General features: G+C 39.5%; 438 protein-coding genes, 2 tRNA genes, 3 rRNA genes, 1 other RNA gene and 8 pseudogenes (2 of these 452 only partly in view). 263 read left to right on the forward strand and 189 right to left on the reverse strand.

From position 1 onward, the window contains the following. On the reverse strand, nt 1–457 hold the 5' portion of the coding sequence (locus tag C3F34_RS14435; RefSeq protein ID WP_044737993.1) for a dihydrodipicolinate synthase family protein. 428 nt of this gene lie to the left of the window's left edge; 457 of the gene's 885 nt are visible here — the first part of the coding sequence; the start codon lies at nt 455–457; its stop codon lies beyond the left edge, outside the window. A 2-nt stretch (nt 458–459) separates the two neighbouring features. Continuing rightward, nucleotides 460–1,245: an aldolase gene (locus C3F34_RS14440; protein ID WP_016166480.1), complete on the reverse strand. Its 786-nt coding sequence runs from the start codon at nt 1,243–1,245 to the stop codon at nt 460–462. A gap of 90 nt (nt 1,246–1,335) precedes the next feature. On the opposite strand from C3F34_RS14440, the gene C3F34_RS14445 reads away from it, so the two are divergent. Then, nucleotides 1,336–2,799 carry a PLP-dependent aminotransferase family protein gene (locus C3F34_RS14445; RefSeq protein WP_171284975.1) on the forward strand — a complete coding sequence of 488 codons (1,464 nt, stop codon included), beginning with the start codon at nt 1,336–1,338 and terminating at the stop codon, nt 2,797–2,799. A gap of 56 nt (nt 2,800–2,855) precedes the next feature. Here C3F34_RS14445 and C3F34_RS14450 read toward each other — a convergent pair whose 3' ends face one another. Further along, a complete protein-coding gene (locus C3F34_RS14450; RefSeq protein WP_044737995.1) occupies nt 2,856–3,308 on the reverse strand; it encodes a GNAT family N-acetyltransferase in 453 nt (150 codons plus the stop codon). A gap of 163 nt (nt 3,309–3,471) precedes the next feature. Next, complete coding sequence (locus C3F34_RS14455) at nt 3,472–4,698, reverse strand: benzoate/H(+) symporter BenE family transporter (RefSeq protein ID WP_104441943.1); 1,227 nt, start codon at nt 4,696–4,698, stop codon at nt 3,472–3,474. A 225-nt stretch (nt 4,699–4,923) separates the two neighbouring features. On the opposite strand from C3F34_RS14455, the pseudogene C3F34_RS14460 reads away from it, so the two are divergent. Continuing rightward, a pseudogene (locus C3F34_RS14460) lies at nt 4,924–5,115 on the forward strand (IS1595 family transposase); the annotation flags it as partial. Between the two features lie 9 nt (nt 5,116–5,124). Here C3F34_RS14460 and C3F34_RS14465 read toward each other — a convergent pair. Both C3F34_RS14465 and C3F34_RS14470 read right to left on the reverse strand, forming a co-directional pair. Continuing rightward, nucleotides 5,125–5,664 (reverse strand): IS630 family transposase, encoded by a 540-nt coding sequence (locus C3F34_RS14465; protein ID WP_126038012.1) that lies wholly within the window; start codon nt 5,662–5,664, stop codon nt 5,125–5,127. Further along, on the reverse strand, nt 5,660–6,136 hold the full coding sequence (locus C3F34_RS14470; RefSeq protein ID WP_004677047.1) for a helix-turn-helix domain-containing protein: 477 nt from the start codon (nt 6,134–6,136) through the stop codon (nt 5,660–5,662). The genes C3F34_RS14465 and C3F34_RS14470 overlap by 5 nt, the downstream gene beginning before the upstream one ends. Nucleotides 6,137–6,183: 47 nt before the next feature. On the opposite strand from C3F34_RS14470, the pseudogene C3F34_RS14475 reads away from it, so the two are divergent. From C3F34_RS14475 to C3F34_RS14485, 3 genes and pseudogenes are all read left to right on the forward strand, one after another. Next, nucleotides 6,184–6,666, forward strand: a pseudogene (locus C3F34_RS14475) (IS1595 family transposase); the annotation flags it as partial. Between the two features lie 37 nt (nt 6,667–6,703). Continuing rightward, nucleotides 6,704–8,098, forward strand: a pseudogene (locus C3F34_RS14480) (PLP-dependent aminotransferase family protein); the annotation flags it as partial. A 455-nt stretch (nt 8,099–8,553) separates the two neighbouring features. Further along, nucleotides 8,554–9,543, forward strand: coding sequence for an AraC family transcriptional regulator (locus tag C3F34_RS14485; protein ID WP_044737998.1), 990 nt, complete (start codon nt 8,554–8,556; stop codon nt 9,541–9,543). Nucleotides 9,544–9,613: 70 nt separating this feature from the next. Here C3F34_RS14485 and C3F34_RS14490 read toward each other — a convergent pair whose 3' ends face one another. Continuing rightward, on the reverse strand, nt 9,614–10,954 hold the full coding sequence (locus C3F34_RS14490; protein WP_044737999.1) for an MFS transporter: 1,341 nt from the start codon (nt 10,952–10,954) through the stop codon (nt 9,614–9,616). A gap of 466 nt (nt 10,955–11,420) precedes the next feature. Between C3F34_RS14490 and C3F34_RS14495 the strand changes: the two genes are divergently transcribed. The 5 genes from C3F34_RS14495 (at nt 11,421) to C3F34_RS14515 (ending at nt 16,310) form a co-directional block, all read left to right on the forward strand. Next, entirely contained in the window at nt 11,421–12,680 is a 1,260-nt protein-coding gene (locus C3F34_RS14495; protein ID WP_044738000.1) for a dienelactone hydrolase family protein, read from the forward strand. Between the two features lie 2 nt (nt 12,681–12,682). Beyond that, nucleotides 12,683–13,468: an SDR family oxidoreductase gene (locus tag C3F34_RS14500; RefSeq protein ID WP_044738001.1), complete on the forward strand. Its 786-nt coding sequence runs from the start codon at nt 12,683–12,685 to the stop codon at nt 13,466–13,468. A 45-nt stretch (nt 13,469–13,513) separates the two neighbouring features. Further along, nucleotides 13,514–14,752 carry a styrene monooxygenase/indole monooxygenase family protein gene (locus tag C3F34_RS14505; protein ID WP_044738002.1) on the forward strand — a complete coding sequence of 413 codons (1,239 nt, stop codon included), beginning with the start codon at nt 13,514–13,516 and terminating at the stop codon, nt 14,750–14,752. Between the two features lie 30 nt (nt 14,753–14,782). After that, nucleotides 14,783–15,313: a flavin reductase family protein gene (locus C3F34_RS14510; RefSeq protein WP_044738011.1), complete on the forward strand. Its 531-nt coding sequence runs from the start codon at nt 14,783–14,785 to the stop codon at nt 15,311–15,313. 109 nt (nt 15,314–15,422) lie between these two features. After that, complete coding sequence (locus C3F34_RS14515) at nt 15,423–16,310, forward strand: transporter (protein ID WP_416333179.1); 888 nt, start codon at nt 15,423–15,425, stop codon at nt 16,308–16,310. Between the two features lie 78 nt (nt 16,311–16,388). Here C3F34_RS14515 and C3F34_RS14520 read toward each other — a convergent pair whose 3' ends face one another. From C3F34_RS14520 to C3F34_RS14560, 8 genes are all read right to left on the reverse strand, one after another. After that, on the reverse strand, nt 16,389–17,408 hold the full coding sequence (locus C3F34_RS14520) for a helix-turn-helix domain-containing protein (protein ID WP_104441947.1): 1,020 nt from the start codon (nt 17,406–17,408) through the stop codon (nt 16,389–16,391). Nucleotides 17,409–17,790: 382 nt separating this feature from the next. Beyond that, complete coding sequence (gene pcaD / locus C3F34_RS14525) at nt 17,791–18,582, reverse strand: 3-oxoadipate enol-lactonase (protein ID WP_104441948.1); 792 nt, start codon at nt 18,580–18,582, stop codon at nt 17,791–17,793. Between the two features lie 62 nt (nt 18,583–18,644). Next, the gene (pcaF, locus tag C3F34_RS14530) at nt 18,645–19,850 is read right to left on the reverse strand and encodes a 3-oxoadipyl-CoA thiolase (RefSeq protein WP_104441949.1); all 1,206 of its coding nucleotides are present in this window, start codon (nt 19,848–19,850) and stop codon (nt 18,645–18,647) included. 454 nt (nt 19,851–20,304) lie between these two features. Beyond that, the gene (locus C3F34_RS14540; protein WP_104441951.1) at nt 20,305–20,955 is read right to left on the reverse strand and encodes a 3-oxoacid CoA-transferase subunit B; all 651 of its coding nucleotides are present in this window, start codon (nt 20,953–20,955) and stop codon (nt 20,305–20,307) included. A 13-nt stretch (nt 20,956–20,968) separates the two neighbouring features. Continuing rightward, nucleotides 20,969–21,649 (reverse strand): 3-oxoacid CoA-transferase subunit A, encoded by a 681-nt coding sequence (locus tag C3F34_RS14545; protein WP_104441952.1) that lies wholly within the window; start codon nt 21,647–21,649, stop codon nt 20,969–20,971. A 158-nt stretch (nt 21,650–21,807) separates the two neighbouring features. After that, nucleotides 21,808–22,728, reverse strand: a complete 921-nt coding sequence (catA, locus tag C3F34_RS14550; protein ID WP_016166461.1) for a catechol 1,2-dioxygenase — start codon at nt 22,726–22,728, stop codon at nt 21,808–21,810. A gap of 122 nt (nt 22,729–22,850) precedes the next feature. Continuing rightward, the gene (gene catC / locus C3F34_RS14555; protein WP_104441953.1) at nt 22,851–23,141 is read right to left on the reverse strand and encodes a muconolactone Delta-isomerase; all 291 of its coding nucleotides are present in this window, start codon (nt 23,139–23,141) and stop codon (nt 22,851–22,853) included. Beyond that, complete coding sequence (locus C3F34_RS14560; RefSeq protein ID WP_104441954.1) at nt 23,101–24,264, reverse strand: muconate/chloromuconate family cycloisomerase; 1,164 nt, start codon at nt 24,262–24,264, stop codon at nt 23,101–23,103. The genes catC and C3F34_RS14560 overlap by 41 nt, the downstream gene beginning before the upstream one ends. Before the next feature lie 100 nt (nt 24,265–24,364). On the opposite strand from C3F34_RS14560, the gene C3F34_RS14565 reads away from it, so the two are divergent. Continuing rightward, nucleotides 24,365–25,276 (forward strand): LysR family transcriptional regulator, encoded by a 912-nt coding sequence (locus tag C3F34_RS14565; RefSeq protein WP_016166458.1) that lies wholly within the window; start codon nt 24,365–24,367, stop codon nt 25,274–25,276. Between the two features lie 84 nt (nt 25,277–25,360). Here the strand turns inward: C3F34_RS14565 and C3F34_RS14570 are convergent, their stop codons facing one another. From C3F34_RS14570 to C3F34_RS14580, 3 genes are all read right to left on the reverse strand, one after another. Further along, complete coding sequence (locus C3F34_RS14570) at nt 25,361–26,629, reverse strand: OprD family outer membrane porin (RefSeq protein ID WP_104441955.1); 1,269 nt, start codon at nt 26,627–26,629, stop codon at nt 25,361–25,363. A gap of 115 nt (nt 26,630–26,744) precedes the next feature. Continuing rightward, nucleotides 26,745–28,097, reverse strand: coding sequence for a spinster family MFS transporter (locus tag C3F34_RS14575; RefSeq protein WP_104441956.1), 1,353 nt, complete (start codon nt 28,095–28,097; stop codon nt 26,745–26,747). 394 nt (nt 28,098–28,491) lie between these two features. Further along, entirely contained in the window at nt 28,492–28,959 is a 468-nt protein-coding gene (locus C3F34_RS14580) for a MarR family winged helix-turn-helix transcriptional regulator (protein WP_016166455.1), read from the reverse strand. A gap of 147 nt (nt 28,960–29,106) precedes the next feature. Between C3F34_RS14580 and C3F34_RS14585 the strand changes: the two genes are divergently transcribed. From C3F34_RS14585 to C3F34_RS14625, 9 genes are read left to right on the forward strand one after another with little or no spacing between them, the layout of a single operon-like run. After that, on the forward strand, nt 29,107–30,210 hold the full coding sequence (locus tag C3F34_RS14585) for an amidase (protein ID WP_104441957.1): 1,104 nt from the start codon (nt 29,107–29,109) through the stop codon (nt 30,208–30,210). Between the two features lie 45 nt (nt 30,211–30,255). Then, on the forward strand, nt 30,256–31,404 hold the full coding sequence (locus C3F34_RS14590) for an acyl-CoA dehydrogenase family protein (protein ID WP_104442362.1): 1,149 nt from the start codon (nt 30,256–30,258) through the stop codon (nt 31,402–31,404). Between the two features lie 27 nt (nt 31,405–31,431). Next, nucleotides 31,432–31,791 (forward strand): IacB protein, encoded by a 360-nt coding sequence (locus tag C3F34_RS14595; protein ID WP_104441958.1) that lies wholly within the window; start codon nt 31,432–31,434, stop codon nt 31,789–31,791. Nucleotides 31,792–31,801: 10 nt separating this feature from the next. Next, nucleotides 31,802–32,329, forward strand: a complete 528-nt coding sequence (locus C3F34_RS14600) for a nuclear transport factor 2 family protein (RefSeq protein WP_104441959.1) — start codon at nt 31,802–31,804, stop codon at nt 32,327–32,329. Between the two features lie 28 nt (nt 32,330–32,357). Continuing rightward, nucleotides 32,358–33,635, forward strand: coding sequence for an aromatic ring-hydroxylating oxygenase subunit alpha (locus C3F34_RS14605; RefSeq protein ID WP_104441960.1), 1,278 nt, complete (start codon nt 32,358–32,360; stop codon nt 33,633–33,635). Nucleotides 33,636–33,645: 10 nt separating this feature from the next. Beyond that, entirely contained in the window at nt 33,646–34,131 is a 486-nt protein-coding gene (locus tag C3F34_RS14610) for an aromatic-ring-hydroxylating dioxygenase subunit beta (RefSeq protein ID WP_016166449.1), read from the forward strand. A gap of 10 nt (nt 34,132–34,141) precedes the next feature. Beyond that, complete coding sequence (locus tag C3F34_RS14615) at nt 34,142–34,879, forward strand: SDR family NAD(P)-dependent oxidoreductase (RefSeq protein ID WP_016166448.1); 738 nt, start codon at nt 34,142–34,144, stop codon at nt 34,877–34,879. 36 nt (nt 34,880–34,915) lie between these two features. Then, complete coding sequence (locus C3F34_RS14620; RefSeq protein ID WP_044740346.1) at nt 34,916–35,869, forward strand: PDR/VanB family oxidoreductase; 954 nt, start codon at nt 34,916–34,918, stop codon at nt 35,867–35,869. Nucleotides 35,870–35,906: 37 nt separating this feature from the next. Beyond that, the gene (locus C3F34_RS14625) at nt 35,907–36,860 is read left to right on the forward strand and encodes a p-hydroxyphenylacetate 3-hydroxylase reductase component (protein ID WP_104441961.1); all 954 of its coding nucleotides are present in this window, start codon (nt 35,907–35,909) and stop codon (nt 36,858–36,860) included. A 188-nt stretch (nt 36,861–37,048) separates the two neighbouring features. Here C3F34_RS14625 and antC read toward each other — a convergent pair whose 3' ends face one another. The 4 genes from antC to C3F34_RS14645 form a co-directional block, all read right to left on the reverse strand. Then, a complete protein-coding gene (antC, locus tag C3F34_RS14630; protein ID WP_171285009.1) occupies nt 37,049–38,086 on the reverse strand; it encodes an anthranilate 1,2-dioxygenase electron transfer component AntC in 1,038 nt (345 codons plus the stop codon). 5 nt (nt 38,087–38,091) lie between these two features. After that, nucleotides 38,092–38,583, reverse strand: a complete 492-nt coding sequence (gene antB / locus C3F34_RS14635; RefSeq protein WP_044740349.1) for an anthranilate 1,2-dioxygenase small subunit — start codon at nt 38,581–38,583, stop codon at nt 38,092–38,094. Between the two features lie 2 nt (nt 38,584–38,585). Next, nucleotides 38,586–40,001 (reverse strand): anthranilate 1,2-dioxygenase large subunit, encoded by a 1,416-nt coding sequence (gene antA, locus C3F34_RS14640; RefSeq protein WP_104441963.1) that lies wholly within the window; start codon nt 39,999–40,001, stop codon nt 38,586–38,588. A gap of 161 nt (nt 40,002–40,162) precedes the next feature. Next, nucleotides 40,163–40,771 (reverse strand): TetR/AcrR family transcriptional regulator, encoded by a 609-nt coding sequence (locus tag C3F34_RS14645; RefSeq protein ID WP_104441964.1) that lies wholly within the window; start codon nt 40,769–40,771, stop codon nt 40,163–40,165. 122 nt (nt 40,772–40,893) lie between these two features. Between C3F34_RS14645 and C3F34_RS14650 the strand changes: the two genes are divergently transcribed. After that, nucleotides 40,894–41,547, forward strand: coding sequence for an NAD(P)H-dependent oxidoreductase (locus tag C3F34_RS14650; protein WP_104441965.1), 654 nt, complete (start codon nt 40,894–40,896; stop codon nt 41,545–41,547). Between the two features lie 96 nt (nt 41,548–41,643). On the opposite strand, the gene C3F34_RS14655 is transcribed toward C3F34_RS14650, so the two are convergent. Further along, nucleotides 41,644–42,933 carry a sigma-54 interaction domain-containing protein gene (locus C3F34_RS14655; RefSeq protein WP_104441966.1) on the reverse strand — a complete coding sequence of 430 codons (1,290 nt, stop codon included), beginning with the start codon at nt 42,931–42,933 and terminating at the stop codon, nt 41,644–41,646. 193 nt (nt 42,934–43,126) lie between these two features. Between C3F34_RS14655 and C3F34_RS14660 the strand changes: the two genes are divergently transcribed. From C3F34_RS14660 to C3F34_RS14670, 3 genes are all read left to right on the forward strand, one after another. Next, nucleotides 43,127–43,810: an MBL fold metallo-hydrolase gene (locus tag C3F34_RS14660; protein WP_104441967.1), complete on the forward strand. Its 684-nt coding sequence runs from the start codon at nt 43,127–43,129 to the stop codon at nt 43,808–43,810. A gap of 12 nt (nt 43,811–43,822) precedes the next feature. Further along, a complete protein-coding gene (locus tag C3F34_RS14665) occupies nt 43,823–45,478 on the forward strand; it encodes a bifunctional protein tyrosine phosphatase family protein/NAD(P)/FAD-dependent oxidoreductase (RefSeq protein ID WP_104441968.1) in 1,656 nt (551 codons plus the stop codon). A gap of 109 nt (nt 45,479–45,587) precedes the next feature. Beyond that, nucleotides 45,588–46,367, forward strand: a complete 780-nt coding sequence (locus tag C3F34_RS14670; RefSeq protein WP_016166437.1) for a sulfite exporter TauE/SafE family protein — start codon at nt 45,588–45,590, stop codon at nt 46,365–46,367. A gap of 195 nt (nt 46,368–46,562) precedes the next feature. On the opposite strand, the gene C3F34_RS14675 is transcribed toward C3F34_RS14670, so the two are convergent. Continuing rightward, a complete protein-coding gene (locus C3F34_RS14675; RefSeq protein ID WP_104441969.1) occupies nt 46,563–47,582 on the reverse strand; it encodes an AraC family transcriptional regulator in 1,020 nt (339 codons plus the stop codon). Between the two features lie 148 nt (nt 47,583–47,730). Here C3F34_RS14675 and C3F34_RS14680 point away from each other — a divergent pair, with 148 nt between their 5' ends. Both C3F34_RS14680 and C3F34_RS14685 read left to right on the forward strand, forming a co-directional pair. Then, the gene (locus C3F34_RS14680; protein WP_104441970.1) at nt 47,731–49,176 is read left to right on the forward strand and encodes a coniferyl aldehyde dehydrogenase; all 1,446 of its coding nucleotides are present in this window, start codon (nt 47,731–47,733) and stop codon (nt 49,174–49,176) included. A 109-nt stretch (nt 49,177–49,285) separates the two neighbouring features. Then, entirely contained in the window at nt 49,286–51,004 is a 1,719-nt protein-coding gene (locus C3F34_RS14685) for a GMC family oxidoreductase (RefSeq protein WP_104441971.1), read from the forward strand. Between the two features lie 670 nt (nt 51,005–51,674). Here the strand turns inward: C3F34_RS14685 and C3F34_RS14690 are convergent. From C3F34_RS14690 to C3F34_RS14755, 15 genes are all read right to left on the reverse strand, one after another. Beyond that, complete coding sequence (locus tag C3F34_RS14690) at nt 51,675–52,124, reverse strand: Mor transcription activator family protein (protein WP_104441972.1); 450 nt, start codon at nt 52,122–52,124, stop codon at nt 51,675–51,677. Between the two features lie 107 nt (nt 52,125–52,231). After that, nucleotides 52,232–52,675, reverse strand: a complete 444-nt coding sequence (locus C3F34_RS14695) for a gp16 family protein (RefSeq protein WP_104441973.1) — start codon at nt 52,673–52,675, stop codon at nt 52,232–52,234. Continuing rightward, nucleotides 52,675–52,881 (reverse strand): hypothetical protein, encoded by a 207-nt coding sequence (locus C3F34_RS14700; protein ID WP_104441974.1) that lies wholly within the window; start codon nt 52,879–52,881, stop codon nt 52,675–52,677. Before C3F34_RS14700 ends, C3F34_RS14695 begins: the two co-directional genes overlap by 1 nt. Further along, nucleotides 52,878–53,591: a DUF2786 domain-containing protein gene (locus C3F34_RS14705; protein ID WP_104441975.1), complete on the reverse strand. Its 714-nt coding sequence runs from the start codon at nt 53,589–53,591 to the stop codon at nt 52,878–52,880. The genes C3F34_RS14700 and C3F34_RS14705 overlap by 4 nt, the downstream gene beginning before the upstream one ends. Before the next feature lie 74 nt (nt 53,592–53,665). After that, an RNA gene (locus C3F34_RS14710) (hammerhead ribozyme type II) lies at nt 53,666–53,734 on the reverse strand. Beyond that, nucleotides 53,733–54,005 carry an HU family DNA-binding protein gene (locus tag C3F34_RS14715; protein WP_104441976.1) on the reverse strand — a complete coding sequence of 91 codons (273 nt, stop codon included), beginning with the start codon at nt 54,003–54,005 and terminating at the stop codon, nt 53,733–53,735. Before C3F34_RS14715 ends, C3F34_RS14710 begins: the two co-directional genes overlap by 2 nt. Nucleotides 54,006–54,040: 35 nt before the next feature. Then, nucleotides 54,041–54,544 carry a host-nuclease inhibitor Gam family protein gene (locus C3F34_RS14720; RefSeq protein WP_104441977.1) on the reverse strand — a complete coding sequence of 168 codons (504 nt, stop codon included), beginning with the start codon at nt 54,542–54,544 and terminating at the stop codon, nt 54,041–54,043. A gap of 21 nt (nt 54,545–54,565) precedes the next feature. Beyond that, nucleotides 54,566–54,811, reverse strand: a complete 246-nt coding sequence (locus C3F34_RS14725) for a hypothetical protein (protein ID WP_104441978.1) — start codon at nt 54,809–54,811, stop codon at nt 54,566–54,568. Nucleotide 54,812: 1 nt separating this feature from the next. Next, a complete protein-coding gene (locus C3F34_RS14730) occupies nt 54,813–55,028 on the reverse strand; it encodes a TraR/DksA C4-type zinc finger protein (RefSeq protein WP_104441979.1) in 216 nt (71 codons plus the stop codon). 89 nt (nt 55,029–55,117) lie between these two features. Then, on the reverse strand, nt 55,118–56,305 hold the full coding sequence (locus C3F34_RS14735; RefSeq protein ID WP_104441980.1) for an ExeA family protein: 1,188 nt from the start codon (nt 56,303–56,305) through the stop codon (nt 55,118–55,120). 2 nt (nt 56,306–56,307) lie between these two features. Beyond that, nucleotides 56,308–58,050, reverse strand: coding sequence for a DDE-type integrase/transposase/recombinase (locus tag C3F34_RS14740; RefSeq protein ID WP_104441981.1), 1,743 nt, complete (start codon nt 58,048–58,050; stop codon nt 56,308–56,310). Then, entirely contained in the window at nt 58,050–58,961 is a 912-nt protein-coding gene (locus C3F34_RS14745) for a hypothetical protein (protein ID WP_104441982.1), read from the reverse strand. Before C3F34_RS14745 ends, C3F34_RS14740 begins: the two co-directional genes overlap by 1 nt. A 2-nt stretch (nt 58,962–58,963) precedes the next feature. Then, on the reverse strand, nt 58,964–59,278 hold the full coding sequence (locus C3F34_RS14750; protein WP_104441983.1) for a helix-turn-helix domain-containing protein: 315 nt from the start codon (nt 59,276–59,278) through the stop codon (nt 58,964–58,966). Next, nucleotides 59,275–59,412 (reverse strand): hypothetical protein, encoded by a 138-nt coding sequence (locus C3F34_RS20430; protein WP_171284976.1) that lies wholly within the window; start codon nt 59,410–59,412, stop codon nt 59,275–59,277. The genes C3F34_RS14750 and C3F34_RS20430 overlap by 4 nt, the downstream gene beginning before the upstream one ends. A 41-nt stretch (nt 59,413–59,453) precedes the next feature. Then, nucleotides 59,454–59,675 carry a DNA-binding protein gene (locus C3F34_RS14755; RefSeq protein WP_104441984.1) on the reverse strand — a complete coding sequence of 74 codons (222 nt, stop codon included), beginning with the start codon at nt 59,673–59,675 and terminating at the stop codon, nt 59,454–59,456. A 125-nt stretch (nt 59,676–59,800) separates the two neighbouring features. Here C3F34_RS14755 and C3F34_RS14760 point away from each other — a divergent pair, with 125 nt between their 5' ends. From C3F34_RS14760 to C3F34_RS14795, 8 genes are all read left to right on the forward strand, one after another. After that, a complete protein-coding gene (locus C3F34_RS14760; RefSeq protein ID WP_228155309.1) occupies nt 59,801–60,445 on the forward strand; it encodes a S24 family peptidase in 645 nt (214 codons plus the stop codon). 13 nt (nt 60,446–60,458) lie between these two features. Further along, complete coding sequence (locus tag C3F34_RS14765) at nt 60,459–61,130, forward strand: hypothetical protein (protein WP_104441985.1); 672 nt, start codon at nt 60,459–60,461, stop codon at nt 61,128–61,130. 78 nt (nt 61,131–61,208) lie between these two features. Further along, nucleotides 61,209–61,709, forward strand: a complete 501-nt coding sequence (locus tag C3F34_RS14770) for a glycoside hydrolase family 108 protein (protein ID WP_104441986.1) — start codon at nt 61,209–61,211, stop codon at nt 61,707–61,709. Beyond that, nucleotides 61,706–62,521: a hypothetical protein gene (locus C3F34_RS14775; RefSeq protein ID WP_104441987.1), complete on the forward strand. Its 816-nt coding sequence runs from the start codon at nt 61,706–61,708 to the stop codon at nt 62,519–62,521. The genes C3F34_RS14770 and C3F34_RS14775 overlap by 4 nt, the downstream gene beginning before the upstream one ends. Then, nucleotides 62,514–62,795, forward strand: coding sequence for a DUF2730 family protein (locus tag C3F34_RS14780; protein WP_104441988.1), 282 nt, complete (start codon nt 62,514–62,516; stop codon nt 62,793–62,795). Before C3F34_RS14775 ends, C3F34_RS14780 begins: the two co-directional genes overlap by 8 nt. Before the next feature lie 6 nt (nt 62,796–62,801). Beyond that, entirely contained in the window at nt 62,802–63,095 is a 294-nt protein-coding gene (locus C3F34_RS14785; RefSeq protein WP_104441989.1) for a hypothetical protein, read from the forward strand. Between the two features lie 7 nt (nt 63,096–63,102). Next, nucleotides 63,103–63,669 (forward strand): phage protein Gp27 family protein, encoded by a 567-nt coding sequence (locus C3F34_RS14790; RefSeq protein WP_104441990.1) that lies wholly within the window; start codon nt 63,103–63,105, stop codon nt 63,667–63,669. After that, entirely contained in the window at nt 63,669–65,309 is a 1,641-nt protein-coding gene (locus C3F34_RS14795; RefSeq protein WP_104441991.1) for a hypothetical protein, read from the forward strand. The genes C3F34_RS14790 and C3F34_RS14795 overlap by 1 nt, the downstream gene beginning before the upstream one ends. Here C3F34_RS14795 and C3F34_RS14800 read toward each other — a convergent pair. From C3F34_RS14800 to C3F34_RS14810, 3 genes are all read right to left on the reverse strand, one after another. After that, complete coding sequence (locus C3F34_RS14800; RefSeq protein ID WP_104441992.1) at nt 65,306–66,067, reverse strand: hypothetical protein; 762 nt, start codon at nt 66,065–66,067, stop codon at nt 65,306–65,308. The genes C3F34_RS14795 and C3F34_RS14800 overlap by 4 nt on opposite strands. A 31-nt stretch (nt 66,068–66,098) precedes the next feature. After that, complete coding sequence (locus C3F34_RS14805) at nt 66,099–66,773, reverse strand: HNH endonuclease (protein ID WP_104441993.1); 675 nt, start codon at nt 66,771–66,773, stop codon at nt 66,099–66,101. Nucleotides 66,774–66,860: 87 nt separating this feature from the next. Further along, the gene (locus tag C3F34_RS14810; RefSeq protein WP_104441994.1) at nt 66,861–67,244 is read right to left on the reverse strand and encodes a hypothetical protein; all 384 of its coding nucleotides are present in this window, start codon (nt 67,242–67,244) and stop codon (nt 66,861–66,863) included. 202 nt (nt 67,245–67,446) lie between these two features. Between C3F34_RS14810 and C3F34_RS14815 the strand changes: the two genes are divergently transcribed. The 29 genes from C3F34_RS14815 to C3F34_RS14950 all read left to right on the forward strand — a co-directional run bounded on the left by C3F34_RS14815 (nt 67,447) and on the right by C3F34_RS14950 (nt 91,601). Then, nucleotides 67,447–68,214 (forward strand): DNA adenine methylase, encoded by a 768-nt coding sequence (locus C3F34_RS14815; protein ID WP_104441995.1) that lies wholly within the window; start codon nt 67,447–67,449, stop codon nt 68,212–68,214. A 218-nt stretch (nt 68,215–68,432) separates the two neighbouring features. Then, the gene (locus C3F34_RS14820; RefSeq protein ID WP_104442364.1) at nt 68,433–70,070 is read left to right on the forward strand and encodes a DUF935 domain-containing protein; all 1,638 of its coding nucleotides are present in this window, start codon (nt 68,433–68,435) and stop codon (nt 70,068–70,070) included. Further along, nucleotides 70,070–71,380: a phage minor head protein gene (locus tag C3F34_RS14825; protein ID WP_104441996.1), complete on the forward strand. Its 1,311-nt coding sequence runs from the start codon at nt 70,070–70,072 to the stop codon at nt 71,378–71,380. The genes C3F34_RS14820 and C3F34_RS14825 overlap by 1 nt, the downstream gene beginning before the upstream one ends. A gap of 128 nt (nt 71,381–71,508) precedes the next feature. Further along, complete coding sequence (locus C3F34_RS14830; RefSeq protein ID WP_104441997.1) at nt 71,509–71,988, forward strand: phage virion morphogenesis protein; 480 nt, start codon at nt 71,509–71,511, stop codon at nt 71,986–71,988. 62 nt (nt 71,989–72,050) lie between these two features. Next, nucleotides 72,051–73,145, forward strand: coding sequence for a phage protease (locus C3F34_RS14835; protein ID WP_104441998.1), 1,095 nt, complete (start codon nt 72,051–72,053; stop codon nt 73,143–73,145). Between the two features lie 2 nt (nt 73,146–73,147). Next, the gene (locus C3F34_RS14840; protein ID WP_104441999.1) at nt 73,148–73,570 is read left to right on the forward strand and encodes a hypothetical protein; all 423 of its coding nucleotides are present in this window, start codon (nt 73,148–73,150) and stop codon (nt 73,568–73,570) included. Then, entirely contained in the window at nt 73,570–74,496 is a 927-nt protein-coding gene (locus C3F34_RS14845) for a Mu-like prophage major head subunit gpT family protein (RefSeq protein WP_104442000.1), read from the forward strand. The genes C3F34_RS14840 and C3F34_RS14845 overlap by 1 nt, the downstream gene beginning before the upstream one ends. An 11-nt stretch (nt 74,497–74,507) precedes the next feature. After that, complete coding sequence (locus C3F34_RS14850; protein WP_104442001.1) at nt 74,508–74,936, forward strand: gp436 family protein; 429 nt, start codon at nt 74,508–74,510, stop codon at nt 74,934–74,936. Continuing rightward, a complete protein-coding gene (locus tag C3F34_RS14855; protein ID WP_104442002.1) occupies nt 74,936–75,538 on the forward strand; it encodes a phage protein Gp37 in 603 nt (200 codons plus the stop codon). The genes C3F34_RS14850 and C3F34_RS14855 overlap by 1 nt, the downstream gene beginning before the upstream one ends. 8 nt (nt 75,539–75,546) lie before the next feature. Next, nucleotides 75,547–76,212 (forward strand): hypothetical protein, encoded by a 666-nt coding sequence (locus tag C3F34_RS14860; protein WP_104442003.1) that lies wholly within the window; start codon nt 75,547–75,549, stop codon nt 76,210–76,212. A 12-nt stretch (nt 76,213–76,224) separates the two neighbouring features. After that, a complete protein-coding gene (locus tag C3F34_RS14865; RefSeq protein WP_104442004.1) occupies nt 76,225–76,485 on the forward strand; it encodes a hypothetical protein in 261 nt (86 codons plus the stop codon). Continuing rightward, nucleotides 76,467–76,877 carry a hypothetical protein gene (locus C3F34_RS14870; RefSeq protein ID WP_104442005.1) on the forward strand — a complete coding sequence of 137 codons (411 nt, stop codon included), beginning with the start codon at nt 76,467–76,469 and terminating at the stop codon, nt 76,875–76,877. The genes C3F34_RS14865 and C3F34_RS14870 overlap by 19 nt, the downstream gene beginning before the upstream one ends. A gap of 17 nt (nt 76,878–76,894) precedes the next feature. Beyond that, complete coding sequence (locus tag C3F34_RS14875; protein WP_104442006.1) at nt 76,895–77,695, forward strand: phage tail sheath C-terminal domain-containing protein; 801 nt, start codon at nt 76,895–76,897, stop codon at nt 77,693–77,695. Between the two features lie 134 nt (nt 77,696–77,829). After that, complete coding sequence (locus C3F34_RS14880; protein ID WP_104442007.1) at nt 77,830–78,207, forward strand: hypothetical protein; 378 nt, start codon at nt 77,830–77,832, stop codon at nt 78,205–78,207. Between the two features lie 17 nt (nt 78,208–78,224). Then, nucleotides 78,225–78,530, forward strand: a complete 306-nt coding sequence (locus tag C3F34_RS14885; protein WP_104442008.1) for a hypothetical protein — start codon at nt 78,225–78,227, stop codon at nt 78,528–78,530. A 65-nt stretch (nt 78,531–78,595) separates the two neighbouring features. After that, nucleotides 78,596–78,748, forward strand: a complete 153-nt coding sequence (locus C3F34_RS20320) for a hypothetical protein (RefSeq protein ID WP_158654366.1) — start codon at nt 78,596–78,598, stop codon at nt 78,746–78,748. Nucleotides 78,749–78,751: 3 nt separating this feature from the next. After that, the gene (locus tag C3F34_RS14890) at nt 78,752–80,911 is read left to right on the forward strand and encodes a hypothetical protein (RefSeq protein WP_104442009.1); all 2,160 of its coding nucleotides are present in this window, start codon (nt 78,752–78,754) and stop codon (nt 80,909–80,911) included. A 72-nt stretch (nt 80,912–80,983) separates the two neighbouring features. Next, nucleotides 80,984–82,171, forward strand: coding sequence for a DNA circularization protein (locus tag C3F34_RS14895; RefSeq protein ID WP_104442010.1), 1,188 nt, complete (start codon nt 80,984–80,986; stop codon nt 82,169–82,171). Beyond that, a complete protein-coding gene (locus C3F34_RS14900) occupies nt 82,161–83,261 on the forward strand; it encodes a phage baseplate assembly protein (RefSeq protein ID WP_104442011.1) in 1,101 nt (366 codons plus the stop codon). The genes C3F34_RS14895 and C3F34_RS14900 overlap by 11 nt, the downstream gene beginning before the upstream one ends. After that, nucleotides 83,258–83,734: a phage baseplate assembly protein domain-containing protein gene (locus tag C3F34_RS14905; RefSeq protein WP_104442012.1), complete on the forward strand. Its 477-nt coding sequence runs from the start codon at nt 83,258–83,260 to the stop codon at nt 83,732–83,734. Before C3F34_RS14900 ends, C3F34_RS14905 begins: the two co-directional genes overlap by 4 nt. Nucleotides 83,735–83,742: 8 nt before the next feature. Then, nucleotides 83,743–84,105: a phage GP46 family protein gene (locus C3F34_RS14910; RefSeq protein ID WP_104442013.1), complete on the forward strand. Its 363-nt coding sequence runs from the start codon at nt 83,743–83,745 to the stop codon at nt 84,103–84,105. 2 nt (nt 84,106–84,107) lie between these two features. Further along, complete coding sequence (locus C3F34_RS14915; RefSeq protein ID WP_104442014.1) at nt 84,108–85,157, forward strand: baseplate J/gp47 family protein; 1,050 nt, start codon at nt 84,108–84,110, stop codon at nt 85,155–85,157. Next, nucleotides 85,154–85,690, forward strand: a complete 537-nt coding sequence (locus tag C3F34_RS14920) for a DUF2313 domain-containing protein (RefSeq protein WP_104442015.1) — start codon at nt 85,154–85,156, stop codon at nt 85,688–85,690. The genes C3F34_RS14915 and C3F34_RS14920 overlap by 4 nt, the downstream gene beginning before the upstream one ends. Next, complete coding sequence (locus C3F34_RS14925; protein WP_052662071.1) at nt 85,691–86,980, forward strand: hypothetical protein; 1,290 nt, start codon at nt 85,691–85,693, stop codon at nt 86,978–86,980. Beyond that, entirely contained in the window at nt 86,980–87,411 is a 432-nt protein-coding gene (locus C3F34_RS14930) for a hypothetical protein (protein ID WP_104442016.1), read from the forward strand. Before C3F34_RS14925 ends, C3F34_RS14930 begins: the two co-directional genes overlap by 1 nt. Before the next feature lie 217 nt (nt 87,412–87,628). Continuing rightward, the gene (locus C3F34_RS14935; protein WP_228155310.1) at nt 87,629–88,252 is read left to right on the forward strand and encodes a thermostable hemolysin; all 624 of its coding nucleotides are present in this window, start codon (nt 87,629–87,631) and stop codon (nt 88,250–88,252) included. Beyond that, nucleotides 88,249–89,772, forward strand: coding sequence for an AMP-binding protein (locus C3F34_RS14940; RefSeq protein ID WP_044740359.1), 1,524 nt, complete (start codon nt 88,249–88,251; stop codon nt 89,770–89,772). The genes C3F34_RS14935 and C3F34_RS14940 overlap by 4 nt, the downstream gene beginning before the upstream one ends. Nucleotides 89,773–89,862: 90 nt before the next feature. Next, nucleotides 89,863–90,741 (forward strand): TauD/TfdA family dioxygenase, encoded by an 879-nt coding sequence (locus C3F34_RS14945; protein ID WP_052662120.1) that lies wholly within the window; start codon nt 89,863–89,865, stop codon nt 90,739–90,741. 35 nt (nt 90,742–90,776) lie between these two features. Then, nucleotides 90,777–91,601: an SDR family oxidoreductase gene (locus C3F34_RS14950; RefSeq protein ID WP_044740360.1), complete on the forward strand. Its 825-nt coding sequence runs from the start codon at nt 90,777–90,779 to the stop codon at nt 91,599–91,601. Between the two features lie 66 nt (nt 91,602–91,667). Here C3F34_RS14950 and C3F34_RS14955 read toward each other — a convergent pair whose 3' ends face one another. Beyond that, nucleotides 91,668–92,342: a GntR family transcriptional regulator gene (locus C3F34_RS14955; protein ID WP_016166428.1), complete on the reverse strand. Its 675-nt coding sequence runs from the start codon at nt 92,340–92,342 to the stop codon at nt 91,668–91,670. A 137-nt stretch (nt 92,343–92,479) separates the two neighbouring features. Between C3F34_RS14955 and madL the strand changes: the two genes are divergently transcribed. The 9 genes from madL to C3F34_RS15000 all read left to right on the forward strand — a co-directional run bounded on the left by madL (nt 92,480) and on the right by C3F34_RS15000 (nt 99,749). Next, entirely contained in the window at nt 92,480–92,881 is a 402-nt protein-coding gene (madL, locus tag C3F34_RS14960) for a malonate transporter subunit MadL (RefSeq protein ID WP_016166427.1), read from the forward strand. Between the two features lie 61 nt (nt 92,882–92,942). Then, nucleotides 92,943–93,704, forward strand: a complete 762-nt coding sequence (gene madM, locus C3F34_RS14965) for a malonate transporter subunit MadM (protein ID WP_016166426.1) — start codon at nt 92,943–92,945, stop codon at nt 93,702–93,704. Nucleotides 93,705–93,725: 21 nt separating this feature from the next. Next, the gene (gene mdcA / locus C3F34_RS14970) at nt 93,726–95,381 is read left to right on the forward strand and encodes a malonate decarboxylase subunit alpha (protein ID WP_044740361.1); all 1,656 of its coding nucleotides are present in this window, start codon (nt 93,726–93,728) and stop codon (nt 95,379–95,381) included. A gap of 5 nt (nt 95,382–95,386) precedes the next feature. After that, a complete protein-coding gene (gene mdcC, locus C3F34_RS14975; protein ID WP_016166424.1) occupies nt 95,387–95,695 on the forward strand; it encodes a malonate decarboxylase acyl carrier protein in 309 nt (102 codons plus the stop codon). 3 nt (nt 95,696–95,698) lie between these two features. Continuing rightward, nucleotides 95,699–96,586: a biotin-independent malonate decarboxylase subunit beta gene (locus C3F34_RS14980; RefSeq protein WP_016166423.1), complete on the forward strand. Its 888-nt coding sequence runs from the start codon at nt 95,699–95,701 to the stop codon at nt 96,584–96,586. A 4-nt stretch (nt 96,587–96,590) separates the two neighbouring features. Then, on the forward strand, nt 96,591–97,304 hold the full coding sequence (gene mdcE, locus C3F34_RS14985; RefSeq protein ID WP_044740363.1) for a biotin-independent malonate decarboxylase subunit gamma: 714 nt from the start codon (nt 96,591–96,593) through the stop codon (nt 97,302–97,304). A 10-nt stretch (nt 97,305–97,314) separates the two neighbouring features. Beyond that, the gene (gene mdcG / locus C3F34_RS14990; protein ID WP_044740364.1) at nt 97,315–97,995 is read left to right on the forward strand and encodes a malonate decarboxylase holo-[acyl-carrier-protein] synthase; all 681 of its coding nucleotides are present in this window, start codon (nt 97,315–97,317) and stop codon (nt 97,993–97,995) included. Next, on the forward strand, nt 97,973–98,848 hold the full coding sequence (mdcB, locus tag C3F34_RS14995; protein ID WP_044740365.1) for a triphosphoribosyl-dephospho-CoA synthase MdcB: 876 nt from the start codon (nt 97,973–97,975) through the stop codon (nt 98,846–98,848). Before mdcG ends, mdcB begins: the two co-directional genes overlap by 23 nt. Further along, nucleotides 98,826–99,749 (forward strand): acyltransferase domain-containing protein, encoded by a 924-nt coding sequence (locus C3F34_RS15000; protein WP_044740366.1) that lies wholly within the window; start codon nt 98,826–98,828, stop codon nt 99,747–99,749. The genes mdcB and C3F34_RS15000 overlap by 23 nt, the downstream gene beginning before the upstream one ends. 394 nt (nt 99,750–100,143) lie before the next feature. On the opposite strand, the gene C3F34_RS15005 is transcribed toward C3F34_RS15000, so the two are convergent. Then, nucleotides 100,144–101,136, reverse strand: coding sequence for a helix-turn-helix transcriptional regulator (locus tag C3F34_RS15005; protein WP_016166418.1), 993 nt, complete (start codon nt 101,134–101,136; stop codon nt 100,144–100,146). A gap of 259 nt (nt 101,137–101,395) precedes the next feature. Between C3F34_RS15005 and C3F34_RS15010 the strand changes: the two genes are divergently transcribed. The 6 genes from C3F34_RS15010 to C3F34_RS15035 all read left to right on the forward strand — a co-directional run bounded on the left by C3F34_RS15010 (nt 101,396) and on the right by C3F34_RS15035 (nt 106,366). Beyond that, nucleotides 101,396–102,943 carry a circularly permuted type 2 ATP-grasp protein gene (locus tag C3F34_RS15010; protein WP_104442017.1) on the forward strand — a complete coding sequence of 516 codons (1,548 nt, stop codon included), beginning with the start codon at nt 101,396–101,398 and terminating at the stop codon, nt 102,941–102,943. Nucleotides 102,944–102,971: 28 nt separating this feature from the next. Then, on the forward strand, nt 102,972–103,574 hold the full coding sequence (locus C3F34_RS15015) for an alpha-E domain-containing protein (protein WP_044740367.1): 603 nt from the start codon (nt 102,972–102,974) through the stop codon (nt 103,572–103,574). After that, nucleotides 103,571–104,353: a transglutaminase family protein gene (locus tag C3F34_RS15020; RefSeq protein WP_044740368.1), complete on the forward strand. Its 783-nt coding sequence runs from the start codon at nt 103,571–103,573 to the stop codon at nt 104,351–104,353. The genes C3F34_RS15015 and C3F34_RS15020 overlap by 4 nt, the downstream gene beginning before the upstream one ends. A 23-nt stretch (nt 104,354–104,376) precedes the next feature. Further along, entirely contained in the window at nt 104,377–105,111 is a 735-nt protein-coding gene (locus tag C3F34_RS15025) for a proteasome-type protease (protein ID WP_044740369.1), read from the forward strand. 56 nt (nt 105,112–105,167) lie between these two features. Next, nucleotides 105,168–105,830, forward strand: a complete 663-nt coding sequence (locus C3F34_RS15030; RefSeq protein ID WP_104440784.1) for an IS1595 family transposase — start codon at nt 105,168–105,170, stop codon at nt 105,828–105,830. Nucleotides 105,831–105,943: 113 nt separating this feature from the next. Continuing rightward, a complete protein-coding gene (locus C3F34_RS15035; RefSeq protein ID WP_044740370.1) occupies nt 105,944–106,366 on the forward strand; it encodes a BLUF domain-containing protein in 423 nt (140 codons plus the stop codon). 72 nt (nt 106,367–106,438) lie between these two features. Here C3F34_RS15035 and alr read toward each other — a convergent pair whose 3' ends face one another. The 12 genes from alr to ppsA form a co-directional block, all read right to left on the reverse strand. Further along, nucleotides 106,439–107,509: an alanine racemase gene (alr, locus tag C3F34_RS15040; RefSeq protein ID WP_044740371.1), complete on the reverse strand. Its 1,071-nt coding sequence runs from the start codon at nt 107,507–107,509 to the stop codon at nt 106,439–106,441. 278 nt (nt 107,510–107,787) lie between these two features. Beyond that, nucleotides 107,788–109,233, reverse strand: a complete 1,446-nt coding sequence (gene dnaB / locus C3F34_RS15045) for a replicative DNA helicase (protein ID WP_044740372.1) — start codon at nt 109,231–109,233, stop codon at nt 107,788–107,790. A gap of 201 nt (nt 109,234–109,434) precedes the next feature. Then, the gene (rplI, locus tag C3F34_RS15050) at nt 109,435–109,881 is read right to left on the reverse strand and encodes a 50S ribosomal protein L9 (protein WP_016166409.1); all 447 of its coding nucleotides are present in this window, start codon (nt 109,879–109,881) and stop codon (nt 109,435–109,437) included. A gap of 9 nt (nt 109,882–109,890) precedes the next feature. Next, nucleotides 109,891–110,118: a 30S ribosomal protein S18 gene (rpsR, locus tag C3F34_RS15055; RefSeq protein WP_004278792.1), complete on the reverse strand. Its 228-nt coding sequence runs from the start codon at nt 110,116–110,118 to the stop codon at nt 109,891–109,893. 11 nt (nt 110,119–110,129) lie between these two features. Beyond that, a complete protein-coding gene (gene rpsF / locus C3F34_RS15060) occupies nt 110,130–110,519 on the reverse strand; it encodes a 30S ribosomal protein S6 (RefSeq protein ID WP_016166408.1) in 390 nt (129 codons plus the stop codon). Between the two features lie 259 nt (nt 110,520–110,778). Further along, on the reverse strand, nt 110,779–111,657 hold the full coding sequence (gene cyoE / locus C3F34_RS15065) for a heme o synthase (protein ID WP_016166407.1): 879 nt from the start codon (nt 111,655–111,657) through the stop codon (nt 110,779–110,781). Between the two features lie 10 nt (nt 111,658–111,667). Beyond that, complete coding sequence (gene cyoD / locus C3F34_RS15070) at nt 111,668–111,997, reverse strand: cytochrome o ubiquinol oxidase subunit IV (protein ID WP_016166406.1); 330 nt, start codon at nt 111,995–111,997, stop codon at nt 111,668–111,670. Next, a complete protein-coding gene (cyoC, locus tag C3F34_RS15075) occupies nt 111,997–112,617 on the reverse strand; it encodes a cytochrome o ubiquinol oxidase subunit III (protein WP_016166405.1) in 621 nt (206 codons plus the stop codon). The genes cyoD and cyoC overlap by 1 nt, the downstream gene beginning before the upstream one ends. Before the next feature lie 4 nt (nt 112,618–112,621). Continuing rightward, nucleotides 112,622–114,610, reverse strand: a complete 1,989-nt coding sequence (cyoB, locus tag C3F34_RS15080; RefSeq protein ID WP_044740373.1) for a cytochrome o ubiquinol oxidase subunit I — start codon at nt 114,608–114,610, stop codon at nt 112,622–112,624. Nucleotides 114,611–114,613: 3 nt separating this feature from the next. Then, nucleotides 114,614–115,684: a ubiquinol oxidase subunit II gene (gene cyoA / locus C3F34_RS15085; RefSeq protein ID WP_044740374.1), complete on the reverse strand. Its 1,071-nt coding sequence runs from the start codon at nt 115,682–115,684 to the stop codon at nt 114,614–114,616. A 300-nt stretch (nt 115,685–115,984) separates the two neighbouring features. Continuing rightward, a complete protein-coding gene (locus tag C3F34_RS15090) occupies nt 115,985–116,740 on the reverse strand; it encodes an RDD family protein (RefSeq protein WP_044740375.1) in 756 nt (251 codons plus the stop codon). Between the two features lie 71 nt (nt 116,741–116,811). Next, nucleotides 116,812–119,190, reverse strand: a complete 2,379-nt coding sequence (ppsA, locus tag C3F34_RS15095; RefSeq protein WP_044740376.1) for a phosphoenolpyruvate synthase — start codon at nt 119,188–119,190, stop codon at nt 116,812–116,814. A gap of 155 nt (nt 119,191–119,345) precedes the next feature. Here ppsA and C3F34_RS15100 point away from each other — a divergent pair, with 155 nt between their 5' ends. After that, nucleotides 119,346–120,182, forward strand: a complete 837-nt coding sequence (locus C3F34_RS15100) for a pyruvate, water dikinase regulatory protein (protein WP_044740377.1) — start codon at nt 119,346–119,348, stop codon at nt 120,180–120,182. A gap of 126 nt (nt 120,183–120,308) precedes the next feature. Here C3F34_RS15100 and C3F34_RS15105 read toward each other — a convergent pair whose 3' ends face one another. From C3F34_RS15105 to C3F34_RS15120, 4 genes are all read right to left on the reverse strand, one after another. Next, on the reverse strand, nt 120,309–120,875 hold the full coding sequence (locus tag C3F34_RS15105) for a hypothetical protein (protein WP_044740378.1): 567 nt from the start codon (nt 120,873–120,875) through the stop codon (nt 120,309–120,311). Between the two features lie 189 nt (nt 120,876–121,064). Beyond that, the gene (locus C3F34_RS15110; RefSeq protein ID WP_044740379.1) at nt 121,065–122,069 is read right to left on the reverse strand and encodes an LLM class flavin-dependent oxidoreductase; all 1,005 of its coding nucleotides are present in this window, start codon (nt 122,067–122,069) and stop codon (nt 121,065–121,067) included. A gap of 125 nt (nt 122,070–122,194) precedes the next feature. Continuing rightward, entirely contained in the window at nt 122,195–122,704 is a 510-nt protein-coding gene (locus C3F34_RS15115) for a hypothetical protein (RefSeq protein ID WP_016166397.1), read from the reverse strand. A 228-nt stretch (nt 122,705–122,932) separates the two neighbouring features. Further along, on the reverse strand, nt 122,933–123,364 hold the full coding sequence (locus C3F34_RS15120) for a glycine zipper domain-containing protein (RefSeq protein WP_044740380.1): 432 nt from the start codon (nt 123,362–123,364) through the stop codon (nt 122,933–122,935). Between the two features lie 353 nt (nt 123,365–123,717). Between C3F34_RS15120 and prfA the strand changes: the two genes are divergently transcribed. Beyond that, a complete protein-coding gene (prfA, locus tag C3F34_RS15125) occupies nt 123,718–124,806 on the forward strand; it encodes a peptide chain release factor 1 (protein ID WP_044740381.1) in 1,089 nt (362 codons plus the stop codon). Continuing rightward, nucleotides 124,806–125,621, forward strand: a complete 816-nt coding sequence (gene prmC, locus C3F34_RS15130; RefSeq protein WP_104442018.1) for a peptide chain release factor N(5)-glutamine methyltransferase — start codon at nt 124,806–124,808, stop codon at nt 125,619–125,621. Before prfA ends, prmC begins: the two co-directional genes overlap by 1 nt. Nucleotides 125,622–125,735: 114 nt before the next feature. Here prmC and C3F34_RS15135 read toward each other — a convergent pair whose 3' ends face one another. The 3 genes from C3F34_RS15135 to C3F34_RS15145 form a co-directional block, all read right to left on the reverse strand. After that, nucleotides 125,736–126,647, reverse strand: coding sequence for a bestrophin family protein (locus C3F34_RS15135; RefSeq protein ID WP_044740383.1), 912 nt, complete (start codon nt 126,645–126,647; stop codon nt 125,736–125,738). Between the two features lie 137 nt (nt 126,648–126,784). Further along, nucleotides 126,785–127,135: a hypothetical protein gene (locus C3F34_RS15140; protein ID WP_016166392.1), complete on the reverse strand. Its 351-nt coding sequence runs from the start codon at nt 127,133–127,135 to the stop codon at nt 126,785–126,787. A 176-nt stretch (nt 127,136–127,311) separates the two neighbouring features. Further along, entirely contained in the window at nt 127,312–128,331 is a 1,020-nt protein-coding gene (locus tag C3F34_RS15145; protein WP_044740466.1) for an AraC family transcriptional regulator, read from the reverse strand. Nucleotides 128,332–128,471: 140 nt separating this feature from the next. On the opposite strand from C3F34_RS15145, the gene C3F34_RS15150 reads away from it, so the two are divergent. From C3F34_RS15150 to C3F34_RS15180, 7 genes are all read left to right on the forward strand, one after another. Continuing rightward, nucleotides 128,472–129,242, forward strand: coding sequence for a 3-hydroxyacyl-CoA dehydrogenase (locus C3F34_RS15150; protein ID WP_044740384.1), 771 nt, complete (start codon nt 128,472–128,474; stop codon nt 129,240–129,242). An 81-nt stretch (nt 129,243–129,323) separates the two neighbouring features. Beyond that, nucleotides 129,324–130,460, forward strand: a complete 1,137-nt coding sequence (locus C3F34_RS15155) for an acyl-CoA dehydrogenase (RefSeq protein ID WP_044740385.1) — start codon at nt 129,324–129,326, stop codon at nt 130,458–130,460. A 195-nt stretch (nt 130,461–130,655) separates the two neighbouring features. Beyond that, nucleotides 130,656–132,299 carry an AMP-binding protein gene (locus C3F34_RS15160; protein ID WP_044740386.1) on the forward strand — a complete coding sequence of 548 codons (1,644 nt, stop codon included), beginning with the start codon at nt 130,656–130,658 and terminating at the stop codon, nt 132,297–132,299. Nucleotides 132,300–132,497: 198 nt separating this feature from the next. Continuing rightward, complete coding sequence (locus C3F34_RS15165) at nt 132,498–132,968, forward strand: spore coat U domain-containing protein (RefSeq protein ID WP_044740387.1); 471 nt, start codon at nt 132,498–132,500, stop codon at nt 132,966–132,968. 33 nt (nt 132,969–133,001) lie between these two features. Beyond that, on the forward strand, nt 133,002–133,727 hold the full coding sequence (locus C3F34_RS15170; RefSeq protein WP_044740388.1) for a molecular chaperone: 726 nt from the start codon (nt 133,002–133,004) through the stop codon (nt 133,725–133,727). A 6-nt stretch (nt 133,728–133,733) separates the two neighbouring features. Then, a complete protein-coding gene (locus C3F34_RS15175; RefSeq protein ID WP_104442019.1) occupies nt 133,734–136,112 on the forward strand; it encodes a fimbria/pilus outer membrane usher protein in 2,379 nt (792 codons plus the stop codon). Further along, nucleotides 136,103–137,116, forward strand: a complete 1,014-nt coding sequence (locus C3F34_RS15180) for a spore coat U domain-containing protein (protein ID WP_104442020.1) — start codon at nt 136,103–136,105, stop codon at nt 137,114–137,116. The genes C3F34_RS15175 and C3F34_RS15180 overlap by 10 nt, the downstream gene beginning before the upstream one ends. Here the strand turns inward: C3F34_RS15180 and C3F34_RS15185 are convergent. Beyond that, entirely contained in the window at nt 137,113–137,592 is a 480-nt protein-coding gene (locus tag C3F34_RS15185; RefSeq protein WP_104442021.1) for a spore coat U domain-containing protein, read from the reverse strand. The genes C3F34_RS15180 and C3F34_RS15185 overlap by 4 nt on opposite strands. Nucleotides 137,593–137,851: 259 nt before the next feature. Between C3F34_RS15185 and C3F34_RS15190 the strand changes: the two genes are divergently transcribed. From C3F34_RS15190 to C3F34_RS15210, 5 genes are all read left to right on the forward strand, one after another. Continuing rightward, complete coding sequence (locus tag C3F34_RS15190; RefSeq protein ID WP_104442366.1) at nt 137,852–138,595, forward strand: HesA/MoeB/ThiF family protein; 744 nt, start codon at nt 137,852–137,854, stop codon at nt 138,593–138,595. Nucleotides 138,596–138,643: 48 nt separating this feature from the next. Then, entirely contained in the window at nt 138,644–139,942 is a 1,299-nt protein-coding gene (locus C3F34_RS15195; protein ID WP_044740467.1) for an ABC1 kinase family protein, read from the forward strand. Nucleotides 139,943–140,025: 83 nt separating this feature from the next. Next, nucleotides 140,026–140,406, forward strand: a complete 381-nt coding sequence (gene folB, locus C3F34_RS15200; protein WP_104442022.1) for a dihydroneopterin aldolase — start codon at nt 140,026–140,028, stop codon at nt 140,404–140,406. After that, complete coding sequence (locus C3F34_RS15205) at nt 140,363–140,812, forward strand: 2-amino-4-hydroxy-6-hydroxymethyldihydropteridine diphosphokinase (RefSeq protein ID WP_104442023.1); 450 nt, start codon at nt 140,363–140,365, stop codon at nt 140,810–140,812. The genes folB and C3F34_RS15205 overlap by 44 nt, the downstream gene beginning before the upstream one ends. 65 nt (nt 140,813–140,877) lie before the next feature. After that, entirely contained in the window at nt 140,878–141,402 is a 525-nt protein-coding gene (locus C3F34_RS15210; protein WP_104442024.1) for a hypothetical protein, read from the forward strand. A gap of 68 nt (nt 141,403–141,470) precedes the next feature. Here the strand turns inward: C3F34_RS15210 and coq7 are convergent, their stop codons facing one another. Both coq7 and C3F34_RS15220 read right to left on the reverse strand, forming a co-directional pair. Further along, nucleotides 141,471–142,106, reverse strand: coding sequence for a 2-polyprenyl-3-methyl-6-methoxy-1,4-benzoquinone monooxygenase (coq7, locus tag C3F34_RS15215; protein WP_104442025.1), 636 nt, complete (start codon nt 142,104–142,106; stop codon nt 141,471–141,473). Between the two features lie 4 nt (nt 142,107–142,110). Then, nucleotides 142,111–143,430: an MFS transporter gene (locus tag C3F34_RS15220; protein WP_104442026.1), complete on the reverse strand. Its 1,320-nt coding sequence runs from the start codon at nt 143,428–143,430 to the stop codon at nt 142,111–142,113. 201 nt (nt 143,431–143,631) lie between these two features. On the opposite strand from C3F34_RS15220, the gene C3F34_RS15225 reads away from it, so the two are divergent. Then, complete coding sequence (locus C3F34_RS15225) at nt 143,632–146,400, forward strand: autotransporter assembly complex protein TamA (protein ID WP_104442027.1); 2,769 nt, start codon at nt 143,632–143,634, stop codon at nt 146,398–146,400. Nucleotides 146,401–146,432: 32 nt separating this feature from the next. Then, nucleotides 146,433–150,953: a translocation/assembly module TamB domain-containing protein gene (locus C3F34_RS15230; protein ID WP_104442028.1), complete on the forward strand. Its 4,521-nt coding sequence runs from the start codon at nt 146,433–146,435 to the stop codon at nt 150,951–150,953. Between the two features lie 174 nt (nt 150,954–151,127). Here the strand turns inward: C3F34_RS15230 and C3F34_RS15235 are convergent, their stop codons facing one another. Beyond that, nucleotides 151,128–151,364, reverse strand: coding sequence for a hypothetical protein (locus tag C3F34_RS15235; RefSeq protein WP_016166373.1), 237 nt, complete (start codon nt 151,362–151,364; stop codon nt 151,128–151,130). A gap of 187 nt (nt 151,365–151,551) precedes the next feature. Between C3F34_RS15235 and C3F34_RS15240 the strand changes: the two genes are divergently transcribed. Further along, on the forward strand, nt 151,552–151,944 hold the full coding sequence (locus C3F34_RS15240; protein ID WP_104442029.1) for a sugar 3,4-ketoisomerase: 393 nt from the start codon (nt 151,552–151,554) through the stop codon (nt 151,942–151,944). Nucleotides 151,945–151,961: 17 nt separating this feature from the next. Here C3F34_RS15240 and C3F34_RS15245 read toward each other — a convergent pair whose 3' ends face one another. After that, the gene (locus tag C3F34_RS15245; protein WP_104440784.1) at nt 151,962–152,624 is read right to left on the reverse strand and encodes an IS1595 family transposase; all 663 of its coding nucleotides are present in this window, start codon (nt 152,622–152,624) and stop codon (nt 151,962–151,964) included. 76 nt (nt 152,625–152,700) lie between these two features. On the opposite strand from C3F34_RS15245, the gene C3F34_RS20770 reads away from it, so the two are divergent. Genes C3F34_RS20770 through C3F34_RS15260 form a run of 3 tightly spaced genes read left to right on the forward strand, consistent with a single transcriptional unit; the run spans nt 152,701 to nt 155,251 of the window. Beyond that, on the forward strand, nt 152,701–153,180 hold the full coding sequence (locus C3F34_RS20770; protein ID WP_016166371.1) for an acyltransferase: 480 nt from the start codon (nt 152,701–152,703) through the stop codon (nt 153,178–153,180). Beyond that, nucleotides 153,177–154,277, forward strand: a complete 1,101-nt coding sequence (locus C3F34_RS15255; RefSeq protein ID WP_104442030.1) for a DegT/DnrJ/EryC1/StrS family aminotransferase — start codon at nt 153,177–153,179, stop codon at nt 154,275–154,277. Before C3F34_RS20770 ends, C3F34_RS15255 begins: the two co-directional genes overlap by 4 nt. Continuing rightward, nucleotides 154,274–155,251, forward strand: a complete 978-nt coding sequence (locus C3F34_RS15260) for a glycosyltransferase (protein ID WP_016166369.1) — start codon at nt 154,274–154,276, stop codon at nt 155,249–155,251. The genes C3F34_RS15255 and C3F34_RS15260 overlap by 4 nt, the downstream gene beginning before the upstream one ends. A gap of 319 nt (nt 155,252–155,570) precedes the next feature. Here the strand turns inward: C3F34_RS15260 and C3F34_RS15265 are convergent, their stop codons facing one another. After that, nucleotides 155,571–156,722: an acyltransferase family protein gene (locus tag C3F34_RS15265; protein WP_016166368.1), complete on the reverse strand. Its 1,152-nt coding sequence runs from the start codon at nt 156,720–156,722 to the stop codon at nt 155,571–155,573. Between the two features lie 425 nt (nt 156,723–157,147). Here C3F34_RS15265 and C3F34_RS15270 point away from each other — a divergent pair, with 425 nt between their 5' ends. The 7 genes from C3F34_RS15270 to C3F34_RS15300 all read left to right on the forward strand — a co-directional run bounded on the left by C3F34_RS15270 (nt 157,148) and on the right by C3F34_RS15300 (nt 163,330). Beyond that, entirely contained in the window at nt 157,148–157,351 is a 204-nt protein-coding gene (locus tag C3F34_RS15270; RefSeq protein WP_016166367.1) for a hypothetical protein, read from the forward strand. 137 nt (nt 157,352–157,488) lie between these two features. After that, a complete protein-coding gene (locus C3F34_RS15275; protein WP_044740401.1) occupies nt 157,489–157,923 on the forward strand; it encodes an I78 family peptidase inhibitor in 435 nt (144 codons plus the stop codon). Nucleotides 157,924–158,033: 110 nt separating this feature from the next. Next, a complete protein-coding gene (locus C3F34_RS15280) occupies nt 158,034–158,393 on the forward strand; it encodes a hypothetical protein (RefSeq protein ID WP_044740402.1) in 360 nt (119 codons plus the stop codon). A gap of 236 nt (nt 158,394–158,629) precedes the next feature. Next, complete coding sequence (locus C3F34_RS15285) at nt 158,630–158,899, forward strand: hypothetical protein (RefSeq protein ID WP_044740403.1); 270 nt, start codon at nt 158,630–158,632, stop codon at nt 158,897–158,899. Between the two features lie 294 nt (nt 158,900–159,193). Continuing rightward, the gene (locus tag C3F34_RS15290; RefSeq protein WP_044740404.1) at nt 159,194–161,833 is read left to right on the forward strand and encodes a bifunctional aconitate hydratase 2/2-methylisocitrate dehydratase; all 2,640 of its coding nucleotides are present in this window, start codon (nt 159,194–159,196) and stop codon (nt 161,831–161,833) included. 74 nt (nt 161,834–161,907) lie between these two features. Further along, the gene (locus tag C3F34_RS15295; RefSeq protein WP_044740405.1) at nt 161,908–162,915 is read left to right on the forward strand and encodes a PD-(D/E)XK nuclease family protein; all 1,008 of its coding nucleotides are present in this window, start codon (nt 161,908–161,910) and stop codon (nt 162,913–162,915) included. Nucleotides 162,916–163,108: 193 nt separating this feature from the next. Further along, complete coding sequence (locus C3F34_RS15300) at nt 163,109–163,330, forward strand: hypothetical protein (protein WP_104442031.1); 222 nt, start codon at nt 163,109–163,111, stop codon at nt 163,328–163,330. A gap of 111 nt (nt 163,331–163,441) precedes the next feature. Here the strand turns inward: C3F34_RS15300 and C3F34_RS15305 are convergent, their stop codons facing one another. The 3 genes from C3F34_RS15305 to C3F34_RS15315 form a co-directional block, all read right to left on the reverse strand. Beyond that, a complete protein-coding gene (locus tag C3F34_RS15305) occupies nt 163,442–164,899 on the reverse strand; it encodes a DASS family sodium-coupled anion symporter (protein ID WP_104442032.1) in 1,458 nt (485 codons plus the stop codon). Between the two features lie 168 nt (nt 164,900–165,067). Beyond that, a protein-coding gene (locus C3F34_RS15310) for an IS3 family transposase (protein WP_104440995.1) occupies nt 165,068–166,143 on the reverse strand; the annotation gives its coding sequence in 2 pieces (ribosomal slippage) (nt 165,068–165,891 and nt 165,891–166,143; 1,077 coding nt in all). Nucleotides 166,144–166,274: 131 nt separating this feature from the next. Next, nucleotides 166,275–166,760 carry an Lrp/AsnC family transcriptional regulator gene (locus C3F34_RS15315; protein WP_104442033.1) on the reverse strand — a complete coding sequence of 162 codons (486 nt, stop codon included), beginning with the start codon at nt 166,758–166,760 and terminating at the stop codon, nt 166,275–166,277. Between the two features lie 526 nt (nt 166,761–167,286). On the opposite strand from C3F34_RS15315, the gene C3F34_RS15320 reads away from it, so the two are divergent. Continuing rightward, entirely contained in the window at nt 167,287–168,018 is a 732-nt protein-coding gene (locus C3F34_RS15320; protein WP_016166358.1) for a hypothetical protein, read from the forward strand. Nucleotides 168,019–168,057: 39 nt separating this feature from the next. Here C3F34_RS15320 and thiM read toward each other — a convergent pair whose 3' ends face one another. From thiM to C3F34_RS15340, 4 genes are all read right to left on the reverse strand, one after another. Continuing rightward, nucleotides 168,058–168,927, reverse strand: coding sequence for a hydroxyethylthiazole kinase (thiM, locus tag C3F34_RS15325; RefSeq protein ID WP_104442034.1), 870 nt, complete (start codon nt 168,925–168,927; stop codon nt 168,058–168,060). Nucleotides 168,928–168,939: 12 nt separating this feature from the next. Continuing rightward, on the reverse strand, nt 168,940–170,097 hold the full coding sequence (locus C3F34_RS15330) for a hypothetical protein (protein WP_104442035.1): 1,158 nt from the start codon (nt 170,095–170,097) through the stop codon (nt 168,940–168,942). A gap of 163 nt (nt 170,098–170,260) precedes the next feature. Next, nucleotides 170,261–170,524, reverse strand: a complete 264-nt coding sequence (locus C3F34_RS15335; protein WP_016166355.1) for a hypothetical protein — start codon at nt 170,522–170,524, stop codon at nt 170,261–170,263. A gap of 163 nt (nt 170,525–170,687) precedes the next feature. Further along, nucleotides 170,688–171,131, reverse strand: a complete 444-nt coding sequence (locus tag C3F34_RS15340; protein ID WP_104442036.1) for a hypothetical protein — start codon at nt 171,129–171,131, stop codon at nt 170,688–170,690. Between the two features lie 198 nt (nt 171,132–171,329). Here C3F34_RS15340 and pepN point away from each other — a divergent pair, with 198 nt between their 5' ends. Continuing rightward, nucleotides 171,330–173,939 carry an aminopeptidase N gene (gene pepN, locus C3F34_RS15345; protein WP_104442037.1) on the forward strand — a complete coding sequence of 870 codons (2,610 nt, stop codon included), beginning with the start codon at nt 171,330–171,332 and terminating at the stop codon, nt 173,937–173,939. Nucleotides 173,940–174,219: 280 nt separating this feature from the next. Beyond that, a complete protein-coding gene (locus C3F34_RS15350) occupies nt 174,220–174,726 on the forward strand; it encodes a hypothetical protein (RefSeq protein WP_228155311.1) in 507 nt (168 codons plus the stop codon). On the opposite strand, the gene C3F34_RS15355 is transcribed toward C3F34_RS15350, so the two are convergent. The 3 genes and pseudogenes from C3F34_RS15355 to C3F34_RS15365 all read right to left on the reverse strand — a co-directional run. Then, nucleotides 174,668–175,758 (reverse strand): IS4 family transposase gene (locus C3F34_RS15355; protein ID WP_104442269.1). Its coding sequence is split into 2 segments (ribosomal slippage): nt 174,668–175,218 and nt 175,218–175,758, totalling 1,092 coding nucleotides; the frame shifts between segments, so codons are not numbered across the junction. The genes C3F34_RS15350 and C3F34_RS15355 overlap by 59 nt on opposite strands. Before the next feature lie 148 nt (nt 175,759–175,906). Beyond that, nucleotides 175,907–176,710 carry an enoyl-ACP reductase FabI gene (locus C3F34_RS15360; RefSeq protein ID WP_104442038.1) on the reverse strand — a complete coding sequence of 268 codons (804 nt, stop codon included), beginning with the start codon at nt 176,708–176,710 and terminating at the stop codon, nt 175,907–175,909. Between the two features lie 141 nt (nt 176,711–176,851). Continuing rightward, nucleotides 176,852–177,202: pseudogene (locus C3F34_RS15365) on the reverse strand (Bax inhibitor-1/YccA family membrane protein); the annotation flags it as partial. A gap of 76 nt (nt 177,203–177,278) precedes the next feature. On the opposite strand from C3F34_RS15365, the gene C3F34_RS15370 reads away from it, so the two are divergent. Then, nucleotides 177,279–178,369, forward strand: a protein-coding gene (locus C3F34_RS15370) for an IS4 family transposase (RefSeq protein ID WP_104442269.1) whose coding sequence is annotated in 2 segments (ribosomal slippage) — nt 177,279–177,819 and nt 177,819–178,369 — 1,092 coding nt in all. Because the reading frame shifts where the segments join, the coding sequence is not laid out codon by codon here. Between the two features lie 185 nt (nt 178,370–178,554). Here the strand turns inward: C3F34_RS15370 and C3F34_RS15375 are convergent. Both C3F34_RS15375 and C3F34_RS15380 read right to left on the reverse strand, forming a co-directional pair. After that, a complete protein-coding gene (locus tag C3F34_RS15375) occupies nt 178,555–178,998 on the reverse strand; it encodes a universal stress protein (protein ID WP_016166352.1) in 444 nt (147 codons plus the stop codon). 122 nt (nt 178,999–179,120) lie between these two features. Then, entirely contained in the window at nt 179,121–179,564 is a 444-nt protein-coding gene (locus C3F34_RS15380) for a universal stress protein (protein WP_104442039.1), read from the reverse strand. A 315-nt stretch (nt 179,565–179,879) separates the two neighbouring features. Between C3F34_RS15380 and C3F34_RS15385 the strand changes: the two genes are divergently transcribed. Then, the gene (locus C3F34_RS15385) at nt 179,880–180,887 is read left to right on the forward strand and encodes an alpha/beta hydrolase (protein ID WP_104442040.1); all 1,008 of its coding nucleotides are present in this window, start codon (nt 179,880–179,882) and stop codon (nt 180,885–180,887) included. Between the two features lie 69 nt (nt 180,888–180,956). Next, entirely contained in the window at nt 180,957–181,301 is a 345-nt protein-coding gene (locus C3F34_RS15390; RefSeq protein WP_016166349.1) for a DMT family transporter, read from the forward strand. Nucleotides 181,302–181,359: 58 nt separating this feature from the next. Here the strand turns inward: C3F34_RS15390 and C3F34_RS15395 are convergent, their stop codons facing one another. The 4 genes from C3F34_RS15395 to C3F34_RS15410 form a co-directional block, all read right to left on the reverse strand. Beyond that, nucleotides 181,360–182,532: a benzoate/H(+) symporter BenE family transporter gene (locus C3F34_RS15395; protein WP_104442041.1), complete on the reverse strand. Its 1,173-nt coding sequence runs from the start codon at nt 182,530–182,532 to the stop codon at nt 181,360–181,362. 140 nt (nt 182,533–182,672) lie between these two features. Then, nucleotides 182,673–183,326 carry a leucine efflux protein LeuE gene (gene leuE / locus C3F34_RS15400; RefSeq protein ID WP_016166347.1) on the reverse strand — a complete coding sequence of 218 codons (654 nt, stop codon included), beginning with the start codon at nt 183,324–183,326 and terminating at the stop codon, nt 182,673–182,675. A 79-nt stretch (nt 183,327–183,405) separates the two neighbouring features. Continuing rightward, entirely contained in the window at nt 183,406–184,392 is a 987-nt protein-coding gene (tal, locus tag C3F34_RS15405; RefSeq protein ID WP_044740416.1) for a transaldolase, read from the reverse strand. Nucleotides 184,393–184,480: 88 nt separating this feature from the next. Then, entirely contained in the window at nt 184,481–185,371 is an 891-nt protein-coding gene (locus tag C3F34_RS15410; protein ID WP_016166345.1) for a LysR family transcriptional regulator, read from the reverse strand. 133 nt (nt 185,372–185,504) lie between these two features. On the opposite strand from C3F34_RS15410, the gene aceI reads away from it, so the two are divergent. Both aceI and C3F34_RS15420 read left to right on the forward strand, forming a co-directional pair. Next, entirely contained in the window at nt 185,505–185,933 is a 429-nt protein-coding gene (gene aceI, locus C3F34_RS15415) for a chlorhexidine efflux PACE transporter AceI (RefSeq protein ID WP_044740417.1), read from the forward strand. 294 nt (nt 185,934–186,227) lie between these two features. After that, nucleotides 186,228–186,809: a DedA family protein gene (locus C3F34_RS15420; RefSeq protein WP_104442042.1), complete on the forward strand. Its 582-nt coding sequence runs from the start codon at nt 186,228–186,230 to the stop codon at nt 186,807–186,809. Between the two features lie 97 nt (nt 186,810–186,906). Here C3F34_RS15420 and C3F34_RS15425 read toward each other — a convergent pair whose 3' ends face one another. Continuing rightward, on the reverse strand, nt 186,907–188,433 hold the full coding sequence (locus C3F34_RS15425) for an acetyl-CoA C-acetyltransferase (protein WP_104442043.1): 1,527 nt from the start codon (nt 188,431–188,433) through the stop codon (nt 186,907–186,909). A gap of 243 nt (nt 188,434–188,676) precedes the next feature. Here C3F34_RS15425 and C3F34_RS15430 point away from each other — a divergent pair, with 243 nt between their 5' ends. From C3F34_RS15430 to dnaX, 4 genes are all read left to right on the forward strand, one after another. Beyond that, entirely contained in the window at nt 188,677–190,068 is a 1,392-nt protein-coding gene (locus tag C3F34_RS15430; RefSeq protein ID WP_104442044.1) for a 3-oxoacyl-ACP reductase, read from the forward strand. A 145-nt stretch (nt 190,069–190,213) separates the two neighbouring features. Beyond that, entirely contained in the window at nt 190,214–191,068 is an 855-nt protein-coding gene (locus tag C3F34_RS15435; protein WP_104442045.1) for a MaoC family dehydratase, read from the forward strand. Nucleotides 191,069–191,155: 87 nt separating this feature from the next. Next, complete coding sequence (locus tag C3F34_RS15440) at nt 191,156–192,415, forward strand: serine hydrolase domain-containing protein (RefSeq protein WP_104442046.1); 1,260 nt, start codon at nt 191,156–191,158, stop codon at nt 192,413–192,415. A gap of 323 nt (nt 192,416–192,738) precedes the next feature. After that, a complete protein-coding gene (gene dnaX, locus C3F34_RS15445; protein ID WP_104442047.1) occupies nt 192,739–194,841 on the forward strand; it encodes a DNA polymerase III subunit gamma/tau in 2,103 nt (700 codons plus the stop codon). Between the two features lie 3 nt (nt 194,842–194,844). Here dnaX and C3F34_RS15450 read toward each other — a convergent pair whose 3' ends face one another. Continuing rightward, nucleotides 194,845–195,300: an acyl-CoA thioesterase gene (locus C3F34_RS15450; RefSeq protein WP_104442367.1), complete on the reverse strand. Its 456-nt coding sequence runs from the start codon at nt 195,298–195,300 to the stop codon at nt 194,845–194,847. 29 nt (nt 195,301–195,329) lie between these two features. Continuing rightward, the gene (locus C3F34_RS15455; RefSeq protein ID WP_104442048.1) at nt 195,330–196,490 is read right to left on the reverse strand and encodes an iron-containing alcohol dehydrogenase; all 1,161 of its coding nucleotides are present in this window, start codon (nt 196,488–196,490) and stop codon (nt 195,330–195,332) included. A 120-nt stretch (nt 196,491–196,610) separates the two neighbouring features. On the opposite strand from C3F34_RS15455, the gene C3F34_RS15460 reads away from it, so the two are divergent. The 4 genes from C3F34_RS15460 to C3F34_RS15475 are packed head-to-tail and all read left to right on the forward strand — an operon-like array spanning nt 196,611 to nt 200,336. Then, nucleotides 196,611–197,120 carry a low molecular weight protein-tyrosine-phosphatase gene (locus tag C3F34_RS15460; RefSeq protein ID WP_104442049.1) on the forward strand — a complete coding sequence of 170 codons (510 nt, stop codon included), beginning with the start codon at nt 196,611–196,613 and terminating at the stop codon, nt 197,118–197,120. A 13-nt stretch (nt 197,121–197,133) separates the two neighbouring features. Continuing rightward, nucleotides 197,134–198,168, forward strand: coding sequence for a UDP-N-acetylmuramate dehydrogenase (gene murB / locus C3F34_RS15465; protein ID WP_044740426.1), 1,035 nt, complete (start codon nt 197,134–197,136; stop codon nt 198,166–198,168). A gap of 3 nt (nt 198,169–198,171) precedes the next feature. Continuing rightward, on the forward strand, nt 198,172–199,293 hold the full coding sequence (locus C3F34_RS15470) for a YdcF family protein (protein ID WP_044740427.1): 1,122 nt from the start codon (nt 198,172–198,174) through the stop codon (nt 199,291–199,293). Next, nucleotides 199,293–200,336, forward strand: a complete 1,044-nt coding sequence (locus tag C3F34_RS15475) for an alpha/beta hydrolase (RefSeq protein WP_016166332.1) — start codon at nt 199,293–199,295, stop codon at nt 200,334–200,336. The genes C3F34_RS15470 and C3F34_RS15475 overlap by 1 nt, the downstream gene beginning before the upstream one ends. 65 nt (nt 200,337–200,401) lie before the next feature. Here C3F34_RS15475 and C3F34_RS15480 read toward each other — a convergent pair whose 3' ends face one another. Beyond that, nucleotides 200,402–202,072: an FMN-binding glutamate synthase family protein gene (locus tag C3F34_RS15480; RefSeq protein WP_044740428.1), complete on the reverse strand. Its 1,671-nt coding sequence runs from the start codon at nt 202,070–202,072 to the stop codon at nt 200,402–200,404. Between the two features lie 314 nt (nt 202,073–202,386). On the opposite strand from C3F34_RS15480, the gene C3F34_RS15485 reads away from it, so the two are divergent. Together C3F34_RS15485 and C3F34_RS15490 are read left to right on the forward strand one after the other, a co-directional pair. Next, the gene (locus tag C3F34_RS15485; protein ID WP_044740429.1) at nt 202,387–203,076 is read left to right on the forward strand and encodes a sigma-70 family RNA polymerase sigma factor; all 690 of its coding nucleotides are present in this window, start codon (nt 202,387–202,389) and stop codon (nt 203,074–203,076) included. Further along, nucleotides 203,073–204,962, forward strand: a complete 1,890-nt coding sequence (locus C3F34_RS15490) for a 7TM diverse intracellular signaling domain-containing protein (protein WP_052662126.1) — start codon at nt 203,073–203,075, stop codon at nt 204,960–204,962. Before C3F34_RS15485 ends, C3F34_RS15490 begins: the two co-directional genes overlap by 4 nt. A gap of 47 nt (nt 204,963–205,009) precedes the next feature. Here the strand turns inward: C3F34_RS15490 and C3F34_RS15495 are convergent, their stop codons facing one another. The 3 genes from C3F34_RS15495 to C3F34_RS15505 are packed head-to-tail and all read right to left on the reverse strand — an operon-like array spanning nt 205,010 to nt 207,165. Further along, nucleotides 205,010–206,176, reverse strand: a complete 1,167-nt coding sequence (locus C3F34_RS15495; protein WP_044740430.1) for a cupin domain-containing protein — start codon at nt 206,174–206,176, stop codon at nt 205,010–205,012. A 15-nt stretch (nt 206,177–206,191) separates the two neighbouring features. Then, on the reverse strand, nt 206,192–206,782 hold the full coding sequence (locus C3F34_RS15500) for a Maf family protein (protein WP_044740431.1): 591 nt from the start codon (nt 206,780–206,782) through the stop codon (nt 206,192–206,194). Continuing rightward, entirely contained in the window at nt 206,782–207,165 is a 384-nt protein-coding gene (locus C3F34_RS15505; protein WP_016166326.1) for a DUF2237 family protein, read from the reverse strand. The genes C3F34_RS15500 and C3F34_RS15505 overlap by 1 nt, the downstream gene beginning before the upstream one ends. 137 nt (nt 207,166–207,302) lie before the next feature. On the opposite strand from C3F34_RS15505, the gene C3F34_RS15510 reads away from it, so the two are divergent. The 4 genes from C3F34_RS15510 (at nt 207,303) to C3F34_RS15525 (ending at nt 211,007) form a co-directional block, all read left to right on the forward strand. Next, on the forward strand, nt 207,303–208,490 hold the full coding sequence (locus C3F34_RS15510; RefSeq protein WP_044740432.1) for a phosphoglycerate kinase: 1,188 nt from the start codon (nt 207,303–207,305) through the stop codon (nt 208,488–208,490). Nucleotides 208,491–208,637: 147 nt separating this feature from the next. Further along, entirely contained in the window at nt 208,638–208,898 is a 261-nt protein-coding gene (locus tag C3F34_RS15515; RefSeq protein WP_044740433.1) for a hypothetical protein, read from the forward strand. Between the two features lie 120 nt (nt 208,899–209,018). Next, nucleotides 209,019–210,056 (forward strand): class II fructose-bisphosphate aldolase, encoded by a 1,038-nt coding sequence (gene fba, locus C3F34_RS15520; RefSeq protein WP_016166323.1) that lies wholly within the window; start codon nt 209,019–209,021, stop codon nt 210,054–210,056. A gap of 87 nt (nt 210,057–210,143) precedes the next feature. Next, nucleotides 210,144–211,007, forward strand: a complete 864-nt coding sequence (locus C3F34_RS15525) for an EamA family transporter (RefSeq protein ID WP_044740434.1) — start codon at nt 210,144–210,146, stop codon at nt 211,005–211,007. Nucleotides 211,008–211,301: 294 nt separating this feature from the next. Here the strand turns inward: C3F34_RS15525 and nfsB are convergent, their stop codons facing one another. Then, nucleotides 211,302–211,955, reverse strand: coding sequence for an oxygen-insensitive NAD(P)H nitroreductase (gene nfsB, locus C3F34_RS15530; RefSeq protein WP_016166320.1), 654 nt, complete (start codon nt 211,953–211,955; stop codon nt 211,302–211,304). Between the two features lie 243 nt (nt 211,956–212,198). Between nfsB and hpaI the strand changes: the two genes are divergently transcribed. Then, the gene (hpaI, locus tag C3F34_RS15535; protein WP_044740471.1) at nt 212,199–212,996 is read left to right on the forward strand and encodes a 4-hydroxy-2-oxoheptanedioate aldolase; all 798 of its coding nucleotides are present in this window, start codon (nt 212,199–212,201) and stop codon (nt 212,994–212,996) included. A gap of 42 nt (nt 212,997–213,038) precedes the next feature. Here the strand turns inward: hpaI and C3F34_RS15540 are convergent, their stop codons facing one another. Then, nucleotides 213,039–213,758 carry a UDP-2,3-diacylglucosamine diphosphatase gene (locus tag C3F34_RS15540; protein ID WP_104442050.1) on the reverse strand — a complete coding sequence of 240 codons (720 nt, stop codon included), beginning with the start codon at nt 213,756–213,758 and terminating at the stop codon, nt 213,039–213,041. Between the two features lie 86 nt (nt 213,759–213,844). Continuing rightward, nucleotides 213,845–214,354, reverse strand: coding sequence for a peptidylprolyl isomerase (locus C3F34_RS15545; RefSeq protein WP_100241687.1), 510 nt, complete (start codon nt 214,352–214,354; stop codon nt 213,845–213,847). 167 nt (nt 214,355–214,521) lie between these two features. Here C3F34_RS15545 and C3F34_RS15550 point away from each other — a divergent pair, with 167 nt between their 5' ends. After that, nucleotides 214,522–216,246, forward strand: a complete 1,725-nt coding sequence (locus tag C3F34_RS15550; protein WP_104442051.1) for a glutamine--tRNA ligase/YqeY domain fusion protein — start codon at nt 214,522–214,524, stop codon at nt 216,244–216,246. Between the two features lie 143 nt (nt 216,247–216,389). Here C3F34_RS15550 and C3F34_RS15555 read toward each other — a convergent pair whose 3' ends face one another. Beyond that, nucleotides 216,390–216,926, reverse strand: a complete 537-nt coding sequence (locus C3F34_RS15555) for a lecithin retinol acyltransferase family protein (RefSeq protein ID WP_016166312.1) — start codon at nt 216,924–216,926, stop codon at nt 216,390–216,392. Nucleotides 216,927–217,122: 196 nt separating this feature from the next. On the opposite strand from C3F34_RS15555, the gene C3F34_RS15560 reads away from it, so the two are divergent. After that, nucleotides 217,123–217,824: a phosphodiester glycosidase family protein gene (locus C3F34_RS15560; protein WP_158654367.1), complete on the forward strand. Its 702-nt coding sequence runs from the start codon at nt 217,123–217,125 to the stop codon at nt 217,822–217,824. Nucleotides 217,825–217,882: 58 nt separating this feature from the next. Here the strand turns inward: C3F34_RS15560 and C3F34_RS15565 are convergent, their stop codons facing one another. The 3 genes from C3F34_RS15565 to putA form a co-directional block, all read right to left on the reverse strand. After that, a complete protein-coding gene (locus C3F34_RS15565) occupies nt 217,883–218,110 on the reverse strand; it encodes a hypothetical protein (RefSeq protein ID WP_044740439.1) in 228 nt (75 codons plus the stop codon). A gap of 239 nt (nt 218,111–218,349) precedes the next feature. Further along, nucleotides 218,350–219,432 (reverse strand): tRNA (uridine(54)-C5)-methyltransferase TrmA, encoded by a 1,083-nt coding sequence (gene trmA, locus C3F34_RS15570; protein WP_044740440.1) that lies wholly within the window; start codon nt 219,430–219,432, stop codon nt 218,350–218,352. A gap of 224 nt (nt 219,433–219,656) precedes the next feature. Continuing rightward, nucleotides 219,657–223,406, reverse strand: coding sequence for a trifunctional transcriptional regulator/proline dehydrogenase/L-glutamate gamma-semialdehyde dehydrogenase (gene putA / locus C3F34_RS15575; protein WP_044740441.1), 3,750 nt, complete (start codon nt 223,404–223,406; stop codon nt 219,657–219,659). 118 nt (nt 223,407–223,524) lie between these two features. Here putA and C3F34_RS15580 point away from each other — a divergent pair, with 118 nt between their 5' ends. Continuing rightward, nucleotides 223,525–224,016 (forward strand): Lrp/AsnC ligand binding domain-containing protein, encoded by a 492-nt coding sequence (locus C3F34_RS15580; protein ID WP_044740442.1) that lies wholly within the window; start codon nt 223,525–223,527, stop codon nt 224,014–224,016. A gap of 46 nt (nt 224,017–224,062) precedes the next feature. On the opposite strand, the gene putP is transcribed toward C3F34_RS15580, so the two are convergent. After that, nucleotides 224,063–225,574 (reverse strand): sodium/proline symporter PutP, encoded by a 1,512-nt coding sequence (gene putP, locus C3F34_RS15585; RefSeq protein ID WP_044740443.1) that lies wholly within the window; start codon nt 225,572–225,574, stop codon nt 224,063–224,065. Nucleotides 225,575–226,312: 738 nt separating this feature from the next. Between putP and C3F34_RS15590 the strand changes: the two genes are divergently transcribed. From C3F34_RS15590 to C3F34_RS15605, 4 genes are all read left to right on the forward strand, one after another. Next, a complete protein-coding gene (locus C3F34_RS15590; RefSeq protein WP_016166305.1) occupies nt 226,313–226,669 on the forward strand; it encodes a hypothetical protein in 357 nt (118 codons plus the stop codon). A 178-nt stretch (nt 226,670–226,847) separates the two neighbouring features. Next, nucleotides 226,848–230,306 (forward strand): transcription-repair coupling factor, encoded by a 3,459-nt coding sequence (gene mfd, locus C3F34_RS15595; RefSeq protein ID WP_044740444.1) that lies wholly within the window; start codon nt 226,848–226,850, stop codon nt 230,304–230,306. A 223-nt stretch (nt 230,307–230,529) separates the two neighbouring features. Next, on the forward strand, nt 230,530–230,964 hold the full coding sequence (locus C3F34_RS15600; protein WP_044740445.1) for an HIT domain-containing protein: 435 nt from the start codon (nt 230,530–230,532) through the stop codon (nt 230,962–230,964). Nucleotides 230,965–231,086: 122 nt separating this feature from the next. Continuing rightward, a complete protein-coding gene (locus C3F34_RS15605; protein ID WP_044740473.1) occupies nt 231,087–232,490 on the forward strand; it encodes an adenylate/guanylate cyclase domain-containing protein in 1,404 nt (467 codons plus the stop codon). Between the two features lie 94 nt (nt 232,491–232,584). Here C3F34_RS15605 and fdx read toward each other — a convergent pair whose 3' ends face one another. The 8 genes from fdx to C3F34_RS15645 form a co-directional block, all read right to left on the reverse strand. After that, a complete protein-coding gene (gene fdx / locus C3F34_RS15610; RefSeq protein WP_016166301.1) occupies nt 232,585–232,923 on the reverse strand; it encodes an ISC system 2Fe-2S type ferredoxin in 339 nt (112 codons plus the stop codon). 14 nt (nt 232,924–232,937) lie between these two features. Beyond that, a complete protein-coding gene (gene hscA, locus C3F34_RS15615; protein ID WP_044740446.1) occupies nt 232,938–234,797 on the reverse strand; it encodes a Fe-S protein assembly chaperone HscA in 1,860 nt (619 codons plus the stop codon). 34 nt (nt 234,798–234,831) lie between these two features. After that, nucleotides 234,832–235,347, reverse strand: coding sequence for a Fe-S protein assembly co-chaperone HscB (gene hscB, locus C3F34_RS15620; protein ID WP_016166299.1), 516 nt, complete (start codon nt 235,345–235,347; stop codon nt 234,832–234,834). Between the two features lie 89 nt (nt 235,348–235,436). Beyond that, on the reverse strand, nt 235,437–235,757 hold the full coding sequence (gene iscA, locus C3F34_RS15625) for an iron-sulfur cluster assembly protein IscA (protein WP_016166298.1): 321 nt from the start codon (nt 235,755–235,757) through the stop codon (nt 235,437–235,439). 36 nt (nt 235,758–235,793) lie between these two features. Next, nucleotides 235,794–236,180 (reverse strand): Fe-S cluster assembly scaffold IscU, encoded by a 387-nt coding sequence (gene iscU, locus C3F34_RS15630; RefSeq protein ID WP_016166297.1) that lies wholly within the window; start codon nt 236,178–236,180, stop codon nt 235,794–235,796. Between the two features lie 101 nt (nt 236,181–236,281). After that, on the reverse strand, nt 236,282–237,499 hold the full coding sequence (locus C3F34_RS15635) for an IscS subfamily cysteine desulfurase (protein WP_016166296.1): 1,218 nt from the start codon (nt 237,497–237,499) through the stop codon (nt 236,282–236,284). Nucleotide 237,500: 1 nt separating this feature from the next. Further along, complete coding sequence (locus C3F34_RS15640) at nt 237,501–237,977, reverse strand: Rrf2 family transcriptional regulator (RefSeq protein ID WP_016166295.1); 477 nt, start codon at nt 237,975–237,977, stop codon at nt 237,501–237,503. Nucleotides 237,978–238,089: 112 nt separating this feature from the next. Continuing rightward, entirely contained in the window at nt 238,090–238,740 is a 651-nt protein-coding gene (locus tag C3F34_RS15645; protein WP_044740447.1) for a hypothetical protein, read from the reverse strand. 247 nt (nt 238,741–238,987) lie between these two features. Between C3F34_RS15645 and C3F34_RS15650 the strand changes: the two genes are divergently transcribed. The 3 genes from C3F34_RS15650 (at nt 238,988) to C3F34_RS15660 (ending at nt 241,839) form a co-directional block, all read left to right on the forward strand. Continuing rightward, entirely contained in the window at nt 238,988–239,398 is a 411-nt protein-coding gene (locus C3F34_RS15650) for a phasin family protein (RefSeq protein WP_042069161.1), read from the forward strand. Nucleotides 239,399–239,566: 168 nt separating this feature from the next. Further along, nucleotides 239,567–239,839 carry an HU family DNA-binding protein gene (locus C3F34_RS15655; protein WP_004697018.1) on the forward strand — a complete coding sequence of 91 codons (273 nt, stop codon included), beginning with the start codon at nt 239,567–239,569 and terminating at the stop codon, nt 239,837–239,839. A gap of 131 nt (nt 239,840–239,970) precedes the next feature. Continuing rightward, a complete protein-coding gene (locus C3F34_RS15660) occupies nt 239,971–241,839 on the forward strand; it encodes a SurA N-terminal domain-containing protein (protein ID WP_104442053.1) in 1,869 nt (622 codons plus the stop codon). A gap of 52 nt (nt 241,840–241,891) precedes the next feature. On the opposite strand, the gene C3F34_RS15665 is transcribed toward C3F34_RS15660, so the two are convergent. After that, nucleotides 241,892–242,764 (reverse strand): DUF2797 domain-containing protein, encoded by an 873-nt coding sequence (locus C3F34_RS15665; RefSeq protein WP_104442054.1) that lies wholly within the window; start codon nt 242,762–242,764, stop codon nt 241,892–241,894. A gap of 31 nt (nt 242,765–242,795) precedes the next feature. Between C3F34_RS15665 and C3F34_RS15670 the strand changes: the two genes are divergently transcribed. Together C3F34_RS15670 and C3F34_RS15675 are read left to right on the forward strand one after the other, a co-directional pair. After that, nucleotides 242,796–243,266, forward strand: a complete 471-nt coding sequence (locus tag C3F34_RS15670; protein ID WP_104442055.1) for a DUF6231 family protein — start codon at nt 242,796–242,798, stop codon at nt 243,264–243,266. A 149-nt stretch (nt 243,267–243,415) separates the two neighbouring features. Next, nucleotides 243,416–244,816: a methylenetetrahydrofolate reductase C-terminal domain-containing protein gene (locus C3F34_RS15675; RefSeq protein ID WP_104442368.1), complete on the forward strand. Its 1,401-nt coding sequence runs from the start codon at nt 243,416–243,418 to the stop codon at nt 244,814–244,816. A 40-nt stretch (nt 244,817–244,856) separates the two neighbouring features. Here C3F34_RS15675 and C3F34_RS15680 read toward each other — a convergent pair whose 3' ends face one another. From C3F34_RS15680 to C3F34_RS15690, 3 genes are all read right to left on the reverse strand, one after another. Beyond that, nucleotides 244,857–245,972 (reverse strand): porin, encoded by a 1,116-nt coding sequence (locus C3F34_RS15680; RefSeq protein ID WP_104442056.1) that lies wholly within the window; start codon nt 245,970–245,972, stop codon nt 244,857–244,859. A 251-nt stretch (nt 245,973–246,223) separates the two neighbouring features. Then, complete coding sequence (locus tag C3F34_RS15685; RefSeq protein ID WP_104442057.1) at nt 246,224–246,643, reverse strand: HIT family protein; 420 nt, start codon at nt 246,641–246,643, stop codon at nt 246,224–246,226. A gap of 43 nt (nt 246,644–246,686) precedes the next feature. After that, nucleotides 246,687–246,956 carry a YARHG domain-containing protein gene (locus tag C3F34_RS15690; RefSeq protein WP_016166286.1) on the reverse strand — a complete coding sequence of 90 codons (270 nt, stop codon included), beginning with the start codon at nt 246,954–246,956 and terminating at the stop codon, nt 246,687–246,689. A gap of 250 nt (nt 246,957–247,206) precedes the next feature. Between C3F34_RS15690 and C3F34_RS15695 the strand changes: the two genes are divergently transcribed. Further along, entirely contained in the window at nt 247,207–247,623 is a 417-nt protein-coding gene (locus C3F34_RS15695) for a hypothetical protein (RefSeq protein WP_158654368.1), read from the forward strand. A gap of 128 nt (nt 247,624–247,751) precedes the next feature. Here C3F34_RS15695 and C3F34_RS15700 read toward each other — a convergent pair whose 3' ends face one another. Then, nucleotides 247,752–248,624 (reverse strand): NAD(P)-dependent oxidoreductase, encoded by an 873-nt coding sequence (locus C3F34_RS15700; protein ID WP_044740451.1) that lies wholly within the window; start codon nt 248,622–248,624, stop codon nt 247,752–247,754. A 10-nt stretch (nt 248,625–248,634) separates the two neighbouring features. Then, nucleotides 248,635–249,726: an alpha/beta fold hydrolase gene (locus C3F34_RS15705; protein ID WP_104442369.1), complete on the reverse strand. Its 1,092-nt coding sequence runs from the start codon at nt 249,724–249,726 to the stop codon at nt 248,635–248,637. A 143-nt stretch (nt 249,727–249,869) separates the two neighbouring features. Between C3F34_RS15705 and C3F34_RS15710 the strand changes: the two genes are divergently transcribed. The 9 genes from C3F34_RS15710 to trpB all read left to right on the forward strand — a co-directional run bounded on the left by C3F34_RS15710 (nt 249,870) and on the right by trpB (nt 257,651). After that, on the forward strand, nt 249,870–251,057 hold the full coding sequence (locus C3F34_RS15710) for an O-succinylhomoserine sulfhydrylase (protein WP_104442059.1): 1,188 nt from the start codon (nt 249,870–249,872) through the stop codon (nt 251,055–251,057). A gap of 38 nt (nt 251,058–251,095) precedes the next feature. After that, nucleotides 251,096–251,425, forward strand: a complete 330-nt coding sequence (locus C3F34_RS15715) for a YbaB/EbfC family nucleoid-associated protein (protein ID WP_016166281.1) — start codon at nt 251,096–251,098, stop codon at nt 251,423–251,425. A gap of 56 nt (nt 251,426–251,481) precedes the next feature. Continuing rightward, nucleotides 251,482–252,078 carry a recombination mediator RecR gene (recR, locus tag C3F34_RS15720; protein ID WP_044740453.1) on the forward strand — a complete coding sequence of 199 codons (597 nt, stop codon included), beginning with the start codon at nt 251,482–251,484 and terminating at the stop codon, nt 252,076–252,078. Nucleotides 252,079–252,318: 240 nt separating this feature from the next. Beyond that, nucleotides 252,319–253,461 (forward strand): ribonuclease D, encoded by a 1,143-nt coding sequence (locus tag C3F34_RS15725; protein WP_044740454.1) that lies wholly within the window; start codon nt 252,319–252,321, stop codon nt 253,459–253,461. 132 nt (nt 253,462–253,593) lie between these two features. Next, nucleotides 253,594–253,896 carry a YcgL domain-containing protein gene (locus tag C3F34_RS15730; protein WP_026441167.1) on the forward strand — a complete coding sequence of 101 codons (303 nt, stop codon included), beginning with the start codon at nt 253,594–253,596 and terminating at the stop codon, nt 253,894–253,896. A gap of 20 nt (nt 253,897–253,916) precedes the next feature. Continuing rightward, nucleotides 253,917–254,300, forward strand: coding sequence for a hypothetical protein (locus C3F34_RS15735; RefSeq protein WP_044740455.1), 384 nt, complete (start codon nt 253,917–253,919; stop codon nt 254,298–254,300). Nucleotides 254,301–254,320: 20 nt separating this feature from the next. Then, nucleotides 254,321–255,172, forward strand: coding sequence for an AAA family ATPase (locus C3F34_RS15740; RefSeq protein ID WP_044740456.1), 852 nt, complete (start codon nt 254,321–254,323; stop codon nt 255,170–255,172). A 13-nt stretch (nt 255,173–255,185) separates the two neighbouring features. After that, the gene (locus tag C3F34_RS15745; protein ID WP_104442060.1) at nt 255,186–256,373 is read left to right on the forward strand and encodes a vWA domain-containing protein; all 1,188 of its coding nucleotides are present in this window, start codon (nt 255,186–255,188) and stop codon (nt 256,371–256,373) included. A 69-nt stretch (nt 256,374–256,442) separates the two neighbouring features. Continuing rightward, the gene (gene trpB, locus C3F34_RS15750; RefSeq protein WP_016166274.1) at nt 256,443–257,651 is read left to right on the forward strand and encodes a tryptophan synthase subunit beta; all 1,209 of its coding nucleotides are present in this window, start codon (nt 256,443–256,445) and stop codon (nt 257,649–257,651) included. A gap of 60 nt (nt 257,652–257,711) precedes the next feature. Here trpB and C3F34_RS15755 read toward each other — a convergent pair whose 3' ends face one another. From C3F34_RS15755 to C3F34_RS15765, 3 genes are all read right to left on the reverse strand, one after another. Beyond that, nucleotides 257,712–258,143 carry a CBS domain-containing protein gene (locus tag C3F34_RS15755; protein ID WP_016166273.1) on the reverse strand — a complete coding sequence of 144 codons (432 nt, stop codon included), beginning with the start codon at nt 258,141–258,143 and terminating at the stop codon, nt 257,712–257,714. Between the two features lie 139 nt (nt 258,144–258,282). After that, entirely contained in the window at nt 258,283–258,657 is a 375-nt protein-coding gene (locus tag C3F34_RS15760; RefSeq protein WP_044740458.1) for a DUF2750 domain-containing protein, read from the reverse strand. A gap of 136 nt (nt 258,658–258,793) precedes the next feature. Beyond that, nucleotides 258,794–259,027 (reverse strand): hypothetical protein, encoded by a 234-nt coding sequence (locus C3F34_RS15765; protein WP_016166270.1) that lies wholly within the window; start codon nt 259,025–259,027, stop codon nt 258,794–258,796. Between the two features lie 219 nt (nt 259,028–259,246). Between C3F34_RS15765 and C3F34_RS15770 the strand changes: the two genes are divergently transcribed. Continuing rightward, nucleotides 259,247–259,609 (forward strand): hypothetical protein, encoded by a 363-nt coding sequence (locus tag C3F34_RS15770; RefSeq protein WP_044740459.1) that lies wholly within the window; start codon nt 259,247–259,249, stop codon nt 259,607–259,609. 335 nt (nt 259,610–259,944) lie between these two features. Here C3F34_RS15770 and C3F34_RS15775 read toward each other — a convergent pair whose 3' ends face one another. Then, on the reverse strand, nt 259,945–261,540 hold the full coding sequence (locus C3F34_RS15775; protein WP_044740460.1) for a M16 family metallopeptidase: 1,596 nt from the start codon (nt 261,538–261,540) through the stop codon (nt 259,945–259,947). Between the two features lie 3 nt (nt 261,541–261,543). Beyond that, nucleotides 261,544–262,926: a M16 family metallopeptidase gene (locus tag C3F34_RS15780; protein ID WP_416333058.1), complete on the reverse strand. Its 1,383-nt coding sequence runs from the start codon at nt 262,924–262,926 to the stop codon at nt 261,544–261,546. Nucleotides 262,927–263,103: 177 nt separating this feature from the next. Between C3F34_RS15780 and ftsY the strand changes: the two genes are divergently transcribed. From ftsY to C3F34_RS15845, 12 genes are all read left to right on the forward strand, one after another. Continuing rightward, nucleotides 263,104–264,207 (forward strand): signal recognition particle-docking protein FtsY, encoded by a 1,104-nt coding sequence (gene ftsY / locus C3F34_RS15790; RefSeq protein ID WP_016166265.1) that lies wholly within the window; start codon nt 263,104–263,106, stop codon nt 264,205–264,207. 172 nt (nt 264,208–264,379) lie between these two features. Beyond that, the gene (locus C3F34_RS15795) at nt 264,380–265,066 is read left to right on the forward strand and encodes a nitroreductase family protein (protein WP_104442062.1); all 687 of its coding nucleotides are present in this window, start codon (nt 264,380–264,382) and stop codon (nt 265,064–265,066) included. A 180-nt stretch (nt 265,067–265,246) separates the two neighbouring features. Beyond that, nucleotides 265,247–265,840: a nitroreductase family protein gene (locus C3F34_RS15800; RefSeq protein ID WP_016166263.1), complete on the forward strand. Its 594-nt coding sequence runs from the start codon at nt 265,247–265,249 to the stop codon at nt 265,838–265,840. Nucleotides 265,841–266,091: 251 nt separating this feature from the next. Further along, on the forward strand, nt 266,092–266,760 hold the full coding sequence (locus tag C3F34_RS15805) for a DUF2057 family protein (RefSeq protein ID WP_044740462.1): 669 nt from the start codon (nt 266,092–266,094) through the stop codon (nt 266,758–266,760). Nucleotides 266,761–267,224: 464 nt separating this feature from the next. Next, nucleotides 267,225–268,761, forward strand: a 16S ribosomal RNA gene (locus tag C3F34_RS15810). A 61-nt stretch (nt 268,762–268,822) separates the two neighbouring features. After that, nucleotides 268,823–268,899 (forward strand) — tRNA-Ile (locus C3F34_RS15815). Nucleotides 268,900–268,947: 48 nt separating this feature from the next. Then, nucleotides 268,948–269,023, forward strand: a tRNA-Ala gene (locus C3F34_RS15820). A 395-nt stretch (nt 269,024–269,418) separates the two neighbouring features. Continuing rightward, nucleotides 269,419–272,310, forward strand: a 23S ribosomal RNA gene (locus C3F34_RS15825). A gap of 213 nt (nt 272,311–272,523) precedes the next feature. After that, nucleotides 272,524–272,638, forward strand: a 5S ribosomal RNA gene (gene rrf, locus C3F34_RS15830). Together the 16S, 23S and 5S rRNA genes with 2 tRNA genes alongside form the textbook arrangement of a ribosomal RNA operon. 110 nt (nt 272,639–272,748) lie before the next feature. After that, nucleotides 272,749–273,030 (forward strand): cupin domain-containing protein, encoded by a 282-nt coding sequence (locus C3F34_RS15835; protein WP_171284977.1) that lies wholly within the window; start codon nt 272,749–272,751, stop codon nt 273,028–273,030. A 795-nt stretch (nt 273,031–273,825) separates the two neighbouring features. Next, nucleotides 273,826–274,143 carry an invasion associated locus B family protein gene (locus C3F34_RS20625; protein WP_228155312.1) on the forward strand — a complete coding sequence of 106 codons (318 nt, stop codon included), beginning with the start codon at nt 273,826–273,828 and terminating at the stop codon, nt 274,141–274,143. Between the two features lie 378 nt (nt 274,144–274,521). Next, nucleotides 274,522–275,700 (forward strand): MFS transporter, encoded by a 1,179-nt coding sequence (locus C3F34_RS15845; RefSeq protein ID WP_104442063.1) that lies wholly within the window; start codon nt 274,522–274,524, stop codon nt 275,698–275,700. On the opposite strand, the gene C3F34_RS15850 is transcribed toward C3F34_RS15845, so the two are convergent. Together C3F34_RS15850 and C3F34_RS15855 are read right to left on the reverse strand one after the other, a co-directional pair. Continuing rightward, nucleotides 275,690–277,180, reverse strand: a complete 1,491-nt coding sequence (locus C3F34_RS15850) for an amidase (RefSeq protein WP_044737878.1) — start codon at nt 277,178–277,180, stop codon at nt 275,690–275,692. The genes C3F34_RS15845 and C3F34_RS15850 overlap by 11 nt on opposite strands. Nucleotides 277,181–277,212: 32 nt before the next feature. Further along, nucleotides 277,213–278,643, reverse strand: coding sequence for a GGDEF domain-containing protein (locus C3F34_RS15855; RefSeq protein ID WP_104442064.1), 1,431 nt, complete (start codon nt 278,641–278,643; stop codon nt 277,213–277,215). 254 nt (nt 278,644–278,897) lie between these two features. Between C3F34_RS15855 and C3F34_RS15860 the strand changes: the two genes are divergently transcribed. Then, nucleotides 278,898–279,377, forward strand: a complete 480-nt coding sequence (locus C3F34_RS15860) for a hypothetical protein (RefSeq protein ID WP_044737913.1) — start codon at nt 278,898–278,900, stop codon at nt 279,375–279,377. 83 nt (nt 279,378–279,460) lie between these two features. Here the strand turns inward: C3F34_RS15860 and accC are convergent, their stop codons facing one another. The 5 genes from accC to C3F34_RS15885 form a co-directional block, all read right to left on the reverse strand. Then, nucleotides 279,461–280,831, reverse strand: a complete 1,371-nt coding sequence (gene accC, locus C3F34_RS15865; RefSeq protein ID WP_100240878.1) for an acetyl-CoA carboxylase biotin carboxylase subunit — start codon at nt 280,829–280,831, stop codon at nt 279,461–279,463. 17 nt (nt 280,832–280,848) lie between these two features. Continuing rightward, nucleotides 280,849–281,271 (reverse strand): acetyl-CoA carboxylase biotin carboxyl carrier protein, encoded by a 423-nt coding sequence (accB, locus tag C3F34_RS15870; protein ID WP_016167895.1) that lies wholly within the window; start codon nt 281,269–281,271, stop codon nt 280,849–280,851. Between the two features lie 22 nt (nt 281,272–281,293). Then, nucleotides 281,294–281,743 (reverse strand): type II 3-dehydroquinate dehydratase, encoded by a 450-nt coding sequence (aroQ, locus tag C3F34_RS15875; protein ID WP_044737875.1) that lies wholly within the window; start codon nt 281,741–281,743, stop codon nt 281,294–281,296. Between the two features lie 237 nt (nt 281,744–281,980). Further along, the gene (locus tag C3F34_RS15880) at nt 281,981–283,309 is read right to left on the reverse strand and encodes a Y-family DNA polymerase (RefSeq protein ID WP_104442065.1); all 1,329 of its coding nucleotides are present in this window, start codon (nt 283,307–283,309) and stop codon (nt 281,981–281,983) included. A 9-nt stretch (nt 283,310–283,318) separates the two neighbouring features. Beyond that, on the reverse strand, nt 283,319–283,915 hold the full coding sequence (locus C3F34_RS15885; protein WP_104442066.1) for a LexA family protein: 597 nt from the start codon (nt 283,913–283,915) through the stop codon (nt 283,319–283,321). A 141-nt stretch (nt 283,916–284,056) separates the two neighbouring features. Here C3F34_RS15885 and C3F34_RS15890 point away from each other — a divergent pair, with 141 nt between their 5' ends. Continuing rightward, complete coding sequence (locus tag C3F34_RS15890; protein WP_104442067.1) at nt 284,057–284,401, forward strand: hypothetical protein; 345 nt, start codon at nt 284,057–284,059, stop codon at nt 284,399–284,401. A 255-nt stretch (nt 284,402–284,656) separates the two neighbouring features. Then, complete coding sequence (locus tag C3F34_RS15895) at nt 284,657–285,133, forward strand: winged helix-turn-helix transcriptional regulator (RefSeq protein WP_104442068.1); 477 nt, start codon at nt 284,657–284,659, stop codon at nt 285,131–285,133. A 25-nt stretch (nt 285,134–285,158) separates the two neighbouring features. On the opposite strand, the gene C3F34_RS15900 is transcribed toward C3F34_RS15895, so the two are convergent. The 4 genes from C3F34_RS15900 to tusD are packed head-to-tail and all read right to left on the reverse strand — an operon-like array spanning nt 285,159 to nt 286,554. After that, on the reverse strand, nt 285,159–285,470 hold the full coding sequence (locus tag C3F34_RS15900) for a TusE/DsrC/DsvC family sulfur relay protein (protein ID WP_104442372.1): 312 nt from the start codon (nt 285,468–285,470) through the stop codon (nt 285,159–285,161). A gap of 19 nt (nt 285,471–285,489) precedes the next feature. After that, nucleotides 285,490–285,774, reverse strand: coding sequence for a DsrH/TusB family sulfur metabolism protein (locus tag C3F34_RS15905; protein ID WP_104442069.1), 285 nt, complete (start codon nt 285,772–285,774; stop codon nt 285,490–285,492). A 16-nt stretch (nt 285,775–285,790) separates the two neighbouring features. After that, nucleotides 285,791–286,141: a hypothetical protein gene (locus C3F34_RS15910; RefSeq protein WP_016167903.1), complete on the reverse strand. Its 351-nt coding sequence runs from the start codon at nt 286,139–286,141 to the stop codon at nt 285,791–285,793. Between the two features lie 44 nt (nt 286,142–286,185). Beyond that, nucleotides 286,186–286,554, reverse strand: coding sequence for a sulfurtransferase complex subunit TusD (gene tusD, locus C3F34_RS15915; protein ID WP_016167904.1), 369 nt, complete (start codon nt 286,552–286,554; stop codon nt 286,186–286,188). Nucleotides 286,555–286,625: 71 nt separating this feature from the next. Between tusD and galE the strand changes: the two genes are divergently transcribed. The 4 genes from galE (at nt 286,626) to C3F34_RS15935 (ending at nt 290,624) form a co-directional block, all read left to right on the forward strand. After that, nucleotides 286,626–287,630, forward strand: a complete 1,005-nt coding sequence (gene galE / locus C3F34_RS15920; protein ID WP_044737869.1) for a UDP-glucose 4-epimerase GalE — start codon at nt 286,626–286,628, stop codon at nt 287,628–287,630. A 130-nt stretch (nt 287,631–287,760) separates the two neighbouring features. Further along, entirely contained in the window at nt 287,761–289,155 is a 1,395-nt protein-coding gene (fumC, locus tag C3F34_RS15925) for a class II fumarate hydratase (protein WP_044737868.1), read from the forward strand. A 90-nt stretch (nt 289,156–289,245) separates the two neighbouring features. Beyond that, a complete protein-coding gene (locus tag C3F34_RS15930; protein WP_044737867.1) occupies nt 289,246–289,740 on the forward strand; it encodes a hypothetical protein in 495 nt (164 codons plus the stop codon). Nucleotides 289,741–290,021: 281 nt separating this feature from the next. Next, nucleotides 290,022–290,624, forward strand: a complete 603-nt coding sequence (locus C3F34_RS15935) for a nitroreductase family protein (RefSeq protein ID WP_044737866.1) — start codon at nt 290,022–290,024, stop codon at nt 290,622–290,624. A gap of 237 nt (nt 290,625–290,861) precedes the next feature. Here C3F34_RS15935 and C3F34_RS15940 read toward each other — a convergent pair whose 3' ends face one another. Beyond that, entirely contained in the window at nt 290,862–291,779 is a 918-nt protein-coding gene (locus tag C3F34_RS15940) for a LysR family transcriptional regulator (RefSeq protein ID WP_044737865.1), read from the reverse strand. Nucleotides 291,780–291,871: 92 nt separating this feature from the next. On the opposite strand from C3F34_RS15940, the gene C3F34_RS15945 reads away from it, so the two are divergent. The 6 genes from C3F34_RS15945 (at nt 291,872) to C3F34_RS15970 (ending at nt 298,615) form a co-directional block, all read left to right on the forward strand. Further along, nucleotides 291,872–293,110 (forward strand): acyl-CoA dehydrogenase family protein, encoded by a 1,239-nt coding sequence (locus C3F34_RS15945; protein ID WP_044737864.1) that lies wholly within the window; start codon nt 291,872–291,874, stop codon nt 293,108–293,110. A 55-nt stretch (nt 293,111–293,165) separates the two neighbouring features. Continuing rightward, nucleotides 293,166–294,287: a phosphotransferase family protein gene (locus tag C3F34_RS15950; protein ID WP_104442070.1), complete on the forward strand. Its 1,122-nt coding sequence runs from the start codon at nt 293,166–293,168 to the stop codon at nt 294,285–294,287. Then, nucleotides 294,284–294,982, forward strand: a complete 699-nt coding sequence (locus tag C3F34_RS15955) for a histidine phosphatase family protein (RefSeq protein WP_044737862.1) — start codon at nt 294,284–294,286, stop codon at nt 294,980–294,982. The genes C3F34_RS15950 and C3F34_RS15955 overlap by 4 nt, the downstream gene beginning before the upstream one ends. A gap of 13 nt (nt 294,983–294,995) precedes the next feature. Next, nucleotides 294,996–295,739 carry an SDR family oxidoreductase gene (locus C3F34_RS15960; RefSeq protein ID WP_104442071.1) on the forward strand — a complete coding sequence of 248 codons (744 nt, stop codon included), beginning with the start codon at nt 294,996–294,998 and terminating at the stop codon, nt 295,737–295,739. A 585-nt stretch (nt 295,740–296,324) separates the two neighbouring features. Beyond that, nucleotides 296,325–297,662 (forward strand): glycosyltransferase, encoded by a 1,338-nt coding sequence (locus C3F34_RS15965; protein WP_016168073.1) that lies wholly within the window; start codon nt 296,325–296,327, stop codon nt 297,660–297,662. Beyond that, nucleotides 297,659–298,615 (forward strand): hypothetical protein, encoded by a 957-nt coding sequence (locus C3F34_RS15970; RefSeq protein WP_104442072.1) that lies wholly within the window; start codon nt 297,659–297,661, stop codon nt 298,613–298,615. The genes C3F34_RS15965 and C3F34_RS15970 overlap by 4 nt, the downstream gene beginning before the upstream one ends. A 321-nt stretch (nt 298,616–298,936) precedes the next feature. Here C3F34_RS15970 and C3F34_RS15975 read toward each other — a convergent pair whose 3' ends face one another. Further along, nucleotides 298,937–299,461, reverse strand: coding sequence for a hypothetical protein (locus C3F34_RS15975; RefSeq protein WP_104442073.1), 525 nt, complete (start codon nt 299,459–299,461; stop codon nt 298,937–298,939). 441 nt (nt 299,462–299,902) lie between these two features. Between C3F34_RS15975 and C3F34_RS15980 the strand changes: the two genes are divergently transcribed. From C3F34_RS15980 to C3F34_RS15995, 3 genes are all read left to right on the forward strand, one after another. Next, complete coding sequence (locus tag C3F34_RS15980; protein WP_104442074.1) at nt 299,903–300,358, forward strand: hypothetical protein; 456 nt, start codon at nt 299,903–299,905, stop codon at nt 300,356–300,358. Nucleotides 300,359–300,364: 6 nt separating this feature from the next. Next, on the forward strand, nt 300,365–300,769 hold the full coding sequence (locus C3F34_RS15985; RefSeq protein WP_104442075.1) for a hypothetical protein: 405 nt from the start codon (nt 300,365–300,367) through the stop codon (nt 300,767–300,769). A 692-nt stretch (nt 300,770–301,461) separates the two neighbouring features. Beyond that, on the forward strand, nt 301,462–302,052 hold the full coding sequence (locus C3F34_RS15995) for a uracil-DNA glycosylase family protein (RefSeq protein ID WP_016168068.1): 591 nt from the start codon (nt 301,462–301,464) through the stop codon (nt 302,050–302,052). A 33-nt stretch (nt 302,053–302,085) separates the two neighbouring features. Here the strand turns inward: C3F34_RS15995 and C3F34_RS16000 are convergent, their stop codons facing one another. After that, the gene (locus C3F34_RS16000) at nt 302,086–302,949 is read right to left on the reverse strand and encodes a DMT family transporter (protein ID WP_104442077.1); all 864 of its coding nucleotides are present in this window, start codon (nt 302,947–302,949) and stop codon (nt 302,086–302,088) included. Between the two features lie 141 nt (nt 302,950–303,090). On the opposite strand from C3F34_RS16000, the gene C3F34_RS16005 reads away from it, so the two are divergent. Further along, nucleotides 303,091–304,533 carry a PLP-dependent aminotransferase family protein gene (locus C3F34_RS16005; RefSeq protein ID WP_104442078.1) on the forward strand — a complete coding sequence of 481 codons (1,443 nt, stop codon included), beginning with the start codon at nt 303,091–303,093 and terminating at the stop codon, nt 304,531–304,533. Here the strand turns inward: C3F34_RS16005 and C3F34_RS16010 are convergent. Then, nucleotides 304,505–306,085: a phospholipase D family protein gene (locus tag C3F34_RS16010; RefSeq protein WP_213064787.1), complete on the reverse strand. Its 1,581-nt coding sequence runs from the start codon at nt 306,083–306,085 to the stop codon at nt 304,505–304,507. The genes C3F34_RS16005 and C3F34_RS16010 overlap by 29 nt on opposite strands. Nucleotides 306,086–306,251: 166 nt before the next feature. Here C3F34_RS16010 and C3F34_RS16015 point away from each other — a divergent pair, with 166 nt between their 5' ends. The 4 genes from C3F34_RS16015 to C3F34_RS16030 all read left to right on the forward strand — a co-directional run bounded on the left by C3F34_RS16015 (nt 306,252) and on the right by C3F34_RS16030 (nt 311,275). Next, the gene (locus C3F34_RS16015; protein ID WP_016168064.1) at nt 306,252–307,367 is read left to right on the forward strand and encodes an S-(hydroxymethyl)glutathione dehydrogenase/class III alcohol dehydrogenase; all 1,116 of its coding nucleotides are present in this window, start codon (nt 306,252–306,254) and stop codon (nt 307,365–307,367) included. Nucleotides 307,368–307,616: 249 nt separating this feature from the next. Further along, nucleotides 307,617–308,642, forward strand: a complete 1,026-nt coding sequence (locus C3F34_RS16020; protein WP_104442080.1) for a flavin reductase family protein — start codon at nt 307,617–307,619, stop codon at nt 308,640–308,642. Between the two features lie 24 nt (nt 308,643–308,666). Next, a complete protein-coding gene (locus C3F34_RS16025) occupies nt 308,667–309,785 on the forward strand; it encodes a fatty acid desaturase family protein (protein ID WP_104442081.1) in 1,119 nt (372 codons plus the stop codon). A 443-nt stretch (nt 309,786–310,228) separates the two neighbouring features. Further along, a complete protein-coding gene (locus tag C3F34_RS16030) occupies nt 310,229–311,275 on the forward strand; it encodes a 3-deoxy-7-phosphoheptulonate synthase (RefSeq protein ID WP_104442082.1) in 1,047 nt (348 codons plus the stop codon). Between the two features lie 44 nt (nt 311,276–311,319). Here C3F34_RS16030 and C3F34_RS16035 read toward each other — a convergent pair whose 3' ends face one another. From C3F34_RS16035 to C3F34_RS16055, 5 genes are all read right to left on the reverse strand, one after another. Further along, complete coding sequence (locus tag C3F34_RS16035) at nt 311,320–312,492, reverse strand: MFS transporter (RefSeq protein WP_104442083.1); 1,173 nt, start codon at nt 312,490–312,492, stop codon at nt 311,320–311,322. Nucleotides 312,493–312,751: 259 nt separating this feature from the next. After that, nucleotides 312,752–313,126, reverse strand: a complete 375-nt coding sequence (gene gcvH, locus C3F34_RS16040; protein WP_016168059.1) for a glycine cleavage system protein GcvH — start codon at nt 313,124–313,126, stop codon at nt 312,752–312,754. A gap of 72 nt (nt 313,127–313,198) precedes the next feature. Further along, entirely contained in the window at nt 313,199–314,227 is a 1,029-nt protein-coding gene (locus tag C3F34_RS16045; protein ID WP_104442084.1) for a helix-turn-helix domain-containing protein, read from the reverse strand. 143 nt (nt 314,228–314,370) lie between these two features. Beyond that, nucleotides 314,371–314,823 carry a MaoC family dehydratase gene (locus tag C3F34_RS16050; RefSeq protein WP_044739803.1) on the reverse strand — a complete coding sequence of 151 codons (453 nt, stop codon included), beginning with the start codon at nt 314,821–314,823 and terminating at the stop codon, nt 314,371–314,373. Beyond that, complete coding sequence (locus C3F34_RS16055; protein WP_104442085.1) at nt 314,823–316,676, reverse strand: ABC transporter ATP-binding protein; 1,854 nt, start codon at nt 316,674–316,676, stop codon at nt 314,823–314,825. The genes C3F34_RS16050 and C3F34_RS16055 overlap by 1 nt, the downstream gene beginning before the upstream one ends. A 304-nt stretch (nt 316,677–316,980) precedes the next feature. On the opposite strand from C3F34_RS16055, the gene C3F34_RS16060 reads away from it, so the two are divergent. The 4 genes from C3F34_RS16060 (at nt 316,981) to C3F34_RS16070 (ending at nt 318,941) form a co-directional block, all read left to right on the forward strand. Next, nucleotides 316,981–317,208 carry a hypothetical protein gene (locus tag C3F34_RS16060; RefSeq protein WP_016168055.1) on the forward strand — a complete coding sequence of 76 codons (228 nt, stop codon included), beginning with the start codon at nt 316,981–316,983 and terminating at the stop codon, nt 317,206–317,208. A 212-nt stretch (nt 317,209–317,420) separates the two neighbouring features. Continuing rightward, on the forward strand, nt 317,421–317,615 hold the full coding sequence (locus tag C3F34_RS20325; protein WP_016168054.1) for a hypothetical protein: 195 nt from the start codon (nt 317,421–317,423) through the stop codon (nt 317,613–317,615). Between the two features lie 277 nt (nt 317,616–317,892). Then, nucleotides 317,893–318,504 (forward strand): LysE family translocator, encoded by a 612-nt coding sequence (locus tag C3F34_RS16065; RefSeq protein ID WP_104442086.1) that lies wholly within the window; start codon nt 317,893–317,895, stop codon nt 318,502–318,504. Nucleotides 318,505–318,620: 116 nt separating this feature from the next. Beyond that, a complete protein-coding gene (locus C3F34_RS16070; RefSeq protein ID WP_151505272.1) occupies nt 318,621–318,941 on the forward strand; it encodes a hypothetical protein in 321 nt (106 codons plus the stop codon). Nucleotides 318,942–319,039: 98 nt separating this feature from the next. Here the strand turns inward: C3F34_RS16070 and C3F34_RS16075 are convergent, their stop codons facing one another. The 8 genes from C3F34_RS16075 to plsB all read right to left on the reverse strand — a co-directional run bounded on the left by C3F34_RS16075 (nt 319,040) and on the right by plsB (nt 328,257). Continuing rightward, a complete protein-coding gene (locus tag C3F34_RS16075) occupies nt 319,040–320,326 on the reverse strand; it encodes a mechanosensitive ion channel family protein (protein ID WP_104442088.1) in 1,287 nt (428 codons plus the stop codon). A 203-nt stretch (nt 320,327–320,529) separates the two neighbouring features. Further along, the gene (locus C3F34_RS20330; RefSeq protein ID WP_158654369.1) at nt 320,530–320,682 is read right to left on the reverse strand and encodes a hypothetical protein; all 153 of its coding nucleotides are present in this window, start codon (nt 320,680–320,682) and stop codon (nt 320,530–320,532) included. 69 nt (nt 320,683–320,751) lie between these two features. Further along, nucleotides 320,752–321,288, reverse strand: a complete 537-nt coding sequence (locus C3F34_RS16080; RefSeq protein WP_016168049.1) for a DUF2058 domain-containing protein — start codon at nt 321,286–321,288, stop codon at nt 320,752–320,754. A 17-nt stretch (nt 321,289–321,305) separates the two neighbouring features. Continuing rightward, nucleotides 321,306–321,974 (reverse strand): YoaK family protein, encoded by a 669-nt coding sequence (locus C3F34_RS16085; RefSeq protein WP_016168048.1) that lies wholly within the window; start codon nt 321,972–321,974, stop codon nt 321,306–321,308. A gap of 52 nt (nt 321,975–322,026) precedes the next feature. Then, nucleotides 322,027–323,220 carry a serine/threonine transporter SstT gene (gene sstT, locus C3F34_RS16090; protein WP_104442089.1) on the reverse strand — a complete coding sequence of 398 codons (1,194 nt, stop codon included), beginning with the start codon at nt 323,218–323,220 and terminating at the stop codon, nt 322,027–322,029. Between the two features lie 227 nt (nt 323,221–323,447). Continuing rightward, nucleotides 323,448–325,181, reverse strand: coding sequence for a SulP family inorganic anion transporter (locus C3F34_RS16095; protein WP_104442090.1), 1,734 nt, complete (start codon nt 325,179–325,181; stop codon nt 323,448–323,450). A 79-nt stretch (nt 325,182–325,260) separates the two neighbouring features. Next, nucleotides 325,261–325,581: an ArsR/SmtB family transcription factor gene (locus C3F34_RS16100; protein WP_016168045.1), complete on the reverse strand. Its 321-nt coding sequence runs from the start codon at nt 325,579–325,581 to the stop codon at nt 325,261–325,263. A 174-nt stretch (nt 325,582–325,755) separates the two neighbouring features. Further along, on the reverse strand, nt 325,756–328,257 hold the full coding sequence (plsB, locus tag C3F34_RS16105; RefSeq protein WP_104442091.1) for a glycerol-3-phosphate 1-O-acyltransferase PlsB: 2,502 nt from the start codon (nt 328,255–328,257) through the stop codon (nt 325,756–325,758). Nucleotides 328,258–328,479: 222 nt separating this feature from the next. On the opposite strand from plsB, the gene rutD reads away from it, so the two are divergent. The 8 genes from rutD to cysK all read left to right on the forward strand — a co-directional run bounded on the left by rutD (nt 328,480) and on the right by cysK (nt 335,957). Beyond that, entirely contained in the window at nt 328,480–329,295 is an 816-nt protein-coding gene (gene rutD / locus C3F34_RS16110) for a pyrimidine utilization protein D (protein ID WP_104442092.1), read from the forward strand. A 341-nt stretch (nt 329,296–329,636) separates the two neighbouring features. Beyond that, the gene (rutA, locus tag C3F34_RS16115; protein ID WP_104442373.1) at nt 329,637–330,755 is read left to right on the forward strand and encodes a pyrimidine utilization protein A; all 1,119 of its coding nucleotides are present in this window, start codon (nt 329,637–329,639) and stop codon (nt 330,753–330,755) included. Beyond that, entirely contained in the window at nt 330,752–331,507 is a 756-nt protein-coding gene (rutB, locus tag C3F34_RS16120; protein WP_104442093.1) for a pyrimidine utilization protein B, read from the forward strand. Before rutA ends, rutB begins: the two co-directional genes overlap by 4 nt. A 15-nt stretch (nt 331,508–331,522) precedes the next feature. Then, nucleotides 331,523–331,912: a pyrimidine utilization protein C gene (rutC, locus tag C3F34_RS16125; RefSeq protein WP_016168040.1), complete on the forward strand. Its 390-nt coding sequence runs from the start codon at nt 331,523–331,525 to the stop codon at nt 331,910–331,912. A 146-nt stretch (nt 331,913–332,058) separates the two neighbouring features. Next, nucleotides 332,059–332,514 (forward strand): NADH-dependent FMN reductase RutF, encoded by a 456-nt coding sequence (gene rutF / locus C3F34_RS16130; RefSeq protein WP_416333180.1) that lies wholly within the window; start codon nt 332,059–332,061, stop codon nt 332,512–332,514. Nucleotides 332,515–332,546: 32 nt separating this feature from the next. Beyond that, nucleotides 332,547–333,905: a pyrimidine utilization transport protein G gene (gene rutG, locus C3F34_RS16135; RefSeq protein WP_104442094.1), complete on the forward strand. Its 1,359-nt coding sequence runs from the start codon at nt 332,547–332,549 to the stop codon at nt 333,903–333,905. A 58-nt stretch (nt 333,906–333,963) separates the two neighbouring features. After that, entirely contained in the window at nt 333,964–334,803 is an 840-nt protein-coding gene (locus tag C3F34_RS16140; RefSeq protein ID WP_044739824.1) for an NAD(P)-dependent oxidoreductase, read from the forward strand. A 155-nt stretch (nt 334,804–334,958) separates the two neighbouring features. Then, a complete protein-coding gene (cysK, locus tag C3F34_RS16145; RefSeq protein WP_044739816.1) occupies nt 334,959–335,957 on the forward strand; it encodes a cysteine synthase A in 999 nt (332 codons plus the stop codon). Between the two features lie 71 nt (nt 335,958–336,028). On the opposite strand, the gene C3F34_RS16150 is transcribed toward cysK, so the two are convergent. The 5 genes from C3F34_RS16150 to C3F34_RS16170 form a co-directional block, all read right to left on the reverse strand. Then, nucleotides 336,029–336,931 carry a hydroxymethylglutaryl-CoA lyase gene (locus C3F34_RS16150; RefSeq protein ID WP_044739817.1) on the reverse strand — a complete coding sequence of 301 codons (903 nt, stop codon included), beginning with the start codon at nt 336,929–336,931 and terminating at the stop codon, nt 336,029–336,031. After that, complete coding sequence (locus C3F34_RS16155; RefSeq protein ID WP_044739818.1) at nt 336,928–338,916, reverse strand: acetyl-CoA carboxylase biotin carboxylase subunit; 1,989 nt, start codon at nt 338,914–338,916, stop codon at nt 336,928–336,930. Before C3F34_RS16155 ends, C3F34_RS16150 begins: the two co-directional genes overlap by 4 nt. Before the next feature lie 19 nt (nt 338,917–338,935). Further along, nucleotides 338,936–339,730: an enoyl-CoA hydratase/isomerase family protein gene (locus C3F34_RS16160; protein WP_044739819.1), complete on the reverse strand. Its 795-nt coding sequence runs from the start codon at nt 339,728–339,730 to the stop codon at nt 338,936–338,938. 10 nt (nt 339,731–339,740) lie between these two features. After that, entirely contained in the window at nt 339,741–341,393 is a 1,653-nt protein-coding gene (locus tag C3F34_RS16165; RefSeq protein ID WP_044739825.1) for a carboxyl transferase domain-containing protein, read from the reverse strand. Nucleotides 341,394–341,483: 90 nt separating this feature from the next. After that, a complete protein-coding gene (locus C3F34_RS16170; protein ID WP_044739820.1) occupies nt 341,484–342,680 on the reverse strand; it encodes an isovaleryl-CoA dehydrogenase in 1,197 nt (398 codons plus the stop codon). Between the two features lie 143 nt (nt 342,681–342,823). On the opposite strand from C3F34_RS16170, the gene C3F34_RS16175 reads away from it, so the two are divergent. The 5 genes from C3F34_RS16175 to C3F34_RS16195 all read left to right on the forward strand — a co-directional run bounded on the left by C3F34_RS16175 (nt 342,824) and on the right by C3F34_RS16195 (nt 347,954). After that, nucleotides 342,824–343,453, forward strand: coding sequence for a TetR/AcrR family transcriptional regulator (locus C3F34_RS16175; RefSeq protein ID WP_016168030.1), 630 nt, complete (start codon nt 342,824–342,826; stop codon nt 343,451–343,453). A gap of 103 nt (nt 343,454–343,556) precedes the next feature. Further along, nucleotides 343,557–345,248, forward strand: coding sequence for an AMP-binding protein (locus tag C3F34_RS16180; RefSeq protein ID WP_044739821.1), 1,692 nt, complete (start codon nt 343,557–343,559; stop codon nt 345,246–345,248). 97 nt (nt 345,249–345,345) lie between these two features. Beyond that, the gene (gene bioB / locus C3F34_RS16185) at nt 345,346–346,338 is read left to right on the forward strand and encodes a biotin synthase BioB (RefSeq protein WP_104442096.1); all 993 of its coding nucleotides are present in this window, start codon (nt 345,346–345,348) and stop codon (nt 346,336–346,338) included. Between the two features lie 83 nt (nt 346,339–346,421). After that, on the forward strand, nt 346,422–347,099 hold the full coding sequence (locus C3F34_RS16190) for a class I SAM-dependent methyltransferase (RefSeq protein WP_044740748.1): 678 nt from the start codon (nt 346,422–346,424) through the stop codon (nt 347,097–347,099). Nucleotides 347,100–347,156: 57 nt separating this feature from the next. Then, nucleotides 347,157–347,954 carry a thioesterase family protein gene (locus tag C3F34_RS16195; protein ID WP_016168026.1) on the forward strand — a complete coding sequence of 266 codons (798 nt, stop codon included), beginning with the start codon at nt 347,157–347,159 and terminating at the stop codon, nt 347,952–347,954. A 15-nt stretch (nt 347,955–347,969) separates the two neighbouring features. Here the strand turns inward: C3F34_RS16195 and C3F34_RS16200 are convergent, their stop codons facing one another. Beyond that, the gene (locus C3F34_RS16200) at nt 347,970–348,959 is read right to left on the reverse strand and encodes an ABC transporter substrate-binding protein (RefSeq protein ID WP_044740747.1); all 990 of its coding nucleotides are present in this window, start codon (nt 348,957–348,959) and stop codon (nt 347,970–347,972) included. A 3-nt stretch (nt 348,960–348,962) separates the two neighbouring features. After that, nucleotides 348,963–349,550, reverse strand: coding sequence for an ANTAR domain-containing response regulator (locus C3F34_RS16205; protein ID WP_016168024.1), 588 nt, complete (start codon nt 349,548–349,550; stop codon nt 348,963–348,965). A 471-nt stretch (nt 349,551–350,021) separates the two neighbouring features. On the opposite strand from C3F34_RS16205, the gene C3F34_RS16210 reads away from it, so the two are divergent. The 14 genes from C3F34_RS16210 (at nt 350,022) to C3F34_RS16275 (ending at nt 366,277) form a co-directional block, all read left to right on the forward strand. Beyond that, nucleotides 350,022–351,362, forward strand: a complete 1,341-nt coding sequence (locus C3F34_RS16210; protein ID WP_104442097.1) for an MFS transporter — start codon at nt 350,022–350,024, stop codon at nt 351,360–351,362. Nucleotides 351,363–351,386: 24 nt separating this feature from the next. Further along, nucleotides 351,387–353,933, forward strand: a complete 2,547-nt coding sequence (nirB, locus tag C3F34_RS16215) for a nitrite reductase large subunit NirB (protein ID WP_044740745.1) — start codon at nt 351,387–351,389, stop codon at nt 353,931–353,933. Between the two features lie 14 nt (nt 353,934–353,947). Then, nucleotides 353,948–355,567 carry a nitrite reductase small subunit NirD gene (gene nirD / locus C3F34_RS16220; protein ID WP_044740744.1) on the forward strand — a complete coding sequence of 540 codons (1,620 nt, stop codon included), beginning with the start codon at nt 353,948–353,950 and terminating at the stop codon, nt 355,565–355,567. A 60-nt stretch (nt 355,568–355,627) separates the two neighbouring features. Next, on the forward strand, nt 355,628–358,408 hold the full coding sequence (locus C3F34_RS16225; protein ID WP_104442098.1) for a nitrate reductase: 2,781 nt from the start codon (nt 355,628–355,630) through the stop codon (nt 358,406–358,408). Further along, entirely contained in the window at nt 358,405–359,016 is a 612-nt protein-coding gene (mobA, locus tag C3F34_RS16230) for a molybdenum cofactor guanylyltransferase (protein WP_104442099.1), read from the forward strand. The genes C3F34_RS16225 and mobA overlap by 4 nt, the downstream gene beginning before the upstream one ends. Nucleotides 359,017–359,144: 128 nt before the next feature. Continuing rightward, on the forward strand, nt 359,145–360,161 hold the full coding sequence (moaA, locus tag C3F34_RS16235; RefSeq protein WP_104442100.1) for a GTP 3',8-cyclase MoaA: 1,017 nt from the start codon (nt 359,145–359,147) through the stop codon (nt 360,159–360,161). A 1-nt stretch (nt 360,162) separates the two neighbouring features. After that, nucleotides 360,163–360,426 carry a MoaD/ThiS family protein gene (locus C3F34_RS16240; RefSeq protein ID WP_104442101.1) on the forward strand — a complete coding sequence of 88 codons (264 nt, stop codon included), beginning with the start codon at nt 360,163–360,165 and terminating at the stop codon, nt 360,424–360,426. Nucleotides 360,427–360,431: 5 nt separating this feature from the next. Beyond that, on the forward strand, nt 360,432–360,959 hold the full coding sequence (locus C3F34_RS16245) for a molybdenum cofactor biosynthesis protein MoaE (protein ID WP_104442102.1): 528 nt from the start codon (nt 360,432–360,434) through the stop codon (nt 360,957–360,959). Between the two features lie 22 nt (nt 360,960–360,981). Then, nucleotides 360,982–361,905, forward strand: a complete 924-nt coding sequence (gene moaCB / locus C3F34_RS16250; protein WP_104442103.1) for a bifunctional molybdenum cofactor biosynthesis protein MoaC/MoaB — start codon at nt 360,982–360,984, stop codon at nt 361,903–361,905. Further along, the gene (locus tag C3F34_RS16255; protein ID WP_104442104.1) at nt 361,905–363,131 is read left to right on the forward strand and encodes a molybdopterin molybdotransferase MoeA; all 1,227 of its coding nucleotides are present in this window, start codon (nt 361,905–361,907) and stop codon (nt 363,129–363,131) included. Before moaCB ends, C3F34_RS16255 begins: the two co-directional genes overlap by 1 nt. Before the next feature lie 37 nt (nt 363,132–363,168). Beyond that, the gene (gene modA / locus C3F34_RS16260) at nt 363,169–363,933 is read left to right on the forward strand and encodes a molybdate ABC transporter substrate-binding protein (RefSeq protein ID WP_104442105.1); all 765 of its coding nucleotides are present in this window, start codon (nt 363,169–363,171) and stop codon (nt 363,931–363,933) included. Nucleotides 363,934–363,943: 10 nt separating this feature from the next. After that, nucleotides 363,944–364,627 carry a molybdate ABC transporter permease subunit gene (gene modB / locus C3F34_RS16265; protein WP_104442106.1) on the forward strand — a complete coding sequence of 228 codons (684 nt, stop codon included), beginning with the start codon at nt 363,944–363,946 and terminating at the stop codon, nt 364,625–364,627. 4 nt (nt 364,628–364,631) lie between these two features. Next, nucleotides 364,632–365,270: an ATP-binding cassette domain-containing protein gene (locus tag C3F34_RS16270; RefSeq protein WP_104442107.1), complete on the forward strand. Its 639-nt coding sequence runs from the start codon at nt 364,632–364,634 to the stop codon at nt 365,268–365,270. 113 nt (nt 365,271–365,383) lie between these two features. Continuing rightward, nucleotides 365,384–366,277 carry a LysR substrate-binding domain-containing protein gene (locus C3F34_RS16275; RefSeq protein WP_016168010.1) on the forward strand — a complete coding sequence of 298 codons (894 nt, stop codon included), beginning with the start codon at nt 365,384–365,386 and terminating at the stop codon, nt 366,275–366,277. Nucleotides 366,278–366,345: 68 nt separating this feature from the next. Here the strand turns inward: C3F34_RS16275 and C3F34_RS16280 are convergent, their stop codons facing one another. The 3 genes from C3F34_RS16280 to C3F34_RS16290 form a co-directional block, all read right to left on the reverse strand. After that, nucleotides 366,346–368,157 (reverse strand): monovalent cation:proton antiporter-2 (CPA2) family protein, encoded by a 1,812-nt coding sequence (locus C3F34_RS16280; RefSeq protein WP_044740733.1) that lies wholly within the window; start codon nt 368,155–368,157, stop codon nt 366,346–366,348. A gap of 630 nt (nt 368,158–368,787) precedes the next feature. Further along, nucleotides 368,788–369,576, reverse strand: a complete 789-nt coding sequence (locus C3F34_RS16285; protein WP_044740732.1) for a crotonase/enoyl-CoA hydratase family protein — start codon at nt 369,574–369,576, stop codon at nt 368,788–368,790. Between the two features lie 159 nt (nt 369,577–369,735). Continuing rightward, entirely contained in the window at nt 369,736–370,386 is a 651-nt protein-coding gene (locus C3F34_RS16290; protein ID WP_044740731.1) for a TetR/AcrR family transcriptional regulator, read from the reverse strand. 120 nt (nt 370,387–370,506) lie between these two features. Between C3F34_RS16290 and C3F34_RS16295 the strand changes: the two genes are divergently transcribed. From C3F34_RS16295 to C3F34_RS16310, 4 genes are read left to right on the forward strand one after another with little or no spacing between them, the layout of a single operon-like run. Further along, nucleotides 370,507–371,526, forward strand: a complete 1,020-nt coding sequence (locus C3F34_RS16295) for an HlyD family efflux transporter periplasmic adaptor subunit (RefSeq protein ID WP_044740730.1) — start codon at nt 370,507–370,509, stop codon at nt 371,524–371,526. A 1-nt stretch (nt 371,527) separates the two neighbouring features. Next, nucleotides 371,528–373,324, forward strand: a complete 1,797-nt coding sequence (locus C3F34_RS16300) for an ATP-binding cassette domain-containing protein (RefSeq protein ID WP_052662150.1) — start codon at nt 371,528–371,530, stop codon at nt 373,322–373,324. Further along, entirely contained in the window at nt 373,325–374,449 is a 1,125-nt protein-coding gene (locus C3F34_RS16305; protein ID WP_044740729.1) for an ABC transporter permease, read from the forward strand. A gap of 4 nt (nt 374,450–374,453) precedes the next feature. Next, nucleotides 374,454–375,572: an ABC transporter permease gene (locus C3F34_RS16310; RefSeq protein WP_044740728.1), complete on the forward strand. Its 1,119-nt coding sequence runs from the start codon at nt 374,454–374,456 to the stop codon at nt 375,570–375,572. Nucleotides 375,573–375,739: 167 nt separating this feature from the next. Here C3F34_RS16310 and C3F34_RS16315 read toward each other — a convergent pair whose 3' ends face one another. Next, nucleotides 375,740–377,155: an aspartate ammonia-lyase gene (locus C3F34_RS16315; RefSeq protein WP_104442108.1), complete on the reverse strand. Its 1,416-nt coding sequence runs from the start codon at nt 377,153–377,155 to the stop codon at nt 375,740–375,742. Between the two features lie 140 nt (nt 377,156–377,295). On the opposite strand from C3F34_RS16315, the gene C3F34_RS16320 reads away from it, so the two are divergent. Further along, nucleotides 377,296–378,168, forward strand: a complete 873-nt coding sequence (locus C3F34_RS16320) for a LysR substrate-binding domain-containing protein (RefSeq protein ID WP_104442109.1) — start codon at nt 377,296–377,298, stop codon at nt 378,166–378,168. 170 nt (nt 378,169–378,338) lie between these two features. Here the strand turns inward: C3F34_RS16320 and C3F34_RS16325 are convergent, their stop codons facing one another. Further along, entirely contained in the window at nt 378,339–379,274 is a 936-nt protein-coding gene (locus C3F34_RS16325; RefSeq protein WP_104442110.1) for a LysR family transcriptional regulator, read from the reverse strand. Between the two features lie 89 nt (nt 379,275–379,363). Here C3F34_RS16325 and C3F34_RS16330 point away from each other — a divergent pair, with 89 nt between their 5' ends. Continuing rightward, complete coding sequence (locus C3F34_RS16330; RefSeq protein ID WP_104442111.1) at nt 379,364–380,008, forward strand: hypothetical protein; 645 nt, start codon at nt 379,364–379,366, stop codon at nt 380,006–380,008. Next, a pseudogene (locus C3F34_RS16335) lies at nt 380,005–380,643 on the forward strand (LysE family translocator). The gene C3F34_RS16330 and the pseudogene C3F34_RS16335 overlap by 4 nt, the downstream one beginning before the upstream one ends. 309 nt (nt 380,644–380,952) lie before the next feature. Here the strand turns inward: C3F34_RS16335 and C3F34_RS16340 are convergent. From C3F34_RS16340 to C3F34_RS16365, 6 genes are all read right to left on the reverse strand, one after another. Continuing rightward, on the reverse strand, nt 380,953–382,707 hold the full coding sequence (locus C3F34_RS16340; RefSeq protein WP_104442112.1) for a tannase/feruloyl esterase family alpha/beta hydrolase: 1,755 nt from the start codon (nt 382,705–382,707) through the stop codon (nt 380,953–380,955). A gap of 32 nt (nt 382,708–382,739) precedes the next feature. Beyond that, nucleotides 382,740–383,132 carry a PaaI family thioesterase gene (locus C3F34_RS16345; protein ID WP_104442113.1) on the reverse strand — a complete coding sequence of 131 codons (393 nt, stop codon included), beginning with the start codon at nt 383,130–383,132 and terminating at the stop codon, nt 382,740–382,742. 54 nt (nt 383,133–383,186) lie between these two features. Further along, the gene (locus tag C3F34_RS16350; protein WP_104442374.1) at nt 383,187–383,723 is read right to left on the reverse strand and encodes a DUF3237 domain-containing protein; all 537 of its coding nucleotides are present in this window, start codon (nt 383,721–383,723) and stop codon (nt 383,187–383,189) included. A 53-nt stretch (nt 383,724–383,776) separates the two neighbouring features. Continuing rightward, a complete protein-coding gene (locus C3F34_RS16355; RefSeq protein ID WP_213064788.1) occupies nt 383,777–385,030 on the reverse strand; it encodes an OprD family porin in 1,254 nt (417 codons plus the stop codon). An 82-nt stretch (nt 385,031–385,112) separates the two neighbouring features. Then, the gene (locus C3F34_RS16360; RefSeq protein ID WP_044740720.1) at nt 385,113–386,252 is read right to left on the reverse strand and encodes an acyl-CoA dehydrogenase family protein; all 1,140 of its coding nucleotides are present in this window, start codon (nt 386,250–386,252) and stop codon (nt 385,113–385,115) included. Nucleotides 386,253–386,326: 74 nt separating this feature from the next. Next, nucleotides 386,327–388,204, reverse strand: a complete 1,878-nt coding sequence (locus C3F34_RS16365; protein ID WP_044740719.1) for a feruloyl-CoA synthase — start codon at nt 388,202–388,204, stop codon at nt 386,327–386,329. Nucleotides 388,205–388,303: 99 nt separating this feature from the next. On the opposite strand from C3F34_RS16365, the gene C3F34_RS20835 reads away from it, so the two are divergent. Next, on the forward strand, nt 388,304–388,462 hold the full coding sequence (locus tag C3F34_RS20835) for a DUF6011 domain-containing protein (RefSeq protein WP_416333182.1): 159 nt from the start codon (nt 388,304–388,306) through the stop codon (nt 388,460–388,462). Here C3F34_RS20835 and C3F34_RS16370 read toward each other — a convergent pair. Both C3F34_RS16370 and C3F34_RS16375 read right to left on the reverse strand, forming a co-directional pair. Beyond that, nucleotides 388,388–389,791: pseudogene (locus tag C3F34_RS16370) on the reverse strand (aldehyde dehydrogenase); the annotation flags it as partial. The gene C3F34_RS20835 and the pseudogene C3F34_RS16370 overlap by 75 nt on opposite strands. A 39-nt stretch (nt 389,792–389,830) precedes the next feature. Next, a complete protein-coding gene (locus tag C3F34_RS16375) occupies nt 389,831–390,664 on the reverse strand; it encodes a p-hydroxycinnamoyl CoA hydratase/lyase (protein ID WP_044740717.1) in 834 nt (277 codons plus the stop codon). Nucleotides 390,665–390,923: 259 nt separating this feature from the next. Here C3F34_RS16375 and mhpT point away from each other — a divergent pair, with 259 nt between their 5' ends. From mhpT to C3F34_RS16390, 3 genes are all read left to right on the forward strand, one after another. Continuing rightward, on the forward strand, nt 390,924–392,156 hold the full coding sequence (gene mhpT / locus C3F34_RS16380; RefSeq protein ID WP_044740716.1) for a 3-(3-hydroxy-phenyl)propionate transporter MhpT: 1,233 nt from the start codon (nt 390,924–390,926) through the stop codon (nt 392,154–392,156). Nucleotides 392,157–392,220: 64 nt separating this feature from the next. After that, nucleotides 392,221–392,697 (forward strand): MarR family winged helix-turn-helix transcriptional regulator, encoded by a 477-nt coding sequence (locus tag C3F34_RS16385; protein WP_044740756.1) that lies wholly within the window; start codon nt 392,221–392,223, stop codon nt 392,695–392,697. 125 nt (nt 392,698–392,822) lie between these two features. Further along, nucleotides 392,823–393,506, forward strand: coding sequence for a GntR family transcriptional regulator (locus C3F34_RS16390; protein WP_044740715.1), 684 nt, complete (start codon nt 392,823–392,825; stop codon nt 393,504–393,506). A 48-nt stretch (nt 393,507–393,554) separates the two neighbouring features. Here the strand turns inward: C3F34_RS16390 and C3F34_RS16395 are convergent, their stop codons facing one another. The 5 genes from C3F34_RS16395 to C3F34_RS16415 all read right to left on the reverse strand — a co-directional run bounded on the left by C3F34_RS16395 (nt 393,555) and on the right by C3F34_RS16415 (nt 399,682). Then, complete coding sequence (locus C3F34_RS16395; protein WP_104442115.1) at nt 393,555–394,499, reverse strand: PDR/VanB family oxidoreductase; 945 nt, start codon at nt 394,497–394,499, stop codon at nt 393,555–393,557. Between the two features lie 10 nt (nt 394,500–394,509). Further along, on the reverse strand, nt 394,510–395,586 hold the full coding sequence (locus tag C3F34_RS16400; protein WP_044740713.1) for an aromatic ring-hydroxylating oxygenase subunit alpha: 1,077 nt from the start codon (nt 395,584–395,586) through the stop codon (nt 394,510–394,512). 232 nt (nt 395,587–395,818) lie between these two features. Beyond that, nucleotides 395,819–397,006, reverse strand: a complete 1,188-nt coding sequence (locus C3F34_RS16405; protein WP_044740712.1) for an OprD family outer membrane porin — start codon at nt 397,004–397,006, stop codon at nt 395,819–395,821. 11 nt (nt 397,007–397,017) lie between these two features. Further along, on the reverse strand, nt 397,018–397,971 hold the full coding sequence (locus C3F34_RS16410) for a formylglycine-generating enzyme family protein (RefSeq protein WP_104442375.1): 954 nt from the start codon (nt 397,969–397,971) through the stop codon (nt 397,018–397,020). 28 nt (nt 397,972–397,999) lie between these two features. Then, nucleotides 398,000–399,682: an arylsulfatase gene (locus C3F34_RS16415; protein WP_104442116.1), complete on the reverse strand. Its 1,683-nt coding sequence runs from the start codon at nt 399,680–399,682 to the stop codon at nt 398,000–398,002. Between the two features lie 408 nt (nt 399,683–400,090). Here C3F34_RS16415 and C3F34_RS16420 point away from each other — a divergent pair, with 408 nt between their 5' ends. Further along, nucleotides 400,091–401,437, forward strand: a complete 1,347-nt coding sequence (locus C3F34_RS16420; protein WP_104442117.1) for an MFS transporter — start codon at nt 400,091–400,093, stop codon at nt 401,435–401,437. Between the two features lie 33 nt (nt 401,438–401,470). Continuing rightward, nucleotides 401,471–402,754, forward strand: a complete 1,284-nt coding sequence (locus tag C3F34_RS16425; protein ID WP_044740709.1) for an OprD family outer membrane porin — start codon at nt 401,471–401,473, stop codon at nt 402,752–402,754. Between the two features lie 140 nt (nt 402,755–402,894). Here the strand turns inward: C3F34_RS16425 and C3F34_RS16430 are convergent, their stop codons facing one another. From C3F34_RS16430 to C3F34_RS16440, 3 genes are all read right to left on the reverse strand, one after another. Then, complete coding sequence (locus C3F34_RS16430; protein ID WP_044740708.1) at nt 402,895–404,100, reverse strand: MFS transporter; 1,206 nt, start codon at nt 404,098–404,100, stop codon at nt 402,895–402,897. 271 nt (nt 404,101–404,371) lie between these two features. Further along, a complete protein-coding gene (locus C3F34_RS16435; protein ID WP_104442119.1) occupies nt 404,372–404,773 on the reverse strand; it encodes a rhodanese-like domain-containing protein in 402 nt (133 codons plus the stop codon). A 290-nt stretch (nt 404,774–405,063) separates the two neighbouring features. After that, nucleotides 405,064–405,486 (reverse strand): Lrp/AsnC family transcriptional regulator, encoded by a 423-nt coding sequence (locus C3F34_RS16440; protein WP_044740706.1) that lies wholly within the window; start codon nt 405,484–405,486, stop codon nt 405,064–405,066. Nucleotides 405,487–405,922: 436 nt separating this feature from the next. On the opposite strand from C3F34_RS16440, the gene C3F34_RS16445 reads away from it, so the two are divergent. The 7 genes and pseudogenes from C3F34_RS16445 (at nt 405,923) to C3F34_RS16475 (ending at nt 413,135) form a co-directional block, all read left to right on the forward strand. Next, the gene (locus C3F34_RS16445; RefSeq protein ID WP_044740705.1) at nt 405,923–407,152 is read left to right on the forward strand and encodes an aspartate aminotransferase family protein; all 1,230 of its coding nucleotides are present in this window, start codon (nt 405,923–405,925) and stop codon (nt 407,150–407,152) included. Further along, a pseudogene (gene astA, locus C3F34_RS16450) lies at nt 407,153–407,968 on the forward strand (arginine N-succinyltransferase); the annotation flags it as partial. Between the two features lie 71 nt (nt 407,969–408,039). After that, nucleotides 408,040–409,130 (forward strand): IS4 family transposase gene (locus C3F34_RS16455; protein ID WP_104442269.1). Its coding sequence is split into 2 segments (ribosomal slippage): nt 408,040–408,580 and nt 408,580–409,130, totalling 1,092 coding nucleotides; the frame shifts between segments, so codons are not numbered across the junction. A 3-nt stretch (nt 409,131–409,133) separates the two neighbouring features. After that, nucleotides 409,134–409,379, forward strand: a complete 246-nt coding sequence (locus C3F34_RS16460) for an arginine N-succinyltransferase (RefSeq protein WP_104442121.1) — start codon at nt 409,134–409,136, stop codon at nt 409,377–409,379. Nucleotides 409,380–410,063: 684 nt separating this feature from the next. After that, entirely contained in the window at nt 410,064–411,527 is a 1,464-nt protein-coding gene (locus tag C3F34_RS16465) for an amino acid permease (protein ID WP_016167981.1), read from the forward strand. Nucleotides 411,528–411,766: 239 nt separating this feature from the next. Further along, nucleotides 411,767–412,237, forward strand: a complete 471-nt coding sequence (locus C3F34_RS16470; protein WP_044740704.1) for a hypothetical protein — start codon at nt 411,767–411,769, stop codon at nt 412,235–412,237. Between the two features lie 235 nt (nt 412,238–412,472). Next, nucleotides 412,473–413,135: an IS1595 family transposase gene (locus tag C3F34_RS16475; protein WP_104440784.1), complete on the forward strand. Its 663-nt coding sequence runs from the start codon at nt 412,473–412,475 to the stop codon at nt 413,133–413,135. Between the two features lie 131 nt (nt 413,136–413,266). Here C3F34_RS16475 and C3F34_RS16480 read toward each other — a convergent pair whose 3' ends face one another. Then, nucleotides 413,267–414,334 (reverse strand): asparaginase, encoded by a 1,068-nt coding sequence (locus C3F34_RS16480; protein ID WP_044740703.1) that lies wholly within the window; start codon nt 414,332–414,334, stop codon nt 413,267–413,269. Nucleotides 414,335–414,634: 300 nt separating this feature from the next. Between C3F34_RS16480 and C3F34_RS16485 the strand changes: the two genes are divergently transcribed. The 3 genes from C3F34_RS16485 to C3F34_RS16495 all read left to right on the forward strand — a co-directional run bounded on the left by C3F34_RS16485 (nt 414,635) and on the right by C3F34_RS16495 (nt 417,436). After that, nucleotides 414,635–415,924 carry a dicarboxylate/amino acid:cation symporter gene (locus tag C3F34_RS16485; RefSeq protein WP_104442122.1) on the forward strand — a complete coding sequence of 430 codons (1,290 nt, stop codon included), beginning with the start codon at nt 414,635–414,637 and terminating at the stop codon, nt 415,922–415,924. 1,008 nt (nt 415,925–416,932) lie between these two features. After that, complete coding sequence (locus tag C3F34_RS16490) at nt 416,933–417,157, forward strand: hypothetical protein (protein WP_016167977.1); 225 nt, start codon at nt 416,933–416,935, stop codon at nt 417,155–417,157. A 165-nt stretch (nt 417,158–417,322) separates the two neighbouring features. Continuing rightward, nucleotides 417,323–417,436 carry a hypothetical protein gene (locus C3F34_RS16495; protein ID WP_016167976.1) on the forward strand — a complete coding sequence of 38 codons (114 nt, stop codon included), beginning with the start codon at nt 417,323–417,325 and terminating at the stop codon, nt 417,434–417,436. A 108-nt stretch (nt 417,437–417,544) separates the two neighbouring features. Here C3F34_RS16495 and C3F34_RS16500 read toward each other — a convergent pair. The 3 genes and pseudogenes from C3F34_RS16500 to C3F34_RS16515 form a co-directional block, all read right to left on the reverse strand. Further along, a protein-coding gene (locus C3F34_RS16500; protein WP_104440995.1) for an IS3 family transposase occupies nt 417,545–418,620 on the reverse strand; the annotation gives its coding sequence in 2 pieces (ribosomal slippage) (nt 417,545–418,368 and nt 418,368–418,620; 1,077 coding nt in all). Between the two features lie 119 nt (nt 418,621–418,739). After that, a complete protein-coding gene (locus C3F34_RS16505; protein ID WP_104442123.1) occupies nt 418,740–420,137 on the reverse strand; it encodes a PLP-dependent aminotransferase family protein in 1,398 nt (465 codons plus the stop codon). A 213-nt stretch (nt 420,138–420,350) separates the two neighbouring features. Next, nucleotides 420,351–420,982 (reverse strand): annotated as a pseudogene (locus tag C3F34_RS16515) (cytochrome d ubiquinol oxidase subunit II); the annotation flags it as partial. 585 nt (nt 420,983–421,567) lie between these two features. Here C3F34_RS16515 and lysA point away from each other — a divergent pair. The 9 genes from lysA (at nt 421,568) to C3F34_RS16560 (ending at nt 430,150) form a co-directional block, all read left to right on the forward strand. Continuing rightward, a complete protein-coding gene (gene lysA / locus C3F34_RS16520; RefSeq protein WP_044740699.1) occupies nt 421,568–423,169 on the forward strand; it encodes a diaminopimelate decarboxylase in 1,602 nt (533 codons plus the stop codon). Continuing rightward, entirely contained in the window at nt 423,156–424,748 is a 1,593-nt protein-coding gene (locus C3F34_RS16525) for a class I adenylate-forming enzyme family protein (protein ID WP_104442125.1), read from the forward strand. The genes lysA and C3F34_RS16525 overlap by 14 nt, the downstream gene beginning before the upstream one ends. A gap of 49 nt (nt 424,749–424,797) precedes the next feature. Next, nucleotides 424,798–425,709 carry an alpha/beta fold hydrolase gene (locus C3F34_RS16530; protein WP_044740753.1) on the forward strand — a complete coding sequence of 304 codons (912 nt, stop codon included), beginning with the start codon at nt 424,798–424,800 and terminating at the stop codon, nt 425,707–425,709. Between the two features lie 28 nt (nt 425,710–425,737). Continuing rightward, a complete protein-coding gene (gene rpe, locus C3F34_RS16535) occupies nt 425,738–426,415 on the forward strand; it encodes a ribulose-phosphate 3-epimerase (protein WP_104442127.1) in 678 nt (225 codons plus the stop codon). A gap of 28 nt (nt 426,416–426,443) precedes the next feature. Next, nucleotides 426,444–427,508, forward strand: coding sequence for a uroporphyrinogen decarboxylase (gene hemE, locus C3F34_RS16540; protein ID WP_104442128.1), 1,065 nt, complete (start codon nt 426,444–426,446; stop codon nt 427,506–427,508). A 19-nt stretch (nt 427,509–427,527) separates the two neighbouring features. Then, nucleotides 427,528–427,965, forward strand: a complete 438-nt coding sequence (locus C3F34_RS16545) for a MarR family winged helix-turn-helix transcriptional regulator (protein WP_052662146.1) — start codon at nt 427,528–427,530, stop codon at nt 427,963–427,965. Nucleotides 427,966–428,169: 204 nt separating this feature from the next. Beyond that, nucleotides 428,170–428,661, forward strand: coding sequence for a MarR family winged helix-turn-helix transcriptional regulator (locus tag C3F34_RS16550; protein WP_016167964.1), 492 nt, complete (start codon nt 428,170–428,172; stop codon nt 428,659–428,661). A gap of 2 nt (nt 428,662–428,663) precedes the next feature. After that, entirely contained in the window at nt 428,664–429,002 is a 339-nt protein-coding gene (locus C3F34_RS16555; RefSeq protein WP_044740694.1) for a DUF6616 family protein, read from the forward strand. 347 nt (nt 429,003–429,349) lie between these two features. Further along, complete coding sequence (locus C3F34_RS16560) at nt 429,350–430,150, forward strand: MBL fold metallo-hydrolase (RefSeq protein ID WP_044740693.1); 801 nt, start codon at nt 429,350–429,352, stop codon at nt 430,148–430,150. Between the two features lie 490 nt (nt 430,151–430,640). Here the strand turns inward: C3F34_RS16560 and C3F34_RS16565 are convergent, their stop codons facing one another. After that, nucleotides 430,641–434,120, reverse strand: a complete 3,480-nt coding sequence (locus tag C3F34_RS16565; RefSeq protein ID WP_104442129.1) for an indolepyruvate ferredoxin oxidoreductase family protein — start codon at nt 434,118–434,120, stop codon at nt 430,641–430,643. Between the two features lie 203 nt (nt 434,121–434,323). Between C3F34_RS16565 and C3F34_RS16570 the strand changes: the two genes are divergently transcribed. Beyond that, a complete protein-coding gene (locus C3F34_RS16570; protein WP_016167960.1) occupies nt 434,324–435,262 on the forward strand; it encodes a LysR family transcriptional regulator in 939 nt (312 codons plus the stop codon). A gap of 173 nt (nt 435,263–435,435) precedes the next feature. On the opposite strand, the gene C3F34_RS16575 is transcribed toward C3F34_RS16570, so the two are convergent. From C3F34_RS16575 to C3F34_RS16585, 3 genes are read right to left on the reverse strand one after another with little or no spacing between them, the layout of a single operon-like run. Beyond that, nucleotides 435,436–436,893, reverse strand: coding sequence for an efflux transporter outer membrane subunit (locus C3F34_RS16575; protein ID WP_416333064.1), 1,458 nt, complete (start codon nt 436,891–436,893; stop codon nt 435,436–435,438). Between the two features lie 13 nt (nt 436,894–436,906). Further along, complete coding sequence (locus tag C3F34_RS16580; protein WP_104442130.1) at nt 436,907–440,083, reverse strand: efflux RND transporter permease subunit; 3,177 nt, start codon at nt 440,081–440,083, stop codon at nt 436,907–436,909. A 6-nt stretch (nt 440,084–440,089) separates the two neighbouring features. Next, on the reverse strand, nt 440,090–441,304 hold the full coding sequence (locus C3F34_RS16585) for an efflux RND transporter periplasmic adaptor subunit (protein WP_104442131.1): 1,215 nt from the start codon (nt 441,302–441,304) through the stop codon (nt 440,090–440,092). Between the two features lie 194 nt (nt 441,305–441,498). On the opposite strand from C3F34_RS16585, the gene C3F34_RS16590 reads away from it, so the two are divergent. The 5 genes from C3F34_RS16590 to C3F34_RS16610 all read left to right on the forward strand — a co-directional run bounded on the left by C3F34_RS16590 (nt 441,499) and on the right by C3F34_RS16610 (nt 445,425). Further along, complete coding sequence (locus C3F34_RS16590) at nt 441,499–442,530, forward strand: LysR family transcriptional regulator (protein ID WP_104442132.1); 1,032 nt, start codon at nt 441,499–441,501, stop codon at nt 442,528–442,530. 49 nt (nt 442,531–442,579) lie between these two features. Continuing rightward, complete coding sequence (locus tag C3F34_RS16595; protein ID WP_104442133.1) at nt 442,580–442,777, forward strand: hypothetical protein; 198 nt, start codon at nt 442,580–442,582, stop codon at nt 442,775–442,777. Between the two features lie 192 nt (nt 442,778–442,969). Then, on the forward strand, nt 442,970–444,178 hold the full coding sequence (locus C3F34_RS16600; RefSeq protein WP_044740686.1) for an alkane 1-monooxygenase: 1,209 nt from the start codon (nt 442,970–442,972) through the stop codon (nt 444,176–444,178). Further along, the gene (locus C3F34_RS16605) at nt 444,175–444,339 is read left to right on the forward strand and encodes a rubredoxin (RefSeq protein WP_044740685.1); all 165 of its coding nucleotides are present in this window, start codon (nt 444,175–444,177) and stop codon (nt 444,337–444,339) included. Before C3F34_RS16600 ends, C3F34_RS16605 begins: the two co-directional genes overlap by 4 nt. Nucleotides 444,340–444,393: 54 nt before the next feature. After that, nucleotides 444,394–445,425 (forward strand): helix-turn-helix domain-containing protein, encoded by a 1,032-nt coding sequence (locus tag C3F34_RS16610; protein ID WP_104442134.1) that lies wholly within the window; start codon nt 444,394–444,396, stop codon nt 445,423–445,425. Between the two features lie 148 nt (nt 445,426–445,573). Here the strand turns inward: C3F34_RS16610 and C3F34_RS16615 are convergent, their stop codons facing one another. Then, nucleotides 445,574–446,272, reverse strand: a complete 699-nt coding sequence (locus C3F34_RS16615) for a DUF1826 domain-containing protein (protein ID WP_104442135.1) — start codon at nt 446,270–446,272, stop codon at nt 445,574–445,576. A gap of 290 nt (nt 446,273–446,562) precedes the next feature. Between C3F34_RS16615 and C3F34_RS16620 the strand changes: the two genes are divergently transcribed. After that, a complete protein-coding gene (locus C3F34_RS16620; protein ID WP_104442136.1) occupies nt 446,563–447,726 on the forward strand; it encodes a tetratricopeptide repeat protein in 1,164 nt (387 codons plus the stop codon). A 115-nt stretch (nt 447,727–447,841) separates the two neighbouring features. Here the strand turns inward: C3F34_RS16620 and C3F34_RS16625 are convergent, their stop codons facing one another. The 5 genes from C3F34_RS16625 to C3F34_RS16645 all read right to left on the reverse strand — a co-directional run bounded on the left by C3F34_RS16625 (nt 447,842) and on the right by C3F34_RS16645 (nt 453,590). Beyond that, a complete protein-coding gene (locus tag C3F34_RS16625) occupies nt 447,842–448,246 on the reverse strand; it encodes an ExbD/TolR family protein (protein WP_044740681.1) in 405 nt (134 codons plus the stop codon). Continuing rightward, nucleotides 448,247–448,981 carry a MotA/TolQ/ExbB proton channel family protein gene (locus tag C3F34_RS16630; protein WP_104442137.1) on the reverse strand — a complete coding sequence of 245 codons (735 nt, stop codon included), beginning with the start codon at nt 448,979–448,981 and terminating at the stop codon, nt 448,247–448,249. Between the two features lie 31 nt (nt 448,982–449,012). Then, a complete protein-coding gene (locus C3F34_RS16635; RefSeq protein ID WP_104442138.1) occupies nt 449,013–449,852 on the reverse strand; it encodes an energy transducer TonB in 840 nt (279 codons plus the stop codon). 444 nt (nt 449,853–450,296) lie between these two features. Continuing rightward, nucleotides 450,297–450,917: a glutathione S-transferase family protein gene (locus C3F34_RS16640; protein WP_104442139.1), complete on the reverse strand. Its 621-nt coding sequence runs from the start codon at nt 450,915–450,917 to the stop codon at nt 450,297–450,299. A gap of 135 nt (nt 450,918–451,052) precedes the next feature. After that, entirely contained in the window at nt 451,053–453,590 is a 2,538-nt protein-coding gene (locus tag C3F34_RS16645; protein WP_052662144.1) for a TonB-dependent receptor plug domain-containing protein, read from the reverse strand. A 317-nt stretch (nt 453,591–453,907) separates the two neighbouring features. On the opposite strand from C3F34_RS16645, the gene C3F34_RS16650 reads away from it, so the two are divergent. The 8 genes in view from C3F34_RS16650 to C3F34_RS16685 are tightly spaced (at most 13 nt apart) and all read left to right on the forward strand, a layout consistent with a single transcriptional unit that may run on beyond the window. Beyond that, the gene (locus tag C3F34_RS16650) at nt 453,908–454,912 is read left to right on the forward strand and encodes an MsnO8 family LLM class oxidoreductase (RefSeq protein WP_104442140.1); all 1,005 of its coding nucleotides are present in this window, start codon (nt 453,908–453,910) and stop codon (nt 454,910–454,912) included. Nucleotides 454,913–454,925: 13 nt separating this feature from the next. After that, nucleotides 454,926–456,077, forward strand: a complete 1,152-nt coding sequence (locus tag C3F34_RS16655) for an amidohydrolase (RefSeq protein ID WP_016167949.1) — start codon at nt 454,926–454,928, stop codon at nt 456,075–456,077. A gap of 1 nt (nt 456,078) precedes the next feature. Beyond that, nucleotides 456,079–457,422 carry an LLM class flavin-dependent oxidoreductase gene (locus tag C3F34_RS16660; protein WP_016167948.1) on the forward strand — a complete coding sequence of 448 codons (1,344 nt, stop codon included), beginning with the start codon at nt 456,079–456,081 and terminating at the stop codon, nt 457,420–457,422. Continuing rightward, nucleotides 457,409–458,410: an ABC transporter substrate-binding protein gene (locus C3F34_RS16665; RefSeq protein WP_104442141.1), complete on the forward strand. Its 1,002-nt coding sequence runs from the start codon at nt 457,409–457,411 to the stop codon at nt 458,408–458,410. Before C3F34_RS16660 ends, C3F34_RS16665 begins: the two co-directional genes overlap by 14 nt. A 1-nt stretch (nt 458,411) precedes the next feature. Beyond that, the gene (locus tag C3F34_RS16670) at nt 458,412–459,380 is read left to right on the forward strand and encodes an ABC transporter substrate-binding protein (protein ID WP_104442142.1); all 969 of its coding nucleotides are present in this window, start codon (nt 458,412–458,414) and stop codon (nt 459,378–459,380) included. A gap of 9 nt (nt 459,381–459,389) precedes the next feature. Further along, complete coding sequence (locus tag C3F34_RS16675) at nt 459,390–459,938, forward strand: GNAT family N-acetyltransferase (RefSeq protein ID WP_016167945.1); 549 nt, start codon at nt 459,390–459,392, stop codon at nt 459,936–459,938. Continuing rightward, on the forward strand, nt 459,935–460,852 hold the full coding sequence (locus C3F34_RS16680; protein WP_044740673.1) for an amino acid ABC transporter permease: 918 nt from the start codon (nt 459,935–459,937) through the stop codon (nt 460,850–460,852). The genes C3F34_RS16675 and C3F34_RS16680 overlap by 4 nt, the downstream gene beginning before the upstream one ends. After that, nucleotides 460,842–461,373, forward strand: partial view of an amino acid ABC transporter ATP-binding protein gene (locus C3F34_RS16685; protein WP_044740672.1) — the 5' portion only. It continues 257 nt past the right edge of the window; 532 of the gene's 789 nt are visible here — the first part of the coding sequence; it begins with the start codon at nt 460,842–460,844; its stop codon lies off the right edge, out of view. Before C3F34_RS16680 ends, C3F34_RS16685 begins: the two co-directional genes overlap by 11 nt.

Raw genomic sequence — 461,373 nt, forward strand, 5'->3', positions numbered from 1 at the left:
TTTTGACAATTAATTCAGGCGACATATCCAAACCACTCGTTGCAGGGTTGTTATAGACCATAATCGGGAGTTTAGTCGATGCTGCTATTTGTTGATAATACTCATAAACTTCTTGATCCGTCAGTTTCCAATAGGAAACAGGAATGACCATAATCACATTTGCGCCTAACTCTTCAGCCTTTTGAGCTTTTTGAATTGCCATTGAGGTCGTGAGTTCAGAAATTCCTAAAATGACAGGGACACGATGATTGACGACTTCAATACTTTTTTGAGCGACTTGTTGCCATTCCTGCCAAGATAAATAAGCACTTTCTCCAGCACTGCCCAGTGGTGCAATCGCATCACATTGATGCTCAAGCAATGCATTTAGCGTAATCGTCAACGCATCAAAATCAACTTCCTGTGTTTCAGCTTTAAAAGGAGTAATTGGGTAAGCAATAATGCCTTCTAACTTCATGGTTATTCTCCTTTAATGCAATCTGAGTGATTTTTCAAAGCTTTACGAGCGTAATAAGCGAAATTGATTTTGTTGCGTTTATCTGTAGACACCCAGTCGTGCGCTTCTTTGGCTAAGTCGTGTGGAATCTGTTGAATTTGACCTGCCGCCATGGCCAAAAGTTGTAAGCGTGCCGCACGTTCAATCAAAATCGCGAGATTACAAGCTTCCTCGATGGTTTTTCCTGTGACCAACTGTCCATGGTGAGACAATAAAACAGCACGATTTTCACCCAATGCTGAAGAAATAAAGATCCCTTCTTCATTGCCAACAGGAACACCAGGCCAATCTCCAACGAAAGAACAATCTTCGTACAAAGCACAGGTATCCATATGTGAGATAACGAGTGGCACACGGAGCATAGACAACGCAGCGACATGCGTTGGATGGGTGTGAATAATACAATTCACTTCGGGATGTTCTTTATAAATCCAAGTATGAAAACGGTTGGCTGGGTTTGCCATGCCTTCGCCATTTAAAGGTTTCAGATCTTGATCTACTTCTAATAAGTTGGCCGCAGTGATTTCATCAAAGCCTAAACCAAAACGTTGAGTAATAAAGGTATTCCCTTTATCGGTTCGGCTGGTGATTTGTCCAGCAAGTCCAGCATCATGACCATGATCAAATAAGATACGGCAAGTTAAGGCCAGTTTTTGTGGATCGGTGTAGTCTTCATCTTGAAAATGTTGTTGCATACTTTGTTGAGCGTTGTGCATGAGCTGCTGTTTATCAAGTAGTGCAGTTTCCATAAGACCTCCTATTCGGTTGATTTGTCATTTGGACATGGGCAGAATAAGAAACTTGTGGATGGTAGAAAATATCCAGTTTTTAAAACTTATATGGTCCAGATAATCATGCAACAATCGTGGGAAATGCGACTACATCTTGCTGAACGTAAAGAAAAAACCATTTTTCTTAAACTGACAAACCAGATTATTCAGGAAATCTTGTCTGGGCGATTAAAGCAGGGCACACGTTTGCAAGGTTCGCGGACCTTAGCGGATGAGTTGGGAATTAATCGTAAAACAGTACAATCCGTTTATGAAGATTTAGAAGCTCAGGGCTGGTTAGTCTCAAAGCCAAGACAAGGGACGTTTATTTCTGAACAGTTACCTGATCTCAAACTTGACACAGCATTAGCTTTAATGACATCAGCTCAAACTTCTACTGAATTATCTACTCCACAGGAAACGGTGATTAAAAATGATGGGATTCCCGATACTCGGCTGATTCCATATGAGTTATTTTCGCGTGCTTATCGTCATGCCTTGATTAAGGTGACGAGGCAGCAAATGATGGGGTATGGTGACCCGCAAGGGGCGCTGGAATTACGTCAAGCCTTATTAAATATGTTGTCAATGGAGCGATTTATTCAGACCACAATACAGCATATTTGTATGGTTCGTGGAAGCCAAATGGGGATATTCCTTGCAGCTCGAGTGCTTGCCAAGCCACAAGTACAAGGTCAGGTCATTGTCGTGGAGCAGTGGTCTTATCCACCAGCAGTTGAAACTTTCTTATCCAACCATTTTCAAATTGTGCGGGTCAGATTAGATCAACATGGTTTAGATACCGAACACTTAACAGAAATACTAAAAAATCATTCGGTTGCAGCCGTATACACTACGCCACATCATCAATATCCAACGACTGTTTCCATGTCGATGGATCGGCGACTAAGGCTTTTGGAACTATCTAAAACTTTTGATTTTTATATTATTGAAGATGATTATGATCACGAATTCCACTATGACAGTCGTCCTATCCCTCCTTTAATCAGTTTACCTGCGGCTGAAAAAGTGATTCATATCGGTTCATTGTCCAAAGTCTTTGCACCAAGTTTAAGAGTGGGCTATGTGGTTGCTGATTTGGAAATTATCCAAGCCATGAAACAGGATATTTTACTTATTGATAAGCAGGGCAATGCCATTACAGAACTGGCGATTGCAGAGTTGATGCAACAAGGTGAAATCAAGCGGCATACAAGGAAGATGCGCAAAATTTATCAAAATCGTCGAGATTTTGCTGTGATGACTTTTCAGCAATTTTTTCAGGACAACGTTGAAATTACTGCACCAGCAGGGGGGATGGCATTATGGGTGCGGTTTAATCTAGCTTATCAAACTCACTATACTGAAGCTTTAAGTCATTTGCAGATTGATTCTGAATATTGCTTTGGTTCTTGTGTAGAAAATACCAGTTTAGAATATTTTCACATACGCTTTGGCTTTGCTGCACTGAATGAAACTGAAATAACCAAGATTATTCAAACATTACATCAAATTTTCATGACTGAATTGTAAGTTGAAAAATATAAAAGCCAAAATCTTGTGGACTTTGGCTTTGCTACATAACCTAATTATAAAGGCATACGATACTCAATAATTCCAGGTTTTTCAGCGATCCAGTTATAAAGTTTCTGAGCAGTCTGGTTTGTCTCTTGAGTATGCCAATATAAACGATCACACTTTTGAGTAAGCGCTTGTTTTTGGACATATTCTATTAAACGTTTCCCGACGTGTTGCCCACGTGATTCAGGCGATACATATAAGTCCTCTAAATAACAATAGTCTGTTTCTGCCCAAGTTGAGCGGTGAATCACATAATGGACAAAGCCTAAAACTTTGTCGCCTTCTTTGGCAACAGCACAGTACACAGGTTCAGCATCATCAAAAAAGCGTTGCCATGTGGTTTGTGTGACTTCATGAGATAAATTAACTTTATAAAATTCTTGATAGGCAAGCCAATACGGTAGCCATTGTTGGTAGTCTTGGCACAGTGCTGGTGTTACTTGAATATTTTGCTTTTGCATAGAGATGTTCCCATCATTTTTGGTGATTAAAAATTGATGGGTAAAGCATAATCTTGATATGGTACTGTTTTAAGATACGGTTTTCGTATTTTTTACAGTACCAGTTTAAGATTTTTATACAAAACGCCGTGAAAAGATACTTCTAACAGCATATTGAAGATTTCTAATCATTCACCGTTTTTATAAAATTATCCGAAACAAATCGTTTGAATTTTCCATTCAAGACACAATAAGCGATTAAGCCTAAAATCAATCCCCAAAATGCTCCGCCAATCCCCAATAATGTAATATTGGCAGCACTGGCAAGAAAGGTAATTAAAGCTGCTTCACGGCTTTCAACATCACTCATAGCATTGGTTAGACTTCCTGTAATAGTACCTAACAAGGCAAGACCTGCCAGCGTACTAATAAAAGTTATTGGAAATGCTGTAAATATTGCAGCGAGTGTGACGCCAAAAATCCCAACCAAAATATAAAATATCCCCGCAGCAATTCCGGCTATCCAGCGTTTAGATGGATCTTCATGAGATTCCTTACCTGTACAGATTGCAGCGGTAATTGCTGCAAGATTAAATGCATGAGCGCCAAAGGGTGCCATGATGAAGGAACCTAAACCTGTGACAATAAGAATGGGTTTGGCATTGGTTTTAAATCCATCATTTTTTAAGACCAATAAACCTGGCATATATTGCCCTGTTAATGTGATTAAAAATAAAGGTACGGCAATACTTAATGTGGAATTGATGGAAAAATCAGGAGCAGTAAGAATCGGTGATGCTAATTTTAATTCAAATCCTGCAAAATCAATTCGAGTCTGAAAGATTAAAAAAATAAAACCAAAAACCAAAACACTAACGATGGCATATCGTGCAGAAAAACGTTTAACAACCAGATAAATCAGAAATAATGACAGGGTCAGAAGTGGGTCGATTATGGTGTTGGTAAAGGCAGTTATACCAAATTGTAATAAAATCCCTGCCAACAAACCTGACGCAATACTTACAGGAATGAGGCGAATCAGTTTTTCAAAATAACCAGTAACTCCTAAAATTACGAAGGCTAAGGCAGAAAGTAAATATGCGCCAATCGCTTCAGCATAGGGAATAGTTGCAAGAGCAGTAATGAGAAATGCAGCAGCAGGAGTAGACCATGCCGTAATGATGGGTTCTCGAGTGTACCAACTTAATAATATTCCAGTAATACCAACACCAATAGAAATTGACCATACCCATGAAGCTGTAAGCTCTGGGCTAAGTCCTGCCATTTGTGCTGCTTGGAAGATTAAAATGAATGTACTCCCATAATTGACAATTACCGAAATTAATCCTGCCAAAATAGGAGGGAGTAAATCCTTGGAATAACGGTGAAAAACTGCGAGTCGAACCGACATAACCCCAACCTCTGAAAACTTTAACCATGAAAGCGTTGAGTGTATTTTTAATCATGGTATTGTCATAAGATACAGTTTGGGTGTTTTTAGAAGTACCAGTTTACTATGACAACGTCATCTTCTGCTTATTTTCCACATTTAATTTTGCCTAAAGGGCAACCCATAAAAGATGGTTTATATTGTGTTGGCTCTAGACTAGCAGACTAGTTATGTTGGTCTGTAATCATGATTAAAAACAGTAAATTAAGCCACTACAAGATTAAAAAAATCATTCAATGCTTTTGCATTGATATACCCGCTTCTAAAACTGCATTATTACTCAATTTAAATCGTAATACGATCAACTATTGGTACATGCTTTTTAGGGAAGCTATTTATGATCATCAAACAGATTTAAGAACTAAATTTGTAGGTTCTAAGTATCAACTAAAAAGTAAACATGTATTCATTACCAAAACCCTTTGAAATCTGCCCAACCCAACGCTCTATTTGATCTGCCTTCATCACCTTAAAATCCCGCCAGTTATACTTCATCTGCTTCCAAACCATCTCAATTCTATTCAGCTCAGGACTATACGCAGGTAGAAAATACAAAGTCGTTGAATACTCTTGTACAAGAAGCTTGCGCCAATCTACCATCTGTTTGCTGCGATGAATCGAGGCATTGTCAACAATCAACACCAAAGGAACTTGATAGCTGCGTTTCACCTGTGCTGCTACACCCATCAAATAGGCATAAAACCAGCGACTGTTAACGGACTCCTGTAGGCAACTGGTGATCAGATGACCCGTTGACAGCAGACAACCCATCACATTAACTCGCTTTAGTCTTACAGCATCAACCGCATGAACATCGCCTATCTTTGTCCATGCATAACGATTATCTGGCGTAGCCGAAAATCCTGTTTCGTCCACATAGCCCAATACAATTTCACCACGTGCCGCTTGCTCACGTAATGCTTCAATCTGCTGTTGCGCTTGTCCAAATGCGGTCGGGTCTCTTTTTTTTCAAGCTGTGGCGGGTGCGTTTGAAGACCATGCCTGAATCTCGCAAAAACTTGCGAAGAGTTTCAACAGACACGGATACACCGTGTTTTTCATGCAGTTTGACTCGGATTTGTTCTGCATTGAGTGGACTTGTGTTGACCCACTCTAAGATTTGAGCCTGATAGTTTGAGGTCAGTGTATTGGGACGGCCTGAGCGATGACCTTCTTGAATCGATTCAAACTGATGTAGCTCCCAATGTCGGCGTTGTAGCCTTATGGTTTCTGGGATACGCTCTTGTAACGCAGCAACTTCGGCAACAGTTTTACCTTCGGAAAGCCAGAGAATGGTTTGGGCACGTTGTCTTTCACGCCAATGTGCTGCATGCTTGGTCAGGAGAATTAGTTGTGCACGCTGTTCTAAGCTGAGTGGGACGGTAACAATCCGTGGCATGTGCAAACATCGGTTAACCAAAAATGTCTTTTCGCATGTTTAGTTGTTTTTGTCAACTTATTGAAGTGGATGAAAGCTATTTTGGCGCTAAACGACAACGTGGTTTTCATGGGAAGTTAAAACGTGGTCGTGGCACTTTAAAACAACCCGTATTTGGAATATTTGAACGGGATGGGCGTGTTTATACTGAAATCGTTCCTGACTGTAAAATGAAGACTTTACAAAAGGTTATCTTAGGTAAGGTGGCACTAGAAAGTGTCATTTATAGTGATGGATGGCGAGGCTATAATGGTCTAGTTGATGTTGGTTATTCAAAGCATTTCAGGGTAAATCACGGAGCAAATGAGTTTGCTAGAGGACAATGTCACATAAATGGAATAGAATCATTTTGGAGTTTCTGTAAACGAAGATTATCCAAGTTCAATGGTATCTCAAAAGATTATTTTGACTACCATCTGAAGGAGTCTGAATGGCGTTGGATGAGAGAACCTAATGAGTTAGCAACTGAGTTGTGGAACATCATTAGATAAAATTAAGTATAAATCTGCTAGTCTAGAGCCTTGTGTTTTACGAGATGCAATTCTAGAAGGCCGTCTATCTGGGGGAACAAAACTACCCTCAAGTCGCAATTTGGCAGAGATGATGTCCATTTCCCGTAATTCTGTATTGGCGGGATTAGAACGTTTGCTCGATGAAGGCTATTTAGTCACTAAACCAAGTTCAGGAACTTATGTTGCTGCCGTCATTCCAGACCAATTAATTCAAATTCAAAATGATATAACCCAGACAAAATCTCAACCTACGCAAAGCATCAACATTAATCCACATTTCACTAATTTGTTGCGTCATTGGAATAAGCAGACATTATCAAGTCAAGAGAAAAAAATATTTCATGTGGGTGTAGGCTGTGTCGATTTATTTCCCCATGAACTTTGGGGCAAATTATTAGGGCGTGCATGGCGACAATCTTATTATCAATTAGGCCAATTCCATGATCCCCGAGGCTATCTGCCTTTACGTCAGGCAATTTGTCATTATGTTAAGTCAACACGAGGATTAAACTGTCAGGAAGAACAAATTCTGATTGTGAATGGAACACAACAGGCAATTCATTTGGCTGCGTATGCACTGTTACAGCCAAATGACCAAGTGTGTTTAGATGAGCCGGGTTATGACGCAGCCTTAAATATATTCCGTAGTTTTGGTGCCATAGTAAACCCTATCACTAGTGATGAGGAGGGGATGAGAGTTGAAGAAATTATTCATGACCATGCTGAAAGCAAACTCATTTACACAGCTCCCTCACATCAATTTCCACTTGGCGACACCCTGAGTCTTGCTCGCCGATTTGCTTTATTGGACTGGGCTACCCAACATCAAAAATGGATCTTTGAAGATGACTACAACAGCGAATTTCGTTATGGAACACATCCAATACAAGCATTACAAGGTTTAGATGAACAGCATCGTGTGATTTATGCAGGCACATTTTCTAAGATGATGTTTCCTGAATTCCGACTTGGGTTTATGGTCGTTCCTGAAGCCTTAATTGAGGTTTTTAGTCTGGCAAAATATTATACCGACACGCGTAGTTCCTATCTGGAACAGGTGGCACTGACTGCATTTATTAAAGATGGTCATTATGCACGGCATGTGCGTAAAGTCCGTAAAACCTGTTACGAACGTCAACAGGCTTTAATTGTAGCAATTGAAACCTATCTTTCAGATGTACTAACTGTACAGCCTACCGATTCAGGAATTCATTTAGTTTGTTGGCTTAAGAATGGTTGGACTGAAAAAGAATTTCTTATTGAATGTGAAAAAGTGGGTTTAGCTGTACAGCCTTTATCCAGATATTGTCAAGTCACATCCCAAAGACCCGCCGTACTGTTTGGTTATGCAGCACATACGCCTGATGAAATACAAGCAAATATTAAAAAACTTGCGCAATCTCTGTATTAGTTTTTTGATAATTTAAAATATGCCTGTTAGTTTCTAAAATATGAGAAGACTAATTTTGCTATGCACATAATTAAATTCACTATAGATGCTTCTTTATTATGCATACATTTAAGAATTATTGATGCATTATTCAGTGATAAGAATTTTAAAAAGCAATTGGAATATAAGTCTGTATATTTTGTCGTTGAAAAAGGATTTATGGGTGTACAATGCTGATTGTGGAGTCGGAAAAGCTTCTAAAAAATATAACAAAAACAAACGGGCTGAATCAGTTTGATATAAAAATATACTCTAGAGGTATTTCACAAAATTAATTTTTTCATTTAAAAAAAGAAAAAGATTCTGTCTTGATATATAGTTTCAATGAAAGGATACAAGAATGACCAATCGAAGGATTTTGATTGGCATAAAAGTTGCTGTTTTAAGCAATAGGGTCTTAGCTAGGTGAAAAGGATATGACATCACTCAGCCAACAGATGAATGTGAACCACTATTCTCGGCAAGCAGATTTTGCTCAGAATTTAATGTCGAGCATTTGTGGCGAACATCGTTTAGATACAAGTGCACGCGATACCTTAGATTTTCATTACGATGGTATGCGTTTGCCCAATCGGAAAATGGCGATTGGTACGATTCGTTATGGTGCAAATGTTGCCATCAATATTTCCAATTTAAAAGCCTATAGTATTAGCTTGCCTTTACAGGGGAAACAGGCGCTAAGTATTCGTGGTGAAAATTATGTTTCAGATGAGAGTAGAGGGTTAATTGTCTCGAATAATGATTGTCAGGAATTAGTTATTAACCGTGATTGTCAGAAATTACAGGTCGTGATTCCTGAGCGAAGCATGCATATGGTTTTGGCAGATTTATTGAATCAGTCCATTGACCAGCCTATTATTTTTAATCCAGAAATGCATATCGATTCAACTCAATTAATTCATGCATGGTGGAAAAACATCCAAAATTTCTTGCAGTTTAATGCACAGAATAATGTTTTTTTTGGCTTACAAATGCTGTCTGATGATTATGAAAATTTTGTGATTAAGGCGTTATTGCTTTCTCAAGAGCATAATTATTCTGCGGCATTGAAAGTACATGCACAGCAACAAGAGCCTATCTATATTCGCAAAGTTAAAAATTTCATTATTGAACATGCGCATGAAGACATTCGTGCTGATGATTTACAACGTTTGGCAGGTGTTTCAAAGTCAAAGCTGTATGATGAGTTTCAGCAATATTATGGTACTAGCCCGATGTCTTTTTTGCGCAAATATCGCTTGCAGCAAATTTATAAAATTTTAAGTCATGCCAATATGAATGCTAAGTTATCGATTTCAAAACTGGCTTATGATTGGGGTTTTACCCACCTCAGTCGTTTTTCCCAAGACTATAAAGAGGAGTTTGGTGAAAAGCCGAGTGAAACTAAAAATAAGTTACGTGAATAAATGATGAGATATAAGAAACCCCTGATTGAGAAATTTCATCAGGGGTTTTTTAATGCAATATACAAATGGTTTAGACTGAATTTTCTAAGTTATAGATTGCTTTAGTTTTAGATTTTTCATAAATGACTTTTAGGGTTAAAGCCATAAATGAAATGAAAGTTGGGATAGCCAGTACAAAGAAGATGCCACCTAAACTTAGGTTAAAGGTGAAAATAAGTGAACCAAAGAATGCCCCCAAGATCGCACCAATCCGTCCGATACCATGCATCCAAGACACACCAACTGCGCGGCAAACGGCTGGATAGAACATAGTTGCTAACGGTAGCAGTGAAGACTGCGCACCAGCAAGCAATGCACCAATCAAGAAAATGGTGATACCGAGCAACAAAATATTTGAGCTGACTACACCTGCAACAAGGAATAAGCCGAATGCGATGAGATAGGCATATTTAATTACGGTGGTTGGATTCACCTTATCCATATACCAACCCATGATGGTTGCGCCAATTACACCACCAAAAGGGAAAATTGCGGCAATTAAGCTAAATTGTTGTGTACTAAAGCCCGCTGTTTTTAAAATGGTTGGCATCCAACTGGTTAAAAGATAAAACACCAAGAGGCTGGTAAAACAGCATAACCACAGCATACTTGAACCCCATAAGTATTTGCCCAATACAATTTTTACAGGATTTTCATTGGTGGTTTCGGTTTGTGGCAAAACCAGTTTTACGGGTTCGCTAAACGGATGCCCTTGAATTTTTTCTAAGATGGCGAGTGCTTTGTCTTGGCGGTTGCGCGCAATCAGCGATTGTGTCGATTCAGGTAAAGTAAGCAGTAATGCAATGACCAATAGTAAAGGAATACTACCGCCAAGAATAATGACTTTCGACCAACCAAATCCTTCGAGTAAATAAGCGGACAATACACCACCACAAGAAATGCCTAACATAAAACCACAACCTGCGAGTCCTGTGAGAAAGGCTTTGCGCTTAACTGGCATATATTCAGATACCATTGTACTGATGTTTGGCATGGCTGCACCTAATCCAACCCCTGTAATAAAACGGTAAATCATCAGTTCTTGGGTAGAGCTAGCAAAACCACAAAGAATGGTAAACACCGAGAATAGAAGGGTGGTTGTGACAATAATGCCTTTACGTCCAAATTTATCAGACAGTGGTCCCGAAATGATCGCACCAATCGACATCCCGACCAATGCAGCACTGAGTACGGGGGCAAGTTGTGGTTTGCTAATGCCCCAATCATCCAGTAAAGCGGGGGCAATAAAGCCAATAATGCCCGTATCTAGGCCATCGCAGAAAAACACCAAAAAGCCGAGAATAAACACCAGCCATTGTAGGGGGGAGAGCTTCTCCCGATTAATAATCTGATTTACTTCAATTGTTCTCATAATTCTTCCTTTGAATGTATGTTTTAGCTCGGTTGGATTGACCCTTTTTGTACAAATTTACTCATGGCATTGATGGATGAATTTTGCGTTAGCAATGTTCGCACATGAGTGAAAGGTGTTCGATTTACACCAGAGACATCGCCTTGTTCTGATCGGCAGAAAGACTCTTTTTAAACGGTAGAGAAAGTTGCGCTATCGCGAGGTATGAACATATCTTGATTGAACTATTTTTATACTTGGAGGACTATCCACTAACTCCTGAACTTCATCCATTTTTTCCATTCATGCTGGATCGTTTTTTTTTTACAGATTATTTTGTGTCACCTGTGCAAACAAAAGAAGCATCCATATTTAGACACGCAATTTAGAATTGCGCATGGATTGGATAGTGCTCGCAGCTTTTGGACAGTCATCTTAAAAATTTGGATAGAAGATAAAGCCATAACAAAGTCAGGAGTTGACGATTATGGCTGGTCAAACGATTCAGATAAAAACCGAGACTGGTAAACAATTTAGTGCTTACTTGGTCGCCCCATCTTCAGGTAAAGGTCCAGGCATTGTGTTGTGTCAGGAAATCTTTGGGGTCAATGCCGCAATGCGGGAAAAGGCAAATTTTCTTGCCGAGGAAGGATACACTGTTCTTGTTCCTGATTTATTTTGGCGTAGTGCAGCCAATATTGAATTGGGCTATACCCCAGAAGATTTTCAAAAAGCTTATGCACTTTATCAACAATACGATGAAAATTTAGGGGTAGAAGATATACAAGATAGTCTGGCTTATCTGCAAACACGACCTGAATGTGATACGTCTACAGGGCTGGGTGTTGTTGGGTATTGCTTGGGTGGAAAGCTGGCGTATTTAGCCGCCTGTCGTTTACCAGAAGTTGCTTGTGCCGTTGGCTACTACGGGGTTGGTTTAGAAAATGTACTGGATGAGCTAGCTAACCTAAAAGGACGTTTGGTACTGCATATCGCAGAGTTAGATCAATTCACCCCACCAGATGCACGACAAGCGATTTTGCAAGCCGCGAGTCAATATAGCAATGTCAAAGCCTATGTCTATGAAGATGTCGATCATGCTTTTGCTAGACCGAAAAGTGAACATTACCACAAACCATCAGCCCGATTTGCCCATGAGCGAATGGTGACTGCACTGCATGACACGATTGGACCACATTATGATTTGGTGGCGTTATGGGAAGAGCATATTCGGCATGAGTTTGATACACGAGATGTCCCTGCGACCATGGCAACCATGGTGGCTGAACCTTATGTAAATCACATTCCAACGTTAACAGGTGGTGTGGGGCAAAGTCAGTTAGCGCGTTTCTATCGTTACCATTTTGTCCATCAAAACCCTGAAGACATGAAGATTACCTCTATATCACGCACAGTGGGATCAACACAGGTGGTCGATGAATTTATCATGAGTTTTACTCATGACACCGAAATTGATTGGCTACTGCCAGGGGTGAAACCAACAGGCAAATACGTCGAAATTCCAATGCTGGGTGTTATTCAATTTCGCGGTTCTAAACTGTGTCATGAACATATTTATTGGGATCAGGCATCGGTACTAGTGCAAATTGGTTTACTCAACCCTGAGGGATTGCCTGTGGCCGGTGTTGAGACGGCTAAAAAACTCCTGAATGAAGATTTACCTTCCAATACGCTGATGCCGTCATGGAACAGCAGCGAAGGAAAACCCATTGGTGAGGGAGTGTAATTATGAACATTGATTTAAAAGGCAAGGTTGCCGTGGTCAGTGGCGGTGCAACCCTCATTGGAAAGGCCGTGGTTCAGGCTTTGGTGAATGCAGGCGCACGCGTTGCCATTCTAGATATCGATGCCAACGGAAAGAAAGTTGCAGAAAGTTTTCCTTATGACGTGATGTTCATACAAGTGGATTTGACCAGTGATGTGGCGATTCAACAGGCAGTCAAGAACATTCATCAGCATTTGGGGGAAGTCAGTTGTTTGGTGAACTTGGCATGTACTTACTTAGATGATGGCTTTCAGTCCTCGCGTCAGGACTGGCTAAAGGCATTGGATGTCAATGTGTTGTCTGTAGTGGAGTTAACGCGTGCCTTTTATCCAGACTTAAAAGAGCATCGTGGTTCGATTGTGAATTTTACTTCGATTTCTGCCAAGTATGCGCAAACAGGACGCTGGTTATATCCCGTATCCAAAGCGGCTATTCGCCAATTAACTCAAAGTATGGCCATGGATTTTGCCGCTGATGGTATTCGGGTCAATTCGATTTCCCCAGGTTGGACATGGTCGCGGGTGATTGCCGAAGTCAGCGGCAACAACCGTGAAAAAGCAGATGGCGTTGCAGCGGATTATCACTTATTAGGCCGTTTAGGACATCCAGAAGAAGTGGCCAATGTGGTGCAGTTTTTACTGTCATCTGCAGCGAGTTTTGTAACTGGGGCAGATTATGCCGTCGATGGTGGATATTCGGTCATGGGACCTGAAGGGGCACAGCCCACCATTCCACGCTTAGCCAGCTAAAACAGACATTCATTATTTAGAACATTAAGAAATTTGGAGAAACACATGCGCCGTATTGCAATTGTTGGAGCAGGACAATCAGGCCTGCAACTTGGATTAGGTCTGTTAGATACAGGCTATGACGTGACCTTAATTACCAACCGTACTGCCGATGAAATCCGTCAGGGCAAAGTTATGTCCAGTCAATGTATGTTTCATACTGCTTTACAAACGGAACGAGACTTAGGGCTGAACTTTTGGGAAGAACAATGTCCTGCAGTGGAAGGAATTGGCTTGGCTTTGGTCAATCCTGAACATGGTGGCAAAGCCTTTGAATGGAGTGCGCGTCTGGAACGCTATGCACAATCGGTCGATCAGCGCGTAAAAATGCCATTTTGGATGCAGGAATTTGAAAAACGTGGTGGGCGATTAATCATTCAGGATGTTGGTATTGAAGAACTAGAGCAATTGGCCAATGAATATGAGTTGGTCTTGCTCGCCGCAGGAAAGGGTGAGGTCGTCAAGCAATTTGAACGTGATGCGGAACGAAGTACTTTTGATCGACCGCAACGTGCCTTGGCACTGACCTATGTCAAAGGCATGAAACCCGTCTCCCCATATTCACGCGTCACTTTCAACATCATTCCAGAAGTGGGGGAATACTTCTCTTTCCCTGCACTGACCATTAATGGACCATGCGACATTATGGTTTTTGAAGGCATTCCCAACGGTCCAATGGACTGTTGGCAAGATGTACAAATGCCTGAACAGCATTTACAGCGCAGTCTTGAATTGCTTAAAAAATATGTGCCATGGGAATTTGAGCGTTGCAGCAATGTTGAACTTACCGATGCGGGCGGCTATTTGGCAGGTCGATTCCCACCAACAGTGCGTAAACCTGTTTTGACGCTGCCTTCAGGTAAAAAAATCTTTGGTATGGCAGATGCGCTAGTCGTAAATGATCCAATTACAGGTCAAGGTTCAAATAATGCTGCCAAATGCAGCAAAATTTATTTCGATGCCATTTTGTCTAATGATGATCAAGCCTTTAGCGAAGCATGGATGCAACAAACCTTTGAACGCTATTGGGCATACGCCGAAAAAGTCGTGGCATGGACCAATAGTCTGCTGTTGCCACCACAACCGCATGTCGTGGAATTACTTGCCGCTGCCAGCCAGAACCAAGCGATTGCATCAGTGATGGCAAATAACTTTGATGACCCACGTGACTTTGCTCCGTGGTGGTTTGATGCGGAACAGGCTCAGCATTTTCTTGCCATGAAAACAGCTCAAAAAGTTGCCTAATCAGGTTTTGTAAAAAGGATCTTACTTATGATTGATAGCATTGAAGATATGGCATTACTGCCAGTAAACGTAGAAAACCCAAGAGAAATACGGAATTTACTCGGCCAGTTTGCAACAGGCGTAACGGTCATCACGACACGCAGTAAGCAGGGACGAAAAGTTGGCATGACAGCGAACTCTTTTTCCTCCTTGTCACTCGACCCGCCATTAATTTTATGGAGTTTGTCTAAAACTGCCCCAAGTCTGTCAGATTTTGTTGATGCAGAACACTTTGCCATTCACATGTTGGCGCAAGAACATCATCTGCTTTCTGGGCATTTTGCCAAAGCTTCTGCCGATAAATTCGCTGGAATTGCACATCGAGAATGTGACGTAGGTGTACCCATTCTGGAGGATGTGCTGGCAACCCTTGTCTGTCGAAATGTGACCCAATATGAAGGAGGTGATCACCTTATTTTTATTGGTCAGATTGAGCAATATCAACAACGGCAGGGAGAGCCATTGGTTTTCCATGCAGGGAAATACCGAGTCGCGGCTGCTCATCCAGAGCTAAGCAATTAAAGATTTAGTCACGATGTTTCATCGTGACTTTTTTATTTAGGAAAAAACAATGAAGTCTCATGTAGTACAAAAAAGTGTTTTGCTCTGTAGTTTGAGTTGTATTTCTGTCATGGCTCAAGCCTATGATTTGCCAACTGTAAATTTAGGCATGACCAGTTTTTTAGATGGCGGCTTACCTGCTGGAACGGGTTGGTATGCACAAACCTATTTTCAAAACTATGACAGTGATGAATTGGTCGATGCTCAGGGAAATAAATTGGGCTTGCCCAAAACAGATCTGAATTATCAAGTACTGGTTGAACAAGTCAGTTATTTGTCTAATGTAAGATTAGGTGATCATGCCAGTTTAGGGATGAATTTTCTGATTCCATTTGTGAGCAAAATGGATATGGATGATGGATTAAATCAAATGGCAATCAAATCACAGGGTGGTTTTGGTGACATCATGATTGGTCCTTTTGTACAATTCGATCCAATTATGGGAGCAGCGGGTCCCAAATTTGTACATCGGATTGAGTTTCAAGTGAACCTGCCAACAGGGGATTACAGTTCACAAAAAGATATTAATCCGAGTAATAACGCGGTTTCGTTAGATCCGTATTGGGCGGCAACCTACTGGTTTAATCCCAAATGGACAGCTTCGACACGTATTCATTATCTGTATAATTTTAAAAATGATGATCCAAGTTATGCATTTTCAGGTGCAGATGAGATTCAAGCAGGGCAGGCATTGCACGCGAACTTTGCAACAGATTATGCAGTTACGCCACAATTTCGCTTAGGGCTAAATGGGTACTGGTTAAAGCAAATTACCGATACAGAAGTGGATGGCGAGAAAGTAAAAGGACGAAAAGAAAAAGTTTGGGCAATTGGTCCAGGTGCAATGTACAGTTTTTCACCCAATAACCATGTAGTAGCCAATGCCTATTTTGAACAAGATGCAGAAAATCGTCCTGAAGGGACGCGGATGCAAGTTCGTTATATTCATCATTTCTAATTAAAACAATGCCTTTTATCCCTTGCAGGATAAAAGGCAATTAATTTATGAGTTATTGCAGATAGTATTTAAATTGGGTTAGCTACATCGACGGGTAGAGGATGGCAAAGTTCCAAAGCGTCTTTTATATTCTTGAGAAAATCTACCTAAATGCGTAAATCCCCATTTAAATGCCACGTCCGTAACGGTTAAATGTTCATTTCGTACGAGTTCTAAGTGCGCCTGCTCAAAACGTAATTCTCTCAGATATGCCATTGGGGTCGTGCCCAAATAGTTTTTAAAGCCCGTAAATAGAGTACGTACACTTACACCCGCTTGTTCGGCCAGCGTTTCCACACTTAACGGCTCATGTAAATGTTGTTGAATATAGGCTTCAGTCCGTTTAATAAAATGTGGCGAAATCGTTTTATCTTTATGAGAATCAATTTTATCTAAGCCATTATTGGGCTGCCCATAAATCAGCGCGTTTAATAGATTCGATTCAAACTGTTTAAAAGCCAATGGATGATGCAGTGGGTGTTTGTCGCATGCCAGTGCATCCATTAAGGTGCGGAGCAATTGCAGAAAGTAGCTGCCATTTTGGGTGGTAAAATCGAGTTTAGGATCAAAAATAAGCGGAGTGTTGTCAGTGTCAGGAATATGCTGGCGACAATGATGCAGAAAATCATCTTTAGAAATTTTTAAAATAAGTTGCGGAGAGTTGGCATGCCAGCGCATCCGCAAAGATTGTTGCGGTGAGATGATGGATGCGACTTGCGAATAGGACATAAATTTTTGACGTCCAAATTCAATTTCGGCATAACCATGGGTTGGAATTTGGATTAAATAAAATTTGTCTAAATGGTCGGGTTCTATAATCACATCCGCACCGTAGACTAAACGGCTAATGGATAGGGCACCTGTTTTAACATGGTGCATGGTTGCACTAAAATTTTTCTGTGGCTTAGAGATTTTTAACAGGTGAGGCTTAAAAACTTGCCCTACATTTTTACAGGTTTCATTTATATCTTGATGGCTGAACAGTAAATTATGGGGAGAAAAAATAGATTCCTGCTGGAAATGCCGTCCATTTAATTCAGAAGAGTTGGCTTGATACATATCGTTATTCCTTTGGCTAACTCCTGCTTGTATTTCACCTTTGAAAACTCTGCTCGGAAGAATTTTGAAGGGGTGTAAATACTGCACTTAGATGATTCAGTTGTGCGCAAAATATATAAAGATCAATGCAAGATACAGACCAGAATTGCCAAAAATGCTGCTTTCAACAAGTTTTAGTGAAGGAATTAAAATCCTTATTTTAAGTGTTTAATAACAGGCATATACTTGAAGATTCCATTCCATGCGCTTGGTGTTTTTATTCAGATCTTAGTCCTTAAGATCTATACAATTTTATAGCAAATCCAAGTGATCTGGTCAATTTTATGATCACTTGGATTCTGCTGATCTTATTGAAATATGATGTATTTAAATGAATATATGCTTAGAGACATACATTCATTTGTAGGAAATTCATAAGATTCTGATTAAACGCCGTTGGCTGTTCCACATTGGAAATATGCGACGCATCAATTTCGACCAACTGACTGTTTGGAATCTGACTCTGCATAAACTCAGCATCCGCCACCGTTGTCACAGGATCTTGCCGTCCTGCAACAATCAACACAGGCACCGTAATCGTCTTTAATTGTTCCCGAACATCCGCTTTAGCCAAAGCTTCACAACAACTCGCATAACCTTCAGGGCTGCCAGCACCTAAGTCGTTTGAAAGCGTTGCAACCGTTGCCGCGTTGCTTTGGATAAAGGGAACTGTAAACCATCGCGAAGCTGCGCTGTCCGCGATAGATTGTAAACCTTGAGATCTGACCAAAGCCGCCCGATCCAGCCAAGCTTGCTCCTGACCAATTTTAGCTGCCGTATTACACACCACCACATGGCTAAAACGCTCAGGATAATAAATGGCCAACCATTGACCGGTTAAGCCCCCCATCGAAATCCCACAAAATGCAGCTTTTGAAATTTGTAAATGATCCAGTAAATGAATTACATCTTCACCCAACTGTTGCAAGCTATAAGGACCTTGCGGGGTAGATGAAGTACCATGACCACGCGAATCATAACACACCACAAAGAACTGCTCTTTTAAAGCATTAAACTGCTGCTGCCACATGCCATAATTGGTACCCAAAGAATTGGAAAATACCAAAGCAGGATTGGCGGCATCACCAAAAGTTGCGTAATTGATGGTTGCATCATTTGAAATAAATGTTGGCATAAAATCCCTCCCGACCTCCCTTTAAAAAAAGGAGGGGAAATATCTTAAATAGTTATGATTTGTTAAACGCGCTGAATAATCATTGCAATACCTTGACCGACACCAATACACATCGAACATAGCGCATAGCTTCCACCCGTTTGTTCCAATTGGTTTAAAGCCGTGGTGACTAAACGCGCACCTGATGCACCCAACGGATGACCAATCGCAATCGCCCCACCATTGGGATTCACTTGAGTCGTATCGTCTGCCAGACCTAAATCACGAGTAACCGCCAGTGCCTGTGCCGCAAAGGCTTCATTCAACTCAATCACATCCATCTGCTCGATTGTGAGATTAGCTTGTTTCAGCAGCTTCTTAATCGCTGGTGCTGGGGCAAAGCCCATAATGCGCGGTTCAACCCCCACTGCCGTAGATGCAATAATCTTGGCACGTGGTTTTAGTTGATACTGTTCAACGGCTTGTTCCGAAGCAATCAGTACAGCAGCCGCACCGTCATTGATGCCTGACGCGTTTCCCGCTGTGACGGTGCCTTCTGCTGTGACGACTGGCTTCAGTTTCGCCAAACCTTCGAGTGTGGTCGATGCACGAGGATGTTCATCGGTATCCACCACAATCGGATCACCCTTACGCTGAGGAATGCTCACTGGGATGATCTCATGTTTAAAAAAGCCTTGAGCTTGCGCGGTTGCTGTGCGCTGTTGACTCGTCAAGGCAAACTGGTCTTGATCTGCACGATCAATATGAAACTGTTGTGCCACATTCTCTGCGGTCTGTGGCATGGTCTCTACACCATACATGGCTTTCAGCTTCGGATTGATAAAACGCCATCCCATGGTGGTGTCTTCAATCTTCTGGCTACGGCCATAAGCCGTTTCCGATTTGCCCATCACAAACGGAGCACGTGACATGCTTTCCACACCGCCTGCAATGATCAGGTTCGCTTCACCCGCTTTAATGGCACGGGCTGCCATAGCAATCGCATCCAACGATGAACCACATAGACGGTTGATGGTGGTGGCTGGAACTTCAACCGGTAAACCTGCCAACAATGCAGACATACGCCCGACATTACGGTTGTCTTCACCCGCTTGGTTGGCACAGCCGTAAATCACATCATCGACTTGTTTCCAGTCCACGCTTGGATTACGTTGCATTAAGGCTTGAATCGGCACAGCACCCAAGTCATCGGCACGGACTGGGGCTAAACCCCCAGCATAACGGCCGAATGGGGTACGGATGGCATCGATGATATAAGCGTCTTTCATGTTTAATCTTGTCCTTTGAAACGGGACTCTGCTGATAGATAAACTGTATCTAGTCACGACGGAGTCTTACCGTGTTCAGTTAAATGCCAGTAGCTCGTTCTTGTCACTTTTTTAAAAAAGTGACCAAAAACCTTTGTTGAACAGAGGCGGCTTCCTTGCCTTCCTGTTCAACTTAGCGACATCCATGTCGCCTGTCACGATAATGAATTACGGTGAAAATCCAAATCTTAATAAGCAAGAACCGTATTCAAAGCGTCCCATTCAGTATTTCTCGATGGCGGCATGGATGCCGCCCGTTGGACTGTGGTATATGGATATACCATCAGCCCAACAAAGATTTTTGTTACTTTTCATCTCTGAAAAGTAAGGGTATCGCCTACACGGAACGTGTTTGCTTAAACCAGTATTCGAGGCAATGACCTTATTAAAACAATTAAATTTTCAAACTAATCAGTTAATGTGTCGCATCCACCAACGGAGCACCCGTCATCGCTTGCAATTCTGCAAAGCTTAGACCGTCGACTTTCTCAATCACTTTTAAGCCTTCCGCAGTGACATCAATCACACACAGGTCGGTATAAATACGGTCAACACACTTTTGTCCTGTGGCGGGGTAAGTCAGCTCGGCCACAATCTTCGGTTCACCGTTCTTGGTGACATGATCGGTGGTGATAAACACTTTTTTAGCGCCGACGGCTAAATCCATCGCTCCACCTACCGATGGAATTGCATCGGATGCACCAGTATGCCAGTTGGCCAAGTCACCATTGGCTGCGACTTGAAACGCCCCGAGAACCGCAATATCCAAATGCCCACCCCGCATCATGGCAAACGAATCCCCATGATGGAAAAAGGCGCCGCCTTGTAACATGGTTACGTATTCTTTACCCGCATTGATCAGCTCAGGATCTTCTTCACCTGCGGCAGGTGGTGGACCAAAAGCCAATAAACCATTTTCAGAATGCAGGAAGATCTCTTTGTCATTCGGTAAGTAGCTGGCAATCTTGGTGGGTAAGCCAATGCCTAAATTGACATAAGCCCCATCCGGAATATCTTGTGCCACACGTTCAGCAATCTGGTTGCGGTTGAGTTTTTGATAGCTCATGATGTTCTCCCGATTACACAGCCACAGGTTCAGGCTGAACCTGCACCACATGTTGAACGAAGATGCCTGGGGTGATGATATGTTCAGGGTCTAATTCGCCCAGTTCCACCACTTCAGACACTTGGGCAATGGTCACACTGGCTGCCATGGCCATGATTGGACCAAAGTTACGTGCCGATTTACGGTAGACCAGATTGCCCCAACGGTCGCCTTGTTGGGCTTTAATCAAAGCGAAGTCAGCTTTGATCGGGTATTCGAGTACATAATCTTTACCATCGATGTGACGGGTTTCTTTGCCTTCGGCTAATAAAGTACCAAAGCCTGTAGGGGTGAAGACTGCGCCGAGTCCCATGCCTGCGGCTTGAATACGGCAAGCGAGGTTACCTTGTGGTACTAATTTCAATTCGATTTTGCCTGCACGATAGAGTTCATCGAAGACCCAAGAGTCGGACTGACGCGGGAATGAGCAGATGACTTTTTTGACGGCGCCGGCTTTCAACAGTTTCGCCAGACCATAGTCGCCATTGCCTGCGTTGTTGCTGACAATGGTGAGGTCTTTACGTCCAAGTTTGATCAGCCCGTCAATGAGTTCAGCGGGTTGGCCTGCTGTGCCGAAACCACCAATCATGATGGTTGAGCCGTCTTGTATCTGGGATAAAACTTCATGAATTGAAGTCGAGGATTTATTGATCATGTAAAGCACCCATACATTGATTTTGGATCTGCTTCTTTCGTGCAAATATCAAATGTCGAAAAGGGGAGTAAGAATTAAAAAATCGTAGCGTTATTTAGAAACTGAATGGAATGAGCTAAGTATTTCCTTAGCTCATTCATAGTTTAACGATTAAAGCGTTATGCTACTGCACGACGACGATCAACTTCAGTCGAAGGAGCAGAAGCAGCTTCTTTAACTAACTCAATATTGAAGGTAATGTGCTTAAAAGGTTTGTCTAGACCACGACGCTGGATTTCAGCAGGGTCAGTCACATCAACTGCTGTAGCCACTAAGCCATCACGAGTTGCAAAAGCAAAGTCATCCCAAAGGTATTTGTCACCTTCAATGTTGAATTGTGTAGTGAGCTTACGGAAACCTGGCGCAGAGACAAAATAGTGCACATGTGACGGACGGTTACCATGACGACCTAACTTATTCAGTACGGCTTGAGTCGTGCCTTCAGGAGGGCAGCCATAACCTACAGGCATAGTGGTTAAAGCCACATATTGACCCTGTGCATCGGTTAAAATAGTACGACGTAAGTTAAACTCAGACTGAGACTTATCAAAGAATGAGTAGTTTCCTAAGCTGTTCGCATGCCAAACTTCAACTTTGGCATTTTCAATGATTTGACCGTCTGCATCACGGACAATACCTTCAATAATTAAGGTATCAATTTTGTCCGATTCGCTGCCATCATCCATACGTGCAAAACCAACTGTTTCAGGTGCACCAGCCACATATAAAGGACCTTCAATGGTACGTGGTGTACCACCAGTGATACCTGCTTTGGCATCCGCTTCGTCAGCACGCAAATCTAGATAATGTTCTAAACCTAAACCAGCAGCCAATAAGCCCAATTCATTGGCTTGACCAGCATCGGTAAAATATTCCAAGCCTTTCCATACCTCAGAAGGTTGGATATCTAAATCTTCAATGGCTTGGAACAGATCGCCAAGTAAGCGAACAATAATTTGTTGAATGCGTTCATCGACAGGTCCTTGTGCGGTATCGACATTCATTTTTTTTACAAGTGCATCAATTTGTTGACGGTTCATACTATAACTCCTGAAGTATGTAGATTATGGATGGCATTATTATTGGCTATTGATTTAGCTAGTTGGTTCTAATGCCACAGTCCTTGTTATGTTTAAAATACAGGTTAATGGTGATTCAGACTCTATGAATCATCCTCACGGATGGAAGATGGATGCCGATTTAAAGGCATGACTTTAATATTCATAAATGGATAGAGTGGTAAACCTTGTAAAATGTTATGCAACTCTTCATTACTCGCAACATCAAAAATACTAATGTTGGAGTACTGGCCTGTAATACGCCAGATATGTCGCCATTTTCCAGAACGTTGTAATTCCTGAGAATATGCCTTTTCAATGGCTTTTATTTCATTGACTTTTTCAACGGGCATATCAAGCGGAATATGCACATCCATGCGTACGTGAAATAACATTTACAGCTTCCTTATTCTTACGGCGTAATTGTTCAATTTTGTCTTCGTCAATTTCGATGCCTAAACCTGCACCTGTAGGCAGATGAAGTTCAAAATTTTCATAACGAAGCGGTGTTTTTAAAATTTCTTCGGTTAAAAGTAGTGGGCCAAATAATTCTGTACCAAAAGCTAAAGATTCAAAGGTCGAGAAGGCATGTGCAGAAGCAATACTGCCAATAGGGCCTTCCAGCATGGTGCCACCGTACAAATCGATACCTGCCAGACATGCAATCTTGGCAACTTCGCAGGCTTCGAGCAGACCACCTGATTGTTCAATCTTGACTGCAAATACATCTGCGCCATGACTTTTGGCAATGCGGTAAGCACTGTCAGGGCCTGTAAGGGCTTCGTCTGCCATAATCGCAACGTCAAAACGCTGAGTCAGACGCGCTAAAGCATCCGTATTTTGAATAGCACACGGTTGTTCAATGAGGTCGATACCACCATCTTGAAGTTGCTGAATACCACGAATACATTCCAGTTCTGACCAAGCACGGTTGACGTCTACACGAACACTGATGTCTGCACCCAAGGCTTTCTTAATTGCAATCACATGGTCAACATCTTGCTGTAAAGGACGTGCACCAATTTTGAGTTTGAACGCGTTATGACGTTTCAGCTCAATCATTTGTTTTGCTTCGGCAATATCTTTTTCAGTATCACCCGAAGCCAGTGTCCACAGCACAGGTAAACTTTCGCGTAAACGTCCACCTAGTAATTCGCTAATAGGTAAACCTAAACGTTTAGCTTGAATATCCAGCAGCGCAGTTTGAATGGCACACTTGGCAAAGCGGTTGCCATTAATATTTTTGCGGATTAGTTTTAAGGTTTGTGCAACATTTAATGCTTTAACTGAAGTCAGTAATGGTGCAAAGTAAGTATCAATATTGGCTTTAACACTTTCAGGGCTTTCTTCACCATAGTTTAGCCCACCAATGGTGGTGGCTTCGCCCCAACCGACAAAACCATCCGTAGTTGTTATTTTTACCAGTACCAATGTTTGAATACGCATCGTTGTCACAGACAGTTGATGCGGGCGGATTGTAGGGATATCCACGAGTATGGTTTCTATGCTTTTATACATGAAGTTTCAACTGTTTCGAACTTGTTTGTATACCATAGAAGAATGTAATCACCTAAAATAGATATGAAGTGGTATTTTAAAATACTAAAAAGGTATGTTGATGGAATTAAGACATTTACGATATTTTGTGACCGTAGTTGAAGAGCAAAGTATTACTAAAGCTGCGGAAAAGCTGTTTATTGCTCAACCACCATTGACTCGCCAAATTAAAAAATTAGAAGAAGAGTTAGGGATTGATCTTTTTGAAAAAGGTTCTCGACCTTTAAAAGCGACGGAAGCAGGTTTATATTTTTATCAGCATGCGGTGCAGATTTTAACGCATGCGGCGCAAGCCACGACCATGATCAAGAAAATTAACTCAGTCAATACCAGTGTAAAAATTGGCTATGTGAGTTCTTTGTTATATGGGTTATTGCCACAGATTATTTATTTGTTTCGCCAAAAAAATCCAGAGATTCAAGTCGAGTTGATTGAATGTAGTACCAAAGATCAGGTCGAGGCATTAAAACTCGGTAAAATTGACATTGGTTTTGGTCGGTTACCAATCAGTGATCCTGCCGTTAAAAGACTGTTGCTACGCAAAGAAAGATTAAAACTAGCGATTTATAAAAAGCATCCTTTAAATGCCTATCAGGAAAAAGGCGTGTATTTATCGCAAATTGTGAATGAAACTATTTTTTCTTATCCCAATACACCGAAACCGAATTTTTCAACCACCATACAAGCGATGTTTACCCAGTTAGGTTTAATTCCGACCAAGTGGACGGAAGTGCGTGAAATTCACATGGCTTTGGGTTTGGTGGCCTCAGGTGAGGGTATTTGCTTAATTCCAGAAAGTGCGTGCGATATTGGCATGAAGAATGTGGAATATTTGGATATTTTAGATTTAGAAGCGTATAGTCCAGTCTCGTTGTCGATGCGCAACATGGATCAAAGTGCGTATATTCCCAAAATTTTAGAATGTATTGAAGAAATTTATCGGACTGAGAATATTTCTACTAACTTAAATTGATCAGATGTCAGATTTCATTGAAAAATTCTACAAGCCAAAAGATGCCTCATACTGGATGAGGCATCTAGATTATAATGTTTAGTTTTAAAATTTTTTCATATAATTCATAAAAATACGGTCTTCAGTAAAGTCATTGCCATATTTCACATTATAATCAATGTGAATATATTGAAAGCCGAGCCCTTTGAGATAAGGCTGTTGAAAAGCGTAATTGAGGACATAATTGGCTTCGGTTTCTTGATTATCTTCCCCTGTGGATGATTTGAAATCATGACCATAAACCCATTTCACCGCAGTGCTGAGCCCTGGTATAAAGTCCTTAAAATCATAGCTATAAATGAAGTGATAAGATTTTTCATCTTGTTTGGTAAAGCCTGTGACGTTCCAGTTAATAAAATAGGTTTCAGGTAGATAACCATCTAATAATGGATAGGCAGAATCGCCAATAATTTGCTGATAGCCTAAGCCAAAAGAATGATTACTCACTTTCAAGGTTTCCAGCAGACCAATGTTTTGCGCATCAATAGTGAACCTATTCTCATGGTCTTTAGAATTAAAATATTTCAGTTTTGAATTAAGCGAAAAATTCGCTTGTTTCCATGTGTGATCTAAACTTGCATAGTGCGTATTATATAAATCTTCCAGATTGCCAAAATAATATTCACCCTTTAACGTTGGGGTAATTTGATAACGCAGGTCAATATAGTTCAACCCATCTGAATAGTGTGTGACCCCTTTAGAGGTATAGGAAAATTTACGAAACTCTTCTTCATTACGTGGCGAGACTTTTTCGATGCGACCAATTTCAGTCTGAAATTGATCGGTAATTTGCGAGCGAAGATTGGTTCCCCAATAAGAGGTTAACAACTGGCGACTGGTATCCACCGAAGTCACAGGCAGATCCAACCAGAGTTCACCCGTTCTTAATAAGGAATTACCATAACCAAGTTTTAAAGTTGCGCCATATTTTAAAAAATCAGAGGCTTGTGACTGGTTGGCTTTATCAAAAGGAAGAATGGAATCGGAAACATGCTTATCCGAACTTAGACGCACAGCATATTGCACAGAAGCATCAGCACCAATTGTGATGGGTTGATCGGCAATATTTAAGGGGGTATCTAGCATTTTAGATTTATAGAATAAAGAGGCTGCTTGCGACCAACTGCCCGTATCTTTGACACTAGCATTATCAAAATCACGATCGATATAGGCATTTCTGAGCGTGAATTTCCATTCATCTGTTGGTGTTGTCGTAGATTCAGCTGCGTGAATAGCTGTTATTGCAAATCCATTGAATATCAGCAGGGTGGCAAGGGCGAGTTTTTGTTGTTTGAAATGCGTTAAGCGTTGCATATTATTTCCAAGAGGTGAATGCTCATATCGGGCATTAACTTTTTAAATATTCTGAAGTGCCTTCCCAAAACATTGCTTTGGGACAGACATCAGAATGCAGAGATTAAAATGGCAATTAATGTAATTTTTCGCGTTGCATACTGTCGTTGAAAAATTTGCAGCCTTTAAGCAAGAGAATGAAAGCAAACACACACGATGCGCCACCAATAATTGACAATGAAGACCCCACCATGATTGGGTTGCCAAAGTATTTGTCAGTCAAAATTGCAACTAAAGTGGTGCCAATACCCAAACCAATCAGGTTACTGACCAATAAGAAAATGGCAGACAGACGAGCACGAAATTGATTGGGAGCCAACATTTGTAAAGCAGTTGCAGAAATCACCAAAGGGAAGGAGGCAAAAAACATGGCAGGAACAAGTAACGCTACCGAAATTTGTAGATTTTGGACTTGGGTGAAAAGAGAGATCGGGAGAATTAAACCAATAATACCAATCACACCTGTGAGCATCGGTGCATTTTGTCTGCCTTTCTTAATGAGCCAGTCATTCAGCCAGCCTGCACAAAAAACACCTAAGGTATTGGCAATTAACATAATGGAACCGAGCATATAGCCAGTTTCAGTCGGTGAAAGCGAAAAGTTGCGAATGTAAAAAGCGGGAGTCCAACTGGTTAGGCTATATAAAGCCATAGCATAAAAGGTGAAACCTAAATAATGACAAGTAATGGTTTTGCCATGTTTACGGATAAATTGTAAACATTGCTTAAATTCACCTTTTTCGACATGACCATAGGTATTCAATCGCTGACCTTTACGTTCAGGGTCTCGTACGGTCAAAATGAACAGTAAACCAATGAAAATACCGGGTAAACCCACCACCAGAAAGGCAACTTGCCAAGCCTTCATAGCGCCGAATAAGGGAACATGAATTAAAGTTGCACCTTTAAGTAGTTTAATGACATACCCACCCACGAGAAATGCGATACCACCGCCTAAGAATGCGCCAATAGAGTAAATTCCTACAGCACGTCCTAATTTGTCCTTGCTAAACATGTCACTAAACATGGAGTAAGCTGCTGGAGACAACGCTGCTTCACCAATCCCAACACCCATACGGCATAAAAATAATTGAATGAAGTTTTTACTCATGCCACAGGCTGCTGTTGCAAGACTCCAGATAATAATGCCAATAGAGATGAGTTTAGGGCGAGAAAAACGGTCAGCAATATAGGCTAAAGGTAATCCCATAAAGGCATAAAACAAGGAAAACGCGAGGCCATGTAATAAACTAAATTGAGTATCGGTTAAATGTAAATCGGCTTTAATTGGCTCAATCATGAGCGCTAAGATTTGTCTGTCAATAAAAGAGAAGATATAGGCCAGCATACAGAGTATGACCACATACCATGAATACAGATGGGTTTTTTTATGCTCCGCTTTTTCTACGTAGACATCTACATGATCCATTGATTTGTCCTTTTGTATTTAGCTTGCTCGGTTTGAAATTTCTGAATAAGGTTTGCTTGCGCTAAACGAATGGATTTAGTGCGGATTAGATTCAGAGGCTTAACTTTTGTATTTGATCAATCATATTTTTAGGTAAAATAATTAAAATTCAGTCAGCCATTCAGCGATTGAGATGTTGATCATTGAAGGATTATTTTCTTTTTATATGTAAAATTCCATTACTTTTTGGGTATTTAAAAATACTCTATGGGTATCTTATTTACATGAATAAGCTAAAAAGTAATTTTAGATCAAAGATTTATTCTTATAATTTTAGATAGGAGTTTGCTGGAAAGAAGAGAGCAGCAGATGAGTTTTCACTCATCAACTGCTGAATACAATTAAAAAGCAAGGCTTAGCTAGAGGGCATTAATTCAAATAGTTTTTTTAGTTGTAGGTTCAGATGATGAAGTTCATCTTCAGAAAAGGCATTCAAAATGCCTGCTAAGGTAACTGCACTGATTTGGTTAATCTGTTCGACAAGGTTTAGCCCTTTATCTGTTAGCTTTACCATAGAAATACGTTCATCTGTCGCGGAAGAAAAAACTTCAACAATGCCATCTTCCACTAAGCGATACACGGCTTTGGTTGCGGTAGTGAGTTTGAGTGTAGAAAGATTAGCAATATCAGTAATACTGGCTTCACCCAAAGCGTTGGTGCTCAGAATAATTTTACGACGCGTGTTGTCTATTCCTAATTTTTTAATAGATTTTTCAATAAGTTGAGAGTATTTTCCATTAACTTGGGAAATCCAGAAAAAAGGGAAATTTTTAAGACTTTCTGGTTCATTGTTAGGTAAAAATTGTTCTAAATGGTTCAGCATGGCTAAGCAAGGACTTAGTAAAAATTGAGAAAGCTATTATAAACAAAATTTTGCAGCTTGCCTTAATGACTCTTGTAAAAATTACTTGACAATTACATTTAAATTTCCCATATTTGAATTAAGTTATAAAAATACATGGAAAAGTGAATGAATATTATTGCACAATCACTTTCGCGAGGACATGGCGAACTTAAAGTCATGATCAAGGATACGATTGATATTCAAGGCTTTAAAACAGTTGCAGGCAGTAAAGCTTATTTAAATATTTCACCTGCAGAGCACAATGCGGAAGTGGTCGACAATATTTTGAAAGGGAATTGTCAAATCACTGCTAAAACCAATTTACATGAATTGGCATTTGGTATTACGGGAATTAATCATGCTTTTGGAACACCTGTTAACCCTAAATATCCTGAATTAATTCCAGGTGGATCTTCGAGTGGTTCGGCTGCGGCAGTGGCGGCAAAACTGGCAGATTTTTCTTTAGGAACCGATACGGGTGGTTCTATTCGTATGCCCGCTGCATGCTGTGGCGTTTATGGTTTAAAACCGACTTTTGGGCGTGTCAGTCGTCAAGGAGTGCATCCAGTAACAAGCAGTTTGGATTGTGTTGGACCTTTTGCAAATTCAGTCGAAATGCTCGAAGTTGCCATGCAGATTATTGAGCCAAGTTTTCAGCCTGCTGCAAAGCTACAACAGCCACCCAAGTTGGCTTATTTAAATGTAGCTGCGAGTGATGAGGTATGGCGTTGTATTGAGCAATTCTTTGTACAACATCATCTTGATTTACCGCGTGAAACCATCGACTCGTTTGATGCCGCTTATGATGCAGGCATGCAGATGATCAATTATGAAAACTGGCAGGCTTATGGTGAATTAACTCAGACAGGTTTAATTGGTGCTGATGTAAAGCAACGCCTATTAAAAGCAGCGGATACTAGCCTAGAGCAGGTGAAACAGGCAGAACAGGTCAAAGCACAATTCACCCAAGCTTTAAATACGTTATTAAATCAATACGATGCTTTAGTTTTGCCGACATTGCCACAAATTCCGCCAAAAGTAAAAGATGCTGAAAATACAGTTGCCTTCCTGAATTTAACCCGTTTAGTTCGTCCTTTTAATTTGTCTGGACATCCTGCCATTTCAATTCCATTACAGACAGAAAATGGTTTTCCTGTAGGTCTACAGTTGGTTGCTGGGCATCAGCAAGACGAAAAATTATGCGCGATTGCAAAATATCTTTCGCACTAAAACAAATATATTACAAGGAGTTAGATAATGAATGAATTATCTAAAATGGAGTTTGTAGCATCAGAAAAAGCCGTTGATCTAGACGCTTTATGTCAAGAAATTCGAGCAAGAGCCTGTATGGGCGAATTTGATAATCAAGCCTTTGTTAGTCAGGACATGATTGAAAAACTCAAGCAATTGGGAGTTTACCGCGCGCTTGTGCCAAAACGCTTTGGTGGTGATGCAGTTTCACCACGTGAGTTTTGCGAACTGATTGAAACTTTGTCTAAGGCGGATGGTTCGGTAGGTTGGGTGGCAAGTTTTGGGATGAGCCCCGCTTATTTAGGCAGTCTGCCAGAAGCAACACTTGAAGAACTGTATAAAGATGGCCCTGATGTGGTTTTTGCGGGAGGAATTTTCCCACCACAACCTGCGGAAATTACCGATGAAGGCGTTCGAGTCAGTGGGCGTTGGAAGTTTTCTAGTGGCTGCATGGGTGCTGACATTATTGGTGTCGGTATTGCACCTTTAAAAAATAATGAAATGCAGGGCCTACCGCGCATGGCTGTGATGCCTGCGCATAAAGCCAAAATTGAAATGACATGGGACACAGTGGGTTTAAAAGGCACAGGTAGTCACGATTTGGTTGTGGAAGATGTGCTAGTGGAAAAGCACTGGACATTTGTACGGGGTGAACCTTCCAAACTACCAGAACCCTTCTTTAAATATCCGTCACTTTCCCTAGCGACCCAAGTTTTAACCGTTGTTGGGATTGGTGTCGCAGCAGCTGCTTTAGAAGAATTTCAAATTTTAGCACCGGGCAAAGCATCGATTACAGGTGGTGCTGAAATTGCGAATCGTCCTGTGACTCAATATGAATTTGCTCAAGCAGATGCAGAATTTCAGGCAGCCAAAGCATGGTTCTATCAGACCATGGATAGCGTTTGGCACGAAGTCATTGCAGGGCGTGCAGCAACCACACAACAGATTAGTGATATGCGTTTAGCCTGTACCCATGCTGCTCGGGTTTGCGCCAAAGTCACGCGCAAAATGCAAATGTTAGCAGGCATGACCGCTATTTATACCAACAACCCATTTAGTCGTTTTGTGAATGACACCAATGTCGTCACACAACATGCCTTTATGGGGGATGCCACATTACAAAATGCGGGTTCAATTCGTTTTGGCTTAAAGCCAAGCCCAGGATATTTATAAATTTAAACTTGAGACAAGGAAATCAAAATGGACGTTAAAAAAACTTTACGTGTGTTGTTCTGCATGGGTATTAATCAGAATTTTTTTGATGCAGAACCTGCCGAAGCAAAAGCGGTTTGGGCTGCATTTGGTGAGATGTGGAACACAATTCATGATCTGCCGGGCGTACATGTTTTTGGCAATCTCGATGATGATCAAAGCATGGTTGGCCCTAGTACAGGCTGGCCATGGACAACCTACTTATTGGCAGATGTGCCTGATATTGAAACTGTACATGCGGCGTGTAATTTGTTCAGAACCACGGTGGTAGGCGAAGGTCCTTACAAACTTTGGAAATACTGCAAAGTCGAAGCACGTGTTGGACGTGAATTGATTATTCAACGCTAAGGTGCAGGACATGGATGACAAAGTGAATTTGGTAAAAATCCTCTCACGTTTAGAACAGTTGGAAGCACATAACGCCATCCGTAATTGTCTCAATCGTTATATGGAAATTTGTGATGAGCTGAGTCCAAAGACTAATTTAGATGAGCTGATGGGGCTTTTTGATGCGGAGTGCATTTGGGAAGGTATAGGGGAAAAGTATGCCAAATCTTTTGGGCGATATGACTCTCGGCAAGCCATTTACAACATGTTCAAAAGCTATACCCAAACAGAAGGTCACTTTGTCATGAATGCTCACTTTGTCAGTTCGGAGCAAATTGAAGTGCAACAACAATATGCCACGGCAACTTGGCTGATGTTGCAAACCTCCACTTTTCGCGATGGACGCAGTCATTTAAATAGCGCCAAGCTGAACGTGAAATTTGCACAACAGACGGATGGTAGTTGGAAGATCAAGCATTTTCAAACCCAGAATATTTTTAGTCGACCAGTGACAAATTGGCACAGTGACGCTGAATTACCTGTCCCGACCCAGAATTAAATTACCAATTTATCAAAGGATTATTGAAATGAATGGAATTATATCAACACTGAATATTGGTGTGGATTATGAAGCATTGGTGCAAAGTGATCGTGCACATACGTCTTTATACAAAGATGAGCGTATCTTTGATGAGGAAATGCAGAAGATTTTCTACAGCACATGGGTTTGGGTAGCACATGCTAGCGAAATCCCAGAAGGCGGTAGCTATAAAACCATCAACATTGGCAAACAACCCGTCGTCGTAGTTCGTGACCGCAAGAAAAAAGTGCATGTATTGCTTAACCGTTGTCGTCATCGTGCTGCGACAGTCTGTGAACACAAAAAAGGCAAAACCAATAGCTTTGTTTGTCCATACCACGGTTGGAGTTATGCACTTGATGGCAGTTTACGCGGCGTTCCTTCCCCAGAAAGTTATGGTGAATGTTTAGATAAATCAGAATTGCCATTGGTCAGCCTGCGTGTTGAAGAATATAACGGCATGATTTTCGCGTCATTCAATCATGATGTAGAGCCTTTAGAACATTTTCTTGGACCTGCGAAAAAGTGGATTGATTTGTTCATGAAACAAGGTGCAGGTTATCCAATTAAAGTTTTAGGCGAACATCGTTTTACCTTCCCAGGGAACTGGAAAATCCAGCTTGAAAACACCACTGATGCTTATCATTTTCCGTTGGTGCACAAGTCTTTCTTAAGTTCAGTTGATGAAAAAACAGAAGAATTATTTAACTTTGAAAATCAACCTGGTTTTGTTGAAGACTTAGGCAATGGTCACAGTGTGATGGTGATGATTCCTGAATTGGTCGATTTAGACGAAGAATTAATGGAACGTCCAATTCAGGAGCGCTTTGAAGATTTAGCGCAAGCTTTGCGTGATGAAGGACATGCGGAACTAGAAGTTCGTCGTATTGTGCGCGCTGTGGGCGGTTCTGGTTTTAACTTAAACCTGTTCCCGAACATTGCCTGTTCAATGGCATTTTTCCGAGTCATGCAGCCGATTTCAGTCGATAAAACAGAAATTCATCACTCCGTGATTACCATGGATGGCGGCCCACAAATTGCGAATCAATATCGCCTGCGTTTGCATGAGCATTTCCAAGGCCCATTTGGTTTTGGTACGCCCGATGATGCCGAAGCATGGGAACGTGTACAAAAAGGGGCAGCCGCAGGCGAAAACCTCTGGATTATGTTGAACCGTGGTTTAGCTGGTGAAGTACAAACTGAAGATGGTTTAAAAAGTGATGTGAGTGCTGAAACTGGGATGCGCTCTGCCTATCAACAGTGGAAAAAGTTGATGACGGCTTAAGGGGAATAACATGAAAATTGATTTAAATTTACTCAATGAAGTCACAGCGTTTATTTGGGCAGAAGCCGATATGCTGGATCACTCTGAGCATGATGCTTGGTTAAATCTTTGGAATGAAAAAGGAGTGTATATCATTCCAATTGATCCGACACTTACCGATTATGAAAACAATTTGAACTATGCCTATGACGATCATCACATGCGTAAATTGCGTGTTCTGCGTTTAGAAAATGGCGAAGCAATTTCAACTTCACCCAAGGCAAATACGGTTCGGAGCATTTCACGTGTTCGGATTTTAAAACATGAGGAAGGTGAAATCATTTTACGTTGTGCGCAAAACTTGCGTGAATTCCGTAAAGAGAACCTCAAACACTACACCGCAGATGTGACTTACCATTTAAACCGTGATACCGACGCAGGTTTAAAAATTAACCGTAAAATCATTAATTTAATTAATTCTACCGATACCTTGTCAGGTATTAGCTACATTCTATAGGAGCATCGGCATGCAACAGGTTGTATTAGTGACAGGTGCTGCTTCAGGTTTGGGCAATGTCATTGCAGAATATTTTGCTAGCCAAGGTCATCAGGTAATTTTATCTGCCAGTACTTTGGAAAAGGCGGAAAAAGCCAAAGTAGAAAGTCAGTTTCCCGAGCAAATGTTTCCAGTGAAACTGGATATTTCAGTTGAAAACGACTTTCATGCCGTGGTGCAGTGGATTGAACAAAAATTTGCAAAGCTTGATGTGTTGATCAATAACGCGACGGTCACTAAGGCAACCCCAGTTTTGGAGATTACGGCTGCTGATTTTGACTGGGTTACCCAAGTTAATCAGCGCGGTACATTCCAGTCCTGCCAAATTGTTGGTCAGTACATGGCGCAAAAAGGCTATGGGCGCATTATTAATATGGCGTCTTTGGCAGGGCAAAATGGTGGTACGGCAACAGGCGCACATTATGCAGCGAGCAAAGGTGCCATTGTGACTTTAACCAAAATTTTTGCTAAAGAATTTGCAGCTAAAGGTGTGACAGTAAATACCGTTGCTCCTGGTCCAATGGAATCAGCCATTGTGCATAGCGTAGTGTCAGACGAAAAAATGGAACAATTTATCCAGAATATTCCTGTTAAAGCATTAGGCAATATGTCGTTTATTGCAGAAACCTGTGCGTTATTGGCAAGTCCAAATGCTGGGTTTGTCACAGGTGCAACTTGGGATATTAATGGTGGTTTATTCATGCGCTAAGCCTTGTGCCAAGCAAGTGAAAAGGAGAAAACAAAAATGACTACACTTTATGATGTTGTCGTAAAAAACCGCCATGTAGAAGGTGGCAATATTGCAGTCATGGAATTTGAATCTGCTAATGCCGAAGTATTACCTCAAATTGAAGCAGGTGCCCATATTGATGTGCACTTACCCAATGGTATGGTTCGTCAATACTCGCTTTGCCAAAATCCAAATCAGGCTGGCAAGTTCAGATTAGGCATTTTAAGAGATGCAGAATCACGTGGTGGTTCGATTTCAGCTTTTGATGATTTAAAAGATGGAATGCACATTCAGGTGAGTGCACCCAAAAATTTATTTCCATTGTACCCAGCGAAACATACGGTGTTGATCGGTGGAGGTATTGGCATTACCCCGCTCATCACCATGGCCTATCAATTAGCGCATGAGGGTGCATCTTTCGAGCTGCATTATTGTGGTGCGAGCGAAGACCGTTGTGCCTTTGTCAATGAAATTAAAAATGGCGAACTAGCACCATTCACCACCTTTCACTTTAAATCTGAAGGAGCGAGCCATCGCCAGTTTTTTGAAGCCGCGATTCAGGATATTGATGTAACAAGTCATATTTATACCTGTGGTCCTGTGGGTTTTATGGACTGGGTGATCAATCTCGCTACGACCCACAATTTCCCGCAAGCACAGATTCATAAAGAATATTTCCAAGTTAAAACTGATACTTCGGGCGATGCATTTGAAGTGGTCGCTGAACGGAGTGGAAAAATTATTTTGGTAGATGCAGGAGAAACCATTTTACAGGCTCTAGCCAAACAAGGCATCAACATTGAAATGTCTTGTGAGCAAGGGGTCTGTGGTACTTGTATGTGTGATGTGATTGAAGGTGAACCCGACCATCGCGATGTGTATTTTACCGATGAAGAAAAAGCCAGTAATGAACAAATTTTGGTCTGCTGCTCTCGTTCCAAATCATCCCGTTTAGTTTTAGATATTTAAGCCTTTTCCTTGTGATATGGAAATTAAGGAGAAAAAGATGAATGTAATACAAAAAGTACAACCGTTAAGCATAGATCCTTTGCAATTCCGACGCGCATTAGGCAATTTTGCAACGGGTGTGACCATTGTCACAGCGCAAAATGAACAGGGTGAAAAAGTCGGGGTAACTGCCAATAGTTTTAACTCAGTGTCACTCGATCCACCGCTGATTTTATGGAGCATTGATAAAAAATCATCTAGTTTTTCTGTGTTTGAGCAAGCAACACATTTTGCTGTCAATATTTTGTCAGGTTCGCAAATTGAACTGTCCAACAAGTTTTCACGCCGCAATATTGATAAGTTTGAAGGAACCAATTATCAGGAAGGTGAAGGTGCGAGTTTATTATTAGAAAACTGTTCTGCCATATTTGAATGTGAACGTCACCAAGTGATTGAAGGGGGCGATCACTGGATTATGATTGGTAGAGTGGTGAAATTTCATGATCAAGGTCGCAGTCCTTTGGTCTATCACCAAGGTGCATATTCATGCGTGATGCCACATCCAAGTTTAAAGCTAAAACACAGTGAATCAACACTTTCTGAAATTCCACAACAAGGGCATTTATATAACAATGTTTGTTATTTAATGAGCCGTGCCTTTAAAGCCTATCAAACGGATTATATTCCGAAGCAATTGGCATCGGGTTTTCGTACCAGTGAATCTCGATTGTTGTTAGTGCTTGCCAGCGGAACTGCTTCAAGCAAGGAAGATTTACCACGGGATATTGCTATGCCGATGCAAGAAGTAGAACGCGCAGCGGAAATTTTAAAACGTGAAGGGCTACTTTCAGATCACGAGAACTTGTATCAATTGACAGAAAAGGGCAAACAAACAGCACAATATCTGTTTGAAATCGCCGATAGCCATCAAAATGGAGTGTTTGAAAAATATCCACAACAGGAAAAAGAAGCATTCATTAGCATGTTGCGTGACTTTGCTGGTGTGGCTTAAGCAAAAATGTACTGATAAATCTTCGGATTTATCAGTTTTATTCGATCTCTGTATTGATGTTTAAGCCCGAATATATGTTTATCAGATACGTATTTTGATGTGACAAAAAAGAGCCAAGGATAATCTTGGCTCTTTTGGGGTTATTTACTAGAAATTACCATGAAGAATGCATAATTTAGGTTTTAAAATTAGGTTCGTGCAGTATTACTTTGTAAGAACTTTTCACTATACAGTCGATAGTCTTGTAAGGATTGTTCATCAAGCCAACTTTTAACGGCTTCAATCATTGGTGGCGGACCACATAAATACATATCGAATGCTTGTTCAGCCAGTTGTGCTTTGTTCAAATGTTCATGAATATAACCCGCTTTGCCTTGCCACTCATCTGATGCCTTGGTCACAATCGGGTGATAACTAAAGTTCGAAAATCGCTCAGTATAGTTGTGTAAACGCTGCTGCTCACATAAATCTGACTCTGAATTCACTCCATAATAAAGTTGAATCGGTGGGGTATTGGGTTGTTCAACCAAATTGTCGAGCATACCTAAAAATGCGGATAATCCTGTACCCCCTGCAATAAAGACCAGTGGGCGTTCTACTTCACGTAAATAGAAGCTGCCTAAAGGTGCTTCAATCAGTAGCGTCTGACCTATTTGACAGCGCTCGCGTAAGTAATTGCTCATTACGCCATCGGGTAATAGGCGAATTAAAAATTGTAATTGGTTTGTGGCGTTTGGTCGGTTAGCAAAGGAGTAAGAGCGCCAGTCATCGGTATCTGGAATCTGCAAACGCGCATATTGCCCAGCTAAGAATTGTAGTTGAGAGCTAAAGCTACTGGCATCCAAATGTAAAATGGCGGTAGTCTCTGAAACCAATTCAACGGCAGTGACTGTTGTTGCGATTTTTAAAGTTTCACCCGTATTACAGATGCTTGAATTATGATCAAAATAAAACGCGGCATCAGACTTTACTCGAGTTTGGCAAGCCAACATTTTTCGTTCTGCCAAATCACGTTCACTTAAAGCATCTTCATCGACATAATCTTGCGCATAGATACCCGTTTCACATTTTCCTTGGCAGGTTCCACACACGCCTTCACGGCAATCGAGTGGTAAATTAATCCCCTGTCGAACTGCTGCATCAAGCAGCAATTCGTCTTGGTTCACAGAGATGAAAAAGGTTTTACCATCGGCAAAATTTAAAGCAACAGAATGTCCCATTTCTATGCTCCTTAAACGTGGTAGAAGTCTAAAACAGAATCAATTTTGTCATTCAGCAAAATGCTGTGCTGACGACGAATCTTGAAGCTTTGCTCTGTTTGACGGAGTAGATAAGTCGCATGACCATAGAAGGAGCCTTCCAAACCTTGGCGGTTATATAGGGTATGCCAAGCCACTTTGGCTTCAACCAAACCATCTTCACGGGTTTGTACCTGTACATTGTTAATGCTGTGAAAGGTGCGAGGTAAAGGATTCGCCGATGCCGCTTTACCCGTACGAATGCGAAATACGCGGTCTTCTAAACCTGAACGATCAGCATAGTAAATATAAGACAAGCCCTGATTCGGATCTTGCACATAATTGTGGTCATCAATCCACTGTGGAATGTGGTATTCACTGTCCTCATCATAAAGATCAAGATAGGCATCCCAGTCATATTTATCGCAAAGCTCTGATTTTTTATACAAAAATTGAGAAACTGCAAATTGTAGTTGTTGTGACATGGTTATACCTCATCCGCTACGTTTTGATTTTGAAAAGTGATGTCGAACATTTTTAATGACTTTTTCTTGAAGCCATCGAGCATTAGGCGTTGCCAATGACCGTGTTGATTGACATAGAGACCTTCATGGGTAAATTCACGCCCTGTGATCACAGGTTCAATGCCCAAATCAATTGAGTTTTTGCTTGGACCATATTCCCAAGCTTGATAACCACGTGAAATGTCACTCCAACGTTCTAGTCGGGCTTGAAACCCTTTTTGCTGTTCACGGAATTCGACCAAGTCATCAGGGGTGCCTAAACCTGAAACATTAAAGAAATCTTCAAATTGACGGATACGGTTACGACGCGCTTCAACGGATTCACCTTTTACACCGATACATTGGCTGATGACTTCGGTTTTGTTCCAAGCCACAGGACGGACAATTCGGAGTTGCGAGCTAATTTGATCCATAAAGAATAAGCTAGGGTACAGGTTTAAATTTCTTAAACGATGCATTGCCCATTCAGCATATTTTTGACCATATTTCTCGACCATATAGGGCATAACGGTTTCATAACCTGGACGTACCATTGGATTTGGCATATCACTGAATAAAACACTATGTCCATTTTTAAAACTGAACCAGCCATCGTCAGTTTCAGCATCACCTGCACCTAATTTACTGTAATCGAGCGTATCTAGTTCGGCCCCTTTGGCAGCATTTACTTGCTGGCGATGTTGCACAGTAGAAACATAGTTATAATGCACGGTACTGACATGATAGCCATCTAAGCCATTTTCATTTTGCAGTTTCCAGTTGCCTGCAAAGGTATAGGCTGATTTGCCTTGTAGAACTTCAAGTTCTCCCGTTGGGGATTGATTCACCATTAAATCAAGGAAAATTTTGGCATCGCCCAAGAAATCTTCCAAGGTATCTGTGGCTTGCGTGTCTAGGCTAACAAACACAAAACCCCGATAACTCGCAATGCGTCCTTGTTTAAGCCCACGGCTTGATTTATCAAAATCTTCACAGTATTCACTTGGTGCTTTGACTTTGACCAAACGACCATCCGATTTATAGCACCATGCATGGAACGGGCAGGTAAAAGTCGATTGATTGCCTTTCGCAACACGGGTAAGTGTTGCACCACGGTGTTCGCAGGCATTGACCATGGCATGTAACTCGCCGTTGCCATCACGACTGACAATAATGGGCTGACGTCCAATTTGAACGGTCAAAAAGTCATTTTTGTTGGGAATTTCACTTTCATGGCAGGCATAAATCCAGACTTTTTCAAAAATGAATTCCATTTCCAGATCGAACAGTTCTGGTTGGGTAAACATATCCCTTGCGACGCGAAACACACCATCTTGAGGGCGGAAATCGATGCATCCATCCACCAAGTCATTCCATTGTTGTAAATTTGATGAGGTCATGTGCTCAATCCTTTAGTCAATCAGCTTTAGCTTGATTGAAGCGTGATTAAGCACTTGTCTCTATCCACTTTTTCCAGATGTTTATCCAGTCTGTGCTGCTTTTATTTTAAAGTGCTTAGATACGGGGTTTGAGGAGGGGATCGGTATTGAAAGAGCCAGCTTTAACGTGCTGGCATTATTTGGGTGAGTTGCTGCATCATAATATTTACATATTTATGCACATCATCTTTAAAAATCATATATTGAAGCGCTAAGCCGTAACTTAATGAGATAATTTCTAGAAGCTTGTATTCATGCTGAGCTGACTCTGCAGCAGAAAAATTTGGAATGAGTTGTTGTAAAACTTCTGAAACTTGCGCCTGATGATTCTGCCAAACTTGCTGATATTCATTGGAAAATATTTCGTCACGTGCCGCATATAATTGCAATTCAATTGAAATTTTCAGCCATTCATCATTCTGGAAAAAATCGATTAACCACTGTTCGAGTGTGGCCATTAAATCAGACTGCGTCAAATGTGTCTGAGTAATAATTTTCTGTAATTGCAGATTTTCTTGTTCAAATTGAATTTTCATTAAGGTCAGTAAAAAATCTTCTTTGTGCTCAAAATTTGAGTAAAAAGCACCTTGAGTATAGCCCGCCTTTTTTGAAAGATTCCGAATGGATACCGCACTATAGCCTTGCTCAGATATAAGATGAAATCCTGCTTCAATTAACTGATTTCTAGTTTGAATTTGTTTTTCATCACGAGAAATTTTTGTGGGTTTCATAGATTAATTTAAATTTCAAATATCACTTGATATCTTAAACTTTAAGCGTTATTTTGGCTAGGTCTATTTCGGATATCATATGATATCTGAAAAGATAAATCTGTTCTAACCTAGAGAAGAATATGAGTAAGCAGTTGAAAAGAAAAATCGTGGTCATCAATGCTCATCCATCATCAACAAGTTTTAATCAAGCTTTAATGCAAGCCTATATTGAAGCTGTACCATCTGACTTGCAGGTTGAAGTGATTGAAATTGGCAAATTACATTTTGATCCAAATCTGAAATATGGCTATGAACAAAGAATGGAGCTTGAACCCGATTTACAAGCAGCATGGTCTAAAATAATGAGTGCGGATCATTTGGTCTGGATTTTCCCAGTGTGGTGGGGTGGTTTACCTGCTGTAGCGAAAGGGTTTATTGATCGTTTATTTCTTCCTAGTCAGGCCTTTAGTTATTTTGAAAACAGCAACCGTATTCGTGGGCATTTAAAACGCAAAACGGCCAGAATCATTACCACCTTAGACCAAGCTGGTTGGACGTATAAATGGTATTTTGGCGAACCGAGCACGCGACAGCTTAAAGATACGACATTAAAATTTTGTGGTGTAGGATCAGTAAAGACACATTATTTGGGTTCTATACGGGGTTCTAGTTTAGCGCAACGTCAAATCTGGCTGGGATTAATGAAAGAACTGGCGCAACGTGATTATGCCAACTTGATGAAAAAATCAGATCAAGGATTAGTGCAACGGCTTCGGCTTTATTTCAGTCATTGAAAGCATTGAGATGGTAAGGCAAAAGTATCCTATCCACACTCAATGCAAAACAGATTCTATTTTCTACAAAAGACTCCAGCCCGCATGAAATGAGGTTTATATTCCAAATTTCTTGCGGTAGCGCCACAAACTGGTTCGGCTAATTCCTAGGGCCTGTGCTGTCAATCCCAAGTCATATTGATATTTTTTGAGAGTTTGCTGCAAGGTATAGGCATCCAGTTTTGTGGAGTTGATTCGTATAGGTTGCTCATATGTTTCAGTTGTAGATTCAGAATCTTGTGCTCCATGAATGATCTCATCAGGTAAATCAGAAATCGTAATTGCGGAACGGCCATTCGCCATTGCCAGAGCATATAACAACGTATTCTTGAGTTCGCGGACATTCCCCGGCCAGTCATATGCTATTAAAGTTTGCAGGGCATCATCTGAAAGAAGAGGGGCTTGTGCTGAAGTCCGATGTTCATTCAGTAGAAATTCGGCAATCAAAGGGATATCTTCTTTGCGTTCACGCAGTGGAGGTACGAAAATCGGAATGACCCTTAAACGGTAGAGCAAGTCTTGACGGAAGCGTCCTGACTTGACTTCTTCACGTAGTGCACGATGAGTCGCTGCAATAATACGGACATTCGACTTTAACGATTTTTCACCACCTAAAGGCGTGAACTCTCCTGTTTCGAGTACCCGTAATAATTTGGCTTGTAGTTCCAGTGGAATTTCGGCAATTTCATCCAGAAATAAAGTACCACCAGCCGCACGTTCAAAGACACCTTTGTGTTCACGGATTGCGCCAGTAAAAGCCCCTTTAACATGCCCAAATAATTCACTTTCTAATAAACTGGCATTGAGCGCAGCACAGTTAATGGCAATAAACGGATGTTTTCTTCTTTGGCTATGTTCATGAATGGCTTGTGCCACGAGTTCTTTTCCACTGCCTGATTCCCCCCGAACCAGTACAGGAAATTCGGTAATCGCAACCCGCTCAATAATCGAGAACATATGCTGCATCGAACTTGACTGGCTATGAAAAGTCTGTTGTAGAGATAATGCTGTTACAGGCTTTGGTTTTACCGTATTTAAAGAAACAGGCTGCAATACAAAAATTTCGCCTACAAACTGTTGATCAAGTACATCGAGTTTTTTCCTAGTCAATAAATATTGAGCAGAGCTTTCAGGCAGATGAATCAGCCCAGTTTGTAGTTGTGTATTTTGAATTAAATGTTTGAATGTCGTGATAGTTTTTTTATTAAATTCGGATGTGCCATATTCATAAATAAAGTTTTGGCTCTGCTGTTCTTGAATCAAGATCAAACTTTCATCAATAAGACTTTGTAATTGTTCTAAAAATAATTCTAACTGAGTTTTTAAAGAAAAACGAAGAGTCGGCATGGTGTTTCACTATGTGTTTCAGTTGTTTCTTATTGAAACACAAAATGAAACAAAGATGGAATGGTATAAAAGGGTGAATTTATAATTTAAATTTTAATATATTGTTTTTTATGAATATAATTAAAATAGCTAAAAGTTGGCACCATGTTTGCAATTTAAGAATAAAGAAACGTATTTATTCAGGTGTTACAACATGATCTTTCATCAATTTTTTGAAGTAGAAAGTTCAACTTATACTTATCTATTGGCTTCAGAGCAGACACGTGAAGCTGTATTGATTGACCCAGTTGCTTCTGAAATAGACATCTATACCCAGTATTTAGAAATGCATAACTTAACACTGGTCTATAGTTTGGATACGCATGTCCATGCGGATCATGTTACCGCTGCCAATTTATTACGTGAAAAGTTTGCTTGTAAAACCGTATTACATCGCAATTCAGGAGTGAGTTGTGGCGATATATTTATCACTGATCGAAGTGTGATTCGGATAGGTGAAATAAATATTGAAGCACGTTATACCCCAGGGCACACCAATGCATGTACCAGTTATGTTGCAGAGGGTATGGTGTTTACAGGGGATGCTTTGCTGATTGATGGTTGCGGACGTACCGACTTTCAGGAAGGCAATGCCGAAATCTTGTATGACAGCATTCATACTCAAATTTTTACTTTGCCAGACGAGACTCTTGTTTACCCAGGTCATGATTATAAAGGTCGTTTAGCTTCGACAGTCGGGCATGAGCGTCTGCACAATTCACGTTTGGGCGCAGGCAAAAGTAAAGCTGAATTTGTAGAAATTATGAACAATTTGAATCTTCCTTATCCGAAAAAAATTGATATCGCATTACCTGCCAATAAAGCTTGTGGTCAGTAAAGGAGAGAGAAGATGCAATTAAAACAAGTCAATACTGAATTTTGGGTTGCCGATCAAATTACTACGCAAGATATTGAATTGATCGCAGCACGTGGTATTAAAACCATCTTTTGTAATCGTCCAGATGGTGAAGGTCCCGATCAACCGAATGTGGCTGAAATTGAACAGGTTTTACAACCTTATGGGATTCAAATTCAGTATTTGCCTGTGGTGAGCGGTAAAGTGACTGATGAGCAAGCCGAAGAATTTAAACACCTCTATACGCAAGCTCAAAAGCCTTTATTGGCATATTGCCGATCTGGAACACGGTCTATTACCCTTTGGGCGTTGTCTCAAGTAACAGATCAGACCTTAGAACAAATGTTATTGACAGCAAGAACTTTAGGATACGACTTGCAAGGTGTAATCCCCCGTATTTTAAAGCAATCGGCACATGCACAAGAACATATTCCAAAGTTGAGTGTGGTCATTGTAGGGGGCGGGGCTGCGGGTATTTCTGTGGCGTCAAGCTTACTTTCACGTCAGCCGAATTTAGATATCGCCATTATAGATCCCACAGAAGTTCATTACTACCAACCGGGTTGGACCATGGTGGGAGGTGGTATTTTTAAGCCTGAAAAAACTGTGCGAACTATGGCAAGCTTAATTCCAAAACAAGTTCAATGGATTAAAGCGGCAGTGGCAGCTTTTGATCCAGACAATAAGCAAGTGCTGTTGGAAGGGTGCAAGCCGCTGAATTATGAGGTCTTGGTGGTTTGCCCAGGGTTAAAACTAAATTGGCATGGAATTGAGGGCTTGGTCGAAACTTTGGGTAAGAATGGTGTGACTTCTAACTATCGTTATGACTTAGCCCCTTACACTTGGCAGTTAGTCCGAGAAATGAAACGCGGTAAGGCAGTTTTTACCCAACCGCCGATGCCAATTAAATGCGCGGGTGCACCGCAGAAAGCCATGTATTTATCTGCGGATCATTGGCAAAAGCAGAGCGTACTTAAAGATATCCAGATTGATTTTTATAACACAGGTGCAGCGTTATTTGGCGTGCCCGCTTATGTGCCTGCCTTGATGGAATATGTCAAACGTTATAACGCTCATTTGCATTTTAACCATCAACTCATCAAGGTGGATGGTCGACAAAAGCGAGCTTGGTTTAAGCAACTGAATGGTGAAAGCGGCCCGATTATTGAAACCGATTTTGACATGATTCATGTGGTGCCACCACAGCAAGCTCCAGACTTTATTCGGGCAAGTAATTTAGTCGATCAGGCAGGTTGGGTCAGTGTCGATCAACATACCTTACAGCATACCCAATATCCGCATATTTTTGCTTTGGGTGATGTCATGAATGCGCCGAATGCCAAAACGGCAGCGGCAGCACGTAAGCAAGCACCGATTGTTGCCGTGAATGTGCTGGAGTATTTGCAAGGCGGTGCCAACTTTGCCCAATACGATGGTTATGGTTCATGTCCACTTACCGTAGAGCGTGGAAAAATTGTACTGGCCGAGTTTGGTTATGGTGGCAAGTTGCTCCCAAGCTTTCCAAAATGGCTGCTTAATGGTGAACAACCGACACGACTGGCATGGCTGTTAAAAGAGCAGATTCTTCCACCGATGTATTGGGATGGCATGCTCAAAGGGCATGAATGGCTGGTTAAACCTAAACGCTAATTATTTTTTAACTCCTTAAAAAACAAGTCCCTATCTGTCATTTCATAGATGGGTTAGGGACTCTTTTATTTAAAAAAGAGTCCACCTTGAGGTAAAGAGGTCTAGAACCATGTGGTTGTTAGTTTTAGAAGGCTTGGCAATAGGATGTTTGCTTGGCATGACGGGTGCTGGCGGAGGAATACTCGCAGTTCCTGCACTGATGGCGAGTCAGGGATGGAGTGTAGCTCAGGCAGCCCCAGTTGGCTTATTGGCTGTTACCTTATCCGCTTTTGTGGGAACAATTCAGGGTTTCTTCAAAAAAATCGTGCGTTATCGTGCTGCGATTTGGATTGCACTGATTAGTATTCCTTCAGCACGTTATGGTGTACAGCTTTCTAATATCATTTCTCCAGTCTGGTTGAGTATTGCTTTTAGCTTAGTGATGTTGGTGGTGGCTTATCGAGTCTTTTTTAATAAAGTCAATGATATGGAAAATCCACCTTGTAAAGTGAATAAATCGACTGGACGACTCATCTGGAATTTCAAAACAGCTTCTGTATTGGGTTTTATTGGTGTGGTTGCAGGGTTGTTGACTGGACTACTAGGTGTAGGCGGAGGCTTCGTGATTGTGCCTGCATTGCGCAAGGCTACTGATCTAGACATGAATAGTATTGTTGCAACTTCACTGATGATTATTTTCTTGATCGGTGGTGTGAGTATTTCAATCCATGTATTGGATGGTTTTCAGTATCCCATCAGTATTTCAGTAACTTTTGTGATTGCCTGTATTGTGGGGATGTTATTGGGACGTAAAGCAACGAATCTTGTGCCATCAAGCGTTATTCAAAAGATTTTTGCCATAACTGTGATTGTGGTCGCTATTTCAATGTTGGTTAAAGTGCTGGCTTGATGTATCCCAAGATTGATATAAGACGATAAATCTACAACTGAAGATAAAAAGTAAAGCTAAGAATGGGCGTCATCCTTAGCTTTACTTTTATAGCAATATTACGACATCTACCAATTGCTCATCATGATGAAGAGCATATTCTATGTGTGAATGCGTTGAAGCTAATCGAATTATGCTCAAAGACTCAATATGCTTTTAATGTGTAAACGCTTGTTTATTGTGATCACGCCATTCGGAAGGACTTGTGCCAAACCAATGTTTAAAATTACGACTGAAAATGGAGAGTTCTGCATAACCGAGTTGTAAGGCTAGATCTGTGAGACTGACATTACCCGCGTTAATCATACGAAGCGCTTCTTTCTTGCGGACGTTTTCGAGCAAGCCTCGATAAGTCGTGCCTTGCATTTTTAAGAGCCGTTGTAACTTTTTTGGATGCATGCCCATACATAAAGCAATATTTTCAATACTACAGTCACCTGTTGCCATTAACATGCGAACTGAGCTTTCAATTAGAGAAGTGTCGTTATCACCTTTGGTACTACTTTGCGTTTCCAGTCGCTGTACGATCAGTTGATCTACCAGATCTTCATTAAACGCATAAGGTTTATGCGTTAAAAAACTGGCTGGAAAATACAGTGCATCTTCTTCTGTTTTGAACTCAACTCGGCAAGCGAAATGGTCAGTAAATACTTTAGGGTGTTTGGGAGCATGTTGCTTAAGATGAATTTTTTCGGCATGCCATGCAGGTCCAATTAAATCTTTTAAAATGTTAGTCACGAGGCAGATTGCCAGTTGTGACTTTTGTGGGACTTCGACATTGTATTCACTTAAGCGAACAAAAGAGAGTTTACAAAGTTGTTCACTCACTTCGCTGACATGAAAAACCACGCCTTCAGCATGCAGATAGACATATTTCTGTGCAACACGTAATGCATCTAAAATGGTCGCTTGTCGGGACATATACACGCCAATTAAACCAATCGTGCTAATATTTTGTAGTGCGCCAAGTTTTAAACCAAAACATTCTTCTTGGCAGTGCAAAGCAGCATTTTCTAATAAACTTAAATAATGATCATAATGAATGAAAGCATCTGGATCGCGTAGTAAAGATGGCAAAATACCGACTTGTTTTAATATTTCTATAGGATTTACACCGTAACTACGAACAAGTTCTTCGAACCCGCCAAGGCTGGCCGCACGGATATAACTTGCCATAACAATGATCCTGAATGTCCTAAAAGATCAAGTTAGTGTCCTAAAAAGTCAAGCTCAATTCAAGTATTTTGTTAGAGTAGAGTAAGAGATTTTCTCCATTTAGGCATAAGAACGCGTCTACCACCGTTAGCCGTTAAAAGGAAAGACTATGGAACTTACAGTTCAGTCGCATTTAGAGCAAACAGTTATCGAACAGACATTACAAGACTGTTTCCAATTACAGCGCACGAGCTTTCATCAGCAAGGTATTGAAAGCAATTCACAACGCAAACAGCATTTATTGAATTTAAAGGCCATGATCAATAATCATCGGGAAGCGATTATTGAAGCTTTAAATCGTGATTATGGCAATCGTTCACGTCATGAAACTTTACTGGCAGAAATTATTACGGCTACTGACGATATTAATAGCAGTATTAAACATTTGAACCAATGGACGAAGGTACAAAAGCGTAGAGTCGATCACAGCATGTACTTTGGTGCCAAGAATCGCCTAATTCCTCAACCACTGGGTGTGATTGGCGTTATTGTGCCGTGGAATTTTCCAATTAATTTGATGTTCTCGCAATTGTCCGCCGTGTTTGCTGCGGGGAATACCGCTATGGTGAAAATGTCGGAAAATTCACGTCATTTGGCAGAGTTGCTTATTGAGATTAGCCCTAAATATTTTGCCAAAGAAAAATTACAAATTTTTGATGAAACAGGCGAAGTTGGTGTCGCATTTTCAAAACTGCCATTTGATCATCTGATGTTTACGGGTTCTGGTACTACAGGACGTAAAGTAATGGCGGCTGCGGCTGAAAACTTAACTCCTGTGACTTTGGAACTCGGTGGTAAATCACCTGCTGTCATCGATCCAGAATATCCTACCGACAAAGCGGTTGAGCGGATTATGTTCGTGAAGCAGTTTAATGCGGGACAAATTTGTACCAATGTTGATTATTTATTTGTGCATGAATCGAAACTTCAGGAATTTATTGAAACTGCGAAGGCTTGGGTGCAAGAGCATGTGCCTGATATTCATAGTAAAGATTATACTTCGGTGATTGATCATCGTGCTTACCAGCGTTTAGTTCACAGTCTAGCTGACGCTGAAGCCAAAGGGGCAACGCTGATTAATTTAAACCAACAAGAAGCCGATGCTGCAACACGAAAAATTCCGCTGACTTTGGTGCTCAACAGCACTGCTGAGATGGAAATTGATACGCGTGAAACCTTCGGCCCCATTTTGATGGTGAAAACCTATCAAAGCCCTGATCAAGTGGTCGATTACATTGTACATCGTGATCGACCATTGGCATTTTATCCATTTAGTCACAATAAACGCTTACTAGAGTTCTATATCAGTCGTGTTATGTCGGGAGGTGTGTCTGTAAATGATGCATTATTCCACGTTGGACAACATGACTTGCCTTTTGGTGGTGTGGGTGCAAGTGGGATGGGGCATTATCATGGTTATGAAGGCTTTCTCACGTTCTCAAAAATGCGCCCAGTATTTTATCAGGCAGGTTTTTCGAGTTTGAAATTTCTGGCGCCGCCGTATGGCAAGTTTGCCACTTGGGTGCTGAATTTTTTAATTCGTATGAAGTCTTAGTTTTACTGTTTAAACCCTTAAATAGGGCAGTTGAGCTTCAGAATAATTTTTGAAGCTCAGGGCTGATGCATGTTTAAAAATAAAAAAAGCTATTAAAGGAGTTAATAGAATGGGTAATCAACATTTTGATTTTGATCAGATTGTCATTGGATCTGGTTTTGGTGGTTCGGTCAGTGCGCTACGCTTAAGTGAAAAAGGCTATAACGTCCTGATCTTAGAGAAAGGTTTACGCCGCGAAGACCATGATTTTCCAACCACCAATTTAGATACCAAAAATTATTTGTGGATGCCTGAGTTGGGATTCAAAGGCACCATGCAATTTACCTTTACCAGTAAGACAACCATCTTACATGGTGTAGGCGTGGGTGGCGGTTCACAAATTTATGCCAATGTACATTTGATTCCACCCGATGCGGTTTTTGAGTCAGAGGCATGGACTAAAATTCGGAAAGACTGGAAAGAAACGCTCAAACCATTTTACGGTTTGGCGCAGCGCATGTTAGGAACAGCCAATAATACCTATACCAATGTGGCAGACCATACCTTAAAAGCGGTCGCAAGTGAAATGGGTTATGCCAATTCTTTTAAAACGGTGACTACTGGCGTCTTTTTTCCGCAGGCGGATGGTCAACAAAATAAAGCCGTGAAAGACCCGTATTTCAATGGTGATGGACCAGAACGTAAAACCTGCAATTACTGTGGTGCATGTATGTTGGGTTGCCGTAATAATTCGAAAAACACCTTGATGAAGAATTATCTGTATTTTGCCGAACGTAATGGGGTTGAGATTCGTCCAAGTTCTGAAGTCATCAAAATTACCCCGCTAAATGAAGATGGTAGTTCGGGTTATGAACTTATTGTTAAAGAAACCCTAGGGAAACAAGTTCGTCAGTATAGTCTACGCAGTCGTGGGGTGGTATTGTCTGCAGGGGTAATGGGTACTGTCCCGATGCTGCTCAAAATGCGGGATCAACACAAGACTTTACCGAATATCTCGAAACTCTTAGGGCAAGAGATTCGCACCAATTCGGAAACCTTAACCACAGCGAACAACACGCGTGAACGATTAGATGATGGTGTAGCGATCAGTTCCTTTATTTCAGTCGATGCAGATACCAATATTGAAGTGACCCGTTTCCCTGAAGGGGCGGATGCTTCTTGGGTCTACATTCCTTATGTACCCATGGTCACAGGACAAGGTTTTATTCGTTTTATGAAGTTTGTATTCAACACCTTGTTACACCCTTGGAAAACTTATAAAGTCCTGCGTTATAAGGGCAAAGCTAAAAATTCTATTATCTTATTGGTCATGCAAAAGTCAGAAGCCTTTATTCATCTGGAATGGCGCCGTAAGTGGTATCGATTGTTTAAAAATAGTATTACTGCAGTTCAAAAGCCTGAAGACACACCATTGACGGTTTCATTCCCTGCGGCTGAAAAAGCGACCAAACTGATTGCTGAAAAACTGGGTGGAGAACCTGGTTCTGCATTGACAGAAATTATATTGGGAACACCTACCACAGCTCATATTATGAGTGGTGTGCCGATGGGGCGTGACCAGTCAAATGGTGTGGTTGATTTTACAGGGCAAGTCTTTGGTTATAAAAACCTACGTGTGATTGATGGCTCAATTGTCCCAGGTAATTTAGGGGTAAATCCATCTTTAACCATCACTGCATTGTCTGAATTTGCCATGAGCCAAATTCCAGTCTTTTCTGAACAAAAAGCTTCGAAGATCAAGCGTATTCAGTTCAGTCAGCCGTTGGATGGTCAAGTCTCGGAATTAAAAGGTACAGGTGACTTGGCGATTGCTTTAGTTCAAGCTTAATAGATTCAATATTTGACCTATGACTCAATGGGGAGTTATAGGTTAAATTATCCAATATATTGTTTTATTAAAAAATTTTTTAGTATTTTTCAAGACTAAAACTAAGTGTAAGCTATAATCAATTTCATTTGAGTGAATTAAAAAAATGGAGATGGTAATTTTATACTTTATATATTTTAATAAAATATAATTATTTTAAGTGTTTGGTGTGTATTTATTTTAGTTTTTCGAATTAGGCTTTGTAAAATATCTCATCAGCACTCGGTGAGTATAATAAATAGTGTAAAAGATAATAATTTTCAGTTAGATTATGGGTCATGGTTTACAATATATTGTTTTGTATCTTAAATCTCATGTAATGAAGCTTAAATAATATAAGTATTTGAATATAAAAATAAATAAATTATTAAGAGTTATGGTTGTCATAAAAGTGTCATAAATATTTAAGTAAATTTTAAGTTTAAAAACTTATTTTTTAATGAATCAATTTATGGCGAGATGACTATGACGACATTCATCTTTGGGTGAGAACTAACTATATAACTAATACAGACTGTTGAGATAATTGTGGGATAAAGCGGGATAACCTAGGATGTGGTGGGATAACTTTTGAAATGTTGTTGCAACAGATGAAACTACAAGGCGGACATAAAATCCGCCTTTCTTTATTTTAGTTTGCAAATAAATCATAGTTTCTGTCTTCATTTTTTTTAAGCTTTTCTTCAGTGCTTAAAATTGTTCTGATTGATCTTAGCGTCAAACCAAACTTTCGCGCTAGTTTTGTATTAGATTCTTTTTTAGATGCTTCGCGTACCGCTTTATTGCGCATAGCCGTGGTGATGGGTGTACCCATAGGAATTTCGATATAGGTTTTACCAAGTTGGTCAGCCATCATTTGGAGCGCTTTCAGTCCAACGACGTGTGTAATTTCATGCTGGACGTTTACTGCGTGCTTAGCGGGTACGAATAAGCGTGTGCCGCCAAATGCATGGATTAAATTCAATGCTGCCTCAACACCAATAAGCCTAGCTACAAAGGCGTAACTCTTTGGCATTAAGTTAATGATTTCTTGGTCTGAAAATACTTGCTGTGCATCTGTGATGTGAGGACGATAAGCCATACTTTTACCTTATAAAGTAATATGTTATAGTTGCTTAAATCGTCCTCTGGTCGGGATGGTTGTTGGATTTTGAAAAGCTCATGATTGCCGTCATGGGCTTTTCTTTTTTACGCTGGGTCTAGACGTTCTATCTTGCAGCGTTTGCACCATTGGCGTAGATGCGTAATGATCATGTCTGCATTTTTAGTGCTTAAAAACTGAAGCGCACTGACACCGACTTTATTCTCTACAAATTTGGCTAAAGCAATTTCACTGCTGTTCCGTACCTGACCAGCTGCATGCAGCTGGAGCCACAAGTGGCGGATCAGTTTGCTTTGGGCATCATCTGCTAGGTTCTCAACACCTGTTTTATCTTTTGATTCCACATTAAAGCCTAGCTGCTTCATACGATTTAGGACTGCTTCCAGTTGATGAATAGTCAATTCTTTTGAACTGGTCTTGCCTGTACAGCTTTCAAGTACTTCACGATAAAGATCATCGTCTAGTCCAAGTTGGGTTTTAGCCACATGGATAAGCTGGATCAATTTGGTTTTTTTATTGAATTTAGCCATCACAAGAACACTCCCTTAGCAGCATTAAAAAGACCAATTAATGCAAGTATTGCCAGCGATACTGATGATCCCGCTTTCAGTACATAAGAGCGACGCTCAAATACAGTTAGACCTGTACTTTTTCTTGTAATCCATGCAAGTCTAGCTTCATTAATGCAGTTATATAAACCAAGGAGAAACACAGCGAAAAAAGCAAAAATACTCATGTAGATACTCCTAACTTTTCATATTGTTTGCCACCATTCATAGCTTGATTAAGCTTTGCTGATTTTCCTGACTGCTTGCCAGCATGATAGTCATTAGCTGCTCTTTCAGTAAAAGTTTTTCCTTTATTACGATCTTTAGGTGTAAATGAACCAAGTTTCCCATGAGTTGTATCCATATATTTTTTGATACGCTCATTGGTATTTGCTGGTACATCAATATCTAAGTCAGTTATTAAATGTTTAACTGAGGCTACCCAGCCTTCACAGAATAAATCTGCACGACGTACTTTATTTTTTTTGACAGTGACGCGGTTTAAAGTAGTCTCAATGAAGTTTTTTCTTGAGCGAATAATCTGACGATATAAAACATCAAAGGTATAAGAGGCAACTTCAGGCGCTGGATCGACACCAATAAAATTCCATGACGCTTTGATACCCCAAGTACTACTGCCTGAGCTAAAAATAGGTTTACATTGCATAGCTCTAGCAATTGTTAATACTAAACTTGCCTCCCAAGCTTGCGGGGTTTTAGTTGATTTAGTTTCACAACTAGCCTCAACAATATCCAGTAAATCTGGATCGATTTGAAATTCACGCATCAAAGCCTGCGCTTGACGTAATGCAATTGCAGCTTCATTTTCATTAGCAGATTTTGCTAATGCTAAACATTTTTTGATTTTCAAAATTGCTTCTTCGCGTGTCATACCCATTACGATGTCTCCTTAACACTTTGCACTACTTCAGGTGGTAATTTTTCTAAATCTTCAATTAAAATCATTGTTCTATCTCGCTGCTCATCAGTACCAGATCACGACATCTGGCAGACACAGGCACGAATGCCTGTGTTTCGCTTAATTCATCGCATCCTTTAAGCCTTTACCTGCTTTGAATGTTGGGACTTTAGATGCAGCAATTTGAATTTCTGCTCCAGTTTGTGGATTACGACCTGTACGTGCTGCACGGTCAGTGACCTTGAAAGTGCCAAAGCCGATTAATGCAACTTCACCACCTTTAGATAGCTCACTTGTTACAACAGCTTCGAATGCCTGAAGTGCTTCAGTTGCCTTGGCTTGAGTTAAGTCAGCACGTTCAGCAATTTGTTTGATAAGTTCAGTTTTAGTCATGGGTATTTCCTTGTTAGGGTTGTTGGTAAATAAAATTAATGTGCAGCTGTTGCAGTTGGATCGACTGTTTCAATGTCATATCCGAATGTGTTACGTGTATTGACGCTTGCGCCAATTTCTGCAATTTGCTCAGGTGTTAATTGTTTGATTGCCTCTTTATCTGGTTCTGTTTTGATACGAAGACAGTGATCTAGTTGAAGCTGCTTTAAAACTTGGCAAGTGAATACAGGATCAGGAATAGAAACTGTGGTTGAAAGGCGATAACCAACGGAGCCGTGTGTCAATTTCTTAGTTTTAATCTGAGTAAATTCAGATTTACGCGCTTCACAGAACTCCTTAAGTTTGAGTTCACTCGCCTTGATAGAATCGAGAAATGGCTTAAGTTTCTCTTTACTAGCAGTCTTAATTTGGTCGACCTGTTCATTACAAGCTGATTGTTCAAGCTCTATTTCTCGTCTTGTTTCTGCAATCTCTGCCAATGTTTGGTTAACTGCTTCCCAGCTTTTAAGCTGTGGTTCTTTTAAACTTGTTCGTGCCATTAGATTTTTCCTTTATATTGCTTAAATGGTTTTACGCACTAAGATGTAATTACCGCTGATTAGATGGTTTAAGTTCTTTGCGAACTCAGCACGTTTATGATCCGTCGCACTTTGTTTCGCCCATTTTTCAAAAGCAGCCTGTACTTCAGAAATTTCAAACTTGCCTTGGGTAATTTCAAAAATTTCATATTCTGTGTACTGCTGATTCAGTTCTAAATAGAGCGTTGTTCGAGCAAAATATTGTTTGAACTCTTCAAGTTGATGCATGTCACACCCCACGAAAATGCTTTTGTTGGGCTTCAAAATGGGTCTGACATTGCACGCAGCGTGTCACACCACCAATGGCTCTGCGTTGAGCTGGAATTTCTGTGCCGCATTCAGCGCAGCCGTATCTGCTTTCACCCTCAAATTGGGCACGTGAATTAAGTTTTTCCTGCATTTGCTGCGCTCGAAGCTCTTCTGCCATATCAACTAAATCAACCATGACAGCCCCCAAGCACCGCAATAACTGAAGTGCATAAAAGAAAAATTGGGCAGTTGATCAGCATGGCGTTGGTCAAAGTAAATGTCATGTTAGACCTCCATGACCAAGTCGCCAGTGATGACGTCTGAGCCAAGTTCCGCTGCGACATTTAATGCACCTGTTAAAAGGTTGCCGACTGCCAGCGGATACAACAGGCTTTCACTTTGATTTTTACGCCCCACATTGCGAGTTAATTTTGTACAGATGGCATCTAATCCTGATTCATCAATGAAGTCAGATAGCTTGCGATCTGCTGCTTTACAACGGTGTTGTAGATAGTCCACCAGACTGGTGTGGGTAAAAGGTTCAAGCGTCACGATTTCACAGCGTTGAACCACTTCACGTACTTCCTGATTGTTTTCAGCAAGTTTGATTTTCAGTTCGTCTTGACCAATCAAGATGATTGAAAGTAGTGGCGTAAAGCCGTTTTCAAGCTCAATAAAACGCTTGAGGTGTTTAAGCGTTGGAATTGGCAGACTGTGTGCTTCCTCAATAATCAAAATATGATGGTGCCCAGCACGGCTTGATTCTTTGAGCAATTGATGCACTTGGCGAAAACGTGCTTCAGGTGAACGTTTGGCATTTGTGCTAGGTGCTAGTGCTGCCAAAATTGACTCAGCAATATGCAAGGATTTAAGGGTTTTGCCTTTAAAGTCGTTGTCTTCCGTAGCCAGCACATACGGTTCAATAACAATGACCGATTCACGCTCACGTTCGATGCGGTCAATCAATTCACGACGTAGCGTTGATTTACCTGCGCCCGATTGACCCACCACCGCAATAAAACTGCTATTGCCTTTGGCGACTTGCCACATGGCTTCGCGGACATAGTTGATGTCGGTGTTGTTGAATAATTCCCCAGCACTGCGAATGTTTTCAGTGAAGATATTTTTAAACAGGGCAAATTTGCGCTTTGCTTCTGGTGTTAGGGTTTGTTTACGTAGTAGCATTAATTGCTCCTCATCGTGTTGTGGGGCAGCTGTACTCTCAACTCCAGAGGCTTGGTCGTTTTCTAGGTTGAGAAGTACAGCATCCATTGCTGTTGAAATTGTTGTTTCTGTAAGTCCTTTGCTTACTAAAAGTTGAATAAATTGCTGCTTTAACTGAGCAGCATTTTTCTTTGGATATTTGCCATGCTTTACAATCAAATTGATTGTTGCTGGGCTAACATCGATTTTCTTTGCAATCCATGTTTGGCTGATTGAATGCTCGTCGAGCAGTTTTTTTAATTCCGACATGGTTATTCTCCAACTACTCGTAATTTATGTTTGCCTAAGCCACCATTAATGCGTTCCACCCAAAATTGCACATCTTCCTGCGGGACATCCCCATTCGGGTAAGTCGTCTTCAGCATTTGCATGTGGTCTGCTGTCCATGCATCTCCAACAAAACCTTTAATAGCTTTGGCTGCTTGGATGTAATTCAGTGGTACAACTTGGCGACGTTGAGTTGGTGTCGTCATTTGCTCACCCGCACGCTGGATGTAAGTTGGAACTTCTGTGGCTTGGACATCTGCCATGACATTGAGCTGACCTTCATAAGCGGTATGCTTTTTGGCAATGGCTTTGTCTGCTTGTTCCAATGTGTCTGCGTTGTAAGCTTTCTTGATGATGCGCTTACGGTTCTCATCAATTGCACTTTGCGGCATAGCTTTGACTTCTTCACCGATGATGGCTGCATCTGGTCGGAAGCCCACCCAGTCCACTTGCACTGGATCACAGGTGTAAGTCACTTCATTGCCATGCTCATCTACGCAAAGAACATCGATAGAGGGTGCGCGGTAAGGGTTTACCACCACTTTCAATTTGGCTTTTGGATAGACCCCATCGATATGACGCACGTCATAGTCATTTGACCCATAGCCCTTAATGGCATAACTCACGGTTAAGTTGGCAGCTACAGTACGTTCCACAGGTGTAGTACTGAGCAGCTCTTGGCAAAGCTCTAGTGGTGGTGCTATGCGTAATTGGTTCGGTGCAATGGTCTGCCAGACTGCATTACGTGTGCGCTTGGTACGGCTATGAGTTTGTACTTCATTCCACATCATTCGCCATTGCGATGCTGCTTTATTGAGCTGCTCAATGTTGTCAATCTTGATGAAACGTAAACGTCCTTCAAATTGTGTCTCTACAATATTTTGAGCATTTTCAACTTGCCCTTTGGCTTGCGAATTTCCCGTTGCGTGAGCAATAAAAGTCACATCCAAACGCTCAAGCAGATTCTTAAAAAGACCTGATGTATTGGCACAACCTTTGTCGGTATAAAGGATAAAAGGCACGCCATGCAGCGGTTCCTGCATTGAGCGTTTTTGAATACAGTTCAAAAAGATTTCCGTTAGGTTTTCTGCGCTTTCACTGCCGTAGACATACTCGACATAAACCGAACCTGAGAAATGATCGGTGATGACATAGCGGATCACGCGGTCATTCTCAATTTTTTTCACATTGGCAGGTTTGTTCTTGTAGAACTTCTTTTCGTCTAGGACTTGCATACCACCGCGAGGGAGGTAGAACAAAACACAGATTGACGCATCCACTTGCCAGACATGGTTCGGGTGCAATGACTTCTGCTGTGTATGTGCTGAAGGCGTTGCCAATTGCTTTGGATGACACATATTATTTTTCATGACACGGGCAATTGTGGCAGCCGAAACATTGGGTGCTTGACCATTGGCTTTCATGATGTCGAGCGCTGTAGTAATTGGCAGGGTTTGCTTGCCATTGGCACGCGTAGCGACATGCACCATACCGCCAATTTGTTCTGCAACTTCAGCAGATACAACAGACTTGCCTTTGTCACTGCGCTGTTTACGTTCGGTTTTAAAACCTACAGTTTCCAAGTCACGGTAAAGCTGTGCCTTGCTAATTTGAAGATGTTCACAAGCCACTTTTGCAATTGCACCTTTTTCACCAAACTCAGCATTCGTGAGCTTGAAAGCTACATCGCGTAAATAATCTTGTACTGCCAAGTTTGGGGTTGTCATTATTCAGCCTCCAGCTCAGAAGGCGCTACGCTCATCCAAGATGGATTGACCATCGCTTGAAAGTCAATTTGAATGCCAAGATCTACACTGGTTTGCGCAATTTGCTGGAACAGTGCGACAACGTTAGCTTCCAGACGTTCTTGAATGTCATACAGTTGATGCTCATTGATTGCATCGACAATAGAATTAATGTGGTTGGTGAACCGCACTGTGTCGTTATGCATGGTTAAGCAGGCTTTGTTCATTTCCTCTAACGCTTTTTCAGTTAAACGTTGAGGTTCTGATTCAGTCCGTTTTTTAATTTCGGCTGGGCTATTAAGCTTGGTCAATTCGACATCAAGTTTTGTGACTTTCTCATTTTTATTTTTGATGATTAAGTCTTTGGCTTCATTGTCAGCAGTTAAGTCTTTAACCTGTTTGTTTAATGTTTCTTTATCACGTGCATGCTTAGCTGACATTTCTTCAATCAAGTCAATTAAGCTCTCACGATCTTCTGTTTTAACCGCCTCACCATTAATCACAATCTCGCGCTCAGCATCATTTAATTTGCGCAGTTTGCGTAGGTCTCGGTAGCCCAAGCCAATGCGTTGACTGGTCTCTAAAAAGTCCTCACCAAACATACCGAGGTTGCGAATATCTTCATCCACCTTTTCGCAAGACATACCGATGTGTTTGCAAAAATGATCCCATGTCGTAACGGTTACGACTTTTCCAAAATCATCAATCACCTTTAAACCCTTGTATTGCTTGGTTTCTTTGATTTCAGCAATAAGTTTAATTTCCGTAACGGTTACGAGTTTTTTGATGAAATTGGTGGCTTTAATAGCCCCTAGTTTCTCAGAAAGCTGTATTTGTTCTACAGAAACAGTTTGCTCAATTTGGGCAAGTTGGTTTTGATTAAGTTCAGACATATTTAGCTTCCTGAATTAATTTGGTTCACGCCAGCCCAAACGCGCTGAACATGCTCATTAATATTGTTTTGTGCGCGGTTTATTTCTTCTGCATGGGCATGTGCCATTGAGACCAATTTGTTCCCCAGTGCATAACTGCCATCATCCAATTGCTGTGCAAAACCTTCAGACACTAATGTTTTTAATGCTCGAGTAATTTGGCTTGGACTTTCATCTAGTTGTTTTGAAAGTTCTTGGTTACTAATGCCTTTTAGGCTGTGTCCACTTAAAGCTTTTAAAACTTTAAGAATTTTTTCAGCGGATTTAACTGTGCTCACTTACGCACCTCTTTCCCTGTGTAACTTGAAAGTTCTTGACGCAAAATTTCATTGTCTGATTCTGCGAAGTACCAACCCATAAACCCTAAAATTGTTGAACAGAGGAAAATCACCGCAAACAAATCGTTTTTCATTGCTCTTGCTCCATGTGCAAATATGTGCAAATATGTGCAAATTATTGAACAGGTGGTGTATCGAGTGATTCACCTTTTGGTTTGGCTTTCAGCCCAAGTAAAACAGCAATTTTATGACCTTTGCCTCGTTTACATTTCGCCTGACCATTCAATACTTTATAAACATCCTGAGGTTCGAAACCGTTGCTAGTTGCCCATTCTGCAAAGGTTTTGCCCTCTGAATCGAATTGTTTTCTAAGTTCATCGGGAGTTGTAACCATCATTTTTTTGCAACCTCTTGTGTGAATTAATTCGATTTAAGTTGAATCTTATGATTGCTCAATATATTGAGCATGTCAATGTAAATTGATCAATATTTTGATCTAAATTCTAGTTGTTGGAGTGTATTTTGAGCAATTTTACAGAGCGCTTACGTTTTGAGATTGATCGTGTTGGAGTGAGTGAACTTGCTCGTAAGACAGGATTTGCTAGAAATTCACTCTATAATTGGAGTGAAAAGGGAAATATTCCTTTAGATAAGTTATTTGTACTTGAGGAATGCGGTATAGATATTAACTTTGTTCTATATGATGAGCGGTCTGCTCAAAAAAATGAGCAAGTTATAAATGAAGAATTCGGATTAATTCAGGTACGTGATGATATTGAAGTCTCAGCTGGAGATGGAGCTGTGGCTGGTAATGAAGAAAAACCTAAATATTGTTTAGCTTTCCGTAAAGACTGGCTAAATAGTCGAGGGTTAAAAGAAAAAGATTTGTACGTGGTATTTGCCCGTGGTGATTCAATGGAACCTACAATTTCAGATAGAGATTCGTTGTTAGTCAATACTGCTGAAAAAGAACCACAGGATGGGCATATATACGTGATCCGCAATTGTGACTTACTGTGGGTTAAGAGGGTTCAGCGATTGTTAGACGGCTCTTTATTATTGCTTTCTGACAATAAATTATATCCACCGATGCCTTTAAGACTTAATGAAACAAGTGACGTAGAAATTATTGGAAAAGTGGTTAATTCAAGTAAGAATTTTTATTAATTATGGGGTACTTATGGGAAATGATTCTGAGTGGTTAAAATGGGTTGGTTTAAGTATTGTTGTCAGTATTTTGGTAGCAGTCTTTTTTGTTAAAAATAATAGACATGAAGAGCAATTGCAAAATTCAACCAGCAACAATATAGATACTTCAGAAACTAATATTCAAACGGAAGCAGTCAATCATACAACACAAGATGTGAATTTAGACTCTACGGATAGTTCTGCTCCACCAGAATCATATGACGAAGTATCGCAACGTTTGAAATCAGAAGTTAGTGATTCTAATAATGAACCACCCCCAGTTTCACTATTTATTGCTGATTTAATGGTTGCTAGAAATGTGAAGTGGGAAGAGTTGAATAAGATTGAAAAGACTAACTATGGCTCTGTGATGAAAGATGTACAACAAGAAGGCATGAAACTTCTGTGTGTTCAAGGTTCTGTAATAGAAATTTATGGCGCTGAAAGTCGTCAGCGAAATAAAATTTATGATGTCGGCATTATGGATGATAAAGGTAGAGTGTTTCGTACAATCGCTGTAGGATCAACAAATAATATTGTTGCTGAAAGCCGCGGCAAATTTTGTGGTCAAGTAACTGGTCGAATTAATTTTAATAATGCTATTGGTGGTTCAACTACGGCTCCATATCTAGTTGGTATGTTTGACCTACCTGAAAATAGATAAAATAATTGGAAGTCCTTCCACCTGATATACGAATAAAGAAAACAGCAACATGACCTCATCATTTGATGAGGTTTTTTTATGTCTATCACTTTTGACGAAGTGTTTGAACGCTGTATGGGACATGAAGGTGGATATGTAAACCATCCTGATGATCCTGGGGGTGAAACAATTTGGGGAATTACCGCAGCCACAGCACGTGCTAATGGTTACACGGGCACGATGCGCTATATGAAGCGCGAACAAGCAAAAGAAATTTATCGTAAAGCATACTGGGAACGAGCCAAGTGTGCCCAATACAACTCAGCTATTGGCTTTCAAATGTTTGATGCTGCCGTGAATCATGGCATTGGCAATGCTATTCGAATTTTACAACGTGCAGTTGGTGTAGCTGATGATGGGGCTATAGGCAAAATTACCCTAGGTGCTATCAACGAAAAAAGCATTGATGATGTATTGGTTTTATTCAATGCGGAACGTCTTGAGTTTTACGCCAAGTTACAAACATTCCAAACATTTGGTCGTGGCTGGACACGACGTGTGGCAAGTAATCTGCGTTACGCTGCTGGAGATACTCCATGAAGAAAGAAATTAAAAATAACCTTGCCACTCTTTCATATCATGAAAAGCGTATTCAGCTTGAGCAAGAAATCCAGCAACGCTATGGGGATTTAAGCGAAAAACCTAAAGCTATTGTGCGTGATGTTATTCGAGAGTTTATCCGTCGATCTGCTATGCCTGTGCGCATCATCTATGCGCAGAAGTTTGTTGAAGAGTTAGAAAATAGATTGTTCGAAAAAAATCAAGTATTTCAAGAACTATCCAAAACTCATGAGCAAACCCTAGCTAACCATAAGGATCAAATGGATTTCTCATGGAAAGATGGCTATGAGAAAGGTGTGCTTGATACCAATGCCACCCATAATGCCACTAAGCAAACAGATAGTGAAACTGAATCCGAAAAAATCCAACAACTGCGTCTTCAGCTTTCTACCCGTGAAAGCGACCTTGATCAGAAAACCTTAGAACTTTCTGAAACTAACCAAAAACTGTTAGATCAAGCAAAGCGTCATCAACAGCGTGTAGACGAGCTTAAAGCGGAAATTGCGCAGAAGTCTGAGCCAATTATGGCTGAGTTAGGCTCAACCATGAATTTTGGTTTTTTTGTATCAAACTGGCGTGACAGTTGGAAGTGGATTAGCAACTGGTGTTTTGGACTGATTGTATTTTTTGCAACGACTCCAATTCCACCAGAATTACTAGCAGTACTGCCAGAAAATATCCGTTATTACGTGATTGCTTGGGTTGCCTTCTGCGGTTTTGTTGGGCGCTATATCAATCAGAATAAACCTGTGCCGCTCCCGCCAATTGATATTGGGGATGCCGATGTTTGAAACCCTTAAATTAAACTTTTCAGAAGCCAATTGGATCGTAACGACGATCCTTGGCATCTATATCTGGTTTATCAATAAACAAAGCGCTTCAGCAAAAGAGATGCTGGATTTGCGTATGCGTGTAGTTGAACTAGAAAATGCTGTCAAAGACATGCCGTCAAAGGTTGATGTTGAAAATTTGCGTGGTGAATTGAATTCGCTCAATAAACAAATGGACAGTGTTCAGCATGGTGTTCGACGTATTGAACAATGGCTTATTGATAATAAAAAGTGAGGAAATATGAGTTTTGAAAATCAGCTTAAAGAAGAAATGCGTTTAGTGTTACTTCGATTGTTGAATGAAATGCCATCTTACAGAGGTAATAGTTCAACTTTGCACAGTGGGCTAGATCGCTGGGGGTTAAGTTTTAGCCGTGATCAAGTTAAAACCGAATTGTATTGGCTCAAGGATCAGGGCTGCTTAACAATTGAAATGGATGATCCGGCTGTTATTGTCGTGAAATTGACTGAACGTGGGCAGGATGTAATTGAAAACCGCTCCCGCATTCATGGCATTAAACGCCCTTCAGCGTAGGTGAGTTATGTCCAAATCCTTTATGCGTAAGCTGACCGATGAACAACGTCAATTCATCTATCGAATGATGGAGGAGGATCGTTTTACTCTGAATGAGATGATGGATGAAATTCGTGCCGAGTTTCCTGCAGATTGTATCCCTAGCCGTTCAGCACTTGGTCGTGAGAAAAAGAACTTTGCTGCGGAAGCTAAAGAGTTTCGTGAAATTGCTGCGGCTTCTGAGGTTTTGGTCAAGGAGTTTGGTGAAGACCCTGATGATAAAGGTGGAATGTTACTTGCTCAAGCTGTTCAGGCGGTTGTGACGAAACGTGCGCTTGATGAATTGACCAATCAGGGAGACGATCCACTAAACCCGCAAATGGATATTGGTGCTGTGGGTGCTTTAGCCCGTGCTGCACGTGCTGCCATTATGACCAAGGAAAAAGCCATGGAAAACCGTGCTGAAGTACGACGACAAGCACGCGAGGAACTGCTCAAGGAGCAAGATGAAAATCTGAAAAAAGCGGCTGCTTCCCAAGGTATGGGCGAAGAGCAAATTCAATTCTGGCGTGAAAAAGTATTAGGTATTAAGTAATGACTGCACCGAAACCTCGGCAAGATACAGTTCGGATTATTGACTGGGATGAACTTCCTGAACGTGCCCGTAATCTGCCTAACAATCTAAATCCATTTGAAGAAGGTGTTTTGATGAAGCACCAAGTCGAATGGCTAAAGATTAAGAGCGATATTAAGGCATGTCCTAAAGGACGTCGAACTGGGATTACTTTTGCAGAAAGTTTCGATGCAGTTTTTACCGCTGCTGCCAGCAAAGAAGCTGGTGGTATGAGCGTTTACTACATTGGGGATACGAAAGAAAAAGGGCTGGAGTTTATTGGCTACTGTGCCAAGTTCTCACGGGTAATTGCTGAAGCACAAGGTCAAGGTATTTCTCAGATTGAGGAGTTCTTATTTGAAGACCAAAATGAAAAAGGTGAAACACGCCAGATTACAGCCTACCGTGTACGTTACTCCAGTGGTTTTCAGATAGTTGCTTTATCTAGCCGTCCAGAGAACATCCGTGGTTTGCAAGGTAAAGTTGTCATTGACGAAGCTGCCTTTCACCCTAACGTACAAGGTGTGATGGAAGCAGCAACAGCTCTTTTGATTTGGGGGGGACGTATCTCCGTCATTAGTTCTCATAACGGTAAGAATAATCCCTTCAACCAATTCGTCAAAGACATAGAAGATGGTGTGTTTGGGGAGGATGCTAAAGTCCATGTGGTCACTTTTGATGATGCTGTTACCAATGGCTTGTATGAGCGTGTCTGCTTTATGCAAGGTAAAGAAGCAACGATTGAAGGCAAAGAGAAATGGTATAAGAAAATCCGTAAAGCATACGGTAGTCGTAAAGCAGCCATGCGTGAAGAATTAGATGCCATTCCCCGCGATGGATCGTCAGTTTGCTTGCCGACACTTTGGGTTGAGCGCGCAATGTCTGAGCCGCGGACAATTTTACGTTTAGCACTCGGTGATGATTTTACCGAGATGACACCAGATGAACGTGATGCTTATATAGATGACTGGATTCAGCGTTATTTAGAACCTGAATTGAAAAAGCTAGATCAGCGTAAACAGCACTGTGCTGGGCAAGACTATGCACGCCACCGTGACTTCAGTTTTATTCTGCCGTTTTATATTGCTCAAGATTTGCGTCGGGTTGCACCATTTGCCATTGAGATGCACAAAGTACCTTCACGTTTACAGCAAAAGGTGCTTTGGTACATGCTGGATCGACTGCCACGTTTTGGTGGTATTGCGATGGATGCAACGGGTAATGGTGAAACCTTGGCTGAAAATACGGCTGAAAAATATGGTGAGCACATGGTGCATCAAATCAAACTTAGCCGTGCTTGGTATGGTCTATGGACACCAAAACTGGTCACTGCTTTTGAAGAAGACATGATTGATTTACCAATGGATGCTGACTTGAAAAATGACTGTTCTGCGATTGAGGAAGTAGACGGTATTTACATGGTATCCAAAGCGCGTGCCAAGGATGTAAAAGACCCTGAGTTATACCGTCATGGTGATGGCGCAGTTGCGATGATATTGGGATGGTTCGCCAGTCTGCATTTATCCAGCCCAATTGAGTTTATTGCACTTCCATCTTCAAGTGAGTTGGAAGTGAATCATGATGATTATGATGGGTGGTTTAGTGAGACTGGGTGTATCTAATCAACTGTTGTAATATCTTTAAACAAAATCAAATTATCTTCATTCTTAATAACTTCATATTTTGATGAATGCTTTGTGTCATTTTCATCATAGTAATCAACGTTTATTATATTTCTATTAAAAGGTTCACTTCGTGTTCGAGCATAGAAGTACAAAGATAATGTTTTATTAACATTTATAGCGGCTGTAGAAAATTCTAAAGAATTATTCATAGTTCCTCCAGAAATAGAGATATACCAAAAATTACTTCGAATTTTTAATGACTTAATGGGTTGATTTTGAATTTTTAATTCTAATATGAATTTATAGTCCCAGTCTCCATTAAGTGTCGGACTATTTGTTTTAGAATAGTCAGAAGGAATAAAGACTAATTGAGGTATAAGACTTTTTTGCTTCTCAAATATGGTTTCTTGATATTGTTTCTCTGCAAGTAGGAACATATCTTGTTGTGCTTTTACAGACTTACCCATCTCTACTACTTGTTGTCGTAAAGATTCATTTGATATGCGAAGCTCTTCAGCTTGCATATTCAATGCTTTGGTATTTTGTTTTAGTTCTTGTCCTTGTTGCAGGTAACCATAAACAAGCCATAGAAATGCTAATGGAGAGAAGATACCAGCCAGAAAATCTCCCTTTTCATTTAACTTAAGAGCTTTGGCATCTTCAACATTGATGACGAGATTGCAGACTAGCCATAAATATAGAATAGTTACTAAGGATATAAAAATAAGTCCTAAGTTATCTTTGATTTTCTGCACAGTAATACTTCTCCTTTATAATGTATTAAATTCATTTACTTTTATCATCAAACCGCTCTTTATATTCTTTATTTGTAATATAGCTATGAAGTTGAGATTTTGCTTCTAAGAGTGATGGAAAAGTCTTTTTACCTGTATGAACTTTTTTACCTAACTTGTAGACATCAACTTTAAAAACTCCTCTTCCAACTTTAATTATTCTAAAAGTAAGACGTTTATTGGCTTGAAACAAAGACTCCTCATTTTCGGAATCAGACCATTTATCTAAATATCTTTGAAATGCTTTTTCTTTTTTTCTAAATTCAGTCGCTTCTTGCGTACCTGTTAAATAGTCACAACAAACTGTTCCTACTACCATTAGCTCAGACCAATCGTTATGAAAAACATGGAACTCAAATCTTAAAGTACTACCGCAAAGCTCACATGTCCCAATAGTTGAACCGAGGTCATTTGAATGGGATAAATTCCAATCATAATCTGGTCTAACATGACCATGTTCTCTAGCGTGGCAACCACTGCACAAAACTTCACAGTCTGAGAGATTATATTCCCAAGGCTTTCTACCATCGATATAAACTTTATGATGAACTTGTAGTACAACATCATCATCACTTCGATGGCATCGTTGACAACAATATCCAAGCTCATCAAAAGCTTTCTCTCTAAATTCTAGCCAAGCAGTGTTTCTATAATCTTTGGTTCCCATTGAAGATTTTCCGTACTTTTAAAGCCATGAATCAAATAGAAATGATTGTTGGTATAACCAAACTGGATGTGTTTAATAATAGCGTAGTTAGAAATACATAATCTTTAACATGCTATCAACGTATGATTTTTCTGCAAAGACAATGAAATGAGGATTCTTGTCACGCAGCTCATATAAATAATTTGGTAAGTCGAAGGTTTCTAGCTGAGAGGAATTTACTAAAGATATTTTTTGTTCGAAGGAAATCTCAAATTCAGCTTTTGATTCTGACCAAAGTGTAAATTTACCGTTTCCCATGCCGTCACTCCAAAGTAGATGAAGATATTTATCTTCAAATGGAGTTCCCATTAGTTGTCTTTCGACTTCTAAAATAATGTCTATTTTCTCAGAATGTGTGAGATTTCTAGCTCTAAAAGTTAATAAAATATATAGGTCTTTTTCATTTAATAAGACATATAAATTAGATTTCATAAGATGACCTAAACAAAATTATTGGAAAGCATTCCGCCTGATCTAGTTGCTTCAATTAAGAATAATAAAACGAGGCGACGAACTTTGTTGGAGCAAGATTCGCCTCCCTTGGTAATAGCACTACCGCAGGCAAAGCCTCGTTACCCTGATCAGAGTAATTGCAGGCTATCAAAAATGAAATGCTTTTGCAGTAGGTGAAATCGTGAAAACCAAACCAATTGTTCCTTGGATGGGTGGTAAACGTCGACTGGTGTCGCAGCTGACTAAAAAAATGCCCCAACATGAATGTTATGTTGAATTATTCGCTGGTGGCGCAGCACTATTCTTTATGCGTGAACAAGCCTCAAAAGTAGAAATTATCAATGACTTGAATGGCGAACTGGTGAATCTATATCGAGTGGTGCAACATCATTTAGAAGAGTTTGTACGACAGTTTAAATGGGCACTGGTGAGCCGACAAATGTTTGAATGGCTCAAGAATGCCAATATTGAGTTAATGACAGATATCCAGCGTGCAGCGCGTTTCTATTACCTTCAGCATATTGCCTTTGGTGCTAAAGTGTCTGGGCAAAACTTCGGTACAGCAACCACGGGACGACCAGTCAACCTACTTCGCATTGAAGAACAGTTGAGTGAAGCGCATTTAAGACTGTCAGGTGTGACTGTCGAACATTTGAGTTGGGATGCTTGTTTGTTAAAGTATGACCGCACTCATAGTTTTATGTATGCCGATCCACCGTATTGGAAGCTGGCAGGTTATGGTGTGGACTTTGGCTTAGATCAGTATCAGAAAATGGCAGAGCTGATGAAGTCATGTAAAAGTAAAGTCATGCTCTCGATTAATGACCATCCTGAGATGCGTGAAGTGTTTGATGGGCTGAATATAGACACAACTGAAATTAAATATTCAGTCGGCAATTCAGATGCAAGTCGCAGTACAAAACAGGAATTAATCATCACCAACTATTGAGCGACCTGATTTATAGATTTATAAATCTTTATAAATGCGTTTTTAGCGTTTTAATTCAGATTCTGCATGAATGACTCATGTTTGAACTTAAAGCGCTATAAGCGCGTTTTATTCGCCTTTTAAAATTCTCAAAAATAAATGGAAGTCCTTCCGCCTGATTCGTCAGGTTTGAATTGTTTATCGTGATGCAAAATCCACTTTCTGTATTTGCATCCCTCATGGCTAAAAAAGACCGTTCTCAAAAGAAACAAGACCGCACTGCCTTGGAAACACCGCAGACAGCGGAAATTGCTTGGTTGACTAACCAGTGGCAAGAACATCCCGTGGTTGGCTTGACTCCAGCCCGTTTACATCGACTCTTAACCGATGCTGAACAAGGCAACCTGCAAGCACAAGCAGATTTGTTCTGCGACATGGAAGAGCGTGACGGACATATCTTCTCGGAAATGACTAAGCGTAAACAAGCTGTGAATGGTCTGCCTTGGGGCGTCAAGCCACCAAAGAATGCTTCTGAGCAAGAAAAGAAAATTGCAGAAGAAGTTTATGAATGGCTGGATGAAATTGAAGACTTTGAAATGTTCTTGTTTGAAGCCATGGATGCTGTAGGTCATGGCTACAGTGCGCAAGAAATTAAATGGCATCGCTTGGGCAATCTTTGGCTACCTGAAAGTTTTGAGCAGCTTCAACCGCGTTTCATCATGACACCACACAACCAACCGAATGAATTACGCATCAATGATGGTTCAATTGAAGGGTTGGAATTTCAGCCATTCGGTTGGTTTATTCATCGGCATAAAGCGAAATCGGGATACATTTCCCGTTCTGGATTATTCCGTGTGTTGTCATGGCCGTTCTTATTTAAGAACTATGGCGTACGCGACATCATGGAGTTTTTAGAAACCTATGGTCTGCCATCAAAGCTAGGTAAATACCCCGCTGGCGCAACCAATGAAGAAAAAATGACCCTGATGCGTGCAGTGATGAGCATTGGTCGTAACGCGGGTGGCATTATTCCGCAAGGCATGTCGATTGATTTTAATGATGCCACCGATGGGGACACTAACAACCACATGAATCTGGTCAAATGGTGTGAGCAAACCCAGTCTAAAATTATTGTGGGTGGAACGTTACTGTCTCAAGCCGATGGCAAAACCAGTACAAATGCGCAAAGTAAAACTCATGAAAACCAGTTTGATGTGATTAATAAGTCGGATGCCAAGCAGTTAGCCCGCTCGATCAATGACAGCTTAGTCAGCGCCATGATGCAGTTGAATTATCCAAACATCACCCCAGACCGCTATCCAAAATTCTGGTTTGATACGTCTGACACTGAAGACTTGGAAAGCTTTAGCAAGTCTTTGGGTGAGTTGGTTGATACAGGCATGAAAATTCCATTGGATTGGGCGCATGAACGTGCAGGTATTCCAATGCCTGCCGATGACAAAGTGCCTATTCTTGCTCGTGTTCAGCCTGTTCAAGTGGCTGCCAATAGTTATCAGTATGCAGGCATACCTGCCTTGCAACTTGCAGCGCTTAACCAGACTGCGGGTGTTGCACTGCATCCTGCTGAAGCTGCCGCTGCGCGTGCGCAAACACTGCTCGATGGTCAAATGGATCAGAGCCTTAACGATAAGCATCTGCAAAGCCAAGCAGAGCAGTTTTTACCTGATTTGATTGCCCAACTCAGCCGTGGTGAAAATATTGAAGCGGCTTTGACCATGCTTGCTGAAATGTCTCCAGAGAAAGATTTAGATGCTTTGCAGAATGATTTGGAACAGATGATTTTTGCCAGCAATGTTTTAGGGCGACTGTCCGTGCATGAAAGTCGCAAAGCCTCAAAGCAAGAGGATGAGTGATGGATCAGCCAACGATGCAGGCTGTGTTTGGTCAGCCCCCGCGTAAAGCCATTGAATATCTTCAGCAAAAAAAGGTCATGCCATCAGAAGACTGGTGGCGTGTACAAGGCAATGCCCACAATCAAGCCTTTGTTGTTGCCCACATGACCCGCTTGGACTTGCTCGAAGATGTCCGTCAGTCCTTACTTGATGCGCAAAAGAATGGTTGGGATTTAAAGCGCTGGTCAGAAGAAATTGAACCCAAAATGAAACAGCGTGGTTGGTGGGGAAAGCAAGAAACCTTTGTTGAAGGCGGTCAGCGTGAGGTTCAGCTAGGCAGTCCATACCGCTTAAAAACCATCTATCAAACCAATATGGCGCAAGCTTATGAAGCTGGGCGTCAGGCGGTGATGTGGGATGATAATCCACTTTTTCCATACGTTCGTTATAGTGCAATTTTAGATAACCACACTCGACCAGCGCACCGTGCATTGCATGGAGTTGTTATGCTGAAGTCAGACCCTGCATGGCGATATATCAGTCCCAAAAATGGTTACAAGTGTCGTTGTACAGCTTATGAAATGATGGACATAGATGTTAAAAATCTAAACCTACAGGTACGTAGTAGTGAGGGTTATCTCAAGCTGTATGACGTGGATGTAAGCAATGGCGGTGTGGCACAAGTTGCTCGGCTTGAATTTCCAGACCTTCCCGTATTTTCTACCGATGCAGGCTGGACAGGTTCGCCAAGTGCTTTAGTCACCCAAAAACTCATGGACAAGGCAATCACCGCAGAGCCACAAATTGCCTCCAAGTTGGTGAGTCAAACGCTGAAGAATAATAAAGTTGTTCAGCAACTGAATGATGAAGTCAAAGCTTGGATTCAAAATGTAGACCCGCTTAAGCCGAAAGGTGAAATGCGTACTGTCGGTGTGATTGACTCCTTTTTTCTTGAGACCTTGAAGAAGAAAAAGAATGTTGAGTTAGCCAGTGCTGCAATCACTGTGCATGACAAAGGTACGATTAGTCATATTTCTAAAGAGCGTAAGCTGCATGATCCTGAATGGTTTGAGAACATCGTCAGTCATTTAAGTGGTCAGCATGACTTGTACTGGGATGTACGCCACGAAGCGGCTTTATTAGTTTTTGATATTCAGGAAGATGGTCTGCTCTATAAGGTTGTGTTGCAGCTAAACCAGAACATTAAAGGCAAAGATGAAGATGGGAATAAACAGAAAATTGTGGGTAATTTGATTCGGACGATTGTGGTTGAGCAAGAAATTAATCTGAAGAACAGTAAGGACTATGAGTTTCTGGTCAGTAAGAAATAAAAAATGCGTTTCTGCCTGTTCGGGATTCGAACCCGCGTATACCGCGAACGGTTGGCTTCCAGTAGCCTACTTTGGCAAAAACGCACTTTATAAAATAATTTTAGTTTATTTAATAGGCAGGTGCAAGCATGAGCTATTTACAGATTGCCGATGAAAATGTGCGTCAAACCTTAATGCAAGCTGCACAGCAGATGGATGATTTAACCCCATTGGCTGCGAGCCTAGAGCGTGTTTTGGTTAGTCAGACTTTGCAAAACTTTCATGCCAATGGTCGCCCTGCATGGGCTGGACTCTCTCCAGTAACGTTAGAAATTTACCGCAGACAAGGCATTGTCCCTCAAGGCATATTGCAGCGCACAGCTGGCGGTCTGCGTGACAGTGTGCAAGGCGATCATGACCAAGACTCTGCAACTGTAGGGGCTGGCTCTGGCAAAAGTAAAGACTATGCTGCCATTCACCAGTTCAGTGGTATGGCAGGTCGTAACCGAAAAGTAGAAATTAAACCTAGACCTTATTTGCCGATGGATAGCCAAGGCTTTTTACAACCTGAAGCTGAAGTTGCAGTTGAATACACCGCAAATTATTTCTTAGCCCAAGCCTTCAAATAATAAAAAATAATCGGAAGCCCTTCCGCCTGATCTTTTTATGCAGCTAGTTTTAATCTGGCTGCATGAAAAAGACCTTATTAGTAGCCGCGTGCTCATTTGCCCTTGAGGCAACCACACCTGAATATCTTGTCCTTATTCCTGAAGGAATATTTAAGGGACTTGATGGACGTCCATTTGATGCCCCGCACTGGAATTTAACGCCAGAACGCGGTGAGCAAATTGTTGCTGTATTGAATCAGCGCAGCATTGATATGGTTGTGGACTATGAGCATGCGACGCTAGATGCACAACAGTCTGGTGATCCTGCACCAGCGGCTGGCTGGCTTAAGTCAGGTGGCTTTCAATATATTAAAGGAGTTGGCTTATGTAGTGCTCACTTTGAATGGACTGATAAAGCAGCAGGTTTTATTGGTTCCAAAGAATATAAATACCTTTCCCCAGTCTTTCTTTATGACAAATCGGGTGATGTTCAGCAACTGCTGCATGTCGCACTCACCAATACCCCTAATTTAGATCAGTTGCCCGAAGCACGTTTAGCTGCTGCGGCTCAGGACTTTTTGTCTCAAAATTCACAACAACAGGATTCAGAAATGAATGAAGAGTTATTAGAACGCTTGCGCTGGATGTTGAATCTGCCGATCTCAGCCACTGCTGAAGACATCATGGCGGAACTCAATAAACTCATTACGCAGATACAAGAAAAGACAGGTACAACTGTCGCAGCCAATGCTCAAAACTTATTTGATGTTATTGACGCTATTGAACAACTTAAAGTTGCAGCTAATAGCCAAAGCGCTGTCGATCCAACCCAATTTGTCCCGATGGCGGTGTATCAAGAAGCCATTGCAAAAGCTGGCAGTGCCGACGCAGCAAATAAAGCTAAAGAAATTGATGACTTAATTACTGCTGCTTGTACCGATGGTCGTTTGACGGGTACAGCCACCATCAACTGGTACAAAGAACAAGCTACAACCAATCCAGATTTTGTGAAAGCACAGCTTGAGGCTTTACCCAAAATTGCAGCGTTGACCCAGCAACAAACCAAGCAAATTGATTTGAGTGGGAATCATCAAAAGCCCGTTGTGGATGATGTTCAAAATGAAGTATTTGGCATCCTTGGGGTAAGTAAAGCAGATGTTGAAAAATATGGAGCTTAATCATGACCAAAACTAATACTTCAATTTCGACAGAATACCGTGATGGGATTTTAATCCCTGTTCCCTTAGCAGCTATGGCAGTTGTCTTGATGGGCACATTTGCAGTGGTTGGCGTAGATGGTTATGCCGTTGCCTCAGAAGATGTCGGGGCTGCTGGTCAAACCTGTATTGGCATTTGGGACAATGATGCTGAAAACCCTAATGCAGCAGGCACAGTAAATGGCATTGCACATCGTGGAAAACTATTTCTTGTTGCTAACTCAATTGTAGACCCTGTGACTCAAGCAGACTTTGGGGCACCAGTTTATATCGAAGATAACCAGACCATTGCTAAAACAGATGGTGCAGGTAGCCGCTCTCTTGCTGGGCGTTTTATGGGATTTGATACGCAGTACACAGGCAGCGTATGGGTGGAGATTGTTTAATGAAATTTACAGCAGAAAATGCAAAACAAGTACTTGCACATTTATTTACAGGGTTTAAAACGACTTTCAATAAGTCTTTTTCAGAAACGGAAGTAACTTGGACTCAAGTTGCTACAAAAGTGACATCTACTGGTCAGTCTGAAAATTATGCATGGTTAGGTAAATTTCCTAAACTGCGTGAATGGATTGGTGAGAAAGTCGTCAAGCGTTTAGAAGGTCACGGTTATACCGTTACAAACCGCGCTTTTGAGTCGACTGTTGCTGTGCATAAGCATGAAATTGCTGACGGTCAGTTAATTGGTTTACCAGTCATCTTCGCTTCGATGGGTGAAGAATCGAAAAGCTTTCCTCAAGATTTAGTCTTTGAAGCACTTACTACAGGGTTTAAAAATAAGTGCTATGACGGCAAGCCTTTCTATGCGGTAGACCACCCTGTGGGCGATAAGGATAAAAATAAATTCTCAAATAAGCTCACTGCAAAACTTTCTTGGGCGAGCTTGGCTGAAGCCGAAGCTGGCTATGGTGCTGCACGTGCAACTATGACTGGTTTAAAAGATGAAAATGGTCGTAGCTTAAAAATTAAGCCCAATTTACTGGTCGTTCCACCTGCACTTGAAACAACAGCCAAAGCATTGATGACAGCTGCCAAGTTTGCCGATGGGACTGAAAATATTTTTAAAGGTACGGCAGAAGTCCTCGTTGAAGCTGGGTTAGAAACAGATTCCGAATGGCATTTACTTTCGACTACAAAAGCCATTAAGCCAATTATTTACCAAGAGCGTCAATCACCCGAACTATTGGCTCAAACAGACCTCAATTCAGATGATGTATTTATGCGTGGTGAACATAAGTTTGGTGTAGAAGCACGTGGTGAAGCAGGTTATGGCTTGCCTCACTTGGCACAAGGCTCAACTGGTACAACCTAATAGGTGACGAAATGTATGCAACGGTAGCGGCAATGCGGGATAAATTTGGTGAACGTGAACTGATCCAGCTCACGGACACTGAAGCCCCGTACAAAGATGTAATCAATATAGATAAGCTGAATAGAGCGATGCAAGAAGCCAACTCGGAAATTGATGCTTATGTAGGGAGCCGCTATGCACTGCCGTTGCACATTATCCCTCCATTTTTGGTTGAGATTGGCTGTAATTTGGCACGCTATTATGCGGTCACTGGTGATTTAAGTGAAAACGATCCAATTAAAAACCGTTATGAAACATCCATTAAAACCCTAACCAAGATTTCTAAGGGAGAGTTGGTCTTAGGTGGCTCTCCAGTTGGAGAATCAAAACCAGTGGAAACCTCATCAAATAACGTCATGTTCGGTGTTGGACGTCGTGATTTTGGAAATGGAGGCTGGTAATGCTGGATTTATCAATCATTGAACAAGCTATCAAAGATGAAATGGCACAGCAAATTCGGGACAGAAAATGGCCTTGGATTCGTGAAATTAAAACCTATGGCGGTGAGTTCGATGCTGGTATTACAGCCATTATTAATGCTTTCCCTGCCATTTGGGTGACATTCGAAGGTAGTAAGACCCCTGAAAAAACCAGCGCCAATAAGACCAAAATGCCTGTGACCTTCGTGGTCTTGGTTGGTAATCGCTCTGTACGTAATGAAGAGTCGCAACGACATGGTGCAGGTGCCGATATTGGCACATTTCAGATGCTACACAATGTACAGCAATTATTGACTAGCAATGATCTATCCAGCCAAGGCGTTGTGGGTTTAGCCCCACTGGAACTGGGGCGAGTTAAAACAATTTTTAATACCTCCGCCCGTAGTCAGTCATTAAGTGTGCTGGCTCAGGAATTTACTACGCAATACACCATTACTGCTTCAGATCGTGTCCGCGAAGAAGCTGCTGAAGAAGCTTGGCTTGAGCGGATCAATATTAATTACCATTTCGACCCTAAAGATTTCGGCATATTCGAGTCTGATTTAGTCGAATTAAAACGATGAGATAGAAAATGAGTTTAAATATTCAAACTGAGGTTAATTTAGATATGACAGTTCGTATTACTGGGCGCGACCAAGTCACTGGTGCAGATCTTCTGAAATTAAATGCACTGTTTAAAGCTGTTGAAGATATGGGCGGTACGATTACTTTGCCAAATCCTATTCCAGCAAATCCCGATTTTATTAACTGTACATACGATGCAAATGTACTGAGCTATATAGGTGGCACAGTTAATCTTGGTGGCGACGACGTTGCAGGTCTGCTTAGTGCAATGAATTTCCCTGTAGGCGCAGTTGCAACTTTTGAGCTAAATAAGACGAGCCACGAGCAAATGTTTTTATCTTTTGGTAGCGAAACAGCACAAGCCCAAAATGACCGAAATGATGCACTGACCATTAGCTATTTTTCCCCAGCTGCACTGACTTTGAATATTTCTAAGCAAGGCTATGATTTGGCATCAGTCCGTCTAGATGAAATAGTCGCCTATAAAATTGTTGCAACTCGACCAACAGAAACAATTGTTCTCTTAAATTTCTATAACCCAGCAGATGAACTTATCGGAACGTATGAAGAGACAAATATAGATGCGAGCCGATTGTGGTTAGGTGTGGCACTTGCATCACAGGAAGCTGTTTTTACAGCAAATATTCAAGTGGCTACTCAAGCTGAAACTTAAGAGAGAACGATTATGAGCATTCAAAATGGGATTAAAACACCTGGTGTGTATACAGATGTCAATATCAATACTCAGCGCACAGGTTTATTAGCAAATACTCAAAAAGTGCTATTCATCACCAATGATGAAGGTGATGGCAGTATGCCTGTCAGTATTTACGATAAAGCCGCTGCGGATGGTGAGTTTGGCGTGAACTCAGAAGCAGGCCGTATGATTACAGCTGCAATTAAAACCAATCGCGTGGTGGACGTACAGTGTTTGGGAAAGTTATAGGCTCAATAAGTGAGCCTGTAGGATGTGAAGGCGCGACTTCAGAAATTATTGTAGGGCGCATTTCAGATGGTGGAATCATTGAAATTTTTGTGAATGGTCAAGGTTTAGGACTCTCTCACCCTTATGGCGATGGTGTAGTTAATATACTTTTAAGTATGGGTATTGAGATGATACCGCTGGATGCAAATGGCAATGTTCTTACCATTGAAAGTCTTGCCATCAATGATTTAGCAGAACGAGCGCATTTTATTAATCATACAAATCAATACAAGCAAATTCAGATTGTTCTTGGTGATGCGAGTCAAGTTGAAAACAATTACACCCCAGAAAATCAATCATTTAACTACGATTTAGCAACCCAAATCACCACCTTCTGTCTAGCGCCTGCCTAATTAAGGATATTCAAAAGATGACTATTCAAGAAACAATTGCTCCACTGGGACATACAATTATTGCATTATCAGCACCTCCACTTGCTGGTCCTGATACTTTGACATGGATTGCACATCTCAATTCAGTCAGTGATCCGATCAACCAAAAACCTGCAATTTTAGTTATCCCATTTTCTGATGTTGAAGATGCTGAAGCTTTTGCAGCTCAAGCTCCTGTTGAAACCTCATATCGAGTGCTATGCGTTTGCTATCACGGTGCGATTGGAGAAGAACCAGAACTTGCAGCAGCTATGGCAGCAGCTTTGGCGGATTCAGCCGATCCAGCTTTACCCTTTAATGGAGTGAACTTGCTAGGCATTACACCAGTGGAAGATCAATACAAATTAACCTTTGAGCGTATTGAGGCGGCAATGCGTAATGGTGTGTGTATGATTCAGACAGGTGCCGATGGTTTCCCTGAAATTGTGCGTGCCATTTCAACTTACCGCAAAAATCCTGATACTGGCATTGAAGATGACATCATGCTGGACATCAATGGTGCATTAACAATTGATTATGTACGTAAAGTTATGCGCACAGCAGCATCAAAGCAACGCCGTCGTAAAAATACGGCTCCAGCCCGTCGTAATTTACGCTCAATCTTTATGACTGAAGCACTGAAACTGGAAAAGGCTGAAATTTTAGAAAATGTTACGGCTACCGCAGATCAGTTGACCGTTACACAAGACAATACAGATAAATCCCGTGCCAATGCTGAGATTCCAAGCCATTGGGTACGTGGTATGCACATCGTTGCGACAACATTGAACGTATATTGACGCTAAATTACTAGGTTTATCGCCCCCGAAAAAGACTGCACGATGTGTGGTCTTTTTTATTTGGAAGTCCTTCCGCCTGATACCGCGGCATAAAATCGGAAAAAATAAGCCAACATTAATATGAGACTGTAGAAATGTCTTTAGAAACAGTTGGCTTTATTATTTTAAGCGTCAATGGTGATGAATATGACTGTGCATCACTCAGTTCCACCAAGACTACAGGTAACCGTCCAGTAGCGACCATGAACCGTACAGGTGAAGCCAAGCACAAAGCGAAAGGAATTCGTACCTATGCACTGACAGTTGCTGTTGTGATTCCTGATGGTAAAGATGAAGTGGATTGGCTTGAAGTTGAAGATGCTCGTTTAAGCATTGAGTCTGAGTCTGGTAATTTCCGCGAAACCTATATTGATTTTAACGTACAAACCATTAGCGATTCTTATGACGTTGCTGGTGAAACACGTCGAAATTTAGAAGGCTTTGCATTGAGCTACATCTCAGAAAACCTATAACTCCTAAGGAATAAAATATGATTCAAGTTGAAGGCACCTTACCTGTAGCACTGAAGGCACTTGATGGTCAGACTGAGATCAAAAGTAAAAACATCGTGATGCGTCAATTGACCGCAATTGAATACATCCAATCTCAGACAGATATTGAGGCAGGTCAATATCTTGCGATTGCTGACCTTGCAGCAATGACCAAACTTGTAGATGAGCACGGTAAAGAACACGCCATTACCTACGCCATGCTGGGTCATTCTTCCAAGTCTAACCTTGATTATTTAAATGACAAGCTGAAAGAGTTAAAGGCAAAGGAAGCAGCCGCAGAGTAAATGAGGGAGCGCGGTTAATCCGCGCTCTTTTGTCTTTAGACATTCCATTTGAGGCTATTCAAAGTATGCCTATTGATATTGCACTTGCAATACTCTCGGATGAGCGGCAGAACAATACTCGTCCTAGAAATTCCCAAAAACGTCAAAATACCAGTGCCGAAACCTCAAGCACCACAAAAACTGCAACCAAGCGTAAGCATTCGACACCAAAGGCATAAGCGATGAGCAAAAATTCTGTAGTCTCCTTAACTCTTCAAGTCAAAGGACAGCAAGCCAGCCAAGAGCTGAAGCGCATCGCTACAGATCAGCTCACAGCCGTCCAAAGAATTAATACCGAGCAGCAAAAACTTGCCCCTATTCAAGCTGGTCAGATTAACAATGCCAAAAAAATTACGGATGAGTTGTACAAACAAGGTCAGGCATTTACAGCTCAGAAGCGTGAAGCCCTTGCTTTAGATACTGCCCGTAAATTAGGAATTCGAACTGAGCAACAGATTCATGCAGAAATTAAGAAAACGCATAATACCTATGCCCAGTTTGGCATTTTACAACGTCAAGGTTTAGTCACAGCCAAAGACATGGAACGTGCCTATGCTGCAATGAAATCACGTGTAACTGCGCTGAATACTGAATTAGGAAAAACGGTATCCACTGAAAAACAAATTCAGCAAATTCAAAAAACTGGTGGTTCGGGTGGGATGAGTACCCTACAACGTGGCGGTGTTATCGCTGGTGGTGTTGTGGGTGCAGCTTATATGTTGCAACAACCGATTCAGCGTACAGTTGATTACGATAAAGATTTACATTATGCAGCTCAAACCTTCGCAGACAGAAAAGAAGACTGGGCACCTGCCAAAAAGTGGATTAATACCATCGTTACAGGTAATGCAATTAATGGAGGCGTGAATCGTGATGACTCATTTTTGGCAATGGATGCTTTAATTGCAGATGGCAGTTATTCAAAGGGCAATAATTTAGATAAAAATAAAGCAGCTTTAGCCAAAGCCCATTACGATGCATCCCGTGCTGCACTTGCATCTGGCGGCGATATGCTTGATTTCGCCAACGTAGGGCTTACAGCACGTAAACGTGGTTTGGATGAGAAATATGTTCAAGCTATGGTCATTCAAGGTGATGCTGAAGGAAGTATGCGCGCCAAGGACTTGGCTAAAGTCATAAACCCTCAATTGGGTTTATTGCCTGCTGATCCAGCGAATAATGCACGTTCTGTTGCTCAATTGGTCGCATTAAACGAAGTGGCGATGGGTACTGCGGGTAATGCTGCTGATGCTGGCGTAAACGTTAAGAATTTAATTGGGAAACTGTCCTCTTCTGATACAACGGCTCGCCTGAAAAAAGATTTTGATATTGATTTATCAAAACGCACTGCTTTAGATAAACCTAAAGGGAAAACTGCACTTGATACTTTCTTGGATATCACTGAAGAAATTATTAACAAAAATCCAGAAATGCAGCGTGTAAAGAATAACTTAGCGAAAGCGGGAAATAGTCAGGAACGACAAGCTATCTGGGAAAGCCAAAAAGGTGTCTTTGAGCAATCAGGATTAGCTGAGATTATGCCTGATATGCAGTCACTACTTGCGCTTGTTGCAGCAACGAATAATAGACCGTTGATGGAGCAAATTACACAGAATGCATTATCCAAAGGTGTTGGAACCCTAGATGAAAAGGCAGATTACAATAAAAAGCAATTAGCAGCAGTCGGTATCAATGCAGCAGATGTAGTAAGAAAAAATGCTGAATATCAAACCCTCCAGTCCACCATTGGAGTATTGGGTGATATGGGCACAAAAATGGCTGAACTTACAGATAAGTATCCCGTTTTAGTTTCTGCGATGGGTGGAACTGAGCTAGCTTTAAAAGCCTTAACGATAGCAGCTGGTGGAGCAGCATTAACACAGTTTGTCGGTGGAAAAGGCTCTTCACCTGATCTGCCGATTGAAACTAAAACCAAAGGTGTGCCGAAGGTAAAAGGTTCTAATGGCTTGAAAGCTGCTGGACTCGCGGGATTGGCATACACAGGATATGAATTGTTTGAGCCTTTAGATAATGCTATCTACAGCACTTTGGATAAATTTATGGGAGGTTCGGGAGAGCGTCCAGACTTTGTTCAGCAAGCGATTGATAAAAGCATAGCGGCACAATCTCAACAAAATGCAGAGTTAATAGCCAAACAAGAGCAAGCGAACAAATTAAGCCAAGACATGCTAGGAAAACTCAATTCACTTATAACAGCTACTCAGCAAAATAAACCACTCCCTTTTAATACAGGTAGTCTATTGGGTGATATAAGCAATCATGCAGCAGCTGAAGAAAAACGCCATGGTGCTTTTGTTCCGTGGAGAATCACCCCAAAATAAATGGAAGTCCTTCCGCCTGATATCAGCTTTATAGTTTTTGAATAATAACCTCACTAAAAGTGAGGTTTTTTTATGGGCTGGGCTACAGGATTACAAGATGCAAGTTTTCGCGGTGTGCAATTTGAATGCACGTCGACCAATGATGCTGTATCTAAAGCTTTGGCGATTAAACAAGCCCCGTACTCCAATGACGCTGAAATTGAAGATGTCGGCAATAACCCTCGCAATATTTCCATTAATGCAGTTTATTCAGGTGAAGATTATAAAACTTGGGTGGATGCACTTGAAGCAGCATTGCTAGAGACTGGATCAGGTGAATTGATTCACCCAGTTTTTGGCATTATGCAAGTTCATGTGGTCGATTACAGTATTGATCACGATGCGAATAACGTTGATTACTGTGGGATTTCTATCAAATTTATTCAAGACAAGGATAAAAAGCGTGAGCTGTTTGTTCCTGTTGTTGTACCTGATGAAATAAATACTGAAGACATTGTAAGTGCCCCTGCATCAGCCTTAGAACAATATTTAAAAAAGTTAGAAGTACTGGATCAAAACCAATTTTTTGATGCAGTAAATAACATGCGCAAAGGTGTCAACGCTTTTCGTGACGGCTTAAATTTAGCAAAAACCACCATTGATAATGTGCTTGCCCCAGCGACGTTCGTCGTTGGGTTAGTAGATGATGTCAGCCAGTTGGTTACTTTTGATGCCAATATTTCTGCATTGTCTAAATGGCGTGACTTAGTCAAACGTGTACAACGCTTTGAAATGCTATTTCAAGATGATCAATCATCACCACAACTTCAACAATTGTGGCGTTCAACACAGGTTGCTTCTACTGTAGCAATTACCCAACAAGCCATTAATTCAACTCGTCTTGAATTGGCTGAAAATAAAGAAACAAGCCTCACACCCATTGATTTAGCGGTAATTCGTCAGAATGTACGTCAGTCAATTCAAGCCGTTATTAATACTGAGCGAGAACTGGTTACTACGGAATTAAAAACTGTCGCAGTTAGCCAAATCCAAATATATAAAGAGACAGCTGATCAGATTCATCAACAGATTCAGGAGTTGATTGAAGTACGCCCCCCAGTGACTACCACTGTGCTTGCAGTACCATGCACCTTGCATTGGCTGGCACATTATTTATATGAAGATATGAGCCGTGCCAATGAAATTCGTAGATTAAATCCTACGTTAGAGAATTCAGCAGTTCTTCGCCCTGGCATGGAGTTGACTGTTTATGCTCGATAACCAAGGTAATGAAATTACGCTACAAATTGCAGGCTATGCAATTAATAGCTGGGATTCCATCTCTATTGATAGTCAGCTAGATACACCTGCTGAGAATTGGAGCTTTAAGCTATTTCAGTCAGAAAGCGCACCTTTACCTAAAGGCATTTGTGGTGGTGCAGACATTCAGGTCTTTTATAACAAAGAACTGATTTTAACCTCGATAGCAGACAAAGTTGCAGAAGCAATTGGGCGTGATGGTTATGGCTTAGAAATCAGTGGTCGTGATTTGGTTGGGCAATTAATTGATTGTTCTGTGCCTATTTCCAGTGGTCGTCAATTAACACTTGAGGAACTCCTAGCACGTTATGTTTTAGCTGGTGATTTAAGTGCAAAAATTCATGATGTACGGATTCAGGATAATTCATGGCTAAAAAATAAAGTCTCGGTTGAACCCAGTGAGTCTCTTTGGGATGCGATCGCAAAAGCGGCAGCGGTTACAGGTCAGCATGTATGGATGGAGCCAGACGGAACTTTGACTATTGGTGATCCATTTGCTCAGCCCTATATGGTTCAAACAGCATTACGTCTTATGAAACCCCTTGATAATAGCAATAACGTCTTGGATTTGACTTATGTCAATGATGTAAGTGGTGTCTTTAGTGAGATCAAAATTTTAGGTCAAGATAATAAAGGCAGTCATGTTTTATCTTCTATCACCAGTAGCACTCAATATGATTTTAATCGCCTAAAAATCATATCTATGGGGGATGTTGAAACCAAAGCAGAAGCAGATTCTACGCTAAATAAAATCAAAAAAGATAATGACCTTCAAGCCTATGCACTGGATGCGACGGTGAGTGGTTGGACAGTTGATAGTAAGGTTTGGACACCAAGCTGGTACACCAATTTAGAAACCAATGCATTAAGCAATGCCACTGCTAAATGGGCGGTTTATGGCCGTACCTTGATGCTTTCACGCAGTGAAGGCAAGACCACGAAACTACGTATGAAGCGTCAAGGTGATTGGGCGCAGCCGTTATTACACAAAGAACCAGCTCCCAAAAAGATATCTAAGAAAAAAACAAAGACCACTGGAGCACAGAAATGATTGGTTCAATGCAGCGCCAAATTGCACGTGGTTTAGGACAAGTCCGTTTAGCCTTTATCGGTGTCGTTGCACGTGGTAGCTCAAAACTCTTACAGCTGACAGGCGTTTCGGATGAAGTACTGGATGAGGTCGAACTCATTCAGCAAGTTGGTTTTAGTTCTTATATTCCCGAAGGAAGTCGCTTGGTCGTTATTCCTCTTCAGGGGAAAACTTCACGCTCAATTGTCGTGGCGACAGATGGTGCACCAATCCTAATAAATGTTTCTGAAGGTGAAACATGCATCTACGACCAGTTCGGTCATTCAGTTTGGCTGAAGAAAGATGGAACACATATTACTGGTGATTTATTTGTGGATGGAAAAGTCCAAGCCACTGGCGATGTCATCGACAAGAAAAGTTCTATGCAAGAAATGCGTGGCACATATAACAGCCATAAGCATGGCAATAGCCCAACACCAGATAAACCAATGTAGGTGAAGACATGGCAACGATTGATTTAGAAAGTAAAGATTACGTACTACTCAGCTTGGATGCTGCATTTGTTAATGATGATGTTCAGTGTGTTTGTCAGCGATTGGGCATTCATCGTGGAAAGTATTGGGCAAATAAGAAGATAGGTAGCCGACTTTATACGTTGAAACGTAGCAAAGACCTCAGCAGAAATGTGCTGTTAGCCAAACAATATGCTGAAGAAGCTCTTTTGGACTTAGTTCCATCACGCTTTGAGTCCATAACGGTAAGTGCAAATCAATCTGAACAGAGCCGTATTGACTTAACAATTGAAGTTTTTCGTATTACAGGCGAAAGCCAGAAGATTCTTTACTTTGTTCCTGTAGGAGGCTAAACGTGTATCAAATTCCTACCTTTCTGAAACTTTACCAGACTACTGTACAAGAGATTCGCAATCAGACAGGTTTAACTGTCTCCTCTGATTCAGATGCTTCTATTCGTGCTGATGGCTCATCATCTGTTGTTGAAGGTTTATACCATCATCAAGCCTATATTCAGCGGCAGCTTTTTGTACAAACCGCAGATGAACCATATTTGTATATTCATGCTGAAGAACTCAAAGTTCCACGTTTAGGTGGTACCCGTGCTTCAGGTACAGTAAAAGCGAAGTCAAATGTTCAAGTCACGATTGAGGCTGGATCGAAACTCACTGATGGCAAGGGCTATTTTTGGAGCGTGGTTGCGACTGTAGTTGTACAGCCCAATACGACCACTGAAATCAGTGTTACAGCAGATCAGCTTGGTGCATCTTGGAATTTCTCAGGTTTATCCTTAATTTGGGTGAGTCCAATTGCAGGTTTAAGCGGTACAGCCGAAGTTGTTTCAATTGCAGGTGGTTCAGATCAAGAAGAGATCGAAGCATGGCGTGCACGAATGCTTGAAGCCAAACAACTTGGTCAAGCACGTGACCGAGAGGCTGACCTTAAACGTGTCATGAAAAGCGTTGCTGGTGTTGGGAAGGTTTATATTTATAAAAAACGTCGTGGTTTAGGTTCAATGGATGTTGCGATTACAGCCATTGGAAATCCACCAACTTTGCCAACTCAGGCACTCATTAATGCCGCTCAAAATGTTGTGGATGCTGAAGCTGGCTTTTGGGCAGATTGCCGTGTTTATTCTCCAACAGAGCAATTAATACCGATAACAGCTCAAGTAAGTGGTACAGGCGTAATTTTGTCAGATGTCGAAAGTACCATTCGTAACTATATTGCTGAGCTTGAACCCGCTGAAGAATATCAAGCGAACGTACTTGTTTCACGAATTATGGCTTTGAGTAACGTTACTGATTTGATCCTTAGTCCTTCAGCAAATATTAAGCCTATCGTTGATTGGATGCATACGCGCTGGTTACGCGCGGGGGCTGTTTCAGTGAGTGCAGCATCATGAATCTAGAACAAACTATTGAGCTTTATGCAGCCGTACTTAGACAACTTTTACCCACTGGTGGTTATGACACATCCCCCAATACGGAAGTATTGTCAAAGGATATATATGCTCATGCAAAGTTGTTTGCGCAAGCAAATCTCGATGCAAAACGATTACTTAATGTTCTAGAAGGAATTCCACCTGAACTGATTAATGAATATGAAGCGGAATATGGTTTACCACTGAAATGTACCGTGAATGCTAGTCGGACACTTGAAGAACGTTTGGATATTCTAAATTGGGTTCGCACAAGCCGAAATGTTTTGAACAAAGCTTATTTAGAACAGCTTTTTGCAATATTCAATATCCAAGTCTTAGACGTCGTGAAATTTAAACCGATGCAGTGTACTGCTCCTTGCAATTCACCAGTCAATACAGAACAACTCAGATATAAAGTCAAACTAAAACTACAGACCCCATTACTTGCGGATATAGATTGCATTATTAACAACTATTTACCCGCTTTCATTCGTTATGATGTTGTCGAGGTATAAATGAAACGAATTGATAGTTCAAATGCACGCCCTAATGCAAACGGTACAGGAAAAACTGGATTTCACGATAATGCAGATTTACCCCAACAGGACGCCACATACGTAACACCTGATTGGCTCAATGTGATTCAAGAAGAACTCGCCAATATTATTGAGTTAAATGGTCAAACGCTTAACCCGAATAGCCGTCGTCAGCTCTATGACATTCTAGCAACAGAAGAAGGCTTATTGGCTTTAAGTCAAGCTGTTGAAGACCGTATTCAACTGCTGAAAGAACAAATGCAGGATGCAGATTCAAGTCTTCAACAGCAACTTTCAGAAGCTGTCGAAGCATTGCAGCAGCAGCTTTCAAACCTTGCTACTGGTCTAGCTTCTTTATATCCCAAAGTGATTTTAGCTGGTGTTATTAAACAAGGTGATGCACGGGTAATTAATCGCCCAGCCAACAGTAATATCAGCTTTTTAGATGCTCGTTATGCGATTCACATTACACCAGAGGGTGGACATGAAGCTTGGACGATTGGACGTCAAGACGCGAGGATTGATTTAAATGTTTTTGATCGTTCAGGTTCTAGCCGTGTTGGATATAACGGTAGCATTAACTGGTCGATTGTACAGGTTGAAGGGCTAACTTCTGCTACAGGTAACGGGACTTATGTATATACGGGCACACCTGTCGTTTTTCCTATTCTAGCGGGTGAATCAAAAGCATTTACGATTATTGGTGCTGGTGGCGGTGGTGGTTCTTCACGATACGTTGATTTAAATGCAACGCCTAATCCCCCTGATCTTAAAGGTCAGAATGGTCAGGATAGCTATATTTCAATTGACGGTACCACAATCAAATTTACTGCTGGCGGAGGCATTGGTGGCATTGGTGGCATAGTTGGAGACGGTGGCCAAAAGATTGATGGTATTGCGGGTACTGGTGGTCAATGGTTATTAGAAGGTGAATATGCTTCTGCAACCCGATTGAATGGGCAATCAGGGAGTGCGACTGCTGAAGACCATTCGGGTGCTGCTTCAGATACAGAAAGCCGAGGTACTGGTGGTGATGGCGCAGATGGTTCTTTAGATGCAGGTACTGGCTTTGGTGGCGGTGCTGGAGAAGGTGCAAGGCTCTCAATGACTTACACCAATAATTCAAATCAAACTCAGTATGTCCGCTTGTATGTTGGAAAAGGTGGTACAGGTGAAAATTCTTTAATAACGGCTGATTCAACACCAGACCAATATGTCGCAGGTGAAGATGGATCACATGGCTTTATTCGTGTTGCGAGTGCTATTTAATGATTAAACAAATTAAAGGTTATGTATTGGATCAAGAGATCACCTCACCATTTATTCTTAACACAATTAGCTATATTAAAGGTCGATTATCAAACCCTATAGACGGATTGAACATTATAGGCACGTCTCATCCTTACTATGGTGTGCAAATCTATGGCTGGCGTTCACCATTGCCAGATCATATAGATAACACAGGTCATGTCTTAATAATGCCGATTCACATCTCTACAGGTAGTGATCGAATGATTTGTGCTGATTATGCTTGTGATTTGAAGGTTGGGCACTTATATGTGCTTGATGACCGTAAACCACATCGTACTGAAGGGAATGGTGACGTCGTAGCGCTCTTTATGGGTTCTTATAAAGCTAAAGCACTGAACGATGAGTTATATCAACGTGTGTTTAATGAGTTTGTTGAGTATTTGAAATAGTTGCTAAATTTGAAATTGATTTGCATTGTATGCAATGAGTTGATGCGCGATTTATCTCAGAATTTTAGGGAAATTATCTCGTCGCGCATCATTTGGGAAAAAATTTTCAACTACATTTAGTGGTCTGAATTATTATAAAAATCATAAAATTTATGAAAATTCTGTATTAAAACTAGAATATTTGAATGGATTAAACTGTCAGAAAAATTATCGAGTCGTGTCACATCAAAAAAAGATGATGCTCCATATTCATGCTGTGCAAGAAGGTCAACCTGAGCGAAAACAGGTGGAAGCTTTTATCAGTACTAAGTATCAGGAAATGCATAAAGCAACATTATCACATTATTCCTCCACCTTATTTGTAGGGGAATTTCAGCATCAAACTCATGTGGCGATTGGCATTGAACCGCTCAAGTCCCATCAGGCATTTTTAGAGCAGTACCTCGTACAACCGATTGAACAAACGTTAACAAAAATGATTCAACGCGATGTGGCGCGAGACAAGATTGTAGAAATTGGTAATCTGGCCTCTCAGAACATGGAATACGCCAAAATGATCGTGGCATTTTTGGTGTTCTATCTCACGGTAGCGGAAGTCGAGTGGGCGGTATGTACGGGTACGATAGCCGTACGTTATGTACTACAGCAAATGGGGTTGCATTTTCATGTATTAGAAAAGGCAAATCCTGAAGTGTTGGGTGAAGCCAAAAAACAGTGGGGAAATTACTATCAGCAAAAACCATTGGTGTTGGCAATTAATGTTGCTGATGCTTTGGCTGTAACCCAACAACATTATGATTTCAAAGTGAATCATGCTGCAATCAGTGGGGGAAGTCTATGAATCAACTTTTCGATGTTATTGCAGCGTACGCTAAACAAACGCCTAAACGTGAAGCGATTGTGACCGAAGTACGTACAGTAAGTTATGCAGAACTTCATCATGCTATGGAATGCCTCAGTAAGGAACTGGGGCTGTTACAGACGCAGAAACTTGCGATCTGGGGCATGAATAGTATTGATTGGGTATTGATTGATTTAGCTGCTAAAAAAGCAGGGATTACCGTGATTCCGATCCCTCTATTTTTTAGTGCTCAGCAGATTTTACATCTGTTAAAAGACAGTGCAGTCGATACGATTTTTATGGCAGATGTAAATCTTACCTTGTCAGCGTATCACCTTGATTGTGTGGCCCAAAATCATACATGGTTGCATACCTTGAGTGAGCAAGGCCGTATTCAACAATTACTTAATGCTGAACAGGCTTTTGGCACTTTTATTCGTTTAAATGTGACTGCACCAACAACGATGGATTCTGTCGTTCCTGCAAAGATTACTTACACCTCAGGCAGCACAGGTACACCTAAAGGGGTATGTCTGGCGGAAGACACGATTCAGTCGATTACTGAATCGCTCAGCTCAGCATTACAGTCGAGCCAATTGGGACGACATTTATGTTTGATTCCATTCGCTACTTTATTGGAAAACATTGCAGGGATTTATGTTGCCTTGAATATGGGGCGTTCAATCGTTGTAGGGAATGTTAGTCATTTTGGACTGGTATCGAATCATGAGTTTAAGGTGGAAAACTTTGCAGCTACGGTACAGCAATACCAGATTCAGAGCGTGATTTTATTGCCGCAAATGCTTAAGGCAATGGTGGAATATATTCAGCAATTTAGTGCTCAGGCCTTTGCGAGTTTGAAATTCATTGCAGTGGGTGGTGGTAAAGTTTCGACCGATTTGTTGTTGCAGTCGCAACAGTTGAATTTGCCTGTTTATGAGGGTTATGGACTATCAGAATGCGCTTCAGTGGTTAGCCTCAATTTGCCGAATGCCAGAAAAATTGGCAGTGTAGGCAAACCATTACCCCATGTAGATGTGCAAATTGCGGACAATGGTGAGGTGGTAGTACGCGGCAATGCCATGCAGGGTTATCTCAATGAGGTTGTAGTTGATCCTCTGATTCACACAGGTGATGCAGGCTTCTTTGATAAAGACGGTTATCTGTTTATTACGGGTCGTATTAAGCAAATTATTGTCAGTAGTTTTGGGCGCAATATTTCACCTGAATGGGTGGAATCGAATGGTTCGAGTGAACCAGAAATTAACCAGATTGCTATTTTTGGTGAAGCACAGCCTTATCTTTCTGCCGTGATTTATGCCAAAGACAATATTTCGGATGGCATGTTAGCGCAAGCGATACAGAAAGCAAATGAGCGCATGCCTGACTATGCCCAAATTAAGCAATGGTATCGATCATCAGAACCATTTTCACTGAACAATCAGATGTTAACCGACAACGGGAAATTGAGACGCAACGAAATTAAAAAGCAATTTGGGCAGTATTTATCGCTTCAATGAGCTGTCGTTCAGCTAAGCAAACGATAGCCGCAATAAGACCTGAAGATTTAATTTCCACGCATAAAATTTCACTAAATAGTGAGTAAAGATATGAATATTGAACAATCCGTATTTGACCTTGAGCATAGAGACAGCTATTCGCCATCAAGTCATGCAGAAATTAAAAATACCTTACGTGAGCAAGGTTGGATTTTACTCAGACATGAACATTATGATGTGCATCGTTTTAGTGAGTTGATGACAGCCTTATGCCAAAAGCTGACTTATGACCCTGCTCGTGAAAACGTTACGCAACAATCTCAGAAAGTGGATGCAGGCACTCAGGCTGTTGGGTTGCATATTGAAAATGGTTCAACGCCATTACCTCCAGATATTATTGCTTTTTTTAGTGAAGTGAGTGCTTCTCAGGGTTCACAGACCACTGTATGTGATGGACATGCAGTATGGAAGAACTTATCTGAGCCGTTAAAACAAAAGTTTGCCGCACCGATGACCATTAGCCGCTATTTACCAAAACAGATTTGGCAGAAATATGTGGCGACTGCTTTCAATATTGCGGAGGCGGATTCGGTGACTTGGGAGGATTTAAATAAGTTTATTCGGATGATTCCAGGACAAACGATCACTCCCTCTCACGATCAAGGTGTGGAATACCATCTGCAAATGAACATGATTCGCCATGATAATTTGAAAGGCGTGCCTGCATTTGCCAATACCATTTTGGGACCCTCCTACAATTATCAAAAACCGAAATTTACTTTTGCGGATGGTCGCGAGATAAGTCAGGAACTGATTACAGAACTTGCGGAACTTTGCGAACAGCATACGCAGGAAATTGAATGGCAAGATGGTGATGTTGCGATTATCGACAACAAACGTTTTATGCATGGTCGACGTGAAATTTTAGTCCCTCTTGAGCAGCGTAAACTCTATATCAGTATGGGTTTAGGATTGAACGAAACATTTTAAGCACTAGTCTTAATACAATGAAAAGGAATAGGGTTATGTCAAATTTAACTGCAGTGATTGTTGGGGCAACAGGTGGCATAGGTAAAGCTATCGTTGAAAATTTATGTAAAAACAATGTGAACGTGATACTTGTGGCACGTAATGCTGAAGCATTACAAGTTATGCAGGCAGAGCTTAAAGCACAATATCCTCAATTAAAGCTACAAAGTCTGCGTTGCGATTTGAGCGATGCCGAGAGTCGTGAACAATTTATTCAAGCACTGACGCAGCAAAAGATTCACATTAATTACTATATTAATAATGCAGGGGTGAATGATTTTTCTTTGTTTAGTCATCAATCTAGCGACGCGATTGAACAGATGATGCTGATTAACGTGGTTTATCCACTGCAATTGATTCAGCACATTATTCCATTAATGTCGAAAACTGCACCAAGTCAAATTATTAACATGGGTTCGACTTTTGGCAGTATTGGTTACCCAGGTTATGTGAGTTATTGTGCCAGTAAATTTGCCTTACGCGGTGCAACCGAAGCCTTGGCACGTGAATATTCCAACTCACAGATTCAGTTTAAATACTTTTCACCTCGGGCAACCGCCACCACCATGAACAGTCCAGTAGTGGTGGAAATGAATGCAAAGCTGGGTGTAAAAATGGACAGCCCTGCTTTTGTAGCTGAAGAGCTATATCAATTTTTACAGAACGATAAGTTGTACTATCAAGTGGGATATCCTGAAAAAATCTTTGTCAAAGTGAATCAGGTGCTACCGAATGTGGTGTCGAGCTCGATTCAAAAAGACATTGATAAAATTAAAAATTTTGCAGAATTGAACCACCCAAAAATCACGACGGTTTCATAAACGAGAACTGTTTTAAGTGGCTGAACTGACGAGCACCTATCTGGGTGCTCGAATCTCTACAAAAGACTAACTTTTGGGCTGAATACTCTCGATTGTTGAAATAAAGTCTGTAAATTTTTGACCCTGAATGACCACATGGGCTTTCAATAAATCTTCAGCTTGTTGTTCATCACCTGCAAAAATGGCATCTAAAATGGCATTGTGTTCCGAAAAAGAATTATTCATTCGATTATTTACACGAAGCTGTAGTCGTCGATAGGGATGTAAACGTTTATGTAAGGTGGATGCTTGTTCAATTAAAAAAGCATTATGACTGGCCTGATAAATGGCAAAGTGAAATAAGCGGTTGGCTTCATAATAGTTTTCTGAATCATTTTGCTTTAAATAATCCTGACACAGTAGATGCAAACGCTGTAATTCTTGTTTTTCTTCAGGTTGAATACGACGCGCGGCTAAACGTCCACACATGGCTTCTAATTCAGCCATCACTTCAAACATTTCACATAAAGTTAATGGGTTAATGGTCGGAATAATGGCGCCACGACGTGGGCGAATTTCGACCAGACCTTCGGCTGCAAGAAGCTTCAATGCCTCACGAATTGGGGTACGAGAAGCACCATAGCGATCACACAGTTCTTGTTCATCAAGTTTGGTTCCCGGTAAGAAGAAACCATAAATAATATCGTCCTCTAACTTTTTACTAATTTGAATAGAAAGAGGGAGTTCTGCAATAGAAGTCATACACCACCAAAAAATTGTATACAATTTATGTTTATTTGAGTACAAAACATTGTACACTGGATACAGATAGGCTATAACTATAGCAAATTATAAGTCAGATTATTAGAAGCAAAGCATGATCCAGGGAGGATTCAGCGATGATTATTTACGGAACAGCCATACTGGCAATCTGCCATCTACTCGGTGTGTATTTAGGAAATATTCTCGGTATGGCGCTTGGTGTAAAAGCCAATGTAGGTGGTGTGGCAATTGCCATGATTCTTTTAATTATATCAAAGGAGGTTTTGGCTAAACGTGGGCACCTGCCTCAAGTCACTCAGTTCGGTGTGTTGTATTGGTCAGGGATGTACATTCCAATCGTCGTTGCCATGTCAGCAGGACAAAACGTAGTTGCAGCGCTTTCAGGTGGAATGTTGGGGCTGATTGTTTCTGTCGCTTCACTCATTGGTACGGTATTGGTCATTCGTTGGTTGAACAAATCTAGCGGTGATTATGCAACCTATGAATGGTCAGTTGAAACAGTAGAAAAAGCGGTCTAACAGCCAGTCAGGCATGGATACAGAATAAAAACGGTTGGTTGGGTTACAAGGAAGAAACGTAATGGAAGAAATAGTCACAGTATTGACGAAAAATGCGTTAGTCACAGCGTTGGCAGTAACGGGGTTGATGATGTATGTCTCGCATCTCCTCTCAAAATATCTGACCAAGGGTAAATTACAAAGTTCAGCGATTGCCATCACCATGGGCTTGGTTTTGGCGTACTTTGCAGGCGTATATACCCAAGGTGAAAAAGGCATTTCAGACATCGCGATTTTTGGTGGTTTTGCTTTGCTTGGAGGCGCAATGTTGCGTGACTTGGCAATTGCTTCTACCGCATTTGAAGTCGATGTAAAAGAAGTCAAGAAAGCAGGCAAAGTCGGCATGATCGCGCTGCTGTTGGGTTGTGTGATTCCCTTTGTGATTGGCGCTATGGTCGCTTGGCTCATGGGTTATCGAGATCCTGTCTCTATGACCACAATTGGTGCAGGTGCAATGACCTATATCGTGGGCCCAGTAACAGGCACAGCAGTGGGTGCAAGCTCAGAAGTGATTGCATTATCCATTGCGATTGGTCTGATTAAGTCAGTGTTCTTTATGGTGGGCACACCATTACTCGCAAAATTCATGTATTTAAAAAGTCCACGCTCAGCGATGGTTTTTGGTGGTTTGGCGGGGACAACTAGCGGTACAGCTGCGGGTTTGGCAGGTACAGATGTTCGTTTAGTACCGTATGGTGCTTTGGTTGCAACATTCTATACAGGTTTAGGTTGCTTACTCGGACCCTCAATATTTTTCCTCACAATCAATGCCATCTTCGGCTAACTCAGACATAAAGGTGTTGTTATGAACCAGATGGTTAAGAAGCATTTATGGGATAAGCAGAGAACCCGTAGACAAGAAAAACTCAATCAAGCAAAGCAAAAAGGCTTTGAAAAGAAAGTTGAACATGCACGTGTCATTGAACTATTAGAAACGGTCATTGCTTGCGGAGATCGAGTGTGTTTAGAAGGCAATAACCAGAAACAGGCAGATTTTCTCTCCAAGAGCTTAAGTCAGTGTAATCCAGATGTGGTGAATAATTTACACATTGTTCAGTCTGTACTGGCTTTACCGAGTCACATAGATGTCTTTGAAAAGGGTATTGCTTCTAAAGTTGATTTTTCTTTTGCTGGCCCACAAAGTTTGCGTCTGGCCCAATTGGTTCAGCAGCAAAAGATTAGTATCGGATCAATTCATACTTACCTAGAGCTGTACGGACGTTACTTTATCGATCTGACGCCAAATGTTTGTTTAATCACGGCACATGCGGCAGACCGTCAGGGCAATTTATATACAGGTGCTAATACTGAAGATACACCTGCAATTATTGAAGCGACTGCATTTAAAAGCGGCATTGTGATTGCACAGGTCAATGAAATTGTCGATAAGTTACCTCGTGTGGATGTGCCTGCGGATTGGGTCGATTTTTATATTGAAAGTCCCAAGCACAACTATATAGAACCGTTATTTACTCGTGATCCTGCACAAATTACCGAAGTGCAAATTTTAATGGCGATGATGGTTATTAAAGGTATCTATGCACCATATCAAATTCAACGATTAAATCATGGCATTGGTTTTGATACTGCGGCGATTGAATTATTGCTGCCTACTTATGCGGCTTCATTGGGGTTAAAGGGGCAGATCTGTACCAATTGGGCTTTGAATCCGCACCCAACTTTAATTCCAGCAATTGAAAGTGGTTTTGTCGAATCAATTCATAGCTTTGGTTCTGAAGTCGGGATGGAAGATTATATTAAAGAACGTCCAGATGTGTTCTTTACGGGTAGTGATGGCAGCATGCGCTCGAATCGTGCGTTTAGCCAAACTGCGGGGCTCTATGCGTGTGATTTGTTCATCGGTTCAACCTTACAAATTGACTTGCAAGGCAACAGCTCAACCGCGACGGTAGACCGTATTTCTGGTTTTGGGGGGGCACCGAATATGGGTTCTGACCCGCATGGACGTCGTCATGCCAGTTATGCCTATACCAAAGCAGGGCGTGAAGCGGTCGACGGCAAACTTATAAAAGGTCGCAAACTGGTAGTGCAGTTGGTCGAAACGTACCGTGAACATATGCATCCTGTCTTTGTTGAAGAGTTAGATGCGTGGCAGTTACAAGACAAAATGGACATCGAACTCCCACCAATCATGATTTATGGCGAAGACGTGACCCATATTGTGACGGAAGAAGGCATTGCCAACTTACTGTTATGTCGGACCCCAGAAGAACGGGAACAAGCGATTCGTGGTGTAGCAGGTTATACCCCAGTGGGGATGAAGCGTGATACAGCGAAAGTTGAAGAATTACGTCAGCGCGGCATTATTCAACGTCCAGAAGATTTAGGCATTGATCCGACACAAGTGAGTCGTGATTTGCTCGCAGCAAAATCGGTGAAAGATTTAGTTAAATGGTCGGGTGGTTTATATAGCCCCCCAAGCCGCTTTAGAAACTGGTGATTGACATGGAAAAGTTAAAATTTGAATTGCAATCAGCACCGCTGAGTGCTGAACAGGCGGCTGTTATTTGTGGTGTGGTTGGTTCTGGAAATTTAGAAGTCTTAGTTTCACAGCATGATCAGGCGGATATTTGTCAGATTGAAGTCACCACATCAGCCGTTGGTTTTCAACATGTTTGGCAGTCTGTACTGAATGAGTTTGCACAACGTCATGCGGTAGCAGGGCTTAAATTTCAGTTAAATGATATGGGGGCGACTCCAGCGGTGGTGAACCTGCGCTTAAGCCAAGCAATATCTATGTTTAAGGGAGTATAGAACATGGATCAAGTGATGCTCAAAAACAGTTTTTATGAAAAAACCGCGCGTGCGCGTATTCAAGCTGTGGTCGATGAAAACAGCTTTAAAGAAATCTTGAAGCCGACCGAAATCGAAGTTAGCCCACATTTATCGGCTCTGGATATTCCGGGAAGTTTTGATGATGGCGTGATTATTGGTACAGCAGCGATCAATCAAACCCCAATCCATATTATTGCCCAAGAAGGACAGTTCATGGGCGGTGCCGTGGGCGAAATTCACGGAGCGAAGATTGTCGGGCTGTTACATAAAGCCATTCAGGATCAATCACAAGCCGTGGTGTTCTTTGTGGATTCAGGTGGTGTGCGTTTGCATGAAGCGAATGCAGGTCTCATCGCCATTTCTGAAATCATGCGTGCCATGTTGCAAGTGCGACATGCAGGTATTCCGATTATTACGGTGATTGGTGGAACCTGTGGTGCTTTTGGTGGTATGGGTATTAGTGCATGTTTGAGCAGTGCCATCATCATGACAGAAGAAGGGCGTTTGGCACTTTCTGGCCCAGAAGTGATTGAAACGGTCAAAGGCGTGGAAGAATTTGACTCTAAAGACCGTGCTTTGGTTTGGCGTGTCACAGGTGGTAAACATCGTTATTTACTCAATCATGTACAAGCTTTGGTTGAGGATGATATTACAGATATTCGCGATGCGATTTTAACGCAGCTAGATGTTAAGACGGCCCCTCTAGACTTAGAACAATTATTGCAGCAACAGCAACAGCTTGAGCAACAACAGCAACGCTGGTTTGGTAAAAACGATGGCTTACAGATTTGGCATGAAATGGGCATTGCTCAGCCAGAAAAAATTCCAATGCTCTCGGCGCATGAAGTCGTGATGTTAAAGCAAGGATGATGCAATGAATACAGAATTAGTTTTGAAACAACTTTTTCCAAATCAACTGAATTATCAGATTGAGGGTTATGTCATTAAAGGGGATGCACAGACTGCGATTGGCCCAGTACGAATTTTGGGTACGGTTAATGCCGCGCCGATTAATCAAGACATTGCCATTCAGTTGTCTTCTGAAATTTTAAAATTGGTACAACAAGGTGATCAAACTCCTGTGGTTTTTATTGTAGATACGCAAGGACAAGATCTTTCCCGTGCCGATGAATTGTTGTGTCTCAATCGTACTTTTGCACATTTAGCTTCATGTGTAGATTTATTACGCCGTAGTGGACATGCCAATCTTGCCATTATTTTCGGTCAAGCTGTCAGTGGTGGCTTCCTGTCTTATGGATTAATGGCAAATGAAGTGTATGCACTGAGCGATTCTCAGGTCAAAGTCATGGATCTGAACGCGATGGCGCGTGTCACCAAAATTCCTGTAGAAAAGTTGAAACAACTGTCGCAAAGCTCAGCCATCTTTGCCCCAGGAGTCGAAAATTTCTACAAGATGGGCGCTATCAACGCCGTATGGGAAAACTTGGACACCGATTGGGTGAGTCAAGCATTAGTCAAACAGCAACATCTCGAAAGTTATATGACAGATCAGCGCCGTGTAGTTGGTCAGCAACGTCAGGGGCGAATGCTTTGTAATCAAATTGTCGAGAAAGTAGCACTCAGCTAAGGAGTAGAATATGGATCGTCATGACTTAGCTTATCTCTATGATTCAGCAACATTACATTTTTTGGATAGTACTTTACCTGAACCTGCTAAACAAAAAGTGTATCAGTTGTTGAATCAGCACATTCCAATGACGGTATGTCGGCAGGAAAGTTCGGCTGATGGACAAGTTAAGCTGGCGATCAACTGCTTGGTTGATGGTTGCAAATATCGGGTTGCTTGTTTAGTCGATATTACTGAAATTGAACTAATCGCCCGACCACTATCTTTACATATGCTCTTAAAAGAGCATGTAAACACCTTTTCAGATACAGTAATTCATGATTTTGCCGAGGCTTTGCAACAGCTTGGCTGCGAAGTGTATGTCTACGGGTCTTATGCCTATGAATATCTCACTAAAGAAGCCTATGTACGTTCAACATCCGACTTGGATTTGGTGTTATATCCAAAAGATTTAACACAAATTTCAGCGATTCTAAATCTGCTTCAACAGGCTCAAGCACTGAGCCAGATACGTTTGGATGGAGAAATCCAAATACACCCAGCTTGGCATGTATCGTTTAATGAACTCCTGATGATTTATCCAGACCAATCGCAGAGCATTATTGTAAAAGGTTTGCAGCGCGTGGATATGCTGAGATTAGAACAATTATTAGAAGGTACGCTTGAAGATGCAGATTATACAGAAGCATGACTGTGTATTGGATATTTCACAGTATGCTATGCGATTAGATCATTTAGCGCGAACAGCGCTTTATGAAGAAGTGAGTTTAGAACAAAAGCCCGGTTTAGTATGTCCGACAACACAGGGCAGTCATACTGATATGGATTTTCCATTATTTCAGCGCAGTATTGACGCTTTACAGGGTTATTTTCAATCCCAATGTTTGAATGGTTATCAGCACGTTGCTTTTGAAAATATTCGACAATGTGGCATTCAAGCTGAACAGGACATGATGGCAGCCACCAAGCAGATTAATACTCACAAAGGGGCTATTTTTAATTTAGGCTTTGCCAGCGCAGCGGTCGGAAAATGCTTAGCTCAAGAAGTTTTTGTGAATGCAATCTCCATCGCGCGTATGATTCAGCAAACATGGCAAGAGGAATTACTGCATCATTTAGAGCGCAATCCAAATAGTCATGGACAACGGATGCGCAGTCAATACGGCATTACAGGTGCAATTGAGGAAGTCGCTTCAGGTTTTAAAACTGTTTTAGATGTTGCTGTTCCGCATTATTTAGAAATTTATGCAAAAACAGAAGATAAAAAGCGTGCCTCGCTTCAAGCTTTATTTGCATTAATGTCTCATCTGCAAGACACCAATATTGTTTGGCGTGGCGGTTTATCGGCGCTATATATTGTGCAAGATATGGCGAAGCAGTTTTTAGCCCGAGGTGGTGTGCTACAACACAATTGGATGCAAGATGTATCTAAAGTTGAAGATTACTTTGTTCAACATCATCTTAGCCCTGGTGGAAGTGCAGACTTATTGGGGGTGACTTTGTTCATGCTGAAGGTGGAACATGAATTTCGCAATATTATTTAGTGGGCAAGGGGTGCAGAACTTAGCTCATGTTCAGCAATTGAAAGACCTTGCTATAGAGTTAGATGTCAACTTGCAGCTCACGCAACATCTGCCTGAGTTGTTTAAGCCTGACTTATCTGAGTTAGATTTGTATTGTAATGATTTTGCTCAACCTTTTATTTTTGCTTTACAGTGGTGCCGATGGCAAAAGTTAAAGCATACGTTAGATGAAATCATCAGTTTTTCAGGTTATTCACTTGGTGAATTAAGTGCACTGATTTGCTCAACTCAAACAGATTTAGCACAAGGACTTTATTTAGCCCGACAGCGGGGCATATTGATGTCAAACGCGGTGCATGTACCGAGTGGTTTGTTGGCTATTCAGGGCATGAATTGGGTAGGGTTATCCCCCATTTTGGCAAACATAGAGACTGAATTATCAATAAAAATTAGCGATAGCCATTTTATTGTCGGTGGTCTGGCATCGAACTTACAACAATTGACACAACAACTTAAACAGGTGGGAACACATTCGGTGAAGCGACTGAATGTCAGTATTCCTTCCCATACCTCTTTAATGAATGGTGCTGTAGCTCCTTATCGGCAGGTTTTACAACAGCATCTGTTTAATCGTTTGGAAGTACCTATCATTAGTGGTTCAGGTGGGCATAAATATTTTAAAAGCTGCGATGCAGTCGAAGCGCTGATTGATCAAATGAACCATGCCATAGATTGGGATTCGTGTTTAACCGCTATACAAGAAAACCAGCCCGATATTGTGTTAGAAATTGGGCCAGGCAATGCTTTAAGTAAAATGGTATTGGAGCGTAGTCCACATCTAAATGTAAGAGCAGTGGATGATTTTAAGACGTTTTCTGGTTTAGAACTTTGGATTGAAAAGCAGCAGAATATTTATTCTTAAATAAAATAAACACAAGATGACGTTTTATTGATGATCTCATTTATTAGATGATTTGCATAAATTGATTTAAGCAGAAAATATGATTTGATTGGAACAATTGCTTATTTCAGGTCAAGTTGAAGATTCAGTATATTAAATGAACTTAAACCACATGGAGAAACCAGTGATGACCACTAAATCCATTCGATATAACCGAGGAGAACTTGCTTGCTGAACCATCTCATGTGCAGCAAAAAATACAATCGATGTAGACAATATGAGTCGGGGTTCAGAAACATAATGTCTAAAACTTTCACCACGCAAGATTATAAATTAAAACAGATAAATACAATAAAATTATAAAGTCCCAATAGTTGGGACTTTTTTTTACCTAGAAATTTTTGCCACAATCATTTCAGTCTAGTTGTCGGACTACACGTTCAACTTCTTCAGGCTCAATTTTCTGAATTTTATTACCAAAACTGCGTAGCCACCACGTGAGTTGAGAGGTAAAAGGAACAGTTGCAGAAATTTGAACCAGATTATGTTCAAGTGGGGTAATCACCTGATCTCGACTTAACTGGCTTTCTTCAAAATAATGTGACTCGCATTCTGGAATGGTCAGTTTTAAAGCAACATTATCTGTTGGTTTGTTATAGTCGACTCTAAATCCAAGTGCACCTGAGTCAATATAGGCATCAATGTCGAAATTGACAGGATGTAGTGCACGAGAATCTAGTACTTTGGCTGACTTAAAACGGTGCAAAGCAAAAGTTTGAATATCGGTTTTATCATAGCGAGTGCAAATTAAATAAATAGTTGCACCTTTTTGCACCAATGCCAAAGGGTTCAATGTATAAACGCTTTCTTCTGCTTGAGGGCGTTTTTGATAAACACATTCCAATTGCTTGTCTTGTAATAAACCTTCATAAATGGCTTGCTGTGCAGCACGATCCACCACAGGTGGAATTAAAGGTTGATTAGCAGGGACTATACGTACCCGATTAATCCATTGGCGTACATTATTTTGGGTAGATAAACTACGACGAGCCAAATCAAACCAAGGATTCATTTCTTCCAGTAAACTTGGAGGAAGAAGGTGTTTTAAGTGTTCCTCAACCATCATAAAAGTGACAGCTTGAGAACTGGTCATATGAGGCAAACTTTGAATCGGCGCATCAGAACGCCAACGCCATCCCTGTGGGACGGTTTTGTTGCTCTCAATTGGAAATCGCTGTGAAATCTGATTCAAATCACGCTGAATGGTGCGCAAGCTGATATCGATGCCTTCTCTTTGCAAAATTTCCTGTATTTCACGAGTTCCCATCCATTTTCCTGTAGAAAGACGGGACAGGATTTGCCATTGTCGATAAAGGCTATTCGATGTTTCTTTTTCTTGTGCAGACATAATTCAAATAAAAATAAATAAGTGGGGAATTAACAAGACAGTGTTAAACACAATAAGAAAACCTAACTGAATTGGCAAGTATTTATCACCGAATCGGGCAAAGAAAGTTCAATAAATTTAGACACAAGATCAAGCAGAAATGACATTGAGTCGAAGTGAAAAGAATGGATTAATAGTAAATCAGTATAAGAGATGCAAGGAGTGGCATTCTTATTGCTTAATAAAAAATGAGTTTGGCTATAACTATAAAGAGGGTCATATGCTTAATGAAAAAGAGATTTTAGATATTAATGGTTTATCACTAGAAGTGAATAATAAGCAATTGACAGCAAAAGTGGAGGGTGTAGCAAAACCGCAGGAGAAGACACAGTTACTTTTTGAGCGAACGAACTCTGTTTTTTTTAATGAAATGTTAGATGATCAAGCAGTTTCAGAAACCGCTTGCGCAAAAATTGAACATTGGCTTTCACAATACAATTTAGATGAATTACAAGCTTTAAATCAGCATGCCAAAGCGCATTTTTTATATGAAGGCATTACATTTACGGTATATGGAGAAGCAGAAGGCACAGAGCGTACCATTCCTTATGATGTGATCCCGCGAGTAATTGCGAAAAAGCAATGGAATAAGATATCGCTTGGCTGTGCACAACGCGTCAAGGCCCTAAATCTATTTTTACATGATATTTATCATCAGCAAGATATTCTTAAAGCGGGTATTGTGCCTGAACTACAAGTTCTCAAGCATGAGGCTTTTCAGCCACATATGTGTAATCAGAGCTTAAAAGGCAAAATTTACAGCCAAATTAGTGGCATTGATATTGTCCGAGATCGTCATGGCGAGTTTTATGTGCTTGAAGATAATTTAAGAACGCCATCGGGTGTGTCTTATATGTTGGAAAGCCGAAAAATCAGCCAAAAACTGATGCCTGAATTATGTTTGCAAAATAACTTACAAGGTATAGAGCATTATCCATTACTACTGAAAGAAATATTGGCCGAAAATGCCTTTAACGATAATCCCTTTATTGTCATTTTAACGCCAGGTCGTTTTAACAGCGCATATTATGAGCATTCCTTTTTGGCAAGGGAAATGGGTGTGCCTTTAGTAACATCGCGTGACCTTTACGTCGAAAACGATAAGGTTTATGTCAAAACGGTGCGAGGTAAACAGCAAGTTGATGTAATTTATCGACGTATTGATGATGATTATCTCGATCCATTGTGTTTTATGCCTGACAGTGCACTTGGTGTTGCGGGTTTAATGTCTGCCTATTTACAAAAGAATGTCGTGATTGCAAATGCGCCTGGTACAGGAGTTGCAGATGACAAATCCATTTATCCGTACGTCGATAAAATGATTCAGTTTTATTTAGCTGAACAACCTGTCCTTAAAAATGTACCAACTTATCAATGTCGTGAAAGCAAAGACCTTGAATATGTATTAGACAATTTAGCTCAACTAGTTGTGAAAGAAGCACAGGGTTCAGGAGGATATGGCATGCTTATCGGACCACATGCTTCTGCACAGCAAATTGCGACTTTCAAAGATAAAATTTTAGCAACGCCACATTTGTACATTGCTCAACCTACATTGGATTTGTCAGTTTGTCCGATGTTAACTGATTCAGGGTTATCAGAACGACATATTGACTTGCGTCCATTTGTGCTGAGTTCCCCTTATCGTACCGAAATTGTACCGGGGGGGTTAACACGTATGGCAATGCAAGAAGGCTCTCTTGTGGTGAATTCTTCACAGGGTGGTGGCATTAAAGATACATGGGTTGTAGACCATTTACATTCATAAGTAACCAAAACAATGAAGGAGCAATTTCATGATCTTACTCAGCACGAATGCACAGCAAATTTTTTGGTTAGGTCGTTATTTAACGCGTATTGAATATTTATGTCAGCAATTTCCATTTATGGATGATCAGAAAGCTGTGTCTTATGCCCACGCTTTTTGTTTACCTGCATTTGATGCAAGCTCGCTAAATGAATTGGTATTAGACCCAGAACAACCTTATTCATTTATTCAACAGTTTCAGTTTGCCAAAGACAATGTTCAAGAATTGAGAGGCGTTTTTTCTGCAAAAACCTATGCAGAACTCAATCAATATATTCGGAATGCGAGTGCAAGTTCGACGTGTATTTGTGATGTGATTGCAGATTGTCGTGAAGTGTTAGAGGGTGAGCCGGAAGAAACTTTCTTGTTCTATTCTTTGGGGCAAACTTTAGAGCAACTAGATCGACAACTTCGCTTAAAGCAAGATCAGACACAAACCTTAGAGCAAATTTCGGCGCTTATACAAGTATTGGAGAAAATGGGTTGGGACAGTTTAGATACGGCTTGGCAACAGCTTAAAACTCAACCTGATCAAATAAATTTTTATAACTTTAGTGATCAAATTCAATATTTATTTGAGGTGAATGCATGAAACTCATGATCAATCACCAGACACACTATCAATATACTGAACAGGCATGTAATAGCATTCAGTATATTAAAATGACCCCATTGAATAATGCACATCAGAATGTGCATTACTGGGATGTCAGTGTGCCAGGTGAGCGTTGTACGAAGAGAGATTCGTTCAATAACATCTGGATTACCAGTTCACAACGTTATGCTTATGAGCAAATGACAATTATGGCGCAGGGCATTGTTGAGCTGAATAAGCAGCCTTCGGTGATGGGTCTAATAGATCATCTAAATCCTTATCAATTCTTACAACCAACGCCAACGACCATGTGCAATGCGGAAATGAAAGAATTTGCGCATCGTTTCGTACCTGAGTTTACGCGTGAAAATTTGGTCAAACTAGCTGAAGCCATTTTGCAGCATATTCCCTATACTCCTAATTATACTTCAGTCAATACTTCTGCCATTGAAGCGTTTCATAATCGTCAGGGGGTATGCCAAGACCACAGTCATGTTTTTATTGCAATGTGCAAAGCTTTGGGCTTGCCAGCGCGTTATGTTTCAGGTTATTTATTTGTGCCAAATACATCACACCTTGCCAGTCACGCATGGGCGGAAGTATTTTTGGGAAACACATGGTATTGTTTCGATATCAGCAACCAGATTTTTAGCCCAGACCAGCATATTTATGTGGCAATTGGTCGAGATTATTGGGATGTTGCCCCAATTCGTGGAGTGCGCGAAAAAGGGGGAATTGAAACGATGCACTCAATTGTTCAAGTACTTGCATGTTAATGAATGTAAGTTAAGGGGAAGAGATGACTTATTGTTGTGCGCTTAGATTAAAAGAAGGTCTCGTCTTTATCAGTGACACGCGAACGAATGCGGGAGTAGATCATATTTCTGTATTTCGAAAGCTTTATACATTTGGAATTGAAGGCGAACGTTTTATCACGATTCAAACATCGGGTAATTTAGCGACAACGCAGGCCGTGATTGGACATCTAAAAAACCATTTAGAATTACAACAAACACCAAATTTATATAGTGTAAATACCATGTTTGAAGTAGCTGAATTGGTCGGTCATACATTGCAAAAGGTCATTGCAGATGTAACTGAAAATACGCAGGAACAAAGTAATTATTACTGTAGTTTGTTGGTAGGTGGACAAATTGGTCAAGCAGAAATGCAACTTTATAATATTTACCCACAAGGTAATTTTATTTGTGCAACCAGCGATACACCTTATTTCCAGATTGGAGAAAGCAAATATGGTAAGCCAATTCTAGATCGTGCCTTAAGTTATGATATGCCACTCAGTGAAGCTTTACGTTGTAGCCTAATTTCATTTGATTCGACATTGCGCTCAAACGTATCGGTGGGTATGCCACTTGATGCACTCATCTATAAAAAGAACAGTTTACATATTCCTGAAGGTAAGCGAATTACAGAAGAAGACCCTTACTTCGAACATATTAGTAAGCAATGGTCAGATACACTACGGAGTGGATTACAGAATTTACCAAAGCCGTCGGAAGATTATTTTAAATAATGATGTATTATTATTTTGGCTCTAGACTAGCAGACTAGTTATGTTGGTCTGTAATCATGATTAAAAACAGTAAATTAAGCCACTACAAGATTAAAAAAATCATTCAATGCTTTTGCATTGATATACCCGCTTCTAAAACTGCATTATTACTCAATTTAAATCGTAATACGATCAACTATTGGTACATGCTTTTTAGGGAAGCTATTTATGATCATCAAACAGATTTAAGAACTAAATTTGTAGGTTCTATTGAAGTGGATGAAAGCTATTTTGGCGCTAAACGACAACGTGGTTTTCATGGGAAGTTAAAACGTGGTCGTGGCACTTTAAAACAACCCGTATTTGGAATATTTGAACGGGATGGGCGTGTTTATACTGAAATCGTTCCTGACTGTAAAATGAAGACTTTACAAAAGGTTATCTTAGGTAAGGTGGCACTAGAAAGTGTCATTTATAGTGATGGATGGCGAGGCTATAATGGTCTAGTTGATGTTGGTTATTCAAAGCATTTCAGGGTAAATCACGGAGCAAATGAGTTTGCTAGAGGACAATGTCACATAAATGGAATAGAATCATTTTGGAGTTTCTGTAAACGAAGATTATCCAAGTTCAATGGTATCTCAAAAGATTATTTTGACTACCATCTGAAGGAGTCTGAATGGCGTTGGATGAGAGAACCTAATGAGTTAGCAACTGAGTTGTGGAACATCATTAGATAAAATTAAGTATAAATCTGCTAGTCTAGAGCCTTATTTTTTTAAGCATAGCGCGAGAAATCGCGCTATGCTTTTATTTATACAATGAATAAAACAATAAGATAGGAAATCAAAAAATGTACCAACTTTGCTATGCCAGTCAGGCTAAATTTCAACCCGAAACACTACTACAAGATTTAAGAGACATTCTATCTGAAGCCCGAGATTTTAACGTAAAGCTGAAGATCAAAGGCGTATTGTGTTATGCAGATGGTTGCTTCTTTCAATGTTTGGAAGGAGAACAAAATTCGGTTTTAAACTTGTTGAATAAAATAGAAAAAGATCAACGACACTCTGATTTAACGATATTGTCACAACAATACATTCTGAGTGATTCGCATTTTTCAGATTGGAGTATGAAATATATAGGTCGGCATTCAGAAGTACATCATTATTTTGAGCAATTGGGATCTAGCAAATTTAATCCTTTATTACTGCAACATGAATCATTACAGCATTTTTTGCAGTTGTTATATCTTATTCCAGAACAGCAATTATAAATTCTATTCAGTTCAGCTATACAACCCTAGATACTACTCATCGAAGAAAGCAGTATCTAAAGCAATATTTTATTATTTCACTATCCGATGAGGGCGTTGGCTCAAACGGCATAAAATCTCATACCCAATGGTACCATTTGCATCGGCAACATCATCGACCAAACGTTGTTTGCCCCAAAGCTCAACAGGTGTGCCTAGAGCAACTTTTAACCCTGTAACATCAATAGCAACCATATCCATCGCTACACGTCCGACAACAGGAAGCATTTTCCCTTCAATTACTACATAATTTTGTTTGACATATGCACGCGGGTAACCATCGCCATAGCCAATAGAAACAATAGCCAAATCGGTATTTTGTGTTGCAGTATAGGTTGAACCATAGCCCACTTTTTCGCCTTTTTGGATATGATTCAAGGCAATAACTTCAGCAGTAAAAGTCATGACAGGTTGTAAGTCTAAGTCTCTTACTGTCTGCTCTGCAAATGGTGTTGCACCATACAGCATAATGCCTGGGCGAACATAATCAAAATGGAGTTCAGGCCAACGGTAAATTGCAGCAGAATTACAGCATGAAGCCAGAATGGGAGCGCAACTTTGTTTTATATCAATAAATTGTGCTATTTGCTGTTCATTTAATGGATGATCGGCATCAGCATTGGCAAAATGCATGGTTAATACACATGTAAAACCAGCTGCTTTTAAAGTATTAATGACGGCAATAATTTCACTTGCTTTAAAACCAAGTCGGTTCATGCCGCTATTGAGTTTAATCCAGACTTTGAGCCCAAGTGCATTGTATTGCTCCTGATGTGCAAGTAACCAGTTCACTTGTTGTTGTTGATGCACGACACATTCAAGCTTTTGTTCTATGACAGTCGGCATTTCATCCGCTGAAAATATTCCTTCAATTAACGTAATCGGTTGTTCATAGCCTAAGGCACGAATTTCTAGTGCCTCTTGCAAGCAGGCGACACCAAAAGCATCGGTATTATTCAAGGCTGCAAGACAGTCTTTGATACCATGTCCATAAGCATTGGCTTTGACCATGCTCACGATTTTTGCCTTAGGGGCAAGTTGTTTAACACGGTTTAAATTATATTGAAGTGCTGATTGATCAATACAAACTGTTGCTTGGCGCACCCGAATGACTCCTTTGGGAATAGAGAATGGCAAGATTAAAACTAGGGTTTTATTTCAAGTCATCGAATCAGAAACATGGAAGGGTATTACCGTTCAGGCAAATATCCATAAAATACGTTAGTTATTGTAGACCTATAAAAATCAAATACCCATCTTATTTCATGGCTTTATTCTATTTAAATCTATGAGTTATCGGTTTTGTTCGATAAAGACGATTGTAAAATGATGCTATTTGCATTATTCATGAGTAAATAAAAAATGGGCTGAGTGCCCATTTTTTATTCTTCATCATCGTACTGACTATAGTACTCAGGCGATAAGTTACTAAAACGTGTATATTGACCTTCAAAAGCCAATCGGACTGTACCAATCGGGCCATTACGCTGCTTACCAATAATAATTTCAGCCGTACCAGCTTCTTTCGACTCTTTGTTATAAACCTCGTCACGGTAAATAAACATAATTAAGTCGGCATCCTGCTCAATCGCACCTGATTCACGCAAGTCAGACATGACTGGGCGCTTATTAGGACGGTTTTCCAGAGAACGGTTAAGCTGTGATAAAGCAATGACGGGACACTGCATTTCTTTTGCAAGGGCTTTTAAGCTACGAGAAATTTCACCAATTTCACCAACACGGTTATCACCCATACCTGGCACTTTCATTAACTGCAAGTAGTCGACCATGATACAGCCCAATTTACCACCATGCTGTTTGGCGATACGACGCGCACGAGCACGTAATTCAGTTGGAGGTAGGGCAGAAGAGTCATCAATATACAGATGCTTCTCTTGTAGCTGTAAAATCGTACCTGTGACTTTAGACCATTCATCACCGTCGAGTTTACCTGAACGTAAATGCCCTTGATGTACTTTGCCGTATGCAGAAATTAAACGCATAGCAATCGAGTCCGCGGGCATTTCCATTGAGAACACCAACGCAGGTAAGTCACAGTTAAACAATACACTTTCGACCAAGTTCATGGCAAAAGTAGTTTTCCCCATAGATGGACGCGCTGCGACAATAATCATATCGCCCGCTTGCATACCTGAGGTTTTATTGTCTAATTCAACAAAACCTGTTGTTAAACCAGTGATATTCCCATCTAGTTGTGACAATTCATTTAATTTATCAAAGACATCTGCAACAACAGTGTTGATGGCTTTAGGACCTGAATTTTTCTTATTATTATTGTGCTGTTCGGCAATTGAGAAAATATTGGTCTCAGCTAAATCTAAAATTTCACTCACACTACGACCTTTGGTGTCATAAGCATTTTGTAAAATTTCAGAGCTGACTTTAATCATATTGCGTAAAGTCGAGAATTCTTTAATTTTATTGGCATAGGTTTCAAGGTTATAAAAACTTGAAGGAGAGTCTGCCATAAGTTGCATTAAATATTCTTCACCACCAATTGCATCAAGCAAATTTTGCTTAATTAACCAGTCATTTACCAATACTGCATCATAAGGAGAATTTTCTTGTGCAAGTTTTTCAATTGCACGATAAATGTACTTATGGCGTGTTGCATAGAAATCTTGTTCATTGAGCACATCACTTACTTGCTCAAATGACTCAGCAACAGTCATCAGTGCTGCAAGTACAGCCTGTTCAATAGCTAAATTATGTGGTGGTGTACGAAATTCTTTGAGTTGATTCGACTCATTTATTTTGTTGTCTGCTTTGGGTGAGTTTGGTGTAGCAGTGGCATTCGCCTGAGACATATCAAAAACCTAAAGATAAAAGCAGGGATGAATCATGCATATTGAAGTGCATCGCATCATGATAATTTCATCAATAATACGCACTCTGATATAAAAATAGAATCAAAATTTCAGCTGATTTTAGCCTGACATTTGAAGATTAGAAAAATGTAGAGATAAAAAAAGAGCATGCGTGAGCATGCCCTTTTTTCTTGCAAGAAATTACTCAGATACGATAGTAACGAGAACTTCAGCAACAACATCATGATGCAATTGGATTGCGATGTTGAATTCGCCAGTGTGACGAAGAGCGCCGTTTGGTAAACGAACTTCTGCACGGTCAACAACAAGACCAGCATTCGTTAAAGCGTCAGCGATGTCACGCGTACCGATAGAACCGAAAAGTTTACCTTCGTCACCAGCTTTAGCAGTGATAACGATGTTAACTTCGTTCAATTGATCAGCACGTGCAGTAGCAGCACCTAATACTTCAGCTTCTTGTTTCTCAAGTTCAGCACGACGAGCTTCAAAAGCAGCAGTGTTAGCTTCAGTTGCAGCTACAGCTTTACCTTGAGGGATCAAGAAGTTACGACCGTAACCAGCTTTAACTGATACTTTGTCGCCTAATTTACCAAGGTTTTTAATGCGTTGTAATAAGATAATATCCACAGCTCAACCTCACTTATGATTGTCAGTGTAAGGGATCAAAGACAAGTAGCGAGCTTGTTTAATAGCAAGCGCTAATTGACGTTGGTAACGAGCTTTAGTACCTGTAATACGGCTAGGAACAATCTTGCCATTTTCAGTGATGTACTGTTTTAAAGTGTCGATATCTTTGTAGTCGATGTACGTAACGTTCTCAGCTGTAAAGCGGCAGAACTTGCGACGACGGTAAAAACGTGCCATTGATGTTCTCCTTATGCTTCAGCAGAGTCTTGAGCAGCTAGTTGTGCTTCTTCACGTTGAGCTTTACGCGCACGCTTTTCTTCAGCACTCTTAGCCAATAATGACTCTTCAGTGATTGCGTTTTCACGACGGATGATTAAGCTACGAAGGATCGCGTCGTTGTAACGGAACAATTCTTCTAACTCATCAAGAGTAGTTTGACCACACTCAACATTCATAAGAATGTAGTGAGCTTTGTGGATCTTGTTGATTGGGTAAGCCAATTGACGACGACCCCAGTCTTCAAGACGGTGGATTTGACCTTCAGCTTCTTTGATGTGAGTTAGGTAACGTTCTACCATACCCACAACTTGATCGCTTTGATCTGGGTGTACCAGAAGTACGATTTCGTAGTGACGCATTGTCAGCTCCTTACGGATTATACAGCCCCTAACGTAATTGTTAGAAGCAAGGAGTCACAACCAAGGTTGTGTCGCATTAGATGCGAGGGGTGAATTTTAGAAGGTTTGGCAATAAAATTCAAGCAATATTAAATTTATGCGCAAAGTAGTGATGATATCGAAGATTTATCTAGGTGTGGAATAGATATGAACTTACAAATAGTAATTATGTGTAGAAATGAAGACCAGCTTTAAAAGATAGAGAGGAGGTCTCTATCTTTTAAAACAGGGGTAAATGCGGGGCAGGGCTTATATAGCTAAAACTAAAGCTAAAACTTAATGCTGTGATCAGAATCACAGAATACAAGAAATAACGTTTAGCCCAAACTTGATCATTCTCGGCTTTAAAACCAATAATTGATAAATATACCCAATAAGCACATAAACCATTAAAAGTAATTAAGAAGAATAAGTTTGTATAACCAAAGCAATATAAACCATTGAGTACTGCTGCAAACAAAATAACGTAAATCAGGCTTTCGACCTTGGTACGTAAAATTGAACGCGCAACAGGTAAAATTGGAATACCTGCATTTTTATAGTCATCGAAACGATAGATTGCAATTCCCCATGAATGAGGCATTTGCCAAAGTGCATAAGCTAAGAAAATAAGCAAAGCAGCTACATCGAATTCGTTAGAGACAGCCGTGTAACCAATCACAGGTGGACTTGCACCAGAGATACTTCCAATCACTGTTTGGTGAATGGTGGTACGTTTGCTCCAAAGACTATAAAACCCAACATAAACAACAAAACCAAGAACAGCAAAACCAAAAGAATATGCATTGACAAAAAACCATAACATGCCAAAGCCTAAAAGACCTAAAGCTGCGGCAAAAATCAGTGCCACACTAGGACTAATCGTTTTTTTAACAAGTGCACGGTTTTGAGTACGTTGCATCTTCTGGTCAATGTCTTGATCAATGACATTGTTAACTACACATCCTGATGCAACAACCAAAGTTGTAGCTAGTAGTGTAATCAGAAGTAAAAGGAAATCTACAGAACCTTGGGCGGCTAAGAAGAAGCCGCCCAAAGTGGTAACGAAGTTACCAAAGAGAATTCCTGGTTTAGTCAGGAATAAATACTTTTTTAACATGACAACCAGTTTAGAGCATCATGTTGAAGTGGAGGTAATTCATAACCCATACAGAACCGATCAAAAGAACGGCAATTGTAAGAATTGTATAAATAAATGCAATTACGTTCCAACGTTGCTCTGCAGATGAGTTCATGTGCAAGAAGAAAATCAATTGTACAAGAACCTGAGCAACTGCAGTAATACCAACTACTGCAAGGGTTGCGCCACGACCGAAGTTTTCTGGGTTCATTGCCATATAGAATGGAACAATGGTTAATACCACAGAGACAATAAAACCAATAGTATATTGCTTCACGGTGCCGTGAGCTGCATCAGACGCATGATTATCGTGACCCATTAGAGAACTCCCCGCAAATAAACTACGCTGAATACACAGATCCATACGATGTCAAGGAAGTGCCAGAACAAGCTCAAGCAAGCAAGGCGACGTGTATTCGGTAATGTCAAACCATATTTTTTGATTTGAACCATTAACACGATCATCCATACCAAACCAGAAGTTACGTGAATACCATGCGTACCAACTAAAGTGAAGAACGCAGATAAGAACGCACTTGTGCTTGGACCATGACCAGCATGTACAAGGTGATTAAACTCGTACAGTTCCATGCCAATGAATGATGCACCAAATACCCAAGTAATTGCTAACCAAATTAAAACTTGGCTAACATTCTTTTTGTATGATGCAAGTACAGCAAAACCAAATGTAACTGAAGAAATTAAGAGAGCAAAAGTTTCTGTTAATACGAAACCTAAAGACTCGCCGAATAGTTCTTTAGCACTTGGGGTACCTGGTGGAACATGACCACTTAATACAACGAAAGCAATGAAGAGTGTACCGAATAGGATCAAGTCACTCATCAAGTAAGACCAGAAACCAAAGACAGTAATGTCTGTATCATCATGATGATGATGTTCATCGTGTCCGTGGTTATCGTGATGAAGTACTTCAGCCATTGTCTTAGTCCTTCTTCAAGTGTTTTTCAAGAATCGCATAGCGTTCGTTTTCAATGCGCTCAACTTCAGCAGCAGGAACATAGTAATCAACTTTCTTAGTGAAAGAGCTTACGATGAAGCTGATGATTGCAGCAACAAAGGTCACGACAACTAACCACCAAATGTGCCAGATTAAACCGAAGCCCATAACAGTAATGAACATTGCGATTACAAAGCCAGCAGCACGGTTCGTTGGCATATGTACATCTTCATAAGACGTTGGACGTGCATAAGCAACACCATTCTCTTTGTCATTCCAGAATGTATCGATACCGCTGATTTTTGGAAGATGAGCAAAGTTATAGAACGGAGCAGGTGAAGATGTAGACCATTCAAGTACACGACCATCCCATGGATCGCCTGTAACGTCCATGTTGTCATGGCGTTGTAAGAAACCAACAATGATTTGCATTAAGAAACATGCAATACCGATTGCGATTAATACTGCACCAAACAATGCGATTGTGATGTACGGATCCCATTCAGGGTTGTCATATGTATTCAAACGACGAGTCATACCCATGAAGCCAAGGATATAAAGCGGCATGAATGCAAAGTAGAAACCGAAGAACCAGAACCAGAATGCTGCTTTACCCCAAGCTTCATTAAGCTTCCAACCAAACATTTTTGGCCAGTAGAAAATGATGCCCGCAAACATTGCGAACACAACACCACCAATAATTACGTTATGGAAGTGAGCGATAAGGAATAAAGAGTTGTGTACAAGGAAGTCCGCAGGTGGAACAGCCATTAATACACCAGTCAAACCACCGATACCAAAAGTCACAAGGAAACCAAGTGTCCATAGCATTGGAGTTGTGTACGTAATGCGACCTTTATACATGGTGAATAACCAAGAGAAGATTTTCACACCAGTCGGGATCGCAATAACCATAGTCATGATACCGAAGAACGCGTTAACGTTGGCACCTGCACCCATGGTAAAGAAGTGGTGAAGCCATACAACAAATGACAATACTGTAATTGCAACTGTTGCATACACCATAGATTTGTAGCCGAACAACGTTTTGCGAGCAAATGTTGATACAACTTCTGAGTAAATACCAAACGCTGGTAATACCAAGATATATACTTCTGGGTGACCCCATGTCCAGATCAAGTTCACATAAAGCATTGGGCTACCGCCAAGCTCATTTGTGAAGAAATGGAAGCCGAAGTAACGATCTAGAGATAACATTGCAATTGTTGCAGTTAACACTGGGAATGCAGCAATAATCAGAACTGCTGTACAAAGTGCAGTCCAAGTGAAAATTGGCATATCCATAAGTTTCATGCCAGGTGCGCGCATTTTGATGATGGTAACAAAGAAGTTAACACCAGTTAAAAGCGTACCTAAACCTGAAATCTGTAACGCCCAGATATAGTAGTCAACACCAACACCAGGAGAGTATTCAATGCCAGAAAGAGGAGGGTAAGCCATCCAACCTGTAGCAGCGAATTCACCTAAAGCAAGTGAAACCATCATTAAGCCAGCAGCACCAGCGAATAGCCAGAAACTTACAGAGTTTAATAATGGGAAGGCAACGTCACGAGCACCAATCTGTAAAGGTACAGAGATGTTCATTAAGCCAACAACGAGACCCATTGCTACGAAGAAGATCATGATTACACCGTGAGCGGTGAAGATCTGGTCATAGTGTTCTGGGTGTAAGTAACCTTCACCGCCACCACGAGCGAGGAAAAGTTGTAAGCGCATCATGATCGCATCTGCGAAGCCACGAAGTAACATGACTACAGATACCAAAATATACATGATACCAATTTTTTTATGGTCTACAGATGTGAACCATTCGTTCCACAAGTAGCTCCATTTTTTGAAGTAGGTAATACCTGCGACAGCAACGATACCACCTAAAATCATTAATGCAACCGTTACCAACACGATTGGATCGTGTGGAATCGAGTCTGGACCTAACTTACCTAAGAAGCTCATGTCTTATTCCCCTACAGCCGATGAAGCAGGTTCAACTGCGGCATGTGCGTCAGCAGCAGCCCCGTGAGCACCCGCAGTAGCTGAATGATCAGCACCGTGATAGTTACTCATGTATTTGTTGATCACTGATTCAAATAAGCCTTTCTCAACAGAAGAGTAGTAAGTCACAGGATGTGGCTTAGTTGGATAAGGCTTCATTGCTTCAGCAGCAGCCTTTTCTTCAGGAGTAGTCGCTTTAGCGATAAGAACTTCGATCTGATGATGCGAACGGTTGCCATCACGCAAGGTTGCGAATTCGGCTTGGTCTAAAACACCTTTCTGAATTGCAGCAGGGTTAATTGAAGTACCGTTGCCTGCTTTCACCGCTGCGACCCAATCAGCAAACTGAGCTTCAGTCACTGAATGCGCACGGAAACGCATTTGCGAGAAGCCATAACCTGAGTAGTTAGAAGAGAAACCGCGGTAGCCTTCAGCTGGACTAGTTTCATTTGCTAACAAATGCAGGTGGGTTTGCATACCAGCCATGGTATAAATTTGGCCAGAAAGTGCAGGAATGAAGAACGAGTTCATTGTGAAGTTAGACGTCAAACGCAAGTTCACAGGAGTTTTCTCTGGGAAGCGAATTTCGTTAACAGTCGCAATTTCTTGCTCAGGATAGATAAAGATCCACTTAAACTGTTCAGCGATAACTTGAACTGTTAATGGTGCTTTATCAGAATCGATTGGGCGGTACGGGTCATACTTGTGTGAACCCCACCAAGTTAACCAAGCTAGAATACCAATAATAATAACTGGAACACCCCAAACTACAATTTCAATAGCAGTTGAGTGTGCCCAAGTAGGTTTATAGTCTGCATCTTTATTCGACGAGCGATATTTCCAACCAAACCATAATGCCATTAAGATCGAAGGAATTACGACCAATAGCATTAAATAGATCGCAGTCATCATCAAGTCACTTTGACCTTGTGCAACTGGACCTTTAGAGTTTAGAAGTACCATATCACCACCACACCCAGTTAAGAGTGCAGCAATCGTTGATAAAGACAATACAGCTAAAATCGTTTGTCTCATTTTACAACCTCGGTGAAGAGTCCCATTCCCTAAATAATATGGGATAGCGATTAAAGTGTCGCATGATTGAGAATTTTGATTTTTGAATAAAAAAACTTCTCAAGCATGTGGCACCGCTACGTTGTAGGGCATTATGCCTGATATCGTTAAACTAAGCTATATATAAAGTCGCTTTAAATGTCTGTTATAAAACCTGATTTTAGTGGTCGGAATTGGATGTTTTTGGTTTTTTTTTATTGAAATATCAAACTTATGTATAAAAAAAGGGATGAACCGATCATCCCTTTATTTTTGTCACGTTTATTGCTTTATCACGATGGTTTTTGCTAGTTTATCATGCAATGTTTGTCGCTTTTTACCGAATGCGAATAAATAATCGGCAATCGTAATAAACGGCATAAACAGCATATTTAAAATGATAAATACAATACTGCGTAACAGGAAGATTCGCGTCAAATTAACATTTTCACCGCTATCAGCATCTACAATTTTAATTCGAGTTAACTTTTTACCAATGCTTTGCCCAGACTTTGCTAAAAAGAACGCCTGAATAGCCAACATAATAATGATATAGGCAAACATTGTTTGCCAAGCTTCAATTGGAATAAGCGCAAAAAGTTGATGTTGCAATTGCATTGCTTGAGTGGATGTATCTGCGGCTTGCATTTTTTGCTGAATGCTAGCTAGCTCATTCACCTGATTGGCGTTAAGAAAGAAAGAAGGAATTGCTGCCGCAGGCAACCAAAGTAATAAATCAATGATTTTTGCTAATGCGCGAATATTGACTGATGCAAGTTCAGTTTTAGATACGTTGCCTTCAACTTTAGTTTGGATAATTGTGGGGTTATGTAACGGCGTGTGTGTTGGAGGAACATAACCTGTTGGTGTGTATACAAGTTTCCCTTGGGTTAATTCACCTAAAGCTTTCCATTCGGTCATACCTTCATGCCAAGCTAAATCTGTTAAGAGTACTTGTTGGCTGGCAAGCATTTGATTCAACTGTTCTAAAGTGTACGGACCAGCTTGTTGATTATTACGTGCCAAGTAAATTTGCATAAAAATAAAATCTCAAAAAATGAAAAGAGAAAAAAAGACCCAACTAATGGGTCTTTTTTTAACATGTTTTCTTAAGCTTGTTGAGCTTTTTCTTCTGCAAGGAAGAACCAAGTGTCTAAAACTGAGTCTGGGTTAAGAGAAACAGACTCGATTCCTTGCTCCATCAACCATTTTGCAAGGTCAGGATGATCTGATGGCCCTTGACCACAAATACCAACATATTTGCCAGCTTTGCGACATGCATGAATTGCCATTGAAAGTAATGCTTTAACTGCCGCATCACGTTCATCAAACAGGTGAGAAACAATACCTGAGTCACGATCCAGACCCAATGTAAGCTGAGTCAAGTCGTTAGAACCGATAGAGAAGCCATCAAAGTGTTCAAGGAATTGTTCAGCTAACAGTGCGTTAGTTGGCAATTCACACATCATGATCACTTTAAGACCATTTTCACCACGTTTAAGACCATTTTGAGCAAGTAACTCGATGACACGTTTTGCTTCATGTACAGTGCGAACGAACGGAATCATGATTTGAATATTAGTCAAACCCATTTCATCACGTGCTTTTTTCAATGCGCGGCATTCTAATTCGAAACAATCACGGAAGTTGTCAGATACATAACGGCTTGCACCACGGAAACCAAGCATTGGGTTTTCTTCTTCTGGCTCATAAAGCTTACCGCCAATTAGGTTCGCATATTCGTTTGACTTAAAGTCAGACATACGAACAATCACGGGCTTATCAGCAAATGCCGCAGCAAGTGTAGAAATACCTTCTACAAGTTTTTCAACGTAGAATTCGATAGGAGAAGCATAACCTGCAGTACGAGCCAAAACTGCTGCACGAGTTTCACGTGGCAAGCTGTCAATGTTCAATAACGCTTTAGGGTGTACACCGATCATACGGTTAATAATGAACTCTAAACGTGCAAGACCAATACCTTCGTTAGGAATTTGAGCAAAGTCAAATGCACGGTCAGGGTTACCTACGTTCATCATGATTTTGAACGGAAGTTTTGGCATTGAGTTAATTGAGTTACGTTGAATTTCGAAATCTAACGAACCTTCGTAGATAAAGCCTGTGTCACCTTCTGCGCAAGAAACAGTGACTTCTTGACCATCAGTCAAGACTTCTGTTGCATTGCCACAACCTACGATTGCAGGTACACCAAGTTCACGAGCAATAATTGCTGCGTGACAAGTACGACCACCGCGGTTGGTCACAATCGCAGCGGCACGCTTCATTACTGGTTCCCAGTCTGGGTCAGTCATGTCTGAAACAAGTACGTCACCTTCTTGTACTTTGTCCATTTCTTTAATAGACGTCACGATGCGTACTTTACCAGAACCAATACGTTGACCGATTGAGCGACCTTCGCAAATTACAGTACCTTTTTGCTTAAGTAGGTAGCGTTCCATAGTGCCGACGTTTTCACGGCTTTTTACTGTTTCTGGACGTGCTTGAACGATATAGATTTGACCGTCGTCACCATCTTTAGCCCATTCAATATCCATAGGTGCTTGATAGTGCTCTTCGATGATCAGGGCTTGTTTAGCAAGCTCTTGAAGCTCGTGATCATTTAATGCAAATTGTTGGCGTTCTGCTTTTTCAACATCCACGACGACCACTGATTTACCAGCAGCACCTTCTTCGCCATATACCATTTTCTGGTGTTTAGAACCAAGATTACGACGTAAAATAGCATGTTTGCCATTTTTCAGAAGTGGTTTAGAAATATAGAATTCATCAGGGTTTACTGCGCCCTGTACAACCATTTCGCCTAAACCATATGAAGCAGTAATGAATACAGCATCACGGAAGCCTGATTCTGTATCTAGAGTGAACATTACACCCGCTGCACCAGTTTCAGAACGAACCATTCGCTGGATACCCGCAGATAATGCAACGATGTCATGCGCGAAGTTTTGGTGAACACGGTAAGCAATAGCACGGTCATTATAAAGTGAAGCAAAGACTTCTTTAATCGCAATAAGAACGTTGTCAATACCACGGATGTTTAAGAAGGTTTCCTGCTGACCTGCAAAAGACGCATCAGGTAAGTCTTCTGCTGTCGCAGATGAACGAACGGCAACCGCGATATCAGGGTTGCCGTTTGAAAGGGTGGCGAAAGCGTCGCGGACTTCCTTTTCGAGATCTGCCGTAAGAGGGGTGTCGACAATCCATTGACGGATTTTTGCACCAGTTTCTGCAAGTGCAACAACATCATCAACATTTAATGCTGCAAGTTCTGCGTTAATTTTAGCGTTAAGGCCACTTTGCTCGAGAAATTCACGATACGCGGCAGCAGTGGTAGCAAAGCCTCCAGGTACTGATACACCTGCATTCGCTAGATGGCTAATCATCTCACCCAGTGATGAGTTTTTCCCACCCACGAGCTCTACATCGTGTTTCCCTAATTTTTCTAGACCTATTACGCGCGCTTCCAAAGTTGTTACTCCACTTTTGCAGTATTAATCACTATCTTGGCATGAATTTAAAACAAATCTGCTTAGCTTTTTAATTTTACTAAGCGACAGTCATGTAAGATCAGTTTACTATAATGATTATATAGCACTTAGACAAATATTCGAGGAGAATTTTAATGTCAGAAGGTAAACAAATAAAGCGAAGTGTGTTTTTTATTTCTGATGGAACTGCGATTACAGCAGAAACGCTTGGACACTCTTTACTGGCCCAGTTTCCAAATGTAGATTTTGACATTCATATTATCCCTTATATTACGTCTGAAGAAGCTGCTATGAATGTAGTTTCTGAGATAAATCAAAGAGCTGAGCGTGATGGGCAGCAGCCTTTGGTGTTCGATACCTTAGTAGATCCTTATGTGCGAGATATTATTAATACGGCGAATGCTGTGAATTTGGATGTGTTTGAAGGGCTTATTAGTAAGTTGTCTGAAGAGTTGGGTACACCACCTACAACTTTAGTCGGACAAACGCATGCCGTGACCGATTCGGAGTCTTATAAAGCACGTATTGATGCTGTACATTTTGCACTTGATAATGATGATGGCGCACGTACTCGTCATTATGATAAAGCTGACTTAATTCTGATTGGTGTTTCTCGTTCAGGGAAGACACCAACATCCATTTATTTGTCATTACAATTTGGAATTCGTGTAGCAAATTACCCACTTACGGAAGAAGATTTAGATGACAATCGTTTGCCTTCTGTGCTGAAAGCGCATAAGCATAAGCTGTTTGGACTCATGATTGATGCTGAGCGTTTGGTTGCGATTCGCTCAGAGCGTAAAGCCAATAGCCGCTATGCAAGCTTTAGCCAATGTCAAATGGAGTTGCGCGCAATTGAAGGTATTTATATCTCAGAAGGGATTAAATATTTGAATGTGTCTGAAATGTCGATTGAAGAAATTTCTACGCGTGTCTTACAAATGACGGGTTTAAAACGTCGAATCGGATAGTATTAAATTACGCCGCTATTCATATAAAAATTGAATGAATTAATACCCAATTTAAATAATTAGATTGGGTGTTTTTTGCACTTATTTTAATTATAAATATGAAACTTCATTTGAAATTCTCTGCAATTATTTATGCAAATTCGTTGTAATAATTAAGTCGACAGGATAAATAGAGCCATCTACACATTCAATGCAGCTTTCTGTAATTTTTTTGACTGGCCAAGTAATAAGTTGACATTTTTCTTGTTGCAAGGCGTGATAATAATCATCAGATTTCAGAAATTCTTTCTTTTCACGCGTAATATTTGGTGTTAGTTGTCGTTTTAGCCAGTTGTCCTGAATTTGAGAGTCCAAAAAACGCAGGGCTAAAATGCTTTTGATTCGGGGATTGATGAGGCGCTTGTTTTTTAAAAGTAATGGATGTTGCACATAACGGCTATATCGTTGCTCTGACTGTGGAAGAATTAAGGCAGGTTGTATCTGAAAAACATATACTGAACTTGAAACATTGCGGATTTTCTCAAGCAATGCTGCAATTTTTTGATCGATCCCAATGATTGCAACTCTTTGCTCGATGCATGCATCTAGGCTTAGTTCTGCTGATGTTCGGATTAGTCCTTTAAATACTTCATAATCTTGTTTTTGATGTTGAAAAATATAGCCGGAAGTATTCAGCTTACTAAATTGTTGCATGATTATCCCTTAATCATTTTTTATTGTCAGAATTTTTGTTTTCTAATTGAATATTAATTCATCTGCTGCGTAAAGTTGATTCAGCAACTCGGGAGTCATTTTTGACGGATTGAAGGATTTCGATTGTGAAAAATATTAAAAGCCTAAGAATGATTCTTCTTAGGCTTGATGGCATTCAAATGGGTTTAATCAAATATTATTTTTGATATCCATCAGGTAGCTAAAGTTTTTTAAACGCTTTTCAGTATCATAGATATCACAGGTGAAAATAAATTCATCTACTTGATAGGTCTTGAGTAAATCTTCAAGACCTTCTTTTACAGTTTGGGCCGACCCAATTTGTGCTAAGGCAAAGAAGTTATTCACTGACATTTTTTCGACGGGTGACCATAGATTTTGCATGCTTTCTACAGGCGGTTTAAGTTTTAGGCTATGTCCTCGCATTAAGGCAAGTACACGTTGGAAGGCACTTGTTGCAAGATATTGAGCTTCTTCATCGGTGTCTGCAATGACTGTGGGCACGCCCATCGAAACATAAGGTTGATCCAGATATTCTGATGGTTGGAAATTATCGCGGTAAAGTTGAATCGCTTGCCCGAGCATTCTTGGTGCAAAGTGCGATGCGAAAGAGTAAGGAAGTCCTAAACGCGCAGCAAGTTGGGCACTAAAAAGGCTAGATCCTAAAAGCCAAACAGGCACATGGGTAGATTGACCTGGTGTAGCAACAATTTTTTGATGTTCTTCAGGCGCTTTAAAGTACTGTAATATTTCCGCGACATCTTGTGGAAATTGATCCTCAGTTTCTTGGCGCCCACGACGTAAAGCACGCATAGTCACTTGATCTGTACCAGGTGCACGACCTAAACCAAGCTCAATACGGTGAGGATAAAGTGTGGCTAAAGTCCCAAATTGTTCAGCAACAACAAGCGGTGCATGATTAGGCAGCATAATTCCACCTGAACCGACTTTAAGTGTTTGCGTGTTGGCAAGAATATAGCCTAGTAATACGGCTGTAGCGGAACTGGCAATACCATCCATATTGTGATGTTCGGCTAACCAGAAGCGTTCAAAGCCCAATTTTTCAGCGTGTTGAGCAAGCTCAAGGGCGTGATGCAGAGAAAAGGCAATACTTTTATCATCGCGGACTGGGGCTAGTTCCAGAATTGAAAATTGGGTATTTTGTAGAGTAGGCATATCCAGACTCGAAAACTATATATCGAAATAATACGATATAAGTGGGTTATTGTATATCGTTTAATTTCGATATATTGCTTGAGCGCAAAATAAAAGCATCCGAAGATGCTTTGTAGTGTGTTGGATTAATCATCCCAACGTTTTTTCTTGTGGTGACCCAAATGGCGTCCGTTGTCATGACGGTAATAGCGATCATTGTAACGTGCATCGTTATAGCGATAATTACGATCTGAGCGATAGCCACGATTATCATAGCGTTCATCATCACGGCGATCTTCAGCTACTTTACGTCCTAGCGCTGAACCACCTGCGGCACCTAAAGCGGCACCAACATAGCCACCATTGGTTCCAGCAACATTTTTACCTACAGTATAACCACCTGCACCACCAAGACCTCCACCAATCGCCGCAGATGTGCGGTTACGGCGATCACTTGCCACCGCAGCACCACCTGCACCACCAAGTGCAGCGCCAATTGTAGCGCCAGTAGTACCACCTAGTTGTTTGCCGATTGCTGTGCCTGCGACACTACCTAAGGCAGATGTTGCTGCAACACGAGTACCATTATCGGCATATGCAGTTCCCATCATTGTGGTCGCGATTAATGAGGCGTAAATTAAATGATTCAGTTTCATTGCAAACTCCATTTTTAAAGTACTATGTGCTTAAGTCCAATCTAAAAGAGTTGAGCGGATTAAAATGAAGGACTTTGTATTTGAGCATGAGGCTTTTGTCATTACTTTGTATTGTTTCTTCATAACAAATTCACAATTTAGAACCCAATACTTCAGTTTCAGATCTCGCTGTTCTAACCCAACGTAAGACAAGCACCTAATGGTGCTTGAATGATGGAACTGAAGCGATTAACGGTAGTGACGGTGACGTTTTTTCCATTTACGTGAAGATTTGGCCTTTTCTTCAGCTTTGTCTTTAGAAATTTTGTTCCCTAAAGCAGCACCACCCGCAGCACCTAGTGCAGAACCAATGTAACCACCGCTAGTACCACCCATGCTTTTACCGACGGTATAACCTGTACCACCACCTAAAGCACCACCAATAGCAGACTCTGTACGGTTTCGGCGATCACTTGCTACAGCAGCTCCGCCTGCACCACCGAGTGCAGCACCAATTGTAGCACCTGTAGTACCACCCATGCTTTTACCTACAGCAGTACCCGCAACACTACCTAGTGCGCTTGCTGCTGCAACACGTGTTGTGCTATCAGCGTGAGTATCCATTGCAAACATTGAAGAGGCAGCCAATGCGGTGCTTAATAAAACGGCATTCAATTTCATCGTATTCTCCATGTCCAAAAATGCGGACGAAATTTTTTGATGTGGCAAATCTAACAAAACGCATCGTCATAAATGTGGAGAGCAAGACACTAAGTTGTACTGTTAGGTAAGTGCTTTGTATGAGTTTAATTAAAATCGTTCATTTTATGGCTGATTAATCATTGTATGGGTAAATAAGCAACAACTTTTTGAAGAGCAGAAAAAAGTAAAATATGAGCAATGTGAAAGATTCCAAAGCTTATTTATCAGCATAATAGATATGTCAATTAAAGGGCAGAATCGGTAAACTATGCTCAAATTTGAAATTATGCAGCCTAATTTAGACTGCTTGAGCTATTGAGATAGATTAAACAATGAAAGAATCGTTACGTTTGCGATTAGATCAGCTTTCTGACCGTCATGAAGAGTTAACAGCACTATTGGCTGATGCTGAGGTTATTTCGGATAACAAGCGTTTTCGTCAATTGTCACGCGAACATAATGATCTAACAGAAATTACGGAAGTCTGGGCAAAGTATAGACAAGCAGAAGCTGATATTGAAACAGCAAATGCTATGTTGTCTGATCCAGATTTTAAAGAAATGGCTCAAGAAGAAATTAGGGAAAATAAGGCTATTATTGAACAGCTCGAAGCTGATCTTAATATCTTGATGATTCCTAAGGATCCAAATGATGCGAATTCGGCCTATTTAGAAATCCGTGCAGGAACTGGTGGTGATGAAGCCGCTATTTTCTCTGGTGATTTATTCCGTATGTACAGTAAGTATGCTGAGTCGAAAGGTTGGCGTATAGAGGTGCTTTCAGAAAATGAAGGCGAACATGGCGGCTACAAAGAAGTTATCTGCCTAGTGAATGGTGAAGGGGTATATGGTCGCTTGAAGTTTGAAAGTGGCGCTCACCGTGTACAACGTGTCCCTGCGACAGAGTCACAAGGTCGTGTACATACTTCAGCGTGTACAGTTGCGATTTTACCTGAGATTGATGTAGATACGACTGTAGATATCAATCCTTCAGACTTGCGTATTGATACTTACCGTGCTTCAGGTGCGGGTGGTCAGCACGTCAACAAAACTGATTCGGCTGTTCGTATTACCCATATTCCTACTGGAACTGTGGTGGAATGTCAGGAAGAACGGTCACAGCATAAAAACAAAGCCAAAGCGATGGCTTTACTGGCTTCACGTTTAGAAAATGCAAAACGTGCTGCGGCTGATGCAGCGACTTCTGAAATGCGTCGAGATTTGGTAGGTTCGGGTGATCGTTCTGAACGAATCCGTACTTATAACTATCCGCAAGGTCGTATGACTGACCATCGCATCAACTTAACTTTATATAAGTTAGATGCTGTGATGGAAGGTGATTTAAACGAATTGCTTGATAGTCTGCACCGTGAATATCAGGCAGATCAATTGGCAATGCTAGCTCAACAAAACGGTGGCTAATGAATATTGCACAGGCATTAGCCTTACGTGGAGAGGCTGAAAGTTATGAGCGTCAAGAGAATGCTTGGTTACTTGAGCATATTCTCAAAATTGATGCTTTTGATTTATCAATCAAATCTGCACAAGAACTTACCGCAGAGCAAGAGCAAGATTATGTAAATGGTTTGGCTCGGATTGCAGCAGGTGAACCTTTGGCTTATGTCACGGGTTCTCAACCATTTTGGACCTTAGACCTGACCGTGACTCAGGATACTTTGGTGCCTCGCCCAGATACTGAAGTATTGGTAGAAACCGTTTTACGTCTGGACTTACCCGAAGACACACGTGTTGTGGATTTAGGTACAGGTACGGGTGCCATCGCATTGTCTCTGGCGAGTGAACGTCCTAACTGGTCTGTCATTGCAACAGACATTTATGAACCGACATTAGAAGTTGCCCTGCAAAATGCCGAAAAGCATGATTTAACACAGGTGAAGTTCTTTTTAGGCAGTTGGTTTGCTGCGTTGAATCGTCAATATTTTGATGTGATTGTGTCTAATCCGCCATATATTGATGCAAAAGATGAGCACATGCTGAGTTTAGCTGCTGAACCTGAACGAGCTTTGGTTGCGGACAAGGAAGGCTTGGCGGATATTGAACATATTATTCAGCAGGGTAAAAAATGGCTAGCCGCACAAGGTTGGATTGTACTTGAGCATGGTTATGATCAGGGTGAAGCGGTACGTAATATCTTTAAAAATGCAGGTTTTAAAGAGGTCAGAACTGTTAAAGATTATGGTGGTAATGACCGCGTGACTTTGGGGCAACTGCAGTAATTATCGCGTTTTATAGTTGCAAAATTAAAAAAAGCACGACCCAATCGTTGTGCTTTTTTAATTTGATTGAATAGGGCTTTAAATAAAGCCACAGAGTATTAAACGGTGCAAGACTTAAGTTAAATTATGATTCATTGGTTGAATTGCGGGAGGTAATTCAATTTCAAGTGATTCTGACATTTCTCGTTCGATTAAACGTACAATTGAATTTAATGGCAGATCATTGTCTTGTAATCCAAAAGGTTCTTCAATTTGTGCACTCAGTGCATCTAAACCCAAAAATAAATAAGCAATCAAGCCCACTAAAATTGGAGTCCAAATGCCTAAACTCGCTTCTAGGCTAAAGGGTAAAATAAAGCAGAAACAATAAACGGTACGATGTAAAAGTACTGAATATGAATAGGGTAAAGGAGTACTTAAAATACGATCGCATCCAGCCTGAATATTGCCTAAATCGACAATGTGCTGATTTAAACTATTGTAAATAATGTCCGATATTTCTGCGTTACGTAATGCGAGGACTAAATCTTTTTGAATAGCTTCAAGCACATATTGCGCAGCATTAATTTTTTTGCTGAGTTGTTGCAACTGTGTTGAATTGAAATCCACTTTATCGTGATAAAACTCGAAAGATTGAGGTTGAGCTCTAAGACGATCACGTAATAAGTGAGTAAATAGCATGACACGATACATCAAGATATTGCGACGTTCATTACTGAGAACATGCGAATCACGAGAGATATGGCGTGAATTGGCAATTAATGCACCCCAGAGTTTACGTCCTTCCCACCAACGGTCATAACAGGCGTTGTTACGGAAGCTTAAAAAGATGGAGAGGATGATACCGAAAATGGTAAAGCCAATCGCTGGAACCGCAGGGATAGTGAAGTATTGATGTGAAGATAGGTAGACCAGAATCGCTGAAATCAATATGACGATTAATAGTGCAGGGAGTACTTTAGGAAGTATGGTGCCAGACCATGCGAAAAGTAATTTGAAACTATTATTTTTATCTCTAACAATCATTGATCTACACCATCACTATAACAAGAACAGTGTTCCACAGACAAACTGTGCTGTGCAAGAGACAGTGAAATCATTTATAAGAAAAGACGACATCAATGTCGTCTTTTCCAGTTCATTCTAATAGCTAAAATAATGTATTAAACGAAATAGTCGGATGAAATTTCGGAAATCTCAACTTTCGATAATGCATCAATTTCTTCTGCCAGACAGAGTGCGACAATTTTAGAGGTATGAGTAAGCGTTGTGCCTTGGGTTAGGTTCTCACCTGTACGTAAGCGCAGAATAGCTTCATCACTCAGTTCGAGTGCCTTTGCTTTTGCCATAGCATCATGTTGCGAGAAAAATTGGGCAATCACATTTTGTAGCTCAATTTCAGAAACATTCAACAAGCTTTGACAGAATAATTCATCTAATTCAGTTGGGGAGTTTAGAGAATGGGTAAAATTTTGCACGAGATTTTGATCTAGTACATCAATCATCTTAAACATAATGTTTACCTTTAAGTTAAGGTGATAAAACAGGAGGAGGACAGCCGAAAATAAGCATAAAGTTATGCTTTAGAATTGAGTGAAAAATATACTAATATGGCGAAATTTGCAATTCAATCTAGATGACTGAGCAGTAATAAAAAAGTTATGGCTTTATCATTTCGTTGTGAGCGTGCTTATTCTTTGGATTGACGATAAGCACCAGGGCTCAGTCCAGTCCATTTTTTAAAGGCACGATGAAAAGCACTTGGGTCATGAAAATTCAGTTCATCACTAATTTCATGCAGGGGTTTATCAGTTTTAGTTAAAAGTTCTAATGCTGTATCACGACGAATATCATTTTTTAATTGTTGATAATTACAACCTTCACTATTCAGTCGGCGGCGTACGGTTGCCTCTGACATATTAAGTTGTTGTGCCAGTACATTCAGTTCAATCCATTCTGCGGGTGGGGCTTGAAGTAGATATTTACGTACTTGGGTACTGAGTGCATGTGGATTTTTAAAGCGGACCAAGAGATTGTGTGGCGTTTGTGAAATAAACTCATACCACGATTTTTTATCTTGTTTAATTTTGATATTTAAATAGTCTCGATCAAACTCGACGACGTTTTGCTGAGTAGAATAGGCAATATTGGAACAGAATCGAATGCGATAATCTTCATCTGTTAAAGGTTTTTCACACTTGAGTTGGATTGAGTTGAGGGGAATACGTTGACTGGCTAACCAACACATTAAAGTATGAATTAACATCAGGTAGGTTGCATAACTAAACATGCGCTTTGGCTGCTTTTTATCATGAATAATAATACGTGCAACATGCTGTTCAAGAATTAATTCACTTTGGAAATCATCCAACACTAAATTAAAAAACTTTAATATATCTTTCAGCGCTTTTTCAATGGTTTCACTCTGAATAACAGCTTTAGAAATAAATTGATAACTGCCACGCCTTAAAGCATGGTGATCCATACCAAAAAACTCATCGTTCATACGATTAGCCAGTTCAATCCAAAGTTGTGCATATTGTGAAATAGATACACGGGCCTTATTGGATTGCATTAATTCTGCGGGAATTCCTGCACTGTGTAAGATTTCCTGAATATTGTGTCCTTGATGATGCGCAGAAAGTACAGCTTCCTGTACTAGACTCATCGAAATACTGCCTTTATCGAAATTTAATTGTGGTTCACGCATGTAAAAATCCAAATCTCCAGACATTCCACTGTCCAAATCCATCATTAAGAATGCAATATTTGGAAATTGTACTCAAGCTTGACAGTGTTTACTCTGCAGCTAAAGTCGAGTATGAACTTTCAAAAAGATAGGACAGGGAAATGAAAATTCAAAATAAAGTTTTTGTCGTTACAGGTGGTGCTTCAGGTTTAGGTGCTGCCACAGTTAAATATCTGGTTCATGCAGGTGCTCGTGTTGCTTTTGTCGATATGAATCAAGAACTAGGCTATGCCTTAAAACAACATTTAGGGGAAAATGCAAAGTTCTATCCTTTAGATGTCACCAATGAGCAAACCGTGAAGTCTTTCTTTTTAAATGTGGAGCAGGACTTTGGTCAACTGAATGGCTTGGTGAACTGCGCTGGCATTGCGCCGTCAGCAAAAATATTAGGGCGTGATGGTTTACATGACTTGGCGATGTTTCAAAAAGTCCTAGAAGTGAATGTCACAGGTAGCTTTAATATGATTCGTTTTGCTGCGGAATTGATGGCGAAGTATGAATTACAAAACGACGAAGAAGATCGAGGTGTGATTATTAATACAGCCTCCGTTGCCGCATACGATGGTCAAATTGGTCAAGCAGCTTATTCGGCATCAAAAGGTGCAATTGTGGCTATGACTTTACCGCTTGCACGTGAACTGGCACGGAATGCGATACGTGTAATGACCATTGCACCTGGCATTATGGAAACGCCTATGCTTAAAGGTATGCCGCAAAATGTACAAGATGCTTTGGGACAAATGGTGCCGTTTCCACCACGTTTAGCCAAACCTGAAGAATTTGCAAGTCTGGTTGGGCACATTGTTGAAAATACGTATTTGAATGGTGAAGTGATTCGTCTAGATGGTGCGATTCGTATGGCACCAAAATAAAGCTAAATACGTGTATAGATAATAAGTTTGTACAATTGGGATGTGCAAAAGAAAGAATAGAAAATTGATAAGAGTATTCACATGATTTTAAATGATGAACAAAAAATGGTTCAGGAGATGTTGCGTGATTTTTCGCAGACACAACTGAAACCCACTGCGGCTGAACGTGATAGAACTGGGCAATTTCCTGCCGAAGAGTTAAAGCAGTTAGGTGAACTCGGTGCGTTGGGTATGACCATACCGCCAGAATGGGGTGGTGCAGGTCTGGATTATGTATCACTGGTCTTGGCGCTTGAAGAAATTGCAGCAGGTGATGGTGCAATTTCCACAATTGTCAGTGTTCAAAATTCATTGCCATGTGGTATTACCTACAAATATGGTACAGAACAACAAAAGCAGAAATACCTAGCAAAATTGGCAACAGGAGAGTGGTTAGGCTGTTTTTGCTTAACTGAGCCACAGGCAGGCTCTGATGCTGGGGCATTGCAATGCCGTGCAGAGCGTGATGGTGATACATGGGTTTTGAATGGAACAAAGCAGTTTATTACGACAGGCAAGCACGCACAGTTAGCAATAGTTTTTGCTGTGACGGATAAGTCCGCAGGGAAAAAAGGCATTTCTTGCTTCCTCGTGCCAACGGATACCCCAGGTTATATCGTGTCGCGAATTGAGGAAAAAATGGGGCAGCATTGTTCAGACACAGCCACTATTGTGTTTGAGGATTGCCGAATTCCTGCGGAAAATATATTGGGTGAAGAGGGGCAAGGTTACAAGATAGCATTATCCAACTTAGAGTCGGGTCGTATTGGTATTGCGGCGCAGTCAGTTGGTATGGCTCGCGCGGCTTTAGATTCGGCTATTGAATATGCCAATGAACGTAAGGCTTTTGGAGTGGAGTTGGTACAGCATCAAGCTGTGGCTTTCCGTTTAGCCGACATGGCAACACAAATTGAAGCAGCACGACAACTGATTTTGCATGCTGCAAGTTTAAAAGATGCTGGACAGCCCTGTTTAAAAGAAGCCTCAATGGCCAAATTGTTTGCATCTACTATGGCAGAAAGAGTCTGTTCCGACGCGATTCAAATTTATGGTGGCTATGGCTATGTAAATGATTTTCCAGTGGAACGTATTTATCGAGATGTGCGTGTTAGCCAAATTTATGAAGGTGCATCCGATATACAAAGACTGTTGATTGCCCGAGAAATTACTCATATTTAAGCCATTATGCACATCAAAGATGTCTTGTTCTTGATGTGCATAAAACAGCAATCAGATTGATGGATTTGGAAATTGATACATCCATCAAGGCATGATTAGCTAAGTACAGATCACCCTATTTTAGAATAGATTGTGGAAAACAATAAAAGCTAAGCAACAAGGCGAGATGCTTTGTATCAGGAAGAGGTTCAAGTCATGAAGACGTTAGTAGAAGCCCATCAAGAATTTAGTCTTGAAAAAGCAATTCAAGATCATTTAGTCGGAACTCCGCAAGCCATAAATGCTTATGTTGAATGTTGTGCACGTTATTTAGGACAACATAAAACGGCTTTAATCTGGGAAGGTAAACAGGGTGAATCAGAACGTTGGAGCTTTGAGCAGTTGGATGAAGCTTCAGGTAAATTGGCAAACTATTTTTTGCAATCTGGAATTCAGGCAGGTGATTGTATTGCAGGGCTTTTGCCACGAACCCCTGAATTACTGATTACTGTTCTAGCAACTTGGCGTATTGGTGCAATTTATCAGCCTTTATTTACTGCATTTGAGTCTAAGGCCATTGAGCATCGTATTGAGGTTGCTAAAACAAAACTGATTGTGACCAATTCTGAACAACGGTCTAAGCTGAATCATATTCATATTGCTCAAATTTTGACTGTACATCATGATAAACACAGTCTTAAAACCGATGCAGATTTCTGGCAAGAACTTAATGCGAAAGATGCAGAATGTCCTGCGGTAATGCGGGATTTTGATGATGACTTTTTGATGATGTTTACATCAGGTACGACAGGTTTGGCGAAATCAGTTCCAGTACCATTACGTGCGATTTTAGCATTTAAGGGATATATGACTCATGCTGTAGATTTACGTGAAGAAGATTCTTTTTGGAATCTGGCTGATCCAGGTTGGGCTTATGGTTTGTATTATGGCATTACTGGTCCGCTCAGTTTAGGTCATAGCATTATTATGGATGAGCGCGCATTTAATGTAGATCAAGCCATTCAAGTGATTCAAAAACATAAGGTTTCTAATTTGACGGGTTCACCGACTGCTTTTCGAATGTTCTTTGGATTCAAAGAGAAATTTAATGCGTCAATTAAACAACATTTACGTGTAGTAAGTAGTGCTGGTGAACCACTGACGCCAGAAGTGATTCATTGGTTTAACCATGATTTAGACGTCAATATTTATGATCAATATGGCCAAACAGAACTTGGAATGGTCATTGCGAATCATCATGCATTAGCACATCCAAAAAAAGTGGGTTCTGCGGGCTTTGCCATCCCTGGGCATCGCTTCGCAGTCCTGAATGCACAGCATCAGGAAGTAAAACAGGGAGAAGTAGGGACTTTGGCAATCGACTGTTCTAAATCCGCTTTATTCTGGTTTAAGGGCTATGATGGGCAGAATCGTAAATCCTTTGTCGGTAACTATTATTTGACGGGTGATATGGTTCAACTGAATGAGTATGGCGGTATAGATTTTATTGGACGTGATGATGATGTCATTACAACGTCAGGCTATCGTGTGGGGCCTTTTGATGTGGAAAGTACATTATTAGAGTGTGAGGAAGTGCTGGAGTCTGCTGTCATTGGTAAACCAGACCCAGAACGTACTGAAATTGTGAAAGCATTTGTTGTCTTGAAGCCGCAATATCAGCCGAGTGAAGATTTGAATCAAAAATTACAGCAATATGTTCGTTCTCGCTTATCAAAACATGCTTATCCTAAAGAAATTGAATTTGTACAAAGTCTACCTAAAACATCGAGTGGTAAAATCCAACGGAATCTTTTAAAACAACAAGAGATTGCGTTACAGCAAATACAGCACGCATGTTAATACCTTTTAAACTCAACTAATTTTGCTCTTGCGCCCTACGGGGCGTTTTTTTAATCATTTACTCTATTTTTCAAGTAATTTAAAAATATTTTTCATGTGATTAAAATTTGTAAAAAGCCTTTACAGACAATAAATGAACGATATAATGCCAAACATTCTTGTGTAACTGTGTCATAAGTCACTTTTTTGGGGTTGTTTATGAAAAAAATCATTCTTTCTTCAGTTATTGCTACTTTTGCATTTTCTTCTATTGCTGCACATGCTGCAGGAACGGATACAACTCAGTTTCAAGTAAAGATTACGGTTAATGAATCTTGTAAATTTACCTCTAAAGATGATGTGGTATTTGCTGCTGTTGATCGCTCAAGCAGTACGGATAGTACTGCTACGGGTCAATTGAATGTGACTTGTACATTAAATACACCTTATAAAATTGCCTTAGCTGGTACAGGTGCAATGCAGAATACAAATACTGGATCAACCAGTAAAGTTCCGTACAAATTGTATCAAGATGCAGCACGTAAAACAGAATGGGATGCAATCAATTTATTAGGTAAAACAGGTAGTGGTAAAGACCAAGCAATTCCTGTCTATGCTAAATTGGCAGGCGATACGAACGTTGAAGCGGGTAACTATGTAGATACAGTGGTTGCGACAGTAACTTACTAAGTTTGAAGTAGAATAAATAGAGTGACGCAATATATGAACAAATTTATTCCAAGTATTTGTGCAGCTATTGTTTCACTTTGTTCATTCAATCTTTCGGCTGCGAGTTTGCAAGTTTCACCTATTTCAGTGACATTTTCCACCGGTGAAAAAGCCAAAGAGATTTGGTTAACGAACACTAGTGATCAACCGATTCGTGCACAAACACGAGTGCTCAGTTGGACGCAAGAAGCAGGCAAAGATCAACTGAATGCTTCAAGAGATTTGGTCGCCAGTCCTTCAATAACTGAAATAAAAGCAGGTGACCGTCAATTGATTCGTGTATTAAGCATGAATGTGCAGAATACAGTGCAAGAGCAGACTTATCGATTATTGATTGATGAACTTCCGAACTCAAGTCATGGTAATCAACAAACTGGGTTGCAGCTTCTATTACAATATTCTATTCCTGTATTTGTTCAACCGACGGAAATAATACCATCTAAAAGTGGCTTAACCTCACTTGATAAAGTCATCTTTAATTATAATAATCAAAAGCTTAGTGTCCAGAATAATGGTAAAAGCCATATTCGCTTAAGTGAATTAAGTTATATCAACCCAAATGGTGAAAAAGTACCGTTAATTCAGGGGTTAGTAGGATATGTTCTGAATGGTCAAACCATGCAGTGGGATATTCCATCTCATGCACAAATGCAGCCTAACGGGAAGTTTGAAGCGCGAATAAATGCCGATGGTTTAGCTCAGACATTACCTATTCCATAATTGGTGATGAACAAGTTTGTTTACCGTTGTGCTCTATGTCAAGCTCTGTTATGCACATCTTCATTACATGCACAAGTCACTCTGGCAAATGAGATGATTCACCCTAGTTCTGATGTTGTTGATCAGCAAGAACTGTATTTAAGTGTGGTATTGAATCAGGCATCTAGTCCAGTCTATGGGCATTTTATTCAGACACCACAAGATTTATTAATTTCTCGAGAAACACTACAAGAATTACAGTTAAGCATTCACGCTGTGGATGCCTTAGGTTACACAGGTTTCGTTGCTTTATCCCAAATTAAAGGGCTTAGTTATCAATATAATTCAGCAGAGCAGAACATTGAACTCACTGTACCTGTTGAAGTTTTAAAAGCACGTACCACTTTGGGCTACGAGCAAATTCCGCCTGCCAAAGTTAATCCTGCACAGATTAAGCCAGGTCTATTGTTTAATTATGATCTTTATTCTCAAGTTACAGACGATGTCTGGTCTTTAAGTGGATGGAATGAATTGCGGTTATTTGGTATAGGGACAGGGAATACATTCAGTATTTCTGCCAATCATGCTTATACAAAAACCAAAACGACGAATGAGCTTTCAAGCCAAATTTTAGATACCTATTGGCAAAAAGATTTTGCTGATCAAGCAATTACTTTGACAGTCGGTGATAGTCAATCCCGTGCTTTAGAGTGGACGCGTTCAACACGTATTTCGGGAATCAAAATAGCTAAAAATTTCAGTTTACAACCTTATCAAGTCACATCACCACTGGAGTCCTTTAAAGGTTCAGTGCTTGTACCTTCGACAGTTGATTTATTAATTAATGGTATACAACAAAGTACCAGTGATGTACTTCCTGGGCAATTCGATATACAAGCATCACCCTCTATTACTGGGGCAGGTAATGCACAGCTTCTCATAACCGATTTAAATGGTCAGCAGCGAGTTGTAAATTTCTCATTATTTGGTACTTCACAATTATTGCAAAAAGGTTTGACTGATTGGGAGGTTAATCTGGGGGTCCATAAGCTCGATTATGCAGTTAAATCATTTAGTTATTCAGATGATCCTGTAGTAAATGCAACATTAAGGCATGGTTTAAGTAATAATACGACTATTGAGAGTCATGCTGAATATTCACGTGATGTCGCTTTGGCAGGATTTGGTGTCATCCACCGTTTGCCAAATACTTGGGGCCTAATCAATGGGGCTTATAGCTATAGCGATCTCAATCAAAACTTAGGGCAATCTTATGCTGTAGGTTATGAGTGGAACAATCCTTATGTGAGTTTTTCTCTACAACATCAAAAAAGTGATGGTGATTTTGGTGATTTAGCTAGTGCTCTAGGTTATGGTTATATTAAGCAGTCTGACCATGTTTTCTTAGGTGTAAATACAGATTATGGTCAATTTGGTGGAAGTTATGTGGCACAAAAAAATCAGAATTCTGAAAATGAATATTTGGTTTTTAACTGGTCTTACTACTTTCCTTCAAAGAAATATTTAACTTTAAATATGACTCGAAATTTAAATGAGAAAGAAGACACCTTCTTTCTCTCTTTAAATATACCTTTAGATCGTCAGGTCAATGCGACCTTAAATGCCCAGCAGGATACAGACCGAAATAAGTTTGCTGCCAATATTCGTAAAACAGCAATACAGAATGAAGATGATTGGGGTTGGCAAACAAATCTTGAGTTTAGTGATAACAACAACTATAGCGTACAAGGGCAGATTCAACGTGAAACGCAGACGGGTGAATGGGATGTCGGTTTACAAAGCGCTAAAACTCATTCGGAAGACTATACTACAGTGGTCGGTTCTGCCCGAGGCAGTTTGGTGATGATGGAAAAGTCAGTGTTCCCAATGAGACAATCGCTTAACTCTTTTGCTGTGGTTTCGACCGAAGGGGTTTCTGACATTCCAGTTCGCTTAGAAAATCGAGTGGTTGGTAAAACTAATCGAAAGGGTTTAATGCTCATCGATACATTAAATCCCTATCAACATAATGATATTTCGATTGATACCTTAGACTTGCCATTGGAATATAAAATTGAAACTACACGTATAGATGCAGTGCCATATAACGCTAGCGGTGTGGTGATTCAATTTCCAATTTATAAAATGCGTGCAATTCAATTGAGCGTAACAGATCCGCAAGGTATTCCAATGAAAATGGGTAGTCGTGTTTGGGTACAAGATACTTTGCCGAATTTGGAGTCAACAGAACACACGATTGTGGGACGTGACGGAATGATCTATCTCGAAAATCCATCATCGCAACAACTTTATGTTGAGCAAGATGGACAGGTATGTAATGTGGTTCTACCAGATTTTAGTCAACAATACGGCTTTCTGGATATGGGGAGCGTACAATGTCAGTAAGTCTTTTCTCTCAAAAAACAATAATTCGAGCCTTGAGTTTATATAGCCTATTTGCAGTCATTATCATTTTTAGTACAACTTTGTTGAGCTCTTCTGCATATGCCGCTACGGGAAGCTGTTGGCTGTCAGGTCCAGCCTTAAATTTTGGTTCCGTTTCGAGTAACGGTAAAAGTAATTACACCAACTGGCAAGTAACGTGTAATCAATATGGCCATAAACAAACGGTGAATGTTGCATTGTGCCCATATGCAACAGCAGGTGGATTGGGTTTACTCAATAGCAGACGTTTGATGGTTAATTACTCCACTTGGCCACAGAGTTATTTATCTTATGACCTGTTTTATGATGCTGCTTTAACGAAACGTATTGATACTAAAGCTGATTTATCAACGCTACAGTGTATTTATAAAACCATATCAGTCAATCAAAATACCAAAGTATTCGATTTGCCTTTATATGGACGAGTATATTCGGGTCAAAATGTCACCGCAGGTAGTTTTAGAAATAATAATGATGTTGCGGTCACCTTATTGTACGGCTTTAGCGAAGAGAAACAGCCAACTACAGAAGATGTGATGGCAAAACAATCTTCAAATCAAACATCAAATAGCCTAAGCGTAACTGCCAACTATGAAAATAGTTGCAACCTTATGGCAGCCTCAGACTTAAACTTTGGTCATATTGATGATTTATCTAAAGGGGTTATGAGTAGTACGACTGTCAGTTTATCTTGCCCACTCAATACAACATGGAAGGTAGGGTTGGATCAAGGGCTGAATTATGATGGTAAAACTCGCCGTATGCGAAATGGTGCAGACTACATTGCCTATGATCTTTACCAAGATGTGAGTTATAAGCAGTCTTGGAATAGTATGAATACTTCACAGGGAACAGGGACGAATGGGACGCAAACAATTCAAATTTATGGCAAAGTTCCACCTAGTGCCTTGAGTGTTCCGCCAGGAGATTATCAAGATACCATCACGGTCACATTAACTTATTAGTAGGTAATCACAGCAGTGACTTTATCGCTATAAACCCCAGCAGGTACATCTGTATCGGAGTGATTTATTGTGCCCCATACTGGTACGGTTTGTGTTCTACCTGTACCTATATTGCGATAAGCATTTTGAGCTTCAGCTCCCCAAAGGGTAGTTCTATTGGCATCTTGATAAAGGTTGTAAGGAATACTGACATTATTGACTTCTGTGGAAGTCATCTTTCGTTGACTTTGTAGAGCGATATTATAAGGTGTACCTTGTGTACAAGTTACAGCAAGGTGTGTACTTTGCATATTGGGGTTCGAGGCACGACTGACTGTACCAAAATCTAAGTCTGTTCCATTCCCTGTTGTGACATTACACATCTCTTTAATGGTGATGCTGACATTAAATGAAGTTGAGTCTTGTTGCGCAGCATAAATATAAACAGATGCTGCTGCTAGAGTACAGACGAAAAAAGCAGAATAATATAATTTCATAACGTGCGGTTTTTTTACATTTATACGTTTTATTTCAGCATACCTGAAATAAATAACTTCGTCCGAAATTAGACGTGGTAACTGTTCATATTTTAACTTAATAATGCTGAATTAGTGCACTAAGTCACTTATTAAGTGTAATAAAATTTAGTCGGCAACGCCAAGTTATCCATTATAATTGACCAGCAGTCATAACCCCTTCAACGGAAGAACAGTGAATTTAGTACCTGAGAATGATCTGGAATTAACAGACGAAGAAATGCATTTGTATAGCCGACAAATTTTGTTAGAAGGTTGGGATTTAGACGCACAAGAAAAACTAAAATTAGCGAATGTTCTGATTGTAGGATGTGGGGGAATTGGCTGTACAGTTGCAGAGTTATTAGCACGAGCAGGGGTTGGTAAAATAACCCTAATTGATGCAGACCATATTGAGATCAGTAATTTACAGCGACAAATTGCATTTACTCAACCGGACATTGGTTTTTATAAATCAGAAATTCTAGCAAAGCGCTTAATTCAAATAAATCCATATATTCGGGTTGAACATCATGTCGCCAAACTTGATGAAACCAATGCCATATCATTGGTCAGCGAGCAAGATTTAGTGCTTGATGGTTGCGATAATTTCACCACACGATATTTGGTCAACCAAACTTGTAAACAGTTGAATGTCGCCTTGATTAGTGCATCAGCCATTGGTTTTCAAGGGCAATTATTCATGGTTGAAGGGGATTCAGCTTGTTATAACTGCATATTCCCTAAAGAACAGCATAGTAATGAAGGTCTACGCTGTGCCGATTCGGGGGTGCTTTCGACCACGCCGAATGTGATGGCCAGTTTGCAAGCGCATCATGCTTTATTGTACTTAGGTTTGAACCGTATGCCATTACTTCAGAAACTGTTGCTTTGGGATGGTTTAACTATGAAACAGCGAATCTTGGCATTTGAGAGAGACCAAAATTGTTCAGACTGTCAGGCAAGATCGACCTTAGAGTCTTAATTTTTTGTTAAACTCACGACTATGAATTTTTAACCACATTTAAATATGATGAAAAATAATATCTGGCTCGATGGACTGCGTTCCGTTGCCCGTATGGGGGAAACCGCAGTTGTTGCGGCAAAGGCTGGCTTTAAATATGCAACTGAAAAGCCAAGTAATGCCAAATTAATGCGCGAAACTTTTGAAGATTTAGGTTCGACCTATATTAAGCTTGGGCAATTTATTGCAAGTACACCATCGTTATTTCCTCGTGAGTTTGTAGAGGAATTTCAAGGTTGCTTAGATCAGACGCCATCTTTACCGTTTAGCTATGTTCAACAGGTTTTAGCCTCTGAATTTGCTGGTCGAAATTTAGATGAAATCTTTGCTTCAATTGAGGAAAAGCCGCTGGCATCTGCTTCAATTGCACAAGTACATGCTGCAAAGTTGGTTACGGGTGAAGATGTCGTACTCAAAGTTCAAAAACCAGGTGTAGAAACAATTCTCTATACCGATTTGAATGTCTTGCACTGGGCCACCAAAATTTTGGAAAAAGCAGTACCCAAAGTGAAATTTGCTTCATTGGCAGACATTGTCGATGAAATTAAAACCCGTATGGTTCGTGAAGTTGATTTTATTGAAGAAGCCCAAAATATTGATGATTTTGTCAATTATTTGAATGTGACGAATAATAAAGCCGCAACTGCACCCAAAGTTTATCATCAGTTTTCAACCCGTCGCGTGTTGACGATGCAACGTTTATTTGGTGTACCTCTGACTGATTTTGAAGTGGTAAAAAAATACTCTAAAGATCCATCGCAAGTTCTGATTACAGCAATGAATACTTGGTTTGGTAGTCTAATGATGTGTAATAGCTTCCATGCAGACTTGCATGCAGGCAATTTAATGCTACTCGAAGATGGACGTATTGGTTTTATCGACTTTGGTATTGTGGGGCAGTTGAAACCTGAAGTTTGGACCGCTTGTATGGCATTTATGGATGCATTGCAACGGACAGACTATAAGCTCATGGCAGAGAATATGCTCAAAATGGGGATGACTGATGTCGCTATTGATACTCAGGTTTTAGCTGCAGATTTGGAACGACTCTTTAGTGGTGTTTTGTTGGCAGATCCTCAAGAAATTTTGAGTTCTAACCCAGCGGACTTAAATGACATTATGATGGACATGGTTGCTGTTGGTGAGCGTCATGGTATCCGCTTCCCGCGTGATTTTGCCTTATTGTTCAAACAAATGCTGTATTTTGATCGATTTATGCGCGTCCTAGCACCTTATACCGATATTTATGCAGACCAACGTTTGCAAATGGTGCAAACTATCGATCCAAGTTTGATGTTGAAAAATTAATATTCAAATTTCGATTATCTATTCATGGCTAAAAGGCAGAGCCACTAAGCCATGAATAGTTTGAGATTTAAGGATCATGTTTTATGGATGCGATAGTCATTGAAGGCTTAAAGGTGAATACCGTGGTAGGTTGCTTTAATTGGGAGCGACAGATCATTCAACCTTTAATGTTAGATTTGATGATTCATACCAATTTAGAGGTAGCAGCCAGTTCGGATGAACTTGAAGACACATTAAATTATGCTGAAATTTGTAGCATTTCTGCAGAAGTGATCCAAAAAGCTCAGCCTAAATTAATTGAACATGCTGCAAAATTGGTACTTAATGCGCTTTTTTCTACCTATCCTGCGATAGAATCGATTAAAATTACGATTCGTAAGCCTGCCATTATTGCAGAAGCCAATTCTGTAGGAATTCGTATTGAACGCCACCGAAACGATTTACGCCTTAGCACTGGCGAGTAATCTTAATTCCCAACACAATTTTCGTTATGCCTATCACCAGATATGTGGGCTTGGTGTGGTTGAGTTTTCTAAAATTTATGTGATTCCATGCCGTGATGGTGTAGGGGCAGACTATTGGAATGCAGCTTGCCTATTACATTCAAAATTAACCCCTGAGCAAATTATTGCACAATTAAAGCAATGGGAAGCAGATACAGGTCGTGTTCGTCCATCTCATCAAATCTCATTGGATGTTGATCTGATTGCATGGGGAATGTCATTAGAGCAGATGCAATTTAACCCTAAAAAAATGCCTTTAGCACTCGATGTGAAAATTCCGATGGCGGATGTTTGGTCACATCCAAGTTTTGAGGATTCAAAACATGAGTTCCCTACAATTAAATGTCTAGAAGTTATTAACATATAAAAACGAGGCTGTTTCATTGACTATTTTAAAATGAACATTGAATCAGCTGTAAGAGATTTGCTGTTATGAAAATTCATCTTTTTCTGTGTACACTGCTGAGTGGTCTAGTCGTGGGATGTAGCTCAAATACTCCTATGGAAAATACACAAACGACACCACCAATTTCAACAACGGATTTGGCTGGTGATGAAACGATGTTGCATGCACTCAAACAAGCCGTCTATTTGTCTCTTCAGGAACAGTCTTTATATCAGTATGCATTCTATGATTTGAATCAAGATGGTATTCAAGATGCGATTGTGATGTTGAAAGGTACAAATTGGTGTGGCTCAGGCGGATGTACAGTATTGGTTTATCAGGGCATGAGTCGTGATAAATTTCAGCCCCACAGTAAAATGACCGTAGCTGATGTACCCATTGTGGCTTTAAATAGTAAGACGCAAGGTTGGTCAGATTTGTCGGTTTATTCACGTGGTTCGGGACAAGTCATTCTAAAATTTAATGATCGAAGTTATCCAGCTAACCCTTCACTAGAACCTAAATATACAGGTAACCTGCAACAAAGTGGAAACAGGGTTCTAATTCAATAACGAAATTTGAAAATGTAAAAAGCAGTGTCATTTGGCACTGCTTTTTACTGCAAAATATATTGAGTTAGTTAAATAAAATAACTGGTTTTAGTCATGAGTTTTGAAATGGCGGTCATGGTCATGCGAACAGGCATAGGCAAATCTACACCACCAGCATTGAGCGCTGTATCACGATGATGCAGCTCATCTTCATTCATTTGTTCTAAAATTTTACGTGAACGGTTATCTTGAGCAGGCAGTTGACTAATATGATGTTGTAAATGCAGACTGACTTGGCGTTCAGTTTCAGCCACAAAACCTAGACTGTATTTGTCACCTGCAATACCAGCGAGTGCCCCCATACCAAAAGACAAGCTATACCAGATAGGATTGAGTAAACTAGTGTGGCTATCGAGCTCTTTTAAGCGGTCTTCACACCATGCTAAATGATCTTGCTCTTCAAGAGCCGCCTTTTCCATTTCACGGCGGACATTCGGTAGTTTAGCCGTGAGAGCTTGCCCGTGATATAACGCTTGAGCACATACTTCACCACTATGGTTGACACGCATGAGTCCTGCCACATGACGTGCTTCACTTACAGCCAATTGCGTTTCTTCTGGAACAGCAGGATTTTCTCGCTGAGCTGCTGTCGTCCCTGGCACGAGACTGCGAAGTGCTTGGTCAAAAGAGTTAATGAGCTTATCAATGCCCGTATAGTGACGCATAGGGTTAATCCTCTAAAGAGACTTGAGCTGTGTTGACTAGTGGTTTTAAACGAACCAATAGCCAAACGCTAAATATTGCACTAAGTACAGCGGTAATACAGAACAGTATTTTAATATCAATTTTTAAAATACTTAAAATGATAATAGAAAAAATAGCCGAGCTGACCATAAACACCGCATTTAATATGTTGTTTGCAGCAACAACACGTGCACGATGTGATCGAGGTGAATACGCTTGCATCATGGCATACAGTGGAACAATGTAAAAACCGCCACTAATTCCAAGTAGAGTAACCGCCAACATGACATGGTAATAACTCCAACCTTGCTGGAATACATCGGCAAGATGTAGGAGTTCCCCTGTGCGTACGGGAACAAAAGCGAGACTGGCAGCCAAATATAAGGCAAATACCGTTAAGCCAATGGCACCAATTGGAACCATTTTTAAATTAACTTCTGTGCCACCAATTCTGCGACATAACAATGAACCAATCCCGATTCCTACAGAGAAAAAGGTCAATAGAAGACTGACGACATTTTCAGATGCATGTAAATTTTGCTGCGTTAGTTGTGGGATTTGAGTTAAATAGGTTGCTCCGTAAAACCAATACCAAGAGTTCCCCAATAGCACTAAATAAATGAGCGGAATGCTCTTTGCATACTTTAATGTTTGAAAACTGGTTCTGAAAAAGTTCCAATCAATTTCTAAATCAGGTGTGGTGACATTTTGCTTAAGAATAAAACGGCTAGAGAGGTAACCCAGAATCGCAATCGTAACGATCGTCAAGCTAATCCAGAGTAAATTACCATCTGAAGCAGAAATAACAGCACCGCCCAAAATCATACCAATTAAGATAGCCATTGAAGTACCCGATTGAAATAAGGCATTCCCCGACATCAATTCATTTGGTTTTAATATTTCGGGCAAGATTGCATATTTAATAGGGCCAAAAAAGGTAGAGTGCGTGCCCATCAGGAACAGCGCGAGTAGCAATAGCCATAAATGTCCAAGCAAAAAACCTGCACTACCAATCAACATAATAATGATTTCAAGAATTTTAATACCACGCACCAAGCGCGCACGTTCATATTTGTCAGCAATTTGTCCCGCTGTTGCTGAAAAAATGAAGTAAGGCAGAATAAACAATAGTGCTGCAAGGTTATTGAGTGTACTTACACTGGCACTTTGCTGATTAATCCATCCATAGGTAATCACCAACAACAAGGCTTGTTTATAAACATTGTCGTTTAATGCGCCTAAAAACTGAGTCATAAACATCGGTAAAAAACGACGAGTGCTTAAAAGATGTTCTTTTTTTTCCATGACAATGTGAACTTCATAAAGTTTTATTAAGAAATGTGAGCATCTGGTAAAATAGCCATGAAAATCATGTATGATATTTTAATCCTATGCTGTGGTGAAAAAATCAATAAAATTGAGTTCTTTAGCCAGTATAAATTTTAAACTTTTCATTACAAATACGAAGGGCTGTTGATTAGACCCATCATGAGTTTAGAGTATTCTATGCTTGTAAAAACCAATTTTAAAAAGTCGACTTTAACCCTAAGTATGAACTCTATCTTGGAGTTGAATCATACCAATAAAAGTTTGTGTTTGAGCGCTTTTTTAATGTTTTTTGCCCAACATGGCTTCGCTCAAGAGATGAGTGTGGTACAACCTAAAAATGCAGCCACATCCCATATTGAGCAAGCGGCTAAAGATGAGCTGAATGCACAAATTCAAGCAGAAGCACAGACGCAGAATTTAAGCCAAGCGGAGCAACTAGAAAAAGTTGAAAACTATCAAAATAAGGATTCAGTACCTGATAGTTATGTAATGCTCCAAGATCAAATCCAACATAATGGTCAAATCGATGCTTTTAAGCCAATTGCCTTTGAAGATTTAGAAGAGCTGCCTGAAACACCCGTCGATCAGGGTATGGCTAATGAAATTTATACAGTAGCGAACGAAGCAAAGGCTGAGGCAGAAAGATATCGTGCAGGTCAGACTCAAGAAGTCGTAATACGTAATCCGACTCCGCAGGAACTGACCGAAATTAATCAGGCGCCAGTAAATGTCGACCAATTAATGAATCGTATTCAGGCGGACAGCCAAATTGTCGTAGAGGCAAATGAGTCGGGTAAAACATTGCCAGAATTAGGCTTAGTCACGGAACCTGCAGTAGAAGAAAAGGGCTTTTTAAAACGTTGGTATTATAAATTTAGGCCGTCTAAAAATGAGCTGACTTCGACGAAAGTGCCGCGGATTAAAGCTGAAATTGTCATAGTGGATGCAAAAAATACTAATCCAGATTTGCCTGAAAAAGAGTATCAACAAGCACTTTTAAATTTAAAAAATAACGTGGGTGCGAAACTGTCTAGCTTTACGCAGGAATCTTATGGTGATTTTAATGCAGCTTTACCTCAGTTAAGAGGTTTAGCCAATTTAGCTGCTCAGGCCGTAGGATTTTATCATGCTGAATTTCAGTTCCACAAAACCAGCGAAAGTCGTGTCAAAGTTAGCATTAAACCGAATATGCCCGTTTTGGTTAATAGTCAGAACATTGAATTTAGTGGTGGCGGTGCCAATAGTCCGCAGTTCCAAGTCATTAGCGTGTTACCAGACTTAGATATTGGAGATGTATTCAATCACGGGCAGTATGAAAATACAAAAAAACGGATTGTCGATGCTTCTACAAACAACGGTTATTTTGACGCCTATTGGCGTTTGCATGATGTGAAAGTTGCTCAGCCTCAAGACTTGGCTGACATTAATTTGCGGTTTGAAACGGGTGAACGTTATAAGCTTGCTGACGTAGAATTTCGCATGAGTGATCCCGCTAAACCATTCCCGCTGGATATGGATATCTTAAAGATGATGGTGCCATGGGAGGATGGTGCGGATTATGCATTGTGGCGTGTGAATACTTTAGCAAACAATTTAACCAATTCACGCTATTTTAACTATACTTTGGTTGATGCGGTACGTCCTGACCCCGTTGAGTTGCCTTTAGAGCTTCCACCAGATTTGCAAGCCTTAGTTGACCAAGAAAAAATTGCAAGTAGCGATTTGCAAGTTCAAGACCAAAAAGACGTAAATTCTGCGAAGGAAGTAACGCAATCTGTGGTCAACGAAGATCAATTTGCTGGTGCAAATGATAAGGAACTTGGTCCTGATATTAAACAGCAGAGAGCCGCTCAAGAATCTCGTTTAGAAGAAGATGAACGACTGAAAATACAAGCACGTGATGAGAAAAAAGTACCAGTAATTGTTACTTTAAATGCAGACCGTTTAAATAATGCTGAAGTTGGTTTAGGCTGGGGTTCGGATACAGGTGCAAGATTAAGAACGACTTATCGTCGAGCTATTGTGAACTCAAGAGGTCACTCATTTGATGCGAACTTAGAGTTATCGCAGATTCGACAAGCGGTGGATACCCGCTATAACATTCCATATAACCATCCATTAAACGATTATATTAGTTTAGTCGGAGGATATGAGCGTGAAGAGCGAGATGGTGTTGCTCAGGGGAATAGTTTAACCATCGAATCTGCGGTTGTCGGGGCGGACCGTATTATCAAGCGTTCCGTGGGCAATTGGCAGCATACATTTGGTTTGCGTTATCGATTAGACCGTCTAAGCCAAAATGGGGTAATTGATGAAAGTGATATTCCTGATGCATTTTTAGCGAGCTCGGATACGGAGCAACAATCGTTGCTGGTAGGTTATGAAGCTTCACGTGTAGATTCAGATAAACGTGTAAATCCAACAAAAGGCTTTCGACAAATTTATAAAGTAGAAGTCGGAAGTGAGGCACTTTTATCTGATGCAAATATGGCAATATTAAATGCAGGCTGGCGATTCATTTATTCCTTGGGTGAAAATAATGACCACCAGTTTATAGGCCGTAGTGACTTGGGCTATATCGTGACTGAAGACTTTAATAAAATTCCTTATAATCTTCGGTATTTTGCGGGTGGAGATCAATCTATTCGTGGTTTTGACTATAAGAGTTTAACGCCAGAAGTGGATGGTTATAAAATTGGGGGGCAAGCTTTAGCAGTTGGTTCACTCGAATATAACTATCAATTTAAAGACGGATGGCGTGCAGCATTATTTAGTGACTTTGGTAATGCGTATGATAAAAACTTTAGTAATGATACAGAATATAGCGTTGGTCTAGGCATTCGCTGGGCATCTCCTATTGGGCCTTTACGCATAGATGTTGCATCGGGTATTTCGGATGAAGATCATCCAATTCGCGTGCATTTCTTTATTGGTTCACCACTTTAAAATTTAAACTTAATTTTATACTTGAGAAGGTTATGGCTGAAGTAGAACAGCAAAAACAAGAATTGCCCGAATCACCACTGCCTAAAAAGCGTCGTGTTATGAGGAGTGTCCTTTTAACGCTACTCCTTTTGGTAATTTTGCTTGTATCTGCTTTTGCCATCATGTTTTCGACCGACAAAGGAAGTAAGTTTCTCCTGAATCGCGTGTTGGAACGGCAACATATTATTCATTATGAATATGAAGGTGGTAATCTTTTAAAAGGTATTGTTTTAAAAAATATTTTGGTGACCTTGTCTGCGGTAGATGTGAAGATTGATCGTGCCGAAGTGACTTTAGGGTGGAGGGCTTTGGTTCATAAAGAAGTTCATTTATATAGTGCCGATGTCCGTAATTTGCAGGTCATCACCAAAACGGCACCCAGTAATGAGCCTTTTCAGTTTAAAGAAATTAAATTGCCATTTACCCTTCGTTTAGATCATGCAGATGTTGATCATTTATTGATTAAAACACATGCAGCATCAGTGAACTTTAAGGATATTCAATTAAATGATGCATTATGGTCTAACACCAAATTAGAGTTTGAAGACTCTAGTGCGGATATGGGCTATGTAGCCATTAAAAATGCGACTGGAAATATGGATTTTCAGGGTAAATATCCATTACATGCAAAAGCAATAGTGAATATTCCAGCGTTAAATCATAGTCTAAATGTTCGTGATATTCAGGTTGTTGCGAAAGGAAGTTTGGATACGGTTACAGCTGGATTTGCGACTAACACACCTGATTTGCTGTCTGGTTGGGGGGTTGTACATCCCGTTCGTAGTCATGTTCCTATGTTTGGACAATTAAAGTTCGAAAATTATCACTGGCCATTACTGACCGATCAAAAATTATTTACCCAAGCAGGTGTTCTTCGTTATCAAGGGGATATACAACGCCTCAATCTCGGATTATCGTCTGATTTAACAGGAAAAAACTTTCCAAAAGGCAAATATACTGCTGCGATGCACACGGACTTGGTACATCAACTGAACATTGACCAGTTTAATGGTCAAGTGATGAATGGAACAGTTGATGCCAAGGGGCTGGTCAGTTGGGAAAAGCATGTACATTGGGATGTACAGGGACGTTTAAATAAAATTAACCCAAAAGATAAGTTGATTCCGCAAGTAGTTAAAGATTTCTTACCGCCAAGCCTTGATGCCAAAATTGCGTCGACAGGTCGTTTAGAAAAAGGGTTACATCTGACAGGTTTGGTTGATTTTGATCAATATGAAACTTGGAATTTAAAATTAAATCAGAATGAAGCGAAACCGAAACAGCATCAACCAATGTTACTTGACGTTGCGTGGAGAAATATTGATCGTGCGATGCCTTATATTGGGTGGCTAAAGAGTGATTCAGGCGATGTTCAGCTTCGCTTAATTGAAGGTCAGCAAAATGTGGTGGTTTCTTCGGTGATTAGTCAGCATGAATCTGCCTTACTTCCAGCAGGTCAATATAAGGCGCAACTCAATATTAAGCAAAATATATTAAAAGTGCCAAGTTTTAGTTATGTTGCCAATAAAGGGAGTTTAAGTGGGCAGGCGAATGTCATTTTGCCTACAGAGAAAACGCAATTAAAATGGGATGCTAAGCTTAAGGCTCAAGATTTCAACCCACAAACTGTTGTTACTGCTGCACCAGTCGATTTAGTTAATGGTCAAATACAGGCGAGCGGATATGCAAAACCGAATCAACATATTATTGAGCTTAAAGGAATTAACCTGATTGGGCATTTACCACAACAGGCTCAACAAGAAACAGTACAACTCACAGGTAAAAGTACAGTAGCTGTACTTTTTCATGATGCTAAAGTAGGTGGTGGCTTTAAAAGCTTTGCAGTAAATTACGATGGTGCATTAAAATCGAGCAAAATCCAAGAAAGTAGCGGACTGTTAAAAGTTAAAATTTCTGGTACACCTCAGCTACTTAAAATCGATCAACTTCAACATGATGGTATTGCTGGTAAAATTCTTGCACAAGGTAAAGTCGATTTAAGCAAGGGGATAGGTTGGAATATCAATGCTTCATTGGTCCGCTTTAAACCACAGTATTTCGTCTCTACGGTTCGTGGTGAAATATCAGGTATTGTTCAAACAGAAGGCTTTTGGTCTGATGCACTCAAACGTATCAATATTCAGAAGTTGAATGTAGCAGGCTATATTAATAATAAGCCTGTACGTGGTACAGGTAATTTGGCTTTGGTTTTAAATAACACGCAAAAAGGTTTTTTACCACAGCACTTTGAAGCCAATAATTTGTATATGTCTTATGCAAATAACCAAATTCAAGCCACAGGCAATGCGCAAAATTTAAGACTTAAAATTAATGCACCTGCATTATACGAACTGTATGGCGGCTTAAGAGGTAGAGCTTACGGTTATCTTAATATACAGTCGCAACCGCGTTTACAGGCAACAGCAAATCTTGCAGTTGATGATTTTAGAGTGGGTAATATTCTGAGTATGCAAAAATTGCGCGTACAAGGTCAGTTACCAACTTCTGAAATTACACCAACATTGCTTAAAGCTGAAATGACAAATTTACGAAGTGGCAATAGAGAAATCCAACATGGTGTAGTTTCACTTGCAGGAACGAGAAAAGCACATGTATTAAAGGTCCAAGGCAATAACCGATTTAGTAATTTTTATGTACAGCTTGCTGGTGGGTTTAATGGTAATAACTCATGGTTAGGTCAGATTCAAAAGGGTGACTTTGACTCGGTTCGCGTACGTTTGGTACAACGTCAGAATGCTTCGGTGGTGTTCAATCAAAATACGACAGAATTATTTGTAGGAGCACATTGTTGGGCAAGTCAGCAAAGTGAGTTGTGTTTCGATCAACCCATTCGAATTAGTAAAGCCAAAGGTAATATTTCTTTTCTTACTAAGAACCTTGACTTAAATGACTTTGCTGCATTTATGCCAGAAGGTTTAGCAATTACAGGAAAGGCTAATGGTTATGCGAAAGCAGCTTGGGCACAGGGTAGTAAACCTAAAATCGATGCGCGAATGGTATCGCGTCAAGGCATTATAGGGATTGCTGCTGAGGATCCTCAAGATACGGCATCTTCATTGAGATATGATGAAATTTCGGTGAATGCAAAAAGTGTTACACAAGGCTTGCAGCTTCGTTTAGATGTAAAAGCTCCAGAAATTGGTACGGGTTATACCAATGTAATTATTGATCCTTTCAAACCGAATAAACCTATACAAGGTGAGATTGCGTTTAATGAAGTGCAATTGAAAGTCTTCAAGCCATTTATAAAAGATATACGTACATTAAGTGGAACGCTTTCTTTTGCGGGGAAAGTGGGTGGTGAACTTATGGCACCACGCTTAACGGGTGAAATGCGTTTGAAAGATGGCGTAATCAGTATGATTTCGCTACCAGTTAATTTGACTAATGTACAAGTCTACTCTTCCATTCGTGATGACCATGCCATTATTAATGGAGCATTTAACAGTGGTCAGGGGGTTGGTTTACTTACAGGAAATGTAGACTGGAAAAATGAGCCACGTATTCAATTACATTTAAAAGGCGATAATCTATTAATTCGCCAAGCTCCACTGATCACTGCACTTGTTACACCTGATTTTAGTCTGGATGTTATGCCTTTTCAGAAAAAATTAGTATTAAAAGGTGAGGTTGACGTACCACGTGCTTTAATTTCGATGCCTGAATCTTCTGCCCCAGTGGTAGATGTCTCTTCTGATGTTCGAATTGTACAAGAAGGTCAAGATCAGTTGGCAATTTTAAAGTCAGCACGTCCTTGGGATATTAAAGCAGATGTGATGATTAATTTAGGCAAACAAGTTGTATTCCAAGGTTTTAATAGTCGGATTCCATTGGCTGGGCGCTTATATTTATCACAACGCGGCCTTGAAACAGCCATGCGTGCGAATGGTGCGATAGGCGTAAGTCAGAAAGTTAAAATCGAGGCCTATGGACAAAGTCTTGATTTAAATCGTGCAATTGCACGTTTCAATGGCCCTTTGTCAAATCCAACTTTGGATGTCGATACCAATAAAATCATACAAGGAACCATCGTTGGAGTACGTGTTACGGGTACCGCAAGTAATCCAAATATTCAAGTTTACAATGATGGTAGTTTGACTGAACAAGAAGCCATGAATGCATTGATTACAGGGCGTATCGATGAGGGTGCAAATAATATTAATCAGACTGAAACATTTAAGTCAGATGTAAATAACACCATCGCTGCAGCAGGAATTAGTATGGGCTTAGGGGGAACACGTGCCTTTACCAATCAATTGGGGCAATCCTTTGGTTTAAGTGGACTAGCATTAGATGCTCAAGGTACGGGGGATGATACTCAAGTGAGTGTAACGGGATATATCACACCAGATCTGTATATTCGTTATGGAGTTGGTGTGTTTACGCCAGTCAACAAATTAACGTTACGCTATCAAATCAATCAAAAATTGTATTTGGAAGCAAGCCAGTCAGTCGATCGTGCTGTAGATTTCTTCTATAACTGGCGTTTCTAAGTCACGGGAATCATATTCTTTTGTAGCATATTGTTTATGATTGTGTTGTTTGGGATTTAACCAGTGTTAAGAAATGCTGATGTAGACTGTTAAGTAATTTCAGATTAAAAATACAAAGGTTTAACTTGTAGATTTAGTCTGAAATGACACTTAACAGGTCTATTGTTATCGTATTTATTGGGAACTATCTCCGCCGTTATGAGTTGGATGTTGAGATCCGGTTGTTGAATGTTCTGCGGTGTTTGTTGGTTTTTGGGCGACTTTGGGTTCGCGGTTAGGCATATAGTCTGGATCGCTTGACATCGCTAAATATAAAAAAGAAAAAAAGATGGTTGTGATAATTCCAACAATAACAATAAATTTCCAACCTAATACGGTTGATTCGGTGTCGTTAGAAGAAGAAGTTTTCATAAAAAGCCCAAATGGGAAAAAGGTTATGTATAACACAAAGCTAGTGCTAGGTGATAACTAGTTGAAAATTAATTTATGCCTTAAATTTGAATTAATGCTAAAATTTTGAACTATTTAGAGTATGTTTTATTAGACAGTAAACAGGTAAATTGTATAATTGGCTACATTATTTAATTATGAATTATATATGAAAAATTTTTCTCGAGCCGTTCAGCTCATTGATTTTAATGTGAAAGGAGATGATAGAGGGTCATTGATTTCACTTGAAAGAAATATAAGCATCCCTTTTGATATTCAACGAGTCTATTACATTTTTGACACGAAGACGGATGTTAAAAGAGGATTTCATGCTCATAGAAACTTAAAACAAGTTTTAGTTTGTGTGAATGGATCGTGTCAAATTTTAATCGACAATGGGAAAGAAAAAACCACCGTATTATTAGACTCACCAAATCAAGGTTTATATTTGGAAGGCTTAATTTGGCGTGAAATGTTCGCTTTTTCAGAGAATTGCGTGCTTATGGTGCTGGCAAGTGAGCTCTACGATGAAAGTGATTATATTCGTAAGGCTCTAGACTAGCAGATTTATACTTAATTTTATCTAATGATGTTCCACAACTCAGTTGCTAACTCATTAGGTTCTCTCATCCAACGCCATTCAGACTCCTTCAGATGGTAGTCAAAATAATCTTTTGAGATACCATTGAACTTGGATAATCTTCGTTTACAGAAACTCCAAAATGATTCTATTCCATTTATGTGACATTGTCCTCTAGCAAACTCATTTGCTCCGTGATTTACCCTGAAATGCTTTGAATAACCAACATCAACTAGACCATTATAGCCTCGCCATCCATCACTATAAATGACACTTTCTAGTGCCACCTTACCTAAGATAACCTTTTGTAAAGTCTTCATTTTACAGTCAGGAACGATTTCAGTATAAACACGCCCATCCCGTTCAAATATTCCAAATACGGGTTGTTTTAAAGTGCCACGACCACGTTTTAACTTCCCATGAAAACCACGTTGTCGTTTAGCGCCAAAATAGCTTTCATCCACTTCAATAGAACCTACAAATTTAGTTCTTAAATCTGTTTGATGATCATAAATAGCTTCCCTAAAAAGCATGTACCAATAGTTGATCGTATTACGATTTAAATTGAGTAATAATGCAGTTTTAGAAGCGGGTATATCAATGCAAAAGCATTGAATGATTTTTTTAATCTTGTAGTGGCTTAATTTACTGTTTTTAATCATGATTACAGACCAACATAACTAGTCTGCTAGTCTAGAGCCTTCGTAATTACGAAGAATTTATAAAAGAGTGCCAATAATGAACTACTTTATTCATCCTTTATCTGATGTTCAGAGTAAAGCAATTGGTGACGGGACAAGAATTTGGCAATTTGCTGTAATACTACCGCAAGCCATAATTGGTCGAAATTGTAATATTTGCTCTCATTGTTTAATTGAAAATCGAGTGGTAATTGGCGATAACGTTACAGTAAAATCGGGCGTTCAATTATGGGATGGTCTAACGATTGGTAATGACGTTTTTATTGGTCCTAATGTGACTTTTACAAATGATAGATATCCAATTAGCGGTAATAAACATTATGAGCAGTTAGATACACTAGTTCACAATAATGTCTCAATTGGTGGTGGTGCCACAATTTTGCCAGGAATTGTAATAGGAGCTTATGCCGTTGTTGGGGCAGGCGCTGTCGTAACTAAAGATGTGCCTGAATATGCTACTGTTGTAGGAAATCCTGCAAAAATTCTTAAAATTTCAAAGCCTAGTGACGAAACATGAATATTCCATTTTTAGATTTAAAAGCTGCATATTTAGAATTAAAAGCAGAAATTGATGAAGCAATTTTAAGAGTGACAAATAGTGGCTATTATGTTTTAGGCCCTGAAGTCGAGCAGTTTGAGAAAGATTTTGCAGAATATTGTGGAGCAAACTATTGTATTGGTGTCGCTAATGGCCTTGATGCATTGACGCTCTCATTAAGAGCAATGGGTGTAACTCAGGGGGATGAGGTAATTGTTCCATCTAACACTTATATTGCAACTTTATTAGCAGTTAGTCAGTGTGGTGCTATACCAGTTCCAGTAGAATTCAACGAGTTAACTTACAACATTAATCCTGAATTAATTGAATCAGCAATTACAGATAAAACAAAAGTCATTATTCCTGTGCACTTATATGGGCAGCCTGTTGATTTAGATCCAATTTTAGAAATTGCTGAAAAATATGGTTTAAAAGTTTTAGAAGATGCTGCTCAAGCACATGGTTCTACCTATAAGGGGAAAAAAATTGGTGGTCATGGTCATGCTGTAGCATGGAGTTTTTATCCAGGTAAGAATTTGGGTGCTTTAGGTGATGGTGGTGCAATTACAACTAATGATAAAGTTCTTGCTGACCAATTACGCACTCTTCGAAATTATGGCTCTGCACAAAAATATATAAATATTGAGAAAGGGTATAACAGTCGCCTAGATCCAATTCAAGCGGCTATTTTAGGTGTGAAATTAAAACATTTGAATCAATGGAATGCGCGTCGACAAAAAATTGCCGAAATGTATTTTTTAGGACTTTCGGGTACAAATTTTATACTTCCTGAGATTATCCCAGAGGCAAATTCTGCGTGGCACTTATTTGTAATTAGATCTAAACAGAGAGACAAGTTACAAGACTATTTACAAGCGCATGGTATTCAAAGTCTGATTCATTACCCTATCCCACCACATGCTCAGTGTGCTTATGAGACTGAATTATCACATTTGAAGGGTAAGCTTCTACTAACTGAAAACGTTTCTAATGAAATATTGAGCTTGCCAATTGGTCCTCATCTAAGTGAGGAATCAGTTTCTTATATTATTGATGTATTAAAAGGGTTCTCATGAATAGCACTAATCAAGAGTTTGTGAGAGAAGCACCCTCGGTAACAGTTTTTTTATTTGCTTATAATCAAGCCGAATATATTAAACAAGCTTGTGAAAGCATCCTAGCGCAAGACTATTCACCATTAGAAATTATTTTTTCTGATGATTGTTCAAGTGATGATACTTTTAAGGTAATGACTGAAGTTGCAGAGCAATATTCGGGGCCGCATAAGGTAAAACTTAATAAAAATGAGCATAACATTGGATTAATTCCGCACATTAACCTAGCGAACAAATTAGCTGCTGGAGAGTTATTGGTTGCAGCAGCAGGAGATGATATTTCTGAGCCGAATAGGGTTACTGAAATTGTCACTGCTTATTGCAAGTCAACGAATCAGCCTACATCGATTTACTCAGATGTTTTGGAAATGTCACCCTCTGGTGAACTTGGCAAGGTTAGTCTTCCACCAGTAGAAAAGCATGGTAGAACTGTAGAAAAATGTGCTGTTAGTTCAGCTTTAATTTGTGGTGCTTCACATGCTTGGCATAAAAGCTTATTTGAAAAATTTGGTGAGATTACCGAGCTTAAAGCTTATGAAGATTTAGTGCTTGCATATCGTAGTTCAATACTGAAAGGACTGGTTTATGTAAATAAACCCCTTGTGAAATATCGTTTAGGTGTGGGTATATCCGAGTCTGGAAAGTATGATAATAAAGCTAAAGCCGATTCTGAACTTCGTAAAAAAATGCAGATAAGAGAAGTGAACATTATGCTTCCAGTATTATCCCAAAGACTTATAGATAGTAAAACAGCGCAGGTAGATCCAAGCATTATTAAACTTATTGAAGACAGAATGAATAAGTATGAGCTTGTAAAGCAAATGCTGTTAGATCAGAAATCGTTTTTAGATTTATTCAGCCAAGCAAAAAAAACATCTATCCTCCCTTTCTTTTTCAAATCATTGTTAAGAAAGTTACGTGGGAAAAATTTTTAAATCTTATAGATAAAATAATGCTCGATTTAGGATCGAGCTTTTTTATGTAGAGTAGATTTATTATTAAAAAAATTTCCCATTTTAATATAGTATTAAAATGAGGGGACTAGTTATCTATTTTCAAAAGATTATAGATACTTTTAGTTCAGTATTGGAATCTATGATGTGAAAATATCTTATATGCGATTTTGGTAACTTATGATTTATGCAAAAAATATATTATAACTTCGCTGAATTATGATAATAAAAGTATGTTTGAATGGAGTCTATCAAAATTATTTCTCAATAAAATGATCACTCGAAAAGTGACCATTGTTATCTATCTATTTATAACTAATGAATGATCAACTTTAGATTGTGTTGCTTTTTTTCTTAGGAAGGGACTCTCAATAAATTTGTATGTAAAAATTGATAACAACACAACAATACTGAAGATAATTGGAAAGAAAAGATAATAGGAGTGCAAAGAAATATTATTGAAGTCTATAACATTTAGAATAGAAAAGAAAAAGTACAAAACGGCACCATGAATAAGATAGATACTATAGCTAACTTCTCCAAGTATCCGTAAACCATTGTGATAGAGTACACCAAAGAAATTATAACCATTTGCAATAAATCCAAAAATGATTGCTAGAGGAATCATTTGTGAAAATGTATAAGGCTCTGTAAAGAATAAAGAAAACAAACTTAATGTTATTACAATTACATTGGTTGTATGAGGATACTCACACATAAATTTTTTAAATTGTTGCTTCAGTTTAATTGCGGGGATAGAAAGAACAAATAGGGCATAATAATAGTGAGACTTTTCCTTAAAAATATAGAAAAATAAGGCTGCAATAATGATAATGGATAAAGTTAAGGGAATTTTTTTGTGATAAATACAATAAATAATTGGAAGACTAAAGTAAAACTTCCATTCATACGCCAATGTCCAACTTACGCCTGCTATGATGAGACCACTTTCAAATCCTTCAAAGCTTCCACCCTTGAAAAGAAGCCAGTCACTGACCCATTTCAATAAAGCCCCAAAATTAGCACTATTGATCTCAACATTAAGTAAAGTAATAACAAAAATGAAGATGAAAGCTGCTATATAAAGAGGGTAGATCCGCTTTATTCGAGATAGATAAAGTTGCTTCCAATTGATATCCACTTGCATCATTTTATTAATAAAAAGATAACCAGTAATGAGGAAGAAGAGCGAAACGGCAGTTCCTCCGAAATTATTGATTAAAATAAATTCAGGTTTTTTCCATTCACCCACAGTTTTCCATACATAAGTGATGTAGAAATGATGAGCAAGTACAGAAAGAGCAAGAATCCCACGTAAACCGTCCAGTGGAGAAGCACGCTGAATGATTTCACTCGGTAAAAATTGAGCTCTTTTTAAGAGAATAGCGGCAAGCCCGATACACAAAACTAGGACTAGAAAAAGATATAAGGCATCAATTGGAAAAAATTGCATAATGATGTTGATGAAAAAATTACGTGGGCATTTTATGTATGCCTTTCTTATATTTCCACATAATTTTTAATTTTTGAATATATTAAATCCTAGGTTTATTGCTTTATAGGCTGTTTCATTTGCTATGTGGATCATTTTAGAGCTCAGGATCTCCAAATTCAGATTTATCTAATTGGCTTAATGCGTTAAATTTAAGAACTGAACCTCGAAAGAGTATCTTTAAGGTATTATTTTTTAAAATATAGCTTCCACTACCATCTTTATATTTTAATGAGCTTCGAAAAAGTATTTCCATCGTACTTGAGGTAATTTGTCTAGATCAAGAAAATCTATAGATAACAGCCACTAGATACCTAAAACCAATTAAACCATATGAAAAGTAGGTGTATAGTAATTGGACTTGCTAATTTTGAGCGATAATCACCATGCCAATCAAATTTGTACTGCGTTTTGCAGCGATTTTATTTTCAGTTTTAATCTTGGCGGCAATAGCTATTAAATTTCTCTTTAATCCGCACTATACCGTGATTTTTTGGATTTTTGCGGTACCTTTTATTTTGGGTGTCCCAATTTTAGCTTCAGTAGTTTTAGCGAAAAATGAGGAACTTGATATTCATTCAGTGAATTAAAGTTGACATATAAAACAAGTCTTAAGTAAAAAGTCCTTCGATTGATGGGCTTTTTTTAATTGATATTTTGCAAAACTCGCACAGTTTATTTTCAATATCTTTGCTATGTTAATCTTTTATTTAAAGAAATATCCTTTATGAAAAAAAATATGATGTTTGGGTTGATCATGGTGATTCTGTCGGGTTGTAGTACAGTGCAAAAGACAGAAACTGAAAAAACGAACATTGGAATGGCAAATCCAGCAAGTACTTTTTGTGTTGAACAGGATGGTAAATTGGAAATTAGAAAAGAAGCCAATGGTGAGGTTGGGTATTGTCATTTACCGAATGGGCAGATTGTAGAGGAATGGCAATTTTTCCGTCAGAATCAGGCAAAATGTGTACCAGAACAAGCAGCAACTTTAGTTGGGCAGATTGGCTTGACTGAGGCGCAAATTAAACAAAAAACCAATGCTCAAACTGTGCGTTTAGTTCAGCCAGGTCAACCTGTGACGATGGATTATCGCGAGGACCGGGTAACTGTAACTATTAATCCTAAAGATAATAAAGTAGTTCAAGCAAATTGCGGTTAATTGATCGAGTAAAAAAGCCCTAATTAGGGCTTTTTTAATATTCAAAGCCAGTAATGGTTCATCATTTCAAAAAGTTTGACTATCATAGTGCGCAAAATTGGAGAGTATGCATGAAAAAAATTTATTTTTTAGCTATTGTGGCAGCATTAGCAGGATGTTCTGAAAAGAAGCCATTAACTCCTGAAGAACAATGGCACGGCTACTGTACCAGTATGGGGAATGCTGCGCGTTCAATTATGCTTGATCGCCAAAGTGCTATTGAAAAAAATAAGGCGATTGAGCACGCCAACAAAATTGATGATGAATTTACCAAAAAATTCATTCTGGACATTATTGAACAAGTGTACGCAATGCCTGAAGTGCAAATTAAACAAGATAAAGATGCAGCACGTGAGCAAATTAAGACGCAAATTACTGAGAAATGTTTGATCACACCACACGATAAATTGCCAGAGTATAAGCAGTTCTAACTTGTTCATGACAGTTAAAATTTCGTCATTTAAAAATTTAAATAAAAGCCTTGTGGAAAGATACACAAGGCTTTTATTTACTAGGTTTTAAAGTGGAATAATGTTTGATATTTCATGTAATTGAAATAGCCTAAGCATATTTTAAATATATGATTTGATAGGGTTGTAGATATAGAAAACAGTCCATTTTTAAACAATAATAAAGACAGAACAATAACAAGCAGATGGAGTGAGATATGGAAGTAGCTGGATATTTAAATCAAGCTGATTTACTTTTACAGGACGAAACACATTGTATGATCATATCAGGGAGTCATTATGTGCTGAGTCTTGGCGATAGAGTTTATATACAACACTCAATAGACACGGATCTGAAGCTCTATGCTGTAAAAATCTCTTTTGCTAGTGCGCAACACATGATGTTGCATGAAGATGAAATTCAGATCAAATTTGAAGGTGATGAATCAGGATTGGCTGAATATTTAAAGGGCACGACTGTCCACTAAGGTTGAATATTTATCTGTAGTAAAAAAAGGCAACATAGGTTGCCTTTTTTGTTTTTGAATGGCAGTTCAAAGTTAATGTGAAAAAAGCCCAAATGATCTGACTATATTGCTGTTTTTATATGCAATCGATATGAGCATCATTTAGTTAGAAAATAATGGGCATCACGAAGAAACACTTGTAGCGCATTAACTTTTAACTGGAATTTTAGTAAAATCAAGCAGTCCATATTATTTGCGTAGCTTTGTTTAAAGCAGGAATGCGTAAATAATTTTTTAAAAAAGAGGAATAACACCGTGCTAGAAGCTTACCGCCAACACGTTGCAGAACGTGCCGCACTCGGAGTCCCACCGAAGCCACTTGATGATGCTCAAACAGCTGAATTAGTTGAATTATTAAAAAACCCACCAGCTGGCGAAGAAGCATTTTTAGTTGATTTACTAGAAAACCGTGTTCCAGCGGGTGTTGACCAAGCTGCATACGTTAAAGCTGCTTTCTTGGCTGCTTTGGCTAAGGGCGAAGCGACTTCTCCATTAGTTTCTAAAGAACGTGCGGTTTACTTACTAGGTACTATGCTTGGTGGTTATAACGTAGCACCTCTAGTTGAGCTTTTAGACAATGCAGAATTGGCTAGCTTAGCTGCTGAAGCATTAAAGAAAACTCTTCTTGTATTTGATGCATTCCATGACGTTGCTGACAAAGCGAAAGCGGGTAACGAAAATGCGAAAGCAGTTCTTCAATCTTGGGCTGATGCTGAATGGTTCACTAGCCGTAAAGATGTTCCAGAAGAAATTAAACTTACTGTATTCAAAGTAACTGGTGAAACAAACACTGATGACTTGTCTCCAGCTCAAGACGCTTGGAGCCGTCCAGATATCCCATTACACGCGAATGCGATGTTGAAAAACGTACGTGATGGAATCAACCCAGAAGTTCCTGGTGAAGTTGGCCCACTTAACCAAATTAAAGAACTCATCGCGAAAGGCAACCAAGTTGCTTACGTGGGTGACGTTGTTGGTACAGGTTCTTCTCGTAAGTCTGCAACTAACTCTGTACTTTGGTTCTTCGGTGACGAAATCGCGCACATTCCGAACAAAAAAGACGGTGGTTACTGCTTAGGTTCTAAAATCGCTCCGATTTTCTTCAACACTATGGAAGACGCTGGTGCGTTACCTGTAGAGATTGACGTTGCGAACATGAACATGGGTGACGAAATTGTTCTTAAAATCGATCACTCAGCGGCTAAAGTAACTGCGTTCAAAAACGGCGAACAAATTGCTGAATCTGAACTTAAAACTCCAGTTCTTCTAGACGAAGTACGTGCCGGCGGCCGTATTAACTTGATCGTTGGTCGTGGTTTGACTGCTAAAGCGCGTGAAGCTTTAGGTCTTGCTCCATCTACTTTATTCCGTACTCCTGTACAACCTGCTGCAACTGGTAAAGGTTTCACTTTAGCTCAGAAGATGGTTGGTCGTGCATGTGGTCTTCCAGAAGGTCAAGGTGTAATTCCTGGTACTTACTGTGAACCTAAGATGACTACAGTGGGTTCTCAAGATACAACTGGTCCTATGACTCGTGACGAGTTAAAAGACTTAGCTTGCTTGGGCTTCTCTGCTGACCTAGTTATGCAGTCTTTCTGTCACACTGCTGCTTATCCAAAGCCAGTTGACGTACAAATGCAACACACGCTTCCTGACTTCATCATGAACCGTGGTGGTGTTTCTTTACGTCCAGGCGACGGTATTATCCACTCTTGGTTAAACCGTATGCTTCTTCCAGATACAGTAGGTACTGGTGGTGACTCGCATACTCGTTTCCCAATTGGTATTTCATTCCCAGCGGGTTCTGGTCTTGTAGCGTTCGCTGCAGCAACTGGTGTTATGCCACTTGACATGCCAGAGTCAGTTCTTGTGAAGTTCAAAGGTAAAATGCAGCCTGGTATCACTTTACGTGACCTTGTACATGCAATTCCTTACTATGCAATCAAGGAAGGCGATCTTACTGTTGAGAAAAAAGGTAAGAAAAATATCTTCTCTGGTCGTATCTTAGAAATCGACTTGTCAGAAATGGAAACTGATTTGACTGTTGAACAAGCATTCGAACTTTCTGACGCTTCTGCTGAACGTTCTGCTGCTGGTTGTGCAATCACACTTTCTGAAGAGAAAGTTGCTGAGTACCTACGTTCTAACATCACAATGCTTAAGTGGATGATTTCACAAGGCTATGGCGATGCGCGTACGATGGCTCGCCGTGTTGAAAACATGGAAAAATGGTTGGCTAACCCATCACTTCTTAAAGCTGATGCTGATGCTGAATACACGAAAGTGTATGAAATCGACCTTGCTGACATCAAAGAACCTATCCTTTGCTGCCCGAACGATCCCGATGATGCAAAACTTCTTTCTGACGTTCAAGGCGACAAAATTGATGAAGTATTCATCGGTTCTTGTATGACGAACATTGGTCACTTCCGTGCTGCTGGTCAGTTACTTGAGAAAGTACCAAGCGGTTCATTAACAACTCGTTTATGGTTGGCTCCACCAACACGTATGGACGAACACCAGTTAATGGAAGAAGGCTTCTATAACACTTATGGCCGTGCTGGTGCACGTACTGAAATGCCTGGTTGTTCATTATGTATGGGTAACCAAGCACGTGTTGCGCCGAACACAACGGTTGTATCGACTTCTACACGTAACTTCCCTAACCGTTTAGGTCAAGGTTCTAACGTTTACTTGGCGTCTGCTGAGCTTGCATCTGTTGCTGCTGTACTTGGTAAATTACCAACTCCAGAAGAATACCAACAATATGCAGCTCAAATTGACAGTATGTCTGCTGACATCTACAAATATTTGAATTTCGACCAAATGGGCGAATATACAAATGCTGCGGATAAGGTAGATACTAAGAAAATTGCTGCTGCTCAGTTAACTTAATTAATTGATAATTAAGTTTTAATGAGTTAAAAATAAGGGCTGATTAATCAGCCCTTATTTTTTGGATAATAAAAATGGATAAACCTAATATTTTCAGCTATGCAACAAAAGAATTATCACAAGATGCTTTTATTTTTTGGTTACTTTCTTGGGCTGATCCTAAATATAAACATTTCAATTCTGACCTTACAATAGTTGCCATTCAATTATTGGAACAATTTTTTCTAATTAGCGGTTTTGATTTTCCTAAGACCATTAATAACTTTAAGTTAAAAAAACAAGAAGCTAATATAGATATTGTATGTTACTTGAATGAATATATGATTATTATTGAGGATAAAACAAATACTAAAGTACATTCAAATCAACTGATACGTTATAAAAATTATGCTGAGGAAAAGGATGGTGGAAAATATCTAAATAAAGTTATTGCTATTTTCTTTAAAACTTTTGATCAATCCAATTATAAAAAAGAAGAAAAAGATGGATTTTCTATTTTTACTAGGACTATGTTTTTAAAGGTCTTAGTAAACAGTGAATTTCAAAATATTAAAAGTGATATATTTCAAAATTATTTATCATATATTTTAGGTATTGAAAATAAGGTTCGATCTTATAAAATACAGAAAATAGACGATTGGAGTAGTTTAAGTTGGAGTGGATTTTTTCAAGAGTTACAATGTTATATAGATGGTAGTAATTGGGGAAAGATAAATAATGTGTCTGGAGGATTCATGGGGTTTTGGTGGGCATCAAAGAAAAATGAATTTTGTACACAATATTTGCAAATAGAACAAGATAATTTAGTTTTAAAAATTAGTTGTGATAAAACTAATGATAGTAAACGGATTAGAAAGATTTGCTACAGGCATTATCTGGTTAGGGCAAAAGAAAGAAAGTTGAGTTTTAAAAAGCCTATTAGATTTGGAAAAGGTAGAACAATGACGATTTTAACAACAAAGTATCTTATAAGAGATGAAAGCACAGAATTGATAGATATTGAAAAAACTCTTCAGGAACTTAAGAAATATACACAATTTATTGAAACTAATTTTTTAAATGCTACTCAATTGGTGGGTTAAATAAAATTAGCATACTATGAGTATCACTATTATTTTAGTATATTACTAATCTCTTCAATCTTCTAGTTTTAGATACACTCAGGTTGATTGATAGTTTCTATGTATGTTATGTCATTTATTACACTTTACACTCCAACCAATAAATCGTTTAATCTCCAAATTGTTATATGATTTCTGTAGTTGATTTAAGCAAATGCCTAAACAATCCCGCTTCCTATGTATAGGTGGCTTTCTTAACGGTTCTGCCGTAAAAGACCAAGGTGACAGCTTTATATGTGTCGAAAATGGTAAACAAGTCACTTACCGAAAAATGGAAATTTTCCATCAAGATTCATGGGATCATGACTACTATGTCTGTGAAACAACCACAGACAAACAAGCTCGAAATTGGGTCTATGATATTAAGCCGGATTAAGTAATCTGATTGGTTTTATCAAATAGATATTGTTGTAGCTTAGTCTCTTGAAAATATAGACGTTAAAAAAGCCCCTACTAGATAAGGGGCTTTTTTAAAATCTGAATATGCTTACCAATAACCCAACATCTTCCACCAAATTCCACCTAAGACTATAAAAATAACCATATTAATAATGCTCATGGCAAAACCTGCTTTCCACCATTCACCAAGCGTTGTATAACCTGAACCATAAATAATAGGGGATGTGCCCGTCGCATAATGAGTCAGTGTCATCATAATGCTTGATGCTGCTGCCATAATCAGCGCAAAGAACATTGGTGGTGCACCTAGTGCGATACCTGCAATGTAGAATGCTGAAAACATAGCGGTAATATGCGCAGTAGTACTGGCAAAAATATAGTGGGCGTACATATAAGCGAATAATAAAAGCATGGAAGCAGGAACCCAGGTTAAGCCAAGCTGCCCAATGCTCGTTTGTAAAACATCAGAAAACCAAGCGATTAAGCCGAGCTTATTTAAAAAGGTGGCCATCATCACCAGTGCAGCGAACCATGTTACAGTATCCCATGCACTTTTTTGAGTTAAGACATCATCCCAAGTTAAAACACCACTAAGTAATAAAAGAGATAAACCAATAAATGCGGTTGTGGTGGGGTCTAATGTCCACATATCACCTAACAGCATCGCTGGAATACCCGCCCAGAGTAAGAGTAAAATTCCAAACACAGCAAGCATGATCATTTCGTGTAAGGTAACGGGGCCCATTTCCTTTAAACGCTCTTTGGCAAACTGAGCGGCATTGGGTGTTTTTTTAATTTCAGGCGGGTACATAAAGTAAAGTGCAATTGGCATTAACGCCAAAGCCACAATACCGGGTAACACCATGGCTAATGCCCATGTCGTCCAACTCAGCTGAATCTGGCTATTGGTGGCTTTTGCTACAAGCTCAACAACTAATGGATTCGGTGCGGTAGCGGTAATAAACATCGCCGAAGTGATGGGGTTTGAGTGGTAATTCACCAAAGCCAAATATTTACCAATTTTTCCTTCTGTACCTTTTTCAGGGTCAGAGTCAAAACTCATTGCAATAGAGCGCACAATGGGGTGAATAATTCCACCACCACGAGCAGTATTACTTGGGGTCACTGGGGCAAGGATGAGTTCAGATAACGCGAGACTGTAGCCAATACCGATGGTTCTTTTGCCCCAAACTGCAATAAAGTAATATCCAAGTCGAGCACCTAAGCCTGTTTTTTGTAATCCTTTTGAGATCATGATGGAGATACCAATTAACCAGATCAGTGGATTGGCAAAACCACTTAATGCGTCCTTGATGGCATCACTTGGGTTATTGTTGGTTACTCGGGTAATCGCAACAAGTGCAATAGCAATAATCGAAATTGCCCCAATTGGCATGGCTTTGCCAATAATGGCAGCAATCACCCCGATGAACATGGCAAATAGAAGCCAAGCATTTGCAGAGACATCGTGTGGGACTGGGATGAAAAACCAAATAATAAGGGTAAGTGATACTGAAATTATGGTTGGTATGAGTTTAAACCCCATTGAAGCGCACTCCAAAAATATAGTTATTATGTGAATAAATAATGAACATTGATTATGTTGAAGTCTAGTGTGAGTAACATATTCCCAATAAAAGATTGATTTTAATTTTGCCTAATCAGTCTTTGACATGGTAATCCTCCCATAAATAACCGAAGTTAAAAGTAGAGGTTAAGCAGCCATTAGAGGTGGCCTTCCTTTGTTAGCTTGGTGTGGTCTTTCATGATTGTAATGCCACAGCCAATCAGTTGCGTAATCCTGAACTTCTTCTAACGTATCAAACAAATGCTTGCTCAGCCAACTATAACGTATAGTCCGATTATATCGTTCAATATACGCATTCTGCTGTGGCTTACCCGGTTGAATATATTCAATACGAATACCGTGCTCAGTAGCCCAGCGCACAAATTCGTGACTGATAAACTCGGGGCCATTATCACATCGGATCACTAACGGTTTTTCTCTCCACTCCAGCAATTGATTCAACGTACGAATGACCCTAATTGTGGGCAATGAGAACCCTGCTTCAATGGCTAGGCCTTCGCGGCGGTAATCATCAATCACATTCAATAATCGAAACTTGCGACCATCGGAAAGTTGATCATGCATAAAATCCAGTGACCAAACCTGATTTGCACGTATTGGCTCTTTCAGTGGTTCAGGCACATGTCGTTTTAGTCTTCTTCTCGGTTTAATACGCAGATTCAGTGCCAACTCACAGTAAATGCGATAAACCCGCTTGTGATTCCAGCAGTGACTCTCAACATGCCGTAAATACGAGAAGCATAGACCAAAGCCCCAATCGGTATTTTCCTCAGTGAGTTCAATGAGCCGTTCTGCAATGAGCACATTGTCATCACTGAGTCTAGCCTGATAACGGTAGCAGGTTTCACTTATGCCAAATGCAGTGCAAGCTAAACGGATACTAACAGCATGTTGGGCCACTGCCTGTTGAGCCATCTGACGTCGACAAGATGGCTTTACCACTTTTTTGACATCGCTTCCTGAATAATTTCTGCTTTTAATCGCTCTTCAGCATACATTTTTTTCAGTCTGGTATTTTCTGTTTCCAACTCTTTCAGCCGTGCCATCAAAGATGTATCCATGCCGCCATATTTAGCACGCCATTTATAGAAGGTTGCATTACTCATACCATGTTCACGACAAAGGGCCGCAACAGGTGTACCAGACTCCGCTTGCTTCAAGATGGACATGATCTGGCTGTCAGTAAATTTAGATGTTTTCATGCAGAATCTCCTGCTTGTATCTTAAGAGAAAATTCTACTTTTAAGTCCTATTATTTTTAGGGGGGATTACCATCTCATACTACGCCTATTAAAACATAGATCTACATAAATTGCAGTAAACGAGTTTTCGATTATTCAATCAACATTAAATCAGATGTGGTGGCAGACTTAAGCGGGCGTAAGGCAAAAGTAGAGCGCGTATGACGTATACCTTTAATTGAATAGAGTTTTTTTCTTAAAAACCGTTCATAGTGTTCAGCATTTTTCACTGCTACTTTGACTAAATAATCATAATCACCCGTCACTAAATGCGCTTCAATCACTTCAGGAATATCTGCTAAGGTTTGGCTGAATTGCTCCAAAATTTCATCATCATGTCGTTCTAAGGTGATTTCGATGAAAAATAATTCATTAATGCCAATTGCCTTCGGATTGATGTTGGCTGTATAGCCATCAATAATTTTTAGATTCTCTAAACGTTTTAAGCGTGTCCAACACGGAGAGGAGGAAAGTCCTACTTCATCTGCGAGTTGTGCGACGGTCAATCTGCCATTTTGTCTTAAAGCAGATAAAATCTTTCGATCAATTTTATCTAGCGTGTATTCTGTACTGTTCAAAACTTATTCCACAGAAGAATCTTCTTTAAAATATAAATATACTTCATTTTTATGCTGAAATTTAATGAAATTACTTTAAATACAGCAAACATTTGTGCAAGTTAATGATTAGACTAAGGATATAAATTATCACTGAATGGGTTAAAGGTGATAATTGATCCAATAGCACCTTTAGGGAAGGGTGACTTAAAGGTGCTATTGGTTCATTTTTATGCCTTACGATGTCATCAGATATTCAAACAATCAGTGAAAATGATCTAAAACTAAAAAATGATTGATAAAAATGCTTAAATTTTTTATGGGTTATTTTATTAAAATTTAAAAGATTTAGACTCATTGGGTTAAAGTTGTATTTTACTTGCATCTTATTGATTTTGCTGAATACACAATTCTGTAATCTATTGATTTAAAATATGAATAATCACCCTTTAATAAAGCATATGAGCCTTAAGTACCTAGTTTAGGGGATGTCGGACAGAATCATCTCGTATTAGAATGATCAGGTCTATTCAACTCGGACGGAGTTATGAATATTTCCGAAACAATAACAGATTATAAGAAGCTATTACCTGAACATCAGAACCAATATCTAGAACAACTTTTAGCATTTGACCGTATTATTTTTCCAGATACCTGTAAGCAAGAATTGCATGATTTTATGCATGATTCAGATGCGATATCTGTACAAGTTGTAGAGTATTTTGATGGTGTTCGTTTAATTGGGTATAACAGTATTCTGATATTAAAACTGACTATTCGAGATAAGAATATTTTTGTGGTGAATTCACGTGGGTCATTCTTACCGAATTATCAACGTGGCAATAAAACTGTGAATTCAGTGATTAAAGTCGCTGTACAGCACAGCATTAAACATCCGCTGATTCCATTATGGTTTGTCGTGACGATGATGCAGCCGAAAGCCTATGCCTTGCTTGCATCGTGTGCACAAAATTTTTACCCGAGAACAGATGTAGATACGCCACAGGATTATCTGGACGTACTTAAATTGGTTGCGGTACGTAAACCAGATGTACAAAAACGTCGTGAAGATATTTATGTGCATCCAAGAGTAATTCCAGAAACGACTTTAGATGAGTCGATTCATATGCATGATCAGGCGAATCAGCATATTGATTTCTTCATGCAGCACACACCAGATTTTTTTGATGGGATGGGGATGATGTGTGTCAGTAAATTGAATACTAAAATGTTAACCGAAGCCGCAATTTTAAATGCGATAGAACGCGCAGCGAGTTAATAGATGTGAGCATATTCTACTTATGCTCACATCTGTTTTTTACCTGTGAATGATGCTGAAATTTGCATACTCACTGATTTGATCAGCTGTAAGGCTATCAAGTGCATCTAAGAAAGCCACATTAAATGAACCTACAGTTTGTGCTGTTTGGTATGCTAATTGTCCTGCGACAGCAAAATGTACATGTGCGGACAAAGTGGCAATTGTAACATCGGTTACAGCACAATAAGCTGCAATTAAAGCACCAAGCGCACAACCTGTTGCAGTCACCCTTGGTTGTAGAAAGCAACCGCCATTGACTTGAATGACGCTGTTTAATTCTTTAGAGAGAATAAAGTCAGATTCACCTGAAATTGCAATACACTCAGCATGGTCTAACAAAGTCCAAGCTTGTATATAAACTTCTGCACTATCTAGCGTGCTATCTACCCCTTTACCTGTCACTTGATTGCCTGCTAATCCACTCATTTCCGAAGCATTCCCTCGGATTACAGAGGGTTGATATTGCAACAGCTCATTGGTCATTTCTGAGCGCCAAGATAAAATATTGCCATAACCCACAGGGTCAAGTACCCAAGGAACGGAAGCTTGCTGTGCTGTATTGGCAGAAATTTGCATTGCTTGCATTTGTTCCGTTGTTGGTGTACCTAAATTAATACTGAGTGCGCTACTAATCCGAGTGAAATTTTCTGCTTCGAATGGGTTATCAATCATAGCGGGCGAAGCACCACAGGCAAGTAGTACGTTGGCTACATAATTGGCAGCGACACTATTGGTAATACATTGCACTAGAGGTTGAGTTGCACGGAGTTGGGTATGCGCTTCAACAATTTTCTGTAGTAATGGTGCAGTTTGATCCACTAGATTATCCTGAAGGTCAAATATTGGCTGGTTTGAAAGTGTAGACATGATGTTCACCATTCACCGTGTGAAATAGTGGTCCTGATGCTTACAATGTCGACAAAATAAAGATACGTATTCTTCGGCATCATAGTCAACGGCTAAGTCGTTGGAACCACAATACATACAGCGTTTGACTGAATAGAAATTTAAACGCGGTTCAATTTTCTTCCACGAACGCCAGACAGGTTGAAAGAAAATCCGTTCATCATAACCGAGAAATTTAAAAAATAGGATTTCACTCATTTTACTGAGCGGCATAGTGGGTAAACGAGGAAGTGTAGATGTTTCCCATCTTTCTGTGAGAGATCGTTCCCGATACTGCTGAACAGTTTTTTTGAGTAAGTTGGTATTGATGAAGTTCTCATTGCGTGGCTTTAGTGCTTTTTGTTCATATAAATATTCCAATGCAGTTTGGATGAGATAATAAATCTGACCTACCGCGAGAGTATCCATTAAACGATAACAAAAAGTTTGAAAGCTCTGATTTCCTGCAATTTGAACCCCCCAAGATTTGCAGTAATATTGCATGAACTGGACGATTTCTTGATATAAGATCAAATACAGGGTGTTTTTAACTTCTTCAGCATCTTTAAATGGGATGCCGAGTTTTAAATTTTCGTAAAACCAATGTCTGAGTTGTTGGGTAATACTGAATAAACTTGGCTCTGTATAACCTTCTAGACGGACATTGACATAATATTCATGCGCTTCTTCTGCAAAGTCTTTGGCAATTAAAATTTGGTCTTTTAAAAGTTGCTTGAGCAAGGTACTTTGAAAATAATAATTGGGGGTAATGGGTTGATATTTAATTTTTTCCCAATGAATAAATTCGTCATGTGCTGAATATTCCTGAATCTGATTATCCAGAATACTGAGTAAAAACAGTTTGTGTAGAAAGCTAAGTTGGCGCAGTTCTAGCTCTACAATCTCTTTTTTCTTGAGTTTACGTTGTTCTTGCAGTCGAGTTTCTTGAAGTAATTTTTTACGTTTTGAAGCACAACTGTCACAGTGACACGTGAATTTATCCGACTGAAATACCCGATGCGCACAGTGACTACATTCATGGAATTGCACATCTTGATCATATTGTTCGGCTTCTATCCAATACATTGCTGCCTGACAAAGCGGACAAGTTGTGCTTTCATCCAGTTGTTTTTGCAGAATTTGGAGCAGCATGGTTAGTCATCGAATAATTGAATCAGTGCTTAAGATTATACACCGTTTAGGTGTTGTTCAGAGTTGAACTGTTAAGCATTTGTGCAAAGCTTTGCTGATGTTTTGCAAATAAAAAGAGCTACTGCTTCGAGTAGCTCTTTATTCGGTAGCAGTTAGAAAGAATTTAATAGGCTGCAGGGCAAGGCAGTGTTTCGTCATCTTCTCCGAGTTGTTTGGCATAAATTAAAGCTTTCACTTTTTTGGAAGGAATTTTTTTGCTTCCTAAAGCATCATATTGATTTAAAACGGTGCTAACCTCTTGTGCTTGTATTGCAATACCTTCACAACACATAAATGTAGCAATCACTTTGTGATCAATCCCTGCCGCGTGCAAGGTTTGCATGATTTTGATATTTTCCGTACGAATCAAATGTTCTTTGATATACATTTTGCACCTCGTTTTTATTTTGCTCATTTTATAGTGCGCTTTGCACATCTATTTACAAGCAAAAAACGTGCACAAATTGTAGTCAGTTTGAAAGATAATTCATAAAAATGTCACTCGCACAAGTGATACGAAACGGTGTGTAACTGAAATAGAGAGGTATGCGCTAAATACACTGTAATTTATGGGCTATGAGTTTCTGATTCACTTTCTGTTTTTGTTTATCGGCTAGATAATTTTGATAAGTTGTTATAGCACCAGACTGCTTCGCACTATAAATCACTGCATAAATGCGTGCACCTTGCAGAATAATTTCATATTGCCCTGTATTACGTTGGAAATTACGTTCGTTGAAAAAAAGGTGTTGTTCATAGGGACGGTCTTCTGCCATTTCAATATTTTCAGTTTTTATATAATGCAAAGAAATGGGCTTTAAATAAGGAAAATACATCAGTTTTATTGTTTGCCCATTTTGGGCTGGGGCAACCAAAACAAAATGATGTTGTTGATCCGCTGCAAGACATTCCATGTATTGAAGAGTTGGCGCGGCAATTGCAATGGATGCAAAACTTGACAAGATGATGCCATAAATCAGGTGTTGTATTTTCATTTTTAGCCGACATACTCGTAGAGGAGGAATAAAGCGTATAAATAAAATACATCTCCTTAAAATTATGCGCAATCGTGATTGAAATGCGGAAAATAAACACCCATATTGAATGATAAACAAGGGCAAAGATACTTGTACTGTGATGAATGATTTTACGCAATGCAAAAGTCAATGCTAAAAAGACAAATAGGAAATGATATGAACATTGCGGCAAACCCAGTGGTAGAAGCAGATCAAACTGTATATTTAAAAGACTATCAAAAACCTGTATTTCTGGTTGATTCGATCAATTTAGATATTCAGGTGTATGCAGAACATACTCAAGTGGATGCCAATTTGGTCATGAAACGCCAGACTGACGGTGATTTGGTCTTATTGGGGCGTGATTTAGAGCTGAAGTCTATAAGCTTAAATGGTCAGGTTTTAAATGTGAGCGATTACACTTTAGATAGTGAGCAACTTGTTATCCATAATGCACCAAATGAAGTCATCTTAGAAACATCAGTGATCATTCATCCCGAATCAAATACGCAGCTTGAAGGCTTATACCAAGCAGCATCAGATTTGTATGTAACACAAAATGAACCAGAAGGTTTCCGTAAAATTACATTCTATCCAGACCGTCCTGATGTTTTAGGTGTATTTACGACGCGTGTAGAGGCCGATAAAAAATATCCAGTGCTTCTGGCCAATGGTAATTTGCTTGAAACAGGTTCGGTTGGCGAAGACCGCCATTTTGCGATTTGGCAAGATCCAACCAAAAAACCAAGCTATCTTTTTGCTTGTGTGATTGGTGATTTAGCTGTTTTAAAAGATCGATACACGACTTCTGAAGGACGTGATGTGGCTTTGGAAATTTATGCTGAAGAAAAAGATATTCCAAAATGCCATATTGCGATGGAAGCCTTAAAACATTCTATGCGTTGGGATGAAGAACACTATGGTCGTCCATATGATCTAGACAATTATATGATTGTTGCCACCAGTGCTTTCAACATGGGCGCAATGGAAAATAAAGGTTTAAATATCTTTAATACCTCATGTGTACTGGCTGATGAAGAATACACAACAGACGCTGCAATTATGCGTGTGCAATCGGTCATTGCACATGAATATTTCCATAACTGGACAGGTAACCGTATTACTTGCCGTGACTGGTTCCAATTATGTCTAAAAGAAGGCTTAACAGTTTTTCGTGATCAATCTTTTTCGGAAGATTTGCAATCGGCAGCTGTACAACGGATTGATGATGTCGCTGTACTCAAAGCACATCAATTCCCAGAAGATTCGGGCCCATTGTCTCATCCACCGCGTCCTGACCATTTTGTAGAAATTAATAACTTTTACACAGCTACTGTATATGAGAAAGGGGCTGAAATTAACCGCATGATGGCGACCTTATTAGGAAAAGAAAAATTCCGTAAAGGCACAGATGAATATTTCCGCCGTCACGATGGTCAAGCTGTAACAGTTGAAGATTGGGTTGCTGCATTAACTGCGGGTTCAGGTGTTGATTTGTCAAATTTCCTGACTTGGTACAATCAACCAGGTACGCCAAAACTTGAAGCAATAGGTGAGTATGATGCTGCGGCACAAACCTATCGTTTGAGTTTTAAGCAAAGCCTTAAAGCCCATGCGAAATACCCGAACTTAAAAGCAGTTCCGATTCCTGTGGCACTGGCATTATTTAATGCGGAAACAGGTGAACAATACACGCTGCAATCTGATGCATTATTTGAAAATAGCGTGAAGGATGGTGTGTATTTGTTCGATCAAGAACAAGCGAGCATTATCTTTACAAATGTAACAGCGAAACCTGTCGTGTCTTTGCTTCGTAATTTCTCTGCACCAGTCAATCTTGAATTTAACTATTCAGATGAAGAATTGGCGTTCCTGATTCAGTATGAAACCAACGGCTTTAACCAATGGCAGGCTACACAAACCTTGTTAGAGCGTGTTTTATTGAATGATCATGATGCAACAATTTATGTTCAAGCCATTAAAAATACGTTGCCTGCACTTGTCGAAAAAGATCCTTTACTGGCCTCACGTTTGTTTGATGTTCCGAGCGAAGGTTATTTGGGTAGTCGTATTGATGAAAACTATAATCCTGAGGTAATTCAAGAAAAGCGTAATGCATTATTAAACACCTTGGCATGTGAATTAGGTCAATTCTGTAAAGAAACATACTTAGCTTTAGATCCTGATTTGCAGAAAGATTTTTCACAGGCCATGGGCGTTCGGGCATTGAAAAATATCATGTTGATGATGTTGGCACGACAAGGTGATACGGAAGCATTTGATTTGGCTTACCGTCAATATACCAGTACGACCAATATGTCTGAGCGTTTAGGGGCTTTACGTGTTTTAGTCTGGAATGATGCACCACAAGCTTCAACTGCTCTCCAAGACTTTTATACGCGCTTCAAAGATGAAGCACTTTCTCTTGACCAGTGGTTTACAGTCCAAGCGTCAAATCCGAATGCAACTGCGGAAAGTATTCAAACTTTGATTAATCATCCAGATTATGATTTGGGAGTACCAAACCGAATTCGTGCTGTGAGTGGTGGTTTAAATAGCAACCCTGTAAATACTTGGAGCTTTGGTGTTGACCATTTTGTAGATTTGGCCAAGTATTTAGATGAAAAGAATCCAATTTTAGGTTCACGTTTATTACAGGTTTTATCTCGTTGGTATACTTTAGCCGAACCCCAACGTTCACATGTATTGGCATCTTTAGAAGCCTTAAAGCCACAAGTGAAATCTAAAAATGTGGTGGAAACTTTAAACAGTATGCTGAGCATCTGATAAAAAATTCTAGAGTTTAAGCTGGTTCAGGCTATTTTTCAGCAATGGGAAATAGCCTTTTTATTGGTTTCATTAAAATTAAAAATAGAAACACTGAATAAATGTAGCAATATAAGATATTTATTTACTTGAACTTTTTTCTTCTGAAAATAATTGAAAAAGACATTTAGATAATTTTGTCATAAAAAATGATCAATTAAATACTTCTTCTACATATTTTCTTCATAATTTGTTAACTTTCTGTTACATTTCGCCAGATTTCTTTAAAAGAGTAATAAAAATGAATAAATTATTAGTTGCCTCTATGATTTCTGCAACAATGCTGATGACAGGTTGTGCAAGTATTATTAAGGGGTCGACTCAAACGCTAACGTTTACCAGCGTTCCAGATTCAGCCAAAATTGAAATTAAAAACCGCGCAGGGCAAAGTGTACATGTTGGGCAAACACCTACTACAGTAAGCTTGAAAAAAGGTGCTGGTTATTTCAAACCAGAAGAATACCAAATTACTTTTAGTAAAGATGGGTTTACACCGAAAACCGTGACAGTAAAAGGCACAGTTAGTGGCTGGTATTTTGGTAATATTATTTTTGGTGGGCTAATTGGTTTGTTGGCAGTAGATCCAGCGACAGGTGCTATGTACAGCTTCACACCAGAGGATATTAACGCAGTATTAGAAGCTAATAATACTGAAAAAATGCCTAAAAATGCTCTGTACACGACAAATTTCATAGGGCCCTTGTCCTATCAGGCTTTTTCTTTCTTAAAATTGCTAGCACTTTCTTAAATTCTTCTTTTTTTCCAAAACCAATCAAACGTAGAATAGCCATCTGAACATAGTCCAAACCGTAGCGAAATAAACTTACTGAAAGTCGTCCATGCTTCTTTAGTTTTATCGCTTTTTTTCGATCATGTTGCCATTCACCTGTTAAATAGCACCAACAGAAACCGATCGCTAGCACTGCTATCAATTTCTTGACTCGTCTAGGGTCTGTTAAACGAGTATTTTCAAGATTGAATCCACGTCCTTTGAGACAACTAAATAAGGTTTCGATTTCCCAGCGTAATGCATAATCACCAATAGCAGAAGCATTAAACATAGGAGAAACAACAAGTAAAAGTTCTCCATCTTCTAATCGTAGCGCACTAATATACAGTTTCACTCGACCAACCCAAATACGTCGTTTACGACATTCTGTTTGACCAACTTGAAGATGACGAAATAAATCACTAATTTTATGATTCTTGGCTAAGTGATTGGTCACAATAAAGTTTTTTTAACACGTATACAGAAGTTAATGTCATTTTCAATTAACCATGTAAACCATTTCTCACCGATAAATTCTCTGTCTGCGAACACATTCACAATACGATCTTTACCAAAAATGGAGATAAAGCGTTGAATCAAAGCAATACGCTCTTTTGTATCTGAATTTCCACGTTTATTGAGCAATGTCCAAACAATAGGTATCGCTATTCCACGATAGACGATGGCTAACATCAAGATATTGATATCTCGTTTTCCCCATTTCCAGTTGGTTCTATCCAAAGTTAATTGGACTTTATCGAATGAAAATATATTGAAAATTAACTGAGAAATTTGACGATAATCGAAATACTGATCTGCAAAGAAGCGTTGTATACGTCGATAAAATGATTGTGGTAAGCACGTGATGGGTAAGGCTTTAGATGCAGAAGAAAGATTACATGTCTGTTTTACAATTAATGCCAGCATAATCAGTGTAAAACATTTTACACGTGACTTGTTCCACTTTAGATATTTGTTTAAGATGAGATGTAACTCATTGAAATGTGTCATCATATTCGTCGTCAGAAAACAAGTATTATGCCATTATTTCAATGAGTTGTCTTTTTTTGTCGTGTACAAAGAATTTAAAGAATCAACCCTCCTTAAAAAACAAAGCCGCTATAAAAGCGGCTTTATCAAATAATTTAGATCAATCTAATTATTCATCATCCATCATGCTTTGGCTCATACCTACAGTATTGAAACCACCATCAACATAAAGGATTTCACCTGTAATACCTGAAGCCCACGGTGAGCAAAGGAATAACGCTGCATTACCCACTTCTTCAATCGTTACATTACGCTGTAATGGAGCGATTTTTTCATTGGCATCCAACATTTTACGGAATGATTTGATACCAGATGCAGCCAATGTACGGATTGGACCCGCAGAGATCGCATTCACACGAATCCCCTCTTTACCTAAGCTTAGTGCTAAATAACGAACACCCGCTTCTAAAGACGCTTTAGCCATGCCCATCACGTTATAATTTGGCATCACACGCTCAGAACCTTGATAAGTCAAAGTCAATAAACAACCCTGACGTGCTTGTAATAAAGGCTTTGCAGCACGTGCCATCGCAACAAAGCTATACGCACTAATGTCATGTGCAATTTTAAAACCCTCACGATCCGTCACGTCGGTAAAGTCACCATCTAGCGTATGTGCAGGTGCAAAACTAATCGAATGCACAACACCGTCTAAACCATCCCAGTGTTTTGCCAACTCGACAAAAGTATTGTCAATTTCTGCATCAATCGCTACATCACAAGGGAAAACGAGGGTTGAACCAAACTGTGCTGCAAAGTCATCAACACGCTTTTTCAGCTTTTCGTTTGGATAAGTAAACGCTAATTCTGCACCTTCACGGTGTAAAGCCGATGCGATACCAAAAGCAATTGATAATTTACTTGCAATACCAGCAATTAAAAAACGCTTACCAGCTAAAAGTCCTTGTGACATCTTATTCTCACTCGAAAAATTTTCACCACATCATGCCAATATTCCTGATTTTTCGGAATTGCATAATCCACCTTTTTTACAATCTTGCATAAAAAAATCGCCTTCATGTGAAGACGATTTATGTTTGATATCAATTCAAATTTAATCATCACCTTGAATTAGGCTTAATAAGCGCATGAATGAATAGTACATCCACACTAAAGTCGCAAGTAAAGCAATCGCACAGACCCATTCAAATGCTTTAGGAGCGCGTTGTGCTGCTGCATTTTCAATAAGATCAAAATCCAAAATTAAGTTCAGTGAAGCAATTACAGCAACAAATCCAGCAAAACCAATACCTAACCAATTGCTTTCAAAAATATAAGGAATACTTGAACCAAAGATCAAACGTAAAACAATCTGCACAACAAAAACTAAAGCAATCGCAATAGAAGCTGAAATTACAATTGCCTTAAATTTTTCAGTCGCACGAATAATTTGGAATTTATATAACGCAACTTTGTACACGACAAAAAAAGACAACTCATTGAAATAATGGCATAATACTTGTTTTCTGACGACGAATATGATGACACATTTCAATGAGTTACATCTCATCTTAAACAAATATCTAAAGTGGAACAAGTCACGTGTAAAATGTTTTACACTGATTATGCTGGCATTAATTGTAAAACAGACATGTAATCTTTCTTCTGCATCTAAAGCCTTACCCATCACGTGCTTACCACAATCATTTTATCGACGTATACAACGCTTCTTTGCAGATCAGTATTTCGATTATCGTCAAATTTCTCAGTTAATTTTCAATATATTTTCATTCGATAAAGTCCAATTAACTTTGGATAGAACCAACTGGAAATGGGGAAAACGAGATATCAATATCTTGATGTTAGCCATCGTCTATCGTGGAATAGCGATACCTATTGTTTGGACATTGCTCAATAAACGTGGAAATTCAGATACAAAAGAGCGTATTGCTTTGATTCAACGCTTTATCTCCATTTTTGGTAAAGATCGTATTGTGAATGTGTTCGCAGACAGAGAATTTATCGGTGAGAAATGGTTTACATGGTTAATTGAAAATGACATTAACTTCTGTATACGTGTTAAAAAAACTTTATTGTGACCAATCACTTAGCCAAGAATCATAAAATTAGTGATTTATTTCGTCATCTTCAAGTTGGTCAAACAGAATGTCGTAAACGACGTATTTGGGTTGGTCGAGTGAAACTGTATATTAGTGCGCTACGATTAGAAGATGGAGAACTTTTACTTGTTGTTTCTCCTATGTTTAATGCTTCTGCTATTGGTGATTATGCATTACGCTGGGAAATCGAAACCTTATTTAGTTGTCTCAAAGGACGTGGATTCAATCTTGAAAATACTCGTTTAACAGACCCTAGACGAGTCAAGAAATTGATAGCAGTGCTAGCGATCGGTTTCTGTTGGTGCTATTTAACAGGTGAATGGCAACATGATCGAAAAAAAGCGATAAAACTAAAGAAGCATGGACGACTTTCAGTAAGTTTATTTCGCTACGGTTTGGACTATGTTCAGATGGCTATTCTACGTTTGATTGGTTTTGGAAAAAAAGAAGAATTTAAGAAAGTGCTAGCAATTTTAAGAAAGAAAAAGCCTGATAGGACAAGGGCCCTATGAAATTTGTCGTGTACAGAGCTAAAAATGACAAAGCCTTAGCAGTGGTATTTACAGATCAAGTGCCTGAAGATGTAATGGCACGTGCAATTCAAATTAAAAAATAAAGCTGTTTTTAATACGTATGTTCTGCATTTTGTTGAATAGATATATAAAAAATCCCTCGATGCAGAGGGATTTTTTGTACTTTAGACTTTTACAACAAGAACTGGAATAGGGGACTGAGTAAGTACGGCTTGTGCAACACTACCGAGCATCATCTTTTTGAAACCAGTACGACCATGTGAACCCATAATAATTAAGTCAGCACTAACTTCATCTGCAATTTGGATAATGCCTTCTGCGGCGGAAACGCCACGAATTACTTTAGTGTCAACCTCTATCTCATCTCGAATGAAGGATTGTTTAATATCTGCCAAACGCTTTTGGGCATTTTCTTCTGCTTGCATGAAATAATCGGTAATTGCTGGAGCAACTTTGTAAAAGTCGACGCCGACAAAGGGGTCGACAGCCACGACACACATAACCGTTACGCGACAATTCAGGAGTTTTGCTAAAGAAAGTGCTTGCTCAACAGCGGTATATGAAATTGGAGATTCATCGACAGGTACTAAAATATGTTGATAAGTCATGGGTGCACACCTTCGATTATGATTATAAAAAACTTAGCTTTCTGCATTTGTAAAATTTAAAAGTATCCTTAAAAGATACTTCTATAAGCACCCACCTAAAAGTAGGTGCTCGATTTATTGGCTTATTCTTTTACAATTAAAACAGGCAGATGCGTACCACGAAGTACATCTTGTGCAAAACTACCAAGTAAAAACTTTTGGAAGCCTTTGCGACCATGTGAACCCATCACAATTAAATCAGATTTTTTCTCTTCAGCAGCTTGCACTACACCTTCAGCAGAAACTTGTCCTTTAATGATTTGTGTTGTTGGCTCAACATCTTCTGCTTGAGCAAAAACAATGGCTTCTTTTAGGGCTTTTTCAGCATTGGCATAAGCTTGTACAAAGTATTCTTTCATAATGGCAGAAGAATAATAAAAGTCGACTTCTGTAAAAGGATCTTCTGCAACAAGGCTAATCAAAGTCAATTCGCTGCCAAATGCTTTCGCAATAATCGCGGCTTGTTTAACTGCGGAAAATGAAATTGCAGAGCCGTCTACTGGAACTAAAATATGTTGGTAAGACATCGGATTTACTCCTGTTGTTTATCATTATTGCTACTTATTTATAGATAGCACATAGTCGGATTGTGATCAATTTATAAAATGAAAAAACAGCGTAAATTCATTCAATTAATTAGAGATTTTTAATCTTTCTCAAGGCTTTCTAAAAGCTAGTAAGTTGAGTGTTTTTATCAGATTTATCAGGAAAGGCTTAATCAAAATGGAATGGTTTTTTCATTTTTTATGATCGAGTATTATTTTTTCGCTAAAATACGCTTGCTGAAAAAGATTCTTTAAAACACATCATTATGAAAATATTTAAAAACTGTGGAATTGCTCATGTATAAAAAGACAATTTTTATCATTTTAAGCTGTATTTTGGTGTTGTTAACGGCATGCCAAAATACTCAAAAAAGTAGCAAAGTTATTGCGCGAAGTTTTAATACGGCCACAGAAATACAGAAAAGAATGTTAGATAAACATGCACCTAAAAATGTGTTGATCTATTCAAATATTGAGTATCTAAAAGATCCAAAATTAGGACTCGATCTATATCAACCTGAAAATATTGAAGAACTGGGTTTAAGACCGACAATTATCTGGATTCATGGTGGGGGATGGATTTCTGGTTCAAAAGAAAATGCTCGTGGATACTTTAAGTTGCTTGCTGCACAAGGTTTTAATGTTGTATCGGTCGAGTACCAATTTGCCCCTCAAGTGATTTATCCTAATCAGTTATTGCAAATAAATCGAGCACTTAAGTTTATTAGTAAACATGCAGAGGACTATCAGATTGATGCTAATCAACTTTATATGGCAGGTGATTCAGCAGGTGCTAATTTAGCAAGTCACTACGCAGCGTTGCTTACAAATCCTCAATTTGCCCGAGAATCAAATTTTGTACCTGCGATCCAACCGCAACAGTTGAAAGGATTAATTCTGCATTGCGGTATTTACGATATAGCATCTTTTGTGGCGACAGCACCTGATGAGCATAAAATTATAGAATGGGGCATTTATAGCCTCGTTAAGGCATACACAGGGGAGCGTAAGGACGATGCCGCTTTCTTAAATGAGATATCGCCAATAAAGCATCTAACTGCAAATTATCCTCCAGTATTTATTAGTGGAGGTCATAAGGACTTTTTAACAGAGACTCAATCTGTTCCTTTCGTTGCCGCATTAAAGCAGCATGAAATACCTGTAACTGCTGTGTTTTATCCTGAAAGTAAAGAGCCATTAGTTCATGAGTATCAATTTTTTATGGGGTTAAAAGCCAGTCAGCAAACTTTTGATCAAACCATTTCTTTTATAGAACAATTCAGTAATTTGGATGCCTCATCGTAGAAAAACTCTATAATCCGTATCTATGAACTGTTAATCTGCATCCAGAAAATTTGGTGAAGTAACACAAGCATGAATGTCCTACTGTTAGCTTATGCCATGTTGGCTTTGGCAATTGTTTCTGAAGTCACGGGTTCGGCATTTTTAGTGAAATCTGAGGGTTTTACAAAATTAGGACCTAGTTTATTGGTCGTCGTGTTTTATGTCGTTTCTTTTTATTTGTTATCGCAAGTAATCAAAACTATTCCTTTGGGAATTGCTTACGCAATTTGGGGTGGTGTTGGTATTGTATTGACGGCTTTAGTCGGTTTTTTTGTATTTAAACAAACTTTGGATTTACCTGCTTTAATTGGAATCGGCATGATTGTGGGTGGAGTAATTGTTATGAATGTTTTCTCAAACTCAATTGGGCATTGATACGAAATAATATAAAAAAAGCATACAAAATATGTATGCTTTTTTTATTAGACAGAGCTTATTTTTTGATGTTCAATTTCATAATAAATGCAACGGCAAAACCAAATAGTAGCCCCCAAAATGCAGAACCAATGCCAAAAAACTGAACGCCTGAAGCACTAAATAAAAAAGTCATCAATGCAGCTTCACGATCAGAAACATCATGAAAAGCCAGTGCTATGTTGTGGCTAATGGTTCCAAATAGTGCAATTCCAGCTAAGGCCACAATAAAAATATGTGGAAAAGACATTAAAAGGCTAGTGAGGGTTGCAGCAAATAGCCCCATCAAAACATAAAAAAATCCACAACTAATTCCTGCAATATAGCGTTTGCTTGGGTCTGGATGTACTTGATCGTCTAAGCTAACTGCGGCACTAATGGCTGCAATATTGACACTATAACAGCCAAAAGGTGCTAATACAGTTTGAATGAGTCCTGTGCCACCAATTAATTGATTGACATGAGGTTGATAGCCATAACTTTTAATCATGGCAATGCCAGGTAAATATTGCGAGGCCATGTTAATGACAAATAGTGGAAGTGCAAGACCTAAAATCGCAGACCAAGTAAAGTCAGGTGTCATCCAGACGGGTTGAGCCATACTCCATGAAACTGTAGGGGTATGGAAGTCCAAGAACACTGGGCACAAGGCAATCGCTGCAATCACGGTTAATACAATGCTGTAGCGTGGAGTAAGTTTTTTTGCAACGATATAAACTGCTAATAAGGAAAGAATAAATTCCCAATCAGTTTTAAGGCTGGCAAAGAGTTCGATGCCAAATTTTAATAAGACACCAGCTAACATTGCGCTGGTTAGACTTTGTGGAATAAGCGTTAGAATTTTTTCAAAAATGCCTAAATAACCTAAAACTGCAGTAATTAAACCACAAACCAGAAAAGCACCGATGGCTTCATTTAAGCTATAACCACTGCCTGTAGCAATGATGAGGGCTAGGCCTGCGGTAGACCAAGCGGTAGACACTGGGTATTTTAGTTTCCATGATAGAAACATGCCTACTAGGCCAATACCAAGCCCTAAAGCCCAAAACCATGAGGTAATTTGTTCGGTACTTGCACCTAAAATTTGAGCTGCTTGAATGACCAACACCGCAGATACACTGATCCCAATTAAAAACGTAATGAAACCAGCGAAGACTGCGGGAATAGAAAAATCTTGAATGAGTTTTTGCATGTATCCGTACTTATTCTATTTTGACCAAAAGTTTAAATATAGGTCTTGCATCATACGCTTAAGCTATATTGGGGAAAAGTAAATATCTTAAAATTAAACGATATTTCACGTTTTAAAGATCATTATTGAAATTTCTTCAACTACAGTGTTGAAAATGCCAATTTCATGCCAAAGCCTAAAAAAGCAAATCCAACGATTGCTACAGCAACTGAAGTGAGGCGATAACGCTGGTTGAAAAATGCTGCAAAACGTACGCCAGAGAAAATCAGAATACTTAAATAAAGCATACTAATGATCTGTAAAATAACAGACATCAGGGTAAAGCTAATCGCTGGGTATGCATAGTTCGGATCGACAAATTGAACGAAGAAAGACAGATAAAACAAAATCGCTTTAGGATTCAGAATACTAATGGTCAAAGCGGTACGATAGGGCTGAGCCTCTTTATAGGTGAGCTGAGTATTGGAACCCTCTAAAGCCTGAGCAGTAGTTCCTTTCCAAGTTCGTATACTTGCAATGATAAGTCGGCTACCCAAATAGGATAAATAAGCTGCACCAACTACTTTTAGAATAATAAACAGCCATGGGAAACTATGTAATAAAGAAGCAGCACCAAAGATGGTACAAAGTATCAGAATGAGATCGCCAGTAAAAACGCCTAAAGCAGCAAGATAGCCTATACGTGTTCCAAAACGTGATGCAATGGACATGACATATAACGAATTTGGACCTGGAAGAATAACAATTAAAATTGTTCCAATAATATAGGTACTGAGATCCGTAATGCCAAACACAATATACTCATTATAAAAAGCTCATTTTGCTATTGTAACAAAATGAGCTTAAAGTTTGCGCACTTATGGTGCAGAATTTTTAAGCTTGAATTTCAGCATCCAAACCGAATGATTGACGTAATAAGGTATTAAGTTGTTCACGTGCTTTAATAAAGCCATCAATACCGCCTTGTAGCAATTGGAAGGCCATTAGATCATGTTCTAAATGGTCTTTAAACGTCGCTTTATCAAGAATGACTGCTTGTTCGGAACTGCTTGTAATTTGGTTTGGGTCGAGCTGAAGTTGTACTTCACGGGTATCAAGTTCTAATTCAGCCAATAAATTAGGAGATACTGTTAACAAATCACAACCTGCTAAACCAAGGACTTGATCGATGCTACGGAAGCTTGCTCCCATAATTTCAGTCTTAATCTGGTGCTGCTTGTAGTATTGATAAATTTGTTTCACAGAGACCACACCCGGATCTTTATCAATAGGATAGCTTTCTACATTTTCAGCTTTTTTGTACCAGTCCAGAATACGACCTACAAATGGAGAAATTAAAGTCACTTTAGCATCAGCGCAAGCTTGAGCTTGATGTAAACCAAACAGAAGGGTGAGGTTACAGTGAATACCTTCAGCTTCAAGTGCTCGAGCAGCTTGAATGCCCTCCCAAGTTGAAGCAATTTTAATCAGAATTCTGTTTTGATCGATACCATAAGCTTTATAAAGTGCTAAAAGCGATTTGGCTTTGGCGATGGTTGCTTCGGTGTCATAAGATAATGAAGCATCCACTTCGGTTGAAACACGGCCTTCAATCAGTTTAAGAATTTCTACCCCAAATTTTACAGTCAGAATATCAATGGTACGTTCAATCAATTCATCAGAAGTATAGCCTTCTTGCTTTGCTTGATCATATGCAGCTTCAATTAAAACTTTATTTTCTGGTTGATTGGCTGCTGCTGTGATTAAAGAAGGATTGGTCGTTGCATCGAGCGGACGAAATTTTTCAATTGCCGCTAAGTCACTACTATCAGCAACGATGGTTGTCATCTTTTTTAATTGGTTTAACGCATTTTGTGTCATTGAAATCTATTTCTTAAAAGTTATATCCGTCATTTAGTTATACCACAAACTTTGCTTAGCCCAAGCAAAATCAGGGCTTCGAGCACATTTAATTCGTATTTTTTTTGTTGTTTCGAATATGTTCAATCAAAAACCGAGCTGCCGCACCAAGCTGACTTTCACGGCTCCAGACTAAATCAACCGAATATTCAAATTTGGGTGAGAAATCTTGGAAATTCAGGATTTTTAATTGTTGTTGTAATGCTGGATTTTCATTGAGCATTTCATACGGGAGTACACCCCAGCCTAAATTTTGCAAAATCATGGCACATGAGGAGTGATGATTATCTGTACGCCAATAATTTTTAGAAAAAAGTAATTCAGGCTTTAAACTTCGGTCACGACTGGCCACAACAATTTGCCGACTTTGTAATAATTGTTCATAGCTTATTTTTTCATGTTGAGCGAGAGGATGTTGTTTCGATGCGACTGCAATAAGCGTTTCTCGTTTGAGCTCTACAAATTGTTCACCACTTTGTAATTGTTCACGCTCAAACATTAATGCTAATTGTGCAGATTGATCGAGCAGCATTTGCAATGCATCTTCTTGAGGTGCCGAAAAAATGTTGATTTGAAGTTCAGGAAAACGTTGCTCGAGTAGCAAAATATAGTCCGTCCAATGCGTATGGAGTAATTCAGAAACCACCACAATGTTTAAATTCGATTCTAGGCCACCAGCTAAGGCAAAGGCATGTTGTTTCCATTGATTCATTTCAATGAGAAGCTGTTGAGTCTTCTCATATAAAGTCATGGCTTGTGCAGTTGCAATTGGTTCACGACCTTGACGGCTGAAAAGCGTAAGATCTAGATCAATTTCAAGATTCGCAATAGACATGCTAATCGCAGAGGGAACTTTACCCAGCTTTCTTGCGGCTGCTGAAAAAGAACCAGTTTCAATGACGGTTTGAAAAATAAGCAGTTGATCTTGGTTTATATTCATTGGCGTGTATTTTGCTTAAGTTACTAAAAAAAGCTTCATGGTGAACCTTTCAAAAATATTGAAAGAATCTAACTCGATTAATCAATATCATAAACATAAAATATCAAACATCTAAGACAAAGAGTATTTTTAAATGTTGATTTCCAAGAGAAGGATTGTTCATGCGTTAAGCTATGAGATCATCCTGTTGGTCATCATTGCCATCGCATTAAGTTTTATTTTTAACATGCCCATGGAAGTGACGGGAAGCCTAGGAATAGCTATGGCAATCACTTCCGTATTTTGGAACATGATTTTTAATCATTTTTTTGAAAAGTTTGAGCAACGCCGTAAATTGCAACGTACTGTTGGCGTTCGTATTATGCATGCGATTGGATTTGAAGGTGGTTTAATGTTAGCCACTATTCCAATGGTGGCGTATGCAATGGACATGACCATCTGGCAAGCCATATTATTGGATCTGAGTTTGACCATGTGTATTTTGGTATATACCTTTATTTTCCAATGGTGTTATGACCATATTGAAATGCGATTAGGGTATTCTCCTGTTCAGCAGTCATAAGAAGTAAAAAAGCCACAAATAAGTGGCTTTTTTTATGTATGGACGCTAAATCGCTTAACAGCAAACTCATTACAAAAATAAAAATATTGCATTATTTAGATCGTTTGACGATGGATAAATAATTGATGCATCTAAAGTTGGATCTCAGCTAGGTTAAATAGCTTGGTAATCATATTTCAAATGCGATTTTAGTCATTTAAATGATCTATCCTGTAATCTTTAAAAGGTCGAGTGGTATCTCAGCTTTGATTTTTTAAATAAAGAGATCCAAATAATGATAAAAAGAGTATGCAGATGGATTGGACTTACTTATTACAACATTACGGTTATTTTGCCGTCGTCATTGGTTCTTTTTTCGAAGGTGAAACGATACTCATGCTCGGTGCTTATGCCGTACATCAGCATGTTCTCAATTTTTGGCTGTTGATTGTTTCTGCAATGATTGGTGGTTTTATTGGTGATCAGTTGTATTACCAAATTGGGAAACGGTATGGATATGACTTTATTGATCAGCACCCAAAATTAAAACTGAGATTTCAAAAAGCCAGTGTATTAATTGAAAACTATCCAACCTTAAGTATTTTATTGATGCGTTTTGCTTGGGGCTTAAGAACAGTTATTCCTATGATCATTGGGATTAAGCAATACTCAGTTTTGCGTTATATGGCAATCAATCTATTGGCTTGTTTTATTTGGGCATTTGTTATTGTAAGTGTTGGTTTGCAAGTTTCGCATTGGTTGCATCTGTTCTGGCAAGCAGTAGTCCAACATGACGAATATTCAGCCTTGATCATTGTCGCAGTGATTACCTGTATCTTATTGGTTCGTTTTCTCTTTTGGATGGTTTCATACCTTAGACAATCTAAAGATCATTGAGTTTGCTACAAATTGATCTTGAAGCTGAGCGTTAATTTAAGTCTCAGAGGGAAAAAAGCACCTCCGTAGAAGTGCTTTTTTAGAGAGGGTAAGTCAATTATTTTTCAACAATTGCCGTTACACCTTGACCACCCGCCGCACAAATCGAGATGAGTACACGACCAGAGCCTTTTTGGTTAAGAAGTTTTGCAGCCGTTGCTAAAATGCGTCCACCTGTTGCAGCAAACGGATGACCTGCTGCCAAAGAAGAACCTTTAACGTTGAGTTTGCTACGGTCAATTGAACCTAATGGTGCAGCTAAGCCTAAGCGATCTTTACAGAATTGTGGATCTTCCCAAGCTTTTAAAGTTGAAAGAACTTGTGAAGCAAAGGCTTCATGAATTTCGTAATAGTCAAAATCTTGCAGCGTAATACCAGCACGTTCAAGCATACGAGGAACTGCGTAAGCAGGAGCCATTAATAAGCCTTCTTTTGGTCCATTCTTGCCAATAAAGTCTACCGCAGCAGTTTCAGTAAAGGTTAAATAAGCCAATACTTCATGACCATTTGCTTTTGCCCATTCTTCAGATGCAAGTAACACACAAGATGCGCCATCGGTTAATGGGGTAGAGTTACCCGCAGTCATGGTGCGTGCATCACCTTTACCAAAAGCAGGTTTAAGTTTAGCTAGCTTTTCAACTGTAGAATCAGCACGTAAGTTATTGTCACGTTCTAAACCTAAGAATGGTGTGATTAAGTCATCGAAGAAACCTTCTTCATAAGCCTTCGCCATTTTTTGATGTGAAGAGGCTGCAAGTTCATCCTGTGCTTCACGCGAAATACCCCATTCTAATGTTGTAATCGCCTGATGATCGCCCATTGATAGACCAGTACGTGGTTCACCATTTTTAGGGGCATCCATCAAATCTTTTAGGTTAATTTTGGTTAAGGCTTTTAAACGGTCTTTCCCTGTTCTTGCGATATTGAGCTCAAGCAATGCCTTACGTAAACCATCACCAAAAGCAATTGGCGCATCTGAAGTGGTATCTACGCCACCAGCGATACCCACTTCAATTTGTCCCAAGGCAATTTTATTCGCAACTTGGAAAGCTGCTTGTAAGCCTGTTCCACATGCTTGTTGCAAATCATAAGCAGGAGTTTCCGGTGCTAAAGCAGTATCAAGCACACATTCACGAGTCATATTGAAGTCACGGCTATGTTTTAACACTGCGCCCGCGACTACTTCACCTAGGCGCTGACCTTGAAGATTATAACGCTCAACAAGACCATTTAATGCTGCGGTAAACATATCCATGTTTGATGCTGTGAAATAAGCACCATTCGAACGAGCGAATGGAATACGGTTACCACCAATAATTGCAACGCGGCGAGGAGTATTTTGACTCATAATTTTTTCCTGTTGGACAGAAGTTTGAGTTGTAGATTCAGTTTTAGATGTACTAGGTGCTGCTTTTTTGCGAGGCGAAGAAGTTGCACGTGTACGTGTTGTTTTAGTCGTTGGGGTTGCAGACGTAGAAGCTGTGTCAGTTGTTTTGCGTGTACGAGTACGTGCTTTTGATGTATTTGACACAGTTTCTGCCACAGAATGATCGACTGCTGGATTATCTTGAGTTGTTTTGCTCATAAGGCTTTTCCAAGCATGTTACAGTATTCTTGAGGTGTAGATTAACACAATACAGCATAGCTCGAATTGACTACAATGACATTGCAGAATACATTCAGGTCAAGTCATCACTAGATTAACTCAAGTATGATTCAACGGAAACTGATGGGTCTATTGAAATCTACGTCTTTGACATGATATTGAAGTTAAACAGTAGTTTAAAAGCCATCAAATAAATTTAATTCGTTTTGAGAGATAATAAACATGACTGACCAATACCAAGCATTCGCAAAATCTCCAATTGGTAAATTTGTCATTAAAAATTTAGGTTTGCCAGCACCCACTTTTTTAGATCGTTTTGACTCTGCGACGCCTGTAATTAAAGGTGCAGTTTTGCTTGGTGCAGCACCAGCAGGTACATTATCTGGTGCTATTTCTCAGGTTTTGGCGAATATTCACGCCAACAGCTATGCAGGCAACAATGCAGAATTACAACAAGTTGCTGCAACTCAAGGTTTAAAACTGAATGCGTTTAACGATGGTGATCGTGAGTCGAAGTTCAAAGCCGTCGTTTTTGATGCGTCTGGTATTCAAAATTCTGAACAGCTCAAAGAGCTTTATAATTTCTTCAACCCTGTCGCACGCCAGATTTTAGCTTCGGGGCGTGTCATTGTGGTCGGAACAACACCTGAAACAGCTAAAACAGTAAAGCAAGCCATTGCTCAACGCGCTTTAGAAGGTTTTGTTAAATCTGTAGGTAAAGAATTCAAAAAAGGTATTGCCGCGCAATTGGTCTATGTAGATGAAGGTGCAGAAGCCAATTTAGAGTCTACGTTACGTTTTGCTTTATCACCACGTTCTGCTTATGTTTCAGGGCAAGTCATTCGTGTGTCTAAAGCTGATGTTATTGATGTAGATTGGGTGAAACCACTTGCAGGCAAAACTGCTGTAGTCACAGGTGCGAGCCGTGGTATTGGTGAAGCAATTGCACATGTATTATCACGCGATGGCGCGCATGTCATTTGCTTAGATGTGCCACAACAACAAGCTGACTTGGACCGTGTTGCGGGTGAAATTGGTGGTTCGACTTTAGCGATTGATATTACCGCAGCAGATGCAGGTCAGAAAATTAAAGAAGCTGCTGTAGCACAGGGCGGTGTTGATATTATTGTGCACAATGCTGGTATTACCCGTGACAAGACTTTAGCAAACATGAAGCCAGAACTTTGGGACTTGGTCATCAACATCAATTTGTCTGCGATTGAACGTGTAAATGATTATTTACTTGAACATGATGGTTTAAATGCCAATGGCCGTATTATCTGTGTATCTTCAATTTCAGGTATTGCAGGGAACTTAGGTCAAACGAACTATGCTGCATCGAAAGCAGGTGTTATTGGGGTGGTGAAATTTACGGCACCGATCTTAAAAAATGGTATAACCATTAATGCAGTTGCACCAGGCTTTATTGAAACACAAATGACAGCAGCAATTCCTTTTGCTATCCGTGAAGCTGGCCGTCGTATGAACTCGATGAGTCAAGGTGGTTTACCTGTTGATGTTGCAGAAACCATTGCTTTATTTGCTTCAACGGCTTCGACGGGCTTAAATGGTAACGTTGTTCGTGTTTGCGGACAAAGTTTATTAGGTGCTTAATTATAAAAGTTTAGAATTTTCCCTCTTCTTTAAGGAGAGGGAAAGCCAATAAAGGGAATGGAATTCTTCCTTCATCCCAACCTTCTCCCTGAAGGAGAAGAAGCTTTCAAAAAATATTGAAATAAAAACTTCACATAGGTTCAACATGAATACTCGCCATTTTTCTCAACTTCCGAAACCCTATTTGGCTTATCCGAAAGTCGTGCAGGGACTCATCTTTAAAAAGCCTAAAGGCGAAAAAGTTCTACCGCAAGTTGAATATGTTGTGGATTCTTTTAAGGTTGATCCAAAGCATTTGAAAGCGTATAACGCTGTGTGTGGATTTAAAAATAATGGTTATATTCCAACGATTTATTTAGCCGTTTTGTCGCAAAGTTTACAAATGCATATGATGACGCAAGAGGCATTTCCTTTTGCAATTTTAGGTTTGGTACATATTCGTAACCAAGTTTCTCAAAGTCGTAAAATTGGTGTAAATGAAAGCTTAAGCCTATCTTGCCAGTTTGGTGAATTAAAGCCGCATGATAAAGGTGTGCAGTTTGATTTTATGACCACCGCAAAAGTGGGCAATGAAGTCGTGATGCAAGGGGTGACGACTTATCTTGCACGTCAAAAAACTGAAACAAAAGCGGCTACTAAAGCAAAAGAAGAAACTCGCCCAAATTATACGCTTCAGGCAGAGTGGACAGTTTCAGAAAATACGGGTCGTCGTTATGCCTTAACTTCTGGTGATTTTAATTTAATTCACATTCATGTCATCACGGCAAAAGCATTTGGTTTCAAACAAGCGATTGCACATGGTATGTGGAGCAAAGCAAAAGCCTTAGCCAATTTAACTTTACCCGACAGCTATGAGGCTGATGTTTGGTTTAAATTACCTATGTATTTACCTTCTAAAGTTGAGTTCCTCACTGCGCAGGTAGGTAAGGATATCGATTTTATGATACAAAATAGTAAGAATAAAAAACCACATGTGACAGGTCATATTACCGCACGCTAATAACGCTGAATAAAAGCCCAAATTTTAAGGATTTGGGCTTTTTTACTTATGTATGTATCAATAATTAAAAAATTATAAGGATGTAAGATGAAAGAACTAAAAGCATATTTATCGGCGAGTCCCAATCAATATCATGGTGATGTTACTGAAAATTTTGAAGATTTGGCGAAACAGTTCAGTCGCTTACAGCATCCGCGAATGCATCAAGGTGGGGCTGCACTTTGCGTGTATTGTCAAGGACAAAAGGTTGTTGATATTTGTATAGGGAAAAAATCAGCGACAGAACAATGGGAAAAGAACACCTTGTCGGTCTGTTACTCAACAGGCAAAGGTGTTTTGGCAACCTTAGCTCATATTTTAGTGAGTCGCGGGTTACTTGATTATGATCAACCAATTGCAAAGTATTGGCCTGAATTTGCACAAAATGGTAAATCCAACATTCGTTTGGCAGATATTTTAAGCCACCAAAGTGGCTTATTTGATATCCGAAATTTGGTTCAAGACGCAGCGCAAATGGCCGATTGGGAACTTATGTTAAATCGGATTGCTGAGGCTAAACCGCGCTTTGCTGTAGGTGACGATGCAGCGTATCAGCCTTTAACTTTTGGCTGGTTGGTTGGCGGTGTTCTGGAAAAAACCACAGGGCAAAGTTTATCTCATTTAATGCAACAATATTTGTTGCAACCTCTTCAGATACAAGATGCTTATTTTGGTGTGCCAACATCAGAACTTGATCGGGTTGCACGGCCATTCCCCACAACGAATTCTACAAGCTCAAGTTCTGATTCTTCAAAAAGAAAAAATACAGCCAAGAAAATGACTTTAATGGATCGTATTACGACATGGTCAGGTCACAATTCGCAAGATTTCCAAGATGCTATGATTCCTAAAGGTATGAAGAACTTTAGCTTTTTTAGTGAACAAGGTCTACAAGCTGTAATTCCAGCTGCCAATGGTGTTTTCTCTGCTGAAAGTTTGGCAAAAATTTATGCCATGTTGGCACAAGGGGGGACATGGCAACAGCAACAGTTGATTAAGCCTGAAGTATTCCAACGTATGTCACAGATTCAATATCAGCATCGTGATCGAATTATGCCGATTCCAATGCATTGGCGTTTGGGGTATCACCGTGTCCTGACTTTAGGCAAACATGTCCCACAAGGTTTCGGACACTTGGGTTTTAATGGCTCAGGTGCTTGGTGTGATCCAGAGCGCCAATTAAGTTTTGCTTACACACATAATTTTGCAACGGCGTCCATCACTGGCGACTATCGTTTATGGGGCTTAACGCAAGAAACTTTAAGATGTGCCGATAAAATTCTAACAGGACATAAAGGCTGGTTTTAAGATTTTTAGAGTGGATAATAGAGACTTCGCATACTTAATAAATGATAGGTGCGATGGACATTGTCTTTGGTGTAAGCATATTTGAAGGTGGTTAAATATGGAAAATCTACTCAAGTTACTTAAAGAAAATGTCGTTTAAATTATGTGAAAGATGTGAGTGAACACGACCAAATTGCTGATTGATTTAAAGTGCACATTGACTGAATTTAAGATTAAGGTATCAACAGCGTGTTTAATTTCCACAATCATTAACTCGCTTTGAGATTGTTCATTCACTCTTGTGCAAAAAAACAGTATGCTTAGACCTGTGAAAAGGAGCATACATGTATCAAGTACTTGCGCGTAAATATCGTCCCCGTAATTTTAATGAATTGGTGGGGCAAAACCATGTCTCGCGTGCACTCAGCAGTGCATTGGAACGTGGGCGTTTACACCATGCGTATTTATTTACAGGTACACGGGGTGTTGGTAAAACCACAATTGCACGTATTCTTGCGAAATGCTTAAACTGCGAAACAGGTGTAACAGCGACGCCGTGTGAAGTCTGTGCCACGTGTAAAGCGGTGAATGAAGGTCGTTTTATCGACCTGATTGAAATTGATGCGGCGTCGCGAACCAAAGTCGAAGATACGCGAGAGCTTTTAGATAACGTACCGTATGCTCCAACTCAGGGGCGCTATAAAGTGTACTTGATTGATGAAGTACACATGCTCTCTACACACTCATTTAATGCATTGCTTAAAACCTTAGAAGAACCACCTGAGCATGTGAAATTTCTATTTGCAACGACCGATCCGCAAAAGCTCCCAATTACGGTGATTTCGCGTTGCTTACAATTTACCTTGCGTCCTCTAGCAGTCGATGAAATTACTGAGCATTTGACAAAAATTCTGGAAAAAGAACAGATTTCAGCTCAGGAAGATGCAATCTGGCAAATTGCTGAGTCTGCACAAGGTTCACTGCGTGATGCACTCTCTTTAACTGACCAAGCGATTGCCTATGGTCAAGGTGCGATTCAGCATCAAGATGTAAAAGAGATGTTAGGCTTGATTGATCGTACGATCATTTATGATTTATTGATGGCAATTCATCAAAATCAGAAAGCGCGTGTGAGTCAATTGTTGCTGCAATTTAGACAGCAAGCTTTAGATGTTTCTTTAGTTTTAGATCAGTTGATTTCAACTTTGCATGAATTAGCATTGCTGCAATATTTACCTGATCTAAGCCTGAAATATAGTGCCGAAATTAATCAAAAGATTTCCCAGCTTTCTCAGCTAATCGCAGATCAAGATTTACAACTTTATTACCAGATTGCGTGTAAAGGGCGTGCAGATTTGCAACTTGCGGTGACGCAAGAGCAAGGTTTTGAAATGTGCGTATTGCGTTTGTTGGCATTTAGACCTTTGCAACCAAATGAAGTCTTGGTTTCTACTCCTGCGACACAAATTCAGTCGGCACCAGTGTTAGCTAGTGAACAAGCTGTCAGCAATATCAATACCGTAGTTGCAGCTCCGCAAGAGCAAATTCAAGCGATAGCGGAAGATACACTACCTGTAGAAAACTTTGCTGTTGAGACAAATCTACAAGATCAGTCTGTATTACCTGAACATCCAGAGCAGGATGAAGAAACGGCTAATCTAACCAGTCATTCAGATCAAATCGTGTTTGACCCTGCGAGTGAAGATGTTTTATTCGACCTTGATGAAGATACTGATACATCATACGAAGCTCCATCTGAAGTAAGTAGTGATGATTTCTTATTTGAAGAAATTGCACCAATTGCTGTAGAAGAAAAAGTAGAACGTCAAGTTGAAGCATCTGATGAAAATGATTCATTATCAGCCGACTCAGGTTTTACCAGTGTAGACACAGCTCAAGACACACTCTTTAATTTGGCGGTTGATGAAGTTGAAACAGATTCAGCGGTTCAGCCGATTATTGAGCAACCTGAGCCTGAAATAGAATCTCTGCTAACACCAACTGTGTCGAATACAGAAACTGCAAAGCTTATGCCGCAAGATATTTTGCGTGTACAAGAACAAGTTTTGGAAGGTGAGTGGACACTCGGTAAGTGGGAGTTCTGGTTCAGACATAGTGAATTATCGCCTGCTGTGCAAGAGTTAGCACAACATGGTGTCATGACAGGGAAAATTGACGCGGAATCAATTTTTCATATTCCAGAGCAATATCAGCAATTATTGGGTCAATCACAGCATTCTTTGGAACAAGCGCTTAAAAAACAGTGGCCAAATACGCTGTTTAAAATTGAATATGGTGCGGTTACAGATACCACACCTTATATCTTACAGCATCAACGGAAAGAGCAAGCTTATCAGCGGGCAGAGGAATTGTTACAAACTGAACCCGTAGTACGTGATTTAATCCAAAGTTTTGATGCTGAATTACATAACATTCAATTGAAATAACTCTTAGATGAGCTTAGGTTCAGGCTCGACTTGCATAAAAGCTTGTAGAGCCTGACGCATGTTCATGGGAATCGGTGTACTTTTGCGCTGCTCTCGATCTACAAAAACATGAATAAATTGTCCCTGTGCCGCAGCTGTATTTTGATTGGCTTTAAAAATAGCTAAGTCATATTCTAAAGAACTGTTTCCCATACGTTTGATTGCCACACCGACTTCAATCACTTCAGGGTAACAAAGCTCTTGTAAAAATTGACAAGATGAACTCACCACTAAGCCAATAATTGTTGAGTGGTGAATATCAAAATGAGCTTTTTTAATCAGTAGCGCATTCGCTGCGCTATCAAAGAAACTATAATAATTGACATTGTTTACATGTCCGTAAATATCATTATCTGACCAACGTGTTTGTATAGGAAAAATAAAAGGATAGTTTTCTCTAAGTTTGGCTTGGGGTTTCATTTTCTGCATGTCCTTTGCTAAGCGATGGGTTAAGCGTAAATTGCATGATAAATTTGTTCAGCATCATTCAAGTTTAGATCGCGTGGGTTATTTTGTAATAGTCGGGTTTGTAACATGGCGTCCTGTGCCAGTGTTGAAAGGGCAGTCTTTGGTACATTCAGTGCATTGAGCTTTAAAGTCAAACCACTTCGATCTAAATGATTTTGCATATGATCGATAAATAAATCACATAATCCATCAGTGCAACCTTTGCTATAAGGGTCTATCCATGTCATTAGTTCTGCATATAAATGCTTGGCATTCGGTGCATTAAACTTCAAGACTTCAGTTAAAACCAAAGCATTACTGTGACCATGCGAAATGTGAAAATGTCCACCCAAAGGATAAGCCAATGCATGTACTGCACCTACAGGGGCATTGGCAAACGCCTGACCTGCAAACATCGAACCATTCAGCATATTTTGCCGTGCTTGAAGATTCGAACCATCTTCGAGTACCAGCTTTAAATTTTGATTGAGTAGTCTTAATGCTTGTTTGGCTAACATATCGGCATACAGATTTTTTTTAATTTTTGAAGTATATGCTTCGATGGCATGAACCATGGCATCAATACCTGTTGCTGCCGTAATATGCGCGGGTAAATTTTGGGTAAAAGTTGCATCTAAAATGGCTACATCAGCATACAGTACAGGTGAGACAATGCCCATTTTAGTGGTTTCACCTGTAGTCACAATGGAAATTGGCGTGACTTCGGAGCCTGTCCCCGCAGTCGTTGGAATGAGAATTAAAGGTAATCGAGGAGATTTTGCATTGTTGATCCCATAGAGTTCAGCCAATTTTTTCGGCTGGTCTGGATGGGCTAAAATTGCAATCAGTTTTGCAACATCTAAAGAGCTGCCTCCACCAAAGCCAATCACCGTATCAATTTTTTCTTTTTTTGCAAATTCTACAGCTGAATTGACAACGTGTTCGGGCGGATCAGCAATGACATCGGCATAAATCACATGTACTAATGACAGATGTTCTAAAATTTCTAAAATAGGGTGATGTAACTGCTGTTGTAGCATACCGTTATCTGTCACCAACAACACTTTTTTACTACTTTGCTCAGTCAAGACCGTTGCGAGTTCTTGAATTGAGCCTAAGCCTGAAATAATTCGGGAAACAGTTTGAAACTGAAAGTCATACATTGGCAATTCCTTCATGCTTTATCTATATTTACGTGTTTTTGTTATACAGTTTTAGTGGGATTCATCCTCCAAATAACTTAACATAAGACATTGCAAAATAAACGTTCTATTGAGGTGCTTATGTCATCGCAAACGCCCTACAAGGTGTTATGTGTCTGTCTGGGAAATATCTGCCGTTCACCCACAGCAGAAGTGGTGTTTAGACATTACTGTGATGCACATCAACTAAATATTGAGGTCGATTCTGCTGGAACCAGCAATTATCATCCGAATAAGGCGCCTGATTTAAGAAGCCAAAAACATGCCAGAAAACGAGGGTATGATTTATCCGCTTTACGTGCGCGTCAGCTCAAGATCCAAGACTTTGCTGAATTTGATCTGATTTTGGCAATGGATTATGAGAACTTAGATGATATTCAAGTTTTAATGCGACAGGCTCAATCAGTTCTCGGGCAGCGGATGCTTCGTGCAAAGATTGCCCTGATGAGTCAGCATGATCAAAAATTCCTTCAACAAGCGGTGCCAGACCCTTATTATGGTGGCGATGATGGATTTGAGCGTGTACTTGATCAATGTGAATCAAGTAGTTTGGCTTGGGTTCAGGTACTTCAACAACAGCTGAAAGGCTAGTTCGGGTTTTAGCATGCATATTCAAAATAACGTTCAACTTCAGCCTTTTAACACCTTAAATTTGGGTTCGGTTGCAACACACTATGTAAAAATTGAAACTGAACATATGTTGTTGGAAGCCTTATCTTATGCAGAACAGCAGCAGCTCAATGTGTTAATTCTATCTGGTGGGAGCAATATGCTTTTGCCTGAACATATTCATGCTTTGGTTATCCATATGGATATTCAAGGGATTGAAACTTTAAATGAAGATGCTCAGACCAAGACGCTCGCGGTTGGTGCGGGTCAAGTTTGGCATGATTTTGTGTTATGGACGACTGAACAGCATTTATATGGTCTGCAAAATTTAGCTTTAATTCCTGGTTTAGTCGGGGCATCACCTGTACAAAACATTGGTGCTTACGGTGTAGAAGTTGGTGAGTTTATTCAGGCTGTGCGGGTTTATGACCGCGTAACACAGCAATTTACTGAAATTCTTGCATCAGATTGTCAATTTGCTTATCGACACAGTATTTTTAAAGATCAACCTGAGCGTTATGTCATCACTCAAGTGATTTTTCAGCTTCTTAAACATGCAAATTTAAAGCTAAGCTACGGTGATTTAAAACAAGCCGTGGGCGAAGATTTAAGTGCAGAAAATCTACAAAATCAGGTTATTCAAATTCGTCAAAGTAAATTACCAGACCCAAAAGAATATCCGAACGCGGGCAGTTTCTTTAAAAATCCTGTGATCTCTGCACAATCTTTTGACCAAATAAATACGAAATTCCCTCAATTGCCCCATTACCCTCAAGCAAACGGTCAGATTAAAATTGCTGCAGGCTGGTTAATTGATCAGGCGGGTTGGAAAGGTAAGCGTTTGGGCATGGTTGGTATGTTTGCAAAACAGGCGTTGGTTTTGGTGAATTATGAAGATGCTACTTTATTGGATGTTCAGGCAACCTATCGTGCAGTTCAACAAGATGTGCTAAATAAATTCAATATTCGTCTAGAGCCAGAACCTGTTCTTTTTAATGCAGTTGGTTTAATTCAATCACACGTGGAATAATGAATGGCTAAAACACATTGGATGGTTCGTATTGTGCAAATCGCAGCTCTGCTTTTTGTACTTTTGGGCTGTCTGGTGATTTTTATCTATTCGCCATTTTATTCAAAATTGGTGGTCAAAGCATTAAATACCTTTGTTCCTGTAGAGGTGAATGAAGTTGCGGCGAAAAGTCAAAAAATGGCAGCGCTGAGTGAAGCTGAGAATCTTGAACCAGGTTCTAATTTATGGATTGCACGTCAAGCGTATCTTAAATTGATGGAACAAGAAATTCAGCAAAATAATTCTGAAAATTTACCGCAAATTCAAGCACGTTATAAAGCCTTGCAAGATTTAATTAATAAAGAGCAGCAAGAACAAAACGAAGAGGAAGAACGTCCTCAAGTTCCTCTTTTGGCAGATCCAAAGCAAGCCGCATCAGCACCTGAAGATCCAACTCAAAATGTAAAAGACTTACTAGAGTTGGATAGTAAAGAAAATAAAGCCTTGATGGAAAAATATCTGGATTTTCTACAGACACATAAAATCGAGCCTGTAGTTGAAAGTGTTGATGCACAGCAAATTCAAAAAGATATTGCCCAAATTAAAGAACAAAATGAAACACCTAAAGGGACTTTATCACAACCTTATGCGATTGTGGTGTTGGGTGGTGGTTTAACCTTGGACAAAAATAGAAAAGATATTGTCGTGAATGACTATACAAAATTAAGACTGGAGAAAACTTTAGAAGTCGAGAAGCAGTATAACTTACCCATTGTGCTTAGTGGTGTAGAAGCACCTTTTATGCAGACTTGGTTAAAAGAGCGCGGTGTAGATGCCAAGCTGTTAGAAAATAGAAGTATGAATACGTGTGAAAATTCACGCTTTAGCTCGCTATTATTACAAAAGAAAGGGGGAGCACCGACCGTGATTCTAATTACTGATCAATATCATATGCCTAGAACACGCCGTTTATTTGCTTTAAATGGAATTGAAACTGTACCTATTGAAGCACCTATGCCGACGCAATTAACGGCTTGGCAGCCTAGCCAACAAAACTATGATCATAGCCGCCGTGCAAATTATGAAATGTTAGCGACTATTCGCGACATGTTATTCGGCTCTAGTGATTGCCGAGAGGTACCTTAATGCCTGAAATTCCATTCTTAAATCCGAATATTCTGAAACAATTAGATTTACCTGTACCTAATCGAGATACGACACCACAGGTTTTAAGTCCATTAAATTTGAATCATGCTTTTTCACCATCTGTAGAATTACAAGCATATCGTAAGTTGTATGGGTTACATCTGCTCGATTGTGAGCATTGGCAAGGTTTTGTGCAAATGCCTTTATTTAAGTTGCATGTGCAAGTGTTTCAACCTAAAGCGAATGCAGAAGGAAAGGTTGTAATAAAAGGAACAGTGTTCCTTTTGCATGGCTATTTAGAGCACAGTGGAATTTATCAGCCAATTATCCGTGAACTGCTTGAACAAGGTTTTAGTGTGCTTACGTATGATCTTCCGGGTCATGGATTAAGCGATGGTTCACCCGCAAGTATTCAAGATTTTGATCATTATCAGCGTGTGCTACATGCGGTATATCAATATGTGAAAAATGCTTCGCAGCTTCCTAAACCTTGGTTGGGAATTGGACAAAGTACGGGTGGTGCAATCCTGATGCATCATTTACTTGAGTTTGCCGAGCGCCGTGAAAATCCTTATGTAGAGCGTGTGTTACTGTTGTCACCTTTAATTCGTCCTGCAAAATCGGCTTGGTGGCACAACTCTGTCGGCTTGGGTATTATTCGTCGCATTAAGCGTCAAGTTCCGAGACATTTCCGTCGTAATAATCATAATCCTGAATTTTTACGCTTTGTTCGTTTAAAAGATCCTTTGCAACCTCGTATGATGGGTATGGACTGGATTTTGGCTATGTCGAAGTGGATGCAGCAAATGGAAGAGCGACCTTCTTGTCGTATACCAGTTTGGTTGGCTCAAGGCGCACTCGATCAAACCGTAGACTGGCGCTACAACATTGAATTTATTCGTCAAAAATTTCGACTACAGACTTTGTTGATGTTGGAAGAAGGTTCTCATCAATTAATTAATGAACGGGCTGATATTCGTGCCGCTTTAACAGGTCTAATCCCTGCTTTTTTACATGCGCATAGCACAGGCGAGTATTATTAAAATTATTTTTTGAAATTCATGTTTAAAATGGACTCGGTTAAAAGCTTAGCCGAGTCCATTTATCATTAGAAATATTCTTTTTTTGCCATATTCCACATACGGAAATAAAAGTTTTCCTGATCTTTATTTTCGCAGTTTAGAAGTTCACCCTCTTTTAACCAAAAATGTAGTTGAGCATAGTTTTTAATTTCACGATCATTAATACGTTGTGCTAAATGGTGGGCTTTAATATCAGAAGGGTGGCGTAGACCTGCCGCAGCAATCATTTCGGATAGGGCGTGTAGAGTATTTTTGTGGAAATGGAAAACACGTTCGGCTTTTGTAGGCACATGTATTGCCTTTTGGCGGTCTTGATCTTGGGTTGCAACACCGACGGGGCACTGGTTGGTATGACAGCTCTGTGCTTGAATACAGCCAATTGCGAACATAAAGCCACGTGCTGAATTAACCCAATCGGCACCAATTGCCATTGTACTTGCAATATCAAAAGCACTGATGATTTTCCCACTGGCGCCAATTTTGATCTGTTTTCTTAATCCAGCACCAACTAAGGTATTGTGTACAAATAGTACGCCTTCACGGAGCGGCGTTCCCATATGATTGATCAATTCAATCGGTGCAGCACCAGTACCACCTTCGGAACCATCGACTACTATAAAGTCAGGGAGTATTTGCGTATGCAGCATCGCTTTGACTATCCCCATAAACTGCCAAGGTTGACCGATACATAGTTTGAAACCTACAGGTTTGCCACCAGAAAGTTCACGTAATTTTTGAATAAACTGTAGCATTTCAATAGGCGTATTGAAGGCTGAGTGCTTAGAAGGAGAAATACAATCACGATCACGTGGAATACCACGGATTTGCGCAATTTCCGCAGAGATTTTATCTTTAGGAAGAATACCACCGTGCCCTGGTTTAGCACCTTGTGACAGCTTAATCTCAATCATTTTAATTTGGGGAAGAATAGCCTGCTGTGCGAACTTTACTGGATCGAAAGTGCCATCTTCCGTACGACAACCAAAGTATCCACTACCCAGTTCCCAGACAATATCACCGCCATATTCTAAGTGATAAGGACTGAGACTACCTTCACCAGTATCGTGGTAAAAGTTGCCCAATTGTGCTCCTTTGTTTAATGCACGAATGGCATTAGCGCTTAAACTACCAAAGCTCATGGCAGAAATATTCATAATAGAAGCATTATAGGGTTGAGTACATTGTGAACTCCCGATTTGAATGCGGAATGTAGATGGGTCGGCAGGAGGGCAGGGTTGAATGGAGTGCGTCATAAAGCGATAGTCTTGTTGATACACGTCGATGATGGAACCAAAAGGTTTATCTGAGTTTTCATTCTTAGCGCGTTGATAGACTAAGCTGCGTTGCATTCTTGAAAAAGGTAAAGCATCTTCATCGGATTCAATGAAGTATTGTCGAATTTCTGGTCGGAACTCTTCAAATAAGAAGCGAAAATGTCCCATAATCGGGTAGTTTTTTAAAATTGAGTGCCGATTTTGTAATAAATCATATAAGCCGACAATGCTTAGGACAGTACTCACCAACCACAATATGTTGAGGGTCGTATCGGAGAGAAAATAATAAATATAATGAGGAGCATAATTGAGTCTAAACCAAGTGATGCTAAGTGCGATAAAAATAAAAGTGAACCAAACAGAATGACGCGAGAAAAAAGTGTTCAGTAATTTATGGCGTACAATTTGTGCAGGATTCGGCATAGTTATAATTCATCCTTGTGCCTGATGTTGATTTGATTTCACAATGCCAAGATTTGCAGATGAGTACAAGTAACGATTTGTGTTAGGGGCCTTCAATAAATCATTTAAAAAGTCGAGTGGTTTACATAACAATCATGTTTATTTTCATTTAATTTATGCGACTGGGCAGTTTTTTTGTGTAAAAAGTAAACGATGAGTGTATCTTAGAAGAATAAGGATTAAATCTAAGGAGAAAACTTCAATTTACCCAAATTATAGGGATATGAGTCATCTTAAAAATCTGAGTATAGTGCATACCAAAAATGGGGTGTTACATGAGCAATGATGAAACAATATTGCCAGTGCCAGTCATTATTCTGGAAGATGAACTAATTATACAAAACCGTCTAAGAAGAATTCTAACTGATCTGGGATATGAAAATGAGACATTACACTTTGTCTTTAATCTTAAGGAAGCATTTGAAAAAATAGAGGAAATTCCAATTTCATTGGCGTTGGTTGACTTGGGTTTACCTGATGGGAATGGCGTGGAGTTTATTGAAAAATTACGTGAAAGAGATTCAAGTGCCTTAATTCTGGTGATTTCTGCTTGGAGTACACAGTCAAGTTTGTTTTCTGCAATTAAAGCTGGGGCGACAGGCTATGTTTTAAAAGAGCGTGATGATTCTGAAGTTTTGTTAGCGATCCGTAGTATTTTGCGTGGCGGTGCACCTATTGATCCTTTTATTGCACGTGAGATTTTAAGTCAAATTGCGGCACAAGAAAATTCACAAGATAAAAGTGAACATCGGGAAGCGTTACCATCCGATATGGAAGCATTGACCAATCGTGAAAAGGAAATTTTGGATTTGGTGGCACAAGGTTTAAGTAATCGGGAAATCTCTGAGCAATTATTTGTTTCGCGCTATACGGTAGAAAGTCATATTAAGCATATTTATCGGAAACTTTCCGTTTCAAAAAGGACGAAAGCTGTAAGTGCAGCAAGAACTTTAGGGATTATATGACCAGACTGATTCTGCGGATTTTTGGTATGTTTGCATTGGTTTGCATTCATATGCAGACTTACGCAGCATCAACTTATTATTCCATAGACCCATATTGTACGATTCAAGTACAACCTATTCAATTTGTAAAAACAAATTCGATTCATCATATTCCTACATCGGGTTGGAAAGAAGTAGAGTTGCCTGATAACTGGGCTATCCATGAACCAAATTATAATGGTGGTGCTTGGTATAAAATACTTTGGAAACCAGATTGTTCATCGGGAACAATTAGTGAATCTTTTGCATTTTCAATTGAATATATTAATTCTGCGGGTACGGTTTATTTTAATCGTAACGTACTTTGGCGTGATAAAAATTTAATCGAACCCTTATCCAAAAGCTGGAATATGCCAAGGTATTGGGTATTAACACCATCCAGTATTAAAGCAGGAGAGAATGAGTTTTTAATTTATGCAAATGGTTATGCTTTTCAAAAAGCAGGATTAGGCGCGATTTCTTTCCATAATGTACAAGCTGCTGATGCTCAATATCAGCAACAGATTTGGAATAGGCGAACATTATTTGAAATCAATATCATCATTTCATTGGTATTAGGTCTTTTATGTTTTTCGATATGGATTTTTAGGCGTTCAGAAACAACCTTTGCATGGTTTGCACTAAGTTGCATACTTTGGGTTTTATTTATTTCAAATATTTTAATGACAGAAACAAAACCATTTCCGAATAACGTGATTTCTGCACAAGCCAATCTCAGTTTTTTTATTCTTTATATGGTGTGTTTTTGTACGTATCTGCTTCGATTTATTCGTATTGAGTTTCCGCGCTTAGAGCGCTGTATTTGGGGTCTCACGTTTATTGTATTAATTATTATTTTCTTTACACCACTACAATGGATCACACCAGTTTTTATTAAGATTTTTATCCTTTATATTTTATTATTTTTATCGACTTATTTTTATTTGGCTTATATTACAATTAAAGCTAAGAAAAGAGAGTATATATTTTTATTGCTATGTCTTACTGGTATTTTAATTTGTGCCTTATTTGATAGCTTACTTTTAGGTTCAAATTTGCATAAAAATATCAAACCACTTTCTCCTTATACCTCACCAATTATTACGGTCTTTGTCGTGCTTATTTTAGGGGTGAAATTAGCCAGAAATACACGCCGTGTAGAAAAATTTAATCAAAGACTAGAAGAAAAAGTACATCAGGTCAGTCAAGATTTATACGCCAGTGTGAATGAAAAACATAAGTTGGAATTGGAAAATGTTCGTTTACAAGAACGAATTCAGCTTTCGCATGATTTACATGATGGGTTAGGTTCATCTTTGGTACGTTCCATGATTATTGTCGATCAGGCGGAACACAATATGACGAATCAACAATTTTTATCTATTTTAAAGTTGTTGCGGGATGATTTAAGGCAAATCATTGATAGTGGGTCAAGTCTTGAATCACGCGTGCCTGGGAATCCAGTATTGTGGGTGGCACCAGTTCGTCATCGTTTTAGTCAGCTCATGGATGAATTGGACATCGAGTCTAAATGGTCTTTTCCACAAAATTGGGGCTATGTACCGAATGCTTTACAGTGTTTAACCCTTATTCGAGTTTTGGAAGAAAGTCTAACCAATATTGTGAAACATAGTCAGGCGAAACATGTCTTTGTTTCTATGGTATTTCCGTATGAACGCCAACTGATTTTAACCATTGAGGATGATGGCGTTGGTTTTGATGTGAAAAGTAATTTTCAAAATGGGATGAGCATTGGAATTCGAAGTATGAAAATGCGTTTGGAACGTGTCGGGGCAGAGTTACAGGTCAGCTCTGAAAAAGGTAGAACTGTGGTTCAAGCACTATTAGAAATTAGAGAAGAGAAATAATTAGAAAAGGCATTCAAAACGAAATTGAATGCCTTTGTAACTTTAACTTATTCTTCAGCTGGTGGAAGTAACATTAGAATTGAATCATTCATCAGTTGGGCAAAGTCAGCCAAAACTTCGTCATGATTAAAGTGTTGATCAAAGGCCAATACTTGACCATCTGCAATTTGTTTTAACAGATTGCTAGAATCTTCAGAAATACAAATTTGCTCGCCATTTGCCCAGAACAATAATGCTTGGTCTTGTTCGGCATACAATAAACGTGACGCAGGTTCAAGCAAAATCTCATAACCAGTATCTAAAATTTCACGCAAATCATCTGCTTCAATTTCATCAGGCTCAGGAATATTGTCTGGATATTTTGGCTCTGACATTAAACTGATAATGGCATTGTCCAGTTCAGATGAATTCTGTAAGCGTTCGAGTAACAGCGTTTTTACATAATCCAATTCTGATTTGGTGATTTGCCCAATAGGATTGGCTTGTTGTCTTTGAATATCAAGCAATGGATTTTTTAATAAAGTGTTATCAGCGAACTTGTCACTAACACGATCCATCACATCTGCCATGTTTGGCATGCGGAAACCAAATGAGAAGGTGAGACAGTCATCTTCCGCGACACCGTAATGTGATAATCCCGGTGGGACATAGAGCAAATCCCCAGGCGCAAGTACTTCATCAAAATCAACCTGCATTTCAGGCAATAATTTTAATGGTTGGCCTGCAACAAATTCGGTATTGGCATCACACATTTGTCCAAGCTGCCAACGACGATGCCCATAACCTTGCACAAGGAATACATCGTAAAAGTCAAAATGTTTTCCAACTGAACCGCCTTTAGGCGCATAGGACACCATGATGTCATCGCGGCGCCATTGCGGAATAAATGGAAACTTTTTCCACAATTCAGCCAAATCAAAAGAGTAATGATCGACGGCTTGAACCAGTAAGGTCCAAAGTTTTGGCATTTTTTGGAAATCACCCTTGATTAAAGGTGAAGATTTTACTGTCCACTGATTCGGGTCTTTATCTTTTTGCTTAATTAAACGCGCTGTCACATGCTCTTCTAAAGCCAGTTCCATCACATCATTGGGTTCTAAGATGTTGATGATTTCAGGTAAAGCATTACGTACAAGTAAAGGTTTCTTTTGCCAGTATTCGCGAAGAAACTGTTCAGCGGTGATGCCGCCTAAAATGTCTAAAGGTTGGGACATAAGTTACAGCCTAAATTAAGGAACTAAAATATTTAATTGACGAAGAATTTGACACAATTGAATCATTGGTAGACCCATGAGAGTCGTCTGGTCGTGGCCAATCATTTGTTCGAATAAACTAATGCCCAAACTCTCACATTTGAAGCTACCCGCACAATGTAGCGGTTGGTCTATCGCGACATAACGTTCAATCTCTGCCAAACTCAGTTTTCTAAATTTTACTTTGTAGTGTTCTACAAGAGTTTGCTCAAAGCCAGTTGACTGCTGTTGCACACTCAGCGCGGTACTAAAATAGACAATTTTGTCAGAGTTAGCCTGTAACTGACGAATGGCTTTATCTTCCGAGAGTGGTTTACCAATAAAAATATCAGGGGCACCTTCACGCCAAGCCACTTGGTCTGAACCAATCACAATGGCGTCTGGAAATTTTTGCGCAATGGTGTTGGCTTTTTCAAAGGCTAAACGATGAGCCAAATCATCTGCATGTAATTCACCACGTGGTGATTCATCAATCTCTGGTACAACACAATCATATTGAATCTTTAAGCGATCCATTAAATCTTTGCGTGTCTGACTGCTTGAAGCCAGAATGATTTGGGTATTCATCAGATGGCATAATCCATTAATACATTCAGTGGAACATAAGAAAGAACGGCTTGATGGCAGGCATGGATTTTAACAGGAGGAGCTTGACCTGCCTGATAAGCTTCCACCCAACGTGTCACACAAATACACCAAAAATCGCCTGGTTGTAAACCAGGAAAACCAACTTCAGGTAAAGGGGTGATTAAGTCATTGCCAACTTTCTGTGAAAAATTTAGAAACTCAGAAGTCATTTGTGCACACAGGGTGTGTTGCCCTAAATCGGTCGTTGCAGTATGGCAAAATCCATTGCGAAAATAACCCGTAATCGGGTCAAAACAACAACTGGCTAAGGGTTCGCCAAATACATTTAAGCGGTTAATTTTAGGATCTGGATGAAATGACATAACAGTGAATCAATTTGTGGCTTTTCAATATCATAATCAAAACTAACGCTTTCGGCAGCTTTTATACAAAAGAAGCTAACCTTTTTCTGCATAATCATTTAAAATCGTGCCGATTTTATATATTCAGAGAGCTATACATGAATTTTCAGCGTATGACTGACCTTGATTTAGCAGGTAAACGAGTTCTTATTCGTGAAGACTTAAACGTTCCTGTTAAAAATGGTGTGATTACCAGTGATGCACGTTTACGTGCTGCATTACCGACAATCAAAGCTGCATTAGATAAAGGCGCAGCAGTCATGGTGTATTCACATCTTGGTCGTCCTGTAGAAGGGGAGCCAAAAGCTGAACAATCATTAGCTCCAGTTGCAGCATACTTAACCGAAGCTCTAGGCCAAGACGTTCAGTTAGTGACTGACTACCTTGATGGTGTTGACGTTCAAGCGGGTCAAGTGGTTCTTTTAGAAAACTGCCGTTTTAACCACGGTGAAAAGAAAAACAATCCAGAACTTGCACAAAAATATGCTGCACTTTGTGATGTATTCGTGATGGATGCATTTGGTACTGCGCACCGTGCAGAAGCATCAACAGAAGGTGTTGCACGTTTAGCACCTGTTGCAGCCGCGGGACCGCTTCTTGCCGCGGAACTTGATGCATTGGGTCGCGCACTACAAACCCCTGAAAAACCAATGGTTGCTATTGTTGCAGGTTCTAAGGTATCGACTAAACTTGATGTTTTAACTTCATTGTCAGATATCTGTGATCAATTGATCGTGGGTGGTGGTATTGCCAATACATTCTTGGCGGCAGCAGGTTATAACGTAGGTAAATCATTGTGTGAAAATGATTTAATCGACACTGCTAAAGCGATTGCTGCAAAAGTATCTGTACCACTTCCAACTGATGTTGTGGTTGCTGATGCTAGCGAAATCAAATTTGATGATTTCTTGGGTTCATTGGCTGCTGCAAAAGCAGTTGTGAAAAAAGTTGAAGATGTTGCTGATAACGATATGATTTTGGATGTTGGTCCAGAAACAGCACAAGCGTTTGCAGAAATTTTAAAAACTTCAAAAACTATTCTTTGGAACGGTCCAGTAGGCGTATTTGAAGTTGATCAATTCGGAGAAGGCACTAAATCGCTTTCTTTAGCGATCGCAGAATCTGAAGGTTTCTCTATTGCAGGTGGTGGTGATACTTTAGCTGCGATCGACAAATACGAAGTCGCTGACAAAATTGGTTATATCTCAACGGGTGGTGGTGCATTCCTTGAATTTGTTGAAGGCAAAACACTTCCAGCAGTTGCTGTTCTTCTAGAACGTGCTTGAAAAAAATAATGCATCGAATCAGATGAAATAAATGAAAAGGTTGACTTTGGTCAGCCTTTTTTATTGCATTCATCTTTAGGTCATCAAACTGTCATATCTCTGCAATAAAATCACGCCTATTAAATCACCTGTTGTAGGAATAATGTGATGAACCTAAAATTAACACTTGCTGCTTTATTAATCGCACCATTGGCTCTAACGGCTTGTGCCAAAAAAGATGAAGCACCGAAAACAGATGCAGCAGTAGAAGAAAAAGTTACTCCAGAGCAACAAGCTGCAATAGATTCATTAGATAAGCCAGTTATGGACGAAAAAAATACAGATGTTCCTGCTGAAGTCGCCAATGCAGATGCCGATGCGGCGACTCCTGCTACAGAAGCAGAAGCTTCACAGGCGACTGCTCAATAAATTATCGTATTTTCTTAGAAGGTCCCTGCAATTGCAGGGATTTTTTTTAAATAGTGTTATTTATTGCTGAATTGAAACCTTTCAGCATGTAGAATATGTCGCATTACCTGGGAGGACATTATGGCTCTTATTTCATTGCGCCAGCTCTTGGATCACGCCGGCGAACATGCTTACGGCGTACCAGCATTCAACGTAAACAACTTAGAACAAATGCGTGCAATCATGCTTGCAGCAGATGCGACAAATTCACCTGTCATCGTACAAGCATCAGCGGGTGCGCGTAAATATGCAGGTGCTCCATTCTTACGTCACCTTATTTTGGCTGCAATTGAAGAATGGCCACATATTCCAGTGGTGATGCATCAAGATCACGGTACAGATCCAGATGTATGCCAACGTTCAATTCAATTGGGCTTCTCATCAGTAATGATGGATGGCTCATTGGGTGCAGACGGTAAAACACCAACCACTTATGAATATAACGTTGATGTAACACGTCGTACAGTACAAATGGCGCATGCATGCGGTGTTTCTGTTGAAGGTGAAATCGGTTGTTTAGGTAGCCTTGAAACAGGTATGGCGGGTGAAGAAGATGGTGTGGGAGCAGAAGGTGTTCTTGATCATTCTCAACTTTTAACTTCAGTTGAAGAAGCACGTCAGTTTGTTGCAGATACCAATGTCGATGCGCTTGCTATTGCGGTAGGTACTTCACACGGTGCGTACAAATTTACGCGTCCACCTACAGGCGACATTTTGGCAATTGACCGTATTAAAGAAATTCATGCGGCACTTCCAAATACGCATCTTGTAATGCACGGTTCAAGCTCTGTGCCACAAGAATGGTTGGCTGTAATTAACCAGTATGGTGGAGACATCAAAGAAACTTACGGTGTTCCTGTTGAGCAATTGGTTGAAGCAATCAAACATGGTGTACGTAAAATCAACATTGATACAGATTTACGTTTAGCATCGACAGGTGCAATGCGCCGTATGATGGCAGAACAACCAAGCGAATTCGATCCTCGTAAATTCTTCGCAAAAACTGTTGATGCAATGAAACAAATTTGTATCGACCGTTATGAAGCATTTGGTACTGCGGGCAACGCTGACAAGATTCGTCCAATTTCTTTAGAGAAAATGGTTGAACGTTATAAATAATCGCTCCACAAATTATTTATAAATAGAAGCCCACATAATTTATGTGGGCTTTTTATATGACTGACGAACATATGGGGTAAATGTCTAATGGAACTGATTCTTGCAGCAGCACTTTGCAGCGTTTTGGTATCAATACTGCTTAAAGTTTCTAAGGCTAAAGGCTTAAATCCTATGCAGATGATTTGCTGGAATTATGCGATTGCAAGTCTTTTGTGTTTCTATTGGTTTAAACCTGATTTGAGCCATGTTTCTCCAAGCAATACACCGTGGTGGCTTATTCTTAGCCTAGGCTTGTTATTACCGAGTGTGTTTTTATGTTTATCTAAATCATTACAAACTGCGGGCATTGTCAAAACTGAAGTCGCACAGCGTTTATCAGTGGTTTTGTCGTTGGGTGCTGCTTATTTTATTTTTAATGAGCAGTTTGGCGTACTCAAACTTATTGGGATTGGTTTAGGTATTACAGCAGTGTTATGTATTATTTATTCACATCGCAGCAGTCATACTCAAGCGAGTGCTGGTTCCTCAGGTATGTTTTATTTAGTAAGTGTTTGGGTGGGGTATGCCTTGGTGGATATCTTGCTGAAATACACGACAGGTTTGGGGGTGCAGTTCTCTGTGGCTTTAAACTTAATGTTTATATGTGCCTTTATCTTTTCACTTTTATATGTTGTATTAACTACAAAGCAGATTGGTTCATCTACAAACATTTTTTGGGGATTATGTTTGGGTGTAGTTAATTTTGCCAATATCGCACTATACGTTAAAGCACACATGTTACTTAAAGATAGCCCCGCAATTGTATTTGCAGGGATGAATATTTTGGTGGTGTTATTGGGTGTTTTGAGTGGTCTTATTTTCTTTAAGGAAAAACTTAAAACCAGCACCAGTCTAGGATTGGGCTTAGGAATTATGAGTGTACTTTGTTTAGCCTATGCCATGATTGTTTGATAAATTTAACAGCAGACGTTATTGAGTAGAGAAGTAAGTCTTTTTTCTCCGCAGCCCCCATAAGGAAGCCAGTATGATGACACTGAGGGCAGTGTGGTTCATGCAGCATAGACTGTGTACAGAGATGAAAATAGGTAACTTGACAATGTTTACATTCAAATTTAATTGGAAGTTGAATAAATAAAGACATCAATAACCTCTGCTTAGGTAGAACATGTATTTTAATTAAGCAAGATTTGTTCCTTTAGAGAAAAAAGGGACAAATGAATTGTCCCTGATTATTACAAGTAAATTTTACAGCTTAGTGAATACTTCTTCTTTCTTTAGGCGAGACTTTGGTAGCTTGGCGTTAAAATCTGTCTCACTGCGATAGCCCAGTGTTAGTAGCACAGAGGGAATTAAGCCTTTTTCTGTGAGTTGTAATTCTTCAGTTAATAAATCCTCATCAAAACCACCAATAGGGGTGGCATCAACATTCTCGATTCCTGCTGCAAGCAGGATTTGTCCCAACGCGATAAAGGTTTGATTTTCAGCCCAACGTTGAATATCACCTTTTTCATTACGGTAATAATCGACATAACCTGTACGACTATCTTTTTGACCTTGTTTTGCAGTAGCGTCTTTGAAGCGACCACTGACATCATCTTGCGCCAATAAATTTTCTAAATGTTCTTCAGTAATATCTGCTTTAGTGCAAAATAAAATGGTATGTGATGAATCTAATACTTTTGGTGCATTGTAGGCATATTTTCCCACCAAAGCCTTGGCAATGCGTTCTTTGGCTGTATGGTTATCTGCAATAAAGAAATGCCAAGGCTGAATATTAATTGAAGAAGGTGTTAGGCGTAAAATTTCCAGTAGGCGTTCAAATTGCTCTTGTGGAATTTTCTTGGAAGGGTCGTAAGCCTTAGTGGTATAACGAGTTTTTGAAATGTTCAAAAGATCCATGAAAATTTCTCCGAGGTCAAATGGATGCTGTCATTAGCTGAAAATTCACATTAATCGTTTAGAGTTATACATTCAAGCAGCGTATACGAATGATCTATCAAAGATTGTTCAATTATGAGATTGGAGGGGATTCTGCAAGATTAAGTGGTGAATGCAATGATCAAATAGAAAATCAATATTGGTATTTAGGTGTAAATCAGGCTTTACTGCTTGTAGCAAGTGCGTTTATGACCGTTGAACATGATGACTGACACGATTAATTACTTTAAGCAAAATTTAAAAAAGCAACAACAAATAGGGCTTTGGGTTGGTTTGGCAGATGCGTATGCAACTGAACTGATTGCAAATGCGGGCTATGACTGGTTACTGATTGATGGTGAACATGCCCCGAGTGATTTAAGAACGACATTATCACAACTGCAAAGCATGGCAGCATATCCTTCACAAGCGGTGGTACGTCCACCTATTGGTAGTGTTCAATTAATTAAACAGTTGTTGGATATTGGGGTACAAACCTTATTGATTCCAATGGTAGAAACGGTTGAGCAGGCAGAGCTTATGGTAAAAGCGGTACGTTATCCACCAGAAGGGATTCGTGGTGTCGGTGCTGCATTGGCGCGTGCAACGCGTTGGAACAGTATTCCTGATTATTATGCGCAAGCGCATGAACAAATTTGTTTATTGATTCAAATTGAGTCAATACAAGGCTTAAGTCATTTAGATGAAATTCTTAAAATTGAAGGGATTGATGGAGTATTCATTGGGGCAGTCGATTTATCTGCGACGATGGGCTATCAAGGTGATCCGAACCATCCAGATGTGCAGAAAGCTGTCATAGCAGCCATTCAAAAGATTCGTGCCGCAGGAAAAGCCGCAGGCATCTTATCCACCACAGATGAAGTCACGCAGAAATACATAGAATTAGGAACAGAGTTTGTCGCTGTAGGCGTAGATACCAGTGTCTTGATGAATGGATTAAGAACATTGTTGGCGAAGTATAAAAAGGGCAGTGAGGAAAAGCGAGTAGAAGGTGGTTATTAACCCTGAACAGGTAAGCCAGCGAAAAACAAGAGTTTTAAATACTTAGTAGTTAAACGTACTTAATTTTAATATTAAGTCCTGTTGTTTTGGATCAACAACCAGAATTTGTGCTGAATCTTCTTTCCAATCACCGAGCACAATGCGCTTTTTACCGTCTTGTTCATGAATGGCTGCACGATGGGTGTGTCCATGAATGAGAATATCTACATCCGCTAAAGCTTGGGTAACGGCTTGTTGATTGACATCCATCACTTCATAACTTTTAAACTGCTGCGCAGCGTAACTTTTTTTACGGAAACCGTTGGCAAGTTTGGTGCGGAAGCTGAGTGGCATTTTTCGTAGAAAGCCCAATACAAGAGGATTGCGAATCACTTTTTTAAAGCGTTGATAACCGACATCATCGGTACAAAGCGCATCACCATGTTCTAGGCGAAACTTGTGTTGATTGATGTTTAGGACATAGTCGTCAGGCAATAAAATGCCATTAAACTGATCCAGAAATTTTTGACCTAAGGCGAAATCACGATTACCCACTTGGAAATAAATCTGATTACCTGCGGCATTAAACTGTTGTAATGCAGCAACGAGTTCATCTAACCATGGTGCAGTATAGTCATCGCCAATCCAAGCATTGAACCAATCACCTAAAATATAGAGCTGAGTTTGCTTAAATTGATATTCTTTAAGTAAAGCGAAAAACCCTCGAACAAGTCGAGGGTGATCGGGTGACAAATGTAAATCTGATATAAACAGATAGGTCACGCTTTTATCCTTTAAATAATCCCTCCTAACCTCCCTTTACTCAGGGAGGAAGTCCCTCTTTTTAAAGAGGGATTTAGGGAGATTAATTACTCAGAAATGATTTTTGCAGATTCGATGACAACGTTCTCTAAAGGAACGTCAGCGTGGTAACCACGGTTGCCAGTACGAACGCCTTTGATTGCATCTACAACATCAAGACCTTCAGTTACTTTACCAAATACTGCATAGCCCCAACCTTGTGCTGTTTTACCAGTGTGGTTAAGGAAAGAGTTGTTTTTCACGTTAATGAAGAACTGAGCAGATGCAGAGTGAGGAGCTTGAGTACGCGCCATTGCAATCGTACCTACATCGTTGCTCAAACCGTTGTCAGCTTCGTTTTCGATTGAGTCACGTGTTGCTTTTTCTTTGAAGTTTTCATCCATGCCGCCACCTTGGATCATGAAACCATCAATCACACGGTGGAAAATTACGCCGTCATAGAAACCGTCACGAACATATTCTAAAAAGTTAGCAACTGTTTTAGGTGCTTTTTCAGCGTTAAGCTCAAGAACAATACGACCTTTATTGGTGTTTAATTCGACTTGAGGAAAACTCATTGTGTAATCTCCTTAACATGGACATAAAAGCCATGGGTTTTTGGTTGAGAGAAGCATAAGCAAACTGTAAACTACAAGGCAAGTAAAAACGTACATTTCTTTGTTAAAAATACTGAAATTGCGTTTAAAATATCCTGTTTTTTATTTTTAGAAGTGATCTATCTACTATGAAGCCAAATGATGTTGTTGCATCTCTGCCAAATAACCCGACACCAAGTAATCATGCCTCTGTCGATGCTGCGCAGCAAGAACAACAGCCTGGCTTGGATTTTGTACGTCAGGTCATTACTGACGATTTATCTTCTGGGCGTACACAAACCGTTGTAACGCGTTTCCCACCAGAGCCAAATGGCTATTTGCATATTGGTCATGTAAAAGCGATTTGCCTAAATTTTGGTATTGCACAAGAATTTAATGGTTATTGTAATCTTCGTTTTGACGATACAAACCCTGATGCCGAAGAACAAGAATATGTTGATGGTATTGCCAACGATGTAAAATGGTTAGGTTTTGAATGGAAAGATGAACCACGTTATGCGTCGGGTTATTTTGATCAATTATATGCATGGGCAGTGCAATTGATTGAACAAGGTGATGCTTATGTGGATTTGCAATCACCTGAAGAAATTAAATTAAACCGTGGTAACTTTGTTGAGCCTGGTAAGAATTCACCTTACCGTGATGCAACAGTTGCAGAGAACCTAGAACGCTTTGAAAAAATGCGTAATGGTGAAATGAAAGAAGGTGAAGCGGTATTACGTGCCAAAATTGACATGGCATCTCCAAATGTACACATGCGTGATCCAATTCTTTACCGCGTATTGCATTCTGAGCACCATCAAACGGGTGACAAATGGAAAATGTATCCAATGTATGACTATGCTCATCCATTGTCTGATGCTATTGAAGGCATTACGCACTCTTTATGTACTTTGGAATTCCAAGACCACCGTCCATTCTATGACTGGGTGATTGAGAAAGTTCATTCAGCAGCAGTACCACGTCAGTACGAATCTAGCCGTTTAAACATTGACTACACCATCACTTCAAAGCGTAAATTGCGTAAATTGGTTGAAGGTGGTTATGTAAATGGATGGGATGATCCACGTATGCCAACAGTTGTCGGTATGCGCCGTCGTGGTTTTACACCTGAAGGTTTACGTGATTTCTGTAAGCGTGTGGGCGTGTCTAAGACCGATGGTATTGTGGATGTCGCAATGCTTGAGTTCTGTATCCGTCAATCGCTAGAAAATGCTGCTGGTCGTGGTATGGCCGTCTTAAATCCATTGAAAGTCACTTTAACGAATTTACCTGAAGCTTTGGACTTGGTGCATGCACGTCATCCAAATGTAGATATGGGCGAGCGTGTTATTCCTTTGACTTCTGAAATTTATATTGATCGTAAAGATTTTGAAGAAATTCCACCAAAAGGCTTCAAGCGTTTAGTCCCTGAAGGTGAAGTGCGTTTACGTCATGCTTATGTCATTAAATGTGATGAAATCATTAAGGATGAAAATGGTGAAGTGGTTGAACTAAAATGTTCAATTGATCCTGAAACTTTAGGGAAAAATCCTGAAGGACGTAAAGTGAAAGGTGTAATTCACTGGGTATCTGCAAGCAAAGGTGTTCCTGCTGAAGTACGTATTTATGATCGTTTATTCACCGAATCTGCACCAGATGCAACCGATGATTTCTTGGCGAATCTAAACCCAGAATCATTGCAAGTGGTACAAGCTGTGATTGAACCCGCTTTGGCACAAGCAGAGCCTGAACAACGTTTCCAATTTGAACGTGAAGGTTATTTTGTAGCAGATCGTTATGACCATTCAGCTGAAAAGCCAGTGTTTAACCGTATTTTAGATTTAAAAGACAGTTTTAAACCAGGTAAATAAAACCTGATTTGAAATGTGAAAGCCCCTGAACCGTGAGTTGAGGGGCTTTTTTAATGTCTAATGTTTTTTGAAATAGAGATTGCAAAGTGAGTTAAATATGATGGATCGCTTAAAAGGAGAAAATGGTACTTTTAAACATCAATTTAACGATTTTTATGTTCTTGATCTTTGAAGAATAAATAAGTCTGTCTTTGCATTTTCGCTTTATCACGCAGTTTCTTTTTAATATATAGCGCAAGTGCAAAGCAAGTGGTGGTAATAGTGAGCAACATACCATTCATATAGCTCATAATTGAGCTTACATAACCGATAGTCGTTAAACGATTCATCATACGAACCACTTGTGGACTGCTTTCCACACCTGTAATTGCCCAAGTGCAAAGATGTTCACAATTGTTCATAATCAGGTGATAGTGGTTTTCTTTCATACGTGAGCGCATACGGCGTACGACTTTGCGACCCGAATATTTAGAATGTTGGTAATGCACGACATCAATTTTTTTACCATGACAGAATTCTGCCAGAGTGGTGGTTTCAATCGGTCTTTTTTTGAAGAAATGGGCAAAACCTGAATAATGGATAACACGTCCACGCCCAATATAAATCCCATGATGAGAGTAGGCGAAGTGTTTTACCACCAAATGTGCCCCAATATGAAACGGTTTTTTCTGTTGATGCATCGCTACACTAAACGAATAAACTTAAGCATTATATTAGCATGTAGTTTACTTGGAATAATGAAGATAAGTGAATAGTTGCATATGAATGCTACAAAAAGCAATAAAATAGAAGAGAAGTGATGAAAGTGTAATAGTTCACATGACAATAACATTGAGACAGGTTCTGCAATTGATCACTATGCTGATCAGTAGCCTAATGTCTATGTCTCAATTTGCTCAAGTGACTAGCTATACGAGGCAATATAATGATCTCAACTATACCGTAGTTGAAGTCCATGATTTATCCAAGCTTCGTTTATTGTTAAATAAACAGAACGATCAAACACCAGTAAATTACTTTAGCCAAATCCCGGCACAATTAAACACATGTGAGAAAATGCTATTTGCAATGAATGCGGGCATGTTTCATTACACGTTCCATCCTGTAGGTTTATATATTGAAAATAAGAAAAAGCTATTTCCACTGAACCAGCACCTTGGATGGGGAAATTTCTATTTACAGCCGAATGGTATTTTGGCTTGGAACAGTAAACAGGCTGTTATTTTAAGCACTTCTCAATATGTGAAAGGTAAATTTAAAGCGGATTATGCAACGCAGTCAGGGCCGATGCTGGTGTCTAATCAACTAATCAATCCAATTTTCATAGCAGAAAGTTCATCTCTGAAAATACGTAACGCCGTGGGGATAAAAGATCAAGTGCTATATTTTGTGCTGACTGAGCAAGCTGTAAATTTTTATGCTCTAGCGAGCTTTATGCAAAATGTGCTCAAGTTAGAGCAAGCTTTATATCTAGATGGCTCCATTTCAGCGATGTATCTGGCTGAGAAGGATATCAATATTCAGAGTAGTTCGTTTGGACCGATGTTGGCGTATATTGAAGATCAGGAGTGTGAGTAGAGAAAAGGCAATAAAAAAGCATTGGTTGTTCCAATGCTTCTTAATGACGAAATTGGCATCACTGTAATGGTGAATGGGTGATTTCGTTTAGCTCTTTGCGGCTATAACCTCGAGAGGCTAGAACACGTTTGATGCCAATGATGACATCGTCATCTGTGGCTTGAGCAAGAGCCTTTAACAGTTGTTCATCTGTTTTGCATGAGCAATCATTTTCGACACACGCGATTTGATTTTTATGCTCATTCAACTGCTGCGGTGCAGCAAACAATTTTTGCCAAAAACTCATAGAGCCTTCATTCATGAATAACATAGAACGAAATATAGCCAATTCTATAAATAATGCAAGATGATCTAAGTGATAAAAGCAGCAGTTGAACACGCAAAATTTCAATCATAATGGCAAGATTTAACGGTTTTATGACAGGTCAAAATGTACGGTGAAATTAACTACTTTATTTCAAATAAAAATCCTCAAGTTATTGTTTTAAATAACTTGAGGACGTAAAGGAGATGATTAAATAATTCTTACAATTTTTCCAGTAACACACCAGATTCAACATGGTGGGTATACGGGAACTGATCGAATAAAGCAAAACGTGTAACTTTGTGCGTTTGCGTAAGTAGCTTTAAATTGTCATGTAAGGTATCTGGGTTACAAGAAATATAAATGATACGTTCAAAACGCTGTAACAGTTTCAGTGTTTCATCATCAATACCCGCACGTGGTGGATCCACAAACACCGTGTCAAAATCATAACTGCTGATATCAATTTGTGCTTCTTGTAAGCGTCTAAATTCACGTTCACCATTGTAGGCTTGGGTAAACTCTTCAGCAGAAAGTCGCGCTATTTGAATGTTATCAATATTATTTTGTTCAATATTCCATTGAGCTGCGTAGACAGATGATTTTGCTAACTCTGTCGCCAATACACGATTAAAGCGAGTAGACAGTGGCAAGGTAAAGTTACCATTACCACAGTAAAGTTCTAATAAGTCTTTTGAAGATTCTTTTGCAGCATCACACGCCCATTCCAACATCTTTTGGCAGACTTGAGCATTCGGCTGGGTAAAACTACTTTCGATTTGTTTGTACTGATATTTGCGCCCAAAAACTTGTAGTTCTTCAACCACAAACTCATCAGAGAGCACAACTTTTTGACCGCGACTACGACCAATAATTTTGATCTTGAGTTTTTCAGCCAACTGTTTTGCTAAAGTTTGCCATTGTTCATCGAGTGGACAGCGATAAATCAGTGAAACAAGCATTTCACCTTTTAAAGTCGCTAAAAAATGAACTTCAAATAGTCGTTTTGATAGTGCTTCGTGACTTTTCAGTTCTGCCAATAGCACAGGCATCAGTTGATTAATGCTGGCGTCGGCAATCGGAAACTCATCGATACGAATCACTTGTTTTTGTTGTTGTTCATCGCGTTCAAACATGGCATAGAACATATCGTCATCAGTATGCCAAATACGAAATTCTGCACGCATACGAAAATGTTGTTCTGGAGATGCAAATACAGAAAGTGAAGGGGGATTGAATTCGGCAAATTGCGCAGAAATACGTTCAACTTTGGCATCAAGTTGTTGCTGATAAGATGAAGTCATATGCAGTCAAAAATTATAAAACGTAGAAAACAGGGATGGTAACAAAGTTTACTGAAGAAGACTAAGCGAATTCAGCAACTTCGAATGAAAATCTAAAGAACTAGAGAATAGTTGGATGAATACCGAGAAAATATGCTTTTCTCAAATAAAAAGAAGCCAAGCCATTAGACCAGTAATGGCTTGGTAAGGGAAAGATAACCCTTGAACAGGATGCTTTTTAAACCTTAGTTCAAGGTCATTAAGCTGGCATTACCACCCGCAGCAGCAGTGTTAATACTGATTGCACGCTCAATCACAAGACGCTCAACTGGAATGTCTTGTTCGGCAGGTTGTAAATGGGTAATACCCACAATAGCACCTGAACGCTGTGCGATTGCAGTTTGCAATTCAAGCACTTGAGTCGTTGTACCATGGTGTAGAACTGCATCAAAATCATCTGTTGCAATGCTTTGGATCACTTTGAATTGTTCAGCCACCATTTTAGGCATCGTTGACATGTGCTTCAATGCGAATACATTGTCAGCAAGTACAGCCGCTTTGCTGCCTACAGCAAAAATTGCGTTCAATTGAACCAATTGGTCTTGTTCTTGCTCTGCAAGAGACAATACGCAGTGACGAGCAACAATTGTATATTGGTTGCTTTCACCTGTAGGACCATTTAATTCATACACTTGACCAGAAGCAAGCGCAGGAACTTGAGGCAATTTCACTTGTGGGAACTGCTTTTTCACCCAAGCGCTGAATTGTTCGTACACTTCATTCTTTGGTGCAGCTTGTAATACTTTACCTACTGCAAATGGGGTACTTAACTGTTTCGCGCTGCATTCTTGCATTAAACGGTACAAGTAAAGTGGACCACCTGCTTTAGGACCAGTACCAGACAAGCCCTCACCACCGAAAGGTTGTACGCCAACAACAGCACCAACGATGTTGCGGTTAATATACAAGTTACCCACTTCAGAAGTGCTAATCACAGTGTTGATGGTTTCATCAATACGTGTATGTAGACCCATGGTTAAGCCGTAGCCTTTCGCATTGATCTGATCCACTACAGATTTCACATTACCTTGTGGGTAACGGATGATGTGTAATACTGGGCCGAAGACTTCACGCTCAAGGTCGTTTAAGTTTGGTAATTCAATTAACGTTGGTGGGATGAATGTACCTTGATTCAAGCTTGTATCAACAGCATCGTTACGCATGAACTGGTGCACTGCATAGCCTTTACCATGCATTTTTTGGATGTGGTTTTGGATATTGGTTTGTGCTTCGGCATCAATAACTGGACCGATGTCAGTTTTTAATAATGCAGGGTTGCCTACATTCAATTGTTGCATTGCACCTTTCAACATGCGAATCACGCTTTCAGCATTGTCTTCTTGTACGCAAAGGATACGAAGTGCAGAACAACGTTGACCAGCACTGTCATAAGCCGAGTTCACAACATCTAGAATCACTTGTTCAGTTAATGCTGATGAATCCACGATCATGGCATTTTGACCACCTGTTTCCGCAATTAACGGAATCGGTTGACCATTTGTACCTAAGCGTTTCGCAACAGTTTTCTGAAGAATTTTCGCAACTTCAGTAGAACCTGTGAACATAATGCCTTGAATACGTGGGTCAGCACTTAATTGCGCACCAACAGTTTCACCACGACCAGGAATTAACTGCACAACAGCTTGAGGTACGCCAGCTTCCCAAAGTATTTGGATAGCTAAAGATGCAATGAGTGGTGTCTGTTCAGCTGGTTTTGCAATAACGGTGTTACCCGCAACAAGTGCAGCAGAAATCTGACCACTGAAGATTGCCAATGGGAAGTTCCATGGGCTAATACACAATACTGTGCCTAATGACTCAATTTGAGCATTTGTAGCCAAGTTTGTGCATTGTGCAGCGTAGTAACGTAAGAAATCGACCGCTTCACGAACTTCAGCAATCGCATTGGCATAAGTTTTACCACTTTCACGGCATAACAACACCATCAATTCTTGGATACGGCTTTCCATAATGTCGGCAGCACGGTTTAAACATGCAGCACGCTCATTTTTCGGTGTATTTACCCAAGCTGCTTGTGCATTTGCAGCATTCGTTAATGCTAGGTTTACGTGTTCAGCAGATGCTTCTTTTACGCTACCGACTTTGTCAGAGTGTACAGCAGGATTGATTACATCAACTTCTGCAGCCGCAGCAATTTCAGCTAAACCAGGACCCATTGATTCAGCAGACCATTGCTGTGACATCAGGCTTTGAACTGTTTTGTCCAAGCTTAACAATTCGCTGTCATTGGCTAAGTCTACGCCTGAAGAGTTTTGACGTAATGCACCATATAAATTCTGTGGTAGCGGAATAGCAGGGTGTTTTAAGCCAACGCCTTTTTCTTGTTTGGCAGAAGTTAAGATCGCTTCACGAGGGTTTTCGATCAGGTCTTGAATCTCCAAGCTCTTATCAGCAATACGGTTTACAAATGAGGTGTTTGCACCATTTTCGAGTAAACGACGAACTAAGTAAGCCAATAATGTTTCATGCGTACCTACTGGTGCATAAATACGGCAAGGAATATCCAATTTGTTTTCAGATTTTGGACCAACTACTTGTTCGTATAAAGGTTCACCCATGCCGTGTAAGCATTGGAATTCGTATTGACCAACGTAATATTTCGCAGGATCTGCCAATTGGTAAATTGTCGCTACAGTTTGAGCATTATGCGTCGCAAACTGAGGGTAAATTTGCTCTGGTGCAGCCAATAATTTTCTTGCACATGCGATATAAGACAAGTCTGTATGTACTTTACGGGTAAATACAGGGTAGTCCGTCATACCTTCAATTTGTGCTTTCTTGATTTCACTATCCCAGTACGCACCTTTCACCAAACGGATCATGAGGCGCTTGTTGCTACGTTTAGCAAGGTCAACAATATAATCTACAACGTAGAAGCAACGCTTTTGGTACGCTTGAATAACAAAGCCAATACCTTTCCAATCTGCCAATTCAGGCTCAAAGCAAAGACGCTCTAATAGCTCTAGAGAAAGCTCTAGACGTTCAGATTCTTCAGCATCGATGTTTAAGCCAATGTTATAGCCTTTTGCCAAACGCGCGAGTTCAAGAACTTTGCTATAAAGTTCTTTGTGTACACGTTCAGTTTGAGAACGTTGGTAACGCGGATGTAATGCAGAAAGCTTGATAGAGATACCAGGGCCGCTATAAACATCTTTGTCTTTAGATGCTTGACCAATCGCATGAATCGCATTGGTGTAGTCATCATAATAACGCCCAGCATCATGATCAGTTAACGCTGCTTCACCCAACATATCGTATGAATAACGGAAACCTTTATCTTCAAGACGTTCAGCATTACTTAACGCTTCTTTGATGGTTTCGCCAGTAACAAACTGTTCGCCCATCATACGCATAGCAACGTCTACGGCCTTACGAATGATGCCACGACCACTACGTGCAATTAAGCCTGTAAGCATACTAGAAAGGCTAGCTTGCTTAGGTGTTTCCATGAGCATACCTGTTAACATTAAGCCCCACGCAGCGGCATTAACGAACATCAGGTTGCTTTGACCAACGTGGTCTTTCCAGTTACCTTGATTAATTTTGTCACGGATTAATAAATCACGTGTGGCAGTATCAGGAATACGTAATAACGCTTCAGCAAGACACATGAGTGCAATACCTTCTTGCGAAGATAAAGAGAACTCTTGTAATAAACCTTGCACGATACCAGCTTTACCTGCAGAACTTTTACGCTCACGTAAAGTGTGTGCAAGGTTAAAAGCTAAGTCTTGAATACGTGTGTTCAATTCATCTGAAATTTTGCTATGCTCAAGTAGATTTTCAACACATTCAGATTCGGCACGGCGCCAAGCAGTGTTAATTTCTGTTTCGTAAGCGGTCTTTTCTTTGAAAAGCGTAATATAGTCTTGATGAGGTTTGGTTCCATCAATTGGGGAGATGATCGTATTCATGCCAACTTCCTGTGACTGAAAAGATTGAGTTAAGCAAATTGCCGTATATAATTAATGATCACAGAAATAAACCCGAATAACTCACTATTGTTTCCCTTATTTTTAGAGATTAATTCAGATGTCTAGCCAAATTTTATCGCTTGATCGAACGGATATTAAAATTTTAGATATTCTGCAAAACGATGGACGAATATCGAATATTAAATTGGCTGAAGAGGTGAATCTATCTCCTACGGCTGTGCTTGCAAGGGTACAGAAGCTCAGTAAAGATGGATTTATTCTTGGCTATGAAGCCAAGTTAAATGCTGCGATGTTGAATTCAAATTTTGTCGTCTTTGTAGAGATTTTACTCGATAAAACTACACCGAATGTATTAGATGAGTTCTGTGAGGCAGTCATGCAGTATCCAGAAATTGTTGAATGTCATATGACTAGTGGTGGATTTGATTTTGTTGTGAAGATTCGCTGTGCCAGTATGGAAGAATTTCGTAAAATTTCAGGGCAGGTGCTGTGGCAGCTACCGGGAATTAAAGAAACCCGAAGCTATCCGGTAATGGAAGTCATTAAAGAAAGTGCGAAGTTGAACCTGAAAATTAAAAAGAGTAGATAAAAATAAAGGGGCGTTTAGCCCCTTTATTTTTTAACTGTACGAAGAATTATTTATTCTTCAATTCAGCCATTTCGCGTTTATAGAATGCATCCGCTTGTTCAAAACGTTCTACAACATCTTTCTCAGGTTCTTTACCAAGTAAGCTCACCACGACAATACTGACGAATGACAAGATGAAGCCAGGGATGATTTCATAAATACCAGTGTCGCCCATCGTATTTTTCCATACGATTACGGTTACTGCACCTACAAGAATACCTACGATTGCACCGTTGAGTGTCATGCGTTTCCAGAACAATGACAAGATGATTAATGGACCAAACGCAGCACCAAAACCAGCCCAAGCATAAGCTACTAAGCCTAAAACTTTACTATCAGGATTTTGAGCAAGCACAATCGCAAGGATTGAAATGCTGATTACCATTAAACGACCAATCCAAACCAACTCGTTTTGAGAAGCATTTTTACGGATGAACGCTTTGTATAAATCTTCTGTTAAAGTACTAGAACATACCAAAAGCTGACAGCTTAAAGTACTCATCACTGCTGAAAGAATTGCAGCAAGAATGATCCCTGCTACCCATGGGTTAAATAAGATTTTATTTAATTCCATGAAAACAGTTTCAGGGTTTTGTGTTACTGCTGCTGCAAATTCAGGGTGTTGCTGGAAGTAAGCAATACCAACAAAACCAGCACCAACTGCGCCACCTAAGCATAAAATCATCCATGCCATACCAATGCGACGAGCAGCAGGGATAGTTTTTGCAGAATCAGCTGCCATGAAGCGGACTAAAATGTGGGGTTGGCCAAAATAACCTAAGCCCCATGCCATTGAAGATAAAATAGCAACAGTACTTAAACCTTCAAGCATGTTCAATGCTTGTGGGCGAGCTGCTTCGAGCAGTACACCGAATTGTTGACTATGATCATCAATTGCAAGGTAAGTAATCACTGGCATTAACAGTAAGGCAAAAATCATTAAGCCTGCTTGGAATGTGTCAGTCCAACTTACAGCAAGGAACCCACCAATACATACATATGAAATTGTTGCGAGTGCACCAATCCAAAGGGCAGTAGAGTAGTCCCATCCAAATAAACTTTCGAATAAGCGTGCGCCAGCAACCATACCTGAGGCACAGTAAATAGCAAAGAAGATTAAAATTACGAAAGCGGAAATAATACGTAATACACGTTTTTTGTCGCCAAAACGACCAGTGAAATAATCTGGTAATGTAAGCGCATTATTTTGAAATTCAGTGTGAACACGTAAACGTCCAGCGACTAAAAGCCAGTTTAGCCATGCACCGATAATTAAACCAATAGCAATCCACGCTTCAGAGAGACCAGAAAGATAAATTGCTCCTGGTAAACCCATGAGTAACCAGCCACTCATGTCCGATGCACCTGCTGAAAGTGCAGTTACAACGCTTCCAAGACTACGTCCACCCAAAATGTAGTCAGAGAAATCTGAAGTTGCCTTATAGGCATATAGGCCAATACCGACCATTGCGATAATGTAAAAAATAAAGGTGATTAATGTAGGGTTCACTTGACTCATATGCCCATCCTTTGTCCTAAAACCATCAATCCAAGATGATTTTTTGAGCTGCAATAGCGAGGAGGTGATTCAATCATAAAAGCAAAATTACTTACTGTTACATTTCTAGGGTGTTTATAGTCATTTTGTGTAGCGAAATGTAATCTTGGTTACAAAACTAAAAATGACAAAAAATTGTACTAAGCATATGTAAAATGGTCTTTTTAAAAGAATGAATGCTTTAAAAAGATGATTATTCACTATATTTGATGATAATTTAGCCTATAAAGATGGAATTTCATCAAAATAATGATTTTTTTACATAAAATAACAATCAGATTATGCTTTATTTGTAAGAAATATTAGTTAGATAGCTTTAATTGACTCTTGCTTTTAGCGCAATGAAGTCATGAAATTTGAAAATTGGAATTTTTAGAGCATTTTAGATATTGCTATATTTTTCAATTAAATTCTGCAAGGTTGGATTCTAATCTTCTATATTCTACATTTGTATAATTATTCTACTAAGTTTTTGTGATCACTTGGCTTTAATGTCACAAAGAAAACGATGAAGAAAATTATCTATCCAGTTTTCGTTTATAGAGGTAAAAACCTAGTTTGAACATAATATTTGTATGGCACTTTTTTGAGTTGCTGATGTCAATTTATAAAAGTGAATATCAAATGTCCTGTTGGATCAGAGACACAGGTATTTGCACTATATAATAGTCATTCAAAATGTTGGCGGGATGTGCTGAGATGCTAAATAAGCTGAAAGATGTATTTAAAAGTTCTAGAGTAAAAGAGGAAGAGGCTTATCTGCATGAACATGCGATTCAGTTCAATCCACAACAGGGGTATATTGTAGATGGTATTGTTCTAAATCAAGCTCTATCAGAGCGCTTAGAGTATTTTTCCAATCGTCGCTTAAATAAGTTTGATGATTTGAAAGCACTTTACTATGCGGCTATGTTAATTAATGAAAAAATTGATTTGGAAATTACGCAACAGAAATTTGTCGCGCGTTTAGGCAATACGGAAGAAAACTTACTCCAATTTAAAAGCATTGTGAAAAAACTGAACGATTACTATCGTAATTTTATTCGAGAGAAATAAAATTAGAGCCTAAAAGTAAAAAATATCTATATCGGGCATGTCATTTATTAACCTAATCTCACAATGACGTGCTTGATGAATAAGATTCAGTCACTATATAACTGTATAAAAATTTTATGTAGTTTTAGCTGCGTGATAAGATTGTAACCAAGTGACTTATCTCTAAAAAGCGATCTACATGTTCCAACAAGAAATTGCTCAACTCAATCTCTCTAAGTTGAAAGCAGGTGACAAACGCTGGATCGGACAACTACAAGGTTCAGCTGCTGCACTATTATTTAAAGAAATCTCAAAACAACATCAGCAACTTTTTATCCTCGTTGCACGAAATAGTCAGCATTTAGCTCAGTTAGAAAGTGAACTTGAGTTTTATGGACTAAAGCCAACCATTTTCCCTGATTGGGAAATCTTACCTTACGACCGTTTATCTCCTCATCAAGATATTGTTTCGGAACGTTTGGCTATTTTATCTAATATGCCACAACAAGGGGTGTTATTGGTTTCTGCCTCGACTTTGGCACAGCGCGTTGCACCGACCTCTTGGGTGTTGGGAGAACATTTCGATATTCAAGTTGGACAAAAATTTGATATTGAAAAGCAAAAATTGCGATTGATTCAGGCAGGCTATCATCTGGTTGATACAGTATATGACCATGGTGAATTTGCCGTGCGTGGCAGTATTATGGATATTTTTGCATCTGGGCAAAATTCACCGATACGTATCGATCTTTTTGATGATGAAATCGAAAGTTTAAAATTTTTTGATCCTGAAACCCAACGTACCACGCAAAATCTAGAAAAATTTAGTGTACTCCCTGCAAAAGAATTTCCATTAAAAGAAGCACGTTCTTTATTTAGAGATCGTTATGCTGAAAGTTTTCCAACAGCAAATCCGAAAAAAAATCCAATTTATCAAGATGTACTTGAAGGGATTGCTTCGCCAGGCATAGAGTTTTATTTGCCACTTTTTTTCGATAAGTCTTTGATGCAAGGTCAAAGTACGCTTATGGCGTATTTACCACAGAATGGCATTGTCATTACAGATAATGGATTGGATGATGGGATATCGAGCTTCTGGAAAGAAGTTTTACGTCGTTATGAAGACCGTCGTCATAACGTTGATCATCCGATCTTGCCACCAGAAGAGCTATTTCTCTCACCTAATGTTGTTTTAGAACAATTAAATAAATTTGCTCGTGTTATTGCATCAACTGAAGCTGTAGAAGAGCGCGCTGGAGCAATCAATTTAGATACGGAAACTCCACCACGGTTAGCGGTTGATCCTAAGCAAGAAAAGCCTTTTGCTGCTGTAAAGCAATATTTAGATGCAGTTAATCATCCAGTATTACTTGTTGCGGAAAGTGCAGGTCGACGCGAAACTTTAAAAGATGCTTTGCGGCCTTTTTTAGGTGATATTCCAAGTGTCGAAAGCTTTGCTGATTTCCAGCAATCTTTACAAGCAATTGCAATTACCAGCGCACCACTTGATCGAGGGTTGGTTGTTCGAGGGCAGTTAAGTGTAATTTCAGAAAATCAACTCTATGAGCATCGCGTAGTACAGCGCCGCCGTAAGCGTCAGCAGGAAGTTTCAGAAGAGTTTCTGATTAAAAGTCTGACTGAGCTGAGTATTGGCGCGCCAGTGGTGCATATTGATTACGGGGTTGGACGTTATGCAGGTTTAGTCACATTAAGTATTGATGATCAAGAGCATGAGTTTTTGCAACTTGATTATGCTGATGCAGCCAAAGTTTATGTTCCTGTCACGAATTTGCATTTAATCAGCAGATATAGTGGTGGGGATCCTGATTTAGCCCCATTACATAAATTGGGTACAGATGCTTGGAATAAAGCAAAACGAAAAGCTTTAGAGCAAATTCATGATGTGGCAGCGGAGTTATTGCATATACAGGCGCGTCGACAATCTAAACCAGGCATCAGTTTTGAGTTAGATCAGAGCTTATATATGCAATTTGCCAGCGGATTTGCATATGAAGAAACTTTAGATCAAGCCAATGCAATTGAAGCAACGCTGCATGATATGCAATTGGCCAAGCCGATGGATCGTTTGGTCTGTGGTGATGTTGGGTTTGGTAAAACTGAAGTTGCTATGCGCGCGGCTTTTTTAGCAGTTCAAAACAATAAACAGGTTGCTGTATTGGTGCCAACCACCTTATTGGCACAACAGCATTATGAATCATTTAAAGATCGTTTTGCAGATTGGCCAATTCGTATAGAAGTATTGTCGCGTTTTGGTTCTAGCAAAACTCACCTCAAAATTATTGAAGACCTAGCCGAAGGTAAAGTTGATATTGTGGTGGGTACCCATAAGATTCTGCAAGAGAATGTTCAATTTAAGAATCTCGGTTTAATGATTGTAGATGAAGAACATCGTTTTGGTGTACGTGACAAAGAGCGAATCAAAGCGATGCGTGCCGATGTGGACATGCTGACACTTACAGCAACGCCAATTCCGCGGACTTTGAATATGGCATTTAGCGGAATGCGTGATTTATCGATTATTGCGACACCTCCCGCACGTCGTTTAGCTGTGAAAACCTTTGTACAAGAACATACATCAGAATCGGTAAAAGAAGCGATTCTGCGTGAACTGCTTCGTGGTGGGCAAGTTTATTTCTTGCATAATGAAGTGGAAACCATCGAAAGAGCAGCAGAAAGTATCCGTGAGCTTGTGCCAGAGGCACGGGTTGCGGTTGCACATGGACAAATGCGAGAGCGCGAACTTGAGCAAGTCATGCAGCAGTTCTACCATAAAGAATACAATGTATTGGTTTGTTCAACTATTATTGAAACAGGGATTGATGTCCCAAATGCCAATACAATTTTAATTGAACGAGCCGATAAACTAGGCTTAGCGCAGTTACATCAATTGCGTGGACGAGTAGGGCGTTCGCATCACCAAGCCTATGCTTATCTGTTAGTGCCTTCTATTAAAGGACTTAAAGGTGATGCAGAAAAACGACTCGATGCCATTCAGCGTGCTGCAACATTAGGTGCTGGTTTCATGTTGGCAACTGAAGACCTTGAAATTCGCGGTGCGGGTGAACTCCTTGGCGAGCAGCAAAGTGGCTCTATGCAAGCAATTGGTTATAGTTTGTATATGGAAATGCTTGAAAAGGCGACGAAAGCAATTCAGAAAGGTAAGACACCAAACTTTGATGCACCATTGTCGTTAACGGCTGAGATCAATTTGCATATGCCTGCATTAATTCCAGATGATTATTTGGGAGATGTGCATCAACGACTTCTTTTTTATAAGCGCATTAGTAATACAGATCAGCAAGAGAAACTCGATAATATTCGTATGGAATTGATTGATCGTTTTGGTATTCCACCGCAACCTGTAAAGCAGCTTTTTGCTGTACATCAACTGCGTCTTAAGGCTGAACATTTAGGGATTACTAAAATTGATATCAATACCAATGGTGGCTATATCGAGTTTTCGCAAGATACTCCCGTCCAGGCGATGACTATCATTAGTATGATGCAAAAACATCCAACCTTCTTCCGTATGGAAGGCGGGCAGCGCTTAAAAGTCATGGTGATGTTGGAAGATTTTCAAAAAAGAATCCAATTTATTAATGAGTTACTTGAGAGTTTGCTTAAAGAGTTAAATTAGTTGATAGGCAACACTTCTTTGGCTTGACTTTCTAAAAGTAAGATTAGAAGGATAGCCAAAGAAACAATTGATTTATTTGGAAAAATTATTAAAGTGTTAAATGTGATCAATATCATATAAAATAGCAATTTATTTGTAATGAAACACCTTTTATAGAATACTCAGCTCTAGTTTGATGTGATAGTATTAACCATCATTCTAATTTTCCATCATTTATAAAGATATGTTTAGTTTGCATCCACAACTTGCTCAAGATACGTTTTTTGTAGGCGATTTTCCGCTTTCTACATGTCGTTTAATGAATGATATGCAGTTTCCTTGGCTTATTCTTATTCCACGTGTACCTGGAGTAACTGAGCTTTATGAATTAAGTCAAGCAGATCAAGAGCAGTTCTTGCGGGAATCAAGTTGGTTATCTAGTCAACTTTCACGTGTATTCCGTGCTGATAAAATGAATGTTGCAGCATTAGGTAACATGGTTCCTCAGTTACATTTCCATCATGTTGTTCGTTATCAAAATGACGTGGCTTGGCCTAAACCAGTTTGGGGCACACCAGCAGTTCCATATACCAATGAAGTTCTTGCGCACATGCGTCAAACATTAATGCTTGCTCTACGTGGTCAAGGCGATATGCCATTTGACTGGCGCATGGATTGATCCCAGAAATCATTTGTTTATGGATGAATTGTGATTAGATTCGGGTTCTGGAGTAGGTAGTGCTATCATTAAGCAATTGGATAGATAGAGACCCTAAGCATTTTGAATATCTTCATCGTGTGATGGGATATGCAATGCTATCTCTACTTTTAGTTGTTTATCACTACACATCCCCAGAAACCAAGTATCAAATTTATGTCCCAATTCTGCTTGGAGTTGTGGCATTAATTCTTCCTAAACTTTCGAATTGGTTGGAATTTAAGTTTGGTTACCATGCTAAACGAAATACATTATTTGCGATTGATGTTGTAGTCATAGCAATTATGTTGTCGGCAGTGCATTTAAGTTTGGTGCTGACTTTTACTGCAATTTTTGCAATTTTATTTTCATCTATAAATACAAAAGTCTCTTTTTTCTCTGCCATGCTCACTTGTGTATTTGGTGTAGCTGTTTTTTACTTTAGTAATATTTTTATTTTCGGTTTCGGTGAGTATTTCGAACATACATCGTCAGAACTGACAGTTCTTTCATTTTTATGTTTAATCACCTATTTTGGCGTTGGAATTATTTATCAAAGCCGTCGCATTCGCTATATCCATACCAAGCGTGAATATTATTATAATCAGATGAACCGCTATATGGAGTTCGCAAACCAACTCAGTCGTTATGCACCACTACAGCTTTGGCAATCGATTATGAAAGGAGAGTCGGAAGCCAAAATTGAATATAAACGTAAAAAAATGACAGTTTTTTTTTCCGATATTCAAGGTTTTACCGAGCTGTCTGAAACATTAATTCCAGATGATCTTGCCTACTTACTCAATGATTATTTAAGTCACATGACCGAAATTGCTAAGCAATATGAAGGTACTGTTGATAAATTTATGGGCGATGCTATTTTAATTTTCTTTGGTGATCCTAATACGCAAGGTGTTGAGCAAGATGCGAAAACCTGTGTAGAAATGGCGATGGTCATGCGCCAGCAAATGAAGTTGCTTCGTGAGCGTTGGATTAAAATGGGTTATCCGCCATTGCATATCCGCATGGGAATTAGTACAGGATATTGCCACGTTGGGAATTATGGTGCTGCACATCGTATGGCTTATACAATTGTGGGGCGTGATGCGAACTTGGCAGCTCGCTTACAAAGTGCAGCAGCGGTCGATGAAATCTTAATTTCGGATGATACTTATAATCTGATTAAAAATGACTATTTATGTGCGCCCAAATCACCAATTTACTTGAAGGGAATTCAGGGGCCTGTTCGTACTTGGCAGGTGATGGAAAAGTATACTTCTCAAAAAACAGATTATCAGCGTTGGTTTGATTATGAATATAAAGGTTTTCACTTATTGCTGAACTTAGATGAAGTGCAAAACTTTGAGTATCCAGAGTTGATCACAGTGCTAGATAAAATGATTAAGCGCATTCAAACTCAGCAAAAATTAACCAACTCCCAGGGTATTGTGAAGTTAAAACTTGAAGACGAAGTCATTCAGCCTATTGAAAATACGCATATTCATTAAATTAAGTTAATCCTAAATTGATGTGATTTTCTATAAGTAAGAAATTGAATAACAAAAAACCACGCATTAGCGTGGTTTTTTACACAGGCATAGATTAATGATTTTCTGATGCGTGGTTGATGGTGTATTTAGGAATTTCAATTTCTAAATCTTCATCTACAACTTCAACTTGACATGAAAGGCGTGAATCAGGTTCTAATCCCCAGGCGCGATCTAACAAATCTGCTTCAACATCATTCATTTCTTCCAGACTATCAAAACCTTTGCGTACAATCACATGACAAGTCGTACATGCACAAGACATGTCACATGCATGCTCAATTTTGATGTTGTTTTTTAATAGGCTTTCACATAAGTTTGCATTTTGCTCTACTTCAAACTCAGCACCTTCTGGGCAGAATTGCGCATGTGGAAGTACTTTAATACGTGGCATAATCTTTACCTTAATTAGTTTGAGTTTGACCAGTCTTCGAGTTTAGTGCCTTTTAATGCGGCATCAATATGTTGATTCATACGTAATGCGGCAAAATTATCACTGTGTATTTTAAGCTGTTCGATTGATTGTTCAATAGCTTTGATATCATCACTTTTTAGCTGAGTCTCTAGTTGAGTCTTAGCTGTATTTAGCTGGTCAAGCTGTTCAGTGCTTAAAAGATGGGTATCAACTTTTAGAGCTTGCGCTAATGCTTCAAGTTCACGCTGTGCTTCAACTTTGGTTTCTTGAAGATGACGAAGATTTTTGTCTTCTTCAGCATATTTAAAACCATCAAGTAATAGTCGTTCGGTATCTGCTTCGGATAAACCATAAGATGGTTTGATGTCAATTTGCGCATGTACACCAGACGTGGTTTCTTTTGCAGCCACTGTGAGTAAGCCATCTGCATCGACTTGGAAGGTCACTTCAATGCGAGCTTGTCCAGCGGTCATCGGTGGAATGCCGTGTAGCACAAAACGACCTAAGCTACGACAATGTTCAACTAGATCGCGTTCACCCTGCACCACATGAATTAACATGGCTGTTTGACCATCTTGATATGTAGTGAATTCTTGACGGCGTGCAACAGGAATAGCAGTATTTCGAGAAATTAGGCGTTCAACTAAGCCCCCCATGGTTTCTAAGCCAAGAGAAAGAGGGGTAACGTCTAAAAGCAATGAGCCATCAGTCGAATTGCCAATTAATTGATTGGCGGTAATAGATGCACCAATTGCGACTACTTCATCTGGATTGATAGTGCATAGTGGCTCTTGGTTGAATACAGTTTGAACCGCTTTTTGAACCGCGTAAGAACGTGTAGAGCCACCCACTAAAACTACATTTTGAATGTCATCAAGTTCTAATTTAGCATCACGCATAACGCGTTTACAGACACTGATGGTTTTATCAAGTGCAATTTGAATAATCGATTCAAAAGTAGGGCGGTCAAGCTGTAATGATTGATCAAGAAGTTTGAGCTCAACTTCATTAACATCAGATAATGCTTCTTTTGCCTTGCGAGCAGCGACAACGAAATGCGCATATTCAGCATCATCAAGAAGTTCGATGTTTAATTGTTTTTTTGCCCATTTCACAATCAGACGATCAAGATCATCGCCACCTAATGCTGTGTGTCCACCTGTTGCTAAAACTTCGAATACGCCTTGCGAAAAACGAAGGATAGAAACGTCAAATGTGCCACCACCTAGATCGTAGATCACATAGTTACGATCTGTTGCTAAATTGGTTTCTTGATCCAAACCGTAAGCAACGGCCGCGGCTGTTGGTTCGTTCAATAAACGAAGAACATTTAAGCCTGCAAGTTGGGCAGCATCACGTGTTGCTTGGCGTTGAGCTTCATCAAAATAAGCAGGAACTGTGATAACAGCACCATTAACTGGATTTTTAAGACTTTCTTCAGCACGGTCTTTCAGTTGTTTTAAAATTTCTGCAGAAATTTCAACAGGTGTTTTGCGACCTTGTGCAGTTTCAAATGCAGGCATTTGATGATCTTCACCCACAAGTGTGTAGGGGTGTTGAAATTTAATGTCAGCTTTAGAACGTCCCATAAACCGTTTAACAGAAACTATAGTATTTTTAGGGTCTGTGGTAATAAAAGGTTTTGCATCATCACCATAATGGGCTTGATGTGGAGTGTAATGAACGATTGAAGGAAGTAACACTCGACCTTGTTCATCGTTAAGAACTTTGGCTTTTCCTGAAAGCACAGTTGCGACTAAAGAGTGGGTTGTGCCTAAATCAATTCCAATCGCGATACGGTGTTCATGAGGTGCACTTGATTGCCCCGGTTCTGCAATTTGCAAGAGTGCCATGCGTTACATCCTTTGAGCAGCAAAATTTGAAAAATTAGAAATCATCATCAAGATCGAAACTATCATCATCCAAGAAACGATCTTCAGCTTTGTCGATATCGAGCATGACTTTTTGAAAGAAACGTAATTTTCTGACGGTGTCACGTGCTTCAGCCCAATCTTCATCCGTGTAATCGATTTTGAACTCACGAACTAAGCCATCAATCCATTGCGAAACTTCTTTTTTAAGCGAGATAAGATCTTCGGTCGAAGAGGCTTCATCAAGCTGCTCACGTATTTCTAGCGCAGATTGAAGGAATTCAAAATCATTAATTGATTGATCTAAATGATGATCTTGTTTTTTGAGAGCTAACAAATAACCAGCACGGCTATCGACATGAGATAAAACTTTGAATGCTTGATTGATTTCGCTTGATTTAATCAAGGCTTGATCTTTATCTTCAGCTTTATCAGGGTGATATTGTTGCTGCAGTTTTAAAAATTCGCTTTTTAAACTTGCTAAATCAATATCGAGCGCTACTGGAAGGTTAAACAACTCAAAATGATTCATGGAAGATGGAATCCGCAATAATTTCATGTAAATAAATAGAATTAAAACAGTGTAAAGACACTGTTTTAAAAAAGAAAGGCAAAGGGCTATTAAACAGTGAAAGATTCACCGCAACCACATTCACCTTTTTTATTCGGGTTGTTAAACTCGAAGCCTTCGTTCAGACCATTTTTCACATAGTCCATTTCCATACCATCGAGATAGACTAAGCTTTTTGGATCTACAAAGACTTTAACACCGAACTGTACAAACATTTCATCATGTGCATCAACTTCGTCAACGAATTCGAGTACATATGCTAAGCCTGAACAGCCAGAAGTTTTCACGCCAACGCGAATACCTTCACCCTTACCGCGATTCTTTAAGTAATTGCTGATATGAGTTGCAGCATTTTCAGTTAAATTGATCATGAAAACTCCGTTATTCTTTCACTGATTTTGAAACAATTAAGCTTTAGTCTGCTTGTTGCGATAGTCTTCAACAGCAGCTTTAATTGCATCTTCTGCAAGTACAGAGCAGTGAACTTTCACTGGTGGAAGTGCAAGCTCAGTTGCGATATCAATGTTTTTAATAGCTTGTGCTTGGTCTAAGGTTTTGCCTTTTAACCACTCAGTCACTAACGAACTTGATGCAATTGCAGAGCCGCAACCATAAGTTTTAAAGCGAGCTTCTTCAATTACACCTTCGTCGTTAACTTGGATTTGAAGACGCATAACGTCACCACAAGCTGGCGCGCCAACCATACCAGTACCAACATTTTCAGCGTTTTTATCTAAAACACCTACATTACGAGGGTTTTCGTAATGATCAATTACTTTTTCACTATATGCCATGATGCTTCTCCAAACCTCGGGGTCAGCGTTAATATTAATATGGGGTTAAATTCGGTTTAATCAATGAGATCATGCGAAATGATCTCATTGAAAGCAGAGAATTAGTGTTCAGCCCATTCGACTGTAGAAAGGTCAATACCTTCTTTATACATATCCCAAAGCGGAGAAAGTTCACGTAACTTATCAACAGCAGCTCGGGTCACGCTTAACACATGATCAATGTCTTCTTCAGTAGTGTATTTACCAAAGCTGAAGCGAATTGAACTGTGAGCCAACTCATCAGAAAGACCTAATGCACGAAGTACATAAGATGGTTCTAAAGTTGCAGATGTACATGCCGAACCAGAAGAAACGGCAGCATCTTTGAGGGACATCATTAATGATTCACCTTCAACAAAGTTGAAGCTGACATTGAGATAGTTTGCAACGTTTTGAGTTGGGTGACCATTAAGGAATACCTGCTCAAGATCTTGTAAACCATTCCAAAGTTTGTCACGTAGTGCGCGTAAGCGAGTTTGTTCAGCAGTCAAGTTTTTGCCTGCGAGTTCAAATGCTTCACCCATACCTACGATTTGGTGTGTTGGTAAAGTACCAGAACGCATACCACGCTCATGCCCACCACCGTGCATTTGTGCTTTTAAGCGTACACGAGGGCTACGACGAACAAACAATGCGCCAATGCCTTTAGGGCCATAGATTTTGTGAGCAGAGAAACTCATTAAATCTACTTTTAAAGTAGAAAGATCAATTTCAACTTTACCCGCAGCTTGTGCAGCATCGACATGGAAGAAAATTTTGTTGGCGCGAGTAATTTCACCGATTGCAGCAACATCAGTTACAGTGCCAATTTCGTTGTTTACCATCATGAGTGAAACAAGAATAGTATCTGGACGAATTGCAGCTTGAACCATTTCAGGGGTAATTAAACCTGTTTGTGGTAAAGGCTCAAGGTAAGTAATTTCAAAACCTTCCGACTCTAATTCGCGGCAAGTATCTAAAATTGCTTTATGCTCGATTTTACTGGTAATGATATGCTTACCTTTAGAAGCATAAAATTGAGCTACACCTTTTAATGCTAGGTTGTCAGACTCAGTTGCACCAGAAGTCCACACGATTTCACGTGGATCTGCTTTAATTAAATTCGCAACTTGTTCGCGTGCGTATTCAACTTTCTCTTCAGCTTGCCAACCATATGCATGTGAGCGAGAAGCTGGGTTGCCAAAAGTACCTTCGAAAGTTAAACATTCCATCATGCGTTCTGCAACTTGAGGGTCTACAGGAGTGGTTGCTGCATAATCAAGATAAATCGGACGTTTCATTTCAAATACTACCTGTAACCGATAAAAGGGCTGAATCAAATGATGCTGTATTTTGACGAATTGCAACGGTTTGTACGTTGTCGCGGGCTACAAGATCAGCAAGTGTGATTTTAGCGAGATAATCGGCAATGTGGTGAGAGAGTTCTTGCCATAAATCATGTGTTAAACACATTGCACCATTTTGACAGTTGCCTTTATGGTCACAACGTGTTGCATCTACAGTTTCATTTACAGCTTCAATAATTTCTAACACAGTGATGTCTTCAGCGCTACGAGCAAGGTGATATCCACCATTCGCACCACGAACGCTAGAAACTAATCCATGACGTTTTAGCTTGGCAAAAAGTTGTTCAAGATACGCAACGGAAATAGTTTGGCGAGCTGCAATTTCGGCTAGAGTGATCGTTTGTTCAGTAGGCTGCAAAGCTAGATCAAGTAGAGCAGTCACCGCGTAGCGACCGCGAGTTGTTAAGCGCATGATTCGATACACATGTTTAGACTAGATGTGTAGATTCTATGAATCCTGACTAAAATAGTCAAGTTTTTTTAAGACCATTTATTTTGTTTTAATTAATAGTAAAAATAGTAATTTATGAAAGCCAAACATTATACACAAATAAAGTAATAAGAAGTACTGTGGTTACAAAAAAGGCAGCATTAATACGCTTTTGCTTTTGTTCTAGGCGGCGGATGCGATTTTTATATTGTTTTACCTCGACTTGAAGCGAATTTATTTTAGAGCGTTGTTGGTCAATTTTCTCTAAAAGTGGTGCAACACGTTTATTGGAGGAGGTAATATTCTTTTCATCATCAACAGGTTGTAGGAACCACTGTTTCCAGTCAGCAAGTACTTTAGGGGCGCTAAAAAGCAATACTAAATCACGAAACTCATCTTTTAGTACAATATCACCATCTATACGCATCGTTTTAATACTGCGTCGATTTGCAAAGACAAAAATTTTGACGAGATCCATAAGTGTGGTTCTTACGTCAAGATCTACTGGTTTCTCAGGTGCTTTGGTATCAAATAGGATGCCATGCTCATTAAATTGCACATAAAAGTCGAAATAGGGAACATAGCTATTAATTTTGATCGCAACTTTCTGTTCAATAAATTTTTTAGCTTGTAATGCAACAACAGGATCGCGTTTAACAATAAAAGTAAAAATCGTTTCTAAAACAATCATGGATGTTGTCAGCAACAAATGTGGTTGATTTTGTCTTTGTTGCGAATCGCTCATAAAACCTAATCCTTGCGGGTAAACAAATTGTCCTATCTCATTGTATATATTTGAGGACTGAAATTAATTGCATATTAAACCTGCTTTGTAGAACAGTTTTGCAAATCGATCAAGTGTTAAGTTTGCTATTATGAGTTTATTTATACGGTTGTTGTGTGAATGGGACAGAAAATAAGCTGGAGTAGCTCGAATGAATAAAACGACAAAAACAGAGAATAATGAAGATGGAGTTTCGGCATTGGATGATATGCAAAGAGAGCGTATCCGTCATCGATCAAAAGCTGGGCTGGATTTTAGAAAATATACCAAACAGATTTGGCTGGCAGGTTTGGGGGCTTTTTCAAGAGCGGAAGAAGAGGGAAATAAGCTATTTGACTCTTTGGTTAAAGTTGGTGAAGAGCTTGAGTCCAAAACAACGGAAATTGCTGACCAAACGGTCGAAAAAGTCTCAGAGAAAGCTAAAGAGTCAGTCGTTGATACTAAAGACAAAGTGGAGAAGCTGATTGATCACAGTGTGCATCATTCTTTAAATCGGATCGGTCTGGTTACAGCAAAAGATATTCAGCATTTGGAAAGTTTGATTTTACAATTACATAGTAAGGTTGATGCTTTGATTATAGAAAATGAACAACTGAAAGCAAAAATTGATAAAAAATGACAGATTTCGAAAGTTTGCTATTTTTTCCAAGTAAATTTGCGATTAAATTTGTAGAAAAGCTCAAGAGGAGTATTGCGTTCTCCCCTAAAGCATTGCTATAAAGGCGTTATGGTAATTTAAACTATATCCTTGAACCTTAAATAAACGATATTAGAGGACTTCATCTTCATGAATAAATCAGAATTAATTGATGCAATTGCAGAAAAAGGGGGATTGTCTAAGACTGACGCAGGTAAAGCCTTAGACGCGACAATTGCTTCAATCACAGAAGCACTTAAATCTGGTGATACAGTTACACTTGTTGGCTTCGGTACTTTCAATGTGAAAGAACGTGCTGCTCGTACTGGTCGTAACCCACAAACTGGTGCGACTCTTGAAATTAAAGCTAGCAAAGTTCCTAGCTTTAAAGCAGGTAAAGGTTTAAAAGATTCTGTAGCTTAATCTTTTAACGATTTACCAAACGCGCCTCCTTGGCGCGTTTTTTATTAATAATGCTGATTTGATGTCTAAACGCATTCATTCATATCAGGTTTTCGGGTAAAATGCGGCACAAATAAAATATTGGAATACTTATGGAATCTTTTCGTAAAGTTATTAAGGGCTGGTTGGGCAAAGTTTTGCTCATTTTGTTTTTGACCCCTTTAGCACTTGTAGGTATTGAAGGATATTTTAGTAGTGGTAGTTCTAAGGACACTGCAAAAACAGTGAATGGGCAAGAAATTAGCAATAAAGAGCTGGAAAACGCGACGAAGTCGTATAGTCAGCAGTACTTATCTTATGTAAATGGTGATGAAACTTTGTTGAATCAGTCTTTTATTAAAGATAAAGCTTTAGAGTCATTGATTGCACGTAACTTATTATTACAACAAGCAGAAAAATTAGGCATTTCATTGAGCGATGCTCAAATTGAGCAAATGATTGCACAACAACCAAGCTTGCAAGAAAACGGCAAGTTTTCTGAAGCGCTTTATGCGAATTATTTAAAATCAGTGGGTTTAACAAGCCAGGCATTGATTGAAAATTTACGTCAAGATCATGCTTTGAAGATGATGTCGTCAATGGTGATGGATTATGCCTTGGTGAGTAAGGTTGATATTCAGCAAATTGCGAATTTGCAAACTGAGCAACGTACTATTCATTTGGCAAGTATCAAACTTGATGATTATAAAAAAGGCATTCAAGTTAGTCAGCAAGAAGTTTCTGATTATTATAACAAGCATAAAAATGCATTTAGACAAGTTGCAAGTGTCGACGTCGATTTTGTGGTGCTTAGCCCAACGAACTTACCTGCGGTAAATGCTCAGGTTACGGATGCAGAATTGCAACAAGCTTATGCAAAATTTGTTGAATCTCAAGAGTCTACAGTTAAGCCTTCAGTGAAGCATATTCTTATTACTGCTGATTCGCGCTCAGATGCTGATGCGAAGAAATTAGCTGATAGTGTGGCTGCACAAATTAAAGCAGGTATGAGTTTTGCTGATGCTGCTCAAAAGTATTCTGATGACACTGACTCAAAATCAAAAGGTGGGGTTCTTGCAGCCTATGATAAAGGTGTATTTGGAGATGCATTTGATAAAGCTGTTGCGTCTTTAAAATCAGGTCAGGTTTCAGCGCCAGTGAAAACCCAATACGGTTATCACATTATTTCTGCTGAAGCGCCAGCAATTAAGTTGCCATCTTTTGAAGCTGAAAAACCACGTTTAATTGCTGAAGTACAAAAAGCGAAAACGGCAAATGCATTCTCTGATACTGTAAATAACTTGAATGAAATGGTAGTGGGTAGTGATGCGCTCGATACTGTAGCTCAAGAAGTTAAAGGTGTGCAGGTTCAATCAATTAAAGGTCTAACTTTAGGCATGCAGCATCCAGTTTTAAGCGAAGCAAATGTAAAAGCTAAACTATTTAATGATGATGTGAAAAGTGGTGACCGTAATGCTTCAAGTAACATCCAATTAGCTAATGGCGATGTTGTTTGGGTAAAAGTACGTGATTATCATGCAGCTGGTGAACAAACACTAGCTGAAGCAAGCGCGCGCGTGAAAGCAAAATTGATTGAGTTGAAAGCTACGGCTGCGGCTAAAGCAAAAATTCAAAAAGCATTGGAAGAATTTAAAACTCAACCAGCTGCAACAGTAATTGCTAAAAGTCAATTAAGTTTTGAAGATGCAGGCGTGTTTACGCGCTCACAAGGTTTAAAACGCCAGATTGAACGTGCGGCATTCAGTGTTCCAGCACCTAAAGCAGGCATGTGGTCAGTAACAACAGCGTCATTACCAAATGAGTTTGTTGTGGTTGCGATTTCTAATGTGAACAAAACTGCTGCAAATGCTCTGAAACCAGAACAGTTGGCAGAATTGACAAAGCTTTATCAACAACTTCGTGGTCAGCAAGAACTTGATGACTACACTCAATATTTAAAGAGCCAAGCGAAAATTAAATAGACGACAGTGATAAAAAAACCAGCCTAGGCTGGTTTTTTTTATGCTTATAAGATTATTCAGCCCGAAGAATAATTTCATAGCCTGTATATTTACGAATGTTAATCACACCTGTATCGAGCAGTAAGTATTGACCTTTAATACCCTGTAATTTCCCTCGGATGATCGGAGTCTTATCTAGATTGTGTGACTTAATCTTTTCAGGGTAATGTTCGACAGGATAAATGAACTCGCGAGGTTGTTCATTTTCTAGTAGTTCAACGCTTTCGTTAAATTCAAGATTTTGGCTAAATTCATCACGAATGGTTTGAATTTTAGGTGCAAATTCTTCTATCAGTTGCTCACGTACTTCAAGTAAGTTGATAGGTTCAGCTTCACCTTTAAGAAGTTTGCGCCAGTCAGTTTTATCAGCAACTTGAGTCCCAAACATGATTTCGAGTTGACCCGATAAGCGACGAGAACCCACTTTCATAATTGGAAGAGCCTGAGTAGCACCTTGGTCCAACCAACGTGTAGGCATTTGTCCAAGACGGGTAATTCCAACTTTTAATGCACTCGAATTAGCCAAATAAACGATATGCGGTTGAAAACATACTTCATGCGCGAAACTATCTTCACGGCAAGTACCTAGATGATAGTGGCAGGTTTCTGGTTTCATAATGCACATGTCACAAGATGCTTTGGTTTTAAAACATTTAAAACAATGCCCTTGAGAATAAGACTTCGGTGTTTTGCTGCCACAAGAAACACAGTAAATATTTCCAGTCCACTCCAACTCAATTTCTTGACCTAAACTGAATGGAAGCTCAATTTCTGCACGATCTAAGATAAATTTATATTCAACATTTGCCTTGCGAGTCTGTTGATCAGTTACACTAAGGTCTTTGAGACCTGCTTGCATTTTATGACAAATGCCTTGTAGTTCCATGAAAAGCTCACTCAATATTAAGGATGCAGTTATGGCTGAACAGAATGTCATCACTTCTATGTTAGACGATTTATCTCAGGAACAGCCTATTCAAACTGCATTGTGTATTGGCCAAAATTTAGAACAATATGACCAGAATCAATCAATTCGTTGGGCTTATTTTAACGTAACTGAGTTGCTAAGTCTGCCTTTTACTCAGCGGTATGATTTGGGTTTTGTTGTATTAGATAACTTAGAGATGAGCAGCTTATCAGATGTGACCAAGGCGCAATTTTTAGTGAAGCTACGTGATTTAATGGCGAAAAAGTTGGTTGTGGTCGCGACAGAGCAAGATAATAAATTAATGCGCTCGCTTGGTTTTACCCAACTTATTGAAAAGTCAGCACAGGGTAATGATTTGGCAATCTGGCAATTCAATATTCTAAATTACAAACATGTCCCAGATTGGTTTAACTCTAAATACTGGGCGAATCCTGAGAACTGGAATAAATTTCGCTGGTAATTTTTCCGTTTGGGGAATAATTATAAAAATGAGTTTGTACTTTTTTTTAAGTTTGTACAAGCTCATTATTTATTTTGCCAATGAGCATTTTCATCTTTTATAATAAGCTGCTTTCTTTTTTGACATTTGTCACACATCTTCCTGATATGATGCCTTTACTTACTGATTCCTTGCAAAATCAGCCTTTTTCTATTTTTCTTGAATACTTGCCGACTAAGCACGCACAACTTGTGCCATCGTGCATAGCTGGCTACCCAGTGACCATGACGATTGCTGATCGTGTACGTAGTGATGATGATCCTGAGCCATTAGCTATTGCCCAAAATTATGCTGCTGAGATTCCAAAAATTTTACATTTTTCGGGTAAAGGGCGAGACATAGCAGATTTTAATGAATTTATTCGGGCGATACAGGAACAAGGATATTCTAATGTATTGTTACTGACAGGTGATAAGTTAAAGCATCATCAAGATGGTCAAGATGTAAATTTGCCACGGACGCGTTATTTAGAATCTGTAAATGCTGTAATGCAGGCCAAAAAGCTTGCGCCTCAAATAAAAGTTGGGGTGGCGCTGAATCCATTTAAATATGCAAAAGCTGAGCACGATGCTCAATATTTTAAATTAGATAAGAAAGTACAGGCTGGGGCAGACTATGTTGTCACACAGTTAGGCTTTGATTTGGACGCGTTAAAAGAAGCCAAGCAATATTTAAATAAACTGCCTTCATGTTTGGATTTATTTGCCTGCGTCATGCCATTAACAGCGGCGCGAGCCGAATTCATGGTTAAGCATAAAGTTGCAGGTATTGTTTTGACTCCGCATCTTTTACAGTTGCTTAAACACGAGCAGAGTGTAGATGTTGTCATTGCAGAACAGAATGTTTATGCACGTTGTGCTTTGCAGATTTTAATTTGTCGTTTTTGGGGATTTGCTGGAGTGCATTTATCTGCCTGTCATAAGGCCGAAGAGCAAAAAAAATTAGAACAGGCGCTTGAGCGTTTTCAGGATTTTAGTTTTGAGCGGTGCATGCAGATTTGGAGTGAACTGCATCAATTGAAATCGGGTGATGAGCTTAAGCCTAAACCTGATGTATTTCAAAAGAAAGTGTCTTCTGAGCAAATGCTCAAATATAAAAGTATGCAGTTTATGCATGACTCAATGTTTGATTCCAAGATTGCGAGGAACGTAGGACGCAAACTTTTTAATCCTAAGCTTTGGTCGGGGCAATTTGCCAACAAATTACTTATAAAGTCTGAATACATGTCTAAACATGGTGTGGTAGGTTGTGAAAGTTGTGGTCAATGTCGTCTAGCGGACACCTTATATATTTGCCCTGAAACTTGTCCCAAAGGCTTGGCAAATGGTCCTTGTGGTGGAACTAATTTAGATCGGTGTGAATTTGGAGATCGCGAATGTATTCACTCGGTTAAAGCACGTTTGGCAGAGCAGACTAACCAAATAGCAATATTAAAAGAACGCTTAATTGACACAGTGCCTATAGAATTACGTGGCACAAGTTCTTGGGTGAATTGGTTTAATCCCAAATAAAAAACACGCCTAAGCGTGTTTTTTATAAAATTGGTGAGGATTAGAAATTGTATTCCATACCTGTACCAATGACAGTGCGCTTGTCGTCATCACTTAACCAATCACGTTTTTGTTGCGCTACGATGCCGTAGAAACGTGCTTGCTTGTTAATTTTGTAGTCTAAACCGATGCCATACTGGTCAATAGTACGATCATCATGACCATCACGTGCAGTTTTTGCTGATTGGTATTGTCCTTTTACAGCAAAAGGAGTGTTACCAATTTTGTAAGTAACAGCAGCAATCCACGAATCTTCTTCTAGACCTTTGTAGTTAGCTAGAATCGCTTGACCGTTTGTATCTTTTTTACCAGTGTCATAAGCAGTTAAGTCGTCTTTTGGTTCAGCATGTTGCCACAAACCGCCAAGTACCAGACCTTTCACACCAATTGAAGCGAAGTCATAAGAACCTGTTACGCGGTAAGCATCAGAGTAAATATCTTTTAAGCTATATGCATTGTATTTACCTTGAATGCCAGAGTTACCAGCAACTGCTAGGGCTAGACCTAAATCTTTATTTTCATAGTTTAATGAAGCTGAAACTGCATCACCAAAGCCATCACGTTTGTCATTATTGCCAGTTGTTCCCGCTACTACGCTAGAAGAGCTTTCACCTTGTTGGAACATTACATTGAATGATAAGCCAGCAAGTAATTTAGGGTCAGATTCAAAACCAACGACGTTGTTTGAGCGCTCTTCACCATACATGGTATTAGTGATATCTAAAATTGTGTGGTCGTTGAAGATATCTTGATTGTTACCAGCCGCAGTCTTGAAGTAAGAGTCAAATTTACCTACTTTTAATGCACCAATACCATCACTTTTTAAACCAATGAAACGGTTACGTGCGCTAAGGTCTGTGTCTGAACCAGAACCATCAGTTGCGATTGCCCATTCTGCTAAATAGATTGCAGATAATTTTTCTGTTAGCTTTTCTTCACCTTTAATACCAAAGCGAGAAGCATTAGAGTTGATTTCAGTTACATCACTCTTGCCATCAAAACTTTTGTTATCAACATTGTCGATCGATACGTTTAGTTTACCGTACAATGTTGGCGCTGCCTGTGCTGCGTTTAAGCTTAAAGTTGTCACTGCTGCAGCAAGTAGCAATTTTTTCATTGAGATTTCTCCAAAACACGATTTTTATGGCAAGTGCCTACAAACTCTTATTTTCAGCTCGCTTCTGTACAATTCGTTACATAGCTCACCAACTTGCTATGCAGTATCTGTAAACTTTGTGACAGCAAAGTGAAAACTAAATGACAGTTTGATGACGCGATGTGATTGGATAACGCTCAGTTTTTGTTTTACTTTTTCTCTTAAATGAAAAATGGAGCCAACGGGCTCCATTTAATTTGTAGTTTATCAACTTAAGATTCTAAAGCAGCTTTAATTTTTTCAGCTTGAGCTTTAATCTTTTCTTGATCACCCATTTGTGCAGCGTGCTTACCTAAATGATGCACGTTGGTCGGAATGAGATGGAAATGGACATGCGGAACAGTTTGTCCAGCAGGTGCTCCACTTAATTGCATTAAGATAATGCCATCTACACCCAGTGCTTTTTCAATTGCACGTGCAATTTTTTGTGTGACCTGAATGGTATATGCGGCAGCTTCGGCAGGAAGATCAAGTAAGCTTATAGCTGGAGTTTTAGGAATGACTAGGGTGTGGCCTTCAGCTTGCGGCATGATATCCATAAAAGCAAGAACCTGATCATCTTCATAGACTTTAATTGCAGGAAGCTCTCCACGAAGAATTCTTGCAAAAATATTTTGATCATCGTAAGCCATAATTATTCCTTTAACAGTCTCCATTTAGGGAGAAGCTTGGTGGTTATTTACAATTTAATTCTTTCTGACGAGCTTTGATTTCGTCAAGACGTTGCTGCTCTTTGTCTGAAAATTTAGGTTTGGTAGTATAGCAATTGTCATTACCAAACTTTGCTTTTGCTTCAGGGTCTTTAAAACAGAAACCTTTAGATGCATAGATCACATCATGATCATTCTTGAGTTTTTGACACTCTTGCTCTGGCGTAGCGGCCAAAGTATTTGCACCAATAAGGGTTGATAGACCAGCAAGACAAGCAATAAGCAACTTACTCATAAGAGTTTCCTCACGGTTTGTAACAGTATATGTTTAATACCTTATTACAATATTGGGTTTAATTTGTCATCTTCAATGGCAATAAATTACTCTAGCGTACTTTTGCTCAACATGATAGGCAAAAGTTATATATATCAATAATTTTATAAAGTTAAATTGATAATAAAAATTTAACTCATTTAACTTTAATTGTTATTGTCTCTAGTTCAACGTTATGTTGGACTTTTTTGAATTTGTTATGGGGAATGACATGATTGAAAATTTTTATAAATATCTTGGGGCTTTACATGATGCCAGATTGTACGGATTCTTACTTGATTGGAATCCAGAATTATGGAAATTCGATGTTATTTTATATGTCCATATCTTCTCTGATTTTGATTGTGAATTGGAGCAATATTCGCTTGAGAAAGCCTTAGTGACATTTGAAAATGCTTCAATTGATAAATTCAGTATTACGAATGATTTAAGTTGCGGGCAATTTTACATAATTGATTACGAAGTTAAAGATCTAGGAAATGATAAGTATCAATTTGTTTTTGAATTTAACAAAACTGTACCAGAATTGGTTATCACGGCTGAAAATATGAGAATTACAACCTCTGGAGTTGTGGTAGAAAAGAATGAACAGCATCTGGCGACCAATTGGTCAAAATTATTTGATTAAAAGATTGCGGTATTAGCCAATTTGGTTATGTTTGATTTTGTTAAAATTATAAAAATAAAAAAGCCCCACTATGTTAAGTAGGGATTTTTATTAAATTTAAAATAAACTTTTGATTATAAAAAACCAAATCATTCCAACGTAATTTTGCTCCAAGATTCATATAATTTTACTGCACTAGAAAAATCACTTTCTGCAGGCGAAAGATCACTTGCTGCTTGTATGAGACTTTGTGTCAATGCAATTACAGGTGCTGAAAGTTTAGCATCACGGACCAAATCTAATGCTATTCCAGTATCCTTTGCCAATAACGGTAAAGCAAAGGTAAGCGGGAAACTACGGTTTAAAACACGTTGCGGTAATACGGTCTCAGTCACACCACTTTTACCACTAGAGGCATTAATACAATCTAGTGCTTCACCCAAATTTACACCATGTGCTTTTAAAGTGGTAAAGCCTTCGGCAACTGAGCAAAGATTGACTGCAAGAAGCATGTTATTCACCGCTTTCACAGCGAAACCAGCACCTGAGTTACCCACATGCTTAATGAGTTTTCCAATCGCTTGCAAGGCAGGGAGTGCTTTTTCGAACGCTTCTGCATCACCACCTACCATGACGGTCAGTGTGGCATTTTCAGCGCCAATCGTTTGACCACTTACAGGAGCATCTAAGAAAGTCACTTGTTGTGTTTGTAAAGCTTCTGCCAAATTTTTAGCAGACTCTGGTACACCACTTGTACAATCAATCCAAATACTACCTGCTTTTAACGCTAATCCAGAAATAAGCGCTTCAACATCTTGGCTTGTTGGAAGGCAAGAAAAAATAATGTCTGCCTGAACTGCATCTTGTAAAGAAACAGCAAGGGTTCCATATTCAGTTGCATGTTGTTCGGCCTTGGAAAAATTACGATTCCAAACAAAAACGGTTTCAAAATGTTTAGGGAGATGAGCTGCCATACGATAACCCATAGCACCTAAACCGATAAAAGCAACTGAATGAATCATGATTTTTCCTTTATATCTTTGTCGATCTTTGTTCTAGCCACGAAGTGAGTTTGGGCCAAAATTGTTCAGCGCTTGCCTTATTTGACATTAAGCCCAAATGTCCTCCGGGGATAAGAGTAAACGTGACATCTTGGCTGTTTGTCAATTCGCATAATGGTTTTATTGCTGCTTCTGTAACAAGTTGATCGGTTTGACCTGCGCCAATCAATAAGGATGAAGTAATTGAATTTAATTTGATTTGTTTATCTTCAAGCTGAATAACCCCATATTTTAGTTCATTTTTCAGCCAAATTTTAAAAATCATGTCTTGGTTGATACCACCAGGGTAGTCAATCATATTATTGAGAAACTGACTAATCGTGGCATTTTCACTGATGGTTTCCAAATCATCTAAGTTGTTCAAAAGGGTTTTATAACTTGCATACCAACCTTTAGGGTCCAGAATTTTAAAACCAATTGAATTTAAGCGCCCTGGCGTATGAGTAAATTTTTTGGGAATATGGCTTGAAAATAAGAATTGATGCAGTGTTGTATTTTTTTGGATCAGTCGATACATATTTTGATTCACTTTACCAATGAATCCAGAAGCATAACTATCAATAGGACTGCCTAAAATAATTAAGTTTTTTACAAAATTAGGCTGTCGTAAAGCACTATAAAGTAAAACAAAAATGCCTGCCATACTCCAGCCATATAGTGAAATTTGCTCAGATTGAGCATGACTGCGTATCTTGTTAATACAGTCAGGAAGTGCGTAATCAATAATGGTGAGGAAGTGAATATGTCGGTCACGGAAACGAAAGTGGTTCCATTCCACTAAATACACATCAAAACCTTGATTTTGAAAATGTTTTACTAAAGACCGATAAGGAAACAAATCGTATATCGCCATATTAATGGCAAAAGGTGCAACAAAAACTAGCGGTTCGAGATAACGATTTGAGACAGCAGGGTAATAACGCACTTTAGAATAATCATTGTGTGCCACAATTTCAAAAGGCGTACTTTCGGACAAAATGAGTGAATGTTGCTTGAAGATGCGCGTAGATAAGTTTTTAAGTCGGACTTTCTGACTGGCGATCCGTTGTTTTAGTTGTGTCATCGCGGACATTTTAATTGGCCTACCTGAAGATTTGCTCGAAGTCTAAACGATAATTTTATATTTTACCTTGACCTGAAATAGCGTAGACGCTCAAAATGTTGGCAATTATTCACAAAGGCAGTTCTGAGAACTGAATCGTAGAAATGAGCCAACAAGACGACATTGAATATCAACTCGATACATTAGCGATTCGTACTGGTCATACGCGTAGTTTTGAGGGTGAGCACGGCGAGCCAATTTTTTTAACCTCATCATTTGTTTATGAAAATGCGGCTGAAGCTGCGGCCAAATTTTCTGGACAAGAACCAGGAAATATTTACTCGCGCTTTACCAATCCAACTGTATCGATGTTTGAAAAACGTTTAGCTGCTTTGGAAGGTGCTGAGCGTGCAGTTGCAACCAGTTCGGGTATGGCTGCAATTATGGCAGTGGCAATGTCGTTTTTAAAAGCAGGGGATCACGTGATTTGTTCCCGCGCTGTTTTTGGTTCTACAGTTTCATTATTTGAAAAGTATGTGGCTAAATTTGGTGTTGCAGTCGATTTTGTAGATTTAACGGATTTGTCAGCTTGGAAAAATGCGGTTAAACCGACCACTAAGCTTTTATTTGTGGAGTCTCCATCAAATCCTTTAGCAGAAGTGGCAGATATTCAGGCCTTGGCAGATATTGCACATGCAAATAATGCATTACTTGCGATAGATAATAGCTTCTGTACGCCTGTATTACAGCGCCCAATTCAGTTTGGTGCCGACTTAATTGTTTATTCGGCAACAAAGTATTTAGATGGTCAAGGTCGTGCCTTGGGTGGTGCTGTCGTGGGGAGTCATAAACTTCTTGAGGAGGTTTTTGGTTATGTGCGTACAACAGGCCCATCAATGAGTCCTTTCAATGCGTGGGTATTCCTCAAAGGTTTGGAAACTTTAAGTTTGCGCATGAAGGCACACTCTGAAGGTGCGCAAAAGTTAGCTGAATATCTTAAACAGCACGATAAAGTTGAAAAAGTCTATTATGCAGGTTTGCCTGAACATGTGGGGCATGAGCTTGCAGCAAAACAACAAACTGGCTTTGGTGGTATTGTATCTTTTGAAGTAAAAGGTGGGCGTGAAGAGGCTTGGAAAGTCATCGATAGTACCCAATTTATTTCAATAACAGGTAACTTGGGTGATGTGAAGTCAACAATTACCCATCCCGCAACCACGACTCATGGTAAGCTTTCGCCTGAAGCAAAAGAAGCGGCGGGTATTCGTGAAAGTTTAATCCGTGTTTCAGTCGGTTTAGAAGACATTGATGATATTATTCGCGATTTAAACCGTGGTTTAAATCTGATTTAAATTGAGCGTTAGTTTTTAAATATTGTTCGGAGACTTTTATGAACATTAATATGTTGATGCAGCAAGCTCAACGCATGCAAAAAGAAATGGAAGGCAATCTTAAAAAAGCCAAAGAAGAGCTTGCACAAACCGAAGTTCATGCTGAAGCAGGTGGTGGTTTGGTTAAAGTGACAATGACTTGCCGTAATGTGGTGAAGCGTATTGAGATTAACCCTGAATTGTTACAAGACGATCCAGATATGATTGAAGACTTGATTGCTGCTGCAATGAATGATGCGGCACGTCAGGCAGAAGCAATCTCTGAAGAGCGTCTAAAAGGTGCAAGTTCAGGCATGGGTCTACCACCAGGTCTTGCAGGGATGTTCTAATCCTAAGTGGTTTCTTACCTCCCTTTTTAGGGAGGTATTTTTATATAGGAATAATCGTGTTTAGTGATCGATTTGAACAATTAGTTCAAGCTTTAAGAATTTTACCGAGTGTGGGGCCAAAGTCTGCACAACGTATGGCATTGCATCTGATTATGAAAAATCGGGAAGGTGCAGTAGGTTTAGCTCATGCTTTGACCGAAGCAACCAATCATATTCATGAATGTTGTGTGTGCCATTCACTTACAGAAGAAGAAGTCTGTGATATCTGCCTTTCTAACGAGCGTGATGACCAGCTATTGTGTGTGGTAGAGTCTCCTGCGGATGTGATGGCCATTGAGCAAAGTGGAAGTTTTCGAGGCAAATATCATGTTTTAGGTGGGCATTTGTCACCACTCGATGGTATTGGACCAGACGAAATAGGCATTCCTCATTTAGTACAGCGCTTAACTGATGGCAAGATTACAGAAGTGATCCTTGCAACCAACGCAACCGTTGAAGGTCAAGCAACTGCACATTATTTGGTTGAAGCTTGTAAGCATTTACCTGTCCATATGACAAGAATTGCACAAGGCGTACCACAAGGTGGTGAGCTGGAATATGTGGATAGTCATACTTTGAGTCAGGCTGTACACAACCGTATGCGCATGAAATAAGTAAATACTTGTTTCATGTCCATTTTAGAGGAATAGTCCTTTAAATTTTGAAAGATATTTTAACGATCAGTATATTTTTAGGAAATTAATAATATAAAAAAAGTATCAATAAACAGATAAATAGAGCTTATGTACTAAAATTTAAAATAATTATTTAACAGAAATTTAAAATTTTTATAGATAATTGTTATATATAAGGTAAGATATCTTTTTAGAGAATCTATTCCTAGACTCGGCAGTATGTTTCAGTTTATTCAGCACCAAACAGATTTCAATAACTTTTTGTCCATCATGGATCAAAATTCCATTTATGGGCTTGATACAGAGTTTATTAAAGTGGATACCTTGTGGCCAAAGCTTGGTGTGTTCCAAATTAACGTTGCTAATCAAGTCTATTTATTAGATGGGACGACTTTAGATCTCACATTATTCTGGAAAAAAATCTTTACTGCGCAATTGAATGTGTTTCATGCTTGCGGCGAAGATATTGATTTAATTTATCATTACGCAAAAGACAAGTCACTCAGTAATGTTTTTGATACCCAAATTGGGATGTCATTTTTAGGTCATGGCTTGCAAGTCAGTTATCAAAATGCGTTGAAACAAATGTTGAATGTGGATATTGATAAAGATCAGACCCGTTCAGATTGGTTGGCGCGTCCATTGTCTCCAGAACAACTCAATTATGCTGCGAATGATGTACTGTACATCATGGCTTTGGCACAAAAAGTCAGATCAGAATTACAAGAAAAGTATTTATTAGATTTTGCTCAGGAAGATTGTCAAAATCTAACCTATGAAATTGGTCAAGAAACGCCATTGGCTTTGCTTTATCAAGATATTGGAAATTATCGTCATTCACGCCGTGAGCTGATGCAATTACAGCAATTGGCTGTTTGGCGTGAGCAAATGGTTAAGGCACTCAATCAGCCGCGTAGCTTTATTCTTAAAAATTCGACCATGATTGATTTGGTCGAGAAAAATCCGAAAAATCATTTTCAATTGTGTAATGTCAAAGATATTCGTCAAAACATTCTACGTGAACATGGGAAAACCATTTTAGACTTATTGAAGTTTTTACCTGCTCAAGAAGAATGGCCATTGCGTATGGCACGCCCAATCCGCCATTCATCTAAAGAAATTGGCAATAAGGTCGATACTGTCATTCAAAAAGTGGTCAATGAAACAGCAGTTCCAAAGGAAGTTTTATTGCGTAAAAAGTGGCTTAATGCTGTTTACCAACATGTCGTGTCGGGTCATGATGAGCAGGATTTACCAAACTATTTACTAGGATGGCGTTATGAGCTTTTGACCAAGCCGCTTATTCAAGTATTACACGACGATCAGCAATATTTATCGACACAAATGCAAGTCGCCCAATAGTTACTCAGATTTGTTTAAAGAATTGACACTTAGACAAATTGACGACTGCTGCGTTAATAATCACTACTGAATCAGATTATTTTTTGTTGTATGCTTGGCGCTGTATTTTCTAAGTTAAGTAATGTTCTAAACATGCATTGTTCAATCTATAAATCGAGCAAAAAAGACGAGATGTACCTTTATGTTGCTCGTCCTTCTGAAAATGATGCAGAAGCATCTAATCCATTAGACGTTGTTCCTGAAGCGCTGCGAGTTGCTTTTGGTCGTGCTACATTCGTGATGCATATTGAGTTATCTGAGACACGCAAATTGGCACGTGTAAATGTATTGCATGTAATGGATTCGATACAAACCAACGGTTTCTTCATTCAAATGCCACCAGAAGGGTTAATTAATCCGAATGCTGTAGCCCCAGAAGGCTTGCGTGGCGCTTAATTTCATTCAGGAGTTGTACTATGGATAATTTATTTTCAATTTTAGACACAATTCCTGAAGATACTATTGCAGTGAGTGTGTATTTGTTAGGTAGCATCATTATTTTATGGTGCTGGTATGCAATAGCGAAACGCTTGCCAAAACCATTTGGCGGTATTAGTTGGATGGTTGTTTTTGCCTTGATGCTAACGCCAACGGTTTCTGAAGGGACAAATGCTTCGATTGCGCCTGCATTTTTTGGTTTGATGTTTGGCATACTGACTAAAGAAAACCCGCTCATTTGGTTTAATTTATCTGCAATTTTATGTGTTCTGGGTTTGGGTTTGATCGTTGGGTATTGCTGGTCTAAGTACAGTGATAAACGCGGAATTCCTGTAGTTAACAAGAAAAGTTCACCACTTTAAATAAAAAATAAGGTTATCTTATGTCTGTTGATACTCAACAATTTACGGGTACAAGTCAGTACATTGCGACTGATAGTTTAAAGCTAGCAGTGAAAGCTGCGCGTGCATTGCAAAAGCCATTATTGGTTAAAGGAGAGCCAGGAACAGGCAAGACTTTATTGGCAGAGCAGGTTGCAGAAAGCTTAGGTTTAAAACTCATCACATGGCACATCAAGTCGACAACCAAAGCACAGCAAGGTTTGTATGAATATGATGCAGTTTCGCGTTTACGTGATAGCCAGTTGGGTGATGACCGTGTCTACGACATTAAGAACTACATTAAACCGGGTAAGTTGTGGGAAGCATTTACCAGTGAAGAACGCTGCGTGTTGTTGATTGATGAGATTGATAAGGCGGATATCGAGTTTCCTAATGATTTATTGCATGAGCTCGATAAAATGTCTTTCTTTGTGTATGAAACAGGCGAAACCATTACCGCGACTCAACGCCCAATTGTCATCATCACCTCAAATAATGAAAAAGAATTGCCTGATGCTTTCTTGCGTCGTTGTTTCTTCCATTATATTGAGTTTCCAGATGAAGCAACCATGCGTGAAATTATTGATGTGCATTTCCCGCAGGTTTCAACAGCATTAGTAAATGAAGCACTTCAAGTTTTCTTTAAATTACGTCAGGTTCCTGGGCTAAAAAAACCGCCTTCAACCTCTGAATTGATTGATTGGTTAAGCCTGTTAATGGCAGATGACATGCCTGAAGATGTACTGCGTAACCATGATAAAACTAAAGCCATTCCACCACTTTATGGTGCATTAATTAAAAACGAGCAAGATGTGCAGTTACTTGAGCGTTTAGCCTTTATGTCGCGTCGCTAAAGGAGAAACACGCATGTTTGTGCGCTTGTTTTATACTTTACGTAAATATGGTGTGCCTGTGTCTACACGAGAGCTCATTGATCTGAATGAGGCGGTTGCATCAGGCTTAGTATTTGCCGATCAAGAAGAGTTTTATCAGCTTGCCAAAACCATTATGGTGAAGGATGAGCGTTTCTTCGATAAATTTGATCGGGGTATGAAGGACTATTTTGACGGTATTTCAACATTTGACTTGGATGAGTTACTCAATCAAGTTCAGCAGTTACCCAAAGATTGGTTCGATTTAGAATTATTAGAAAAACACCTTACGCCAGAGCAGCGTGAAGAACTTAAAAAAGCAGGTTCTCTCGAAGAATTGATGAGAATGTTGGAAGAGCGATTACGCGAACAACATAAAAAGCATCAAGGTGGTAATCGAATGATTGGTACGGGAGGAACATCTCCTTTTGGTGCTTATGGAGACCATCCTGAAGGTGTGCGTATTGGTGGTCCAAGTCGGAAGCGGTCTGCGGTAAAGGTTTGGGAACAGCGCAAATACCGTAATTTGGATGATGAGCAGATTTTGGGGACACGTCAAATGCAATTGGCATTACGCCGTTTGCGTAAGTTTGCTCGCCAAGGTGCAGCCGAGGAGTTGGACATTGATGGCACCATCAAAGAAACGGCAAAGCAGGGTATTTTAGATGTTCAATTGGTGCCTGAACGTCGTAACCGCGTTAAAGTCTTGATGTTGTTTGATGTGGGTGGCTCAATGGATTCTCATATTGCGCAATGTGAGAAATTATTTAGTGCAGCCAAAACAGAATTTAAAACACTCGAGTATTTCTATTTCCATAATTGTTTGTATGACTATGTCTGGAAAGATAATGTACGTCGCTCAAATACACGCATGAACACATGGGATTTATTCAATACTTATGGGCGAGACTATCGTGTAATTGTCGTTGGTGATGCAAGTATGGCACCTTATGAGCTTAATTCGGTTGGAGGCTCGGTCGAATATATGAATGATGAGTCGGGGCAGGTGTGGCTACATCGGTTACGTCAGCATTTTGATAAAACGGCTTGGCTAAATCCTGAAGAAGAAAATTATTGGCATTACACGCAGACCATTGGTGCAATCAAACAGATTTTTGAGCAGCATATGTATCCGATGACCTTAAAAGGGGTAGAGGATTTAACCAAATACTTAGCACGTTAAATATTTTATGTTTCTAAGTAAGTATTAAATATTTGATAAATAATAAATCTGATAAAGGGGGGATAAGCGATGAATCATCAAATTAATGGGGTAGATTTACCAAATGCCGAAGGTTTCTTTGGGCCTTATGGTGGTCAGTTTATTCCTCCGCATCTTAAAGAAGCAATGGATGAAATTAACTTGGCATATGAAGAAATTCGTCATACGTCAGAATTTCAAAATGAGTTGGCGGACTTATTTGCAAACTATGTAGGTCGTCCTAGCCCTTTATTTCACGCGAAACGTTTGTCTGAGCAATTGGGTGGCGCGCAAATTTATTTAAAGCGTGAAGATTTGAACCATACGGGTGCTCATAAAATTAACCATTGTCTTGGTGAAGCATTACTTGCTAAGTACATGGGAAAGACTAAAGTCATCGCGGAAACAGGCGCGGGGCAACATGGCGTGGCTTTGGCGACAGCCTGTGCTTTAGTTGGAATTCCTTGTGAAATTCATATGGGACAGGTGGATATTGAGAAAGAACATCCAAATGTTGTGAAAATGAAGATTCTCGGGGCGAAACTGGTTTCGGTCACACGTGGGACCGCGACCCTTAAAGATGCAGTAGACAGTGCTTTTGAAGAATATTTAAACGATCCAAAAAATTATATTTATGCGATTGGTTCGGTTGTTGGTCCGCATCCATTTCCGAAAATGGTGCGTGATTTTCAAAGTATTATTGGTAAAGAAATTAAAGTGCAAGCCCAAGACCGATTTGGGCAAAGTCCTGATTATGTTGTGGCTTGTGTAGGTGGTGGCTCCAATGCAATTGGTGCATTTACTGCATTCTTAAATGATCCTGAGGTGAAATTAGTTGGTGTTGAGCCTGCTGGTCATGGATTAGATACAGCAATGCATTCTGCAACTTTAACTTTAGGTAAACCAAGTCAAATTCATGGTATGGCATGTTATGTGCTGGAAGATGAACAAGGTGAGCCTTTACCTGTACATTCAATTGCTTCTGGTTTGGACTATCCTGGTGTAGGACCACAACACAGCTTTCTTAAAGATTTAGGGCGTGTTGAATATACAACAGCAACCGATCAAGAGTGTTTAGATGCGTTTATGACTTTGTCGCGTGTTGAAGGGATTGTACCTGCACTAGAAAGCTCACATGCAGTCGCATGGGCATTACGAGAAGCACCTAAATTACCTAAAGATGTGAAAATTGTGGTGAATTTATCAGGTCGTGGTGATAAAGATTCTGATTATGTTGCAGACAAACTTGGTCTCAATTAAAACGTACACTTAAAAAGGTCAGCAAGCGCTGACCTTTTTTCTATATGGGCTGATATTTGATTAACCAGAGATATATTGCTGCAATTGCTCAATCAAGTTTTTCTGATCTGCCATCGCTGCTTTTACCAAGTCACCAATTGAAATTAAGCCAATCAGTCGTTCATTCTCAACCACAGGCAAGTGGCGTAGGTGGCGAACAGTCATTAACTCCAGGCAGTCTTCTATACTGGTGCTGGTTGTTACGGTCAATACAGTGGCCGTCATAATTTCACTGACATTGGTTGTAAATGAAGTGCGTTCCATTAATGCAACTTTACGAGTGTAATCACGTTCGGAAATAATACCAACGACTTTTTCGTCCTGTGTTACCACTAAAGCACCAATACCTTTGTCTGCCATAAGTGTAATGGCTTCAAATACGGTTGAATCTGGACGAATTGTAAAAACTGACTGTTCGGATTTATCTTGAAGGACTTGTACAACTTTAGTCATATTATTCATCTCTGATGTTGTTTATTGTTTGACTTTTAACTTAACTTGAAATATGCAAAATGCAAATACCTAAGCAGTCATAAATTGCATAAAATTAAAAAAATTAGGTGTTAAGTGTAAACACCTAATTTAATTTGCTTTAAGCGGGCTGTAATTGCACATCAGCAAAGAAAAAATGTCGCATTTGCTGAGTGGTGAGTTTAAATTTTTGACTAGAAGAATTACATAGCGCAGGAATGACTTTGAGTCGAGTTAAAGTTGGAAGCAACGATTTTTGAAAATCGGTAGGGGTAATCTTGCGAGGTGTATAGCTCGGCCAATGTACCTCTGCGTATTTATATGCTTGAGCGCTATTCATCCAGAATGGAAAAATAAAATCATCTTGGTCGGACATGATTGCCCAGCCGTCATTATATAAACCCCACAACACACCGCAGTACATCATGGATTTAAGAACAGTAATTTTAAAAAATAAGTCTTTCGCGATCGGTTGTAATTGACTAATTTGTTTCATATTGGACAAACTTTGTGAAGTCATGGGTTATTGTAAAAATATCATGTTAAATTTCAGTGTAAGCTTTGCGAAAAATCGTAAGTAAATATTTTTTTAAATAAAGCCCAAAAAAAAACGCCACCTAAGTGACGTTTCATTATGCTTGCATTGTGGCCATTTTCTGCCAGTACTGAGCTTTAAGAGAATCACGTTCTACACGAAAACCTTGGTAATAAAGTTCAGCTAAAAACATTGCTGCTTTACCATGACCTGCACGGGCAGCATCTTCCAACTGTAAAACTGCTTCTGAAAAGTTCATTTGTGATTGAATTGTGTTTACCGCATTAGCATACACATGTTCTAACTCATGATGAGAAATTTGTTGAATCATAGATAACTCCTTATTGTAATTATGATTGCACAGCTCGACTTTTATAGTCTTCATACTAATTTAACTAAGTATTATTAAACTAATATTACAGATTAAGTGAAAAGTCAAATAAGATATGGGGGTAGTCTAAATAAATTCAAGTTACATGATTAAACAATAGTCAAAAAGTTTTTTTATTAAGATGGAACTACAGGATACTGTAATTAAAAGGAGAATAATATGACAAATACAATAGATGGTTTTACTTTTGATTTGCCACTCAATGCGGAAAAAATTATTGAATTGGCTCATTATCATCGTCAACAGTTAGATGAAGCTGTTTTTCATAATGAGATTCATTTGGGGGAATATTGTTTAGCTCAACGTAAACGTGTTTATGATTTTACACGAACATTAGAGCCGCAACAGCGAGTTGAATTTTATAAAATGTATGATGGGGAGCTGCGTAGAATTGCTGATGATGAGGACTTACATCCTGCAGATGCAGAACATGGTGTAGGCGTATTTACCATTGTACTGGCATTAGCGTTAATTGCTTTTATCCTTTATTTTGCTGTAGTCCGTAATATTACAAGCGGTTAAGACAGAATTTGCCCATTTTTAGCCAGTTGAGGTTAAGACTGGGCAAATAAACTTGAGATTCTATTGTTGTCAACCTACACTACCTACTCATTCGAGGTAGTGTATGCATAGCGCAAAGCAAAAAATTATTCATTTTTTAAATCAATTCAAATTAGAGAATTTATATTATTTCTTGGTCTTGCTGATTATTGGGGCAATTCTTTTTTTGGCCACTTTTGCATTATTTAGACCTGTCACACCAGAGCAATATCATCAAATCAAGCAGTTATCTCGACAAGCTTATTATCCTTCTACTCAAGATATGGCAGATCAGCTTTTGTATAAGCATCAGATTACTATTGGTCATTACCTGAAACTGATGCGGGCGTATCATGTGGAGAAAAATCAGGCGCAGGAGCTTCCTCCTTTGGCGGACGAGACGCTTCGTTGAATTTTGGTCGTGCTGCTTCGTTTGGAATGAGTTTTTCATTGTCATTTAAATTATTTTGTAGAATTTGCTCTAAGGCAGATTTATCTAATTTTTTGCTAAAAATAATGATCGTTAATCGATCTGGATGTAAATGCTTTTGAATAGCACCTTGTACTTGAGTAGCGGTAACTTTACTTAATTCTTCAGTGTAGTAGTCTAAATAATTAGCAGGTAAATGATAAAAACCAATAGCACCTAACTGAGCATTAATCGCGGCATTGCTACTATAGTGATTTGGAAAAGCTCGTATCATGCCCAATTTTGCTTGTTCAAGCTGTTGTTTATCAATCGGAGTATGGATGAAATTGACTAAGGCTTGATGTGCAATTTGAATGCTTTCTAATAAATGTTCTTGCTCAGTAGAATAGCCTAAGCTAAAAGGACCAGCGACTTGCATAAAACTAAAATTACTATAAGCACCATAGGTTAGTCCGCGTTTTACGCGTAGTTCTTGGCTTAATATAGAATTGAATCCACCTGTGCCGAATATACGATTGGCAAGTAGTAGCGCTAAATAATCAGGATCATCACGAGTCGTTCCAATTTCACCCATAATAATATGTGCTTGGCTTGAAGCATAAGGGATATGCCGAATGTTAAAATCTGTACGAATATTGGGGGTTGGAAGGGCATTAGCCTTGTTTCCTGCGGGTAATTGCTTGGCTATTTTTTCAGACAGTTTTAATGCTTCTTTTGGATTTAATTGACCAGTAATTGCAATGTTCAAATTATTACGTACTAAAAATTGCTTGCGGAACTCGATCAAATTTTCAGGCGTAATGCGTTTAATGCTGGCTTGAGTTCCTGTAATCGGTTCGGCATAAGGGTGTTTCCCATATAAAGTGCGATAAAAAACAATATTTTTCATATGCTCTGGGTTTTCTTTTAATTGTTTTTGCCCCACTGCTCTATTACTGAGCATCAAATCAATACTTGGCGTTTGAAAGGTTGAATGATTCAACATGTCAAGCATCATTGCCACTGCGGGTTGTAACTTTTCAGGGTCAGATAAGGTTCTTAATTTGATAATAAACATATCTCGATATGACGCTACGCTGAATTTTGCTCCAACACTTTCGAAAGTAGAAATAATTTCTTCCGCCGTATAGTTGCTGGTTCCTTCATCTATTAGCTGTGCCACCATGTTGGACAAACCATAAAGATTAGATCCTATTTCCGAGTCACGTGCTGAACCTGCATTAAATGTCAGTTGAATATCCACCATGGGTAGAGTTGGAGATTCTACAAACAGTGATCGAACATGAAAGCGATTATTCAATTCATGTACGAAAGGTGCGGTTTGATGTGGGTTTTCCTGAATATTTTTGAGGCTTTGTAGCTGAGTAATTGATTTGAACTCATTTGTTGATTGCGTGCTTGGTGCAACCTCGGCAAAACTAGCAGGTGGACATAAAAAAGAGCTGATAATACATAAATGAAATTTCCACATTTTCTTCTCCATTGGTTATTTTTTCTGATCAGGGAGAATATGCATGTTGCTTAAATTGTTTTGGTTGAAATAAGTATTCGCTACGCGTTGAATATCTTCGGGGGTAACTGATTCATAGTGTTGTTGTAATTGATCGATTAATTGATAGCTCAATCCATTCACCTCCAATGTTCCAATCATTCGGGCTTGTCCAGCTATATCATCTTGACTATAAATAAAATCAGCCATATATCGTGTCACTACACGATTCAGTTCGTCATTAGAGACTGGGGTGTTTTTAAGATTTTCAATTTCAGCCAATAAGGCTTTTTCAATCTCCTCAAGTGAAATTCCTTCAACAGGTAGAGCTGTAACACTAAACAGACTATCGCCACGATTATATGGATCATAAGATACACTAACCGATGTTGCTAACTTCTGTTTACGGACTAAATTATTTTGTAGACGTGAAGTTATTCCGCTATCCAGTATATTTTTGATCATCACCAACGCATAGACATCTTGTGGATTTTGCGCAGTGGCTAAGGAGTGAACATTCCAAGCCAAAAAGAGATTTGCCACTTGTACGGGAAGTTTAACCTCCATATAGCGATAGCCAATATTTGTATATTCTTGAACATCATTTCTTTGGGGGAGTGTTTTTGCTGTAATTGAAGAAAAGTATTGTTTTACTTGATGAAGCGTTTGTTTTGTATCTATATCACCAACAATAACTAAAATAGCATTATTGGGAGCGTACCAGTCTTCATACCATTTTTTGAGATCATTTAATTGTAAAGTGTTGAGATTTTTCATATAGCCAATTACAGGCTGTCTATAATGACTGGTTGGATAAGAAATCCATCTAAACCGTTCCGATGCAAGGGCACGTGGATTATCATCGGTTCTTTGACGTCGCTCTTCCATTACGACTTTAATTTCAGTATCAAAATCTTGTTGTCTGAGCAGTAAATTACTCATCCGATCAGCTTCTAATTCCAATGCTAAAGCTAAAAAATCTTTTTGGTAGAGCTGATAATAATTGGTGTAGTTGGTAAAAGTTGCTGCGTTCACGCTGCCACCGTAGAGACGGCTTAGGCGGGTAAATTCATCATTAGGTACTCGGGTTGTACCTTTAAACATCATATGTTCTAAAGCGTGTGAAATACCAAGCTGATTTCCTGATTCATCACTACTGCCAACGGCATACCAAATTTGTGTCATGACCATAGGTGAACGATGGTCTTCACGAATTATTACTTTCAGGCCATTGTCTAAAATATATTTTGAGATTAAATGTGTCTGATTGTTTTCAAGTTGTGCATAAATGGGAGAACAATAAATTGAACAACTGAAAAGTAATATACCTGCGAATATAGACGGTTTTTCTAGGTGCTTATTATTATTTTTGCCAAACACTTAAGGAACTCACAGGCCTTGGTATTTACATTCATTTTTAAGAAAATTGCGTATAAAAGCAAGACAAGGGTGTAGCTTTTTGTAGCTGATTTACACGCTACGGCAAGATAAAGAAAATCCTTATCTTTTATGCTAAAATTATTAACTTTTAACACGCTGCTTTTCAAAGGATTCGGCATGCAACAACAATCTACTGGGCAAAATAAATTTTTGATTGATGCTGATATTGGGGATGATGATGTAACTTTACCAAGTTTACCTGCGGTAAATGTGCCTATTATTGAGACGCCAAAAGCTGAAGAAATTGTTACACCAGTTCAAAAAGATTCTGATGAGCAAACTACCGAAAAGCCAACAGGCGGCTTTTTTAGCCGAATGAAAGAAGGGTTAACCAAAACCCGTAAAAACTTTGCTGATGGTATGGTCAATATTTTGATCGGCGGTAAAGAAATTGATGACGAACTACTCGAAGAAGTTGAAGAGCAGCTTTTAGTTGCAGATATTGGTGTAGATGCGACCAAAACAATTATCGCGAATTTAACAGAGCGTACTGCGCGTGGTGATTTAATTTACTCACATTCTTTGTATAAAGCATTACAGGAAGAATTGGTAAGTTTGTTGGCTCCACGTGTTAAGCCCTTACATATTGATCCAAATAAAAATCCATTTGTAATTTTGGTTGTGGGCGTAAATGGTGTAGGTAAAACCACCACTATTGGTAAATTGGCTAAGCGTTTGCAAGGTGAGGGTAAGAAAGTCATGCTTGCCGCAGGGGATACTTTCCGTGCAGCAGCGACTGAGCAATTACAAATTTGGGGGGAGCGTAACAATATCGCTGTCGTTGCCCAAGGTCATGGAGCAGATAGTGCCTCTGTTATTTTTGATGCTTTTGAAAGTGCACGTGCAAAAGGGGTAGATGTTCTAATTGCTGATACGGCTGGGCGTTTACATAACAAAAGCCATTTAATGCAAGAGTTGACGAAAGTTAAACGTGTTATGCAAAAAATTGATGCTACAGCGCCACATGAAATTATGTTAGTGGTCGATGCAGGCACGGGCCAGAATGCGATTAACCAAGTCGAGTTATTTGATGAGGCTGTTGGTCTTACAGGTATTACGATTACTAAATTAGATGGAACAGCAAAAGGCGGAGTTCTATTTAATATTGCAAGTCGTACACATGTTCCAATTCGCTTTATTGGTGTCGGTGAAAAAATTGATGATTTACGACCATTCTCTGCAAAATCATTTGTAGCTGCATTGTTTGAAACGGAAAAATAAAAGTAGTGTATTTCACACAAACTCCGCAAAATGCGGAGTTTGTCTTTTTTAGGGTATCTATTTGATTTAAAAGAGAACAGTTTATTTGCGATAAATAGTTTTTTTCCGAAAATTTAGCGTTAAAATAAAACCCTTAAAAAAAATATGTATATTCGGTTTTATGGGGTAATCAATGGCACTATTAGATAAACTTAGCCAAGTGCTAACGACTGAAATTACAACAGACTTAATTTTTAATAGAAAAAATGAAACGGATCCAAGAGAGTCTAGTTATCTACTACAATTACAACAACGTCGCTGTATACAACAATTAGGCAAGCGCGTAGCACATGATCAAGCATACTTAATCGATTTAATTCAGGCAGCGGTTCTAAATTGTCCATCTGCATTGAACATGAAAACTACACGTATCGTTATTTTATTTTCCAAAGCACATAAAGATTTCTGGCATTTGGTGCAAGAGATTCAAAAAACTCAAATACCTGAACATTTATTCTCTGCAACGGCAACAAAAATTCAAAAATGTAGCGCGGCTTATGGGACGGTTTTATTCTTTGAAGATCAAACAGTCATTGAAAACTTGCAAAAGAATTCCCCTTTAAACTCGGCAGAATTACCATTGTGGTCACAACAGAGTTCAGGAATGGCGCAGTATGCGGTTTGGATGGCTTTGGCAGAAATAGGAATAGGAGCAAACTTTAATTATTACAACCCATCAATTGATTACAAGGTTATGCAATACTTAAAAATAAGCACAAAATGGAAATTGCAAACTCAATTGGTATTTGGTTCTGTTGAACAAGATGCTGAACATCTAGAAGCTACCAATAAAGAAGCAGAATTTTTAGTTTTTAAATAAAGAGTGACAATTCCGTTTAGGCTTTAATGAAGCAAATTTTGTTATGCTTTGAACGTTCTAAATATAAGACAGACTGTCACAACCCTAGGTCTTTATATAATTTACAAAGGACTTATGATATTCCTAAGTCAATTGAGATATAAATCTCTATTTAACGAACCAATGAATGAGGAAATAATAATGGCATTCTTAGAGCATATGAAAAAACGCCGTACAATTTATGCAATCGGAAAAAATGTAAATCTGCAACAAACTGAAGTTGAACAGCTTATTAAAGATGCTGTACGTGAAAGTCCTTCTGCATTTAACTCTCAAACCTCACGTGTTGTTAGCTTATTTGGTCAATCACATTATAATTTCTGGGAAATTGTACGTGAAACTTTGCGTAAAATGGTTCCAGCGGAAGCTTTTGAGAATACGAGTAAAAAAATAGATAGCTTCTCAGCAGGTTATGCTACGGTTCTTTTTTATGAAGACCAAGATGTCGTTAAATCCTTGCAAGAGCAATTTGCTCTCTATGCAGATAACTTTCCAGTATGGTCGGAGCATTCATCAGCAATCGCCCAATATGCAGTTTGGACAATATTGGCTGAACATAACATTGGGGCATCTTTACAACACTATAACCCAGTGGTTGATGCTGAAGTTGCGGCAACTTTTGACATTCCAAGCAATTGGAAACTACGCGCCCAATTAGTATTAGGTTCAATCGAAGCTCCTGCTGGCGAAAAAACATATCTAGAAGATAATATTCGTTTTAAAACATTTAACTAAATGTCTTAGCCGCAACTATCTATATTGATGGTTGCGGTATCACAAAATGTTCCAATAACAATAATCACGTATACAGAAATTTAGTGAAATAAACGTTCTCTCGACCAAATGCCAATATCTTCTATTGTGTAAAGCATATAAAAATAAGTTCAAGAAAACGATTGCATTTCAAAAATGACTTTGTCATAAAATTGTCATTTATAACTTGCATAGTGCAACTAAAATTTAACAATGAATCAAGAGAAGGCAAAATGGCTTTACGTTTAACATTTGCTACAGCGGCATTAATAGTAAGTAGTTCAGTATTTTCGGCGGTTACAATTACAGCACCAGAAGAAATTAAGATCCTTGCGGTAAACGATCAAGAAGTGAATACAGGTTTATTTCGTTCAGAAAATAACGTCTATAAATTAGATGCAGGCAGCTCAGACATTAGTGTTCGTTACATTCAATACTTTGAACATATGTCTGGTGAGCACGATATCGTAAAATCAGGTGTTGTTACTTTGAAAACACCAAGCCTTCAAGATAATGAAACCTATAAATTAGCTTTAATCAATGCACCAAAAACGTTTGAAGATGCAAAAAAATACGCACAGCAACCGACAATTGCACTTTTTGATAAAAAACAGCAAGTATTGGTTCAGCAAACTGGTGCGAATACAGAACAAAAACCATGGTTAAGTCGAAGTATGTTTGGAGGGGCTTTAGATTTAACACAAAAAAATGCTACGCCTGCTAATCAGCCACCAGCTGTATATACACAACCTGTGAACCCACAATCTTCGACTCAACAAATTGCTACGAATGCAAAATCAAATGCTATAGCTGTAGATCAACAATTAATTGAGTTATGGAAGAAAGCAGATAAAACAGAACGTCAAAAATTTATGAGCTGGCTCGCCACACAAGCAAACTAGATCACATCGCAGCACAAAAACTTAGCACACCTGTTATGGACTAAGTTTTTTGTGTATCAAAACCTATGGAAAGTGTACTCAGACTTTAAATTTAGTGCTATAAATGTTCAATTAGGGTGAATATTGATCGCTTGATTGCATATTTTATAATTATTTATAAAATTGGCTTGCACTGAAAATAAAACCGTATAGAATGCACCCCATACCGACGAGATAGACGGAAACGAACGAAGTGCGAAGCACTGAGTTGTTGAGTATATTGAGTCCAGCATCTAATACTGATGAGGTATTAGATAGATCATTAAGAGATTATGAAGAACAACTTGTGTGGATTTTTACTGATTGATTGATCGAAATTATTTTCATTGATTGATGGTAGAAATTACTCGAAGTTTATTTGAGAAATTAATGTCAGAAAATTGATGAGCCAGATTTGGTGTTTAGAATAAAGCACTATTGATTTTAAACTGAAGAGTTTGATCATGGCTCAGATTGAACGCTGGCGGCAGGCTTAACACATGCAAGTCGAGCGGAGCGAGGGTGCTTGCACCTTAGCTTAGCGGCGGACGGGTGAGTAATGCTTAGGAATCTGCCTATTAGTGGGGGACAACATTCCGAAAGGAATGCTAATACCGCATACGCCCTACGGGGGAAAGCAGGGGATCTTCGGACCTTGCGCTAATAGATGAGCCTAAGTCGGATTAGCTAGTTGGTGGGGTAAAGGCCTACCAAGGCGACGATCTGTAGCGGGTCTGAGAGGATGATCCGCCACACTGGGACTGAGACACGGCCCAGACTCCTACGGGAGGCAGCAGTGGGGAATATTGGACAATGGGCGGAAGCCTGATCCAGCCATGCCGCGTGTGTGAAGAAGGCCTTTTGGTTGTAAAGCACTTTAAGCGAGGAGGAGGCTCTTAAGGTTAATACCCTTGATGAGTGGACGTTACTCGCAGAATAAGCACCGGCTAACTCTGTGCCAGCAGCCGCGGTAATACAGAGGGTGCGAGCGTTAATCGGATTTACTGGGCGTAAAGCGTGCGTAGGCGGCTGATTAAGTCGGATGTGAAATCCCTGAGCTTAACTTAGGAATTGCATTCGATACTGGTCAGCTAGAGTATGGGAGAGGATGGTAGAATTCCAGGTGTAGCGGTGAAATGCGTAGAGATCTGGAGGAATACCGATGGCGAAGGCAGCCATCTGGCCTAATACTGACGCTGAGGTACGAAAGCATGGGGAGCAAACAGGATTAGATACCCTGGTAGTCCATGCCGTAAACGATGTCTACTAGCCGTTGGGGCCTTTGAGGCTTTAGTGGCGCAGCTAACGCGATAAGTAGACCGCCTGGGGAGTACGGTCGCAAGACTAAAACTCAAATGAATTGACGGGGGCCCGCACAAGCGGTGGAGCATGTGGTTTAATTCGATGCAACGCGAAGAACCTTACCTGGTCTTGACATAGTAAGAACTTTCCAGAGATGGATTGGTGCCTTCGGGAACTTACATACAGGTGCTGCATGGCTGTCGTCAGCTCGTGTCGTGAGATGTTGGGTTAAGTCCCGCAACGAGCGCAACCCTTTTCCTTATTTGCCAGCACTTCGGGTGGGAACTTTAAGGATACTGCCAGTGACAAACTGGAGGAAGGCGGGGACGACGTCAAGTCATCATGGCCCTTACGACCAGGGCTACACACGTGCTACAATGGTCGGTACAAAGGGTTGCTACCTAGCGATAGGATGCTAATCTCAAAAAGCCGATCGTAGTCCGGATTGGAGTCTGCAACTCGACTCCATGAAGTCGGAATCGCTAGTAATCGCGGATCAGAATGCCGCGGTGAATACGTTCCCGGGCCTTGTACACACCGCCCGTCACACCATGGGAGTTTGTTGCACCAGAAGTAGCTAGCCTAACTGTAAAGAGGGCGGTTACCACGGTGTGGCCGATGACTGGGGTGAAGTCGTAACAAGGTAGCCGTAGGGGAACCTGCGGCTGGATCACCTCCTTAACGAAAGATTGACGATTGGTAAGAATCCACAACAAGTTGTTCTTCATGACGATGTATCTGAGGGTCTGTAGCTCAGTTGGTTAGAGCACACGCTTGATAAGCGTGGGGTCACAAGTTCAAGTCTTGTCAGACCCACCACTACTGACGAAGTACGGAAGATCAGAAACATTGACTTATTGATAAGCTGGGGACTTAGCTTAGTTGGTAGAGCGCCTGCTTTGCACGCAGGAGGTCAGGAGTTCGACTCTCCTAGTCTCCACCATCACATTGCATTGCAATGAGCTAAGAAACAAGCAAACGAAGTCTTAGATTATAGAAATTAATAAGAAGTTAGCGTAATATGCGCGTCTTGTTAACTTCTGTGATTTATCACAGTTTACTGCAAGCTGACGAGGCTGTAGTTAATCATTAACAGATTAGAAAATTGAGTCTGAAATAAATTGTTCACTCAATGACGAAGAGAGAAGAAGTAATTCTTTGATCTAAGTTGATTGAGAACTAGCAAAAACACTGAATCAAGCGTTTTGGTATATGAATTTAGATTGAAGCTGTACAGTGCTTAAGTGCACGGACAACAAACTGTAAGAGATGAATGAGCGATCATTGATCACTGTCTTATTACTACTTGTAGGTAATAACGACTGTTTGGGGTTGTATAGTCAAGTAATTAAGTGCATGTGGTGGATGCCTTGGCAGTCAGAGGCGATGAAAGACGTAATAGCCTGCGATAAGCTCCGGGGAGGCGGCAAATATCCTTTGATCCGGAGATTTCTGAATGGGGGAACCCACCTACTATAAGGTAGGTATTGCAACATGAATACATAGTGTTGCAAGGCGAACGAGGGGAAGTGAAACATCTCAGTACCCTTAGGAAAAGAAATCAATTGAGATTCCCTCAGTAGCGGCGAGCGAACGGGGAAAAGCCCATTAAGTCATGTAAGTTTTAGTGGAATGCTCTGGGAAGTGCAACCATAGTGGGTGATAGTCCTGTACACGAAAGGGCTTACATGATGATGTCGAGTAGGGCGAGGCACGTGAAACCTTGTCTGAATATGGGGGGACCATCCTCCAAGGCTAAATACTCCTGACTGACCGATAGTGAACCAGTACCGTGAGGGAAAGGCGAAAAGAACCCCTGTGAGGGGAGTGAAATAGATCCTGAAACCGCATGCATACAAGCAGTGGGAGCCGACTTGTTCGGTGACTGCGTACCTTTTGTATAATGGGTCAGCGACTTACATTCAGTAGCAAGGTTAACCGTATAGGGGAGCCGTAGAGAAATCGAGTCTTAATAGGGCGTTTAGTTGCTGGGTGTAGACCCGAAACCAGGCGATCTATCCATGAGCAGGTTGAAGGTTGGGTAACACTAACTGGAGGACCGAACCCACTGTCGTTGAAAAGCCAGGGGATGACTTGTGGATAGGGGTGAAAGGCTAATCAAGCCTGGTGATAGCTGGTTCTCCCCGAAAGCTATTTAGGTAGCGCCTCGGACGAATACCATAGGGGGTAGAGCACTGTTTCGGCTAGGGGGTCATCCCGACTTACCAAACCGATGCAAACTCCGAATACCTATGAGTACTATCCGGGAGACAGACTGCGGGTGCTAACGTCCGTAGTCAAGAGGAAAACAATCCAGACCGCCAGCTAAGGCCCCAAAATCATAGTTAAGTGGGAAACGATGTGGGAAGGCATAGACAGCTAGGAGGTTGGCTTAGAAGCAGCCACCCTTTAAAGAAAGCGTAATAGCTCACTAGTCGAGTCGGCCTGCGCGGAAGATGTAACGGGGCTAAAACTATGTGCCGAAGCTGCGGATTTGACATTAGTCAAGTGGTAGGGGAGCGTTCTGTAAGCCGATGAAGGTGTATTGAGAAGTATGCTGGAGGTATCAGAAGTGCGAATGCTGACGTGAGTAACGACAAAACGGGTGAAAAACCCGTTCGCTGAAAGACCAAGGGTTCCAGTCCAACGTTAATCGGGGCTGGGTGAGTCGACCCCTAAGGCGAGGCCGAGAGGCGTAGTCGATGGGAAATTGGTTAATATTCCAATACTTCTGTGTAATGCGATGAGAGGACGGAGAAGGTTAAGTCAGCCTGGCGTTGGTTGTCCAGGTGGAAGGTTGTAGGCATGTATCTTAGGCAAATCCGGGGTACTCTATGCTGAGAACTGATAGCAAGCTGTACTTGTACAGTGAAGTGGCTGATACCATGCTTCCAGGAAAAGTCTCTAAGCTTCAGTTACACAGGAATCGTACCCGAAACCGACACAGGTGGTCAGGTCGAGTAGACCAAAGCGCTTGAGAGAACTCTGCTGAAGGAACTAGGCAAAATGGTACCGTAACTTCGGGAGAAGGTACGCTGCTGACGGTGATGGGACTTGCTCCCTGAGCTATTGGCAGCCACAGAAACCAGGCCGCTGCAACTGTTTATTAAAAACATAGCACTCTGCAAACACGAAAGTGGACGTATAGGGTGTGATGCCTGCCCGGTGCTGGAAGGTTAATTGATGGGGTTAGCGTAAGCGAAGCTCTTGATCGAAGCCCCAGTAAACGGCGGCCGTAACTATAACGGTCCTAAGGTAGCGAAATTCCTTGTCGGGTAAGTTCCGACCTGCACGAATGGCATAATGATGGCGGCGCTGTCTCCAGCAGAGGCTCAGTGAAATCGAAATCGCTGTGAAGATGCAGTGTACCCGCGGCTAGACGGAAAGACCCCGTGAACCTTTACTGCAGCTTGACATTGAACTTTGACCTTACTTGTGTAGGATAGGTGGGAGGCTTTGAAGTTGGAACGCCAGTTCCAATGGAGCCGTCCTTGAAATACCACCCTGGTAATGTTGAGGTTCTAACTCTGTCCCGTTATCCGGGACGAGGACCATGTCTGGTGGGTAGTTTGACTGGGGCGGTCTCCTCCTAAAGAGTAACGGAGGAGTACGAAGGTGCGCTCAGCGTGGTCGGAAATCACGCGTAGAGTATAAAGGCAAAAGCGCGCTTAACTGCGAGACCCACAAGTCGAGCAGGTACGAAAGTAGGTCTTAGTGATCCGGTGGTTCTGTATGGAAGGGCCATCGCTCAACGGATAAAAGGTACTCTGGGGATAACAGGCTGATACCGCCCAAGAGTTCATATCGACGGCGGTGTTTGGCACCTCGATGTCGGCTCATCTCATCCTGGGGCTGAAGCAGGTCCCAAGGGTATGGCTGTTCGCCATTTAAAGAGGTACGCGAGCTGGGTTTAGAACGTCGTGAGACAGTTCGGTCCCTATCTACCGTGGGCGCTGGAAATTTGAGAGGATCTGCTCCTAGTACGAGAGGACCAGAGTGGACGAACCTCTGGTGTACCGGTTGTGACGCCAGTCGCATCGCCGGGTAGCTATGTTCGGAAGGGATAACCGCTGAAAGCATCTAAGCGGGAAGCCTACCTCAAGATAAGATTTCCCTAGGACTTTATGTCCTCTAAAGAGCCGTTGAAGACTACGACGTTGATAGGTTGGATGTGGAAGCATAGTGATATGTGAAGCTGACCAATACTAATTGCTCGTGAGGCTTGACTATACAACACCCAAGCAGTTGTATTTAAAGCTTATAATCGATTCATAAAAGATCAGTTAACCCTGATCTGAAACAAAAAACTTGATTTAGTGAAAGCTAGAACATAAAATTCGACTCAGTTAACTAATCCGTTAATAACTCATTTGGTACCAAGTAGGGTAGCAACAAGATCAAATGATCTGAGCATAAAACCTGAACAAGTCCATAAACAGTTGTGCTGGCGACAATAGCAAGAGTGAACCACCTGATCCCTTCCCGAACTCAGAAGTGAAACCTCTTAGCGCTGATGGTAGTGTGGGGTTACCCATGTGAGAGTAAGTCATCGCCAGCTCATTAATTCAAACACCCCCTTCTAATAAGAAGGGGGTGTTTTTTTATATGGAAAATAATGAATAGATGGATAAGATATAATTGGATAAATACACCACATAAGATAAATCTATGATAATAAATTCAGCCAATATATTTGATTCATTGCCGAAAGATCTAAGCGTAGAAGTATTTGAGGAGATTATTCATACTTCAGCCATTAGAATAGAGCGGATTATTTCTAAAGGACATAGCTCTCCTGATAAAGGTTGGTTTGATCAGGATGAGAATGAATGGGTCATGGTTATTGAAGGGAAAGCAATACTAGAATTTGAGGGCGGTTCAAAACGTGAGTTGTCCACGGGCGATTACATCAATATTCCTGCACACGTTAAACACAAAATTGAAAAATAGTTTGAAGCTTACTGGTTATTAATAAATTTGAAAACCACCTTGTATGTTTTTTTTGATAATTTTTCATTCATATTTTAATTTGTATTCTATTGATTAAAATATAAAACATTTCTGAATGTGCAGTGCTAAATAATATAAAGTACAAATTTAATTTTTAGTGTAAACACATTAGTACTTCTAGGATTATCAGGAAGAAACATAGGCTGTTGATTTTAATTTTGATGAACTTATGAGTAGAATTAATAGTTATATGTAAATAACTTAGAATTTTTTAAAAAGATATAGATTGATGCGATGACGATAAAGATTAATAAAGTCTTTATAGAAAGAGTGGGATTATTATTTTAGGAAACTTCTTTTTATTATTCTGTGTAGTCAAATTTTATAAGTTTGTATAATACAGACATCATAACAAGAGCAACTTGGAAGTACTTTGAGTAAAAAATGAGTAATAAGCAACATATTTAGATTTATTTGTAAAAAAACACACTTATTTTTTAAAAATGATACATTAGGCAATAGATATCAAAAAAATGTTGATTATTATAGCTTTTTTAAATGTACTGGGGATTTCATTATGCGTAAATTTTTTTTTTATCTTTTTTTATTATAAGCTCTATCATAGCTAGTAACACTAATGCATCTGAAGATCAAATTTCCAATTTAATTTTAAAAGTTAATGCTAAATCAAGCAATTATGTCGAAATGGACTTAATCGAGAATAAGTTGCTCGGGCGCGCTAGCTGGAAAATAAAATGTCAATACAAAGTATTTGAGGATATGAAAGCATGTGTTATGAGTAAAGGACCTATTTCCATTTTGCATGTTAATTATCAATACATTGTAAATATTGGTGAAAAACATTTAAAGGATAATCCAGTTTTTATTCATGTGGATAACAAAGGAATCCTTCAAGAGCGTGAAGGATTATTTAGAAATGGTTCAGAATTGATTAAGCAATTTAAAAGTGGAAATTATGCTTTTACACGATTCCAGAATAATAAAAAACAACTTATTGAGAACAAAATTTCGTTAGATGGTTTTACCGATGCATTTAATGATATGGAAGATCAATTTTCAAAACTAGGTAATGATAGAAATTATAGCTTCTAATTATGGCACACGGAGTATCGTTGAGTTATTGTATTTCAATAGATATTCCGTAAAAATTCAATTTTGGATTATATCCAAAATCACATAAATATTCTTTAACTCTTAAGGGTTTACCTGTTTTTTAGATGAGCTTGTTATTGGGGCAGTATCGAAGTGGATATAATCATTGGTTTAAGTGCTTTCTATCTTTGGTGACTGATACCTAAGATGATAAAATATAGCGAATTTTTTAAAGTATACAAATTTTGAAATAATTTTCTTAAAAAGATTTGTATACTATTTTGTATATCTTTTATCTCTTAACCAAGCATTGCAGGTACAAACGGATACAACTTTAAAAAGATTTAAGCTATTGTAAATACTAGAGAAAATGACCTGATGCTAACCCTTCCAATGACGACTAAACTAGGTGGTTTCTATCTTTTTTACTATTGTATTGTTGGAACATTTATGCCGTATTGGAGTCTTTATTTACAAGACCAAGGTTTTAATTTTCAGGAAATTGGTATTTTATCTTCTATTGCCATTATTACTCGTTTTTTTGCACCATTTATATGGGGATGGGTGGCTGATAAATCTGGCAAACGGATGTTATTAGTTAGAATAGCAACTTGGATGGAAGCTTGTATATGGTTCTTAATTTTTCTCATACCAAATAGTTTTCAATCGATTGCTTTGCTGATGTTGATTTTTAGTTTCTTCCAAAATGCAATTTTAGCGCAATTTGAGGGCGTTACATTATTCTGGTTGGGAGATAAAAGGGCCGAGTTATATGGCAAAGTTCGAAAATGGGGGTCTATCGGTTTTATCGCGGGTGTATTTTGTATAGGGGCATTATTAGAAATAATCCCGATCTCTATGCTACCCATTCTATTGCTGTGTATCTCATTTTTAGCTTTTCTATGGTCATTTACTATTTATGAACCTAAAAGTGCACCTAAATCACAGAAGAAACTTGAACCACTGTTACCTATTATAAGAAAACCAGTAGTCGCATCCTTTTTCATTATTGAATTTATTATGTTGCTATCACATGCACCTTTTTATAGTTTTTATAGTAATTATCTTAAACAGGTTGGTTATTCAACAACTGAAATTGGTTTTTTATGGGCAATTGGTGTTATAGCAGAAATTATTATGTTTGCTTTTGCTAATGTTTTTCTTAAGAAATTCTCGTGGCGTTTTTTGGTGAGTATGTGTTTAATACTCACGGGTATTCGATGGTTAATCGTCGGCTTTTTCCCGAATATATTTTTGATGCAGTTGTTTGCTCAAACGATTCATGCTTTTAGTTTTGGTCTTTTTCATATGATTGCGATGCGCATTATCTTTGAAAATTTTATGTCTGGGCAGCAGGGACGTGGACAAGCTCTGTACAGTACAATGTGGGGATTAGGAGTTGCTTCAGGCAGTTTATTAGCGGGTAAGTACTGGACTGAAATTTCAGGTGAACATGTCTTTATAATTGCTGGACTTTCTGTATTTATGGGCTTAATTTTTGTTGCAGGATTGCCCAATAAAGTACAGAAAGACCATTTAGCTGAGCTTAAATCTTAATTTGACTATATTTTTTTTCCCAAGGTTGGGCCTGTTCCAATTGTTGTGCCAATTGTAAAAGTCGATCTTCTCGTCCGAATGGTGCAACAAATTGCGAGCCTAAAGGCAGTTGGTTGTTGTTCCAATAAAGTGGAACGGACATTGCGGGTAAGCCTGTAATGTTAGCCAATTGGGTGAATGGTACCCACTTCAGATTTTCTTTAATGATTTTTTCAATAAATTTTCCTTCAGCAAGTCGATGCGCTTGGCCTATTTTAAGAAGAGTTTTCAATAATTGTTTTTGCCATAGAGGTGTTTTAATTTCACCATTCTTGGGTGCGGTTGTTGCAGTTGATGGAATGAGATATAAATCATATTGTTCAAAAAAATGATTCATCTGTGCTGCATATTGGCCCCAATTATTAAGGTTATGAATATATTGTAATGCTGTTGTTGTTTCGCCAAATGCAGCCAAAGCTAATGAATCCAGTTCAAAATCATCATTTTGAATATTAAACAGAGATCGTGTTTCCTGAATGGTATAGGCAAACTGGCTAAACCAAGTGGTGATAAAGTCTTTCGCTAACGACATGCCATTGATAGGCGGTTGAGCCTCTACCACGATGTGTCCCAAAGATTCGAGTAACTTTGCAGTATGTAAAATGGCTGCTTCAGCCTCACTAGAAACTTTAGTTCCTATTGGAGATGTCACACTATAGGCAATTTTGAGCTGTTTTGGTGGGTGTTGAATAATCTCTAGGTAGCTTTGCTCTGGTGTTTTAATTGAAAAAAGAGAATGGAGTTCAGAGCCGTGTGTAGCATCTAGCATGGCTGCACTATCGCGTACCGATTTAGTTAACACATGTTGCATGGCTGCCCCATGCATAGCTTCACTTAAATGGGGTCCCCATGGTGTTCGGCCTCGACTTGGCTTTAGACCAAACAAGCCACAATAAGAAGCTGGAATGCGTATTGAGCCGCCACCGTCACCAGCACCTGCAAGAGGCACTATACTAGCGGCAACAGCAGAAGCAGACCCACCTGAAGAACCGCCACTATTGTGCTTTAAATTCCATGGATTGCGGCAGGCTCCCCAGGCTTCTGGCTCTGTAATGCCTTTTATTCCAAATTCAGGTGTATTGGTTCGACCAAACGTCACAATACCTGCTTTTTCCCAACGATTAACAATTTCAGAATTGGTTTGTGCAATATAATTTGCCCGTTTAAATGCTTTGCTACCAAAGGTACTCGGATAGCCTTTAAACTCTTGAAATAAATCTTTTACTAAAAAGGGAACGCCAGCAAAGGGACCTTGAAGAGATTGCTGAGAACGTTTTTGTGCGTAATCATGCATTGGAATGGTAATGGCATTGAGCTTGGGATTGACTTCTGCAGCCCTTAACAATGCTGTAAGTAATAATTCATGAGGATGAACTTCTTTTTTAGCAACCAGTTCAGCTAATCCTAAACCATCATACTGTTGATATTCCGAAAACTTCATTATTGTTTTACTCCAGATTTACTGTCTTATACTCATTTAGTTGAAATAATAATCTGATTTCTTCCTTGGGCTTTTGCACTATAAAGGGCTTGGTCTGCTTGAACAATCAGTTGTTGCAATGTTCCAGATAAAGGTAAGGCTTGATGTGCAATCCCAATGCTGATGGTCATCTGAATTTGAAACTGATTTTCAATATTTAGAATAGCGGTTTCGATGGTATGGTGAATGCGTTCAGCTAACTGAATTGTATCTTCGAGTGATGTATTCAACGTTAACACAGTAAATTCTTCACCGCCAATACGTGCGAATAAGTCATCAAAACTAATTTTTTGTTTTACTAATTTTGCGAACTGTTGTAAGACTAAATCGCCTACGTGATGGCCGTATCGGTCATTCATTTGCTTAAAGTGGTCAATATCTATCATGAGAATGCTTACAGATTTATTCTCGAGTTCTTGAATAAATAATTGACTTTGTTCCAGAAAATACCGTCGATTCAATGTATTTGTTAAACTGTCATGATTGGCATAGTCGAGAACTTGACGATAAAGTTTCTGACGATTTTGGCTGATTGCACACAGAATGAGAGGTGCAATTCCAAGCATACATAACCCAATACGAATAGATATGGTCGTACTTAAAAAAGCATTAGATGAAGATGATAAGTAAAAGTAGGTTAAGCTATGATAGGTCACTATGCAGACGACACTATTAATAAATGCAACAGAAAATAATCTATAACTTAGTGCTGCCCAAATTAAGGCTGCTAGGGGATAAAGTAATGAACCTGGGCCAAAAAATATGTGTGTGAAAGCGACTGAAATGATGATAGCGATAAAAGGCAGAATATCACTGGTTTTTAGTGGTTCAGTAAAGAGTTCAAAAATCCATTGTTGACTTTCTTTTCTTGTGGGGAATGTAAGAATTAAGGGGAGAAAAGTCACAAAGTTAAAAATTTCTCCTGTCCACCACATCCCAAATTCAGTCCAAAAACGTTCAGGAGACATAAAGCTGTTTGGTACGTGTGTGATCGTCTGAACTGCAAAAATAGCACTTAGCAGACAACCACCCAAAGTACACATGGCGAATAAATATAGAAAGCTTAAGCCCTTATTATAGTCACGATAATTTAGTTTTGTGAAATGAACCAGAATTAAAGGGATGGAGACACTAATTAAGTTCGATATAGTTAAATAAAGTGTAAGTTCAATTGAATTACCTGTAATCAAATCTGCAATAGCATAAGCGATAATGGCACCCAACCAACCGCCAAAGTTATTGAGTTTTGGAAATCGTAAGAATAATCCTAATAACACAGGATTAGCAGGCCATAATAAGGCTAAAAAAGTGATTGGACGTGTAAATATACCAATTAAACAGCAAGCAAAAATGACGGTTGCGATTATTAAAAAAGCATAAGATTGTTGTTGAATTGAAGGAGTTATAAGTTGTCTGATTTGCATTTACAAATAATCATCCTTAATTTAAGCGTTATGATTTTCTACTAATTGAAGAAAATAAAAGTATACTCAATATTCGCTTTGATTTTAAAAGCTGTTGGAAATCATTCTATAGATTTCCAAGAAGAAAGTGCTAGTACTAGATGGTAAAAGCGCATCTTTTTATACAAATAGATTGTAGTGAAATGGTTATAAGTGATGGTTTTGCTTAAAAATATGATAACGTATTTGCAGGGATGCAATGGCTGATTAACTATATGAAAAAAGCATATCTTACAGTGGTCTTGATGTTATGTTCAGCAATGAGCATGGCAAATGAAAGTTCCACTGCAACGCAAAATGCTCAAGATGAGGCAGATCGTGGTGCCAATACAATTCGTATTATGACTCGACCTGAAATTGTAGGTTTGTGGGGGATGGAAATTCCTAACAATAAAAAATGTATTGAATACTATAATTTTAAAAGTAATAACGATGTATTCATTAAAAGTGGTCAAGAATGGTCTACGGGAATCTATGATTATCAGGCTTCGAAAGATACGGGTGCTCAACTTCCTGTATTAATGTTACAGGTAAAATATGATAACAACGAAGCAGATTGCTCTGGATATAAACAAGACCAGTCTGGTGAAATTTCTCAGTATTTTGTGCAATGGAAAAATCCGACGACCATTAATTTCTGTAATAATGAAAAAGCCGGTCAATGTTTTGCAACATTGCGTCGTGTTTTGCCCTAAGAATATTTTGATGTAGACAAATACGATCACATAAATTAAAAAAGCCAGTCTATTGACTGGCTTTTTTATAACGGGGGCAATAATTAAGAAGCAGCTTTCTCTGCTTGACCTTCAAGTTGCTTCAACAAATGCTTTTCTAGATAGTGAATATCCATCGCATGTTTGCAGAAGTTTTTGTCTTGTAGAATTAGATCTTTATGCAAAGGAATATTGGTTTTAATTCCAGTCAGGATCATTTCATCTAAGGCTTGACGCATACGAGCGATACATGTTTCACGATCTTTACCATGTGCAATGAGCTTGGCGATCATTGAGTCGTAGTAAGGCGGAATGCTATAACCCTGATAAATATGTGAGTCTAGGCGAATACCCGCACCACCTGGAGCATAGAAATGCTCGATTTTACCTGGAGATGGCATAAATGTAGAAGGATCTTCCGCATTAATACGACATTCCATCGCGTGACCTTTACATTCAACATCTTCTTGAGCAATTTCAAGTCCAAGACCTGCCGCAATACGTAATTGCTGCTCAATAATGTCGATCCCTGTAACCATTTCAGTAACAGGATGCTCAACTTGAACACGGGTGTTCATCTCGATAAAGAAGAATTCACCATCTTCAAATAAGAACTCAAATGTACCTGCACCGCGGTATTGCATCATCTTACATGCATTCACACATGCTTCTAAAATGTCTGCACGTGCTTGTTCTGGTAAGTTTGGTGCAGGCGCTTCTTCCAATACTTTTTGGTGGCGACGTTGTAAAGAACAGTCACGATCAAATAAGTGGATTGCATGGCCATTACCATCACCCAGAACTTGGATTTCGACGTGACGTGGCTTTTGTAGGAAGCGTTCCATATAAACCGTGTCATCACCAAACCACATTTCTGCGTCACGTTGAGCTGCTTGTACAGACTCAAGGAGTGTATCTACACGTTCTACAATACGCATACCACGACCGCCACCACCTGAAGCTGCTTTCACAATGAGTGGAAAGCCAATTTCTTTTGCTTCAGCAAGGGCATTTTGTGGTGTTACAGCATTCGCAGAACCAGGAACGGTTGGTACACCTGCTTTACGCATAGCGGTAATTGCAGATACTTTGTTCCCCATCAAGCGAATATGCTCAGGACGTGGACCAATAAAAATAAAACCAGAGGTTTCTACAATTTCAGCAAACTCAGCATTTTCAGATAAGAAGCCATAACCAGGGTGAATGGCATCTGCACCTGTAATTTCTGCAGCAGTAATAATTGCAGGAATATTTAAATAGCTCTCGCTACTCGCTCCTGGGCCAATGCACACCGCTTCATCACAAAAACGTAAATGCATTAGGTCTTTGTCGGCATCTGAATAGATACCAACAGTTTTAATTCCTAAGGTTTTGCAAGCACGGGTGATACGTAAAGCGATTTCACCTCGGTTTGCAATTAGAACTTTTTGCAACATTGTAAGTCCCCGTGGTGTTATGCGCGATAGCGGAATAAAGGTTGACCGAATTGGATCACTTCACCGTTTTTCACAAGAATTTCTTCAATCACACCGCTTTGAGTTGCCTCAATTGGGTTCATGATTTTCATTGCTTCGATGATACCTAGTGTTTCACCAGCAGTTACAGTTTGACCTACTTTAATAAATGGTGCTTCACCTGGGCTTGGCGCAGCATAGAACACACCAACCATTGGTGAAGTTTCAACAGCACCACGTGGTGAAGATTTTGGTGCAGATGGAATTTCTGCTGATGGAGCTGGCATTGCCGCAATTCCTGCTGCAACGACTGGACTGCGACGAGTTAATGCAATCGATTGATCACCTTCTTTAACTTCGATCGCTTGTAAGTCAGATTCAATCATCAAATCGATGAGTTTCTTGATTTTACGAATATCCATGAGACAGTATTCCTGATTATGATTACTTAGATGGTTGAATTTTTTCGAGGGCATAATCGAGTGCAGTAGCATAGCCTTTAGCACCCAAACCGCAAATTACGCCAACGGCTTTATCGGAAAGATAAGAGTGATGTCTAAATGCTTCACGGGCATGAACATTTGACAAATGCACTTCAATAAAAGGTATTGCTACGCCAAGAAGGGCATCACGCACAGCAACTGATGTATGTGTTAGTGCTGCTGGGTTAATAATGATGAACTGTACGCCTTCTTGTTGCGCTTGATGAATTCGGTCGACAATGGCACCTTCCCAGTTACTTTGAAAAGTATCTAGAGTTGTTGATGCTTTTTGCGCTTGAGAGATGAGTTGCTGATTGATATCCTCTAGGGTGAGATGACCATATACTTCAGGTTCTCGTTTTCCTAGTAAGTTTAAATTCGGTCCATGAATGACCAAAATGGTCGAACTCATTCAGCACGCTCCAATTTTAAGTTTGCAATATTGCTTTGCAAGATGTCTGCAAAGTTTGCTTATTATGGCATAATATCCTACAAGTCTTTTGTTTTTTCTTTGAATTATTGTAGAAGGTATGTGCCAGAACTTGGGACATATATTGCGAACTTTGCTAACAATTGGCAATGTTAAAAAATGACAAAATTTACAATAGAGCAGTTATTTTCTTTTAAGGCATGAATTGACCAAAACAGCTCATTTACAAGTCGTTTGGCTGAATAGAGAATCATCAATTGTTAACATTTCATTCCAACAAGTAGTGTAACGTGGCGACCGATGTAGTTGTTTCATCTTCCATGCAGTGCTGTTGGAATGATAACCAATTTGTATGCAATCAGAACCATAACGATGTTTCATTTTGTACAAAGTTTTCATCAGTTCTTCGCGTTGTTGAATCAGGTCGATGGGTTGCCACAAATCATCAATATGCTGACTTTTGGGATGTAGTGCAGAAAGCATGATAGCAACTTTCACATATTTCTTATTTTCTTCAAATAAAACATCAATTTGCTGTAGAGCAGCCTTGTTTAAAATTAATAGATCATCACTAGCATATTGTAAGCCTATGGCATGTGAATGGCTCTTTTTATGGGGTGACTTAGGTACCTTTTCATACAAAGAAACATGGATACAGGCGCAGAGTTGTTGTTGTTGCATCAGGCGTTTATGAACACGATTGACATGGAAAATCATTGCCTGTTTTATGATCTCTTTTTGTGACAGTGCTTTGGCAAAACTACGAGAGGAAAGAATGTTTTTTGCTGGTAATGTCGGATCATCTAATGCAATGCAGGACTGACCTTTTAGTTCACGAATTGTACGTGCAATCAGGACAGAAAACTCTTTACTGAGGTAATGTTCATTGGCAAAAGTTAAGTCAAAGCTATTATGAATTGCATAATGCTGTAATTTTTTACTGATTTTTCGTCCAATACCCCAAACTTCCTCTACAGGTGTTTCGAGCAGCAGTCCTTCAAGACTACATAAGTCCAATGTGGGCAAAAAACAGACCTGATTAAAGCTCTTTCGTTTCTTTGCAAAATGGTTTGCAAGTTTTGCCTGAGTTTTTGAATAACCAATTCCAATACAGCACGGTAAACCAAGCCATTGCGCAATTTTTTTCACAAGTTCTCGACAATGTTGTTCGATATCGAAAAGTTGTGCGTAGCTCGTGAGCCGTATAAAGCATTCATCAATCGAGTAGGGTTCAAGATCATGCTCATTAAAGTGCTCACCTAAAATATCAAAAAAACGACGTGACATATCGGCATAAAGTGGATAGTTACTTGAAAGGACTTGTACACCAGCTTTTAGCGCATCTCGTTCAATTTCATGCCAAGGTACTGCCATAGAAATATTCAGAGCTTTGGCTTCATTGCTACGTGAAATGACACAGCCATCGTTATTACTGAGCACGACTACAGGCTTATCATTCAATTTTGGGTTAAATACGCGTTCACAACTGACATAACAGTTGTTGATGTCAATCAGCGCGAATAATTCTTGATGATAAAGCTTGTCCATAATAGTCACTTATTTGAGCTTTTTTAAAATGCAGATAACAACACCCCAAATAGCAATATTTTCCTCACCACGCGGGTAGATGTCTGGATAGTCGGGGTTTTCTGCTTTTAGCCAAAACTTAAAACCATTATCTGCATGCTTATCTTGCATAAAGCGTTTAACCGTAAATTCGTTGTTAATGAGTGCTAATACAATATCGCCATGTTCTGCATTTAATTTACGGTCAATCAGAATTTGGTCTCCTGCATCAATCCCTGCATTTTTCATAGATAAAGAATTCACGCGTAAAACAAAAGTGCTGGCTGGGTTTTTAACCAAATACTTATTTAGGTCGATATAATCTTCTATGTAGTCTTGGGCGGGAGAAGGAAACCCTGCCGCGACAGATTCGAGTGGAGATGGAATTGCCAATTCAGTTTGTAAATGAATTGGGTTCAGTTGAATATTATTTTGACGGTCATCTTCAGGTACAGGTTTCAGCCATTCTTTAATAGCCATGACTTTAGACTCAGGAACACGCATGACAACCGTTTTTTCAGTGTATTGTGATTTACGTCCTGCATTCGCACGTTTGCCACCATGAGAGGCTTTGTTTGATTCGCTCATAATTCAACTTGATAAAGTTACACAATCAAGATTAGCAAAAAAATACAACCTGCGACAGTATATTTTGTGTAGGGATGACTTGAGACAAATGGCACTTGGTTCTAAACTGCGGAACATCAATCAATACATTTGGTATCCACAATGGATATGGATTTAATCACTGAACAAAAACTGGTATGTGAAGAATATGGCTCAAAGTATATTGCAGTGCATGAAAATGATGTAATTGCCGTTGCAGTCGCGTCTTTAAATCAAGAACCAATTGTGGGCATTCGTAACAAACCAGAAGCAGGGGAAGATGTCACATGGTTTATTTATGCAGGTGAATATGACGACAGTGAAGATTTCTTCCAAACGGTGTCCGTCAAAGAGCTGGATAAATTGTTGCCAGAAGTTCTGCCATATTTGGCATTGGAGCATGGCTACCGCTTTATGATTGACCGTGAAGAATATGAAGATGTCTGGAAAGAAGGGGATGAAGTTTAAGCAAATGGCTTAAATTTGACTGGAAATGACATGAAAATGACGGGAAATGATACGTTAAATACGATCACAATAGCTGTGTTAAAAGGGTGAGTGCCCGTTAACCAGCAACTACTTCCCTAGTTGTTGTTTGTACCTCTTAATAGCCATGTGAATAACATGGCTTTTTTTATTGCTGCTATAGATTCAGACCGCAATATTGTCAAAATTGCCACAATCCGATACTTTTGAAAAAGAACAGTTGGAATAACGAAATCTATGAAATGGGATGAAATTGGCGAGCAACCATGTTCGATTGCACGAGCCTTATCGATCATTGGAGATCGATGGACATTATTGGTTTTACGTAATGCGTTTATGGGTATGCGCCGTTTTGATGATTTTCAACAGCAATTGGGGGTCACTCGGCATGTCTTGGCTGACCGTTTAAAGCGTCTGGTCGACCATGAAATTTTAGAAAAAAGACCTTATACTGAGCGACAGCAGCGTTTCGAGTATTGCTTAACTGAAAAAGGTCTGGAGCTTTATCCTGTACTGATGAGTATGGTGACGTGGGCTGATAAATGGATGGATGATGGTACAGGTAAGCCTATGCAGCTTATGCATAAACAATGCGGTAAAGTCTTTACTGCGATTACCGTGTGTTCTGAGTGCGGAGAGCCTCTGCATGCTCGTCAGGTTAAACCTCTATTTCGTCACCATCCATTTCATGCTGAAGCTCGACCTGCTGTGTAGATACAACAGGCTTAAGCTTTCGTTTTTATAAACAATTGGCTGGTTTGGGAACACCTGCGAGGCGACTTAAATGTCGGGCAACAAGACCCGTGTTAAATTTCTCTTGCAGCATGGCATTGTTAATATCTGGGCTAACGCTTTTCATTAAAAATTTAATGAGCGGGCGGGTTGCAGGTGAATGCCCAAATTGCTGGTAAAACTGACGCACAGCATGCAAAATATTTAAGTGCCAGTCAGTTAATTTAAGTTCAAGGCTATTTGCCAGCTCTTGAGCGACTTCAGGTGTCCAGATGGTGTAATCGACCAAATGACCATCTTGATCGAGTTCTAGATTCATCATGATATTTCCAAACCTATTATTTAATGGTCATACAGCGTGTATGTGCTAAGCAAATGTCGGCAAATTCAGAATAAGAAATTACTTTTAATTGTGCTGGTTCAGGATGGCTTAATAAAGAAGCATCTGTATCGAGGACGTACAACTGTAAAATCGGAGCTAAAGCTGCATGATGAGCATGAAGTACAGTATCACCCATTAACACAACGCTATCACTGCTATGTAACAGCGATTGTAGTTGAGTGAGTTTAGCCTCTGCGGATGAATAATCTGATTGAATTAAATAAAGTGTAGCTGTTAGCATAAAAAATATTCATCCGTTACCAATATAAAACGTGATCAAAAGTTTGTAAAAACTCAGTATTTAGCTCAACAAACTCAATTTCTTGTTGGGACTGAACCACAAAAGGGTGGTCTTGATTCACACTTTCGACCAAAACTGGGGTGAGGTCGTAAAATTCAAAGCTATCAACCATATTAGATGCCAGTTTAAAGGCATGTTTGACGCTGTCAAACTGTTGTTCCGCTTGTAATAGACTGAGCGCGGCGTTCACGAGTAAAACCTTGACTTCACAGCCGAATGTCGCTAAAACCATAGTCGCAGCAAGGCTTTCATGCACGTGTAAGCTGGTTAGGTTGGCTTGGGTTAAGATCACGAGTACAGTTTTCACACAATTTACCTTTTAAATGCAACAAATTCGCCAAAAATAACCACTTAAAATTGAATTAGACGTTCAGTGGATTGTACGGCATCGGCAAGTTCACCTAAACCGACCAATTCAAAGCCATGCGCTAAGTTATGTTGGTCAATATTGTGTCTTTTTGCATTTTCTTCATCTGTGATACCCCTTGCCAAAGCTGCACTTACACAAACAGGTAAGCGAATGCCAAGTTTCTGCCATTCTGTCGTGAGGTTTCGTTGGTCATCGGGCACCCATTGCAGGGCGTTGGCTACGGAAACTCCGTCTTGATAAAAGAAAACACGGAATGCTTCTTGCTGTGTATGTAACGCTTGCGCAAGCCCGAGTGCATGCCAAGCATGAATAGATGTAGGAGCAGAGGTAATTAACAGTAATGTACTCATGTAATTCACTTAAAGGCTGTACCAATCGAAACTTGGAACGTCCAGACTTCATAAGAAAAAGGTAGTATACAATGATTTTAGTAACTGGTGGATTAGGCTTTATAGGCTCGCATGTCGCTCTTAGCTTAATGGCTCAGGGGCAGGAAGTCATTATTGTAGATAATTTGTCCAATGCCAATCTACAGACCTTGGAAAGACTGGAGTACATCTCTGGGATGTACGTTCCATTTGCAAAGCTGGATATTCGCAACACGCCTGCTTTGAATAAGGTCTTTGAACAATATACAGTCAATGCTGTTGTTCATACGGCTGGGTTCAAATCTTTGCAAGAGTCGGTGTTAAAGCCACTTGAGTATTACAATGACAATGTCAGTAGTATTATGAGCTTAATGCGTGCCATGCAACGAACGGGCGTGCGACATTTGGTTCATTTATCGAGTTTGGCAGTATATGGTGAATCGAGTCTGGATCTGAAAGAAGATATGCCATTTAACTATGCATACCCTAATCCGTATATTAAGTCTCAACAAATGATTGAAGAAATCATACGTGACACTTTTAAGACCGATGAAGAATGGAACATTGCCATTCTAAGACTGGGTAATGTAGTGGGTGCATTTGAACATGGTGTTCTAGGTGAGTTTGTACAACCGTTGCCGAAAAATATTGTGCCGTTGGCCATGCAAGTTGCTGCTCGACAGCGCGAATATATTGATTTACATAAACAGGCAAAAACTGCGGATGGTACTGTAGAGCGTGGATTTGTACATGTTTTGGATAGTTGTGATGCGGTGATTGCCGCTCTGAAATGGCTGTATACTCAACAACATACTTGTGAAGCGTTTAATATTGCAGGTGAAAATTATTCGATTCAAAGTTTGTTGCAACAGATTGCCCAAGTAACAGGGGCTGAAATCAAGACCATGAATACCAACTACTTGATTGGTCAAGAGTTAGATCTGGTTGGAGCAAATACAGAGAAAGCGGAACAACTTTTAGGCTGGAAAGCAAAACGTAGTTTGACCCAGATGTTGGAAGATGAGTGGCGTTTTTACCAGAATACGCTACGCACCTAAATGAATCAAAGCTGGAGTAAACGATAACTATTATCGTTTACTCAATCGTATCATTACATTAAAATAACAACACTATTCAACCTGAATAAGTAAAAAAGATCATAGATAGATAAAGAAGATAGAGGTAAACATGTATACACGTATTGAACATGACACCATGGGTGAAGTTGAAGTTCCCGCAGATGCAATGTGGGGGGCACAGACTCAACGGAGTTTGCAGAACTTTAAAATTGGTGGCGAGCGTTTACCTCGACCAATGATTCGAGCGATGGGGCTTGTAAAAAAAGCTGCTGCATTGACCAATTCGGATCTGAATCAAATTCCACAAGAATTAGCACGTTATATCGTCGATGCAGCAGAAGAAGTGATTCAGGGACAATGGGACAGCCAATTTCCACTGGTCGTTTGGCAAACTGGTTCGGGTACGCAAAGTAACATGAACTGCAATGAAGTGATTGCCAATATCGCTAATCAGAAATTAGGTAATCCTCTTGGTGCACAAAAACCTGTACATCCCAATGACCATGTAAACCGTGCACAATCAACCAATGATTCATTCCCAACCGCAATACATGTTGCAGCGAGTCTGCAAATTAATGAACTATTGATTCCCGCAGTAACACAATTGCGAAACACCTTAGATGCTAAAGCACAAGAATTTCATGATATTGTGAAAATTGGGCGTACTCATTTACAAGATGCAACGCCGTTAACTTTGGGCCAAGAGTTTAGTGGTTATGTATCTCAGCTAGATCATGGTTTAAAACGTTTACATCAGGCATTGTCAGGCTTATATGAGTTGCCTTTAGGAGGAACGGCTGTCGGAACAGGGTTAAATGCTCATCCTGATTATGCGGAAAAAGCAGCTGAGCAACTATCTCAGCTTACCGGACTTCCTTTTGTTACAGCGCCAAATAAATTTGAAGCGCTCGCTGGGCGTGATGCGGCAGTGTTTGCATCAGGTGCATTAAAAACACTGGCAGCAAGTCTAAATAAAATTGCGAATGATATTCGTTGGTTGGCCAGTGGCCCACGTTGCGGTTTTGGTGAAATTCGTATCCCTGAAAATGAACCAGGTTCAAGTATCATGCCTGGTAAAGTGAATCCAACCCAAAGCGAAGCTATGACCATGGTGGTTGCACAGGTGTTGGGCAATGATACAACCATTAACGTTGCAGGTGCTTCAGGTAATTTTGAACTGAATGTATTTATGCCTGTGATTGCCTATAACTTATTGCAATCTATTCAATTGTTGGGTGATGCATGTAATAGCTTTAATGAGCATTGTGCGGTCGGAATTGAGCCAAACCGAGAGAAAATTGATTATTTCCTACATAATTCATTAATGTTAGTAACGGCATTGAACCCTGTAATTGGTTATGAGAATGCAGCAAAAGTGGCTAAAACCGCTTATAAAGAAGGTAAAACCCTTAAGCAGGTGGCAGTTGAGCTGCAATTGGTGACCGAAGAGCAATTTGATGCAGTGGTTCGACCAGAAAATATGGTTTCGCCGAACGTAAAATAAGCTTCTGTAAATCGAAATGAGATCAGCGGTTTTTATCTGTTGCATAAGTGCGTACAATACGCATTAGATTTTTACCGCTGATGATGACCTATGCTCGATATCTATTTGACAGATGTTCAGAAACGTATTCAATTTAAGGATTACCCAGGTGAGCATCCTGTTAAATTTATTCTAAATTTTAAAAAGATTTTTCCAAGTGTGATGGAGCTGCTACTTCCAGTATTGCCTGAAAATGAAAATTTAGAGGAAATGACATGGGAGTCAAACACTGAAGATTTTGAACTATTTAAGTTACTTTTAAGTGGCTGGGGTGTGATTGAACTACGTTTGACAGCCTTGGCGAAATTTAAGGATAAAAAATTTGCGGATGAATTAGTTAAGCGTGCACAACAAAAGCGCAAAACTGATGCCCAAAAACATGCAAAATTAAAAACAGTAGAACTCGATTATCTATTCATGCACGAAATTCATGCTTTGATTGACGCTGAATTGGTTGAACTGGGCGAGAAGTTCTATTTACCAACATTAAGAGCAATCTGGAAAGCCCACCTTCCAAATAATGTATTGCAAGCGAACCTAGCTTAAGATTTATTAAAACCCCTGATTTAAAAAAAGAAACCATTTGGCATTAACGGCTAAATGGTTTTTTTATTATCTTAATGATCGATTGCTTCATAAATTTTAGGCTTATGCTCAATAGTGTATAAGTATCTATTAAAGCTATTTTTACCAAATATAAAAAATATAGATATGAATCTTATTAACTTTTATAAGTAAGTTGGAATTAATTTTGCATAATATTCAATATTAGCGAAGCACAGTCTAAGAATTCTCCTTTTATTAACCCATCATTCAAGGCATGCAACATGGCAAATGAATTCCTGAACTTAATTGAACAACGCCGTACCATTTATGCATTGGCAAAAAATGTAGAGCAAACACCTGAATATTTAACGAATTTAATTCAGCGAACGATTCGCGAAAGTCCATCTTCATTTAATTCACAGTCTTCACGCGCCGTAATTTTATTTAATGCAGAGCATGAAAAGTTTTGGAATTTCGTGAAAAAAGAATTACAGACTTACGCAACTGATGAAGTAGCAGCAGCTAAAACCGATGCTAAAATGGATAGTTTTGCCGCAGGATTGGGTACGATTCTATTTTTTGAAGACATGAGCGTGGTAGAAGATTTACAAACTCGTTTTGCCTTGTATGCAGAAAACTTCCCAATCTGGGCAGAGCATTCCACTGCTATGGCTCAATTTGCAACATGGACAGCGTTGCATACAGAAGGGCTAGGGGCTTCTTTACAGCATTACAATCCAATTGTAGATGAGCAAGTCCATAATGAATGGGACATTCCTAAAAATTGGAAACTACGTGCTCAACTTGTATTTGGTTCAATAGAGGCAGAAGCTAAAGAAAAAACATATATTGAAAATTCCGAACGATTTAAAGTTTTCCAATAAATCTAGATTCGAATGAGAAAATAAGTTTTATGATTTCTTCTTTTAAGTGGTATAGGTTCTAATCAATAAATTAAATAGATTTGGATAGATGGAAATAGATCTAGATTAAATTATTAAGTGATGAATCTTTCAGTTCAAATGGTTTGCAATGCAAACCATTTTTTTATTTAGTGTCGATATAAGCCAATTTAGAGAAGATAAATAGCCTAAGCATTTTATATGTATCCCCTAAATAGCCTAAGTAAAAATATAATTAATTTGCTCTCTCAAAAAAGCATGCCTTAAATTTTCATTTAAATCTTTATGCCAAAACATACCCATCTTCATATAAGGTAATTCAGCAGGGGCAGGAAAAATATTCAAGGATGAGCCGACTTGTAAGTGAGACAAAATTGTCTCTGGTAGAGTTAAAATCGCTTGATCATTTTGTTCTAATATTTGGAGAGCAGTAGAGTAGTTCTGGCAACGTAATAAAATGTTCCGATTCAATTGTTGACGTTGAAAATATATATCTTCTAATAATAACCCTGTACGGCGGGAAGATACGCCAATATGTGGAGAAGAAAAATAATGCTTTTCGCTCATGTGAGCTTGTCGTGTACAGACAACGAAACGGTCATTTACCAGTGCTTGAAATTGAATTTTCTCTCCAAAATTTTGTTCTAAATCCATTACAAAATCAATTTGCTGTGCAGCCAAATCCGCAACAACGGTTTTTCGATCTAATTTAAAACTTGTAAATTGAATCTCTAAATTGAGTTGCTGGAAGTGTTGAAAAAGTCGTGGGAAAATAATCGGTTCAATTTCATCATGGACAGCAATTTTAAGTGTTTTAATCATGATGGGTTCAAAGCTTTGTTTCTGAAGTGAAACACTTTGAATAGCATGCAAAGCTTTTTTGATGATGGGATAAGATTGTTCTGCAAACGGTGTAGGTAGCATCTTATGACCAGCGCGAATGAACAAATCATCTCGCAGTTGTAAGCGCAAACGTTGTAAGGCATGGCTAGCAGCAGATTGTGTAATATTGAGTATATGTGCTGATTTTGAAATACTTTTTAACTCATAAATAGCAATAAAAAGAGGATAAAGATTGATATCGATACGGTAGAACGTCGCTAAATCCATGTCTACATTATTATGAATATTGCTCATAGTATTAGATTAAATAAAATCATTTCATTCATACTAATTTTCGAGCTAATGTACTGTAAAGCGAAAATATACAAAATTCACAGGATAAACCTATGTTTGAACTCTCAGCACGTGCCAAAGACTATATAGAACGCACAAAAACATTTATTACAAATGAAATTGAGCCAATAGAAACTGAATTTTGGAATGAAGTACATCACTTAAATCCCAATGGGGATTGGACTCAATGGCAATGGCCAGCGCAATTAGAACAATTAAAAGCTAAAGCTCAAGCAGCAGGTTTATGGAATATGTTCTTACCCGATCCAATATTGGGTGCAGGGCTTTCCGTACAAGAATATGCGCATATTGCAGAGTTAACAGGTCGTAGCTTAATTGCACCAACCATATTTAACTGTAATGCCCCAGACAGCGGTAATATGGAAGTGTTATGGCGCTATGGTAGCGATCAACAAAAACAGCAATGGTTAACGCCATTATTGGAAGGAAAAATTCGTTCAGTATTTTGTATGACGGAACCCGCAGTTGCTTCGAGTGATGCAACCAACATGCAGGCAACTGCTGTGGTTGAGGGTGATGAAATTGTCTTGAATGGACGTAAATGGTGGTCATCAGGTTTAGGTGATCCAAATGCCAAAATTATTATTTTTATGGCGCATACGCCTGATGAAACTAAAGATCGTCATCATCAACATTCGATGGTTCTTGTACCGATTGATTCAGCAGGTGTAACCATCGAGCGGATGTTACCCGTATTTGGGGATTATGATGCACCACATGGCCATGGCGAAATTAGCTTCAATAATGTGCGTGTTCCTGTATCTAACTTTATTGGTGGTGCGGGTCAAGGCTTTGAAATTGCACAAGGCCGTCTAGGGCCTGGTCGTATTCATCATTGTATGCGTTGTATAGGAGCAGCGGAAAAATCATTAGAACTGATGATTGACCGTGGAATGAGTCGAACTGCATTTGGAAAAGAAATTCTGAAATTGGGTGGTAACTTAGAACGTGTTGCAGAAGCTCGAGTTGCCATTGATCAAGCACGTTTACTGACTTTGTATGCTGCATACAAAATGGATACTTTAGGCAACATGGCTGCCTTAACTGAAATTTCAGCCATTAAAGTGGTTGCACCAAGTGTGTTGGAAAAAGTGGTGGATATGGCAATACAAATTCACGGTGGTGCAGGTGTTTCTCGAGACACACCATTAACAGGATTTTTTGCTCAAGCAAGAAGTTTGCGTTTAGCCGACGGCCCTGATGAAGTGCATAAAGGGATGATTGCCAAACTTGAACTGAAAAAACGTGGATACGGCGCGCGTAAAAAATAAAGCTGTGGTAAAACTAAGTAAAACATTCATATTCTAAGAATCAGGGATAACGGGTATGTCGGTAATTGATGTAGGTAGCAATGTACGTGAAGGTGAAGAACTGGATGTACAGGCTGTAGAAGATTGGCTCAAGTCACAAGGTGTTGTATTAGAAGGACAAGTTGAAGTCACACAATACTCGGGTGGCGCTTCAAATTGGACGTATCGACTCAAATATGACAACACTGATCTGATTCTGCGTCGCCCACCCAAAGGTACTAAAGCAAAATCTGCCCATGATATGGCTCGTGAATATACGGTGCAGAAAAATCTGGCCCCGTTTTATCCTGTATTACCTGAGATGATCGGGCTTTGTCAGGATGAGTCTGTATTGGGTTGTGACTTTTATGTCATGAAACGGATTGCGGGTATTATTCCACGCGCAAAACTTCCACCAGAATTACATTTTTCTGAAGCGCAAGTGCATCAGTTATGTGTAAATGTGATTGATAAACTCATCGAATTGCACCAAGTACCCTATCAAGGCACAGAACTGGAAAAGTTGGGCAAAGGTGAAGGTTATTGCCGTAGACAAGTCGAAGGTTGGGATCAGCGTTTTGAAAAAGCACACACGGTCAATGTTCCGACCTTCAAGTTTGTGCGTAAATGGCTTTTAGATAATATCCCAGAGGATTCGGCAACCTGTTTGATCCATAATGATTGGCGTTTTGATAATGTAATTCTAAATCCAGAAGATCCGACACAAGTGATTGGGGTTTTGGATTGGGAAATGGCAACGCTTGGTGATCCGCTCATGGATTTGGGTTCAGCATTGGCATACTGGGTAGAAGAAACTGACAGTAAAATTTTTAAAGCGACACGACGCCAACCAACTAACATGAAAGGCATGTTTACCCGAAAGCAAGTCGTAGAATATTACCTAGAGAAAACAGGATTACAGCCTAAAAACTGGACCTTTTACGAGGTGTTTGGCATCTTCCGTCTAGCAGTTATCGCGCAGCAAATTTACTATCGCTATTTCCATAAGCAAACTAACAATCCAGCCTTTAAAGATTTTTGGGTGATCATTCATGCTCTGCATATCCGAGCGTTGAAACTGATTGGTATTCAAAAACTCGAGGCCAATGAAATTGCACATAAATATATGGAAAAATTTAAGGAAATTTTAGAAAAATGACCACCATTTATTTGATTCGTCATGGGCAGGCATCTTTCGGTGCCGAGAGTTATGACAAACTTTCGGAGAAAGGTGAATTACAAGCGCAACGATTAGGTCAATATTTCAAAAATATTTTAAAAGAATCACCGTATGTGGTCGCTGGTTCAATGCATCGCCATCAGCAAACGGCGCAATTGGCTTTGGCGGAATGTTTTCCTCATAGCCAAGTCGTGACAGATTCACAATGGAATGAATTCAATCATCAACAAGTTTTTGCTCAGTATGAGCCAAGATTCAATGAGCCACATTTGTTGAAATCAGATGTCGCGCAGCATGTAAACCCACGTGCCTATCTGGCAAAAATATTTGAAGGGGCAATAAAGCGCTGGACAGGTGGTGAATATCATCATGAATATGAAGAGTCATGGCCGATATTTAAAGACCGAGTCGAAACAGCTTTGCAAGATTTGTGTAATGAGTTAGCACAAACTAAGCCACGCTATGCAGTTGTATTTACTTCTGGCGGTGTAATTTCTGTAGCGGCAGGAAAGATTCTAGAACTGAACCCCAATCGAACTTTTGCGCTGAATTGGGCGATTACTAATACCAGCATGACCACTTTGCGTTTAGTTGGAAATGAACCGCAATTACTCAGTTTAAATGAGCATCATTTTATTAAAGCAGATGACTCAGAACTTTTAACATGGATATAACAAGGATTGACTCATGGCAAAAACCATTTTAATTACAGGGGCGAGTTCAGGTTTAGGCGCAGGTATGGCGCGTGAATTTGCTCAAAAAGGTTATAACCTTGCCATTTGTGCGCGACGTCTAGAACGACTAGAAGCACTTAAACAAGAGCTTGAAAGTCTGTATGGTATTCAGGTAATTGCCAAAACTTTAGATGTGACCAATTACGATCAAGTGTTCGAAGTGTTTAAGGCTTTCCAACAAGACTTTGGCAAATTAGATCGAATTATTGTAAATGCGGGAGTTGGACAAGGTCGTCGTATTGGTAAAGGTAATTTTGAGATTAACCGAGCAACAGCCGAGACTAATTTTATTTCTGCATTGGCACAATGTGAAGCGGCCGTTGAAATTTTCCGTGCACAAAATTCAGGGCATCTCGTGGTGATTTCTTCTATGAGTGCGATGCGTGGCTTACCAAAACATCTTTCAACTTATGCCGCCAGTAAAGCTGCTGTTGCTCACTTGGCAGAAGGGATTCGTGCCGAATTGATTGATACACCCATTAAAGTTTCAACTATATTCCCTGGCTACATCCGTACAGAACTAAATGAAGGGGCGAAAAAGTTACCATTTGAGGTCGATGAAAAAATGGGTTCACACTTACTTGCAGAAGCGATTGAGAAAGCTCCTGTCAAGGCGTATGTTCCAAAGTGGCCGTGGCTACCAATGAGCTTAGCGATGAAAGTCTTACCTTTGCGAATTGTAAATAAATTGGGCTAATTCTCTTTTAGCTAAGAAATATTCCTAAGTAATTTTATTTATTTTGAGAAGCCCACTGATTTCAATGTGGGCCTTTCGGCTAACTTACTTAAAATAAAGGTATTATTAATTTAACAAAAATTCAATTCGCTCGGAAAGGCTCACTTCCGAAAGCTTTTTAACATCTGCTTTCATAAGAGAGTGGGCTTGGTCAATTCCACAGTTTTCACCGAAATCTTTCAAATAAGATGAATCTCATGATCCTCATAGACTCTGTCACATACTAACCAAAACTGATTAGTTAGCACAGGAAGTTTTAACCGTTTCTAGGTACTGGTTGCACAGAATAAGGTGTATATCATTTTGACTTGTTTGTGAAGAGTGATCCTTTATGCCTTTTTCTAAATTTCTGCATTTGGGGCATTAGATTCTGTTGTGTTGGTTGATGTTTAGCTATTAGAACTGATTAAAAAGTATCCACAAAATCAAAAGCATTTGGTATAACAATAATTAAGACTTCACATAAGTTTAGTAACTATTAAATTTATTTTTGAGTCGTGTTATTAAGTATGATTATAGTTATAAAAAAATTAATGGAAAAATATAATGATTAGTACTGATACTGACAAAGAAATATCTCTAATTTATTTTTCGATACGTTTTAAATTTTGTATCGCTTTGATTGGTGCTTGTCTTTGGACTTGGTTTTCAATATGGATAGCACAAGCGTGGATACATGATCTTAGTACGCACATTGGTATGTTTGCTGCTATTTTTCTGATTTATGGAATTGCTATTATTCCAGGCTTTATGAACTCATTCGCTGCTTTGAGCTTAATGATGGATAAAAGGCCTCGTCGAGAGGCACTTCCATTTTATCCTGGCATCAGTATTCTGATTGCTGCTTATAATGAAGCTGCTTCGATTAAAGATACTTTGGTGAGTATCAGCCAACAGAATTATCCTGGTAAGTTACAAGTTATTGTCATTAATGACGGATCTAAAGATGAGACAGCGAATATTGTTAGAAATCTACAAGAACAGTTTTCATGGCTTACTTTTCTTGATTTAGAGAAAAATGCTGGTAAAGCACATGCCTTAAATGAAGGGTTTAAATTGGTTGAACATGACCTTGTAGTCACCATTGATGCTGATTCATATTTACATCGTATTGCGTTGATTAATATTGTTGAACGCTATCTTTTAGATCCACCAAATACTCGCGCTGTAGCTGGTAAGATTTTGGTTCGTAACTCTCGAGAGAATTTGCTGACTAAAACTCAAGAATGGGACTATTTTCTTGGAATTTCAGCAACCAAGCGCATGCAATCGCTTTATCAAGGTACTTTAGTTGCGCAAGGAGCTTTCTCTATTTATGACCGTGCTGCATTGATTGAGGTTGGTGGTTGGCCAGAATGCGTAGGCGAAGACATTGTACTCACTTGGTCATTACTGAATGCAGGGTACAGAGTTGGGCACTGTGAGGATGCCTGTCTTTTTACCAATGCACCCACCACACTCAGAGTTTTTATTAAGCAGCGCCAGCGATGGGCACGAGGCATGATGGAAGCTTTTATTAAACATCCATCCATTTTAATCAAACCACGACTTTCAACATTCTTTATTTATTGGAATCTGCTTTTTCCTTGGTTAGATCTGGCCTTTACTTTTGGATTCTTGCCAGGGTTAGTATTGGCGTGTTTTGGCTATTACTGGATTGTCGGCATTATGACGTTGGTTCTGCTTCCTATGGCTTTATTGTTAGGTCTCTTAAATTATTTTATTGAACGACAGATGTTTGATGAAATGGGGCTGAAAGTACGTAAGAATTTTACTGGTTTTTTAATATATGTTTTTGCATATAGCTTCTTATTACAACCTGCGAGTATTCTCGGATATTTGGACGAAATTTTGAGAACGCGAAAAACATGGGGAACGAAATGAAAATAAAACCAACAAATTTATGTATTACTATTCCTCTATTAATGATGATTAGCATGGGCTGTTTTGCTAATGAATTAGAAGAAAAAAAAGGCACAAGTGGACGGGCTGTTGGAACAGAATTCTTTTTCAGTGATGATAGTGAGGGATTTCAAACTCGTAAGCTATCAGCAGAATTTTTTCCGAAATATGAAAGTGGCGATAGTTATCTAGGTGTGCGTGCTAGTGCTTATCAGTATAAGGCCGATAACTGGAATCGAGATGGACAGAAAATATCCTTTGTAGGGAGAGATGTAGATTCAGCCACTGCAAATGGCTGGTTTTTAGATGCAGGTCTATTCGAGCAGGATAACCATACATTGTTAACACTTGATGGTAGCTATCGAACACAGTTTTTTGATAAAACTGCCTTAGAAGTATTTGTCAATCGTGACTGGGTAGAAACGCAATCTGCTCTGGATCAGGGGATTAATTTCACCTTCGTAGGTGCTGCTTTAGATCAGGGCTTAGGTGATCATGTCACACTAGTCGGTTTGGCTGGAACACAATTTTTTTCAGATGATAATCGCCGCGATCATGGTCGAATTAAAGTGATTTATCAACCTTCACTCAACCTAGGCCTTACGGTTCAAGCACGCTATCGAACCTATCATAGTCGTCAAGAGGATGTTGGTGGTGCGTATTTCAATCCAAAGAACTATGAAGAATCTATGTTGGCAGTTGGTTGGCGTCAGCGCTTTGCTAAATGGTCTACAGGCTTGACAGTTGGCCTAGGGCGGGAAAAAATTAATGATGATCCAAGTCAGTCAACTCAACTTTTTGAATTAAACTTGCAAAGTCCAGTGTATGGATCTCAATTTTTTCGTATGAATGCTGGATATAATAAAAGTGCCTCTTTTAACGGTCCGAATTATAGTTATCCCTATGTCAGAGGTGAATGGATTTTACAGTTTTAGATATTTTTTATAAGTTAGAAATGAAATTCTTGTTGATATTCACCTTATTGAGGATAGGGCTGAAATCTTGCGTTTCAGTGTATTAAATGCATGAATTTAAGCCCTTCCTAACTTACTCAATTCTGCTCGGGTTGCTTTGTTGTAGCTAATGTTGGTTCACCTAAAGGAGAACATTAAACTCTTCAATGACAAAGTTCAATTTGATAACAGGTGTCAGTAGGGGGGGATTATTGGTGGGTGTACTTATGAAAAGATTGAAAATTTATGTAAATTACTGATATTAAATTAAATATATAGAATATAGGTTGTTCTCGAAGATATTTAAATATGCCAATCTATATCCACATATGTGATACTAAAGTCATCATTTGATGGAATTTCTTTCCATTTTGATTCAAGGCTAAATGGTGGGGGAACATAACCGTTCGAGCATGTAATATTGTATTTTTTAATGGTATTTTGAAAATTAGTATTGAAATTTTGGATTGTTTCAAAGTAGTTGTAAACTTGCTTTTTATATCGAGGATACTGATTTATATATTTTAGTGATTGTTCAGAATAATCTCTTAAATGACAGGCCAAGTCATAGTTTTCTTGAGTACTCAAAAGCCTTTTTTCTGTTTCAAATTTATTCTTCTTATCAATTACATCCATAATGTAATTAACATTTTCAGTTAAATTTTCTTGGTACTCGTGAAAGCTGGTATCAGAGACAATTTTTTTATCAAATAATTTTGTTTGAGGATCGATTGTATATTTTTTAGAAACTAAATTAGGGTCTGCATAAGCGTGTAAAGATAGACAAATTGTAAATATTGAAATTATAAAGTAGGGAAAATTTTTCATACTAAAGCCCATAATTTGAATTTGGATTGTGATTTTTCAAAAAATAAAGATTAATTTTTAAACAGTTTTATTGCATCCTTCTTAAACTCATTAGTTCGAGTTGCTTACATAAGCTTCATGAACTTGCAAGCATGGCTTATCTGTAACAGGCTCTGTACAAGCGTCGTTAGTAATTACTAAAGCATAATTTTTCGGCCAAGTTTGGCAGCAAAATATACTTTGTTCTTATTAAATTATATTTATTATTTAGTTTAAATGTAAAATTGTTAAAAATTGATTTTTAAATAATAAGGATCTAAAATCCACAATTTAAAATCAAAGTCACTTACATTTACTAAAAACCTCATTAGAATTTCATATATTTCATTTAAATATTTGAAGTTATCCTTTGGGGGTTGAGGTGGATTTTGATTATTTTTTTTATTACTTGAGAATAATTTTATGAAAAAGGTTTTGTTAGGATTTACTTTCGCATTACTTGCACAAAATAGTTTTGCTGCTGAAGAATGTACGATTAACTATCATGCAAATGATGAGTTATCTGATCAAATTCAGGAAGATGGGTTTAGTTTTGAAAACTATGATGAAGTTTGTGAACTGTTAGAAAAAGCCAAAGCTAGTGTTTCAATCAATTACAATTCAAGTATTACTAATAATCAAACAATAGCTGCTGTTTTTATCCGTGTGAAGGACAGTGATAAACCTATTTATTCGACTTACACTAACTCGAACATGGACTGGAGTTCAACTCGGACTACAGCAGAAGAAAAAGAATTAGTGTGGTCTCTTGTAAATTCAACGATCAGTGAAATCAACCAATCAGATATTGATGGTTTAAACGAGAATCGAAAAGAACTTCGCGTACCTGTTTATCCAACCGTATCTAAGAAATTTTGATTTGACTTGTTAAAGTTAAAAGTGAAATTGGTTCATTTTTTTACAGTAGCTGAAAATAAGCAAAGTATGAATATGAACCAAGATCCAAATTTGAAATATATTGCTTTAAATAATTTTATTCACTTATTTGAAAGTGATAGAGCACTCGCATTTTCTGATGGTGTTGTTGTGAGATTGAATAAAATTCATACAGAATTTGCTTCAAAAATAGCAGAAGAAAAAGCAATTAGAAAATCTGTTGAAACTTCTAAAATTGGTGGGGGATTGCCTAGTGGAGATGCTGGGGCATTTATTGTACTTACTGTGGCGACTGGAGGAACGTCCCTAGTTGTTCTTGGTTTTGCAGCAGATGACGTCACGGGTTGGGGAGCTGAAAAAGCGTATGATATTATTGAGGATAAAGTAAATTAAATGGATATCATTATTTCCTTACTTACAGAGATTCCTTTAATATTTTTCGGTTTCTTGTTTCTAATCTTTTTCTTCTTACTTTATTTAATTCAATACTTTTATATTTCCTATAACTTAAAAGGAATATGTAAAATTGTTTTTAATGATGAGAGGTATTTCAAGCTTCCACTAGAACCATTTAATTGTTTTTTTATTAGTGTGTTACCTATCATTTTTTGGAGAGAAACACTAAATATAAAAAAAGGAGTTAACTTTAAAAAGCTGTATGGAAAAGATTTTTACTATTCAATAAATAAAGGGGAGTTCGAAAAAATACTGAAGCAATACCCTAAATTATTTTATGTTCAATATTTAATATATTTTTCATGTTTTGCGTTCATATTTTTATTAACAATAGCTTTTATTTTAGATAAATTCCTTTATTGATGGGAATAAGATCCGAGTTTAATACACTTGTTGAAGCTTTAGATGGGCTTTTAGATACCGTTGGTGATGTCGAGCTGATACTAGCAAAAAATTAAAGAATTTTAGCGTGTCAAAATAGTCAATCAAACAAATTTGTTTGAAAAGGATATTTCGAAAATATTGTGAATGATTCTTTAGAACTCAAGAATCTGAAAAGCTCATTCGATAAATTTCATACAATTATGCTAAGATTGGTGAGTAAAAATCTCTTTTTTATATTGAACTAAATGTCTGAATTTAAAATAGAAACTCACCCACTCGAACCATTTTTACCAGCAAATGCAAAATTACTGATGCTGGGCAGTTTTCCACCACCGAAAACACGTTGGAAAATGGATTTTTATTATCCGAATTATCAGAACGACATGTGGCGAATCTTTGGTCTTATCTTTTTTCAAGACAAAGCGTATTTTCTAGATCTTCCAAATAAGAATTTTTATGAGCAGCAAATCCGTGATTTCTTAACTGAAAAAGGGATCGCTATTTTTGATACGGCATATCAAGTTGTTCGTTTAAAAGATAATGCCTCAGATAAATTTTTGCATATAGAAACTCCGACCGATCTAACGACCTTATTAGCCAAGATTCCTTTTTGTCAAAACATTGTCACTACAGGGGATAAAGCGACAGACACGCTTATGTTATCCATGCCTGAAGGCACGGAAAAACCTATAATTGGGACAAGTTCACAGACATTTTTTGCAGATCGGGAGTTAACTTTATCTCGAATGCCATCATCTTCGCGCGCGTACCCATTAGCATTAGAGAAAAAAGCTGAAGCCTATGAACAGCTTTTCCAAAAAATTGGTTTAATTTAAATAGATGTATCTTTCAAGTTAGAGCCTAGAGTCTTAGGCATACTTTTTGGCATAGAAGACACATATAATGACGGCGAAACACACGAAAATCATGGCAAAATCGATAGATTCATGAAGTACTAGAGTACAAAGTATGAGCCCCAAAAAAGGTTGTAAAAGTTGAATTTGCCCAACACGTGCAACGCCGCCTAATGCCAAACCTTTGTACCAAAAAACAAAACCAATCAGCATGCTAAAAAGGGAAACATAGAACAATCCTGCGTATGCTGTAACAGGAATTGATGCCCAATTTTTAGGATAATAAATGCCAAATAACAGCAACATTAAAGGTAAAGCAATAATCAATGCCCAGCAAATGACTTGCCAACCACCAAGCTGTTTTGAGAGTTGTCCACCTTCGGCATAACCTAAACCACAAACCAATACAGCAATAAGCATATATAGATCACTGCTAAGATGAAAACTTTGCTGATCTTGAAACCACATAAATATGGCAACAAAGCTGCTACCTATGATTGCAGAAAGCCAAAATTTATTTGAAGGTCTTTCGCCTGCACGTAACACTGCAAAAATGGCGGTTGCTAAAGGGAGTAATGCAACAAAAACAAGGGCACGTGCCGCAGTCATGTGTTCTAAAGCAAGAGCTGTAAAAAATGGAAAACCGAACACAACACCAAATGCAATTACAATTAAAGATTTGATTTGTTTAAGGTTAGGAATGGGTTGTTTAAATAATAGAAGGCAAAATATTGCGAGTACAGCGGCGATGACAGCACGAGCGCCTGTGAGAAATTCTGGACTGAATCCCACCACAGCAAGACGTGTAGCAGGCATAGAACCCGCGAAAATGACCATACCTAGAAAGCCATGTATCCAACCCATATTACTTTGCTTCATGCTTAAATCTCATTTTTCTATGATTCAATTACATGCCAAATGGGAAGCTCTAAACAGATACAATCCAGTACAATTTTAAATAACTGTATTGGTATACAATTCCTACTGTCAGAAATCGATTAAGTTGAATATTTAGCCATCATGCATACACACAGCAAAATTGATATTGTGATTGAAAAAATCAAATCCCAAATTTCAAACCAACGTTTTGTTGCTGGAGCACGCTTACCTTCGGTACGGCGTTTAGCGCAAGATCTCAATTTTTCAATTTCGACAGTGGTGGAAGCATATGCACGCTTAGTTACAGAGGGGGTACTCGAGGCAAGAGCGGGTTCTGGGTTTTATGTTAAAGGACAGATGCAAGCGAAGAAAATAACAGAGCATCATGTTCAATATGATCGAGAAATTAATCCTTTATGGATTTCACGCCAATCTTTGGATGCGAATGAAGAAATGCTAAAACCTGGTTGCGGCTGGTTACCTCCAGAGTGGATGCCTGAAAGTAGTTTACGTAAAGCGCTAAAACATGCAGCTAAATCATCTTTAAAGATGCTGATAGAATATCCTGTACCGCATGGTCATATGGGCTTAAGACAATGGATTGCCCGTAAAAATAATCAATATGAAATACAAGTTGAACCCTCACAAATCTTAATTACAGATTCTGGTACTCAGTCTATAGACCTAATTTTTCGTGTACATTTGAAAGCTGGGGATGTCATTCTAGTCGATGATCCATGCTATTTTAATTTTCAGGCATTGATTCAAGCCCACCATTTACAGGCAATTGCAATTCCATTTACAGCCCAAGGTCCTGATATTGAACGTTTCGAACAAGCCTTACAATATCAACCCAAGCTTTATTTAACCAATTCTGGAATTCATAATCCAACTGGTGCGACTTTATCTATACAACGAGCTTATCAAGTTGCCAAATTAGCGGATCAAGCGAATCTAATGATTGTAGAAGATGATATTTTTTCAGAGTTTGAATATGTTCCCGCACCTCGTTATTGCACACTTATGGGTTTAGGGCGGGTGATTCAAATCGGTAGTTTTTCTAAAACTTTAACCGCTTCACTTCGCTGTGGTTATATTGTTTCTAGTCAACAAGATATTGAAAAATATATTGATTTAAAAATAGCAACTAATTTTAGTAGTGGACATTTGAATGCAGAAATCATATTTTCTGCACTCATGGACAGTCAGTATTTAAAACATATCGAGTCATTAAAAAAGAAACTCAATACCAGTATGGGGTTATGTATTCAACGATTAAGGCAACTGCATATAGAACCTGTACTTATTCCCAAAGCTGGAATTTTCTTATGGTGTAAACTTCCTTCAGAGATTGATGCAGCAGAATTATCTAGACGATGTCTAAAACGTGGATTAATTCTTGCTCCAGGGCATGCATTTAGCCAATCAGAAGGTGCAAAACATTTAATGCGTTTTAATGTTGCGCAGTGCATGAATCCCCAAATATTTGAGATCATTGCGCAAGTGATGGATAGTTTTAGTTTTGATCATGAAAAACCAAATCCCAAAATGTTGATTAATAAGAATGAAATGCAACCGAATTAATTTTTTGATGAGAAAATGTATGAGATGTAATGATTTTGTCATTACATCTCATACATTCAATGGGTAAGTAGGACAAACTCTTAAAAGTGAAACGTTGAAACTTTGTGGTGTGCGGATCAACATGATATTCAGTTATTTGCCCATTTTCATGATGTTCTAACCAAATAATTTCACCTTGAGGATTAAGTTTTAGTTCGTATGCAATTTGCGGTAAATAGTGATCCATCGCACTTGTGACTTGGTTTTGTAAATGTTCAGATTCGACCACCAATCCAACCTCAGTATTTAAGTTCACTGAACGAGGGTCAAAATTAAATGAACCAATAAAAACTTTGCCATCTACGTCAAAAAATTTGGCATGTAATCTTGACGAACTTTTTCCTTTGGCAGGAATTGCATTACCTGTTAATACCTCATACCAAGTACGCTGTTTTCGTTGAATATCTGGTTTAAACTCATAAAGTTGAATGCCATTTTTAAGCAGCTCTTTCCGATATTTTTGATAGAAAGCATGGACCAAAGCCACATCATTAGCTAAAAAAGAATTGGTTAAAACACGAACTTTAATATTTTGATGTGAAAGATCTGCAAGAAAAGCAGCACCATCTTTAGAGGGCACAAAATAAGCTGATACCAATTCCAAATGTTCTTTAGGAATACCCATTGCATGTTTGAGTTGAGAATACAGCAATTTATCTTGAGCAATGTTGCCAAGCGTTTTTTCAGGATAATCAGCCAAGAATTGGGCTTTAACCCATTCAACCTGACGTTCCTGCAATTGCGCCATGATTTGTTTCTGCGCCAAATCTAGTTGGTTAATGAACCGTTCTTTTCCATGATCGTTCATCGCATAACTTTTACGAAGCAGATTCAAATCATCAGCCGATTCGACCCCAATCAGTTGTTGTACTGAATAACTCAGGTCACTATTCCAGAAGTGAATGAAAATTTGATTGGCGGATTTCACTGCATTACCAAAGAACAAGACGTCCATGTCAGTAAATTGAAAATCCTGACCTGCATCAAAATATTCACGGCTAATATTACGTCCTCCAGTCACTGCAATGGCACCATCAGCAATAATGAGTTTGTTATGCATACGATGATTGATCTGTTTCAACCGAAAAGCATAATCAATAACCCTAAAATGTCGATATTTATAAGGGTTGTAGAGTCTGATTTCAAAATTTGGGTGTGCAACTAACTTTTTCAGTAATGGATCTAATTTGGTGCCATTTTGATCATCAATCATAAGGCGGACTTTAACACCGCGGTCTGCTGCTTTTAACAGTTCAGCCAGCATCATGTGGCCTAATGAGTCATTTTCCCAAATATAATATTGCAAATCGAGGGTATGTTTCGCATCGCGTATTAGGTAAATACGTGATGCAATACTCATAAATGCATCATCTAATGCTAAATAGGCTGTAAGACCTTGTTTGAGTTGGGCATCAATATTTTGGCGTTGTATCCAATGTTCCGTGTGGTAGTCTGATGCAGATTGTTTTTTGGCTTCGTTTTGAGGGAGACTACAGGCAGTCAGTGAACTCATGCTTGCACATAATAATAAGGAGAAGTACCTGGTATTTTTCTGCATTTTTTCTAATTCATTATTACCAATATAAATACATATTATCATGCTGTTATGGTTGTATTAAGGTTTAAAAAGCGGTTACTGTAGTTCATCTGTTAAATATTGATATAAGGATGAACATGGCATGAAATCACGTGCAGCCGTAGCCTTTGCGCCAGGACAACCACTTCAAATTGTAGAAATTGACGTTGCTCCGCCTAAGAAAGGGGAAGTATTGGTCAAAATTACCCATACGGGTGTATGCCATACCGATGCATTTACTTTATCTGGTGATGATCCTGAAGGCGTTTTTCCTGCTGTATTGGGGCATGAAGGTGCAGGTATTGTGATTGAAGTGGGTGAAGGCGTAACCAGCGTTCAACCAGGCGATCATGTTATTCCACTGTATACCGCAGAATGCGGTGAATGCTTATTCTGTAAATCAGGAAAAACCAATCTTTGTGTTGCAGTCCGTGCAACTCAGGGTAAAGGTGTAATGCCAGATGGTACGACACGTTTTTCTTATAACGGCGAACCAATTTACCATTACATGGGCTGTTCTACCTTCAGTGAATACACCGTTGTTGCTGAAGTATCATTAGCTAAAATTAATCCTGAAGCTAACCCTGAGCAAGTTTGCTTGTTGGGTTGTGGTGTAACAACAGGGATTGGTGCAGTACATAACACCGCCAAAGTACAAGAAGGTGACACAGTTGCTGTATTTGGTTTGGGGGGTATTGGCTTAGCTGTAGTACAAGGTGCGAAACAAGCGAAAGCAGGCCGTATTATTGTAGTAGATATGAATCCTGACAAATTTGAATTGGCGAAACAGTTTGGTGCGACAGATTTTTTAAATCCTAAAGACTACGAACAACCAATTCAGCAAGTCATTGTTGAAATGACGGGTTGGGGTGTCGATCATTCATTTGAATGTATTGGTAACACCAACGTCATGCGTTCAGCACTGGAATGTGCACACCGAGGTTGGGGACAATCAGTGATTATTGGCGTAGCAGGTGCTGGTCAGGAAATTTCAACACGCCCATTCCAATTGGTGACGGGGCGTAAATGGATGGGTACAGCTTTTGGTGGCGTAAAAGGACGTACACAACTACCAGGCATGGTCGAAGATGCAATGAAAGGTGAGATTCAACTGGCACCTTTTGTGACTCATACGATGGGTTTAGATAAAATTAATGAAGCCTTTGATTTAATGCATGAAGGAAAATCTATCCGTTCAGTGGTACATTTTTCTGAATAAATTCACCTAGTGACGACTAAAGACCAAGCAAAAGCTTGGTCTTTTTTATTTGTTCTATATCAATATTGCTATTTTGAACGTCTAAATTGGCAAGAAATGACATTTTGTTAGACAGAAAATGATAATAAATGCCAAATGATATGTTTTGTCCTCATCTGACATAGAGCCCTGAATCAGTTAAATCTATTGTTAACGCAGTAATAAAAGACAGTTGTATAAAAATATAGATTGATTCAGATGAGTACAATTATGGGAAATCATGTGCAATATAAGCCTGAATGGATACGCGAAGATTTTGTCGATTTCATCGCGGAAAAAGTGCATCCGACTTGGGCGTGGAAAAGAGTCAAAGCTCAGCTTGTTGCGCGCAAAGTATTAAGTGCTGACTTTATTCAGTTACAGTTACGCCCAAATCAAAATTTTAGACCAGAGAAAGCTCAGTCAGGTCAAAGCCTGTTGATCACGGTTGTAATAGCAGGTGTTCGACAACAGCGCAGTTATTCTATAGTCGATATCCTCGACAATGGAGATGTATTAATTGCGGTAAAACAACAAGGCACTGTTTCAAACGTTTTAACAAATTCAGCATTAGGTTCCGTCGTCGAAATCTCTCAAGCTCAAGGCGAGTTTGTGTTGAATCAATGCTCTGGAACAGCAATGCTATTTCTTGCCTCTGGAAGTGGTATTACTGCAATTTACGCTTTAGTCAAACAGGCATTGAAAAGTACCGAACAACCAATCGATTTATTGTATTTTAATCGTGATAATGCCTACCACACAGAACTAGAAGCCTTAACAGCACAATATCCGCAGTTTAAATACCATCCATTGAATACTTTACAAAATTCACAGCACTTAACTGAGCAACTACTTCAGCAACTTGTACCTGACTATCAGCGCCGTGAGTGTTATGTCTGTGGTGCACACAACATGATGCAAAGTGTGCAGCAGCTTTACGTCAATCAAAGCATCTCTCATTTACTCAAGATGGAATATTTTAAAATCCAGATTGATCAATCACTAGAAGCACAACCTGTGACTTTTCTACGTGCGCAGCAGGAATTTTTAGCGACAGATAATTTATTAGAAAGTGCTGAAAAAGCAGGGCTTAAACCTGCACATGGCTGCCGTATGGGTATTTGTAATACATGTTCTTGTACCAAAGTACAGGGGGTAGTTCGAAATGTACTCACAGGTGAAATTGATGAGCAGAGTAATACACAGATCAAACTATGTATTTCACAGGCCATTAGCCCAGTGGTTATAAATTTATAAAAGTTTAATGTAGGGACAAATAAAATGAATAAACCCGTTAATTTTCAAAGTAATACTAAATCTCGTTATCTTACAGATGAAGAAATTCAGTCTTTTGGAGAAAAAATCGAAGTCATTCGCCGTGACACAATGCAAAGTTTAGGTGAACAAGATGCTGCTTATATCTACAAAATCCGAAATTTTGTCCGCTACAGTGAAATTGCTTCACGCGGTATGTTAATGGTCGCGGGCTGGTTACCACCTGTTTGGTTATTGGGAACTGGGTTGTTGGGGATTTCCAAAATTGTAGAAAATATGGAGTTAGGGCATAACATTATGCATGGTCAGTTTGACTGGTTAAATGACCCCAGTTTAAACGGTGCAAATTACGATTGGGATACCATTGCAACAGGTGATGATTGGAAATATACCCACAATTATGTGCACCATACCTATACCAATATTGTTGGAAAAGACCATGATGTGGGCTATGGACTCATTCGAGTGAGTGAAAGCCAACCTTGGGAGCCAAGATTTTTACTCAACATTCCGCTAGCCATCCAATTGATGATTTTTTTTGAATGGTATGTGGGCTTACAGAATTTACATCTGGAAGATGTATTGGCGTATAAAACCAAAACATGGCGTGAAGTCTGGCAAGATGCAATAAAATTACGTAAAAAAGTAAAGCGCCAAGTCATTAAAGACTATGTATTTTTTCCTTTAATAGCAGGACCAAATGCCATTCCCGTTTTTGCAGGGAATGCGGTCGCCAATGTGATCCGAAGTTTATGGGCATCCGCTGTGATTTTTAATGGACATTTTACTGAAGATGCTGAAACTTTTGAGTTAGACAATACAGAAAATGAAACTCGAGCGGAGTGGTACTTACGCCAGATTCGAGGTTCGAGCAATTTCTCAGGTACGAAATGGCTCCATATTCTAAGTGGAAACTTAAGCCATCAAATTGAGCATCATCTTTTTCCAGATATGCCAGCCAACCGTTATGCAGAAGTAGCACCAAAGGTTAAAGCCCTGTGCGCTGAGTATGGCATACACTACAATGAAGCCAGTTTTATCAAACAGTTCGTAAGTGTTTGGGTTCGACTTGGCCAATGCTCATTACCAAATGGCTGGAAGGAACAATTCAAGCGATGGATTTAAAAGTAAGATCATTTAATTGATTGATAAGTAAAAGTTGCTCTAGACATAACTATTTTTCCAAAAATAAAGGTTGTCAAAAGTAGCAATAAGGCGTATTTTTTAATTCAAGATACTTTTTTGATGAAACAAAGATGTTAAAGCAACCTTTAATTGCAAAAGCTTATTTTTATTTCTGGCAGTTTAGCTAATTGCCTGAACGCGTTTGGGCAAAATAAAGGTTGCCCACCAGTTGATACCTGATCGGCAACCCCGGTCAGGTTTTTTTATGCTTTGTTTTTTATATATTTTTTAGGAGATTCACATGTACGCATTTAACACTTCATATTTTAGCAACGGTTATTGGTTTTACTTTAGTCAGTTTATGACGCAATCCTTATCATCCCATAGATCCAAAACGCGCAAATAAAAGATCGGACTGAATAGACAGTCCAAAGGAAAGACCGATGAACGCTCTAAATACTGCACTACAACATCAACCGACTTCACAAGAAACATTATTGAGTTTGCCACAGCAGCTCAAAACACAACTTCCTCTTTCTGCGTCACTTACGGCACAGATTGCCGAACATCGTCAAACTATTCAAAATATCTTGGCTGGTACAGATCCACGTCTTTTGGTCATTACTGGGCCTTGTTCTATTCATGACCCTGTCGCGGCTTTAGAATACGCGCAAAAATTACAACACTTACAAGCGCAAGTTTCGGATCAAATTTTTCTAGTGATGCGTGCTTATATTGAAAAGCCGCGTACAACAGTGGGTTGGAAAGGTTTTATGTATGATCCTGACTTAGATGGATCATCAGATTTACAAGCGGGTCTAGAGCAATCACGCCAACTTTATCTACACATTATTGAAATGGGTTTGCCGATAGCGAGCGAAATCTTAAGCCCAATGGCTACGGCTTACTTCGATGATTTATTGGCTTGGGGTGCAATTGGAGCACGTACGAGTGAGTCTCAAATTCATCGTGAAATTGCAAGCCAAATGCCATATAGCATTGGTTTCAAAAATGGTACGGATGGTTCAATTCAAATTGCGTTAGACGCTATTCAATCGGCATCCCATGCTCATCAATTTTTAGGGATGAGTCAGTCTGGTTTGCCATGTGTGCTTAAATCTCGTGGTAATCCACTTGCGCATTTAATTTTACGTGGTTCAAATACTGGTCCGAATTATCAGGCGGAAGAAATCAATAAAATTAAAGTGAAAGTAAAAGGCAATTTGCCTGCGCTAGTGATTGATTGTAGTCATGGCAATAGCAGCAAGAATCCAGCATTACAGCCAGATGTGCTGCGTCAAATTGTGAAAGAACGAGCAGAAACACAAGTACGTGGTGTCATGCTGGAGAGTCATTTGGTTCAAGGGAATCAAAAGATTTCTTGCGATATGATCTACGGTCAATCGGTAACAGATGGTTGTATTGGTTGGGAACAAACTGAACATCTATTGCTAGAAGCTGCACAGCAATTAAAACAATTACATTCATAAAAAGTAAATAGTAAAAAAGCCCCTGAAAACAGGGGCTTAATTTTTTATGCTATTTTGACCACAAAGAATTTATAAAATAATAGGCTCAGTAGAACGAGAACCGCACATAAGATATAAGACATGCTATAGCCTTGTGCTGTGATCAGAATACCTAACAGTATTGAACCGAATGCAATACCTAAATCATAAAAAGTAAAGAAGGTAGAGGTTGCGTGCCCAATCCGTTGAGGCGCAGCGCGTTGGATCGCCAGTGTTTGTAAACAGGGTTGTACAGAACCAAATCCCATTCCAATAAAAATGGCTGCAAGCATAAATCCGATCAAGCTATTGATTTGGCTTAATAGAATAAGACCTACTGCAAACAATACTAAAGCAGGGTAAATAACATAGCTTGGACCCTTGCGGTCGTAAATTTTTCCAGTCAAAGGTCGTAGACTCATCATCGAAATCGCAAAAACGATAAAAAATAGGCTGGCATATGCAAGCAAATTTTTTGATGCAGAATAGGTTGAGATAAATGACATAATGCTGGCATACGCAAATGAAACCATCATGGCCATAATAGAAACAGGCAGCGCCTTTTTCTCAACAAAATCATGAATAGATAACTGCTTTTTCTGCATCTTTTGCATAGTTGAAGTCTCAGTTTGCACGGGAATGAGAAAACAAAACACAAAACCTAGACATACAATCGCAGCAAGAATAGTTGCTACAACAGCATAAGATAATGGCTGAATAAGCGATAAACCAATGAGTGGACCTAAGACAATGCCTAAGTTGACTGACATGACAAAGTAACCCATACCTTCTCCACGGCGTGAATCTGGAATGAATTCGTTCGCAATAGGCACAGTAACTGTAGTTAAAATGCTAAACCAAATTCCATGTAAAAAGCGTAACCAGAGTAAAACTTGTAAATTATCTGCAAAAATATAGGCAATTGAGAATAAACAGAACAAAAACTCGGAAACAAAAAACGTTTTTTTACGACCAAATTTTTCAATAATCAATCCACTAAATGGGCGTACCGCAATAGAAGATGCCATAAATAAAGTCATGGCGAGCCCAGCTTGAGTAAGACTGCCATTTAAATCTTGCAAAATATAGATTGGTAGAATTGTGGTCTGTGCAAAATAAAAAACAAATAGAAATAAGTTATTGGCTAAACACAGAATAAAAGACTTATTCCAGAGCTGTATTGAAGCTGAATGAGGCATAATTGACCCAGAAGTAGTAAGGGAATCATGACAACGTAGCTAAACTTTTTATGTATTCCCTGAGCGTACCAAGGTCATGAAGATAAGGTTTAATATTAACCAATTAAAGAGGAAAAATAAAGTAAATTGATATTTTGATAGATTTTTTTTCTATTAAAGTTTTTAATGTATATTTAAATTATCATTATTTGATTATCGATCAACTTAACCCATAAAAAAATCAGCTCGAAGGCTGATTTTTTTAAGATGCGTAGCTCATTTAGAGTCCCGCTTCATAGTCCGCACTAGACAACAACGTGTTTACATCATCGATATTATTTGGCTTGATTTTGTAGATCCAGCCTTTGCCATAGGGTGCATCATTTACAAAGTCAGGATCATCTTCCAGTGCTGTATTTACTTCAACGACAACCCCAGAAACAGGGGCATGGATATCAGAAGCTGTTTTTACAGATTCAACTACACCCGCTTGTTCACCTGCGGTAACGTGTTGTCCTACTTCTGGCATTTCGACATAAACTAAATCGCCTAAGGCATCCTGCGCATGGTCTGAAATCCCAGTTACAACAAGATCACCTTCAATTTTCACCCACTCATGCGTGCTCGCATATTTTAAATCTGAAGGATGATTCATGATGACACTCCTTAAAAGTATTCATTTATTTTTGTCATGCTTTATACATGTTTTTACATAAAAACAAAAGGTTTATAGGTACGGATCTTTACGCCAATTACTTGGGCTACGTCCACTCCAACGCTTAAAAGCACGGCTGAAATTTGCAACATCACTATAACCCAGTTCATCTGCAATTTGTTCTAGTGTGTAATCTGTTCGGGAGAGTAGCGACGTTGCATGACGGTAGCGTACTTCATCAACAATTGTTGAAAAAGAGGTTCCTTCAGTCGCTAACTGGCGCTTCAAGGTTCTATCTGACATATGTAAGCGATATGCCACATTTTCAATACTTAAATAATGCTGCTCTGAATGCGTCAAAATGTCGCGAACCGCCATAGAAAGCCGTCTTCGCTCACCTAAAGCCGAAAGCTCAGCTTCACATTGGTTGATTGCAATTTGACTGGCAATCGGGTCAGCATTTACCATTTTTAACGCGAGGTATTTTTTATCAAAGCTCATCAATAAATGAGGTTGATCAAAACGAAACTGATGATTTGGGAACTTGGTAATATAGCGTTCAAAACCTTCGGGTTGGGGAAAATCAAAATCAATTTCACCTCCCAAATCAGTGACACCTGTCATAGCCTTGGCCATAGAAATGATGCCAATGGTTAATGCAATACAAATTTCTGAACGTAAGGGTTCTATACTGACATCACTCCGAAGCTGCAAAGTTGCTTTCTCAGCAAAAGTAGAAAAATAGATTTGCAGGAAGGGCAGTCGTAATTGCACAAAGCGGTTGGCAAGGACAAGCGCATCGGTAATATCATTTGCGGTCATAATGGCATAACCAATAAAACCATGAATAGAGATACGCATTTGCGTACCCAAATGATAGCCCAGAGTTGATTCGCCAGTTAAGGTTAAAGCATGTTGAATTAATGCATTGGCAACGGACGTCGAGATTCGAAAATCTGGTTCCGCTAATTTCTCACTATTGAGTTGAAATGGGGCAAATACAGTATCTGCATTATAGCCCCAGCGTGACACGACATCTAAAAGTAACAGACCATAGACTCCAGGAATTCCTTGGTCTTGTCTAGACGAAATAGTATTCATGCGCGATCCATTGCACGTTTAATGTTGTTATATCAATCAGTTTTTTATATTGGCATGAAATCGTAGCATGCACCTTATAAATTGTTCGACAAACTGAACAAAGCAGATTCTAAAACCACACGTGATTTTAGAATCATCGTCTTTTAAAGATCAGGTTGATAATTCTTACTAAATACTAAAATTTTAGTATTGCCGAGTAATACCGCTTCACCATTTTGATTGAGCGTTTCAGTTGTGTAACTCACAATAGCTCGGTCAGGTTTGGATTTTGACGGTTTGATTTCGGTAATTTCTACCTCGACATGAATTTGATCGCCTGCGCGAGTCGGTCTTGGCCAACGCACTTGTGCTTCGGAACCAATTAAACCATATGCTACAGGAAAGCATTCTGTCCAAAGTCGCATGGTAACTGCGGAAGTATGCCAACCGCTGGCAGCCAAGCCTTTAAAAATTGGATGATTCGCTGCCTCGATCTCATTGGTATGAAAAGGCTGCGGATCAAATTGATGCGCGAACTGCTTAATTTCATCTACAGTCATTTCATAGGCACGACTGATAAAGCGATCCCCTACATGTAGATCTTCCAAATACAACATCAAGCACTATCCTTATTTTTTAGTTCATGTTGTTCAATTAAAAAACCACCAGTTTGACGTTGCCATAATTGCGCATAAATGCCATTCAAAGCAACCAATTCATCATGTGTACCTTGTTCGGCAATTCGCCCCTGATCGAGCACAATTAAACGATCCATTTGCGCAATCGTAGAAAGTCGGTGCGCAATTGCAATAACCGTTTTATCTTGCATTAAATCATCCAGACTGGACTGAATTGCTGCTTCTACTTCAGAGTCTAAGGCACTGGTCGCTTCATCAAGAATCAAAATAGGAGCATCTTTTAAAAATACCCGTGCAATGGCAATACGCTGACGTTGTCCACCCGAAAGTTTAACCCCACGTTCGCCCACATAAGCCTCATAACCTTTACGACCACGAAGGTCAGTCAGTTGTGGAATGAAATCCTCTGCTTTGGCTTTGCGAACTGCATCATACATTTCTGCATCACTGGCATCTGGGCGTCCGTATTTAATATTTTCCGCAACTGTACGATGCAATAGCGATGTATCTTGTGTCACTAAGGCAATACTTTTACGTAAGCTATCTTGGCTTACATCCTCTATATTTTGTCCATCGATTAAAATACGACCTTGGTTGATGGTATAAAAATGCAATAACAATTGAATGAGCGTAGATTTTCCAGCACCGGAGCGACCAACAATGCCAATTTTTTCACCTGGGCGTATGGTTAAATTAAAGTGATCGATGACATTTTTTTCATTATAGGCAAAGCAGACATCTTCAAACTTAATTTCGCCGTGTTTCACCTCAAGTGTGGTGGCATTCGGTTTGTCCTGAATACTAATCGGACGCCCTAATGTTTTCATACCATCTTGAATGGTGCCGACATTTTCAAATAAAGCAGAAGTTTGCCACATCATAAATTCAGCAATACTGTTAAGTTTTAAAATCATGGCAGTCGTTGCCGCGATAATGCCCAACTCTGCACGACCTTCTAGCCACAACCATAATGCTGTGCCAAGTACACCGACGTAGAGCACAATACTGAGCGAGTTAATGCTAATTTCATAGCCTGAACCCAACCGCATTTGCTTATAGACCGTGCGCATAAACTCTTGCATTGATGACTTGGCATACTCACTTTCACGACCTGCATGAGCAAACAGTTTAACAGTTTGAATATTGGTATAGGCATCGGTTACTCGGCCTGTCATCACTGCACGCGCATCGGCTTGTTCATTGGAAATTTTGCTGAGTCTAGGAATGAAGTACCAAGCTGCGAGTAGGAATAAAGCTAACCAGACCAATAGGGGAATAATTAGAAATGGGGAGATTGAGCCGAGTACAATACTGACTGTAAAGAAGTAGATTAGGACATAAGCCAGCATATCACCCAAAATCATCCAAAATTCACGTACAGCAAGGGCTGTTTGCATGACTTTCGCAGAAAGTCGTCCTGCAAAATCATTGTGGAAGAAGTCCAGACTTTGTTGTAATAATAAATTATGGAACTTCCAACGCAGACGCATTGGAAAGCTACTAAACAGAATTTGGTGTTTGATAATGGACTGGAAGTTAGCAAAAAAGATATTACCTAGTAATATCATGGTAAGTAACATTAAGTTTTGACGATGTTCTGCCAAGAATGTATCGGGTTGGCTTTTACTGAGCCAATTGACTAAATCGCCAATTTTGGCGTACAACAGGGCTTCAAAACTTGCAGCACCAGCAGTACAAAGTACCAAAATAAGCAAATAAGGTCGTACACCTTTGGATGCACTCCAGACAAATGCAAAGAAAGTTGTAGGCAGTGGATCTTTTAAACCTTTGCTAGGATAGGGATCTACTCGCTTCTCGAACCATCTAAGCATTAATATTAACCTCTTGATAAAGTTGCATAATTTTAAAATTAAAAAACAATAAGATAATTACCAGTTTTGCAAGAAAAAGTATGGGCTATCTTGTCAAAAATAACAGATTATGAAGACGAAAAGTTTCATTCAACGCGATTTTCACGTGCGGGAGAACAACTAAAATCTGTTGGGATTCATTGTAATCCATATCAATCTAACTCACCATCACAAAGTCTAAGCGTGCAGATCACGGGGTTGTTCACACTTTTGTCACATATTTAAATTATAAAAAAGTAAGACAAATATGAGACTTAGAAACCCAATGAATGATTTATCGGTGAAGAAAATAAATAAGCAAATTGATGAATTTACACAAAGTGGAAAGATACCAAGCGAGTTAGTTTTTGGCTATAAAACTTACGCGGTGCTTATGCAAGATGATAAATTCGCAGACCAGATCATGAAAGGGACTGAAAATCCAATCGTTAGATTTTATAAAAAACTCAAAATTACCTTAGTCACGGATAAACACTATTTTCAGGTCAAATAATGAGACAATTGAGTTGAAAATAGACGAAAGTGATTTCGATTAAAATTTGTTGCAACATAGCAGACACAGTCGAAAATTATTAAAAGAATGTGCAAAGCATCGTATTTTTTGAAAAAAAGATGATAATATTTTTATCGATACAGGTTTATTGATAACTTTAAAATCCTGTAATTGTTAACTTAAATAATTGAATCAATAATAAAGGTGACAATATGAGAGGAAGTGTAGAACGATACGACTCCCAAACACAATTGGGGATGATTCGTGATGAATGTGGTGAATGGTTCTATTTTGCTGTAGAGCAATGGAATGATCCGAATAATTTACCGATTGATGGTCTCGTTGTTGATTTTATTATAGACGGTGCTGAAGTCACTTCTGTTTGGGAAGTAAAAAATACACATTAATTTTCTTTTCATCTTTACCCGCTCTTCAAAAAATATCGAATAAGGTCTATTTAGGTAGACCTTATTCATTAATTTCTGCATTTGCTACAGAATTAATTACAGGATCGGAATACTTGGTCTGAATGTAAGATTAGCTGCTTGCAAATTCTTAAAAGTAGAATGAAGTGTTCATACTATCTTTATACAATACTTTTTATATTAAGAGCTTAAGTAAAAACTTGCCAAATCGGAATGAATCCACTATTCATTGTACTCATACTTAAAAAGTGAGTTAGACATGCTTGAAATACTCATACCCTTTACTATAGCGATTATTATTTTAACGATTACGCCTGGTTTAGATACTACGTTAATTATTCGCACAGCCTCACTTGAAACCCATCAAAGTGCTTTTCAAACGGCATTAGGAATTAGCTTTGGATGTATGGTGTGGGGGATTATTGTTGCATGTGGACTAGGTGCATTATTAGCCACCTCAGAACTCGCTTTTAACTGTTTAAAGTGGATAGGGGCAGCTTATTTGGCTTGGTTAGGTCTACAATTATTAATAAAGCCACGCAGTCATTTAGAAAATCAAATAGAAATTAAGAAAACAACCAACTATTTTCTTAAAGGTTTTTTCTGCAACATTCTGAATCCTAAGGTTGGACTGTTTTATGTCACTTTTTTACCACAATTTATTCCTAGCGATGTAACCCCATTTTTCTGGATCATGGGACTGGTTACGATACATGTTGTATTGGGTTTACTTTGGTCAAGTATACTTATTTTCATGATGCAGCCAATTTCCAGATTTTTGAAACAACCCAAAATTGTTCGACGTTTAGATCAAATTACAGGAACTATTTTCTTGTTATTTGCTATCAAGCTTGTAATGAGTAAGCGTTAGTTCAAGTTGAGGAGAAAAAAGAAAGGCTGTAACTTTGTTTTGGTCCAACAAGAAATTACAACAGCTTCACGTTTTGCTTGTTAAAATACAACTAAAGCATATAAAACAGGTGCATTATGAAAATAATAATAATGTGTTGCTGCTGTTTGTATTCTGGAGCGCTATTTGCCTCTGTTCAAGACAATATCAGCTTTTGCGAAGCAATTGCGATTGTCGCAGGGAATGTGATGCAGCAAAGACAAGATGATGTGCCTCTTAGTGTCCAAAAAAGTATTGCACTTGAATATGAAGATGGTGTAAGAGAGCTGTATGAGGCAATTGTAGAAGATGCTTATGATGTACCTATACTTCTCAACGATACCCAAAAGCAGCAAGCTGTAGAAAGTTTTAAATTAGAATATTTTGATTATTGTGAACATGCCGAAGCCAGTGAATAATTTTCGGGCAGAACAATTTAAATCAAGTATTTTACTGGTTCCTTGAATAATACATTTGAGTTAAAAAATCCCCTCAAAAAGCAAGGGGACATATACGATTAAATATGCGATTTAGTACGGTCTAGCAGGTAGTCATTCGGTGCATGTACCGAATGTTGTGCTAAAACTTTCATATCGGAACCAGACGGTGCTTGGTAAATTCTTAAACCGAACTCAGGTAAAATTGCAATTAAATGATCGAAAATATCGGCTTGAATGGCTTCATAATCTTTCCATACTGTAGTGTTGGCAAAACTATAAATTTCCAGAGGTAGACCTTCACTGGTTGGTTGTAATTGACGCACCATAATCGTTTGATGTTGTGCGATACCAGGATGTTGTTTTAAGTAAAACTCAACATAGGCACGAAATGTACCCAAATTGGTCAGACGACGTTGGTTATAAATGGCCTGATTTGAGAGTTGCAAATTAAATTCTTCTATTTCTTCTTGTTTCGTATTTAAATACTGATCTAGGAGTAAGAACTCCTTCAGTTTCTGTTGTTCTTCCTTATCCATAAAGTGCACGCTGCTTTGATCGATAAAGATTGCACGTTTTATGCGACGAACACCTGCCTGCGCCATACCACGCCAATTTCTAAAGGTGTCGGTCACCAGTTTATTGGTTGGAATGGTGGTAAAAGTCTTGTCAAAATTCTGAACGGTGACTGTATGTAATGACATATCAATGACATCACCATCTGCATTTAAAGAAGGCATTTCAATCCAATCTCCGATGCGGACCATGTCATAAGATGAAATCTGTACAGAAGCCACTAATGACAAAATAGTATTTTGGAACACCAACATCAATACTGCTGCCATGGCACCAAAACCAGCCAACAAGGTGAATACATCTTTTTTCAAGAATGTACCAATAATCATCAAAGCACAGACCACAAATATGACCAGCTTCACCAACTGTAAATAGCCTTTAATCGGCTTGTTTCTAGACTTGGGGTTACGCTGATAAATTGCATTAAAGATATTTAAACTTTCACCGATTGCAAGTGCAAAAGTAAGAAAGATAAAAGCTTGAGCTGCCATTTGAACCAAGCTAATAATTTTCACAGATAGATGAGGGATGGCCACAATCCCATTCATGATGACTAGAGCAGGAACAATATTGGCAATTCTACTAATGACATGATGCTGAGTAACGATATCATGATTGGCAAACTTTAATTTGGAGATCACTTTACGAATACCGCGAACAACAACTTTTTTCGCAATAAAATTGGTTAAAATCGCGAGTAATATCAATAGACTTAATGATAAAAACATATCTAACCAAGCATATTGATTTGACCACGCTGTAATACGTTCAATAAAAGTGAAATGCTCCAAAATTTTCCTCAATGTAATTTTTTACTTAATTGATATTTTATAAATTAATAGCTTTTGATTGAAGTTGAATAACATTTTTTAAACATATCATTATTTTTCAGTGTTCTTTGATGCGCTAAAAATTCTGAATACGGCCCATTCTTATTAAAATAATTAAACAAATATGGGAATTTATTCAAAGCGTTGAATAAGATAGATATTAGTTATTCTCTTTTTTCGTGGCGATCACTAGAATATATTTTTAAATCAATATCTTGAAGATTTAAACCCTTGCAATCATAGACGAATAATTCTTCACTTATGTCAAAATCAGTAGAAATGCTCAATTCCAATACTTCAGCAGTGCTAAAAGCCACGATGAAGTCCTAAAGATATTTTTTATCATTATTGAAAAGGGCGTCTAAATGACGCCCTTTTGATTTTGATTACCACATTAAATCATCTGGAATCACATACGCTGCATAAGGATCTTCTTCATCTGTTACTTGCTCATTCTTTTCAGAATTATTCACAATAATGAAGCCTTTCATTTTTTCATTAATACGATCTGCCAGTGCTTTAGGCAAGTATGCATAACTGTCTAGATCCTTTGCAATCACTAAACTACCAGAAACCAAGGCGTTATATATTTGCTGCTGTAGATACACTTTTTTAATTTTTGAGTCATCAATAAATTGATAGACCACATCACCAGCAACGTCTTTAATTTTGTGTTGCTGAATCATTTGTACAATTGCAGCTTTTAATTCTTTCTCTTGTAAGATGCTTTTCTTTTCTTGTTCAAGAGCTTGGTCTTTTGCCATTTTATCTTGTTTATCTTGAGCAATTTTTGCTTTGATTTCAGCATCATCATTTTGCCCAGTACGTTGCTCATGCACCGCTTGTTTAGACAGTTTTTTTGCCTTTTTGTTGTCTACCAGACCCGCTTTTAATAACTGTGCCTGTAAAGCATTTTTAACCATAAGAAATTCCAAAAGGGTTAATGATGACGATGTTTAAAGTAAATGATCCAGTACACTAGACTTAAGAAGAAACTTAAACCGACTGGAATGAGATATGCGTCTAATTTTAAATAAGGATAAATCAGGCTTGCAACCAGTCCACCCAGTAGAAAGCCAAATAAAATAAGCAAATGTAAAATAATTCGCCGTCGGCCGACGTTTAAACCTCTCAGTCCATAGCCTAATGCGAGTCCGAGATCCGTCAAAACACCGGATAAGTGTGTGGTACGAATAATTGTCCCCTTATAATGGCTGACCATTGCATTTTGAACGCCCATAGCAGCACATGCCCACAATAAGGCATAACGTGGAAAATAGGGCAAAAGTAACCAACACAGCAGAATAAAGAAAGCAACCAAACTGAGCGGAACACCGTAGCGCCGTCCCAATTGAAAATTGCCATTTCCCAGTATCAGTCCACTATAGCAAGACCCTGCGACATAACACAGGATGACGAGAAGAAGATAGAGAATTGACGCAGGTTCCCAATGGACAATTGCCATCGACAACATACTGACATTTCCAGTCATATGAGAAACGGACTGGTGTAATACGGTCACCAGTCCGAGGACATTAATCATGCCCGCATTGGTTGCGAGAAAGAATGCCCCAAATTGCATCCAAAGTGGTAAAGTTTGAAATGGCATATCGCGATACAACCATCCAAGAGTTGTCTAAATGATTATTTATAAAATAGTATTAACGTGACGCACGATCAACTGCTGCAGTAAATAAAACGTCTGTAGACGAGTTTAATGCCGTTTCTGTTGAGTCTTGTAGTACGCTAATAACCATACCAATAGCCACCACCTGCATTGCGATATCTGAAGTAATACCAAATAATCCGCATGCAACTGGAATTAATAACAAAGAACCACCTGCAACGCCTGAAGCACCACATGCTGAGATTGATGCCACAACAGATAAAATCATCATAGTTGTGAAATCTACAGAAATACCTAAAGTATGGACTGCTGCTAAAGTTAATACCGTAATAGTCACTGATGCACCTGCCATATTGACTGTCGCCCCCAAAGGAATGGCAACACTGGCTGTAGCTTCGTTTACCCCTAAGCGTTTTGCTAAATCAAGATTGACGGGAATATTTGCAGCCGAACTACGCGTAAAGAATGCAGTAATTCCACTTTCACGTAAGCACTGGAATACTAGAGGGTAAGGGTTTTGACGAGTTGTTAAAGCAACTAAAATTGGGTTAATCACCAATGCAACAAAGAACATTGTTCCAAGCAATACAGCTAAAAGCTGCGCATAAGCTGACAAGGTTTTTAAACCTGAATCTGCAAATGTAACTGCGACTAAACCAAAAATACCGATAGGGGCAAAGTTAATTACAACACGGATAACATGATTTACTGCGTTTGCAGCATCTGCAATAAACACTTTGGTGCTGTCATGTGCATGACGGAAAGCTACACCTAGTGCAATCGCCCAAGCTAAAATACCAATAAAGTTTGCTTCGCTAATTGCTGTAACTGGGTTTGCAATAAAACTTAAAAGTAAATTCTTTAAAATCTCTGCCAAGTTTCCTGGTGGTTGTAATTCTCCCTGTGCAGGAATGTCCAAAAATAACGTACTCGGAAAAACCAAGCTCGCAGCCACTGCACTAAATGCAGCAAGTAACATACCCACCGCATATAAGATCATAATTGGGCGAAGGTTTGCACTATGTCCAACTTTAAAGTTGGAGATGGAGGCCATGACCAAAACGAAAACTAAAATAGGCGCAACGGATTTTAGGGCCTTAATAAATAAGTCACCTAAAAGGCTCAAGTAAGGAGCAGCATTAGGGAATACAAAGGCAACGACCATCCCTAAAATAATGGCGATGAGGATTCGCGTAACTAAACTTAAACGCGCAAAAGCTGAAAACATAGGTTAGCCTTGTCAGTATTACGAGGGCAGAGAGTTAAAATTAAGTTTGCAATTCTATACCTAAAATTTAAAATGAATAAAAGATATTTTGATATAAAAACTAACTTATTCTTTTTAAAGTTGATATTTTCTGATTTAAAATGACAAAAAACAGAATTTTATTGCAAAAAACGGTTTTTAATGCATTTTATCTGTAATAACAGCTTTGAAATTATTTACTTAGCTTTTCAAGTTGAACTTAAAAATTCTGGATTTAAAGCCTGAATGGCTTGGTAATGGGTTAAATGAATTCGTCCATCTAACTTTTCATACAGTCGGGAATGAATCAGTTTATCCATTACAGGACCTTTAACTTCAGAAAGATGAAGTTCGATATTAAGTTTATGCAGTTCAGCATCTAATTCTTCTAATACTTCCAAGGCACTATAATCAATACTACTTACCCCAGAGCAATTTACGATTACAAATTGCACATGTTTCTGTTCACTGACCGCATTAATAAAGAAGCTTTTAAAACTACTGGCATTTAAAAAGTTCAAGCCTTCATCAATCCGTAGGGAGAGAATTGTATCTACAGTTTTGACAGGATAACGCTGCTGATTCCGAAAATGTTGTGTACCTTCCACCAATCCAATGACAGCCATATGCGGACGACTAATACGCCAGAGCATTAATAGAAAGGTTGAAATAACCCCTAAAATTAATCCTGTAGAAATATCAATGCAAATCACAGCAAAAAAAGTAATCCACATGGCAATCCCATCTGCTTTAGAGTAATGCCATGTTTCAAAAAACGGTTTCAAATCAACCAGTTTCCAAATTGACACTATAATGGTTGCAGCAAGAATGGCTAAAGGGAGGTTTTTAAAAAAACCCGTAAAGAATAAGCTGACAACCACTATAAAACAGGACGATAAAATACCTGCCATCGGTGTTTTGGCACCTGCATCGGCATTTACGACGGTACGTGACAAACTTCCAGTCACTGGAAAAGCAGAGCTTATACCTGCGCTTAAGTTGGAAAGTCCGAGAGCAATCAGTTCCTGATTGCTATTTAATGCGCTGCGTTGCTGCAAAGCTGTTGCCTGAGCAATTGAAAGTGATTCTACAAAGCTAATCATGGCAATCATGCTGGCTCCTGGCAGAAGTTGCAGCACTAAATCCCAGTTCCAGTTTGGAATACTTAACGGTGGAAAGCCAGATGGAATTTCGCCTACTGTTTTAATTCCAATACTTTCAAGTTGAAAAACAGAAACCAAAGCAATTGAAAAAACAACGAGAAATAGCGGTATTGCTTTAATCAGAAATGTTGAAAATTTAAACCGTTGTTGGATATGACTTAAGTTGAGCAATTTGGGTATATAAATTAAGAACAGCATAGCTGCCACGCCAAATAGCAAAGTACCCCAATGTGTTTGGTTTACATGTTGATAAAAGCTAACGATCAATTCAAGAATGTTATTGGATTGCAGCGGAATATCCAGTAAGAACTTGATTTGCCCTAAAGCAATGAGTAGCGCAGAGGCAATGATAAAGCTATGAATGACAGGGTGGCTAATCAGTTGGATGAGAAATCCGAATTTAAAGATGCCCAATAAAAAAGAAATAGTCCCAACCATCATCGCCAGTAAACAGGCTGCTTGGATATAAGCTTCCGAACCTACCTCAAAAAATGGGGTCAGTGTGGCAAAAGTCATCATCGAAATAATGGCCACGGGGCCAATCGAAAGTGTCGGACTACTGCCAAAAAAAGCATAAACAATCATGGGCAACATACTGGCGTATAGGCCCATAATTGGCGGTAAGCCTGCAAGCATTGCATATGCCATACCTTGTGGCACCAACATTGCGATTACAATGAGTGCGGAAAGTAGGTCAGATTTGAATTTAGCAAAATTATAATCTGCAAGCCAAATACAAGCTGGAAAATACTTCGAGTATGATTTCTTTGAATTAGACATAGACTGATCTAAAGTGCAAATTTGAATATATTATGCACAGAAATCATAGCAATAATGAGAAATAGAATAATGATTTTATTTAACTTAATACAGACTTGGTACAATACAGTTCATATAAGGTCTGCAAAACCTGAACTAATTTTTCGTCTTTAATCGAATAAAAAATTTGCTTGCCATCACGGCGTGTGCTGACCACATCACTTTTTCTTAACATCATCAGTTGTTGAGAAAGTGTAGGTTGGGTAATTTGTGTGATTTGTTCAATTTGAGACACATTCAGTTCTTGTTTGGCTAAATGACACAAAATCAATAAACGGTCAGTATTGGCTAGTGATTTTAAAATACTCACAACATGCTCAGCGGAATTACGCATTGATGTAATTTCAAAATCATTTTCCATTAGAACGCCTCACTAAAATCAGTTTGATATTATAAGCGTACAACGTACAGATTACATGTAGCTAAAATTTCAATGTCGATGGTTTTTAATGAAAACAATTATCAGATTTATTTATAAGAGATACATGTAACGGCATGTTATTCGACTTCAATCACATGCCGTTATACACCGAACTTAGCTTTTTTTAACCTTTACACTGTCATAAAAATATTTCAGTTCTTTTTCACTAAATTGCATCGCATGTTCAAATGCATCTTGGTGATCTTGCGCATACCATGCTAAACGATGTTGCATTTGGGGTACAAAATCGGGAGCCAGTAGTAGATGCTCACGGGTAATTTCGGCAAGTCCTAGCTTTTTCAAGGTCGTTAAATAACCTTTTAAAGTTGCACTATCAAAATAGTAACCTTGAGTAATAACCTGATTTTGGCTTAGCTGCTGCAATGCAGCTTTTGCCATTTTTTCGAACACTTTTTCTGAGAATGTTTGCGTATTTGCATAGTGAGAGATTATGCTCTGCATCACAATAAAGTTATTTAAACTACGCTCGGATAAGGCAGCGAGTGTCTGTAATCCTGTGCTTTCCGTTGATGATTGCATAACGTGGCTAGCATCACGCTCAATCCACTCGGCATCCTCAAAATGATCTAAAATAGCATGTATCTGAATTTCGACATCTTCAAGCTGCCATTTTAAGAAAAATTCTTCTTGAATAAATGGATATAAAGACTGTGCCAATTGAATTAACTCAGAAATTTCAATTTTTTCATGATGCTGAATAATGCGTGCCACTAGCGAAGCTAAAATAAAGCAGTGCAGAATATTATTACTAAAATAACTTAATAGAATTTTTTGGCTGTCGGCAACACGAACCCACGTTTCTGAATTTTGATGATGAATTTCAACTTGCTTTAACTTCACAGCATATTGAATGATGTCTGCACTAGAAAGCCCAGAAATGATCATGCGGTCATCATACCGATTCTGTTCCAGTAATTTACGATATTGATCAAGCGTTGCAACTAAACTTGATTCAGTCAATTGATGCTCTGGAGCATTCAATAAAATTAAAGAAATAATAGATATCGGGTTTATCACCACAGCTTTATTGATATTTTCTAAAATCGATTGTGCTGTTTGATCAACAGTATTAACCACTGAAGCGGGCAGTTTATCATTGATTTTTAGTTTAATATTTTCAGCATCTTGCTGTTTTAATACATCATTTAGAAAAACAGGTTCGCCGAAGTTAACATACACTTGACCAAACACTTTCTCAATTTTACGCGCTGAACTTAAAATTCCCCAAAGTGATTCAGCTTCTTTAGGTTTGCCACTGAGTTCATTTAGGTATGAAGTTCCTTCCAATAATTTTTCATAACCAAAGTAAGTTGGGATAAAGACAATAGGTTTGGAATTTCCTCTTAGGTGACTTTGAATGGTCATCGACAACATGCCTTTTTTGGCTGGTAACAATAACCCTGTACGTGAACGTCCACCTTCAATAAAATATTCTAAAGGGGTATTACGCATCAGTAGACTATGTAAATATTCTTTAAATACAGAAGTATACAGTTCATTGCCATTAAAGCTACGGCGAATAAAATAAGCACCCGCACCACGGAACAATTGACCGACAATCGGTAAATTCAGGTTAATACCTGCGGCAATGTGCGGCACCATCAAACCACGGTTAAAAATTACGTAAGACAGTAACAAGTAATCAATATGGCTACGGTGGCAGGGGGTATAAACAATTTCATAGTCCTGAGCCAATTCACGTACGGTATCAAAGTTATGAACTTCAATGCCGTCGTAAAGTTGAGTCCATAATTTGGTTAAAGCAAGATAGCCAAAGCGTAACGTGGAATAGGAAAAGTCAGAGGCAATTTCAGTTAAATAACGACGTGCGCGGTTTTCAGCTTCAAACATACTGATATTTTCATCAATACTTTCTTTCCGAATGGCATGTTTAACGCTATCACTAATCAAAAGGTTATTAATGACATTACGACGGTCTGATAAGTCTGGCCCTAAAATTGCCTCTTTATATTTATTAAAGTTGGTATTCAGCTCTTTCATTATGTGGTGAGCAGGCGAGAAATTTGGACTCACTTCCTTTGCTTCAGTAAGTAACTTTCTTAAGGAAAGTGGCTTATGAAACTCTAGATAGTTTTCACGACCATACAATGAAATATTCATGGCTTGTTTGAGTGGAGATGGTGTTGACCATGCATCAGCAAATAAGGCTTTATACCAAGAATCTTCGTATTCTGGTGCACGTCCCCACAACATAGTCACAGGCACCAAATCGACATCCAATTCTGGGTTTTTATCTAGAACTTCAATTAAATGAATAAGTTTCGCAGGATAATGTAATCCTTGTTTAAGTTGGTTCTTTTCATTCAAAACTAAAATGGAATCTTCTTCTTGTACCGTTCCAATCTTTAAAGGTTGATAGACTGAAGGCAACTGTCTCTTTTGAGCTTCATGATCAATCAATACAGCATTACTGAGAGAAGCATCTTGTAATACATAGCAAATAGGAGTGTTGGACGAAGCTGAATATTGCTGTTCTAGTTCAGAGGTCGTGCCTAATACTTGTGGACTCACCACTTTATTTAGAATTTTCTGTGTGAGTTGACGATAAAATTGGCGATAACCTTTATTGGACATTGTTATTCCTATGAACCATGTTTCGGAGATTATTTTGTTCAATCTTGCCTAAGAATACAAATGCTTTTGTTGCTAAATAGAACATAAAGCATGTAACAGATCGTATCTTTAGAAAATACGACAATAAAGATCAAAACGTTGTTTGAATTATTGAAGAAAAGTAAATGGGCATATTTTTTGCTGAACTCTAGGAAATACATTTTTCTTAAGAGGTCAATCATTATGCATTATCAGGTTTTTCCTTCACAAAAAATATCCGCTGAATATATCATTTTATCGGCAGGTTTAGGTGGACATGGACAGTTTTGGACACCGCAAATAAAAGCATTGCAACAACATTTTCATGTGGTGATTTATGACCAAGAAGGTTGTCATAAAAATGCAGCTATCCTTGATGAAAACTACAGTATGACCGACTTAGCCAAGCAGGTCATGGATTTATTATCTATATTGAATATTCAAGAATTCCATTTTGTTGGGCATGCGTTGGGTGGTTTTATTGGGGCTGAATTGGCCGTTTTACTCGAAAAATCTGAAAAAACTATGTTGTCACTCACGGTTATCAATGGCTGGCAACAGTTAGATGCGCATACACACAAGTGCTTTAGTACACGAATCGCGTTATTACAATATGCAGGTGTCGAAGCGTATGTTCGAGCGCAAGCCTTGTTTTTATATCCGCCAGCATGGATTGCTGCACATATTTCAGATCTAGAAATTCAGGAAAATAAGCAGATTGAACAATTTCCTCCTTTACTTAATGTCTTCACCCGACTTAAAGCTTTAATGCGTTATGAACTGGAGGATGAAACGATTTCGAGTTTAAATAAAATTCCACTGTATTTAATCGCGACTGAAGATGATTTCTTGGTTCCTTATCAACAAAGTTATCAATTAAAACAGCTATTTCCACATGCTGAATTAGATGTGCTGGCGCATGGCGCGCATGCGTTAACGGTTACACAACCTGAAATATTCAATCAATTGTTATTAGAAAAATTGGTGAAAAAATCTGCTGAAAATTTAGCTGCAAGTTAACAACCGAGGTTCATCTCTAGCATTCTATAGGTTGATATAAAAATTCAAAAAGGCACTGCTTAGCTCAGTGCCTTTTTTATTGTGGTTATTTTTCCATTTGGTCAAAAAGGTGCACGAATTTAGATCATGAATCACAAAAAAAGTGCATGTAAAAAATAGTAATTTTACCCATTGGTAAAATGCATAAAATTATTAATGATTTTAAATTATTGATATTAAATAAATTTAAAAAGTTGGCACACTCCATGCAATCATAAAATCAAGAATATAAAAATTTATATCCCAAAAAATAACAGGGTATAGGTTTTGAGAAATTTCATAATTGAATGAGGATGCAACACATGAAAATAGGTGTTTTTTGCCCAATCGGGAACAACGGCTGGTTACTTTCTGAAAATGCGCCACAGTACATGCCGAGCTTTGAACTCAACAAAAAAATTGTACAACGTGCTGAGCATTATGGTTTCGATTTTGCCTTGTCCATGATCAAACTGCGTGGCTTTGGTGGCAAAACTGAATTTTGGGATCACAATCTAGAAACCTTCACACTCATGGCAGGTTTAGCTGCGGTTACCAGCAAAATTAAAATTTATGCAACCGCAGCAACTTTAGTGATGCCACCTGCAATTGTGGCACGTATGGCCTCGACTATTGACTCTATTTCCAATGGTCGTTTTGGCTTAAATGTAGTGACTGGATGGCAAGCGCCTGAATATACACAAATGGGTATGTGGCCAGGTGATGAGTATTTTGGTAAGCGCTATGACTATTTATCTGAATATGTGCAAGTTCTTCGGGAACTGTGGGCTACAGGCAAGTCAGATTTCAAAGGCGAACATTTTGAAATGCAAGATTGTCGTGTCAGCCCAAAACCACAAGCGGATATGAAAATTATCTGTGCAGGTCAATCTGATACTGGACTCGCATTTTCTGCGCAATATGCAGATTACAACTTTGTCTTTGGGAAAGGTTTAAACACACCAACCGCTTATGCAGAAATCAATGATCGCCTAAAAGCACATACTGATAAAACAGGACGTGATGTTCAAACTTATGTGTTGTTTATGGTGATTGCTGCTGAAACTGATGAAGAAGCATTGGCGAAATGGCAAAGCTATAACGATGGTGCGGATATGGAGGCGATTAACTGGCTGATGAATCAGGGCGGCAAAGACACCACTTCAGGAACCGATACCAATATTCGCCAAATGGCATCGAGCGTATCTCCCGTCAATATCAACATGGGCACCTTGGTCGGTTCTTATGAAAAAGTCGCAGCGATGTTGGATGAAATTGGTGAAATTAAAGAGACGGAAGGCATTTTATTAACTTTTGATGATTTCGTTCAGGGCGTAGAAGATTTTGGTCAAAAAATCCAACCGCTCATGCAATGTCGTCAGAACGTTGTGATGGATCTGGCAGAACAAGCACCTGTCACAGTTTTGGAGAAATCAGCATGAGCCAAATCAATACCCATACTGTGATTAGCGATTTTACCGAAGCCACAGGTCAGGGAAAAACCTTAAAGGCAGAGCCTGAAAACATTCAGTTTGCACCTGAACAAACCGCCTTAATTGTGATTGATATGCAAAATGCCTATACCTCGATTGGTGGCTATTTAGATTTGGCAGGTTTTGATGTTTCAACGACTCAACCTGTGGTGCAGAACATTAAAAAAGCAGTAGCAGCAGCACATGCAGCCAATATTCAAGTGATTTACTTTAAAAACGGCTGGGATGATCAATATGTAGAAGCTGGAGGGCGCGGTTCACCAAATTTTCATAAATCTAATGCGCTCAAAACTATGCGTAAGCAGCCTGAACTTCAAGGAAAATTACTGGCAAAAGGCGGTTGGGATTTTGAACTGATCGATGAATTACAACCCTTAGCGCAAGACCTTGTCATTGAAAAACCTCGTTACAGCGGTTTCTTCAATACCGCATTGGACAGCATGTTACGCGCCCGTGGTATCCGTAATTTGGTTTTCGTGGGTATTGCGACCAATGTTTGCGTGGAATCGACCTTAAGAGATGGCTTTTTCCTCGAGTACTTCGGGGTGGCATTAAAAGATGCCTGTTATCAGGCGGGTCCAGCAGAAATGCAAGCGGCGAGTCTCTACAACATTAAAACCTTCTTTGGCTGGGTGTCAGATACACAAAGTTTTATCGATACCTTTGTTCCTAATACCGACCAACTTGCAAAATCTGCCTAATACGGAGCGATCAACATGCCTAAACAAGTCATTATTCCAGCAGGAACCTCAAAACCTTTAGCACCCTATGTCCCAGCCACCAAGGCAGACAATATTGTGTATGTCTCAGGCACATTGGCTTTTGATGAAAATAACAATGTAGTTCATGTTGGAGATGCGGCTGCTCAAGCACGACATATTTTAGAAACCATTCAATCAGTATTGAAAGAAGCAGGTGGAAGTATGGATGATGTGACCTTTAACCATATTTTTGTCAAAGATTGGGCAGATTATGCGGCGATTAATCAAGTCTATGCCGAGTATTTCCCAGGGGATAAGCCTGCACGTTACTGCATTCAGGTTGGTTTGGTGAAGCCTGATGCCCTCGTTGAAATAGCCAGTGTTGCCCATGTCGCTACTGCTTAGGTAGTAGCGAGATCAGCCCCTACAGGAGAACGAACATGAATGCAGAATTACTCAAAAGTTTAATCAAAGAAGAATGTTTAGAAAAACTCTATAACACGCAAAAAACTACGCATATTGAAGTCGATCAGAAAGCATTCCGCGAAGGCATGTCAAATCTGGGGGCAGCAGTGAATGTGATTACTACTTCTGGACCCGCAGGTGTCGCAGGTTTTACCGCATCTGCCGTATGTAGTGTGACTGATACACCACCGACCTTATTGGTGTGCCTCAATCGTTCTGCATCTGTATTTGAGACTTTTAAGACCAATAAAGTGTTATGTGTGAATACCTTAGCTTCACATCAAATGACACTTTCCAATGTTTTTGGTGGCAAAACGCCAATGCCTGAACGCTTTGCTGCGGGTCAGTGGGAAACGTTGGCTACTCAGGCGCCTGTTTTACAGGATGCCTTGATTAGTTTTGACTGTGAAATTGTACAAAGCATGAGTGTGGGGAGTCATGATGTTTTGTTCTGTCAGGTCAAAGCGATTCAACACAATCAGGGCTTAAATGCGTTGATGTATTTTAACCGTGCTTATTGTGAACCACACCGTATGTGCTAAAGAACAAACCCTATAAGAAGGAGGGAAAACCCATGCAAGAAAAACAATCGTGGTTTCCAAAATTTAAGCCTTACCAAGGCGATTTAGATACAACACCTGTTCAAATTGATGAATATCTTCCTGTCGGTCGCAGTATCGTTCTGGGCTTGCAACATGCTTTTGCCATGTTTGGAGCAACGGTACTTGCACCGTTGCTGATGGGTTTTGATCCCAACTTAACCATCTTCATTACAGGGATAGGCACGATTTTATTCTTCCTGATGACGGGCGGTCGAATGCCAAGTTATTTGGGCTCCAGTTTCGCCTTTATTGGGGCAGTTGCAGCAGCAACAGGTTACGCAGGTGCAGGCTCGAATCCCAACTTAGCACTCGCGCTTGGCGGAACCATCGCCTGCGGTCTGGTGTATGCCGGTATTGGTCTTGTGGTGATGAAGACGGGAACAAGTTGGATCGAAAAGTTGATGCCACCGATTGTCATAGGTGCGATTGTGATGATCATTGGTTTGAACCTTGCACCCATTACCATTAAAAGTGTATCTACCAATACATTCGATACGTGGATGGCGGTGATTACCATTGTCTGTATTAGTGCTGTTGCAGTGTTTACTCGCGGCATGGTGCGTCGTTTGTTGTTACTGATTGGGCTGTGTTCTGCTTATTTTGTGTACTTCTTGCTTGCGAATGTCATGGGTTGGGGTAAGCCGATTGATTTCTCAATTATTGGCCATGCTGCATGGTTTGGATTACCGACGTTCCATGCACCCGTCTTTAACGCAAATGCTATGTTACTGATTGCACCTGTCGCGATTATTTTAGTGGCGGAAAACTTGGGACATTTCAAAGCTGTTTCAGCCATGACGGGAAAAAACCTGTCGCCGTATATGGGGCGTGCATTTTTCGCAGATGGTGTGTGTACCTCTTTATCCGCTTCGGTTGGTGGTACAGGCATGACCACCTATGCAGAAAATATTGGCGTAATGGCAGTCACCAAAGTTTATTCAACCACGATTTTTGTAGTCGCTGGGATCTTCGCCATTTTACTGGGCTTGTCACCAAAATTCGGGGCGGTGATCAGCACCATTCCAGTCGCACTTTTAGGCGGGGCATCTATCGTTGTATTTGGCTTGATTACCGTAGCTGGAGCAAAAATCTGGGTCGATAACAAAGTTGATTTTACCCAAAACAGCACCTTAATTATTGCAGCCGTGAGTTTAATTATGGGTGCAGGAAACTTCAGTTTACACATTGGATCATTTGACTTGGGTGGTATTGGTACCGCGACACTGGCAGCAATTCTACTTAACCTATTTTTAAACCGTGGTGAAGAGACTGTAGCAAAAGTTCAAAGTGTGGAAAGCCAAGCGAACAGCAGCGTTGCACAAGGTTCTTAATGAGCCTGAATGGAGAGAGAAATTGAGTCAAAGTATTGCTTTTATTGGATTAGGTGCGATGGGTTGGCATATGGCTTCTCATCTGCCAAAACTGGGTTTACCCGTGTATGTCTGGAACCGTACAACTGAAAAAGCCGAGCTACATGCACAGCAGTTTGGTACACAGGCTGTGAGTTTGGAACAAGCCGTGCAAGCCGATTTTATATTTTCCTGCTTGCCGACCAGTGCGGATGTCGAACAGTTAATTGCACAATATCCGCCAAAAGCAGGCAGTATCTGGATTGACTGTACCAGTGGTGTGCCAGATTCAGCACGCAAGTTATCTCAGCAGCTTGGGCAAAATCAAGTTGCCTATCTAGATGCACCTGTGTCTGGTCAAACGATTGGTGCGGAACGGGGAACCTTAACCGTGATGTTGGGTGGAGATGAGCAAGCCTACCAACGTGCTTTACCGATCATTTCTACATTTGCTGGCTTGGTTGAATATGTTGGATCTAGTGGTTCAGGGTTTGCGGTGAAAGCCGTGAATAATGTGTTGATGGCAACCCATTTGTGGGCTTTGGCGGAGGGGTTAACTATTCTAAAGCAGCAACAGGTTGATGTAACGGGTGCCCTAAACTGTATTAATCACTCCAGTGGCAAAAGTACAGTGTCTGATTCCATTATGGCACAGAAGGTGTTAAACAGAAGTTTTCCCAAAACTTTTGCCTTGAATTTATTGCAAAAAGATATTGGGATTGGCTTGGATTTAGCGCAGCAGCAGGATGCAAACGTGCCGATTTTTGAAAGCATTCAAGCCCTGTTTAAAGAAATCCCGAAAGTACAAGCGGAGCAGATGGATTTTACTGCGGCAGTTTCTGTGCTTGAACAATGGAACCAAACAGTTTTGGAAGCCTGAATATAAAACGGCATAGGGAAATGCCGAAATCTTCATCATGAAGTAGATGCGTTAAAAGAGAAATCAACAGAATTTTTCAACTGTATTCTGTATTTGCTAAAAATTGGTTGTATCATGATTCAGTTATAAATAGTCAATAAACTTAGGGATATAACATGAGTACTGATTCAGCCTTTCCAACACCAAATAATTTAGGTATCGCGGTTTATAGCAATAATGCTAAAGCAATTGGTAACACGCCAATGGTTCGCATTAATCGTGTCATTTCGGGTGGTGCAAATGTATTTGCCAAAGTTGAAAGCCGAAACCCTGCTTTTTCAGTGAAATGTCGTATTGGTGCGGCACTGATTGCAGATGCAGAAAAACGTGGCGTGTTAAAAGCAGGTATGCATATTGTAGAACCGACCAGCGGTAATACTGGGATTGCTTTAGCCTTTGTTGCAGCGGCAAAAGGCTATGATATTACTTTAACCATGCCAGCAAGCATGAGTATTGAACGTCGTAAAGTACTAAAAGCATTGGGTGCAAACTTGGTATTGACTGAGCCTGCTAAAGGGATGAAAGGTGCAGTAGATGAAGCTGTTCGTTTAGCCACCGAGCAACCTGAACATTATTTCCTTCCACAACAATTTGAAAATCCAGCCAATCCACAAATTCATGAAGACACTACAGGTCCTGAAATTTGGGCAGCAACCAATGGTCAAGTCGATATTTTAGTGGCGGGTGTAGGAACTGGCGGTACGATTTCGGGCATTTCACGCTTCTTTGAAAAAGTGAAAAACCAGCCAATTTACTCAGTTGCAGTAGAACCTGCTGAATCTGCAATTATTGGACAAACCAAACGTGGTGAAGCAATTACTCCTGCACCACACAAAATTCAAGGGATTGGGGCAAACTTCATTCCAAAGAATTTGGACCTCGATTTGGTCGATGAAGTTGTAGCAATTACTAGCCAAGATGCAATTGATTGGGCACGTAAAACTGCGACTCAAGAAGGAATTTTAGTGGGAATTTCTAGCGGTGCAGCGATGGCAGCGGCAGCACAGTTGGCAGCTCGTCCTGAAAATGCAGGCAAGAACATTGTGGTGATTTTACCTGATAGTGGTGAACGCTATTTATCTTCAGTTCTGTTTGAAGATATTTCGGCTGATTAAGTTGGTTTGATTAGTATGAAATGTAAATCAGCCGCTCATTGAGTGGCTGATTTTTTAGTCGTAGTTCCAGTTCAAGCACAACGCGTTTGCAAATAAGCATTGGCATAGTTCGAGGGATTTTTTCGGTCTAAACGTTGACTAATGTTTTGACTGGCTTGCATCAATGCTTCAACATGAATCCCTGTTTCAAAGCCCATGCCATTGAGTAAATACAATAAATCTTCGGTACTGACATTGCCTGAAGCACCTTTGGCATAAGGACAGCCACCTAAACCCGCAATAGAAGAATCAAAAATCTGAATGCCTTGTTCAAGAGACTGGTAAATATTGGCTATTGCCATACCATAGGTGTTGTGGAAATGTCCTGCCATGAATTGGGCATCCAATTCGCTTAAACAAGCTTCCCACATCTTTTTGACACGGTTGGGGGTTGCTGTACCAATGGTTTCACCCAAAGAAACTTCATAACAGCCCATATCAAATAAACGCGTCACGACTTTACTGACTTGTTTCGGATCAATCGCACCTTCATAGGGGCAATCGACCACGCAAGACACATAGCCACGAACTTTAATGTCATGTTCTTTGGCGGCTTTTAGAATATCGGCAAATTTTTCAAAGCTTTCATCAATTGAACAATTAATGTTTTTTTGTGTGAAGCTTTCAGAAGCTGCGGTAAACACCGCAACCTCTTTACAACCAACAGCCAAAGCAGATTCAAAACCTTTCATATTCGGCGTGAGCAAACTGAATTGGACATTCGGGTCTTTCGGCAATTGAGCATAAAGTTCATCACTCAATGCCATTTGTGGCACCCACTTCGGAGACACACAAGAACCGACTTCAATCGCTTTGAGACCTGTTTGCATCAAGTCCAGAATCAGTTGTTTACGATCTTGAAGCGTGAGCGGAGTTTTCTCGTTTTGAAGCCCATCCCGCGGACCGACTTCAACGATTTTCACAAATTCAGTCATGCCACTTCCTCTGCTAAAGCCTGAAATTCCACCAGTTCATCACCCGCTTTAACTTGGTCGCCTGGTTGGAAATAGGCTGATGTAATCACACCATCGCGTGGCGCACGAATTGCATATTCAATCTTCATGGCCTCTAAAGTAAGCAGGATGTCATCCTTTTTCACTTGTGCATTGGCTTCAACCAAAACTTGGGTAATCACGCCCGGCATTGGCGCTTTCAAATTACCCTCACTATGTTGAGTATCGACATTGCCATAGTTCGGACGGATATAAGCAAATTTATGTGTTTGCCCATTTTCAAAAACAGTTAAATGGTCTGCATCTACACTAAAGGCCAATTTCGACTGTTTGCCATTCAGATTGAGTTGGGCTACATGTGCATCTAGCAGTTGACCCTGTAGTGGATAGTCCTGACCTTGATAGTGTGCAATAAAGCCGTGATCAATTGCCGTAAAGCGCACCTCAATGGCTTGTTGATTCAGTTGCAATTTTATGCCGTATTGAGTCTTCACATTGACACGCCAAAGCGGTGATGATGACCAAACAGGATTTGCATTTTGCTGCTGATGAAAACGCTTCAATAGTTCAATAAATGCCGCTGATACAATGGTTTCGGATGAAGCAACTTCCGCATTCATTAAAAACGCATCTTCACGTTGAATCAGATTAGTATCCAGTTTGGCATTTTTAAATGAATCACAGCGAATGATACGGTCCAAGAATGCAATATTATTGCCTAAGCCTTCTACATGAAACTGACCTAAAGCATGGTGCATTTGAACCAATGCTGCTTCACGGTTTTCGCCCCAAACAATTAACTTGGCAATCATTGGGTCGTAGAACGTGGTAATTTCATCGCCTTCAACAATTCCGCTATCCACACGGACATGCTGATTTTGCTTTGGATAATGTAAATAACTAATTTGACCAATCGCAGGAAGGAAGCCTTTTTCAGGTTCTTCTGCATAAACTCGCGCTTCAATTGCATGACCATGAATTTGCAATTCATGTTGTTGCTTCGGTAATGGCTCACCATAAGCGACACGTAATTGCCACTCGACTAAGTCTTGTCCTGTAATCATTTCTGTTACAGGGTGTTCTACTTGTAGACGAGTATTCATTTCCATGAAATACGCTGTACCGTCTTGTTCTACAATAAACTCAACCGTACCCGCACCGACATAATCCACTGCACGTGCAGCATCAATTGCAGCTTGGCGCATCGCCTCTAGTTTATGCTGCGGCATCAAAGGGGCAGGTGCTTCTTCCAGCACTTTTTGGTGGCGACGTTGTACTGAACAATCACGTTCGAATAAGTGTACATAATTACCGTGGGTATCGCCAAAAACTTGCACTTCAATATGGCGTGGTTGTATCACATAGCGTTCAATCAATACATCATCATTCGCGAAGCTTGATTTGGCCTCACTTTTACAAGATGCAAGGGAACTTAAAAAGTCAGCTTCACGTTCAACCAAACGCATTCCTTTACCGCCACCGCCAGCACTGGCTTTAATTAATACGGGATAGCCAATTTGGTCTGCTTGCTGTTTTAGGAAAGCTGCATCTTGATTGGTGCCATGATAACCCGGAGTTAAGGGCACACCTGCTTTTTCCATTAAAGCTTTAGAGGTTGCTTTTAAGCCCATCGCTAAAATGGCAGCAACAGGAGGACCAATAAAGGTAATGTTGTTTTTTTCACAAGCTTCTGCAAACTGGTCATTTTCAGACAAAAATCCATAACCTGGATGAATTGCTTGTGCGCCAGTAGTTAGAGCTGCTTGAATAATACGGTCAATCTGTAAATAGCTTTGAGAAGCAGGGGATTCACCAATATAAATTGCTTCGTCTGCTTGTTTAACGTGCTGAGAATTTGCATCAGCATCTGAATAGACAGCAACTGTCGCAATGCCGAGTTTTTTAGCAGTGCGAATAACACGACAGGCAATTTCACCACGGTTTGCAATTAGAATTTTTTCAAACATTGTTCTGTCCTTATTATCGTTATGCCGTTGCCTTAATCCAAGCTGGGCTATGTTTATTTAAGAATGCGTTTAGTCCATTTTTTGCTTCTTCGCCTTGACGTACATGGGCAATATGTTGCGCAGTTTTAAGCAGTAGGCTTTCATCCACACTTTGCTGATTCACCATTTGAATCAGTTGCTTCGACGCAGCTTGTGCTTCAGGTCCACCTAACAACAGTGCTTGTACAATTTCATCAACTTTGGCATCAAGTAATTCAGGTGTGGTCACTTCATGCGCTAAACCGATCTGTAATGCTTGCTCAGCCGTAATACGTTCTGCTGTGAGGAAGTAACGTGAAGCATGACGTGCGCCAATTGCACGAATGACATAAGGGCTAATGGTTGAAGGTGCCAAACCTAAACGGACTTCCGATGTGGCAAATTTTGCATCTGTACTGGCCACACAAATATCACAAGCCGAAGCAAGTCCCATACCTCCACCAAAGGCAATACCTTGTACACGCGCAATGGTTGGCTGTTTTAAAGTTGCTAAGCTTTGCAGCATTTTCGCCAGTTTCAAAGCATCAGCTTCATTGTCTGCTTGAGAGGCTTGTCCTGCCTGTTTCATCCAGTTTAAGTCAGCACCAGCAGAAAAGCTTTTACCACGACCCGCCAAAACCACCACGCGAATATCATTACGTTCATTCAACTGTTGAAAGCAGTGATGCAATTCTTCAATCACTGTTGTGTTGAAGGCATTATGCAGTTCAGCACGATTGATCCAAACCGTTGCCACTTGTTGCTGTTGTTCGAGTTGTAAAAATTGATAGTCCATTTTTCACCTCTTACATGCGGAATACGCCGAACTTGGTTGGCTGAATTGGAGCATTTAATGCTGCTGCCAAACTTAAACCTAATACTTGACGAGACTGAGCAGGGTCAATGACACCGTCATCCCACAAACGCGCAGAAGAGTAATATGGATGACCTTGACGTTCGTATTGATCACGAATGGGTTGTTTGAATTCATCTTCTGCTTCGGCAGACCAAGATTCACCTTTTTGTTCAATTTGGTCACGTTTGATGGTCGAGAGTACGCTCGCAGCTTGTTCACCACCCATGACGGAAATCCGAGAGTTTGGCCAAGTCCACAAGAAGCGTGGCGAATAAGCACGACCACACATACCATAGTTTCCTGCACCAAATGAGCCACCAATAATCAAAGTCAGTTTAGGCACATTGGCTGTGGCAACCGCCATGACCAATTTGGCACCATGTTTAGCAATCCCTTCATTTTCGTACTGACGTCCAACCATAAAACCCGTGATGTTTTGTAAAAACAATAAGGGAATATTGCGTTGTACACAGAGCTCGATAAAGTGCGCGCCTTTTTGTGCTGACTCAGAGAATAGAATGCCGTTATTGGCAATAATGCCGACAGGCATACCATAAATTTTGGCAAAGCCCGTAATTAAAGTTGTTCCAAAACGTGCTTTAAATTCGTCTAAACGCGAACCATCGACAATACGGGCAATAATTTCGCGTACATCAAAGGGTTTACGTGTATCACTCGGCACAATGCCATACAGTTCTTCGGCAGGGAAAAGTGGTTCTTCAATTCCTTCTAGTGTTTTATTCAGTTGAATGTTTAAATTCGCTACAATATTCCGCGCAATCTGAAGGGCATGTTCATCATTCTCGGCCAAATGGTCTGCAACCCCCGAAAGACGGGTATGCACATCACCACCACCCAAGTCTTCACTGCTGACCACTTCACCTGTAGCAGCTTTTACTAATGGTGGACCACCCAAGAAAATCGTGCCTTGGTTACGCACAATAATGGTTTCATCCGACATGGCAGGGACGTAAGCACCACCTGCGGTACAACTGCCCATCACGACGGCAATTTGAGCGATACCTAAGCTCGACATACGGGCTTGGTTATAGAAAATACGCCCAAAGTGATCACGATCTGGAAACACTTCATCTTGCATAGGTAAATACGCACCGCCCGAATCCACCAAATAAATGCAAGGCAAGTGGTTTTGTTCTGCAATTTCTTGTGCGCGTAAGTGCTTTTTCACAGTAAGCGGGTAATAAGTACCGCCTTTCACCGTTGCATCATTAGCCACGATCATGCAGGTGATACCATTCACTTGACCAACTCCTGCCACAACACCAGCAGCAGGGACATCATCAGGATAAACTTTATGTGCAGCCAATTGTCCAATTTCAAGGAAAGCTGTACCTGCATCAATCAGTTGATCAATACGGTCACGTGCCAACAGTTTTCCACGAGCAATATGCTTTTGACGCGCGCTTTCACCACCACCTAAGGCTATTTTTTGGCTGATTTGTTTTAAATCTTGTACCAAATTCAACATCGTTGCCTGATTGTTTTTAAATTCTTCACTGCGGCTGTTAATTTTGCTTTGCAGTTGATTTAAATCCGAGCCTTGGCTTGCGAAAGTAATGTTTTGATTGCTCTGTTTTGGCATTTTCACCAGATTCAACTCTTCATGGCCGCTTTGCAGTTGGGTTTGTAATTGATTCATATAAACTTCCTTGTATAAAGTGAGCCAGAAGCGTTAAGCCGTTTCGTTAAATAATTCACGACCAATTAACATACGGCGGATTTCAGAAGTTCCTGCACCAATTTCATAAAGTTTTGCATCACGCCACAAACGACCTGCTGCAAACTCGTTGATATAGCCATTGCCGCCCAATGCTTGAATGGTTTCACCTGCCATCCATGTTGCTTTTTCAGCAGCATAAAGAATGGCACTGGCAGCATCTTTTCTTAAGCTACGGCTATGTTCAGCTTTGTCACATTCAGCACCTACTGCATAAACCAAAGCTTTACATGCCAACCAAGTTGAATACATATCGGCAATTTTGCCTTGCATGAGCTGGAACTCACCAAGCGCTTGTCCAAACTGTTTACGATCATGAATATAAGGAATCACGGTATCCATGCAGGCATCCATAATACCTAGAGGACCAGCACTTAATACCGCACGTTCATAATCCAGACCGCTCATGAGCACTTTTACGCCATTCCCCACACCGCCAAGCACATTTTCTTTTGGCACTTTAACGTTGTCGAAAAACAATGGATACGTATTTGAACCGCGCATCCCCAATTTATCGAGGTGGTTCCCATGGCTGAATCCTGGCATATCTTTTTCAATCAGGAATGCCGTCATACCTTTAGGTCCAGCCTGTAAATCGGTTTTGGCATAAACCACCAAGACATCGGCATCACCACCATTGGTAATCCACATTTTCGAACCATTTAATAGGTAATGATCGCCTTGTTCTTCCGCTTTTAATTTCATGCTGACCACATCAGAACCTGCATTCGGTTCAGACATTGCCAATGCACCTACAAATTCACCAGAAATAAGTTTAGGCAAATAACGTTGTTTCTGTTCTTCGTTACCATTTCGCTTAATTTGGTTCACACATAGGTTAGAATGTGCTCCGTAAGACAATCCTATAGCGGCAGATGCGCGTGAGATTTCTTGCATAACAATAATATGCGCTAAATAACCGAGGTTAGAACCACCATACTCTTCGCTTACTGTTAAACCATGTAAGCCCATATCACCCATTTTCTTCCAAAGGTGAGCAGGGAATACATTGTCACGATCCACTTGTTGAGCAATTGGTGCAATTTCTTTTGCACAAAATGCAGCAACTGAATCACGCAGTGCGATCAAAGTTTCATCTAAACCGAAACTTAAGGTTTGTAGACTAAGTTGTAATGGAACGTGTGCGTTCATGCTGTTCATCCTGAGGTTATATTTGTTGTCCAATAAGCATTGTTGTTGTGCTTGTAGTTTTACAATACATCTATTTTTTAAAAAAGTGAACTAAAATTCACAAAATGATTTACAATTCATTTTATCTGGATGAGAATAAGATTATGAGTTATAAAAGATCGACATTGATGCAAGAGCGAATGGAACAAAATCGACAGTCGATTTTGCAATCTGCGCGAGAACTTATTGCTCAAGGGGGATTTAAAGATGCCCAAATTCAAGCGATTGCGGAACGTGCAGGCGTTTCTAGTGGCTTGGTTTACCGCTATTTTGATAATAAAAGTGAAGTCTTAATTGAAGTGTTGTCTGAAGCGATTCAGCATGAAATTCATATTTTGAATACGATTGCGAGCAGTGAAGGGTTAACAGCACAACAAAAATTACATAAGGCTGTCACGACCTTTGTTAAGCGGGCACTCAACAGTCCTCAACTGTCGTATTCACTCATGTTCGAACCTGTAGATCCAATTGTTGAGCATGAGCGTTTTCGCAGTAAACAGTTAATTAAACAAACGATTAACGAGATTCTTGCCGAAGGGAAAGTCAATGGTGAGTTCGGTTTTGAAGATTTAAATACGGTGGCGTTATGCATTGTCGGAAGCATGACTTTTGTTGTAATTGAACCTTTAAATCCATCTCGTAATGTAATGTTTGATCAAAACTACAAAGATTACTTTGTGAAACAGGTTGCAGACTTTTGTGTACAAGCTGTGCAATTACAGGATCGTAATTAAATAGTCTTATATGCAAAGGAGGGAAATCCGTACAAAGTAATCTCTGTGATCAAAATAAAACAGTAAGAATCAGAATTACAAAGAATCAAGGAGAGTGATTCAAATGACACAGGTACGGTTAAGCTATGCGTATGGAACCAGCAGTCAACCTTTACTGGGCATGACCATTGGTGAAAAATTTGATCAGGCATGTGTGCAATATGCAGATCAAGATGCTGTGGTCAGTGTGCATCAGAATGTACGGTTAAGCTATAAAGAGCTACAAGCACAGGTGAATGCTTTTGCTTGTAGCTTACTCAAACTGGGGTTCAAAAAAGGCGATCGGCTTGCCATTTGGTCCCCCAATTGTGTGGAATGGACCATTACTCAATTCGCTGCATTTAAAGCGGGCATTATTCTTGTTAACCTAAACACCGCGTATAAAAGTAACGAGCTAGAATACGTACTGAATAAGGTTTCTTGTAAAGGTTTAGTCATTGCATCGCAATTTAAAACCACAAATTATCAAGAGCTTTTAACCAAAATTGCGCCAGAACTGCAAGAAGCTGAAGATAAAATCTTAAATGCGCTACGTTTACCTCATCTAAAACACGTGATTAAAATTGATGAAGCAGTGCATACAGGTCTGCATCGTTTTCAAGATCTTTTGGGGCAACCTACCGCAAAACAACTTGATCATTTAGACGTGGTTGCAAGTGAGTTGCAGTTTGATGAAACCATTAATATTCAGTTTACTTCGGGAACCACAGGTAACCCGAAAGGTACCATGCTCACGCACAATAACATTTTAAATAATGGTTATTTTGTGGGTGAAGCGATTCATTTGACTCCACAAGATCGCGTGTGTATTTCAGTACCATTATTTCACTGTTTCGGTATGGTAATGGGGAATTTAGCCTGTATTACACATGGTTCAACCATGGTCTATCCATCGGCTGTGTTTAATCCTTTAGATAGTTTAAAAGCCATTCAGCAAGAAAAATGTACGGCAGCTTATGGCGTACCGACCATGTTTATTGCCACTTTAGAACATGAACAGTTTAATGAATTTGATTTGAGCAGTTTACGTACAGGCATTATGGCTGGTAGCCCGTGTCCGCGCGAAATCATGCAACGTGTCATGGAGCGAATGCACATGACGGAAATTACCATTTGTTATGGCATGACCGAAACGGCACCTGTGAGTGCACAAAGTTCAACCAGTGATACGGTAGAACAACGTGTCGGAACAGTAGGTCGTGTACATCCGCATTTAGAAATCAAAATTGTGGATGAAGCAGGAAAAGTCGTACCACGTGGCAAACTCGGTGAACTCTGTGTTCGTGGTTATTCAGTGATGTTGGGTTATTGGGAAGATAGTGAAAAAACCCAAGAAGTGATTGATAACGCGCGCTGGATGCATACGGGTGATATTGCTGAAATGGATGATGACGGCTTTGTAAAAATTAAAGGTCGCATTAAAGATGTAGTGATTCGCGGTGGTGAAAATCTGTTCCCGAAAGAAATTGAAGATTTCTTATATACCCATCCAGATGTCAGTGATGTACAGGTGATTGGTCTGCCAGATGCACGCTATGGTGAAGAACTATGTGCCTGTATCATTCTCCATGAGCACCATGAAACGACAGAAGAAAGTATCCGACGTTACTGTGCTGAACATATTTCACATAATAAAGTACCACGCTATGTACGTTTCTTTACCGAGTTTCCAATGACCGCATCAGGTAAAGCACAAAAATTCCGACTTCAAGAATTTATGCGTAAAGAGCTGAATTTAATGGAAGATATTGCATAACGTGATCTTCTGACTTGGAGTTTCCCTTTACTCTGCTTCAGAGTAAAGGGAGAAAACGAAAAAGTCTGAATAATTCAAATGGAATAAGGAAATCATGATGGAACTTCGTCACGATTGGACTCGCTCAGAAATACAAAATCTATATCAGCAACCCTTTTTAGATTTGGTTTTTCAAGCACAACAAATCCATCGACAAAATTTTAATGCGAACCAGATTCAAGTCAGCACTTTATTATCAATAAAAACTGGCAAATGCCCTGAAGATTGCAAATACTGCTCTCAATCTGCTCGTTATGATTCAAAACTAGAAGCAGAAAAGCGTATTGCTGTAGACAAAGTCATTAGCGAAGCAAAAGAAGCATTAGCGTCTGGTTCTTCTCGCTTCTGTATGGGTGCTGCATGGCGTAACCCGCATGAGCGTGATATGCCTTATGTGCTTGAAATGGTTCGTGAAGTAAAAGCTTTAGGTTTGGAAACTTGCATGACCTTAGGCATGTTAAACCAGTCTCAGGCTGAACGCTTAAAAGATGCAGGTTTAGATTACTATAACCACAACCTTGATACTTCGCGTGAGTATTATTCAAATATCATCAGTACCCGTACTTTCGATGATCGCTTAAATACACTTGAATATGTACGCGGTGCAGGCATGAAAGTGTGTAGCGGTGGTATTGTGGGTTTGGGTGAAGACACTGCTGATCGTATTGGGCTATTACTTGAACTTGCAACATTACCTATTCAGCCAGAATCTGTGCCAATTAACATGCTTGTTCCAATTGAAGGCACGCCATTGGCAGATGTAGAAAAGCTCGATGTGACTGAATGGATTCGTACCATTGCTGTTGCACGTATCATTATGCCAAAAAGCTATATTCGTCTTTCTGCGGGTCGTGAATCTTTATCTGATTCAGACCAAGCGTTGGCATTTATGGCTGGTGCAAACTCACTGTTCTCTGGTGAAAAACTGCTGACGACGCCTAATGTCGCACAGGGCAAAGATCAACAATTATTTCAAAAATTAGGTTTAGCGGTAGAAAAACCAAAACCTTCAATTGCGGAACTGACTTTGGATGCAATGTCGGTCGCTTAACAAAAATCATAAAGCAGTATGCAATGATGAATAGCTCTGAGCAATGTCATCATGGGCTGCCGAACTATTCAATAGAGTGCAGTATGGCCAAAGACTTTAACAGCCCACAAGTGGTGGAGGGATATGATGAGCATATCCGCAAGCTTATTCCAGGCTATGAATTAACGCATCAGCAAGTCGATGCCATTTTAACTCATCATTATGCCGAACAAGAACATGTAGACATTTTGGTGGTGGGCTGTGGAACAGGATATGAAATTCAATATTTGGCGCAAAAGCATCCAACTTGGAACTTTACAGCGCTAGATCCATCGCATGTCATGTTATGTAAGGCAAAGCAGCATCTAGAAAAGCAAGGTGTTTTAAGCCGTATTCGCTTTATTCATGGCGATACAAAATCCATCGGCACAACTCATACTTTTGACGCCGTATTATCTATTCTGGTGGCTCATTTTATTCCATTGGAATCAAAGCAAAACTTCTTTAAAGACATTTTTACTCAACTAAAGCCCAATGGAATGTTGCTGACTTATGACTTAATGAAAGAAACCGAAGCACATGAGATTTTTGTACTAAAGCAACTTTGTGAAAATAATGGCTTAACCACACTTCAAAGTGAAAAAATGGTTGAACGATTACAGCAAGATTTTTTCTTGGTGTCGCCAAGAATGGGGCAGCAACTCTTATCTAATGTTGGATTTAAAAAAGTTAAAACCTACAGCCAAATTCTAAATTATTACGGATTTTGTGCAGTGAAATAATGCCCATTGAAACAACGAGCTTAATTAAGGAATACACAAAAGAATAAGGATCTGAATATGCCTGCTTATTATCGTTTAATACAACGCGAACAACATGCAGATGGAAGTGTAACTGCGCATTATCAATCGAACTTGCATGCTCAAGGCGCTTGGAATCCGCATGAGCAACATATGGCACCTGCAACAGGTGTAATTTGTGCAGAATTGGAACAATTTTTACCTAGAGATGACATGCGAATAGGGCGCATTAGTCTTGATATTTTTGGTTTAATTGGATTTGGCGATTTTAGTATTAGCACACGTATGGTTCGAGGTGGAAAAACCATTGAGCTGATTGAAAGCGAAATGAAAGCCAATGGTAAAACCTGTATTGTGGCCCGTGCATGGAAAATGCTTACACAGGACACGCATAGTATTGCGGGACTTGAAGATCAAAAAGTTCAACATCCAGAGCAATTGCCTGTTTGGGATGGCATGAAGTGCTGGCCAGGCGGTTATATTCAGAGTATTGAAACCCGTGCCGAAACGTCCCGCAGAGCAGGAAAAGGGCTCGTTTGGCTAACCAACCCATGTAATATGGTGGAAGGTAAAACCACATCAGATTTTGTCAAACTGATGGGCATGGTGGATACGGCAAATGGGGTTGTGCCGCGCCAAGACCCGCAAGCAGGTTGGGCATTTCCAAATTTAGATTTGCAAATTCATCTATATCGCATTCCTCAGGGACAATGGCTCGGTTTAGATGTCGAACAGCAATATGGTACTGATGGCATAGGTTTGACCAGTGCAGTCCTGCATGATGTACATGGCCCTTTTGGTCGAAGCGAACAAATCTTAACCTTGCGAAAACTCTAATCTAAATCATAAAAGCTAAAGTTGAATGATACATTGCTGACTTAAGTTTTTAAGCTCAGCATGATTCACTTGAACATTGCTCCATTTCGCCATTTGCTGAATCAGCCATTCAAAATCTTCAACTTTAGGGATGGCTGTATCATCTATGAAATTTCGAATAATATTTTGAATTTTATAAAATTCTTGAACGTGGATACGATCTGAACATTCAAATTGTAAAACTTCATATTCGGTTAATAATGCCCAAATTTGGCTAAAATCCTGCATGGTTTTGATTTCACGCTGGGCTTTTTGAATGGCTTGAGTAATAGCTTTTAAGGTATTCGGATGGGCTGTAGCCCATTCTTTGGTCACAGCTAATACTTTATCGGCAATTTCAGGAATGACATCTTGACTAGAAGCCACGATTTGACTCAGTCCTAAAACTTCACCTTGCGTATTCCAAGGCTCCCCAACACAGAAGCCATCAATCACCTGATTATTTAAGGCTTCTACCATATAAGGTGGCGGTAAAATTCTGAGTTTAATGTTTTGGGCTACTTCTACATCTGCCAATGCGAGCCATTCACGAATACAAAAATGATGAATAGAATTTGCAAATACATGTGCCAATTCAATATTTTGCCCGCGCTGAATAGCGGCAACAACTTTAGCCGCGACTTCCTTTGCGGTGTCGTTATGGGTAATGCCAAGATCAAAACATAATTTCTGACTTAAACTGATATAAGCACGATTTACGCTTAAAACCAAAGGGGTTTGAAACGGAATGCCAATATGATCCGTACCAATTGAGGCTGCAGGTAATATACCTGACAAACAGTGTGCTGCATCCAATAATCCAAAAGCCAAGCGGTCTCGCAGACTAGCCCAAGAGGCTTCTTTAACCAGTGTGACATCTAATCCAAGTTCATCAAAATAACCACAATGTTTTGCCCAAAGTATAGAAACACAATCGAGCAATGGAATATAGCCAAGTTGAATATGTGTTTTCTCTAATGTAGACATAGCTTAATCCTTCAACTTGGTTTGTAGTAATTCTTGCGCATCGAGTAGGCGACGTGCCATTTCTCCCATGGTCATTCGATGGCTCATGGCATTTTTACGGAGTAATTGAAATGCTTGATCTTCAGTGAGTTGATGCAGTTGCATCAAAAGAACTTTGGCTTTCTCGACATCTTTACGATCTGCCAGTTTATTCTGGGTTTCCTTTAAATCTGTCAGTAATTTCTTATGCTTTTTGAACTGTTCAATAGATATCTCTAAAATGCTATCTAATTTTGCAGGATCAATTCCATCGACAATATAAGCCGTAATTCCAGCATCAATGGCACTCTTAATCATGTCTTTTTGGCTATTTTGGGTAAATAGCACAGTGGGTAAATCAAACTGGCTCACACAACTTTCAATAATGTCACGATGTGGATGATCCATATCCAGCAAAATGACATCGGCCTGTAAGTGCTCTAATTTGAACATATTTAAATGATCGATGGTTAAGCAGGCCACCACGTCAAAATCGTGCTGAAGCAGTGAATCTTTTATATAATTGGCACGATCTTGATCATCATCAATCAGGGCAATTTTAAGCTTTGGCATATTTGAGCTATCGCTATTGGGCTGCTAATCAGGGCAGAAATGATGTTTATTTTGTAGCATTAACAAGCAATAAACATGCCGATGTACCATTTTGGTGATTAAACATACAAAACAATACAAATAAGCAAATCCTAAAATTTATCTGTGCACCATTACAAAGCAAAATGTGCAATTTAGTGGCAGAAGCTCAAATTCCGATGTTTTTCTAGTAATTATCCAATACTTGAGATTGAACATAATTTCAGCTTCAATATAAGAAAACATAGTTATTTATAAATTTATTTCAATAAAACAGTATCTTAAGTTAATTTTATTAATATTGGCATAGCAATTGCATTATTCCTTATGAGTCAAAGACGACTCTTAAAAAATTTGTAAGACGGCCAACGATGTCCGTTCTGATCGACCTGTAAAGCAGAGAAACCTGCCGAGTGGGAATTTATATACGTTCAGTTCAGGAAGGAGAGGGTTATGTCTTCAAATTTATATGAGAAAAAAGCCACAACAATAAGTCTTTTTAATTTTAAGACTTCAGCGATGCGGGCCTTCCACATGAGCTGGCTCGCCTTTTTTGTCTGCTTCTTTGCATGGTTTGCCTGTGCACCGCTCATGCCTGTCATCGCAGGCGAATTCCATCTGACTAAAGATCAAATTGCGAATATTAATATTGCAGCCGTTGCGATTACGATTTTGGTTCGCTTGATTGTTGGTCCACTCTGTGACAAATACGGTCCACGCAAAACTTATACTGCGTTACTTATTCTGGGCAGCATTCCTGTATTTGGTGTTGCATCGGCCAACAGTTATGAATCTTTTTTATTCTTTAGATTGCTCATCGGTGCAATTGGCGCAAGTTTTGTTATCACTCAATATCATACCAGCATTATGTTTGCCCCGAATGCTGTCGGGACTGCAAATGCCACCACTGCGGGTTGGGGAAATGCCGGAGGTGGTGCCACTCAAGCCTTAATGCCACTTTTACTTTCAGCTTTAGTGATGTTCGGTGTTGAACAAGCTATGGGGTGGAGAATTGCGTTACTTGTTCCTGGTGTCATGATGCTGATTGTGGGCGGGCTGTACTGGAAATACACACAAGATTGTCCGCAAGGCAACTTTAAGGAATTACGCGCTCAAGGCATTCAAGTTGGCAGTGAGAAAAAAGGGGGCTTAAACATCTTAATGCATGCGGCCCGCAACTATCGCGTATGGATTTTATTTGGCTCTTACGCGGCATGCTTTGGTATCGAAATTTTCATTCATAACATTGTCGCAATGTACTACGTGGAAAACTTTGGCTTTGGACTAAAAGAAGCGGGCTTGGCTGCGGGTATTTTCGGACTGTTGGCACTGTTTGCCCGTGCTTTAGGCGGCATTATTTCGGACAAGGTTGCAACTAAAAAAGGGCTGGATGGGCGTACTAAAGTCTTGTTCGGCATGATCCTGATGGAAGGTCTGTTCCTAATTGTATTCTCACAAATGAACACTGCGATGTTGGCCATTTTAACCATGACTGTGTTTGCCTTGTTCACCCATATGGCTTGCGGTGCAACCTATGCCTTGGTGCCCTTTATTGATCGTGATGCATTAGGCGGGGTTGCAGGCATTATTGGCGCAGGCGGTAATGTGGGTGCGGTTGCAGCAGGCTTCCTTCTAAAAGGTGTCTTAGATATTCAAACATGCCTGATGGTTCTGGGTGGACTGGTGGTCATTGCAGCAAGTTGTGTCCTGATGATTCGCTTTTCAGTCGAACACAAAGAGAAAGAACAACGCCTATTCGAGCAAGCCGTGCTTGATCGTAACAACATGGCATAAGTAAAAAATTTAAGGAGAAAGAATATGAAACTACTTATGATTGGTCACGGTATGGTCGGGCACAAGTTCATTGAGAGTGTACTTGAGCAGGCAGGTGACGAAGTAGAAATTACCATTTTGGCAGAGGAACCACGTTTAGCGTATGACCGTGTGCATTTAACTGAATACTTTTCTGGTAAAACTGCCAAAGACTTATCTTTAGCGCGTGCAGATTTTGCTGATGCTTACGGAATTGACCTGCGTTTAAATACCAAAGCAATTGCAATTGATAGCCTCAATAAAACAGTGAGTACCAATCATGGTGAAACACTCAGCTATGACAAATTGGTTTTAGCGACAGGCTCTTATGCATTTGTACCGCCAATTCCGGGTAATGAACGCCAAAACTGTTTCGTTTACCGTACCATTGAAGACTTAGATGCCATTAAAGCTGCAAGTTTAAATGCAAAAACAGGTGTGGTAATTGGTGGTGGCTTATTAGGACTTGAAGCAGCAAAGGCGCTCCGTGACCTGAACTTAGAAACGCATGTGGTAGAGTTTGCGCCACGCTTAATGGCGGTGCAAATTGATGATTTAGGCGGCAAAGTACTCCGTACTAAAATTGAAAACCTCGGGGTCAAAGTTCATACCCAAAAAGCCACCCAATGTATTGAAGATGGCTCATCCGCAGTTCATGTAATGAAATTTGGTGATGGTTCTGAACTTGAAACCGATATCGTCTTATTTTCAGCAGGTATTCGCCCACGCGATGAACTTGCCCGCTCAAGCGGTTTAGCCATTGGTGAGCGTGGCGGTATAGTCATTAATGATTATTGCCAAACCAGTCATGAAGATATTTATGCCATTGGTGAGTGTGCGCTTTGGAACAATAAAATTTTTGGCTTAGTAGCACCAGGCTATGACATGGCACGTATTGCGGCCAAGCATGTGATGCAGCAAGAATGCAACATTTTCGCTGGCGCAGACATGAGCACCAAATTGAAGTTAATGGGTGTAGATGTCGCATCAGTCGGTGATGCACATGCCATGACTCCAAATTCATTGAGCTATTTCTATGCCGATGAAGCTGCATTGGTATATAAGAAAATCGTGGTCAATGCAGAAAAAAACCAACTTCTGGGTGCTGTATTGGTGGGTGATGCCAAAGAATATAGTGACTTGCTACAAATGATGTTAAATGGTCTGTCATTACCCGAAGTTCCAGAAAGTCTCATTATGCCAGGGTTTACAGATGCAGGTGCAAAAGCAGGCGGCAGTGGTGTCGACTTACTGCCAGACAGTGCGACCATATGTTCATGTAATAACGTGTCGAAAGCCGATATTTGTCAAGCGATTAGTGACGGCTCGACCTCTTTGGGTGCGTTAAAGAAATGTACCAAAGCTGCGACGGCTTGTGGGGGTTGTGCTCCTTTAGTAACGCAGGTATTAAAATCTGAATTACAACGCCAAGGCGTCACGGTCAACAATCATATTTGCGAACACTTCCCATACTCACGCCAAGAGCTGTATCACTTGGTTCGTGTGAATGAAATTAAAACCTTCGATGACCTGATTCATCAGCATGGGCATGGTTTGGGCTGTGATATTTGTAAACCAACGGCTGCAAACATTTTAGCGTCTTGCTGGAATGATTTCGTACTTAAACCAAGTCATGCGGGTCTGCAAGACAGTAACGACTACTACTTAGGAAACATCCAAAAAGATGGTTCTTACTCTGTTGTACCACGTATGGCTGGCGGTGAAGTCACACCAGATGGCTTAATTGCTGTAGGTCAAATTGCAAAAAAATACAACCTGTACACCAAAATCACAGGCGGACAACGTGTTGACATGTTTGGTGCGCAAGTGCATCAACTGCCGTTGATTTGGGAGGAGTTGAATGCCGCAGGATTTGAATCTGGTCATGCTTACGGTAAATCATTACGCACGGTTAAATCTTGTGTCGGCAGTACATGGTGTCGTTATGGTGTGGATGATTCAGTTGGTTTGGCCATTTTCCTTGAAAACCGCTACAAGGGTTTACGCTCACCACATAAATTAAAAATGGCAGTTTCGGGCTGTACCCGTGAGTGTGCAGAAGCACAAGGTAAAGATGTCGGTGTGATTGCCACTGAAAAAGGTTGGAACCTCTATGTCTGTGGTAATGGTGGCATGAAACCACGCCATGCAGAACTGATCGCATCTGACTTGGATACCGAAACTCTAATTCGTTATATCGACCGTTTCTTTATGTTCTACATACAAACCGCAGATCGTTTACAACGCACCAGCGTATGGCGCGACAACATGGAAGGTGGTTTGGATTATCTGAAATCCGTGATTATTGAAGACTCACTGGGTTTAGCCACAGAACTTGAACGTCGTATGCAGCACATTGTTGGGACTTATCAAGATGAATGGCGTACAGCGGTTGAGAACCCAGAAATTCGTAAACGCTTCCAAACCTATATTAATGCAAGCGCTGAACAGCAAGCTGATCCACACATTCAATTTACTCAAGAACGCGGACAAATTCGCCCATTAAACAGCGCAGAACGCGCTGAAGACCGTATTCCAATGGTTGAAGCATAATAAGGAGAACGTAAATGACTATTTTAAATGATAAAAATATGCTTCCAGATCAAAACTGGGTTGAGGTCTGTGATTTAAATGACATCACCCCGAATACGGGCGTAGGGGCTTTGGTTGAAGGAAAAGCGATTGCTTTGTTCCGTGTAGGGACAGAAAAACGCGTTTATGCATTGAGCAATAAAGATCCTTTCAGCCAAGCCAATGTCATGAGCCGTGGCATTATTGGCGACTTACAAGGTGAACGTGTTATTGCATCGCCCATTTATAAGCAGCATTTTAGTTTAGCCACTGGACGTTGTTTAGAAGATAAAAATCAAAAACTACTGGTGTTCCCAACCAAAATTCAAGATGGCCGTGTTTGGGTGAGTCCAACAGCACAAAAAACCTATATCACCAACAATGGGCCTTCTTCAGAAAAAATGAAGTTGGTTTTGGTTGGAAATGGTTTGGCAGGTATGCGCTGTCTTGAAGATTTGTTGGATATGGCACCAGATCGTTATGAAATTACCGTGATTGGTGAGGAACCTTGGGGCAACTATAACCGTATTATGCTGTCGCCAGTGTTATCAGGTGAAAAAACGTTTGAAGACATTATGTTGCATCCACACGCATGGTATCTCGACAAAGGTATACGTTTTATTGCAGATGATCCTGCTGTCAAAATAGATCGTCCACGCAAACAAGTCCATACCCAAAAAGGCATTGTGGTGGATTATGACCGACTCATTTTAGCCACAGGGTCTAAGCCTTTTGTGCCGCCAGTAAAAGGTGCAGACCTAAAAGGTGTCGTGAGTTTCCGTGATATTTATGATGTCAATACCATGTTGGAATATTGTGAAAACAAACGTAATGCTGTGGTGATTGGTGGTGGGTTACTCGGTTTAGAAGCTGCTTATGGCTTAAAACGCCGTGGTATGAATGTCACCGTTTTACATTTAATGAATCGGATTATGGAACGTCAACTGGATGATCGTGCCAGTCAAATGCTTCGTCATAGTATTGAGCAAAAAGGGATTCGAATTATTACTGAAGCCAATACTGAAGAGCTAGTGGGTACAGATGGTCAAGTCCGCCAAGTACGTTTAAAAGATGGCAGCGTGTTAGATGCAGATTTGGTGGTCTTTGCAGTTGGTATTCGCCCGAATATTGGCCTAGCGCAAAGTGCAGGACTTAGAACCAACCGAGGGGTGATGGTGAATGACACCATGCAAACTTTTGACCCAAGTATTTATGCAGTGGGTGAATGTATTGAACATCGCAGTCAGACCTTTGGTTTAGTCGAGCCTTTATGGGGACAAGCTTTTATTTGCGCGAGTCACTTGGCAGAGCATGGCAGTCTGACCTTTAAAGCTCCAACGGTTCCGACCCAATTAAAAGTCAGTGGTGTCGATGTGTTTTCGGCAGGGAATTTTGAGCCTAAAGATAATTTTGAAGACATTATTTTAAATGATGAAAAACGTCAAATTTATAAACGCATCATCATTCAACAGGACAAAGTCATTGGAGCCGTCTTGTTCGGAGATACAGAAGATGGTGCTTGGTATGCCGAACTGATTGCAGATCAAACCCCAATTTCCAATATTCGCAATAAGCTGCTTTTTGGTCGGGATTTTGCATTAAAAAAAGTAGGTTAATTCAGATCACGCATCATTTTTTGCTGCCATGGTTTTAAAAGTAAGAATAGGGAGCACCGTATGACCAGTATTCCATTTGTGGAACTCCAAAACTCAACAGCTCCAGTTACAGCGAGCACAAAAACCACCTGTCCGTACTGTGGTGTGGGTTGCGGTGTAGTTGCACATGTCAAACATACGGCGCAAGGTCAAGTTGTGAGTGTAGAGGGGGATGCATCACATCCCTCTAACTATGGAAAATTGTGTATTAAAGGCAGTAATTTGGCGGATACACTTGGGTTGGAAACGCGCTTATTACAGCCCATGCTCGGAAGAAATACACAGCAAACAACAACAACTTGGGATACTGCACTCAATCAAATTGCGCAGCAATTCCAAAGCTGTATAGCGCAATATGGGGCTGAAAGCATCGCATTTTATGTATCGGGGCAATTACTGACCGAAGATTATTATGTGGTGAATAAATTCGTAAAAGGCTACTTAGGTACAGCCAATATTGATACCAATTCTCGCCTCTGTATGTCATCTGCTGTGGCCGCACATAAACGGGCTTTTGGTGAAGACATTGTTCCTGCCAGTTACCAAGATTTCGAACAAACCGATATGGTGGTTTTGGTGGGTTCAAATACGGCGTGGTGCCATCCCGTATTGTATCAACGGATTATGCAAGTCAAAGCCGAACGCGATATTTTTGTGGTTGTGATTGATCCACGTTTTACCAGTACTTGTGAACAAGCCGATTTACATTTGCCAATTTTACCGGGGCAAGATATTGCACTATTTAATGGACTCCTGCAGTATTTGCATCAAAATGGATGTGCAGATCAAGCCTTTATTGATGCAAATACACAAGGTATTGAAGCTGCTTTGCTCAGTAGCCAAGCAGAACAAAATCCAGAAGATGTCGCAAAACAAACGGGAATTACACTAGAGAAATTACAACAATTTTATGCCAAATTTGCACAAACTGAACGAGTAATGACCCTATTTTCAATGGGGGTCAATCAGTCTTCACAAGGTGTGAATAAAGCCAATGCAATTACCAATTGCCATTTATACAGTGGAAAAATTGGCAAGATTGGTGCGGCACCATTTTCAATGACAGGTCAGCCAAATGCGATGGGTGGACGTGAAGTAGGTGGTTTAGCCAATATGTTGGCAGCTCATTTAGATATTGATAACCCTCAACATCAGCAATTGGTACAAAACTTTTGGCATAGTCCTGTCATTGCTAAATCCTCTGGATTAAAAGCAGTTGATTTATTTGAAGCTGTTGAAAGTGGCAAAATTAAAGCACTTTGGATTATAGCCACCAATCCTGTGGTGAGTTTACCTAATGCAGATCAGGTCAAACGCGCCTTAGAAAAATGTCCTTTTGTGGTGGTTTCGGATATTTGCCAAAACACCGATACGACAGCATTTGCCGATGTTTTACTGCCCGCTTTAGGTTGGGGAGAAAAAGATGGCACAGTGACCAATTCTGAGCGACGTATTTCCAGACAACGGGCATTTTTAGATGCACCGGGAACGGCCAAAGCAGACTGGTGGACAGTTTCGCAAGTGGCAAAAAGAATGGGATTTTCTGGTTTTAATTTTGAAAATGTCAGCGAAATATTTAACGAGCATGCACAACTTTCAGCCAGTGAAAATGTCCCCTTAGCACAACGTGATGAGTCAAAAAGCTTTCGTTATTTTAATTTACAAGGTTTAACAGGCTTAACCTTACAAGAATACGATGATCTCAACCCCATTCAGTGGCCAGTATGGGATAAACAGCAAGCCATTGAAACGGTACGACATATCTATGCCAATGGGCAATTTAGCCATCCTGATGGTAAAGCCAAATTTATTGCTGTTGAAAACATTGCTCCTGTAAATGCCTGTACCAGTGAATATCCTCTAGCTTTGAACACTGGTCGTATTCGTGATCAGTGGCATACCATGAGTCGAACAGGATTATCGGCTAACTTAAGTACACATCGCGCAGAACCATTTTGTGAGATTCATGCGCAGGATGCTTTGAAATATGGTTTGAAAGAAGGGGACTTGGTCGAAGTTTCATCGACTTGGGGACGCTGTGTTTTAAAAACTGCTATTTCTCAAGGCATCCGTCGTGGGCAAGTTTTTGCCCCCATCCATTGGAACGATCAAGTCGCTTCAGATGCCCGCATTGGTCGAGTGGTCAATCCTGTGGTGGATGCTATTTCAGGTGAGCCAGAATTTAAGCACACACCCGTGATGCTGCAACCATTTTATACTCAATGGCAGGGCGTATTTTATGCTCGCAATGAGTACGCCGCTATGGTCAAGGCTTCTATAGAAACCTGTGTGTGGTGGACCAAAGTGACCACTGCCAAAGCTGTTCGTTATGAACTGGCAGATCGCCGTAAATACGATGACATTACCAAACATTTAAAAGAACTTTTACCGTTTCAAGGTGAAAGTTTTGAATGGTTAAATGTTGACGATCATTCGGCACAAATCAGTCATAGCATCGTCTTAAAAGATGGCATTTTGATAGCCAGTTTATATATTGCCCCACGTGGTTTACTGCCAGACCGAGACTGGGTTGCAGGATTATTTAAGCGTGAGCGATTAAGTGCCATGCACCGTAAAGCGTTATTGGCGGGTCAACCTATTTCGATGAACAACAATGAAGGCCCATTGGTGTGTAGTTGCTTTAAAGTGGGTAAAAATCGAATTATTGAAACTATTAAAGAGAAAAATATTAGCAATGAAAAGCAAGTTACAGCTTGCTTAAAGGCAGGAGGCAATTGTGGTTCTTGCTTACCTGAAATTCGTGGCTTAATTAAAGCCTGTCAAACGGAGGATGTGGAATGATTCAAACTTATCCTGCCACTGATCTTGTCATTCTTGCAGGAGGACAAGCACGACGTATGAACGGAATGAATAAACTTTTACAAACCTTTGATGATCAAATCCAGCTTTTAAAAATTCATCGAACCCTAAAACAGAAGGTGAATTCTATTTGGGTGAATAGCCATCGAGACTATTCACTTTACCGTGCCTCAGTGCCAAGTATTGCCTATTATCAAGATGAGGAATCTGGGTTTTTAGGTCCACTGATGGGCATGAAAAGCGCTTGGACACATGTCCCATCGGACTATGTTCTATTTATTCCTTGTGATGTCACCTACATTCCATCTCGTGTGCTTGAGAAACTTCATGCTGTACTGGCAAAAAACACACAGGCTGAAGTGGCTTATGTCGAATTGAATGGACGTGCACTGTATCCGTTCTGTTTGTTAAAACGCAGTGCGTTGGAGCAATTAAATCGAAACATTGAACGAAAACAGTTCAGTTTAAAAAGATGTTTTACTGAAATGCACCCTCAAGTTGCACGATTTAGTCATAAAAACCTATTTTTTCACAGCATTAACTCACTCGATGAACTACAACAGTACCAACAATTAAAATTTCTTAATTAAATCCAGAGATAGCACAAAGTTGGAACACTTATTGCTGAGTCATTTATAGCTATGAGCACAATCAAAGTGCAATCAGTTAATAAGCACAATTCTTGGGCATTTGGTCATTCCCACATGGAATAACATGCATGACAGTATCTATGGTAGAAACCCGTGCTGCATTTATAGATCAATTTGGTCGCAGCAAGCGTAAACTCAGAATTTCAGTGACCGATCGCTGTAATTTTAAGTGCGTCTATTGCATGCCTGAACATCCTGAGTGGATGAAGAAACATCAGATTTTAAGCTTTGAGGCATTGTTTCAGTTTTGCCAGTTTATGGTGCAAAACGGGATTGAATATATTCGCATTACGGGTGGGGAACCTTTAATGCGTCAAGGGGTTGTGCATTTTGTTGCGGAACTGCAAAAACTTAAAAAAATCGGACTGAAACAAATTTCGATGACCAGCAATGGTCACTACTTAAAAAAATATGCGCAAGATTTAAAACGTGCAGGGCTAGACAGTATAAATGTCAGTTTAGATAGTTTAGATGCAATACAGTTCTTTCAGCTCACCCAAAAGCAGCTTGCTCCCGTGCTTGAGGGAATTCAAGCCGCATTAGCTGTGGGGCTGCCATTAAAAATTAACAGTGTGCTCATTCAAGGAAAAAATGAAGATCAAATTATTCCCTTGGTGCAATGGGCAAAAGACCTCGCTATTCCACTGCGTTTTATTGAATTTATGCCTTTGGATGGAGACCGACATTGGAACGCTGAACATGTGGTCAGTGAACAGCAAATTTTAGATACGCTTGCAACCAAATTCAGCATAAAACCTTTAACAGGCAATACTCGAAGCCCAGCCAGACAGTATTGGGTCGATGGGCATCAAATCGGCATTATCTCCACCATTACCCATGCTTTTTGCGGTGAATGCGATCGTGTCCGACTTACTGCTCAAGGTGAATTTTATAACTGTCTATTTGCCACACAAGGGCTAGCACTTAAAACTGAAATTGAGCAACTTCAGACCGAGACAAAACAAAATGCAAGTGTGTTGCAGCAGAAACTTGAATCTTATATCTGGAACAAAAAAGCAGGGTTCCATGCCATTCAGGCCCAGCAAACCCATAGAAAAATTAGTATGCACATGATCGGAGGTTAATATGTTGCAATCAAATTCAACCATCCAAATTAAAATTGAAGCTTATGGTGCAGTTGAAAAATTATTGCCTGCAAATCTTGTCATTTACAGCCCACCCCATAGTGATATCGGGGCAGCGTTAAGCCAAGTCATGTCACTTTATCCCGAAGCAAAAACCTTGATTGAGCGCTGTGCCTGTGCAATCGGTGAAGACATTATCCCGCGTCATTTGGTTATTGAACATGCAATAACCCTCGTATTGTTATCGCCAGTGGCAGGGGGGTAAGTCTGATGAGCCTGAAAAATTTCCCACGAGTTCAAACCGCCGCATTAACGCAAAGTGATTTTGATGGTATCCAACATTTTCCTGAATGTGGTGGTATTGGTATCTTTGTCGGGACGGTACGTAATCACCATGAAGGTAAAGCGGTCAAAGCGTTGAAATATACTGCTTATGCTCCTGTTGCTGAAAAAATGATTCGCGCCATTGAGCAAGAAATTCAAGCCAAATATCAAGTGTCCTATGTTCGGGTGGTTCACCGCATTGGTGCTTTAGATATTGGCGATACTGCAATTATTGCCATGGCTTATGCAGCACATCGTCGAGAAGCCTTCCAAGCCTGTGAAGAAGCAGTGGAACGGGTTAAGCATGAAGTTCCTGTCTGGAAAGAAGAGTTTTATACAGATGGTTCGAGCCAATATGTAGAAGGTTGCTGTATCCGTAAAGATCAGGATTATGTTGCCATTACAACGCCTGTTCAGTCACATGCTCATCATGAATCATGTTCACACCATCAAACAAAAGCGGCTTCTGTTTAATTTTTAGCAATAGGAAAGCACTATGAAAAATGTAGGCATGAAAGCCGAAAGCTATAGAACCGCAGTAGCAACGGGTATTTTGTATGCACCTGCACATTGTATTGAGCTACTCCGCAATGGCAATACTGAAAAGGGTGATGCACTAAAAACTGCCCGTATCGCAGGAATCCTTGCAGCAAAGCGTACCGATGAACTGATTCCCTTGTGTCATCCATTACCTATTTACCGTGCAGATGTGGAATATGAACTCTTCGAGCAACATGTCTTAATTACGGCAACGGTTGAAACTATTGGCCCAACAGGCGTGGAAATGGAGGCATTAACCGCGGTCAGTCTAGCGGGATTAACCCTCTATGACATGCTCAAGCCACATTGCGAACCAGAAGATTTATGCTTAGACCAATGTAAACTGGCGAAGAAAAAAGGGGGCAAGTCTCATTATACTCGCGCGCTAAAAGATGCCATTCCAGCTTCAATTATTGTCCTCTCCGATACTGTTGCCGCAGGCAAAAAGCCAGATACCGCAGGCTTAAATGTGCTGGAGATCCTTCAAGAAGCCAATTTTAAAGAGCTTGCTTATCAGGTGATTCCAGACAGTCCTGAACAGTTGCTGGCATTAATCGAACAGCAAAAAAATGTGTATCCTCTTATTCTGACCGTGGGTGGAACGGGGCTTGGTCCGAAAGATCTTACAGTAGAAACCTTACAGCCCTTAATGAAACGAGAAATTCCGGGGTTGATGGAAGCCTCGCGTAGTTTTGGTCAGAAACGCACACCTTATGCAGCGCTTAGCCGTGGTGTTGCAGGTTATATCGATCAGAGTCTAGTGATCACTTTACCCGGAAGCCGTCAGGGTGCGAAAGAATCCCTCATTGCGATTCAACCTGCATTAATTCATCTATTTGATGTCCAAAAAAATATTCCCCATGCCGGAGGGTATCAATAATGTCAGGTTGTGGTGCTGAAAAAGGGTTGATTGGTGTAGATCAAGCCCTTGCGACTATTGTAGATCGAGTTCATGCATTAGCCAGTGAAAGTATTCCATTGCAACAGGCATTAAATCGATACTTAGCAGCAGATATTCACTCTGAAATTGATTTGCCCTTGTTTAGTCAAAGTGCGGTCGATGGTTATGCCATATGCAGCAATCAGCCAATCCTTGAGAATACCAAGTTTGAATTGATTGGTGAAATCCGTGCGGGGCAAGATCAAAACTTGCAACTTGAACATGGACAGGCACTACGTATTTTCACAGGCGCAAAAATCCCTGAAGGTACAACAACCGTTGCACGGCAAGAAATTGTCACAGCATTGGGTTCTGATCAAATTCAAATCAATATCGCCTTAGAAACACATGCCGATATTCGTGATGCAGGAGAAGAATTGAGTCGTGGACAACTGCTGGCAAATCAAGGACAGCATTTAAGTTTTGGGGCTATCGCTGCACTGACGATGGCAGGAATTCAACAGGTTGAGGTCTATCAATTTCCCAAAGTTGCCGTGGTCATTACTGGAGATGAAGTCGCTAAAACACTAGATGATTTTAGTGCGGGAAAAATTTTTGATGCCAATGCCCCTTTAATCCAAGCATGGTTTGAACAACAGCAGCAAAACGTCAAAATTTACCATGCCGAAGATACCGAACTGGCGCTACAACAGTTGATTCAACAACTCAAACAAGAGTACGACGTCATTTTGACCACAGGTGGGGTTTCAGTCGGAGACTATGACTTTGTGCGACCTGTGGCATTAGCGCAAGGCTTTCAGCAAATCTTTTGGAAAGTGAAACAGAAACCCGGTAAACCGATGCTCTTTGCAGAATATCAACGTGCATCTGGCGATACCTGTTATTTATTAGGACTGCCGGGTAATCCTGCTGCGGTATTTGTCGGTATGCAAATTTATGGCGCTACTTTATTAAAAACATTACAAGGTCAGACTCAATTACCTAACTGGTTTAGCGCAACCTTAAAGCAATCCATCAAAAGTGATTCGAGAGAACGCTTTCTAAGAATGTTTGCTCATTTTGAGCAAGGGCAATTATGGGTCGAAAATTTATCAAAACAGCAATCACATATGCTGAGTAATTTGATGCACGCGAATTGTTTGGTTCGAATACCTGAGAATCAGGTTTTAAGTGCAGGATCAACGGTACAAGGGCTTTTTCTGTAATCAAACCACTATCGTTAAATTAAGAGGTTGGAATTGTATGAAAATTAAACCTGCTTTAGTGCTTGTTACAACCTGCTGTTTGAGCATTTTAAGTCATGCCAATACCGTCAAAATCTATGCCGCAGCCAGTTTATCCAATGCTTTAACTGATATTTCCAAACAGTATCAGGCACAATATCCAAAAACTAAAATTGTGCCTGTGTTTGGCGCATCTTCTGCCTTAGCCAAACAAATAGAAGCAGGAGCAAGTAGCGATATCTATTTCTCTGCGGATCTGGATTGGATGAATTATCTGGTACAAAAACAGAAAATTAGCGGTAAGCAAGTTCATCCTTTTTTATTGAATCAATTGGTCGCCATTAGCCCACGTCAATTAAATATTCCGTTTCAAGCCAAACCACAATTTAACTTTGCAGGAGCTTTTCAGGGATACCTGTGTACAGGGCAAATGGAATTTGTCCCTGCTGGGAAATATGCCAAGCAAAGTTTAATTAAGCTGAATTGGTTGAATGCGTTGAAAGGTAGAATTGTGGGAACAGATGATGTACGCGCTGCTTTGGCATTTGTTGAACGTGGGGAGTGCACTGTTGGAATTGTCTATAAAACCGATGCACTCATTAGCCAGAAGGTTAAAATTATTGGGACTTTCCCAGCCAATTCACATCATCCGATTATTTATCCCATTGCGCTTACTCAGCAAGGCGTAGCAAATCAGGATGCCAAACTATTTGAACAATATGTGCGGACGAATAGCAAAGCAAAGCAAATTTTTCAACGTTATGGTTTTGTTTTAAAACAATAGGACTGAATCCATGTTAAGCCCAGAGGAACTCAGTGCATTATATTTATCAGCCAAAGTCGCGATATTTGCGACCTTGCTGAGTTTGCCTTTTGCCATTGCTTTGGCTTGGGTTTTAGCACGTTATGAGTTTCGGCTTAAATTTTTGTTAGAAGCAATCTTACAAATGCCGATGGTATTACCTCCTGTGGTTTTGGGCTATTTACTCTTGGTTTTATTTGGGCAACAAGGCTGGATTGGGCGCTACTTAAATGAACTCGGTATTCAGGTGGTTTTTAACTGGAAAGGCGCCGTACTCGCTTCAATGATTGTGGCTTTTCCCTTGATGGTTCAGCCCATTCGTCTGTCTTTTCAATTGATTAATCAACAATTAGAACAAGTAGCGGCAACTCTAGGCGCAAGCCCGATACGGGTGTTTTGCAGTATTAGTTTACCTTTGGCAATTCCAGGCATCATTATTGGGAGCATCTTGTGTTTTAGCCGTAGTCTGGGTGAGTTTGGTGCAACCATTACTTTTGTTGGCAATATTCCAGATGAAACACGCACGATACCGATTGCAATTTATTCATTTCTACAACAACCCAATGGCGAAGAAATGGCAATGCGCTTAGTTGCACTTTCTATGCTGTTGACCTTTAGTGCATTAATTGCCAATTATATGATTTTGCAGAAATATCAAAAGCAATTAGGAGTTTAACGTCATGTTGAGCTGTAAATTCCATTATCAACGAGCTGATTTTAATTTAAATATTCAACTTGAAATGCAGCACCCAATTTTAGGCATTGTCGGTTCATCGGGAAGTGGTAAAACCACCTTGCTCAAGAACATAGCAGGATTACTCAATCCGCTATCGGGTGATATTCAATTGGGTTCTCAAACTTTATTTGCTTCATCTCGGAAGATCAACTTAGCGCCCCATCAACGACAAGTTGCTTTAGTCTTTCAACAAGCGTTGTTATTCCCACATTTAAATGTTCAACAAAACCTAAAATATGCAGAAAAACTTCAAGATCCTCAAGATATTAAATTTCACTCTGCACAAATTGTAGAATTATTAGAATTAGAACATCTGATTCAACGCAAAGCCCATCAACTATCAGGGGGTGAAGCCCAACGTGTTTGTATTGGACGTGCATTGTTGTCGTCACCCAATTTATTACTTTTAGATGAACCACTTACAGGTTTAGATCGTCAACTCAAACAACAAATATTACCTTTTTTGAAACGCATTAAAGATGAACTAAATTTACCGATGATTTATGTCACGCATCATATGGATGAATTAAAAAGCTTAGAGGCGGAGATTCTCACCATGCGTGAGGGGAAGTTATTAATTTAAATAATTAAGAAAATACATACAATCACAGAAAAAGATAGAATTTGATATTGGCGTAAATATGAAAAAAAGCGATGATATGCGCTTATTGAAATAAAATCAGGATTTCTATTTTAGTGTTCGAACTTGACTGTAAACTTCTCAGCATTTTTTTCTATGTGTATAAATTTAAAAGTGTTTCGGTTGCTGCAGAACAACTCTGCATGAGTCAACCTGCGGTCAGTAATAGCTTAAATAAAATCCGTCAACATTATAATGATCCGCTATTTTTACGTATTGGCAATGAAATGATGCCAACGGAACTTTCCAAACAACTCTTTCCTTTGGTGAGTGAAGCCTTAAACCGAATTGAATTAATTAATAATTTCACCATCGATTTTGATGAAATGAATTCACATCAGCAATTTAACATTGCGATGACAGATGTATCACATTTAGTGTTGCTGCCAAAGATTTCACAATACTTGAAACAGCATGCGCCCCATGTAAGATTGAATGTACGCCCGATTACCTCTGAAACCAGTTACCAAATGGCAAATGGAGAAATTGATCTGGCGATTGGTTTCTTGCCGCATATGGAAAATGGTTTTTATCAACAATTGCTATTTGAACAATACTATGTGGTGATTGCCGCGAAAAACCATCCTCGTTTAACGCCAAATCATTTAACCATTGAACAGTATCTGGCAGAGTCACATATAGATATTGACGCTGGCATTGGTCATTATCATATTGAAAATGAGCTGTTAAATTTAGATTTAAAACGCAACATTATCATGCGCTTACCAAGCTACTTGGGGGTGGGTTTGGTAGTGCAAGAGTCCGATGCAATTGCCACTGTGCCTTATTACCTGAGTGAAGTACTCTTATCGCGCGGTAATTTACAAATTTTTAATGCGCCTATTTCATTTCCAACTTATAGCGTAAAACAATTTTGGCATATGTCATGTCATCATAAGACCAGCCATCAATGGCTAAGACAAATGTGCCATGAAATTTTAGCGCGATAAAAATTTCTCAAAATATAAAAAAGAGGTCTAATCAGACCTCTTTTTATTTATGACTTTTATAGTTTTGATTACTGTTGTGTGTCGCATTCATTAATAATTTGCCCTGCATGCTTAGGCGTGATTAATGGTGCTGTCGGGCGTGGGCCTGTGTATTGTAGGCCAATTCCTGCATAAACATCATCTGCTGCGACTTCTGTTTCAAAACGTTCTTTATCGCGTTCACGAATTTCGCGACTAATTTCTTCAACCTCGTTTAGATCAACGCCAAGTTCTTCTAAAATCGCACCACCAAATACCATAGCCGACTCAAAAGTCTCTCGAATCATGTAATCGACATTTTGTTTAGCCAAATGTAAGGCATGTTCACGGTCATAGGAGCGTACCAATAGTTTGGTTAGGGGAAATTCATGCTGTACCAACTCTACAATTTTATTCGTAGTTTCTTTGTGGTCTACGCAGACCACAATGGCTTCAGCGGTGTCTGCACCTGAAGCATGTAAAATATCTAAACGGGAACCATCGCCATAGTAAATGGTAAAACCGAAACGTTCTGCGTTCTGAATCATGTCAATGTCATTATCAATAATCGTGACATCAACACCGCGCGCGAGTAGTAATTGACTGGTCACTTGCCCAAAACGACCAAAACCAATCATCAAAACTTTACCCGAAAGCCCATCTGCAATACGTATATTGTCTAATGAAACTTGTGCTGTTTTTTGGGTAAATCGTTTAAATAAAATACCGATAATTGGTGTAAGAATCATCGACAAAACTACAATAGCGGTAAGATTCGAGCGTTCGACAGCGCTAATTACTTGAGCGCTCATTGCTGCCGTGAACAGCACAAAAGCAAATTCCCCGCCTTGAGCCATCAGTAATGCACGATCAAGCGCTTCGATATGCGGGCTTTTGGTTAAACGAGCGGTAAGATAGATCATCACTGCTTTAACAAACATTAAAGCAATGACAGCACTGAGAATGAGCGGCCAGTTATTTTTCACCACGTTTAGGTCTAGGGACATGCCAACACCGAGGAAAAACAAACCAAGTAAAATTCCTCGAAAGGGCTCAATATCGGCTTCAATTTGATGGCGGAAGGTTGATTCTGAGAGTAATACGCCCGCTAGAAAAGCACCCATTGCCATAGAAAGCCCACTAATTTGCATGAGCAATGCAGCGCCTAATACAACTAACAATGCTGCTGCGGTCATCACTTCACGTGCTTTCGCTGCTGCCAAAAGACGGAATAGGGGATTAAGTAACCAATAGCCTGCCGCGATCAAACCCGCAATTGAAATTAAACCAATACCAATACTTTGCAAACGCGCCGAGGTGTTTTCAACAACATGATTTGGTGCAATAAACGCGACTATCGCGAGTAAAGGAACAATCAGTAAATCTTCAAATAAAAGAATAGAGACAATTTTTTGCCCACGAGGTTGTGCAATATCACCTCGATCGCCCAAAAGTTGCATCACAATGGCAGTAGATGTGAGGACAAAACCCGCAGCACACACAAAACTCACTTGCCAAGAATAGCCATAAACTAAGCCAACGCCAGTCAGCCCAATTGAACATGCAATAATTTGTAAGGTTCCGAGTCCAAAAATTTCCTTTCTTAAACTCCATAAATGTGAAGGACGCATTTCTAGCCCAATCACAAATAGATACATCACAATACCCAGTTCAGCGATGTGTAAAATTGATGCTGAATCATAAAAAAAAGCCAAACCAAATGGCCCAATAATTAATCCCGCAATTAGATAGCCCAATACCGAACTCAGCCCCAAGCGTTTGATCACTGGCACAGCGATGACTGCCGCAGTTAGCAAGATTACTGGGGAAATTAGACTGATAGAATCCGCTTCTGCACTCATATATTTCTCATATTTATTGAATTATTTTGAAAAATATTAACTGATTATGCGGTCAGAGGACATCATAATTTGAACTTGAGTCAGATTGAATTACAGGACTAAAGACGCCAAATTGGCTTTGAGAATATTTGAAAAGTCTGATTTAAAATCATAATTTGTATTGCATCAGCATCAAATTTGAAGATTTCGATTGCTGATGCAAATCTCATGTAGGGTTGGGTTAGAGTTATTTTGTACTGTGACATCAAGGCATAAATGCAGAATCAGCATTGACTACAAAAATTACACAGATACAAAAAAATGCGCAGTACAAGAAAAACCAAAGAATCATTCGTTTGAAGGCTTTATCCGAAATAGAACTGTCCGCATATTTTTCTGGCTTTCTTGAACCTTGATCATCATTCATCACAAAACTCACTCTATTATGGCTTGTAATGATTATGGCGAAGTTCTGTTGACTGCTGTAGATACACTTTTTAAATAAAAAACTATAACAGAAGAAAAGAATTTCAAACTTCTGTTATGTTTTTTGTGTGAGTGATGGATGTTTTAAAGGCATTTTATGACTTAAACCTTATCTAGCGTAAAGTATCTGTCTTTATTTCATTAAAGTTTGAAAAGTAAAAATTTCTATTTGCCTTTAAACATTGGGGTTCTTTTTTCCAGCATGGCCATAACACCTTCATGTGCATCTTCAGATTGGAACAAAGCAGGTAAATAGGAGGCTAAATTTTGTAGGGCATAGGCTGAGCCTTTTTGTTGCGCTTCTTGGGCAGAGCAGAGTAAGGCTTTTACCGCTAAGGGTGCCGCTGTAGAAATCTCCTGAGCAATTTGAGTTGCTCGAGCAAGCTGTTGACCGCATTCAACTTTCTCAGAAATAAGATTTAAATCTAAAGCCGTTGCTGCCGTAAAACTTCTCCCAGTCAAAAGGTATGGCATCGCTTTTTGCCAACCTGCGGCTTGGACAAAGCGTACAGTAGCTCCACCAAAAGGCATAATGCCACGTAATACTTCTATCTGTGCAAATTTACAGTCTTCACTGGCTATCACAACATCGGCATTTAACATCAGTTCAATTCCTGCGGTAAAACAGATGCCTTGTACAGCCACGACGACAGGCTTAGTTCTGGGTTTTCCCGTTACTCCCCAAGGATCAATTTGATCAGTAGTAAAATTAAAAACACCCCGAGTCAATTTATCTTGCAGTTCAAGCAAATCTAGACCTGCTGTAAAATGATCACCATGTGCAAAAATAATGGCGCATCTTAAAGCCGGATCTGCTTCATATTCAGTGAGTGCTTGAGACAATGCCAAGATCATGTGGCTATCAAAAGCATTTCGTTTACTGGCACGATCTAAACCAATGAATAAAAGATGATCTTGGATTTCACGACTCACAGTTCCATTTGTATTATTCATTGTTATATACCTTGATTATTCTGTTTATTGATCTGCTTTTATTATGGAATGAGTTTGATGAAGATAAAGTGGAAAACTGTATGCAAATGATATCGATGAGATCACATTGTCAAAAATCACTGTGCCATATAAAAACTTCTAAATCGAATAGCTATTAGCTCATTGTGATGAATTTTCCTTTTGGGAATGTATAACCGCTTTTAAACCCGCCAAAGAAAAGGTCTTAAAATGTAAAGCCAACTGCTTGGCTGGTATGCAACGCATATTTTGCAACGGACCTGATGCCGCCTCGCTAGTCATGATCAGCATTAGGCATGGTGCAACGACACTAAATATACAGGGCAATAGTGTGGGATCATTTTCATCTAAATCGGTAATTTGGCTAATAATATGACGGATTATCTGAAACTTTCGTGTACCTTCTGTTTCAAAAAAATTTAATAAATGTGCTGAAGGGGAGAAAATCTCACGAATAAAAACTTTGCCGTGCCATACGTCTTGCTCCACTAATTTTATAACCAGTGTTTCAAAAAAAACTCCCAGTTTTTCTTCAGGATCACATTGCATTTCAGCAATTTCTTGTAGTTCTTGCTCATTTAAATAATGTGCATGTGCTTCGCTAAGAACAGCCTGATACAAGCCATCTCGTCCACCAAAGTGATAGTTAATTGCCGCAAGATCCACTTCCGCCAATTTAACGATTTCCTTGTTGCTGGTTTTAGCCCAACCCAATTGGGCGATCAAATGACCCGCGGCCTCAAGAATCTTTGACTTGGTTAAATCACCATCACTGCGTCTGGCTCTGGACATCTGCTTACTCGATTGTATATTGGTATAAAGTATATTCTTTGATCTTAATTTTATGATAGTTTAAATTTAAATTGAATTTAAACTTTATTGTTTGAGTATAATAAATAAAGGCTGATCTTAATGAAAAAAACAGCGGTAATCTTGATTTTGGCTATGATCGTAATTCTTAGTTGTGGGATTGCTTGGTTTTATTTCAAGAAGCATCAGCCTGAAAATGATCTAACCTTATACGGTAATGTTGATATCCGTCAGGTATCTTTAGCCTTTGAAAATTCAGGAAGAATCAAAAGCCTTCAAGTACAAGAAGGTGATCATGTAAAACAAGGACAAGCGCTGGCAGAACTAGATACTTCCGCTTTAGTTATTCAAAAAAAACAAGCTGAAGCCCAATTAATCATTCAACAACAAGCTATTTTGACCCAAGACGAAGGCGCCAGACCAGAAGAGATTGTGCAAGCTAAAGCTCAAATTGCCTCTGCACAAGCAGAACTGAACAAAGCCAGTAAAGCACTACAACGTTTACTTGCTTTAAACTCAAGCAGTGCAGGAAAAGCCATCAGTCAACAAGAAGTAGATGCTGCTCAAAGCAATCAAAACGTGGCTCAAGCATCGGTCAAAGAACGTCAAGCCAACTTAGATTTATTACTCCAAGGTGCACGTAAAGAAGATCGTGAAGCAACTAAAGCTCAATACCAAGCGACTAAAGCGAATTTAGAGTCAATTCAATATCAGCTGACGCAAGCCGTTTTACGCTCCCCAACGGATGCTGTAATTCGGACACGCTTACAAGAAGTGGGCGATATGACCAATGCGCAAAAGGCAGTTTATACACTGGCGCTAACCAATCCTAAATGGGTACGTGTTTATGCCAACGAAGCTCAACTTAATCGCATTCATTTAGGTGATGTTGCCCAAATTTATCGCGATAGCATACCTGATCAACCTATTCAGGGGAAAATAGGGTATATCGCTTCTGTTGCTGAATTTACGCCTAAAACAGTACAAACAGAAGACATCAGAACCAGTTTGGTTTATGAAGTACGTGTGTATGTACAAGATCCAAATGACCAACTCAAAATGGGGCAACCCGTAAAAGTAGACATACAACCCACTGCATCAAGTATCCAAGAGAAAAAATAAGATGAGTGAGAGCTACATTCTTCAGGCAAAAGATTTGAAGCATGTGTTTAAGTCTCAACAAAAACACATAGAAGATACCTGCGCATTACAAAATATAAATATGCAAATTAGAGCAGGCGAACTAACCGCCTTGGTAGGACCTGATGGTGCAGGGAAAACTACGTTTCTTCGTTTAATTGCAGGCTTATATCAGCCTACAACTGGTGTGCTAGAAGTTTTAGGGTTAAATGTTGCTGAACATGCGCAAGCCATTCAAAACCGAATCAGTTATATGCCGCAACGGTTTGGACTGTATGAAGATTTAAGCATTATCGAAAACTTAAATTTATATGCAGATTTGCATGGTGTATCTAAGCACGACCGCCAACAACGTTTTGATCGGTTGCTTAAAATTACCGATTTAACTGCATTTACTCAACGTTTGGCAGGACAACTTTCTGGCGGTATGAAACAAAAGTTGGGTTTAGCCTGTACATTAGTACGTTCTCCAGAATTGCTTTTATTGGATGAGCCGAGCGTTGGCGTAGACCCACTTTCACGTCGTGACTTATGGACCATCATTGAACGACTGGTGCAAGAGGACAATCTCAATGTCATTATTAGCACAGCCTATATGGATGAAGCCGAGCGTTGTGACCAAGTCTATGTGATGTATAACGGACAGGTAATACAGCAGGGAACACCTCTACAATTACGCACCTATGCCAAGGATAGAACATGGCAAGTTTTACCACCGAAACATATGAAAGCCAGAGTGCTTCAAGCAGCGCTATTGGAGAATACCAAGCTTTATTGTGATGCTGTACCCAAAGGTGAAATGGTGCATTTTATTACCCAAGATGCCTATAGCGAATTTCCAAAACAGCTTTTGCCCGAAGAATTAAAACCTGAAGCCAGAACTGCTGAACTTGAAGATGCATTTATGTTGATTCTGCATCGAACACAACAAACATCCTCTACAGAAACACTGATTGAAAATGAATTAGAGAAGGTGGATGAATTAGACATTTTAAAATCAATTCAATCCAATAATGGTGATGAAAGGGTCATTACAGTCCAAAATTTGACGCGTAAATTTGAGGATTTTACTGCGGTTGCGAGTACGTCTTTTGAGGTATATCGGGGAGAAATTTTTGGTTTGTTGGGGCCAAATGGTGCAGGTAAAACCACAACCTTCCGCATGTTATGCGGACTATTGCCAGCAAGCAGCGGCACACTTGAAGTCGCGGGAGTAAATTTACGTACGGCTCGTGCACAAGCCCGCGCCAAAATTGGTTATGTATCACAAAAATTTGCCTTATATGGAAATTTAAGTGTACATGAAAACCTCAAATTCTTTGGCGGTGCTTATGGTCTCTCAGGGAAAAAATTAAAACAACAAATCGAAAAAATGTTGGCTCAGTTTCATTTGAAGCCTGAAGCCATTAGTGGAAATTTACCTGCAGGATTCAAACAAAGGCTTTCTATGGCTGCAGCGTTATTACATGAACCTGAAATTCTATTTTTAGATGAGCCAACGAGCGGCATTGATCCACTCGCACGTCGAACCTTTTGGCATACGATTGGAGAGCTTGCAAATCGGGGAATCACAATTATTGTGACAACTCATTTTATGGAAGAAGCCGAATATTGTGACCGTATCGCCATTCAGGATGCAGGTAAATTGTTAGCGCTTGGCTCACCACAAGAAGTCCGACTTCAAGCAGGAATGTATGCAGGTAAAGATATGAATAGTGCTTTTATTGCAATTGTTGAGCAAGCACGTCATGTCAATACCATATCCAAGGAGAGTGTTTAGATGCAGTCTTCTTTTCTCATCCGTTTAAAAGCTTTAATACATAAAGAGGCTATTCAACTGTTACGTGCCAAAAGCAGTCTGGCAATTGGTCTATTACTACCGATTATTTTAATTCTACTATTTGGCTATGGCTTGTCTTTTGACCTAAGTAATGGGCGAGTTGCTGTCGTCATAGAACAGCCATCTCCTCAAACGCAACAAATCGTTGCGGGAATGCAGGGCAGCCCATATTTATCTGTTCAGCAATTTTATGCACTGCCTGATGCCATTACGGCCATAAAAAATGATGAAGTAGATGCTATTTTAGTCATTCCAGCCAATTTTGAAGCTGAGCAATTACAAGGTCGTGGCAAGCTTCAGTTATTAAGCAACGGACGCTCGACCAGTATTGCTTCGAGTATGCAAAGCTATGTTTCGGGCGCAATTTCTAATACTTTAAATCTACAAGTTGAGCGACAAAATTCGACCTCAACACAAGCGACTGTGAGTATAGAACAGCGTATGTGGTTTAATGAGTCGGCAAATAGCACTTGGTTTTTAGTGCCTGGTTTAATTGTTTTAGTACTCACCTTAATCGGGGCTTTTTTAACAGGATTATTAATTGCCCGTGAACGTGAACAAGGAACTTTAGAAGCACTTTTTGTGACGCCAGTAAGACCATTAGAATTGGTCATTGCCAAATTGACACCTTACTTAGTGATTGGTCTCATTGATATTGTCGTCTGCTTAATTGCATCCTCACTGTTATTTGAAGTTCCAATGCGTAGTTCCATGCTTTCAATTCTCAGTGCATGTTTTCTATATTTATTGGTCTCCTTATTGCTCGGTTTAACAATTTCTGGTTTTGCACAAAACCAGTTTCAAGCCAGCCAGATTGCGTTATTAGCCAGTTTTATGCCCGCAATGATGCTTTCTGGTTTTGTATTCGATATTCGTAATCTGCCTTTTGTCATCCAAATTGTTAGCCAAATATTACCAGCCACTCATTTTATGTCCTTAATTAAAACCCTATTTTTAGGTGGAGATGACTGGAAGCTCTGGTTCAAAGAATGCAGTATTTTAATGCTATATGTGATTGTGCTGATGTTTGCTGCCTGCAAATCACTCAAAAAACAGTTGAGATAACGACATGATTCAGCGCGTATTGTCATGGTTCCAATATCTGGCTGTATTGGTCAGAAAAGAGTTTTTGGTTATTTTTAGCGACCCTGCAAACCGAATCGTCTTATTTGCACCAGTTCTGATTCAGTCACTGCTGTTTGGTTATGCCGCAACTTATGATGTAAATCGGGTTGATTATGCCATTCTGGACTTAAGTCACAGCCAAACAGCGACTGAATTTGTTGCAAAACTAGATGGTTCAGGTATTTTTCAACGCACTGCTACACTCGAAAATAGCCAGCAAATTACGTCAGTAATTAACAATCGTGAAGCACTGGCAGTCATTACCATTCCCCAAGATTTTGAACAAAAGCTGACGCAACAGCAAGCATCACCGATTCAAGTCATTGTAGATGGGCGTAATTCTTCTACAGCAGGTGCCGCAGGCTCATACATTGCAAGTATTGTGCAACAGTTTAATCAACAACACTTAAAGAATACAGCACCACTGAATATTGAAACTCGAATTTGGTATAACCCGAATCATGAATCTCGTTGGGGAATTATGCCATCTTTAATTGCTGCATTAAGTATGATGCAAACTTTATTATTGTCCTCTTTATCTGTAGCAAGGGAACGGGAACAAGGAACATTCGATCAATTACTGGTCACCCCATACACCCCTGTACACATCATGATTGGTAAAGCATTACCGCCTATATTTGTGGGTTTAATTCAATCCACGATTATTTTTCTTATTATATTGTTTTGGTTTCAAATTCCAATGCAAGGTTCTATTGGCTTGCTATATTTGGGACTGATTAGTTTTAATGTGGCTGTTGTTGGTGTAGGGCTATCGATCTCAGCCATTGCACTCAATATGCAACAAGCCATGTTTTTTACTTTTTTACTGATCATGCCGCTGATGCTTCTTTCAGGCTTATTAACACCCGTTCAAAATATGCCTCAAGTATTGGAAATTGCGACATATATTAATCCATTACGATTTGGAATTGATTTAGTGTTACGTGTTTATTTAGAAGGTGCAGAATTTTCCCAAGTAAAATATGACTTTGTTCCAATGATTATTTTGACTTGTATAACTTTACCTTTGGCTACTTGGTTGTTTCGAAATCGCTTGTCGTAAAAGTAAAGAAAGGATTTTATATTCTTCATTCTTTAGAGTACTTATTAACCAAAATGAAAAATTATCGTATGTAACATTCTTCCTGTATCGGATTGATTGAGTATGAAAGACAAAGAAAAAGGAACTTATGACTAAGTTCCTTTTTCTTGAGCAATTACATAAAAATATTATGCAGATTGCTTAGGATTTACCATGTTTTGTACTGAAAGTACGTCTGCTAAAACTTCATCAGAAAGCAAGTTTTCAGCTTTAATAAGCGCAAGAATACTTTGACCAGATTCGTTTGCTTCTTTGGCAATACGAGTCGTCGTTTCATAGCCAAGGTATGGGTTCAATACAGTAATAATACCAATTGAGTTATCTACCAAGTGTTGGCAATGTTCAGCATTCGCACGGATGTTTTCAATACATTTCAATTGGAACATACGCATTGCTTTACCTAACAAATCAATTGATTCGAAAAGTTTGAATGCGATTAACGGTTCCATTGCATTTAACTGTAACTGACCCGCTTCAGCAGAAAGGGTAATTGCCAAGTCATTTGCAATAATTTGGTAACATGCCAAGTTCATTGCTTCAGGAATTACTGGGTTCACTTTACCTGGCATGATTGAACTACCTGGTTGACGTGGTTCTAAGTGAATTTCATTTAGACCTGCACGTGGACCACTCGACAATAAACGTAAGTCATTGGCAATTTTAGCAAGTTTAGTCGCCGTACGCTTTAAGAAGCCTGACAATAGAACGAAATCGCCCATGTCTGAAGTCGCTTCAATTAAGTCAGGAGAACTTGAAATGTTCTTTTGCGTAATTTGTGACAATGCTTCAATTGCGTGAAGACGGTATTCAACTTCAGTGTTAATACCTGTACCAATTGCTGTACCCGCTAAGTTCACAACACTTAATGCATTCGGCATGATGCTGTAAAGCATATTCAAGTCATTTTGCAAAGTATTAGCAAAAGCGCCAAATTCTTGACCCAAAGTCATTGGTACAGCATCTTGTAACTGAGTACGACCCATTTTTAAGATATGCGCAAATTCTTCAGATTTTACACGGAAGCTATCGATTAAGCTTTGGAATGGTGTGTTAAGTTGATCTAAAGAAAATAATAAACCAACTTTAATTGCTGTAGGGTATACGTCATTGGTTGACTGTGACATATTTACATCATTATTTGGGTGTAAATATTTATATTCACCTTTGGCATGTCCCATATATTCCAAACCAATATTTGCAATTACTTCATTTGCATTCATATTGGTTGAAGTACCAGCACCACCTTGAATCATATCAATTGGGAATTGATCATGATATAAATCATTCATCAACTGCTGGCAAGCATGTTGAATTGCATTGTATTTATTTTCTTCTAATTTATTTAGTTTAAAATTTGAAACTGCACATGCAGATTTAACCATTGCCAATGCTTTAATGAAAATTGGGAAATGGCTTAATTTATTCGGACTTAAATTGAAATTTTCCAATGCACGAAGTGTTTGTACACCGTAGTAACAATGGAATGGGACTTCTTTAAAACCAAGTAAATCTTTTTCAGTCCGTGATTTAATTTCAATATTCATTTAGAAATGCTCTATAGCGGGAATAATTTTATCTTAGAACTAGAACACCCAGCCTGACTAATGTAAAAAAATATTTATCCATGCATTTTTTGCATAACACTGTATAATTATCAATATCGCTTAGATTATGGACAGCGCAAATGTCATTGGAAATTCGTTGGATTGAAGATTTACTTGCTTTAGAACAAGAAAAATCTATCTCAAAAGCGGCCGAACTCAGACATGTAACACAATCTGCCTTTACACGCAGAATTCAAGCCATTGAAGATGCTTTAGGCTTTCAAATTTTAAAACGCTATAGCAAGAATGTAGACTTTACAGATGCTGGTCAAATCCTGCTGTCATCTGCAAAAAACATACAAAATCAATTGGATACAACAATAAAGTATCTGGAAAAAAATATTAGGAACAATGAGCTTTCTATCAAGTTTGCCGTGTCCCATTCGTTAATTACACAGTTTTTCCCTAATTTTATTCACAATTTATATACAGATATTAAAGATCTACAGCTTGAAATTATTGCAGCCAATATGAAACAGGGCATGCGACTGTTGAAAGAAGGTTCATGTGATTTTTTAATTTGCTATTGTGATGAAGAAACTCTAAAACAGTTAGACCATGCAATTTTTGCATTTCATAAAATTGTGAAAATGGAAATTCTTCCTGTTGCATCTGCACGCGATAAATATGAGAAATACAGTTTAGATCAAAATTTTCCATTGCTGTCTTATAGTAAGCAGGCTTATTTAAGAAAATGTGTCGATCGTGAAATTGAAGATAAATTAGATTATCGAATTTTATATGAAACAGATAATGCTGGAGATTTAAAAGCTTTGGTTTTACAAGGACTAGGCGTTGCTTGGTTGCCTAAATTATTAGTAGAAGAAGAAATTGCTGAAAATAAATTACGCGTCTTAGATGGTTATCATTTTTTCCAAGATGTTTATCTTATTCGCAGTAAAGTTATATATTCTCAACGTATGGACTATATATGGAATACTTTAACTAATTAATATGAATTAGGCATTGTATAAATAATATTTTCATCTATTCAATTTATACAATGCCAATATTATTTTCCTAATATAAATAACAAAAATTGTTCTTACATTTACTGGTTCTGCTCATATTTAAAGTACCTTCCTTCATTGCTTCAGCATACAACCTTTTGCGTATTTTTTTATCAATCTGGTCTTAACAATGTCGGTTCTTGTGCCAATTTTTGTGCCAGAAATTCAATCAATACTTTTAGTTTTGGTGGCAAATGTTTTGTCGCTGGGTACAACAACCATGCTCCGCCACTATAGTAGGTTTTAAAATACCAGTTTGGCAAAACTTGAATTAACTGCTTATTTTTCATTACCTTATTTGCTACAAAGAACGGTAAACTGGCAATTCCAAGGTGCTGTAAGGCTGCATCAAGTCGTACTCCTGTATGATTCGCCGCGTAGCGACCTTTGACATGGACTGAAAGGTTTTTGTTCCCTTGTTGAAATTTCCATTTTGAATCTATTGCTTGCTCACCCAAATAGATACACTGATGTTCTTTCAAATCGTGTGGATGCTGAGGTGTACCAAACCTTGATAAATACTCAGGCGTTGCACAAATTACATGGTCTATTTCTAAAAGTTTGCGTCCCATCAAACCTTCATGTGGCTTCTCTGTAATACGAATAGCTAGGTCAACTTGATCTTCAATTAAATCTACATAACGATCTTCTAATAGCAGTTGAATATCAATTTTAGGATAAAGTCTCAAAAATTCAGGTAAATAAGGGTGAATTAGATAATGCCCAACGGCCTTAGGCACACTTATTCGAATTTGACCTTGAGGTTCTAAGTGAAATTTTTCCGAACTTTCCATTACGGCTTGAGCTGCATTCACCATATCTAGGCAACGCTCGTATACAGCTTGTCCACTTTCACTTATACGTAACTTACGAGTGGTTCTTTGTAGTAGTCGTGTCCCTAATGCTTTTTCTAGGCGTGAAATAGCTCGACTGATTGCGGAAGGTGTTGTTCCAAACTGACGCGCTGTTTCAGAAAAACTGCCTGTTTCTACCACTTTTACAAATGTCACCATTTCATTCAGTAAGTTTAAATTTTGATTTGTGCTCATGAAGCAAAAGTTATTTGATAATTTTCTAGATTATCGCTCCATAGACAAAGTAATACAATTTTTTCATATTTTGATACGGTTGTTATTTCATGGTTAAACATCTTTATTTATCTGGTGTTACAGAAAGTTATGCTGAAGTGATTGCTTGCACTGCATTAGATAATGGTCAATTTGAAATTAAATTAGAAAACACGCCATTTCATCCTCAAGGTGGGGGACAACCGAGTGATACTGGATATATTGCAGAGAGTGAAGTTGTCCATGTCGCAATTGAAAATGGCACGATTATTCATCTATGTAAAAGTGCTGTAGCATTAGGTCGAGTATATGCAAAAGTTGATATTCAAGCCCGTCGACTCCACAGTCGTTTGCACAGTGCAGGACATTTGATTGGACATATTGTTGAAAGTTATGGTTGGCAACCAATCAAAGCACAACACTGGCCAAATAATTCAAAAGTACAGTTTTTGGCGACCCAAAACAGTGAACCTGTGGATTCTATGTATTTAGAAACTCGTCTACAAGCCTTTATCGATGCAGATTTAGCAGCAAAGATTACCCTTAATGAGAATGGATTTCGTGAAATTCAGTTTGGTGAATTGAATGCCTATCCTTGTGGTGGAACGCATGTTCTATCTTTATCGGAAGTTGGTAACGTCAAAATTATTAAAATGGAAATAAAGAAAGGCAAACTCACCGTACATTATGCCTTAGCTAAGGGTATTTCAGGATGAATGTCTATTACCATGAGTTTCTTACGCTAGCCCTCATACATTTTCTTGCAGTCATTATTCCAGGTCCCGATTTCATTATTAGTGTGCGGCAAAGTACCCAACACGGTTATCGAATCGGCTGTATAACCGCAGTAGGAATTGGTTGTGGCATTTCTGTTCATGTGTTTTATACCCTTATGGGCGTTGGTTTTGTTCTGTCTCAAAATCATATTTTCATGAGTCTTTTTCAAATCATTGGTGCCTTATATTTACTCTATTTAGGCTAGAATTGTTTGAAAGGAGGGTCGAGTCCAATTGAAATTAGCACGGTTGTTACCTCTGAACACAGGACGATATCTTATCATCAGGCATTCATGACAGGTTTTTGGACCAATGCACTGAACCCGAAGGCGACCATTTTTTTCTTGGCCATTTTCACCAGTATAGTCAGCACAACAACGCCGTTATACATACAGATCCTGTATGGTGGATGGATGTGTCTGGTGAATACGCTGTGGTTTATTGCAGTCAGTTTGATTTTTACGCAGCCTAGAATCAGATCAGGCTTTCTGAAATATAATTCTATTTTAGAAAAAGTTATGGGCGTGTTACTGGGTGCAATCGCAATACGGTTAATTTTAGGGATTGAGTTCTAATCATCAATAAAGCATAACCATATGTTAAGGCTGTTGAAATTACGATATTAAAATTCAAATCTTTAAAATACAATGAGGTATGAGGATTAAAACTGCTAATCTTTCCATGCAAGTCTTTTGATAGATACAGTCAACAGCCTAAACTCTTCTAAAATTTTTGACTTTATACCGACAAAATCGAACGTTCGGGGAGAAGTCTTGTTTGAGGATGGTTTTAGAGCCATTCAATTATACATAGCCTTAACCAGACTCAAACAAAGAAAGGGCTAATTTTTAGCTCTTTCTTTGTTTCTAAACACTTATTTTTGATTACAATTTACAGCTAAAATTCTCGGCTTGCTCACTGTCTCCCTGACCGTTATAACGTGCGATTAAAGGATATGGGCAAAGTGGGCGTGTACGAGTGGCCGACCAATCGGTAGGTAATTCAGTATTCACTTGCCCACTGGCATTGCCTTCACCCCGTGCTCCAGCAATGATTCGATCTGGCGCCTGACCATATTCCACCCAATTGACCAAGGCTGTGAGTGCATCAAACTGATCGGTTGCGATACCACCACGAGAGTGATTCATGCCTGGAACACGAAAAAAACGGACAAAACTTGGAGCATTGCCAGAGGCATTACTTTGATATTTTTGCAGCAATTTATCGTACCAGTTCTGGGTGTCATCTACAGAAAATACACCGTCAGCAGTGCCCTGAACTACAATCATTTTACCGCCACGTGCAAGGAGTTTATCCAAATTCAACTCATCAGGTGGAATCATAAAAGACATGGCACTTTCTGGGTAGGTTTCATTGGTGGCAGATAATTTTGCGTAGTCTGTATCAAAATTAAAGTTGAAGGCAAATTGGCGAGAATTGAGCATAACGTCTGGATTTGGTGGAACCTGAAAAATTATTCCGACTGCAACTGGGTCACGTGCCGTACCAACAGACGAATCAAATTTCCAACTAGCCCAATTACTGCCGATCAGCCCCGGATCAAACGGTTGTGTGGCATATAATGCTTCACCTGTTGCATTGACAGGACCCTGATAGATATTGGCAAGCACATCAATTTGATCTGTAGATAAACAACTTCCATCTCGTGTGCTAGAACATACTGGAACATCGCGGTGAATATCAAATGCCGTACGACAGGCTTCCACGTCTTGAACTAAACCATCCGCAATACCATCAAGTCCATCACATTGAGCTAAAATAGCTTGTGCAAGCACTTTTCGTTCAGACAGGGTGAGGGCTGTTCTTAAATCGTTTTCATCGGTGGCCACTCGGCGTAATTGTTGCGCCGTATAAAGTTGGGCTGCCGCAGCACGTGGCAAATGGAAACCCGGTGTACTGGCAAGAATCCCATCATACTGATCTGCTAAACGTGTTGCCGCCATCATGGCATGTCGACCACCGTTTGAGGTTCCACCTGCATAAGAACGATCTGGCAATTTCCCATAAGCGGCTTGAATCAGATTTTTCGCCATTGGCGTGAGTTTAGTGATTGCGCCATACCCATAGTCAATTCGAGCTTGTGGGTCTAAGCCAAACAATGGGTTTTGGGCTGCATTGTGTCCCGCATCAGATGAAATAACAGCAAAGCCATCATGCAGGGCATTGGTCAATGGGCCACCGCTGCCCACTTGCCCCGTTGCTGTCGCAATATTGCCATCTGTACCACCATTCCCCTGATAAAGGAAACGACCATTCCAATCTAGAGGTAAGCGCATTTCAAAACCAATTTGATAGGTTTGACCATCTACGGGACTGACGCGTGGATACATATAGCCTGTAATCAAGCAGTGTGCAGCGATGTCTTGCCCCGCAACCTTGAGGCTGCCCGCTTCTTGTAAAGTTGCTGAAGTGATATTGGTGTTTGAATATTTAAACCCTTGTAAATCCGCGCATGAACCTTTTAAGTTGGTTCCGACGGCTGGAGCAAGTTGTGGAATTGTGGCTGTAGTTTGTGTCGTTTTTGAGCTGTCATTATCGCCACAGGCTGAAAGACCAATACATAAGGTCAATACACTTAACGGTGTGAACCAATTTTTTTGTTTTAAATTTTTTTGCATTATTGAAATTCCATATCAATCAATGTTGAAGGTTAAGATTGGAGAACCATGAAATTGGCGGTACTTCGTGCAATCATTTTTTGGTTTTGCCATGCTTCGCTTTCAAGGCTCAGAATGGCTTTGCCTTGTTTGGTAAAGCGACATTTGGTGAGTACAGTTCCCACTTGGCAGGGACGTAAAAAATCCATAGTTAAGTTAATGGTGGTTGCTAGAGTTTGATTATTGGCAAGATAAGCAAACAGCCCCATCACATCATCTAGCATGGCACAGACCATGCCACCTTCTACACTGCCTCGCGGATTGGTAAAGCTGTCCAGCGCGACATAACTAATTTCTAGTTCAGTCTGGTCAGCATTCCATTGGATATTGTGACCTCCCAGAAGATGATGAATGGGGGGAAGGTTTGTTAAAGTGCTTGGTGTCATAATGAAAGATCCGTTTCTCGAATAATGACGAAAAGATAGATAAAGCTTCGATGCTTATTGCAGCGTGTAAGCGTCATAAATTACGGCTTTGCCTAAACGCATGGCACTCCCAACGGCAACAGTTTGATTCAGCCACGCATATTTCGGCGAACTAGTTTCAAATTGCATGGTAATTTTGAAATAGTATTTGTTCGGGTCGACATCTTTACCTTGCGCAAGTTGTTGCAGCACTTCTTTTGAGCCATGTCTGTAACCTTTGGTTTGTAAATAAATTAAAGCGCCATCTTCAGTTTCAAGTAGGTATCGAGTATCAATAATGGCAAGTCCTTGACTGTCCACAATTTGCCAATCTGCTCCATTATTTAAAATACGCCCTTTGAGTTGTTTCCCTTGGAAGGTGCCACCTATAATTGGAATTATTCGACGTTTGCCACTATCGCTAGTAGCTCCAAGTTCCCAAACAGGCGCATTCAAATCCACGCTAAATTGAGCCAGTGGTTCTAAATGAGGTGCTGGCGGCTGATATTGCGTTTCAGCATAGCTCTGGCTGAATAGGCTCAGACCAAAGCAAAGAGCGAGTATTTTTTTCATCAAATTTCTCTCACAAAAAAAAGGTTCTGGCAGCAGCAGAACCTCTGTAGGCATTATTTAAATTTCCATGTGTAGTCGATGTTAATGCGTGTTTCGTTGGACGGTTTGATGTTGGCAGTAGAGAGCATATTGTTGTCATACATGGCGTAGCGGGCACGTAAACCTAGATTTTTTAATGGTCCATTTTGTACGGTATAACCAATGTCAAAATCGGTTTCATGTTCTTTTAAATCGGTTCCACCTAGTTTTGGTGCATAAATATTGTCACCAGTGGTGTAACGGGTCATAAAGCGTAAACCTGGTACATAGTTTTTGAAGTCATATTCATAACGAAAGCTATAAACACGCTCTTTGGGATTTAAAAATTCAGCAGGCCAAGTATCGATCAGCAAACCTGTTTCACCACCTGTTAAATATGGAAATGCGGTATCACCACTATGATGGAAAGTCGCCAAAATAAATTTGTGATTTTGATGTTTCAGTTCAAAATAACCATGAATCAGGTCGTTATCTACCAAACCTGCTTTGGCTTGACCATCTTCTCGGCTACGGTAATAGCGTAATTGTGAGCTAAAATTATTGCCGTCATTGAATTTGTGGTTATAGGTAATGCCAAACATGGACTGGTTATATAGGTCTTGTACATCCATATAAAAGCTGGTCAGTTTGGTACTTGGAATAAGCTGATAATGACCACCTAGATAATACAGTTGGTCGGTATCGGCACTTTTGAAACGACCATTCACCCCAGAAATCCGCAAGTTTTCCCAGTTGGTTGAATCACGATGATTGACCTGATCAATATAAGCTGATTGGAAATCCAGATTTGGAATATCTTTCGATTCTAAGGAAATGCCTTGGTAGGTTTGTGGTAATAAACGGGCAGGTGAGGCAACCAGTACAGGGTTCATTGGTCGAAGTGTTCCAACCTTTAATTCAGTTTTACTGATTTTAGCTTTACCTGTGACTCCAATTTCCCCATAACTGGAAGCAGGTTCATTGGTCATAGTATCTCGTGGTAAATTTCCTGTTCCTGCATAGTCAGCACTAGCATCCAATTTCAACCCAGCCGTCGCTAAAATATCTATCCCAAAACCAATTGTTCCTTCGGTATAGCCTGAATTGGCTTTTAGAATAAATCCTTGTGTCCAATCTTTAGCGGCTGGGTATTTAGACTGCTCTTGATAATCACGATCAAAATAAAAATTTCGTGTGGTTAAATCGACTGTGCTGTTATCAATAAAGTTACCAGCAAATACTGAACTGGAGAGCATAAGGGTAGAGTACATCCATAATTTAGACTGCATTGCATTTCTTCCTGAAATATCATTGTTGTTTTACATGCAGACCTCAGACCGAGGTCTGTTCTTCATTTGTTGTTTAAACGAATTATTTTCCGAGCATTTCCCGCGCCACGATTTCTTTCATAATTTCATTGGTGCCGCCGTAAATTTTTTGCACACGTGCATCGACAAAGAAACGTGAAATTGGATATTCCTGCATGTAGCCATAGCCACCAAACAGTTGTAGTAATTGATCAATCACATCGCATTGAGTATCGGTAATAAAGCATTTCAAGGCAGCAACATGGCTCACGCTTAAAGCATCTCGACTATATTGTTCGGCACATTGATCGACAAAGGCCTGAGCTGCTTTGGCTTTAATTTGCGTATTGGCCAGCACAAAACGCGTGTTTTGCATGTGACTTAAAGGTTGACCAAAGGCTTTACGCTGCTGCACATAATCACTGGTGAGCTCAATCGCACCTAAAATTGAACCCAACGCCATCATGGAAATACTTAAACGCTCGCGAGGCAACTCCTGCATCAGGTAGGCAAAGCCTTGACCTTCTTCTCCCAGTCTTTGATTCTTAGGTACTTTGACCTGATCAAAAAATAACTCAGCGGTGTCTTGGGCATGGAGTCCAATTTTTTTCAAAGATCGCCCTTTTTCAACACCTTCTAATGCAGCATCAACCAATAATAGAGAAATGCCCTTTGCTCGAGCTTCGGGATTAGTTTTTGCCACCAAGACAATGAGGTCGGCATGTATCCCATTGGAAATAAAAGTTTTTGAACCATCCACCAGATAATGGTCTTGATTCAGAATGGCTTGTGTACGAATGGCTTGTAAGTCCGATCCTGCATTGGCTTCAGTCATGGCTATCGCAGTGACGACTTCGCCAGTAACCATTTTGGGTAGCCAATATTGCTTTTGTTCTTCACTGCCTAAGTTTTGGATATATGGAGAAACCAGTTCATTTTGTCCACCAATTGCAACAGCCAAGGAGGTAAAACCTGCTTGTGCAGTTTCCTGTACCAGCATCAGAGAATAGTGAATGGGGGCGCCATAACCGCCATATTCTTCAGGCACATCAACACATAAAAAGCCGTTTTCACCTAACTGGTTCCATAATTGTCTCGGAATCAGACCATCTTCTTCCCATTGCTCATAATGTGGAGCGACAAATTCTTTTAGAAAGCGGCGATAGTTATCGCGAAACAGTTCAAATTCAGTATCTTGTTGCATACTTAACCTTTTTTTGGCAAAAGTAAGGGTAAAGCCCAAAATAAATTGAGCTTTTTTACTGTTATTTCAGTGATTTAGTTGTTTAAAGTTGGGACTCGAATAATCAGCGAATTATCGGTCTGTTTTTGATACAACTCTTCAATTTTCTCGGCACGACGCTTAATGATATTGCCTTGATTGAGATTACCTTTATCGGTAACTTCACCTGCATCCAATTGTGGTGGTTCAGTTTGCAGATATAGCATAGAAACGCGATTGGAACTTCCTGTTGCATCTTTGTTGTAGTGCATTAAAAATTGACGGAACCATTGCTGAACTTTCGGATGTTTCAAAATTTCTTCAGCGCGATGTTCTGATAAAGACAGCCCTGCATAATCGGCACAGGCATCCAGTTTTGGAAAAATTAAAAAACCAATCGCGTTTAGGTTAGACCCCGTAATACAGACATCTTGAATCAGTAAATTTCCCTGAATCAGTACTTTATTGCGTAAGGTACCAACATTTACAAATGTGCCTGTATTGAGTTTAAAGTCTTCTGCAATACGGCCATCATACATCAAGCCCTGAGTCGGATCATTGACATCGACCAAGCGAACCGCATCTCCAGTATGGAAAAAGCCTTCTTCATCAAAGACTGTACTTTGCTGATCTTCATTTAAGCGCCAATAACCTTTCATGACATGTTTGCCACGGACACAAAATTCAAGTTTGTCCCCATATGGAACCAATTTGATTTCACAACCTGGTGCAGGGTAGCCAATAAAGCCTGCCATAACACGCGGGCCTGTGGTAAAGGCACAAGAGGGGGCTGTCTCGGTCATGCCAAGTCCACTCATAATGCGGATTTTTTCACCGCAATGTTGCTGTGCAATTCGGTCTAATCGATTCCAACCTGCTTCGGATAAAGCAGCACCTGCAAAGAATAGAATTTTTACTTTTGCAAAAAAGCGATCACGTAGTTCAGCATCTTGTTCCAATGCGTCGGTGAGTTCTTCCCAACCTTTGGGTACGTTTAAATAAACTGTGGGTGAAATTTCTTTTAAGTTTCGAATCGTCTCATCGAACTTGCCTGCAACAGGTTTACCATCATCGATATAGATAGTGCCGCCATTATATAAGGCGATCCCGACATTGTGGCTACCGCCAAAGGTATGATGCCAAGACAACCAATCAAGCAAGACTGGCGGTGTTTCTTCGAACTCTGGGAAAGTTTGTAATAACATTTGCTGATTTACACTTAACATCAAATGTGTAGTTGGAACAGCTTTTGGCAGTTTAGTCGAACCAGAAGTAAACAAAAATTTGGCGATTTGATGTTCGTCTAAACGTTGATAATGCTCCTGCACATTCATGACAGGCGTATCTAAAAGTGATTGAAATGAAGTGCAACTATGTTCACCTAGAATCCCTTTATTGGTAACAACTTCGATCTCCGTTTGGGCACAACTTTGAATGGCTTTGGCAAAAGCCTGACCATCATTGGCATAAACCATACCTGGAGTAAGTACATCGAAAACATGTTTGAGTTTGCCAAAATCTTGTGAAATCAGTGAATAAGCAGGGGATATGGCAGAAAATGGAACACCAGCCAACATCGCAGCCATCGACAGCGTTAAATGCTCAAGATCATTGCCCGATAAAATAAGCAAAGGGCGCTGCTCACTCAAATTGCGATTATGTAAGGCTTGGGCAATATGCCATGCACGTTGCAAGGTGTCAGCATAACTGAGTTTGACCCACTCACCTTGAGTATTCCGTTTTGCCGCAAAAATATGCTCTGGTTTGGTTTGTGCAAAATGAATCAGGCGATCAGTCAATTTTTGCGGATAGCTGTTTAGTTGTTCTTTCGGATGCAGATACAAAACCTGATCTTTGTAGACGTAATCAATATCATGACGCCCAAGTTTTACCAGTCGTTCGCGATCTTGTGATTGAGTGGCATTCATTTGCATTGTTTTTCACTCCATGGAAAGCGCATCACTGCGCTTTATATTTTTGCTTCATGCATTCTTATTGAATATTAAGGTGAAATCCAATTACTAAATTGGATAATGACGCGGTTGTGTTTGTATGGTTATCCAACGCAATTCTGTAAATTCTGCAATCGAAGCCTTACTGCCAAAGCGTCCATATCCACTGGCTTTGGTTCCACCAAAAGGCATTTGTGCTTCATCGTGTACGGTTGCACCATTAATATGGCAAATGCCTGAGTCAATTTGTTTCGCAACATCCAGTGCTTGTGCAATATTTTGACTAAACACGGCAGCAGATAAACCAAATTCACTGTCATTCGCAAGGGCAATGCCTTCTTCAACACTGCTAAAGCGTTGTACAGTGCAAACAGGGCCAAAAGATTCTTCACGATATAGCAGCATTTCGGGTTGAATATTTAAAACCAAAGTTGGTTGCATTGTAGTGTCTTGTATTTGAATGCCGAGCGGTAAATTTGCCCCTTTACTTTGCGCATCCTCCAGTAAATGTCGAATGCGATTTGCAGCGCGCTGGCTTTCCAATACACCTAGTGCGTGCCCTTTAAATGTTGGATTTCCTGCATGAATGGTACGGGTCTTTTCAATCAGTTTTTCAATAAATTGATCTGCAACTCCATCTTGAACGAGTACGCGTTCGGTAGACATACAGATTTGTCCTTGGTTGAAAAAAGCACCAAATGCAACTGCATTGACAGCTTCATCAACATCAGCTTCATTCAACACCACTACAGGCGCTTTTCCACCAAGTTCGAGTAGAACAGGTTTTAAGTATTTGGCCGCTGTTTCTGCAATAATTTTTCCGACTTTGGTAGAGCCAGTAAAATTAATTCGTTTGACCGCAGGGTGCGAAATCAAGCGTTCCACAATTTGCGGTGCGTCTTCTGCAGCATGGGTAATGACATTTACCACACCATCGCCAAGGCCTGCTTCATGTAACACTTGCCCAATTAAACGTTGAGTTGCAGGGCAAGCCTCTGAAGCTTTGAGTACCACAGTATTACCACAGGCCAGTGGCATTGCTAATGCACGAGTCGGTAAAATTACAGGAGCATTCCAAGGCGCAATACCAACCACAACCCCGCACGGAACACGAATTCCCATCGCCATATTGCCTGGCACATCGGACGGAATAAGGCTGCCATCCATTTGTGTGGTCATGGCTGCTGCCTCACGTAACATATTGGCAGCAAGGTGGACATTGAACCCATACCATGTCGCAGTTGAACCTGTTTCACGCATCCCAATTTGAATAAATTGATCCGTTCTGGCATCCATCAAATCCGCTGCTTTGAGTAAGCGTAAACGGCGTTCAGTCGGGGAAAGTTTCGACCAAACAGGAAAAGCCTTTGCCGCAGACTCTATAGCTAAATCGACATCTGCTAAAGTTGCCGCCGCCGCAATACTGGCGACTTGACCATCAATCGGACTGATCCGTTCAAATATTGCCTGATTCGATGCATCGACAGATTGCCCGTGAATGAGCAATTGCACCGTATGGCTGTTTGATGTCTCTACAGATTCATCTTGTTTTAACTGTACATTATGCATGGGTTGTATCCTTACTTAACCATTTAAAAAAAACAGAAATTAGCCAGTACGCTTGTAGCTTTGTAAACCTGGTTTAATAGATTTTTCATCTAGGAATTGTTTCAGACCTTCTTGGCGTCCACCTTCGGTATCGCGATGGTTACATTGATCTAACTTGGCATATAAATAATCTTCATTTTGATCCCAAGTGAGTTCACGACAGCGTTTAAAACCATTTTTGGCAGTACGCAATACCACAGGGTTTTTCTCTAGCAAAATATTAGCAAGCTCAGTGACTTCTGATTTAAGTTGAGCCAAAGGAACACTTTTATTGACCAAGCCCATATTTTCCGCTTCTTTTCCACTAAAAGTCTTGCCCGTCATAATGTAATACAGCGAGGTACGGTGCCCAACGGTATCTGCCATTGCTTTGCTTACCAAGTTGCCCGGTGGAATTCCCCAGTTAATTTCAGATAAACCAAAGGTTGCTTCATCCGCTGCAATAGCAAGATCACACGCTACTAAAGGGGAGAAGCCGCCACCGAAACACCATCCATTAACCATAGCGATGGTTGGTTTTGAATACATACGCAATAATTGCCACTGCCAGCGACAAGAATCACGGCGAATACGCTCTTGTACAATTTCTGGTTGGCTATCCACTTCACGGAAATATTCTTTCAAATCCATGCCCGCAGTCCATGAATCTCCAGCACCTGTAAGAACTACCACGCGAGCCTCTTGATCCAGTTCGATAGTTTCCAATACATCAATCATTTCACGATTCAATGTTGGACTCATGGCATTTTTCTTTTCTGGGCGATTGAATGTGACCCATGCAATTCCATTTTGAACTTTAACATCAACGGTTTCCCAACGCTTTTCATATGTCATGTGCTTACTCCTTGAATGACAGTTTGTTTGTTCTGTATTCAACATAATATCAGTTAAACTTACATTCAAGTGTTTTTTGAAAAATTTCGAATAAAATTTATAAATCAATGAAAAATATAAAAATTAAATATTATTTAAAATTATATTTAAAATTACTATTGATTTTTTAATCAGTCTAACTGATATTTTATTGGGTGTTCAATGAACAGCACAAAACAACAAGATCTAATGGAAATAACTGTGAAAAAAGGATTGAACTATGGAAAAAGTGTTACATCCGTCAGGAAAGGCGAAAATCACTTTATTGCTGTGTTTTGCCATCGCCATCTTTGAAGGTTTTGATCTTCAATCCATGGGGGTTGCAGCACCGCGCATGCGCGCAGAGTTTATGCTGGATAATGCACAAATGGCCTTGGCTTTTAGTGCAGCAATTTTAGGCACCTTGCCAGGTGCTATTATTGGAGGAAGACTGGCAGATATTATTGGTCGTAAAAAAGTATTAATTTTTAGTATTTTACTCTTCGGAGTCATGTCTTTAGTGACTGCTTTTGCAGCTAATTATGAACTCCTGTTAGTCATTCGCTTTCTAACCGGTTTGGGAATGGGTGGTGCCTTACCCATGATGATTACTTTGGCATCGGAAGCTGTATCATCTGACCGTAAAGGAACTGCGGTCAGTGTGATGTATAGCGGTATTCCATTTGGGGGGCTATTAACTTCGGTGGTTGCCATGATGTTGGCAGGAGATGCAGAGTGGCGTCATATTTTTTATGTCGGCGGTATTGCACCGATTTTATTAATTCCGTTGTTGTTAAAATTCTTGCCTGAATCTAGCGATTATTTGCAAAGAAAAACCCAAAGTCAGCAAACTACACCTTTTCTGGAAGTACTGTTTGCCAAAGACCGTCGTATGTCGACCATTCAGATTTGGATCAGCTTTTTCTGTACCCTCGTAGTGCTGTATTTCTTGTTGAACTGGTTGCCACTGTTGATGGGCGCTCAAGGGCTTTCAAAATTAGAGGTAAACTATATTCAAATGGGCTACAACGTAGGCGGCATCTTTGGTTCAATCTTGATGGGTATGATGCTTGATAAAATGCGCATGAGTTTCGTGATCAAATTTATCTATTTGGGTATTTTGGTTTCACTGTGCTGTTTGTCCTTTTCTCCTACCGTGGCTTTACTGGCGTTATCAGCAGTGGGTTGTGGCTTGTTTATTGTGGGTGGGCAGTCGGCATTGTATGGTCTGGCTGCGATGTACTATCCGACCGAAATGCGTGGTACGGGTGTGGGTGCAGCAGTGGCAATTGGGCGCATCGGCTCATTTGCAGGTCCACTCTTGGCAGGATTTTTACTGTCGATTGGTAAAAGTGCTACCATTGTGATTGGTTCAAGTATTCCAGTGATTCTGATCGCAGCGATTTCTGCTTTGATGCTTGTCAGAAAGCCTAAACAGCCTGTACAGTTAATACAAAGTTCGACAGCTCGATAAGTCCAAGGAAGTATGGGAGTCCACTCCCATACTTTTTTTAGTTTTAGCTTTTGTGATGAAAATTATGATGCGTTCAAATATCGTTGATAAAAAAATAGAAGATGGTCCTCGCTTAAGCTATACCATCGCACGTATAGATCGGGTAATTAGTAAATATTTAACAGAACATTTAAAAGATTTAGACATCACTTTGCCTCAGTTCACCGCCTTATCTGTTTTAGCCTCTAAAAATAATTTGTCGAATGCCAAGCTTGCAGAACGTTCATTTATTAAGCCACAGTCAGCCAATAAAATTTTGCAAGATTTATTGCAACAACAATGGATTGAGAAAACGCCAGATCCAACCCATGGTCGTCGTATTTTGCTTACAGTAACAGAAACTGGTTTGGCTAAATTGGCCGAGTGCAATGCGGTGGTTGAAGCATTGGAAAGTAAAATGTTGCAAGGCGTTGATATGAATTTGGCTTATTTAATTCGTAATAATTTGGATATTATGGTCAATAACTTAAAACAATCTCAAGTTGAAATACTTTCAGAGTAAGTCAGAATTAAGCTTTAATATCCCAATGCATATCATGTAGACCTTTTCTCTATTCAAAATGTATTGTCACTTGAGGATTGAACTTGTTAGCATGACTTTGAAATATTTGAACAAGTGTGGCTAGGATGTCTTCAGGGCAACAAGTATTAATTAAATTAAGAAAAATGATTATCGCAGGTGAACTTGAAGGCGGTAGTCGAATTGCAGAAATTCCAACAGCAGAGTTGCTTGGGGTATCCCGTCAGCCTGTGCGTATAGCTTTTCGGCTTTTAGAACAAGAAGGGCTGTTGATTAAGAACCCAACCCGTGGTTATACCGTTCGTGAAATTTCAAATGAATTGGTCAATGATGCTCTGGAAGTTCGTGGTGTGCTAGAAGGCTTAGCAGCCAAAACTTTAGCCGAGCAAGGTTTATCGGACGTACAGCAACAAACTCTCAAAAACTGTATAGAACAAATTGAACAGCTTTTTGCAGAACATACCGAATTTGGGGATGCAGAATTAGAGCGTTATCATGAATTTAATGTGATTTTTCATGACACCATTATTCAGGGTGCGCAAAATATTGCCTTAATTCAGGCTTTGGCAAAAAATAATCAATTGCCTATGGCCTCTGTTCAAGCCATTACTTACGATGAATCACGAGCTTTATCTGAATACCGCCGCTTACACTACGCACATTTGCAGCATTGCTCTATTTATGAAGCTTTAGTTCAGCGCCAGTCAGGTCGTGCCGAAACTTTAATGCGAGAACATAGCAGTGTCGCTTTACTCGGTGAAACTGTAAAAAATATATTGACCGAGGTGTAAAGAAAAACTCCCGCTCAATCAGTTTGAGCAGGAGTAAAATGAGTATTCCTATAGCTCAATCACCAAATGTTTGGATTTAGCGCGAGAGCAGCAAGGTGTGAACTGATTATTCAAGGCACGTTCTTCATCTGTCATAAATACATCCCGATGATCTGGAATGCCAGAAACAACACGGGTAATACAAGTACCGCAGATACCTTGTTCGCAGGATACAGGTACATCAAAACCATGCGCTAACAAGGCATGAGTTACGGTCTGTTCTGGGTGAATTTCAATTTTCTGTCCCGTACCAGCAATTTCCACAGTAAATGCTTCATCGTTTTCCTGCTTGCTTTGCTGTGCCACAAAATGCTCTTGATGCAGTTGTTCTGGTTGCCAACCTGCTGTTTCAGCTGACTGCATCACAAATTGCATAAAGCCTGTTGGCCCGCAGACATACAAATGTTTACTCGCATCGGGTTGTTGTAGTACGTTTGCCATATTACATTCAGTATCAACCCGATTTTGAATGTGAAAATGAATCTGCTCTGCAAAGTGTTTGGTTAAATTGCCATAAAAGGCGATCATTTCATGGCTACGTACGAAATAATGCAACTCGAATGGAATGTTCTGTGCTTTTAAACGATAAGCCATTGAAAGAATAGGTGTAATTCCAATTCCCCCTGCAAACAATACAGCTTTTTTTGTATTGCCATGCAATGCAAATAAATTACGAGGCTGCCCAATACTTAATACATCACCTTCTTGATAGTCATTATGTATGCAACGGGAACCACCACGTGAATTTTCATCGTGTAACACTCCAATCACGTAGCGGTGATTCTCACTACTACAATTAGAAAGTGAATATTGTCGTGTAAGTCCATTTTTAAGATGGACATCAATATGTGACCCAGCCTCAAAGCGCGGCAAAGCCGAGCCAGAGACGGAAACCAGTTCAAATGCACGAATGGAAGGGGTGAGTTGATGAATCTTATTGATAATCACGTCCATGTTTTTATCCTTAAATCACATGAATATTTGGAAATTTGACCACTTCAATTGGGGTTGCAGCCTGTCTTTCTTCACTCAATAAGCGCTCAATAATTTTGCGTGATTGAACTCCGCCCGCATCAATATTCAGCATCAGCAGTTTGCGCTGTGGATTATTGAGAATGTTTTGTTGTTGTTGCTCCAACATTTCCAAATCTTCCGTAAAGATTTTGCCTTGTCCTTCACGAATTTGATCGGTGAGTTCGATATTTTCAGGCTGGAAGTTACGTGCCATGCCCCAGAAATACCAATGAGAGGTTTCTGTTTCAGGCGTAATAAAATCCACCACGATTGAAGACACCTTTTTGTCTTTAGGGGCGTCATAGCCACCATGACCTGCATGTGCAACACCTACTTCAATATGCACATTACTTGGGGCGAAGAAATGACAACGCTGCCAACGATCTACAGGTACATCATCTGCGAGATTATTGCCTCGAAGTGCCATTTGCCAAAAAGGAGGGGCAATCACATTATCCATATAACGTTCGGTAATGACATGATCGCCATCAACTTTGGTGATTGGCAGTGATTCATCAATTTCTTTTTGACCAATACTGCTAGAGTGCACATAGGTCTCATGGGTTAAATCCATGAGGTTATCAATCATTAGGCGATAGTCACAATGAATGTGAAATAAGCCTCCGCCATAACTCCATTCTGGATGATCGGCCCATTCTAGTTCAGGAAGTTTGGATTCATCTGCAAGATTTTTCTCACCTGGCCAGACCCAGACAAAGCCCATTTTTTCCACCACAGCATAGGCTTTATTACAAGGAAATCCCTGTACACGTTGTGCAGGCATAGCAATGGTTTTTCCTTCGCAGCCCATGACCAGTCCATGATAACCGCAGACCAAATTTCCATCTTCAACATAGCCGAGTGAAAGTGGTGCGCCACGATGTGGGCAAAAGTCCTCGACAGCAACCACTTTATTTTCTTTACCACGATAAAACACAATTTTTTCGCCGCAGATAGTACGACCGAGGGGCTTGTCTTGGATTTCTTCAGGACGGCATGCAACATACCATGCATTTTTTATGAACATTGTAATGACTCCTTGTCAGTTATTGGATCCAATTTATAGTATTTTTATTACATGGTCAATTGATGCTTTGATATAAATTTACACATTATGAGAATATTTAGTCTAATACCAAGCTATTAATGGTTATTTAGAAATGGTTTTATAGCTTATTAGATATTTTTAAAGCACGCTTAAATAATCTAAATGGATCCAAAAATCCACATTTCGCAGATTTTTGGAGGGATTGGCTTTATTAAAATTTCAGGGTGTAATGCAGCATAAAACGCTGCTCATCTAAGCTTTCGCCATTTTTAATATCGTAATTGATATTCAGGAACAGGAATTTAAGGTTTTTGACCCAGTGATTTAAGTCATATTGAACCAAGACATCACTTTCTTGTTCAAAATTATCCTGATTATTGGTTTGAAATGAATCACCATAAATATATTTGTAGGTGATTTTTAGCCCTTTGATGTAATCCTGAAGATTGTATGAGGCGACAAAATGGTAGGATTTTTCATCAGCTTTGGTAAAGGCACCTAGCGTCCAGTTCACCATATGCGGAATAGGCATACCATCAAGTTTAGGAATGCCATCTTTGCCGTAATTCTCTTGATAGCCAATACCAGCCTGTAAATTGCCATGCTTCATAAAGTGCATGACACCGAGTGAGGTATTGTCATATTCCTCAATTTTGGCTGATCCTACATCATCATGTCGGAACAAGCGTAGTTTGGTGGTTTGTTGCGAAGTCCAATTGTAGTCTAGCGCAAAATAGCTCTGGTTGATGATGTCTTGCAAATAACCATCATAAAACTTCCATGAGTATTTGCTGGTTTTACCATCCCAGCGTAAAAAATATAAGCCATCAGACTCTTGTTTGGAAATGGCTAACTTGCGGTAATCCTCTTCATTTCGAGGGGAGTAACGATTAATTAAACCAATATCAAAATTCTGATTTTGATATTTATATTTAAGCTCTGCACCTTGGTAATTTACTCTTAATTGATGAGTGTCCACTTGCGGGGTGAGAGGGTCATCTGGCGTAAGCTCACCAAAATTAAATCGCGTATTTTGATATTCAATTCCAGCACCTAGACCATACTTGATATAGCTCTGGGCTTGTGATTTGCTCACAGGATCAAAAGGTAGCACCAAATCACTGGTGTGCTGATCTGAGCTAAGGCGATAGGCATATTGTAAGCTTGGCATGAGATGAAGCTGTACTTGATCAATTTTCATAGCCCAGTCACCACGATAAATGAAACCTTGGCTCAGACTGCTAGAGTCTTTGCTATCGCTGTCTTTGTAGTCTCGGTCAAAACTAAACGTTTTTAAAACCAGATCATTTTTAAAGGTGTAAGATTCGGCACTGTGTGCTGAACAACAGGCAATAGAGATCCCTGAGAATAAGATCCCATGCATAAAAATATGTTTCATTTTAATTCCATTTAAAAACGTTTAACTGTCCTAAAACCAACATGACTGGTGGCTAAGTCGAGTTCTTGTGGGTGCCTCGCGGCAGCACGGTAACGTGCACAATAGTTTGATGCACATAGGTAAGATCCACCTTTAATGGTGTATTTCAAGACATCACTATGGTTGACCCGATATTGCTCAGGATCTCCCATATGATGGTCTCGTGGTCCAGTGTATGGGGTTTGCGTCCACTCCCAGACATTGCCAATCAGGTCGTATAATCCAAATGGATTTTTGTCAAAACAACCCACAGCGGAAACCTCAGCAAAACCATCATCCTGATTGTTTTGATAAGGGAATTCACCTTGCCAATAGTTAGCAGTGATATGACCATGGTGGGTGGGCCCTAGGTCGGAATTTTGCTGAAATCCTTTGGCTGCATATTCCCATTCAAGTTCAGTTGGTAAATCATGTCCTAACCAGTTGGCATAAGCATAGGCATCGTTCCAAGTGACCATTCTGACAGGTTCGTTGGGTTCAGGTTGCTTGCGGCTTTTAAGTCCCCAAGGATGTTTCCAGTTTGCCTCAGGTTCAAATTTCCACCAGCCAAGTTCAGCAACTGGCTGCGTGGGTTGAACAAACATCGCGGCACCATGTTGCTTTTCTGCATCGGTGATATAGCCAGTCTGTTTTACAAACTCAGCGAACTGAGCATTGGTGACTTCAGTAGCATCAATTAAAAATGAAGGAACCTGATTGCTGGTTTGGTTGAATGGTCGCTCATCATCGTATCCGTGAGTGGTGCCAAGTTGTATGCTTCCAGCGGGGAGCTTCACCATTCCAGCATCTTTTTGATTAGGCCAACCTTGCGGCAAACCTGAATACGCTGCGCACTTGGTGCGGTCGCCTAAATCTGCAATAGATGCTGGTTGGGTGGCTTTGGAGCTGTCTTGGCAAGCACTGAGTAGGATGAATGATGAAGACAAAATAATACGCTTCATCATTATTTATTCCTTACTTCTTGTTGTATTGCTCAAAATCAACGACACCATTTTTATCTGCATAGGACAGATATTTGTCATTTAAAATTTTGACAACTTCTGGGTGTTGTACAGCAACATTGTGCTGTTCATTGAAATCTTGTTTAAGATGATACAACTCCCAACCATGACCATTAAATTTTGAAGGAGAGTTTTCAACCAGCTTCCATTCATCATTTTTTGCATAGCGACTACCATGGAGTTCTTTAAACTCATAGTAGTTTACTGGGCGAATGCGTGCAGCATTATTCTTAAAAGCAGGAATTAAACTATAGCCCGAAGGTTGAATTTTTTTGCTGTCCGCAGTGTATAACTGGTTGTGTTGAATACCCGCCAATTCCATGAGTGTCGGGAAAATATCGCGAACCGTACCAAAATTGTTGTTGATACCATGGTCTTTGGAAAGATGGCTTGGGTACTTGACGAGGAAGGGTACGCGTACGCCACCTTCTGCCGCAGCCGACTTCCAGTAGGTAAAAGGGGTGCTGCTGACTTCCGCCCAGCGTGGTCCCATGTAAACATAAGACGTTGCATTGCCAATATTCTGAAGGCTATTGTCAGCTTCTCCCATCGGGAAATTATGATCACCGCCTTCAGCACCATTATCAGACATAAATACAATCACGGTGTTGTCATATTGATTATGCTTTTTTAAGTACTGAATGACATCGCCAACACGATCATCAAGCTGGGTGACCATGCCTGCATAAACTTCCATTTTACGCGCTTCATATTTACGTTCAGCAGATGTGAGTTGATCCCAACCTTTTGTCGATAAAGCTTGATTACCACGTTGTTCAGGAAATACGGCATTGACAGGAATAAGTCCAAGTTTCTTTTGGCGTTCAAATCTGGCTTTTCGAATCGCATCATAACCTTGGTCATATTTTCCTTTATACATATCTCGATAAGGTGCTGGAGCTTGAATTGGCCAATGCGGTGCGGTGTAAGCTAAATAGGCAAAAAATGGCTTGTTTTGTGTATTTTTATCCAGATATTCAACCGCTTTTTGGGTAAAGAAATCTGTGGAGTAGTAGTGATCTGGCAAAGATACTTTCTGACCATTTTCAGTATATTGGGTGTTGCGTGGGTAATTCTTAGGTTGCTCTTTGAAGTGTAGATCGAAGCCATCTAATAAAGCGTAAGATTGATCGAAACCACGTGCTTTAGGGTTTTGGTTGGCTTCAAAACCCAAATGCCATTTGCCCACCATAAAGGTATAGTAATCTTTTTGCTTGAGCATTTCTGCAAGCGTATAGGCATTTTGGGTTAGGTGCCCAGAATAACCATCAATTTTTAATAATGCACGAAGACTGTCCGCACCGACCAATTTTTCTTGGCGTTTAGAGGTCTCATACATTGCACCTAAGCCAACTAAATGGTTGTCAGCTCCTGTCATGAGTTGTGCACGTGTGGGTGAACACATGGAAGATGCATGGAAGTTAAACAGCATTTTCCCTTGAGTGAGTAGGCTGTCGATGTGCGGGGTCTTAATTTCACTCCCATAGGCACTAATATCAGAAAAACCTAAATCATCAGCCAGAATAATCATGATGTTTGGCGGAGCTTTGATTTGGTTCGCTGCGTAGCTAGGCACAATGATGGTACTTGAGAGGATTAAGCTAAAAGATAATTGGCTTAGTTTTTTAAGTGTCATAAGACAGTCCTTTGAAGTTCTTTTTTAGTGCATCATGCAACTAAATTTTTTTTCGTAGAGCACTTTACTTGGCTGTAAATTGTGCTATTGGAAAGCATAAGCTATTTTATTAATTGGATCCATATTAATTTAAAAAAATTAACCATAATTAAAAATATGAATTATTTTAATAGCTTAATTTACATTTTTATTTTTTTGAATAAATTTATATCAATTATCTTGTATTTTTGGATCCCATTTTGCAAAATACCAATAAGCAGGATGCTTCATAAAAATGATCTGTACATCAGATCACTTTAATTCTTAATTATCCCTTCAAGGCAATTATGGATATGGATATGCATAATCACCCAATGTTGTGTTCCCACATGGTCGTGTGTATTTCCGTTCCTAATTGGGAGATACACAATGCAAAGAAACGTTTTAGACGAAATCAACCACAATAAAATGAGCCGTTATCAATGGTTCGTGATTCTGATTTGTATATTTCTGAATGTCATTGATGGTTTTGATGTCATGGTGATGGCGTTTACAGCACCTTCAGTATCCGCAGAATGGACTTTGTCTGGCGCACAAATCGGGATATTACTCAGTGCAGGCCTATTTGGCATGGCAGCAGGTTCTATTTTCTTAGCACCTTTAGCAGATAAAATTGGCCGCCGCTTCTTAATTCTAATTTGTTTGATTGTTTCTGGATTAAGTATGTCTGCATGTGCATTGGTTCAAAATCACATGATGTTGGCTATTTTACGTTTTATTACAGGTGTTGGCGTTGGTGGGATTCTGGCGAGTAGTAACGTTCTGGCAAGTGAATATGCAAACGTGCGTTGGAGAAGTTTGGCAGTCAGCTTGATGTCTACAGGTTACGGTATTGGCGCAACTTTAGGTGGCGTATTAACGTTCTTCTTAATTGAACATCTAGGTTGGCGTTCAGTTTTTTTAGCAGGCGGTATGACAACATTGATCATGTTTGCCTTTGCTTTGTGGTTATTACCTGAATCACTTGATTATTTATTGGCAAAAAAACCTGCACGTGCCTTAGAAAATACCAATACGATTTTACAACGTATGCAGTTGCAGCATTTACAGGAGCTACCAGAGTATGCTCAAATCGAACAGCAAAAGGGCAGTGATATAGCGAAATTATTTCGTGGTCATCAGGGGTTTCAAACCTTGTGTTTATGGTTTGCCTTTTTCTTGGTCATGTTTGGTTTTTACTTTGTGATGAGTTGGACGCCTAAAATTTTAATTGCAATGGGCATGTCGCCAGATCAAGGTGTCAGTACAGGAATTTTAATTAGTATCGGTGGTATTTTTGGTGCAGCAATTATTGGGCTTTTAGCTTCACGAATTAAAATTTTCTATGCGCTCAGCTTATTTTTAGGCCTAACAGCGCTCTGTATATTCTTATTTGTTGCCGTTTCATCGCAAGTCAGCATTGCATTATTGGTCGGTTTATTACTGGGCACACTCATTAATGGCTGTGTTGCTGGACTTTATTCAATCTCACCGACCATTTATGAGGCAGATATTAGAAGTCGTGGTGTAGGTTATGCAATTGGGTTTGGGCGCATTGGAGCCATTTTATCTCCAACCATTGCAGGTCTATTTTTAGATCAAGGTATGACACCACAGCATCTTTATGCGTACTACGGCATTGTATTTATCTTAGCAATTTTCTTGATTTTAATCTTAGGTAAAGCTGTGTATCGACATCAAAAAACTCAAAATTATTCACTCAACACATCGGCCTAAGTATCTGTTTAAAAATTAAAAGCTGAGATAAAAATGAAAAAGACATCTTTCTGGATGGGGATCTGCTTGTGCCCAATTTTTGTCAACATGGCACATGCGCAGTTCATTGCAGATAGTCAGGCCGAAATCACCTTGCGAAATTTCTATTTTGATCGGGATTATAAAAAAGATCCTTATCCTTACACTGCTGCTCGAGATTGGGCGCAGGGTCTTATATTTAAAGGACAATCGGGTTATACCGATGGAACCATAGGATTTGGTGTAGATGTCCTTGCAATGGCTGGTTTTAATTTATTGGGAAGTCATGCAGATGATTATGCACGAACAGGCTTATTGGCTCTCAATTCGGACAATTCAAGAGATGATTATTATGGAAAAATTGGCGTAACTGGCAAAGTACGATTGAGTAAAAATGAACTTTTTGTGGGAGATCTGGTTCCGCAACTTCCGACAATTTTTTCTTCACCAGCAAGATTATTCCCGCAAACTTATCGTGGTGTAAGATTCGTTTCTACAGAAATTCCTAAGCTGCAATTGGAAGGGTTTTATGTCGATAAAGTCCGTCAAAGAGATTCTATTCACTACACTGACGTCGGTATTGATAATATCAACCATCGCTTTGATCGGGCTGCAACCACGAATCAGTTCTATACCCTTGGAGGAGTTTACCAACTCAGTGATGCTTATCGTATTCGTATGTATCATGCTGAATTACAGGACATTTATCAGCAACAATTTGTAGGTATTGTAGGTAAGTATCCTATTTCAGATCAGTACAATTTTTTAACCGATGTTCGCTTCTTTAACAGTAATGATACGGGAAGCGAGAAAATAGGCACTGTAGATAATCGTCACTTAGGCGGATTGTTTGGCTTAAATACACAGGGGCATACACTATCGATTGGCTATATGCAGTCTTTTGGTGATACAGGTCTGCCATTTTTATCGGGTGCGGAAAGTCCAGTTGTGCTTGATTTTATGAGTTCGGACTACTCCAATAAAGATGAAAAAGTGGTTTCTTTGCGTTATGATTATGATTTTAAAAATGTTCGTCTGGGTGAAACTTCACTTAATGGTCTGCGCTTTATGACGCGTTATGCCAAAGGGGATGACATTGATTTATTAACATATGGCGACCGACGTTTTGAAGAAGAATCCTTAGAGTTTGAGCTCGGTTATCGCATACCTGAAGGGAGTTTAAAAGGCTTGGGACTTAGAACGCGTTTTTCTCATTATCGAAATGATATGCCAACCAATATGACCTTCCATTCCACAAATGAAACGCGTATTAATCTGGATTATAGCTTTAAATTTTAATACGATTTTCTTCTAGTCTTTTTAGAAGATAGCTTATTTATATTGAATATGAATAAGCTATCACACATCGATTTGACTCATACAACTAACTAATATAAATCAACAGCTTAGTCAAAAATCAATTTACCAAGAACAAAACTTCATTCAGTTTTTGACATCGTCCTATAAAAGCCCAAGATACCCAAAACAGGACCCAATAAAAGAATCCAGGCAGAATCTAAACCTACCTGATCAAAAGCATAGGTCGTAGATGCAATCGATACGATGGTTATCGCAAAGCCAATAGAATTCTGAATAGAGAGTGCTGCACCCAGTTTTTCTGGTGGGCATGCAACGGAAGCCAATGCAGAAAATTGTGGTGAATCTGCAATTACAGATGCACTCCATACAATTAGAACGATCAGCAAGGACCACGCAGGTAAATAACGCCAAGCAAATGCAAAAATCAGGCAAGATAGGCCAGAGAGAAATAAAGCACCCATTGCAACGCGATCACTACCATATGTCTTTGACCAATATCCACCTAAAAGACAGCCAACAGCACCACATGCCATAATTAAAAATGTAGCCAATGGCACATTCGATAAGCCGAGGGGTTTTAAAATGCCAGAATGAGCAATAAAAAGAGGCAAAATGGTCCAAAAAGCATATAACTCCCACATGTGACCAAAATATCCGAGAGCGGAGGCTTTAAATTTTTTGATTTTAAAGACTTGGAATGCATTTTCAGTCGATATTCTTTTTTTAACGACCTGCGCAGATTGGTCATCACCCAATTTAAAAATAAGCAATGCGGCAACTAAAGCCAAAATAGATGAAAAAGTAATGACATAATGCCAATTTAAATTGGCCGATAAGCCATTCAGAGCATGCGGCAATGCTGTACCTAATGTAAGCATGGCAACCAAAAGTGCTAAAATAGCTCCCGCTCGATGAGGTGCCCATTGCACAATTAATTTCATCCCAATGGGGTAAATGCCAGCCAAACACAGACCCACGCAAAAGCGATAGATCATGCCATCGATTAAACCCTGCGCTAGCCATGCAAAACATAAATTAAAAAATGCACCCAACAGTGCTGCACCAGTAAAAATAACACTTGCTTTAAAACGATCTGCAAAACCCGTAAAGGCAATCAAAAAGGTTCCAAGGATAAAACCTGCTTGTACAGCATTGGTCAACCAACCAATATCCGCAACAGTAATGTGCCATTCTTGAATTAAATTGGCTGCTGCACTATTTGCACTAAACCATAATGATGTGCCAAAAAGCTGGGCAAAAGTGATAATCAGAATCGCATGTGAAGAAAAGAGATGATGGGTTTTACCGTGCGTCTTCAAATCCATACTCGCTATCCTTAGCTTGAGTGCATCAATAAAGTTTTTTAGAGCAATACTATTTATTCTTATGTAAATAAAAATTTCAATGCCTTATTCATTTTATAGCTATTTTATTATTTTAAAATTTAGTTTTCTTCATAAAGCATATCAGTGCAATCAACCAATCTAAAGACTCACACAGCAAAATTTAAGCATTTGAAATATATAAGATTAAGTCAAAAATACTAGAAGTTGGAAGAAGCTGCACTGTAGTGCAGTACAGTTTCTTCTGAATAATTTAACCTGCACAACCACAATCGATACTCGTTCCAGCATGTGCATTATCACCCATTGTTTGGTAGCCATCTCGTTTCCACCAATCTAGGCCGCCAATTAATTCTTTAACCTGAAAGCCTAGAGTCGACATTTTGAGCGCCGTTTTGGTCGAGGCATTACAGCCTATACCATCACAATAAGTGACATACAACACAGTTTGATCCAAATGAGCTAATGTCTCCTGCGTAATACTTCGATGCGGAATATTAATTGCATTTGGAATGTGCTCATGTTGATAGGCTATAGCACTGCGGCCATCAACGACAATAATCTTGTGTCCTTGATTTAAGGCTTCAAACAAATCCCATGAGTCCATTTCATAATTTAACTTGGCTTGATAAAACTCTAATTGTGATACTGTCATACTTATATTTCCTTGTAACTCATAAGATTATTTCGCTTACATCCTAACATTACTTTTCATTTTCTAAAGTATTTTAAATACCGTATTCTTCATTCACCCCAAAAGGTTGTTTTAATGGTAAGAAAACTTCAATTAAGAGCACTATTTGATTGTTTAAAATACTTAATAAACAACTGATCAAAGTAGAGAAATTTTAGTTTATAAAAAACAAATAAAACCTAAATTTTATCTATATTTAGTGTTTTTCTGCATTTTGATCACTAGAATATCCAAATTAAGTTTTATTAAGATTAGGTTTTAAAAGTCGAGAGCAAGATACTTGTTTCACTATTATAAATACCAGAAATGCATCGAATTCTTTCTAAGACTTTATCAAAGCTCTCTAGCGAATCTGCTTGAATTTCAACCAAAATATCCCATTTCCCATTGGTTTTATGCAAGCGCTCAACGGCTGAATCTAAACGTAATTCACTAATGACCGATCTGGCTTTAGTACCTTCCACCATGATACTCATCCAAGCACGAATAATATTTTTATCTACATCTGGGCGGTATCGAACAGTATATCCTGTAATGATGCCAGAGGACTCCATATAGTCAATTCTACTCTTGATAGTTGGACGAGATACCCCAGTTTTTTCTGCCAAATCTGTAACAGACATTCGAGCATTTTCTTTTAGCAAACCGAGAATGATTTGATCTATTTCGCTCATTTTGCTTCCTGCAATTGTCAATTTGGAAAAAAATAATTCATTTTAGAAAAAACTACAAATTTTTTAAGTCATTTTGATCCTTAATAATAGAAAAATGCGCTAAGCCTGCTGATGATTCGGTTTTATATCAAACTTAAATTCAGTTAGAGATCTAAAGTCTCGCTAAAGGGTTTTAAGCGCAGATGGAAGCTTAGGTCGTTAAGGGAAAATAGATGACTAACAAAGAAAATCATACTGGCAACGCGATTGTAGGTTCTTCTCCTCAATCCAAAATTTCACACGGTCTCAAGCCGTCTTCATTATTTTCTGTTTCCTATAACGGCTATTGCTACACGGAATTAGGGCACATCACACAGCCGCATGAATGAATATCCAGACCTATTTCTAAGCCACTAAAGATAAAGCGAATTTAAAACCTATAGGAGAAAATAGCAAAATGAATAACTTAGCAGTGACACGTCAAAACTTTAATGATTGGATGGTTCCAGTTTTTGCCCCAGCAAATTTTATCTTAGTTCGTGGTCAAGGCTCTCATGTTTGGGATCAAAACGACAAGCAATATATTGATTTTGCAGGCGGTATTGCAGTAAATGCATTAGGTCATGCACATCCAGTTGCAGTTCAGGCCTTAACGGAACAGGCGACTCAACTTTGGCACATTGGCAATGGTTATACCAATGAGCCTGTTCTTCGTTTAGCAAAGCAGCTCGTTGAGAACACGTTTGCAGACAAAGTTTTTTTCTGTAATTCAGGCGCAGAAGCAAATGAAGCTGCTTTAAAACTTGCACGAAAAGTTGGTTTGCTCAGTGGTCACGCAAATAAAAATCAAATTGTTGCGTTTAAGAATGCATTTCACGGCCGTACTTTATTCACTGTGACTGCTGGTGGTCAGCCAAAGTATTCTCAAGATTTCGCACCGCTACCAGAAGGTATTCAACATACTGCATTTAATGATTTAGAGCAGGCAAAAGCCGTGATCAATGAAAATACTTGTGCCGTTATTGTTGAGCCTATTCAAGGTGAAGGCGGCGTACTTCCTGCTGATCTTGAGTTTTTAAAAGGCTTGCGCCAACTCTGTGATGAACATGGTGCAGTGCTTATTTTTGATGAAGTCCAAACAGGTGTTGGGCGTACTGGCTCACTCTATGCTTATATGAATACAGGTGTTACTCCTGACATTCTAACCACTGCCAAAGCTTTAGGTGGTGGCTTCCCAATCGGCGCGATGATTACCACAAATCAATACGCCAATATGTATGCAGTGGGTGATCATGGCACAACTTATGGCGGCAACCCATTGGCTTGTGCAGTGGCAAATGCGGTATTCGAATTTATCAATACACCAGAAGTTTTAGAGGGTGTTCAACAACGATTTGATTATTTTGTCACTGGTCTAAATAAGATTAATGCCAAATTTAATGTATTTGAGCAAATCCGTGGTCAAGGCTTACTGATCGGCTGTGTGCTTAAAGCTGAGCATGCAGGTCAAGCCAAAAATATTGTCAATTTAGCAGGTGAGCAAGGCTTACTGGCACTGGTTGCAGGTCCAAATGTTGTTCGTTTTACGCCTTCACTGATTATTCCATTTGAAGATATCGATGAAGGCTTAAGTCGTTTTGAGCAAGCTCTTGAAAAATTTTCACACGAATTGAAGGAGTGTGCATAAATGATGATTATTCGTTATATTCGAGAAGATGATATCAATGACATTTATCAACTTGCTGAAAAAGCAGGTTATGGGCTTACTTCATTACAGCCTAACTTGGAAATTTTGGCGGCAAAACTGAAACGCGCTTGTGACACTGTGCGCGGTAAACTAAGCAAAGCAGATCAAGGCTATTTCTTTGTTTTAGAAGATACCAGCATTAACAAGGTGGTTGGACTCTGTGGAATTGAAGTTGCTTTGGGCTTAAGTGAGCCATGGTACAACTTCCATGTGGGCACTCAAGTACATTCTTCAAAAACACTCAATGTGTATAAGGCACATCAAACTTTGTTTTTGAGCAATGACCATACTACGTGCAGTGAATTATGTACGTTGTTCCTCGATCCAGATTATCGTAAAGAAATGAATGGAAAATTTCTTTCAAAAATCCGCTTCCTGTTTATCGCAGCATTCAGAAATATTTTTGAAAAACGCATTGTTGCTGAAATGCGCGGCTATTCGGATGAAGTCGGGAATTCTCCGTTCTGGGATGCAGTCGGACATAAGTTTTTCGATATGGAATTTAGAAAGGCAGATTATCTTAGCGGTACAGGGCAGAAGTCTTTTATTGCAGAATTGATGCCACGCTACCCATTATATGTCGATATGTTACCTGCTGCAGCCCAAGAAGTGATTGGTAAAGTCCATCCAAATACTTTACCTGCATACAAATTACTGTTGGGTGAAGGTTTACGTTTCCAAGGTTATGTCGATATTTTCGATGGTGGTGCGACTTTAGAAGCCGATGTAGAGAACTTACGTTCAATTAAAGAAAGTCTTTGTACACGACAAAAAAAGACAACTCATTGAAATAATGGCATAATACTTGTTTTCTGACGACGAATATGATGACACATTTCAATGAGTTACATCTCATCTTAAACAAATATCTAAAGTGGAACAAGTCACGTGTAAAATGTTTTACACTGATTATGCTGGCATTAATTGTAAAACAGACATGTAATCTTTCTTCTGCATCTAAAGCCTTACCCATCACGTGCTTACCACAATCATTTTATCGACGTATACAACGCTTCTTTGCAGATCAGTATTTCGATTATCGTCAAATTTCTCAGTTAATTTTCAATATATTTTCATTCGATAAAGTCCAATTAACTTTGGATAGAACCAACTGGAAATGGGGAAAACGAGATATCAATATCTTGATGTTAGCCATCGTCTATCGTGGAATAGCGATACCTATTGTTTGGACATTGCTCAATAAACGTGGAAATTCAGATACAAAAGAGCGTATTGCTTTGATTCAACGCTTTATCTCCATTTTTGGTAAAGATCGTATTGTGAATGTGTTCGCAGACAGAGAATTTATCGGTGAGAAATGGTTTACATGGTTAATTGAAAATGACATTAACTTCTGTATACGTGTTAAAAAAACTTTATTGTGACCAATCACTTAGCCAAGAATCATAAAATTAGTGATTTATTTCGTCATCTTCAAGTTGGTCAAACAGAATGTCGTAAACGACGTATTTGGGTTGGTCGAGTGAAACTGTATATTAGTGCGCTACGATTAGAAGATGGAGAACTTTTACTTGTTGTTTCTCCTATGTTTAATGCTTCTGCTATTGGTGATTATGCATTACGCTGGGAAATCGAAACCTTATTTAGTTGTCTCAAAGGACGTGGATTCAATCTTGAAAATACTCGTTTAACAGACCCTAGACGAGTCAAGAAATTGATAGCAGTGCTAGCGATCGGTTTCTGTTGGTGCTATTTAACAGGTGAATGGCAACATGATCGAAAAAAAGCGATAAAACTAAAGAAGCATGGACGACTTTCAGTAAGTTTATTTCGCTACGGTTTGGACTATGTTCAGATGGCTATTCTACGTTTGATTGGTTTTGGAAAAAAAGAAGAATTTAAGAAAGTGCTAGCAATTTTAAGAAAGAAAAAGCCTGATAGGACAAGGGCCCTATGAAATTTGTCGTGTACAGAGAAAGAAAGTACTGTTCTTCCTGTTGAAATTGTTGACACAGCAACTTTGGATGAAGCTGAACCCTACTTAATTTCAAATGATCATTACCAAGACTACCGTGGCATTTTAGTTCAGCATGATCCTGAACATAAAACTATACAGCTAACACAAACGCAGGCTGAGCAACTCAAAGTAACTCAGGGTGATGTGGTTCGTGTGTTGTCCTTAAATCCGAAGGAACATAAAGCATGATTCAGGGCAAATAATTTATACAAGGGCAGTGGCTGAATGGGCTTAGTGCTGAATGGATTAAGACAGATCCAGTCTGCAATAGTGCTTTCTATTGATTATTGTGCGTGGCCTATAGCTTCATTAGAAAGTGACTAAGTTATTTTAGCTGATAAGCTTTCACCTGATATTTTTTATCAATATCAGGTTTTTTAAATACTCAGAAAATCCGCAATTGAATTGATGGTTTTCTATTTTAAACCATCAATTTTTAAAATAATGCACACTAGACTAATGGATAATTGCAACCATTTACTCGTATATTTTTTAACTAAACGTACATTTTAAAGCAAACAAATGGTTTTAAATTAAACAAAAACAAAGAGCAATTAAACAAAAAAGTCTAAAGCGTGCTGTATGATCCAGCAGAAATTTTATTGGTTTTAAATACCGAACTAAACTAAATCAACCTCGTTACAGGATGAATATTTATTTTAAATTTTTGGAGCGATTATTGGATTTTAAATAAGATGTATTTAAGTCATCCATTTAATTAGAAGCAATAAAGCTAGACTTAAGAAAGCAGAATAAATCGATTCTATTCTCTATTATTTAGATTAATTTTAAATAAATGAGTTTATTCATTATGTGGGTTAAGTCGTTATTAAAGGATTTGTAACGGTTGTTATAAATTGGAGTAAACATTACATGAGTAAGAACAAGGGAAAGCAATTTCTAGAAGGAGACCTTCTTGGCAGTCAACACATGACTGAACAAGATGAAGAAAAATTGCAACGCTCATTGACAAATCGTCATATCCAGATGATTGCGATTGGTGGTGCAATCGGTACAGGATTATTTATGGGTTCTGGTAAAACACTGAGTGTTTCAGGTACTTCAATTATTCTGACTTATTTAATTATTGGCTTTTTCTTTTTCTTTGTTATGCGTGCAATGGGAGAACTATTGCTGGCCAATACAAATTTTAAAACCTTTGCCGATTTTGCGACCGCGTATTTAGGACCATGGGCAGGTTTTTTTTTAGGTTGGTCATATTGGTGTAACTGGATTATTACCGCAATTGCAGATGTTATTGTCATAGGTGGATATATGCAATTTTGGTATCCAGATATGCCCGTATGGATACCTGCTTTTGCTTCACTTGCCATTTTGACCATATTAAATTTTGTTGCGGTAAGGATGTTTGGTGAATTAGAGTTTTGGTTCTCTCTGATTAAAATTGTTGCGATTATTTTATTTATTGTTGCGGGGCTTTATTTAATTAGTACGCACTATGTTTCACCAAATGGTGTCACAGCATCTTTCTCACATTTACTAGAAAGTGGTTCGATGTTTCCATATGGCTTAACTGGTTTCTTGGCAGGCTTCCAAATTGCCATTTTTGCCTTTGTTGGTATTGAATTGGTCGGAACCACGGCTGCTGAAACCAAAGACCCGCACAAATCTCTACCTAAAGCGATTAACTCTATTCCGTTAAGAATTTTACTGTTTTATGTAGGTTCATTGGTTTGTATTATTGCCGTGACATCTTGGGCACAAGTTTCACCAGAAAAAAGCCCATACGTTGAAATGTTTACCCATGTCGGTTTACCTATTGCCGCGGGCCTAATTAACTTTGTTGTTGCAACATCGGCTCTTTCTTCTGCCAACAGTGGTATTTTTGCGACCAGTCGCATGTTATATGGTTTATCTTTAGAAAATGATGCGCCTAAAAGCTTTAGCAAATTGTCAAAACGTAAAGTTCCGATTCGTGGCTTAGTTTTCTCTATGCTATGCGTAACGCTTGGAACATCAATTCTATTTATTGTGCCAAATGTTATGACTGCATTTACGATTATTTCTGCATTGACTTCAATTTTATGTATTTTTACATTTATGTTGATTGTACTTTCTTATATTGCATATCGTAAAAAAGATCCCGAATTACATCTTAAATCAAACTATAAAATGCCAGGTGGTCTATTCATGGCATGGTTTACTATGCTGTTCTTGGTATTCACGATTGTCATTTTAGCATTTGATCACGATACTTTAATTGCACTTGTACTTTCTCCAATTTGGTTTGTGGGTCTCTTTATCGGTTATCGCTATAAAAAGAAAAAAATATTAAAGCTGAATCTATTGGATCAAAGTAAAGTCGACTACGTTTAAAACATTTCTTTAAAACGATAGGCTTAAACAGCTAGAATCCAAGCTTCTAGCTGTTTTTTTAAATCCATAAATTATAAATTTTGATAACCTACTGATAAGAATAAAGTCGTCCAAAAATAAGGATAAAATTCAATAAGATTTGTTTTATTTAAACCCATTTCAGCTCTTCTTTTTTTTAAAAAAAAGGCTTAGAGTATTTCTATAACAATAATCTTCTCACGGATACGGGGAGTCATAAAATGAACAATATTCACAAAACAATTTGTATTTTATGTTTCATTGGCCCATTTTTTTCTATAGCTCAAGCGGAAACCTTGTCTGAACATTCGGACTTGACGAGTACTACGGCTAGCTCTGGAGAAAATGAATCAAATCCATTAGATCAGTATGCAACAGACCCCTCAACTTTCTCTAATGCTGCATTATCCATCGCATCGTTTTCCGCTTTAACTCAATATGAACGTGCCAGTAATAAAAAAAATGAAAGTATACAAATGCCTCCAGAAATCAAAAACCTAGAAGAAACAAAAGCAAATGCGGCAAAATCTGTCTTTCATCGATACAACTATCTGCTTACTAGTCGCTCAGCAGATTATAGCTCGAAGACCAATTATTGGTGGAATGCCAGTAATTATAGTTGTATTGCAACAGTTACATACAATGGACGAATAAATGCTGTGAATAGAGTGAATTCTTCAGATTGTCAGTGATATTTATGAGGCTAAATTCTAAGTTAGAATGATATTTTCAGTCTTCATAAAGAAGGGGGGAGTAAGATTTAAGCTATTTTTGCTAAGTGGCGATTGGCAAAATATTACAAACTTAAGAAGTAATGTTGTTTATAGATACCAAAAATATCGAGGAAATAACAAAAAAACATCACAAAAAGTTTTTTAGAAAAAAATAGGCTCTAGACTAGCAGACTAGTTATGTTGGTCTGTAATCATGATTAAAAACAGTAAATTAAGCCACTACAAGATTAAAAAAATCATTCAATGCTTTTGCATTGATATACCCGCTTCTAAAACTGCATTATTACTCAATTTAAATCGTAATACGATCAACTATTGGTACATGCTTTTTAGGGAAGCTATTTATGATCATCAAACAGATTTAAGAACTAAATTTGTAGGTTCTATTGAAGTGGATGAAAGCTATTTTGGCGCTAAACGACAACGTGGTTTTCATGGGAAGTTAAAACGTGGTCGTGGCACTTTAAAACAACCCGTATTTGGAATATTTGAACGGGATGGGCGTGTTTATACTGAAATCGTTCCTGACTGTAAAATGAAGACTTTACAAAAGGTTATCTTAGGTAAGGTGGCACTAGAAAGTGTCATTTATAGTGATGGATGGCGAGGCTATAATGGTCTAGTTGATGTTGGTTATTCAAAGCATTTCAGGGTAAATCACGGAGCAAATGAGTTTGCTAGAGGACAATGTCACATAAATGGAATAGAATCATTTTGGAGTTTCTGTAAACGAAGATTATCCAAGTTCAATGGTATCTCAAAAGATTATTTTGACTACCATCTGAAGGAGTCTGAATGGCGTTGGATGAGAGAACCTAATGAGTTAGCAACTGAGTTGTGGAACATCATTAGATAAAATTAAGTATAAATCTGCTAGTCTAGAGCCAAAAATATATTGATTGAAAGTATGAAAACTAAAAGGCAGATTCAACTATTTTTTGCTGAATCTGCCTTTAATGTTTTAGATCAATAACGTTAATTTAACGCTTAGTAGTTCCAGAACATGTTTTGAATTTCTTTTGCATCATTGGTTTTAGTTAATGCTAAAGCCATTAAAAGACGTGCTTTTTGTGGATTCAAATCATGTGCTGCAATCCAACCATATTTATCATCAGGTTGTTCGGCATTACGAAGAACAAATCCTTGCGCAACACGTGATGAACGTACAATTTGAATACCTTGTTCATCATGTAATTTTCTTACTTCAGGAACTAGATAATTCGCCATTGAACCGTTACCTGTACCTGCATGAATAATCGCTTTCACGCCAGCTTTAGCAAAAGCTTGGTATGCATCAGGCAACATATTGTCCGAACCATACACAATTTGTACGCTTGGTAATGCATCACCCTGAATTTTTTCAATATTAAATTCAGAATTATTGGTATGTTTTTTTACAGAACTTCTGAACCAGTAAGGTTTACCTTCAACCAAAGTTCCTAAAGCTCCCCATTGACTTACAAAGGCATTGGTATGAATGTTGATTCCTTTTGTAACATCACGTGCTGCAAAAATCGAATCATTCATTAGTACCATTACGCCTTTGTTTTTTGCTTCATTAGATGAAGCAAGCGCAACAGCACTATACAGATTTAAAGGACCATCTGCCGATAAAGCAGTAGATGGGCGCATAGAACCTACCAATACGATTGGCTTGTCTGTATGAACAACTAAATTAAGAAAGAATGCCGTTTCTTCCATGGTGTCTGTACCATGAGTAATCACTACGCCATTCACTGAAGGTTTCTTGACTAGATCATTTACTTGACGGGCTAAAGACAACAATTCCTTGTCTGTAATACTTTCAGATGCAACTTGAAGTGCCTGAATACCCGTAACATTCGCCAAATCGTTTACTTGAGGGACTGCTTTAATTAGCGCATCAACAGGTACTTTTGCAGCACTATATGTTGCACTATTCGTTGAACTTGCACCCGCGCCAGCAATAGTACCGCCCGTAGCAACAACAACAACATTGTTTTTTGCATAAAGCGACATAGATGATGCAAGGAGAGTAAGTGCCAAGCCGCATGATTGGAGAGTTTTACTTATCATTAACCAAATCCTAGTTCTGTCAATTCCACTGTAATGTTTGATTTCAACAAACATATTCCATATTTAAGTTTCTTTAATTCAAACAGTCATTGGCATTTTATATAAATACTTAACAATCACTATGCATTTTTTGCATAGATAAATACTTTTTTGCATTGTTAATTTGTATTGATATTGTTTAGATTCAGCCAAACACCCCTAAGTCAAATGGATATTTGACTTAGTAGGAAGGAAATCAGAACATCTTATAAAACAATAAGATGTTTCTATAGATTCTAGGGTATTAAAAGGAAATTTTATATGAATCAGAAGAAACTATTAAAGTTTATTCTAGTTGCTATGGTCTCTGGAATATTAATTGGTTGGCTTTTTCATAGTAATTTGAGCCCTACTCAGGCTGAAAACATTGCTTCATATTTTAAGATTCTTACAGATGTATTCTTAAGATTAATTAAAATGATTATCGCTCCATTGGTATTTGCCACGATTGTCTCTGGCCTCATCTCAATGGGTAAATCATCATCTCTAGGTTCAATCACACTTAAAGCAATGAGTTGGTTCATTGGCGCTTCACTTATCTCTCTACTTTTAGGCATGGGCTTAGCCAATTTATTTCAACCTGGTGTGGGTATGAATCTCCCAATTCCAACTGCACCAGTTGATGTCGGTGTAACTGCAACAAATCTAAGCGTACAAGGCTTTATTACACATATTTTCCCGAAAAGCTTCGCTGAAGCCATGGCGAATAATGAAATTCTACAAATTTTGGTGTTCTCTATTTTCTTTGGTTCAGCACTTGCATATGTCCATCATCAGCAAGATGAAGGTACCGTGATTGCAAAAATTATTGATGAATTATGCCGTGTCATGTTCCGTATTACAGACTATGTCATGACGTTTTCACCAATCGCTGTATTCGCAGCAATTGCATCCGCAATTACCTTAAAAGGTCCAAAAATTATTCTCGACTATAGTGTTTTTATTGGCGAGTTTTATGCAAGTTTACTCATTCTTTGGACAATCATCATTACTGTAGGCTACATTTTTCTTAAAAAGGATGTTTTCCGTTTACTCAAAACAGTACGTGAACCAGCCGTTTTAGGTTTTGCCACTGCAAGTAGTGAATCGGCTTATCCAAAGCTTATGGTTGCCTTAGAAAAATTTGGTGTACCTAAGCGCATTACCAGTTTTGTACTACCATTAGGTTATTCATTTAATTTAGATGGCTCAATGATTTATATGTCTTTTGCAGTGTTATTCATTGCACAAGCTTATAACATTGAATTAAGCCTATCCCAACAAATTTTAATGCTTTTAACCTTGATGATCACCAGTAAAGGGATTGCAGGTGTATCTCGTGCTTCATTGGTGGTTATTGCGGCAACATTGTCGATGTTTAAATTACCAGAAGCAGGTATTTTACTTATTCTTGCAGTTGACCATTTCCTTGATATGGGACGTACCGCAACCAATATTATTGGTAACAGTGTTGCAACTGCTGTAATTGCAAAAAATGAAGGAAATAAAGTTGAAGAGCACGCAAGCATTTTGGCGCAACCGCTCATTCCAAATGATCAAAATGCATCCTAAACAGTCAAAATGATTTTATTAATGATTGTATTGTTGAAAAAACATCGCCTAGGCGATGTTTTTCTTTTTATTATCATAGATTTCTAATAAGGTTAAAAGGTGAGTGCTAAACGTTTTCACTTTTTCTTATTATAGAAAAAGATAAGTAGCACAAGAATGATCGCCATGATGAATGTAATAATAATTGTTTCCATAGCTGGACCTATTTGTCATAGATTTACTCTAATTTTAACATAGACTTAAAAACTAAGACTGCTTTTTCTTTGAGATTGAAGTTCTAAGTTAAACCACTCTTTATTTTCATTGCACACTCAACATCGTCCACCAGATTGCTGGCTGTATAGAGTCCATTCCAATAAACAATGAGGGCATTGGATAGATTTTTTATACAATAAATCTTGTAGGGAAATGAATATTTTTCCTTTACATGCTTCATTGGGACAAATTACCCCTGAACTGTATGAATTATTTGGCATATTTCATCCTTAAGAAACTTAATATCAAATATAATATAAATTGTTGATTTAGAAAAAGATGAGTTTTTTTGATTGACCACATAAAGCCGAATCTTTCGTTCCATAAAATTCAGTTATTCTGTGTAATGGATGATGATCTTCTCAAATTTGTATCAATCTAAATGAAATGTATAGAACAAATTTATGTTATTTAAGCTTTTCCTGCTTAACTACAAAAGTATAAATAGCTTAATTCCATCTGTGCACTCACTCTTAAGATGGCCGAGGTTTCTCCGTATCGAATTTAATCATCATCTATTCAAGAGCATGCAGTTTTAGTAAAGGACTTAAACAAGATTCACATGCAAAATAGGCTTCTTTTATGTACGTAAAGTTGTTAAATTGATATAGTAGTTTTTATCACTAAATGTAACAAAAATGATAAACACATCAATAAAATTAAGAGTGAATCACTACACGTGTTGAAGAAAAAACTCAGGATGTTATTCAAAATAACTTCTTAAAATTGATTCCGTGACTTAGGATATTCCTTATGTCAAATTTTATCATTATTGCTAAGCAATCGGGCAGAGAAGTGTATTATGGCACTCGCGAATGTAAGCAAACCATACTGGGTTCGCTTCCAGAGTGGTTGGCTAGCTTAAATGATGGTAATTGTCACTATACGGAAAAAAGGGCAAAGGAATTGGTGCTACTTTTGAAATCTCATTATCGAGACTCTGATCAAATCACGGATATTTCTGTTCGGGAAATATAACGCATTCTATAAATCATTTTCTCAAAGGCAACAACAAGCTAAAGCTATTATTTTTAATGATATATACGTGCTGTCTGTTATATTGATTTCGACGCGAACTGTACCTATTGTTAAATTTTATGGGCAGTAAAATAATAACTAAGTTAGGACAGCAAGGCATTCACTATGAATTTTTTACTTAAAAAAAATAAAGCTTGGTTTGTATTCTTTATCATTACCTTATATTCGTTTCTCGGGTTCTTTATCGGTTTTATTATTTGGGAATATTTTTTAACCTGAGATGTCCTTGTATTTGAAGATCAAGTTTAATACTCGGTAGCTGAATAGGTTTCAAATCTAAAGTACACCGGTAATCCTCCCATAAATAACCGAAGTTAAAAGTAGAGGTTAAGCAGCCATTAGAGGTGGCCTTCCTTTGTTAGCTTGGTGTGGTCTTTCATGATTGTAATGCCACAGCCAATCAGTTGCGTAATCCTGAACTTCTTCTAACGTATCAAACAAATGCTTGCTCAGCCAACTATAACGTATAGTCCGATTATATCGTTCAATATACGCATTCTGCTGTGGCTTACCCGGTTGAATATATTCAATACGAATACCGTGCTCAGTAGCCCAGCGCACAAATTCGTGACTGATAAACTCGGGGCCATTATCACATCGGATCACTAACGGTTTTTCTCTCCACTCCAGCAATTGATTCAACGTACGAATGACCCTAATTGTGGGCAATGAGAACCCTGCTTCAATGGCTAGGCCTTCGCGGCGGTAATCATCAATCACATTCAATAATCGAAACTTGCGACCATCGGAAAGTTGATCATGCATAAAATCCAGTGACCAAACCTGATTTGCACGTATTGGCTCTTTCAGTGGTTCAGGCACATGTCGTTTTAGTCTTCTTCTCGGTTTAATACGCAGATTCAGTGCCAACTCACAGTAAATGCGATAAACCCGCTTGTGATTCCAGCAGTGACTCTCAACATGCCGTAAATACGAGAAGCATAGACCAAAGCCCCAATCGGTATTTTCCTCAGTGAGTTCAATGAGCCGTTCTGCAATGAGCACATTGTCATCACTGAGTCTAGCCTGATAACGGTAGCAGGTTTCACTTATGCCAAATGCAGTGCAAGCTAAACGGATACTAACAGCATGTTGGGCCACTGCCTGTTGAGCCATCTGACGTCGACAAGATGGCTTTACCACTTTTTTGACATCGCTTCCTGAATAATTTCTGCTTTTAATCGCTCTTCAGCATACATTTTTTTCAGTCTGGTATTTTCTGTTTCCAACTCTTTCAGCCGTGCCATCAAAGATGTATCCATGCCGCCATATTTAGCACGCCATTTATAGAAGGTTGCATTACTCATACCATGTTCACGACAAAGGGCCGCAACAGGTGTACCAGACTCCGCTTGCTTCAAGATGGACATGATCTGGCTGTCAGTAAATTTAGATGTTTTCATGCAGAATCTCCTGCTTGTATCTTAAGAGAAAATTCTACTTTTAAGTCCTATTATTTTTAGGGGGGATTACCCACCTAGGTAAAAAGTCGCAAAACCTGATTATTTTGATCAAGACTGAACTATCGCTCTGAAATCTGAGCAATCAAAAGGTCTATCTTATTGATCATTTCATCGTTCATTTCGAAAGAACAGTTGATACGGATGTGGTTCTGCTTTTTATTTTTCCGATAAAAAAGGATACTTGGGGCGACACCAATATCATTCAGAATCATTTGTTCATAAATGCGACTGCTATCAATATGTTGTGGTAGGGTAATCCAAAGAAAATAACCTGAAGGATAATAACTGACCTGACAATCTTCGGGTAATTTCTTTATTAAATATTGATAATATTGATTTTTTAATCGCTTAAGCGTATTTCTCAAATTCTTTAAATGTTTTTCATAATGGCGATGTGTTAGATAATCTGCCAGTGCATTTTGAATAAAAGAGTTTACCGAGATGGTGCTCATAAGTTGCACATGCTGTATATGTTCAGAGAATTTTCCCGCATAGACCCAACCTACACGAAAGCCAGCACCTAATGTTTTAGAAAAAGAAGAACAATGCAGCACTAAATTTTGTTGATCATAATATTTCATAGAAAGTGGTTTTTTTTGATCATAATAAAGCTCTTCGTAAACATCATCTTCGATTAAATAAATTTCATGTTCATGTAAGAGCTTTGCTAATTCAAATTTGATGTCTTCACTTACCGTAAACCCAATTGGATTATGACTATTCAGCATGAGTAAACAAACTTTAATAGGGTAGCTTGTAATGGCTTTTTTAAAAGCTTCTAAATCTAGGCCATGTTCTGGGTGTTCTGGAATGGTAATGACCTTTAAGCCCAAATTTTCGGCAGCTTGCCATGCACCATAAAAAATGGTTTCTTGTAAAAGAATGTAATCACCCATTTGAGTCATGGCTTTGAGGGATAGATTTAAAGCATCTAACCCACCCGAGGTAATTACAATATCTGAAGGATCTGTAGGAATACCTTGCATACAATAGCGTTGGGCTATCTGTTTTCTTAATTCATAATTACCAGGTGGTAAACTCGGTGTTTGTTCATAGCTAATACGGTGTTTTGCCTGTTGTGCTAAGGTTTGCATCAGCTTAGGAGAATAAAGCAATTGGCTATTTGGAAATGCACTTCCTAAAGGTACAATTTTTTCAGATTGAATTGATTTTAAATATCTAAAAACTAAAGAGTTGATTTCTATTTTTTCATTCAGTACAACCTTTTTGGCCAAAGCAGTCTGTAATGGATTGTCAGCAACGAAATAACCTAATTTTTCTTTTGAGTAGATGAGTCCTTGTGCTTCAAGTTCTTGATACGCGTTCATAACGGTAATCAGACTAAATCCTGATGTTTCCGCTTGTTGACGTAATGAAGGAAGTTTTTCGTGTAGCTTCCAAGTTCCTGTTTCAATCAGATGTTTTAGACTTAGTGCAAGTTGTTCTGATTTATACATAAAGAATTATGCTCATCTTAGAAATGGATAACAGCCTTAATACAGCTATCCACAGTTTAAAGTAGGAGGTTGATTATTAATATGCAAAGCTTAACAAAAGTCTAAAGAATCCAGCAATTAAGCTAAGCGATAAGAAACCCAAAAACCATAATAGAATGAACCAAGCAGTCGGACTCAATCGATTTTGCAGTTTTTGCATCGTCGTTATCTCCATTAATGATAGCCTTCATCACCTATACGTACTTTGTCACGAAATACCCAATAGGACAAAAAGGTGTAAATCAGAATAATTGGAATTAGAATGACGGCACCCACCAACGCAAATTTCATACTGGATTCAGGTGCCCCTGCTTGCCAGATAGATACAGAAGGAGGAATGATATTCGGTCATAAACTAATGACAAAGCCTGTAAATGCACGGAAGACTAAACCGAGTGTAAAAACAAAGGGTTGAACGTCTTTTTGTTGAGCACATGCTTTAAAAATCAATCCCGATAAAATCAAAACAAAAACAGGGACTGGACTGAAATAGAAAAGATTCGGCATCGTAACTATAGTAACTATAAATACCATTCTGAGTTTCAATGCCTTGAATATAAGCTCCTAAAATGACACATTGAAAGAAACTTGAGAAAAAAATAACCACCACTAAAAGCCAAATCCCAGAGGTATTTAGTGCGATGTGCTTTAAAGCGAAACTCAAACACTACACCTCTAATAATCCAAGCTACGACCATCAGAATAATCGGCTGATACAGTGCAGATAATACGGTTGAATAAACTAAAGGGAAGGCAGCAAATAATCCTGCGCCACCTAAAACCATCCAAGTTTCATTACTATCCCATTATTCAAATTGCCCCATATGACCAAATCACAGATTGCACTGAACTTAACAAGCATAAGTTACTATTTAAACGTAAAGATGAAACTTATATAGGAATATGTGAAAAATTTTCAAAACCAAATGCACAATTTCTCTGCGCGAATAGAAGTTATAGCTTGGAACAAGCATCCAGACTGATTGAAGATATGTTTTATGCAGAGTATATCTATGAAAAACTATCAGTTTATGCTGAATACATTCAAACGTGGTTACAGAAAGATGCCTCAAATCTCAAGATAATGACTTAATTTAAGCCATATGACAAAAATCTGACTTAACAACATTAAGATGTGAAAAATTCCTTAAAAAAAGATTACAGCAAAACTTATGCTTCCACATGAATTTCAGCGATAAATCTTTCATGCATTAATTATAGACCTTATAAATTAAAAAAAATCCTAATCCGACAATTTTGATTAAACTTCACACAACAAGCATAAAACTATTTTAGTTGCAATTACCAAAAGAAATACTTTGCGCGCAAAGTATTTCTTTTGTAGAATTGTGCCCGAATTATATAAGTACAAATTATTGGAATTTTTAGAAATGAATATATCTCCAGATACTTTATTGAAAGTAAAGAAAAATTTTGGGACACCGACGTATATTTATGATGAAAGCCAGTTGAAAAGCAGCTTTCAAGAACTAAGAAATGCATTACCAGAATGTGTTGATATTTTTTATGCTCTCAAAGTTAATCCTAACTTATCTGTTGTTAAATTAATCAAGTCTTACGGTGGGAACACCGAAGTATGTTCTTTAACTGAACTAGAAATTGCAATAAAAGCGGGTGTGAACCCTCAAAATATAATTTTCTTGGGGCCAATGAAAAAAGAAGAAGAACATAGACGCGCTTTAGAATTAAATATTTTTGCTATTGTTGTTGAATCTGAAGAAGAACTCGAAAAATTATCAGATTTAGCTACAAAAATGGGGGTTTTAGCGCCAGTAGCAATACGTATTAATCCGAATTTCTCAGCATCTGGTTCTCCATGGAAAATGGGGGGTAGACCAACACATTTTGGTATTGAAGAAGAAACAGCCGTAAAAAAAATGGGGAGTTATGCAAAACTTCCGAACATTCATCTAAAAGGACTCCATGTTTATAATGGAACAAAAATTTTAGATGCACAGTCTATTTACGACAACTCAAAATATGTTTTAGAGTTATTTGAAACTATTTCACGTCTGTATGGATTAGACCTGACAATGGTTGATGTTGGCGGTGGTCTGGGTATTAAGTATTATGAAAATGAAAAAGATCTAGACATCAAAGAATTAACAAGATTATTACATCCTTTATTCAATGACTTTCACAAGAAACATCCTAAAACTCGCATCATTATGGAGTCAGGACGTTTCATTGCTGGTAAAAGTGCGGCTCTGTTAGTGACTGTTGATAATATCAAGCAAAACCATGGCAAAAATTTCGCCGTAACCGATGGTGGAACAAACTGCCATTCAGCAGCTGTAGGTTCTGGTCAGGTTTTAAAACGAAATTTTGAGATTATTAAAGTTACTGATCAAAAATCAGATGAAATTGAAACCTACCATGTTTCTGGACCATTATGTAATCCTGACGACTTATTAGCAAAAGATATAAAACTTGAAAAATTAAAATCTGGCGATCTTCTTGCAGTCTTATCATCTGGTGCTTATGGGGCTACGGCTTCCCCAACATTATTTCACGGTCATGGCTATCCAGCAGAAGTTCTGTACTCAAATGGAAATCTAAATTTAGTACGTTATAGAGATACAGTTGAAGATATTATTTCGATGCACACCGATATTTCATTAGAGCAACTGCTAGGACAAAACAAAGTCATTACTGAAGAAAAGCATAATGAAGTCATTACAGATGACACACAGCGTATCGTTGCCACTATTGTTAGTAAAATTCTAAAATTACCTCAAGACAAAACTATTCTTGCGAACTCTCATCTTCGTGATGATTTGGGGATTGATTCACTTTCTTCTGTAGAAGTATTGGTCGCTTTAGAGGATCAAATCGAACATTTCTTTGTTAATCCAGAAACGATAGAACCGAAGCATTTCAATACAATTGAAACACTTGCATCTTATATCGAAGTTGAAAAAAACCGCTTTAATCAAGTTGAGATGAAGGAGCAGTGTCATGCAAATGTGTAATGTTTTACTGCATCACACTTTACCTTATGTCGCACAACAATATGCCGAAAAGGTAGCAGTTGTAGAGAATGGAATCTCCCATTCTTACGGCAAGATTGATGAGTTGTCTTCGCGCTTAAGTGGCTATTTACAAGCTCAGGGTCTTCATCGTGGTGATAGAGTAGTACTTTGTTTAGGAAATAAAGTAGAAACTATTATTGCTTTTTGGGGCGTACTGAAAGCGGGCTATGTTGTATGTAATGTAGGCTTAGACACAACCGCCGATAAATTAAATTATATTATCGATAATTCTCAGGCTTCCATTTTGATCACAAATGATCAAAAGTTTCAAGATGTATCTGTAGCATCTAAAAGTATTCTATTTAAAAGTGTTGTTGTTACCAATTCAGTAGTGAATCCTGATGTAGATTCATGGGAGCTAGCAACTTCTTACAATGAAGTAGAATATCTGAATAATAATATTCTCGACATTGATTTAGCAGCCATTGTTTATACGTCTGGCTCAACTGGAACACCCAAAGGTGTAATGCTGACACATAGAAACATGTGTGCAGCATTAGATTCATTGAATACTTATCTAGGTTATCAAGAATCAGATCATATTCTTTGTTCACTGCCATTATCGTTTGACTATGGTCTTTACCAAATGATTATGTCTATGAGTAAAGGTGCAACGTTATTTCTCGAACAGGAACTTACATGGCCGTTATTTTTAATTAAAAAAATAAAACAGCATAAGATAACGGTCATTCCATTTGTTCCTACGATGCTATCACTTCTCTATGAGTATTCACATCGATCAGGCGTTATCTTTCCTGATGTCCGAATAGTAACAAACACAGGTGCAGCACTGAAATCTCATCACATCCAGCAGATGAAATTACTCTTTCCGAACGCAGAAATATTCTCTATGTATGGGTTAACGGAGTGTAAGCGCTGCACATATCTCCCACCAGACCAAATTGATAATAAACCTGATAGTGTTGGTATCGCAATTCCCAATACAGAAATGTGGTTAGTGGATTCTCATGGAAACAAAATTAATAAGCCAAACCAAATCGGCGAACTTGTGATACGTGGTGCAACTGTTATGGCAGGGTACTGGCGCGATACTAAAGCGACCCAAGAAAAACTCAAACCAGGACCTTTGCCTAATGAATATGTCTTACATACTGGCGATTTGGGCCTTATTGATGAAGATGGTTACTTGTACTTCCGTGGTCGCACAGATCACGTTATCAAATCTCGTGGTATGAAAGTTAGCCCTGTTGAAATTGAAAATTATTTCTATAGTTTGCCTAACATTGAATCGGCTGCTGTCGTTGGCATTGAAGATGAGAACTTAGGTGGCACCTTACATGCTTTTATTCAAATAGCTGATAATGAAAATATTAACGAGCTTGAGCTATTAGGAAAATGCAGAAATGATTTGGAACCTCATCAAGTTCCCAATACGATCAGATTCTTGAATTCGTTTCCCCGCACTCCAAACGGTAAATTTGATTTAATCCACTTAAAACAAATTATTGAGAGCGAATTAGCTGCCGAAACAACCTCAAGATCAGATGTCGCTGTTTAAAAGTTATTTAATTCGTCGAGACTTAATTTAAACAGAAAACGATATGAATATGATGAGCTTAACTTCTAAAGTTTTACCTGCTATAGAGCGTGAATTCACGATGAATGTGAATGGCTTGGACTTAGCAGTGAAAACTTGGGGGGATGAAAAAAATCCCCCAATTCTAGCAATACATGGGTGGTTGGACAATTGTGCATCATTCTCACGAATAGCTCCCTACTTAGATCACTACTATGTTGTGGCTCCTGACCTAGCTGGACACGGTAAATCAGATCATAGAAAACCAAATCACGCATATTACTTATGGGATTATGCAATTGATTTATCTATCTTTGTCAGAAAAATGGGGTGGAACAGTTATTCTATTTTGGCTCATTCAATGGGTACGGGTGTTGCATCAATTTTAAATACCATTAGTAAAGGAATAAAACGCATAGTTTTCATTGATGGTATGGGAGCTCCTTTTACTGTCTCGGCTGAAGATGTCGTACGGCATTTGAAAACATCACTTCGACTCTCTGAAATGGCACATTTGACCAAACTCAACGGTTTTTCAGAAAAGAACCAACCTCTGTTTTCAAGTATGGAAGTTGCAGTGAAAACCCGCCAGAAAGTAGTTGGTGGATTTATCTCTTTAGACAGTGCCAGACGTCTTGCAGAACGTGATCTTCGAGCAGTCGAATCAGGCTATCGGTGGCGACATGATCCTCGACTTACTATACCCGAACCAATTCAGTTAACTGATGAACAAGCTGGTCGCTTTCTAAACCAAATTGATTGTCCTTTGACTATTCTGCTTGGAACAAACGGTTTATTTGTTGGTGATAAATTTCATTCAAAATCACAGTATTTAGCAAAAAATGCAAAAGTAAGCTGGTACGAAGGTGGTCATCACTTACATTTAGAAAACTTAAGTCACGAGATGATTTTGGATATCAAATCCTCTTTTGCAAATCATTGATAACTATTTTTATATTTAGGCTCTTTATATGAATGACATTTGGATTGCTCCCTCAATTCTAGCAGCAAATTTCGCCCGTTTAGGTGAAGAAGTGAAGTCGGTATTAGATTCTGGTGCAGATATGATTCACCTTGATATTATGGACAATCACTATGTTCCCAACTTAACCATGGGGGCCCAAGTTTGTTCTGCACTTAGATCTGAAGGAATTCAAGCACCGATCGATGTGCATTTAATGGCTTCACCCGTGGATTCCTTGATCGTTGATTTTGCAAAAGCTGGTGCAAACTATATCTCTATTCACCCTGATGCCACTGTTCATTTAGATCGTTCAATTCAGCTCATTAAAGACTTAGGATGCAAAGCTGGTTTGGTGTTCAACCCAGCTACTTCGCTTGATTCATGCAAGTACCTTATGGATAAAATCGATTTAATGCTCCTTATGTCGGTAAATCCAGGATTTGGCGGACAAAAATTTATACCTGGTGTTCTTCCTAAAATTGCTGAGGCACGAAAGTTAATCGATTCAAGTGGTCGAAATATTCGTCTTGAAGTGGACGGTGGCGTGAATGCGGGCAATATCGCTGAAATTGCTAAATGGGGCGCAGATACATTCGTAGCTGGAACGGCGATTTTCAATACTTCTAATTATCAAGAAGCTATTTCAGAAATGAAAAATGCTGCGAATCATAACCGAATTAGCTAAATCCTTATCTATATAATTAGAGTCTCAAATGACAAATTTTGCACCGCTTAAAAATACTAACTTTATTAGAGCATTACAAAAACAACCCGTAGATCGAACACCAATCTGGATGATGCGCCAAGCTGGGCGCTATCTTCCTGAATATCGAGCAGTACGTAAAATGGCAGGAAATTTCATTAATTTAATGAAAACACCTGACTATGCAACTGAAGTAACTTTGCAGCCTATTCGACGTTATGATTTAGATGCAGCAATTGTATTTTCTGATATTTTGACTATTCCTGATGCAATGGGTTTAGGTTTATATTTTGAAGAAAATCATGGACCTAAATTCAAAAACCCTATACGTTCTGAACAAGCAATCAATAATTTAGAGATTCCTTCCCAAGAATCTTTATCTTACGTATATCAAACAGTCAGCCAATGTCGTCATGAGCTCAATGGTCAAGTTCCACTGATTGGTTTTTCTGGTAGTCCGTGGACATTAGCCTGTTACATGATTGAGGGACAGGGTTCAAAAGATTTTATAACGATAAAAAGTGTGCTTTATAGCAACCCGAAAATCTTACATCAATTACTAGAAAAAAATGCCAAAGCCGTTGTACAGCATCTTAAATGTCAGGTGGAGGCTGGCGCACAGGCCATCATGATTTTTGATACGTGGGGAGGGTTACTAAGTCGAGCTGCTTATCAAGAATTTTCTCTCAGGTACATTACCTTTATTTTAGATAGTTTAAAAAAACAGTTAGGTGTGCGTTCAGTTCCTTCAATTGTCTTTACAAAAGGAGGTGGTCAATGGCTTGAAGAAATGGCAGGATGTGGAGCTGATGCTTTAGGACTCGACTGGATGACTGATCTGGATTTAGCACGTCAGCGAGTGGGTTCTAAAGTTGCCTTGCAGGGTAATCTCGACCCCGCAGTATTACTTGCCCATGATTCTGTAATTCAAAACGAAGTGAATAAAGTCATGACATCTTTTTATGGAAAACAAAAAGATGATACAGGTTTTGTGTTTAACTTGGGGCATGGAATTTCGAAGGAAACAAACCCAGATTCGGTGTCCGTGTTAATTGAGGCTGTTCATCGTTTTTAATTTTTTCAGGACATAACAGATGAGTTCGATGCTAGATACATTTAATTTTGACAAAATGCTCTGTTTTACACTGTATTCGACGACGAATGCTATGATGCGAAACTACACCAAACCATTATCTGAACTTGGAATAACATATCCTCAACTTTTGGTGTTGGCTGCTCTTTGGAATCAAAATCACTTGTCATCTAGCGAATTGAGTGAACAAACGCTGTTTGATCTTGGTTCACTTACCCCAATCATAAAACGACTTGAAAAAGCGGGTTTTGTCGTTGTATCAGTGGACACGCTCGACCGTCGTCGAAAATATATTTCATTAACTGAATCTGGTCAGAATTTAAAAGATCCTGTTGCGAAAATCTTCCAAGATACTAAGTGCAAACTCAATCTGAATGAAAATGAAGTGGATTCGACTTTAAAGGTCTGTGCAAAAATTAAATATGAACTCAAACTTTAGATAAGTGAATGGTATAAAACCCATTGTTTATGGGGCTTAGGAGAATCATATCTCATGTTTTTCCTAGCGATTCAGAGGCATGTAGGTTTTGTATTATGTCGAAAAGACCTATTAAATTAATTTTTGTTTAACTCAAATCTAATATTGACAATATTACATAGATATTAATATAGTTAGCCAGCTTACTATTTTGTGACTAACTAAATGCCTCTTGATAAAAAATACCAAGTGCTTCTAAGTGAAGCAAATAAACGTCAACTTCCTGATATTAAAAGTATTGAGCTGTGCTTTTTGACACTTTCTCTTGCTTCACATATAGATAAAGATTGTGCAGACCAACTCTCTATCCATGGTTTATCTGAAGGACGGTTTATTTTGTTATTTTTACTTGATGCAGCAAATCAAGAAATAGCACCGAAGACTTTAGCTGAGCAAGCAGGTATCACCCGATCAACAGTTACAGGTCTACTTGATGGTTTAGAGCGTGAAGGGTTGGTAGAACGACATGCTGATACGGAAGACCGCCGTGCTCTCAAAGTTAGACTTACATTGAAAGGGGAGTCTATGGCTAAAAATGTATTTGATCAGCATAGCCGTTGGATTGCAAAAATATTTGGGAATTTATCTACACAAGAGCACAAACAGTTAACCCAATTATTAACAAAGGTTTCCAATAATCTTCATCACAAGGAATAATTATGAATCAGTATTTGATCGAACTCTATACCCCTAATTCAGCTTGGAAAGCATTATCATTAGATGAGCGTACCCAATATTTAAATAATGTTGGAGCTGCGATGGGCAAATTATCAGACCTTGGTGTTAAAGCATTAACACTCACACAAATTGACTCTAATATCGATCAAACTAGCGAGCATCAATTTTTAGGAATTTGGCATTTCCCTAACGAAGAAATTCGTGATGTGTTGCTTGCTGGTATTAAAGCGAGTGGTTGGTATGACTATTTCAACCATGTTAATGCTGCTGGCAAGGAAACTAGCTTTTCTGAACATATTACGGCACTGTCCAATATTTAACTTTAGAAAAAAATTAATGATCTAGTTTAATATCATAAATATACCTATATGCTTTCACAATAAAGCCACTCCAGATTATTAATTATGGAGTGGCTAAATCGGGGAGGACAATTCCTCTGTGTCCAATGAAATTCCTCACCCAAACTGCATTTAGTGGAGTCAAATTGGGTATCCGTTGAGAGCGAGGATTGATCTTATCAACTTTGACATAAGTTCACTTCACATGGACAAAGTCAGTTTTTGTTTAATTTAGTAAAATATAACCCAAAAGCGTTATTGCACCATTTGGTAAACTCATTGTAAGGTCATATCTCGACTTTATAGCAATAAAACTGACAGACTTTACAATGAACATTCATCATTTACGTAGTGCCACTTTTATCATTGAAACTGGGAATAATTTTATTCTTATTGACCCAATGTTAGGTAAAAAAGGTTCTCTCCCTGCATTTTCCTATGTGAAATTTAAGGCTGAGAAAAATCCGTTGGTTGAACTTCCCGACAATGCAGCGGAACTTTTAGGGAAAGTCACGCATTGTTTTATTACGCACAGCCAAACCTTTAATATCAGAGCATTCCAGCATACCGATCATTTAGATCGAACTGGAGAGAAGTTTTTAGCGGATAAACAAATTCCTGTATATACGTTTAGCCATGATGCACCTTACCTGAAAAATCTGGGTCTAAATGTTCAGGCTGGAATTGAGCATTGGAAAGAAATCCAGTTTTTGGGTGGTCGGCTCGTTGCTATCCCTGCTAAGCATGGGCATGGTTGGATCAGTAAATTTATGGCAAATGGTTGTGGCTTTTTCCTAGATCTACCGAATGAACCATCAATTTATATCAGTGGTGATACCGTGCTCACTGAGGATGTTAAAACTGCGATTTTTCAGTTTAATCCAGATATTACTGTTGTGGCAGCAGGCGAAGCACAAATGGATGTTGGGAAACCCATCTTAATGACTGAAAGTGAAGTCAGAAAATTTATCCAACTTTCCCCAAAACATGTGATTGCAAATCACTTTGAGGCGTTAAATCACTGCCCAGTGAAAAGAGCTGATATTCAAAATCTTGTTGCTGAAATTGGGGAAAAAGATCGTGTCTATATTCCTGATGATGGACAAACTCTGAGTTTTCATCTGAACTAGTACATCAGCGAATACGAAAACCATAGCCGATGTTTATACAATTCAAAATGACATCAATGTTCGCAATGGAAAAGATGTAGATAATGATAAAAGTGCTCAACAGGTCGCTAGGGAAAATTTTTTCTTTAGCGCATTTATATTTATTTGAGTTATGTAAGCTAGAGCCACGTTTAGGGTATTTAACTTATGCTCACCGAGGGGCTAGTTCATCAATAATTTTTAAATTTATCTATAACTTCCAATATCTTATTCATATAAATTATTTGTTTAATAACCGTTATGGCTTATAAACCTGACGAATGTATTTGAGAAGATTTCTTAAATTTCATCGCAGCTAAGTCGTGATTATTTAGAGAACCTCTACATTGTATTTATGCTCGCTGTTAGATCATAAATATAAAGTAGCTGAACCTGATCAATATAAGCTTAGTATGAATATAAGCTAAGTTTGATCCTGTATCAGCTACTTGTTGATAAACACTTATTCCTGTTATTGATCAGCTTTACGAAGACTCAATGAAAGTTGATCCCAACGTTGTATTGCGGTTTCCATTGCTTGCATTTTGACATGGCCAAAACCACGTACATCTGCTGGTAATTGAGCGATTTTCTCTGCCACAGATAAGTCATATTTTTCAGGTGCAGAACTAATCGCTTTGACAAATGCGATATAACGATCACGCCACGCATGTTCTTTTTGACGTTCTTGCTGTAAAGCAAATGGATCAAGGAATGTTTCTCTAAGCCACTGTAGTCGACCAAGAATCATCATTGGAATACGCATCCAATAGCCGAAAGCACGTTTGCGTATAGCACCATGAGCACCCAAAGCAGGAGGAGCTAAGTGATAGGTTAAACGTAACCCTTGACCAAACTGTGCTTCGATTGATTGTTTAAAACTTTTTCCTGTGAGTAAGCGTGCAACTTCATATTCATCTTTATAGGCCATGACTCTATAGAGCTGTGTCGCAATTGTTTCAGCGAGTTCTTCAGGCAATACTTTGGCTGCTTGTTCAGCATGATTTCGATACTGCGTTGCATAATCATCATTCCAATACTCGACCAGACGCGCAGAACGATCTTCAACGAGTTCAGCCAACGTAGTTGGTTTACGCGTTGTTGGTATCGTTGCAATAATGTTTTTTATCAAGTCAGGATTGCTAATCAAATGGCAACCAATGCGGAAAGCTTCAAGGTTTTTTTCAGTAGCTGTACCATTTAGGTGAATTGCCTTTTCAATACTTTCACGTTTCAACGGAATCTGACCTGCTTGCCAAGCCATGCCAAGTAAAATCTGATTTGCAAATATTGCATCACCTAGTACTTGTGTGGCAATACGTGTTACAGGTAAAGATATTAGTTTACCTTGTGTCGTCCGACCACGAAGTCGCTGAATTAAATCAGTAATTGGTGCATACCAGTCACGCGACTCAAGGAAAGCAGAAGTAGGGGAACCATCTTCATTCACGATGACAACAGCATCCGCTTTTAAACGTGAAAGTGCTGCATTACTTCCTGCAACAATGGCATCTGCACCGATTAAAACATCACATTGACCCGCAGGAATTTTGGTTGCAGAGATTTGATCATCTTCTGTCGCAAGCTGTATGTAGGAATAAACTGTACCACCTTTTTGAGCAAGTCCAGCCATATCCATAATACGTGCTGCTTTATTCTCCAAATGTGCAGCCATACCAAGTAAAGCACCTGCGGTCACTACGCCTGTACCACCAATACCACCAACCATAATGCGGATGGGTTGTTGATCTAACTCTGGGATGATTGGCTTTTCTGGCCAGCCAGCTTCTATACCTTTAAATACTTCTGGGCTTTTTATGTCGCGGGTATGTACGGTCACAAAACTTGGACAGAAACCTTCGACACATGAGAAGTCTTTGTTACAACTACTTTGATTGATTTGACGTTTTGTTCCTAACGCCGTTTCAATAGGTTCGATAGATAAACAATTGGACTTTTTAGAACAGTCCCCACAACCTTCACAAATCTCACTATTAATAAAAACTCGCTCTGCAACATCTGGATAAGCATTACGTTTACGACGACGGCGTTTTTCACTGGCACAGGTTTGAACATAAATTAATGCTGTAACACCAGAAATTTCACGTAATTTGCGCTGAACATCATCTAATTCATTTCTATGGTAAATCTCAACATGAGACGCTATACCTTCTTCAGCATGAATCAATTCAGGTTCATCTGTGACGATCACTTGTTTTGTGATGCCTTCTGCATCAAGTTGTCGTGTTAGTTGTGCCACGCTAAGATGACCATCGACATGCTGTCCACCCGTCATTGCCACTGCATCGTTATAGAGAATTTTGTAGGTCATATTGAGTTTTGCAGCAATCGCTTGGCGGATAGCCAGATAGCCTGAATGGAAATAGGTTCCATCGCCTAGATTGGCAAAAATATGCTTTTCATTGGTGAAATGGGAAGCACCAGCCCAACTTACGCCTTCGCCGCCCATTTGTGAGAATGTTTCTGTTCCATGATTCTGTAACACGGCAATATAATGACAACCGATCCCGCCCAGTGCGCGACTACCTTCGGGTAACTTAGTTGATGAGTTGTGAGGGCAGCCACTACAAAAGAAAGGTTTGCGTTCTGCGATATCTAAAACATGCTGTGACGCTTGCTCTGCTTTTTGCAATAGCTCAACTTTATTCTGAATGTGCGTTTTTAAACTTTCTGGAATATCTAATTTTAAGAACCGAGCTGCCAACATTTTTGCAATAGGTTCAGGTTGGAACTCATAATGGCCAATCAAAGGGGCTTCATCAATCGATGTACTCCATTCACCTTTACCATCACAGGCTTTACCAATGATCCGAGGGCGTTTGCCATCTGGAAGTGCATAGAGTTCATCTTTAATTTGTGCTTCCAGAATTGGGCGTTTTTCCTCTACAACAATCAGTTCTTCTAAACCTTCAGCAAATTCATGTAGACCTTGTGGTTCCAAGGGCCAAATTAAAGCAACTTGATACACTCGAAGACCAAGTTGCTCGGCTGTTTCACCTTCAATACCTAAAATACGTAAGGCTTCGATGGTATCTAAATAACCTTTACCACTTGCAACAATACCAATACGTGCATCAGGACAATGCCACGTCACCTGATTCAGTTCATTTTCACGGGCATAAGCCAATACAGCGGGTAAACGATATTTATAAAGACGCTCTTCTTGTTGAATGCCATGATCTGGCCAACGTATGTTGACACCATCTTCTGGCATTTGCATATTTTGGGGTAATACGGGAGTAACGCGATCTAAATCAACATGAACAGAAGCAGAGGTTTCAACAATTTCACTGACCAGTTTCATTGAAGTCCATACCCCAGCAAAGCGTGACATTGCGATGGCATGAACACCTAAATCAAGAATTTGTTGTATGGACGTTGGATAAAAAATTGGAATGCCACAGCCAATCATCACGTGTTCTGACTGGTGCGGCACAGTTGATGATTTACAAGAATGATCATCACCAAAGAAGGCAACCACACCGCCTAACTCTGATGTTCCTGCAAGATTGGCATGACGGAAAACATCTCCAGAACGATCTACACCCGGACCTTTACCATACCACCAAGCAGTCACGCCATCATATTTACCTTGACCTGTGAGGTTTGCTTGTTGGGTACCCCAAATTGCAGTAGCAGCGAGATCTTCATTTACGCCAGGTTGAAAAACCACATGATGGTCTTTGAGTATGCCTTCAACTTGCCAGAGAAAATTATCATAGTTTCCGACAGGGGAACCTCGATAACCTGAAATAAAACCAGCAGTATGATAACCGTTTAAAGTATCCCGCCGTGTTTGCGCAAGTGGTAAACGCACCATTGCCTGAATACCTGTCATGTAAGCAGTACCGTCATCACTTAGATATTTATCATCAAGTGATACATCCTTTGTTGGAATCTTATGTGGAGTAAATTTTGTCGCTATATTCATTTATTTCTCCTTGGAATTTTGTAGTTCGAGCTACTTTATTTTCTCAACATCCCGTTGAATATTTGGAGTAAATGACATACTCGGAAAAAGGTTGATCAGTTTGTTCAGAACACAAAAAACTGCTCAATGTATGTACATTAATGTCATTGTGATTGATCCAGACTGGTGCAACAATGCGTAATTAAGCAAAAGATATTTACGTTATGCGCAAAAATCTTGATGGTGGATTACTCCATGCAATGCAAGCTTTCCTGAAAGTCATTGATAGTGGAAGCTTTACAGCCGCCGCAGAGCAGATGGAACTGACAACAGCGCAAGTGTCGCGACTCATTAGTGAGTTAGAAGGGCGTTTAGGAACAAAATTACTACAACGAACCACGAGGCAACACGCATTGACCGATATTGGTGCAACTTATGCAGAGCAATGTCGTCATGTACTCGCAATGGTGGAAGAAGCCGAAACTCAAGCAATGGGAAGGGCAACTAAACCTCAGGGACGGTTACGTGTGTTGAGTATGGCCAGTTTTGGTCATCATTATGTATCTCCGACGATGGCGGAGTTCTGTCAAACCTATCCAGAACTGACAGTGGAATATCGTACTTCACAGAATGTACCAGACCTTTTAGGTAAAGGAATTGACGTTAGTTTATATCTCGCGGAATCTTTGGCTGATTCACGCTTTGTTGCTCGTCAAATTGGGACAATATTTTCATTACTTTGTGCATCACCAACCTATTTAGAAAAATATGGTGAGCCAAAATCATTAGATGATTTACAAAAACATGCATGTTTAAGATTGGTAAATCCCTCAATTACACCGCAATGGCATCTTATCAGTGAAAAAAGTTGCTCGTATCAAATTGATATTACGGGACCATTGATTGCAGATACACCGGAACTGTTACTGGACATGGTACAACAAGACATGGGTATTGCATTGCTTCCGACCTTTACTGTAATTGAAGCGGTACGTACTGGACGATTACGCCGTGTTTTATCAGATTGGAGATCGCCTGATATTGGCGTTTATACCTTAATACCATCACGTCATTTTATTGATGCTAAAACAAGAGCATGGTTAACATGGGTTGAGCAGCATATTTCGCCAAAAATTCAGAGTGATACGGACTTTTTTTTATAATCTGAACTGGCCATGAAGACCATACGAATGAAGACATGATGTACAGGCTTTATGGCCGATAAAAACACAATCCGTTGGGACTGTTTTATGGTGCTGGTGCAATTTGAATAGCTTAGGTATGAATGAGCATATTACCCATTCATACCCGTAAGTCTGATCGGTTGCGGTAAAACTTAGGTTTGATCCTGAGTTGTCAAACCACCTCCTAATGCTCGAATTAAGTCCACACTTGCAATTATTCTGCTACCTTTGAGTTGTATCGCCAATTGCTCTTGCTGAAGAACAGTGCGGTCAGAATCTATAACGTCTAAATAACTCACCACACCTTCACGATAACGCAGATGTAAAAGTTTATTGGCATGACGTGAAGCAATCAGGGCTTGCGTTTGAGTATTCATTTGTTGATCCAGAATACGTTGATCCGTCAGCCCATTTTCAACCTCACGAAATGCATTCAGTACAGTTTGTCGATAATTGGCAACGCTTTCTTCATAGGCCGCTCTGGCCTGTGCGACGCCTGCTTTACGTTGACCACCATCAAATAAAGGTAAGGATAAAATTGTCCCTGCGATAGGTCCCAGCAAGAAAGTGCGACTCGACCATTGCGCTAAATCTCCAAGCGTTGAAGACTCATAGCCCAGTGCTCCAGTAAGACTAAGTCGTGGGAAAAAAGCAGCACGTGCAATACCAATTCGGGCATTATCCGCCGCCATAGCACGTTCAGCAGCGGCAACATCAGGACGTCTTTCAAGAAGACTAGAAGGTAAACCTGCAGGTACTTGAATGGTATTAATCGTTAAGCTTTGCTGCGCCAAATTAAACTCCGCAGGTGTCTTGCCTAATAACACGGCAAGCGCATGTTCTGTATTTGCTCGTTGACGCATAAGACTCAATAAACCAGTCTGTGCTGTAGACAATTCCGTTTGTGCACGAAATACATCCATTTCACTGACGGCTCCATTTTTAAAACGAGCTTGCATTAAATCGCGTGATTCAGTCAGCAATTTAATCATTCGTTCATAAATGATTTGTTCCGTATCAAGCTGGCGGATCTGAAAATAATTTTGCGCGACATCAGCTTGTAAAGCTAAAAGTGCAGAGTGATATAAGGCTTCTTGTTGCTGCGTGTCTGCTGTTGCTGCATTGACACTACTTGCAATACGACCAAATAAGTCTAACTCATAGGATACATTTGCCTGCGCACGCCATAACGTCTGGGCGGAGGTATCCGCATTCGCATCAAGCCCCTGAGATGCAGGTGAAAGTTTTTGTCGGGCTGGACCAAAGCCCGCACCTATACTCGGCAATTGTTCAGCCTTTGCCGCGGATTTCAAAGCACGTGATGCTTGAACATTTGCAGCAATTGCTTTTAAGTTTTGGTTTTCACGAATGGCTTGTTGCTCAAGTGCATTCAGTTGAGCATCTTGAAAACTAAGCCACCATTCACCTCTGGAGGCTGCATCACTCGGTTGTGCTATTTTCCAGTTTTCATTTTCTTGTAAGGGGTTGGCTTCTTTAAATTGTAATGGAATGACAACCCTTTCTGGTTCATATTGTGGTGCCAGTGAGCAGCCTGCGAGCAGCAGACTTCCCATGAGCGAGGACATTAACCAGATCTGTTTTTTAGGCATGATCATATCGTCCTTATGAGTGATTTGGATTGATTGGAGCTTCATGCGGACTGGCTGAATGCAGCTTATGTCCACGGTTTAAAGTCCGAATGAGTACATAGAAGGCAGGGGTCAGGAATAAGCCAAAGAAGGTAACCCCGATCATGCCTGAGAATACGGCAACGCCCATTGCATGACGCATTTCTGCGCCCGCACCTGTAGAAGTCACAAGGGGAACAACACCCATAATGAATGCAATTGAAGTCATTAGAATTGGGCGTAAACGTAAACGGCTCGCTTCAACTGCTGCTTTAAATGCGGTCATGCCTTGCATTTCAAGTTCTCTAGCAAATTCCACAATCAAAATCGCGTTTTTACAGGCCAGTCCCACCAGTACCATTAAGCCGATTTGCGTGAAGATATTGTTATCACCATTAGTCAGCCACACCCCTGTAAGCGCAGCTAAAATCCCCATCGGTACAATAAGAATCACAGCCAGTGGTAGAGTTAAACTTTCATACTGCGCAGCCAAAACTAAAAATACCAACAATACGCTAATCGGGAAGACCCATAGCCCAGCGTTGCCTGCCAGAATTTTCTGGTAGGTTAAATCTGTCCATTCAAATTTAATTCCACGCGGTAAGGTTTGAGCGGCAATGCGTTCTGCAGCAGCTTCTGCCTGACTAGATGAATAACCAGCAGCAGGGCCACCATTAATATCCGCAGCAGTATATCCGTTATAACGTACGGCCATTTCTGGACCATAAGTTTGTATGACATTCACCAGAGAAGATAAAGGCACCATCTGCCCAGCACTGTTGCGGGTTTTTAATTGCAAAATATTCTCTGGATTTGCACGAAATGGGGCATCAGCTTGTGCACGTACCTGATAAACACGTCCAAAACGGTTAAAGTCATTTACATATTGTGAGCCCAGATAAATTTGCATGGTGTTAAATACATCTGTAACAGCAACACCTTGTTGCTTGGCTTTAACACGATCGAGGTCTACGTTTAACTGCGGTACATTAATTTGATAGCTTGAAAACATTGGACCGAGTTCGGGTGCGGCTTGTGCTGCTTTCATAAAGTTCTGTGCAGCGTCATTTAATGCGGAATAACCCAATGCGCTGCGGTCTTCAAGCTGCATTTTGAAACCACCCACTGTGCCGAGTCCCATTACTGGTGGCGGTGGGAAAACAGCAATATAGGCTTCTTGTATGGCAGCATATTTTTGGTTTAAAGCACCCGCAATCGCATTGGCTGAAAGCTCTTTGCTTTTACGCTCTTCAAAAGGTTTTAGTGTGACAAAAACAATGCCTGCACTGGAACTGTTGGTAAAACCATTAATCGATAAGCCGGGAAAGGCAATTGCACTTTCAACACCAGGTTGTTTTAACGCAGTATCACTCATTTTTCGAATGACGGCTTCAGTACGGTCTAAAGAGGCACCATTCGGTAATTGCGCAAAACTAATCAGATACTGTTTGTCCTGAGCAGGAACAAATCCACCGGGCACAATATAGGAAATACCAATGGTTAAACCGAGTAGAATGGCATAAACGCCCATCGCTGAGGTTTTATGCGAAATCACCCGACTTACACCAAGACCATATTGATCTGACGCACGTGAGAATAGGCGGTTAAATGCCTTAAAAAATCGCCCAAAGACTCGGTTCATGCCTCGTGTTAAAGCATCGGGCTTAGCATCATGACCTTTCAGCAAGATTGCAGCTAAAGCAGGGGATAACGTAAGTGAGTTAAATGCCGAAATGACCGTTGAAATCGCAATGGTCATGGCAAACTGTTTATAAAATTGACCTGTTAAACCTGTCATAAAGGCTAGCGGGACAAATACTGCACACAGCGTTAATGCAATGGCAATAATCGGTCCACTTACTTCACGCATGGCACGGTAGGTTGCATCCCTTGGACTGAGTCCAGCTTCAATATTCCGCTCGACATTTTCCACCACCACAATCGCATCATCGACCACAATACCAATCGCAAGGACCATCCCGAACAGCGAAAGTGCATTAATGGAATAGCCAAAGGCTAGCATTAATGCAAATGTACCAATAATAGACACAGGCACTGCAAGTAAAGGAATAATCGAAGCACGCCATGTTTGCAGGAATAAAATTACCACCACGACAACCAGTGCAATTGCTTCTAGCAAAGTACTGACAACCGCTTTAATACTTGCGCGAACGAACTGAGTTGGATCGTAAACAATTTCATACTTCACCGATGAAGGAAAATCTTTAGACAATTCCTGCATGGTGTCACGGACTTGCTCAGACACTTGCAGTGCATTCGCACCCGGTGCTTGGAAAATTGGAATGGCAACCGCTTGTTTATTATCAAGTAATGAACGCAAACCGTATTGCGATGCTGCAAGCTCAACACGGGCAACATCACCCAAACGAGTTACCGCACCGTCTGGATCTGTTTTTAAAATGATATCGGAGAATTCTTGCTCTGTACTTAAACGACCTTGTGCATTTACCGAAAGCTGAAGCGGAGCATTACTTGGAGATGCACCGATGGTTCCTGCGGCAACCTGAATATTTTGCTCACGAATGGCACTGACAATTTCACTTGCCGTTAAATTACGCGCAGAGATTTTCTGTGGATCGAGCCAGATCCGCATAGAATAATCCCCAGAACCAAATAAACCGACTTCACCCACACCTTGCAAACGTGCTAAACGGTCTTTGACATTCAGCACCGCATAGTTGCGTAAGTAGGTCATGTCGTAACGATTATCTGGCGAAGTTAAATGCACCACCATGGTTAAGTTGGAAGAGCTTTTCAGGGTCGTCACCCCTAAACGCTGAACATCTTCGGGTAAACGTGGCAAAGCCTGTGATACCCGATTTTGTACCAGTTGTTGTGCTTTATCTGGATCCACCCCAAGTTTAAAGCTCACAGTAACGGTTAAATTACCATCGCTATTGGCTTGAGATTGCATATACAACATGTCTTCAACGCCGTTGATCGATTCTTCAAGCGGAGAAGCCACGGTTTCAGCAATCACTTTAGGGTTTGCACCTGGATACTGTGCACGCACAACCACAGAAGGTGGAACAACTTCTGGATATTCAGAAATAGGCAGTTTAAAAACTGACAATATCCCCGCTAATACAATCAGGACTGATAGCACACCTGCAAAGATCGGCCGATCAATAAAAAATTTAGAGATATTCATATGAGATTAACCCGCTGCCGAATTAGCTGTGTTTTCAGTTGGCTGAGGTTGTTGCGCAGTTGAAACTTGGCTATTTGGCATGATGACTTGATGCGGTGTAACAGGATCCCCAGGTCGAATGCGCTGTAAACCATTCACGACAATCCGCTCACCTGCTTGTAGTCCGCTCTCAACAATTTGCAAGCCATTTTGAACTGTGCCCAGTTTTACTTCGCGGTACATGGTTTGGTTTTTACTATTTACAACCACGACAAAGCGTTTATCTTGATCGACCCCAATTGCGGTTGGACTAATCAAAATTGCGGCACGAGGCTGCCCACCTCCCAGTCGAATGCGAGAATACAAACCAGGAAGGAGAGACCCTTTAGGATTATCAAAAGTAGCTCGGACACGAATCGTTCCCGATGTGGTATTTAAATTATTGTCAAATGAACTAATTACACCTGTATGTGAAAAACCTTCTTCATTAGCAAGTCCCATAGATACAGGAATCTGAGCGGCATTATTTTGATCACTCAAATATTTCAGATAAGTTTGTTCATCGACATCAAAAGATGCGTATAAACGGGCAACTGACACTATACTGGTTAAAACCTGTGCACCATTACCCGCAGATACCACGTTTCCAGCCGTTATTTCGGCACGAGAGATACGACCACTGACAGGTGCAGTAATGCGGGTATATTCAAGATTTAAACGTGCTGATTCGACAGCAGCTCTGGCGGCTTGAACATTGGCACTTGCAGTGCGTGCTTCATTTTCTGCTTGTTCAAGCTCTTGGTGAGCGACAGCATTGCTTTCAATCAAACGTCGATTGCGAGATAAATTACTTGTGGAATAAGTCACTTGGGCTTCGGCCGCAGCCAGTTGTGCCTTGGCACGATTCAGCTCTGCTTGAAATGGTCGTGGGTCAATCGTAAAAAGTAAATCACCTTTTTTGACCAGACTGCCATCTTTGAAATGAACAGCGATGAGTTTGCCTGAAATTTGCGGTCGGACATCCACTTGGTCAATGGCTTCTAGGCGACCAGAATATTCTTGCCAATCGGTAATGGTTTGGCTCACAACATTTGCAACATCGACGGTCACAGCAGCTTGTGCATTTGTATCTTGTGTAGCTTTAGCATCGGCATTTTTATGTAAAAACATAAAACTACCCCCCGTAGCTAAAATAGCGACAAGCACTGCAGACAGCGTGAACTGTTTGCGGGAAATTGACATGAAAAGCTCCTATTTTTATTCGTATACCTGTTTGACGACAAATACATATCGGATGGGAGAAACAGGTGAGGTGAAGAAATCGGAGCTTAAATGTTTGTGAATTACGAATAAATATATTAAATTTGATAACACTATTCGAAAATTCATAACAATCTAATACTGAATTTCAAATGTTACTGTCTTAGGAGCAATGCGTGGATCTTTTTCATGCCATGAAAGTGTTTAATAAAGTAGTCGAAACCAACAGTTTTAGTTTGGCAGCAGATAGCTTAGGACTACCTCGTGCTTCAGTGACTACGACGATTCAGGGATTAGAAAAACATTTACAAATTCGCTTATTGAATCGAACCACGCGTAAGCTTAGTTTGACTCCTGATGGTGCTGTATATTATGAGCGCAGTGTACAAATTCTGGCTGATGTTGAGGACATTGAGTCTCACTTCCATGACACTGAGCGTGGACCACGTGGCCGTTTAAGAATTGATGTTAAAGCCTCCATAGGGCGTATGATTTTAATCCCTATGTTGTGTGATTTTCATGCGAAATATCCTGATATCGATTTAGTCATTGGGATGAATGACCGCCCTGTAGATTTAGTTCAGGATGCTGTGGATTGCGTGATTCGGATTGGTCAGCTTAAAGACTCTAGTTTAGTGGCCCGCCGTATTGGCACAGTTCAGTTTGTGACTGTTGCATCGCCAAAATATTTCGCTGAACACGGTAAACCAGAAACAATTGAAGATTTAAAGCAGCATCAGGTCGTGCAATATTTCAACAGTCGTACAGGCCGTAATATTGACTGGAATTTTGTGGTAGATGGTGAAATTCAAAGTATTTCAGTCAATGGACCAGTTTCTGTCAATGATGGTGACTCGTATATTGAACTGGCACTTCAAGGCTTTGGTTTAATTCAATGTCCTTACTTCATGGTTGCAAAACATCTGGAGTCTGGTGCACTCAAGGAAGTTCTACATCAATCTTTACCTGAACCTTTACCTATTTCTGTGGTTTATTTACAGAATCGTCATTTATCGCCTAAGGTACGTGTGTTTGTAGATTGGGTTGCTGCATTATTTGCTGAATGTCCACTACTAAGTGGATGTACCTTATCTCTGAATCAAAAATCTGAGTTTACATGTGAACAGAAAAAAGAGAATAATAACTTTACGATTCATAGCTTGCTTGAACAGCAAAATACGGCCGAGGTTTTCGCTTTAAATGTCTAATTATATAGTCTGTATATATTATGGAGATGTATTAGCTGAAAAAATCTAAATGACTAAAATCAGTTTTATTTCCCTTGCCAAAAGACTAGCAAACGGCTACCGTAAATATTCTGAAGATGTCCTCATACAACTGATTGAAACAATTCAAAATAAACCACAAGATATGAGTTGTGAGGATAATGCGAAACGTCTAATGAATATTTATTATTCAGAAACTGAAACACCACTTAAGACTGATAATGCTTGAAAATTGTAAAGCATTTTTATTTTCATAAAATTATTGATGGACTGCAGACATCATTTCCAACGTTCAAATTTCAGCTTGACTACAATGTTAAATGTCCACTAAAGAATAGATTATGTCCTTTAAAGCATCCTAAATTGGGTCATAATCAACAATCATTATACAACTCAAAGTCATACTTGATGAGGTTGTTAAATGAATGCTATTACAAAACTTACTGCAGAAGCCCCTAAATTTAAAGACAAAAAAAGAAAATTATGGATGCTTGGTTTAGTAATTCCAAATATTGCCAATGTTGCATTGCTTGGTTATCAATTTGGACCTAAAAAAACGAAAAAGCTCTTTGCTGCTGCAGGCCCCTTGGTTTTACATGGTTTAATTCCTGTACTGGATAAATACATCGGACAAGACCCTGAAAACCCACCCGAAGAGGCCATTGCTGAATTAGAAGCAGACCCGTATTACGCCAAAATTGTTAACCTATACATTCCGTTGCAATACATTGCCAATATCTATGGAAATTATATTGCCAGTAAAGAAAGTACACCCACAAGCGATCGTATTTTAATTGGTCTGACACTGGGTGTCGTCAATGGTGTAGCGATTAATACTGCCCATGAACTCAGCCATAAGTCAGGTAAATTACAACATTATTTATCTCATTTGTGCCTAGCCCCTACAGGCTATAACCACTTTCGAATTGAGCATCCTTATGGTCATCACCTCCGTGTTGCTACGCCTGAAGATCCAGCATCTTCTCAATTTGGTGAAAGCTTCTGGAAATTCTGGCCAAGAACAGTTAAAGGTAGTTTTAAATCGGCAATTCATATCGAAAAACGACGCTTAGAACGTAAAGGGCTTCCTTTTTGGTCGATTCATAATGAGTTGCTTCAAGGCTGGGCAATGTCCGCCACTTATCATGCATTGATGTTAAAATTTTTTGGCAAAAACATCATGCCGACTCAAATTACTCAAGCTTTATATGGGATTACACTTTTTGAAGCAGTGAATTATATGGAACATTATGGTCTAAAACGTCAAAAATTAGAAAATGGACGTTATGAGCGCACCATGCCAGTTCATAGCTGGAATAACAATAATCTATTCAGCAATATATTATTGTATCAATTACAGCGTCATTCCGATCATCATGCCTATCCAACTCGAAGTTATCAGGCGCTACGTCATTATGAGAATGTGCCGCAACTGTCATCTGGCTATGCCAGCTTATTTTTACAAGTCTTTATTCCACCATTTTGGTTTAGTATTATGGATAAACAGGTAATTCAATTTTATCAAGGTGATATTCACAAAATAAATGTATATGCACCCGAACAAAAAAAGATTTTAGAAAAATATGCAGATGACTTCACAGATGCCACACAAGAGGTCACAGTTTCATGAAACGTTATCAATGCATTGTTTGTGGATGGATCTATGATCAAGCTCATGGTATACCAGAAGAGGGAATTGCAGCAGGAACTGCTTGGGAAGATATTCCTGAAAGTTGGACGTGTCCTGACTGTGGTGTTTCAAAGTCTGATTTCGAAATGGTAGAAATTTAATGTCAAATCGGTAGCAAATGGCTCCTATTTGCTGCCTTGTAGAAAGATAAGACTATGCAAAATCACATTCCGAACATACCAGCCCGTTACTATTTTAAGATTCTGAATATTCTTGAAGAAAGAAATATATCAACAGAATCGGTGCTTTCTAGTATTCACGTAGATTTAAAAAAATATCTAACTTCACCTGATTTAAAAATTACCCAAGAACAAGTCAGTCAATTTGTTTCATTTTGCCTTAAATACCCTAAAAATTATGATTTGGCATTTGAAATAGGTCGTTCGCTCAAGGTCAGTTCACATAATTTAGTTGGATATGCCATTCTTACCAGTAATAATTTGGAACAAGCTTTGATCTATATTTCCAAGTATTTCACCCTAATTATTCCTAGTTTCAAATTTAGCTATTTTTATCATGAAGATCAGTCTATGGAATTGGTCTGTGAACCAGTCTATAACATGGATACGCTTTCTCTAAATTTTCATTTGGAGGCAATCGCTGTTGCTTTACATTGCTCTATTCAGGAGTTAGTTGAAGACAGGCTACTTGCCTATGATATTTTTATGTCCATTAATGAACCCTTACACATTCAACGTTATCTAAGGTTATCTAAGGTCAAATTTCATTTTAATACTTTAAAACAACCCAGTTTTAGAGTTCGCTTAACTAAACCCTTACTTCAACAATCCTTGCATTTAGCCGATGAAGGAACGCGCAGGGCGATAGAACTCAAATGCCAAGAACAAATCTATGAAATAAAAAATAATATGGATTTGGTTTTATGGTTGAAACATCTTTTTATGAGCTCGACTGAAACTATTAGTATGAAAGAATGTGCTCAGCTTTTAAATATCTCCAGTAAAACCTTACAAAGGCATTTAAAGTTAAAAAATATAAGCTATCAACAAATTAAGACTGATGTCTCAATGGAAAAAGCTCAACAAATGCTAAGTCATACCAGTAAAAGTATTTTTGAGATTGCGGAAGAACTGGATTATGCCTCAGCTTCTAACTTTTCACGTTCTTTTAAACTCCATGTTGGTAGTTCGCCAAGTACGTTTCGAAAAAAACAGCGGGGTTTTTAGTGAGAGAGCTTATAAAAATATATGACGCAATTTGAATGCAACTTTCTGTATGTTCAAATACTGATTGTTCATGAAAAGAGCTGTCTTTTTAGCCATCTATCGTTAGATCAACCACTAAGGCATTCTGTGCAGAGTCAGTGCTAAGGATTCAGCAAATCAAAAGCAGTCTATATTCACCATCTTTTTCAACAGGTGCTCTATGAACACAGGGTAAAACCTGTTGTGTTGGATGGTCTACCGCTAAACGCCAAAGATGTCCTGAGCCTAAATTTACAGGTTTTACATTCGGTTTAGGCTGATAATGCAGATCAAAAAAATAGTCTTCGAGAAAAGCTTCAAATTCGGCTTCTGGGCCATCATGCAGTTCTTTGAGCTTTGTTCTAATTTCAGGAATCAACACTTTTTGTACAACCTGATCATTCGGCAAAATCTCACTTGAAGCACCATGATAGGTACATAAAAAAGTATCTGTTGCGATAGGCGAACGATCGACATGATAGGAGTATACATCTGTTGCAATAAAATCAAACTCTTCGTCCCGTTCATAACTTTTTAGTAAGTTAAGCGAAGGAGATGCGCCGTAATCCGTCAATAGTTGTATATCATTTAAGATTGTTTCTCGCGCTAAATTACCTAATTCTGAAAGCTGTAACGCCAAAAGATGATCCGCAGAAACCTCTGTAATATTCTCTTTTAATTCAAGCTTAGCGACGATTTCTTGGAAATCTCCAAGCAAATTTCTGGACCAGCAAAGCGCATTCATTTCGCCTTGAAAATGTGCATTCACGAGTTCGTGAAAATTCGAAACTACTTTAACTTGCTTATTGTCAGAAAACGTATTCTTCATATTAGAATTAAATAAATCATAACCTGTGGTTAATTATACAACCTGCTTGATCAAAATAGAGAGTGATTCGTTACATGAGTAAAGCTTTCAAACTTTCCAAATTGCATAAGTGTCGAAAATATCTTCATTAGCTTGTTAAATGTTCATCGTGTAATCTATGTTGAAAACAACCTGGTGGTATCTATCCTTAGCCATAGCATACGCAATAAATGTACAGCATGATTTAATGTTTGAGTCGTAGTGTTGATAAGACTTTAAAATGCAATATGCAACTTAATAAGAGATAAACAATGAAAAAACATCTACTTTATTCTTCTATACTTGGTTTAAGCATCCCTGCTTTGGGCTATGCAGATACCACTAATATTCATGTTTTAAGTGCAACGGTAAAAGATCAAAATATTGCTAATGCACAAGTCATTTTACAAAAAAATGGTGAACAGTCTGCATCAGCTTCAACCAATGTAGACGGACGTGCAACGGTGAACAGTAGCAGTACGAATGGTGCAGACAATTTATTGATTATCAAAAAATCAGGCTATTCAACACTAGTTGCAAAATGTCCTTGTGATGGTATGACCTATGCTTTAAGTCCTGTATTAAAAGACTTAAACAGTATGCGAATCGTTTTAAACTGGGGGCAGAGTCCCTTAGATTTAGACTCACATTTAAGCTATAGAAATCAACATGTATATTGGGACAATAAACAAGGGCAAGATGCCAATTTGGATGTTGATGATACAGACGCTTATGGTCCTGAAACAGTAACCATCGATAAACGTTTAGACGGACAATATTATGTTTATTCGGTCCATGATTATTCAGATCGTGCTCAACCTAATACTACGAACCTGTCGAATAGCCAAGCCAAAGTTATGGTTTATGCAGGCGAGTCATTGATACGTTCTTATTATATTCCTACAGGACTGACAGGGAATTTATGGACTGTGTTTCGCATTAGTCCTGAGGGCGAAATCCAAGATATTAATCGTATTTCAGGGACAACTGTTGGAGCGAACCAAGTTGGCTCAACTGTGTCGAGTTATCAAAGCCAAGCAACTCAAGTACAATACGTTCCTGTTTCAGCTAATGCACAGGCACGGGCCAAAGCGCTAAATTTGAAAGCGGATAAAGCCTATAAAAACAATCAATTTGAACAAGCTGCACTGATTTATCAACAATCTATTGATTACAATCCAAACGTTGGACAAACCTATAGTAATCTTGCCGTTGCTTATCAAAAGTTGAATCGTTCATCTGAGGCTTTATGGGCAAATCAAAAGGCGATTGCCTTAGCATCTAATGATAATACCAGAGCATACTCACATTACAACATTGGTAAAATTTATGAAAATAATCAGGACTATGCTCAAGCCAAACAGCATTACCAATTAGCAAACCAATATAAACCAAGTGCGACTTATGATGAGGCAATTCAACGTGTGAGTCGCTAAGTCTCTCAGCATAGTAGTTGGATTACATTGAATAAATAAAAAAGCACCTGATGGTGCTTTTTTATTATTACAGCTCGAAATGTTGTCTATGTGTAGACTTCAAATGAATAATCGATCATTTCGGTTCAGTAATCACTGATAATTTCTCTACGCCGACGCGTTCTATACTGGCTAAAAGTTTAGCCACCGTCCCATAAGGAACGGTTTCATCGGCATTTAAGTTTAATGCTAACTTGCTGTTGGCATTTTTACGCTGTGTGATTTCTTGCTCAAAATTTTCGAGACTGACAGGGGCTTTGTCTAAGAAGATTGCACCATCTGGTTTTACACTAATCACCAGTGCTTTGTTTTGATCTGTCGATTGTGTTGGAGCAGCTTTCGGTAAGTTGACCTTCACGCTGTTGGTTAACAAAGGTGCTGTCACAATAAACACGATCAATAGCACTAACATGACATCGACGAGCGGAGTAATGTTGATGTCACTGACCACATCATCATCTTGAGAAGTTGAAATCGCCATTTAAGCCAAAGCCTCCTTGTCTTGAGATATCAACTGCTGAGCCGTAACTGTTTTTGCTGCAATATGTGTAGTTTGAGTTTTGGCTGGGAGTTGGAAACCAACCTTTTGAGTGAGGCTGACAAAGTCTGTTGCAAAGTCGTCTAAATCTGCGCCAATACTTTTCACTTTACGGACAAAATAGTTATAGGCAAGTACAGCAGGCACAGCCACAGCAATACCAATACCTGTTGCAACCAGTGCTTGACCAATTGGACCTGCAACCACATCCATACTGGCACTGCCAGATTGGGCGATTGCTTGTAAGGCATGAATAATCCCAAACACCGTTCCAAATAAACCAATAAATGGGGCATTATTCCCAATGCTTGCGAGGATGGCAGAACCTTTTTCGAGTTGACGGCGTTCAGTAAGAATTTGCTTGCGTAAGTGTCGCTCTAACAAATCTTGACGACTCCATGTTTGTTGTAAATCTTGATGAGTTTTTTCATTGGCTTCAGTTAAGGTTTTAAAACCTGTTTGAGCAATACGTGCTGTAGGTCCCTGAGCATCTTCAGACTGACCAATTGCATCTGCCAAGTTCTGGGCTGACCAAAAACTATCGACAAAAAGTTTACTCTCTTTGGTAGCTTTTGAGGTTTGTATAGCTTTCACCACAATTAAAACCCAGGTTACGATCGAAAAACCGATCAATAACCAAATGGTTGCATCATGAATAATCGTATTAATATCAGACATATCGAATTTTCCTAAGATAAAATTTTACAGTTTAATTGGGTAATTTGAAGTGAATCGGAACATCGACCCAACCTTCTACTGGCGTGTTGCCACGCAGCGCCGGTGAAAATTTCCAGCGCTTCACAGTTTTTACAGCCGCATCATCTAGTACTTTTTTGCCGCTACTATTTTTCAGGTTGATTTCCAGAGGACTGCCTGTAGGTGAGACCTTCACACGTAACAGCACAACACCTTCCCAACCACGGTCTAACGCCACTTCTGGGTACTCAGGGGCAGGATTGCTCAGATAACCGGCATAACCTTTGGCTGCTGTCACAGGTAAGTTTTCTTGTGTGGGCTTACTCACAGGTTCAGCAACTTTCTGGGTCGGTGTGACGTTTTCTGTAGGTCCAACCTGCTGTGCAGGTTGAGCAACTGATTTAGCGGTAGGTCTAGGCTGCTCAATTGATTTTTGTACTACAGGTTTCTGCACGGACTTTTCAACCACTTGTTTTTGGACAGGCTGAGGTTTTGCGGAAACAGGTGGAATAATCGGCTTTTGTATTTCCTGTTTGAGTTTTGGTTCAATCACCTTAGGCTGCTCTTCCTTGGGTTTTTCAATTACAACCGCGATAGGTTCTGGTTTTTTCACAATCAAAGGTGGAGTAGGAAGATGCTTCGCAAGATAAAAGATGCCGTAATGTAATGACAGAACAGCAGCAATTGCCCAAAAAATGTTGTTGGTTTGAACAGGTTTTTCTGCTGAGATCGAATTTGCTAGATTGGCAGCAAATGGATATGGATCGACAGCATGAAATACATTGGACTGAACATTTTGAAGTTGTTCAAACAAAATTGCCTTTTTATAAGGACTTCGACTGACTTCACTCATATCAGTAATGCACCATTCAATAAGATTTAATTGTCATTGCAGAATCTTCTTTATTTCTTAAGTTAAATCGGCTTAATTTTGAATATGAAAAAATTCTTCAGATTTGAATTTCCCCATTAACTTACAAATAAGAAAATTAATTTAGCTGAATAAAACATTAAAAACATAATGAGTTATTTTTTAAAAATAGAAAACAAACTTTTTTAGATTAGTATTTTTATAAAAAGGGATAATAGCTTAATCAAATATAGCGACTTATAATAATTAAAGATAATTTATTTTATATTCAAGATATCTATTTTATTTGTATTTATTTTCTCTCTGCATCTATTTTTAATATCTCTACTAAATAAATCAATTTATATGCAATAAGACCGTTCATAGATAGAACAGCCTTATGCTATTTAAAGCTAAAATTTTTAAAAATAGAGCAATAATGCTTAACTAAAGAATATTAGCCACTTTTAAAAAGTGCTCCCGTGCTCGGATGCGTTCGATCCATGCTTTTAAGTGCGTATGATCATGCTTGCGTTCAACATCTAAATTGAACCAGTGATTGAGGGCTAAAGCCAACGGAATATCGGCAACCCCAAAATTTGAACCAGACAGATAGGGCTGTTTAGCCAGCTCGCTATTGGCAACATCCAATATTTTTTCTAGTTTTTCTGCTGCAACTTTAACCGCAGCCAAATCTCTTTTATCTTCAGGCTGACGAACCAGATTAAAAAACACAATTCCAAACACTGGCAGGACGGTCGTAGTATACCAGTCAATCCATTTTTCTGCGCTAAAGCGTAGTTTAGGGTCTTCAAGCCATAATGTATTTTTTCCATATACCTCAGTGAGATACCGCAAAATGGTATTTGATTCCCATAAAACCGTGTCACCATCTTGAATGACAGGAATCAGACCATTTGGATTGAGCGCCAAAAACTCGGCAGTATCAACCACACCATACTGTTGTCCCGCAGGAATATGTTCAAATTGAAGTCCAAGTTCGGCTGCTAGCCAAAGTACTTTGTGGACATTTAAAGAATTGGGTCTGCCCCAAATAGTAATGCTCATATATTTTCTCAAAAATTTTGAATGTGTGAAACAGTCCTTTGGTGAAATTCAGTATTTAAATAATCATCGATTCTGAACCATCAGAAAGACTTAAACGATATTGAAATTTCACCAAAGCATTTGGTTTAAATATTTTTAGAAGCGATAATTGACACGACCATAGTAATAGCCACCATAGAGTCCAAAAGGCGAAAGCTGTGCATAATAATTCTCACCCAAACCATCGACAATGTTGGATTTTTCAGGGTAGGTGTTAAATAAGTTGTCCGCGCCTAAAGTCAATGAAAGACTGTCTGTAAGATGGTAGGTTGCATCTAAATCAACAATCCATTTAGCATCAAAGGTTTGATCTGTGGCGGCTGTTTCACTGCGTGCAATGTAACTACCATAACGAGATAAACGGGTATTCAAATCTACTTTTGCATACTGCCAATTTGCTGCTAAGGTGAATTTTGTTTTCGGATCTGCATCGGTAATCATGCCTTTGGTACGACGGGTGATACGATCAATATTGATACCGTCTAACTGGCTTGGGTTGTCCGCGATACCCGTAATATCGGTTTCATTCCAGTTGAAGCCTAAACTCCAACGGATACGGCCGTATTTATTTAGCTGTTGGGTGTAGTCTGCAACAACATCAACACCGTTGGTTTCTGTATCAAATAAGTTGGCGTAATAAGTCACGTAATTGACGTTAGAAAAGCCGTTGGCTGCCAAAATGTTGTTAATACCACTACCAGTAAGACCTGCTGTTGAAGCAATACGGTCTTTTAATTCAATACGATAAGCATCGACTGCAAGGTTAAAATTCTTGAATGGGCTATAAGTTAAACCCAGAGAAAAATTCGTCGATTCGGTAGGATCAAGTGCCTCTGCACCTAAAGCTTTTCCTAATGCTGAATCAGTACGTACAGATTTACTGTATACATCTGAGCGGACGCCATTGTTTACCGTGCTTACAATGCCCGTACTAGCAAATCCTTGTTGGTATAGCGACGGTGCAATAAAGCCTGTACTTACGGTTCCTCGGATTGCAAGTTCAGGTGTGAATTCATAACGGCTGTTAATTTTTCCGTTGAATGTATCACCAGAACTATCATCATAATGTTCGAAACGACCTGCTAAACCCACAAACCAGTTTTTGGTTACATCTAACCCTAAATCTAAATAGGCAGCAGTGTTAGTCCGACTAATATCAGCTTCATCTTCAGGTAATAAGACTCGTGCTCCAAAAGTTCCAACGGTTGCAGGTAAACCTGCATTATCACCTGTAGGAATAATATAACCGCCATTTTTATAGGCTAAAGGATCAGTGGCTTTAGATGCCCAACCTTCTTTACGATAGTCTAGTCCCCATGCAACACTCAGTGGGTTTGCTCCAAAACCAATATCGAAGGTTTTCTTCAGATCAAGGTTGCTGACCCATTGATAAGCATCATATTTTTGTAGACCAAATGAAGTTGGGCTAGAGGGGCCAAGAGATGGATTGAGGTTGTTTCGTGTAGAGTGATCTTGTGTATTTTTACCATAAGAACTACTCGCATCCCATGCCCATCCAAGTACATTATCGCCCTTTAGCCCCCAAACAGTTTGAACATCTGTTTCATTTAAAATGACATCGGGTGTCGTACCATTCGGGAAGATTTCAACAATACCCGATCTAGAGTTCGGACGACGATAGGAAGCTCCTGTAGAAGCATCACGCCAACCTGCGGTGGTGTAGCTATACAAAGTTGCAGCTTTACTTAAAGGAAGTTCAGCATTTGCAGAAACATTAAACTGTTCAACCGAAGGCAGCCCCAATTTATTTAAATTACGATCTATTGTGGCTTCGCGTGGGTCATCCTGACCATTTACTTTAGAATAAATTCTGCCTGAAACTGGGCCAGCACGGGTAGTAGCATCCTGATTTTTCAGGTCAAAACCAAAATTGATAAAACCGTCTTGACCCAAAGGTGCACCAGCATTGGCATTCAGTTGAAAAGTTTCTCCATTTCGACCAGTTCCATCATAGTGTTCTCGTCCACCATAGGTGGTACTAATATTGCCGCCATTATCAGCAGATTTGAGTACAATGTTGATCACTCCAGCAATCGCATCTGAACCATACTGCGCCGCAGCACCATCACGTAAAACCTCAACACGTGCAATAGCACCAATCGGGATGAGGTCTAAATCTGCTGCTTGGTAGCCTTCACCAAAACCGTATTTGTTAATGGCTAAAGCACCGACATGACGACGTTTTCCATTCACCAACACGAGGGTATGACCACCACCCAAACCACGTAAACCTGCAGAACGGGCAACAGCCCCATAACCATCAGGTTGACTAGGTACGGTAGCAACACTGAAAGATGGAATCACTTTTGCCAAAATGTCTCTTAGCGCAAGGGTATTACCTTGTTTGAGCAACTGTTCACCACTAATTACATCCACAGGTGCTGGGCTTTCAGTAACGGTGCGTATACCTCCACGATTTCCCACCACAACGACACTTTCTAGTTGCTGAACATCTTCTTTTTCAGAAGATGTAGGTGCATTTTTATTCACATCTTGCGCATAAATAGAACCTGTAATTCCACAAGTTAAAGCAAAGAAAATGGATTGATGAAGAGGGGATATTTTAAAACCCAGCTTTTCACGCTGAGCCAGTATTAGATTGGTTTGCCACATTATATTTTCCAATGATGATGTAATTTATAAAGTTTTACCTAAAACAATAATCCGATGAGTATTTCGACTCTGGTAGTCAATATATCGATTGTTTTTTTATTGTTAAATATTAAATAATCATTTGAATATCAGTTTTGATTAAATATATTTACATTGAAATTTTAATAAGGTTTTCTTTATTTTTAATAACACTTCAATCTCTTTATAAAAACCATATTTTCACTTTTTTATATAACTTTAAGTTTATTTAATATTTAATTTTTAAAAGCTAAATCCGTTTAATAGGTTCCAACTTTATATCTTTTGGAAAATAGAAAATGGGGCTGAATTATAAATTAAGCATACTGGATAAATGTCCAAGAGCCGAATGGATTAGCGCAGAACAGTCATTTAAAAATGCATTGCAAATTGCTCAAACAGCAGAAGCTCTAGGATTTTATCGTTACTGGGTGGCTGAGCACCATTCCACAGCATTGCTATCAAGTCCATCTCCCGAAATCTTAATTGCATGGCTGTTGGCTCAGACTAAAACCATTCGAATTGGCTCTGGTGGGGTAATGTTGCAGCACTACAGCCCTTATAAAGTTGCAGAAAATTTTAATGTACTGGCAGGTCTAGCAAACAATCGAGTGGATTTAGGCGTTGGTAAAGCACCTGGTGGTTTTCCTGTCTCAACTCAGGCTCTACAGCTCGGGCTTGATCAGTCATTAAAAGGAAGTTTTAAAGTACAACTAGAAGCATTAGATCATTATTTACATTCTAAATTTGATCGTAATCAGCCAGATCAAGTTGCTGCAACTCCAACACCAGATCAGGTCGCAGAGAAGTTCTTGCTAGGTGCAAGCCTTGAAAGTGCTCGACTCGCAGCAGATTTGGGCTGGAACTTTGTATTTGCTGCACATTTAAATGGCGATGCCAAGCTACTTCAAGATGCTTTACAGACTTACTCACACTATTCATCAGGAAAAAGAGCGATTGTTGCGGCACAAATTATTGTGGCTGATAGCCGTGATCAAGCCGAAGAACTGGCAGCAGGGCTTTCGGTGTGGACGTTGGAACTTGAGAATGGTCAACGAGTAAAAATTCCAAATGAACAAAGTGGAGAGGAGTTTTCGAGACAAGCTCAATCTGCGATTAAAAGCCTTAAAAAAGAGCAGTTAAAAATTATCAAAGGTACAGTCGAGGATGTTCATCAGCAGTTATACGCTTTGCATCAACAACATGGAATTCAGGAATTTATTGTTGAATCACCACTGTTAGATCATGCAACACGTTTGAAATCTCTAACACTACTGGCACAGCACGCTGTGCTTGCAGCTTAAGTGGGAGAAATTAATGTCAAATAGACAGTTACTTGAACAGCAGTTGCTCAATTGGAGACATGAATTACATCGTCATCCAGAATTATCAGGTCAAGAGTTTCAAACCACTGACAAATTAAAACAATGGCTGTCTGAATACGGCATTGAAACTGCAACTTGGGGTTTAAAAACAGGACTGATTGCAGATATTGGCACTGGTTATCCAATTGTGGCTATTCGAGCAGACATCGATGCGTTACCCATTCATGAAGAAATTGAGCAAGACTTTCGCTCGACTCAAGACGGAGTAATGCATGCTTGTGGGCATGATTTGCATAGCTCAACCATTTTAGGCGCTGCAATTTTACTCAAAGCTCAAGCGTCTGAATTAAAAGGTACGGTACGCGTTATTTTTCAGCCCGCTGAAGAAACTTATAGTGGTGCTTATGAAGTACTGAAGAGTGGAGCCTTAGAAGATGTATCCGCCATTTTCGGTTTTCACAATGTTCCTGAGTTAGCTCTAGGTACTTTTGCAACGCGCTCTGGTGCATTTTATGCCAACGTCGACCGATTCAAAATTGTGATTAAAGGCAAGGGCGGTCACGCAGGGCGTCCGCATGAAACCAAAGATCCAATTGTTGTGGCAGCGCAGTTGATTAGTGCTGTGCAAACTATTGCCAGTCGTAGCATAAATAATTTAGACACTTGTGTAGTCAGTATTACCCAAGTACATGCGGGCACAAGTTGGAACGTCCTGCCAGAAGAAGCTCACTTAGAGGGCACGGTAAGAACCCATTCTCCTGAGGTGCGTCTAGCTGTTGAAGAAAAACTTAAACAAATTGCACAAGGTATTGCACTTGCCCACTCAGTCGACATTGCTGTGGATTGGGACAATGGCCCCGCGGCATTAATCAACACTGCAACATGGGCTGAACTGAGCCAAACCGTTGCTCGTGCACAAGGTTATGAGGTGCAAGAAGCACCGCTTTATTTGATCGGTGAAGATTTTGGCGCCTATTTAGAACACATCCCCGGCGCCTTTGTCAGTATCGGCAGTGCCAGTTCCTTCGGTTTGCACCATCCCCAATATCAACCCAATGAATCTTTAATTTATCCAGCTGCTCAATACTTTGCTGCCTTAGCAACACAAGCACTTGAGTCTATTCATAAAAATGCAGAGGTCTAACATGAGTAATCACAAACAAATTCGCCTTGGAACTATTTTACACGGTGCAAACGGAAATATGTCTGCATGGCGCCATCCTGAAGCGGTGGTCGATGCCAGTATTAATTTTGAGTTTGCCAAAAACGTAGCGCTTCAAGCTGAACGGGCAAAATTTGATTTTGTCTTTGTGGCTGATGGTTTATATATCAATGAAAAATCGATTCCTCATTTTCTCAACCGTTTTGAGCCGATTACGTTACTTTCAGCCCTAGCCAGTGTAACTAAAAATATTGGTTTAGTTGGTACAGTGTCGACCTCATATAGTGAGCCGTTTACGATTGCGCGTCAGTTTGCCAGTCTGGATCATTTAAGTGGTGGACGTGCAGGATGGAATGTGGTGACCACACCACTTGAAGGCACTGCAAAAAATCATACCCGTAAACAGCATCCTGAGCACAGCCAACGCTATGAAATTGCAGATGAATATTTGCAAGTCGCAAAAGGGCTTTGGGACTCGTGGGGTGAAGGCGCTTTTGTTCGCAATAAAGAAACAGGACAATTTTTTGAACGCAGTAAATTACATACCTTGAACCATAAAGGTAAACATTTTGAAGTGGCAGGCCCACTCAATGTAGAGCGTTCGCCACAAGACCGTCCGATTCTATTCCAAGCAGGAGCATCAGGTGCAGGTCGTGCATTAGCCGCGAAACATGCCGATGCCATTTTTACCCATCAAGCCACGCTCGAAGAAGCACAAGCATTTTACTTAGATGTGAAACAGCAAGTGATTAAGAATGGTCGTGATGCAGATGATTTGCTCATTTTCCAAGGGATTGGGGTTTTGATCGGAGATTCTGCTGAAGACGTAGAGCGTCAATATCTTGAAACAGCCGCATTAGTCACGATCGATGACGCACTGAATTATTTAGGACGTTTCTTTGAACATCATGATTTTTCTCAATATGAACTCGATGCACCTTTTCCAGAACTGGGCACACTGGGTGAAAACAGCTTTAAAAGTGGTACTGATGAAATTAAACGTAAGGCCAAAGCAGAAAATTTAACTTTACGTCAGGTTGCACTACAAGCAGCAACTCCACGTCCACCTTTTGCTGGAACGGTAGAAGAAGTCGCAGATCAGTTAGAACTGTGGGTAAAAGAAGAGGCGGCAGATGGCTTCATTATTGCGGGTGCAACACCAAAAACTTTAGATACTTTTGTTGAAAAAGTTGTGCCATTGCTGCAACAACGCGGGCTATATCGTACCGAATATCCAGGCACTACTTTACGCGCTAGTTTTGGTTTGAAGCGACCAGAAAATCAATTTGAACAATCAGAAAAGGAACACCTTCATGCGGTTGAATAAAACACCTTTGACGATTGCTTTGGCACTGCTTCTAGGAATTTCTCTGGTTGGATGCAGTAAAGAACAGGCATCTACTCAAACGGCTAGCTCAACAGCCGAGTCTACAAAATCGACCGATAAAACCGATTTCTATAGCCGTGAGCTTGCAAAGTTGAAAGAGAATATGACGCCGATTCATGTTGCTCACAATGCGGAAGCCAGTCAAAAAATTCCAAAAGATTTTAAGTTTGTAAATGCGGGTTATTTTACCGTTGCTGCGATTTCAGGAGCGCCACCTTTAAGTGTATTGGGGCCTGATAATCAAACCTATATTGGAACTGAAATTGATATTGCCCGTTTGATTGCAGACAGTTTGGGCTTAAAACTGAAACTGGTTCGCACCTCATGGGAAGACTGGCCGCTCGGTGTCCTTAGTGGCAAATATGATGCAGCCATTGCCAATGTTACCGTCACCAAAGAACGCAAGGAGAAATTTGACTTTGCGACTTATCGTCAAGACGTATTGGCTTTTTATGTCGCAGAGAAAAGTAAAATCAAAGCCATCAAAGGTCCCGATGATATTTCAGGTTTAAAAGTGATTGTCGGTTCTGGTACCAATCAGGAAAAAGTACTGTTGGACTGGATTGAAGACAATAAAAAGAAAGGACTGCCGCCTGGGCAGGCACTTTATTACGATGATGGCGCATCTGCAAGTTTGGCCCTCCAGTCTGGGCGGGTTGATGCTTTATTTGGTCCTAATGTTGCTTACGCATGGCAAGCGGCAAATGGTGCAAAAATCCGTCGGGCTGGGACAGCACTCGGAGGTGGAACACGACCTGCCGAATTGGGAGTCACTCTGAAAAAAGGCAGTGGCTTAGTTGATGCAGTACAAACCGCTTTAAATGGAGTGATTCAAACAGGCGAGTATCAAAAAGTCTTAGCACGTTGGGGGACTCAGGCAGAAGCGATTCAACATTCTGCAATTAACCCTCCAGGCTTGGGAGACTAACATGTACAAAGCTCAGACTGTCGCATTTTTTAGTCTGACACTGGCAGCTTTAGGCCTGACGGGTTGCTACAACAATGAGAAAGCAACTCATACGCAAGAAAATCGTTTGAAAACTGAGTTTACTGAACAAGAGCAACAGACCTTAAAAAATAACATGGTGGCTATTCACAGTACTCAAAATGCGGAGGCAATTGCTCAATTGCCTCAAGGTTTTAAGTTTGTAAATGAGGGTTATTTCACGGTTGCGGTGGGAACCAACAGTTTTCCACCTCTACATGTTTTGGCAGAAGATAACCAGACACGTATTGGTAGTGAAATTGATATTGCACAGTTAATTGCTGACAGCTTGGGTCTAAAACTTCAAGTGATTCCAACCTCGTGGGAAAACTGGCCACTCGGTTTAGCATCGGGGAAATTCGATGCCGTGCTTAGTAATATTGCCGTCACAGAACAGCGTAAACAGAAATACGACTTTGCGACTTATCGTCAAGACATGTTGGCTTTTTATGTGCCTAAAGACAGCAAAATTCAAACGATTAAAACGCCAGATGATATCGCGGGACTCAAAATTGTGGTCGGTTCAGGCACCAATCAAGAACGGCTATTGTTGAAATGGATTGAAAATAATCGACAAAAAGGGCTGGATCCAGCGCAGCCGATTTATTTGGAAGACGGTGCAGCAGCAGCTTTGGCGTTGCAGTCTGGTGGTGTCGATGCTTACCTCATACCCAATGTGATGGGCGTATGGCAACAAGCCAATGGTGCCAATATTAAAGCAGTGGGCACCTTAAATGGGACGTGGTCTGTTGCAGTTGCCGTCAAAAAAGGGACTGGGCTAGTGAATGCCATTCAAACATCTATAAACGGTGTTATTGCGAATGGCAAATATACACAAGCTTTGACACGTTGGAATTTACAAAATGAAGGAATTCCACAATCAGTGATTAACCCACTGATTCAGGATAAATAAGAGGTCATTATGCAAGAAAAATTTATCCAAATGCCAGTTGATGTACCCGAAGCACAACCTTTGCTTGATCAGTTATTTGCTGAATATGAAGAAATCTATGGTGATTTTTTTGCGCGTCAAGATGCACAAGTGATTGATGAGCGAAAAAAAACCACACATCGGGAACGCTATGAAGGTGCGGAAGACTTTTTACCGCCGCATGGATTATTCGTGGTGCTTAAACGTGATGATGAAGTCATTGCAATGGGGGCGTATAAACGCTATGACGCAGAAACTGCAGAGCTGAAACGGATTTGGTCACATCGAGACTTACGTAAACAGGGATTGGCTGCAAAAATAGTCAAAGAACTTGAACGAAGTGCACTTGCTGCAGGGTATCGCAAAATCTTTCTCACTACAGGGTTTAAACAAATTCCAGCAGTGAAATTGTATTTGAGTCTAGGCTATGAACCGCAGTTCGAACTCACTCCAGATTTTAATTTTGATCGATACATTGGTGCGCCTTTATACGGTGGACTTCCTTTTAGAAAGACTTTACTGCAAAAGGAGGTCGCATGAGTTTAGAACACTATAAAATCGTTCCAGCACGTCATCCACTGCGCTACATTGGTGTCGCATTTTCGATATTAATTATTGCTGTGGTCACGGAATCGATATTTTCCAATCAAAACTGGGGCTGGCCTGTTTTTAGACAGTGGTTCTTTAACCCTGCGATTCTTCAGGGTTTGATGATGACGCTGAAACTGACCTTTTGGTCAATCGTGTTTAGTTTAATTTTGGGCACCATTGTGGCGATGATGAGACTGTCATCATCTTGGCTAATTCGCTCACTGGCATGGGTGTATATCTGGATGTTCAGATCATTACCACTGCTGTTAGTGTTGATTATTCTCTATAACTTTTCTTATCTATATGAATATATCAATGTTGGTGTGCCTTTTACCGACACAGTCTTTGCCCAGTTTAAAACCATTAATGCACTGGATCAGTTCTCAACGGCTTTGGTGGGTTTGGTGATTGTACAAAGTGCCTATACCGCGGAAGTCATCCGTGGTGGGATTTTGTCAGTCGATCATGGTCAATTCGAAGCGGCGGCAGCATTAGGTCTGTCATGGTGGCGCCGTACGACGCGGATTATTTTACCGCAATCCATTCGCAGTATCATTCCAGCGATTATCAACGAATGTGTGGGTTTATCTAAAGGCACATCGATTGTATATGTTTTGGCAATGCCTGAACTCTTTTACACAGTACAAATGATTTATAACCGCAACCAAGAAGTGATTCCATTGTTGATGGTCGCTGCCGTTTGGTATGTGATTGTGACCAGCGTATTTTCCATCGTGCAATGGTATATCGAAAAAATATTGGCAAAAGGCGAGCGGAAATCAGCCATTAATAGTTTTGCTTTTTTCAAGAAGGCACAGCCACACACAACTCAGCCACGTATAGGAGCAAGCTATGATCATTAATCAATCAACATCTCCTGCAAATGGTCATATTCAAGTGAGCCATGTATTTAAAAATTATGCAGGACATGCGGCATTACACGATATTAGTCTGGATATTCCAGCGGGCTCTGTCACGGTCATTATTGGTCCATCTGGGTCGGGTAAATCCACTTTATTACGAACGATAAATCATTTAGAGCGTGTAGATGAAGGGTTTATTCAAATTGATGATGAGTTTATTGGCTATCGTAAAAAAGGCGATAAACTCTATGAGTTAAAAGAACGAGATATTTTAAAGCAACGTAAATCTGTAGGTTATGTTTTTCAGAATTTTAATCTGTTTCCACATTTAAATGTTTTGCAAAATATTATTGAAGCTCCCTTAGCCCATAAAAAACTCAGTAAAGATCAAGCCATTTTAAAAGCCAATCAATTATTGGGTTTAGTGGGGCTAAGAGATAAAGTTGAAGCATGGCCTAAACAACTTTCTGGTGGTCAGCAGCAACGCGTTGCGATTGCCAGAGCTTTAGCCTTAGACCCTA

Origin of the sequence: Acinetobacter sp. ACNIH2 (genome assembly GCF_002934965.1) — a bacterium.
In the GTDB taxonomy this organism is placed as follows: domain Bacteria; phylum Pseudomonadota; class Gammaproteobacteria; order Pseudomonadales; family Moraxellaceae; genus Acinetobacter; species Acinetobacter tandoii.

Excerpts from the sequence above, each read along its gene's own strand:
- C3F34_RS14440 (WP_016166480.1), bottom strand. The coding sequence starts at position 1,245 with ATGGAAACTGCACTACTTGATAAACAGCAGCTCATGCACAACGCTCAA.
- C3F34_RS14445 (WP_171284975.1), top strand. The coding sequence starts at position 1,336 with ATGGTCCAGATAATCATGCAACAATCGTGGGAAATGCGACTACATCTT.
- C3F34_RS14450 (WP_044737995.1), bottom strand. The coding sequence starts at position 3,308 with ATGCAAAAGCAAAATATTCAAGTAACACCAGCACTGTGCCAAGACTAC.
- C3F34_RS14455 (WP_104441943.1), bottom strand. The coding sequence starts at position 4,698 with ATGTCGGTTCGACTCGCAGTTTTTCACCGTTATTCCAAGGATTTACTC.
- C3F34_RS14470 (WP_004677047.1), bottom strand. The coding sequence starts at position 6,136 with ATGCCACGGATTGTTACCGTCCCACTCAGCTTAGAACAGCGTGCACAA.
- C3F34_RS14485 (WP_044737998.1), top strand. The coding sequence starts at position 8,554 with ATGACATCACTCAGCCAACAGATGAATGTGAACCACTATTCTCGGCAA.
- C3F34_RS14490 (WP_044737999.1), bottom strand. The coding sequence starts at position 10,954 with ATGAGAACAATTGAAGTAAATCAGATTATTAATCGGGAGAAGCTCTCC.
- C3F34_RS14495 (WP_044738000.1), top strand. The coding sequence starts at position 11,421 with ATGGCTGGTCAAACGATTCAGATAAAAACCGAGACTGGTAAACAATTT.
- C3F34_RS14500 (WP_044738001.1), top strand. The coding sequence starts at position 12,683 with ATGAACATTGATTTAAAAGGCAAGGTTGCCGTGGTCAGTGGCGGTGCA.
- C3F34_RS14505 (WP_044738002.1), top strand. The coding sequence starts at position 13,514 with ATGCGCCGTATTGCAATTGTTGGAGCAGGACAATCAGGCCTGCAACTT.
- C3F34_RS14515 (WP_416333179.1), top strand. The coding sequence starts at position 15,423 with ATGGCTCAAGCCTATGATTTGCCAACTGTAAATTTAGGCATGACCAGT.
- C3F34_RS14520 (WP_104441947.1), bottom strand. The coding sequence starts at position 17,408 with ATGTATCAAGCCAACTCTTCTGAATTAAATGGACGGCATTTCCAGCAG.
- pcaD (WP_104441948.1), bottom strand. The coding sequence starts at position 18,582 with ATGCCAACATTTATTTCAAATGATGCAACCATCAATTACGCAACTTTT.
- pcaF (WP_104441949.1), bottom strand. The coding sequence starts at position 19,850 with ATGAAAGACGCTTATATCATCGATGCCATCCGTACCCCATTCGGCCGT.
- C3F34_RS14540 (WP_104441951.1), bottom strand. The coding sequence starts at position 20,955 with ATGAGCTATCAAAAACTCAACCGCAACCAGATTGCTGAACGTGTGGCA.
- C3F34_RS14545 (WP_104441952.1), bottom strand. The coding sequence starts at position 21,649 with ATGATCAATAAATCCTCGACTTCAATTCATGAAGTTTTATCCCAGATA.
- catA (WP_016166461.1), bottom strand. The coding sequence starts at position 22,728 with ATGAACCGTCAACAAATTGATGCACTTGTAAAAAAAATGAATGTCGAT.
- catC (WP_104441953.1), bottom strand. The coding sequence starts at position 23,141 with ATGTTATTTCACGTACGCATGGATGTGCATATTCCGCTTGATATGCCC.
- C3F34_RS14560 (WP_104441954.1), bottom strand. The coding sequence starts at position 24,264 with ATGTATAAAAGCATAGAAACCATACTCGTGGATATCCCTACAATCCGC.
- C3F34_RS14565 (WP_016166458.1), top strand. The coding sequence starts at position 24,365 with ATGGAATTAAGACATTTACGATATTTTGTGACCGTAGTTGAAGAGCAA.
- C3F34_RS14570 (WP_104441955.1), bottom strand. The coding sequence starts at position 26,629 with ATGCAACGCTTAACGCATTTCAAACAACAAAAACTCGCCCTTGCCACC.
- C3F34_RS14575 (WP_104441956.1), bottom strand. The coding sequence starts at position 28,097 with ATGGATCATGTAGATGTCTACGTAGAAAAAGCGGAGCATAAAAAAACC.
- C3F34_RS14580 (WP_016166455.1), bottom strand. The coding sequence starts at position 28,959 with ATGCTGAACCATTTAGAACAATTTTTACCTAACAATGAACCAGAAAGT.
- C3F34_RS14585 (WP_104441957.1), top strand. The coding sequence starts at position 29,107 with ATGAATATTATTGCACAATCACTTTCGCGAGGACATGGCGAACTTAAA.
- C3F34_RS14590 (WP_104442362.1), top strand. The coding sequence starts at position 30,256 with ATGGAGTTTGTAGCATCAGAAAAAGCCGTTGATCTAGACGCTTTATGT.
- C3F34_RS14595 (WP_104441958.1), top strand. The coding sequence starts at position 31,432 with ATGGACGTTAAAAAAACTTTACGTGTGTTGTTCTGCATGGGTATTAAT.
- C3F34_RS14600 (WP_104441959.1), top strand. The coding sequence starts at position 31,802 with ATGGATGACAAAGTGAATTTGGTAAAAATCCTCTCACGTTTAGAACAG.
- C3F34_RS14605 (WP_104441960.1), top strand. The coding sequence starts at position 32,358 with ATGAATGGAATTATATCAACACTGAATATTGGTGTGGATTATGAAGCA.
- C3F34_RS14610 (WP_016166449.1), top strand. The coding sequence starts at position 33,646 with ATGAAAATTGATTTAAATTTACTCAATGAAGTCACAGCGTTTATTTGG.
- C3F34_RS14615 (WP_016166448.1), top strand. The coding sequence starts at position 34,142 with ATGCAACAGGTTGTATTAGTGACAGGTGCTGCTTCAGGTTTGGGCAAT.
- C3F34_RS14620 (WP_044740346.1), top strand. The coding sequence starts at position 34,916 with ATGACTACACTTTATGATGTTGTCGTAAAAAACCGCCATGTAGAAGGT.
- C3F34_RS14625 (WP_104441961.1), top strand. The coding sequence starts at position 35,907 with ATGAATGTAATACAAAAAGTACAACCGTTAAGCATAGATCCTTTGCAA.
- antB (WP_044740349.1), bottom strand. The coding sequence starts at position 38,583 with ATGTCACAACAACTACAATTTGCAGTTTCTCAATTTTTGTATAAAAAA.
- antA (WP_104441963.1), bottom strand. The coding sequence starts at position 40,001 with ATGACCTCATCAAATTTACAACAATGGAATGACTTGGTGGATGGATGC.
- C3F34_RS14645 (WP_104441964.1), bottom strand. The coding sequence starts at position 40,771 with ATGAAACCCACAAAAATTTCTCGTGATGAAAAACAAATTCAAACTAGA.
- C3F34_RS14650 (WP_104441965.1), top strand. The coding sequence starts at position 40,894 with ATGAGTAAGCAGTTGAAAAGAAAAATCGTGGTCATCAATGCTCATCCA.
- C3F34_RS14655 (WP_104441966.1), bottom strand. The coding sequence starts at position 42,933 with ATGCCGACTCTTCGTTTTTCTTTAAAAACTCAGTTAGAATTATTTTTA.
- C3F34_RS14660 (WP_104441967.1), top strand. The coding sequence starts at position 43,127 with ATGATCTTTCATCAATTTTTTGAAGTAGAAAGTTCAACTTATACTTAT.
- C3F34_RS14665 (WP_104441968.1), top strand. The coding sequence starts at position 43,823 with ATGCAATTAAAACAAGTCAATACTGAATTTTGGGTTGCCGATCAAATT.
- C3F34_RS14670 (WP_016166437.1), top strand. The coding sequence starts at position 45,588 with ATGTGGTTGTTAGTTTTAGAAGGCTTGGCAATAGGATGTTTGCTTGGC.
- C3F34_RS14675 (WP_104441969.1), bottom strand. The coding sequence starts at position 47,582 with ATGGCAAGTTATATCCGTGCGGCCAGCCTTGGCGGGTTCGAAGAACTT.
- C3F34_RS14680 (WP_104441970.1), top strand. The coding sequence starts at position 47,731 with ATGGAACTTACAGTTCAGTCGCATTTAGAGCAAACAGTTATCGAACAG.
- C3F34_RS14685 (WP_104441971.1), top strand. The coding sequence starts at position 49,286 with ATGGGTAATCAACATTTTGATTTTGATCAGATTGTCATTGGATCTGGT.
- C3F34_RS14690 (WP_104441972.1), bottom strand. The coding sequence starts at position 52,124 with ATGGCTTATCGTCCTCACATCACAGATGCACAGCAAGTATTTTCAGAC.
- C3F34_RS14695 (WP_104441973.1), bottom strand. The coding sequence starts at position 52,675 with ATGGCTAAATTCAATAAAAAAACCAAATTGATCCAGCTTATCCATGTG.
- C3F34_RS14700 (WP_104441974.1), bottom strand. The coding sequence starts at position 52,881 with ATGAGTATTTTTGCTTTTTTCGCTGTGTTTCTCCTTGGTTTATATAAC.
- C3F34_RS14705 (WP_104441975.1), bottom strand. The coding sequence starts at position 53,591 with ATGGGTATGACACGCGAAGAAGCAATTTTGAAAATCAAAAAATGTTTA.
- C3F34_RS14715 (WP_104441976.1), bottom strand. The coding sequence starts at position 54,005 with ATGACTAAAACTGAACTTATCAAACAAATTGCTGAACGTGCTGACTTA.
- C3F34_RS14720 (WP_104441977.1), bottom strand. The coding sequence starts at position 54,544 with ATGGCACGAACAAGTTTAAAAGAACCACAGCTTAAAAGCTGGGAAGCA.
- C3F34_RS14725 (WP_104441978.1), bottom strand. The coding sequence starts at position 54,811 with ATGCATCAACTTGAAGAGTTCAAACAATATTTTGCTCGAACAACGCTC.
- C3F34_RS14730 (WP_104441979.1), bottom strand. The coding sequence starts at position 55,028 with ATGGTTGATTTAGTTGATATGGCAGAAGAGCTTCGAGCGCAGCAAATG.
- C3F34_RS14735 (WP_104441980.1), bottom strand. The coding sequence starts at position 56,305 with ATGTCGGAATTAAAAAAACTGCTCGACGAGCATTCAATCAGCCAAACA.
- C3F34_RS14740 (WP_104441981.1), bottom strand. The coding sequence starts at position 58,050 with ATGACAACCCCAAACTTGGCAGTACAAGATTATTTACGCGATGTAGCT.
- C3F34_RS14745 (WP_104441982.1), bottom strand. The coding sequence starts at position 58,961 with ATGTCTGAACTTAATCAAAACCAACTTGCCCAAATTGAGCAAACTGTT.
- C3F34_RS20430 (WP_171284976.1), bottom strand. The coding sequence starts at position 59,412 with ATGAAAAACGATTTGTTTGCGGTGATTTTCCTCTGTTCAACAATTTTA.
- C3F34_RS14755 (WP_104441984.1), bottom strand. The coding sequence starts at position 59,675 with ATGATGGTTACAACTCCCGATGAACTTAGAAAACAATTCGATTCAGAG.
- C3F34_RS14765 (WP_104441985.1), top strand. The coding sequence starts at position 60,459 with ATGGGAAATGATTCTGAGTGGTTAAAATGGGTTGGTTTAAGTATTGTT.
- C3F34_RS14770 (WP_104441986.1), top strand. The coding sequence starts at position 61,209 with ATGTCTATCACTTTTGACGAAGTGTTTGAACGCTGTATGGGACATGAA.
- C3F34_RS14775 (WP_104441987.1), top strand. The coding sequence starts at position 61,706 with ATGAAGAAAGAAATTAAAAATAACCTTGCCACTCTTTCATATCATGAA.
- C3F34_RS14780 (WP_104441988.1), top strand. The coding sequence starts at position 62,514 with ATGTTTGAAACCCTTAAATTAAACTTTTCAGAAGCCAATTGGATCGTA.
- C3F34_RS14785 (WP_104441989.1), top strand. The coding sequence starts at position 62,802 with ATGAGTTTTGAAAATCAGCTTAAAGAAGAAATGCGTTTAGTGTTACTT.
- C3F34_RS14790 (WP_104441990.1), top strand. The coding sequence starts at position 63,103 with ATGTCCAAATCCTTTATGCGTAAGCTGACCGATGAACAACGTCAATTC.
- C3F34_RS14795 (WP_104441991.1), top strand. The coding sequence starts at position 63,669 with ATGACTGCACCGAAACCTCGGCAAGATACAGTTCGGATTATTGACTGG.
- C3F34_RS14805 (WP_104441993.1), bottom strand. The coding sequence starts at position 66,773 with ATGGGAACCAAAGATTATAGAAACACTGCTTGGCTAGAATTTAGAGAG.
- C3F34_RS14810 (WP_104441994.1), bottom strand. The coding sequence starts at position 67,244 with ATGAAATCTAATTTATATGTCTTATTAAATGAAAAAGACCTATATATT.
- C3F34_RS14820 (WP_104442364.1), top strand. The coding sequence starts at position 68,433 with ATGGCTAAAAAAGACCGTTCTCAAAAGAAACAAGACCGCACTGCCTTG.
- C3F34_RS14825 (WP_104441996.1), top strand. The coding sequence starts at position 70,070 with ATGGATCAGCCAACGATGCAGGCTGTGTTTGGTCAGCCCCCGCGTAAA.
- C3F34_RS14830 (WP_104441997.1), top strand. The coding sequence starts at position 71,509 with ATGAGCTATTTACAGATTGCCGATGAAAATGTGCGTCAAACCTTAATG.
- C3F34_RS14835 (WP_104441998.1), top strand. The coding sequence starts at position 72,051 with ATGAAAAAGACCTTATTAGTAGCCGCGTGCTCATTTGCCCTTGAGGCA.
- C3F34_RS14840 (WP_104441999.1), top strand. The coding sequence starts at position 73,148 with ATGACCAAAACTAATACTTCAATTTCGACAGAATACCGTGATGGGATT.
- C3F34_RS14845 (WP_104442000.1), top strand. The coding sequence starts at position 73,570 with ATGAAATTTACAGCAGAAAATGCAAAACAAGTACTTGCACATTTATTT.
- C3F34_RS14850 (WP_104442001.1), top strand. The coding sequence starts at position 74,508 with ATGTATGCAACGGTAGCGGCAATGCGGGATAAATTTGGTGAACGTGAA.
- C3F34_RS14855 (WP_104442002.1), top strand. The coding sequence starts at position 74,936 with ATGCTGGATTTATCAATCATTGAACAAGCTATCAAAGATGAAATGGCA.
- C3F34_RS14860 (WP_104442003.1), top strand. The coding sequence starts at position 75,547 with ATGAGTTTAAATATTCAAACTGAGGTTAATTTAGATATGACAGTTCGT.
- C3F34_RS14865 (WP_104442004.1), top strand. The coding sequence starts at position 76,225 with ATGAGCATTCAAAATGGGATTAAAACACCTGGTGTGTATACAGATGTC.
- C3F34_RS14875 (WP_104442006.1), top strand. The coding sequence starts at position 76,895 with ATGACTATTCAAGAAACAATTGCTCCACTGGGACATACAATTATTGCA.
- C3F34_RS14880 (WP_104442007.1), top strand. The coding sequence starts at position 77,830 with ATGTCTTTAGAAACAGTTGGCTTTATTATTTTAAGCGTCAATGGTGAT.
- C3F34_RS14885 (WP_104442008.1), top strand. The coding sequence starts at position 78,225 with ATGATTCAAGTTGAAGGCACCTTACCTGTAGCACTGAAGGCACTTGAT.
- C3F34_RS20320 (WP_158654366.1), top strand. The coding sequence starts at position 78,596 with ATGCCTATTGATATTGCACTTGCAATACTCTCGGATGAGCGGCAGAAC.
- C3F34_RS14890 (WP_104442009.1), top strand. The coding sequence starts at position 78,752 with ATGAGCAAAAATTCTGTAGTCTCCTTAACTCTTCAAGTCAAAGGACAG.
- C3F34_RS14895 (WP_104442010.1), top strand. The coding sequence starts at position 80,984 with ATGGGCTGGGCTACAGGATTACAAGATGCAAGTTTTCGCGGTGTGCAA.
- C3F34_RS14900 (WP_104442011.1), top strand. The coding sequence starts at position 82,161 with ATGCTCGATAACCAAGGTAATGAAATTACGCTACAAATTGCAGGCTAT.
- C3F34_RS14905 (WP_104442012.1), top strand. The coding sequence starts at position 83,258 with ATGATTGGTTCAATGCAGCGCCAAATTGCACGTGGTTTAGGACAAGTC.
- C3F34_RS14910 (WP_104442013.1), top strand. The coding sequence starts at position 83,743 with ATGGCAACGATTGATTTAGAAAGTAAAGATTACGTACTACTCAGCTTG.
- C3F34_RS14920 (WP_104442015.1), top strand. The coding sequence starts at position 85,154 with ATGAATCTAGAACAAACTATTGAGCTTTATGCAGCCGTACTTAGACAA.
- C3F34_RS14925 (WP_052662071.1), top strand. The coding sequence starts at position 85,691 with ATGAAACGAATTGATAGTTCAAATGCACGCCCTAATGCAAACGGTACA.
- C3F34_RS14930 (WP_104442016.1), top strand. The coding sequence starts at position 86,980 with ATGATTAAACAAATTAAAGGTTATGTATTGGATCAAGAGATCACCTCA.
- C3F34_RS14940 (WP_044740359.1), top strand. The coding sequence starts at position 88,249 with ATGAATCAACTTTTCGATGTTATTGCAGCGTACGCTAAACAAACGCCT.
- C3F34_RS14945 (WP_052662120.1), top strand. The coding sequence starts at position 89,863 with ATGAATATTGAACAATCCGTATTTGACCTTGAGCATAGAGACAGCTAT.
- C3F34_RS14950 (WP_044740360.1), top strand. The coding sequence starts at position 90,777 with ATGTCAAATTTAACTGCAGTGATTGTTGGGGCAACAGGTGGCATAGGT.
- C3F34_RS14955 (WP_016166428.1), bottom strand. The coding sequence starts at position 92,342 with ATGACTTCTATTGCAGAACTCCCTCTTTCTATTCAAATTAGTAAAAAG.
- madL (WP_016166427.1), top strand. The coding sequence starts at position 92,480 with ATGATTATTTACGGAACAGCCATACTGGCAATCTGCCATCTACTCGGT.
- madM (WP_016166426.1), top strand. The coding sequence starts at position 92,943 with ATGGAAGAAATAGTCACAGTATTGACGAAAAATGCGTTAGTCACAGCG.
- mdcA (WP_044740361.1), top strand. The coding sequence starts at position 93,726 with ATGAACCAGATGGTTAAGAAGCATTTATGGGATAAGCAGAGAACCCGT.
- mdcC (WP_016166424.1), top strand. The coding sequence starts at position 95,387 with ATGGAAAAGTTAAAATTTGAATTGCAATCAGCACCGCTGAGTGCTGAA.
- C3F34_RS14980 (WP_016166423.1), top strand. The coding sequence starts at position 95,699 with ATGGATCAAGTGATGCTCAAAAACAGTTTTTATGAAAAAACCGCGCGT.
- mdcE (WP_044740363.1), top strand. The coding sequence starts at position 96,591 with ATGAATACAGAATTAGTTTTGAAACAACTTTTTCCAAATCAACTGAAT.
- mdcG (WP_044740364.1), top strand. The coding sequence starts at position 97,315 with ATGGATCGTCATGACTTAGCTTATCTCTATGATTCAGCAACATTACAT.
- mdcB (WP_044740365.1), top strand. The coding sequence starts at position 97,973 with ATGCAGATTATACAGAAGCATGACTGTGTATTGGATATTTCACAGTAT.
- C3F34_RS15000 (WP_044740366.1), top strand. The coding sequence starts at position 98,826 with ATGAATTTCGCAATATTATTTAGTGGGCAAGGGGTGCAGAACTTAGCT.
- C3F34_RS15005 (WP_016166418.1), bottom strand. The coding sequence starts at position 101,136 with ATGTCTGCACAAGAAAAAGAAACATCGAATAGCCTTTATCGACAATGG.
- C3F34_RS15010 (WP_104442017.1), top strand. The coding sequence starts at position 101,396 with ATGCTTAATGAAAAAGAGATTTTAGATATTAATGGTTTATCACTAGAA.
- C3F34_RS15015 (WP_044740367.1), top strand. The coding sequence starts at position 102,972 with ATGATCTTACTCAGCACGAATGCACAGCAAATTTTTTGGTTAGGTCGT.
- C3F34_RS15020 (WP_044740368.1), top strand. The coding sequence starts at position 103,571 with ATGAAACTCATGATCAATCACCAGACACACTATCAATATACTGAACAG.
- C3F34_RS15025 (WP_044740369.1), top strand. The coding sequence starts at position 104,377 with ATGACTTATTGTTGTGCGCTTAGATTAAAAGAAGGTCTCGTCTTTATC.
- C3F34_RS15030 (WP_104440784.1), top strand. The coding sequence starts at position 105,168 with ATGATTAAAAACAGTAAATTAAGCCACTACAAGATTAAAAAAATCATT.
- C3F34_RS15035 (WP_044740370.1), top strand. The coding sequence starts at position 105,944 with ATGTACCAACTTTGCTATGCCAGTCAGGCTAAATTTCAACCCGAAACA.
- dnaB (WP_044740372.1), bottom strand. The coding sequence starts at position 109,233 with ATGTCTCAGGCGAATGCCACTGCTACACCAAACTCACCCAAAGCAGAC.
- rpsR (WP_004278792.1), bottom strand. The coding sequence starts at position 110,118 with ATGGCACGTTTTTACCGTCGTCGCAAGTTCTGCCGCTTTACAGCTGAG.
- rpsF (WP_016166408.1), bottom strand. The coding sequence starts at position 110,519 with ATGCGTCACTACGAAATCGTACTTCTGGTACACCCAGATCAAAGCGAT.
- cyoE (WP_016166407.1), bottom strand. The coding sequence starts at position 111,657 with ATGTTAAAAAAGTATTTATTCCTGACTAAACCAGGAATTCTCTTTGGT.
- cyoD (WP_016166406.1), bottom strand. The coding sequence starts at position 111,997 with ATGGGTCACGATAATCATGCGTCTGATGCAGCTCACGGCACCGTGAAG.
- cyoC (WP_016166405.1), bottom strand. The coding sequence starts at position 112,617 with ATGGCTGAAGTACTTCATCACGATAACCACGGACACGATGAACATCAT.
- cyoB (WP_044740373.1), bottom strand. The coding sequence starts at position 114,610 with ATGAGCTTCTTAGGTAAGTTAGGTCCAGACTCGATTCCACACGATCCA.
- cyoA (WP_044740374.1), bottom strand. The coding sequence starts at position 115,684 with ATGAGACAAACGATTTTAGCTGTATTGTCTTTATCAACGATTGCTGCA.
- C3F34_RS15090 (WP_044740375.1), bottom strand. The coding sequence starts at position 116,740 with ATGCAAATTTACTTGGCACGTAATAATCAACAAGCTGGTCCGTACACT.
- C3F34_RS15100 (WP_044740377.1), top strand. The coding sequence starts at position 119,346 with ATGTCAGAAGGTAAACAAATAAAGCGAAGTGTGTTTTTTATTTCTGAT.
- C3F34_RS15105 (WP_044740378.1), bottom strand. The coding sequence starts at position 120,875 with ATGCAACAATTTAGTAAGCTGAATACTTCCGGCTATATTTTTCAACAT.
- C3F34_RS15110 (WP_044740379.1), bottom strand. The coding sequence starts at position 122,069 with ATGCCTACTCTACAAAATACCCAATTTTCAATTCTGGAACTAGCCCCA.
- C3F34_RS15115 (WP_016166397.1), bottom strand. The coding sequence starts at position 122,704 with ATGAAACTGAATCATTTAATTTACGCCTCATTAATCGCGACCACAATG.
- C3F34_RS15120 (WP_044740380.1), bottom strand. The coding sequence starts at position 123,364 with ATGAAATTGAATGCCGTTTTATTAAGCACCGCATTGGCTGCCTCTTCA.
- prfA (WP_044740381.1), top strand. The coding sequence starts at position 123,718 with ATGAAAGAATCGTTACGTTTGCGATTAGATCAGCTTTCTGACCGTCAT.
- prmC (WP_104442018.1), top strand. The coding sequence starts at position 124,806 with ATGAATATTGCACAGGCATTAGCCTTACGTGGAGAGGCTGAAAGTTAT.
- C3F34_RS15135 (WP_044740383.1), bottom strand. The coding sequence starts at position 126,647 with ATGATTGTTAGAGATAAAAATAATAGTTTCAAATTACTTTTCGCATGG.
- C3F34_RS15140 (WP_016166392.1), bottom strand. The coding sequence starts at position 127,135 with ATGTTTAAGATGATTGATGTACTAGATCAAAATCTCGTGCAAAATTTT.
- C3F34_RS15145 (WP_044740466.1), bottom strand. The coding sequence starts at position 128,331 with ATGCGTGAACCACAATTAAATTTCGATAAAGGCAGTATTTCGATGAGT.
- C3F34_RS15150 (WP_044740384.1), top strand. The coding sequence starts at position 128,472 with ATGAAAATTCAAAATAAAGTTTTTGTCGTTACAGGTGGTGCTTCAGGT.
- C3F34_RS15155 (WP_044740385.1), top strand. The coding sequence starts at position 129,324 with ATGATTTTAAATGATGAACAAAAAATGGTTCAGGAGATGTTGCGTGAT.
- C3F34_RS15160 (WP_044740386.1), top strand. The coding sequence starts at position 130,656 with ATGAAGACGTTAGTAGAAGCCCATCAAGAATTTAGTCTTGAAAAAGCA.
- C3F34_RS15165 (WP_044740387.1), top strand. The coding sequence starts at position 132,498 with ATGAAAAAAATCATTCTTTCTTCAGTTATTGCTACTTTTGCATTTTCT.
- C3F34_RS15170 (WP_044740388.1), top strand. The coding sequence starts at position 133,002 with ATGAACAAATTTATTCCAAGTATTTGTGCAGCTATTGTTTCACTTTGT.
- C3F34_RS15175 (WP_104442019.1), top strand. The coding sequence starts at position 133,734 with ATGAACAAGTTTGTTTACCGTTGTGCTCTATGTCAAGCTCTGTTATGC.
- C3F34_RS15180 (WP_104442020.1), top strand. The coding sequence starts at position 136,103 with ATGTCAGTAAGTCTTTTCTCTCAAAAAACAATAATTCGAGCCTTGAGT.
- C3F34_RS15185 (WP_104442021.1), bottom strand. The coding sequence starts at position 137,592 with ATGAAATTATATTATTCTGCTTTTTTCGTCTGTACTCTAGCAGCAGCA.
- C3F34_RS15190 (WP_104442366.1), top strand. The coding sequence starts at position 137,852 with ATGCATTTGTATAGCCGACAAATTTTGTTAGAAGGTTGGGATTTAGAC.
- C3F34_RS15195 (WP_044740467.1), top strand. The coding sequence starts at position 138,644 with ATGAAAAATAATATCTGGCTCGATGGACTGCGTTCCGTTGCCCGTATG.
- folB (WP_104442022.1), top strand. The coding sequence starts at position 140,026 with ATGGATGCGATAGTCATTGAAGGCTTAAAGGTGAATACCGTGGTAGGT.
- C3F34_RS15210 (WP_104442024.1), top strand. The coding sequence starts at position 140,878 with ATGAAAATTCATCTTTTTCTGTGTACACTGCTGAGTGGTCTAGTCGTG.
- coq7 (WP_104442025.1), bottom strand. The coding sequence starts at position 142,106 with ATGCGTCACTATACGGGCATTGATAAGCTCATTAACTCTTTTGACCAA.
- C3F34_RS15220 (WP_104442026.1), bottom strand. The coding sequence starts at position 143,430 with ATGGAAAAAAAAGAACATCTTTTAAGCACTCGTCGTTTTTTACCGATG.
- C3F34_RS15225 (WP_104442027.1), top strand. The coding sequence starts at position 143,632 with ATGCTTGTAAAAACCAATTTTAAAAAGTCGACTTTAACCCTAAGTATG.
- C3F34_RS15230 (WP_104442028.1), top strand. The coding sequence starts at position 146,433 with ATGGCTGAAGTAGAACAGCAAAAACAAGAATTGCCCGAATCACCACTG.
- C3F34_RS15235 (WP_016166373.1), bottom strand. The coding sequence starts at position 151,364 with ATGAAAACTTCTTCTTCTAACGACACCGAATCAACCGTATTAGGTTGG.
- C3F34_RS15240 (WP_104442029.1), top strand. The coding sequence starts at position 151,552 with ATGAAAAATTTTTCTCGAGCCGTTCAGCTCATTGATTTTAATGTGAAA.
- C3F34_RS15245 (WP_104440784.1), bottom strand. The coding sequence starts at position 152,624 with ATGATTAAAAACAGTAAATTAAGCCACTACAAGATTAAAAAAATCATT.
- C3F34_RS20770 (WP_016166371.1), top strand. The coding sequence starts at position 152,701 with ATGAACTACTTTATTCATCCTTTATCTGATGTTCAGAGTAAAGCAATT.
- C3F34_RS15255 (WP_104442030.1), top strand. The coding sequence starts at position 153,177 with ATGAATATTCCATTTTTAGATTTAAAAGCTGCATATTTAGAATTAAAA.
- C3F34_RS15260 (WP_016166369.1), top strand. The coding sequence starts at position 154,274 with ATGAATAGCACTAATCAAGAGTTTGTGAGAGAAGCACCCTCGGTAACA.
- C3F34_RS15265 (WP_016166368.1), bottom strand. The coding sequence starts at position 156,722 with ATGCAATTTTTTCCAATTGATGCCTTATATCTTTTTCTAGTCCTAGTT.
- C3F34_RS15270 (WP_016166367.1), top strand. The coding sequence starts at position 157,148 with ATGCCAATCAAATTTGTACTGCGTTTTGCAGCGATTTTATTTTCAGTT.
- C3F34_RS15275 (WP_044740401.1), top strand. The coding sequence starts at position 157,489 with ATGAAAAAAAATATGATGTTTGGGTTGATCATGGTGATTCTGTCGGGT.
- C3F34_RS15280 (WP_044740402.1), top strand. The coding sequence starts at position 158,034 with ATGAAAAAAATTTATTTTTTAGCTATTGTGGCAGCATTAGCAGGATGT.
- C3F34_RS15285 (WP_044740403.1), top strand. The coding sequence starts at position 158,630 with ATGGAAGTAGCTGGATATTTAAATCAAGCTGATTTACTTTTACAGGAC.
- C3F34_RS15295 (WP_044740405.1), top strand. The coding sequence starts at position 161,908 with ATGGATAAACCTAATATTTTCAGCTATGCAACAAAAGAATTATCACAA.
- C3F34_RS15300 (WP_104442031.1), top strand. The coding sequence starts at position 163,109 with ATGCCTAAACAATCCCGCTTCCTATGTATAGGTGGCTTTCTTAACGGT.
- C3F34_RS15305 (WP_104442032.1), bottom strand. The coding sequence starts at position 164,899 with ATGGGGTTTAAACTCATACCAACCATAATTTCAGTATCACTTACCCTT.
- C3F34_RS15320 (WP_016166358.1), top strand. The coding sequence starts at position 167,287 with ATGAATATTTCCGAAACAATAACAGATTATAAGAAGCTATTACCTGAA.
- thiM (WP_104442034.1), bottom strand. The coding sequence starts at position 168,927 with ATGTCTACACTTTCAAACCAGCCAATATTTGACCTTCAGGATAATCTA.
- C3F34_RS15330 (WP_104442035.1), bottom strand. The coding sequence starts at position 170,097 with ATGCTGCTCCAAATTCTGCAAAAACAACTGGATGAAAGCACAACTTGT.
- C3F34_RS15335 (WP_016166355.1), bottom strand. The coding sequence starts at position 170,524 with ATGTATATCAAAGAACATTTGATTCGTACGGAAAATATCAAAATCATG.
- C3F34_RS15340 (WP_104442036.1), bottom strand. The coding sequence starts at position 171,131 with ATGAAAATACAACACCTGATTTATGGCATCATCTTGTCAAGTTTTGCA.
- pepN (WP_104442037.1), top strand. The coding sequence starts at position 171,330 with ATGAACATTGCGGCAAACCCAGTGGTAGAAGCAGATCAAACTGTATAT.
- C3F34_RS15350 (WP_228155311.1), top strand. The coding sequence starts at position 174,220 with ATGAATAAATTATTAGTTGCCTCTATGATTTCTGCAACAATGCTGATG.
- C3F34_RS15360 (WP_104442038.1), bottom strand. The coding sequence starts at position 176,710 with ATGTCACAAGGACTTTTAGCTGGTAAGCGTTTTTTAATTGCTGGTATT.
- C3F34_RS15375 (WP_016166352.1), bottom strand. The coding sequence starts at position 178,998 with ATGACTTATCAACATATTTTAGTACCTGTCGATGAATCTCCAATTTCA.
- C3F34_RS15380 (WP_104442039.1), bottom strand. The coding sequence starts at position 179,564 with ATGTCTTACCAACATATTTTAGTTCCAGTAGACGGCTCTGCAATTTCA.
- C3F34_RS15385 (WP_104442040.1), top strand. The coding sequence starts at position 179,880 with ATGTATAAAAAGACAATTTTTATCATTTTAAGCTGTATTTTGGTGTTG.
- C3F34_RS15390 (WP_016166349.1), top strand. The coding sequence starts at position 180,957 with ATGAATGTCCTACTGTTAGCTTATGCCATGTTGGCTTTGGCAATTGTT.
- C3F34_RS15395 (WP_104442041.1), bottom strand. The coding sequence starts at position 182,532 with ATGCAAAAACTCATTCAAGATTTTTCTATTCCCGCAGTCTTCGCTGGT.
- tal (WP_044740416.1), bottom strand. The coding sequence starts at position 184,392 with ATGACACAAAATGCGTTAAACCAATTAAAAAAGATGACAACCATCGTT.
- C3F34_RS15410 (WP_016166345.1), bottom strand. The coding sequence starts at position 185,371 with ATGAATATAAACCAAGATCAACTGCTTATTTTTCAAACCGTCATTGAA.
- aceI (WP_044740417.1), top strand. The coding sequence starts at position 185,505 with ATGTTGATTTCCAAGAGAAGGATTGTTCATGCGTTAAGCTATGAGATC.
- C3F34_RS15420 (WP_104442042.1), top strand. The coding sequence starts at position 186,228 with ATGGATTGGACTTACTTATTACAACATTACGGTTATTTTGCCGTCGTC.
- C3F34_RS15425 (WP_104442043.1), bottom strand. The coding sequence starts at position 188,433 with ATGAGCAAAACAACTCAAGATAATCCAGCAGTCGATCATTCTGTGGCA.
- C3F34_RS15430 (WP_104442044.1), top strand. The coding sequence starts at position 188,677 with ATGACTGACCAATACCAAGCATTCGCAAAATCTCCAATTGGTAAATTT.
- C3F34_RS15435 (WP_104442045.1), top strand. The coding sequence starts at position 190,214 with ATGAATACTCGCCATTTTTCTCAACTTCCGAAACCCTATTTGGCTTAT.
- C3F34_RS15440 (WP_104442046.1), top strand. The coding sequence starts at position 191,156 with ATGAAAGAACTAAAAGCATATTTATCGGCGAGTCCCAATCAATATCAT.
- dnaX (WP_104442047.1), top strand. The coding sequence starts at position 192,739 with ATGTATCAAGTACTTGCGCGTAAATATCGTCCCCGTAATTTTAATGAA.
- C3F34_RS15450 (WP_104442367.1), bottom strand. The coding sequence starts at position 195,300 with ATGAAACCCCAAGCCAAACTTAGAGAAAACTATCCTTTTATTTTTCCT.
- C3F34_RS15455 (WP_104442048.1), bottom strand. The coding sequence starts at position 196,490 with ATGTATGACTTTCAGTTTCAAACTGTTTCCCGAATTATTTCAGGCTTA.
- C3F34_RS15460 (WP_104442049.1), top strand. The coding sequence starts at position 196,611 with ATGTCATCGCAAACGCCCTACAAGGTGTTATGTGTCTGTCTGGGAAAT.
- murB (WP_044740426.1), top strand. The coding sequence starts at position 197,134 with ATGCATATTCAAAATAACGTTCAACTTCAGCCTTTTAACACCTTAAAT.
- C3F34_RS15470 (WP_044740427.1), top strand. The coding sequence starts at position 198,172 with ATGGCTAAAACACATTGGATGGTTCGTATTGTGCAAATCGCAGCTCTG.
- C3F34_RS15475 (WP_016166332.1), top strand. The coding sequence starts at position 199,293 with ATGCCTGAAATTCCATTCTTAAATCCGAATATTCTGAAACAATTAGAT.
- C3F34_RS15480 (WP_044740428.1), bottom strand. The coding sequence starts at position 202,072 with ATGCCGAATCCTGCACAAATTGTACGCCATAAATTACTGAACACTTTT.
- C3F34_RS15485 (WP_044740429.1), top strand. The coding sequence starts at position 202,387 with ATGAGCAATGATGAAACAATATTGCCAGTGCCAGTCATTATTCTGGAA.
- C3F34_RS15490 (WP_052662126.1), top strand. The coding sequence starts at position 203,073 with ATGACCAGACTGATTCTGCGGATTTTTGGTATGTTTGCATTGGTTTGC.
- C3F34_RS15495 (WP_044740430.1), bottom strand. The coding sequence starts at position 206,176 with ATGTCCCAACCTTTAGACATTTTAGGCGGCATCACCGCTGAACAGTTT.
- C3F34_RS15500 (WP_044740431.1), bottom strand. The coding sequence starts at position 206,782 with ATGAATACCCAAATCATTCTGGCTTCAAGCAGTCAGACACGCAAAGAT.
- C3F34_RS15505 (WP_016166326.1), bottom strand. The coding sequence starts at position 207,165 with ATGTCATTTCATCCAGATCCTAAAATTAACCGCTTAAATGTATTTGGC.
- C3F34_RS15510 (WP_044740432.1), top strand. The coding sequence starts at position 207,303 with ATGAATTTTCAGCGTATGACTGACCTTGATTTAGCAGGTAAACGAGTT.
- C3F34_RS15515 (WP_044740433.1), top strand. The coding sequence starts at position 208,638 with ATGAACCTAAAATTAACACTTGCTGCTTTATTAATCGCACCATTGGCT.
- fba (WP_016166323.1), top strand. The coding sequence starts at position 209,019 with ATGGCTCTTATTTCATTGCGCCAGCTCTTGGATCACGCCGGCGAACAT.
- C3F34_RS15525 (WP_044740434.1), top strand. The coding sequence starts at position 210,144 with ATGGAACTGATTCTTGCAGCAGCACTTTGCAGCGTTTTGGTATCAATA.
- nfsB (WP_016166320.1), bottom strand. The coding sequence starts at position 211,955 with ATGGATCTTTTGAACATTTCAAAAACTCGTTATACCACTAAGGCTTAC.
- hpaI (WP_044740471.1), top strand. The coding sequence starts at position 212,199 with ATGACTGACACGATTAATTACTTTAAGCAAAATTTAAAAAAGCAACAA.
- C3F34_RS15545 (WP_100241687.1), bottom strand. The coding sequence starts at position 214,354 with ATGAGTTTTCCTCAAGTCGAATTAAACACCAATAAAGGTCGTATTGTT.
- C3F34_RS15550 (WP_104442051.1), top strand. The coding sequence starts at position 214,522 with ATGAAGCCAAATGATGTTGTTGCATCTCTGCCAAATAACCCGACACCA.
- C3F34_RS15555 (WP_016166312.1), bottom strand. The coding sequence starts at position 216,926 with ATGCATCAACAGAAAAAACCGTTTCATATTGGGGCACATTTGGTGGTA.
- C3F34_RS15560 (WP_158654367.1), top strand. The coding sequence starts at position 217,123 with ATGTCTATGTCTCAATTTGCTCAAGTGACTAGCTATACGAGGCAATAT.
- C3F34_RS15565 (WP_044740439.1), bottom strand. The coding sequence starts at position 218,110 with ATGAGTTTTTGGCAAAAATTGTTTGCTGCACCGCAGCAGTTGAATGAG.
- trmA (WP_044740440.1), bottom strand. The coding sequence starts at position 219,432 with ATGACTTCATCTTATCAGCAACAACTTGATGCCAAAGTTGAACGTATT.
- putA (WP_044740441.1), bottom strand. The coding sequence starts at position 223,406 with ATGAATACGATCATCTCCCCAATTGATGGAACCAAACCTCATCAAGAC.
- C3F34_RS15580 (WP_044740442.1), top strand. The coding sequence starts at position 223,525 with ATGTCTAGCCAAATTTTATCGCTTGATCGAACGGATATTAAAATTTTA.
- putP (WP_044740443.1), bottom strand. The coding sequence starts at position 225,574 with ATGAGTCAAGTGAACCCTACATTAATCACCTTTATTTTTTACATTATC.
- C3F34_RS15590 (WP_016166305.1), top strand. The coding sequence starts at position 226,313 with ATGCTAAATAAGCTGAAAGATGTATTTAAAAGTTCTAGAGTAAAAGAG.
- mfd (WP_044740444.1), top strand. The coding sequence starts at position 226,848 with ATGTTCCAACAAGAAATTGCTCAACTCAATCTCTCTAAGTTGAAAGCA.
- C3F34_RS15600 (WP_044740445.1), top strand. The coding sequence starts at position 230,530 with ATGTTTAGTTTGCATCCACAACTTGCTCAAGATACGTTTTTTGTAGGC.
- C3F34_RS15605 (WP_044740473.1), top strand. The coding sequence starts at position 231,087 with ATGGGATATGCAATGCTATCTCTACTTTTAGTTGTTTATCACTACACA.
- fdx (WP_016166301.1), bottom strand. The coding sequence starts at position 232,923 with ATGCCACGTATTAAAGTACTTCCACATGCGCAATTCTGCCCAGAAGGT.
- hscA (WP_044740446.1), bottom strand. The coding sequence starts at position 234,797 with ATGGCACTCTTGCAAATTGCAGAACCGGGGCAATCAAGTGCACCTCAT.
- hscB (WP_016166299.1), bottom strand. The coding sequence starts at position 235,347 with ATGAATCATTTTGAGTTGTTTAACCTTCCAGTAGCGCTCGATATTGAT.
- iscA (WP_016166298.1), bottom strand. The coding sequence starts at position 235,757 with ATGATCAATTTAACTGAAAATGCTGCAACTCATATCAGCAATTACTTA.
- iscU (WP_016166297.1), bottom strand. The coding sequence starts at position 236,180 with ATGGCATATAGTGAAAAAGTAATTGATCATTACGAAAACCCTCGTAAT.
- C3F34_RS15635 (WP_016166296.1), bottom strand. The coding sequence starts at position 237,499 with ATGAAACGTCCGATTTATCTTGATTATGCAGCAACCACTCCTGTAGAC.
- C3F34_RS15640 (WP_016166295.1), bottom strand. The coding sequence starts at position 237,977 with ATGCGCTTAACAACTCGCGGTCGCTACGCGGTGACTGCTCTACTTGAT.
- C3F34_RS15645 (WP_044740447.1), bottom strand. The coding sequence starts at position 238,740 with ATGAGCGATTCGCAACAAAGACAAAATCAACCACATTTGTTGCTGACA.
- C3F34_RS15650 (WP_042069161.1), top strand. The coding sequence starts at position 238,988 with ATGCAAAGAGAGCGTATCCGTCATCGATCAAAAGCTGGGCTGGATTTT.
- C3F34_RS15655 (WP_004697018.1), top strand. The coding sequence starts at position 239,567 with ATGAATAAATCAGAATTAATTGATGCAATTGCAGAAAAAGGGGGATTG.
- C3F34_RS15660 (WP_104442053.1), top strand. The coding sequence starts at position 239,971 with ATGGAATCTTTTCGTAAAGTTATTAAGGGCTGGTTGGGCAAAGTTTTG.
- C3F34_RS15665 (WP_104442054.1), bottom strand. The coding sequence starts at position 242,764 with ATGGAACTACAAGGCATTTGTCATAAAATGCAAGCAGGTCTCAAAGAC.
- C3F34_RS15670 (WP_104442055.1), top strand. The coding sequence starts at position 242,796 with ATGGCTGAACAGAATGTCATCACTTCTATGTTAGACGATTTATCTCAG.
- C3F34_RS15675 (WP_104442368.1), top strand. The coding sequence starts at position 243,416 with ATGCCTTTACTTACTGATTCCTTGCAAAATCAGCCTTTTTCTATTTTT.
- C3F34_RS15680 (WP_104442056.1), bottom strand. The coding sequence starts at position 245,972 with ATGAAAAAATTGCTACTTGCTGCAGCAGTGACAACTTTAAGCTTAAAC.
- C3F34_RS15685 (WP_104442057.1), bottom strand. The coding sequence starts at position 246,643 with ATGGCTTACGATGATCAAAATATTTTTGCAAGAATTCTTCGTGGAGAG.
- C3F34_RS15690 (WP_016166286.1), bottom strand. The coding sequence starts at position 246,956 with ATGAGTAAGTTGCTTATTGCTTGTCTTGCTGGTCTATCAACCCTTATT.
- C3F34_RS15695 (WP_158654368.1), top strand. The coding sequence starts at position 247,207 with ATGATTGAAAATTTTTATAAATATCTTGGGGCTTTACATGATGCCAGA.
- C3F34_RS15700 (WP_044740451.1), bottom strand. The coding sequence starts at position 248,624 with ATGATTCATTCAGTTGCTTTTATCGGTTTAGGTGCTATGGGTTATCGT.
- C3F34_RS15705 (WP_104442369.1), bottom strand. The coding sequence starts at position 249,726 with ATGACACAACTAAAACAACGGATCGCCAGTCAGAAAGTCCGACTTAAA.
- C3F34_RS15710 (WP_104442059.1), top strand. The coding sequence starts at position 249,870 with ATGAGCCAACAAGACGACATTGAATATCAACTCGATACATTAGCGATT.
- C3F34_RS15715 (WP_016166281.1), top strand. The coding sequence starts at position 251,096 with ATGAACATTAATATGTTGATGCAGCAAGCTCAACGCATGCAAAAAGAA.
- C3F34_RS15725 (WP_044740454.1), top strand. The coding sequence starts at position 252,319 with ATGTTTCAGTTTATTCAGCACCAAACAGATTTCAATAACTTTTTGTCC.
- C3F34_RS15730 (WP_026441167.1), top strand. The coding sequence starts at position 253,594 with ATGCATTGTTCAATCTATAAATCGAGCAAAAAAGACGAGATGTACCTT.
- C3F34_RS15735 (WP_044740455.1), top strand. The coding sequence starts at position 253,917 with ATGGATAATTTATTTTCAATTTTAGACACAATTCCTGAAGATACTATT.
- C3F34_RS15740 (WP_044740456.1), top strand. The coding sequence starts at position 254,321 with ATGTCTGTTGATACTCAACAATTTACGGGTACAAGTCAGTACATTGCG.
- C3F34_RS15745 (WP_104442060.1), top strand. The coding sequence starts at position 255,186 with ATGTTTGTGCGCTTGTTTTATACTTTACGTAAATATGGTGTGCCTGTG.
- trpB (WP_016166274.1), top strand. The coding sequence starts at position 256,443 with ATGAATCATCAAATTAATGGGGTAGATTTACCAAATGCCGAAGGTTTC.
- C3F34_RS15755 (WP_016166273.1), bottom strand. The coding sequence starts at position 258,143 with ATGACTAAAGTTGTACAAGTCCTTCAAGATAAATCCGAACAGTCAGTT.
- C3F34_RS15760 (WP_044740458.1), bottom strand. The coding sequence starts at position 258,657 with ATGAAACAAATTAGTCAATTACAACCGATCGCGAAAGACTTATTTTTT.
- C3F34_RS15765 (WP_016166270.1), bottom strand. The coding sequence starts at position 259,027 with ATGATTCAACAAATTTCTCATCATGAGTTAGAACATGTGTATGCTAAT.
- C3F34_RS15770 (WP_044740459.1), top strand. The coding sequence starts at position 259,247 with ATGACAAATACAATAGATGGTTTTACTTTTGATTTGCCACTCAATGCG.
- C3F34_RS15775 (WP_044740460.1), bottom strand. The coding sequence starts at position 261,540 with ATGGAGAAGAAAATGTGGAAATTTCATTTATGTATTATCAGCTCTTTT.
- ftsY (WP_016166265.1), top strand. The coding sequence starts at position 263,104 with ATGCAACAACAATCTACTGGGCAAAATAAATTTTTGATTGATGCTGAT.
- C3F34_RS15795 (WP_104442062.1), top strand. The coding sequence starts at position 264,380 with ATGGCACTATTAGATAAACTTAGCCAAGTGCTAACGACTGAAATTACA.
- C3F34_RS15800 (WP_016166263.1), top strand. The coding sequence starts at position 265,247 with ATGGCATTCTTAGAGCATATGAAAAAACGCCGTACAATTTATGCAATC.
- C3F34_RS15805 (WP_044740462.1), top strand. The coding sequence starts at position 266,092 with ATGGCTTTACGTTTAACATTTGCTACAGCGGCATTAATAGTAAGTAGT.
- C3F34_RS15835 (WP_171284977.1), top strand. The coding sequence starts at position 272,749 with ATGATAATAAATTCAGCCAATATATTTGATTCATTGCCGAAAGATCTA.
- C3F34_RS20625 (WP_228155312.1), top strand. The coding sequence starts at position 273,826 with ATGAGTAAAGGACCTATTTCCATTTTGCATGTTAATTATCAATACATT.
- C3F34_RS15845 (WP_104442063.1), top strand. The coding sequence starts at position 274,522 with ATGCTAACCCTTCCAATGACGACTAAACTAGGTGGTTTCTATCTTTTT.
- C3F34_RS15850 (WP_044737878.1), bottom strand. The coding sequence starts at position 277,180 with ATGAAGTTTTCGGAATATCAACAGTATGATGGTTTAGGATTAGCTGAA.
- C3F34_RS15855 (WP_104442064.1), bottom strand. The coding sequence starts at position 278,643 with ATGCAAATCAGACAACTTATAACTCCTTCAATTCAACAACAATCTTAT.
- C3F34_RS15860 (WP_044737913.1), top strand. The coding sequence starts at position 278,898 with ATGAAAAAAGCATATCTTACAGTGGTCTTGATGTTATGTTCAGCAATG.
- accC (WP_100240878.1), bottom strand. The coding sequence starts at position 280,831 with ATGTTGCAAAAAGTTCTAATTGCAAACCGAGGTGAAATCGCTTTACGT.
- accB (WP_016167895.1), bottom strand. The coding sequence starts at position 281,271 with ATGGATATTCGTAAAATCAAGAAACTCATCGATTTGATGATTGAATCT.
- aroQ (WP_044737875.1), bottom strand. The coding sequence starts at position 281,743 with ATGAGTTCGACCATTTTGGTCATTCATGGACCGAATTTAAACTTACTA.
- C3F34_RS15880 (WP_104442065.1), bottom strand. The coding sequence starts at position 283,309 with ATGGACAAGCTTTATCATCAAGAATTATTCGCGCTGATTGACATCAAC.
- C3F34_RS15885 (WP_104442066.1), bottom strand. The coding sequence starts at position 283,915 with ATGAGCGAATCAAACAAAGCCTCTCATGGTGGCAAACGTGCGAATGCA.
- C3F34_RS15890 (WP_104442067.1), top strand. The coding sequence starts at position 284,057 with ATGGATATGGATTTAATCACTGAACAAAAACTGGTATGTGAAGAATAT.
- C3F34_RS15895 (WP_104442068.1), top strand. The coding sequence starts at position 284,657 with ATGAAATGGGATGAAATTGGCGAGCAACCATGTTCGATTGCACGAGCC.
- C3F34_RS15900 (WP_104442372.1), bottom strand. The coding sequence starts at position 285,470 with ATGAATCTAGAACTCGATCAAGATGGTCATTTGGTCGATTACACCATC.
- C3F34_RS15905 (WP_104442069.1), bottom strand. The coding sequence starts at position 285,774 with ATGCTAACAGCTACACTTTATTTAATTCAATCAGATTATTCATCCGCA.
- tusD (WP_016167904.1), bottom strand. The coding sequence starts at position 286,554 with ATGAGTACATTACTGTTAATTACCTCTGCTCCTACATCTATTCATGCT.
- galE (WP_044737869.1), top strand. The coding sequence starts at position 286,626 with ATGATTTTAGTAACTGGTGGATTAGGCTTTATAGGCTCGCATGTCGCT.
- fumC (WP_044737868.1), top strand. The coding sequence starts at position 287,761 with ATGTATACACGTATTGAACATGACACCATGGGTGAAGTTGAAGTTCCC.
- C3F34_RS15930 (WP_044737867.1), top strand. The coding sequence starts at position 289,246 with ATGCTCGATATCTATTTGACAGATGTTCAGAAACGTATTCAATTTAAG.
- C3F34_RS15935 (WP_044737866.1), top strand. The coding sequence starts at position 290,022 with ATGGCAAATGAATTCCTGAACTTAATTGAACAACGCCGTACCATTTAT.
- C3F34_RS15940 (WP_044737865.1), bottom strand. The coding sequence starts at position 291,779 with ATGAGCAATATTCATAATAATGTAGACATGGATTTAGCGACGTTCTAC.
- C3F34_RS15945 (WP_044737864.1), top strand. The coding sequence starts at position 291,872 with ATGTTTGAACTCTCAGCACGTGCCAAAGACTATATAGAACGCACAAAA.
- C3F34_RS15950 (WP_104442070.1), top strand. The coding sequence starts at position 293,166 with ATGTCGGTAATTGATGTAGGTAGCAATGTACGTGAAGGTGAAGAACTG.
- C3F34_RS15955 (WP_044737862.1), top strand. The coding sequence starts at position 294,284 with ATGACCACCATTTATTTGATTCGTCATGGGCAGGCATCTTTCGGTGCC.
- C3F34_RS15960 (WP_104442071.1), top strand. The coding sequence starts at position 294,996 with ATGGCAAAAACCATTTTAATTACAGGGGCGAGTTCAGGTTTAGGCGCA.
- C3F34_RS15965 (WP_016168073.1), top strand. The coding sequence starts at position 296,325 with ATGATTAGTACTGATACTGACAAAGAAATATCTCTAATTTATTTTTCG.
- C3F34_RS15970 (WP_104442072.1), top strand. The coding sequence starts at position 297,659 with ATGAAAATAAAACCAACAAATTTATGTATTACTATTCCTCTATTAATG.
- C3F34_RS15975 (WP_104442073.1), bottom strand. The coding sequence starts at position 299,461 with ATGAAAAATTTTCCCTACTTTATAATTTCAATATTTACAATTTGTCTA.
- C3F34_RS15980 (WP_104442074.1), top strand. The coding sequence starts at position 299,903 with ATGAAAAAGGTTTTGTTAGGATTTACTTTCGCATTACTTGCACAAAAT.
- C3F34_RS15995 (WP_016168068.1), top strand. The coding sequence starts at position 301,462 with ATGTCTGAATTTAAAATAGAAACTCACCCACTCGAACCATTTTTACCA.
- C3F34_RS16000 (WP_104442077.1), bottom strand. The coding sequence starts at position 302,949 with ATGAAGCAAAGTAATATGGGTTGGATACATGGCTTTCTAGGTATGGTC.
- C3F34_RS16005 (WP_104442078.1), top strand. The coding sequence starts at position 303,091 with ATGCATACACACAGCAAAATTGATATTGTGATTGAAAAAATCAAATCC.
- C3F34_RS16010 (WP_213064787.1), bottom strand. The coding sequence starts at position 306,085 with ATGAGTTCACTGACTGCCTGTAGTCTCCCTCAAAACGAAGCCAAAAAA.
- C3F34_RS16015 (WP_016168064.1), top strand. The coding sequence starts at position 306,252 with ATGAAATCACGTGCAGCCGTAGCCTTTGCGCCAGGACAACCACTTCAA.
- C3F34_RS16020 (WP_104442080.1), top strand. The coding sequence starts at position 307,617 with ATGGGAAATCATGTGCAATATAAGCCTGAATGGATACGCGAAGATTTT.
- C3F34_RS16025 (WP_104442081.1), top strand. The coding sequence starts at position 308,667 with ATGAATAAACCCGTTAATTTTCAAAGTAATACTAAATCTCGTTATCTT.
- C3F34_RS16030 (WP_104442082.1), top strand. The coding sequence starts at position 310,229 with ATGAACGCTCTAAATACTGCACTACAACATCAACCGACTTCACAAGAA.
- C3F34_RS16035 (WP_104442083.1), bottom strand. The coding sequence starts at position 312,492 with ATGCCTCATTCAGCTTCAATACAGCTCTGGAATAAGTCTTTTATTCTG.
- gcvH (WP_016168059.1), bottom strand. The coding sequence starts at position 313,126 with ATGAATCATCCTTCAGATTTAAAATATGCGAGCACGCATGAGTGGGTG.
- C3F34_RS16045 (WP_104442084.1), bottom strand. The coding sequence starts at position 314,227 with ATGAATACTATTTCGTCTAGACAAGACCAAGGAATTCCTGGAGTCTAT.
- C3F34_RS16050 (WP_044739803.1), bottom strand. The coding sequence starts at position 314,823 with ATGTTGTATTTGGAAGATCTACATGTAGGGGATCGCTTTATCAGTCGT.
- C3F34_RS16055 (WP_104442085.1), bottom strand. The coding sequence starts at position 316,676 with ATGCTTAGATGGTTCGAGAAGCGAGTAGATCCCTATCCTAGCAAAGGT.
- C3F34_RS16060 (WP_016168055.1), top strand. The coding sequence starts at position 316,981 with ATGAATGATTTATCGGTGAAGAAAATAAATAAGCAAATTGATGAATTT.
- C3F34_RS20325 (WP_016168054.1), top strand. The coding sequence starts at position 317,421 with ATGAGAGGAAGTGTAGAACGATACGACTCCCAAACACAATTGGGGATG.
- C3F34_RS16065 (WP_104442086.1), top strand. The coding sequence starts at position 317,893 with ATGCTTGAAATACTCATACCCTTTACTATAGCGATTATTATTTTAACG.
- C3F34_RS16070 (WP_151505272.1), top strand. The coding sequence starts at position 318,621 with ATGAAAATAATAATAATGTGTTGCTGCTGTTTGTATTCTGGAGCGCTA.
- C3F34_RS16080 (WP_016168049.1), bottom strand. The coding sequence starts at position 321,288 with ATGGTTAAAAATGCTTTACAGGCACAGTTATTAAAAGCGGGTCTGGTA.
- C3F34_RS16085 (WP_016168048.1), bottom strand. The coding sequence starts at position 321,974 with ATGCCATTTCAAACTTTACCACTTTGGATGCAATTTGGGGCATTCTTT.
- sstT (WP_104442089.1), bottom strand. The coding sequence starts at position 323,220 with ATGTTTTCAGCTTTTGCGCGTTTAAGTTTAGTTACGCGAATCCTCATC.
- C3F34_RS16095 (WP_104442090.1), bottom strand. The coding sequence starts at position 325,181 with ATGTCTAATTCAAAGAAATCATACTCGAAGTATTTTCCAGCTTGTATT.
- C3F34_RS16100 (WP_016168045.1), bottom strand. The coding sequence starts at position 325,581 with ATGGAAAATGATTTTGAAATTACATCAATGCGTAATTCCGCTGAGCAT.
- plsB (WP_104442091.1), bottom strand. The coding sequence starts at position 328,257 with ATGTCCAATAAAGGTTATCGCCAATTTTATCGTCAACTCACACAGAAA.
- rutD (WP_104442092.1), top strand. The coding sequence starts at position 328,480 with ATGCATTATCAGGTTTTTCCTTCACAAAAAATATCCGCTGAATATATC.
- rutA (WP_104442373.1), top strand. The coding sequence starts at position 329,637 with ATGAAAATAGGTGTTTTTTGCCCAATCGGGAACAACGGCTGGTTACTT.
- rutB (WP_104442093.1), top strand. The coding sequence starts at position 330,752 with ATGAGCCAAATCAATACCCATACTGTGATTAGCGATTTTACCGAAGCC.
- rutC (WP_016168040.1), top strand. The coding sequence starts at position 331,523 with ATGCCTAAACAAGTCATTATTCCAGCAGGAACCTCAAAACCTTTAGCA.
- rutF (WP_416333180.1), top strand. The coding sequence starts at position 332,059 with ATGTCAAATCTGGGGGCAGCAGTGAATGTGATTACTACTTCTGGACCC.
- rutG (WP_104442094.1), top strand. The coding sequence starts at position 332,547 with ATGCAAGAAAAACAATCGTGGTTTCCAAAATTTAAGCCTTACCAAGGC.
- C3F34_RS16140 (WP_044739824.1), top strand. The coding sequence starts at position 333,964 with ATGGGTTGGCATATGGCTTCTCATCTGCCAAAACTGGGTTTACCCGTG.
- cysK (WP_044739816.1), top strand. The coding sequence starts at position 334,959 with ATGAGTACTGATTCAGCCTTTCCAACACCAAATAATTTAGGTATCGCG.
- C3F34_RS16150 (WP_044739817.1), bottom strand. The coding sequence starts at position 336,931 with ATGACTGAATTTGTGAAAATCGTTGAAGTCGGTCCGCGGGATGGGCTT.
- C3F34_RS16155 (WP_044739818.1), bottom strand. The coding sequence starts at position 338,916 with ATGTTTGAAAAAATTCTAATTGCAAACCGTGGTGAAATTGCCTGTCGT.
- C3F34_RS16160 (WP_044739819.1), bottom strand. The coding sequence starts at position 339,730 with ATGGACTATCAATTTTTACAACTCGAACAACAGCAACAAGTGGCAACG.
- C3F34_RS16165 (WP_044739825.1), bottom strand. The coding sequence starts at position 341,393 with ATGCCAAAACAGAGCAATCAAAACATTACTTTCGCAAGCCAAGGCTCG.
- C3F34_RS16170 (WP_044739820.1), bottom strand. The coding sequence starts at position 342,680 with ATGAACGCACACGTTCCATTACAACTTAGTCTACAAACCTTAAGTTTC.
- C3F34_RS16175 (WP_016168030.1), top strand. The coding sequence starts at position 342,824 with ATGAGTTATAAAAGATCGACATTGATGCAAGAGCGAATGGAACAAAAT.
- C3F34_RS16180 (WP_044739821.1), top strand. The coding sequence starts at position 343,557 with ATGACACAGGTACGGTTAAGCTATGCGTATGGAACCAGCAGTCAACCT.
- bioB (WP_104442096.1), top strand. The coding sequence starts at position 345,346 with ATGGAACTTCGTCACGATTGGACTCGCTCAGAAATACAAAATCTATAT.
- C3F34_RS16190 (WP_044740748.1), top strand. The coding sequence starts at position 346,422 with ATGGCCAAAGACTTTAACAGCCCACAAGTGGTGGAGGGATATGATGAG.
- C3F34_RS16195 (WP_016168026.1), top strand. The coding sequence starts at position 347,157 with ATGCCTGCTTATTATCGTTTAATACAACGCGAACAACATGCAGATGGA.
- C3F34_RS16200 (WP_044740747.1), bottom strand. The coding sequence starts at position 348,959 with ATGTCTACATTAGAGAAAACACATATTCAACTTGGCTATATTCCATTG.
- C3F34_RS16205 (WP_016168024.1), bottom strand. The coding sequence starts at position 349,550 with ATGCCAAAGCTTAAAATTGCCCTGATTGATGATGATCAAGATCGTGCC.
- C3F34_RS16210 (WP_104442097.1), top strand. The coding sequence starts at position 350,022 with ATGTCTTCAAATTTATATGAGAAAAAAGCCACAACAATAAGTCTTTTT.
- nirB (WP_044740745.1), top strand. The coding sequence starts at position 351,387 with ATGAAACTACTTATGATTGGTCACGGTATGGTCGGGCACAAGTTCATT.
- nirD (WP_044740744.1), top strand. The coding sequence starts at position 353,948 with ATGACTATTTTAAATGATAAAAATATGCTTCCAGATCAAAACTGGGTT.
- C3F34_RS16225 (WP_104442098.1), top strand. The coding sequence starts at position 355,628 with ATGACCAGTATTCCATTTGTGGAACTCCAAAACTCAACAGCTCCAGTT.
- mobA (WP_104442099.1), top strand. The coding sequence starts at position 358,405 with ATGATTCAAACTTATCCTGCCACTGATCTTGTCATTCTTGCAGGAGGA.
- moaA (WP_104442100.1), top strand. The coding sequence starts at position 359,145 with ATGACAGTATCTATGGTAGAAACCCGTGCTGCATTTATAGATCAATTT.
- C3F34_RS16240 (WP_104442101.1), top strand. The coding sequence starts at position 360,163 with ATGTTGCAATCAAATTCAACCATCCAAATTAAAATTGAAGCTTATGGT.
- C3F34_RS16245 (WP_104442102.1), top strand. The coding sequence starts at position 360,432 with ATGAGCCTGAAAAATTTCCCACGAGTTCAAACCGCCGCATTAACGCAA.
- moaCB (WP_104442103.1), top strand. The coding sequence starts at position 360,982 with ATGAAAAATGTAGGCATGAAAGCCGAAAGCTATAGAACCGCAGTAGCA.
- C3F34_RS16255 (WP_104442104.1), top strand. The coding sequence starts at position 361,905 with ATGTCAGGTTGTGGTGCTGAAAAAGGGTTGATTGGTGTAGATCAAGCC.
- modA (WP_104442105.1), top strand. The coding sequence starts at position 363,169 with ATGAAAATTAAACCTGCTTTAGTGCTTGTTACAACCTGCTGTTTGAGC.
- modB (WP_104442106.1), top strand. The coding sequence starts at position 363,944 with ATGTTAAGCCCAGAGGAACTCAGTGCATTATATTTATCAGCCAAAGTC.
- C3F34_RS16270 (WP_104442107.1), top strand. The coding sequence starts at position 364,632 with ATGTTGAGCTGTAAATTCCATTATCAACGAGCTGATTTTAATTTAAAT.
- C3F34_RS16280 (WP_044740733.1), bottom strand. The coding sequence starts at position 368,157 with ATGAGTGCAGAAGCGGATTCTATCAGTCTAATTTCCCCAGTAATCTTG.
- C3F34_RS16285 (WP_044740732.1), bottom strand. The coding sequence starts at position 369,576 with ATGAATAATACAAATGGAACTGTGAGTCGTGAAATCCAAGATCATCTT.
- C3F34_RS16290 (WP_044740731.1), bottom strand. The coding sequence starts at position 370,386 with ATGTCCAGAGCCAGACGCAGTGATGGTGATTTAACCAAGTCAAAGATT.
- C3F34_RS16295 (WP_044740730.1), top strand. The coding sequence starts at position 370,507 with ATGAAAAAAACAGCGGTAATCTTGATTTTGGCTATGATCGTAATTCTT.
- C3F34_RS16300 (WP_052662150.1), top strand. The coding sequence starts at position 371,528 with ATGAGTGAGAGCTACATTCTTCAGGCAAAAGATTTGAAGCATGTGTTT.
- C3F34_RS16305 (WP_044740729.1), top strand. The coding sequence starts at position 373,325 with ATGCAGTCTTCTTTTCTCATCCGTTTAAAAGCTTTAATACATAAAGAG.
- C3F34_RS16310 (WP_044740728.1), top strand. The coding sequence starts at position 374,454 with ATGATTCAGCGCGTATTGTCATGGTTCCAATATCTGGCTGTATTGGTC.
- C3F34_RS16315 (WP_104442108.1), bottom strand. The coding sequence starts at position 377,155 with ATGAATATTGAAATTAAATCACGGACTGAAAAAGATTTACTTGGTTTT.
- C3F34_RS16320 (WP_104442109.1), top strand. The coding sequence starts at position 377,296 with ATGTCATTGGAAATTCGTTGGATTGAAGATTTACTTGCTTTAGAACAA.
- C3F34_RS16325 (WP_104442110.1), bottom strand. The coding sequence starts at position 379,274 with ATGAGCACAAATCAAAATTTAAACTTACTGAATGAAATGGTGACATTT.
- C3F34_RS16330 (WP_104442111.1), top strand. The coding sequence starts at position 379,364 with ATGGTTAAACATCTTTATTTATCTGGTGTTACAGAAAGTTATGCTGAA.
- C3F34_RS16340 (WP_104442112.1), bottom strand. The coding sequence starts at position 382,707 with ATGCAAAAAAATTTAAAACAAAAAAATTGGTTCACACCGTTAAGTGTA.
- C3F34_RS16345 (WP_104442113.1), bottom strand. The coding sequence starts at position 383,132 with ATGACACCAAGCACTTTAACAAACCTTCCCCCCATTCATCATCTTCTG.
- C3F34_RS16350 (WP_104442374.1), bottom strand. The coding sequence starts at position 383,723 with ATGAAAAAAATACTCGCTCTTTGCTTTGGTCTGAGCCTATTCAGCCAG.
- C3F34_RS16355 (WP_213064788.1), bottom strand. The coding sequence starts at position 385,030 with ATGCAGTCTAAATTATGGATGTACTCTACCCTTATGCTCTCCAGTTCA.
- C3F34_RS16360 (WP_044740720.1), bottom strand. The coding sequence starts at position 386,252 with ATGCAACAAGATACTGAATTTGAACTGTTTCGCGATAACTATCGCCGC.
- C3F34_RS16365 (WP_044740719.1), bottom strand. The coding sequence starts at position 388,204 with ATGCAAATGAATGCCACTCAATCACAAGATCGCGAACGACTGGTAAAA.
- C3F34_RS20835 (WP_416333182.1), top strand. The coding sequence starts at position 388,304 with ATGACGCGGTTGTGTTTGTATGGTTATCCAACGCAATTCTGTAAATTC.
- C3F34_RS16375 (WP_044740717.1), bottom strand. The coding sequence starts at position 390,664 with ATGACATATGAAAAGCGTTGGGAAACCGTTGATGTTAAAGTTCAAAAT.
- mhpT (WP_044740716.1), top strand. The coding sequence starts at position 390,924 with ATGGAAAAAGTGTTACATCCGTCAGGAAAGGCGAAAATCACTTTATTG.
- C3F34_RS16385 (WP_044740756.1), top strand. The coding sequence starts at position 392,221 with ATGATGCGTTCAAATATCGTTGATAAAAAAATAGAAGATGGTCCTCGC.
- C3F34_RS16390 (WP_044740715.1), top strand. The coding sequence starts at position 392,823 with ATGTCTTCAGGGCAACAAGTATTAATTAAATTAAGAAAAATGATTATC.
- C3F34_RS16395 (WP_104442115.1), bottom strand. The coding sequence starts at position 394,499 with ATGGACGTGATTATCAATAAGATTCATCAACTCACCCCTTCCATTCGT.
- C3F34_RS16400 (WP_044740713.1), bottom strand. The coding sequence starts at position 395,586 with ATGTTCATAAAAAATGCATGGTATGTTGCATGCCGTCCTGAAGAAATC.
- C3F34_RS16405 (WP_044740712.1), bottom strand. The coding sequence starts at position 397,006 with ATGAAACATATTTTTATGCATGGGATCTTATTCTCAGGGATCTCTATT.
- C3F34_RS16415 (WP_104442116.1), bottom strand. The coding sequence starts at position 399,682 with ATGACACTTAAAAAACTAAGCCAATTATCTTTTAGCTTAATCCTCTCA.
- C3F34_RS16420 (WP_104442117.1), top strand. The coding sequence starts at position 400,091 with ATGCAAAGAAACGTTTTAGACGAAATCAACCACAATAAAATGAGCCGT.
- C3F34_RS16425 (WP_044740709.1), top strand. The coding sequence starts at position 401,471 with ATGAAAAAGACATCTTTCTGGATGGGGATCTGCTTGTGCCCAATTTTT.
- C3F34_RS16430 (WP_044740708.1), bottom strand. The coding sequence starts at position 404,100 with ATGGATTTGAAGACGCACGGTAAAACCCATCATCTCTTTTCTTCACAT.
- C3F34_RS16435 (WP_104442119.1), bottom strand. The coding sequence starts at position 404,773 with ATGACAGTATCACAATTAGAGTTTTATCAAGCCAAGTTAAATTATGAA.
- C3F34_RS16440 (WP_044740706.1), bottom strand. The coding sequence starts at position 405,486 with ATGAGCGAAATAGATCAAATCATTCTCGGTTTGCTAAAAGAAAATGCT.
- C3F34_RS16445 (WP_044740705.1), top strand. The coding sequence starts at position 405,923 with ATGAATAACTTAGCAGTGACACGTCAAAACTTTAATGATTGGATGGTT.
- C3F34_RS16465 (WP_016167981.1), top strand. The coding sequence starts at position 410,064 with ATGAGTAAGAACAAGGGAAAGCAATTTCTAGAAGGAGACCTTCTTGGC.
- C3F34_RS16470 (WP_044740704.1), top strand. The coding sequence starts at position 411,767 with ATGAACAATATTCACAAAACAATTTGTATTTTATGTTTCATTGGCCCA.
- C3F34_RS16475 (WP_104440784.1), top strand. The coding sequence starts at position 412,473 with ATGATTAAAAACAGTAAATTAAGCCACTACAAGATTAAAAAAATCATT.
- C3F34_RS16480 (WP_044740703.1), bottom strand. The coding sequence starts at position 414,334 with ATGATAAGTAAAACTCTCCAATCATGCGGCTTGGCACTTACTCTCCTT.
- C3F34_RS16485 (WP_104442122.1), top strand. The coding sequence starts at position 414,635 with ATGAATCAGAAGAAACTATTAAAGTTTATTCTAGTTGCTATGGTCTCT.
- C3F34_RS16490 (WP_016167977.1), top strand. The coding sequence starts at position 416,933 with ATGTCAAATTTTATCATTATTGCTAAGCAATCGGGCAGAGAAGTGTAT.
- C3F34_RS16495 (WP_016167976.1), top strand. The coding sequence starts at position 417,323 with ATGAATTTTTTACTTAAAAAAAATAAAGCTTGGTTTGTATTCTTTATC.
- C3F34_RS16505 (WP_104442123.1), bottom strand. The coding sequence starts at position 420,137 with ATGTATAAATCAGAACAACTTGCACTAAGTCTAAAACATCTGATTGAA.
- lysA (WP_044740699.1), top strand. The coding sequence starts at position 421,568 with ATGAATATATCTCCAGATACTTTATTGAAAGTAAAGAAAAATTTTGGG.
- C3F34_RS16525 (WP_104442125.1), top strand. The coding sequence starts at position 423,156 with ATGCAAATGTGTAATGTTTTACTGCATCACACTTTACCTTATGTCGCA.
- C3F34_RS16530 (WP_044740753.1), top strand. The coding sequence starts at position 424,798 with ATGATGAGCTTAACTTCTAAAGTTTTACCTGCTATAGAGCGTGAATTC.
- rpe (WP_104442127.1), top strand. The coding sequence starts at position 425,738 with ATGAATGACATTTGGATTGCTCCCTCAATTCTAGCAGCAAATTTCGCC.
- hemE (WP_104442128.1), top strand. The coding sequence starts at position 426,444 with ATGACAAATTTTGCACCGCTTAAAAATACTAACTTTATTAGAGCATTA.
- C3F34_RS16545 (WP_052662146.1), top strand. The coding sequence starts at position 427,528 with ATGAGTTCGATGCTAGATACATTTAATTTTGACAAAATGCTCTGTTTT.
- C3F34_RS16550 (WP_016167964.1), top strand. The coding sequence starts at position 428,170 with ATGCCTCTTGATAAAAAATACCAAGTGCTTCTAAGTGAAGCAAATAAA.
- C3F34_RS16555 (WP_044740694.1), top strand. The coding sequence starts at position 428,664 with ATGAATCAGTATTTGATCGAACTCTATACCCCTAATTCAGCTTGGAAA.
- C3F34_RS16560 (WP_044740693.1), top strand. The coding sequence starts at position 429,350 with ATGAACATTCATCATTTACGTAGTGCCACTTTTATCATTGAAACTGGG.
- C3F34_RS16565 (WP_104442129.1), bottom strand. The coding sequence starts at position 434,120 with ATGAATATAGCGACAAAATTTACTCCACATAAGATTCCAACAAAGGAT.
- C3F34_RS16570 (WP_016167960.1), top strand. The coding sequence starts at position 434,324 with ATGCGCAAAAATCTTGATGGTGGATTACTCCATGCAATGCAAGCTTTC.
- C3F34_RS16575 (WP_416333064.1), bottom strand. The coding sequence starts at position 436,893 with ATGCCTAAAAAACAGATCTGGTTAATGTCCTCGCTCATGGGAAGTCTG.
- C3F34_RS16580 (WP_104442130.1), bottom strand. The coding sequence starts at position 440,083 with ATGAATATCTCTAAATTTTTTATTGATCGGCCGATCTTTGCAGGTGTG.
- C3F34_RS16585 (WP_104442131.1), bottom strand. The coding sequence starts at position 441,304 with ATGTCAATTTCCCGCAAACAGTTCACGCTGTCTGCAGTGCTTGTCGCT.
- C3F34_RS16595 (WP_104442133.1), top strand. The coding sequence starts at position 442,580 with ATGACTAAAATCAGTTTTATTTCCCTTGCCAAAAGACTAGCAAACGGC.
- C3F34_RS16600 (WP_044740686.1), top strand. The coding sequence starts at position 442,970 with ATGAATGCTATTACAAAACTTACTGCAGAAGCCCCTAAATTTAAAGAC.
- C3F34_RS16605 (WP_044740685.1), top strand. The coding sequence starts at position 444,175 with ATGAAACGTTATCAATGCATTGTTTGTGGATGGATCTATGATCAAGCT.
- C3F34_RS16610 (WP_104442134.1), top strand. The coding sequence starts at position 444,394 with ATGCAAAATCACATTCCGAACATACCAGCCCGTTACTATTTTAAGATT.
- C3F34_RS16615 (WP_104442135.1), bottom strand. The coding sequence starts at position 446,272 with ATGAAGAATACGTTTTCTGACAATAAGCAAGTTAAAGTAGTTTCGAAT.
- C3F34_RS16620 (WP_104442136.1), top strand. The coding sequence starts at position 446,563 with ATGAAAAAACATCTACTTTATTCTTCTATACTTGGTTTAAGCATCCCT.
- C3F34_RS16625 (WP_044740681.1), bottom strand. The coding sequence starts at position 448,246 with ATGGCGATTTCAACTTCTCAAGATGATGATGTGGTCAGTGACATCAAC.
- C3F34_RS16630 (WP_104442137.1), bottom strand. The coding sequence starts at position 448,981 with ATGTCTGATATTAATACGATTATTCATGATGCAACCATTTGGTTATTG.
- C3F34_RS16635 (WP_104442138.1), bottom strand. The coding sequence starts at position 449,852 with ATGAGTGAAGTCAGTCGAAGTCCTTATAAAAAGGCAATTTTGTTTGAA.
- C3F34_RS16640 (WP_104442139.1), bottom strand. The coding sequence starts at position 450,917 with ATGAGCATTACTATTTGGGGCAGACCCAATTCTTTAAATGTCCACAAA.
- C3F34_RS16645 (WP_052662144.1), bottom strand. The coding sequence starts at position 453,590 with ATGTGGCAAACCAATCTAATACTGGCTCAGCGTGAAAAGCTGGGTTTT.
- C3F34_RS16650 (WP_104442140.1), top strand. The coding sequence starts at position 453,908 with ATGGGGCTGAATTATAAATTAAGCATACTGGATAAATGTCCAAGAGCC.
- C3F34_RS16655 (WP_016167949.1), top strand. The coding sequence starts at position 454,926 with ATGTCAAATAGACAGTTACTTGAACAGCAGTTGCTCAATTGGAGACAT.
- C3F34_RS16660 (WP_016167948.1), top strand. The coding sequence starts at position 456,079 with ATGAGTAATCACAAACAAATTCGCCTTGGAACTATTTTACACGGTGCA.
- C3F34_RS16665 (WP_104442141.1), top strand. The coding sequence starts at position 457,409 with ATGCGGTTGAATAAAACACCTTTGACGATTGCTTTGGCACTGCTTCTA.
- C3F34_RS16670 (WP_104442142.1), top strand. The coding sequence starts at position 458,412 with ATGTACAAAGCTCAGACTGTCGCATTTTTTAGTCTGACACTGGCAGCT.
- C3F34_RS16675 (WP_016167945.1), top strand. The coding sequence starts at position 459,390 with ATGCAAGAAAAATTTATCCAAATGCCAGTTGATGTACCCGAAGCACAA.
- C3F34_RS16680 (WP_044740673.1), top strand. The coding sequence starts at position 459,935 with ATGAGTTTAGAACACTATAAAATCGTTCCAGCACGTCATCCACTGCGC.